This is a genomic window from Rhizobium sp. BR 314 (genome assembly GCF_047445805.1).
In the GTDB taxonomy this organism is placed as follows: Bacteria; Pseudomonadota; Alphaproteobacteria; order Rhizobiales; family Rhizobiaceae; genus Rhizobium; species Rhizobium lusitanum_B.
The window spans coordinates 57,410-514,806 of record NZ_JARWLA010000001.1; the positions used below are offsets into that span (position 1 = coordinate 57,410).

440 protein-coding genes, 3 tRNA genes, 1 other RNA gene, 4 pseudogenes and 1 riboswitch (1 of these 449 cut by a window edge) are annotated in these 457,397 nt (G+C 59.8%); of the genes and pseudogenes, 228 read left to right on the forward strand and 220 right to left on the reverse strand.

Annotation, left to right across the window (positions count from 1 at the left end; genetic code table 11):
- The 4 genes from QD461_RS00265 to QD461_RS00280 form a co-directional block, all read right to left on the reverse strand.
- A protein-coding gene (locus QD461_RS00265; RefSeq protein WP_414085959.1) for a DUF2333 family protein crosses the window boundary here: on the reverse strand, window positions 1-1,034 show its 5' portion. 106 nt of this gene lie to the left of the window's left edge; the window shows 1,034 of its 1,140 coding nt (coding positions 1-1,034); the start codon lies at window positions 1,032-1,034; its stop codon lies off the left edge, out of view.
- Between the two features lie 198 nt (window positions 1,035-1,232).
- Window positions 1,233-2,255, reverse strand: a complete 1,023-nt coding sequence (locus QD461_RS00270; protein WP_414085960.1) for a hypothetical protein — start codon at window positions 2,253-2,255, stop codon at window positions 1,233-1,235.
- 71 nt (window positions 2,256-2,326) lie between these two features.
- Window positions 2,327-2,713, reverse strand: coding sequence for a c-type cytochrome (locus tag QD461_RS00275; protein WP_414086324.1), 387 nt, complete (start codon window positions 2,711-2,713; stop codon window positions 2,327-2,329).
- Window positions 2,714-2,805: 92 nt separating this feature from the next.
- Window positions 2,806-3,387, reverse strand: coding sequence for a thymidine kinase (locus QD461_RS00280; RefSeq protein WP_414085961.1), 582 nt, complete (start codon window positions 3,385-3,387; stop codon window positions 2,806-2,808).
- A gap of 234 nt (window positions 3,388-3,621) precedes the next feature.
- Between QD461_RS00280 and QD461_RS00285 the strand changes: the two genes are divergently transcribed.
- The 8 genes and pseudogenes from QD461_RS00285 (at window position 3,622) to QD461_RS00320 (ending at window position 12,351) form a co-directional block, all read left to right on the forward strand.
- Window positions 3,622-4,578, forward strand: a complete 957-nt coding sequence (locus tag QD461_RS00285) for a choline ABC transporter substrate-binding protein (protein WP_414085962.1) — start codon at window positions 3,622-3,624, stop codon at window positions 4,576-4,578.
- Between the two features lie 181 nt (window positions 4,579-4,759).
- A complete protein-coding gene (choW, locus tag QD461_RS00290; protein ID WP_184703078.1) occupies window positions 4,760-5,605 on the forward strand; it encodes a choline ABC transporter permease subunit in 846 nt (281 codons plus the stop codon).
- Window positions 5,602-6,651, forward strand: a complete 1,050-nt coding sequence (gene choV / locus QD461_RS00295; RefSeq protein ID WP_414085963.1) for a choline ABC transporter ATP-binding protein — start codon at window positions 5,602-5,604, stop codon at window positions 6,649-6,651. Before choW ends, choV begins: the two co-directional genes overlap by 4 nt.
- A gap of 36 nt (window positions 6,652-6,687) precedes the next feature.
- Window positions 6,688-7,173, forward strand: a pseudogene (locus QD461_RS00300) (HugZ family protein); the annotation flags it as partial.
- 375 nt (window positions 7,174-7,548) lie between these two features.
- On the forward strand, window positions 7,549-7,866 hold the full coding sequence (locus tag QD461_RS00305; protein WP_004116664.1) for an ArsR/SmtB family transcription factor: 318 nt from the start codon (window positions 7,549-7,551) through the stop codon (window positions 7,864-7,866).
- Between the two features lie 460 nt (window positions 7,867-8,326).
- Window positions 8,327-9,655 (forward strand): aspartate aminotransferase family protein, encoded by a 1,329-nt coding sequence (locus tag QD461_RS00310; RefSeq protein ID WP_414085964.1) that lies wholly within the window; start codon window positions 8,327-8,329, stop codon window positions 9,653-9,655.
- Between the two features lie 92 nt (window positions 9,656-9,747).
- Complete coding sequence (ade, locus tag QD461_RS00315) at window positions 9,748-11,445, forward strand: adenine deaminase (protein ID WP_414085965.1); 1,698 nt, start codon at window positions 9,748-9,750, stop codon at window positions 11,443-11,445.
- 87 nt (window positions 11,446-11,532) lie between these two features.
- On the forward strand, window positions 11,533-12,351 hold the full coding sequence (locus QD461_RS00320; protein WP_414085966.1) for a DUF2066 domain-containing protein: 819 nt from the start codon (window positions 11,533-11,535) through the stop codon (window positions 12,349-12,351).
- A gap of 17 nt (window positions 12,352-12,368) precedes the next feature.
- Here QD461_RS00320 and QD461_RS00325 read toward each other — a convergent pair whose 3' ends face one another.
- Window positions 12,369-14,015, reverse strand: coding sequence for an alpha-glucosidase (locus QD461_RS00325; RefSeq protein WP_414085967.1), 1,647 nt, complete (start codon window positions 14,013-14,015; stop codon window positions 12,369-12,371).
- 295 nt (window positions 14,016-14,310) lie between these two features.
- Here QD461_RS00325 and QD461_RS00330 point away from each other — a divergent pair, with 295 nt between their 5' ends.
- The 8 genes from QD461_RS00330 to QD461_RS00365 all read left to right on the forward strand — a co-directional run bounded on the left by QD461_RS00330 (window position 14,311) and on the right by QD461_RS00365 (window position 22,896).
- On the forward strand, window positions 14,311-15,891 hold the full coding sequence (locus QD461_RS00330) for a peptide ABC transporter substrate-binding protein (protein ID WP_414085968.1): 1,581 nt from the start codon (window positions 14,311-14,313) through the stop codon (window positions 15,889-15,891).
- Between the two features lie 51 nt (window positions 15,892-15,942).
- The gene (locus QD461_RS00335; RefSeq protein WP_414085969.1) at window positions 15,943-16,866 is read left to right on the forward strand and encodes an ABC transporter permease subunit; all 924 of its coding nucleotides are present in this window, start codon (window positions 15,943-15,945) and stop codon (window positions 16,864-16,866) included.
- A complete protein-coding gene (locus QD461_RS00340; RefSeq protein ID WP_184703069.1) occupies window positions 16,863-17,780 on the forward strand; it encodes an ABC transporter permease in 918 nt (305 codons plus the stop codon). Before QD461_RS00335 ends, QD461_RS00340 begins: the two co-directional genes overlap by 4 nt.
- Before the next feature lies 1 nt (window position 17,781).
- Window positions 17,782-18,777 (forward strand): ABC transporter ATP-binding protein, encoded by a 996-nt coding sequence (locus QD461_RS00345; RefSeq protein ID WP_414085970.1) that lies wholly within the window; start codon window positions 17,782-17,784, stop codon window positions 18,775-18,777.
- A complete protein-coding gene (locus tag QD461_RS00350) occupies window positions 18,770-19,756 on the forward strand; it encodes an ABC transporter ATP-binding protein (RefSeq protein ID WP_414085971.1) in 987 nt (328 codons plus the stop codon). Before QD461_RS00345 ends, QD461_RS00350 begins: the two co-directional genes overlap by 8 nt.
- A gap of 191 nt (window positions 19,757-19,947) precedes the next feature.
- Window positions 19,948-20,862 (forward strand): sugar kinase, encoded by a 915-nt coding sequence (locus QD461_RS00355; protein ID WP_414085972.1) that lies wholly within the window; start codon window positions 19,948-19,950, stop codon window positions 20,860-20,862.
- 242 nt (window positions 20,863-21,104) lie between these two features.
- On the forward strand, window positions 21,105-22,217 hold the full coding sequence (locus QD461_RS00360) for a glycosyltransferase family 4 protein (RefSeq protein WP_414085973.1): 1,113 nt from the start codon (window positions 21,105-21,107) through the stop codon (window positions 22,215-22,217).
- A 238-nt stretch (window positions 22,218-22,455) separates the two neighbouring features.
- Complete coding sequence (locus tag QD461_RS00365) at window positions 22,456-22,896, forward strand: MarR family winged helix-turn-helix transcriptional regulator (protein ID WP_414085974.1); 441 nt, start codon at window positions 22,456-22,458, stop codon at window positions 22,894-22,896.
- Between the two features lie 29 nt (window positions 22,897-22,925).
- Here QD461_RS00365 and der read toward each other — a convergent pair whose 3' ends face one another.
- The 3 genes from der to QD461_RS00380 all read right to left on the reverse strand — a co-directional run bounded on the left by der (window position 22,926) and on the right by QD461_RS00380 (window position 25,739).
- Window positions 22,926-24,356: a ribosome biogenesis GTPase Der gene (gene der / locus QD461_RS00370; protein ID WP_184703064.1), complete on the reverse strand. Its 1,431-nt coding sequence runs from the start codon at window positions 24,354-24,356 to the stop codon at window positions 22,926-22,928.
- A 15-nt stretch (window positions 24,357-24,371) separates the two neighbouring features.
- Window positions 24,372-25,055 (reverse strand): tetratricopeptide repeat protein, encoded by a 684-nt coding sequence (locus tag QD461_RS00375; RefSeq protein ID WP_414085975.1) that lies wholly within the window; start codon window positions 25,053-25,055, stop codon window positions 24,372-24,374.
- Window positions 25,056-25,157: 102 nt separating this feature from the next.
- Window positions 25,158-25,739 (reverse strand): NnrU family protein, encoded by a 582-nt coding sequence (locus QD461_RS00380; RefSeq protein ID WP_414085976.1) that lies wholly within the window; start codon window positions 25,737-25,739, stop codon window positions 25,158-25,160.
- Between the two features lie 176 nt (window positions 25,740-25,915).
- Between QD461_RS00380 and QD461_RS00385 the strand changes: the two genes are divergently transcribed.
- Window positions 25,916-26,896, forward strand: a complete 981-nt coding sequence (locus QD461_RS00385) for a polysaccharide deacetylase (RefSeq protein ID WP_414085977.1) — start codon at window positions 25,916-25,918, stop codon at window positions 26,894-26,896.
- A 175-nt stretch (window positions 26,897-27,071) separates the two neighbouring features.
- Here the strand turns inward: QD461_RS00385 and sbmA are convergent, their stop codons facing one another.
- Window positions 27,072-28,337 carry a peptide antibiotic transporter SbmA gene (gene sbmA, locus QD461_RS00390; protein WP_414085978.1) on the reverse strand — a complete coding sequence of 422 codons (1,266 nt, stop codon included), beginning with the start codon at window positions 28,335-28,337 and terminating at the stop codon, window positions 27,072-27,074.
- Between the two features lie 400 nt (window positions 28,338-28,737).
- Here sbmA and QD461_RS00395 point away from each other — a divergent pair, with 400 nt between their 5' ends.
- Window positions 28,738-29,304: a PadR family transcriptional regulator gene (locus tag QD461_RS00395; RefSeq protein ID WP_414085979.1), complete on the forward strand. Its 567-nt coding sequence runs from the start codon at window positions 28,738-28,740 to the stop codon at window positions 29,302-29,304.
- Here the strand turns inward: QD461_RS00395 and map are convergent.
- The 7 genes from map to QD461_RS00430 form a co-directional block, all read right to left on the reverse strand.
- Window positions 29,301-30,059 carry a type I methionyl aminopeptidase gene (gene map / locus QD461_RS00400; protein WP_414085980.1) on the reverse strand — a complete coding sequence of 253 codons (759 nt, stop codon included), beginning with the start codon at window positions 30,057-30,059 and terminating at the stop codon, window positions 29,301-29,303. The genes QD461_RS00395 and map overlap by 4 nt on opposite strands.
- Window positions 30,060-30,190: 131 nt before the next feature.
- The gene (locus QD461_RS00405; protein WP_414086325.1) at window positions 30,191-30,694 is read right to left on the reverse strand and encodes a GNAT family N-acetyltransferase; all 504 of its coding nucleotides are present in this window, start codon (window positions 30,692-30,694) and stop codon (window positions 30,191-30,193) included.
- A 125-nt stretch (window positions 30,695-30,819) separates the two neighbouring features.
- Complete coding sequence (locus tag QD461_RS00410; protein ID WP_414085981.1) at window positions 30,820-31,248, reverse strand: DoxX family protein; 429 nt, start codon at window positions 31,246-31,248, stop codon at window positions 30,820-30,822.
- Between the two features lie 30 nt (window positions 31,249-31,278).
- Window positions 31,279-31,749: an SRPBCC family protein gene (locus QD461_RS00415; protein ID WP_414085982.1), complete on the reverse strand. Its 471-nt coding sequence runs from the start codon at window positions 31,747-31,749 to the stop codon at window positions 31,279-31,281.
- Window positions 31,750-31,849: 100 nt separating this feature from the next.
- Window positions 31,850-33,106 carry an RNA polymerase sigma factor gene (locus tag QD461_RS00420; RefSeq protein WP_414085983.1) on the reverse strand — a complete coding sequence of 419 codons (1,257 nt, stop codon included), beginning with the start codon at window positions 33,104-33,106 and terminating at the stop codon, window positions 31,850-31,852.
- The gene (locus QD461_RS00425; RefSeq protein ID WP_184703053.1) at window positions 33,103-33,477 is read right to left on the reverse strand and encodes a YciI family protein; all 375 of its coding nucleotides are present in this window, start codon (window positions 33,475-33,477) and stop codon (window positions 33,103-33,105) included. Before QD461_RS00425 ends, QD461_RS00420 begins: the two co-directional genes overlap by 4 nt.
- 64 nt (window positions 33,478-33,541) lie before the next feature.
- On the reverse strand, window positions 33,542-34,213 hold the full coding sequence (locus QD461_RS00430; RefSeq protein WP_414085984.1) for a serine hydrolase domain-containing protein: 672 nt from the start codon (window positions 34,211-34,213) through the stop codon (window positions 33,542-33,544).
- A gap of 62 nt (window positions 34,214-34,275) precedes the next feature.
- Here QD461_RS00430 and QD461_RS00435 point away from each other — a divergent pair, with 62 nt between their 5' ends.
- Window positions 34,276-34,503: a hypothetical protein gene (locus QD461_RS00435; protein ID WP_414085985.1), complete on the forward strand. Its 228-nt coding sequence runs from the start codon at window positions 34,276-34,278 to the stop codon at window positions 34,501-34,503.
- A 241-nt stretch (window positions 34,504-34,744) separates the two neighbouring features.
- Here the strand turns inward: QD461_RS00435 and glpK are convergent, their stop codons facing one another.
- Window positions 34,745-36,241 carry a glycerol kinase GlpK gene (gene glpK, locus QD461_RS00440; RefSeq protein ID WP_414085986.1) on the reverse strand — a complete coding sequence of 499 codons (1,497 nt, stop codon included), beginning with the start codon at window positions 36,239-36,241 and terminating at the stop codon, window positions 34,745-34,747.
- A 230-nt stretch (window positions 36,242-36,471) separates the two neighbouring features.
- Between glpK and QD461_RS00445 the strand changes: the two genes are divergently transcribed.
- From QD461_RS00445 to xdhB, 3 genes are all read left to right on the forward strand, one after another.
- Complete coding sequence (locus tag QD461_RS00445) at window positions 36,472-37,248, forward strand: 3-hydroxybutyrate dehydrogenase (RefSeq protein ID WP_184703050.1); 777 nt, start codon at window positions 36,472-36,474, stop codon at window positions 37,246-37,248.
- A gap of 70 nt (window positions 37,249-37,318) precedes the next feature.
- Complete coding sequence (gene xdhA, locus QD461_RS00450; protein ID WP_414085987.1) at window positions 37,319-38,788, forward strand: xanthine dehydrogenase small subunit; 1,470 nt, start codon at window positions 37,319-37,321, stop codon at window positions 38,786-38,788.
- Window positions 38,789-38,791: 3 nt separating this feature from the next.
- On the forward strand, window positions 38,792-41,131 hold the full coding sequence (gene xdhB / locus QD461_RS00455) for a xanthine dehydrogenase molybdopterin binding subunit (protein WP_414085988.1): 2,340 nt from the start codon (window positions 38,792-38,794) through the stop codon (window positions 41,129-41,131).
- A 114-nt stretch (window positions 41,132-41,245) separates the two neighbouring features.
- Here xdhB and QD461_RS00460 read toward each other — a convergent pair whose 3' ends face one another.
- The gene (locus QD461_RS00460; protein ID WP_414085989.1) at window positions 41,246-41,449 is read right to left on the reverse strand and encodes a hypothetical protein; all 204 of its coding nucleotides are present in this window, start codon (window positions 41,447-41,449) and stop codon (window positions 41,246-41,248) included.
- Between the two features lie 102 nt (window positions 41,450-41,551).
- Here QD461_RS00460 and QD461_RS00465 point away from each other — a divergent pair, with 102 nt between their 5' ends.
- On the forward strand, window positions 41,552-42,448 hold the full coding sequence (locus tag QD461_RS00465) for a LysR substrate-binding domain-containing protein (RefSeq protein ID WP_414085990.1): 897 nt from the start codon (window positions 41,552-41,554) through the stop codon (window positions 42,446-42,448).
- Between the two features lie 31 nt (window positions 42,449-42,479).
- On the opposite strand, the gene QD461_RS00470 is transcribed toward QD461_RS00465, so the two are convergent.
- Complete coding sequence (locus tag QD461_RS00470) at window positions 42,480-42,815, reverse strand: hypothetical protein (RefSeq protein WP_184703046.1); 336 nt, start codon at window positions 42,813-42,815, stop codon at window positions 42,480-42,482.
- A gap of 213 nt (window positions 42,816-43,028) precedes the next feature.
- Here QD461_RS00470 and puuD point away from each other — a divergent pair, with 213 nt between their 5' ends.
- The 3 genes from puuD to QD461_RS00485 are packed head-to-tail and all read left to right on the forward strand — an operon-like array spanning window position 43,029 to window position 46,756.
- The gene (puuD, locus tag QD461_RS00475; protein WP_414085991.1) at window positions 43,029-44,267 is read left to right on the forward strand and encodes a urate hydroxylase PuuD; all 1,239 of its coding nucleotides are present in this window, start codon (window positions 43,029-43,031) and stop codon (window positions 44,265-44,267) included.
- Complete coding sequence (guaD, locus tag QD461_RS00480; protein WP_414085992.1) at window positions 44,264-45,571, forward strand: guanine deaminase; 1,308 nt, start codon at window positions 44,264-44,266, stop codon at window positions 45,569-45,571. The genes puuD and guaD overlap by 4 nt, the downstream gene beginning before the upstream one ends.
- 45 nt (window positions 45,572-45,616) lie before the next feature.
- Complete coding sequence (locus QD461_RS00485) at window positions 45,617-46,756, forward strand: L-lactate dehydrogenase (RefSeq protein WP_414085993.1); 1,140 nt, start codon at window positions 45,617-45,619, stop codon at window positions 46,754-46,756.
- Window positions 46,757-46,805: 49 nt separating this feature from the next.
- On the opposite strand, the gene QD461_RS00490 is transcribed toward QD461_RS00485, so the two are convergent.
- From QD461_RS00490 to QD461_RS00525, 8 genes are all read right to left on the reverse strand, one after another.
- Complete coding sequence (locus QD461_RS00490; protein WP_414085994.1) at window positions 46,806-47,546, reverse strand: metallophosphoesterase family protein; 741 nt, start codon at window positions 47,544-47,546, stop codon at window positions 46,806-46,808.
- A 3-nt stretch (window positions 47,547-47,549) separates the two neighbouring features.
- Window positions 47,550-47,906, reverse strand: a complete 357-nt coding sequence (gene uraH, locus QD461_RS00495; protein WP_414085995.1) for a hydroxyisourate hydrolase — start codon at window positions 47,904-47,906, stop codon at window positions 47,550-47,552.
- On the reverse strand, window positions 47,903-48,403 hold the full coding sequence (locus tag QD461_RS00500; protein ID WP_414085996.1) for an ureidoglycolate lyase: 501 nt from the start codon (window positions 48,401-48,403) through the stop codon (window positions 47,903-47,905). Before QD461_RS00500 ends, uraH begins: the two co-directional genes overlap by 4 nt.
- Window positions 48,404-48,410: 7 nt before the next feature.
- A complete protein-coding gene (locus QD461_RS00505) occupies window positions 48,411-48,773 on the reverse strand; it encodes a DUF86 domain-containing protein (protein ID WP_414085997.1) in 363 nt (120 codons plus the stop codon).
- A gap of 77 nt (window positions 48,774-48,850) precedes the next feature.
- Window positions 48,851-49,348, reverse strand: coding sequence for a 2-oxo-4-hydroxy-4-carboxy-5-ureidoimidazoline decarboxylase (gene uraD, locus QD461_RS00510; RefSeq protein WP_414085998.1), 498 nt, complete (start codon window positions 49,346-49,348; stop codon window positions 48,851-48,853).
- A gap of 1 nt (window position 49,349) precedes the next feature.
- Window positions 49,350-50,273, reverse strand: a complete 924-nt coding sequence (gene puuE / locus QD461_RS00515; protein WP_414085999.1) for an allantoinase PuuE — start codon at window positions 50,271-50,273, stop codon at window positions 49,350-49,352.
- Window positions 50,274-50,454: 181 nt separating this feature from the next.
- Window positions 50,455-51,162 carry a DUF1045 domain-containing protein gene (locus QD461_RS00520; RefSeq protein WP_414086000.1) on the reverse strand — a complete coding sequence of 236 codons (708 nt, stop codon included), beginning with the start codon at window positions 51,160-51,162 and terminating at the stop codon, window positions 50,455-50,457.
- A 105-nt stretch (window positions 51,163-51,267) separates the two neighbouring features.
- A complete protein-coding gene (locus QD461_RS00525) occupies window positions 51,268-52,452 on the reverse strand; it encodes an NAD(P)/FAD-dependent oxidoreductase (RefSeq protein ID WP_414086001.1) in 1,185 nt (394 codons plus the stop codon).
- Here QD461_RS00525 and mnmD point away from each other — a divergent pair.
- Complete coding sequence (gene mnmD / locus QD461_RS00530) at window positions 52,451-53,185, forward strand: tRNA (5-methylaminomethyl-2-thiouridine)(34)-methyltransferase MnmD (protein ID WP_414086002.1); 735 nt, start codon at window positions 52,451-52,453, stop codon at window positions 53,183-53,185. The genes QD461_RS00525 and mnmD overlap by 2 nt on opposite strands.
- Here the strand turns inward: mnmD and QD461_RS00535 are convergent.
- A complete protein-coding gene (locus tag QD461_RS00535) occupies window positions 53,182-56,433 on the reverse strand; it encodes a response regulator (RefSeq protein ID WP_414086003.1) in 3,252 nt (1,083 codons plus the stop codon). The two genes, mnmD and QD461_RS00535, sit on opposite strands and share 4 nt — an antisense overlap.
- Window positions 56,434-56,773: 340 nt before the next feature.
- Here QD461_RS00535 and QD461_RS00540 point away from each other — a divergent pair, with 340 nt between their 5' ends.
- Window positions 56,774-57,097, forward strand: coding sequence for a hypothetical protein (locus tag QD461_RS00540; RefSeq protein WP_414086004.1), 324 nt, complete (start codon window positions 56,774-56,776; stop codon window positions 57,095-57,097).
- A gap of 321 nt (window positions 57,098-57,418) precedes the next feature.
- Window positions 57,419-59,116, forward strand: a complete 1,698-nt coding sequence (locus tag QD461_RS00545; protein WP_414086005.1) for a DEAD/DEAH box helicase — start codon at window positions 57,419-57,421, stop codon at window positions 59,114-59,116.
- A gap of 69 nt (window positions 59,117-59,185) precedes the next feature.
- On the opposite strand, the gene QD461_RS00550 is transcribed toward QD461_RS00545, so the two are convergent.
- Window positions 59,186-60,079 carry a DMT family transporter gene (locus QD461_RS00550; RefSeq protein WP_414086006.1) on the reverse strand — a complete coding sequence of 298 codons (894 nt, stop codon included), beginning with the start codon at window positions 60,077-60,079 and terminating at the stop codon, window positions 59,186-59,188.
- A gap of 378 nt (window positions 60,080-60,457) precedes the next feature.
- On the opposite strand from QD461_RS00550, the gene QD461_RS00555 reads away from it, so the two are divergent.
- Genes QD461_RS00555 through QD461_RS00565 form a run of 3 tightly spaced genes read left to right on the forward strand, consistent with a single transcriptional unit; the run spans window position 60,458 to window position 63,652 of the window.
- Window positions 60,458-61,867 (forward strand): circularly permuted type 2 ATP-grasp protein, encoded by a 1,410-nt coding sequence (locus tag QD461_RS00555; RefSeq protein WP_414086007.1) that lies wholly within the window; start codon window positions 60,458-60,460, stop codon window positions 61,865-61,867.
- A 6-nt stretch (window positions 61,868-61,873) separates the two neighbouring features.
- Window positions 61,874-62,815 carry an alpha-E domain-containing protein gene (locus tag QD461_RS00560; protein ID WP_184703028.1) on the forward strand — a complete coding sequence of 314 codons (942 nt, stop codon included), beginning with the start codon at window positions 61,874-61,876 and terminating at the stop codon, window positions 62,813-62,815.
- A gap of 12 nt (window positions 62,816-62,827) precedes the next feature.
- On the forward strand, window positions 62,828-63,652 hold the full coding sequence (locus tag QD461_RS00565; protein ID WP_414086008.1) for a transglutaminase family protein: 825 nt from the start codon (window positions 62,828-62,830) through the stop codon (window positions 63,650-63,652).
- A 130-nt stretch (window positions 63,653-63,782) separates the two neighbouring features.
- Here the strand turns inward: QD461_RS00565 and catB are convergent, their stop codons facing one another.
- From catB to chvE, 7 genes are all read right to left on the reverse strand, one after another.
- Window positions 63,783-64,424 (reverse strand): type B chloramphenicol O-acetyltransferase, encoded by a 642-nt coding sequence (gene catB / locus QD461_RS00570; RefSeq protein WP_414086009.1) that lies wholly within the window; start codon window positions 64,422-64,424, stop codon window positions 63,783-63,785.
- Window positions 64,425-64,715: 291 nt separating this feature from the next.
- Window positions 64,716-66,461 carry an L-arabinonate dehydratase gene (gene araD, locus QD461_RS00575; RefSeq protein WP_414086010.1) on the reverse strand — a complete coding sequence of 582 codons (1,746 nt, stop codon included), beginning with the start codon at window positions 66,459-66,461 and terminating at the stop codon, window positions 64,716-64,718.
- A 63-nt stretch (window positions 66,462-66,524) separates the two neighbouring features.
- Window positions 66,525-67,958: an aldehyde dehydrogenase family protein gene (locus tag QD461_RS00580; RefSeq protein WP_414086011.1), complete on the reverse strand. Its 1,434-nt coding sequence runs from the start codon at window positions 67,956-67,958 to the stop codon at window positions 66,525-66,527.
- Between the two features lie 65 nt (window positions 67,959-68,023).
- The gene (gene araD1, locus QD461_RS00585) at window positions 68,024-69,022 is read right to left on the reverse strand and encodes an AraD1 family protein (RefSeq protein WP_414086012.1); all 999 of its coding nucleotides are present in this window, start codon (window positions 69,020-69,022) and stop codon (window positions 68,024-68,026) included.
- Window positions 69,023-69,139: 117 nt separating this feature from the next.
- A complete protein-coding gene (mmsB, locus tag QD461_RS00590) occupies window positions 69,140-70,348 on the reverse strand; it encodes a multiple monosaccharide ABC transporter permease (RefSeq protein ID WP_414086013.1) in 1,209 nt (402 codons plus the stop codon).
- The gene (gene mmsA, locus QD461_RS00595; RefSeq protein ID WP_414086014.1) at window positions 70,345-71,883 is read right to left on the reverse strand and encodes a multiple monosaccharide ABC transporter ATP-binding protein; all 1,539 of its coding nucleotides are present in this window, start codon (window positions 71,881-71,883) and stop codon (window positions 70,345-70,347) included. The genes mmsB and mmsA overlap by 4 nt, the downstream gene beginning before the upstream one ends.
- A 106-nt stretch (window positions 71,884-71,989) precedes the next feature.
- On the reverse strand, window positions 71,990-73,054 hold the full coding sequence (chvE, locus tag QD461_RS00600) for a multiple monosaccharide ABC transporter substrate-binding protein (RefSeq protein WP_414086015.1): 1,065 nt from the start codon (window positions 73,052-73,054) through the stop codon (window positions 71,990-71,992).
- A 270-nt stretch (window positions 73,055-73,324) separates the two neighbouring features.
- On the opposite strand from chvE, the gene QD461_RS00605 reads away from it, so the two are divergent.
- Both QD461_RS00605 and QD461_RS00610 read left to right on the forward strand, forming a co-directional pair.
- Window positions 73,325-74,332, forward strand: coding sequence for a LysR family transcriptional regulator (locus tag QD461_RS00605; RefSeq protein ID WP_414086016.1), 1,008 nt, complete (start codon window positions 73,325-73,327; stop codon window positions 74,330-74,332).
- Window positions 74,333-74,398: 66 nt separating this feature from the next.
- A complete protein-coding gene (locus QD461_RS00610; protein ID WP_414086017.1) occupies window positions 74,399-74,866 on the forward strand; it encodes a hypothetical protein in 468 nt (155 codons plus the stop codon).
- Here QD461_RS00610 and QD461_RS00615 read toward each other — a convergent pair whose 3' ends face one another.
- A complete protein-coding gene (locus tag QD461_RS00615) occupies window positions 74,867-75,127 on the reverse strand; it encodes a hypothetical protein (RefSeq protein ID WP_414086018.1) in 261 nt (86 codons plus the stop codon). It abuts the gene before it with no gap.
- A gap of 231 nt (window positions 75,128-75,358) precedes the next feature.
- Between QD461_RS00615 and iolG the strand changes: the two genes are divergently transcribed.
- From iolG to QD461_RS00635, 4 genes are all read left to right on the forward strand, one after another.
- Complete coding sequence (gene iolG / locus QD461_RS00620) at window positions 75,359-76,351, forward strand: inositol 2-dehydrogenase (RefSeq protein ID WP_414086019.1); 993 nt, start codon at window positions 75,359-75,361, stop codon at window positions 76,349-76,351.
- A 151-nt stretch (window positions 76,352-76,502) separates the two neighbouring features.
- Window positions 76,503-76,817, forward strand: coding sequence for an ArsR/SmtB family transcription factor (locus QD461_RS00625; protein WP_414086020.1), 315 nt, complete (start codon window positions 76,503-76,505; stop codon window positions 76,815-76,817).
- Entirely contained in the window at window positions 76,814-77,173 is a 360-nt protein-coding gene (locus QD461_RS00630; protein WP_414086021.1) for an SRPBCC family protein, read from the forward strand. The genes QD461_RS00625 and QD461_RS00630 overlap by 4 nt, the downstream gene beginning before the upstream one ends.
- 44 nt (window positions 77,174-77,217) lie before the next feature.
- Window positions 77,218-77,841, forward strand: a complete 624-nt coding sequence (locus QD461_RS00635; RefSeq protein WP_414086022.1) for an ATP-dependent Clp protease proteolytic subunit — start codon at window positions 77,218-77,220, stop codon at window positions 77,839-77,841.
- A gap of 114 nt (window positions 77,842-77,955) precedes the next feature.
- Here the strand turns inward: QD461_RS00635 and QD461_RS00640 are convergent, their stop codons facing one another.
- On the reverse strand, window positions 77,956-79,197 hold the full coding sequence (locus QD461_RS00640; RefSeq protein ID WP_414086023.1) for an ROK family protein: 1,242 nt from the start codon (window positions 79,195-79,197) through the stop codon (window positions 77,956-77,958).
- 223 nt (window positions 79,198-79,420) lie between these two features.
- Here QD461_RS00640 and xylF point away from each other — a divergent pair, with 223 nt between their 5' ends.
- From xylF to QD461_RS00665, 5 genes are all read left to right on the forward strand, one after another.
- Window positions 79,421-80,461: a D-xylose ABC transporter substrate-binding protein gene (gene xylF / locus QD461_RS00645; RefSeq protein WP_414086024.1), complete on the forward strand. Its 1,041-nt coding sequence runs from the start codon at window positions 79,421-79,423 to the stop codon at window positions 80,459-80,461.
- 293 nt (window positions 80,462-80,754) lie between these two features.
- The gene (locus QD461_RS00650) at window positions 80,755-82,068 is read left to right on the forward strand and encodes a sugar ABC transporter permease (protein WP_414086025.1); all 1,314 of its coding nucleotides are present in this window, start codon (window positions 80,755-80,757) and stop codon (window positions 82,066-82,068) included.
- A 15-nt stretch (window positions 82,069-82,083) separates the two neighbouring features.
- Window positions 82,084-82,866, forward strand: coding sequence for an ATP-binding cassette domain-containing protein (locus QD461_RS00655; RefSeq protein ID WP_199089237.1), 783 nt, complete (start codon window positions 82,084-82,086; stop codon window positions 82,864-82,866).
- 160 nt (window positions 82,867-83,026) lie between these two features.
- Window positions 83,027-83,103: transfer RNA gene (locus QD461_RS00660), tRNA-Arg, on the forward strand.
- 385 nt (window positions 83,104-83,488) lie between these two features.
- Complete coding sequence (locus QD461_RS00665; protein WP_414086026.1) at window positions 83,489-84,385, forward strand: hypothetical protein; 897 nt, start codon at window positions 83,489-83,491, stop codon at window positions 84,383-84,385.
- Between the two features lie 108 nt (window positions 84,386-84,493).
- Here QD461_RS00665 and QD461_RS00670 read toward each other — a convergent pair whose 3' ends face one another.
- Complete coding sequence (locus QD461_RS00670; RefSeq protein ID WP_414086027.1) at window positions 84,494-85,087, reverse strand: hypothetical protein; 594 nt, start codon at window positions 85,085-85,087, stop codon at window positions 84,494-84,496.
- A gap of 135 nt (window positions 85,088-85,222) precedes the next feature.
- Between QD461_RS00670 and QD461_RS00675 the strand changes: the two genes are divergently transcribed.
- From QD461_RS00675 to QD461_RS00690, 4 genes are all read left to right on the forward strand, one after another.
- Window positions 85,223-85,504, forward strand: coding sequence for a type II toxin-antitoxin system RelE/ParE family toxin (locus QD461_RS00675; protein ID WP_414086028.1), 282 nt, complete (start codon window positions 85,223-85,225; stop codon window positions 85,502-85,504).
- Window positions 85,505-85,556: 52 nt separating this feature from the next.
- Window positions 85,557-85,856: a HigA family addiction module antitoxin gene (locus QD461_RS00680; RefSeq protein WP_414086029.1), complete on the forward strand. Its 300-nt coding sequence runs from the start codon at window positions 85,557-85,559 to the stop codon at window positions 85,854-85,856.
- 113 nt (window positions 85,857-85,969) lie between these two features.
- Entirely contained in the window at window positions 85,970-86,161 is a 192-nt protein-coding gene (locus QD461_RS00685; RefSeq protein ID WP_414086030.1) for a hypothetical protein, read from the forward strand.
- Window positions 86,162-86,620: 459 nt separating this feature from the next.
- A complete protein-coding gene (locus QD461_RS00690; RefSeq protein ID WP_414086031.1) occupies window positions 86,621-87,124 on the forward strand; it encodes a pentapeptide repeat-containing protein in 504 nt (167 codons plus the stop codon).
- Window positions 87,125-87,199: 75 nt separating this feature from the next.
- Here QD461_RS00690 and QD461_RS00695 read toward each other — a convergent pair whose 3' ends face one another.
- Window positions 87,200-87,451, reverse strand: coding sequence for a hypothetical protein (locus QD461_RS00695; protein ID WP_414086032.1), 252 nt, complete (start codon window positions 87,449-87,451; stop codon window positions 87,200-87,202).
- 126 nt (window positions 87,452-87,577) lie between these two features.
- On the reverse strand, window positions 87,578-89,611 hold the full coding sequence (locus tag QD461_RS00700) for a glycosyltransferase family 2 protein (RefSeq protein ID WP_414086033.1): 2,034 nt from the start codon (window positions 89,609-89,611) through the stop codon (window positions 87,578-87,580).
- Between the two features lie 388 nt (window positions 89,612-89,999).
- On the opposite strand from QD461_RS00700, the gene QD461_RS00705 reads away from it, so the two are divergent.
- The 4 genes from QD461_RS00705 to QD461_RS00720 all read left to right on the forward strand — a co-directional run bounded on the left by QD461_RS00705 (window position 90,000) and on the right by QD461_RS00720 (window position 95,017).
- Window positions 90,000-91,343: a glycosyltransferase gene (locus tag QD461_RS00705; RefSeq protein ID WP_414086034.1), complete on the forward strand. Its 1,344-nt coding sequence runs from the start codon at window positions 90,000-90,002 to the stop codon at window positions 91,341-91,343.
- Window positions 91,344-91,462: 119 nt separating this feature from the next.
- On the forward strand, window positions 91,463-92,032 hold the full coding sequence (locus tag QD461_RS00710; RefSeq protein WP_414086035.1) for an acyltransferase: 570 nt from the start codon (window positions 91,463-91,465) through the stop codon (window positions 92,030-92,032).
- Window positions 92,029-93,210, forward strand: coding sequence for a DegT/DnrJ/EryC1/StrS family aminotransferase (locus QD461_RS00715; RefSeq protein WP_414086036.1), 1,182 nt, complete (start codon window positions 92,029-92,031; stop codon window positions 93,208-93,210). The genes QD461_RS00710 and QD461_RS00715 overlap by 4 nt, the downstream gene beginning before the upstream one ends.
- Window positions 93,211-93,220: 10 nt before the next feature.
- Window positions 93,221-95,017, forward strand: coding sequence for a glycosyltransferase (locus tag QD461_RS00720; protein ID WP_414086037.1), 1,797 nt, complete (start codon window positions 93,221-93,223; stop codon window positions 95,015-95,017).
- 108 nt (window positions 95,018-95,125) lie between these two features.
- Here QD461_RS00720 and QD461_RS00725 read toward each other — a convergent pair whose 3' ends face one another.
- Entirely contained in the window at window positions 95,126-96,289 is a 1,164-nt protein-coding gene (locus QD461_RS00725) for a TMEM43 family protein (RefSeq protein ID WP_414086038.1), read from the reverse strand.
- A gap of 337 nt (window positions 96,290-96,626) precedes the next feature.
- Between QD461_RS00725 and QD461_RS00730 the strand changes: the two genes are divergently transcribed.
- Window positions 96,627-97,088 (forward strand): cupin domain-containing protein, encoded by a 462-nt coding sequence (locus QD461_RS00730; protein ID WP_414086039.1) that lies wholly within the window; start codon window positions 96,627-96,629, stop codon window positions 97,086-97,088.
- A gap of 141 nt (window positions 97,089-97,229) precedes the next feature.
- On the opposite strand, the gene QD461_RS00735 is transcribed toward QD461_RS00730, so the two are convergent.
- Entirely contained in the window at window positions 97,230-98,225 is a 996-nt protein-coding gene (locus QD461_RS00735; RefSeq protein ID WP_414086040.1) for a LysR family transcriptional regulator, read from the reverse strand.
- A gap of 120 nt (window positions 98,226-98,345) precedes the next feature.
- Between QD461_RS00735 and QD461_RS00740 the strand changes: the two genes are divergently transcribed.
- Window positions 98,346-99,746, forward strand: a complete 1,401-nt coding sequence (locus QD461_RS00740; protein ID WP_414086041.1) for an MFS transporter — start codon at window positions 98,346-98,348, stop codon at window positions 99,744-99,746.
- Between the two features lie 32 nt (window positions 99,747-99,778).
- On the opposite strand, the gene QD461_RS00745 is transcribed toward QD461_RS00740, so the two are convergent.
- The gene (locus QD461_RS00745) at window positions 99,779-101,068 is read right to left on the reverse strand and encodes an RNA polymerase sigma factor (RefSeq protein WP_414086042.1); all 1,290 of its coding nucleotides are present in this window, start codon (window positions 101,066-101,068) and stop codon (window positions 99,779-99,781) included.
- Window positions 101,069-101,099: 31 nt separating this feature from the next.
- Window positions 101,100-101,492, reverse strand: a complete 393-nt coding sequence (locus tag QD461_RS00750; RefSeq protein WP_414086043.1) for a YciI family protein — start codon at window positions 101,490-101,492, stop codon at window positions 101,100-101,102.
- A gap of 370 nt (window positions 101,493-101,862) precedes the next feature.
- Between QD461_RS00750 and QD461_RS00755 the strand changes: the two genes are divergently transcribed.
- Both QD461_RS00755 and QD461_RS00760 read left to right on the forward strand, forming a co-directional pair.
- The gene (locus tag QD461_RS00755) at window positions 101,863-102,240 is read left to right on the forward strand and encodes a VOC family protein (protein ID WP_184702998.1); all 378 of its coding nucleotides are present in this window, start codon (window positions 101,863-101,865) and stop codon (window positions 102,238-102,240) included.
- 323 nt (window positions 102,241-102,563) lie between these two features.
- Window positions 102,564-104,225: a phosphoethanolamine transferase gene (locus tag QD461_RS00760; RefSeq protein ID WP_414086044.1), complete on the forward strand. Its 1,662-nt coding sequence runs from the start codon at window positions 102,564-102,566 to the stop codon at window positions 104,223-104,225.
- Between the two features lie 59 nt (window positions 104,226-104,284).
- Here the strand turns inward: QD461_RS00760 and QD461_RS00765 are convergent, their stop codons facing one another.
- The gene (locus QD461_RS00765; RefSeq protein WP_414086045.1) at window positions 104,285-104,662 is read right to left on the reverse strand and encodes a cupin domain-containing protein; all 378 of its coding nucleotides are present in this window, start codon (window positions 104,660-104,662) and stop codon (window positions 104,285-104,287) included.
- 215 nt (window positions 104,663-104,877) lie between these two features.
- Here QD461_RS00765 and QD461_RS00770 point away from each other — a divergent pair, with 215 nt between their 5' ends.
- From QD461_RS00770 to QD461_RS00790, 5 genes are all read left to right on the forward strand, one after another.
- Window positions 104,878-105,915, forward strand: coding sequence for an LLM class flavin-dependent oxidoreductase (locus tag QD461_RS00770; RefSeq protein ID WP_414086046.1), 1,038 nt, complete (start codon window positions 104,878-104,880; stop codon window positions 105,913-105,915).
- A gap of 265 nt (window positions 105,916-106,180) precedes the next feature.
- On the forward strand, window positions 106,181-107,080 hold the full coding sequence (locus QD461_RS00775) for a MurR/RpiR family transcriptional regulator (RefSeq protein ID WP_414086047.1): 900 nt from the start codon (window positions 106,181-106,183) through the stop codon (window positions 107,078-107,080).
- Window positions 107,081-107,201: 121 nt separating this feature from the next.
- Window positions 107,202-107,948, forward strand: coding sequence for a COG4280 domain-containing protein (locus QD461_RS00780; RefSeq protein ID WP_414086048.1), 747 nt, complete (start codon window positions 107,202-107,204; stop codon window positions 107,946-107,948).
- The gene (locus QD461_RS00785) at window positions 107,945-108,151 is read left to right on the forward strand and encodes a hypothetical protein (protein WP_414086049.1); all 207 of its coding nucleotides are present in this window, start codon (window positions 107,945-107,947) and stop codon (window positions 108,149-108,151) included. Before QD461_RS00780 ends, QD461_RS00785 begins: the two co-directional genes overlap by 4 nt.
- A gap of 170 nt (window positions 108,152-108,321) precedes the next feature.
- Window positions 108,322-108,903: a histidine phosphatase family protein gene (locus QD461_RS00790; RefSeq protein ID WP_414086050.1), complete on the forward strand. Its 582-nt coding sequence runs from the start codon at window positions 108,322-108,324 to the stop codon at window positions 108,901-108,903.
- 76 nt (window positions 108,904-108,979) lie between these two features.
- Here the strand turns inward: QD461_RS00790 and QD461_RS00795 are convergent, their stop codons facing one another.
- Window positions 108,980-109,915, reverse strand: coding sequence for a phytanoyl-CoA dioxygenase family protein (locus QD461_RS00795; protein ID WP_414086051.1), 936 nt, complete (start codon window positions 109,913-109,915; stop codon window positions 108,980-108,982).
- 132 nt (window positions 109,916-110,047) lie between these two features.
- Here QD461_RS00795 and QD461_RS00800 point away from each other — a divergent pair, with 132 nt between their 5' ends.
- Window positions 110,048-110,911 (forward strand): helix-turn-helix domain-containing protein, encoded by an 864-nt coding sequence (locus tag QD461_RS00800; protein WP_414086052.1) that lies wholly within the window; start codon window positions 110,048-110,050, stop codon window positions 110,909-110,911.
- Here the strand turns inward: QD461_RS00800 and QD461_RS00805 are convergent.
- A complete protein-coding gene (locus tag QD461_RS00805; RefSeq protein WP_414086053.1) occupies window positions 110,901-112,325 on the reverse strand; it encodes a PLP-dependent aminotransferase family protein in 1,425 nt (474 codons plus the stop codon). The two genes, QD461_RS00800 and QD461_RS00805, sit on opposite strands and share 11 nt — an antisense overlap.
- 94 nt (window positions 112,326-112,419) lie before the next feature.
- Between QD461_RS00805 and QD461_RS00810 the strand changes: the two genes are divergently transcribed.
- Together QD461_RS00810 and QD461_RS00815 are read left to right on the forward strand one after the other, a co-directional pair.
- A complete protein-coding gene (locus QD461_RS00810; protein WP_414086054.1) occupies window positions 112,420-113,103 on the forward strand; it encodes a pyridoxamine 5'-phosphate oxidase family protein in 684 nt (227 codons plus the stop codon).
- A 29-nt stretch (window positions 113,104-113,132) separates the two neighbouring features.
- Complete coding sequence (locus tag QD461_RS00815) at window positions 113,133-113,795, forward strand: GNAT family N-acetyltransferase (RefSeq protein WP_414086055.1); 663 nt, start codon at window positions 113,133-113,135, stop codon at window positions 113,793-113,795.
- Between the two features lie 21 nt (window positions 113,796-113,816).
- On the opposite strand, the gene aac(6') is transcribed toward QD461_RS00815, so the two are convergent.
- A complete protein-coding gene (gene aac(6'), locus QD461_RS00820; RefSeq protein ID WP_414086056.1) occupies window positions 113,817-114,257 on the reverse strand; it encodes an aminoglycoside 6'-N-acetyltransferase in 441 nt (146 codons plus the stop codon).
- A gap of 136 nt (window positions 114,258-114,393) precedes the next feature.
- Here aac(6') and QD461_RS00825 point away from each other — a divergent pair, with 136 nt between their 5' ends.
- The 5 genes from QD461_RS00825 (at window position 114,394) to QD461_RS00845 (ending at window position 122,707) form a co-directional block, all read left to right on the forward strand.
- Entirely contained in the window at window positions 114,394-115,392 is a 999-nt protein-coding gene (locus QD461_RS00825; protein WP_414086057.1) for a sterol desaturase family protein, read from the forward strand.
- A 228-nt stretch (window positions 115,393-115,620) separates the two neighbouring features.
- Window positions 115,621-118,944, forward strand: a complete 3,324-nt coding sequence (locus QD461_RS00830; RefSeq protein ID WP_414086058.1) for a thiamine pyrophosphate-dependent enzyme — start codon at window positions 115,621-115,623, stop codon at window positions 118,942-118,944.
- A 245-nt stretch (window positions 118,945-119,189) separates the two neighbouring features.
- A complete protein-coding gene (locus QD461_RS00835) occupies window positions 119,190-120,335 on the forward strand; it encodes a PspA/IM30 family protein (protein ID WP_414086059.1) in 1,146 nt (381 codons plus the stop codon).
- A 3-nt stretch (window positions 120,336-120,338) separates the two neighbouring features.
- Complete coding sequence (locus QD461_RS00840) at window positions 120,339-120,992, forward strand: OB-fold-containig protein (protein WP_414086060.1); 654 nt, start codon at window positions 120,339-120,341, stop codon at window positions 120,990-120,992.
- Window positions 120,989-122,707: a flotillin family protein gene (locus QD461_RS00845; protein ID WP_414086061.1), complete on the forward strand. Its 1,719-nt coding sequence runs from the start codon at window positions 120,989-120,991 to the stop codon at window positions 122,705-122,707. The genes QD461_RS00840 and QD461_RS00845 overlap by 4 nt, the downstream gene beginning before the upstream one ends.
- 80 nt (window positions 122,708-122,787) lie before the next feature.
- Here the strand turns inward: QD461_RS00845 and QD461_RS00850 are convergent, their stop codons facing one another.
- From QD461_RS00850 to QD461_RS00915, 14 genes are all read right to left on the reverse strand, one after another.
- Window positions 122,788-123,633: an aspartyl/asparaginyl beta-hydroxylase domain-containing protein gene (locus tag QD461_RS00850; RefSeq protein ID WP_414086062.1), complete on the reverse strand. Its 846-nt coding sequence runs from the start codon at window positions 123,631-123,633 to the stop codon at window positions 122,788-122,790.
- A 298-nt stretch (window positions 123,634-123,931) separates the two neighbouring features.
- Complete coding sequence (gene crcB / locus QD461_RS00855; protein WP_414086063.1) at window positions 123,932-124,321, reverse strand: fluoride efflux transporter CrcB; 390 nt, start codon at window positions 124,319-124,321, stop codon at window positions 123,932-123,934.
- A 23-nt stretch (window positions 124,322-124,344) separates the two neighbouring features.
- A complete protein-coding gene (locus QD461_RS00860) occupies window positions 124,345-125,715 on the reverse strand; it encodes a voltage-gated chloride channel family protein (protein WP_414086064.1) in 1,371 nt (456 codons plus the stop codon).
- Window positions 125,716-125,829: 114 nt separating this feature from the next.
- Window positions 125,830-125,918: riboswitch (Fluoride riboswitch) on the reverse strand.
- Between the two features lie 64 nt (window positions 125,919-125,982).
- Window positions 125,983-126,810 (reverse strand): class I SAM-dependent methyltransferase, encoded by an 828-nt coding sequence (locus QD461_RS00865; RefSeq protein WP_414086065.1) that lies wholly within the window; start codon window positions 126,808-126,810, stop codon window positions 125,983-125,985.
- A 40-nt stretch (window positions 126,811-126,850) separates the two neighbouring features.
- A complete protein-coding gene (locus tag QD461_RS00870) occupies window positions 126,851-127,894 on the reverse strand; it encodes a Gfo/Idh/MocA family protein (protein WP_184702975.1) in 1,044 nt (347 codons plus the stop codon).
- Between the two features lie 8 nt (window positions 127,895-127,902).
- Window positions 127,903-128,688, reverse strand: a complete 786-nt coding sequence (locus tag QD461_RS00875) for a ThuA domain-containing protein (protein ID WP_414086066.1) — start codon at window positions 128,686-128,688, stop codon at window positions 127,903-127,905.
- A gap of 164 nt (window positions 128,689-128,852) precedes the next feature.
- Window positions 128,853-129,194, reverse strand: coding sequence for an SMR family transporter (locus tag QD461_RS00880; protein WP_199096464.1), 342 nt, complete (start codon window positions 129,192-129,194; stop codon window positions 128,853-128,855).
- Window positions 129,195-129,213: 19 nt separating this feature from the next.
- Complete coding sequence (locus QD461_RS00885; RefSeq protein WP_414086067.1) at window positions 129,214-129,777, reverse strand: TetR/AcrR family transcriptional regulator; 564 nt, start codon at window positions 129,775-129,777, stop codon at window positions 129,214-129,216.
- A 95-nt stretch (window positions 129,778-129,872) separates the two neighbouring features.
- On the reverse strand, window positions 129,873-130,961 hold the full coding sequence (locus QD461_RS00890; protein ID WP_414086068.1) for an ABC transporter ATP-binding protein: 1,089 nt from the start codon (window positions 130,959-130,961) through the stop codon (window positions 129,873-129,875).
- A 100-nt stretch (window positions 130,962-131,061) separates the two neighbouring features.
- Window positions 131,062-131,937: a carbohydrate ABC transporter permease gene (locus tag QD461_RS00895; RefSeq protein ID WP_414086069.1), complete on the reverse strand. Its 876-nt coding sequence runs from the start codon at window positions 131,935-131,937 to the stop codon at window positions 131,062-131,064.
- 1 nt (window position 131,938) lies between these two features.
- On the reverse strand, window positions 131,939-132,844 hold the full coding sequence (locus tag QD461_RS00900) for a carbohydrate ABC transporter permease (RefSeq protein ID WP_414086070.1): 906 nt from the start codon (window positions 132,842-132,844) through the stop codon (window positions 131,939-131,941).
- A gap of 67 nt (window positions 132,845-132,911) precedes the next feature.
- A complete protein-coding gene (locus tag QD461_RS00905) occupies window positions 132,912-134,180 on the reverse strand; it encodes an ABC transporter substrate-binding protein (protein WP_414086071.1) in 1,269 nt (422 codons plus the stop codon).
- Window positions 134,181-134,416: 236 nt separating this feature from the next.
- Window positions 134,417-135,310: a sugar phosphate isomerase/epimerase family protein gene (locus tag QD461_RS00910; protein WP_414086072.1), complete on the reverse strand. Its 894-nt coding sequence runs from the start codon at window positions 135,308-135,310 to the stop codon at window positions 134,417-134,419.
- 7 nt (window positions 135,311-135,317) lie between these two features.
- A complete protein-coding gene (locus QD461_RS00915) occupies window positions 135,318-136,358 on the reverse strand; it encodes a Gfo/Idh/MocA family protein (RefSeq protein ID WP_414086073.1) in 1,041 nt (346 codons plus the stop codon).
- 135 nt (window positions 136,359-136,493) lie between these two features.
- On the opposite strand from QD461_RS00915, the gene QD461_RS00920 reads away from it, so the two are divergent.
- From QD461_RS00920 to QD461_RS00930, 3 genes are all read left to right on the forward strand, one after another.
- Window positions 136,494-137,537 carry a substrate-binding domain-containing protein gene (locus QD461_RS00920; protein WP_414086074.1) on the forward strand — a complete coding sequence of 348 codons (1,044 nt, stop codon included), beginning with the start codon at window positions 136,494-136,496 and terminating at the stop codon, window positions 137,535-137,537.
- Window positions 137,538-137,627: 90 nt separating this feature from the next.
- Window positions 137,628-138,017 carry a group II truncated hemoglobin gene (locus QD461_RS00925; protein WP_414086075.1) on the forward strand — a complete coding sequence of 130 codons (390 nt, stop codon included), beginning with the start codon at window positions 137,628-137,630 and terminating at the stop codon, window positions 138,015-138,017.
- A gap of 7 nt (window positions 138,018-138,024) precedes the next feature.
- A complete protein-coding gene (locus QD461_RS00930) occupies window positions 138,025-138,402 on the forward strand; it encodes a DUF423 domain-containing protein (RefSeq protein ID WP_414086076.1) in 378 nt (125 codons plus the stop codon).
- A 45-nt stretch (window positions 138,403-138,447) separates the two neighbouring features.
- Here the strand turns inward: QD461_RS00930 and QD461_RS00935 are convergent, their stop codons facing one another.
- The 5 genes from QD461_RS00935 to QD461_RS00955 form a co-directional block, all read right to left on the reverse strand.
- Window positions 138,448-138,762, reverse strand: coding sequence for an antibiotic biosynthesis monooxygenase family protein (locus tag QD461_RS00935; RefSeq protein ID WP_414086077.1), 315 nt, complete (start codon window positions 138,760-138,762; stop codon window positions 138,448-138,450).
- 18 nt (window positions 138,763-138,780) lie between these two features.
- The gene (locus tag QD461_RS00940) at window positions 138,781-139,059 is read right to left on the reverse strand and encodes a hypothetical protein (RefSeq protein ID WP_414086078.1); all 279 of its coding nucleotides are present in this window, start codon (window positions 139,057-139,059) and stop codon (window positions 138,781-138,783) included.
- A complete protein-coding gene (locus QD461_RS00945; protein ID WP_414086079.1) occupies window positions 139,056-139,454 on the reverse strand; it encodes a DUF2325 domain-containing protein in 399 nt (132 codons plus the stop codon). Before QD461_RS00945 ends, QD461_RS00940 begins: the two co-directional genes overlap by 4 nt.
- A gap of 233 nt (window positions 139,455-139,687) precedes the next feature.
- Window positions 139,688-140,941, reverse strand: coding sequence for a TonB family protein (locus QD461_RS00950; protein ID WP_414086080.1), 1,254 nt, complete (start codon window positions 140,939-140,941; stop codon window positions 139,688-139,690).
- 5 nt (window positions 140,942-140,946) lie between these two features.
- Window positions 140,947-141,396, reverse strand: coding sequence for a hypothetical protein (locus QD461_RS00955; RefSeq protein WP_414086081.1), 450 nt, complete (start codon window positions 141,394-141,396; stop codon window positions 140,947-140,949).
- Window positions 141,397-141,589: 193 nt separating this feature from the next.
- Here QD461_RS00955 and hemP point away from each other — a divergent pair, with 193 nt between their 5' ends.
- The 7 genes from hemP (at window position 141,590) to QD461_RS00990 (ending at window position 146,616) form a co-directional block, all read left to right on the forward strand.
- Complete coding sequence (gene hemP / locus QD461_RS00960; RefSeq protein WP_184702957.1) at window positions 141,590-141,763, forward strand: hemin uptake protein HemP; 174 nt, start codon at window positions 141,590-141,592, stop codon at window positions 141,761-141,763.
- Between the two features lie 9 nt (window positions 141,764-141,772).
- Entirely contained in the window at window positions 141,773-142,828 is a 1,056-nt protein-coding gene (locus QD461_RS00965) for a hemin-degrading factor (RefSeq protein WP_414086082.1), read from the forward strand.
- Window positions 142,829-142,838: 10 nt separating this feature from the next.
- Window positions 142,839-143,774, forward strand: coding sequence for a heme/hemin ABC transporter substrate-binding protein (locus QD461_RS00970; RefSeq protein WP_414086083.1), 936 nt, complete (start codon window positions 142,839-142,841; stop codon window positions 143,772-143,774).
- A 19-nt stretch (window positions 143,775-143,793) separates the two neighbouring features.
- A complete protein-coding gene (locus tag QD461_RS00975) occupies window positions 143,794-144,885 on the forward strand; it encodes a FecCD family ABC transporter permease (protein ID WP_414086326.1) in 1,092 nt (363 codons plus the stop codon).
- Between the two features lie 7 nt (window positions 144,886-144,892).
- Window positions 144,893-145,684, forward strand: a complete 792-nt coding sequence (locus QD461_RS00980) for a heme ABC transporter ATP-binding protein (protein WP_414086084.1) — start codon at window positions 144,893-144,895, stop codon at window positions 145,682-145,684.
- A gap of 167 nt (window positions 145,685-145,851) precedes the next feature.
- Window positions 145,852-146,202 carry a hypothetical protein gene (locus tag QD461_RS00985; RefSeq protein ID WP_414086085.1) on the forward strand — a complete coding sequence of 117 codons (351 nt, stop codon included), beginning with the start codon at window positions 145,852-145,854 and terminating at the stop codon, window positions 146,200-146,202.
- Between the two features lie 9 nt (window positions 146,203-146,211).
- Window positions 146,212-146,616: a hypothetical protein gene (locus QD461_RS00990; protein ID WP_414086086.1), complete on the forward strand. Its 405-nt coding sequence runs from the start codon at window positions 146,212-146,214 to the stop codon at window positions 146,614-146,616.
- Window positions 146,617-146,713: 97 nt separating this feature from the next.
- Here the strand turns inward: QD461_RS00990 and QD461_RS00995 are convergent, their stop codons facing one another.
- Window positions 146,714-147,265 (reverse strand): RNA polymerase sigma factor, encoded by a 552-nt coding sequence (locus QD461_RS00995; RefSeq protein ID WP_004107036.1) that lies wholly within the window; start codon window positions 147,263-147,265, stop codon window positions 146,714-146,716.
- Between the two features lie 11 nt (window positions 147,266-147,276).
- Entirely contained in the window at window positions 147,277-147,483 is a 207-nt protein-coding gene (locus QD461_RS01000) for a NepR family anti-sigma factor (RefSeq protein ID WP_184702950.1), read from the reverse strand.
- A 266-nt stretch (window positions 147,484-147,749) separates the two neighbouring features.
- Here QD461_RS01000 and QD461_RS01005 point away from each other — a divergent pair, with 266 nt between their 5' ends.
- The 5 genes from QD461_RS01005 (at window position 147,750) to QD461_RS01025 (ending at window position 153,304) form a co-directional block, all read left to right on the forward strand.
- Window positions 147,750-148,544: a response regulator gene (locus tag QD461_RS01005; protein ID WP_184702949.1), complete on the forward strand. Its 795-nt coding sequence runs from the start codon at window positions 147,750-147,752 to the stop codon at window positions 148,542-148,544.
- A 228-nt stretch (window positions 148,545-148,772) separates the two neighbouring features.
- The gene (locus QD461_RS01010) at window positions 148,773-149,723 is read left to right on the forward strand and encodes a sensor histidine kinase (protein WP_414086327.1); all 951 of its coding nucleotides are present in this window, start codon (window positions 148,773-148,775) and stop codon (window positions 149,721-149,723) included.
- 499 nt (window positions 149,724-150,222) lie between these two features.
- Entirely contained in the window at window positions 150,223-151,581 is a 1,359-nt protein-coding gene (locus tag QD461_RS01015; RefSeq protein ID WP_414086087.1) for an NAD(P)-dependent oxidoreductase, read from the forward strand.
- A gap of 13 nt (window positions 151,582-151,594) precedes the next feature.
- Window positions 151,595-152,908, forward strand: a complete 1,314-nt coding sequence (gene preA, locus QD461_RS01020; RefSeq protein WP_414086088.1) for an NAD-dependent dihydropyrimidine dehydrogenase subunit PreA — start codon at window positions 151,595-151,597, stop codon at window positions 152,906-152,908.
- A 306-nt stretch (window positions 152,909-153,214) separates the two neighbouring features.
- Window positions 153,215-153,304 (forward strand): SEC-C metal-binding domain-containing protein, encoded by a 90-nt coding sequence (locus QD461_RS01025; RefSeq protein WP_414086328.1) that lies wholly within the window; start codon window positions 153,215-153,217, stop codon window positions 153,302-153,304.
- A 204-nt stretch (window positions 153,305-153,508) separates the two neighbouring features.
- On the opposite strand, the gene rutR is transcribed toward QD461_RS01025, so the two are convergent.
- Window positions 153,509-154,153: an HTH-type transcriptional regulator RutR gene (rutR, locus tag QD461_RS01030; protein ID WP_414086089.1), complete on the reverse strand. Its 645-nt coding sequence runs from the start codon at window positions 154,151-154,153 to the stop codon at window positions 153,509-153,511.
- Between the two features lie 306 nt (window positions 154,154-154,459).
- Between rutR and QD461_RS01035 the strand changes: the two genes are divergently transcribed.
- Window positions 154,460-155,713, forward strand: a complete 1,254-nt coding sequence (locus tag QD461_RS01035; protein WP_414086090.1) for a Zn-dependent hydrolase — start codon at window positions 154,460-154,462, stop codon at window positions 155,711-155,713.
- Window positions 155,714-155,761: 48 nt separating this feature from the next.
- Window positions 155,762-157,216 (forward strand): dihydropyrimidinase, encoded by a 1,455-nt coding sequence (gene hydA, locus QD461_RS01040; RefSeq protein ID WP_414086091.1) that lies wholly within the window; start codon window positions 155,762-155,764, stop codon window positions 157,214-157,216.
- Window positions 157,217-157,351: 135 nt separating this feature from the next.
- Here hydA and QD461_RS01045 read toward each other — a convergent pair whose 3' ends face one another.
- The gene (locus tag QD461_RS01045; RefSeq protein WP_414086092.1) at window positions 157,352-157,765 is read right to left on the reverse strand and encodes a cupin domain-containing protein; all 414 of its coding nucleotides are present in this window, start codon (window positions 157,763-157,765) and stop codon (window positions 157,352-157,354) included.
- Between the two features lie 124 nt (window positions 157,766-157,889).
- On the opposite strand from QD461_RS01045, the gene QD461_RS01050 reads away from it, so the two are divergent.
- The 7 genes from QD461_RS01050 (at window position 157,890) to QD461_RS01080 (ending at window position 166,989) form a co-directional block, all read left to right on the forward strand.
- Window positions 157,890-158,681, forward strand: coding sequence for an ABC transporter ATP-binding protein (locus QD461_RS01050; protein ID WP_184702941.1), 792 nt, complete (start codon window positions 157,890-157,892; stop codon window positions 158,679-158,681).
- Between the two features lie 7 nt (window positions 158,682-158,688).
- Complete coding sequence (locus QD461_RS01055; protein ID WP_184702940.1) at window positions 158,689-159,024, forward strand: hypothetical protein; 336 nt, start codon at window positions 158,689-158,691, stop codon at window positions 159,022-159,024.
- Between the two features lie 2 nt (window positions 159,025-159,026).
- Window positions 159,027-159,914 carry an ABC transporter permease gene (locus QD461_RS01060; protein WP_414086093.1) on the forward strand — a complete coding sequence of 296 codons (888 nt, stop codon included), beginning with the start codon at window positions 159,027-159,029 and terminating at the stop codon, window positions 159,912-159,914.
- The gene (locus tag QD461_RS01065; RefSeq protein WP_414086094.1) at window positions 159,911-161,044 is read left to right on the forward strand and encodes an ABC transporter permease; all 1,134 of its coding nucleotides are present in this window, start codon (window positions 159,911-159,913) and stop codon (window positions 161,042-161,044) included. The genes QD461_RS01060 and QD461_RS01065 overlap by 4 nt, the downstream gene beginning before the upstream one ends.
- Window positions 161,045-161,101: 57 nt before the next feature.
- Entirely contained in the window at window positions 161,102-162,070 is a 969-nt protein-coding gene (locus QD461_RS01070; RefSeq protein WP_414086095.1) for an ABC transporter substrate-binding protein, read from the forward strand.
- A 390-nt stretch (window positions 162,071-162,460) separates the two neighbouring features.
- On the forward strand, window positions 162,461-163,651 hold the full coding sequence (locus tag QD461_RS01075) for an efflux RND transporter periplasmic adaptor subunit (protein ID WP_414086096.1): 1,191 nt from the start codon (window positions 162,461-162,463) through the stop codon (window positions 163,649-163,651).
- A gap of 14 nt (window positions 163,652-163,665) precedes the next feature.
- Window positions 163,666-166,989, forward strand: a complete 3,324-nt coding sequence (locus QD461_RS01080; protein ID WP_414086097.1) for an efflux RND transporter permease subunit — start codon at window positions 163,666-163,668, stop codon at window positions 166,987-166,989.
- A gap of 37 nt (window positions 166,990-167,026) precedes the next feature.
- On the opposite strand, the gene ureG is transcribed toward QD461_RS01080, so the two are convergent.
- The 23 genes from ureG to QD461_RS01195 form a co-directional block, all read right to left on the reverse strand.
- On the reverse strand, window positions 167,027-167,638 hold the full coding sequence (gene ureG, locus QD461_RS01085) for an urease accessory protein UreG (protein ID WP_184702934.1): 612 nt from the start codon (window positions 167,636-167,638) through the stop codon (window positions 167,027-167,029).
- A 106-nt stretch (window positions 167,639-167,744) separates the two neighbouring features.
- Entirely contained in the window at window positions 167,745-168,416 is a 672-nt protein-coding gene (locus tag QD461_RS01090; RefSeq protein WP_414086329.1) for an urease accessory protein UreF, read from the reverse strand.
- A gap of 21 nt (window positions 168,417-168,437) precedes the next feature.
- The gene (ureE, locus tag QD461_RS01095) at window positions 168,438-168,929 is read right to left on the reverse strand and encodes an urease accessory protein UreE (RefSeq protein WP_184702933.1); all 492 of its coding nucleotides are present in this window, start codon (window positions 168,927-168,929) and stop codon (window positions 168,438-168,440) included.
- A 79-nt stretch (window positions 168,930-169,008) separates the two neighbouring features.
- Window positions 169,009-169,869, reverse strand: a complete 861-nt coding sequence (locus QD461_RS01100; protein ID WP_414086098.1) for a GGDEF domain-containing protein — start codon at window positions 169,867-169,869, stop codon at window positions 169,009-169,011.
- Between the two features lie 272 nt (window positions 169,870-170,141).
- Window positions 170,142-171,854, reverse strand: a complete 1,713-nt coding sequence (gene ureC / locus QD461_RS01105) for an urease subunit alpha (RefSeq protein ID WP_414086099.1) — start codon at window positions 171,852-171,854, stop codon at window positions 170,142-170,144.
- Between the two features lie 3 nt (window positions 171,855-171,857).
- Window positions 171,858-172,481, reverse strand: a complete 624-nt coding sequence (locus tag QD461_RS01110) for a Urease operon accessory protein (protein WP_414086330.1) — start codon at window positions 172,479-172,481, stop codon at window positions 171,858-171,860.
- A gap of 14 nt (window positions 172,482-172,495) precedes the next feature.
- The gene (locus QD461_RS01115; RefSeq protein WP_414086331.1) at window positions 172,496-172,927 is read right to left on the reverse strand and encodes a lysozyme inhibitor LprI family protein; all 432 of its coding nucleotides are present in this window, start codon (window positions 172,925-172,927) and stop codon (window positions 172,496-172,498) included.
- A gap of 23 nt (window positions 172,928-172,950) precedes the next feature.
- The gene (locus QD461_RS01120; protein WP_414086100.1) at window positions 172,951-173,256 is read right to left on the reverse strand and encodes an urease subunit beta; all 306 of its coding nucleotides are present in this window, start codon (window positions 173,254-173,256) and stop codon (window positions 172,951-172,953) included.
- A gap of 10 nt (window positions 173,257-173,266) precedes the next feature.
- Window positions 173,267-173,521, reverse strand: a complete 255-nt coding sequence (locus QD461_RS01125; protein ID WP_414086101.1) for a DUF1272 domain-containing protein — start codon at window positions 173,519-173,521, stop codon at window positions 173,267-173,269.
- A 7-nt stretch (window positions 173,522-173,528) separates the two neighbouring features.
- Window positions 173,529-173,831 (reverse strand): urease subunit gamma, encoded by a 303-nt coding sequence (locus tag QD461_RS01130; protein WP_184702928.1) that lies wholly within the window; start codon window positions 173,829-173,831, stop codon window positions 173,529-173,531.
- Between the two features lie 143 nt (window positions 173,832-173,974).
- On the reverse strand, window positions 173,975-174,796 hold the full coding sequence (locus tag QD461_RS01135; RefSeq protein WP_414086102.1) for an urease accessory protein UreD: 822 nt from the start codon (window positions 174,794-174,796) through the stop codon (window positions 173,975-173,977).
- Between the two features lie 326 nt (window positions 174,797-175,122).
- Window positions 175,123-176,094 (reverse strand): 2-hydroxyacid dehydrogenase, encoded by a 972-nt coding sequence (locus QD461_RS01140; RefSeq protein ID WP_414086103.1) that lies wholly within the window; start codon window positions 176,092-176,094, stop codon window positions 175,123-175,125.
- Window positions 176,095-176,242: 148 nt separating this feature from the next.
- Entirely contained in the window at window positions 176,243-177,364 is a 1,122-nt protein-coding gene (locus tag QD461_RS01145) for a branched-chain amino acid ABC transporter substrate-binding protein (RefSeq protein ID WP_414086104.1), read from the reverse strand.
- Window positions 177,365-177,548: 184 nt separating this feature from the next.
- A complete protein-coding gene (locus QD461_RS01150) occupies window positions 177,549-177,902 on the reverse strand; it encodes a DUF6867 family protein (protein WP_414086105.1) in 354 nt (117 codons plus the stop codon).
- Between the two features lie 24 nt (window positions 177,903-177,926).
- Window positions 177,927-178,655 (reverse strand): ABC transporter ATP-binding protein, encoded by a 729-nt coding sequence (locus tag QD461_RS01155; RefSeq protein WP_184702923.1) that lies wholly within the window; start codon window positions 178,653-178,655, stop codon window positions 177,927-177,929.
- Window positions 178,655-179,527: an ABC transporter ATP-binding protein gene (locus tag QD461_RS01160; RefSeq protein WP_414086106.1), complete on the reverse strand. Its 873-nt coding sequence runs from the start codon at window positions 179,525-179,527 to the stop codon at window positions 178,655-178,657. Before QD461_RS01160 ends, QD461_RS01155 begins: the two co-directional genes overlap by 1 nt.
- Complete coding sequence (gene livM / locus QD461_RS01165; protein ID WP_414086107.1) at window positions 179,527-180,951, reverse strand: high-affinity branched-chain amino acid ABC transporter permease LivM; 1,425 nt, start codon at window positions 180,949-180,951, stop codon at window positions 179,527-179,529. The genes QD461_RS01160 and livM overlap by 1 nt, the downstream gene beginning before the upstream one ends.
- Window positions 180,952-180,955: 4 nt before the next feature.
- Window positions 180,956-181,858 (reverse strand): branched-chain amino acid ABC transporter permease, encoded by a 903-nt coding sequence (locus QD461_RS01170; RefSeq protein WP_184702920.1) that lies wholly within the window; start codon window positions 181,856-181,858, stop codon window positions 180,956-180,958.
- A gap of 309 nt (window positions 181,859-182,167) precedes the next feature.
- Entirely contained in the window at window positions 182,168-184,594 is a 2,427-nt protein-coding gene (locus QD461_RS01175) for a GcvT family protein (RefSeq protein ID WP_414086109.1), read from the reverse strand.
- Window positions 184,595-184,813: 219 nt separating this feature from the next.
- Complete coding sequence (locus QD461_RS01180) at window positions 184,814-185,368, reverse strand: sarcosine oxidase subunit gamma (protein ID WP_414086110.1); 555 nt, start codon at window positions 185,366-185,368, stop codon at window positions 184,814-184,816.
- 7 nt (window positions 185,369-185,375) lie between these two features.
- The gene (locus tag QD461_RS01185; RefSeq protein WP_414086111.1) at window positions 185,376-188,333 is read right to left on the reverse strand and encodes a sarcosine oxidase subunit alpha family protein; all 2,958 of its coding nucleotides are present in this window, start codon (window positions 188,331-188,333) and stop codon (window positions 185,376-185,378) included.
- On the reverse strand, window positions 188,330-188,608 hold the full coding sequence (locus tag QD461_RS01190; RefSeq protein ID WP_414086112.1) for a sarcosine oxidase subunit delta: 279 nt from the start codon (window positions 188,606-188,608) through the stop codon (window positions 188,330-188,332). Before QD461_RS01190 ends, QD461_RS01185 begins: the two co-directional genes overlap by 4 nt.
- Before the next feature lie 13 nt (window positions 188,609-188,621).
- Window positions 188,622-189,872: a sarcosine oxidase subunit beta family protein gene (locus QD461_RS01195; protein ID WP_414086113.1), complete on the reverse strand. Its 1,251-nt coding sequence runs from the start codon at window positions 189,870-189,872 to the stop codon at window positions 188,622-188,624.
- 327 nt (window positions 189,873-190,199) lie between these two features.
- Between QD461_RS01195 and cysQ the strand changes: the two genes are divergently transcribed.
- From cysQ to QD461_RS01210, 3 genes are all read left to right on the forward strand, one after another.
- Entirely contained in the window at window positions 190,200-190,994 is a 795-nt protein-coding gene (cysQ, locus tag QD461_RS01200; RefSeq protein WP_414086114.1) for a 3'(2'),5'-bisphosphate nucleotidase CysQ, read from the forward strand.
- A 292-nt stretch (window positions 190,995-191,286) separates the two neighbouring features.
- Window positions 191,287-191,562 (forward strand): DUF1153 domain-containing protein, encoded by a 276-nt coding sequence (locus QD461_RS01205; RefSeq protein ID WP_004107124.1) that lies wholly within the window; start codon window positions 191,287-191,289, stop codon window positions 191,560-191,562.
- 336 nt (window positions 191,563-191,898) lie between these two features.
- On the forward strand, window positions 191,899-192,180 hold the full coding sequence (locus QD461_RS01210; protein ID WP_414086115.1) for a GNAT family N-acetyltransferase: 282 nt from the start codon (window positions 191,899-191,901) through the stop codon (window positions 192,178-192,180).
- 226 nt (window positions 192,181-192,406) lie between these two features.
- Here QD461_RS01210 and QD461_RS01215 read toward each other — a convergent pair whose 3' ends face one another.
- Window positions 192,407-192,763 (reverse strand): flagellar export protein FliJ, encoded by a 357-nt coding sequence (locus QD461_RS01215; protein WP_414086116.1) that lies wholly within the window; start codon window positions 192,761-192,763, stop codon window positions 192,407-192,409.
- A 441-nt stretch (window positions 192,764-193,204) separates the two neighbouring features.
- Between QD461_RS01215 and ctrA the strand changes: the two genes are divergently transcribed.
- Entirely contained in the window at window positions 193,205-193,906 is a 702-nt protein-coding gene (gene ctrA, locus QD461_RS01220; protein WP_004116994.1) for a response regulator transcription factor CtrA, read from the forward strand.
- A 137-nt stretch (window positions 193,907-194,043) separates the two neighbouring features.
- Here ctrA and QD461_RS01225 read toward each other — a convergent pair whose 3' ends face one another.
- Both QD461_RS01225 and chpT read right to left on the reverse strand, forming a co-directional pair.
- The gene (locus tag QD461_RS01225; protein ID WP_184702911.1) at window positions 194,044-194,406 is read right to left on the reverse strand and encodes a response regulator; all 363 of its coding nucleotides are present in this window, start codon (window positions 194,404-194,406) and stop codon (window positions 194,044-194,046) included.
- A gap of 203 nt (window positions 194,407-194,609) precedes the next feature.
- A complete protein-coding gene (chpT, locus tag QD461_RS01230) occupies window positions 194,610-195,257 on the reverse strand; it encodes a histidine phosphotransferase ChpT (RefSeq protein WP_184702910.1) in 648 nt (215 codons plus the stop codon).
- A 323-nt stretch (window positions 195,258-195,580) separates the two neighbouring features.
- On the opposite strand from chpT, the gene QD461_RS01235 reads away from it, so the two are divergent.
- Window positions 195,581-196,174 carry a DUF1134 domain-containing protein gene (locus QD461_RS01235; RefSeq protein WP_414086332.1) on the forward strand — a complete coding sequence of 198 codons (594 nt, stop codon included), beginning with the start codon at window positions 195,581-195,583 and terminating at the stop codon, window positions 196,172-196,174.
- 182 nt (window positions 196,175-196,356) lie between these two features.
- Window positions 196,357-197,550, forward strand: coding sequence for a hypothetical protein (locus QD461_RS01240; protein ID WP_414086117.1), 1,194 nt, complete (start codon window positions 196,357-196,359; stop codon window positions 197,548-197,550).
- A 37-nt stretch (window positions 197,551-197,587) separates the two neighbouring features.
- On the opposite strand, the gene QD461_RS01245 is transcribed toward QD461_RS01240, so the two are convergent.
- Both QD461_RS01245 and QD461_RS01250 read right to left on the reverse strand, forming a co-directional pair.
- Window positions 197,588-198,418, reverse strand: coding sequence for a TrmH family RNA methyltransferase (locus QD461_RS01245; protein WP_414086333.1), 831 nt, complete (start codon window positions 198,416-198,418; stop codon window positions 197,588-197,590).
- Window positions 198,419-198,428: 10 nt separating this feature from the next.
- Entirely contained in the window at window positions 198,429-198,806 is a 378-nt protein-coding gene (locus QD461_RS01250) for a hypothetical protein (RefSeq protein ID WP_414086118.1), read from the reverse strand.
- Window positions 198,807-198,856: 50 nt separating this feature from the next.
- Between QD461_RS01250 and QD461_RS01255 the strand changes: the two genes are divergently transcribed.
- The 4 genes from QD461_RS01255 (at window position 198,857) to rpoH (ending at window position 202,539) form a co-directional block, all read left to right on the forward strand.
- Window positions 198,857-199,882: an RluA family pseudouridine synthase gene (locus QD461_RS01255; RefSeq protein WP_414086119.1), complete on the forward strand. Its 1,026-nt coding sequence runs from the start codon at window positions 198,857-198,859 to the stop codon at window positions 199,880-199,882.
- Between the two features lie 202 nt (window positions 199,883-200,084).
- Window positions 200,085-200,651: a hypothetical protein gene (locus QD461_RS01260; RefSeq protein ID WP_414086120.1), complete on the forward strand. Its 567-nt coding sequence runs from the start codon at window positions 200,085-200,087 to the stop codon at window positions 200,649-200,651.
- A 35-nt stretch (window positions 200,652-200,686) separates the two neighbouring features.
- A complete protein-coding gene (locus tag QD461_RS01265) occupies window positions 200,687-201,253 on the forward strand; it encodes a hypothetical protein (RefSeq protein WP_414086121.1) in 567 nt (188 codons plus the stop codon).
- Between the two features lie 377 nt (window positions 201,254-201,630).
- Window positions 201,631-202,539: an RNA polymerase sigma factor RpoH gene (gene rpoH, locus QD461_RS01270; RefSeq protein ID WP_184702903.1), complete on the forward strand. Its 909-nt coding sequence runs from the start codon at window positions 201,631-201,633 to the stop codon at window positions 202,537-202,539.
- A gap of 89 nt (window positions 202,540-202,628) precedes the next feature.
- Here rpoH and QD461_RS01275 read toward each other — a convergent pair whose 3' ends face one another.
- The 3 genes from QD461_RS01275 to QD461_RS01285 form a co-directional block, all read right to left on the reverse strand.
- On the reverse strand, window positions 202,629-205,007 hold the full coding sequence (locus tag QD461_RS01275) for a hypothetical protein (protein WP_414086122.1): 2,379 nt from the start codon (window positions 205,005-205,007) through the stop codon (window positions 202,629-202,631).
- Between the two features lie 61 nt (window positions 205,008-205,068).
- Window positions 205,069-206,364, reverse strand: a complete 1,296-nt coding sequence (locus tag QD461_RS01280) for an adenylosuccinate synthase (protein WP_184702901.1) — start codon at window positions 206,362-206,364, stop codon at window positions 205,069-205,071.
- 167 nt (window positions 206,365-206,531) lie between these two features.
- Complete coding sequence (locus QD461_RS01285; RefSeq protein ID WP_414086123.1) at window positions 206,532-207,386, reverse strand: GNAT family N-acetyltransferase; 855 nt, start codon at window positions 207,384-207,386, stop codon at window positions 206,532-206,534.
- A 328-nt stretch (window positions 207,387-207,714) separates the two neighbouring features.
- Between QD461_RS01285 and QD461_RS01290 the strand changes: the two genes are divergently transcribed.
- Window positions 207,715-209,037 (forward strand): UDP-glucose dehydrogenase family protein, encoded by a 1,323-nt coding sequence (locus QD461_RS01290; RefSeq protein ID WP_414086125.1) that lies wholly within the window; start codon window positions 207,715-207,717, stop codon window positions 209,035-209,037.
- Between the two features lie 117 nt (window positions 209,038-209,154).
- Window positions 209,155-210,159 (forward strand): NAD-dependent epimerase, encoded by a 1,005-nt coding sequence (locus QD461_RS01295; protein ID WP_414086126.1) that lies wholly within the window; start codon window positions 209,155-209,157, stop codon window positions 210,157-210,159.
- Between the two features lie 61 nt (window positions 210,160-210,220).
- On the opposite strand, the gene QD461_RS01300 is transcribed toward QD461_RS01295, so the two are convergent.
- The 4 genes from QD461_RS01300 to QD461_RS01315 are packed head-to-tail and all read right to left on the reverse strand — an operon-like array spanning window position 210,221 to window position 212,867.
- The gene (locus tag QD461_RS01300) at window positions 210,221-210,949 is read right to left on the reverse strand and encodes a class I SAM-dependent methyltransferase (RefSeq protein WP_414086127.1); all 729 of its coding nucleotides are present in this window, start codon (window positions 210,947-210,949) and stop codon (window positions 210,221-210,223) included.
- Between the two features lie 41 nt (window positions 210,950-210,990).
- On the reverse strand, window positions 210,991-211,479 hold the full coding sequence (locus QD461_RS01305) for a VOC family protein (protein ID WP_414086128.1): 489 nt from the start codon (window positions 211,477-211,479) through the stop codon (window positions 210,991-210,993).
- A 5-nt stretch (window positions 211,480-211,484) separates the two neighbouring features.
- Entirely contained in the window at window positions 211,485-211,874 is a 390-nt protein-coding gene (locus QD461_RS01310; RefSeq protein ID WP_414086129.1) for a RidA family protein, read from the reverse strand.
- Between the two features lie 60 nt (window positions 211,875-211,934).
- On the reverse strand, window positions 211,935-212,867 hold the full coding sequence (locus QD461_RS01315; protein WP_414086130.1) for a DMT family transporter: 933 nt from the start codon (window positions 212,865-212,867) through the stop codon (window positions 211,935-211,937).
- Window positions 212,868-213,082: 215 nt separating this feature from the next.
- On the opposite strand from QD461_RS01315, the gene QD461_RS01320 reads away from it, so the two are divergent.
- The gene (locus QD461_RS01320; protein ID WP_184702895.1) at window positions 213,083-213,508 is read left to right on the forward strand and encodes a hypothetical protein; all 426 of its coding nucleotides are present in this window, start codon (window positions 213,083-213,085) and stop codon (window positions 213,506-213,508) included.
- Window positions 213,509-213,556: 48 nt separating this feature from the next.
- Here the strand turns inward: QD461_RS01320 and QD461_RS01325 are convergent, their stop codons facing one another.
- The 4 genes from QD461_RS01325 to QD461_RS01340 all read right to left on the reverse strand — a co-directional run bounded on the left by QD461_RS01325 (window position 213,557) and on the right by QD461_RS01340 (window position 216,773).
- Complete coding sequence (locus QD461_RS01325; RefSeq protein WP_414086131.1) at window positions 213,557-214,168, reverse strand: alpha/beta hydrolase; 612 nt, start codon at window positions 214,166-214,168, stop codon at window positions 213,557-213,559.
- A gap of 14 nt (window positions 214,169-214,182) precedes the next feature.
- Window positions 214,183-215,115 (reverse strand): VOC family protein, encoded by a 933-nt coding sequence (locus QD461_RS01330; protein WP_414086132.1) that lies wholly within the window; start codon window positions 215,113-215,115, stop codon window positions 214,183-214,185.
- A gap of 164 nt (window positions 215,116-215,279) precedes the next feature.
- Window positions 215,280-215,981: a uracil-DNA glycosylase gene (ung, locus tag QD461_RS01335; RefSeq protein ID WP_414086133.1), complete on the reverse strand. Its 702-nt coding sequence runs from the start codon at window positions 215,979-215,981 to the stop codon at window positions 215,280-215,282.
- Window positions 215,982-216,068: 87 nt separating this feature from the next.
- The gene (locus QD461_RS01340; protein WP_414086134.1) at window positions 216,069-216,773 is read right to left on the reverse strand and encodes an inner membrane-spanning protein YciB; all 705 of its coding nucleotides are present in this window, start codon (window positions 216,771-216,773) and stop codon (window positions 216,069-216,071) included.
- A gap of 202 nt (window positions 216,774-216,975) precedes the next feature.
- On the opposite strand from QD461_RS01340, the gene QD461_RS01345 reads away from it, so the two are divergent.
- Window positions 216,976-217,515, forward strand: a complete 540-nt coding sequence (locus QD461_RS01345) for an AAA family ATPase (RefSeq protein WP_414086135.1) — start codon at window positions 216,976-216,978, stop codon at window positions 217,513-217,515.
- 130 nt (window positions 217,516-217,645) lie between these two features.
- Window positions 217,646-217,999, forward strand: coding sequence for a hypothetical protein (locus QD461_RS01350; protein WP_414086136.1), 354 nt, complete (start codon window positions 217,646-217,648; stop codon window positions 217,997-217,999).
- Window positions 218,000-218,127: 128 nt separating this feature from the next.
- Here the strand turns inward: QD461_RS01350 and QD461_RS01355 are convergent, their stop codons facing one another.
- Together QD461_RS01355 and QD461_RS01360 are read right to left on the reverse strand one after the other, a co-directional pair.
- Entirely contained in the window at window positions 218,128-220,575 is a 2,448-nt protein-coding gene (locus tag QD461_RS01355; protein WP_414086137.1) for a GcvT family protein, read from the reverse strand.
- Window positions 220,576-220,584: 9 nt separating this feature from the next.
- Entirely contained in the window at window positions 220,585-221,463 is an 879-nt protein-coding gene (locus tag QD461_RS01360) for a phosphotransferase (RefSeq protein ID WP_414086138.1), read from the reverse strand.
- Between the two features lie 308 nt (window positions 221,464-221,771).
- On the opposite strand from QD461_RS01360, the gene QD461_RS01365 reads away from it, so the two are divergent.
- A complete protein-coding gene (locus QD461_RS01365) occupies window positions 221,772-222,581 on the forward strand; it encodes a DeoR/GlpR family DNA-binding transcription regulator (protein ID WP_414086139.1) in 810 nt (269 codons plus the stop codon).
- A gap of 34 nt (window positions 222,582-222,615) precedes the next feature.
- Here QD461_RS01365 and QD461_RS01370 read toward each other — a convergent pair whose 3' ends face one another.
- On the reverse strand, window positions 222,616-223,557 hold the full coding sequence (locus QD461_RS01370; RefSeq protein WP_414086140.1) for a LysR substrate-binding domain-containing protein: 942 nt from the start codon (window positions 223,555-223,557) through the stop codon (window positions 222,616-222,618).
- A 114-nt stretch (window positions 223,558-223,671) separates the two neighbouring features.
- On the opposite strand from QD461_RS01370, the gene QD461_RS01375 reads away from it, so the two are divergent.
- Entirely contained in the window at window positions 223,672-224,694 is a 1,023-nt protein-coding gene (locus tag QD461_RS01375) for a YeiH family protein (protein ID WP_414086141.1), read from the forward strand.
- Here QD461_RS01375 and QD461_RS01380 read toward each other — a convergent pair.
- From QD461_RS01380 to QD461_RS01405, 6 genes are all read right to left on the reverse strand, one after another.
- A complete protein-coding gene (locus QD461_RS01380; protein WP_414086142.1) occupies window positions 224,657-226,489 on the reverse strand; it encodes an EAL domain-containing protein in 1,833 nt (610 codons plus the stop codon). The genes QD461_RS01375 and QD461_RS01380 overlap by 38 nt on opposite strands.
- A gap of 126 nt (window positions 226,490-226,615) precedes the next feature.
- Complete coding sequence (locus tag QD461_RS01385; RefSeq protein WP_414086143.1) at window positions 226,616-228,400, reverse strand: IlvD/Edd family dehydratase; 1,785 nt, start codon at window positions 228,398-228,400, stop codon at window positions 226,616-226,618.
- A gap of 7 nt (window positions 228,401-228,407) precedes the next feature.
- The gene (locus QD461_RS01390; protein ID WP_414086144.1) at window positions 228,408-229,292 is read right to left on the reverse strand and encodes an NAD(P)-dependent oxidoreductase; all 885 of its coding nucleotides are present in this window, start codon (window positions 229,290-229,292) and stop codon (window positions 228,408-228,410) included.
- A gap of 273 nt (window positions 229,293-229,565) precedes the next feature.
- A complete protein-coding gene (locus QD461_RS01395; protein ID WP_414086145.1) occupies window positions 229,566-232,763 on the reverse strand; it encodes an efflux RND transporter permease subunit in 3,198 nt (1,065 codons plus the stop codon).
- Between the two features lie 120 nt (window positions 232,764-232,883).
- Complete coding sequence (locus QD461_RS01400; protein ID WP_414086146.1) at window positions 232,884-234,074, reverse strand: efflux RND transporter periplasmic adaptor subunit; 1,191 nt, start codon at window positions 234,072-234,074, stop codon at window positions 232,884-232,886.
- Between the two features lie 171 nt (window positions 234,075-234,245).
- On the reverse strand, window positions 234,246-235,058 hold the full coding sequence (locus tag QD461_RS01405; protein WP_184702878.1) for an alpha/beta hydrolase fold domain-containing protein: 813 nt from the start codon (window positions 235,056-235,058) through the stop codon (window positions 234,246-234,248).
- Window positions 235,059-235,291: 233 nt separating this feature from the next.
- On the opposite strand from QD461_RS01405, the gene QD461_RS01410 reads away from it, so the two are divergent.
- Window positions 235,292-236,203 (forward strand): LysR substrate-binding domain-containing protein, encoded by a 912-nt coding sequence (locus tag QD461_RS01410; protein ID WP_414086147.1) that lies wholly within the window; start codon window positions 235,292-235,294, stop codon window positions 236,201-236,203.
- A gap of 61 nt (window positions 236,204-236,264) precedes the next feature.
- On the opposite strand, the gene QD461_RS01415 is transcribed toward QD461_RS01410, so the two are convergent.
- The gene (locus QD461_RS01415; RefSeq protein ID WP_184702874.1) at window positions 236,265-236,723 is read right to left on the reverse strand and encodes a carboxymuconolactone decarboxylase family protein; all 459 of its coding nucleotides are present in this window, start codon (window positions 236,721-236,723) and stop codon (window positions 236,265-236,267) included.
- A 133-nt stretch (window positions 236,724-236,856) separates the two neighbouring features.
- Between QD461_RS01415 and QD461_RS01420 the strand changes: the two genes are divergently transcribed.
- Entirely contained in the window at window positions 236,857-237,741 is an 885-nt protein-coding gene (locus tag QD461_RS01420; protein ID WP_414086148.1) for a sigma-70 family RNA polymerase sigma factor, read from the forward strand.
- Window positions 237,742-237,746: 5 nt separating this feature from the next.
- Here the strand turns inward: QD461_RS01420 and QD461_RS01425 are convergent, their stop codons facing one another.
- Complete coding sequence (locus tag QD461_RS01425; RefSeq protein WP_414086149.1) at window positions 237,747-238,508, reverse strand: AraC family transcriptional regulator; 762 nt, start codon at window positions 238,506-238,508, stop codon at window positions 237,747-237,749.
- A 138-nt stretch (window positions 238,509-238,646) separates the two neighbouring features.
- On the opposite strand from QD461_RS01425, the gene QD461_RS01430 reads away from it, so the two are divergent.
- The 7 genes from QD461_RS01430 (at window position 238,647) to QD461_RS01460 (ending at window position 245,893) form a co-directional block, all read left to right on the forward strand.
- The gene (locus QD461_RS01430) at window positions 238,647-239,594 is read left to right on the forward strand and encodes a DMT family transporter (protein WP_414086150.1); all 948 of its coding nucleotides are present in this window, start codon (window positions 238,647-238,649) and stop codon (window positions 239,592-239,594) included.
- Between the two features lie 81 nt (window positions 239,595-239,675).
- Window positions 239,676-240,398 carry a GntR family transcriptional regulator gene (locus tag QD461_RS01435; protein ID WP_414086151.1) on the forward strand — a complete coding sequence of 241 codons (723 nt, stop codon included), beginning with the start codon at window positions 239,676-239,678 and terminating at the stop codon, window positions 240,396-240,398.
- Window positions 240,399-240,500: 102 nt separating this feature from the next.
- Window positions 240,501-241,781 (forward strand): cysteine desulfurase-like protein, encoded by a 1,281-nt coding sequence (locus tag QD461_RS01440; protein WP_414086152.1) that lies wholly within the window; start codon window positions 240,501-240,503, stop codon window positions 241,779-241,781.
- 182 nt (window positions 241,782-241,963) lie between these two features.
- On the forward strand, window positions 241,964-242,746 hold the full coding sequence (locus QD461_RS01445; protein WP_414086153.1) for an HpcH/HpaI aldolase family protein: 783 nt from the start codon (window positions 241,964-241,966) through the stop codon (window positions 242,744-242,746).
- A gap of 189 nt (window positions 242,747-242,935) precedes the next feature.
- A complete protein-coding gene (locus tag QD461_RS01450) occupies window positions 242,936-244,144 on the forward strand; it encodes a pyridoxal phosphate-dependent aminotransferase (RefSeq protein WP_414086154.1) in 1,209 nt (402 codons plus the stop codon).
- A gap of 81 nt (window positions 244,145-244,225) precedes the next feature.
- Window positions 244,226-245,023: an ABC transporter substrate-binding protein gene (locus QD461_RS01455; protein ID WP_414086155.1), complete on the forward strand. Its 798-nt coding sequence runs from the start codon at window positions 244,226-244,228 to the stop codon at window positions 245,021-245,023.
- Window positions 245,024-245,218: 195 nt separating this feature from the next.
- Complete coding sequence (locus QD461_RS01460; RefSeq protein ID WP_414086156.1) at window positions 245,219-245,893, forward strand: amino acid ABC transporter permease; 675 nt, start codon at window positions 245,219-245,221, stop codon at window positions 245,891-245,893.
- A gap of 207 nt (window positions 245,894-246,100) precedes the next feature.
- On the opposite strand, the gene QD461_RS01465 is transcribed toward QD461_RS01460, so the two are convergent.
- Together QD461_RS01465 and QD461_RS01470 are read right to left on the reverse strand one after the other, a co-directional pair.
- Window positions 246,101-246,616 carry a MarR family winged helix-turn-helix transcriptional regulator gene (locus QD461_RS01465; RefSeq protein WP_414086157.1) on the reverse strand — a complete coding sequence of 172 codons (516 nt, stop codon included), beginning with the start codon at window positions 246,614-246,616 and terminating at the stop codon, window positions 246,101-246,103.
- Window positions 246,617-246,713: 97 nt separating this feature from the next.
- Window positions 246,714-248,282, reverse strand: coding sequence for a phytoene desaturase family protein (locus QD461_RS01470; protein WP_414086158.1), 1,569 nt, complete (start codon window positions 248,280-248,282; stop codon window positions 246,714-246,716).
- Window positions 248,283-248,677: 395 nt separating this feature from the next.
- Here QD461_RS01470 and QD461_RS01475 point away from each other — a divergent pair, with 395 nt between their 5' ends.
- The 3 genes from QD461_RS01475 (at window position 248,678) to QD461_RS01485 (ending at window position 251,659) form a co-directional block, all read left to right on the forward strand.
- Window positions 248,678-249,460 carry a cyclase family protein gene (locus QD461_RS01475; RefSeq protein ID WP_184702850.1) on the forward strand — a complete coding sequence of 261 codons (783 nt, stop codon included), beginning with the start codon at window positions 248,678-248,680 and terminating at the stop codon, window positions 249,458-249,460.
- A gap of 78 nt (window positions 249,461-249,538) precedes the next feature.
- Window positions 249,539-251,128, forward strand: coding sequence for a phytoene desaturase family protein (locus QD461_RS01480; RefSeq protein ID WP_414086159.1), 1,590 nt, complete (start codon window positions 249,539-249,541; stop codon window positions 251,126-251,128).
- Between the two features lie 24 nt (window positions 251,129-251,152).
- Window positions 251,153-251,659: a MarR family transcriptional regulator gene (locus QD461_RS01485; protein ID WP_199148092.1), complete on the forward strand. Its 507-nt coding sequence runs from the start codon at window positions 251,153-251,155 to the stop codon at window positions 251,657-251,659.
- Between the two features lie 29 nt (window positions 251,660-251,688).
- On the opposite strand, the gene QD461_RS01490 is transcribed toward QD461_RS01485, so the two are convergent.
- From QD461_RS01490 to QD461_RS01500, 3 genes are all read right to left on the reverse strand, one after another.
- Window positions 251,689-252,999, reverse strand: coding sequence for an MFS transporter (locus QD461_RS01490; RefSeq protein WP_414086160.1), 1,311 nt, complete (start codon window positions 252,997-252,999; stop codon window positions 251,689-251,691).
- Between the two features lie 102 nt (window positions 253,000-253,101).
- Window positions 253,102-254,661: an indolepyruvate oxidoreductase subunit beta family protein gene (locus QD461_RS01495; protein ID WP_414086161.1), complete on the reverse strand. Its 1,560-nt coding sequence runs from the start codon at window positions 254,659-254,661 to the stop codon at window positions 253,102-253,104.
- Window positions 254,662-254,670: 9 nt separating this feature from the next.
- On the reverse strand, window positions 254,671-256,824 hold the full coding sequence (locus tag QD461_RS01500; RefSeq protein WP_414086162.1) for a thiamine pyrophosphate-dependent enzyme: 2,154 nt from the start codon (window positions 256,822-256,824) through the stop codon (window positions 254,671-254,673).
- Between the two features lie 358 nt (window positions 256,825-257,182).
- On the opposite strand from QD461_RS01500, the gene QD461_RS01505 reads away from it, so the two are divergent.
- The 5 genes from QD461_RS01505 (at window position 257,183) to QD461_RS01525 (ending at window position 262,545) form a co-directional block, all read left to right on the forward strand.
- On the forward strand, window positions 257,183-258,718 hold the full coding sequence (locus tag QD461_RS01505; protein ID WP_414086163.1) for an ABC transporter substrate-binding protein: 1,536 nt from the start codon (window positions 257,183-257,185) through the stop codon (window positions 258,716-258,718).
- Window positions 258,719-258,937: 219 nt separating this feature from the next.
- Window positions 258,938-259,945 carry an ABC transporter permease gene (locus QD461_RS01510; RefSeq protein WP_414086164.1) on the forward strand — a complete coding sequence of 336 codons (1,008 nt, stop codon included), beginning with the start codon at window positions 258,938-258,940 and terminating at the stop codon, window positions 259,943-259,945.
- Window positions 259,938-260,831, forward strand: coding sequence for an ABC transporter permease (locus QD461_RS01515; protein ID WP_414086165.1), 894 nt, complete (start codon window positions 259,938-259,940; stop codon window positions 260,829-260,831). The genes QD461_RS01510 and QD461_RS01515 overlap by 8 nt, the downstream gene beginning before the upstream one ends.
- Window positions 260,828-261,700, forward strand: coding sequence for an ABC transporter ATP-binding protein (locus tag QD461_RS01520; RefSeq protein WP_414086167.1), 873 nt, complete (start codon window positions 260,828-260,830; stop codon window positions 261,698-261,700). Before QD461_RS01515 ends, QD461_RS01520 begins: the two co-directional genes overlap by 4 nt.
- The gene (locus QD461_RS01525; RefSeq protein ID WP_414086168.1) at window positions 261,697-262,545 is read left to right on the forward strand and encodes an ATP-binding cassette domain-containing protein; all 849 of its coding nucleotides are present in this window, start codon (window positions 261,697-261,699) and stop codon (window positions 262,543-262,545) included. Before QD461_RS01520 ends, QD461_RS01525 begins: the two co-directional genes overlap by 4 nt.
- A gap of 13 nt (window positions 262,546-262,558) precedes the next feature.
- Here QD461_RS01525 and QD461_RS01530 read toward each other — a convergent pair whose 3' ends face one another.
- Complete coding sequence (locus tag QD461_RS01530) at window positions 262,559-264,169, reverse strand: AMP-binding protein (protein WP_414086169.1); 1,611 nt, start codon at window positions 264,167-264,169, stop codon at window positions 262,559-262,561.
- 300 nt (window positions 264,170-264,469) lie between these two features.
- On the opposite strand from QD461_RS01530, the gene QD461_RS01535 reads away from it, so the two are divergent.
- The 9 genes from QD461_RS01535 (at window position 264,470) to QD461_RS01575 (ending at window position 274,359) form a co-directional block, all read left to right on the forward strand.
- Window positions 264,470-266,788, forward strand: a complete 2,319-nt coding sequence (locus QD461_RS01535) for a bifunctional salicylyl-CoA 5-hydroxylase/oxidoreductase (protein ID WP_414086170.1) — start codon at window positions 264,470-264,472, stop codon at window positions 266,786-266,788.
- A gap of 7 nt (window positions 266,789-266,795) precedes the next feature.
- A complete protein-coding gene (locus tag QD461_RS01540) occupies window positions 266,796-267,575 on the forward strand; it encodes an SDR family NAD(P)-dependent oxidoreductase (RefSeq protein ID WP_414086171.1) in 780 nt (259 codons plus the stop codon).
- A 5-nt stretch (window positions 267,576-267,580) separates the two neighbouring features.
- Window positions 267,581-268,432, forward strand: coding sequence for an enoyl-CoA hydratase family protein (locus QD461_RS01545; protein WP_414086172.1), 852 nt, complete (start codon window positions 267,581-267,583; stop codon window positions 268,430-268,432).
- Window positions 268,433-268,436: 4 nt separating this feature from the next.
- A complete protein-coding gene (locus QD461_RS01550; RefSeq protein ID WP_414086173.1) occupies window positions 268,437-269,615 on the forward strand; it encodes an acyl-CoA dehydrogenase family protein in 1,179 nt (392 codons plus the stop codon).
- Window positions 269,616-269,729: 114 nt separating this feature from the next.
- Window positions 269,730-270,911 (forward strand): acyl-CoA dehydrogenase, encoded by a 1,182-nt coding sequence (locus QD461_RS01555; protein WP_414086174.1) that lies wholly within the window; start codon window positions 269,730-269,732, stop codon window positions 270,909-270,911.
- Between the two features lie 8 nt (window positions 270,912-270,919).
- Window positions 270,920-271,351: an acyl-CoA thioesterase gene (locus QD461_RS01560; protein WP_414086175.1), complete on the forward strand. Its 432-nt coding sequence runs from the start codon at window positions 270,920-270,922 to the stop codon at window positions 271,349-271,351.
- On the forward strand, window positions 271,329-271,724 hold the full coding sequence (locus tag QD461_RS01565; protein WP_184702818.1) for a RidA family protein: 396 nt from the start codon (window positions 271,329-271,331) through the stop codon (window positions 271,722-271,724). The genes QD461_RS01560 and QD461_RS01565 overlap by 23 nt, the downstream gene beginning before the upstream one ends.
- A 123-nt stretch (window positions 271,725-271,847) precedes the next feature.
- Window positions 271,848-273,815, forward strand: a complete 1,968-nt coding sequence (locus QD461_RS01570) for a 3-hydroxyacyl-CoA dehydrogenase NAD-binding domain-containing protein (RefSeq protein WP_414086176.1) — start codon at window positions 271,848-271,850, stop codon at window positions 273,813-273,815.
- A gap of 97 nt (window positions 273,816-273,912) precedes the next feature.
- Window positions 273,913-274,359: a VOC family protein gene (locus QD461_RS01575; RefSeq protein ID WP_414086177.1), complete on the forward strand. Its 447-nt coding sequence runs from the start codon at window positions 273,913-273,915 to the stop codon at window positions 274,357-274,359.
- Window positions 274,360-274,384: 25 nt separating this feature from the next.
- Here the strand turns inward: QD461_RS01575 and QD461_RS01580 are convergent, their stop codons facing one another.
- The 3 genes from QD461_RS01580 to QD461_RS01590 all read right to left on the reverse strand — a co-directional run bounded on the left by QD461_RS01580 (window position 274,385) and on the right by QD461_RS01590 (window position 277,474).
- Window positions 274,385-275,596 carry an adenylate/guanylate cyclase domain-containing protein gene (locus tag QD461_RS01580; protein WP_199148074.1) on the reverse strand — a complete coding sequence of 404 codons (1,212 nt, stop codon included), beginning with the start codon at window positions 275,594-275,596 and terminating at the stop codon, window positions 274,385-274,387.
- Window positions 275,597-275,751: 155 nt separating this feature from the next.
- Window positions 275,752-276,654 carry an SDR family oxidoreductase gene (locus tag QD461_RS01585; protein WP_414086178.1) on the reverse strand — a complete coding sequence of 301 codons (903 nt, stop codon included), beginning with the start codon at window positions 276,652-276,654 and terminating at the stop codon, window positions 275,752-275,754.
- A 79-nt stretch (window positions 276,655-276,733) separates the two neighbouring features.
- The gene (locus tag QD461_RS01590) at window positions 276,734-277,474 is read right to left on the reverse strand and encodes an SDR family oxidoreductase (protein ID WP_414086179.1); all 741 of its coding nucleotides are present in this window, start codon (window positions 277,472-277,474) and stop codon (window positions 276,734-276,736) included.
- A 121-nt stretch (window positions 277,475-277,595) separates the two neighbouring features.
- Here QD461_RS01590 and QD461_RS01595 point away from each other — a divergent pair, with 121 nt between their 5' ends.
- From QD461_RS01595 to QD461_RS01605, 3 genes are all read left to right on the forward strand, one after another.
- Entirely contained in the window at window positions 277,596-278,507 is a 912-nt protein-coding gene (locus QD461_RS01595; RefSeq protein ID WP_414086180.1) for a LysR family transcriptional regulator, read from the forward strand.
- Window positions 278,508-278,644: 137 nt separating this feature from the next.
- Window positions 278,645-279,991 (forward strand): LLM class flavin-dependent oxidoreductase, encoded by a 1,347-nt coding sequence (locus tag QD461_RS01600; protein WP_414086181.1) that lies wholly within the window; start codon window positions 278,645-278,647, stop codon window positions 279,989-279,991.
- Window positions 279,992-280,013: 22 nt separating this feature from the next.
- Entirely contained in the window at window positions 280,014-280,556 is a 543-nt protein-coding gene (locus tag QD461_RS01605) for a carboxymuconolactone decarboxylase family protein (RefSeq protein WP_414086182.1), read from the forward strand.
- A 136-nt stretch (window positions 280,557-280,692) separates the two neighbouring features.
- Here QD461_RS01605 and QD461_RS01610 read toward each other — a convergent pair whose 3' ends face one another.
- The gene (locus QD461_RS01610) at window positions 280,693-281,121 is read right to left on the reverse strand and encodes an OsmC family protein (RefSeq protein ID WP_414086183.1); all 429 of its coding nucleotides are present in this window, start codon (window positions 281,119-281,121) and stop codon (window positions 280,693-280,695) included.
- A gap of 211 nt (window positions 281,122-281,332) precedes the next feature.
- Here QD461_RS01610 and QD461_RS01615 point away from each other — a divergent pair, with 211 nt between their 5' ends.
- On the forward strand, window positions 281,333-282,598 hold the full coding sequence (locus QD461_RS01615) for a glycerate kinase type-2 family protein (protein ID WP_414086184.1): 1,266 nt from the start codon (window positions 281,333-281,335) through the stop codon (window positions 282,596-282,598).
- Between the two features lie 18 nt (window positions 282,599-282,616).
- On the opposite strand, the gene QD461_RS01620 is transcribed toward QD461_RS01615, so the two are convergent.
- Window positions 282,617-282,799 carry a hypothetical protein gene (locus QD461_RS01620; RefSeq protein WP_414086185.1) on the reverse strand — a complete coding sequence of 61 codons (183 nt, stop codon included), beginning with the start codon at window positions 282,797-282,799 and terminating at the stop codon, window positions 282,617-282,619.
- Between the two features lie 323 nt (window positions 282,800-283,122).
- On the opposite strand from QD461_RS01620, the gene ggt reads away from it, so the two are divergent.
- The 3 genes from ggt (at window position 283,123) to QD461_RS01635 (ending at window position 288,355) form a co-directional block, all read left to right on the forward strand.
- Entirely contained in the window at window positions 283,123-284,865 is a 1,743-nt protein-coding gene (gene ggt, locus QD461_RS01625; RefSeq protein ID WP_414086334.1) for a gamma-glutamyltransferase, read from the forward strand.
- Window positions 284,866-285,218: 353 nt separating this feature from the next.
- A complete protein-coding gene (locus tag QD461_RS01630; protein ID WP_414086186.1) occupies window positions 285,219-286,673 on the forward strand; it encodes an MFS transporter in 1,455 nt (484 codons plus the stop codon).
- A gap of 128 nt (window positions 286,674-286,801) precedes the next feature.
- The gene (locus tag QD461_RS01635) at window positions 286,802-288,355 is read left to right on the forward strand and encodes an alpha/beta fold hydrolase (protein WP_414086187.1); all 1,554 of its coding nucleotides are present in this window, start codon (window positions 286,802-286,804) and stop codon (window positions 288,353-288,355) included.
- A gap of 73 nt (window positions 288,356-288,428) precedes the next feature.
- On the opposite strand, the gene QD461_RS01640 is transcribed toward QD461_RS01635, so the two are convergent.
- Window positions 288,429-289,706 carry an L-fuconate dehydratase gene (locus QD461_RS01640; RefSeq protein WP_414086189.1) on the reverse strand — a complete coding sequence of 426 codons (1,278 nt, stop codon included), beginning with the start codon at window positions 289,704-289,706 and terminating at the stop codon, window positions 288,429-288,431.
- A gap of 40 nt (window positions 289,707-289,746) precedes the next feature.
- Window positions 289,747-290,907: a CaiB/BaiF CoA transferase family protein gene (locus tag QD461_RS01645; RefSeq protein ID WP_414086190.1), complete on the reverse strand. Its 1,161-nt coding sequence runs from the start codon at window positions 290,905-290,907 to the stop codon at window positions 289,747-289,749.
- Window positions 290,908-291,138: 231 nt separating this feature from the next.
- Between QD461_RS01645 and QD461_RS01650 the strand changes: the two genes are divergently transcribed.
- Window positions 291,139-291,555 carry a carboxymuconolactone decarboxylase family protein gene (locus QD461_RS01650; RefSeq protein ID WP_414086191.1) on the forward strand — a complete coding sequence of 139 codons (417 nt, stop codon included), beginning with the start codon at window positions 291,139-291,141 and terminating at the stop codon, window positions 291,553-291,555.
- Between the two features lie 57 nt (window positions 291,556-291,612).
- Here the strand turns inward: QD461_RS01650 and QD461_RS01655 are convergent, their stop codons facing one another.
- Window positions 291,613-292,002 carry a hypothetical protein gene (locus QD461_RS01655; RefSeq protein WP_414086192.1) on the reverse strand — a complete coding sequence of 130 codons (390 nt, stop codon included), beginning with the start codon at window positions 292,000-292,002 and terminating at the stop codon, window positions 291,613-291,615.
- Between the two features lie 339 nt (window positions 292,003-292,341).
- On the opposite strand from QD461_RS01655, the gene QD461_RS01660 reads away from it, so the two are divergent.
- The 4 genes from QD461_RS01660 (at window position 292,342) to QD461_RS01675 (ending at window position 295,765) form a co-directional block, all read left to right on the forward strand.
- The gene (locus tag QD461_RS01660) at window positions 292,342-292,845 is read left to right on the forward strand and encodes a cupin domain-containing protein (protein WP_414086193.1); all 504 of its coding nucleotides are present in this window, start codon (window positions 292,342-292,344) and stop codon (window positions 292,843-292,845) included.
- 211 nt (window positions 292,846-293,056) lie between these two features.
- Window positions 293,057-293,905: a MetQ/NlpA family ABC transporter substrate-binding protein gene (locus tag QD461_RS01665; protein ID WP_414086194.1), complete on the forward strand. Its 849-nt coding sequence runs from the start codon at window positions 293,057-293,059 to the stop codon at window positions 293,903-293,905.
- Between the two features lie 128 nt (window positions 293,906-294,033).
- Window positions 294,034-295,119, forward strand: coding sequence for a methionine ABC transporter ATP-binding protein (locus QD461_RS01670; RefSeq protein ID WP_414086195.1), 1,086 nt, complete (start codon window positions 294,034-294,036; stop codon window positions 295,117-295,119).
- Window positions 295,109-295,765 carry a methionine ABC transporter permease gene (locus tag QD461_RS01675; RefSeq protein ID WP_414086196.1) on the forward strand — a complete coding sequence of 219 codons (657 nt, stop codon included), beginning with the start codon at window positions 295,109-295,111 and terminating at the stop codon, window positions 295,763-295,765. Before QD461_RS01670 ends, QD461_RS01675 begins: the two co-directional genes overlap by 11 nt.
- A 51-nt stretch (window positions 295,766-295,816) precedes the next feature.
- Here QD461_RS01675 and QD461_RS01680 read toward each other — a convergent pair whose 3' ends face one another.
- Together QD461_RS01680 and QD461_RS01685 are read right to left on the reverse strand one after the other, a co-directional pair.
- Entirely contained in the window at window positions 295,817-296,848 is a 1,032-nt protein-coding gene (locus QD461_RS01680; RefSeq protein WP_414086197.1) for a hydroxyacid dehydrogenase, read from the reverse strand.
- Between the two features lie 51 nt (window positions 296,849-296,899).
- The gene (locus tag QD461_RS01685; RefSeq protein ID WP_414086198.1) at window positions 296,900-297,598 is read right to left on the reverse strand and encodes a DNA-3-methyladenine glycosylase I; all 699 of its coding nucleotides are present in this window, start codon (window positions 297,596-297,598) and stop codon (window positions 296,900-296,902) included.
- A gap of 258 nt (window positions 297,599-297,856) precedes the next feature.
- On the opposite strand from QD461_RS01685, the gene QD461_RS01690 reads away from it, so the two are divergent.
- From QD461_RS01690 to QD461_RS01710, 5 genes are all read left to right on the forward strand, one after another.
- Entirely contained in the window at window positions 297,857-298,117 is a 261-nt protein-coding gene (locus tag QD461_RS01690) for a DUF982 domain-containing protein (protein WP_184702775.1), read from the forward strand.
- A 714-nt stretch (window positions 298,118-298,831) separates the two neighbouring features.
- Window positions 298,832-299,086, forward strand: coding sequence for a DUF982 domain-containing protein (locus tag QD461_RS01695; protein WP_414086199.1), 255 nt, complete (start codon window positions 298,832-298,834; stop codon window positions 299,084-299,086).
- 122 nt (window positions 299,087-299,208) lie between these two features.
- Complete coding sequence (locus QD461_RS01700) at window positions 299,209-299,463, forward strand: DUF6074 family protein (protein ID WP_414086200.1); 255 nt, start codon at window positions 299,209-299,211, stop codon at window positions 299,461-299,463.
- Window positions 299,464-299,562: 99 nt separating this feature from the next.
- Window positions 299,563-299,922 (forward strand): hypothetical protein, encoded by a 360-nt coding sequence (locus tag QD461_RS01705; protein ID WP_414086201.1) that lies wholly within the window; start codon window positions 299,563-299,565, stop codon window positions 299,920-299,922.
- Window positions 299,923-300,159: 237 nt separating this feature from the next.
- On the forward strand, window positions 300,160-300,414 hold the full coding sequence (locus tag QD461_RS01710) for a PilZ domain-containing protein (RefSeq protein WP_414086202.1): 255 nt from the start codon (window positions 300,160-300,162) through the stop codon (window positions 300,412-300,414).
- Between the two features lie 147 nt (window positions 300,415-300,561).
- On the opposite strand, the gene QD461_RS01715 is transcribed toward QD461_RS01710, so the two are convergent.
- The 8 genes from QD461_RS01715 to QD461_RS01750 all read right to left on the reverse strand — a co-directional run bounded on the left by QD461_RS01715 (window position 300,562) and on the right by QD461_RS01750 (window position 308,154).
- Window positions 300,562-300,638, reverse strand: a tRNA-Met gene (locus tag QD461_RS01715).
- 162 nt (window positions 300,639-300,800) lie between these two features.
- On the reverse strand, window positions 300,801-302,000 hold the full coding sequence (gene mnmA / locus QD461_RS01720) for a tRNA 2-thiouridine(34) synthase MnmA (RefSeq protein WP_414086203.1): 1,200 nt from the start codon (window positions 301,998-302,000) through the stop codon (window positions 300,801-300,803).
- A gap of 332 nt (window positions 302,001-302,332) precedes the next feature.
- Window positions 302,333-303,028 carry a CDP-alcohol phosphatidyltransferase family protein gene (locus QD461_RS01725; RefSeq protein WP_414086204.1) on the reverse strand — a complete coding sequence of 232 codons (696 nt, stop codon included), beginning with the start codon at window positions 303,026-303,028 and terminating at the stop codon, window positions 302,333-302,335.
- Window positions 303,029-303,034: 6 nt separating this feature from the next.
- Window positions 303,035-303,436 carry a hypothetical protein gene (locus QD461_RS01730; RefSeq protein ID WP_414086205.1) on the reverse strand — a complete coding sequence of 134 codons (402 nt, stop codon included), beginning with the start codon at window positions 303,434-303,436 and terminating at the stop codon, window positions 303,035-303,037.
- Window positions 303,433-304,383, reverse strand: a complete 951-nt coding sequence (locus QD461_RS01735; RefSeq protein WP_414086206.1) for a phosphatidate cytidylyltransferase — start codon at window positions 304,381-304,383, stop codon at window positions 303,433-303,435. The genes QD461_RS01730 and QD461_RS01735 overlap by 4 nt, the downstream gene beginning before the upstream one ends.
- 2 nt (window positions 304,384-304,385) lie before the next feature.
- Entirely contained in the window at window positions 304,386-305,033 is a 648-nt protein-coding gene (locus tag QD461_RS01740) for a lysophospholipid acyltransferase family protein (RefSeq protein WP_414086207.1), read from the reverse strand.
- A 204-nt stretch (window positions 305,034-305,237) separates the two neighbouring features.
- Window positions 305,238-306,833 carry a phosphoglycerate dehydrogenase gene (serA, locus tag QD461_RS01745; RefSeq protein WP_414086208.1) on the reverse strand — a complete coding sequence of 532 codons (1,596 nt, stop codon included), beginning with the start codon at window positions 306,831-306,833 and terminating at the stop codon, window positions 305,238-305,240.
- 142 nt (window positions 306,834-306,975) lie between these two features.
- Complete coding sequence (locus QD461_RS01750; RefSeq protein WP_414086209.1) at window positions 306,976-308,154, reverse strand: phosphoserine transaminase; 1,179 nt, start codon at window positions 308,152-308,154, stop codon at window positions 306,976-306,978.
- Window positions 308,155-308,417: 263 nt separating this feature from the next.
- Here QD461_RS01750 and QD461_RS01755 point away from each other — a divergent pair, with 263 nt between their 5' ends.
- Window positions 308,418-309,203 (forward strand): glycosyltransferase family 25 protein, encoded by a 786-nt coding sequence (locus tag QD461_RS01755; RefSeq protein ID WP_199148109.1) that lies wholly within the window; start codon window positions 308,418-308,420, stop codon window positions 309,201-309,203.
- A 9-nt stretch (window positions 309,204-309,212) separates the two neighbouring features.
- On the opposite strand, the gene QD461_RS01760 is transcribed toward QD461_RS01755, so the two are convergent.
- The gene (locus QD461_RS01760) at window positions 309,213-310,046 is read right to left on the reverse strand and encodes an outer membrane protein (RefSeq protein ID WP_414086210.1); all 834 of its coding nucleotides are present in this window, start codon (window positions 310,044-310,046) and stop codon (window positions 309,213-309,215) included.
- 243 nt (window positions 310,047-310,289) lie between these two features.
- Window positions 310,290-311,138, reverse strand: coding sequence for an outer membrane protein (locus QD461_RS01765; RefSeq protein ID WP_184702750.1), 849 nt, complete (start codon window positions 311,136-311,138; stop codon window positions 310,290-310,292).
- A 320-nt stretch (window positions 311,139-311,458) separates the two neighbouring features.
- Here QD461_RS01765 and QD461_RS01770 point away from each other — a divergent pair, with 320 nt between their 5' ends.
- Complete coding sequence (locus tag QD461_RS01770) at window positions 311,459-312,013, forward strand: SH3 domain-containing protein (RefSeq protein WP_414086211.1); 555 nt, start codon at window positions 311,459-311,461, stop codon at window positions 312,011-312,013.
- Window positions 312,014-312,111: 98 nt separating this feature from the next.
- Here the strand turns inward: QD461_RS01770 and glmM are convergent, their stop codons facing one another.
- The 12 genes from glmM to ybgC form a co-directional block, all read right to left on the reverse strand.
- Complete coding sequence (glmM, locus tag QD461_RS01775) at window positions 312,112-313,464, reverse strand: phosphoglucosamine mutase (protein WP_414086212.1); 1,353 nt, start codon at window positions 313,462-313,464, stop codon at window positions 312,112-312,114.
- Window positions 313,465-313,737: 273 nt separating this feature from the next.
- The gene (locus tag QD461_RS01780; protein ID WP_414086213.1) at window positions 313,738-313,965 is read right to left on the reverse strand and encodes a GDCCVxC domain-containing (seleno)protein; all 228 of its coding nucleotides are present in this window, start codon (window positions 313,963-313,965) and stop codon (window positions 313,738-313,740) included.
- Window positions 313,966-314,153: 188 nt separating this feature from the next.
- Complete coding sequence (gene ftsH, locus QD461_RS01785) at window positions 314,154-316,097, reverse strand: ATP-dependent zinc metalloprotease FtsH (RefSeq protein WP_414086214.1); 1,944 nt, start codon at window positions 316,095-316,097, stop codon at window positions 314,154-314,156.
- 115 nt (window positions 316,098-316,212) lie between these two features.
- Window positions 316,213-317,544, reverse strand: a complete 1,332-nt coding sequence (gene tilS / locus QD461_RS01790) for a tRNA lysidine(34) synthetase TilS (protein ID WP_414086215.1) — start codon at window positions 317,542-317,544, stop codon at window positions 316,213-316,215.
- 5 nt (window positions 317,545-317,549) lie between these two features.
- Complete coding sequence (gene ybgF / locus QD461_RS01795; RefSeq protein ID WP_414086216.1) at window positions 317,550-318,560, reverse strand: tol-pal system protein YbgF; 1,011 nt, start codon at window positions 318,558-318,560, stop codon at window positions 317,550-317,552.
- Between the two features lie 159 nt (window positions 318,561-318,719).
- Window positions 318,720-319,256: a peptidoglycan-associated lipoprotein Pal gene (gene pal, locus QD461_RS01800; protein ID WP_414086217.1), complete on the reverse strand. Its 537-nt coding sequence runs from the start codon at window positions 319,254-319,256 to the stop codon at window positions 318,720-318,722.
- A gap of 151 nt (window positions 319,257-319,407) precedes the next feature.
- The gene (gene tolB, locus QD461_RS01805) at window positions 319,408-320,712 is read right to left on the reverse strand and encodes a Tol-Pal system beta propeller repeat protein TolB (protein WP_414086218.1); all 1,305 of its coding nucleotides are present in this window, start codon (window positions 320,710-320,712) and stop codon (window positions 319,408-319,410) included.
- Between the two features lie 20 nt (window positions 320,713-320,732).
- On the reverse strand, window positions 320,733-320,972 hold the full coding sequence (locus QD461_RS01810; protein WP_414086219.1) for a hypothetical protein: 240 nt from the start codon (window positions 320,970-320,972) through the stop codon (window positions 320,733-320,735).
- Between the two features lie 200 nt (window positions 320,973-321,172).
- Window positions 321,173-322,405 (reverse strand): hypothetical protein, encoded by a 1,233-nt coding sequence (locus QD461_RS01815; protein ID WP_414086220.1) that lies wholly within the window; start codon window positions 322,403-322,405, stop codon window positions 321,173-321,175.
- 9 nt (window positions 322,406-322,414) lie between these two features.
- A complete protein-coding gene (gene tolR, locus QD461_RS01820; protein ID WP_184702736.1) occupies window positions 322,415-322,873 on the reverse strand; it encodes a protein TolR in 459 nt (152 codons plus the stop codon).
- 26 nt (window positions 322,874-322,899) lie between these two features.
- On the reverse strand, window positions 322,900-323,622 hold the full coding sequence (gene tolQ / locus QD461_RS01825; protein WP_184702734.1) for a protein TolQ: 723 nt from the start codon (window positions 323,620-323,622) through the stop codon (window positions 322,900-322,902).
- A gap of 416 nt (window positions 323,623-324,038) precedes the next feature.
- The gene (gene ybgC, locus QD461_RS01830; protein ID WP_414086221.1) at window positions 324,039-324,494 is read right to left on the reverse strand and encodes a tol-pal system-associated acyl-CoA thioesterase; all 456 of its coding nucleotides are present in this window, start codon (window positions 324,492-324,494) and stop codon (window positions 324,039-324,041) included.
- Window positions 324,495-324,630: 136 nt separating this feature from the next.
- Here ybgC and QD461_RS01835 point away from each other — a divergent pair, with 136 nt between their 5' ends.
- Genes QD461_RS01835 through QD461_RS01845 form a run of 3 tightly spaced genes read left to right on the forward strand, consistent with a single transcriptional unit; the run spans window position 324,631 to window position 327,604 of the window.
- Entirely contained in the window at window positions 324,631-325,851 is a 1,221-nt protein-coding gene (locus tag QD461_RS01835; protein ID WP_414086222.1) for an NAD-dependent epimerase/dehydratase family protein, read from the forward strand.
- On the forward strand, window positions 325,848-326,714 hold the full coding sequence (locus QD461_RS01840; RefSeq protein ID WP_414086223.1) for a glycosyltransferase: 867 nt from the start codon (window positions 325,848-325,850) through the stop codon (window positions 326,712-326,714). The genes QD461_RS01835 and QD461_RS01840 overlap by 4 nt, the downstream gene beginning before the upstream one ends.
- Window positions 326,711-327,604 carry an NAD-dependent epimerase/dehydratase family protein gene (locus QD461_RS01845; RefSeq protein ID WP_414086224.1) on the forward strand — a complete coding sequence of 298 codons (894 nt, stop codon included), beginning with the start codon at window positions 326,711-326,713 and terminating at the stop codon, window positions 327,602-327,604. Before QD461_RS01840 ends, QD461_RS01845 begins: the two co-directional genes overlap by 4 nt.
- Here the strand turns inward: QD461_RS01845 and QD461_RS01850 are convergent.
- The 6 genes from QD461_RS01850 to ruvC form a co-directional block, all read right to left on the reverse strand.
- Window positions 327,601-328,164, reverse strand: a complete 564-nt coding sequence (locus QD461_RS01850; protein WP_414086225.1) for a DinB family protein — start codon at window positions 328,162-328,164, stop codon at window positions 327,601-327,603. The two genes, QD461_RS01845 and QD461_RS01850, sit on opposite strands and share 4 nt — an antisense overlap.
- 12 nt (window positions 328,165-328,176) lie before the next feature.
- Window positions 328,177-328,686, reverse strand: coding sequence for an NUDIX hydrolase (locus QD461_RS01855; protein WP_414086335.1), 510 nt, complete (start codon window positions 328,684-328,686; stop codon window positions 328,177-328,179).
- A 6-nt stretch (window positions 328,687-328,692) separates the two neighbouring features.
- Complete coding sequence (locus QD461_RS01860) at window positions 328,693-329,595, reverse strand: metallophosphoesterase (protein ID WP_414086226.1); 903 nt, start codon at window positions 329,593-329,595, stop codon at window positions 328,693-328,695.
- Between the two features lies 1 nt (window position 329,596).
- A complete protein-coding gene (gene ruvB, locus QD461_RS01865; protein ID WP_184702720.1) occupies window positions 329,597-330,637 on the reverse strand; it encodes a Holliday junction branch migration DNA helicase RuvB in 1,041 nt (346 codons plus the stop codon).
- 153 nt (window positions 330,638-330,790) lie between these two features.
- A complete protein-coding gene (gene ruvA / locus QD461_RS01870) occupies window positions 330,791-331,405 on the reverse strand; it encodes a Holliday junction branch migration protein RuvA (protein WP_414086227.1) in 615 nt (204 codons plus the stop codon).
- A 45-nt stretch (window positions 331,406-331,450) separates the two neighbouring features.
- Entirely contained in the window at window positions 331,451-331,978 is a 528-nt protein-coding gene (gene ruvC, locus QD461_RS01875) for a crossover junction endodeoxyribonuclease RuvC (RefSeq protein ID WP_184702718.1), read from the reverse strand.
- Window positions 331,979-332,167: 189 nt separating this feature from the next.
- Here ruvC and QD461_RS01880 point away from each other — a divergent pair, with 189 nt between their 5' ends.
- Window positions 332,168-333,166: an LLM class flavin-dependent oxidoreductase gene (locus QD461_RS01880; RefSeq protein ID WP_414086229.1), complete on the forward strand. Its 999-nt coding sequence runs from the start codon at window positions 332,168-332,170 to the stop codon at window positions 333,164-333,166.
- 68 nt (window positions 333,167-333,234) lie between these two features.
- Here the strand turns inward: QD461_RS01880 and QD461_RS01885 are convergent, their stop codons facing one another.
- The 3 genes from QD461_RS01885 to QD461_RS01895 all read right to left on the reverse strand — a co-directional run bounded on the left by QD461_RS01885 (window position 333,235) and on the right by QD461_RS01895 (window position 335,236).
- Window positions 333,235-333,672 carry a DoxX family protein gene (locus tag QD461_RS01885; RefSeq protein ID WP_184702716.1) on the reverse strand — a complete coding sequence of 146 codons (438 nt, stop codon included), beginning with the start codon at window positions 333,670-333,672 and terminating at the stop codon, window positions 333,235-333,237.
- 103 nt (window positions 333,673-333,775) lie between these two features.
- A complete protein-coding gene (locus QD461_RS01890) occupies window positions 333,776-334,237 on the reverse strand; it encodes a tetratricopeptide repeat protein (protein WP_414086230.1) in 462 nt (153 codons plus the stop codon).
- A gap of 24 nt (window positions 334,238-334,261) precedes the next feature.
- The gene (locus QD461_RS01895; RefSeq protein ID WP_414086231.1) at window positions 334,262-335,236 is read right to left on the reverse strand and encodes an MBL fold metallo-hydrolase; all 975 of its coding nucleotides are present in this window, start codon (window positions 335,234-335,236) and stop codon (window positions 334,262-334,264) included.
- Window positions 335,237-335,578: 342 nt separating this feature from the next.
- Here QD461_RS01895 and QD461_RS01900 point away from each other — a divergent pair, with 342 nt between their 5' ends.
- Together QD461_RS01900 and QD461_RS01905 are read left to right on the forward strand one after the other, a co-directional pair.
- The gene (locus QD461_RS01900; protein WP_414086336.1) at window positions 335,579-336,334 is read left to right on the forward strand and encodes a sigma-70 family RNA polymerase sigma factor; all 756 of its coding nucleotides are present in this window, start codon (window positions 335,579-335,581) and stop codon (window positions 336,332-336,334) included.
- Window positions 336,331-337,131, forward strand: coding sequence for an anti-sigma factor family protein (locus QD461_RS01905; RefSeq protein ID WP_414086232.1), 801 nt, complete (start codon window positions 336,331-336,333; stop codon window positions 337,129-337,131). Before QD461_RS01900 ends, QD461_RS01905 begins: the two co-directional genes overlap by 4 nt.
- A gap of 54 nt (window positions 337,132-337,185) precedes the next feature.
- Here the strand turns inward: QD461_RS01905 and QD461_RS01910 are convergent, their stop codons facing one another.
- The 10 genes from QD461_RS01910 to QD461_RS01955 all read right to left on the reverse strand — a co-directional run bounded on the left by QD461_RS01910 (window position 337,186) and on the right by QD461_RS01955 (window position 346,405).
- Window positions 337,186-337,932, reverse strand: coding sequence for a YebC/PmpR family DNA-binding transcriptional regulator (locus QD461_RS01910; RefSeq protein ID WP_414086233.1), 747 nt, complete (start codon window positions 337,930-337,932; stop codon window positions 337,186-337,188).
- A 113-nt stretch (window positions 337,933-338,045) separates the two neighbouring features.
- Window positions 338,046-338,288: a hypothetical protein gene (locus tag QD461_RS01915; RefSeq protein WP_414086234.1), complete on the reverse strand. Its 243-nt coding sequence runs from the start codon at window positions 338,286-338,288 to the stop codon at window positions 338,046-338,048.
- Window positions 338,289-338,321: 33 nt separating this feature from the next.
- Window positions 338,322-338,597: a hypothetical protein gene (locus tag QD461_RS01920; RefSeq protein ID WP_414086235.1), complete on the reverse strand. Its 276-nt coding sequence runs from the start codon at window positions 338,595-338,597 to the stop codon at window positions 338,322-338,324.
- Window positions 338,598-338,748: 151 nt separating this feature from the next.
- Window positions 338,749-339,573, reverse strand: coding sequence for a YmdB family metallophosphoesterase (locus QD461_RS01925; protein ID WP_414086236.1), 825 nt, complete (start codon window positions 339,571-339,573; stop codon window positions 338,749-338,751).
- Window positions 339,574-339,576: 3 nt separating this feature from the next.
- Window positions 339,577-340,164: a 5-formyltetrahydrofolate cyclo-ligase gene (locus tag QD461_RS01930; RefSeq protein WP_414086237.1), complete on the reverse strand. Its 588-nt coding sequence runs from the start codon at window positions 340,162-340,164 to the stop codon at window positions 339,577-339,579.
- 104 nt (window positions 340,165-340,268) lie between these two features.
- Window positions 340,269-340,943, reverse strand: a complete 675-nt coding sequence (locus tag QD461_RS01935; protein WP_414086238.1) for an HAD family hydrolase — start codon at window positions 340,941-340,943, stop codon at window positions 340,269-340,271.
- Between the two features lie 337 nt (window positions 340,944-341,280).
- The gene (locus QD461_RS01940; RefSeq protein ID WP_414086239.1) at window positions 341,281-342,678 is read right to left on the reverse strand and encodes a virulence factor; all 1,398 of its coding nucleotides are present in this window, start codon (window positions 342,676-342,678) and stop codon (window positions 341,281-341,283) included.
- Complete coding sequence (mprF, locus tag QD461_RS01945; RefSeq protein WP_414086337.1) at window positions 342,675-345,245, reverse strand: bifunctional lysylphosphatidylglycerol flippase/synthetase MprF; 2,571 nt, start codon at window positions 345,243-345,245, stop codon at window positions 342,675-342,677. The genes QD461_RS01940 and mprF overlap by 4 nt, the downstream gene beginning before the upstream one ends.
- A gap of 349 nt (window positions 345,246-345,594) precedes the next feature.
- Window positions 345,595-345,855, reverse strand: coding sequence for a hypothetical protein (locus QD461_RS01950; RefSeq protein ID WP_414086240.1), 261 nt, complete (start codon window positions 345,853-345,855; stop codon window positions 345,595-345,597).
- A gap of 67 nt (window positions 345,856-345,922) precedes the next feature.
- A complete protein-coding gene (locus QD461_RS01955) occupies window positions 345,923-346,405 on the reverse strand; it encodes an SRPBCC domain-containing protein (RefSeq protein ID WP_414086241.1) in 483 nt (160 codons plus the stop codon).
- Between the two features lie 73 nt (window positions 346,406-346,478).
- Here QD461_RS01955 and QD461_RS01960 point away from each other — a divergent pair, with 73 nt between their 5' ends.
- Window positions 346,479-346,802 (forward strand): ArsR/SmtB family transcription factor, encoded by a 324-nt coding sequence (locus QD461_RS01960; protein WP_184702692.1) that lies wholly within the window; start codon window positions 346,479-346,481, stop codon window positions 346,800-346,802.
- A gap of 30 nt (window positions 346,803-346,832) precedes the next feature.
- On the opposite strand, the gene QD461_RS01965 is transcribed toward QD461_RS01960, so the two are convergent.
- Entirely contained in the window at window positions 346,833-347,696 is an 864-nt protein-coding gene (locus QD461_RS01965; RefSeq protein WP_414086242.1) for a helix-turn-helix transcriptional regulator, read from the reverse strand.
- A 100-nt stretch (window positions 347,697-347,796) separates the two neighbouring features.
- Here QD461_RS01965 and QD461_RS01970 point away from each other — a divergent pair, with 100 nt between their 5' ends.
- Together QD461_RS01970 and QD461_RS01975 are read left to right on the forward strand one after the other, a co-directional pair.
- Window positions 347,797-348,615, forward strand: a complete 819-nt coding sequence (locus tag QD461_RS01970; RefSeq protein WP_414086243.1) for an SDR family NAD(P)-dependent oxidoreductase — start codon at window positions 347,797-347,799, stop codon at window positions 348,613-348,615.
- Window positions 348,616-348,669: 54 nt separating this feature from the next.
- On the forward strand, window positions 348,670-349,386 hold the full coding sequence (locus QD461_RS01975) for an SDR family oxidoreductase (RefSeq protein WP_414086244.1): 717 nt from the start codon (window positions 348,670-348,672) through the stop codon (window positions 349,384-349,386).
- Window positions 349,387-349,425: 39 nt separating this feature from the next.
- Here the strand turns inward: QD461_RS01975 and QD461_RS01980 are convergent, their stop codons facing one another.
- Entirely contained in the window at window positions 349,426-349,866 is a 441-nt protein-coding gene (locus tag QD461_RS01980) for a MarR family winged helix-turn-helix transcriptional regulator (protein WP_414086245.1), read from the reverse strand.
- Between the two features lie 226 nt (window positions 349,867-350,092).
- Here QD461_RS01980 and QD461_RS01985 point away from each other — a divergent pair, with 226 nt between their 5' ends.
- Entirely contained in the window at window positions 350,093-351,892 is a 1,800-nt protein-coding gene (locus QD461_RS01985) for a chloride channel protein (RefSeq protein WP_414086246.1), read from the forward strand.
- 74 nt (window positions 351,893-351,966) lie between these two features.
- On the opposite strand, the gene ssrS is transcribed toward QD461_RS01985, so the two are convergent.
- From ssrS to QD461_RS02000, 3 genes are all read right to left on the reverse strand, one after another.
- A non-coding RNA gene (gene ssrS / locus QD461_RS01990) (6S RNA) lies at window positions 351,967-352,125 on the reverse strand.
- A gap of 66 nt (window positions 352,126-352,191) precedes the next feature.
- Window positions 352,192-352,569, reverse strand: a complete 378-nt coding sequence (locus QD461_RS01995) for a cell division protein ZapA (RefSeq protein ID WP_414086247.1) — start codon at window positions 352,567-352,569, stop codon at window positions 352,192-352,194.
- 47 nt (window positions 352,570-352,616) lie between these two features.
- Window positions 352,617-352,892 (reverse strand): DUF4164 domain-containing protein, encoded by a 276-nt coding sequence (locus QD461_RS02000; protein WP_184702678.1) that lies wholly within the window; start codon window positions 352,890-352,892, stop codon window positions 352,617-352,619.
- 404 nt (window positions 352,893-353,296) lie between these two features.
- Here QD461_RS02000 and tkt point away from each other — a divergent pair, with 404 nt between their 5' ends.
- The 7 genes from tkt to QD461_RS02035 all read left to right on the forward strand — a co-directional run bounded on the left by tkt (window position 353,297) and on the right by QD461_RS02035 (window position 362,916).
- Window positions 353,297-355,279 carry a transketolase gene (gene tkt / locus QD461_RS02005; RefSeq protein WP_414086248.1) on the forward strand — a complete coding sequence of 661 codons (1,983 nt, stop codon included), beginning with the start codon at window positions 353,297-353,299 and terminating at the stop codon, window positions 355,277-355,279.
- Window positions 355,280-355,343: 64 nt separating this feature from the next.
- Window positions 355,344-356,354: a type I glyceraldehyde-3-phosphate dehydrogenase gene (gene gap, locus QD461_RS02010; RefSeq protein ID WP_092850606.1), complete on the forward strand. Its 1,011-nt coding sequence runs from the start codon at window positions 355,344-355,346 to the stop codon at window positions 356,352-356,354.
- 2 nt (window positions 356,355-356,356) lie between these two features.
- On the forward strand, window positions 356,357-356,941 hold the full coding sequence (locus QD461_RS02015; protein WP_414086249.1) for a putative glycolipid-binding domain-containing protein: 585 nt from the start codon (window positions 356,357-356,359) through the stop codon (window positions 356,939-356,941).
- A gap of 319 nt (window positions 356,942-357,260) precedes the next feature.
- A complete protein-coding gene (locus QD461_RS02020) occupies window positions 357,261-359,111 on the forward strand; it encodes a potassium/proton antiporter (protein WP_414086250.1) in 1,851 nt (616 codons plus the stop codon).
- A 73-nt stretch (window positions 359,112-359,184) separates the two neighbouring features.
- Window positions 359,185-360,384, forward strand: a complete 1,200-nt coding sequence (locus tag QD461_RS02025) for a phosphoglycerate kinase (protein WP_414086251.1) — start codon at window positions 359,185-359,187, stop codon at window positions 360,382-360,384.
- 237 nt (window positions 360,385-360,621) lie between these two features.
- The gene (locus QD461_RS02030) at window positions 360,622-361,896 is read left to right on the forward strand and encodes a serine hydrolase domain-containing protein (protein WP_414086252.1); all 1,275 of its coding nucleotides are present in this window, start codon (window positions 360,622-360,624) and stop codon (window positions 361,894-361,896) included.
- Window positions 361,897-361,998: 102 nt separating this feature from the next.
- Complete coding sequence (locus QD461_RS02035) at window positions 361,999-362,916, forward strand: PhzF family phenazine biosynthesis protein (RefSeq protein WP_414086253.1); 918 nt, start codon at window positions 361,999-362,001, stop codon at window positions 362,914-362,916.
- A 48-nt stretch (window positions 362,917-362,964) separates the two neighbouring features.
- Here the strand turns inward: QD461_RS02035 and QD461_RS02040 are convergent, their stop codons facing one another.
- Complete coding sequence (locus QD461_RS02040; protein WP_414086254.1) at window positions 362,965-363,126, reverse strand: hypothetical protein; 162 nt, start codon at window positions 363,124-363,126, stop codon at window positions 362,965-362,967.
- A gap of 226 nt (window positions 363,127-363,352) precedes the next feature.
- Between QD461_RS02040 and QD461_RS02045 the strand changes: the two genes are divergently transcribed.
- The 4 genes and pseudogenes from QD461_RS02045 (at window position 363,353) to QD461_RS02060 (ending at window position 367,925) form a co-directional block, all read left to right on the forward strand.
- A complete protein-coding gene (locus tag QD461_RS02045) occupies window positions 363,353-364,627 on the forward strand; it encodes an MFS transporter (RefSeq protein WP_184702664.1) in 1,275 nt (424 codons plus the stop codon).
- 28 nt (window positions 364,628-364,655) lie between these two features.
- The gene (locus QD461_RS02050) at window positions 364,656-364,847 is read left to right on the forward strand and encodes a DUF1192 domain-containing protein (RefSeq protein ID WP_184702662.1); all 192 of its coding nucleotides are present in this window, start codon (window positions 364,656-364,658) and stop codon (window positions 364,845-364,847) included.
- A 367-nt stretch (window positions 364,848-365,214) separates the two neighbouring features.
- Complete coding sequence (locus QD461_RS02055) at window positions 365,215-365,730, forward strand: DUF1465 family protein (RefSeq protein WP_184702660.1); 516 nt, start codon at window positions 365,215-365,217, stop codon at window positions 365,728-365,730.
- Between the two features lie 258 nt (window positions 365,731-365,988).
- A pseudogene (locus tag QD461_RS02060) lies at window positions 365,989-367,925 on the forward strand (GTP-binding protein).
- Between the two features lie 139 nt (window positions 367,926-368,064).
- Here QD461_RS02060 and rpmE read toward each other — a convergent pair.
- The gene (gene rpmE, locus QD461_RS02065; protein ID WP_184702656.1) at window positions 368,065-368,286 is read right to left on the reverse strand and encodes a 50S ribosomal protein L31; all 222 of its coding nucleotides are present in this window, start codon (window positions 368,284-368,286) and stop codon (window positions 368,065-368,067) included.
- Between the two features lie 174 nt (window positions 368,287-368,460).
- On the opposite strand from rpmE, the gene QD461_RS02070 reads away from it, so the two are divergent.
- Both QD461_RS02070 and QD461_RS02075 read left to right on the forward strand, forming a co-directional pair.
- On the forward strand, window positions 368,461-370,278 hold the full coding sequence (locus QD461_RS02070) for an ABC transporter transmembrane domain-containing protein (protein WP_414086338.1): 1,818 nt from the start codon (window positions 368,461-368,463) through the stop codon (window positions 370,276-370,278).
- A gap of 109 nt (window positions 370,279-370,387) precedes the next feature.
- Complete coding sequence (locus QD461_RS02075) at window positions 370,388-370,576, forward strand: YegP family protein (protein ID WP_184702652.1); 189 nt, start codon at window positions 370,388-370,390, stop codon at window positions 370,574-370,576.
- A 162-nt stretch (window positions 370,577-370,738) separates the two neighbouring features.
- Here QD461_RS02075 and QD461_RS02080 read toward each other — a convergent pair whose 3' ends face one another.
- The 5 genes from QD461_RS02080 to QD461_RS02100 form a co-directional block, all read right to left on the reverse strand.
- Window positions 370,739-371,770: a peptidoglycan -binding protein gene (locus tag QD461_RS02080; RefSeq protein WP_414086255.1), complete on the reverse strand. Its 1,032-nt coding sequence runs from the start codon at window positions 371,768-371,770 to the stop codon at window positions 370,739-370,741.
- A gap of 3 nt (window positions 371,771-371,773) precedes the next feature.
- A complete protein-coding gene (locus QD461_RS02085; protein WP_414086256.1) occupies window positions 371,774-372,817 on the reverse strand; it encodes a flagellar motor protein MotA in 1,044 nt (347 codons plus the stop codon).
- A 132-nt stretch (window positions 372,818-372,949) separates the two neighbouring features.
- Window positions 372,950-373,750, reverse strand: coding sequence for an inositol monophosphatase family protein (locus QD461_RS02090; RefSeq protein WP_414086257.1), 801 nt, complete (start codon window positions 373,748-373,750; stop codon window positions 372,950-372,952).
- Between the two features lie 193 nt (window positions 373,751-373,943).
- Complete coding sequence (locus tag QD461_RS02095; protein ID WP_414086258.1) at window positions 373,944-375,173, reverse strand: tetratricopeptide repeat protein; 1,230 nt, start codon at window positions 375,171-375,173, stop codon at window positions 373,944-373,946.
- A gap of 9 nt (window positions 375,174-375,182) precedes the next feature.
- Window positions 375,183-375,836 (reverse strand): thiamine phosphate synthase, encoded by a 654-nt coding sequence (locus QD461_RS02100; protein ID WP_414086259.1) that lies wholly within the window; start codon window positions 375,834-375,836, stop codon window positions 375,183-375,185.
- Between the two features lie 224 nt (window positions 375,837-376,060).
- Between QD461_RS02100 and QD461_RS02105 the strand changes: the two genes are divergently transcribed.
- Window positions 376,061-376,321, forward strand: a complete 261-nt coding sequence (locus tag QD461_RS02105) for an ArsR/SmtB family transcription factor (protein WP_184702641.1) — start codon at window positions 376,061-376,063, stop codon at window positions 376,319-376,321.
- 230 nt (window positions 376,322-376,551) lie between these two features.
- On the opposite strand, the gene QD461_RS02110 is transcribed toward QD461_RS02105, so the two are convergent.
- Window positions 376,552-376,725, reverse strand: a complete 174-nt coding sequence (locus QD461_RS02110) for a YdcH family protein (protein ID WP_184702639.1) — start codon at window positions 376,723-376,725, stop codon at window positions 376,552-376,554.
- A gap of 231 nt (window positions 376,726-376,956) precedes the next feature.
- Here QD461_RS02110 and QD461_RS02115 point away from each other — a divergent pair, with 231 nt between their 5' ends.
- The 6 genes from QD461_RS02115 (at window position 376,957) to QD461_RS02140 (ending at window position 380,892) form a co-directional block, all read left to right on the forward strand.
- Entirely contained in the window at window positions 376,957-377,160 is a 204-nt protein-coding gene (locus QD461_RS02115; protein ID WP_037151625.1) for a YdcH family protein, read from the forward strand.
- A gap of 19 nt (window positions 377,161-377,179) precedes the next feature.
- Entirely contained in the window at window positions 377,180-377,674 is a 495-nt protein-coding gene (gene purE, locus QD461_RS02120) for a 5-(carboxyamino)imidazole ribonucleotide mutase (protein WP_184703223.1), read from the forward strand.
- Complete coding sequence (locus tag QD461_RS02125) at window positions 377,671-378,729, forward strand: 5-(carboxyamino)imidazole ribonucleotide synthase (protein WP_414086260.1); 1,059 nt, start codon at window positions 377,671-377,673, stop codon at window positions 378,727-378,729. The genes purE and QD461_RS02125 overlap by 4 nt, the downstream gene beginning before the upstream one ends.
- 152 nt (window positions 378,730-378,881) lie before the next feature.
- Window positions 378,882-379,007: a type B 50S ribosomal protein L36 gene (gene ykgO, locus QD461_RS02130; RefSeq protein WP_003582204.1), complete on the forward strand. Its 126-nt coding sequence runs from the start codon at window positions 378,882-378,884 to the stop codon at window positions 379,005-379,007.
- Between the two features lie 92 nt (window positions 379,008-379,099).
- Window positions 379,100-379,732, forward strand: coding sequence for a hypothetical protein (locus QD461_RS02135; RefSeq protein ID WP_414086261.1), 633 nt, complete (start codon window positions 379,100-379,102; stop codon window positions 379,730-379,732).
- A 110-nt stretch (window positions 379,733-379,842) separates the two neighbouring features.
- Window positions 379,843-380,892 carry an alpha/beta fold hydrolase gene (locus tag QD461_RS02140; protein ID WP_414086262.1) on the forward strand — a complete coding sequence of 350 codons (1,050 nt, stop codon included), beginning with the start codon at window positions 379,843-379,845 and terminating at the stop codon, window positions 380,890-380,892.
- Here the strand turns inward: QD461_RS02140 and QD461_RS02145 are convergent.
- Complete coding sequence (locus QD461_RS02145) at window positions 380,871-381,812, reverse strand: LysR substrate-binding domain-containing protein (protein WP_414086263.1); 942 nt, start codon at window positions 381,810-381,812, stop codon at window positions 380,871-380,873. The genes QD461_RS02140 and QD461_RS02145 overlap by 22 nt on opposite strands.
- 111 nt (window positions 381,813-381,923) lie before the next feature.
- Between QD461_RS02145 and QD461_RS02150 the strand changes: the two genes are divergently transcribed.
- From QD461_RS02150 to QD461_RS02165, 4 genes are all read left to right on the forward strand, one after another.
- Window positions 381,924-382,316, forward strand: coding sequence for a tautomerase family protein (locus tag QD461_RS02150; RefSeq protein WP_414086264.1), 393 nt, complete (start codon window positions 381,924-381,926; stop codon window positions 382,314-382,316).
- A gap of 5 nt (window positions 382,317-382,321) precedes the next feature.
- Window positions 382,322-382,717 carry a cupin domain-containing protein gene (locus tag QD461_RS02155; RefSeq protein WP_414086265.1) on the forward strand — a complete coding sequence of 132 codons (396 nt, stop codon included), beginning with the start codon at window positions 382,322-382,324 and terminating at the stop codon, window positions 382,715-382,717.
- 3 nt (window positions 382,718-382,720) lie between these two features.
- Window positions 382,721-383,293 (forward strand): DUF4865 family protein, encoded by a 573-nt coding sequence (locus tag QD461_RS02160; protein WP_414086266.1) that lies wholly within the window; start codon window positions 382,721-382,723, stop codon window positions 383,291-383,293.
- An 89-nt stretch (window positions 383,294-383,382) separates the two neighbouring features.
- Window positions 383,383-384,354 (forward strand): threonine ammonia-lyase, encoded by a 972-nt coding sequence (locus QD461_RS02165; RefSeq protein WP_414086267.1) that lies wholly within the window; start codon window positions 383,383-383,385, stop codon window positions 384,352-384,354.
- 3 nt (window positions 384,355-384,357) lie between these two features.
- Here the strand turns inward: QD461_RS02165 and QD461_RS02170 are convergent, their stop codons facing one another.
- On the reverse strand, window positions 384,358-384,993 hold the full coding sequence (locus QD461_RS02170; protein ID WP_414086268.1) for a LysE family translocator: 636 nt from the start codon (window positions 384,991-384,993) through the stop codon (window positions 384,358-384,360).
- A gap of 135 nt (window positions 384,994-385,128) precedes the next feature.
- Window positions 385,129-385,722, reverse strand: a complete 594-nt coding sequence (locus tag QD461_RS02175) for a hypothetical protein (RefSeq protein WP_414086269.1) — start codon at window positions 385,720-385,722, stop codon at window positions 385,129-385,131.
- 72 nt (window positions 385,723-385,794) lie between these two features.
- On the opposite strand from QD461_RS02175, the gene QD461_RS02180 reads away from it, so the two are divergent.
- Window positions 385,795-386,358, forward strand: a complete 564-nt coding sequence (locus QD461_RS02180; RefSeq protein WP_414086270.1) for a hypothetical protein — start codon at window positions 385,795-385,797, stop codon at window positions 386,356-386,358.
- 97 nt (window positions 386,359-386,455) lie between these two features.
- The gene (locus tag QD461_RS02185; RefSeq protein ID WP_414086271.1) at window positions 386,456-386,695 is read left to right on the forward strand and encodes a helix-turn-helix domain-containing protein; all 240 of its coding nucleotides are present in this window, start codon (window positions 386,456-386,458) and stop codon (window positions 386,693-386,695) included.
- Window positions 386,696-386,808: 113 nt separating this feature from the next.
- Here QD461_RS02185 and pyk read toward each other — a convergent pair whose 3' ends face one another.
- Together pyk and QD461_RS02195 are read right to left on the reverse strand one after the other, a co-directional pair.
- Window positions 386,809-388,248, reverse strand: coding sequence for a pyruvate kinase (gene pyk / locus QD461_RS02190; protein WP_184702612.1), 1,440 nt, complete (start codon window positions 388,246-388,248; stop codon window positions 386,809-386,811).
- A complete protein-coding gene (locus QD461_RS02195) occupies window positions 388,248-388,736 on the reverse strand; it encodes a DUF1036 domain-containing protein (RefSeq protein ID WP_184703222.1) in 489 nt (162 codons plus the stop codon). The genes pyk and QD461_RS02195 overlap by 1 nt, the downstream gene beginning before the upstream one ends.
- A 204-nt stretch (window positions 388,737-388,940) precedes the next feature.
- Between QD461_RS02195 and QD461_RS02200 the strand changes: the two genes are divergently transcribed.
- The 3 genes from QD461_RS02200 (at window position 388,941) to QD461_RS02210 (ending at window position 390,493) form a co-directional block, all read left to right on the forward strand.
- On the forward strand, window positions 388,941-389,735 hold the full coding sequence (locus QD461_RS02200) for an N-formylglutamate amidohydrolase (RefSeq protein ID WP_414086272.1): 795 nt from the start codon (window positions 388,941-388,943) through the stop codon (window positions 389,733-389,735).
- Between the two features lie 28 nt (window positions 389,736-389,763).
- Complete coding sequence (locus QD461_RS02205) at window positions 389,764-390,069, forward strand: DUF1244 domain-containing protein (RefSeq protein ID WP_414086273.1); 306 nt, start codon at window positions 389,764-389,766, stop codon at window positions 390,067-390,069.
- 172 nt (window positions 390,070-390,241) lie between these two features.
- A complete protein-coding gene (locus tag QD461_RS02210) occupies window positions 390,242-390,493 on the forward strand; it encodes a DUF2312 domain-containing protein (RefSeq protein WP_004117455.1) in 252 nt (83 codons plus the stop codon).
- A gap of 190 nt (window positions 390,494-390,683) precedes the next feature.
- Here QD461_RS02210 and QD461_RS02215 read toward each other — a convergent pair whose 3' ends face one another.
- The 4 genes from QD461_RS02215 to QD461_RS02230 form a co-directional block, all read right to left on the reverse strand.
- The gene (locus tag QD461_RS02215; RefSeq protein ID WP_414086274.1) at window positions 390,684-391,733 is read right to left on the reverse strand and encodes an NAD(P)H-dependent flavin oxidoreductase; all 1,050 of its coding nucleotides are present in this window, start codon (window positions 391,731-391,733) and stop codon (window positions 390,684-390,686) included.
- Window positions 391,734-391,901: 168 nt separating this feature from the next.
- On the reverse strand, window positions 391,902-392,825 hold the full coding sequence (locus QD461_RS02220) for an NAD(P)-dependent oxidoreductase (protein WP_414086275.1): 924 nt from the start codon (window positions 392,823-392,825) through the stop codon (window positions 391,902-391,904).
- Between the two features lie 133 nt (window positions 392,826-392,958).
- On the reverse strand, window positions 392,959-394,056 hold the full coding sequence (locus QD461_RS02225) for a branched-chain amino acid aminotransferase (protein WP_184702603.1): 1,098 nt from the start codon (window positions 394,054-394,056) through the stop codon (window positions 392,959-392,961).
- A 191-nt stretch (window positions 394,057-394,247) separates the two neighbouring features.
- Window positions 394,248-395,510: a flavin monoamine oxidase family protein gene (locus QD461_RS02230; RefSeq protein WP_414086276.1), complete on the reverse strand. Its 1,263-nt coding sequence runs from the start codon at window positions 395,508-395,510 to the stop codon at window positions 394,248-394,250.
- A gap of 135 nt (window positions 395,511-395,645) precedes the next feature.
- Here QD461_RS02230 and QD461_RS02235 point away from each other — a divergent pair, with 135 nt between their 5' ends.
- The 5 genes from QD461_RS02235 (at window position 395,646) to copC (ending at window position 399,349) form a co-directional block, all read left to right on the forward strand.
- Complete coding sequence (locus tag QD461_RS02235; RefSeq protein WP_414086339.1) at window positions 395,646-396,062, forward strand: hypothetical protein; 417 nt, start codon at window positions 395,646-395,648, stop codon at window positions 396,060-396,062.
- 251 nt (window positions 396,063-396,313) lie between these two features.
- Entirely contained in the window at window positions 396,314-397,687 is a 1,374-nt protein-coding gene (locus tag QD461_RS02240; protein WP_414086277.1) for a PepSY-associated TM helix domain-containing protein, read from the forward strand.
- A 56-nt stretch (window positions 397,688-397,743) separates the two neighbouring features.
- A complete protein-coding gene (locus tag QD461_RS02245; protein ID WP_414086278.1) occupies window positions 397,744-398,241 on the forward strand; it encodes a copper chaperone PCu(A)C in 498 nt (165 codons plus the stop codon).
- A gap of 49 nt (window positions 398,242-398,290) precedes the next feature.
- A complete protein-coding gene (locus QD461_RS02250; protein WP_414086279.1) occupies window positions 398,291-398,884 on the forward strand; it encodes an SCO family protein in 594 nt (197 codons plus the stop codon).
- 96 nt (window positions 398,885-398,980) lie between these two features.
- A complete protein-coding gene (gene copC, locus QD461_RS02255; RefSeq protein WP_414086280.1) occupies window positions 398,981-399,349 on the forward strand; it encodes a copper homeostasis periplasmic binding protein CopC in 369 nt (122 codons plus the stop codon).
- A 74-nt stretch (window positions 399,350-399,423) separates the two neighbouring features.
- On the opposite strand, the gene QD461_RS02260 is transcribed toward copC, so the two are convergent.
- From QD461_RS02260 to QD461_RS02285, 6 genes and pseudogenes are all read right to left on the reverse strand, one after another.
- Window positions 399,424-400,125: a polysaccharide deacetylase family protein gene (locus QD461_RS02260; protein ID WP_414086281.1), complete on the reverse strand. Its 702-nt coding sequence runs from the start codon at window positions 400,123-400,125 to the stop codon at window positions 399,424-399,426.
- 16 nt (window positions 400,126-400,141) lie between these two features.
- Window positions 400,142-400,984: a glycosyltransferase family 25 protein gene (locus QD461_RS02265; protein WP_414086282.1), complete on the reverse strand. Its 843-nt coding sequence runs from the start codon at window positions 400,982-400,984 to the stop codon at window positions 400,142-400,144.
- Between the two features lie 165 nt (window positions 400,985-401,149).
- Window positions 401,150-401,764, reverse strand: a complete 615-nt coding sequence (locus tag QD461_RS02270) for a hypothetical protein (RefSeq protein WP_414086283.1) — start codon at window positions 401,762-401,764, stop codon at window positions 401,150-401,152.
- A 370-nt stretch (window positions 401,765-402,134) separates the two neighbouring features.
- A complete protein-coding gene (locus QD461_RS02275) occupies window positions 402,135-404,093 on the reverse strand; it encodes a DUF882 domain-containing protein (protein WP_414086284.1) in 1,959 nt (652 codons plus the stop codon).
- A 175-nt stretch (window positions 404,094-404,268) separates the two neighbouring features.
- Window positions 404,269-404,490, reverse strand: a pseudogene (locus QD461_RS02280) (helix-turn-helix domain-containing protein); the annotation flags it as partial.
- Between the two features lie 143 nt (window positions 404,491-404,633).
- Window positions 404,634-405,849 (reverse strand): annotated as a pseudogene (locus QD461_RS02285) (sigma-54-dependent transcriptional regulator); the annotation flags it as partial.
- 221 nt (window positions 405,850-406,070) lie between these two features.
- Between QD461_RS02285 and QD461_RS02290 the strand changes: the two are divergent.
- From QD461_RS02290 to hemH, 9 genes are all read left to right on the forward strand, one after another.
- Window positions 406,071-407,921: a M3 family oligoendopeptidase gene (locus QD461_RS02290; RefSeq protein WP_414086285.1), complete on the forward strand. Its 1,851-nt coding sequence runs from the start codon at window positions 406,071-406,073 to the stop codon at window positions 407,919-407,921.
- 24 nt (window positions 407,922-407,945) lie between these two features.
- Entirely contained in the window at window positions 407,946-409,106 is a 1,161-nt protein-coding gene (locus QD461_RS02295) for an aminodeoxychorismate synthase component I (RefSeq protein WP_414086286.1), read from the forward strand.
- Window positions 409,091-409,732 (forward strand): aminotransferase class IV family protein, encoded by a 642-nt coding sequence (locus QD461_RS02300; protein ID WP_414086287.1) that lies wholly within the window; start codon window positions 409,091-409,093, stop codon window positions 409,730-409,732. Before QD461_RS02295 ends, QD461_RS02300 begins: the two co-directional genes overlap by 16 nt.
- Window positions 409,733-409,735: 3 nt before the next feature.
- Window positions 409,736-410,020: a YciI family protein gene (locus QD461_RS02305; RefSeq protein ID WP_414086288.1), complete on the forward strand. Its 285-nt coding sequence runs from the start codon at window positions 409,736-409,738 to the stop codon at window positions 410,018-410,020.
- 242 nt (window positions 410,021-410,262) lie between these two features.
- On the forward strand, window positions 410,263-411,714 hold the full coding sequence (locus QD461_RS02310; protein ID WP_184702573.1) for a homospermidine synthase: 1,452 nt from the start codon (window positions 410,263-410,265) through the stop codon (window positions 411,712-411,714).
- A 181-nt stretch (window positions 411,715-411,895) separates the two neighbouring features.
- Window positions 411,896-412,282 carry a hypothetical protein gene (locus QD461_RS02315; RefSeq protein ID WP_184702571.1) on the forward strand — a complete coding sequence of 129 codons (387 nt, stop codon included), beginning with the start codon at window positions 411,896-411,898 and terminating at the stop codon, window positions 412,280-412,282.
- A gap of 25 nt (window positions 412,283-412,307) precedes the next feature.
- Window positions 412,308-412,631, forward strand: coding sequence for a hypothetical protein (locus tag QD461_RS02320; protein WP_414086290.1), 324 nt, complete (start codon window positions 412,308-412,310; stop codon window positions 412,629-412,631).
- A gap of 150 nt (window positions 412,632-412,781) precedes the next feature.
- Window positions 412,782-414,881: a 5'-nucleotidase C-terminal domain-containing protein gene (locus QD461_RS02325; RefSeq protein ID WP_414086291.1), complete on the forward strand. Its 2,100-nt coding sequence runs from the start codon at window positions 412,782-412,784 to the stop codon at window positions 414,879-414,881.
- A gap of 97 nt (window positions 414,882-414,978) precedes the next feature.
- A complete protein-coding gene (hemH, locus tag QD461_RS02330; protein WP_414086292.1) occupies window positions 414,979-416,013 on the forward strand; it encodes a ferrochelatase in 1,035 nt (344 codons plus the stop codon).
- A gap of 69 nt (window positions 416,014-416,082) precedes the next feature.
- Here hemH and QD461_RS02335 read toward each other — a convergent pair whose 3' ends face one another.
- Window positions 416,083-416,991, reverse strand: a complete 909-nt coding sequence (locus tag QD461_RS02335) for a S1C family serine protease (RefSeq protein WP_414086293.1) — start codon at window positions 416,989-416,991, stop codon at window positions 416,083-416,085.
- Window positions 416,992-417,304: 313 nt separating this feature from the next.
- On the opposite strand from QD461_RS02335, the gene QD461_RS02340 reads away from it, so the two are divergent.
- Both QD461_RS02340 and QD461_RS02345 read left to right on the forward strand, forming a co-directional pair.
- Window positions 417,305-418,321, forward strand: a complete 1,017-nt coding sequence (locus QD461_RS02340; RefSeq protein ID WP_414086294.1) for an SPFH domain-containing protein — start codon at window positions 417,305-417,307, stop codon at window positions 418,319-418,321.
- Window position 418,322: 1 nt separating this feature from the next.
- Window positions 418,323-418,781, forward strand: coding sequence for an NfeD family protein (locus tag QD461_RS02345; RefSeq protein ID WP_184702560.1), 459 nt, complete (start codon window positions 418,323-418,325; stop codon window positions 418,779-418,781).
- An 85-nt stretch (window positions 418,782-418,866) separates the two neighbouring features.
- Here the strand turns inward: QD461_RS02345 and QD461_RS02350 are convergent, their stop codons facing one another.
- The gene (locus QD461_RS02350) at window positions 418,867-419,862 is read right to left on the reverse strand and encodes a KpsF/GutQ family sugar-phosphate isomerase (protein ID WP_414086295.1); all 996 of its coding nucleotides are present in this window, start codon (window positions 419,860-419,862) and stop codon (window positions 418,867-418,869) included.
- 197 nt (window positions 419,863-420,059) lie between these two features.
- On the opposite strand from QD461_RS02350, the gene QD461_RS02355 reads away from it, so the two are divergent.
- A complete protein-coding gene (locus tag QD461_RS02355) occupies window positions 420,060-421,577 on the forward strand; it encodes an outer membrane beta-barrel protein (protein ID WP_414086296.1) in 1,518 nt (505 codons plus the stop codon).
- A 107-nt stretch (window positions 421,578-421,684) separates the two neighbouring features.
- On the opposite strand, the gene galU is transcribed toward QD461_RS02355, so the two are convergent.
- Window positions 421,685-422,572 carry a UTP--glucose-1-phosphate uridylyltransferase GalU gene (gene galU / locus QD461_RS02360; protein ID WP_414086297.1) on the reverse strand — a complete coding sequence of 296 codons (888 nt, stop codon included), beginning with the start codon at window positions 422,570-422,572 and terminating at the stop codon, window positions 421,685-421,687.
- A 202-nt stretch (window positions 422,573-422,774) separates the two neighbouring features.
- Between galU and QD461_RS02365 the strand changes: the two genes are divergently transcribed.
- The 3 genes from QD461_RS02365 to QD461_RS02375 all read left to right on the forward strand — a co-directional run bounded on the left by QD461_RS02365 (window position 422,775) and on the right by QD461_RS02375 (window position 426,259).
- Window positions 422,775-423,998, forward strand: a complete 1,224-nt coding sequence (locus tag QD461_RS02365; RefSeq protein WP_414086298.1) for a lytic murein transglycosylase — start codon at window positions 422,775-422,777, stop codon at window positions 423,996-423,998.
- An 84-nt stretch (window positions 423,999-424,082) separates the two neighbouring features.
- The gene (locus QD461_RS02370) at window positions 424,083-425,276 is read left to right on the forward strand and encodes a DUF459 domain-containing protein (protein WP_414086299.1); all 1,194 of its coding nucleotides are present in this window, start codon (window positions 424,083-424,085) and stop codon (window positions 425,274-425,276) included.
- A 233-nt stretch (window positions 425,277-425,509) separates the two neighbouring features.
- Window positions 425,510-426,259, forward strand: coding sequence for an aminoacyl--tRNA ligase-related protein (locus QD461_RS02375; RefSeq protein ID WP_414086300.1), 750 nt, complete (start codon window positions 425,510-425,512; stop codon window positions 426,257-426,259).
- Window positions 426,260-426,324: 65 nt separating this feature from the next.
- Here the strand turns inward: QD461_RS02375 and QD461_RS02380 are convergent, their stop codons facing one another.
- Window positions 426,325-427,779, reverse strand: coding sequence for a glutamate synthase subunit beta (locus QD461_RS02380; protein WP_414086301.1), 1,455 nt, complete (start codon window positions 427,777-427,779; stop codon window positions 426,325-426,327).
- A gap of 178 nt (window positions 427,780-427,957) precedes the next feature.
- Window positions 427,958-432,700, reverse strand: a complete 4,743-nt coding sequence (gltB, locus tag QD461_RS02385) for a glutamate synthase large subunit (RefSeq protein WP_414086302.1) — start codon at window positions 432,698-432,700, stop codon at window positions 427,958-427,960.
- A gap of 565 nt (window positions 432,701-433,265) precedes the next feature.
- Here gltB and QD461_RS02390 point away from each other — a divergent pair.
- Complete coding sequence (locus QD461_RS02390; protein WP_414086303.1) at window positions 433,266-434,312, forward strand: threonine aldolase family protein; 1,047 nt, start codon at window positions 433,266-433,268, stop codon at window positions 434,310-434,312.
- Between the two features lie 74 nt (window positions 434,313-434,386).
- Here QD461_RS02390 and QD461_RS02395 read toward each other — a convergent pair whose 3' ends face one another.
- Both QD461_RS02395 and QD461_RS02400 read right to left on the reverse strand, forming a co-directional pair.
- The gene (locus tag QD461_RS02395) at window positions 434,387-434,518 is read right to left on the reverse strand and encodes a hypothetical protein (protein ID WP_414086304.1); all 132 of its coding nucleotides are present in this window, start codon (window positions 434,516-434,518) and stop codon (window positions 434,387-434,389) included.
- Between the two features lie 200 nt (window positions 434,519-434,718).
- Window positions 434,719-435,576, reverse strand: a complete 858-nt coding sequence (locus QD461_RS02400; RefSeq protein ID WP_414086305.1) for a LysR family transcriptional regulator — start codon at window positions 435,574-435,576, stop codon at window positions 434,719-434,721.
- A 104-nt stretch (window positions 435,577-435,680) separates the two neighbouring features.
- Between QD461_RS02400 and QD461_RS02405 the strand changes: the two genes are divergently transcribed.
- Window positions 435,681-436,706, forward strand: a complete 1,026-nt coding sequence (locus QD461_RS02405) for a bile acid:sodium symporter family protein (RefSeq protein WP_414086306.1) — start codon at window positions 435,681-435,683, stop codon at window positions 436,704-436,706.
- A gap of 134 nt (window positions 436,707-436,840) precedes the next feature.
- Here QD461_RS02405 and QD461_RS02410 read toward each other — a convergent pair whose 3' ends face one another.
- Both QD461_RS02410 and QD461_RS02415 read right to left on the reverse strand, forming a co-directional pair.
- A complete protein-coding gene (locus QD461_RS02410) occupies window positions 436,841-437,305 on the reverse strand; it encodes an Hsp20 family protein (protein WP_414086307.1) in 465 nt (154 codons plus the stop codon).
- Between the two features lie 407 nt (window positions 437,306-437,712).
- Window positions 437,713-438,129, reverse strand: a complete 417-nt coding sequence (locus QD461_RS02415) for a DUF2000 domain-containing protein (RefSeq protein WP_184702533.1) — start codon at window positions 438,127-438,129, stop codon at window positions 437,713-437,715.
- A 131-nt stretch (window positions 438,130-438,260) separates the two neighbouring features.
- Here QD461_RS02415 and QD461_RS02420 point away from each other — a divergent pair, with 131 nt between their 5' ends.
- From QD461_RS02420 to QD461_RS02430, 3 genes are all read left to right on the forward strand, one after another.
- Window positions 438,261-438,740, forward strand: a complete 480-nt coding sequence (locus QD461_RS02420) for an Lrp/AsnC family transcriptional regulator (protein WP_414086308.1) — start codon at window positions 438,261-438,263, stop codon at window positions 438,738-438,740.
- Between the two features lie 101 nt (window positions 438,741-438,841).
- The gene (locus QD461_RS02425; protein ID WP_414086309.1) at window positions 438,842-439,909 is read left to right on the forward strand and encodes a cyclic nucleotide-gated ion channel; all 1,068 of its coding nucleotides are present in this window, start codon (window positions 438,842-438,844) and stop codon (window positions 439,907-439,909) included.
- Window positions 439,910-440,051: 142 nt separating this feature from the next.
- Window positions 440,052-441,026, forward strand: coding sequence for an alpha/beta fold hydrolase (locus QD461_RS02430; protein WP_414086310.1), 975 nt, complete (start codon window positions 440,052-440,054; stop codon window positions 441,024-441,026).
- Window positions 441,027-441,075: 49 nt separating this feature from the next.
- Here the strand turns inward: QD461_RS02430 and hisN are convergent, their stop codons facing one another.
- On the reverse strand, window positions 441,076-441,849 hold the full coding sequence (hisN, locus tag QD461_RS02435) for a histidinol-phosphatase (protein WP_184702525.1): 774 nt from the start codon (window positions 441,847-441,849) through the stop codon (window positions 441,076-441,078).
- 401 nt (window positions 441,850-442,250) lie between these two features.
- Window positions 442,251-443,150 carry an N-formylglutamate amidohydrolase gene (locus QD461_RS02440; protein ID WP_414086311.1) on the reverse strand — a complete coding sequence of 300 codons (900 nt, stop codon included), beginning with the start codon at window positions 443,148-443,150 and terminating at the stop codon, window positions 442,251-442,253.
- Window positions 443,151-443,425: 275 nt separating this feature from the next.
- On the opposite strand from QD461_RS02440, the gene cpdR1 reads away from it, so the two are divergent.
- Both cpdR1 and QD461_RS02450 read left to right on the forward strand, forming a co-directional pair.
- Window positions 443,426-443,788 (forward strand): response regulator CpdR1, encoded by a 363-nt coding sequence (gene cpdR1 / locus QD461_RS02445; protein WP_004117561.1) that lies wholly within the window; start codon window positions 443,426-443,428, stop codon window positions 443,786-443,788.
- Between the two features lie 84 nt (window positions 443,789-443,872).
- A tRNA-Val gene (locus tag QD461_RS02450) sits at window positions 443,873-443,947 on the forward strand.
- 140 nt (window positions 443,948-444,087) lie between these two features.
- Here the strand turns inward: QD461_RS02450 and QD461_RS02455 are convergent.
- Complete coding sequence (locus QD461_RS02455) at window positions 444,088-444,399, reverse strand: hypothetical protein (protein WP_184702524.1); 312 nt, start codon at window positions 444,397-444,399, stop codon at window positions 444,088-444,090.
- A 200-nt stretch (window positions 444,400-444,599) separates the two neighbouring features.
- Here QD461_RS02455 and QD461_RS02460 point away from each other — a divergent pair, with 200 nt between their 5' ends.
- Window positions 444,600-444,830 (forward strand): hypothetical protein, encoded by a 231-nt coding sequence (locus QD461_RS02460; protein WP_184702522.1) that lies wholly within the window; start codon window positions 444,600-444,602, stop codon window positions 444,828-444,830.
- Window positions 444,831-444,917: 87 nt separating this feature from the next.
- The gene (locus tag QD461_RS02465) at window positions 444,918-445,394 is read left to right on the forward strand and encodes a hypothetical protein (protein ID WP_414086312.1); all 477 of its coding nucleotides are present in this window, start codon (window positions 444,918-444,920) and stop codon (window positions 445,392-445,394) included.
- A 28-nt stretch (window positions 445,395-445,422) separates the two neighbouring features.
- On the opposite strand, the gene QD461_RS02470 is transcribed toward QD461_RS02465, so the two are convergent.
- Window positions 445,423-445,674 (reverse strand): hypothetical protein, encoded by a 252-nt coding sequence (locus QD461_RS02470; protein WP_414086313.1) that lies wholly within the window; start codon window positions 445,672-445,674, stop codon window positions 445,423-445,425.
- 397 nt (window positions 445,675-446,071) lie between these two features.
- Between QD461_RS02470 and QD461_RS02475 the strand changes: the two genes are divergently transcribed.
- The 6 genes from QD461_RS02475 to QD461_RS02500 all read left to right on the forward strand — a co-directional run bounded on the left by QD461_RS02475 (window position 446,072) and on the right by QD461_RS02500 (window position 457,059).
- The gene (locus tag QD461_RS02475; protein WP_414086314.1) at window positions 446,072-447,172 is read left to right on the forward strand and encodes a DUF475 domain-containing protein; all 1,101 of its coding nucleotides are present in this window, start codon (window positions 446,072-446,074) and stop codon (window positions 447,170-447,172) included.
- 293 nt (window positions 447,173-447,465) lie between these two features.
- Entirely contained in the window at window positions 447,466-448,893 is a 1,428-nt protein-coding gene (locus QD461_RS02480; RefSeq protein WP_414086315.1) for a mannose-1-phosphate guanylyltransferase/mannose-6-phosphate isomerase, read from the forward strand.
- Window positions 448,894-449,071: 178 nt separating this feature from the next.
- On the forward strand, window positions 449,072-452,392 hold the full coding sequence (locus tag QD461_RS02485; RefSeq protein ID WP_414086316.1) for a DUF2126 domain-containing protein: 3,321 nt from the start codon (window positions 449,072-449,074) through the stop codon (window positions 452,390-452,392).
- Between the two features lie 13 nt (window positions 452,393-452,405).
- Window positions 452,406-454,823, forward strand: a complete 2,418-nt coding sequence (locus QD461_RS02490; RefSeq protein ID WP_414086317.1) for a circularly permuted type 2 ATP-grasp protein — start codon at window positions 452,406-452,408, stop codon at window positions 454,821-454,823.
- Window positions 454,824-454,827: 4 nt separating this feature from the next.
- Window positions 454,828-455,706: a transglutaminase family protein gene (locus tag QD461_RS02495; RefSeq protein ID WP_414086318.1), complete on the forward strand. Its 879-nt coding sequence runs from the start codon at window positions 454,828-454,830 to the stop codon at window positions 455,704-455,706.
- Between the two features lie 150 nt (window positions 455,707-455,856).
- Entirely contained in the window at window positions 455,857-457,059 is a 1,203-nt protein-coding gene (locus QD461_RS02500) for a vWA domain-containing protein (protein WP_414086319.1), read from the forward strand.
- The last annotated feature ends 338 nt before the right edge of the window (window positions 457,060-457,397 follow it).

Sequence of the window (457,397 nt, forward strand, 5' to 3'; positions counted from 1 at the left end):
CTGCCATTGGAGATGATAAGCGGCTGGATCCGTAACGCCGCCCGCAGCATATCGAGGGTGCCGTTCCAGAGCACACCGACATTGCGCTCGGCGATAACCTGCTGAAAGTCCGCACCGGCAGCACTCAGAATGCCATAGGTGGCGTAAAGCTGGCCGTAGGCGAACCAGAAGCGATCGTCGGCCCGCATGTCGAACCATCCGTAACTATAGTTCTGAGATCGGTCGGCCAGGATATTGGCCGTGCTGCCGAGGTCGCCCGCGATATGATCGACGAACTGCAGCAAATTGTCGGCGCGACCGTCGAAGATCGTCTTGCAGCTGCTGAGGTCCGTATTGAAGCTGCGAAGATTGGTAATTGCAGCGCGATAGTAGCTCGGCGTCGGCGTCTTCGGCCCGAACGGATGCAGCCCGAAATACCAGCTCGATTCGTCGAATTGTAGATTGCCGCGTGCCTTCTGCAGGTCGCTGTTGATGCCTGATGTCCCGCGCACGCGGCCGATTGTATCGACAAGCTCCGCCGAGGTGCGGCGGACGATGGAATTCACACCACGCTGGAAGGAGGCCTTGTTATCGAGAAACGGCGTGTCGTCCCATGAGAGCCCAAAGAAGCCGGCCTTGTAGAGCAGCATCGATGAAATCCAGGCATTCTGGTTGACGTTGAAATCGGCGAGATCAGCTGCAACGTCGACGACAGCCGAGGTCTGGCAGGCCTTGGGCGCGCTGGCCGCAGCCTGCTGCCCACTCGGCGCCGGCAATTCCTGCCCGGCGGAGAATTTGCGTTCGGAGAACTTGTAGACGTCGGGATAGGCCGTATTGAACCCACTCCAAACCTGCGTCTGCCAGACGAAATAGACGTAGAGGATCGCGAGCAGGGCCACAAAGGCTGCGATCGGCACCTTGATCACCCAGTTGCGCTGCCGGTACCAGCCATGCGCCGCCAGGAAAGGCCACGCAATCCCGACGAAGACCAGGCCCAGCCACCGCCCGATGGCAGAGGTCATCCGCTTCCAGAGAGCCTTGATCGAGTCGAGCATGGATACGCCTCCTAAACCTCAACGCGCATCCTGCCGACACGCGAAGGACGCACCACACAGAATCCGCGCATCCGCTCTTGCGAAAATCTCTTTCGATTTCCGTGCTCTAGAGCTTTGGCGCTATCCCAGCTCCAGCAAATATGTGTTCTGGGGGAAAACGACAACAGTCTGTACCGCTTTTTCAGCAAGGGATGCCAATCATCCTTCCGGTTGCGCCTCCTCAGAGGCCCCTCCCGGCTCGACGGCGACGGGCAATGAATGCGGCTCCAACCGCCTGGCGAAGACGAAATCGACATGCGCCTTGCGTGCCGCAAGATCGTGTCCGGCCAATACATTCGCCTCGAAGGCCTGGATCAGGCTCTCAACGGCCGGGGACCGGCTTGTCGAGGGTGGCAGCGCATCAACTTCCGGCGTCAATGCCTTCAGCAGGGCGATGCGTTGCTCGATATCGACGGTGAGTTTTCCCGCCATGGCCCCGACAGCGGCGATCTGCCCATTCAGGACGCCCGCCAGCCCCTCATAGATATCGATCAGACGCTGACGCATCGTCCGATCGGATTGCAACTCTCTCTCACGTTTGCGCAGCGCATCCTGCCCGGCCAGCAGGTCCCGATAGTCGTCATCGCGCTCGAGATGCGTATCGGAATTGCGCGTCGAAGACAGGCTGCGACGCAGATCTGTGACCTGAGTCGTGACCACATCGGCTTCGCGCTGCACTTCCTCGATCGCGAAGTCCAGTTTTCGCCGTCGTTCGATCGCCCCGTCCAAATGGCTTTCGCAGTCACGAAAGCATCGCGACAAGGCAGGTCTGGCCTGTTTGAACAGGAGATCGAGGGCCGCCGATGCGCTCAGCGTTGCCTCAACATCAGCGATGATTGCTTCCGGCTTCATCGGGCCGCCCGCCAGTTTCCTGCGAAGCAGACTGGCATCTTGGAGGCCAGCATTTTCGTCGAATAGCCGGCGATGCTGCAGATCTGCATTCGCAGTCATCCGATCCAGCTCCTTCACCAGAGACAGAGCAAGCGATTTCCATCGCTCCAGCGTTTCCACAGTCTCGCGGACCAGCGCCTCTTCTACTGGAAAATTGACGACCTCGGCACCTCCCTCGCCTCTGGCATGCCCCGCAAGCGTCGCCACGGCGGCAGTCGCACTGCCAATAGCGTCGTCAAGTGTCGTCTGCGCTTTGTCGAGCGTGCCGTCGAAGGAATGAGGTACAGCCATGAACGCATCTCTCCCCTGCCTATCAGGGTGAGACTAGCTGCTTACGAACGACATGAAAATGCCCGACCGCATTATTGCGCGGCGGCAGGATTCCGCAAATAGGCGATCAGATTGTCGAGGTCCTTGTCGCTCTTCAAACCGGGGAAAGTCATCCTGATCCCCTTCACCAGGGCCTGAGGCCCCGGCAGGTATTTGCGTAGCAACGCCTCATCCCAGACCTTGCCGTCAGCCCCAAAGGCTTTCATCGCCGGCGAGTAGTTGTAATCCGGCAGGCTCGCGACCGGGCGGCTGATGATATCAATCAGCGATGGCCCGACACGGTTCTCATGGGCGGTCGCCGTATGGCAGGCCGCGCATTTCCTGAAAACGGCCGCACCCGCGACCGCATCTCCATCCGCAAGCACCTGAGAAGCCGAAGCGAGCAGGACGATCATCAAGGTCAGGCAGAGCAGTTTCATCACACCTCCCAGTTCCTCATGCTGCTGGCTCGATCCCGACAGTAGCGCGAAGAAACCGCAGTTGCATCGCGCGTCGTGGAAGACATCGAGCATCATTCGCCCGATATCGCCTCCTCCCAATGGCGGCGGCAGAGCGAGACATATTTGTCACTGCCGCCGATCTCGATCTGCGCGCCCTCGCGCACGACCTCACCTGCCGCATCCAGCCGCACGACCATGGTCGCCTTGCGGCCGCAATGGCAGATCGTGCGCACTTCCCGCAGCTCGTCGGCAATCGTCAGCAGCTCCTGCGAGCCCGGAAACAGCCTTCCGTGAAAGTCCGTTCGCAGCCCGTAAGCCATGACCGGGAGGCCAAGCCGGTCGACGATATGAGCAAGTTGCCACACCTGCTCCCGCGAGAGGAATTGCGCCTCGTCGACGAAGACGCAATTCAGCGGCTCGCTCGTATGCAACTGCTCGACCATGGAATACAGATTGTCGCGGGTATCGAAGGGTATGGCGTCCATCGTCAGGCCGATGCGCGAAGCAATCTTGCCGCGGCCCGCCCGATCGTCGAGGGCGGCGATGAGGGCGGCCGTGCGCATGCCGCGCTCCTGATAGTTATAGGCCGCCTGCAGCAACATCGTCGACTTGCCGGCATTCATCGTCGAGTAGTGGAAATAGAGCTTGGCCATGACATTCTCCTTGAATGCTTCATGGGTTCTGCGAGCCGATAAGAAAAGATATGCTTAAAGAAAACCACAAGATTCAGAAGCCGGTCGCCTTCTTGCCCAAAGCCCTTGCAGCGCTCGCACAGAAAAATGCCGGCGTCGCAATCAGCCCCCTCAAACCGGCGCAAATACACTGTGGTCGCTTGAAAATGTCAGTTATTGATGGTTGCTTGGGAACGTTACACTGGGAGTCACGCAATGATAAAAATGACCCTTACCGCAGTCGCTTTCGCTTCAGCTCTTTCGGCCCTGACACTCACCTCCACCGCTGCTTCCGCAGCCGAGCAGGCAAGCTGTGGCACCGTGCATTTCGCCGATGTCGGCTGGACCGATATCACCTCCACCACGGCGACGGCCTCCGTCCTCCTGAAGGCGCTGGGCTACGACACCGACGTCAAGGTGCTTGCCGTGCCGGTGACCTATCAGTCCCTCAAAAATAAGGACATCGACGTCTTCCTCGGCAACTGGATGCCGTCCATGGCCGAGAACATCAAGCCATTCGCCGAAGACAAGTCGGTCGAGACCGTTCGCCCCAACCTCGAGGGCGCGAAATACACGCTGGCAACCAACCAAAAGGGCGCCGCGCTCGGCATCAAGGACTTCAAGGATATCGCTGCCCATAAGGACGACCTCGACGGCAAGATCTACGGCATCGAGCCGGGCAATGACGGCAACCGTCTGATCATCGACATGGTCGACAAGAACACCTTCGGCCTCAAGGGCTTCGAAGTCGTCGAATCCTCCGAACAGGGCATGCTGGCGCAGGTTTCCCGCGCCGACAAGGAAGGCAAGCCGATCATCTTCCTCGGCTGGGCTCCGCACCCGATGAACACGACCTACAAGATGACCTATCTGTCCGGCGGCGATGACGTCTTCGGCCCGAACTACGGCGGCGCGACGGTCTATACCAACGTGCGGGCCGGCTACCTGCAGCAATGCCCGAATGTCGGCGCCTTCGTCAAGAATCTCGTCTTCTCGCTGCCGATGGAAAACGAAATCATGGGCAAGATCCTGAATGACGGCAAGGATCCGGAAGTGGCCGCCAAGGAATGGCTGAAGGCCAATTCGGCAGCCGTTACTCCCTGGCTCGCCGGCGTTACCACCAAGGACGGCGGCGATGGCCTGGCGGCGGTCAAGTCCAAGCTTGGCCTGTAAAACCGGCAGATCGAGGGGCGGCAAAACCGCCCCTTTCTCTTCCGCAAACGGATTGTTTCCTTCGCGTCCCGTCATCTCAAGGGCAGTGCTCCATGTGGCGTGACAGACCGTTATTCTTCGGCGGCAACTTCCGGACCATAAGATAACATCGGAACAGCCGCCCCCAATCGTGGGCAAAGACGTGAACTGGTTAACCGACTACCGCCTCCCTATCGGGCCTTGGGCCAAAGCAGCTGTAGATTGGCTGACGACGAACTTCATATGGTTCTTCGATGGCCTCGCATTCGTTGTCTCCCATGGGATCAATGGGCTGTTGTTCCTCTTGCAGGCACCGCATCCGTTGATCGTCGTCGCCGTCTTCGCCGCTATCGCCTATTGGATGCGTCGAAGCGTTTCAATCGCCGCACTTACCCTCGTCGGCTTTCTCGTCACCATCAACCAGGGCTATTGGAAAGAGACCACCGAGACACTTGCGCTGGTTCTGGCCTCGACTTTCGTCTGCATGCTCGTCGGCGTACCCCTCGGCATCGCAGCTGCACGGCGACCTTGGTTGTATGCTATCATGCGGCCGATCCTCGATCTGATGCAAACGATCCCGACCTTCGTCTATCTTGTGCCAGCGATGATCTTGCTTGGTCTCGGCATGGTGCCTGGTCTCGTCGCGACAGTCGTCTTCGCCATTCCAGCTGCAATCCGAATGACCCGTCTCGGCATCATCTCGACACCCCCCTCCCTCGTCGAGGCAGCCGAAGCTTTCGGTGCAACGCAGCGGCAGGTATTGCGTAAGATCGAACTGCCCTTCGCGGCACCGCAGATCATGGCCGGCCTGACCCAAACGATCATGCTGTCACTCTCGATGGTGTCCATCGCAGCGCTCGTGGGTGCGCCAGGTCTAGGGGTGCCTGTTTTGCGCGGGCTGCAAAGCGTTAATGTCGGCAAAAGCTTCGATTCCGGCTCCTGTATCGTGATTCTGGCGATCGTTCTCGACCGTATGTTCCGTGCCCCCGGCGAAGGAGATCGCTCATGACCGTCGCTGTCGGCTTCAATAATGTCAGCATCATCTTTGGCGATCGTCCTAACGCCGCACTGAAACTCGTCGACGAAGGCAAGTCGCGCGACGACATCGGCAAGTCCACCGGCATGGTGCTTGGCGTAGCCAACGCTTCGCTGGAGATCGAGGAAGGCGAAATCCTCGTGTTGATGGGCCTCTCTGGCTCCGGCAAATCGACGCTGCTGCGCGCCGTCAACGGCCTTGCGCCTGTCGTGCGCGGCGACGTCGTCGTCAATACCAAGAACGGCCCAGTCAATCCTTATTCCTGCAATCCGAAGACGCTACGCGATCTGCGCATGCACACGGTGTCCATGGTGTTCCAGCAGTTTGCGCTGCTGCCGTGGCGCACCGTGGCCGACAATGTGGGCTTCGGCCTGGAACTTGCCGGCGTTCCGGAAGCCGAACGCAAGAAGCGAGTCGATGAACAGCTGCAGCTCGTCAATCTCACGCAATGGGCCAATCGCAAGGTCAACGAGCTTTCTGGCGGCATGCAGCAGCGTGTCGGCTTGGCGCGCGCCTTTGCGACCGGCGCGCCGATCCTGCTCATGGACGAGCCGTTTTCCGCGCTCGACCCGCTGATCCGCACGCGTCTCCAGGACGAGCTGCTGGAATTCCAGCGCCGGCTGAAGCGCACAATCCTGTTCGTCAGTCATGACCTGGACGAGGCCTTCCGCATCGGCAACCGCATCGCCATCATGGAAAGCGGCCACATCATCCAGTGCGGCACACCGCAGGAGATCGTCAAGAACCCGGCCGATCAGTACGTGGCCGATTTCGTGCAGCACATGAACCCCATCAGCATGTTGACCGCACAGGACGTGATGCAGCAAGGGATTGGACATTCTGCCAATGCCGGCTCCGTAACCGCTACGGCAACGGCCGCAACGCCACTTGTCGATATCCTCGATGCGCTCACACGCCAGCCGGGAAACATCGGCGTGGTTGACAACGGTACGATTATCGGAACGATTTCGGCACAAGATGTCGTGGCTGGCCTCACCAGCCACCGGCGAAGGGAGTAGTCGTTGGCGACTGCTCCTCAATTCATGGAGCAGTTAATGAGCGATAAACCATCGGCAATCCGGGAAACGGATGAGGACGCGCGCAAGCTGGCGCGCGATCTCATGCACATGGCTGCACACGCAGCCCTGGCGGTCATCGACCCGGATACCGGTTTCCCCTACGTCAGCCGCGTTCTGACTGCCATGGATTCGGACGGCGCTCCGGTCATTCTTGTCTCCGGCCTCTCAGCACATACCAAAGCGTTGATGAAAGATCCGCGCGCCTCGATGCTGTTCGGCGAACCGGGCAAGGGGGACCCCCTCGCCCATCCTCGCCTGACCGTGCGATGCAGCGCAGAACGCGTTGATCGGCAAGGCGATGCACATCAACGCATTCGAGGACCGTTCCTCGAGCGTCACCCGAAATCCAAGCTCTATATCGACTTCCCGGACTTCAGCTTCTTTCGGCTCGTTCCTCTCGATGCCAGCCTCAACGGCGGCTTCGGCCGAGCCTACATTCTGTCCTCGCAGGACCTCATGATTCTTTAAGCTGAAAACAATTTCCCGCGGCAGTAAGACCATACAATAGTGCGAGAATTAGTAACCGGACAGCCAGAGGTGGCAGCGACCATTATTGGTATGTTTTCACCCGACAGCCCTAAAAATCGGCATATTTATGGCCCGGAAATGATCATAAACGACCTATTTTGGGTAAATTAGTGTCCTAAAAAGGTTCTTCGGCGCTCTTGGCGCCGCTGCTCAGTGCTCATACATACATGTCTAAAATAGCATACCCGATACCTTAAATTTAGGTATATACAATCTTCGTCCGGTATTGGTATTGTTCGATATCGGTTTCATACCGGCTTGGAAATAGCACAATTTCTGATGTGCGCTCCGCATTGGGAAGATCAAAACATGAAGACAAGAAATTTGGCCGAGCATTCCAATGTTGCGGCAGCATTATTATCGGCAATGGCGAATCCAAAGCGCCTTTTGATCCTTTGCAGCCTCGTTAAAGGCGAAGTTCCTGTTGGCGTTTTGGCCAATCAGGTAGGCTTGAGCCAGTCCGCACTTTCTCAGCACCTTTCTAAGCTGCGCGCTCAGAAGCTGGTGAAGACGCGTCGCGATGCTCAGACGATTTACTACTCCAGCACTTCGGAATCGGTCATTCGAGTTCTCGAAACGTTGGAAGATATTTATTGCGAACCTGAAAAAAGTAGATCGGCTGCTTAAGAGCTGAAATAGGCTCCAGGTTTGCCGGCGAACGATCCTACGGGTACACCTTATCCCTGAAGATCGACTTGCTTTCATCACCACAAGTTTGACTGCTCCGGCCGACAAATCTCAGATTTGCCGGCCTTTTCCTTTTGATATGTGCTTTGGTACCGACTGGTGTAACTCCAGGAAAAATGGGGCGGTCTTCCCCGTCCGAAATGCGCGAGGAAGCAGAAAGATCCAACGTTTTCGTGATCTAATGAAAGCGGAAACACGCTTGCGACAGCCGGCTCGACGCCGAGATCAGTCCCTCGCTCCCATCTTCATGCAGGTGCACCTTTCGAGCGCCCCTCCCTTCGATGCCATCTTTGCCTTGACGCCAAAAGGCCGGCTGATAATTTGACCAAGCAGTAAATATAATCGCGCGGCGTAGCGTCGCGGACGGGAAATGGCCCCCGAATGGCTATTGGAGAACAGCATGTCGGACCGTTTGAATGCCACCCCCAACGATTTGCGCGCCTTTTGGATGCCGTTTACGGCAAACCGCCAGTTCAAGAAGGAGCCCAGGCTCTTCGTGGGCGCCAAGGATATGTACTACACCACCCATGACGGTCGTCAGGTGCTGGATGGAACTGCGGGACTGTGGTGCGTGAACGCAGGACACTGCCGACCGAAGATCACCGAAGCTATCGCCCAGCAGGCCGGTGAGCTCGACTACGCTCCAGCCTTTCAGCTTGGCCACCCGAAGGCGTTCGAGCTGGCCAACCGGCTGGTCGATATCGCCCCTGAAGGGCTCGATCACGTCCTCTATACGAATTCCGGCTCGGAGTCGGTCGAGACGGCCCTTAAGGTCGCGCTTGCCTATCACCGCGTGAAGGGCAATGGCTCGCGCTTCCGTCTCATCGGCCGCGAACGCGGCTATCACGGTGTCAATTTCGGCGGCATCTCCGTCGGCGGCATTGTCACGAACCGCAAGATGTTCGGCACGCTGCTGACGGGCGTCGATCACATGCCGCATACGCATCTTCCCGGCAAGAATGCCTTTACGCGCGGCGAACCCGAGCATGGCGGCGATATCGCCAGCGAGTTGGAGCGTATCGTCACGCTGCATGACGCCTCGACCATCGCTGCGGTCATCGTCGAGCCGGTTGCCGGCTCCACCGGCGTGCTCATCCCGCCGAAAGGCTACCTGCAGAAGCTGCGCGAAATCTGCACCAAGCACGGCATCCTGTTGATCTTCGACGAAGTCATCACCGGTTTCGGCCGTCTCGGTACCCCCTTTGCCGCTCAGTATTATGATGTGAAGCCTGATATGATCACCACGGCGAAGGGCCTGACGAACGGCGTCATCCCGATGGGTGCGGTCTTCGTCACCTCGGAAATCCATGACGCCTTCATGCAAGGCCCCGAGCATATGATCGAGTTCTTCCACGGCTACACCTATTCCGGCAACCCGATCGCATCGGCCGCAGCGCTTGCGACGCTCGACACCTACAAGGAAGAAGGCCTGCTCACCCGCGCAGCCGAGCTTTCCGATTACTGGGCCGACGCTTTGCACTCCCTCAAGGATTGCCCGAACGTCATCGACATCCGAAACACCGGCCTGATCGGGGCCATCGAGCTCGACCCCATCGCCGGCGAACCCACCAAGCGCGCCTTCACCGCCTTCCTCAAGGCCTACGAGAAGGGCCTCCTGATCCGCACCACCGGCGACATCATCGCACTATCGCCGCCGCTGATCATCGAGAAGCATCACATCGACGAGCTGTTCGGCAAGCTTCGCGAGATCTTGCAGAATAATATCTAAGGCATAAGCTCGAACACATCTGCGCCCCTCATGCCTTCTTTTGCACAGCAAAGGAGCCGGCATGAGGGGCGATCCATATGCGAGGGATGAACATGACCGCCAAACTCGAACGCTACATCGACCAGGGCGTCGGCCGGGAGCCTGCAGACATCGTTTTGAAGAACGGCCGCTTCTTCGATCTGGTGACAGGCGAGCTGGTGTTGTCGGATATCGCCATTTGCGGCGATCGAATTGTCGGCACCTATGGCACCTACCACGGCCGTGAAGAGATCGACATCTCCGGCCGCATCGTCGTGCCCGGCTTCATCGACACCCACCTGCATATCGAATCCTCGCTGGTAACGCCGCATGAGTTCGACCGTTGCGTCCTGCCCTACGGCGTCACCACGGTCATCTGCGATCCGCATGAGATCGCCAATGTGCTGGGCACGGAAGGCATCCAGTACTTTCTGGATTCCTCCCTCGAGACCATCATGGATATCCGCGTCCAGCTCTCCTCCTGCGTGCCCGCAACGCATCTGGAAACCTCAGGCGCCGATCTGCCGATCGAGAAGCTCCTGCCCTTCCACGATCATCCGAAAGTCATCGGCCTTGCCGAATTCATGAATTTCCCCGGTGTGGTCCATAAGGATCCCGTCTGCATGGCGAAGTTGGAAGCCTTCCAAGGCGGCCACATTGACGGCCACGCCCCCTTACTGCGCGGCAACGACCTCAACGGCTATCTCGCCGCCGGTATCCGCACGGAACATGAATCGACAACATCTGAAGAAGCGTTGGAGAAGATCCGCAAGGGCATGCATGTGTTGGTACGTGAAGGCTCTGTTTCAAAGGACCTGCACGCGCTGATGCCCATCATCACCGAGCGCCTGTCCCCTTATCTTGCGCTCTGCACCGACGACCGTAATCCGCTCGATATCGCCGAACAGGGCCATCTCGATTACATGATCCGCACGGCGATCGCGCACGGCGTCGAGCCGCTCGCGATCTATCGCGCCGCATCTATCTCCGCTGCTCGCGCCTTCAGCCTGCGCGACCGCGGCCTGGTGGCGCCCGGCTGGCGCGCCGATCTCGTCGTCATCGACAGTCTCGAGAACTGTAAGGCAGAGACGGTCTTCTCGGCAGGCAGGCGGGTGACGGCAGAGCTCTTCGCCACCCGCAAACCAGTCGCCGCAGTTGGCCTCGACAGCGTCAAAGCCCGCCCGATCAATGCCGCCGCCTTCGGTGTACCGGCCACCGAAGGCGAAAGTTCTGTCATTGGCGTGATGCCGGGCAAAATCATCACCGAGCATCGCCGCTATCGCCTGCCGACCAAGGGCAATCAGACCGATATCGATCTCGGCAACGATGTCATCAAGGTCGCCGTCATCGAGCGGCATGGCAAGAACGGCAATCACGCCAATGGCTTCGTCCAGGGCTTTGGCTTGAAGAAAGGTGCCATCGCCTCAACCGTTGGGCATGACAGCCACAATATCTGTGTCGTCGGCGTCAACGAAGACGATATGGCACTGGCCGCCAATCGGCTGAGCGAGATCAACGGCGGCTTCGTGGTCGTCGAAAACGGTAAGGTCACCGGCGAAATTGCCCTGCCCATTGCCGGCCTGATGAGCCTTGAGCCTTATGAAAGCGTGCGCGACACGCTGCATCATCTGCGGCAAGCGGCCTACGCACTCGGCGCGACGCTGGAAGAACCTTTCCTGCAACTGGCCTTCCTGCCCCTACCCGTCATCCCGCACCTGAAGATATCGGACAAAGGCCTTGTCGATGTCGACAAGTTCATGCTGATCGGCTGACGGCAGCCGGCGCCTATCCATCCTTGTTTCGCCCCCGAGCCCGTCCTATCCTGTATGCTTTCGTGGCTCGGGAGCCGCAAGGAGGGAATGGTGCTCAATCTCGCTCATGTGACGAGTTGGCGATTGCTTGCGCTGCTGTTGAGCGCGCCCTTTCTCGCTTCTGAGGTACAGGCTTTCACGCCAGGCGATGTTTACACCAGCGTGTGCGTCGTCACCGGCCAAGGCCCGGAGAATCGGACCAAGGGCTTTGCCGATTGTCTGGATAAGGTCCTTCCCCGCGTTTCCGGCAACTCGCGATTGGTCGACGGCCCTGTCCTCCAGGCCGCTCGAGAGTATGCGGCTGAATACATAGAGGAATTCTCCTACCACGACAGGCTCGCAGGCCGACCCGTCCATGACGAGCAGGGAACTCATGATCGGCCCTTCGACCTGACATGCCGTTTTCGCAAGCAACGCATCGACGATCTGCTTGACAAGCTTGGAGCCGGCCCGTGGCTCGCAAAGCGCCCAATACTTGAAATCGTGTTGGACGTCCGTCGTGGCGACACGAGCTATCGGGTGACGGCCGAGGCCAATCGCGATTTGGCCATGCGGCAATCCTTCGCCATGGCGTCCGATCTCAGCGGCATTGACGTGTTTTTTCCTTCCGAAGGAAATCTCAGCGCGGGTTCGACGACCGGCGCCATCCCCCTAAGAGGCGAGCTGGATTGGAATGAGACCGCCCTAGGCTGGATCGCGACATGGACGCTAAACGATCAGCATAACGGCGTTACACCGCATGACGTGACATGGCAGGTTCAGGGTGTCGGCTTCGACGATGCATTCCGCGCAGCCCTCAGGGGCGCCGCGCAGATTCTATCGGGAAATGGCGAACCCATCGGTACCCTGGCCACCGTCAGAAAATAGGCCTTCGGCACATTCGATCATTCAACCCGGCCGCAATAGACGTCCAGCGCGGCAAGCGCCACCGTCGATCCTGCGTCGGCAGTCGTAAATCCCGGCATGGCGATTGTCCTGCCGAGCTTGAGCTCCTTAGGCAACACGACCTTTACCGGCTTGCGGGAGAGATTGAAAATGAGCAGCAGCCTCTCGTCTCCCTTGGAGCGCGTGAAGGCGAGGACGTCTTCCTTGGTATCGAGGAAAACCATGTCGCCGTCGCGCAAAGCCGCATGCGCAGCGCGGAAGGCGAGCGTCTCCCGATAGTGGTTCAGCACGGAATCCGTGTCCGCCTCCTGCTTGTCGACCGCGAGCGCCGCATGCTGGTAGGGAACCGGCAGCCATGACTTGTCGGCGGTCGTAAAGCCCGCGTGAGCGCGGCTCCCCTCCCAAGGCATGGGCGTGCGGCATCCATCCCGCCCCTTGAACGCCGGCCAGAAGCGAATGCCGTAGGGGTCGCGAAGATCCTCGAAGGCGAGCTCCGCCTCCGGCAGTCCCAGTTCCTCGCCCTGGTACAGGCAAATCGAACCACGTAACGTCGATAGCAGCGAAATTGCAAGCTTTGCGACGCGCGGCCGTTCTTCCTCCGTCTCGGCAAAACGGCTGACATGACGCTGCACGTCATGGTTGGAAAAGGCCCAGCAGACCCAGCCGTCGACGACGTTATCCTGGAAGTCGCCAACGCAGCGGCGGAAGTGTGCCGGTGTAAAATCGGGGCCAAGCAAGTCGAAAGTATAGCACATATGCAACTTGTCGCCGCCGCTGGTGTAAGCTGCGACCGTCTGCAGCGAACGGGCGCCATCGCCCACCTCGCCGACCGTCGCGCGATCCTCATATTGATCAAGCAACGCTCTGAAACGCTTGAGGAAAGCGATATTCTCGGGCTGCGTCTTGTCGTAGAGATGGTTCTGCATTCCATAGGGATTGCTCTCGGGCGCATCGAGGCCGCCCGTAGCGACGAGCGCCGGCGGATTGTCCCGCAGTTGCTTGTCGCAGAAATAATAATTCACCGTATCAAGCCGGAAGCCGTCGACGCCGCGATCGAGCCAGAACTTCACTGCAGCTAGCACGGCATCCTGAACCTCCTGCTTGTGGAAATTCAGGTCGGGCTGCGAGGTCAGGAAATTGTGCTGGTAATATTGCCGGCGCACGCCATCCCACTCCCAACCGGGACCGCCGAAGATCGACAGCCAATTGTTCGGCGCCGTGCCGTCCGGCTTCGGATCAGCCCAGACGTACCAGTCCGCCTTCGGATTGTTACGGCTCGTCCGGCTTTCGACGAACCAGGGATGCTGGTCCGAGGTGTGTGAGATGACCTGGTCGATGATGACCTTCAGCCCCAGCTCGTGCGCTGCCGACATCATCTCGTCGAAATCGGCAAGCGTGCCGAAAATCGGATCGACGTCGCAATAGTCCGCGACATCATAGCCCATATCGGCCATCGGCGAGGTAAAGAATGGCGCCAGCCAGATCGCGTCGACCCCGAGTGCGGCAATGTGAGGCAGACGCCGGGTAATCCCCTTGATGTCGCCAAGCCCGTTGGCATCCGTGTCCTGAAACGACCGCGGATAGACCTGATAGATCACCGCACCGCGCCACCAATCGGCTCCTGCCGCTTTCTTCGTCGATTTCATCAAACCGCCTCGATATCGCACAAGGCTTTCCAGTTTGCACACTCGGACGCAGGCAGCAAGCCGCAATCGGCCGGGCACGCGAATGCTACTAGGAGGACGTGTAAATTCGGACTATCAATTTTAGAGATTTATCAACACGGAAGTTCGCACGGACATCAACTCCGTCTCTTTTGGGCTTGAAAGCGACGCGGCTTCGGATAACTTCGCCACTGACCTGCACGTACAGGTCACCTGTGGGATCAAAAATACCCCTGAAAAATCAGGGATAATAACTCCAAAAAGGTGGGAAAAACGTATGACTCATTTCGCCAGGAAATTTCTAGCGACAGCTTTCGTCAGCACGATGTTGAGCTTCTCCGCACATGCCGCGACCCTCAATATCCACAACGGCGGCGACACGACTTCGCTCGATCCGCAAAAACTTTCCGGCGACTGGGAAAATCGTATCGCTGGAGATATTTTCGAAGGGCTGGTGACCGAGGATCCCAACGACAATCCGGTTCCAGGCCAGGCTGCAAGCTGGACCGTTTCTCCCGACCAAAAAGTCTATACGTTTAAGCTGCGCGACGGCATCAAATGGTCCGACGGCCAGCCTGTGACGGCGCAGGACTTCGTCTTTGCCTTCCAGCGCCTGATGGATCCGAAGACCGCTGCTCAATACGCCTATCTGCAATACACGATCAGAAACGCGGAAAAGATCAACAAGGGCGAAATCAAGGATCTGAACGAGCTCGGCGTCAAGGCGATCGATGACAAGACGCTGGAAATCACGCTTGAGAGCCCTACGCCTTATTTCCTCAACGCCTTGATGCACTACACGGCCTATCCGCTACCGAAGCATGTCGTCGATGCCAAAGGCGACCAGTGGGTCAAAATCGGTAACATCGTTACCAACGGTCCCTATAAGCCCGTCGAATGGGTGCCCGGTTCACACGTCACCACTGTCAAGAACGATCAGTTCCACGACGCCAAGGACGTAAAGATCGACAAGGTCAATTTCTACACGCTGGAAGATCAATCCGCCGCCCTCAAGCGCTATCGCGCAGGCGAATTCGATATTCTCACGGATTTCCCTGCGGACCAGTTCGACTGGATCCAGAAGAACCTTCCCGGTCAGGCGCATGTGGTTCCGTTCCTTGCGACCTATTATTACGTCATGAACGCCAGCAAGCCGCCTTTCAACGATAAACGCGTCCGTCAGGCTCTCTCTATGGCCGTCAACCGCGAGGTCATCGGCCCGAAGATCCTCGGCACCGGCGAATTGCCGATGTATTCGTGGGTACCGCCAGGCACGGCCAACTACGGCGAGCCGGCTTATCTGAGCTGGAAGGACGAGCCCTACAAGCAGAAGGTCGAAGACGCGAAGAAACTGCTGAAGGACGCTGGTTTCGGCCCTGACCACCCGCTGAAGGCACAGCTCCGCTACAACACCAACGACAACCACAAACGCGTCGCCGTCGCGATTGCTGCGATGTGGAAGCCGCTCGGCGTCGATGTTGAGCTCTATAACACCGAAACCAAAGTGCATTACGATGGATTGAAGCGCGGTGAAGTGGAAATCGGCCGCGCCGGCTGGATCGCCGACTACAACGACCCGATCAACTTCCTCAGCCTGCTGTCTACTGGCGTCGACATGAACTACGGCCGCTGGAGCAACAAGGATTACGATGCCTTGATCAATCAAGGCAATGAAGAAACCGATCTCAAGAAGCGCGCCGAGATCTACAAGAAGGCCGAGCAGCTCGCCCTCGACGACAGCGCCGCTATTCCGATCTACTATTACGTTTCCAAGAACATCGTCGCTCCGAAGGTCCAGGGCTTCGTCGATAATATTCAGGACATCCACCGTACGCGCTGGCTGTCGATCAAAGAATAATTGGGAACAGCCTCTCTCCCGGACAAAACCGGGAGGGAGGCGTCTAAGACCATGTTTGGCTATGCTCTCCGTCGTCTGCTGTCGACAATCCCCGTAATGTGGATTGCCGTGACAGTATGCTTTTTCATTTTGCGCCTCGCTCCCGGCGGCCCCTTCGATGGCGAAAGGCCATTGCCGCCGGAAGTCAAAGCCAACCTCGCGGCTCACTACAACCTCGATAAGCCTCTGGTTGAGCAATACCTGATCTATGTCGGCGACGTCATGAAGGGCGACCTTGGCCCCTCTTTCGCCAATCAGGATTTCACCGTCACCCAGCAGATCATGTCCGGCTTCCCCTATACGCTGACCATTGGCGGCGCTGCCTTCGTGCTCGCAACCGTCGTGGGCGTATTCATAGGCTGCCTCGGGGCGCTTTATCAGAACCGCGCGGCCGACTATTGGCTGGGCGGCGGCCTCCTCATCGGCCTTGTCATGCCGAGCTTCCTGATCGCCCCGATCCTTCAGCTCGTCTTCGGCAATTCGCTCGGCTGGTTGCCGGTCGGTGGCTGGGGCGACGGCTCCATCAAGTTCCTGATCCTGCCCATCATCGTTCTGACGCYGCCGCATGCGGCACGCATCTCGCGTCTGATGCGCGGCTCGATGATCGAAGTGATGGGGCAGAACTTCATCCGCACGGCAAAGGCGAAGGGCATCGGCCCACGGCTGACGATCATGCGTCATGCCTTGAAGCCCGCCATGATGCCCGTCGTCTCCTATCTCGGACCGGCGGCAAGCTATCTGCTCACCGGCTCGCTGGTGGTCGAAAGCATCTTCGGCCTTCCCGGCGTCGGCCGTTACTTCGTCGGAGCGGCGTTGAACCGCGACTACGGCATGGTTCTCGGCACGGTCATCTTCTACATGGTGCTGATCGTGGTCCTCAACCTACTGGTCGACATCGCCTATGCCTGGCTCGACCCGAAAGTGAGAATGCGATGATCCTCAATTCCGCCAAGAGAGAATTGCTGGAAGCGGAATTGCTTTCGGCGGAGGGGCTCGCACCCAAAGGGCGCTCCCTCACCGGCGACGCAATGCGTCGCCTCCTGCGCAACAAGGCGGCGGCGCTTTCGCTCGTCGTGCTGGCAGTCCTGGTGCTGATCGCCATATTCGGCCCATATTTCCTGCCCTACAACTATGAGGATCCGGACTGGAATTCGTTCCGAGGCGCTCCGGATTTCGCCGCCGGCCACTACTTCGGTACCGACGGCAACGGCCGCGACCTGCTGTCCCGTACGCTCTACGGCACACGTGTCTCGCTCACCGTCGCGCTCGTGGCAACGCTCGTCTCGGTGGTCATCGGCGTGCTGTATGGCGCTGTCGCAGGCTACTTCGGCGGCCGCATCGATGCCATCATGATGCGTTTCGTCGACATCATGTACGCCCTGCCCTACGTCCTCTTCGTCATCTTGCTGATGGTGATCTTCGGCCGCAACGTCTATCTACTCTTCGCAGCGATCGGCGCGCTCGAATGGCTGACCATGGCACGTATCGTCCGCGGTCAGACGCTATCGATCAAGCAGCGGGAATTCATCGAAGCGGCACGGGCCTCCGGACAAAGATCGTTCAAGATCATCCTCAAGCACATCGTGCCGAACCTCGTCGGTCCGGTCGTCATCTATGCGACACTGACCGTCCCGGAAATCATCGCGACGGAGAGCTTCCTCTCCTATCTGGGCTTCGGCGTTCAGGAGCCGCTGACATCGCTCGGCACGCTGATTGCCGACGGTTCTGCCGGCATGGAGACGACGCCCTGGCTGCTGCTCTTCCCTGCCGGATTCCTGGTCGCGCTTCTGATGAGCCTGCTCTTCATCGGCGACGGCCTGCGCGACGCTTTCGACCCGAAGGATCGCTGACATGACAGACACCCTTCTCGAACTCAAAGACTACTCCATCACCTTCCGCACGCCGGAAGGAGAAGTCGCCGCCGTCTCAAAGATAAACCTGAAGGTCGGCCGCGGCGAGCGCATCGCCATCGTTGGCGAATCCGGTTCCGGCAAGAGCCAGACCTTTCTCGGCCTGATGGGCTTGCTCGCCAAGAACGGCCGCACCAGCGGCCAGGCACTGCTTGACGGCAAGGACCTGCTGACGCTGAGACCGCGCGAACTCGACCATGTGCGCGGCAAGGACATGGCCATGGTCTTCCAGGATCCCATGACCGCACTCAATCCGTCCCTGCGCATCTCGCGGCAGTTGACGGAACAGCTTGAGGTTCATGGCGGCCTGACGGCGCGCGCGGCGTCTGCCGCGGCGCTGGACATGCTGAAGCGCGTCGGCATTCCTGACCCGACGCGCCGCTTCAACCTCTATCCGCACGAGCTTTCGGGCGGTATGCGCCAGCGCATCGTCATCGCCATGGCACTGCTGACCAAGCCGAAGCTCCTCATCGCGGATGAGCCCACCACTGCGCTCGACGTAACGATCCAGGCGCAAATTCTGGATCTTTTCAACGAGTTGACGGCGGAAATGCACACCGCACTTGTCATGATCACCCATGACCTCGGTGTCGTCGCCGGCCTCGCCGATCGCGTCGCCGTCATGTATGCCGGCCGCATCGTCGAAGAAGCCCCGGTCGAGGAACTGTTCGAGGATCCGGCGCACCCCTACACCGCGGCGCTGCATGCCTCGATCCCCCGCCCCGACCAGGATGTCGACGATCTCGCCGTCATCCCCGGACGGCCGCCGAACCTGATGCATCTGCCGCGCGGCTGTGCCTTCTCGCCGCGCTGCGCCCACGTGGAAGACGATTGCATCGACGCAGCACCACCGCTCGACCGGCTCGGAGCCCAGCGTTGCGCCGCCTGCTTCCATCCCCTTTCGGCTAATCAGCAACGGAGCCTCGTCCATGGCTGAACAAACGCTTCTGAAGGTCGAACATCTGACCACCGAATTCGAGCTGCCGTCGAAATCCTTCTTCAGGCCATCATTGGTTCTGACTGCGGTGAACGATGTCAGTTTCGAGTTGAAGACTGGCCGCACGCTCGGCATCGTCGGCGAATCCGGTTGCGGCAAGTCGACGCTCGGCCGCTCCATTCTGCGGCTGATCAAGGCACAGAAGGGCCGCATCATGTGGCAGGGTAGCAATCTGCTCGATCTCACCGAAGAAGAGATGCGCACCGCGCGCCGCGACATGCAGATCATCTTTCAGGATCCCATCGCCTCGCTCGATCCGCGCATGACCGTGGGCGATATCATCGCCGAGCCACTGACGGTGTTCGAGCCGAAGCTGACGAAAGCTCAGCGGCAGGATCGCGTCCGTGAGATCATGGCGGCCGTCGGCCTCGTACCAGAGATGATCAACCGCTATCCGCACGAGTTCTCGGGCGGCCAGGCCCAGCGTATCGGCATTGCGCGAGCGGTCATCACCCGGCCAAAGCTCATTATCTGCGACGAGCCGGTCTCGGCCCTCGACGTCTCGATCCAGGGTCAGGTCATCACGCTTCTGCGCCGCCTGCGCAAGGAGTTCGGCCTGACGCTGATCTTCATCAGCCACGACCTCTCGGTGGTGCGTCTGATCTCGGACGACGTGCTGGTGCTTTATCTCGGCAAGGTGGTGGAGGCCGGTGATGCAGCCACCGTCTTCGATCATCCGGCCCATCCCTACACCCAGGCATTGTTCTCCGCCGCGCCGATTCCAGATCCGAAATTGGCACGCGCCCGGGAGCGCATCCGCCTGCAGGGAGATCCGCCTTCGCCGCTCAACCCGCCATCGGGTTGTGTCTTCTCGCCGCGCTGCTGGAAGGCCACGGATATCTGCCGCACGAAGATGCCGCCGACCCAGCAGGTGCGCGCAGGTCAGACGGCGGCCTGCTATCATATGGACAGGCCGTAGACCAATTCCGGGAAAACCACGCGATGGCTTTCCCGGAATTGCGTTAGGTAAAGAGACAGCGCGGCTCAGCAAATCCGTGAGACAATGAACCACTCCGGATTTTCATGAGTGGGCGGCGACAGTCGTCGCCCACCTTGCCCAAGCGGCTGCTTGCGCGTATGCAGCAGCAAGGCAAAGTGCAGGAGGAAGACTTGGGCGGACGTTTTCTATCGATCGGCGAATGCATGGTGGAACTGTCGCAGGCCGATGACGGCCATCTGCGCAAAGGTTTTGCCGGCGACACCTTCAATACCGCCTGGTACGCCCGCGCCTGCTTGCCTGCGGACTGGTCGATCGACTATTTCACCGCTCTTGGCGACGACGCCATGTCCGACGAGATGGCTGCCTTCATGGGTTCGGCAGGCATCGGCACCGCCAATATCCGCAGGCTTCGCGGCAAGACGCCCGGCCTCTACATGATCAACCTGAAGGATGGAGAGCGTTCCTTCAGCTACTGGCGCGACAGCTCCGCAGCCCGCCAGTTAGCAGCCGATGGCGACGCGTTGCGCGCGGCGATCGAAGCCTCGGACGTGCTTTATTTTTCGGGCATCACCCTGGCGATCCTGCCGCGTGAAGACGCCTATACGCTGCTTGCCGAGCTTCGCCGCGCCAAGGCGATCGGCAAGGTTGTTGCCTTCGACCCCAATCTGCGCCCACGTCTCTGGTCGAGCCTCGATGCCATGCATACGCTAATCGCAGACGGTGCTCGCGCTTCGACCCTTGTCATGCCAAGCTTCGACGACGAAGCCGCCCATTTCGGTGATGATTCCATCTCCAGCACCATTCGCCGCTACCACCAGTACGGAGCCAATATGGTCGTGGTCAAGAATGGGCCGGAAGGTGCGACGATCGGCTCCGACGCGGAAGAAACGCTGGTTCCGGCCGTCAAGGTCAGCAAGGTCATCGACACCACCAGCGCCGGCGACAGCTTCAACGGCGGATTTCTCGCCCATTATCTGCAACATGGCGCCCCCCTCGCCGCAGCAGCCTTTGCGGCCGAAATCGCGGCGAAAGTCATTCAGGAATATGGCGCCCTGGTCTCGCCAAAGAAGCTGAAGATCGCCTGATCGGCACTGTAATATTTCCATCATGGACGCCGCCCACAATAGGGCGGGCGCGGGAATCATGTTTGAAGCACCGCAATCACCAGAGCTGGATTATTAAGGTCTGCTCGACCTAAAATCTGAATCCGCTCTGGAATCAAACAAATGGAGCATGATGTCGTCCGAAATGTCCTCACACGTTTCGGACGACATCATGCTCTAGCACCGTCATCATGAGGATGCGGTGCGGATGGGCTGTTTTGGGCATGTTGCAACGCTTGTCGGACATCGAAGACAATATCTGGGCTCAGGCCGCGACACCTGTCGCGATACCGGAACGGCTGCTCATCGTCAGCGACGCGTGGCATCCGCAGGTCAACGGTGTCGTTCGCTCGATCGAAAACACCAATCGCGAGCTGATCCGCCGCGGCGTTGACGTGTCCATGATCACGCCGGACGGCTTCCGCAATATTCCCTGCCCGACCTATCCGGAGATTCGGCTTTCGATCGCCTCGTACAGCAAGGTTGCATCGAAGATCGAGGCGGCGAATCCGACTTATATCCATATCGCCACGGAAGGTCCCCTTGGGCTTACCGCGCGCCGTTGGTGCATCCGCAACGGCATGCCTTTCTCGACCAGTTACCACACGCGCTTTCCCGAATATGTCGCAGCGCGCCTGCCCATACCGGAAAGCTGGCTCTATGCCTTCGTGAAATGGTTTCATAATGCCGGCTATGGCTGCATGGTGGCGACGCCGAGCCTTGCCGACGAGCTCAAGCAACGCGGCATTCGCAATCTACTCTCCTGGAGCCGTGGCATCGATTCCCACCTCTTCCGCCCCTATCCATTGGAAGACAACCCCTTCGGCCTGCCGCGCCCGATCTTCATGACCGTCGGTCGTGTGGCGCTTGAAAAGAATCTACCTGCCTTTCTTGACCTCGACCTCCCGGGATCGAAGGTCGTCGTTGGCGATGGTCCGGCTCGGGCGGAGCTGCAGAAGCTCTATCCGGATGTGCATTTTCTGGGCGCAAAATTCGGCGAGGAGCTGGCACACGCCTATTCCCAGGCCGATGTCTTCGTCTTTCCATCCAAGACCGATACCTTCGGCAACGCCATCCTGGAGGCCTTGGCGAGCGGTGTCCCCGTTGCCGCCTACCCCGTCACCGGCCCTGCCGATATTCTAGCCGGGAACGGCAAAGCCGGCGTCGTGGACAGGGATCTGGCGAAAGCCTGTCTTGCCGCACTCGCCTGCTCCCGCGAAGCAGCGCGCACCGTTGCTCTCAATTACTCCTGGGAAGCGGCCACCACGCAATTCATCGGTAACGTCCGCGTCGCCAACCATCGTGGCCGCAAACAGAGCCATGCGCTCGGCCTTTAGCGCCACGCCCTCATATTGAATTTTCGATGCCCGACTCCAACTATCAAAACGGTGCCTGCATGTACCGCGACCGAAGCTGACCGCCCTGGCACAAAGCCTCAATGGCGTAATCCACGCCAAGCTGGCAGTCACGTCGAAACGACTCTTCACGAATGAAAAGAAACCCGTAGCCGTTTTGCAGGTTAAGGTGTACGATTATTTATCGCACGACTTAGAAAGTCCCTACGGAGTACTGGAAATGGCGGACGACCCGCTGAAATTGGACACCTTCATCTGCTTCGCGCTCTATTCGGCAAACCACGCGATGAATCGCCTGTACAAGCCCATGCTCGATGGACTGAACCTCACCTACCCGCAATATCTCGTCATGGTCACGCTGTGGGAAGAGGACGGACAGACCGTCGGCGGCATCGGTGAGAAGCTGTTCCTCGAGTCGAGCACGCTGACGCCGTTGCTGAAGCGCCTGGAAGCGGCAGGCTTCATCCAGCGCATCCGCAGCAAGGAAGATGAACGCCAAGTCGTGATCCATCTGACCAGCGAGGGTACTGCCCTGAAGAAGAAGGCGGCCAACATCCCGGCCTGTATCCTCGATGCCTCGGAACATTCCGTTGACGATTTGACGCGATTGAAGGCCGAGATCACCGCATTGCGCGAAGCGCTGAGTAAGAACGCGGCCTGATAAGCCGCGCTCCTGGCGGAACAACCGGATCAGGTCCGCTTCTTCTTGTTCTCGTACGGATTTTCCGACGACCGGAAATGAATACGGATAGGCACGCCCGGCATGGCGAAATCCGCGCGCAGGCCGTTGATCAGGTAACGCACATATGAATCCGGCAGCGCATCGGAGCGCGTGCACGAAATCATGAAGGCCGGAGGCCTCGCCTTCACCTGCGTCATATATTTCAGCTTGATGCGGCGACCGGAAACCGCCGGTGGCGGATGCTGAACCTGCTGTGTCTCGAGCCAACGATTGAGGCGCGCAGTCGATACACGCTTGTTCCAGACCTTGTCGGTATCGACAATCGCCTGCATCAGACGATCAAGTCCCTCGCCCGTCTGTCCCGCAATCGGGATGGCGCGGATACCGCGAGCCTGAGGCAGCAGCCGGTCAGTCTTTTCGCGCAAGTCGGCAAGCACCGCCTGACGATCCTCGATCATGTCCCACTTGTTGAAGGCAAGCACGGCGGCACGGCCTTCGCGGATCACGAGATCGACGATCTGTAGATCCTGCTTCTCGAAGGGAATGGTTGCGTCGAAGACGATGACGACGGTTTCGGCAAAGCGAATGGCGCGTAGCGTGTCGGCGACCGAGAGCTTTTCGAGCTTCTCCGTGACCTTCGCCTTGCGGCGCATCCCCGCTGTGTCGAACATCTTCACGGTGCGGCCACGCCAGCTCCAGTCGACGGAGATAGAATCGCGGGTGATGCCGGCTTCCGGACCGGTCAGCAGCCTGTCCTCACCGAGGAAGCGATTGATCAGCGTCGACTTGCCGGCATTCGGGCGGCCGACGATGGCGACGCGCAACGGGCGCGTATCGTCATATGCGGGCTCTTCGTCGATCTCCTCACCATCTTCGCCGACAGCCGGACGCGGAATGGAAACATTCGTTTCCGCTTCGTCATCGGCTTCCGGGAAGGCGCGCTCGTGGCCGAGGGCCTCGACGATCGCGTCGCGCAGGTCCATCATGCCCTGGCCATGCTCGGCAGAGATCGGGCAAGGATCGCCCAGGCCCAGCGTAAACGCATCATAAAAGCCGCTGTCGGAACCGCGCGCCTCGGATTTATTGGCAACGAGCACGACCGGCCGGCCACGCTTGCGCAGCATCTCGGCCAGCGTCTTGTCGACATGGGTGAGACCCATCTTGGCATCGACGACGAACAGCGTCAGATCAGCCTCGTCGATCGCCGCTTCCGTCTGGGCACGCATGCGGCCCTGAAGCGATTCATCCTGAGCCTCCTCGAGGCCGGCCGTGTCGACGATGCGGAACCGCAAATCGATCAACTTGGCATCGCCGGGGCGACGGTCACGCGTCACACCCGGCGTATCGTCGACAAGCGCCAGCTTCTTGCCAACCAGACGGTTGAAAAGGGTGGACTTGCCGACATTCGGGCGACCGACGATCGCAACCGTGAAACTCATTTAGCGATCCGTCCTTCAGCCTTTTGCGACCGGTGCCTTACCGGTTGCCGTGATGAGATCGAGCATCATCTGCGCGCGATTGGCGACATTGCGCGGGCTCTGCGGATCATCGACGATCGCCTGGAACCACTGCCGCGCCTTGGCAAAATCGCCGGCCTTGTAGGCGGCGAGGCCCAGAACGTCGCGCGCCGAATGACGGAAAGCGTCGGCGGGTACGGCAAGTTCCTGCACTTCAGCAGCGACCTGATCATAGGTGCCGGTTTCGACAAGCAGGTAGGCAGCGCGCAAGCGGGCGGCATTGCGAACGACGGCCGGGATATCCGTTTGCTTGCCGACGGCTGAGAAGACGGCGATGGCGCCGGCCTTGTCACCCTTCTGCGCCTGCAGCGTCGCCGCGCGCAAACGGGCGAGCAAGGGATAGGCACCCGGGCCGGTCTTTTCGATGTTGGTCAGCGCCGCAAGCGCATCATCCGTCTTGCCCTGATCAGCCAACGTCAAAGCGGCAAGAAACTGATCGCCGCCGCTGCCGGCCTGGTTGCCGGACCAGTAGCGGTAGCCGCTATAGGCTGCAGTGCCGAGGACGATGAGCACGGCTCCGGCGATGATGAGCCGGCCAAAACGGCGCCATACGAACCGCAACTGGTCCGAACGCAGTTCCTCGTTCACCTCGCGGATGAAGCTATCGTCATTAAATGCCATTCTCGTCTCCGGCCCAGGCCAAGTTATTCCAAAAAAGCTTAGGGGTTAGTCGGGCCTTCTACTCCATTTTGCGGCCGTTGTAAGGGGGAATGGCAGAAATCGTCACATAACGAGCGGCGAAACCCCGATAATCCACGCATGAAGCTTCCAGATGATCAGTCCCCAGGCAACGACACCGAGGATGATTGCATAAAGATCATATGTGGCCGAGACGAACGGGCGCCGGCTGATTTCGCCGGCACGCTCGCGCCGCTTCAGCGAAATGCGCAGGATGACACCCCAGGCAAGAAACGCGGCAAAGAGCAGAATGGCGGCGCCATCGCCATTCGAGAGAAGATGCGCAAGCGCCCAGATCTTCACCGAAAGCACCATCGGATGCTTGGTTTTGGTCGCGATATGCCCCGCCGGAAGCAGCGAGGCCGCCAGACAGATCATGGCAAACAACATCAGCAGGACGGTGATGTGGCTCATCCAGAACGGTGGCGACCAGATCGGCGTCATGTCGCGCGCCCGGCCGAAGCCGTAGATCAGCACGATCAGCGCGACGATACTTGCGATGGAATAGGCGATCTTCCAGCCGCCTTCTCCGAGGCTAGCGATCAGCGAGGCGCGCAGGCCGGGGACGACGACGCGGATCAAATGAATGCCGAGAAAAAGAACAATGCCGAGAATAAGCAATGCCATGGATGAAATCCCTTCGGTTTTGTCCGAACATCCTTACCGACATCAGTAAAAAATTGCCAGCATCACCGCAGCTTCGCCGCATTTGCACGAAAGGAAGGATGCGACCCGGAGCATGCCGTCCCAGGTCGATGGTTGATCTTTGGCAAGGCATGCTCGATCAAGCAATGTCGGTGCCCATGTTACGTTTAGCCTCCTGCCTCTCTCTTGCGTTTTCCCTCGCCCTGCCGGCGGTCGCCCAGGCTGACGGAAAGCCCAAGCAGCTCGTCATGATTTCCTTCGACGGCGCTCACGACAATGCGCTCTGGACGAAGAGCCGCGAGATCGCCTCGCGCAACGGCGCGCATTTCACCTATTTTCTCTCCTGCACTTTCCTGATGAACAAGGCGCAGGCCAAGGCTTACCAGGGGCCCAAGCAGCGCGTTGGCAAATCCAATGTCGGCTTTGCCAAGAGCGAGGACGATGTGCGCACCCGCATCGCCAACATCTGGGATGCCCATCAGGAAGGCCACGACATCTCAAGCCATGCCTGCGGCCATTTCGACGGCAAGGGCTGGAGTGCTGCCGACTGGAAGCAGGAGTTCATGAGTGCCCGCGTCGCCCTTCGCAACGCCTGGAAGAATGTCGGCCTCGCCGACAAGGAACCGCAGGGCTGGGAAGATTTCGCCACCCACGATGTCAAAGGTTTCCGTGCCCCCTATCTCTCCACCAGCGACGGCCTGATGCCGGCGGAAAAAGAGGCGGGCTTCCAGTATGATGCAAGCCTGGTGACCAAAGGCCCTGCCCTACCGCAGGTGGTCGACGGCATCTATCGCTTCGGCCTGCCGCTGATCCCCGAAGGGCCTGAAAACCGCGTGGTGATTGGCATGGACTATAATCTCTATGTCCGGCACTCCAAGGGCGCCGAGGACAAGGCGAACGCCAAGACCTATGAGGACCGCACCTTCGAAGCTTTCGAAGCCGCCTTCAACAAACAATATGACGGCGATCGCATCCCACTGCAGCTCGGCTTCCACTTCGTCGAGATGAACAATGGTGCCTACTGGCGTGCACTCGACCGCTTCGTCAGCGATGTCTGCCACAAGCAGGATGTCGCCTGCGTCAGCTATTCGGAAGCCATCCCGTTAATTGCTGCCCGGGGCAAGCCCCAGCAAGGGTAAGGAACGGTCGGGCAAAGCCCGAGCAATCGATCCAGTGAATCGATTGCAGCGACGAATGTCCTAAGCCAATGCGGAAGGCCGGTGGTGTGGCAGAGCGAGGGCCTGCCGCTACCTAGCAAGCCCTACACTCCAGCTCCGCACCGAAAAAAGCCCCGTTCCCGGGGGCCTTATCTTGTCACCCGTCAACATGAACTACGGCCGGATCACGATCCAGGTAGCGCTGATCGATCGACGGAAGCGGTTCGTCATCGATCGCAGCCTCGAAGGTCTTAAGGCGCTTATGGATAGACAGGAGCTCGATGATCGTCGTCCAGGAATTAACGAGATACTGGAATGAATTGCTGACTTGGCCGAAGGCGGTCGATATCTGCTGAAATATACCATAGGTGATCACGCCAGCCACGATGGTCGGAACCAGCATGAAGGTAACGAACAAGACGTCAGCCTGAAGGTAGAAATAGCGGGCAAGGTTGAAATAAAGATAGTGGAAATAGATGCGGTAATAGTTCCGTCTCACATTCGCAAAGAGCTCATTGACTGTTGCCGGCTGTGCACGCTCAGCATGATCCTCCCCGTAGACAAGCTCTTTGCGGTAAGCAGCTTCGACGCGCTGGTTCTTGAAGTTTAGACCGGGCAATTTCATACCCGCGACCGCCAGCAACACCGTGCCGAAAATCGACCAGAACAGCGCCAGCCAGAAGAGCGAATGGGGAATCTTACCGATAATCGGGAGTTCCGTGACATAGGTCGAAAGCGCCAACAGGATTGGCAGGAATACGATCAGCGTCATCACCGAGTTGATCAAGCTGATGCCCAGGCCCTCCAGCACGGTGGAAAAGCGCATGGTATCTTCTTGTACACGCTGGGACGCCCCCTCGATATGGCGCAACTTTTCCCATTTCGACATGTAGAAATTGTTCATCGCCGTCCGCCACCGGAAAATATAGTGGCTGGTGAAGAAGTCCGTCAGGATCGAGACAAACATGCTGAGAAAGACAATCTGCACGAAGGTCAGCATCAGGCCATAAAAATCACCGACCGTCACATTCGCCTGCTTCGCCAAAGCGTTCTGCAGCGTATCACCAAATGGCCTGCGCCAATTGTTGATTACCACCGAGATCTGCACACCGAAAAAGGTGACGAAAATGATGAAGGCAGAGCCCCAGATCGACCAGAGCTTCCACGGATTTTCCCGGGCGCGGAGGTGCCAAGTTCCACAGAAAAGGACGATGCACAGAAAGAAGAAGGCGTAGAACCAGAGGTTTCCCCACAACAGGAAATAGCTCAGGTCGTAAGGCTGCTGCCCTTCCGGCGGCATAACGAAACCTAGATGTGTTCCAAGTTCAGAGACGACGGAATACCATGCCGCGATACAGAGCAGCGTCCAGACTACCATCGAAGTGAAGAACAATTTCGGATTCGGGAAGAAAGAATGGAACACGACGGTTAGGCTTCCTGTTGGTTCGAACGACCACAAATGACTTCAATTTGCGGCGAGCCTAGGACAGTTCTCCAAGAGCGGCAACCGGCAGGGACCTATTCTTACGTAGATGTAATCGCTTATCCCACGATCGTGATGCAGTTGTTCAGCTGCGGATTTTCAGCCAATGGATGAATCCTTTCCTCATTTGAAGGCCTCGACATCACCCTCTTGCACATGACTATCTTACGATATATATCTTACGACATGACTAACGATAGAAACTCTCACCCGCAAAAGGAGAAACGCAATGAGAGGTTTTAGAGATCGCATGTTCGGAGAGGGCTTTGACATGGTCGAGGCATATATCCTACGACATGGTCGAAGCCGTGAATCACGCGGCGACCATAGGAGAGACTTCATGAGAGGCTTCAAGGGCGGCATGTTCGGCGGCGGGTTTCGTACCGGCCGCAAGTTCGATGCAGCCGACCTGCAGCTCATCATCCTCGCTCTGCTCTCTGAGCAGCCGCGCCACGGCTATGAGCTGATCAAGACTTTCGAGGAGCGCTCCGGCGGCTTCTATGTGCCGAGCCCGGGCGTCATCTACCCCGCCCTCACCTATCTGGAAGAAACCGGCCAGGCCGAAGTCGAGGCGAGTGGCACCAAGAAGCTCTACCGCATCACCGAAAGCGGCCAGAAGCGCGTCGACGACAACAACGACCTGGTGGAAGCGACTTTCGCCAAACTGGCCGCAATTGGCGAAAAAATGGCCCGCGTTCGCGAAGTCTTCAATGGCGGTGACGATGATGGCCGCGACAGCCCGTTCGATCGCCACGGTGCCGGCGACGTGCATCGCGCCCGCCACCTGCTGCGCTCCGCCCTTCGCTCGAAGTTCCCTTGGACGAAGGCCGAAGGGGCACGCATCGCAGCCATTCTCGAGCGTGCCGCAGCCGATATCATCCGCGGCGATGTGAAGAATGAAGACTAGGCCTGTACGTCAGGCAAGGTCAGGACCACCGGCCCGTTACGGGTGGCAACGATCGTATGCTCGTATTGAACCGTAGGCGCCTGCGGATCGGCATAGAGCGTCCATGCATCGTCGCCGCCCTCTGCCCAGGTAGCGCCAAGCGACAGGAACGGCTCGACGGTGAAAACCAGTCCGTCCTCCGTGATCCGGATCTCATCCGGATCCGCCCAGGTGGACAGTTCCGCCGGCTCTTCATGCAGGGATCGGCCAATACCGTGGCTGGCAAGATTGGCGATCAGTGTGTAGCGGTTCTTCTGCGCGAAAGCGCCGACGGCGTGACCGATCTTCGAGAGCGGCGCGCCGCTGCGCACCTGATTAAGCCCGACCCATAGCGCCCGCTTGCCGTCACGGCACAGGCGTTCGATCTTCGGCTTGACCGGCGGCACGGCGAAGGATGCGCCCGTATCGGAGAAGAAGCCGTCCTTCTCCGCGGAAACGTCGAGATTGACTAGATCGCCCGCCCGGATCACGCGTGGCCCCGGAATGCCATGAGCCACTTCCTCGTTCACGCTGATGCAGGTGGCGCCGGGAAACTTGTAGACCAACTCCGGCGCCGACTGCGCCCCAGCATCCTCCAGCACCTTGCGACCGATGGCATCGAGCTCCAGCGTGGTGATCCCCGGTTCGAGCGCCGCCGCCATGGCCTGCAACGCGTTGGCGCAGATGCGGCCGATATCTTTCAGCTTGGTCAGTTCGTCTTCAGTCGAGATGATCATTTGCGGCTTCCGGCACCCTCGTGCTCTCGGCAATAATCTGCGAGAGTTTGAAATCTGGCTTTCGCCTCTTCACCCCACGCAGTCAATGCCTTTCTGGCCAACAGGCGCGACTTTCGCCTTTCCAAGGCGGATCAAAGTCGCGGATCGTCCGACAGCAGCGCCCAACGCTCATGATCGCACCAGGCGCCGCCGATCTTCAGATATTTGGGCGAGAACCCTTCCTTGCGGAAACCGAGCCGCTTGACCAGCGCGATCGAAGGATGATTGCCGGGTTGGATATTGGCCTCCACCCGGTGCAGACCGATGGCATCGAAGGCATGGGCGACAGCCAGCCGAACAGCCTCCGTCATGAACCCTCGGCCGGCAAAACCCACCATACCGTGATAGCCGAGAAAGGCGCTGCGAAACCCGCCCCAAACCATCTGACTGATATTGACGACACCGACAATGCCACCGGAGTCCGGATCGCGCGCCACCAGACCGATGTTCGGCCCTGTGACTGTCTGGCCGAACCATGCATCGAAGCCAGCCCGATCAAGAAAGGGATGGGCCCAGGGTACATGGTGAATGCTGCTGGCGATATTGGCGGCAATTAACTCTTCTGCATCCGATTGCCTGACCGGCGCGATCATCACTTTCGGCAAGGCTCGCTCCCCCTTGTTCAAGCGTGACGCCGAAAAGCACATGCGGCTTTCGGGCGACATCACGCTCTACCCGTTTGTTTCCAGAGGGAGCGAGCCTTAGCAAATCGATTCAAAAATCAAAAGCTTCGGTCAATGAACGGAATCATTCTGCGAACGGCTTCATTCCGAAGATAAAGTCCGCCCCAGGCAATCACGCCGACATAGACTCCAAATAGCAGATGCGAGAAGATCGGACTGCCGACACGCAGATGCGTGGCGATGGCGCCGCCGAGAAGACCGGTCAGCAGGATTGCGCCAAGGACAGAAGTTCTCGGGATCGCATAGAGGATGGCACAGCCGAGCGTGATGACGCCGAGAAGCCGTGCAAGCGCAGGGTCGGCGGAATAGCCGAGTGCCGCCATCGTCTCCGTAACGACGGGAAGCGGAATGATCTTTATGACACCGTCGAATACGAGAAAGACGACAATCAGGCCGCTGAGGATTATGCCCGCTACCCGCTGGGCGCGCGTGACAGATGGTGAAGGTGAATCGACTGCGTAAGACATCTATGTATCCCCCGGAATTGAATCAGTAATTCAGATCTTTGCTGCCAGCGCCGCAAGCTGGTCGGCGCATTGGGCCCATCCCTGATGGAAACCCATCTTCTCATGCGCTTCGCGATCTTCGGCCGACCAGTGCAGGACGGTTGCCGTGTAGCGCGTCTGGCCGCTACCGAGATCGTCGAGCTGGATCGTCACCACCATGAACGGCTTTGCCGACGGCACCCAGGCGCTGGTGAACGCATCGGTGAAAACGATCCGTTCGTTCGGAACCACCTCCAGATAGACGCCGTTGCCGGGATAATCCTCGCCTTCGGGGCTGCGCATGGTGATCAAACTCGCACCGCCGGCACGAAGATCGATCTTGGCGGCAGATACTGTCCATGGCAGCGGCGCGAACCACTGCTTCAAGAGATCGGCCTCGGTCCAGCACCGAAAGATCTTCTCGCGCGGCGCCTCGATAACGCGGGTCAGCGAAAGTTCGTGCCGTGGACTTTGCTCGGTCATGTCTCAGTTCCTCTTTGTTGTTTGGCGCGGCCGATGCCGACTATATTCTAACGACGTTCGGCACAGTCATTTTCCGACAGCGCGGATACAATTTTCTCGATTATTTCGTCGCGGCAAGCGCGTCAGCGTTCAGGCAATCGAGCTGATGACGGATATAGGCGGCCTCGGCGGGCGAACGCGCAAGCGCAATGGCCCTGTCGAAGGCGACGCGTGCCTCCTGTGGGCGTCGCAGCTGCGCCAACAAACCGCCCTTCAGCCCGTGGAAATAGAAATAGCTGTCGAGCGGCCCCGCGAGCGGAGCGATCAATGCCAGCGCCTCTTCCGCACCCTTCAGTTTCGACAGGGCGACTGCACGATTGAGCGTGACGACAGGAGATGGAGTCAGCTTTTCCAGCATCTGATAGAGCAGATCGATCTCAGCCCAGTCGGTATCAGCAGCGCGCTTCGCCCGCGAATGCAGCGCAGCGATCGCGGCCTGCACCTGATAAGGCCCGGGCCGACGATGCCGGATCGCCTTGTCGAGCAAAGCCAGCGCCTCGTCGATGGATGTCCTGTCCCAGAGCGAGCGGTCCTGCTCTTCCAGAAGGATAATCTGCCCATCCGCATCGAAACGTGCCTCCTTGCGCGATTGTTGCAAGAGCATCAGCGCCAGCAGCGCCATGGTTTCCGGCTCGGAGGGAAAAATCCGCAGTAGCAGCCGGCCGAGACGGATCGCCTCGTCCGCAAAGGCGGCAGCCTCGCGATGTGTTCCGCCGGCCGAGTAGCCCTCATTGTAGATCAGGTAGATCATGGCGCTGACGAGCGCCAGCCGCTCGCTCCGCTCCACGGCGCCCGGCGTTTCGAAGGGAACGCCAGCGGCAGCAACACGCGCCTTGGCACGGGTAATCCGCTGTTCCATGGCACTTTCGCTGACGAGGAACGCGCGGGCGATCTGCGGCACCGACAGGCCGGAGACGATGCGCAGCGCAAGCGCAATCTGCTGCGTCGCCGGCAAATCCGGATGGCAGCAGATGAACAGCAGCCGCAGAATGTCATCGCGATAGCCCGAGCCGTCGAGGCGCTCAGCAAGATCGCTCTCGGCATCGTCGGTATCGGATATCGTCTCCTCATCCGGCAAGCTCTGCAATTTCGACCGCTTGCGCACGGTATCGATGCCGCTATTACGCCCGACGAAGATCAGCCACGCAATCGGGTCGCGCGGCGGTCCCTTGTCGGGCCAGGCTTTCAGAGCCTTGAGGCAGGCCTCCTGAAAGGCCTCCTCGGCGATGTCGAGATTGCGGAAATAGCGCAGCAACGCACCCAGCACCTGCGGCCGGGCATTGGTCAGCGCGATATCGATCCAGGCGAGATCTGTCATGTTGCAATTGTCCCCGGTCTGAACGCATAAAGCGGACGGATCTCGTAGGAGCCGACGCCCGGATTGGCCACGGCCAGCTCCTTAGAGAATTCGAGAGCGTCATCGAGCGTCTCGAAATCAACGACATAGAAGCCCAGCAATTGTTCTTTTGTTTCCGCGAAGGGACCATCGATGACGATCGGCTCGTTCTTGCCCTTGCGCAGTGTGGTGGCGGCCGTCGTCGGCATCAAACGCGCGACCGGGCCAAGTTTGCCAGCCTCGGCGAGCGGCGTCTGCACGGCAATCAGCCGCGCCATGGTTGCCTCTTCCTGTTCCTTGGACCAGGCAAAGACGGCATCTTCGTCGTTGTAGCATAGGATCGCATAAAGCATGATGACTTCCTTCCGTTATAATGACGAAGGAATAACATCTGCTCCGACAGACCGCGCCAAAAAATTATCGTTGGAAATGACCGGCTTGGCGAATGAGGTCGATCAAACCGGCAACCTCGTGCAGCTTGGGAGACGGCAGTGGCAGATCGCGATCCGTACGCTCGACGATGACAAGATCGTCATGCGGGATGACGAAGGCGTATTGCCCGCCCGCTCCCCAGGCAAAATAAGAGCCCGCCGGAAGGTGAAACACGTTCCTACCACCATTCCCGGTCGACGATGCGGCTTCGCTTGTCCACCAGAGATATCCGTAGCCCAATCCCTGATCCGCATCCGAATGAGGCGTCGTGCTCTCACGCACCCATTGCTGGGGAACGATCTGCTGACCGTTCCAGCGCCCGCCGTTCAGAAAGAGGAGCGCAAACCGGGCAAGGTCGCGCGCACTCATTCGGAATATGTAAGCGGCATGGATGGATGCCTCTCCAAGAAACTTGTGCTGGGCACGGGGGTCGTAATCCTGCATGCCGATCTTGCGGGCGATTTCGTTTTCGAAAGCGTCATAGATCTGCGTGCCGGTCGCTTTTTCGTAGATTGTTCCGAGCGCGTTGAAATCCCAGTTGTTGTAATACCAGAAGGTGCCGGGCGCATGGCTGAACCGTTGTGGCCGCGCTGCCGCCATGGCCGGCGTCTCGTAGAGAGCCGGGTGATAGACACCAGACCGCGCCTCAAGCAGCATCTGGATCGTCGCCTGCTTTTCCTGCGCCGATAGAGACGGGGATTGTCGTCGATCGCAGTCTGTTGCAGCGTCGCACTGAGATCGATCTTGCGATGCGCCACGGCAATCCCGATCAGCGCATCAAGCAGACTTTTACGGATCGACGCCAATTCCATCGGCTTGTCAGTATCCCCCCACTCTGCAACGACTACCCCGTGCTGAACGACCATCACGGCGCTGACATCATGCTCGTCCGCAAACGCTTCCGCCTCGGCCAGCTTTGCCGCCGACCACCCGGATTCCTCTGGTGACGGATGCTCCCATTCTGCTGAAGGAACCGTTTGCGCCATCGCTGGAGCCGATAGCATTGCAACAAGTAGCAGCAAGATGAAACGCATAGCCGGTGCCCTGTTTCAAAGTTTGTGGTGAGGTTTCGAGGAATGGAGCGTTTTCGGTGACGGAACCCGGTGCCGCTCATTTTCTCGGAAACACCAGGGTGAGTGTTTTGCCGATGAACGATGAAGTAGGCGACCGTATAAATGGCCCGAACCCCTAACCGGTGGTCAGGGTCCGCTTCACCGCGTTCTTCCAGCCTTTCAGCTTTGCGTTTCGGGTCCTGTCATCCATATCAGGCTCGAACCGGCGGTCGCGCGCCCAGGCCTTGGCGAAGCCCTCCCGGTCCGGCCAGATGCCGGCACGGCTGCCCGCCAGCCAGGCGGCACCGAGTGCCGTGGTTTCCAGGATGGTCGGACGGTCGACGGGCGCATCCAGCAGATCGGCCAGCCGCTGCATCGTCCAGTCGGAGGCGACCATGCCGCCGTCGACGCGCAGCACCGTGTCCTCGCCGCTGCCGTTGCGCCAATCCTTGTGCATCGCATCCAACAGATCGCGCGATTGATAGCAGACCGCCTCCAGCGCCGCACGGACGATTTCCTCCGGGCCGGTATTGCGGGTCAGACCGAAGATCGCACCGCGCGCATCCGGGTCCCAATGGGGTGCGCCAAGGCCGGTAAACGCCGGCACGAGATAGACCTCCTGAAGCGGGTCCGCCTTGGCTGCTAGGTCGCCGGAATCGGAGGCATGCTGGATGGCCTTCAGGCCATCTCGTAGCCACTGCACGGCGGCGCCCGCGATAAAGATCGAGCCCTCAAGCGCATAGGTCGTCTGGCCGTTCAGCCGATAGGCGATCGTCGTCAGCAGACGATTCTTGGAGCGCACCATATCCGCGCCGGTGTTGAGCAATGCAAAGCAACCTGTGCCATAGGTGGATTTCATCATGCCGCGCTCGAAGCAGGCCTGGCCGATCGCCGCCGCCTGCTGATCGCCGGCAACACCGAGGATCGGGATATCGGCGCCGAAGAGCGAAGGATCGGTCACACCGAAATCGGCGGCGCAATCCTTGACCTCAGGCAGCATTGCGGCTGGCACGCGCAGGATGTCCAGCAGCTCGTCGTCCCATTCGTTGCTGGCGATATTGTACATCAGCGTTCGCGAGGCATTGGTGGCATCCGTGGAGAAACTCCCGCCCCTCGTCAGCCGCCAGATGAGGAAGGCATCGATCGTGCCGAAGCAAAGCTCGCCTTTTTCGGCGCGTGCGCGTGCGCCCTTCACATTGTTAAGCAGCCAGGAAAGCTTGGTGCCGGAAAAATAGGGATCGAGCAGCAGGCCGGTGCGGCGGGTAAACAGTTTTTCGAGATCCTGTCGCTTGAGCTTCTCGCAATAGCTGGCCGTGCGGCGATCCTGCCAGACGATGGCATTGTGGATCGGCTTGCCGGTCTCGCGATCCCAGACGACGACGGTCTCACGCTGATTGGTAATGCCGAGTGCTGCGATGTCTTTGGCGGTAATGCCAGCGGCGTCGATGGCCTTGCGAACGGTGAAGAGGACGGACGACCAGATTTCTTCCGGATCGTGCTCCACCCAGCCCGGCTTCGGGTAATGCTGGGTGAATTCCTTCTGCCCCACACCGGCAACCTTCATCTTGCCGTTGAAAACGATAGCCCGCGTCGACGTCGTCCCCTGGTCGATCGCCAAGACATAACCGCTCATGCATTCCTCCCTGTCTTCGTGGGATCAACAGATACGCGACCAAAACGAATGTGAAAAGAAAGCAAAACGAAATTTCTCGCGAAAACTCTGCTTTCTCAGCTGCGCCATGATGGTTGACGTAACAGCAAAAGAACCTGACGGCGATACGATTGCCATGTTCGCGGGTTTGGGACTAGGCTCAATCGGCTTTTGCATTGCAGCAGAAAGCTGCGCTGTCCAGGGAGAAGATCATGGCAAGAACAGTTGTCGTCACCGGTTCCACAAGCGGTATCGGCCTCGCCATCGCGGCGGCCTTTGCCGCCAAGGGTGATAACGTCGTCATCAACGGTTTCGGAAAGCCAGAGGAAATCGACGCGATCAAGGATAAGCTGGAAGCATCGGGTGGCGGCAAGGTGATCTATCATCCAGCCGATATGACCAAGCCTGCCGAGATCGCCGACCTGATCGCAACCGCGAACTCCACCTTCGGCAGTGTCGATGTTCTCGTCAACAATGCCGGTATCCAGCATGTCGAGAAGATCGAGGACTTCCCGATCGAGAAGTGGGACCAGATCATCGCGATCAATCTTTCCAGCTCCTTCCACACCATTCGTGCCGCCATCCCGCTGATGAAGGCGAAGAAGTATGGCCGCATCATCAACATCGCCTCAGCGCATGGCCTCGTCGCCTCCCCGTTCAAATCAGCCTATGTCGCTGCAAAACATGGTATACTCGGCCTGACCAAGACGGCGGCGCTTGAGCTTGCCGAATTCGGCGTCACGGTAAACGCCATTTGCCCCGGCTATGTCCTGACCCCGCTCGTCGAAAGGCAGATCCCGGATACGGCCAAGGCGCGAGGGATGACCGAGGAGCAGGTGAAAAACGAGGTCATCCTCAAGGCTCAGCCCACGCATGAATTCGTCAAGGCCGAGGAGATCGGCGCCCTTTCGCTTTACCTTGCAAGCGACGAGGCACGCCAGGTAACGGGCACACACGTCTCGATTGACGGTGGCTGGACCGCGGCATAACGATATGCGGTTAGGGCCGGATTCGCGTCAGCACCTCTGGCCCCGACAAACGAATAAAAACGGGAACGACATGAGCGACAGCATCCGCTTTATCCTCAACGGCGAGGATATCACGCTATCCAGCCTGCGCCCCACCGAGACGCTGCTCGATTTCCTGCGCCTCCAGCGGCGCCTGACGGGAACCAAGGAAGGATGTGCTGAGGGCGACTGCGGCGCCTGCACGGTATTGGTCGGCCGCCTCATCGATGGCGGGCTTCAGTACGAGTCGGTCAATGCCTGCATTCGCTTCGTCGGCTCGCTGCATGCAACCCATGTCGTCACCGTCGAGCATCTCGCCGCCCGCAACGGCACGCTGCATCCTGTACAGCAGGCCATGGTCGATTGCCACGGCTCGCAATGCGGCTTCTGTACCCCGGGCTTCATCATGTCGCTCTATGGCCTCTGGCTGACGACGGAAAAACCGAGCCGCGCCCAGATCGAAAAATCGCTCCAAGGCAATCTCTGTCGATGCACGGGCTACGAGCCAATCGTCAAGGCGGCCGAGCAGGTCAGCCAGAAGCGTCCGAGCGCCCTCTTCGATCCGCTGGAAAAGACGCGGGCAGACATCATCGCCCGTCTCTGGGCCATGCAGGGCGGCGATACCATTACCATTACCGAGGGTGAAGACCGCCTCATCGTGCCCGGTTCTGTTGCAGCTCTGGCGCAGGTGCTGGCAGAGGAGCCGAACGCAACCGTCGTCGCCGGCTCCACAGATGTCGGCCTGTGGGTCACCAAGCAGATGCGCCGGCTGAACCCAGTCGTCTTCATCAACCATTTGACCGACCTGCAGAAAATCACGGTCGAAGATGCGGGCCTGACCATCGGCGCCGGCGTCAGCTACAGCCGCGCCTTTACCGTGATGGCGGAAAAAATCCCCGCTCTTGCCAATCTCATCAACCGCATCGGCGGCGAGCAGGTGCGCAACATGGGCACCATCGGCGGCAACATCGCCAACGGCTCGCCGATCGGCGATTGCCCGCCGCCGCTGATCGCGCTTGGCGCCACCGTCAGACTTCGCTCGGCAACCGGCACCCGCGGCCTGCCACTGGAAGATTTCTTCATCGACTACGGCAAGCAGGACCGCAATCCCGGCGAATTCGTCGAAAGTGTCTATGTCCCCTACCCGGCCGACGATGCGCATTTCGCCGTCTACAAGCTCACGAAGCGACGCGATGAAGATATCACCGCTGTGCTCGGCGCTTTCCATCTGACGCTGGACGATGCCGGCAATGTCGGAGATATCCGCATCGCTTTCGGTGGCATGGCCGGCACACCGAAGCGCGCGCGCACGGTCGAAGCCGAGCTGGTCGGAAAGCCCTGGACGGAGACGACGGTCACAGCTATCCGCCCCGCTTTCGATGCCGATTACAAGCCATTGAGCGATTGGCGCGCCACCGCCGAATACAGGCAGTTGACCGCGAAAAACCTGCTCCTTCGCTTCTACCTGGAAACGGCCGGCGCGCCGCAGGAACTGAAGCGCTTTGCGGCGGAGGAGGTCTGAGCCATGGATAAATCCACTTTCGAAGAAGCCAAGGTCTTCATCAACGGATCGATGCACGGATCTCTGCGCCATGATTCCGCACATAAGCATGTGACCGGAGCTGCCGACTATATCGACGATATTCCCGAGCCGGCAGGATTGCTGCATGGCGCGCTTGGCCTTTCCGACCGCGCCCATGCCGAAATCGCAGGCATCGACCTTTCTGCCGTCAAAGCCTACCCAGGCGTCGTCTGGGTCTTCACCGGCGCCGATATCCCCGGCGTCAACGATACCAGTTCCAACGGTATGCATGACGAGCCACTGTTGGCCGAGGGCAAGGTCGAGTTCCACGGTCAGCCGATCTTCGCCGTCATCGCCGAAACCCGCGATGCCGCCCGCCGCGCCGCTCGCCTTGCCAAGATCGATTATCGCGATCTGCCGCATTGGAGCGATATCGACGGCGCGCTCGCCAATGGCTCACCGCTCGTTTACGAGCCGATGACCTTGAAGCGCGGCGAGCCCGAAACCGAGATGGCAAACGCCAAGCATCGGATCAAGGCGCAGATGCGCATCGGCGGCCAGGAGCATTTCTACCTCGAAAGTCATATCGCCATGGCGATCCCCGGCGAGGACGATGAAGTCGCCGTCTGGTCGTCAACGCAGCATCCGAGCGAAATCCAGCATATCGTCGGCCATGTCCTCGGCATTCCGTCCAACGCCGTGACCGTCAACGTCCGCCGCATGGGTGGCGGCTTCGGTGGCAAGGAAACGCAGGGCAACCAGTTTGCGGCGCTCGCAGCCGTCGCCGCCAAGAAGCTCAGCCGCGCCGTGAAATTCCGGCCCGACCGCGACGAGGACATGAGCGCCACCGGCAAGCGGCACGATTTCCTCGTGGATTACGAAGTCGGCTTCGACGAAGAGGGCCGCATCCACGCCGTCGATGCCACCTATGCCGCGCGCTGCGGCTTCTCTTCCGATCTTTCGGGCCCGGTCACCGACCGCGCGCTATTCCACGCGGATTCCAGCTACTTCTACCCGCATGTGCATCTGGTCTCGAAACCGCTGAAGACGCACACCGTCTCCAACACCGCCTTCCGCGGCTTCGGCGGTCCGCAGGGCATGGTCGGCGGCGAGCGCATGATCGAGGAGATCGCCTATGCCCTCGGCAAGGACCCGCTGGAGGTTCGACGCGCCAATTTCTACGGCCAGCCCGGCTCCGGCCGGACACTGACCCCGTATCATCAGGAAGTTACTGACAACATCATCAACCGTGTTGTCGATGAGCTGGAAACGTCGTCGGACTATCAGGCACGCCGCAACGCCATCATCGAATTCAACCGCTCCAGCCGCTTCATCCGCAAGGGCATCGCGCTGACGCCGGTGAAATTCGGCATCTCCTTCACCATGACCGCCTTCAACCAGGCAGGCGCGCTGGTGCACATCTATCAGGATGGTTCCATCCACCTGAACCATGGCGGTACCGAGATGGGGCAAGGCCTTTACACCAAAGTGGCGCAGGTCTTGGCCGACAGCTTCCAGGTCGATATCGACCGGGTGAAGATCACCGCGACGACAACAGGCAAGGTGCCGAACACCTCGGCAACGGCAGCGTCGTCGGGCTCCGACCTGAATGGCATGGCAGCCTTCGATGCCGCCCGGCAGCTCAAGGAGCGGCTTATCGCCTTTGCGGCAGAAAAATGGGGTGTCGGCGCCGAGCAGGTGCAGTTTCTGCCCAACCGCGTGCGCGTCGACGAGGAGGAGATCCCCTTCCCAGATTTCGTCAAGCAGGCTTATTTCGCCCGCGTCCAGCTTTCGGCCGCCGGTTTCTACAAGACGCCGAAGATCCACTGGGATCGCAAGGCCGGCCGCGGTACGCCCTTCTATTATTTCTCCTATGGCGCCGCCTGTTCGGAAGTATCGATCGACACATTGACTGGCGAATATCTGATCGACCGGGCGGATATCCTTCATGACGTCGGCCGCTCGCTCAATCCGGCCATCGATATCGGTCAGGTCGAGGGCGCTTTCGTGCAAGGCATGGGCTGGCTGACGACAGAGGAGCTCTGGTGGGATGCCAAGGGCCGGCTACGCACCCATGCACCGTCGACCTACAAGATCCCGCTCGCTTCCGACCGACCGAAGATCTTCAACGTCCGCCTTGCCGAATGGTCGGAAAATACGGAAGCCACCATCGGCCGCTCCAAGGCCGTGGGCGAGCCGCCTTTCATGCTCCCCATCTCGGTGCTGGAGGCCCTATCGATGGCAGTGGCCAGCGTCGCGGATTACCGCGTTTGCCCACGGCTCGACGCACCGGCAACGCCAGAGCGGGTGCTGATGGCAGTCGAACGGCTCAAAGCCATGTGATGATGTGAGCGGCGGCACTGCGAATATGCCGCCGCCACGTGCATAGGGTCTTGCCGCAACAAAAAAGGCGCTCATCCAAGCGCCCTATTCATAAACATCCAGCGACCCTCGCGCCTATCGAAGCCGGCCATCCTCATAGCGCGGCTCGCGCCCGTCGAGAAAACCGATATCGCGCTTCACACGATCAGGAACCTCATCCAGATCGAGTTCAGGCGACTGCTTGCCCGAGCGTGCGAAAACCTGCGACAACGCTTCCAGAACACGCGCCAGAGCCGTGGGCCTGGCTACTTCCACTTGCTCCACGACACTGCAATCCATAACGACACCTCAATTCATTCAACGATATGAATTGCAGCTTGCCGCTAAAAGTGCTGATATTCCAATGGAACTATTGTCTACATAGATAAAGAGAACTTATCCATGAAACTGTCGAAACGCTTCCCGCTGAATGCCCTGCGCGTTTTCGAGGCCGCCGCCCGGCTCGGCAGTTTCACCCGCGCCGGCGACGAACTGGGCATGACACAGACGGCCGTGAGCTATCAGATCAAATTGCTGGAGGAGACGGTGGGCGAACCGCTGTTCCTGCGCCGTCCGCGACAGATCGAGTTGACGGAAACCGGGGAGCAACTGGCACCGAAAGTCGCCGAGGCCTTCGCCATGTTGCAGGATGCGATGGCCTCGATCAGCGGTGATGCGGAGACCACGCTGCATATCCATTCAACCCCAACTTTCGCCTCACAGTGGCTCGCCCGCCATCTCGGTACCTTTCAGCTCAAGCACCCCAATGTCGCCGTTCGCTTGTCCTCATCCGAATCCATCATCGATTTCGGCCGGGTACCCTCCGACATCGCCATCCGCGCCGGCCGCGGATCCTGGCCCGGATTGCGCGCGCATCTGCTGATGAAGATGAATTTCACGCCCATGCTGAGCCCAACTCTTGCAGCGACGATCGGCGGCGTGCACGAGCCTGCCGATCTTCTGAAGCTACGCATCATCGATGCCGGCGACCCCTGGTGGGTTCAATGGTTTGGAGATGCAGGGGTGCCGGACCCTGGCCTCCAGGGTAGACCTCGAAGCAGGCTCGGCGCGCAGTCCTTCGAGGCGGCGGCGGCCATAGCCGGTCAAGGAGTCGCTGTGTTGACACCGGAATTCTACACGGATGAGGTTGCTGCCGGCCGGTTGGTTCAGCCCTTCGACATCCTCTCGACCGATGGGGTGGACTATTGGATCGTCTACCCTGAGAACAGGCGCCATACGCCGCGAATCCGCGCCTTCAGGGACTGGATCCTCGCCGAATTCGGCCAACCGCTCACTTAGAGTGGCTCCGCAAGCTCAGCCGGTTCGACGCTTATTCGGACATGTCAGGCGCGTAGAAGCAGCGCGGCGTGTTTTCGTCCGGAAACAGACAGAGGTGATAGGCGCCGTCCGGCGAATGCATCGCCCTTCGCTGTGGCAGGGTAAAGATGTGGCCACGCGTCACGTTATGATGATCGCCGGGATTGATCGTCAGCCGATAACCACCCGGTATTATCGTGACCGTGCGCGACGGGATCATTTCGCAATCGCCGGTCTCACCATCGCCATTGCAACAATAGGGATCATATGACCAGCCGGAAGGCGCATCATGCGCCAGGGCAGGCCCCGCGATTAAAAGAAGGGAAACGAGCGCCAGAATACCACGCATGGGCGATTCTCCGTCGAAATGGACGGCTGCCGCGGACACGGCCCGCTCCAAGCAGCCGAGGGCATCTTATTAAAAACTGCCATAATCTGATCTAATGCGGTCCGGACGCCAAACAAGACCACGGCTTTTGGCCGGCGGATCAAACTCTCTCCTTCCATCCGACCGCAACATTTTGCAAAGTGCCGAGTCGAAGAAGGAAAAAAGGGGAACCGAATGTATGAATACGCCATAGCTTGGGAATGGCTGGCCTTTGCCGTGCGTTGGTTCCACGTCATCACCGCCATCGCGTGGATCGGCTCCTCCTTCTATTTCATCGCGCTCGATCTCGGGCTAGTGAAGCGGCCGCATCTTCCGCCCGGCGCCTATGGCGAAGAATGGCAGGTCCATGGCGGCGGCTTCTATCACATCCAGAAGTATCTCGTCGCACCCGCACAGATGCCGGAGCACCTGACCTGGTTCAAATATGAGAGCTACTTCACCTGGCTCTCCGGCTTCGTGATGATGTGCATCGTCTATTACGGCGGCGCCAATCTCTTCCTCATCGATCGGCATGTGCTTGACGTCAGCGTTCCCATCGCAATCCTGATATCGCTGGCCTCGCTCGCCGTCGGCTGGATCATCTACGACCTGCTCTGCAAGTCTCCGCTCGGCAACAATACCTGGGGCCTGATGATCGTGCTCTATGCCGTTCTGGTCTTCATGGCTTGGGGCTATACGCATCTCTTCACCGGCCGCGCTGCCTTCCTGCATCTCGGCGCCTTTACCGCGACGATCATGTCGGCCAACGTCTTCATGATCATCATTCCCAATCAGAAGATCGTCGTCGCCGACCTCATCGCCGGCCGCACGCCGGATCCGAAATACGGCCGCATCGCCAAGCAGCGCTCGCTACACAACAACTACCTGACGCTGCCCGTCATCTTCTTCATGCTGTCGAACCACTACCCACTGGCCTTCGGCACGGCTTACAATTGGGTCATCGCAGCGCTGGTGTTCCTCATGGGCGTCACCATCCGCCATTGGTTCAACACAACGCATGCCCGCCAAGGACGGCCGACGTGGACCTGGATCGTCACCCTCGTCCTCTTCATCGTCATCATATGGCTTTCGACCGTTCCGAAGGTGCTGACCGGCGAGAAAGAGGCCAACGCCGTCTCGCCTGCCTTCCAGCAATTCGCCTCCGACGCGCATTTTCCGGCCGTCAAGCAGATGGTTTCGGCACGCTGTTCCATGTGTCATGCAGCCGAGCCCGTTTTTGAGGGAATTGTCCGCCCACCGAAGGATGTCATGCTGGAAAATGACGAGCAAATCGCTATGCATGCCCGGGAGATCTATATCCAGGCCGGCCGCAGCCATGCCATGCCTCCGGGCAACGTCACCGAAGTGACGCCGGAGGAACGCAAGCTGCTGGTAGCCTGGTTCGAAAGCTCCATCGGAGAAAAAAGCCAATGACCACCCTTCTGCGCGGCCGCCTGCTTTCCTTCAAGCGTTTGCCTCAAAGCATCGATGATGCCGAAAGCTATAGCTATGAGAGCGATGGCGGCCTGTTGATCGAAGACGATGTGATCGTCGCGACAGGCCCTTATGCCGATATCAAGGCGCGGGCGCCGGAAGGCGTGACCGAAATCGACCATCGCCCGCACCTGATTCTGCCGGGGTTCATCGACATGCACCTGCATTTCCCGCAGATGCAGGTGATCGCCTCCTATGCCGCAAACCTGCTGCAATGGCTGAACACCTATACCTTCCCCGAGGAATGCCGATTCGTCGAAAGCGCACATGCAGAGCGCATCGCCAGACATTTCTATGACGAGATGATCCGCCACGGCACCACGACGGCCGTCGCCTATTGCTCTGTGCACAAGACCTCGGCCGACGCCTATTTTGCCGAAGCGATGCGCCGCAACATGCGCATGGTCGGCGGTAAGGTCATGATGGACCGCCACGCGCCACAGGGCCTGCTCGACACGCCCGAGATGGGTTACGACGAGACCCGCCAGGTAATTGCTGATTGGCACGGCAAGGGCCGCAACCACGTCGCCATCACTCCGCGCTTCGCCATCACGTCGACGCCGGCACAGATGGAGGCGACGGCCGCGCTTGCCCGCGAATTCCCGGACCTGCATATCCAGACGCACCTCTCCGAGAACCACGACGAGATCAAATTCACCTGCGAGCTCTATCCGGACGCGATCGACTATACCGATATCTATGCCCGCTACGGCCTGCTTGGCCCCAAGAGCCTGTTCGGCCACGCGATCCACCTTTCCGAGCGCGAAGCCGACGCCATGAGCGAGGCGGGTTCCGTCGCGGTGCATTGCCCGACCTCTAACCTCTTCCTCGGCTCCGGCCTTTTCCCTCTGAAGGCGCTGGCGCGCCGCGAAAAGCCCGTGCGCATCGGCGTGGCCACCGATATCGGCGGCGGCTCCAGCTATTCCATGCTGCGTACCATGGATGAGGCCTACAAGATCCAGCAACTGCTCGGCGAACGCCTGAATCCGCTGGAAAGCTACTACTACATGACGCGCGGGAATGCAGAGTCCCTCTCCCTTGTCGACAAGATCGGCACGCTGGACATCGGCACCGAAGCCGATCTCATCGTCCTCAACGCCGCCGCAACGCCGGCCATGGCGTTGAAGATGGAGGTGACGAAGAGCCTCACCGAAGAGCTGTTCCTGTTGCAGACCATGGGCGACGACCGCGCCGTCGTCGAAAGCTACGTCGCCGGAAAGCCGATGAAATCGACTCTGCAATAGGGTCGGGAACCCACCACAACGCCACCACTGAGAAAGCATAGAGCCATGACCGCGCCGCTGACCATCGCCGAACTGAAGAAGCTCGCCGAGCGGCGCGTGCCGAAAATGTTCTTCCAATATGCCGATTCCGGCTCGTGGACGGAGTCGACCTATCAGGCGAACGAGGCTGACTTCGCCAAGATCAAGCTGCGCCAGCGCGTCCTCGTCGACATGTCCGACCGGTCGCTCGCCACCACCATGGTTGGCCAAAACGCCTCCATGCCGGTGGCGCTGGCGCCGACCGGCCTCACCGGCATGCAGCATGCCGATGGCGAGATGCTGGCGGCACGGGCGGCAGAGGAATTCGGCATTCCCTTCACCCTGTCGACCATGAGCATCTGCTCGATCGAGGACGTTGCTTCTGTCACGAAGCAGCCCTTCTGGTTCCAGCTCTACGTGATGAAGGACCGTGATTTCGTCCTCAACCTGATCCAGCGCGCCAAGGCGGCGAAATGCTCGGCGCTGGTGCTGACGGCCGACCTGCAGATCCTCGGCCAACGTCACAACGACATCCGCAACGGGCTCTCCGCGCCACCGAAAATGACGGTGAAGAACCTGTGGCAGATGGCAACACGGCCTGGCTGGTGCATGAATATGCTGAAAACCAGGCGCCATTCCTTCGGGAATATCATCGGTTATGCCAAAGATATTTCCGACATGACGACGCTGGCGCACTGGACGCATTCGCAGTTCGACACCAAACTTTCCTGGAGCGACGTTCGCTGGATCAAGGAGCAATGGGGCGGCCCGCTGATCATCAAGGGCATTCTCGATGTCGAGGATGCCAAGGCAGCAGTCGATACCGGCGCCGATGCCATCATCGTCTCCAACCATGGCGGCCGGCAGCTCGACGGCGCCCTCTCCTCCATCAGCATGCTGCCGCGGATCGTCGATGCCGTCGGCGACAGGATCGAAGTGCATATGGATGGCGGCATCCGCTCGGGCCAGGATGTGCTGAAAGCGGTGGCACTCGGCGCCAAGGGCACCTTCATCGGTCGCCCCTTTCTCTATGGCCTCGGCGCCATGGGCAAGGAAGGCGTCACGCTGGCACTCGAGATTATCCGCAAGGAGCTGGATATCTCCATGGCGCTCTGCGGCAAGAGGGATATCAAGACTGTGGATCGGTCGATCTTGGCCGATCTTTGAAGCGCATGTCGATGCAGCAAAACCGCTTCACAGGTTTGCGCAACATGCTCTACCGCAACCAGCCCGTCGCCAAGCCGCTTGCCCACTCGGCGCGCCCATTCTCAGCTGCAAGCTTTGCCATCGCCATGTGATCATAGGCAACCTGTCGGAACACAGGCAGCCAGGTCTCACCCTGCTTTTCAAGAATGGCATAGGAGGCGAAGGGGTGGCCGGCTTCCACCTTGTGATAGCGGGGCAGATCGTCGTCATAGGCGGGGCAACCAACGCTGCCCGGATTGACGATCAAGCGGCCATCGGAAAGCCTGACGAGGCGCGGAATATGCGTGTGCCCACACAGAATCAGCGGAAAATCGATGCCCGCTGCCAGCGCCTCGATATCTTCGATCGGCTTCTGGTAGACATGACCATCCGCCGAGACAGACTCCAGCCAATAAACATTATCGGCCTCTGGCGTAGCATGGCAGAGATAGGCAGCATCCCGGTAGACGGCGCTAAAGGGCAAGCCGCGCAGCCAATCGAGATGGCGCTCGGTCAGTTGCGCATAGGCCACCTTGTCGGACGGATGCATCGTTTCCGGCGCCTGCTCGATCAGATACCGGTCGTGATTGCCGCGCACGGTCAGTGCATTCAGCGCCACTAGCATATCCGCCGTCTTACCCGAGGTCAGCGGACCGCTGAAGCAATCGCCCAGATTGACGACGTCGGCAATGCCCTGTGCACTTATATCCTCCAGCACCGCTTCGAGCGCCAGATGATTGCCGTGGACATCCGCAATGGCAGCAAACCGCAAGTCTCAGCTCCCGCGATAGGTGGAGTAGCTGTAGGGCGAAATCAGAAGCGGCACATGATAATGCGCCGTCGTATCGGCAATGCCAAAACGGATCGGCACGAGGTCGAGAAAAGCGGGTTCGGCCAGCTTGACACCGCTCGCACGCAGATAGTCGCCCGCGCGGAACAGTAGCTCATAGGTACCGGCGACAAAGCTGTCGCCGATGAGGATGGGACCGCCACCCACGCGCCCGTCGGAATTGGTGACGACCGTCTTCAGATGGGTGCGGGTTTCACCGTCGATCCTGAAAAGATCGATAGTGAGGCCTTCGGCCGGCTTGCCGAGAGCGGTGTCGAGCACATGGGTGGTCAGTCCAGTCATAGCGCTGGCGCTCCGATGGTGAAGGGAATATCGAAAAAATATTCCTCGAGATTGTTTCCCGGCCCGTCGCGATCGACGACGAGGAAATCGCTCTGCTCGCCAAGTGCCATCAGCGGATAGTGCCAGGCATTGATGCGGTAGTTGACGCCCTGATCGCCGCGCGCCAGGAAAACCTGCGGCTTGCCGGGCTTGCCGTCATCATCCTGCGAGACGACGACGAGAAACGGCCTGCCCTGCAGTGGGATGAAACACTGGCTGCCGAAGGGATGGCGTTCCATCATCTCGATCGCAAAAGGAAAGGCCCGCGGCTGGCCGCGGAAGATGTTCAGGATAACCCGAGCGCCCTCGCCAATGGCTTCGGCGCTGGAGAGCGCATGGAAGCGTTCGGTCGTCCCGCCATTGATGAAGCGCATCGTTGCCGGATCGGCCTCGATCACATCACCGAATGGTGCGAATGCGGCCTTTGTCAAAGGTTTGATGTCTAGATGCTGTGTCATTGAATGATTATTCGCCTTCCGCTCGCCAATGGCGAATGGAGTCCAGTTGCAGGAGCAACCCAGGAAGAGATGTGTGGGCCAGATCCCAAAGGGCGGTCGACTCGATGTCGAAATACCCTTGCGCAATCCGATTCCTGAAGTCGCGCATCACATGCCAAGGCAAGTCGGGATGGTCAACGACAAACTCCGGATATTCTTGCTCAATGCGGGCCGCTGCTTCGCCAATCAGCGTAAGATTCATGCCGACGGCCCGCTGTTTTTCAACCGAATTGGAAAAGGCAGCCTTGTCAGCTCCTTGCAGAAACTGACGGATTTCGGATCCGGCCTGCTGAATGTGGTCGAGATGGGCAATCAGCCGGTTCAGGCTCATGTCACGCGGCGCCTCCCGGGCCAATTGTCAAATGGCAGCCGTAAGCCTGAACGATAAGACCAAGCGTCGGCCGCAAATCAGCTCTCCGGAAGCATGGATTGCAAGCGCAGCAGCGCGATCTTCTCCACCTGCGCGGTTGCCGTCGCAAACTCGGCAGCGCGATCATTGCCGATGCGCGTCTCGAAGGCGGCGAGAATATCGTCCTTGCCGAGACCTTTCACCGCAATGATGAAAGGAAAGCTGAACTTCGTCACATAGGCGTCGTTGAGCTCGTTGAAGCGGGCGTGCTCCGCCGGGCTCAGCCGGTCGAGCCCAGCCCCCGCCTGTTCCTTGCGGCTGTCTTCGGTAAGCTCACCGGCGATGGCGAGGCGACCGGCCAGATCCGGGTGCGCCCGCAGGACACCGAGCCGCTCATCAGCGCTCGCCGCGCGAAAAACTTCGACCAGAGCGCCATGCACGCCACCGGAGGTCAGCGGCTCGATAACGGCGCCTTTGTCAAAAGCGCGCTCAGCGATGAAGGGAGAATGTTCGAAGACGCCGCCGAAGCGGCTCACGAATTCATCGCGCGATACCATCTTAGCGCTCGCCCGTCGGAAGATGATGCTGGTGCCAATGCTTGGCAATCTCGACACGCTGGGGAATCCAGACCTTGTCATGCTTCAGCACATATTCCATGAAGCGCCGCAGGGCTGCAGCGCGACCAGGACGGCCAACGAGGCGGCAATGCAGGCCGATCGACATCATCTTCGGGCTGCCTTCCTTGCCTTCCTCGTAAAGCGTGTCAAAGGCGTCCTTGAGATAGGTGAAGAACTGGTCGCCGGAATTGAACCCCTGCGGCGTCGCAAAGCGCATGTCGTTGGTTTCGAGCGTATAGGGGATGATCAAGAACGGCTTGCCGCTCAGACTATCGACCCAGAAGGGCAGATCGTCCGCATAGGAATCGGAGGAATACAGGAAGCCGCCCTCCTCCATGACCAGCCGCAGCGTGTTATCGGACGGCTTGCCCTGATACATGCCGTAGGGCCGCTCGCCGGTCAGTTCGGTGTGCAGACGCACCGCTTCCTGGATGTGCTTGCGCTCCAGATCCTCGGAGAAATCCTTGTATTCCAGCCAGCGATAGCCGTGGCTGGCGATTTCCCATCCGGCTTCCTTCATCGCGGCAACCGCTTCAGGGTTACGCGCCATGGCAAGCGTCACGCCATAGACCGTCGCCTGAACCTTGAGTTCGGTGAACAAGCGCCACAAGCGCCAGAAGCCGGCGCGCGAACCGTATTCGTAGATGGATTCCATGTTGAGGTTACGCTGGTTCGGCCAGGATGCGGCGCCAACGATCTCGGACAGAAGGTTCTCCGAGCCCGCATCGCCGTCAAGAATGCAGCTTTCGCCGCCCTCTTCATAGTTGATCACGAACTGCACCGCGACGCGGGCGTCGCCCGGCCATTTCGGATCGGGTGTGTTGCGGCCGTAGCCGATGAGATTGCGCGCGTAATTTTCCGACATTGAGCCACCTTTTCTAGTGAGGGAACGGTAGCACCCATCCCACGAAAGTCGAGATGGAATGTGGGAAAATCACTTTCTCTTCAATGGCAAGCCACTAGAGCGCCTTGAACCTACACGTCAGGCTTTCCGAAAATCGATTCCGATTTTCAGGCCGATGCTGTAGGATAAGGTTGCCGCCTGCCTAAGCAATCTTGCGCGCGCTCACCTTGCCCATCGGATGGAGAGAATGGACCCGGAAAGGCCCGCCGGACCCTTCTTCCACCATCAGCGCAATATTGGAGATCGGAATAGGTGCCGCAAGCGAAGGCTCGAAGAAATCGCGCAGCGCCTGTTCCATCCGCGGTATGTCGCCGGGGCTGACGGTACCGGTCAGCATCATCTGGAAGCGGAACTCGTCCATCACATGCGGGTGGCCCCAGCGATGGAGATTTGCGAACTGCGTGGCAGACAGACCATCGGGATCGATGCGTTCGATTTCCGCCTCCGTGAGCGGCGCGCGATAGAGATCGAAAGCCTGCACCAGAGACGCCGCAAGAAAGTGCATCTGCTGGCTGGGCGCAGACGGGACGAGACCAAGCGCGCCGCCAAGCCTCGCAACTTCCAGCCGCGGAATCTCGAACGGTGCCGCCGAGCCGGAAAAACGCATGAGATCACGCAGCAAAGCCGCTTCGGACATCTCCTCGGCCAATCTGAAGGGTGCCTTCAGCAGGCCCATGAAACCGTAGCGACGGGGGACGGCGGTATAAAAGGCTATTTCGTGGATCCCGAGCCCGCGGATAGCAGGCGGATCGACCATTTCGCCGGAATAGACGTTGCGACCCAACCAATTTGCGGCCACGAGCGTCAGCGGATCGCTCGCAGACGGCGTGAAGCAAATGGCATAGCGCATAAGATCTCCTCCAGATCACAGTCGACCGGCTGACTAAGCCGGGTCCCGACGGCCAAGGAGATAGGTGATTTGCGTGACAGATTGACGACCCGAAGGGGCGTATATTCACGTTTTATGTGATACGACTGCAATATGACTTGCGAGGGTGAAACTCTGTGGCAAGTTGAAGCGACAGACCACACCCGCGGCCTCGCAGACGGCTATTTCGGCCAGCCGATGCGCCAATCCGAAGCTCACCTTGAAACCGCCCGTCAGGGCGATCAGCGACGGATGATAGGGGTGCGCGCCCACCATCGGATCCCGGTCTATGGCCTTTGGCCGTAGGCCGGCCCAGCGCTCGATCACCTCCGCTCCAGCCAAAACCGGCGCCATCGCACGGGCTGCGACCAGCAGATCGTCGAGCTGACTGTCGGTGGACAGCGGATCCTCGAAGCGGTTCTCGCTGGTGCTGCCGACCGCAACAAAGCCACCCTCATGCGGTACGATGTAGAGACCGTCGCGAAAGATGACCGGAAGCGTATCGTCGACATTCGCCTTCAGCAGCGCGGCCTGCCCTTTGACCGGCTGCCCCAGGGCCGATTTACGATCGCGCGTCAGCTCGTCCAGCATCGGAAAGGATCTGTATCCGGCGGACAGAATGCAGCGCCCGAAACGGATATCGCCGCCACTTGCAGTCGCGATACCCCTGTCAGGATCTATACGATCGATATTCAGGCCTTCGACAAGTCGCACATGCTTGGCTGAGGCAAGAAACCTCTGCAGCACGGCCAGCAACGCGCGCGGGGCGACGCGCGCCGCCAGCGTATCGAGAACGAAGCCGCTCTCGCCAGCAGCGGGATCGATCCAGTCTGAAGCTGGCGCGGCATCAAGCACTTGCCAGTGAAACTCGTGACCTCCCTGATGCCAGTGGGTTGCGGCATCCCGCTGATGACCGAGCGCAATCTGTCGCAGATGCGGCTTCGGCAGCGGGATCAAACGGCCTGCGCGCCTGTAGGCTGCGGAAAGACCCGTCGCCGCTTCTAGCGCCGCAATCTCTTCCTCCAGGGACACCAGTGCATCGAACTGAAACTGCTTCTTCTCCGACCACCTGTCCGGCATATGCGGCATCAGCGCCCCGAGCAGCCCGCCACTGGAACCCTGCCCGAACGCGCCGGAGTCGGCCAGCAGCGCTTGAACACCGAGACGTTCGGCATGAACCGCCGCCCACAAGCCCATGATACCGCCGCCGACGATCAGCAGATCGACGGACGATTGACCGGCAGGTCTCGGAGGATTATCGGCTATTTCCATGACAGATCCAGTTTCAGATCGGACGGACGTGTCCGAAACCAATGCGGCAAGCCCGGAGCTCGAATGGCGCGACGGCGATATGCCCTATTCGCCGGCCTTTGGCGACCATTTTTATTGCCAGACCGATGGAAGGCTGGAATGCGGCCATGTCTTCCTCGCCGGCAATGGACTGCCCGCACGTTGGGAAGAGCAGCGCCGTTTCCTCATCGGTGAGCTTGGCTTCGGCACCGGCCTGAATTTCTGCGAGACATGGCGCCAGTGGCAGCAGCAGCCAACCCCAGGCTCGGAACTGCACTTCATGTCCTTCGAGCTTTACCCTATGCGCGCTGAAGAGATCGATCGCGCCCTCTCGCACTGGCCCGAAATCGACAGCCAGCGTCAGGCCCTGGTCACCGCCTGGCCCACCGATCCACAAGGCGTTGTATCTTTGACGCTCGACGCCCACACGCGCCTGACCGTCGTCTGCGGCCCCGCGCTGGAAGGCGTAACCAACGCACGGCCAGGCTTCGACGCCTGGTATCTCGATGGCTTCGCACCCTCGCGCAATGCAGACATGTGGTCGCTGGAGCTGATGCAGGCACTCTGCGACAAGACGGTCGCGAACGGCACCTTCGCCACCTATGCCGCCGCCGGTTTTGTGCGCCGCAATCTGCAGGCCTCAGGGTTCACCGTCGAGCGACGGCAAGGCTTTGCCGGCAAGCGGGAAATGCTCTGCGGGGTCAAACCGGCCTAGCTAGTGGAACGATCCGTCTGCACTGCCGCATCTTCGAGCCAGCGCTGGATCTTCCCTTCGAGAAGCTCGGGGCTGATGGGCTTTGACAGGCAGTCATCCATGCCCGCCTCCATGCACATGACCCGATCCACCTCAAGCGCCTGCGCCGTCACGCCGATGATGGGCACATGCCAGCCCTGCCCCATCTGCGCCTCGAATTGGCGGATCATCCGCGTTGCCTGATGACCATTCATGACCGGCATAGAAACATCCATCAGGATCAACGACGGTCGTAGCTGACGCCACGCATCGACAGCTTCCTGGCCATTCTCCACGACAAGAAAGCGCAGATTCGTGGCCTGCAGGATCTGCGTGAAGACGATCTGGTTCACCTCATTGTCTTCGGCGACGAGAACGTCGATGGCGTTGGCGGGACGTGTCGAGGATATGGCTTCGGCGGCCTGTATGGCGGCCGCTGCTTCGACCTTTATCGGCATATGCCGGACATCGGCATTCTGCTGGCTGCTCGCTCTTCGCCGCCGCGAGGTCCGCACCACGTCGATGATCGTGTTCCGCAGCACGTTGGCGCGCACCGGCTTCATCAGATGCGCCTGGCCTTTGACGGCGGAGAACTCCTTGTCGGACCCCATCGTCCCCATCGATGTTAGAAACATCAACGGCAGCGCATCGAAACGGGGATCGGCACGGACGGCACGGGCCACCTGATAACCGTTCTGGTCCGGCATGTTGTAGTCGATGACCATGGCGTCGACCGGAACGCCCATGTCGAAGGCGGCGTTCAGAACGGCAAGCGCCGTCACACCATCCTCGGCGACATGACCGTCAAAACCCCACAACGCCAATTGCTCGCGCGATATGCGCCCGTGGATTTCATTGTCCTCGACGATCAGAATACGCGCGCCCTTGAGATCGGCTGGCAATTCCGGCGCCCTGCCGCGCGCTGCAACAAGCGGCATCGGCAGGTGAACCGTGAAGGCTGATCCTTTGCCCCAATCGCTTTCCACGGAGAGCGAGCCGCCAAAAAGATCGACCAGACCGGCCGTAATCGCGAGTCCCAGGCCTGAACCGTCCAGACGCCGCGCAAAAGACGAATCCGCCAGCGAGAATTTGTCGAAGATGCTGTCGAGTTTTTCTTCCGGGATACCGATGCCCGTATCCTCGACACACAGCATCAACAAGACATCGTCGCCGATATCGGCCTGGCTATCGAGCTCCACCAGCACGTGGCCGCGCTCGGTGAACTTGATCGCGTTGCCGACTAGATTGGTCACGATCTGACGGAAGCGCCCGGCATCGCCGAGTATGGCCGCCGGCACGCCGGGAGCGGCGCGCACGATCAGCTCGATATTCTTTTCCGACGCGGCAGCCGCCAGCAGCGCCGCAATATCTTCAACCGCCTCAACGGGATCGAATGCCATCTTACGCAGATGCATTTCGCCGGTGTCGATCCGCGAGAAATCGAGAATGTCGTTGATGATGGTCAAAAGCGCATTGGCGGATTTGACGATGATGTCCACAAAGGTCTTCTGCCGCGGGTCGAGACCGGTCTTTCCAAGCAGTTCCGCCATGCCGAGAACGCCGTTCATCGGTGTGCGGATCTCGTGGCTCATATGGGTCAGGAATTCGGATTTCGCGCGATCGGCTGCATTGCTACGGGCGAGCAGAAGCTGCAGATCGGCTTCTCGCTCCTTCATTTCCGTGACGTCGGTCAGAACGATGGTCCAGCGGCGGTGCCCGCCGATCGCTGCGTCGAGCTGGATCCAGCGGTCGCCCATAACCTGGAAGACATGATAGATCGGCTCACCGGCAGCGATACTATCTCCCCAGGACTGCCGCACCGTTTCCGCCTCGTCTCCGAAATCGCCGCGTGCCGCGCAGTGGTTAAACGCCGCCGACCACTTCTTGCCGACCTCCAGAAGCTCTGCCGGCAGCTTCAGCATGTGCCTCAGCGTGTCATTTGCCAGCATGATCGTGCCGTCCTGCACGATCAACAGACCTTGCGACATCGCCTGCATCGCATCCGCCATCAGTTCGCCGAGGCGCTCGAGCGCGAGCCGTGTCTCGGTAATCTCCTGCGACTGCTGCTTTGTGGAGGAAATATCCGTGTAGGACATCAATGTCCGGCCATTGGATATTCGGCGCGCATCGATGATGACGGATTTGCCGTCGGCAAAATTCACTTCTGTCTGCAGATGCGATCCTGCCTTGCGCAACGCAGCCAGACGCGCCTGATAGATATCCTCGACGCTCCGGCTGTTTTCCGGACCGAAGCGCTCCAGCGCGAAGTGTCTCGCGATCAGATCGCGATAGGGCCGGCCTTCGAAACGCTCGTCCTTGGAGAAATCCCAGATCTCATACCAGGCATCGTTGACATATTCGACAATGTAGTTGCTGTCATGGATCAGCACGCCGATCGGCATCGAGCGAAGGATATTGTCGAGATCGTGGTGCAATGCCTCGGCACGGGCCTGCGCCTCGATAATCTGCATCTCGCGTTGTTTCAGCGCCGAAATATCAGTTACGGAACCGATGGTGTAATGACTGCCATCGGCCGTTGTCGCTCGATTGAGGCGGATTTTTACCGGTCGCCGTACCTGCTGCCGGTCGACGATTTCGCTCTCGAATTCGCGTCCGCGCCCTTCCCTCAGAGCGGCCTCATTCGCGGCATAGAAATCGTCGGCTCCGATGTCGAACATCTCATGTTCGGTCTTGCCAAGCATCTCCTCGCGATCAAGCCCTGTGATGTCGGCGTGTGCACCGTTGGAGTAGACGAGCCGATGATTCGCATCGCGCACGAAGGTCGCGACCGGCAAATCTTCGAGAACGGTGCGGAAAAAGTCCGCGCGGTCGATCTTCTCATGAGAACCCTCAGAGGCAGGAACCGCGCTGTGGATCGCCGGCACGTCCAGAAACACGCCGAAGATGTACATGCGATCTTCCGTAGGGGAAAAGCTCTCGATCTGGATGCGCGACCTCTGCCGCCCCGCGGGGTCGAAGCAAAGCGCCATCTCTTCGGAAGCGAAGACAAGCGCACGACGCTCCTTGTCTTCCCTCTCGGCGCTCTCGCCTTCATCGAGGAGATCGTGGCTGCGGTTGCCGATGAAATCGGAGATGTCGTGCCCAAAAAAACGCGCATAGGCTTCATTAACGGCGACGTACCGTAACTCGCTGTTCTTGATGTAGGCAGGCCTGTCCAGATTGGCTATCCGGCGGCATGCTATGTCAAGCAGTTCACCGTCCAGGGTCAAACAGAGTCTCTCTTCTCACCGCGCATGATGGTTCATCAAACGACGCTCTATCATAGGTCGCTTTAAAAAGATGTTAACCATGTTCGCCCAACTCGGAGGCCAGGGGATGGTCCAAGCATCAAGTGAGGAATGGGGCTTATCGTTACCCTCCCTCCGGCAGGCACCGGGATAGCGATACAACTTCCAGGGGTTTTCACAGCAAAATCAAAAGCTTTGCCTATTTCATCATGAACAAAGTTTAATGCCATAGTCCATTTTTCAGCCGCGACTTCGCCCCGTTTGCCACGCACCTTCAGGCTCGGCTTTCGGCTGGGAGGCCTTTTTTGGGAAAGGGATTTCGATGTCTGTGCTTCGCACCTTAACGACAACCGGCTTGATTGCGCTCACGCTCGGCAGCGCCGGCGCCATAACCACCACCAATGCCGGCGCGTCCGAGCGCGGCGCCTTCTTCGGCGGTCTTGCCGCCGGCGTTGTCGGCGGAGCTCTGGCTGCCGAAGCGGTAAGGCCCGCCTACCCCGCTTATTATCCGGCTTACCGCTCCTACCCTGCTTACTATGACGGCCCAGTCTATGAACGCGTCTATGTACGCCCAATTCCGAGCTGCTACTGGGCATGGCGCCATGATGGCTGGGGCCGCCCATATCGTGTCGAAGTCTGCCGCTAAGGCATGACACGACCTTGCATTTGCCCGGCGTCGACGCCCAGGAATGCCGCCGGAGCTCGGCGGCATTTTCGCTTGCCTGTTAAAGAGCTTTTGCCCGCCCTCTTGACTTTAGCCGCGAAAAAGACCAAATGCGCCTCAGCTTTCACCTTCCGGCCGCCGCGTGAGCGTGCCCTGCGGGACTAGACGTACGCAAGAGAAGGACAAAAGCGCCTTAGAAAATGAGACCGTACCCAAGACGGTCAGATGCGCTGGAAAGCTATTTCCAACTTACAAGTTCCCACTTCACGCGGGGTTCTTGACGCCAGAGACAGACCGGACCGCATGGTGCGACCCGGCCTTTTTGCTTTGGCGCCCCCGAAAGGTATTGAATTGACCGAATTTCACTCGCTTGGTCTCTCCAAGCAGATCGTCGATACGCTGTCGCAGAACAACTTCGCCACCCCGACGCCCATCCAGGCACAGGCGATCCCGCTTGTTCTGCAGGGCCGCGATCTCGTCGGCCTCGCCCAGACCGGCACCGGCAAAACGGCCGCCTTCGGCCTGCCGATCATCGAAATGCTGCTGAAGGATCCCAAGCGCCCGGACAACCGCACGGTCCGCACGCTGATCCTCGCACCGACCCGCGAACTGGTGAACCAGATCGCCGACAATCTGAAGCTCTTCGTGCGCAAGACGCACCTGCGGATCAACCTCGTCGTCGGTGGCGCATCGATCAACAAGCAGCAGCTTCAGCTTGAGCGCGGCACCGATATTCTCGTCGCGACCCCAGGCCGCCTCCTCGACCTCATCAGCCGCCGCGCTCTGTCGCTCGGCCACGTCACCCATCTCGTCCTCGACGAAGCCGACCAGATGCTTGACCTCGGCTTCATCCACGACCTGCGCAAGATCGCCAAGCTCGTCCCGGCCAAGCGCCAGACCCTGCTGTTCTCGGCTACCATGCCGAAGGCGATTGCCGATCTCGCCTCCGATTACCTGACCGACCCGGTCAAGGTGGAAGTATCGCCTCCGGGCAAGGCAGCCGACAAGGTGGAGCAATATGTCCACTTCGTCGCCGGCCAGAACCACAAGACCGAAATCCTCAAGGAAACGATCTCCGCCAACCCGGATGGCCGCGCCATCGTCTTCCTGCGCACCAAGCATGGCGCCGAGAAGCTGATGAAGCACCTCGACCATGTCGGCTTTGCCGCTGCCTCTATCCACGGCAACAAGAGCCAGGGCCAGCGCGAACGCGCACTCAAAGGCTTCCGCGATGGTGAAGTCCGCGTTCTGGTCGCCACCGACGTTGCTGCACGCGGCATCGACATTCCCGGCGTTTCGCATGTCTACAACTTCGACCTGCCAGAAGTGCCGGACGCCTATGTCCACCGCATCGGCCGTACCGCTCGCGCCGGCCGCGATGGTATCGCCATCGCTTTCTGCGCTCCGGATGAAATCCGCCTGCTGCGTGATATCGAACGCCTGATGGGCATCGAGATCGCCGTTGCCAGCGGCGAGGCTCCGGCCGATCGCGGCCGTCCTGTTCGCGGCAAGGGTCGCGGTGGCCAGGGTCAAGGTCAGAACCGTGGCGCAGGCCAGGGTCGTGCCGAAGGCCGTCCGGCGCGTCCGGCCCGTCGTCCGTTCTTCGACAAGGAAAACGGCGAAAGCCGCGGCCAGGCCGGCGAGCGTCAGGAACGCCGCCCCCGCGAAGATCGTCCGCAGCGTGAAAACAACCGCAACGCCGACTTCCGGGGTCAGCGCCGCAACGAGCCGACACCGCGTTCGGAACCTGATAACGATCTCGTTTCGACCTCCGATTTCCGCCCGGCCCGCAAGCCGCATCACGGCAATCCTTCGAACGGCAACGGCGCCGCACATGAAAATGGCGGTCATCGCGGACAACGCCATTCTCACGGCCGCCCGCAAGGCCGTCACAATGAAGAGCGCAATCAGAACGGCCAGGGCGAACAGCGCAACGGCGGCAATGGCCGCATGAAGCGCCGCGGCCCCGGCAATGGCGGCCAGCGCCGCGAACGCGCCTGATACGTCATCAAACTGATACGCGATAAAAGGGGGCCGATTGGCCCCCTTTCTTTATTCCGTCTTGCAAACCTATTCCGGCACGACATCCACCGTGCGCCGATTGGTCAGATAGACGCCGATCACCACGACGACAGTTCCGCTGATGATCGGCAGCGTCAGCGGCTCGCCGAAAGCGATTGCTGCTTCGATGGCGACGGCCGGCGGCATCAGGTAGATCAGCGATGCCGCGCGCGAGACCTGCCCGCGGCGGATCAGATAGAGCAGCAGGCCGACCGCCCCCATCGACAGTCCGAACACGGACCAGAGGAGCGAGAGGACCGCCGTCTGCGTACCGTCGAAGCGCAGGCCCTCGAATATGAAGGCCAGGGGTACAGTGACGATCAGTGCGCCGACATATTGCAGGGTTGCGATGGTTCGGAGATCACCGGTTTGAAGGTGGCGCTTCTGGTAGAGCGTTCCATAGGTCACTGATACCATCGCCAGAAGATTGACGACGAGCGGGACGGCTGACTGCCAGAGATCGGCCGTGCCCGACGCCAGCAGCTTCGGCGAAATCGCAATCGCGATGCCGAGAAAACCGAGCAGCAATCCAAGACGCTGGATCGGTTGGATGCGTTCGCCGACGAGAAACGGCGCCGCCATGGCCGTCATCAGGGGCTGCAAGGCCGCGATGATGCCGGAAATGCCGGCCGGTACGCCCTCGGCGATCGCCCACCAGAGACCAGCCAGATAAATACCATGCAGGAAGATACCCGAGTAGATGGCCCGGTAGACGCTCGACCAGTTTCGCGGCCAGCGTGCGCCCGTGACGGAACAGACGAGCACGAAAGCTAGCGCCGACAGGCTGTAGCGGATCATCAGAAAGGTGAAAGGTCCCGAATGCAGCGATGCATACTTGGCGACGATCCAACCGGTGGACCAGAGAAGGACGAAGATCGCCGGTGCAAGTCTATCGAGGGACATGAAAATCGAACCGAAATATGTTGGCGCGTCGATACCGGAAGCAGAATTTTGCTCCCGTTGCCGCGCGGAGGGGCAACCGGCTGATAGCCGATGGCGGAGGAGCCGTCAAAATCCATCTGCTGACAACATCCATCAATTTTTCTTCACAGCCGGAGAAGCATCGTCGCGCCTGAGATCCACAGGCTGCAAAACAAGCAGATGCTTAAATTTTGATCCGAGCAATGCAGCAGTATCCAGTCAGCAATGACCTATCTATTCTTAACTGCCTGCAAATCCGGCACTTTTCGACATTGCTAAATTCTCACCGGCAACTGCGCATACTTCTTGCATTGTAAAAACCATTGTATTCAAATGGGTGAAAACACGGGGACCGCGCCTTTGGCATTTAACGAAATGATGATTGCGGATGAAGATCCGCGCGCACCTTATGAGAAATACTTCGAGTGGTACTCCGGTCAGGATAGAGGCCACCTGATTGCCAAGTCCCGAGATGCGGAAACCATCTTCCGAAAAACGGGAATTACCTTCGCGGTCTACGGACACGCAGACTCCTCCGAAAAGCTCATCCCCTTCGACATCATCCCCCGCATCATTTCAGGCCGCGAATGGCGCAAGCTCGCCCAGGGCATCGAACAGCGGGTCATCGCTCTCAACGCCTTCCTCCACGACATCTACCACAAGCAGGAAATCATTCGCGCCGGCCGTATTCCGCGCGAGCTGATCGAGAAGAACGACGCGTTCCTGCCGGAGATGATCGGCTTCCGCCCACCTGGCGGCGTCTACACCCACATTGTCGGCACCGATATTGTCCGCACCGGCGAAGACCAGTTCTATGTGCTCGAGGATAACGCCCGCACGCCTTCCGGCGTCAGCTACATGCTGGAAAACCGGGAAACGATGATGCAGATGTTCCCCGAGCTGTTTCACCAGAACAAGGTGCAGCGCGTTGAGGACTATCCGCTACTGCTGCGCCAGAGCCTGGCGTCGCTGGCGCCTCCCGGCTGTACGGGCAAACCGCGCGTCGCGGTGTTGACGCCCGGCATCTACAACTCCGCCTATTACGAGCATTCGTTCCTCGCCGACATGATGGGCGTGGAGCTGGTCGAAGGTTCAGATCTGCGCGTCATCGACGGCAAGGTGAAGATGCGCACGACGCGCGGCTATGAGGCCATCGACGTGCTCTATCGTCGCGTCGACGACGACTTCCTCGATCCCCTAACCTTCCGCCCGGATTCCGCGCTTGGCATTCCCGGCATTATGGATGTCTATCGCGCCGGCAATATCACCATCGCCAATGCGCCCGGCACCGGCATTTCCGACGACAAGGCGATCTATTCCTACATGCCTGAAATCGTCGAATTCTATACCGGCCGCAAACCGATCCTCGAGAACGTGCCGACATGGCGCTGTTCGGAGCCCGACAGCCTGCAATATGTGCTCGATAACCTTGCTGATCTCGTCGTCAAGGAAGTCCATGGCTCGGGCGGCTACGGCATGCTCGTCGGACCGACGGCCTCGAAGAAGGAGCGGATGGCCTTTGCCGACAAGCTCAAGAGCAAGCCGAACAATTACATCGCACAGCCAACCCTTTCGCTGTCGACCGTGCCAATTCTGGTGAATAAGGGCATTGCACCGCGGCATGTCGATTTGCGGCCCTATGTCCTGGTCTCCGACAAGGTGCGGATCATTCCTGGCGGGCTGACCCGCGTGGCGCTGAAGGAAGGCTCGCTGGTGGTCAACTCCAGCCAGGGCGGCGGCACCAAAGACACCTGGGTTCTGGAGGACTGATCGAACATGCTGGGAAGAACCGCGAATGGCCTCTACTGGATGTTCCGTTACATCGAGCGCGCCGAAAACATAGCCCGCCTCGTCGATGCCGGTCAGCGCATGTCGCTGACGCGCAGCGACGCCGCCGATGACGACTGGGACGGCGTTCTGCAGAGCGCCGGCGTACGCGAGGCCTATGGCCAGGTGCACGACAAGATGACCGGCGCCGACGCCATCGACTACCTTATGCGTGACCGGTCCAACCCGTCGAGCGTCATGTCCTGTATCGAATATGGCCGCAACAATGCCCGCATGGTGCGTACGGCGCTGACCCGCGACACCTGGGAAGCGACCAACGAATGCTGGATCGAACTGAAGACCCTCCTCGGCAAAAAGCTGAAAACAGCCGAGCTGCCGGAGACGATCGATGTGATCAAGCAGCGCGCCGGCTTGATCCGCGGCGCCTTCCATGGCTCGATGCTGCGCAACGAGCTCTATAATTTCGCCCGCATCGGCACCTTCATCGAGCGTGCCGACAATACCGCCCGCATTCTCGACGTGAAGTACTATGTGCTGCTGCCTTCCGTCTCGCATGTCGGCTCCTCGCTCGACAATGCACAATGGGAGTCGATCCTGCGATCGGTGTCGGCGCACCGGGCTTACAAATGGGCCTACGACCCCGAATACAAGCCGGCCAACATCGCGGACTTCCTGATCCTGAACGGCCAGATGCCGCGCTCCCTTGCCTATTGCTACGACAAGATCGTCAGCAACATGGGCTATCTGGGCGCCGAATACGAAAAGCGGTTGCAGGCGCATGACACCGCCGAAGCCATTCGCCAGTCGCTGCAAAAACTGACGATCAAGCGCATTATGGACCAAGGTCTGCATGAGTTCCTGGAGGATTTCGTCGCTCGCAACAACAAGCTTGGCGCGGAGATTTCCGATGGCTATCGGTTCTATGAGTAGGCGGGCGACACTATGAAACTGACTATCAGCCATATTACGGAATATCGCTACGACGAGCCGGCACAATTCTCGCTACAGCGGCTGCGCCTTACACCCTTGAGCGGCGCGGGCCAAACGGTCATCGACTGGAAGCTGACGGTCGAGGGCGCCAGTCCGGAAGTCGAATATGACGACCAGTTCGGCAATCGCATCACGCTCGTCTCACTCGACGGCCAGCAGGAGGCGACGAGAATCGTGGCTGCTGGGGAAGTCGAAACCCAGGATCTTAATGGCGTCGTGGGGCAGCATCTCGGCTTCGCCCCGCTTTGGCTGCATTTGCGCGAGACACCGCGTACCAAGGCCGGCAAGCTCACGAGAGAGCTGTTGCGCGGCGTTTCCGGCGACAACGAGCTTGGCAGGATGCACGCGCTGATGAGCACCATCCATCAATCCGTGGAATACAAGCCGGGTACCAGCGATACCGAAACAACCGCCGAGCAGGCGCTGGAAAGGAAGAGCGGCGTCTGCCAGGATCATGCCCATATCTTCATCACAGCCGCCCGTGCCTTGCAGATTCCGGCCCGTTACGTCTCGGGCTATCTGATGATGGAAGGCAAGAACGAGCAGGCTGCCACACATGCCTGGGCTGAGGCACATATTCCCGGCCTCGGCTGGGTCGGCTTCGATCCAGCCAATGACGTCTGTCCCGACGCCCGCTACGTCCGCTTGGCGACAGGTCTGTGCTATCGCGACGCCGCTCCCGTTTCCGGCATGCGCGTCGGCACGCCGGGCGAAACCCTGACCGTCAAGGTCTCGGTAGCAAACCAGGGGCAGAGCCAAAGCCAGAGTCAGAGCTGACGGAGGCAAGCGCGGCCTGCCGCGTTCGTTAGAACACCTTCTCGCTCCTCCGGATTGGCCGCGACACCTCGAGGATCGAGAGTTGCTGCGGCCAATCGTTCTGGCCGCAAGCGGGCATCAACTGCCCGCTTCAGGATCCGTCAGATTTCGCAGCGTCCTGCCAATGACGATGGAGAGCTTCAATATCGCCGCCGGTCAGGATCGGCATGGCCGCCTTCAGCTGATCGTCCGACCAATCCCACCACTTCATCTCGAGAAGCAGTCGCACGCGATCGTCGTCAAACCGCTTGCGGATCGTGCACGCGGGATTGCCGCCAACGACCGCGTAGGGTTCGACATCGCGTGTCACCAGAGCGCGCGTGCCGATGATCGCACCGTCGCCGATTTTGACACCCGGCATCACGATCGCCTCGGAACCGATCCAGACGTCGTTGCCGATCACGGTGTCCCCTGCCGGCAGATAACCGTTCTCGGCCTCCGCAAAGGCGGAAACTTCCGACATCCAATAGAAGGGAAAGGTGCTGATCCAATCGTGCCGGTGCCCCTGGTTCCCGCACATGATGAAGGCGGCGCCTGATCCAATCGAGCAGAAACTGCCCACGATCAGCCTGTCGACACCCTTCGCCGGAGGAAGGAATCGCGCGCAGTCGTCAAAACCGTGGCCGTGATAATAGCCCGAATAATTGCTATAGCGGCCGACGAGGATGTTGGGATGAGTGACCTGCTCAACGAGGGTCTTGCCCTTGAAAGGGCTCTCGAAAAAATTGTCCATTGTAGTACTCACTGCATGAGAAAATGCGCCTGCGGAACGCAAGCGACAACGCCGCGAGCAACTTGAACATTACTCGCGCTCACGCTCTCCACGGGGTTAGCGCGAGAGCACCATGCAGGTGATACTTCGACAAAGTTTCATGCGGCCCTCATACCCCGGGAAGACCAGCAAGACCAGAACATCCGCCTTTAACACATGCCATGATTGCCTCCTTCACCTTGCATCCAGTGCACGCCATAGAAAAAGGCGGGATTTTCATCCCGCCCCTAGTAGTGCTTCAAAGCGCCGATCTTAGTGACTGTCGCGATTGTTCGGGATTTCCGAGCCGCGCGGACCGACGAGGAAGTCGAGGTCGGCGCCGGTATCGGCCTGCATGACAGTGTTCACATAGAGACCGCCGTAGCCGCCGGTCAGCGGCTTGACCGGGGAAACCCAGGCAGCGCGACGCTTTGCCAGTTCCTCGTCCGAAACTTCGAGCTGGATGGTACGGGCGGGCACGTCGACGGCGATGATGTCGCCGTTCTGAACCAGCGCAAGCGGTCCGCCATCGGCAGCTTCCGGAGCCGTGTGCAGGATGACGGTGCCGTAGGCCGTGCCGGACATGCGCGCATCGGAAATGCGGATCATGTCAGTGATGCCCTTCTTGAGCACCTTCGGCGGCAGGCCCATATTGCCGACTTCGGCCATGCCCGGATAACCCTTCGGACCGCAGTACTTCAGCACCATGATGCAGTTCTCGTCGATGTCGAGATCCTCGCGGTTGATGCGGGCGTGATAGTCCTCGATGCTTTCGAAGACGACAGCACGGCCCTTGTGCTGCATCAGATGCGGCGAAGCGGCCGATGGCTTCAGGACAGCCCCCTTCGGCGCGAGGTTGCCGCGCAGAACGGCGATGCCGCCCGACTGCGTCAGAGCCTTTTCCTTCGGAACGATGACATCGTCATTATAGTTGACCACATCCTTGACGCCGGCCCAGATCGTATCGCCGGTAACGGTGATAGCGTCCTTGTGGAGCAGGCCCATTTCGCCGACTGCCTTGATGACGACGGGCAGACCGCCGGCGTAGTAAAACTCTTCCATCAGATGCTTGCCGGACGGCTGCAGGTTGACGATCGTCGGCACTTCGCGGCCGAGACGATCCCAGTCGTCCAGCGATAGGTCAACACCGACACGGCCGGCAAGCGCCAGCAGATGCAGAACGGCATTGGTCGAGCCGCCGACGGCGCCGTTGACGCGGATCGCGTTTTCAAAGGCTTCCTTGGTCAGAATGTCTGATGGTTTCAGGTCTTCCTTGACCATGTCGACGATGCGGCGGCCTGACAGTTGCGAGATAACGCGGCGGCGCGCATCGACAGCCGGGATGGCGGCGTTGCCGGGCAAGGTCATGCCGAGCGCTTCTGCCATCGACGCCATGGTCGAGGCCGTGCCCATGGTCATGCAGCTGCCGGCCGAGCGTGCCATGCCCTGCTCGGCATCCATGAATTCATCCAGCGACATCTCGCCGGACTTCACCATTTCCGAGAACTGCCAGATCGCCGTGCCGGAACCGACATCCTTTCCGCGCCACTTGCCGTTCAGCATCGGGCCGCCGGAAACGAGGATGACCGGAATGTCGACGGATGCAGCACCCATCAACAGGCTCGGCGTGGTCTTGTCACAGCCGCCGAGCAGTACGACGCCATCGACCGGATTGCCGCGGATCGCTTCTTCGACGTCCATCGCCGCTAGATTACGGAACATCATCGCCGTCGGGCGCAGCGTGCTCTCGCCAACGGAGAAGACTGGGAATTCTACAGGAAAGCCGCCAGCTTCGTAGACGCCGCGCTTCACGCGCTCCGCAAGATCACGCAGATGCGCATTGCAAGGCGTCAGCTCCGACCAGGTGTTACAGATGCCGATGATCGGACGACCGTCGAACGTGTCGGCCGGCAAGCCCTGGTTCTTCATCCATGAGCGATGCATGATCGCATTCTTGCCTGTGCCGCCGAACCAGTCGTAAGAGCGCAGCTTGCGCGGCCATTCAGCTTTCTTTTTCATAGTCTCGGTACCTTTTGTGTCGCCCGGGCCGCCTCGTTCGCGCCCGGGCTTTGAATTCGATGGTCAGGCCAGCGTGTAGGCGGTCTTAACCGTGGTGAAGAACTCGGCGGCATATTTGCCCTGCTCGCGCGGACCGAAGGATGAGCCCTTTCGACCGCCGAATGGCACGTGGAAGTCGACACCGGCCGTCGGCAGGTTGACCATCACCATGCCCGCTTCCGCATTGCGCTTGAAATGCGTCGCATGTTTCAGGCTGGTTGTGGCAATGCCGGAGGACAGGCCGAACGGCGTGTCGTTGGCAACGGCGAGCGCCTCGTCGTAATCCTTGACGCGGATAACGGAGGCCACCGGCCCGAAGATCTCCTCGCGGCTGATGCGCATCTGGTTCGTCGCCTCGGTGAACAGCGTCGGCTGCAGATAGAAGCCGGGGGTGTCGCGGCTAACAAGTTCGCCGCCGAAGGCGAGCTTGGCCCCCTCCTGCCGGCCGATCTCGATATAATCCGTATCCGTCTTCAGCTGCTTGGCATCGACGACCGGGCCGATATGCGTGCCGGACTTCAAGGCATTGTCGACGTTGAGCGTCTTCAGCTTCTCCGTCAGTGCCGCCACGAATTTGTCGTGAATGCCTTCGGTCACGATCAGGCGCGACGAGGCCGTGCAGCGCTGACCGGTCGAGAAGAAGGCGGAATTGGCAGCCGCCTCGACGGCAACCGTCAGATCGGCATCGTCAAGCACGACCATCGGATTCTTGCCACCCATTTCGAGCTGGTACTTGCGGCCATGCTCGACGGAGGAAAGCGCCACGCGCTTGCCGGTGACGACAGAGCCGGTGAAGGTGATGCCGGAAAGAACCGGGCTGTCGAGCATCGCCTGACCAACGACCGAGCCCTTGCCCATGACGAGGTTCATGACCCCCTTCGGCAGACCGGCGCGGTGGAGGATATCGACGATCGCCCACGAGCAGCCTGGCACGAGATCGGCCGGCTTGAAAACGATAGTGTTGCCGTAGCAGAGCGCCGGCGCGATCTTCCAGGCCGGAATGGCGATCGGAAAGTTCCAAGGAGTGATGATGCCGATGACGCCGAGCGGCTCGCGGGTAATCTCGACACCGATGTTCGGCCGCACGGAGGGCAATATCTCGCCTGCCAGACGCAGCGCCTCGCCGGAAAAGAACTCGAAAATCTGCGCAGCACGGATCGTCTCGCCGATCGCTTCCGGAAGCGTCTTGCCTTCTTCGCGGGCGAGCAGCGCGCCGAGCTCTTCCTTGCGTGCCAGGATCTCCTCGCCCGTCTTCTTCAGGATCGTGTGGCGCTCCAGAATGCCGGACCGCGACCAGGCCGGAAAGGCAGCCTTGGCGGCAGCAATCGCACCGGCGACATCCTGCGCATTAGCGCTCGCATAGAGGCCGACGACCTCATTCGTGTCCGACGGATTGATGTTCTCGGTACCGGCGGTTCCGGTCCACTCGCCGGCGATCAAGTTCTGATGAATGGTCATGGCGTCATGCCTTCCTGGTTCGCATTGGAGATGCCCGGCCGAGCCTACCAGCCGGGCTCGACGAATTACAGCTGGCGAACAGCCACATTCTCTTCAGCCGCAACCGCTAGCGGATTGCGCAGCGGCAGGCCGAAATCAGCAACTTCGATTTCAAAGACATCGCCGGCTTCCGGCTTGATGCCCTCGGCGAAGGAAAGCGTCGCCGTACCGAACATGTGCACATGCACATCGCCGGGAGCGCGGAAGAGGCCGTACTTGAAGTGATGATATTCAAGGTTGGCGAAGGTGTGCGACATGTTCGCTTCCCCAGAAAGGAAAGGCTTTTCGAAGATTACCTTGTCGCCGCGCTTGATGCGGGAGGTGCCGCGAATATCCTCTGGCGCCGCACCGATACGGATTTCCGGGCCGAAACTTGCCGGACGCAGCTTGGAATGGGCGAGATAGAGATAGTTGATCCGCTCGGTGACGTGATCGGAAAATTCGTTCGACAGTGCAAAGCCGATGCGGAATGGCGTGCCATCCTTGGCAATAACGTAGATACCGGCCATTTCAGGCTCTTCACCGCCGTCGAGCGCGAAGGACGGAGACACGAGCGCGGCACCAGGAGCTGCGGCGCCATGGCCATTGCCTTTGTAGAACCACTCAGGCTGCACGCCCTTTTCGCCTGCCTTCGGCTTGCCGCCTTCGATACCCATCCTGAACATCTTCATGGAGTCGGTCAGCGTTTCCTCGGCAGCTTCCGTCGTCTTCTTGTGCATGGAATCGCGCGTGGCAGCCGAGCCGAGATGCGTAAGGCCGGTGCCGGTCAGGTGCAAATGCGCCGCATCGGGATGCGTGATCGGCGGCAGGAAACGGCCTTCGGCATAGGCCTTTTCGAGATCGATGGTCTCGCCGAGACCATGAGCCTCAATGACCGATGCAAGCGACTTGCCGCTGTCGGCAGCTTCCATCGCGAGCTTGTAGACGCTGCCGCCATTGACGACGGTTTTGGCGGTTTCGCCTGGTCCGTTGCGCACCGCAACGACGATCTCGCCGTTCGAACCCTTGATCTGCGAGATGAGCATGTCTTTCATCCTTTCCGAATAGACAGAGATCGGATGCAGTTTACCGTCCCGGCTCTCAGCGAGAGCCGGACTCTGTCATGGATTTGGTTTTAAAATCGCGGCCGATCGCCTAGGCGATCAGCCCTTGTTCTTGTTGTAGACGTCGATGAACACGGCAGCGAGCAGCACCGCACCCTTGATCATCTTCTGAGAGTCTGTCTGGTAGCCGAGGATCGACATGCCCTGGTTCAGGACGCCCATGATCAAGGCACCGATGACGGCACCCGTGACCTTGCCGACGCCGCCGGAAGCAGATGCACCGCCGATGAAGCAGGCCGCGATGACGTCGAGCTCGAGGCCGTCGCCGCCCTTGGCCGTTGCCGAATTCAGGCGCGTCGCGATGATGATCCCGGCGATACTGGCAAGGATGCCCATGTTGATGAAGGTGTAGAAGGTCAGGCGGCGGGTATCGATACCTGAAAGCTTCGTCGCCTTTTCATTACCGCCCATGGCATAGATGCGGCGACCGATCGTAGTGCGCTGTGTCGCGAAGCTATAGAGCGCGATCAGCAGCAGCATGAGGATCAGAACGTTCGGCAGGCCTCTATACGAGGAAATCTGATAGCCGATGAAGATGGTTGCGGCGGCAACCACCAGATTCTGGCCGAGGAAGAAGCTGAACGGCTCGACATCGATGCCGTGCTTTTCGTTTACGGAGCGCCGACGCCAGGCAAGGATGAACATGACGATCGGAATGACGATGGTCAGGAAGATAGACGTCGAACGTATACCGCCCATGTCGATGAAATCGGGAATGAAACCGGTCGCGACGATCTGAAACGCCGGCGGGAACGGTCCGATGCTGCTGCCGTTACCGGTCGTGTTGATGATGGTATAGGTCAGACCGCGGAAAACCAGCATGCCCGACAGCGTGACGATGAACGAGGGAATGCGATGATAGGCGATGAAGTATCCGTGCCAGGCACCGACCGCAGCGCCCATCAGCAGACAAATGACTGTGGCGAGTGCCAGGTTCATATGCATCTGCACGACCAGCACGCCGGCAACGGCGCCAACGAAGCCAACGACGGAGCCGACCGAAAGGTCGATATGCCCCGCCACGATGACCAGCAGCATGCCAAGCGCCATGATGACGATGAACGAGTTCTGCAGCACGATGTTGGTCAGGTTCTGCGGTCTGAACAGAACGCCGTTCGTGAGATACTGAAACAGCAGCATGATGACGACCAGGGCGATCAACATGCCGTATTCGCGAATATTGTTGCGGATATGGTCGCCGATCGAAACGACGTGGCTGGTTTCCGTGGCTGGGTTGGCCGAACTCATTGTTGTTTCTCCCCTGAGCGCATGATAGCGCGCATGATGCTCTCCTGGCTCGCTTCTGCCTTCGGCAGTTCGGCGACGATGCGACCTTCGTTCATGACGTAGATGCGGTCACAAGTGCCGAGAAGCTCGGGCATTTCCGATGAAATCATCAGAACGCCCTTTCCGTCGGCGGCAAGCTGGTTGATGATGGAATAAATTTCGTATTTTGCACCGACATCAATGCCGCGCGTCGGCTCATCGAGGATCAGAACGTCCGGATCCGAGAACAGCCACTTCGACAGCACCACCTTTTGCTGATTGCCGCCGGAAAGGTTGCCCGCCTCTTGAAAGACACCGGAGGAGCGGATGCGCAGCTTGGCGCGATAGTTCGTCGCCACCTGCAGCTCCCGCACATCATCGATGACGGTCGCTTTGGAAACGCCGAGCAGGTTGGCAAGCGTCGTGTTGTGCAGGATGCTGTTCGACAGAACCAGACCCAGCTGTTTTCGATCTTCCGTGACATAGGCAAGACCGGCGTCGATTGCCCGGCGCACCGTGCTGGTATCGACCTGCTTGCCGTCAACAAAGACTTCGCCGGAGACCTTGTGGCCGTAAGACTTGCCGAAGACGCTCATGGCGAATTCGGTGCGTCCGGCCCCCATCAGGCCGGCAATACCGACGACTTCGCCCTTGCGCACATTGACGTTGATGTCATGCAGCACCTGTCGATCGCGATGCTGTTGGTGGAAGGCATTCCAGTTCCTCACTTCGAAGATCGTCTCGCCGATCGGCACCGAGCGCGGCGGATAGCGGTCGGCGAGTTCGCGACCGACCATGTTGCGAATGATGATATCTTCGCTGATCTCTTCCTCATGACAGTTCAGTGTCTTCACGGTCATGCCGTCGCGCAACACCGTAATCTGGTCAGCCACCTTGCGCACTTCGTTGAGCTTGTGCGTGATGATGATCGACGTAATGCCCTGGGTGCGGAACTCCATGAGAAGATTGAGAAGCGCGTCTGAATCGCTTTCGTTGAGCGACGCCGTCGGCTCGTCGAGGATGAGAAGCTTGACGCTCTTCGACAGGGCCTTGGCAATCTCGACAAGCTGCTGTTTGCCGACGCCGATGTCGGTCACGAGCGTATTCGGCGATTCCTTGAGGCCCACCTTGGAAAGAAGCTGCTTGGTGCGGGTGAAGGTTTCTTGCCAGTTGATCATGCCATTGGCAACGACCTCGTTGCCCAGGAAAATATTCTCGGCAATCGACAGAAGCGGGACGAGCGCCAGCTCCTGATGGATGATGATGATGCCGATATCTTCGGAGTCCCTGATCGTCTTGAATTGGCGGACAGCGCCATCGTAGTGGATGTCGCCTTCATAGGTACCGGCGGGATAGACGCCTGAGAGCACCTTCATCAGGGTCGATTTGCCGGCCCCGTTTTCGCCGACCAAGGCATGTATCTCGCCCTGACGAACCTTCAGATTGACATTTTCCAAGGCGTTCACACCAGGGAACGACTTGGTGATGTTCTGCATTTCGAGAATGGTATCGTCCATAGTCCAAATCCAACGCCGCGATCGAACATAGCAGACCGCGCGATCGTCTTAAATATCAAAGCCAGGGCTCGCCCCTGAAGCGAGCCCCGACCACTTTGTTGGAAGATTACTTCAGCTGGTCAGCCTTGTAGTAACCGCCTTCGACGAGGATCTTCTCGTAGTTGGTCTTGTCGACAGCAACCGGGGTCAGGAGGTAGGACGGAACGACCTTGACGCCGTTGTCGTAGGTCTTGCTGTCGTTGACTTCAGGCGTCTTGCCTTCCATCAGCGCGTTGACCATGTTGACGGTGACCTTCGCGAGGTCACGGGTGTCCTTGAAGATCGTGGAGTGCTGCTCGCCAGCGATGATCGACTTGACCGACGGAACTTCTGAGTCCTGGCCGGTAACGACCGGGAGCTTCACGCCGCCGGTACCGTAACCAACGCCCTTGAGCGAGGAGAGGATACCGATCGACAGACCGTCATACGGGGACAGAACTGCATCGACGTGAGCGTCGGTGTAGTAGGCCGACAGGAGGTTATCCATACGAGCCTGGGCCGTTGCCGGGTCCCAACGCAGCGTGCCGACCTTGTCCATGCCCATCTGGCCAGACTTGACGACCAGCTTGCCGCTGTCGATGTAGGGCTTCAGGACCGACATTGCGCCGTCGTAGAAGAAGAAGGCGTTGTTATCGTCCGGAGAACCGCCGAACAGCTCAATGTTGAACGGACCCTTGCCGTCCTTGAGGCCGAGAGCGTCGACGATCGAGCCAGCCTGAAGAACGCCGACCTTGAAGTTGTCGAACGTAGCGTAATAGTCGACATTGCCGCTGTTGCGGATCAGACGGTCGTAAGCGATGACCTTGATGCCGGCATCGTGAGCCTTCTGCAGAACGTCGGACAGCGTCGTGCCGTCGATCGAAGCGATGACGAGAACCTTGTCACCCTTGGTGACCATGTTCTCGATCTGAGAAAGCTGGTTCGGAATATCGTCGTCGCCGTACTGCAGGTCGGTGCCGTAACCGGCAGCCTGGAGCTGCTTGACGATGTTGTTGCCGTCGTCGATCCAGCGAGCCGATGCCTTGGTCGGCATAGCGATACCGACAGTTCCCTTATCCGCTGCGAAGGCAGGTGCCACCAGCGTCGTGACGCCGAGCGCAACGCCGGCCATCAATGAGATAATGGATTTCATTACTCTCTCCCTTGTTGATAAAATGACGGGCAGAAGCCCGCCCGAAACTGCAGCAAGTTCCGTAGAAGGAATGGTTTACTTCTAATTGTGAGAAACGAAGTAGGTCTCCTCCACGCTCTCACGGCTTATGAGCTGCAACCAGCACACGATTGGCAAACTCGTACGATTTCGTATAACTGTCAAATAGAATAACTGGCTAAACATATACCATGTTTGGTATAATCATAAAAAATAGTACTTTTTTGCCGACGAATGGGAAATTTGGCCGTTATGGAGAAAATATATAACGATTATGTGAGCGAAGGCATCGAGATTCATTCCGACAGTTTTCGCGATGACACGCTACTCAAGGCCGGCTTGAAGCTCAATCACCTGCGCATGATTGTCACAATCGAGGATCACGGTCAGATCTCCGCCGCCGCTGAGTCCATGAACATGTCACAACCTGCGGCTTCACGCATGCTCTCTGAAATGGAGTCCATTGTCAAAAGCCCGCTTTACGAGCGCGTCGCGCGCGGTGTGGTCCTGACCCCTTTCGGACTGGCACTGGCCAAGCGAGCGCGCAAGATCCTGCTCGAGCTGCGCGAAGCAAGCCGCGAACTCGGAGCCCTGCGGACAGGAAGGGGCGGATCGGTCTTCCTCGGCGCCGTAACCGCGCCGGCCATCAGCCTTGTCGTACCCGCCATCCAGCGGGTCACGCGCAGCTATCCGAGCATCGAGATCAACATCGAGGTCGAAAACAGCAACGTTCTCGCCCGGGAGCTTCTGGCGGCGCGTCACGACTTCATTATCAGCCGCATTCCCGATGATCTCGACCCGCGCCTGTTCCTGGCCCATGAAATCGGCGTGGAGAAAGCCTGCCTCATCGTCCGCAACGGACATCCGCTACGCAAAAAAGGTCCCGCAAGCCTTGAAGATCTCGGTCGCTACGATTGGGTCTTCCAGCCGCCCGGAACTTTGCTGCGCCGTAAAGTGGAGGACATTTTCCTTGCCGCCGGCGTGCCGCTGCCGGAAAACATCGTCAACACCTCGTCGCTGCTGCTGACGCTGGCCGTGGTCTGCAAGACGGATGCAATCGCGCCGATCGCGCTCGATATGGCGCAATTCATCTGCGGGCAATCGTCGCGGGCCGGCGAGTCCTGCATATTACCGACCGATTTCGATATCGACGTCAGACCCTATAGCCTCATCACCGCACGCGAGCGGGCCATGCCGCCGAGCGCCCGATTGCTGCACGACATGATCCTGGAAGAGAGCAAGAACCTCTCGCTGACATAAAGGCCGAGCCCCTCGCATAAGCCCCACGCCAACTTCCGCTCCTATGGAGATGGCATGGAGGCCGGCATGCTGTTCAAGCAATCATTGTTTCAATCCGTACTTGACCGTCTCGATACGGAAGAGCAGGCCTCGGAGAAGGAAGAGACCGCACATCGCATCCGCGGCCTGAATGTCAGCTTTGCGGCAACCGTGCTTGGCGGCGAGACGCCGGAGGCGCATCGCCCCGATGACGCATATCGCGATAATCTCGGCGATCCGATCATCCCGCCCCCACCGGAGCCTGAACTAGAGCCGAAAGAGCCTGAACCGCCTGTCATGCCGGAGCATCTGGCTCGGGTCGCGCGGGAAGAGGTTGCGGCGGAGCTGGCGATAACGTCAGACACCACGCTCCACACTCTTCACGAAAAACGCCGCAGCTTCGCCAAGGCCAATCATCCCGACAGTGTCGCCGCACCTTTTCGCGAGCAGGCAACGACCCGCATGACACTCGCCAACCAATTGATCGACGAGGCGATACGACGCCTCTCCCGATGACTACTTCTTGTCGTCCGAAGGCGTCTCGTCTTCATCGGCGTCAGTCTCAGACGCGGCCTCGACGTTGGCAGCGGGCGGCTCCGGTTTGAAATTCAACAGGAGCATCCAGGCCGCGTAAGCTCCGAGCGCGCCCGAAAGCATGGCCCAGAAGGGCTGTGAACCGAAGGTTTCGACCGCGGACCATCCAAAGCAGACGGCAACGATCAGAATCCTCACCCAAAGCGGCTTATAGATAGGATGGGTCGGATCGATCAGTTGCATGGGTCTCGTTCACCTGTTCAAGAAGATCTGTCTTTAACGCATCGCCGGGAACGCTGTGAAGCGGTTTGAATGAAATTAGCTCGCACGAGCAAACTTCCGATAACGCAGTATGGTATGACGGTTTTCGCAATTGTGAAGAACTGGCGGCTTGACGCCGCCTTCGGAAAATGGAATGAAAATTCCATATATATTATTATTCGGTTCATTTGTTCCGAATCCAGGGAGGTAAGAATGACTGTCAGATTTGGTCTGCTCGGTGCCGGACGTATCGGCAAGGTGCATGCGAAGGCCGTCAGCGGCGACGCCAATGCCAAGCTCGTGGCCGTTGCGGATGCGTTTCCGGCAGCCGCCGAAGCCATCTCCGCCGCTTACGGATGCGAAGTGCGCACCATCGAGGCGATCGAGGCCGCCAAGGATATCGATGCCGTCGTCATCTGCACGCCGACCGATACCCATGCCGATCTCATCGAACGCTTCTCCCGCGCCGGCAAGGCCGTCTTCTGCGAAAAGCCCGTCGATCTCGACCTCGCCCGCGTCAAGGCCTGCATCAAGGTCGTCGATGAAACCAAGGGCAAGTTGATGGTTGGCTTCAACCGCCGCTTCGACCCGCATTTCATGGCCGTCAAGAAGGCCATCGACGAAGGCCGCATCGGCACCATCGAAATGGTGACGATCACTTCGCGCGATCCGGGCGCCCCGCCCGTCGACTACATCAAGCGCTCCGGCGGTATCTTCCGCGATATGACCATCCATGACTTCGACATGGCGCGCTTCCTGCTCGGCGAAGAGCCGGTCGCCGTTACCGCAACCGCTGCCGTCCTCGTTGACAAGGCGATCGGCGAAGCGGGCGATTACGACAGCGTTTCCGTCATACTCCAGACGGCATCGGGCAAGCAGGCGATCATCTCCAATTCTCGCCGTGCTACCTATGGCTACGATCAGCGCATCGAAATCCATGGCTCGAAGGGCATGGTGGCCGCCGAAAACCAACGCCCCTTCTCCATCGAAGTCGCCAATGGCGATGGCTATACCCGCCCGCCGCTGCATGATTTCTTCATGACGCGCTACACCGAAGCCTATGCCAATGAGATCGCAAGCTTTATCGCCGCGATCGAAAAAGGCGCCGCCATCACGCCATCGGGTGCCGATGGCCTCGCCGCATTGAAGCTGGCGGATGCCGCTTTGCAATCGGTCAAGGAAGGTCGCCTGATCAAGGTCGACTGAGCAACTCCGTTCCCACGGGGAATGTGACCCTCCCAAAAGTCCGTCGCGAATCGCTTCGCGGCGGACTTTTTCTTTGGCGCCCGCTGCATAGCCCCGCCACTCCCTGCGAAGGCCCCTTGCGAATCACATAAGTCTATGCTTATCTGTTCTCATGATAGAGAACGAGATATTCCGAGCCTTGTCGGACCCAACCCGTCGCGCCATTTTCGAAAAACTGGCGGCGGGCGGGATGAACGCCAGCGCCCTGCGTGAAGGCATCGACATCAGCCAGCCGGCCATGTCGCAGCATCTCGCGGTCCTGCGGAGCGCCGGGCTGGTGAGGGAAGAACGACAGGGGCGTTTCGTGAACTACGAAGTCGATCCGGAGGGGCTTGCCCTTATCGCCCAGTGGCTGGCGAAATACCGCGCCTACTGGCCGGCACGCATGGAAGCTCTCAAGCTCTTGTTGAAGGATATGGACCAATGAACCGCCAGAAGATGCCGGAGCAGAAGAACGCGATCGAGCTGGAATACGAGTTCAGCGAACCGCCGCAAAAGGTCTGGCGCGCAGTCAGCATCCCCGAGCTTCGGGAAAACTGGCTGCCGAAAGAGGCATTGGCCGATCCGGAGGCGATCTCGGTCACGCCGGGTGAAGAGGTGCGCTATCGGTTGCGCGATGACGCGCCACCCTTTTTCGAAAGCATCGTGACCTTCCGGATTTTGCCGAACGCGAGTGGCGGCACAAGCCTGCGCATCACCCATGAGCTTGATGATGTCAGGCTTCGCAAGGCCGAGGAGGCTGCGGCAAACAACAACGGCTTCTGCGTCATGCGCGCCGCGTAATCACGCCAAAACCGTCAACAATTTCAAACGATTGGAGCTCGCCGATGCGCGAAGCGATGCAACTCGTCCCCATGGTCGTGGAACAATCCAGCAGAGGAGAGCGGTCTTTCGACATCTATTCCCGTCTGCTGCGCGAGAGAATCATCTTTCTGAATGGCGAGGTAAACGACACCGTCTCGGCCCTCGTCTGCGCGCAGCTGCTGTTTCTCGAGGCGGAAAGCCCGAAGAAGCCGATCAGCCTTTATATCAATTCGCCAGGCGGCGTCGTGACCAGCGGCCTCGCAATGTACGACACCATGCGCTACATCCGCGCGCCGGTGCACACGCTCTGCATGGGAACGGCCCGCTCGATGGGATCCTTCCTGCTGATGGCGGGCGAACCAGGCCAGCGCGCCGCGCTGCCCAACGCCAGCATCCATATCCATCAGCCCTTGGGCGGCTTCCAGGGTCAGGCGTCCGACATGCTCATCCATGCCGAGGAGATCAAGCGAACGAAACACCGCATGACACGCCTCTATGCCGAGCATTGCGGCCGTTCCTACGAAGAATTCGAGCGCGCCATGGATCGCGACTACTTCATGACCGCTGAAGAAGCGCTGGAATGGGGATTGATCGACCGCATTCTGCAGATTCGCGACCTGGATCAGCATCTTGAGACGACGGAATGATCTCAGTAGCACCTGCCGTGATCAGCATCATGCCTCGCTTGGCGGCATTCGATAACAGACGTCGAGGCGTACCACCTTGGCGCCCGTTGTCGCGACCCGCTTCGTCGTTACCTCTCAACCGGCCTGAGCCCGCAACTCGATGCTCGAGCCCACCCTCTTCACGATATCATTGTCGATGATTGAAAAAGCGCGGTTGATATGCCCATCGAAAACGAGCGTCGACTCGTCAAGCGCAACACGCAGTTCCGGCATGCCTTCCATGCGTACGACATGCGATTCCGCCAGTCCTTCCGTTATGCCCTCGATCAGCAAATCGTAGTAACGCACGCCCGGCCCTGTGATGACGATCGGCATGCGCTCGTGCAGGCTGAGGACGCGGGAAAGACCGTTGCCGAGCGCCAGACCGGCCTGCCGGAAGGCAAGCACATTCCGGCGGCCGCCGTTGCGGGCGCTGACCGCAATCTTGTCCAGCTCCGCAATGGGGACGAACTTCGCCGGGATGGTATCGAGCGGCACGTCGAAGGCGGTGCGCAGCATGGCATAGAAGCCGGCATAGGCTTCTATGCAGCCCCGCGCGCCGCACCGACACAGGGCACCGCCGGGCACATGCATCATGTGACCAAAATTCGGAGCCGAGACCTGATGCCCGCCCTCCTCTTCCCGGCGAACGATGCCGAGGCCGATGCTGTGTCCCAGCGATAGCGCCGCCATGGCGCGGAAGTCGGGCCCCCTGTTGTTTTCTTCCTGCCGGCCGAGAGCGGCGGCTACAAGCAAAGTCTCGTTGCCGAGAACGATCCTTGCCGACCATTCGTCGGCAAGCACGGCCGCGAAGTCGATTTCGTCGCGCCCGAAAATCGGCGACCAGCGCAGCACTGTCTCGGAGTTGTCGACCAGCCCTTTGCTGCTGATCGAGATCATCAGCACTTTGTCGTGATCAAGCTGCGAGCGGGCAGCAATACGTCGCAAGGCATCACGCAGAGCCGCAACGAATGGGCCGACGCCAGATACCTCCTGCGACCGCTCCTCGCTGAAACGGTCGATCAAGCGACCGGCATAATCCACGAGCGAATATTGCACGGCATCTGAAGAGATGACGACGATGATGAGGTAGCCGCAGTCGCGCCGCTGCGAGAACAGAACCCGTGGCCGCCCGCGACCGCTGGCGGCCTGCTGCTCCGCCTTCTCGATGATCTGCGCCCGCTCCAGATCGGCGGTGATGACTGAAACCGTTGCGGATGAGAGCTTGGTGAAATCAGAAAGTTCGGTATGCGCAAGTGGGCCGTGCCGGCGCAACGCCGACAAAACCAAGATACTGTTCTTCTGACGGACCAATTCGGTGCTCGATTTGGCCAGCATCGGTAACTCTCCCGCTCATTCCACCCTCCCCTCCGCATCTACGGACGGCTCTTATCGGGCAACCGATTTAGCCTGACAATGCGGGTGTTGACAGTTGAAAAAATCTCTGACAGTTAATTTCTCGACTGTCGAGAAAAAAATCAAACCCTTCTCTCGTCAGCAATGTCGCGGCGGCCGGCGGGAGTTCAGGATACGCCCGGCCGCGTTCACTCGGGAGGATAATATGAAAGCTTTTGTTAAGCTGGCTGCGGGCGCGGCCATCGTTTTGACCATGCAGACGGCAGCCTTCGCAAAGGATCTCGTCGTCGGCGTTTCCTGGTCCAACTTCCAGGAAGAGCGTTGGAAGACCGACGAAGCCGCCATCAAGAAGGCACTCGCGGCCGTTGGCGCCAAGTATATTTCCGCTGACGCGCAATCATCCGCTTCCAAGCAACTGACCGACGTTGAATCCCTGATTTCGCAGGGTGCCAACGCCCTCATCATTCTCGCTCAGGACTCCGATGCAATCGGCCCGGCCGTTGAAAAGGCTGCCGACGAAGGCATTCCTGTTGTCGGCTACGACCGCCTCATTGAAAACCCGGCCGCCTTCTACATCACCTTCGACAACAAGGAAGTGGGCCGCATGCAGGCTCGCGAAGTGCTGAAGGCAAAGCCGGCAGGCAACTACGTCTTCATCAAGGGCTCGTCTTCCGACCCGAACGCAGACTTCCTCTTCTCCGGTCAGATCGAAGTTTTGAAGTCCGCGATCGACGCCGGCAAGATCAAGAACGTCGGCGAAGCCTATACGGACGGCTGGTTGCCGCAGAATGCACAGCGCAACATGGAGCAGTTCCTGACCGCCAACAACAACAAGGTTGACGCGGTCGTCGCCTCCAACGACGGCACCGCCGGCGGTGCCGTCGCAGCTCTCGACGCTCAGGGTCTCGCAGGCTCCGTGCCGGTTTCCGGCCAGGACGCCGACAAGGCTGCTCTGAACCGCATCGCGCTCGGCACGCAGACCGTCTCGGTCTGGAAGGACTCGCGCGAACTCGGCAAGCGCGCCGCCGAAATCGCCATCGACCTCGCCAAGGGCAAGAAGCTCGACGAGATCGCCGGCGTACAGACCTTCAATGGCGGTCCGAAGCATGTTGCAATGAAGTCGGTCTTCCTGACCCCGATCCCGATCACCAAGGACAACCTGAACGTCGTCATCGACGCCGGCTGGATTTCCAAGGCTGAAGCCTGCCAGGGCGTAAAGGCCGGCGCTGTCGCTGCTTGCAAATAAGCGCGAGACGCTGACGGGTTGACCCGAATAGAATGACGACGCCGCAACGGATTTTCCATTGCGGCGTCGAATGCGGATAAGGAGCCTGCAACTCCGCCCAGAATGGAGAGAAAGGCTTCCCGCATGTGTTGCGTCATCGCATATCCGATCGGCCCGCCGGACGGCGGTCGTGGAACCGGGGTAAACCGGATGGGCGAGCGATGACGCCTATTGTGATCAGCGCGGATACTGCCCAGCGATAAACAGAGAGCATTCGCGGGCCTGCGCCCAACAAGTGGGAGAACGGCAAAGCGATGGCCGACATGACACATTCCACAACATCGAGCGGTCCGCGCAATGCAGAGGAAGGCGCCTTGACGCGCTTCCTGCGCGCCACCGAAATCGATACCCGCCTGATTGGCATGATCGGCGCGCTGCTGATCATCTGGATCGGCTTCGACGTCTATACAGGCGGCCTGTTCCTGACACCCAGAAACCTCTGGAACCTTTCCGTTCAGACCTGCGAAATCGCCGTTCTGGCGACCGGAATGGTGCTTGTCATCGTCACCCGCAACATTGACCTGTCAGTCGGTTCGCTGCTGGGTTTCGTCGCCATGATCATGGGCGTCATCCAGGCTAAATGGCTGCCACAATATCTTGGCTTCGATAGCTCGTGGACCTGGGTCATCACGCTGATCTGCGGCCTTGCCATCGGCACGCTGCTCGGCATGTTCCAAGGCGTCATCATCGCTTTTCTGAATGTCCCCTCCTTCATCGTCACCCTTGGCGGGCTTCTCGCCTGGCGCGGCCTTGCCTGGTATGTCACCAGCGGCCAGACGGTCGCCCCGCTCGACGCCACCTTCCGCATCATGGGTGGCGGCGCTGAAGGCTCTATCGGCGCGACCTGGAGCTGGATCCTCGGCGTGCTCGCCTGCGTGATGATCGTTCTCGGCATCATCGGCGAGCGTCACCAGCGCAAGCGCTTCAACTTCCCACGCCGGCCGCTCTGGGCAGAATACTTCCTTGCCATCCTCGGCTCAGCGCTTGTGCTCGGCACGATCTACGTTTTCAGCATCTATTACTGGCCCGTTGGTATCGCGAAGAAATACGCGACCGAACACAGCATCCCCTGGCCGGAAAACGGCCTCGACATTCCCTATGGCATTGCCGTGCCCGTGCTCATCGCCGTTGGCATCGGCATCGTCATGACCTTCATTGCCACGCGCCTGCGCTTCGGCCGCTATGTCTTCGCCATCGGCGGCAACCCGGAAGCGGCTGAACTCGCCGGCATCAAGACCCGCTGGGTGACGGTGCGCATCTTCGCGCTGATGGGCCTACTCGCAGCCGTCGCCGCAGCCATCTCCACTGCCCGCCTGAACGCCGCTGCCAATTCGCAGGGCACCACCTACGAACTCTTCACTATCGCCGCGGCCGTCATCGGCGGCACGTCGCTTGCCGGCGGCAGCGGCACGATCGCCGGCGCCATGCTCGGCGCCCTGGTCATGCAATCGCTGCAGTCAGGCATGGGCCTCGCCAATGTCGACACGCCAATCCAGAACGTCGTCGTCGGCGTCGTCCTGGTCATCGCCGTCTGGCTCGACATCGTCTACCGCTCGCGCGCCAAGTAAAAGGAATTCTGAACCATGACGGATCAAACCACTCCGCTTGTGGAAATGAAGAACATTTCCATCGCCTTCGGCGGCATCCACGCGGTCGACAACGCCTCGGTGGACCTCTATCCCGGCGAAGTCGTTGCCCTTCTCGGCCATAATGGCGCCGGCAAGTCGACCCTGATCAAGATCCTCTCCGGCGCCTACAAGCGCGACAGCGGCGATATTCTGATCAACGGCGAGCCCGCCGATATCCGCAGCCCGCGCGACGCCAAGAAATACGGCATCGAGACGATCTACCAGACCCTCGCCGTCGCCGACAACGTCGACGCGGCCGCCAATCTCTATCTCGGCCGCGAGCTGCAAACCCGCTGGGGCACTCTCGACGACGTCGCGATGGAGGCCAAGGCTCGCGAAGTCATGGGGCGCCTCAACCCCAACTTCAAGCGCTTCAAGGAGCCCGTAAAGGCGCTCTCGGGCGGCCAGCGCCAGTCCGTGGCGATCGCCCGCGCCATCCTCTTCGATGCCCGCATCCTGATCATGGACGAGCCTACGGCGGCGCTTGGCCCGCAGGAAACGGCGCAGGTCGGCGAGTTGATCAAACAGCTGAAGAAGGAAGGCATCGGCATCTTCCTCATCAGCCACGACATCCACGACGTCTTCGACCTCGCCGACCGCGTCTCGGTCATGAAGAACGGCCAGGTCGTCGGCCACGCCCGCACCGAAGACGTCACCAAGGACGAAGTCCTCGGCATGATCATCCTCGGTAAAGTCCCGCCAAAAGCCATCCCCGGCCCCGGCGCGATGAAAGAATAGGCGCAAATAGCCACACACGACACGAAGCCGCGGTGCAAGGGCCGCGGCTTACCTCATAAATTACCCGATCTGTGATTTCCTGAATTTTCCGCATTGAAGCCAAGCGCTTCCTAGGCTAAGAACCAGCCATCGGACAGGCGATTCAACCCGCCTAAGGCATGCACCCGTAGCTCAGCTGGATAGAGTGTTGGATTCCGATTCCAAAGGTCACAGGTTCGAATCCTGTCGGGTGCGCCATCAATTTCAAGCACTTAGCCGCGACGCACAGCATAGTAGTTTCCTAAGAGGAAGCACATAGGAAGCTTCGGGAATTTAGCGCGAGATAGTTCACGCTGCGGCGCGCTTCGCCACGACTCATCTCTTCGGCATAGGCGAACCCCCGTGCATCCATCAGGGATACCCATTGGTGGCCCCAGTTCGCTGTCCAATTATCGGTTTTAACATACTCAACGCAAAGGCGTTCACGCTATCCTCGCGTATATCTCGATAGGCTTGCCGCGTCCCCTCGGGAACTCAATGCTGCTCGGCACAAACATATGTCGACACAGAACCTTCTTCACGCTCATCTGCGGTTGTGATACCAAACCGAAAAATACAGCACCAATTCTAGGGGCAAGCAAAAATGAAGATGCTTGACGACCTGATTTCGGGGATTCTCGACCAAAAAGAACCGGTATCGCAAACGCTACGGCGGTGCCTGAATCTTGCATACGAATTGAAGAACGACGCGCTTAAGACTTGGATCTTAGGGGAGTTGAATGGCTACTCACACGAAAGCGACTTGCCCGCTTATCGCAAGTCCGTTGCGATCGCACGGGGATACCTTGTCGGGCTTCAGGGTATATTGAACGATCAGCCGCTAGCCGCGTCGGTTATGAAGCCGGAGCACCAGCATTGGGCTTCAGAAGTCAAATTGCTGCACCCAATTGCCGCCTATGAGGTCGATCAAACGGGAATGAAGGCGGTCCTTCCATGGCCCCAGGATCTGGTCACGCTGTACCAAACACAGTTTTTTGAAGGCTGGGTTTTGAATAGGGCGTGGATAGAAGTTCCAAGTGGATTGATTCTCGGACTTGTTGACAGTGTGCGAACCCGCCTCCTCAACCTTGCACTGGAAATAAGAGCTGATTTACCATCAGGCCCGGATAGCGGATTTGGCGATATCCCGGAATCGCGTGTGCGAGATGTGGTGAATGTCACAATATTGGGCGGACAGCAGACGATGAATTTTGCCGAGGTCACCCAAAATATTGCTGTAGTGACTGGCGATTTCCACTCCCTTAGATCGGCATTACTTGATTTTGGCGTGCCTTCAGATGAACTTCCAACATTGGAGGCAGACCTTAAAGCAGACGCGGAGGAGCAAAGCCAGTCGAGCCAAAGCGGGGTAGGCGCGAGGGCTGGAGCATGGATCAAAAACGTCGCTCCAAAGGTCACAAAAGCAGGTGTAAAAATCGCGACCGACGCGGGGGCAAAAGTGCTCCAAAAGATGCTCGAGAATTATCTTGGGCTTTCGTGACGTTGGCCGGCATGGAACCGCCATACGGCGAATATTCTCTGGTTGTTAAATTCATAGCGCCAGCGCAATTGGATTTAAAACGCCCAAGTGTCATCAGTAGGTGAGAAATTAGCCGTAAGTATCCGCAGCACGATCCGAGCCATTGATGATCGAACGCGCGCCGATCCAGTTCGAAGCGGTCGCGCTGAAATAGTCGCCAATCTTCTTGCCGGTGAAGCGGCCGTTGATCATGCCATCGAAGAGGATTTCAACGGCCTTGCGGGCGTCGAGCGCCCTATCAGGATCATTGGCGATACCGTACTTGGCGTAGTTGTCGCGACCGGTGATCTGCACAAGTCCACGACCACGATAGCGCCATCCATGGCCGCTTGCCTCGTTGCCGTTCCCCATGCGGTTTGCATAGGCTCGACTGGCGATGCGCTGCGGCTGTCGCGCGTACTCCGCCGCCTGCGACGTGGTGAAGTACTTCCCGAAAGTCACCAGCAAGGCCGAAGCGAAGTAGCTGAGATTTTCGGAAACGGCAGACATGGTGTTGCCGGTTTCGTGATAGGCCGTCGCCAGCATGAAAGCGAGCCCACGGGTATCGAACTGCCTGCCCTGCCACTCGGCAAGTATGGCCTCCATACCATTGACCTGATCAGTTGAAAGACGCCCGCCGAACAAAGACGAGCGCACCGCCGCGAAGAACTTCGCGTGATCCATTGGGATATTCCTTTGGTGAAGGTGAAAAGGACCGCATCAAGGCGGGTGACAGCATCAAAAACGTATCGTTTAATGATACTATTTCGTTGACTTCCCGACGTATCATTATATGATACCAAACATCAGGAGGCCGATATGATCCGTTCGTTCAAAGACAAGCTCACCGCATCGATCGATGACGGATCAATCAAGAAGGGTTTCCCGGCTGATCTGGTACGCCGCGCTCAACAACTGCTCTACGTGCTGAACGCAGCAACGAGCGTTGAAGACCTTCGGTCCCCGCCCGGCAATCGTCTGGAAAAGCTGTCGGGCGACCGCGCAGGCCAGCACTCGATAAGGATCAACAAGCAATGGCGCATCTGCTTCGTCTGGACGGAAGCAGGCCCGGAGCAAGTCGAAATCACGGACTACCATTGACCCGAAAGGGCGTGGTAGCCATCATGACAACAGCCAAGGAGGGCAAGCGATCATGACAGTTAGCAAACTCCCCGCGATCCATCCGGGCGAAATCCTGCGGGAACTGTATCTGGAACCGCTCGACATGACGCCCTATGCGCTGGCGAAGCACATCAATGTGCCGCGCACCCGCATTGAGCGCATAATCGCCGAAAAGACCGGCATCACCACAGACACGGCGATGCGGCTGGCGAAGTTCTTCAAGACGGCCCCTGAATTCTGGCTCAATCTGCAAAACGCCTATGATATCAAGATCGCCGCCCAAGTGATGGAAAGCGATCTTGCGCAGATCAAAGAGATTGAGGCCGCATAAGGCAGGAAAGCCAGCGGAATCGTTAGATCGCATACCCATTGGAGACCTTGATGCGGACGGTGAAAGAGCTAGACGTCGCTGAAATTAGCGCTGCCATCCATCCAAGGCGTAGAATGGTTATCCTACAGCGGGAGGACGGTCTTTATGCCTATGCAGAGCAATATCACTATGTTTCGCAGTATGAGGGCGAGATCATAGCGGAAGGTTGGGCAACGCTTCCCAGTGACGGCATGTATGCGACGTCCCAAATAGCCGAGATCGAGGGGCGGGCTGCTTTTTCACAGCGGCACGGCGTAGCTTATTGATCGAATAGCGAAGGCCTGCCTGCCCCACTTGGAGCCTGAGGAGAAGATGATGCCGCTCCGACACTCAGCCACCTAGTCCTCGTGGATTCGACCAAAATCGCGATGCCCCACACGTCACCACTACCCATCGGGTTGATCGAGCTTAGCGGTCTTGGCTGCATATGTGCACACCACCTAAGCGGCCATTCCGCTCTCCACCCTTCCCCGATCTGCTGATTGGTCCTGAATAATCGGTCTGGGCCATTACTCACGATTTTACGCGCGTTAGAGCAAGGTCTGCGGCCCCGTTGACAACATGAAAATCGCAGGTAGTAATACACGCAGGCCTTGTGCAGCCTGCCGCTCACGCCAATTTTGGTTTGGTGAATGCATTTAGATTATCCCGTTCAATGTCCAGCCCTTGCGGCAATCGGTCAGCAATGTGAGCTCTGATGCAATGATTGCCATGGAGGAACTGGAATGCTGAGAACGCATGGTATCAAAGGCATGACGAAAGCCCTGCGACAGGCTCTAAAGGATCGCAACATAGACCTGTCTCACAGCGATTGCCTGGAGCTGATCGCGAAACAATTCAATGTGAAAGACTGGAACGCGTTGTCCGCAGTGATTGGTGAAGGCGGGGCAGAGAAATCCCTTACCTTTTCGATTGCTGGCGAAGAGATGAAGCTACACCGGACGACCGAGAGACTTGATGTCAACGATACTGACCTCTCTGGTTCGCGTTTCAACGATGCCAATCTTTCGGGCACGTCGTTCAACCAGATCAATTTTTCCGGCGCGAAATTCAACGACAGCAATATGAGCGGTTGGTTTGTGAATGACGTGAACCTGTCCGGTTCGCGCTTTCAGAATATCAATCTCTCGGGAGTCACCTTCTCCAACTGCAGTATGCTCGGCGCCATGCTGGATGGGGTGTCACTTGAAGAGATCGTCGAAGTCTATCGAAATTCGCAGGCCGCTTGATCTGGCAAGAATAAACTCCAGTCGCTCACGATGGACCGAACGCGGAAATGTGTTCGCCCATTAACATGCTTCCACCTAGTTTTCATCGGTTCGCCCGAACCGACGAGGCGTGAGGAAAGCCGATGGCGTGGCGGGCGTGCCCGGCGCGCTGTTTGGCGCTACCTTGCCGCCGGCATCCGACGCGCTGGACGAACCGCCGCCCTCACTCTTGCCGCCACCCTCGTCTTCGGTCGCCGACTTGCCGTCATACAGCCGCCCGGAAACCTCAACCTCAAAGCCCGATGTCTTTATGTATTTGGAGCGCGCCGTTTTGATGATGTAGGGCATGCCGTCCAGTCCAGGACGAACTTGCGCGAACAGAAGCGGCAATTGGCATACCATAGGGCACGTCCCTATTATGCGCCGCCGGTTTGCAATCCTTGCCCGCAACGTGTTCTTCAGCGAACGCGCCGGTTACGATGCCTTTTGCATCGTGTCGGAATAGGCGGATGCTGTGCCGGCTTCCAGGAAAATCGATGCCATCTGCGCTGCCTCGGCCCGCAGTGGGCAGGAATTCGCGGTAGAGAGAGCCCCGTTCCGCAATGTCGCCAGCAGCAAAGGCGACTGGAGTGAGCCGATGATTGTGGCCACCATCGATTGCGGGTCGCGGCTGTCCGTCAGCAGGCTGTTTTTCATGTGCTCCGCACCACAAACTTCCGCCGAGCTAACATCCATCATTGCAATGCCGCCGCACGCGGCAATCTCCAGGTAGGTCAGCCTCGATTGGTTTTCCGCGCCCCAATGGAGAACGATCTCGGCTTCGGAATAGCAATTCGCCAGCTCGGTCATCCGGTGCGGACTGCCGCGATGGGCAATCGCCGGAAGATCAGTCTTCATCGCGGCAAGGCCGGTTGCTGCAAGGCGGATACCGGGCATCGCTTCACTTAACATGCCGCAGAAGCGAATAATTCCGGCCCGATCCAGCCTCCACGCCACCTCGCTGATGCAAAGAAGGACGTCACTGCTTCGCGGCGTATCGCGCGGATAGAAAATGTCGAGATTGACGCCGGGAAGCACACATGGCACATCGCCGCGGGTATTCGTCAAACCGGGTATACGTGCGATCGGACGTGCCTCCTTCGGGCTGTGCCGAAGCAACGGAGAGCGGCGATCGCTTGTCACAAAGCTGAACAAAGCCGCCCCAAGCGACGCATCAAAGGCTTCGATCAGTTCGGATGTTTTTTCGCAGGTTCCGACGTAGATATTGTAGCTTCTGATCTGCTCGACGGATGCCTCGATGATCAGCGGCCGGAAGTACATTGGCGTCATGTCCAGCAACGATTCGTCGATACCGCTGAGGTAGACGATATTTGCGCTGATACCCTCGGCCACCAATCCGTTGACCAACTGGATCAGCGCGATCGACTGCTCAGTTCTGCGGCCATCCATGCTCACAAAGAGAATGCGCGGCTTGTCGGATCGGGTCTGCGACACGGCTGCAAGCCGCGAGGAGACGGCGTCGGTCGGATTGTGGAAGCGCCAATTCGCATCCAGTGCCGCATATTGCCGTTCCCAGCGCGCCATGAAGGTCGATCTGTTGCGGGCCATGTGAACGTCGCGGCCAGAGCTCTGGAAGCTGCCCCATCCGTGATGATAGATGTAGAGCTGCCGATCGACGACGACGCGCCAGCCCTTTTCCAGGGCAAGCATGCAGAAATCGGTTTCTTCCCAATAGCCGGGATTATATGCCTCATCGAACAGACCGAGCGTGTCGAACAGCTTGCGCCGTACCGCGAAGAAGAAGCCGGATGCGTTTCCGATATCGGCAATCCCGAGATCATTCTGCCGCGCGATGAATTCCCGCAGGTCCAGCATGTTCGTGCCGGGAGGAAAGGGTATTTTCGTCCAGTTGGCCCAGGTGGAAACGGCGGTGATGACGCCAATCTGTGCGTCACGCACGAAGCCATCACGAAGGCGCTCGCAGGCGCCGGGAGAAAGCATCGCATCGGAGTTGACGAGAACGCAGATTTCCGCCCTTCCGAGCCCCAGCGCCTCGTTGACCGATTTCAGGTAACCGACATTCTGGCTATGGGCGATCAAAGTCACGTTGTCGAGGCCGGAGACCATTGCCGCCAGTTCGCGCGACGTATGGCTGTCGCCTTTGTCATCGACCACGAAGAGATGATAGGGTGGCGTCGCATAGCGCAATATGCTGGTGATGCAGAGCCTTGCATGGTGAAGCGAATTGTAGACCGGCACAACGAAATCGATCGGCTGAACTTCGCTCTGACCGGCAGCGGACTCCATCGAAGACTGATTACCCAGCAAGGCGAAGCGATCCTGCTGATCCTTGAACAAACCCTGCAGCAACTCAGCGCCTTCGACATATAGGTCGACCATCTGCTGCTGCTGCGCCAGGATCGCATCGAGATCCCTGTTGATCGCTGCGATCCGGCGGCTCGCATCGTCATGCTGCTCTTCGGAATTCGTGATAATGTCGTCAGCCATTAGCGTATCGCCCAAATATGGATTCCGGATGTGCTTCACATGCAACGGGCGCCCAACTCATAACGCCCGCAGAACAATTGCCGGCGACGATCGCCTTCTTTGCGACCCGCTCGAAAATAGCTGAGCCAAACGATTGCAAAGGACCCACACCCGTCCCGAGCGCAAGCATCACAACACCGACCAACCGCCGTACATTTCAGCGAGAACCGCCTCTTCTCCGTGGTAGGTCGACAAGCTTGCGTGAGCCTGTAGGAGACAGCCACCTGCCCCGCCCCCCTGCCGCGACCACAGGCATCAGATCGACATCTGCACGCAACAAAGACAGGCCGGCGCAAGGAATCCGGATTAAGCGATATGCAGATTTCGATGATCACCGGGCGTGGGCAAAATGGACGACCTGAATCTCATGAAGACTGTGGTGCATGGGGGAGTTATCGACCAGGCGCAGCTTGCCGCACTTGAAACACGCGTTTCGGAAGTGGTTGCGCAACAACAGGTCCTGACGGATTTCCAGGTTGAGATGGTGCAGTTGTTCAAGCTGCTGCGAACGGAGCAAGCGCGATGCTTCGACGCGCTCTGCGATGCGCGCCATGTCGGCGTCACGCCTTCTCAGCAACTTCTCCCGCAGGACACGGCTCCGGTGCCGCTGCCGACCTCAAACGCAGCCCGTATCCATTTCTTCCCCGACTACGGCGCCGCAAACCCCTATCAGCCACTGATACAAGTGTCGTTTCCCGATGAAAGTACGATCGGTCCCGGCACGATAGATCAGGCCATCGCCGCCTTGCGGGCGGAGCGCGGCAGCGTGCGGCGCAAGCACATCTTCCATCTGCATTGGACAAACACCATCGTCGCTTACGCGCCGAACCACGCCGTTGCAGAAACGCTGAAGGATGCTTTCATTTCGAAACTTCGGACGTTCCGCAGCCTCGGCGGCTTCGTCATCTGGACGATTCACAACGCCCTTTCGCACGAAAGCCCCTACCTTGCCGTGGAGCGGGCATTGTCAACCGAGATTGCCGCCTGCTCGGACAGGATACATCTACACTCTGCGGGCGCCATACAGGTCGTGCAAGAGGAGTTTCCGCTGCCGGAGGACAGGGTCGTCATCCTCCCCCACCCCAACTACGTGGGCGTCTATCAGAATTTCGTCAGCGAAGCGACGGCCCGGGCGCGCCTGGGCCTTGCCGAAAGCGACATCGTCTTCTCGTTCATCGGCATGCTCCGCCCTTATAAGGGCATCCAGCCGCTCATCGAGGCATTCCGTCTCATTCGTATGAAGCATCCATCCATCCGTCTCGTCATCGCGGGTCAGCCGATGCCGCCTTACGTCCCCGGGACGGTTGCTCAGATGGCCGGCAACGTGCCCGGCATCACGCTGATCGAGCGGCGCCTCGGCGATGCGGAGCTGCAATGGATATTCAATGCGTCGGATTTCGCGGTCCTACCCTACAGCAGAATCCTCACCTCTGGCTCGGCGTTGAATGCCCTGTCGTTTTCCCGACCGGTTATCGTTCCCAATCTCGGGGTCTTGCCGGAAACCGTGCACGACGGCGTGAACGGCATCGTCTACGACGCAACCACCCCGGCAGGCCTTTCCAAGGCGTTGGAGCGCGCCGTATCGCTCGCCGCCGATGAACGCCAAAGAATGCGGCAAGCCGCCATTGAAAGCGTAGCCGGCCTGACGTGGCGACGGCTCGCCGAGGGGCTGTATACCGGAATCGCCGGATAGCCGGACCCAGTCCTTGCCAAAATAACCGGCTGAGCGTCTAGCATCCGCCACCAGCCTCCTCAAGCTCCACGCAAGCGGCCGGAGCTATCCGGTTGTAGGTACCAAAAACGGAACTCAGAATGAGCACGAGCTTCTTGTCCGAGCAGGAGTTGCAGGCTGTCGGCTTCCGCAGTTTCGGGAGAAATTGCCAGATCAGCCGATACGCAAGGTTTTATGGCGCCGCGTCGATGTCCATGAAGGACAATGTTCGCATTGATGACTACGCGGTACTAAGCGGCACGATTACTCTCGGTAGTTACGTCCACATCGCCAGCCACTGCGTCCTCCATGGCGGCAGCGATGCTGCGGGTATCTCCATGGAGGACTTCAGTGGCCTCTCCGCTCGCGTCTCCGTTTACGCTCACAGCGACGACTATAGCGGGCTATGGCTGACCAATCCGACCGTTCCCAAGGAACTGACGAAGGTCATATCCGGAACTGTCTCTATTGGCCGACACGCCATCATCGGCACCGGTAGCGTCCTGTTGCCTGGCGTCCTCATCGGTGAGGGAGCCGCATTGGGCGCCATGAGCTTGGCAACGAAAAGCCTGGAACCGTTCACGATATATGCAGGAAATCCCGCTCGGCGCCTCAAATCCCGCCAGCGGGATTTTCTTCTCCACGAAAAGAAACTTGAGGAGCGCCTATGAGCAACGAGCTTTCATCCATCGCGGTCACTCGTCCTCTGTTGCCTGATCAAGCAGACGTACAACGCAAGATCGCCGAAATCTGGTCCTCGCAATGGTTGACCAATATGGGTGCGCAACATGGCGCGCTTGAAAGCCGGCTCGCCGATTTTCTGGAAATGCCGTTTGTGAGCTTGTTCAACAACGGCACCAACGCCCTTTATGCCGCTCTTCGCGTTTTGGATCTGCCCGCGGGTGGAGAGGTGATCGTCACGCCGTTCACGTTTCCGGCAAGCGTTCATGTCATAACGGCCTGTGGGCTCACGCCGGTCTTCTGCGATATCGATCCGATCACGCTCACACTGGATCCGGCCTGCATCGAACAGCTCATCACGCCGAGAACCTGCGCTATCCTGGGCGTCCATGTCTATGGAATAGCGTGCGACGTGCGAGCCATCGACGCGATTGCAACGCGTCATAACCTCAAGGTTGTCTATGACGCGGCACATGCATTCGGCAGCCGTATCGACGGCATTCCAATCAGCCGCTTCGGCGACGTTACGATGCACAGCTTTCATGCCACCAAGCTGTTTCACACAATCGAAGGCGGTGGGTTGCTGTCGCCGCATCCATCACTCCAGCGGAAAATCTATCTCGAACGCAACTTCGGTATCGCAAATGAAGAGACAATTCTTAGCGCGGGGTTGAACGGCAAGGCAAACGAGATTCAATCCGCCATTGGCCTGCTGGTGCTCGATATGGTCGAGGCCGAGTGGGAGCGCCGCAAGGCCCTGCTCGATCGTTACAGGCCCTTCCTGAGTGCTATGCGCGGCGTTACGTTGATGGAACCGCAGGCGAATGTAACCCCGAGCTATCAGTATTTGCCTATCCGTATCGATGCCGAAAAGGCCGGCTTCAGCCGCGACTCGCTTTACACGCGGTTCCGCAGCGAAAACATCCTGGCGCGCAAATACTTCTATCCATTGTGCAGCTCGGCACCACACTACAGAGACATGCCATCGGCGCAGTCCTCCAACCTTCCGGTCGCAACAAAGGCATCAGGCCAAGTGCTGTGCCTGCCGTTCTACGGTGCGCTGACGGCAAACGAGCTGGCGAGAGTAGTCAACACGCTCCTGGCGGCGCACGAAAACCCTGATCGAGTGTCCATCGGCGACAACTCGCTTTCCCGACGCGCGATTTAAGAGGACGACCATGCAAAGCAACTCCTGTTGCCCCGTCTGCCGAATGAACGGCTACGGTTTCCAACCGCTTCCATCCTACTATGCGGACAATCTTCGGGCGCATGGCTGGCCGCACGGCCTGGATAATTTCGAGACGCTGAACGTCGCCGCCTATACCTGCCCCAATTGCCTCAGCAATGACCGGGACAGACTTTATACGCTCTTTCTCGAGAGAGTATTTTCTCACCTCGACAAAACCCAAACCTACACGTTTCTGGAGTTTGCACCGGCAGCGCTATTCAGCCGTTGGGTCAAGAGCCATCCCTTCATCTCCTATCGCAGTTGCGATCTCTATATGCCCGAGGCCGACGATAAGGCGGACATCCACGCGCTGCCTTACGCTGACAATACCTATGACTTCATTCTTTGCTCGCACATTTTGGAACATGTCGAAGACCCGGTCAAAGCAGTTTCGGAACTCCGCAGAGTACTGAAGCCCGGTGGTTTTGCGATCATCATGGCTCCAATCCTGTTGAGCATCGACAAAACCTACGAAAACCCGGCCGCTGTTACGCCGGCGGACCGCTGGCGCCACTTCGGGCAGGATGACCACGTTCGCATTTTTTCCAAGTCCGGCTTTCGCGACACACTGACGCGCGGCGGTGTCACCCTCAGCGAATATCCGATCCTGGAAATGGTGTCCGAAGAGCAAGCAGCCGCATACGGCATCAACAAGCGATCGGTCATCTATCTCGGTATGAAAGAAGTCGTGAGCGCTGCCGCCGCAACATCGGAGCCCGAACACAAAACCGAGGTCTTGGGCGGGGTGCCCGCGACATCGGCCCGGCCGAAAGTTTCCGTCGTCATACCGGCATACAATCACGAAAAGTATGTCGTTGAGGCAGTGGAGTCGGTGCTGGGGCAGAGCTACCAGGATTTCGAGCTGCTGATCATGGATGACGGTTCCACCGATGCGACACCGCAGGTTCTACGCCGCTATGCGGACAACCCCAAGGTAAAGCTTTTCCTTTTCGAGAAGAACCGTGGCGCGGCCTATTCACATAATCACGGCATCGTCGAAAGTCGTGGCGAATATATAGCGCTGCTCAATTCTGACGATGTTTGGGAGCCCAGTAAGCTTGCCGAGCAGGTCGCATTTCTGGACGCTCACCCGCAAATCGCGGCGGTCTTCACTCCGGCAAGTTTCATCGGAGAGCAGAGCCAGCCGCTCGCCGATCACCAGCATCACCTTGGCCGCATTTTCGACCAGCCAAACCGGACTCGACACGAATGGCTGAGATTCTTCTTCGTACGCAACGCATTGTGCCATCCGAGCAGTCTGGTGCGCCGCGAGTGCTATGAAGAACTGGGGCTGTACGATCCGAGGTTCGGCAATCTGCCTGATTACGAGATGTGGATCAGGCTCTGCCTAAAGCATGAAATCCATGTCATGCCGAAGCCGCTCGTTCGCTTTCGCATTCGCGACGGGGAAGCACAGGCCAGTGCTCCATCGAGTGCCGGAAGCCATCGTTGGCGGCTCGAGCACAAGCAGCTTGCCAAGCATTATCTGACCATACCGTCAATCGCCGACTTCAATCTCATCTTCCCCGAGAATGCGGGTAACCGCTTCGACGACGCCAGACTGATCCCTTTCTATCTGGCAGATTTGATCCTCTCGCAGAACGTCAACCCGCATACGCGCGATTTCGCGTTCGAGACTCTCTACGACTTCATGGCTTCCAACGAAAACCGATCGCTTGTCGAAAGCATTCATGGCTTTCAGATGAAGAACTTCCTCAATCTGACAGGCGGAAAACCTGCGAACTAGCCCGGAGTCGTAGCTATCTGGGTGGCTGGGGTCTTCCCGCCGAAATGCCACAGCAAGCGGCCCGGCAGACGAACCTGCCGGGCCGCTATCTCATTGGATGATCCGCCGTTACGCCGCAGATTGTGTGGCTTTCCTTTTGCGGTAGCGAACGACAAGTGCAGCCAGCACGACGCCGCTTGCGATGATGCCGATGGAAATCACCGGCCTATATGCCAACCAGCCGATCGCGATCAGCAGCGGACCGACAAGCAGTGTCAGAATAACGGCCAGCATGGTCGTTCCGAACGCGACGATCGAGCCGATGAACGGGATCACATCCCCGATCACGCTCAACAGCGAGAAGATGCAGACGAAGCCGATGAACAGGCCGACCATGCCTGCCCCCCTCACCAGCCATGTGATGAGAGCATTCTCCTTCTCGGCGGCCTTGAACATTTGCGCAGCATCGACGTCGCCGGCGGCGCTAAGAAGGATGTTGTGATGATTTGTCGTTTCGTAGGGAACGAGCGTGGTGCCACTTTGCCTGCCGACGACACTGGCCTCCTTCGCATCAATCCGTTGGTACGAAATGCGAAGGTCGCCCACCTCCGGCGATGACGCTCCTCGGCCGATGTAGACGGCATGGCCGTCGCGCTTCACCGGCTTGTCCGTTCCGAGCCCTTGCGGCAGCTTTGCAAGCTCCTGGTCCGTTGGCGTAAGATCGGAATAGGCACCGATATCGGCAATTGCTTTCCCCAACACCGAAAACGCCCCGACACCGGCGCGTTCGACGGCGAAAGTCTTACTTTCGGGCATACGCTCCGGATTCTGATGGTCCAGTGGCTGCTTGAAGTCACCGGATCGCACAAGCTCCGAACGCCATTCCGTCGTGTAGGAATAGGTCGTGGTGGTTTCCTCGCTTCCGCCCAGCTTCTTTTCAGAGCTGCTCTGCTTGTGTTCGACCCACTGATACATCTCGACCTGGCGGAATAAGGCGATAGCATCCCGCGCCGACACGCCCAGATCGCCGTCCTGCGGCACACCCTCCGGTTTGACCGCGCCGCTGATATGGACGAGCTTGCCTTCGTTCGAAGCTTGTACTGCGTCGCTCGGGATGGATGCGACTTGAGCGGCACCTTCGGTAAGCGCCCGATAGGTGCCGATGGCGCGCCCTTCGTTCCAGATCAGCAGCCAAGCGCATGCGATCAGCAGTACAACGCCGGCGAGGACGCCTATGAGCGCATTTTTGAGGCGCCCGAACCAGGATGTGGATGTTGTTTCAGTAATGCTCATCTTTGAGGGCACCTTTTGTGCGTTCCGCCTCCGACACTTGCGTAATGCGGCGAACTTTGAGGGATAGGGCAGACAATAAACGTATCCGATGAAAAATGGCTGGCTGCACAAACCTTGCGAAAATGCGGAAATGTCAACCTGTTAGAATAGATCGGCCATGAGATCACAGTCCATTTTTGGGCGGGTACGGACCTCCCGCTCACATGGCGACATTGAGCTCTCCCTGAGGTTGTAACGGGCAGGCGAAGCCTACGGCTGGACGCCGCAAGGTGATCTTTGCTAAGCTCATAGTCTCTCAAAGTCACAAGATCAGTCGCTAATCGCAGGCAGGTTCCCCATGCCGAAAATCGATGTTGCGGCGGTGCCGAAACACAAAGGTACCCGCTATCCCGCCCCATTCAACGACCCCTGCGCCGAGCGCATCCGGCAGAGACTAGGCGATGCCGGCGGCCTCAAGGACTTCGGGGTCAATCTCATGCACCTCCCGCCGGGCAACTGGTCGAGCCAGCGGCATTGGCACTCGGAAGAGGACGAGTTCGTCTACGTGCTCGAAGGTGAGCTGACGCTGGTTGAGGATAATGGCGAGACAATACTGCGCGCCGGCGATTGCGCAGCCTTCCCGAAGAATTCGGGCAACGGCCACCACCTGACCAACAGGTCCGACACGACGGCCGTTTACCTCGAGGCGGGAACACGCTCGCCCACAGATCTCATCACCTGTTCCGATGTCGACATGATGAGCTCGAGCACTGACGGAAGGTTCGTGCACAAGGATGGCGTGCCCTATCCGGACGGCTAGAACATCTCCAGCAAAAGCGCCTGGCGGCTTTGCGTGAAAACAAAGAGATAGAGGCTTCAATGACTCCGCTTGAAACGGAACGCCCGGGATGTCTCCAGAACGCGGTGCGGCGGTTTTCCAGTTTGTACGCCTGGGCGGAGGCTATACCGCCTCGGCCAGGACCGGCTGCTCGTAGCAGCCGGCGTCGGTGGAGACCCCCACGCTGCAGCCATTCGCCCGCAGCGAATCCGCGACCACTTCGACGACTAGACGGCGCAGCCAGATCGCACGGCCATCAGCATGATCGACGCGCCGATAGAGCATGGTCACCGGATCGGCAGGCAGTTCGAAAGGCGGATAGCTAATCGCCAGATCATGCAGCTTCGCCATGCAGCGCGCAATCGATTCGGGAATGGTCGCAATCGCCGGCATGGCCTGCAATGTCAGAGGCAATGCCGAAAACCGCGGCGCGGTCGCCACGATCTGGCGGCGGTAGCCAAGTCTTGCCAGAGCAGCATCTACGCTTGTCGATATGGTGCCTTCTACGGACACGGTGACGTGCGGCGCATTCGCGAACTGCTTCAGGCTGAGCGGCTCGGCGCATTTCAGGTGCCGGGGATCGTAGACGCACAGCGACGCCTGCTCGAACATCGGCGCGCGAACGTGCCACGAGGCAGGTTCGTCATGCACGGAGATGCTCAGATCGAACGCCCCTTCGTCTAGTAGACGTGCCGCATCGCGCCGGTCGAAGGCGACGCTGACAAGCCGGGCATTCGGCGCCAGCTTCCGCAACCGGGCGACCAATGGCCCGAAAAAGGAGGATTCGAGATTGTCACACATGCCGATGCGGAACTCGCCCTGCCATTGCGCGGGGTCGAACGCCGCGGGCGGACGAATGGCGCGCTCGATGCCGGAGAGCGCATCCTCGATCGCTGGCGCGATGGAAAGAGCCCGCGGTGTCGGCTGCAAACCGCGGCCGACACGTACGAACAATTCGTCGTCCAGCGTCTCGCGCAAGCGCTTAAGCGCGGCGGAAAGCCCCGGCTGGCCGAGCAGCAGACGCTCGGCGGCACGACTCACATTCCGCTCCTGCATCAGCACCGAAAAGGCGAGCAGCAGGTTAAGATCTATTTTTCGAAGCGTCGCATCATTCATCATCGTCAGTAATACCTGACATGGCTACTATCAATTTGCAATAGGGTTTGAAGATGTACATTTTCTCGTTCCCTGCCGCATTCGACCTCCCAAGAGACGGCAGCATAGAAAGGAACGATTCCGATGACTTCTTCCCAAACCCGAAGTGGGGCGGGATTGGCGTTGCTGCTGCTATGCGCCGCCAATTTCCTCGACGCCATGGACGTCTCCACCATCGGCGTGGCCCTGCCCGCAATCCAGAAAGAACTGGGCATGCAGGCCACTTCCCTGCAATGGGCCGTCAGCGCCTATGTACTCGGCTATGGCGGCTTCCTGCTGCTCGGCGGCCGCGTCGCCGATCTGTTCGGCCACCGCCGCGTCTTTCTCTGGTCGCTTGCCGTCTTTGCCGCCGCCAGCATTGCTGGCGGCTTCGTTGACAGCGCTCCGACGCTCATCGCCGCTCGACTGATCAAAGGCATCGCTGCCGCCTTCACGGCGCCGGCAGCACTTGCCCTCCTACTCTCCGTCTTCGGAGAGGGCAACGCCCGCGCCAAGGCGCTAGGTGTCTTCTCCTCCACCGGTGCTGCCGGCTTCGTGCTGGGCATGGTGCTGGGTGGAGCAGCGACCCTCATCAGCTGGCGTGCGACCCTCGTCATGGGCGCTCCCGTCGCCATCCTCACGCTGATCGTCGCCCCGCTCGTCCTGCCTGCCGATCACAAGCGAAGCGGCCAGAGCACTCGTTTCGACTGGGCCGGCGCCTTGACGATCACCCCCGGCCTGCTCCTCTTCGTCTTCGGCGTCACCAACGCCGCCGCCGATGGCTGGCAGGCTTTCGCAACCTGGGGTTCGCTCCTTGCCGCGTTCATCCTGATCGTGCTGTTCCTGATCGTGGAATCGCGCCACCATGATCCGATGGTGCCGCTCGCCATGTTTCGCCGCGCTAGACTCAGCCACGCCAATGCCATCGCGGCACTTTTTCAAGGTGCCTATGTCGGCTTCCAGTTCATCGCGACGCTCTATTATCAGACCGTCGTCGGCTGGTCGGCCTTCGCGACAGGCTTCGCCTTCGCCATCGGCGGCACCTGCGTGATGTTCCTGGCGCCGCGTTTCGCCACGATAGGCCAGAACCGGGGCACCACCCTGCTGATGACCTTCGGCGTGGGGTTGCAGGCCATCAGCTATCTCTTCTGGGTTATATCTGCCGGACGCATCGATACGATGGTGCTTGTCGCCATCTCGCAGATCCTGCTCGGCATCGGCTATGCCATGACCTATCCCTCGATCCAGGTCGCGGCCCTCTCTGAAGTCAGCGATGACGAATCCGGCCTTGCTTCCGGCATGCTCTTCGCCTCCTTCCAGATCGGCGGCGGTATCATCCTGGCGGCAGCTTCGGCGGTATTCAGCGCCGCACCGAGCTTCGGCTGGAACCCTTACATCGCCGGCATAGGCTTCGTGACGATCCTTGCCGCCGCCATCACCCTGCTTGCCGCCGTCGGACCGCGCTCATCCACCGCAAGAGCCACGAATTATCAGGCTGCGGAATAGCTCGAAGCAAGATGGCCTGCCCGATTGGCGGGTCACTCCTTCTCCGCACCGGTAGCACCGGTAGCACCGGTAGCCTCGGCTGCACGACGTAGAAGAAGATCGCGTTCCCTCTGATTTTCAGCAAGCGCGGCAGCCGCTTCAAAGGCTCGCCGCGCTTCTTCGTATCGACCTAGTTTATGGAGAAGATCGCCGCGAACGCTCGGCAGAAGATGATAGTCCTTCAGCGCAGGCTCATCATGCAGACGCTCGATGATTGCAAGCGCCGCCTCCGGACCGTCAGCCATACCGACCGCGACGGCACGATTGAGTTTGACGACCGGAGACGGAACGATATCGGCAAGCTCCGTATAGAGATCGGCGATCCGCCGCCAGTCGGTTTCCGGGGCCGTATTTGCCCGCGCATGACAGGCAATAATCGCGGCCTGAAGGGCATAGACCCCGCCAGCACCACCGAGCTGCTGTACCCGCTTCAGCGCGTGCAGACCGCGCTGGATCTGCAGGCGGTCCCAACGAGCACGATTTTGTTCAAGCAGAAGGATTGGATTGCCGTCGGCATCCGTCCGCGCCGCGGTACGGGAAGCGTTGAGCTCCATCAGGGCCAGTAGCGCATGCGCCTCCGGCTCCATCGGTGCGACAGATATCAGCACGCGACCCAGCCGCAGTGCCTCATTGCACAATTGCTGCCGCAGCCAATTTTCGCCGCGCGCTGCGGTATAGCCCTCGTTGAAGATCAGATAGACCACCTCCAGGACAGAGGCCAGTCGCTGCGACAGCTCTTCGCCGTGTGGCGTCTCATAAGTCAGCCCCGATTCAGACAATGTCTTCTTGGCGCGAACGATGCGCTGCGCGATCGTCGCGTCCGACACCAGAAATGCCCTCGCTATCTCTTCCGTCGTAAGCCCGCAGATCATCCGCAGCGCCAGCGCTACGCGCGCTTCGCGCGAAATCAGAGGATGGCAGGCCGTGAAGATCAGGCGGAGCATTTCGTCGCCGATATCGTCATCGAGAGGGGTGTCGAAATCAGGCATGGTCTGCTCGTCCTCCTCCATCTCTCGAACGATCAACTCGTGCTTTTGATCAAGCATCCGGCGGCGGCGCATTTGGTCGAAAGCCCGGCGTTTCGCTGTGGTCATTAGCCACGCGCCGGGGCGCTCGGGGATGCCCGTTTCCGGCCATCGCTCCAAAGCCACAATCAATGCTTCCTGAGTAAGATCCTCGGCCAACGGCACATCGCGCAGCAATCGCGCCAGACCGGTGATCAGCCGCGGCTGCTCGATCCGCCAGACGGCAAGGATCGCCCGATGAGTGCTGGCGACCGTCACGGCCGCCTGCCCCGATGACAGATCGAACGCATCATGCCCTTGCTTCGGCGAGCGGGTCGCATACACCCTCGGCATTGGGTTCGAAGTACGGGCGCACCTCGCATGTGCCTTCCCAGCCGGGCATGAGATCCTTGTGCAGCTGCATGAATTCGACCGCCAGGGCCACGGCCTCTTCCTTGCTCTGCAGCTCGAAGATCGCATAGCCGCCGACAACCTCCTTGGCCTCGACGAACGGGCCGTCGACAACACTCAGCTTGCGATCCTTGACTGTGACGCGCGCGCCGGTTGCAAGCGGCATCAGCCCCGCAGTATCGATCATACGGCCAGCCTTGATTTCACGATCGGCAAGCTTGTGGATGGCTTCCATCAGCGCCGGCGACGGTTGCAGGAAATCAGTAGAGGTGACGATAGACATGAAACGCATGGGAAAATTCCTCCGGAAGCGAGGCGCCGGCACCATTGCCGCTCAACAAGCCCGCTCATATTGACGACGAAGCAGCTCTCTGGAAATCGACAGCCCTTCCGAAAAAATCTGCATCGCCGCCGAGACGTCGATAAGTCGTACCTTCAGCCCCTGCGTGTCATCAAGATCTGTGGCGCATGAAGCGACTTTGGATATGGCCGAAAGCCCGATTCAAACGATCCTGCAACCGGCGCCATCGCTTTGTTGACTTCGCATAGCCATTGCCAGATGGTGAGGCGAAATTGCACCTGCAGACTTCCGAAAGCTGGCATCTCTACGGGGCGCAGCCTCCGGCAAAGTTCTGCAGACAACCCGGCAGGAGCTTGTTTTCATGTTCGACCATATTTCGATCGGCGTCAAAGACCTGGCGCGGGCGCAGAAATTTTACGACGCAGCGCTCTTGCCGCTCGGCCATGAACGCCTGAGCAACTTCGACGGCACGATCGGGTATGGCACGGAGCGTCCACAATTCTGGGTCAGCGAAGTCGAACATCCCGTGCCTGCCGATCGCAGCTCCGGCCTGCACTTCTGTTTCGTCGCGCCGAGCCGGGAAGCCGTCGACGCATTCTACGCCGCCGGCATCGCCAATGGCGGCGAAGACAATGGCAAGCCGGGCATCAGGCCGGACTATAGCCAGTTTTACTACGCGGCATTCGTCATCGATCCCGATGGCTACCGGCTGGAAGCCTACTTCAAAACCGGGGAATAACCGTAGCCCCCTCGCTTGCGAGCTCAAGCGCAATCGACGATTGGGGCTCGAAGGCCGGGGGATCAAACCGTTAATTTCACTGGATGCCTGATCTCTCCGGCGCCTGTCAGGCCGTTGTCGGGCGCTGCCGCCCATCTCTCGCACATCGTCCTGAATTGGCTTCTTTCGCCCACAACGTCACAGCCGACGTCTATGTTCGATTATCCATCATTCAGGTAAATGTCAGGAATGGTCGCCAAGGTTATGAGCTTTAGCGCTCAAAGCTACGCCCTGCGATAAGGGTCCTGCGGCTCCGCCGATAGCAAACGCCTCGGAGAAAATGTTTGAACGACCACAAAGCTTCACCTGGCTGGCGCCTCGCCAGGCCAGCCGTCGGCAGTGTCACATTATGCCTCATAGCCACCCTTTATGTGCTTCTCGTGACAAACCGGATGTTCTGGAGCAAGTCCTACGGCTATTTCACTGCCGAGCCTGCCGCCTACTTCGCCTTTGCAGCCGGCATCTCCGTCGGCATCATGGCGCTCTTCACCTTCTTCTCCGCCAAATACGTCACAAAACCTGTCCTGATCTTCTTCGTCCTAGTGGCATCGGTATCGTCCTGGTTCAACGATCAATTCGGCGTCATCATCGACAAGGAAATGATCCGCAACGCCGCGGTTTCAACCGGCGCTGAAGCAGGGCACCTGATCACGGCGCGCTTTGCAACATATGTCGTGCTGACCGGCGTTCTACCCTCCCTGCTGATCATCTGGGTGCGTGTCATCCACCGCCCCATCCTCAAGAAACTCGCCCATAATACCGTGATCATTCTTGCGTGCTCGGCGATCTTCATCGCTGCCGGAACCGGTTTCTATAAAACCTATGCCGGTATCGGGCGCGCCCATCGCGACCTTATGGACACCCTTAACCCCGTCATGCCGGTCGCCAATGCGGTACGTTATGTGATCGACTCCACCCGGGACGCCAATGTTGTCGCAGCTCCATTGGGCACGGACGCCCGCAGAGTGGGCATTGTCGACAACGGCAAGCCGCGCGTCACGATCATCGTGGCCGGCGAAACCGCACGCGCCCAGAATTTTTCGCTCGGCGGCTACGACAAGCCGACAAACCCGGAACTGGCAAAGCGCGATGTCGTCTACTTCCCGAACACCAGCAGCTGCGGCACGGCAACGGCAACATCGATCCCCTGCCTGTTCTCCGTCTATACGCGCGAGCAATACAGCCATCGCAAGGGGCTGGAGACGGAAAACCTGCTCGACGTGCTGACCCATGCGAAGGTCGATGTGACCTGGCTGGACAACGACACCGGCAGCTACGACGTGGCAGACCGCATTCCCTACACGTATTTGCCACCTTCGAATGATCCGCGTTTCTGCAAGGATGGCGAATGCAGGGACGAGATCCTCGTCGACAAGGTCGACGGCTGGCTGGACAAGGTAAAGGGCGACAGCGTTCTCGTTCTACATCAGCTGGGCAGTCACGGCCCTGCCTACTACCAGCGCTATCCGGAGGAATTCCGCCGCTTCCGCCCCGATTGCCGCTCCAATGATTTCAGCTCCTGTTCACGGGAGGAAATCACCAATGCCTATGACAATACGATCCTATACACGGATCACATCGTATCGATGGTCATCGACAAGCTGAAGCAGCGCTCGAATTCGGTCTCCGGCGCCGTGCTGTACTTCTCGGATCACGGCGAGTCGCTCGGCGAAAACGGCATCTACCTGCACGGCGCGCCCTATATCATCGCGCCGGTACAGCAGACGCAGGTGCCGACGCTGGTCTGGATGGCCGACGATCTGGCTAAGGTGGCAGGCTATGATATGGTCTGCATGTCGAAGCGCGCGACACAGGGCACCCATTCTCACGACAATATCTTCCATAGCGTCCTGGGGATGATGGACATATCGACGAAAGTCTACGATCCGGCCCTGGACCTGTTCGCCGCCTGCCGCACGCCATTGAACAAGCTGGCGCTGAACTGAGGAAAAACCTGTGACAATCGGCGGCCGCCGCTCTGCAGCCGCCGGTCTCACAGGGTTGTTCAAAGCCGCTTGGGCTGCCGGATCGTCCGCTCGTTTTCGACATTGCCGGTATTGAGTGTCGTATTGCGCTCGAACAGCACGACCTCGCATGTCGGTTCGGCGACGGGGCAATGTTCGACACCATGCGGCACGATGATGTATTCGCCCGGACCGAGCACGACATCGCCGCCGTTTTCCTCGCGCAGCTTCATGCGCAGTGTGCCTTTGACGACGAGGAACAGCTCGTCCTCTTCCACATGATGGTGCCAGTGGAATGCACCTTCAAGCTTGGCAAGCTTGATCTGAAAATCATTGATATCGCCACCGACACGCGGACTCCATGTCTCATCGAAGGCTGCAAAGGCTTTGGTAAGATTGATCTTTTTCAGTGCGACCATGTGTTTCTTCCCTTGATCCAATTGCGCTGACGTCGAAGCTAATATTGGCGCGAGTGTTGCTGATCGCAACGCCGGCGCTGCCGAATACCGACGGTTGCCATCGGCATATCGAATTATTCGAAGGTTTCAGCCGAAACTTTCCGGGTAGTGGATGGCCGGGAGCGACACTACATGCTGTCTCAACATTATCATTTCGACACATGACAGGAAAAATCATGACGACAAAAAATGTCGAATTCGGACTCGATACCTTCGGCGACGTCACCTTCGATGGCAACGGCGCGCCGCTTCCGCATGCCCAGGTTCTTCGCAATGTCGTCGAGGAAGGCGTCCTGGCCGACCAGCTCGGAATAGACTTCTTCGGCATCGGCGAGCATCACCGCGAAGATTTCGCTGTCTCCTCGCCGGAGACGATTCTGGCCGCCATCGCCAGCCGCACATCGAAAATCCACCTGGGATCGGCCGTGACTGTGCTGAGCTCAGACGACCCGATCCGCGTCTTCCAGCGCTTCTCGAGCCTCAACGCCGTTTCGAACGGCCGTGCCGAAGTCATTCTTGGCCGCGGCTCGTTTACGGAATCCTTCCCGCTGTTCGGCTTCGAGCTGTCGCAGTACGAGCCGCTGTTTGAGGAAAAGCTAGATCTGTTCGCGGCCCTGCTCAAGAACGAGCCGGTGAACTGGCAGGGCAGCATTCGCCCACCGCTGCGCAACCAGAAAGTCTTCCCGACCATCGAAAGCGGCCAGCTGAAGACCTGGATCGGTGTCGGCGGCAGCCCAGAATCGGTGGTACGCGCCGCTCACTACGATCTCCCGCTAATGCTGGCGATCATCGGCGGCAGCCCCTATCGCTTTCAGCCCTATGTCGACCTCTATCATCGCGCCTACGAACAGATGGGCAAGCCGGTGAAGCCGGTCGGCATCCATTCGCCGGGCTATATCGCCGAAACGGATGAACAGGCGCGCGAGGAGCTATGGCCCTGCTTCAAGGCCATGCGCGACCGCATCGGCCGCGAGCGCGGCTGGCCACCCATGACCCGCGCGGAATTCGACAACGAGATCGAAAAGGGCTCGCTCTACGTCGGCTCGCCGGAAACCGTCGCTGCGAAACTCGCGCCAGTCATCAAGACGCTCGGCATCGATCGCTTCCAGCTGAAGTACAGCGCTGGTGGGCTCGGTCATGAGAAGATGATGCGGTGTATCGAACTCTACGGCCAGAAGGTGATCCCGGCCGTGCACGCTGCACTGGCAGCATAGTCCGGGGCGCATACTCCGCCCTACAGCGCCGCGCGTCCTATATGACGCGCAAAGGTCGCTGTAGTGCTTTAAATCTGCTGCATAATTTTATCCTTAAACCGATTCCGATTGAAGGAACTATGCAGCAGCCTTTCATGGTCACTCGGCTCAACGGGCGCTTCGCGATACAGCGAGGCGCCCGTTGTTATTTCTGCTGTCATTCTTCTGAAGTAAATGCTACTTACAATGGAACTGGTAGCAATTACTACAGAAATGAAGACTTCCGATGAGCGGAAAGATGCAAAAGCACCATAGCTTCGACGACCACGTTCTAGGTCTTATGGAAACGCTGGCGCCGGCGGAACAACGCATCGCGCGCTTCTTCGTTGATCAGAAGCAGGCTGCCCTGCTCAATTCAGCTGCCCAGATCGCGCAGCTTGCCGGCACCAGCGACGCAACGGTCGTCCGCACCGCCCGCGCCCTCGGCTTCGAAAGCCTGTCGACACTCCGGGCCGCGCTGCTTGCCGAACTGACGGGAACGCCCTCACCTGGCGCGCGGTTGGAACGCACGCTGGCAGAGACAGGCAGCCAGGCCAGCAATGCGCTTCGCCATGTCATCAACATGCATGAACAGGCATTGCGGGTCATGCGACAAGATGCGTTTGCAGCAAGCTTCGAGCGCTGTGTCGATAGTCTGGCGGGTGCCGCTCGGCGTCATGTCTTCGGCATTGGGCCATCGGGCGCCATGGCCGACTATGCCAGCCTGCAATTCAATCGCATCGGCCTGCCGACAAACGCGCTCTCCTCCTCGGGCGTCGCACTTGCCGACCGTCTGCTGTGGGTCGGTACCGGTGATGTCGTGCTGATGATCGCCTATGCGCCGCTTTACCGCGAAGTGGACGTGCTGTTCGAACATGCGGGCCGTCATGGAGTGCCCGTTATCCTGATCAGCGACGACCTTGGCCTGCTGGTTGCCGACAGGGTGGCCGAAGTCCTGCCCGTTCCACGCGGCAATGCCGGTCATCTTGCCATGCATGGCGGCACGATGGTGTTGATTGAAGCGTTGATCGTGGCACTTGCGGCAAAGGGCCGGGATACCGCCATAGACAGCCTCGACAAACTCAGCCAGCTACGCGGCGCCATCGATAAATCGTGGAGCAAACGCGGCACGAGGAGGCGTAAGTGAACGACAATCATGGTCGCCATGCGGGAATCCTCCCCTTGCTAACTCATCCAGCACATCAAGAAAATCATCCGAAAAATATCATGCCGATTCAAAGCTCTAACCGTCATTCGGGAATCAGTTCATGAACAACCTCACACCCATTCTGTCCACTGTGACGGCATCTTTCCTCGGCTCGTTCGTCGAGGTCGTGGAAGCCTTCACTATTGTTCTCGCAGTGGGCGTCACCCGCAGCTGGCGCCCGGCACTGACGGGCGCGGCGCTCGCCCTTGCCGTGCTTGCGGCCCTTGTCCTCATCTTCGGGCCGCTGCTTGCGCTGATACCGATCGAAATACTGCAGTTCGTTGTCGGCGTTCTATTGATCCTTTTCGGCATGCGCTGGCTGCGCAAGGCCATCCTCCGTTCGCTCGGCGTCATCGCCCTGCATGACGAGGAGGCAGCCTTCTCCAAGGAGACGGCAGCGTTGCAGGCGCAATCCACCGATCGTCGTGCCGATTATCTCGCCGGACTCGCCGCTTTCAAAGCAGTACTACTGGAGGGCGTCGAAGTGGTCTTCATCGTTATCGCCGTCGGCGGCGCGCATGGCCTGACGCTCTATGCCGGCCTCGGCGCGCTTGCGGCCTTCGTGCTCGTCATGCTCATCGGACTTCTGGTCCATCGTCCGCTCGCCACCGTGCCGGAAAACACCCTAAAATTCGTCGTCGGCCTGATGCTCACCAGCTTCGGCATCTTCTGGACTGGCGAGGGTCTCGGCGCGCATTGGCCGGGAGCGGATCTCGCGCTGATCGCCATCTTCGCCATCGTCTCGCTCGCCTCCTATGCCATCATCCGCGGCATGCGCGGCAGCACAACAGCAAAGGCAGCCCAATGACCATCTTGCGCATCGCCCTCTCCGAACTCATCGGCATGTTCATTGACGACGGCAGCCTCGCCACGCTTTGCCTGATCCTCATCCTTGTCATCGCCGGCGCAGTGGAGTTTCTCGCCATGCCGCCGCTTGCCGGCGGGTCGCTACTGCTTGCCGGCTGCCTCGCCATCCTGCTTTACAGCGTTCGCCGCGCCGTGAAGCGCTGATATTCACAACCGCCTGCAAGGCTTTGGTTTTGCAGGCGGTTGTCATGCTGACTGTCAATCAGCTTTAGAGCATTTCCACGATCCCGCTTGGGTTGGAAATGCTCTATCTCTCGACACGGCCGCTAGCAGATGCAAAGAATTCCGCACGCCAAGCGCAAAGGAGAATCGGCATGAGCAGCGCCTATCCCGAAGTCTACCTGGTGCGACACGGGCAGACGGAATGGAGCCTTTCCGGCCGGCATACCGGCCGCACGGATATCCCATTGACCGCCGCCGGCGAACAAGCCGCCCGCAAAGTGTCAGCTCGCCTGCCAGCCATCGATTTCGCTGCCGTCTGGTCAAGCCCATCCCAGCGCGCACAAAATACCTGCACGCTCGCCGGCTTCGGCGACCGTCGCGTCGTCAAGGACGATCTGGCGGAATGGGACTACGGCGCCTATGAAGGCATCACCACCAAGGCGATCCTGGCGGAGCGGCCAGGCTGGCAGGTCTTTCGCGACGGCTGCCCGAATGGCGAGACCGCGGCCGATGTCGGCGCACGCGCCGACAGGATCATCAGCGAGCTTCGCGCCATCAACGGCCCCGTCCTGATCTTCTCGAGCGCCCATTTCCTGCGCGTCTTCGCCGCTCGCTGGGTCGGCCTGCCGCCGGAAGGTGGTGCGCATCTGGTGCTCGACACCACAAGCATCAGCGTACTTGGCTACGAGCATGATCTGACCGAGCCGGTCATCCGCCGCTGGAACGAAATCTGACGGCTTCGCATCACCACTAGTAAATCGAGCGGCCCACGGCCGCTCGATGCTTCTCAAGAACTAGATCTTCAGCCACCTACCAGGCCTCGAGGCCCAGCAGCTTCTCGCCAAGCGGCGTCAGCTTCGCCGTGGTCGCATTGTGCTTTTCCCATTCGCGGGGATCGCCGGGAAAGGCGTCGCGCTTCGGGGAGTCCAGTTCCCGCCAAAGGCGGATGCGTTCCTCGCGCTCGGTGACATTGTCGTATTCTGCCGGATGCATGGAAATGTATTGCGCCATGCGAACGCGGTTGTCGGAATGGTTTGGGCGGACGCCATGCGCGAGTAGCGAATTGAAGATCATCAGATCGCCAGGTTCCATGTCGATGTTGACGACCGACAGGCCCGTCATGTCGGGATGCATCGGATCGCGATCCTCGGGCTGCGTCTTTTCCCATCGATCGAAATGCTCGAAGAGTTCCGGCACGCACTGGAAGCCGCCGACGTCGCCATCCTGCTTCTTCAGGCTCAAGACGGCCTGGACACCGATGGGCATCGGACGGATCGAGGTGTCGACATCCCAGTGGATGAAGCCGTTCGGATTGCCCTTCACCTTCTTCGGCGGATTGAGATTGGCGCGATCGATAGTGACCCACAGATCCTCGCGATCCCAAATGTCGACGAAGACATCGTAGATGCGCTTTTCCATACGGTTGTCCCAGAGATACTGGTGATTGTAAATCTCCAGCATGCCAGTGTTGTTGAGCTCCTTCATCTTGTGCTCGCGCCGCTGCGGCGCATACCAGGTCGACGGGTCGCTCGGATCCTTCTCGTCAAAACGCCAGAGAAGCTCGACAAGCCGTTCAACATTCGCCTGCGGCACAGCCTGGCGAACGATCACATAGCCCTTGGTGATCCAATGCTGCCAATCTTCCATCGACAACACCCTGAGCGGCAATGTCTTCTGGATATCCTTCAGTTGCGTCGTGACTGCGGAAGCGGTCGGGTGAGCATCTCTTTTCAAGGCTGGCTGCATCTGTTTCCTCCATCTGGCTACCCCTTTGATTTCGGGTGACGCAAATGTTGTAGCTGCATTCGCTACCATCATGTTGCCCGGCCATGGCCAATTCTGATACTATTCCGGCCTTCGTTATCTTATGGACGCGCTATGAGGTCCTATCTCGAAGTCCTGTCTCGGCCACCAGAGGCATCATGGAGCATGCTGAACCGCAGGCTGGACGATTGCATTCCCTTCCAGTGGCATCATCATCCGGAGTTCGAACTGACCCTGACGCTGAACTCGATCGGCCAGCGCTTCATCGGCGATCACAGCGGCGAATATGAAGACGGCGATCTCGTTCTGGTCGGCCCCAACCTGCCGCACAGCTGGGTCTCACGCGCCAAAATCGAGGAGAAGAAACCGCACATCGCGCTCGTGCTCTGGTTCCATCGCGATTGGCTGTTGCAGATGACGGGCGGAGCCGTTGAATTTCGACCCATCGAGGCAATGCTGCGGCGTGGCGATAACGGCCTTCACTTTTCGAATGATGTCGCCGCAGCCGTGCGGCCAGCCTTCGAGACGATCTTCGAAAAGCCGCCAGTCGAACGCCTTCTGTCACTGCTCGGTATTCTCGTCACAGTGGCGGAGGACCGGCAGGCAATACCACTCGCCAGCACGCCCGCTCAAGCGCCGGACGCCAGGGAAAGCCGCGAACGCATCGACCGCGTGCTGACGCATATGCATCTTCACTATGCCCGTGCGATCAGCCTCGGCGAGCTGGCGGATATCGCCGCGCTCAGCGTCTCCGGCCTGCATCGCATGTTCCGGCGCCACACTGGCGTGGCCATTTCCGACTATCTGATGCGCATGCGCATCGGCGACGCATGCGCCCGCCTCTCTTCCACGGAGCAGGCCATTCATCACATCAGCGATGCCGCCGGCTATGCCTCGCTTGCCAACTTCAACCGGCAATTCAAGGCGCTGAAAGGCATGACGCCGCGCGAATACAGGGCCATGTTCGTCAGCCGCTGACGGATGAAGTCGCCAGCGCATTTGCGATTCTCGCCGCCGCCGCGTCCGCCCCCTCAGCGTCCATTCGGGCGATACCGAACAGCAGGCCAGGCCGCGCCGGCCCCAGGTGCAGCGACGACATCGCCCGCAGCGCGAAGCCGTGAGCATTGACGCTACGCATCGCCGCAAGGTCATCGACAGTTTCATCCCGGAACCAGCTTGCCAGTTGCAGCCCTCCCGTCCCGGCACCGACGCAAAGCCACTCGCCGCAATGGCTGTTGAGGGCGGCAACGGAAGCTGCCATGCGCTCGGCATAAACACCATTCATGCGGCGCAGATGGGCGCGAAAACGCCCCTCGCGGATAAAGTCGGCAAGCGCCGCCTGAATATGAACCGGCACGATCGCGCCTCTCAGCCGCTGCGCCGCCTCGACGGACGCCACCAGCCTTGAAGGCACCACGGCGTAGGCGACGCGCAGCCCGGGCGCGAGGGTTTTGGAAAACGTGCCGAGATAGGCGACAACCTCCCCGCGGTCGATCCCTTGCAACGCGGCAATCGGGCGAGACTCATATTGAAATTCGCTGTCGTAGTCGTCCTCGATCACGATCGCACCCCTAGTGCGCGCAAATTCGAGCAATGCAAGGCGACGGGAAAGGCTCATCGTTACGCCGGTCGGGTATTGGTGCGACGGCGTGACATAGATGAGCCGTGGCGGCGGCCCGACCGCACGCCCGATGTCGATACCCTCGGCATCGCAAGGGACAGGTACCATCATCGCGCTTGCCATCCGGAACAATGCGTGAGCCGTAGCATAGCCCGGATCCTCGATCCAGGCGACGCCGTCATTCGGATGGTCTGCCCAAAGCAGAACGCTGGTCAGCAGATTGATCGCCGCACCCGTTGTCGGAACGATCACGACCTGTTCGGGCCTTGCAATCACGCCGCGCGTCGTTGCGATGTGGTCGAGGATCGCTTCCCGCAGCTCGCGGATGCCACCATGCGCGCCGTAGCCGAGATCGTGTACCCGCAGCGAACGGCCGCGCGCGCCGAGATACCGTGCCCAGGCCGCATGGGGAAAAGCCTCGACATCGGGAACCCCGGGTTCGAACAATCCCCCGGTGGCGAACTCCGTGGCCTGAGGCAGCTTGGACCTGAGCGTCACGGACTGCCCCAGCAACGGTGACGGAAACGCCGAGACCCGGGTCGCGGCCCCTGTCGTCGACTGCAGATAGCCTTCCGCTTTCAAGCGGTCATAGGCGCTGACGACAGTCGAACGCGCGACACTGAGAGCATTCGCCAACGCCCGCGTTGAAGGCAGGCGCTGTCCCGCCGCCATTTGGCCATGCAGGATACGATCGCGCACCACGCGATAGACTTGCCCCTCAAGATCGCCGGCGGCACGGTCGATATCGGCCCATTGCACCACGGATACCATGAGGCCTCAACTGGTCTGCTAAAAATTGAAAAACTGGCTGTTTATATCATACCTCTTTGCTGACAGAGATCAATGGTACAACGGAGAAGAGCCCATGAGCGATCAGCTGCCACCATCAACAGCGGACTACCCCACCACAGAACGGACACGCGTGCGGCGAAGCCCGAAACGTGGCACCCATGCCCGCGCGGACGTCCATGCCATTCTGGATGCCTCGCCCCTCTGTCATGTCGGCTATGTCATCAACGATGCCCCCTATGTGACGCCGACCCTGCATTGGCGCGAAGGCGATTATGTCTACTGGCACGGCTCCTCCGCCAGCCGCTTCCTGCGTGCTGCCGAGGACATGCCGGTTTGCCTGACCTGCAGCATCATGGATGGCTATGTGCTTGCCCGCTCCGCCTTCAATCATTCGGTCAACTATCGCTCGGCGATGGTCTTCGGTACGGCTCGGCTGGTCGACGATCCCGACGAAAAGAACCATGCTCTGCGCCAACTCATCGAGGATCTGTTTCCCGGACGGTGGGACAGCCTGCGGCCGATGACCACGCAGGAGGTCAAGGCGACATCGGTGCTGCGGATGAAGATCGACGAAGCCACCGCCAAGGTCCGCAACGCTCCGCCGGGCGACATCGACGAAGCGGACTATCCGGTATGGGCCGGCGTATTGCCGATAACAAGCCATCTGGCAACGCCGGAAACCGCGCCCGGCATGCCCAGCAATATTGAGCTACCACAAGCGCTGGTAGACCTGATAGCATCAGGTCGAATTCGCTGACCTGCATTCGAAGACCAAAGGACGTTAATATGGATCTTGCCAACTGGAGCGGCGTGTCTCGCCCCGAACGGACCACCCTCGAAGGTCGCTATGTCAGGATCGAGCCGCTCGATCCGACACGCCATGGTACCGAGCTGTTTGCCTCGGCTCAGGCCCCCGGCGCCGACGATCGCTTCCGCTATCTCTTCGAAGACGCTCCAGCCGATTATGCAGCCTTTTCTCCCTGGCTTGAGAAAGCCTCCTCCGGCACCGATCCCCTGTTCTTCGCAACGATCGATAAGCGAACCGGCCGTGTCGAGGGCCGGCAGGCATTGATGCGGATCGACAGCACGCATGGCGTCATCGAGATCGGAAGCATTCTCTGGGGGCCGGCGATCGCCCGCAGCCGGGTAACGACCGAAACGCTCTATCTCTTCGCATCCTACGTCTTCGACACGCTCGGATATCGCAGATTCGAGTGGAAGTGCCACAATCTCAACGAGCCGTCGAAGCGCGCCGCCCAACGTTTCGGCTTCACCTTCGAGGGTATCTTCCGCCAGCATATGGTCGCAAAGGGCAAGAACCGGGACACAGCCTGGTTTGCCATGATCGATGCCGACTGGCCGAAGCTGAAGGCCGGCTATGAGCGCTGGCTGGATCCAGCGAATTTCGACGAGGCCGGCCGACAGAAGACCAAACTGACATTTGGGTAGACCAGTAGGCAGCGGTTCTCGCTACACAGGCTTGCGAAAATAAACGACGCGCTGGGTTTCCACGAAGCCAAGCGCGGCATGAAATGCATGGCTTTCGAGATTGTCGATCAGCGCATCGGAAGCAAATTCGAAACAGCCGGCTGCCCTTCCCCAGCCGGCAACGGCCTGACAAAGCGCGCTGGCCACACCCTTGCGTCGATCCTCTTGGCGAACATAGGTTCCCTCGAGAAACAGAACTGGTGAGGTTTCACAGCCGTTGACGTAATCGTGCCGTAATGTCGCTTCTGCAAAACCGACAGCATGGCCCAGAGCATCGATCGCGACAAACCCAACACTGCCCTCAGCCGAACAAATCTCTTCGATCTCGGAGCGATGATATTCGAGCGAACGATGGGGCCAAAGCTCGGCGCGCAAACGCGCCCAGGCATCCCAATGCAGATCTCCAGCAACCTCTATCCACATGCCAATACCCCCTCAACGTTTTTGCAGACGGCCAGTGAGGCCGGAAAATTTCACTTTCGACTCCACAATCATCGCGCTACATAACGCGCTTGCTCACGCGAAAATTATTCGATGACCAATATCTGAGGACGATGGCATGACATTTCAAAGCAGTTCGCGTCTTTACGCTGCTGTTTCAGCCCTTCTATGGCCAGCGATCTTCTGCGGCGCTTTGATTGGCGCTTATTTTGCCTTCGCATCGAACATGCATCTCCTCTGGTTCAATGTCACCTACCTCTCGACCGTTGCAGTGATCGCGCTTTTCGAGCGACTGATGCCCTACGAGAAAACCTGGCAGAAGCGCGATGGCGAAACTTTCAACGATATCGCCCATACGATGCTGAGCAAAGGGGGCGTGCAAATTGCCGCCGCCATCGGCACGTCCTTCCCCATGGCGGTGGCGACCGTCGCGCAGCCGGTGCTGAGCTATCACTCACGCTTCTGGCCGGACCAGTGGCCGATGATCTTCCAGGTGGCTCTCGGCCTCGTCATCGCCGAGTTCGGCCTCTACATGGCGCATCGCCTCGCCCATGAGCATTTGTCGCTTTGGCGCTTTCATGCGCTGCATCACAGCGTCGAGCGGCTTTGGGTCATCAACACCGGCCGCTTCCATATCATCGACTCGCTGTTCAAGATCGCGCTCAGCCAGATTCCGCTCTACCTGCTCGGCGCGCCGCTGCCTGTCTTCTTGTGGATCGGCGCGGTGACAGCCACCATTGGCCTGCTCACCCACTGCAATGTCGATATGCGCACCGGCCCGCTCGACTGGATATTCTCAACGCCGCGCCTGCATCGCTGGCATCATTCCAAGCTGCTTTCGGAGGGCAATACGAACTACGGCGAAAATCTTGTGATCTGGGATCAGCTCCTCGGCACTTTCTACAATCCGCCGCGCCCTTCCTCCACAGATATCGGCATCACCGGTAAGGTCGCCAAGGGCTTCCTCGCCCAGATCGCGCAGCCCTTCTCCAAGAAGGGCCGCAAGGAAATCATCGGCAAGAAGCCCAAGGAGCTCATTCTAAAGGAAGAGCAAGCGGCAAAGGCTGCAGCAGCAGCGGCCCGGCGCGACGGCAGACCAATGCGCAAAAGCAGCTAGAAATACGCGGCACTGGAACGTCGGGAGGTGTCGGCCGAACCTCCCGTCGGTCCGCCCCGCTTGCACTGTGGATAGCAACATTCCGAAAAATTTCGACCCGACAACGCACGCAATTGCGTTTCAAACCGGGAAGATATTGTCATTTAACGTGTATTGAAAAAGCCCCCCCAGGGGATTACCTAGGTCCACGCAAATTGTTCGTGATGAAAGATTAGGAAAATCATTGAGATGGAAGGGAGGTTCAGCACAGAATACCTCAAGCAACTTCATAGAATATTTTATGTTTCTAGAGAAATAGACCGCCTTGAGCGAGAACTCATCAAGCAAGGCATAGCACATTTCCATGTTTCCGGCGCCGGACATGAGTCGACGGCGTTGCTCAACGAATTCCTCCAGGAAGACGACTGGCTGCACCTTCACTATCGCGACAAGGCACTGATGCTGGCGCGCGGCATGCCAATTCGCGAATTTTTCTCAAGTCTTCTCGCCACCGCCAATTCCCATTCCGCCGGCCGGCAGATGAGCGCACACCTTTCATCGCGCGCGCTCAACATCACGTCGATCGTCGGCCCCGTCGGCAACAATGCGTTGCACGCAGCCGGCGTCGGCGCGGCGCTGAAAAACAGATCCGGCAAGCCGATCGCGATCTGTTGCGTCGGCGACGGCACGACCCAGCAGGGCGAGTTTGTCGAAGCTGTGGCCGAGGCCGTACGCAACCAGTCCCCGGTCGTCTTCGTCATTGAAGACAATAGCTTCTCGATCTCCACACGGACGAGTAAGCAGACTTTCTTCGATCTGCCCGGTGGCCCCGCCTCGTCGTTTTACGGCGTAGACATCATTCGCACTGACGGCGATGATCTCACAGCCTCGCGTGAGGCTTTCCGCAAGGCCGTTCGCCAAAGCCGCGAGAGCCGCGCACCGAGCATCGTGCTGCTCAATGTTGAGCGCCTGTCCGACCACACCAACGCCGACGATCAGAAGACTTACCGCACAACACTGGAGATCGAAGCGAGCTCCACCCGCGATCCGCTTCCCAATCTGCGCGCACTGTTGAAAGATGCCGGCATCAATGCCGGCGAGCTTGAAAGGATCGAGCAGGAGCTGACGGCCGAGGTGCAGGTCGAGGCCAACCTCGCCCGCAAGGAAGATGCGCCCAAGGTCGAGCCGGAAGCAAAGGCTCCCTACCCCGCATCATTCGGCAAAGCGGCGGAATATCGCGGCGACGAGCGCGAAGCGACACTGACGATGCGCGAGGCATTGAACGACGTGCTGGAACGCCAGCTCGCCGCCAATCCCGATGTCGTGCTGTTCGGCCAGGATATCGAAGATCCAAAGGGCGACGTCTTCGGCGTCACCCGTGGCCTCAGCACGAAATATCCAGACCGTGTGCGCAATGCCGCGCTGACGGAATCGACGATCGTCGGAACCGCCGTCGGTCGCGCACTTGCGGGGCAGCGTCCTGTCGCCTTCCTGCAGTTCGCCGATTTCCTGCCGCTCGCCTACAACCAGATAGTCTCGGAAATGGGCAGCATGTTCTGGCGCACGAATGGCGCCTGGGAAGCCCCCGTCATCCTGATGGTCAGCTGCGGCGGCTACAAGCCAGGCCTCGGCCCGTTCCACGCTCAGAGCTTCGAGAGCTTGCTGGCGCACACGCCCGGTATAGACGTCGTCATGCCATCCAGCGCCGGCGACGCTGCCGGTCTGCTCAATGCCGCCTTCCAATCCCGGCGCCCCACCGTCTTCATGTATCCCAAGGCGGTGCTCAATAATTCCGACGGCCGCACCTCGCCCGACCTCGACAAGCACTTCGTCCACCCCGGACTTTCGCGCCATGTGGCGCGCGGCCGGGACCTGACGCTAGTCAGCTACGGCAATACCGTCTCCCTCTGCGCCAATGCGGCCAAGGCTTTCGAAGCCCAGGGCTTTTCCGTTGAGGTGATCGACCTTCGCTCGATCTCACCCTGGGACGAAAAAGAGGTATTGGCCAGCGCCCGGCGCACGCGCCGCCTGATCGTCGTCCATGAAGACAACCGCACCGTCGGCATGGGCGCAGAAATCGTTGCTACGGTTACCGAAAAGACCGATGTTCCGGTGGTCGTGCGCAGGCTTGCCCGCTCGGATGCCCACGTCCCGTTCAATTTTCGCAATCAGCTCGAGACCTTGCCGTCCTACAGCAAGCTTGTGGATCTGATGGCCGAAGTTCTCGAATGCGAAGTGACCTGGCACGAAGAGGACGACAGCGGCCCGACTGCCGCCATCAAGGCAATCGGCTCCGGCCCGGCCGACGAAAACGTGCTGATCACCGATCTGCTGGTCAAGCCCGGCGACACGATCGAAGTTGGCCAACTCGTGGCAGTCGTCGAGGCAACGAAGGCCTCGGTTGAGATCTGCGCCAACATCGGCGGCGTCGTGCAGGAAGTCTTCGCCAGGGTCGGCGATCAGATCGCCACCGACAGCCCGCTTCTGACCGTCGACGCAAACCGTGAGAGCAGCGAACGCAACTTCGCACTTGCCTCGGAAGTCCAGAACAAATTCGTGCTGCGTCGCCTGAAATCGCATGCCATCCCGACGCTACGCCGCCATTCCGGCAGTTTCTCGGAGATCGCGGTCAGCGGCATCGGCTATGCGACAGGCGGGCGCCGCGTCGCCAACGAAGACATCATCCATCACTGGCCGAACCGGCGCGCGGAAGAGATCTTTGCCTTGACCGGCATCAAGAGTCGCTACTGGGTTGCTCCGGGCGAAGGTACGCTTAGCCTTGCGACCAAGGCCGTGCGCGATCTGCTTCGCCAGACCCAGATGACAATCCACGACATCGATCTGGTCATAGCCGCAACGGGCACGCCTGATATCGCGACGCCGTCGCTCGCAAGCCGCGTTGCCGTCGCCGTCGCGGAAGACGGCGTCCGGCCATCTCTGGCCGCTTACGACATGGGCGCTGCCTGCTCCGGTTATCTTTACGCTCTGCAGCAAGCCTATGATTTCATTGCACAGCAGAACGACGCGAAGGTGCTGATCGTCACCTCCGAGGTCCTGTCGCCGCTGCTCGACATGAAGGATTTCTCCACTGCCATCCTATTCGGCGATGCCGCAACCGCAAGCCTGGTGACGACCCGCGAAATGGCGCGCAACCCCATATTCGCGGCAAGCCGTCCCACCATCAGCGGGCGGCCCGAGCCGGGCGATCTTCTCTATGTACCGCTGCCGGATGATGGCGTCATCGCAATGAATGGCCGCACGGTTTTCACCGAAGCCGTGCACTCCATGTCCCGGTCGATCGAGGATGCCTGCGTCGATGCCGGCATCGAGCTTGCCAATCTCGATCTGCTCGTGCCACATCAGGCCAACCAGCGCATCATCGACACCATCGCCAAGCGCAGCGGTCGTCCCGCTCTGAGCGTGATCGAGAACTACGGCAACACCAGCTCTTCGAGCATCCCGCTCGCCATGATGCATGTCGCCCATGAACGATCCGAGCCCCTCAACCTGGGCCTCGTCGCTTTCGGCGGCGGCATGACCTCAGGCGCGGCGATCGTCCGCACGATCAAGTAGTCAGCCCTTAGACCTCAATCCGAAAACGATGCTTCGCCCTGACCGGGGCGCGGCACCGGCTGGATGCGGCCATGTTGGGGAGCAACTTCCACACAAACGGGAGTTGCTATCGGCTGCGATCTTCCATAGAGAGCGCGAAGCATCAAGTTTCTGCAACTTATGCGGCCCATCTTTCATTACAATTCATTCATGTTTGCTGATGCAAGCCCTTGAAAAGCACTTGAGCGGTGCTTTACTTGAGATGCATGGCTAAGACACCCACTCCATCGCACGCAACGGATCTGCGGTATGAACTCGCGCCCGATGCAGAGGCACAACAGGCGATGGATGAGACCTTCGCCGCATATAGGCAGATGATGACACTTTTGGCAGAGATCGTTCCGGACAGAGCCGGTTCGAACCTCGTCAGGCTTCATGACCTTGCCTATGAAACCATCCGCGAACGCACCGCTTTGCCCGCGCGCCTCGTGACGCTCGGCCTGCGGGACTTTGCGGCAGGCCGAGGGGCGTTGACGGCGATCAACCGTCTGCCCCTCGACGAGAAGCTTTTTGCCATCAAGGGTCCATCGGACCTGACAATCTCGACGGTGCGCGGCCGGTTTGCCGTGCCCTTCGACGTGGCCGGTTATTTCAAGGGCTGGGAGAGCGTCTTTCCCGCCTATTTGATCGCCGATGACGGCCGCTACGAGATTCACATCGGCGTAACGCCCAACTCCCCTCGAACGGAGGAAAACATCATGACGAATGAAGGCATTCTTTCCCGCATGGGACGGCTGATCGCCGGCCTCGCCAACACCGCCATCGACAAGGTGGAAGGCGCGAACAAGATCGCAGTCATCGAACAAGCGCTGCGGGAGATCGATGCGGCCGCAGACGAAGCTCGCGCCGACCTGGGCAAGGCGCGCGCCGAGGAATATCGCATCCAGAGCCGCCGTACTGAAATTGCCGATAACCTCTCAGCCCTCGACGAGAAAATACGGCTCGCCGTTTCCGCCGATCGCGACGATCTCGCCAAGGCCGGCGTAGCCCGCCAGATCGACCTGGAAGCCCAGATCGCCGCGCTTGACAAGGCGCTGGCGGATTCCCACGAGCAGATCGACGAGGGCCAGAAGGCGCTGCAAGCCATTCTCGCCACACGCCGCGAGGCAGAAGCACGGCTCGTGGACTTCAAGCGCAGCGTCGCCCGTCATGCGCCGGAGGAGACAAGCGGTGGAAAATCACATGTATCGCCCAGCATCGGCGCAGCTCGCGCGGCGTCGGCAGTTTCTCGCCTGACGGGCGTACCGGCAGGCGAGCCCACCACCAGTGCCGAGCTCGATGAGCTCGACCGCCTGCACCGGGAGCAGGCTATAGAAGCACGCCTTGCCCGCTTCAAGGCCAATGGCCAGTAAACGATGCATCTGTTTCTCGCACCCGAATGTGTGCCTTTTGCCATTGCGGCAATGATCCTGATCGGACTGACGGCAATCGAAATCCTGTCGATGCTGCTCGGCTTCTCGCTGAGCGAACTCATCGGTAAGCCGCATTTCGATGGTCACGATGGTGCGCTCGCCGGCCTGCTCTCCTGGATCAATATCGGCGGCGTGCCGCTGCTGATCCTGATCATGCTGCTGCTCGGCATGTTTGCCATCACCGGCTTCGCCGTGCAGACGGTCGCCGACAGTATTTCTGCACCACTGCCGGCAATCGTCGCGGTCATTCCCGCCACGGTTCTGACCATTCCGCTGGTAAGAGGCTCAACCCGCACCATCGCGCGGCTCATTCCACGCGATGAAACCTATGCCGTCGACAGCGCCGATTTCGTCGGACGCACCGGCACAGTCACCATCGGCCCTCTGGACCAGGGCCTGCCCGGCCGCGTCAGCGTCAAGGATGCCTTCGGCAATTGGCATCAGCTGCGAGCCAGCGCCGCCAAGGGCGAAGGTCCGTTGCCGATCGGCGCCAAAGTCCTGCTTGTCGACCGCAAGGCCGACATCTTCATCGCAGTTTCCGCCCCATCGGACCTTGTGGAGTCCGGTGATAAATCCTCCACGGAGCAACCTTCATGACCGACCTTTACGACCTTATCGTTCCCGCAGGCATCGGCCTCGTCCTGATCCTCGGGATCGGCTTTGTCCTCGCCTCGCTCTATGTCCGCTCAAGCCGCGATGAAGCCTATGTGCGGACCGGCCTCGGTGGCCAGAAAGTCGTTCTCGACGGCGGTTCTGTGGTGCTGCCGATCTTCCACTCAATCGCTCGCGTCAACCTCAAGACCCTGCGCCTGGAAGTTCAGCGCGGCGAAAACGACGCGCTGATCACCAAAGACCGCATGCGCGTCGACATCGGTGCCGAGTTCTACGTCCGTGTCAAGCCGGACAGCTCGTCCATCGCGCTTGCCGCCCAGACACTCGGCAGCCGCACCAACGACAGCGAGCAACTGCGCCAGCTGATCGAGGCAAAGTTCGTCGACAGCTTGCGCTCGGTCGCAGCCACGATGAATCTCGATGCACTGCAGGAACAACGCATGGATTTCGTCAAGGCAGTGCAGGATGCCGTTGGCTCCGACCTGCAATCCAACGGTCTCGAACTAGAATCGGTGTCGCTTACCCGCCTCGACCAGACCGATATCAAACACTTCAATGCCAACAACTTCTTCGACGCCCACGGTCTTGCCGCGCTCACCCGCGTCACCGAAGCCCGTAAGAAGGAGCGCAACGAGGTCGTCCGCGATACCGAAGTCGCGATCGCCCAGAAGGACCTCGAGGCTCGCCAACAGTCCCTCACCATCGAGCGGACGAAGCGCGAGGCCGAGCTGAACCAGCAGCGCGACATCGCCAATAAGTCGGCCGCTACCCGCGCCGAAACCGCACAGCAGGAACAGGCAGCCAAGCGCGCGGAAGAAGAAGCCCGCATTGCGGCCGAACAGGCGATCGCAGAACGCGAGGCGGCTGCAAAGCAGGCCCGCGAATCCGCCAACATCGACTCAACCCGGGCCGTGCAGCAGCGCGATACCGAAGCCCGGCGCGACATTCAGATCGTCGCCCAGGAAAGCGCCATCGCGGTCTCCAACAAGAGCCGTGAGGAGTCGGAAGCCAAGGCCAAGGCAGAGGCTGCCCGCGCACTCGCCATCGCTGCCGAAGAAAAGGTCGGCACCGCCAAGGCTGTTGAGATCGCAGAACGTGAAAAGCAGATCGCCGTGATCGACGCGCAAAAGCGCGCTCAGACCCAGGCGACCGCCGTTACGATTGCAGCAGAAGCCGAAAAGCAGGCAGCCATCGACCAGGCAGATGCCATCAAGACGCTGGCAACCGCCGATGCCGATGCCGCGATCATCAAGGCCAAGGGTATTCTCGAAACCGGTAAGGCAACGGCTGAGAGCGAAGCGCTGCTCAACGAAGCCCGCAACAAGCTCAGCCCCGCCATCATCGAGTTCGAGATCACCCGCGAGCGCATCCGCATTGTGCCCGCCGCCCTTGCCGAAGCGGTCAAGCCTATCGAAAAGATCTCCGACATCCGCATCTTCGACACCGGCGGCATGCTCGGCCGCAACAACGGCGGCACGAATGGTGGCAACGGCGTCGGCCTCGGCGAAGGGCTTGCCGGTCAGCTTCTCTCCTACCAGGCCAACAAGCCGATCCTCGACCGCCTGCTCAAGGAAGCCGGCTTCGACGGCGACAACGCCATCTCGGCGCTTCTCGGCAAGCTCGACGGGAAGTCCGCGGCAGCCGAGCCGGAGGAAGAAGACTATGAGGAAGAGGGAGAGGACGCGAGCAAGCCTGCCTGACGCCGGCCTCTGATCGACAAAATGAAACCCCGGAATCTTCGCTGATTCCGGGGTTTTGTTAAATCAAACAGCCGATGAAATCAGGGCTTCGGACGGTTTCTGAACGCCTCGGCTTCGGCGTAGAACTTCTTTTCCCATTCCTTGTGATTATCGAGGCCTTCCTTGATAAAAGGCGTGAAGATCGCCAGGTTCATCAAGGCCCAGTTGACGATGCGGGCCGGGAATTTCAGCGGCTTGACGAAATCGACAAAGAGGACGACGCGGGTTTTGTCGGAATGGTTCCAGGCCTCGTGCTCATAGGCGTCATCAAAGATCAGCGCCTTGCCTTCCTGCCAATGACACACCTGCTTGTCGACGCGGATAGCAAGCTTGTCGTTCGGCTCCGGCACGATGAGGCCGAGATGCAGGCGTAGCACACCGTTATACGGGCCGCGATGCGCGGGAAGATGCTTGCCCGGCTCGAAGATCGAGAACATCGCCGTGGTCAGGCCGGGGATCTTCTGTACGGCAGCCCAGGTATTCGGGCACGCCTTGATGTTCTGCTCGGACTTCACGCCGAAACCGAGGAGGAAGAAGGTCTTCCAACGGGTGTCGGTCGAAATCGTCTTCACATCGGTCGAGATGTCCTGGAAGGTCGGAAGCTCGCTCTGGCGCAGCAACACCTTCTCAAGCTCCGCACGGATCGCCGGATAATCCTTCTCGATCTCGGCAGCCCAGGGGAAGGTTTTGGTGTCATAAACAGGCGGGTTGCCAAGCTTGGCGTATTTCAGATTGAGTCCCTCAGCCCAGGCGACGATGCCCATGAAGAAGCGCGTCATCGCGCTCGCGCGCTCCATGGGCGCGATCCCGGCCGTGCCAAAAGTCTGTTCCGGAGTATGCGATTCGTTGGAAGTGGGAGCAGGTGCGCTCAAGGAACTCTCCGTCATGTCTGTCTTTAAGGGCTGTCCAGGGAGGAAATCTTCGCCAACGGAATCTGCATGCAAATCCCTAGGAGGCAACAGGCTTGAAGCTTGGGATATCAGTCTGTCCCTTCCCGATTGACACCCGACTCCTTTGTTATGCGGTGATCTTAATAATCAATTATATGAGTTGAATAGTCGAATTTCGCAAGAGAGCCCGTTCGCAACGAACGGCGGTTCATCCTGGGACGAATCTCCAGCAATTCTCGTGTGCCATTCACCTCAGAATCGGCAGAAATGCGGCGAAATCTGCCGAGCTCCATCACTATGTAGTTTGAGCCTGAATTATTAGCCGGACAATTGCAAGTCCAGCAATTAACGCACAGATAGATAGGAAAACGGACGGGGCGATATAGGCAATTGCCGGCGCCCACTGACCGCGTTCCCAAAGCAGGACGCTCTCCAATGCGAAGGTCGAAAACGTCGTGAACCCGCCCAGGATGCCTATGGTGAGAAACAGCCGCACCTCCTGCGACACACCGCCGAGGAAGGAGAAATACTCCGTCAGCAATCCCATGAGGAAGGCCCCGAGGACATTGATGACAAGGGTGCCCAAGGGAAACTCCCCACCGAGCAGACGGTCGGCAACTTCATTGATGCCAAGGCGGAAGGCGCCGCCGACCCCGGCACCGACAAACACGATGAAATGGAGCACGCCAATCTCCAGCCTTCGTTACATCAAGCCTTTTCGATCTTATGGGTATCTTCCCGCTGCGCCGTCAGGTTGCCATCGCGAATATGTCTCAGTTGTGCATCCGCAGGAAGCGGTCCTGAGGCTGCGCTCTTTGCGATGCCAAGCCGCTGCGCCAGATAGATGCTGGTATGGCCGCTGCAGATGTAGGCAAGGAAGCAGGCGACAGCGAGATAGACGGTATGGGTCGCGCCGAAGAGCTCGATGCCCATGATCATGCAGGCCAGCGGTGTATTCGTCGCCCCGGCAAAGACGGCGACAAAACCCAATCCGGCGAAGAGATCGGCCGGGGCCCCGAGGACGGAGGCAAGGGCATTGCCGAGCGCAGCACCAATGAAAAACAGAGGCGTCACCTCGCCGCCCTTGAAGCCGGCGCTCAGTGTAACGATGGTGAAGACCGCTTTCCAGAACCAGCTCCAATAGTCGACATGGGCGGGATCGAAGAAGCCGAGGATCGTCGCATCGCCGGGGTTGGGCGACCAGACGCCAAGCCCCAGATATTGTCGGGTTCCGAGCAGGTAGACGAGGCCGATCAATATCGCGCTGGCAATAACGGGCCGCAGCGGCGCATAGGCGCAGAGCCGCTTGAACGCCGCCGACGCCCGATGCGAGACCTCGCTGAAACAGCGGGCGGCCAGACCGAAGATCACGCCGGCTATGCCGACCTTGAGAAGCAGCAACGCATCCAGATGGAAAGTGCCGGCCGGAGTGCCTGCAAGATAGCCGATCTGATACTGGATATGCTCGATACCCCACGCGTGGCAGGTCCAGTCCGCCGCGATCGCTGCCGCAAGGCTCGGGATGAGCGCTTCATATTGCACTCGCCCGATCGTCAGCACTTCGAGCGCAAAGATCGCCCCGGCGATCGGCGTGCCGAAAACCGCACCGAAACCGGCGGCGATACCCGCCATGAGAAGCACGCGGATCTCGGCATGACTGAGCCGAAAAACCTTGGCAAAGGCGCTGGCAATACTGCCCCCGAGTTGCACGGCCGTGCCCTCGCGCCCCGCCGAGCCGCCAACCAGATGCGTCAGAACGGTGGATACGAGAATGAAGGGCGCCATGCGCAGCGGCACGCCACCGCCCGGCTCATGGATCTGGTCGACAATCAGATTGTTGCCGCCTTCGGAACCGCGGCCGAAGCGCTGGTAAACCAGCACCATCAGAAAGCCCGCAACCGGCATCAGGAAGATCAGCCAGGGATGGTCGAAGCGCGTTGCCGTCGCCTTGTCCAGGCTCCACAGAAACAGGGCACAGAGCGAACCGACAACGACAGCCATCGGCGCGACCAGGAGGATCCATTTGAACAGACTGCGAAATTGCTGAAAGCGATGCTGAAAATAGGCGGATGCGGACATCAGTTTGCCCCTCCCGCGAAGCCATACCGAGGTCTTGCGGGGATACCGGATGGGGGATAGGATTGGGTTGACGGCAAGAAAAAAAGCACGACCCTACTCCTTCGCCTTCAGGCGGGTTGAGTAGGAGTCATCAGCTTCCCTGGAGAAATCAGAGCAGCGGTTCGGCCACCATGGCCCGGCAGAAATCCATTACCGTTGAGATTGCAATATAGAAATAGCCCCGCCGCTGTCAACGCACTACGACCAAGTACATCGTACACGACACCGTCAAACGGCTTTCGCGATCATCTCGATCGGTGCGAGCAATCCGCCTTCGACCGAGGTATTGACGTTGTTGCTTCGTTCACCGGCTTTCGGACCCATCAGTGCGCGGAATCCCTGGTCACGCGCGCCACCTGCGGCAGCCTTGGCACGTGCCTCGTGCGCCAGACGGATCGCCAGCGCGCTGCGATCCTGTTCCAGCTCCACCACCAAACCTGCCTCATCGAGCAGTCGACGATAGACATCGGGGCTGCGAACGAAACTGGTCTCCGGATCCATCGCCCAAGGCATTGGAAAGGGTAGCGCGCCATCACGCATCTGCATCACTTCATAGAGGCCGAAACGACCACCCGGCTTCAGGATGCGCCTGATCTCCGCGAACAGCTTCGCCTTGTCCTCGATGTTCATACCGACATGAATGAGTGTCGCGCGGTCGAAACTGCCGCTCTCGAAAGGCAGGGACAAGGCACTCCCCTGCTGGAAGGACACTTGCTCCGCCAGACCGCAACGGGCGGTCAGCGAATTGGCGACCTGAACGAATTCTTCGGTAAGATCGATACCCGAGACGACGCATCCATAGGTGTCGGCAAAATGGCGGGCAGGCCCGCCTAGCCCCGATCCGATATCGGCAAGCCGGAGGCCTACGGAAAGATCAAGATCGCGCGCAAGATCCACCGTGGCAGCATGGCGCCCCAGGTGAAACTCATCGACGCCGGCCAGATCGCGAATGCGCAGGTTGTCGATATCCCTACCGTTATCGGCAAGGGTTTGCAGGATCGCCGTTTCCAGCGATCCGCGTGTGTAATGGTTGGCAACTTTTTCCTCGGTAGACATGCACGCACTCCCAAGGCTTTGCCTGAAGGGTCTTAGGATATCAGACCTTCAGTTCGCGCCGCTCTGTTTCCGTCACCATGGCAAGATCCAGCACGCGCTGCAAGTTTGCTGCATGGCGGAAGCTCGGATCCTGACTGCTGCCCGTCATGACGGCTTCGGCGAAGCGCTGGTAATTGGTCGGGACCGGCGGCACCTCGATCACCTTCCACGTCGCCGTTTCGGTATCATCGCCAAGGCAGCCGCGCAGCTCGGAGCCGTTCGGGCTGTGGGTCACTTCCAGGCCGCCGCGCTCGCCATAGATGCGAAGCTTCAGCTCATTCAAGTGACCCGTTGCCCAGCGGCTCGCATGGACGACGCCAAGTGCACCGTTGGCGAAATCGACCGACATCGAAAAGCTGTCGTTGGCGTCGAGCGTATATTCGCCGATACGCTCACCAGGAGCCTTGGCGAATGTCTTCAGCCGAGCGAAGACGTGATCGATATCGGTCGCTGCGCCATAGGCGGCGAAATCGAGAATATGGATGCCGATATCGCCGAGAACGCCGTTCGAACCGTGCCCGGTCGATAAGCGCCACAGCCACTTGGACTCGCTGCGCCAGTCACCCCAGGCCTTGGAGACGAGCCAGCTCTGCAGGTAGGACGCCTCCACATGCTTGACCGTGCCGATCTCGCCCGAGATCACCATCTCGCGCGCCTTTTGCAGTTGCGCGACATTGCGATAGGTCAGGTTGACCATATTGACGACCCCTGCCCTTTCGGCAGCTTCCGTCATCTCCAACGCCTTCTCATAGTTCTCCGCGAGAGGCTTCTCGCAGAGAACATGTTTGCCGGCGGCAAGCAGCGGCAGAGTGGTCGGATTGTGAGCCTTGTCCGGCGTGACGTTTGTCACCGAATCAAATTCACCCCAGGCCAGTGCCTCGTCCAAGGACAGAAAGCGCTTCTTGATATCGAACGTATCGCAAAAGGCAGTGAGCCTTGTCGCATCCGTATCAACGGCGCCGACAATTTCGACGCCAGGAATGCGGGCGAAATGCTCTACATGGTTCTTCGCCATGCCGCCCGTGCCAACTACTATGAGACGCATGTGATACCTCAGCGATAACCGGCTTCGCCGGCCTGGTGCAGTCTCGGACCGCGTTCGACGATCGGCTCCAGTGCCTTCTCGACCGGCACGTTCGGCGCATCATGGATGCTGGCCTGCGTGCCGAGCGGGTTATGAGCCCATTTCACGGAATTGATCAGAACCTTGTGAACGGTGTCGTTGTGATAGGTCGGATAAGTCTCATGGCCCGGGCGGAAATAGAAGATGTTGCCGGCGCCACGGCGCCAGGTCATGCCGGAGCGGAAGACTTCCCCACCCTGGAACCAGGAAATGAACACGGTTTCCAGCGGTTCCGGAACGGAGAACTGCTCGCCGTACATTTCCTCATTTTCCAGCTCGAAATGCTCACCAAGGCCGGCTGCAATCGGGTGACGGGGATTGATGACCCACAGGCGCTCGCGTTCGCCCGCCTCACGCCACTTCAACGCGCAGGGCGTGCCCATCAGACGCTTGAAGATCTTGGAGAAATGGCCTGAGTGCAGGACAATGAGGCCCATACCTTCCCACACGCGCTTAGCAACTCGCTCGACCACTTCGTCGCTGACGGCGCCATGGTCTTTGTGGCCCCACCACAACAGCACGTCGGTATCCTTAAGCCGGGCTTCACTGAGACCATGCTCAGGCTCCTGCAACGTTGCAGTTGTTGCTTCGATACCAGCGTCGGCGTTCAGCGCCTTGGCGATGGTATTGTGCATGCCTTCCGGATAGATCTCGGCGACGACCTTGTTTGTTTGCTCGTGAATGTTTTCGCCCCATACGACGGCACGAATAGTCATTGCGGCACTCCTTTAATACCATTGGGTTTGAATAGTTTATGCATTCCAAAGCGCTTTGGGAAAACGCCGTAATACGAGCCTCGATCAACCCATCTATCGCAAGACATAGTTCGTCCAAAGCGTTTTGACAAAGGCAAAAATAACGATGGACAACACCTGTCTTTTCAGTGCGACACGGACTTTGAAAAGAGGTTGACGACCAGCACGCCGATGATGATCAGCGCCAGGCCAATGATGGCGGCAAGATCGAGCTTCTGCCGGAAAAACACCAGCCCGACTACCGAAATCAGCACGATGCCGAGTGCACTCCAGATGGCATAGGCTATGCCGACCGGGATCACCCGCAACGTTACCGAAAGACAATAGAAGGCAGCGGCATAGCAGACCACCAGCACGATCGTAGGACCGAGACGGGTGAACTGCTGCGACATCTGCAACGCCGTCGTGCCGATCACTTCGAGCACGATCGCAACCATCAGCATTGCATAGACCGATGCGTTCGCCATTCCATTTTCTCCGATAAAGTTAGAGCTGCGTCAGCTCAATCAGCCGCCCGATAAGTCTTTCGCGCGCGTCTTCGCCCATGTCGTGGCTGCCGAGCAGGTCTGCGAGCCAGATCCCGTCGGTTGCCAGCCTGACGATGGCCGCATCCACCGAGGAATCCGTACCCACATATTCCTCGCTGCGCTCGCGCACCCAGTCGCGCCAGCGTTGCCGCAATTGCGGCTCGCTGAGCAGCACCATGGTCACCTGCACCCAGTCCTTCGTTCCCTGCGGCTGGTCCCGCAATGCCAGGCAGGCACGCAGATAGCCACGGGTAAACCGGCCGTGCGGCATCGGATCGGCACGCATCGCCTCTTCGATCGCAGCATCCAGACGTTCGAGCAGGCTGTCGAACAGCGCTTCCAGCAGCATGTTCTTGCTAGGGAAGTGATGCAACAAACCACCTTTGCTGACACCGGAGGCGCCGGAAACGGCATCCAGCGTCACCGCAGTCATCCCTTTTTCGGAAGCAAGCCGCGCCGCTACCTCCAGCAATTGCTGGCGGACGAACAAAGGCTGCTTCTTCCTATGGTGCGCAGTGGACATGGCGACATAACATACCAGTTAGACGGTTTCGTCAATGACCTGATTGATAGCTTCTAAGCCCCATTGATTTTGAATGATCCCCGTATTGCTCCTCCTTAGTTGACGGAATGATGCGCGGCATCGCCCGCATCGAAAATGCTCACCTTCGCTGCCTCGACTGCAAAGGCGATCGGCGAACCTGTCGTGATGCTCGTCATGCCGGGATCGGTGCCGATGATCTTCGACCCGTCCCTTAGCCGGACATGGACGAGCGAACGATCACCGAGGCGCTCTACTGTCTCCACCTGCCCGGCGATATCGCCCTTCTCGGCCGTGGTGACGACGAGATGTTCCGGCCTGACGCCAAGCGTCAGCCCCGAGTTCTCAAGCCCGTCCAATGCGACAGAAGTCTTGATGATCGATCCGTCCGGCAAGGTCGCGGTTGCAAGCCCGCCTGCCTCGCTGACGCCAGCGACGTTGATGAAGTTCATGCCCGGCGAGCCGACAAACTGCGCGACATAGCGTGTCGCGGGGCGCGTGTAGATCTCGACCGGCGACGCCACCTGCTCGATCTTTTTGTTGTTCAAGAGCACGATACGGTCGGCAAGCGTCATTGCCTCCACCTGATCGTGGGTGACGAACACCATCGTCGCGCCCAGCCGCTCGTGCAGTTGCGCCAGCTCGACGCGGGTGCGCGTGCGCAATCCGGCATCCAGATTGGAAAGCGGCTCGTCGAAGAGGAAGACATCCGGTTCGCGCACGATGGCGCGGCCGATCGCAACACGCTGGCGCTGGCCGCCGGACAACGCCGAAGGCTTGCGATCGAGAAGATGCGGCATTTCAAGGATCTTCGCGGCCGCCTCGATGCGCCGGTCGATCTCGGCCTTCGGGGTCTTGATGTTGCGCAGGCCGAAAGACATGTTGTCGCGAACGGTCATGTGCGGATAGAGCGCATAGGATTGGAAAACCATGGATACGCCACGCTCACCCGGCGGCAACTGATCAACGCGCCGTCCGCCGATCCAAATTTCACCGCTCGTGATCGACTCCAGGCCCGCGATCATCCGCAGTAAGGTCGACTTGCCGCACCCCGAGCCGCCGAGAAAGACGACGAACTCGCCGCGCTCGATCGTCAGATCGATATCGTTGAGAACCTGTACAGCCCCGAAATGCTTGGTGAGGGACTTGATATTGATTCCTGCCACTTGCTCCTCCTGCGGAAAATTCGAACTTCGTCAGAACTGCCATTCACCGAACCCCGCCTCTTCGGATCATCCCCGATGAGACGGAGCTTTCCGCATAAGTTTATTTGACGGCACCGGCGGCCACGCCTCGTGTCAAGGTGCGTTGGAAAATCAGGAAGAAGATCACCGTCGGCAAGATGCCGAGCAGCGAGGCCGCCGCAATTGCGGTCGGCTCCTGCGTATTGGATCCCGACAGCACGCCCATGGCCACGGAGATGGTCTGGTTGTTGTTGGAAACCAGGAACACGAGAGGGATCAGGAACTCGTTCCAGGTCCAGATGAAGAAGAAGGTCGCCAGCACAGCAAGCGTTGGGCGCAGCACTGGCACGATCACGAGCCAGAGAATCTGCCAGCGCGTCGCATTATCGATTTGCGCGGCCTCGATGATCTCGTGTGGAAACGTCGCCAGGACCGATGAGAGCAGATAAGTGCCGAAAGCGGTGTGAAGTACGCCGAGAATGATGATGACCGACAGCATCGAGTCGAACAGACCCACCTGCTTGGCCATATAGTAGAGCGGGTAGACCAGCGCCTCCTGCGGCGCCATGATCGCAATCAGCAGGATCACCAGCAACGCCTGCCCGCCGCGCACACGGCCGATGCCGATAGCATAGGCATTGAGCAGGCTGAGCACCACCGCCAGAATGGCCGTGCATGCACTGATCAAGATGCTGTTGAAGAGCTTCCGGGGGAAATCCACCGTTGTCCAGAAGTTCTTCAACGCGGTGAGATCGAAACTCCGCGGGAAAGCGAGCGGACCGTTTGCAGCATAATCCGCCGCCGTCTTGATGGCATTGAAGGCCGCCAGAAAGAATGGGAAAAGCGTTGCGGCCAGGAAAACGAGAAGGATTGTCAGAACGACCCAGCGACCGAACCCCTTCTTCCTGCGATGCTCCGTGTGCACGACCGGAACGGAGAGCGAAGACGTCGCGGCCATATCAATGTCCCCCCGCGGATTGCTTCGATTGCATGCGCATGAATATGACGCCGAGCACGATGGTCATGGCGGTCTGCAGCGTCGCAATCGCCGCGGCGTAGCCGACGCGGTTCGTCGTGAAGAAGTGATAGTAAGACAGGTAGGAGGGCACCGTCGTCGCGTTATCCGGCCCGCCTGATGTCAGAACGTAGATCGGTGCGAACACCTTCAGAGCTGCGATCAACGTCGTCAATGCGACGACGAAGATTTCAGGCATCAGCATCGGGATGGTGATGGAGCGAAAGCGGCCGAACCAGGTCGCATTGTCGAGTTCGGCAGCCTCATAGAGCGAGGGGTCTACGCGCGCGAGCCCGGACATGAACACGACCAGACAATAGCCGACCTGCACCCAGACAATGACGGCGGAAACCGCCAGCAGCGCATAACTCGCATCGCCCAGCCAGTTCTTCGCCATGAAATCGAGACCAAGCGCCCGCAAGACAGCGTTAATGATGCCGAAAGGATTGAGGATCCATGTCCACAGAACGCCTACCGTAGTCAACGGCAGAATCTGTGGCAAGTAAAAGCCGGCACGAAAGAAGCTCGACCAGGTCTCGCTGAACTGGGCAGCAATGTAGTCGAACAGCACCGCAGCTAGCACCAGCCCGAGAAGGATGGGTACGATCGTCATCGAAATGATGAACAATAGCGTATGCTGCATCGACCCCCAGAACACGGTATCCTGAAGCAGCCGCTGATAGTTTTCGAAGCCGACATAACGTGGCGGAATGTTGCCACCCTTCCACGTCGTGAAGCTGATGGCCAGATTGGCAATCAGCGGAATGAGGACCACCAGCGCAAATCCCAGCATGCCGGGAATGATATAGAGATAGTACCCAGCCTTACTTTCGCTGCCTGCCTTCACCATCGAATTCCTCCCTCCGATACGGCGAGGCGGCATTGAGCCGTCCCGCCGTTGTGATTGTCGACGATGATTATTGGGCCGCCTGCGCGTCGTCGTAAGGCTTCTTTATGCGTTCGGCGAACTGATCTGGCGTGGTTGAGCCGTTCACCAGGCCGGTCGTCGCCTGGATCAACAGTTCGTAATAGCCGGGCACCGGCCAATCCGGATAAAGGCCGAGACCACCCTTGCCGGAGATATTGCTAAAGAGCTCGACATTGCGCTTGCCGAGTTCGTCCTTAACAGCAGCCGGATCGGCGGCAATTGCGACGCCGCCAAGATTGGCCTGCTCGTTCTGATTTTCCTTGCCAAGCGCGAGATCGATGAATTCGTAAGCGAGATCCTTGTTCTTGGAGCCCTTCGGCACCACGAACAGGTTTCCGGTAGAGCCGACGGTGTATTTTGGCGTCGGGAAGACGAACTGGCTCCACTTGAAGCTCTTGATAGAGCTGGCGAAATTGCCGTTGTTCCATGTGCCGCTGATGAACATGGGCGCCTTGCCGGAGGAGAAGAGGTTGTCAGCGCCGCCTGTGCCCTTCAGACCGGTCGAATCCTTGGAGATGTAACCCTTGCTCACCCAATCGACGATCTTCTTGGCGGCGAAGAGAAAGGGCTTGGTATCGAGCGGTGCCTTGAGGCCCTGATAGTTATTGACCCAGGTATCGTCCGCCTGTGTCAGTGCCAGTGTATAGAGCAGATGCTGCCCGTTTGAATCCACAGTCCCCAGGGAAAGCGGCGTGATGCCCTTCTGCTTGAATGTCGCGAGCGCGGCTTCGAACTCATCCAGTGTCGTCGGTACTTTCACGCCGTTCGCCTGGAACAGGTCGATATTATAGAAAACGGAGACAAACTCCGCATAGGCCGGAATGCCGATAATCGGACCAGAACCGTAGATGCCGTTGGCGTCATACTTGCTCAGTTGCGTGCTGTTGTCGTTCAGGATCTTGTCCCAGCCGCGCGACTTGAATTGATCGTCGAGCGGCGTCAACAGGCCCTGTGAAGCAACGAGACCAGCGGTGGCATTGCCTTTGTTGTATTCGAGCACGTCAGGAGCCTGATCCGAATTGAGAATGAGACTGCCGGCCTTTTGCAATTGCTCGAAAGTCTTCAGTTCGAAATTCACGGTGACATCCGGATGCTTGGCCTTCAGTTCGCCAAGAGCCTTCGTCCAAGCCTTGGACTGAGGCGTGTCAGGCAGCTCGAACCACCAGATGTTGAATGTCTTGTTTTGAGCTTGCGCCACGCCGGCAGCCAGCAGAAGCGACATGCCGGCCGAGATCGCCAGCTTCGAAAAAATATTCATATATTCTCCTCCACCTGCGAACCGTGACGGTTTTGAACCGACGACATGGCCCGCGCTGCCGTCGGCTTTTCCCTCATTGCTACCGGTGCATTCGCCCGTCCCCCTAAGAGCGATCAGCAAATGCCCGGCAGTCCCTCCATTTGGTTGCCCGTCTCGCGCGGAGCGTCGGCCGCTCCACGCCTTTGATTAACGCACAACTTGCCTCCTAAATCGATGCAGATTCGCCAAAGCGTGGGTTACTCGACGTATTCGCCGCCCCGGCTTCTCTTGAGATAGTTCAGTCCGTGAACCTGACCAGTCATCTCGAGCGCATCGCGATAGACCGGATCGTGCCAGCCCTCGATGTCGATCGAGCCGGACCAGCCGGCAAGGCGCAGTTCGGAGATGATGTCGGTCCAGTTGCTGTCACCGAAGCCCGGCGTGCGCATGAAGACGAACTTCTCCTTGCCGAAGATGCCGTGTTCCTTGATGACGTCCCAGCGGATGGTCGCGTCCTTACCGTGGACGTGGAAAATCTTGCTTGCCCATTTGCGGATCTGCGGCAGCGGCTCGATCAGATAGACCATCTGATGGCATGGCTCCCATTCCAGACCGACATTGTCGTCCGGGGTCTCGTTGAACATCAGCTCCCACGCATCGGGGTTATGCGCGATGTTCCAGTCGCCGGTCGCCCAGTTGCCATCCATGGCACAATTTTCGAAGGCGATCTTGATACCCTTGTCCGCAGCCCGCTTGGCAAGCTCACTCCAGACCTGCTTGTAGCGCGGCAGGCTGTCGGTGAGCGGCTTGTTGCGGATGCGGCCAGTAAAGCCGGCAACGCAGGTCGCGCCGAAGTGATGGGCGTTGTCTATGCAGTCTTTCCATCCCTGCAGTGTCTGCAGGTCCATCTCGCGCTCTTCGAGCGGGTTGCCGAACATGCCGAGGGTCGAGATGGTGATGTCGCGATCGCCAATGGCTTCGCGGCAGCGTTTGCCAAGATCCGCCAGATTTTGGCCGTTTGTGGTCTGCCAGAAGAAGGGTTCGAAGCTTTCGAAGCCGAGATCGGCGATCTTGGCGATATTCTCTGCGGCATCCTCGTTCGTTGCCCTGATCATCGTGCCGATGCGGATGGCCTTTGCCGGATTGGTCATAATCTCACTATCCTTGTGCTGAAATATCGACGCGCCGGCCCGCCTTGGCGCTCTCGATGGCGCCTAAAACCATGGCGAGGCTACGAATATTGTCTTCGCTTGCGGTCTCGGGCGCTTTGCCGGTCCTGATCGCCTCGATGAAGGAGGCGATGACGCTGGCATGGCCGTGCGTCTCTTCCTCATGTTTCGGCCCCGGAACTTCGATCGGCGTAAAGCCATGCAACAGACCAGGCTCATTGCCGGCGACGCTGGCTTCGAAATTCTCCTCACCATCCCAGGTTAGCATGCCCCTGCTGCCGGTTAGCCGCCACTGACTTTCCCAGCTCGTGCGTCGGCCCTCGGCGCACCAGGAGCCGCGATAGCTGAAAACGACATCGTCGGAAAAATCGAAAAGCGCATGTGCCGATGCGCCATGCTTGTACCAGGACCCCACAGGGTTCTTTTCAATGCAATAGACCGAAAGCGGCACCTTACCGGATACGAAGCGGGCGGCATCGAAGGTATGAATCGCCATGTCGAGCAGCAGCACATTGTCCATTTCCTCGCGGAAGCCGCCGAAATGCGGGCCAAGGAAGAAATCGCAATGGATGCCCGTAAGTTCACCGATCGCACCCTCCTCTACAAGCCGGCGCAGGCGACGGATGCCGGAGATGTAGCGGCGGTTCTGGATGATGGCATGAACCTTGCTGGCCTTGGCGGCAAGGTCGATCAGGGCGGCACCTTCTGCGAGCGAGGTCGCCATCGGCTTTTCGCTGAGCACATGACAGCCAGCCTTCAAAGCCGTCGAAACCACAGCGAAGCGTGCCGCGGGGATGACGACGTCAAAAACCAGATCGGCCTTCGTCGCCGCGATGACATCGCCGAGATCCGAGCCGATGACGGCATCTTCCAGAGAGAACTCTTTGGCAAGGTTTTCAGCGGTCGCTCGATTGAGATCGACCAGGCCGACGACCTGAATGGAAGCGGCAAGCGCCGGCGTCGAGGCGATGGCCCTGAGCCAGCCCTTGGACATAGCTCCGCACCCGCACAAAATGGCATTGAATTTCACGATGTCCTCCAGCGGGCGGTGATCAACCCCTCATGACACGCGCTCCGTAAACGTTTACGATACTATGCGAAAAGATTTTCCTGTGTCAATAGAGGGGGACTACGGAAAATGGTGGATGGAGGAAAACCGCGGCCGATGAAGGGAATTCGCCAGCTTGCCGAGCATCTCGATATCTCGATCGGCACAGTATCACGCGCATTGAACGGCAAACCGGATGTGAACGAAGAAACCCGCAAGCGCGTGCTCGCCGCCGCCGAGCAACTGGGCTATGTGGCCAACCAGTCGGGACGCAGCCTTCGGCAGGGCACGACCAACGTCATCGGCCTGATGATCCAATCCAGCAAGGAAACGGTCGAAAATAGTGACAACTTCTTCCTGACCGTGACGGGTGGATTACAGAGCGTGTTCTCGCGGCACAATCTCGATCTGATCATGCTCCCCTGCCCGCATGACGAAGACCCTTATGAGTATCTGAAACGCATGGTGGCAAGGCGTATTGTCGATGCGTTGATCCTGTCCGAGACGCAGCGCGTCGACAAGCGCTTCGATCTGCTCGCCAAGGCGAAGATCCCCTTTGCCGCACTCGGCCGCAGCCTCTCGGGCGTGCATCACCCCTGGGCCGACCTCGATTTCGACAGCGTTGCCAACAGCGCCGTCGACAGGCTCGTCGCGCGCGGCCATCGGCGCATCGCAATCAGCGTGCCCACCAGCGACATCAACCTCGGTTTCGTCTTCGCGGAAGGCTATCGCCACGCTTTGGAGCGGCACGGAATTCCCTACGATCCGGCGCTGATCATCCGCGCCAAATCGAGCGAACAGGGTGGCTATCAGGTTGCCGACGAATTGCTTCGGCTCGAAGACAGGCCAACGGCCGTCATCCTGATCTACGAGCTGATGGCCATCGGCCTTTATCGGCGCGTCATGGAAGCCGGCATCATTCCCGGCCGTGACATCGCCGTCGTGGGCTTTCGCGAGGCGCCGCGCGCCAAGTTCCTGCAGCCGGCTCTCACCTGTTTTCGCACGTCGCTGCACGATCTCGGCGTCGAACTCGCCGAAATCCTGCTTTCCAGCATGCCTGCCTACAATCACTTGTATCCCGATACAAATCGGCAGCGAACCTGGTCGCTCGAGCTCGTTCCGGGGGAGAGCGACGCCTTCTACCTGCCGTCGAGCAAATAAGGCAGCGCCGAAACGCCGCAGCGACCATATCGACGGTTGCGGCGTCGCCCATCAATTGCCATGTAGGGCATCGTAAACAGGGGTAACGGCTTGAGCGAAGAAACCATCACACTTTACGAAGCGATCGGCGGCGACCGGACCGTGCGCGCGCTGACGTCACGCTTCTACGAACTGATGGATACGCTGCCCGAGGCCGCCAATTGCCGCGCCGTGCATCCTCAGAGCCTCGAAGGCTCGCAGGAGAAGTTCTACGAATATCTGACCGGCTATCTCGGCGGCCCGCAGCTCTACATCGAGAAGCGCGGCCATCCCCGCCTGCGCAGCCGCCATTTCGTCGCCGCTATCGGTTCGACCGAACGCGACGAGTGGTTGCTCTGCTTCCGCCGCGCCCTGGACGAAACCATCGAGAACGAGAAACTACGAGCCATCATCTGGGAGCCGGTCGAGCGCCTGGCCCTCCACATACAGAACAGGGAATGAGGAAGACATGAGTGTGAGCGCCATAATCCGGCCGGCCACCCTGTTTGTGGCTGGCATCCTAGGTGGTGTCGGCGTAGCCCTTGCCGCAGCCGCAACCCATGGCGGCGACACGCATTTCCTCGGCGCGGCTTCGACCATGAGCCTGGCACACGCCCCTGCCCTGCTGGCGCTCTACGCCGCCTACGACCGGATCCGCACTGCGCCGCTCGCAGCCGTATTGCTAGGTCTGGGAACATTGATCTTCGCCGGCGATCTCATCGTCAGGCATTTTGGAAGCAGCTCGCTGTTCCCGATGGCGGCTCCAACGGGCGGCATGGGCATGATTGCCGGATGGGCGATGATCGCAATCGGCGTGTTTTTTGGAATGCGCGACGCAAAGGCATGAAGGCAACGCCGCCTTAACGCCCAACGCAGCGAAGAAGATCCCGGCTCAGATTCCGGGAACCACGCTAAAGCCTTCGAACTGCGGCGGCCCCCAATAGAGCCGCTTATTGTCGCCGGCATTGCGGTGCGCCGCGCGAAAATGCTCGGATTTCGTCCAATTGATGAAGTCGTCCTCGGTGCGCCAGCTCGTGTGCGAGGAAAACACCGTATGGCCCTCTTCCACATTCGATTTACCGCGTAGTAGGCGAAATTCTATGAACCCTGGCACTTCAGACAGCCGGGAATCTCGCCCTCTCCAGACCTCTTCGAATTCGCCCTCCAAACCGATGACGACCTTGAAGCGGTTCATGGCGATAAACATGGCAACCTCGTTCGACGATCAGACCTTCTTGCGACGCGTGACAGTCTTATCCACGTCCGGCGCAAAGGCAACGATATTTGCGCCATCGAGAGCGGTCGTGCCCGCGATGCGATCCGATGCCTCACCTGGGCGACGTACCTTCCAAGTCGGAAAGGTCGCCACATTCGGAGCGCGCTGTTGCTCCTCGGCCCGACGCATCAGCAATTCGTAAAGCTCGGGCACAAGCCCGTCACCATTCTGCGCGGCCAGATTGTGCAGGCCGATCAGCATAACCCCGTCAGGGCTGTCATCAATCATTGGGAAACATCTCGTTCTTTCATGGTCTGCAGCGCTCTTTCGAGGCTGGACTTGCTGCCGTTCCGTAGAGGAATGAAAGCCTTGCCGAATTTCTTGCAGCCGGTCTTCACCCGCAGGCAGGCATCGTGGCTGATACAGTCGATGGGGCAGAAGACGCAGTCGACCGAAGGCAACACCGTATCGATGCGTGAAACGGCTTCACGCAGGCCACCATCGTGATGGATGAGTTCGGCCCCGAAGTTGCTGGCGATCTGGCGCAGATGCGCCACCTGGCAATCGCGCCCACCGACATAGAGGAAGCTGCGCACATCGAGGTTGGATTTTCCGGAAACCTGCGCCGTCGCCTGCACTTCGCGGCTTCCGCGACCAGAATCCTTCTTCCCCTTACGCGCCATGCATCACCCGTTTGCTGATTGCTCTTGCGCGCTCGATTCCGACGAGCGCGAGGCGACCTTAGTAAACATGACTTTTGGAGTAAAGTATAAAGTTGATAATTCCCATCATATTTTAAGAGGCAGCGCCGCGGCGCTGTGAACATGTCCGGGAAAGTGCGCGGCAGCTTCCATCCCGAATGCGCGAAAGCAATCAGATGGAGCGTTTTCCCGATGCAGTGAAAAGCAGAAGCGCTCTAACGGCCCGCCGTCTGCACGGCCTGCACGAACGACCATGTCGGCTTGCCCCATTCCGGAGGCAACGGCGAAAATGGCGCGGCATTTCGCACTTGCTCCATCACCGCATCATCCAATCCGGAATTCCCTGAGCTGCGCGCCAGGGAGACGGACCGCAGTTCGCCACCGGATCCGATCGACAGCCTGACGACAAGGGTCAGGCCCTTTTCATATTTGGAGGACACGCGCTGCACATAACGCTTGATGCGAGATTGCAGCTTGCCCTGATAATTCGCAATTGCCGCATCTCCCGAACCGGTCTTGCGCGCGTTCAGCTGAGAGTTTTGGTCCGATTGGGTTGCCTCGGTGCCGTTGATCGCCCCCCTCTTGGAGTCCTCCTCGCTCTCGCCGCGCGACCCGGACTTGACTTTCGCCACCTTCAGAGCCGGCTTTTTGACGACCCGCAGCCTTTCCACAGACTTCGGCTTGGCAAGGGGCGTTACGACCTCAGGCATGGGCTGAATGGGTTGCGCTTCGGCAACCTGGTTGTCCACGGGCTGGATCGGCTCGGCAGGCTGGATCACCGTCGTCTCTGCAGGCGTTTGTGTCGCCAAGATCTGCGGCTGCTCGGGCACGACGGTCGTCGGTGGCGCCTGCTCGACCGGCTGCACGGCTTCCGCCGTCTGAACCGGCTGAGCCGCGGCGGGCTGCGTCTGAACGACTTCGGGTTGCGACGCCTGTGGCTGAACTTCCTCGGGCGTGACCTCAGTCGGCTGCACCGTCTCCGGCTGAACCGCCTCTGCAATCATCTGCTCGGGCTGCGGGTTTTCCTCGCCGGCGGCCATCTGGTCGGCGTCGGAATTGCCGATCATGATGACGCTGACCGTATCGCCCGCTTCCTCCTTCGCCTCTTCCGGCGTCGCAACGAAGGTGAGCAGCAAGAGGGCAACGACAATTCCATGGAAAAGGCAGGATCCGAGACCGGAGAAAAAAAGCGGCGCTTTGCGCCCAGAGGCCGCGGCGTGAGGCTTCTCGGGCAGCGCGTCCATTGGTAGCGGATCCGCCGCCTCGATTGGTGTTGGCTCGGTCGGATGCTCCGGAAAGGAGCTGATCTGCGTGAAGCAGCTGTAATGTATCACGGTCTCGCCGGCCGGCGGCCGCGGCACGCCTTCGAGGCCCGTCAATTCATGGCCCGGCAGCGCGCTCGGATAGTTGTCATTCAAGCCGCCGTTGGAACGGCGCTCCATGGAAACCTTGACCGAGCGCATCGCCATGGCCTTCAGCCTTCAAAAGCTACGGATATTTGCGAGTGGGTGGTTAGCGCGGCTTTGCACTCGCCCGCCGCCGGGCCATCACATATCGGCGTATCGTTGATGATAATGCGGGTGACCGTCTCGCACTTGACGCCGGGCATATCGAACTGCCGCACCCGCTTCTTGCCGAGCGGCAGGTCACGGAAATCGAGGACAGTAACGCGGTCGACGGCGTTCTTGTCGTTGAAGAATGCAAGTTCGAAGGAGATCTTGTTGATTGGCGTTGCCATGTCGTTTTCGGCAACGAAGGTCATCATGCATCCCTTCTGCGACGGCGCCAAAGCATTGAGTTCGACGCTGAGCTTACGCGCGGCGGCTGCTGGAGTTGCGTTCGCCTCCTCGGCAAGGGCCGGAGCGAAGTTTGTAGCAGCAAATATCCCCGAAATTGCGAACGCCAAGATCGTCTTCGTCAGCATCGGTCTGTCTCCTGAATATAATTCCACACGCGCCTTCGCGGTCGACTGCCCTGGCGTGTGTCGTCGAAATTTTTAAACTTGACTTTATCTGTATCCTATTGCGTCTTTATGAAACCATGAGTATGAGAGTCAAGATAAATTTGGCCGAACGGTGGTTCGGCCCCCGATGAATTTTCAGGCAAAACCAAGCAGGATGATTGCTGACAAAAACCCGACGCCGCCGGCACAGAACACGGCGGCACCGCAGCTAAGAATAGTCGAGAGCACGGATATTTTCCGCGGTCAGACGGAAATCATGATCAAGCATGAAGGCGTCATCTACCGCATGAAGATTACGCGCCAAGGCAAGCTCATACTCAACAAATAGGCATGACAAATGACTGAGACGACACGACCGACCCCCGCTGAGATCCGCGCTTTCCGCGCCGAGAACCCGAAGATGCGCGAGCGCGATATCGCCGCCCGCCTCAACATTTCCGAAGCAGCCCTCGTCGCGGCCGAAGTCGGCATTTCCGCCATCCGGATCGACGCGAGCGTCGATCGCTTCCTGGAGCGGATCGCCTCGCTCGGCGAGATCATGGCACTGTCGCGCAACGAAAGTGCCGTCCACGAAAAGATCGGCGTCTATGAAAACATGAAGTTCGGCGCCCAGGCCGCGATCGTGCTCGGCGAAAATATCGACCTGCGCATCTTCCCGAAGCGCTGGGCGTACGGCTTTGCCGTCACCAAGGCCGATGGCGATCAGCAGAAGCTAAGCCTGCAATTCTTCGATAAGGCAGGCGACGCCGTCCACAAGATCCATCTTCGTCCTGCCTCGAATGTCGAGGCTTACCACACTATGGTCGCAGAGCTGCGCATCGAAGACCAGTCGCAGGAATTCGTCGAAGACCGCTCGGGCTACGACAACGGCGCGACGGATGGCGATGTCAGCCGCGACGAGCTGCGCGACCACTGGAGCCGCATGACCGACACGCATGAATTCTTCGGCATGCTGAAGAAGCTGAAGATCGGCCGCCAGGACGCCATTCGCACCGTCGGCGACGACTATGCATGGAAGCTGGATGCCGGCGCTGTCGCCGAAATGATGTACGCTTCCGTGCGCGAAGGTCTGCCGATCATGTGCTTCGTCGCCAACGAAGGCACCGTGCAGATCCATTCCGGCCCGATCGTCAACGTCCAGACCATGGGCCCGTGGATCAACGTCATGGATCCGACCTTCCATCTGCACCTGCGGCAGGACCAGATCGCCGAGACCTGGGCCGTGCGCAAGCCGACCAAGGACGGCCATGTGACTTCGCTCGAAGCCTACAATGCCAAGGGCGAGATGATCATCCAGTTCTTCGGCAAGCGGAAGGAAGGCTTCGACGAGCGTCCCGACTGGCGCGCCATCGTCGAAAACCTGACGAAAGACGGCGCCAGCGTCGCTGCGTGAGAGACGGCAAATGACGATGTTTAGGAACTTCAAGCGTATCAGGGCGTGGGAAATCGCGCTGACCATGGCAGTCATGGCTCTGCCATTCGTTCCGGCGAACCCCATCGTGGGCTATGGCAGCCTCGTGCGGCACGCCCAAGCCGCCGAAACGCCGAAGAAGCTCGACACCACGCGGCTGGTCTCCATCGGCGGCGATGTGACCGAGATCGTCTACGCGCTCGGCGAGGAAAAGCGGCTGATCGCCCGCGATTCCACCAGCCTTTATCCCAAGGAAGTCACCAAACTTCCCGATGTCGGCTATATGCGCGCCCTGTCGCCGGAAGGCATCCTCGCCGTCAACCCGACGGCCATCATTGCCGTCGAGGGTTCTGGCCCGCCGGAGGCGCTGGCGGTATTGCACAATGCCAGCCTGCCCTTCGAAACCGTGCCGCAAACCTATGACCGCGACGGCATCCTGAAGAAGATCGACGTCGTCGGCTCGCTGCTCGGCGTGCCGGAAAAGGCGAAGGCCCTGGAAGAGAAAGTTGCGGCGGACCTCGAGGCCGCGATCAACGAATCGGCCAAACGCCCGGAGGCCGAGCGCAAGCGCGTGCTTTTCGTGCTCAGCAACCAGAACGGCAAGATCCTCGCTTCGGGAAGCAACACGGCTGCCGATGGCATCATCAAGCTTACGGGCGCGATCAATGCGATCAGTGGCTTTTCCGGCTACAAATCAGTAACGGATGAAGCGATCATCGAAGCCAAGCCCGATGTCATCCTGATCATGGATCGCGAAGGACCGCTATCGATGTCGGATGAAGACCTGCTGAAGCAACCGGCCATTTCGCTGACGCCAGCCGCCAGCCACAAGGCAATCATCCGCATGGACGGCCTGCACCTGCTCGGCTTTGGCCCGCGCACGGCAAGCGCCATTCGCGAACTGAACGCGGCGATCTACGGAGGCTGACGTGGCATTCAACGATGCCATGGCAGGGCTGAAGCAGATGTCGCAGACCAACGAACGCCGCCGTGAGGGGGATCGCACCGCACTTGCGATCCTCGTCATCGCGGGCCTCGTCCTGGTGTCCATGGCCGCCCTCGCCTTCTCGATCACGACCGGCGCCTCGAATGCGTCGATCATCGACGTGATCGGCAGTGCGGTAAGCGGCAAGGCAGAAAGCGCGCTAAGCGTCCGCGACCGCATCGTCATCTTCGACATCCGTCTGCCTCGCGCCATTCTCGGCTTTCTGATCGGCGGTGGCTTGGCGGTTTCCGGCGCGGTCATGCAGGGCTTGTTCCGCAACCCGCTGGCAGATCCCGGCCTGATCGGCGTTTCCGCCGGCTCCAGCCTCGGTGCGGTCGCAATGATCGTGCTCGGCGGCAGCGTGCTCGCCCCGGTCGTGCACGTATTCGGCATCTTCTCGCTTCCCATCGCCGCCTTTGTCGGCGGCCTGATAACTACAATCCTGCTTTACAAGATTGCGACCCGGCACGGTCAGACCTCGATCGCGACCATGCTGCTGGCCGGCATCGCACTTGGCTCCCTCGCTCTGGCCGCGACGGGCATCCTGATTTACATGGCTGATGATCGGCAGCTGCGCGACCTGACCTTCTGGAGCATGGGATCGCTGGCAGGCTCAACCTGGAGCAAGGTCGCCGGCGCCGGCCCGATCATCATCCTTTCGCTGCTGCCCCTGCCCTTCATGGCTCGCGGTCTCAACGCGCTGACGCTCGGCGAAGCGGCAGCCTTTCACATGGGCGTCGCCGTGCAGCGGCTGAAGAACGTCGCCATCGTCAGCGTCGCCGCAGCCGTTGGCGCTTCCGTCGCCGTCAGCGGCGGCATCGGCTTCGTCGGCATCGTCGTGCCGCATATTTTGCGTATAGTCATCGGGCCGGACCACCGCTTCCTGCTTCCCGCTTCGGCACTGCTCGGCGGCTCGCTTCTGGTCATTGCCGATGTGGTCGCCCGCACCATCGTTTCCCCCGCGGAATTGCCGATCGGTATCCTGACGGCCGGCGTTGGCGGTCCCTTCTTCCTGTGGATGCTGCTCAGGCAGCGCTCGCGCCTCAGCCTATGAGCCCGCCATGATCGATGTATCCAATCTCTCCGTCCGGCTCTCGGGCAAGGCGATCGTGCAGGACTTATCCTTTACGGCAGAAGCCGGAACGCTGACCGCGATCTGCGGACCGAACGGCTCCGGTAAGACGACCACGATGAAAGCCATTTCAGGGGAACTCGCCTATCACGGCTCGGTCCATATAAATGACGTCGAGGTCAGAAGGCTGGAGCCATGGCAGTTGGCGGAAATGCGGGGCGTCCTGCCGCAGGCAAGCTCGATCTCCTTTCCCTTCACCGTGCGCGAAATCGTTCGCATGGGTCTGACGAGCGGGCGCAACCGACATCCGGAACAGGCCGATCGCATTGCCGCCGAGGCGCTCGCCTCCGTTGATCTTGCAGGATTCGAAGGCCGTTTCTATCAGGAGCTATCCGGTGGCGAACAACAGCGCGTCCAGCTTGCCCGCGTCGTCTGCCAGATTTCCGAGCCTGCCATCGACGGGAAGCCTTGCTGGCTATTGCTCGACGAACCCGTTTCCAGCCTCGATATCAGTCACCAGCTCACCATCATGACGCTCGCCCGGCAATTCTGCCAACGCGGAGGAGGCGTCATCGCGGTCATGCACGATCTCAACCTGACCGCGCTTTTTTCCGACCGGATGGTCCTGCTGAAAGGTGGCCGCCTGCAAGCAGCAGGTCCCGTCAAGGAGGTTCTGACGGACGGGCATCTTCAGGATGTTTTCGGCTGCAATCTCCGGGTCAATCGCCTTCCCGCCAACGACGCACCCTTCGTGCTCGCCCACAGCGCGCTCATCGACTGACGCGCGGCTGATCGCCCCTTCGGAACCTTTTGCTACACCCGCGCGTTGAGATCCAGTGATCGGAATCAACGTTCCGAATGCAATATGGTTGGTCTGTCCGAGGACACCGAACCATCGCGAACAACAGGCGCCCATCGAGCGCCCAGGCAAAGCAAAGGGAGCTAGATATGGCTGCATCCATTTTTCATTCGGCGCGAAGCAAGCGCAATGGCAGCAATCTCCATGACGTCGAGGCAAGCATCGAGGACCAGATCGAATCGCTGCGCGAGGAAGTCGCGGCCTTTACCAAGCTCATCGGCGAGAGCGGCGCGAAGCAAGGCAAGAAATTACGTGCGAGCGCTGAAACGGGATTCGACGACCTGACTGCCCGCGGCGAGGAACTGCTGCACGAGTTGCAACGCGGTTATGCAAAAGGTTCGCGTGAGGTCCGCAGAACGGTGCGCCGGCATCCGGTCGCCACCATCAGCGCGGCTGCGGCCTTCGGTCTTGCGGTTGCCCTGCTTCTGTCACGCCGCTAGGGTGGCGGGATGATCGCTCCTCTCCTTGGCCTGCTGCTGTCAGGCACATTCAATCGCACCGTTGCGCGAACCAAGCGCAACGGTATTTTCATCGCCATAGCAACCCTTCTTCTGCTGACCGCCTATATCTTCGCGCTCGTCGCAGCCGCCATCTGGCTTGCAACTATTTATGGCGCCGCGGTCTCCGCGCTTTTGATCGCTGCAGGCGCCCTTCTGCTGGGACTGATCGTGCTCGTCATCATGGCGATTATCGACAAGCAGGAGCAACGCCGGGCGCGCGAACGCCGGCTCGCAATGGAATCCATGGCGGCAGCAGTCATAGGGCTCGTGCGCAAGCAGCCGTTGATGACCGCGGCGGTTGCCGCAGCCCTCCTCTTCGGCAATCTGTTTGGAAAGAGCGACGAAGACAATTGATCTGCCGACTTGCGAGTTGGGAGCGGCTCCCACTTAGACGGCAAAGCCTTGCAAGTGATTGAAATGAAAAAGCCCAGTCTTTCGACCGGGCTTTTTGTCAGAAGGCGAATGCCTTGGAGGTTAGCGGCGCCGAGGTGGCATCCGGGCCGAAATCCGCTTCGCCGGAAATGTCGAGTAGCTCCTGCAGGCGCTGGCGGGCGCGATTGACGCGGCTCTTGATGGTGCCGACTGCGCAGCCGCAAATCTCGGCGGCTTCCTCATAGGAAAATCCGGAAGCGCCCACCAGGATGATCGCTTCGCGCTGGTCCGGCGGCAGCTGATCTAGCGCCTTACGGAAATCCTGAAGGTCGACCGCGCCATATTGCGAGGGATGCGTCGCCATCGATTCGGTGAAGACGCCGTCGCTGTCCTGCACTTCGCGACCGCTCTTGCGCATCTGGCTGTAAAGCTCGTTGCGCAGGATGGTGAAGAGCCAAGCCTTCATATTGGTGCCCATCTCGAAGTGATCCTGCTTCGCCCAGGCCTTCATGATCGTGTCCTGAACAAGATCGTCGGCGCGATCGTGACGGCCGGTCAGCGAAATGGCAAAGGCGCGGAGGCTTGGCAGGGCCGCGAGAAGCTCGCGTTTGAAGCTCGTTTGCGTTTCCATGACGTCACCGCCTATTCGGAAACTTTTGCGGCGGCCAGGCGCTCGGCATGATCGAGCTTCTCGAGAAGATCGAGGAACCGATCCGGAATAGCCTCATCCTGCATGGCAGAATAAAAGGAACGTAGCCTGTTGCCGATCTGGTTGTTGGGATCGAGGATATCCACTGCGCGCAGGTCCGATACTGTCTTATCTGCGTCCTCGGAATTCTGGATAGTCATCTAGCCTGCTCGCTTTTCGATTGTCTCGCATTCATGGGACGGACGCATCTTCACTGCTTCCCAGCCCGGGAGACCAGTCAACTACATCAAAAACCGTTTCCTAACGAATCGTAAAGGATGAAGTCGACTGATTGTAAGCATTGAAATGCGACTGCCTAAAAAAAGTTCCGACAAAGAGGAACTTTTTTACTGAACTGACGTTTGTTAGTCACTGCAGCCTCCGCGCTGTATTTTATTTAGAATTTGATAAAAGGCGGGAGCCATTGATGACACTTTCCACACGCATCGCGCCGCATCTTCCTTATTTGCGTCGCTATTCTCGTGCATTGACCGGAACTCAGACCTCCGGGGACGCATATGTTGCTGCGGTTTTGGAAGCCATCATCACCGACATCTCCATCTTTCCCGACACGGATAGTGACCGTGTCGCACTCTATAAACTGTTCACCAAGCTGTTCGGTTCCGTAACACTTCAGATTCCCGAGCCGACCTCACCCTTTGCCTGGGAACAGCGTGCTTCCGTCAACCTGTCCAAGGTTTCTCCACGCGCCCGCCAGGCATTTTTGCTCGGGTCCGTCGAAAGTTTCCGTCTGGACGAGATCGCCGATATTCTCGAGATCACGGAAAGCGAAGCCATGCACCTGCTCGACACCGCGTCGCAGGAGATATCGCGACAGGTGGCGACGGAAATCATGATCATCGAGGATGAGCCGCTGATCGCGATGGACATCGAGCAGATGGTCGAAAGCCTCGGTCATCGCGTCACCGGCATCGCCCGCACGCATGCCGAAGCGGTAGCGCTCTACAACGCAACAAAACCAAGAATGGTGCTTGCCGATATCCAGCTTGCCGACGGCAGCTCGGGCATCGACGCCGTCAACGATATCCTGAAGAGCGCCAGCATCCCGGTCATCTTCATCACCGCATTCCCGGAACGGCTGCTGACCGGAGAACGGCCGGAGCCGACCTTCCTTGTGACCAAGCCATTCAATCCCGACATGGTGAAGGCCCTGATCAGCCAGGCACTCTTCTTCAATGAAACCACAAGAGTGGCGGCCTGACTAGGTTGCAAAGCCTGTTGCGGAACAAAGATTACGGCCGAGCGTTGGCATTCAAAACGATCGGTTTACCGACTGTTATACCGGGCGATTTAAAAGGTCGTTCCAAAATTCTAAGAGTGGAGATGCCCTGTCGGCGGGGCTCTCGAAATCCGATTGAAAGGCAAGCCGGTGAGTACGTCTGAACCATTAGCCGGCGCGCCTTTGAGTTTGGAAGGCAAAGCCGCCCTGATGGAGCGCGCTCTTGCGAGCGCCAGCGTGTCGATTCTATTTCAAGATCAGACCCTTTCGATACGCCATGCTGAAAACTTGCCAGATCATATGCAGCCATCTCTCGTCATTGGCGGCAACGATCTAAATTTGTTTGGCGAGAAGGATGGCGAACATCTTCTGCGCCTGAAACGCGGTGTTCTCGAGAGCGGCAAGCCGGCAACCGCCGAAGTCGAAATTCCAAGCGGCGACGGTATTCGCGTCTATGAACTGAAAATGGAACGCGTCGGCGGCCGCAAGCCGCAGGGCGTGTTGTCCGTTATCTCCGAAATCACCGAGAGCCGTCATCGCGAGAAGGTTCTGAAGTCGCTGCTGCGCGAGTTGTCGCATCGCTCCAAGAACCTGCTGGCAATTATCCAAGGTATCGCGACGCAGACCGCGCGCCATACGCTTTCAGTCGATAATTTCCTGATCAAGTTCCGCGGACGATTGCAGTCGCTGTCGAATTCGCAGGATCTGATCACCGATTCCAGCTGGCGCGGCGCCTATCTGTTCGAATTGGCTGAGAAGCAATTTGCGCCCTATTGGCCAGATGCCGGCGTGCCAATGCCGATCTATGGCATCAACGCCCATCTGACGCCCAATGCTGCCGTGCACCTGGGGCTTGCGCTGCATGAGCTGATTGTCAATTCCGCTTCGCACGGGGCCATCTCGGCCGGCGCCACCAGCATCACCTTGAATTGCAAGGAAGCCGAACTCGACGGTAAGAAGGCGATCGAAGTCGCTTGGTCAGAGCGCTTTTATGCGCCCGGCAACCATGAGTTCGAGGATAATAGCTTCAGCCGCACCGTGCTTGAGCGCGTGGTGCCGACCTCAATGAACGGCCGCGCCGACTTCGCGATGGGCGACGGTAGCATCGGCTATCGCCTCACCATCCCCGAAACCGAGTACGAGATACTGCGACGCCGCTGATGGCGATGTCGCGAAATGGAATGGAACTGGCTGGAAATAAGAAAACAGCCAGTGCGAGGGCGGCGCACTGGCTGCTTTGCACTCATCGGGAGGGGACCGTGAGTAGAGTCCGATGACGCTTTGGGCATGCATCAGGGGGATGCAATCGTCATCGCAACGACTCCTAAACGACGACGCCGGATCTTGGTTCCATCGAACCCCGAAAAATTTAATTTTTCTTCATGCAGATCGCGAGGACGATCGATGGTGCGCCATGCGGATTGCGCCTGCGTAGAAGCGTGCTGATTTTTTCGGCCTTCCTTACCTGATAGGGAAGACCCGAACTTAAATACATAAAAGCATAGAGTTAAGTCGTTTCACCGAGCTGGAAACACCACTGATCGACCCGGTCAGAATGCCGTTCTGAGCAAATTCGCCGGTCAAAATTTTACCGTTTGATAAATTTTTTAACCTGAGTTACCGTTCCTGTACTAGCCGTTTACTATAAGAGGGAACTTCAATGGGACGACTGGAAACTGGGATTCATAAAGGCAGGCTCACGCCGGCCGAATATGATGCAAACTTTTCCGATCTTCACCCACGCCTCAACAAACACGAGGCGCTGGTCGCATCCGACCGATGCTATTTCTGCTACGACGCGCCGTGCATGACGGCCTGTCCCACCTCCATCGACATTCCGATGTTCATTCGCCAGATCTCGACGGGCAATCCGCTCGGCTCGGCGAAGACGATCTTCGATCAGAACATCCTCGGCGGCATGTGCGCTCGCGTCTGTCCCACCGAACAGCTCTGTGAGCAGGCTTGCGTGCGCAACACTGCCGAAGAGCGCCCGGTCGAGATCGGTCGCCTGCAGCGCTATGCGACCGATGCCGCGATGGCCGAAAACAAGCAGTTCTATTCGCGGGCCGAATCCACCGGCAAGAAGATCGCCGTCATCGGCGCCGGCCCCGCCGGTCTTGCCTGTGCACACCGTCTGGCCGTCAAGGGCCATGATGTCACCATTTTCGATGCGCGCGAGAAGGCCGGCGGCCTGAACGAATACGGCATCGCCACCTACAAGGCGGTCGATGACTTCGCGCAGAAGGAAGTCGACTACGTGCTCGCCATCGGCGGCATCGAGGTGAAGAACGGCCAGGCACTCGGCCGCGATTTCAGCCTTTCCGACCTCTCTCAGCAGTATGATGCCGTCTTCCTCGGCCTCGGCCTTGCCGGCGTCAATGCGCTACGCGCCGAAGGCGAAGATCTCGATGGCGTCGCCGACGCCGTTGCCTATATCGCCGAACTGCGCCAGGCCGGCAGCAAGGCCGATATCGCCATCGGCCGCCGCGTCGTCGTCCTCGGCGGCGGCATGACCGCGATCGACGCGGCCGTGCAGGCCAAGCTGCTCGGCGCCGAAGAAGTGACGATCTGCTATCGCCGCGGCAAGGAGCATATGAACGCCTCCGAGTTCGAGCAGGATCTCGCTGCCTCCAAGGGCGTCATCATCCGCCATTGGCTGGCTCCGAAGCGTATCGTCGACAAGGACGGCAAGGTCGCCGGCATCGAGGTCGAATATACAGAGCTGCGCGACGGCAAGCTCACCGCCACCGGCGATGTCGGCATCATTGCCGCCGATCAGATCTTCAAGGCCATCGGCCAGACATTCGAAGCCTCAGGCCTCGGTGCCCTGCGCATGGAATCCGGCCGCATCGCCATCGATAGCGAAGGCCGGACCTCGCTCGACGGCGTCTGGGCCGGCGGCGACTGCGTGCTCGGCGGCGACGACCTGACGGTCTCGGCCGTAGCACAAGGTCGCGACGCGGCTGAATCCATCAACAATGCGCTCGCTGCCGCCAAGTCGGCCGCTGCAGTCGCCTGAAAGGAGAACCGACATGGCTGATCTCCGCAATAACTTCATCGGCATCAAATCGCCGAACCCGTTCTGGCTCGCCTCCGCGCCGCCGACCGACAAGGCCTATAACGTCGAACGCGCCTTCAAGGCGGGCTGGGGCGGCGTCGTCTGGAAGACGCTCGGCGAAGAAGGCCCGCCGGTCGTCAACGTCAACGGTCCGCGTTACGGCGCGATCTGGGGTGCAGACCGCCGCCTGCTCGGCCTCAACAATATCGAGCTGATCACCGACCGCGACCTCTACACCAACCTGCGCGAAATGAAGCAGGTGAAGATGAACTGGCCGGATCGCGCGCTCATCGCCTCGATCATGGTACCGTGCGAGGAAGAGTCCTGGAAAGCCATTCTGCCGCTGGTCGAGGAAACCGGAGCCGACGGTATCGAGCTCAACTTCGGCTGTCCCCACGGCATGTCTGAGCGCGGCATGGGTGCCGCAGTCGGGCAGGTGCCGGAATATATCGAAATGGTCGTGCGCTGGTGCAAGCAATACACACGCATGCCCGTCATCACCAAGCTGACGCCCAACATCACCGATATCCGCAAGCCCGCCCGCGCCGCCAAGGCCGGCGGTACCGACGCTGTGTCGCTGATCAACACCATCAACTCGATCGTGTCTGTCGACCTCGACAGCTTCGCCCCGAACCCGACGGTCGGCGGCAAGGGCAGCCATGGCGGCTATTGCGGCCCGGCCGTCAAGCCGATCGCGCTCAACATGGTGGCCGAGATCGCCCGCGATCCCGAGACCTATGGCCTGCCGATATCGGGCATCGGCGGCGTCACGACATGGCGCGACGCGGCGGAATTCCTCGCACTCGGCGCCGGCAACGTGCAGGTCTGCACCGCCGCAATGACCTATGGCTTCAAGATCGTCGAGGAGATGATTTCAGGCCTTTCCGACTGGATGGACGAAAAGGGTCACCGCAGCCTGGACGACATCATCGCCCGCGCTGTGCCGAACGTCTCGGATTGGCAGTATCTCAACCTCAACTACATCGCCAAGGCGAAGATCGATCAGGACGCCTGCATCAAGTGCGGCCGTTGCTACATTGCCTGCGAGGACACCTCGCATCAGGCAATCACCAACATGGTTGACGGCGCCAGACACTTTGAGGTCATGGACGAGGAATGCGTCGGCTGCAATCTCTGCGTCAGCGTCTGTCCCGTCGAGAACTGCATCACCATGGAAGCCCTGCCGGCAGGCTCGCTCGACAAGCGCACCGGTAAAATCGTCGATCCGAACTACGCCAACTGGACGACCCATCCGAACAACCCGATGGCTCGACAGGCGGCCGAATAAAGGCGGGCAAGATCCGCATCAGCATGAATTGGCGGCCGCAGCATGCTGCGGTCGCGCATTTTAGTAGTCGCTATCAGCGTCCTCACAACAAACGTTTAGCGATTCCCAAAAGCCCGACATTCGCGCTATGAGAGAGTTGCGCTGCCCACAGATGCAGCAATGGCAACTCAGAGGAGGCGACCATGTCACGCAAGTCCAAAACCCTCCACGACGTGAGCTTTTGAGGTCACGTCCAAGCGACGCAAGTCTTTCCCATCGGAAACCCGGGTAAAAACCGGCTCGCAATTCATCCGAGGCGACATCGAACTGGTCGAAAAACTCGGACGCAACAATCCATGCCCCTGCGGTTCGCGGAGGCGGTTTCAAGAGCTGCTGCCTGACGTCGGGCCGCTATGACGGTGTCGAACGGGACTACTACTTTTAGAGAGCGGAGCTGATAGCGATCATTTCAGCTGCGGCGCGATCCTCCAGCAGATTGCGCCGCCGCTTCGAGCACGGTGCCGAAAAGTGCAAGCGGTTTTCGGATGACACCAGGCACCGCTTCTTTGGTTTCAGAGCGGATTCAGATTTTAAGTTGAGCAGACCTAAAATCGTCCGACTCTAACTGTGGCGAATGCGAAGTCCCTCGACAAAAAGCTGCTCCAGATAGCGGGCGGCATCCTCGAATCGCCCCTCGCCCGCATGCTCTTGCCCCAGAACGGCGCGCACCTGTACGTCAAAGTCGGCATAATGCTGCGTCGTGGACCAGATCGAGAAGATCAGGTGATAGGGGTCGCATTTGGTGATCTTGCCGGTCGCTGCCCAGGCGCGGATGACCTCGGCCTTCTCGTCGACAAGGGCCTTCAGCGGCCCGCGCAGCTCGTCCTCGACATGCGGCGCCCCCTGCAGCATCTCATTGGCGAAAAGCCGGCTTTCGCGCGGGAAATCGCGCGCCATTTCGAGCTTTCGGCGGATGTAGGAGCGGATTTCGCTTTCGGGATTGCCATTGGCGTCGAAGGCCCTCAGCGGCTCCAGCCAGGTAAACAGCACCCGGTCGATCAGTGCCCGATGCATTGCCTCCTTGGTGCGGAAATAATAGAGCAGATTCGGCTTCGACATGCCGGCAACTTCGGCAATCTGGTCGATGGTCGTGCCGCGGAAGCCGTTTACCGAGAATACGTCAAGCGCAGCCTCGAGTATGATTTCCTCTTTCTCTTCCTGGATCCGGGTGCGGCGCTGGGTCTTGGCGGCTCTGGGGATGGCCATGTGTGCTCTGTTTCTCCTTGAAATCCAAGCCTTTCGGCCGAGCTCTCATTCACCCTGTCAGTGCATCTAATTTAGGCAATCGCCTGAAATTTTATCGGAAATTTTCGTGCTTTTCGTCTTGAGCCGCGCCACGGAAGTTGTAATGTTTACCAATCGGTCAAATTATCCGTCAGATGTTTCTTAAAGGCAACTGGCGATTTTCCGGGCGAGAAAAACAAGACGCCGCTCCGGGATTTGGAATAAGACCAACGGGAACATTAGAGCATGCGCCTTGCATGCTCAGGACAAACAGGTGAGGATTGCATCATGGTGGCAGCGCCAGGAGAAAACATGCGTATCAATGGCGACCGCCTTTGGGATACGCTGATGGACATGGCGAAAATCGGCCCCGGCATTGCCGGCGGCAACAATCGTCAAACGCTGACCGATGCCGACGCTGAAGGACGCAGCCTTTTCAAAACCTGGTGCGACAAGGCCGGGATGACCGTTGGCGTCGACAAGATGGGTACGATGTTCGCAACCCGCGCCGGCACCGACCCGAATGCACTTCCCGTCTATGTCGGCTCGCATCTCGATACCCAGCCGACCGGCGGCAAGTATGACGGCGTCCTCGGCGTGCTCGCCGCCCTCGAAGTCGTCCGCACGATGAACGACCTCGGCATCAAGACCAAGCATCCGATCGTGGTCACCAACTGGGCCAACGAGGAAGGTGCGCGCTTTGCCCCCGCCATGCTGGCCTCCGGCGTCTTCGCCGGCATGCACACGCTGGATTACGCCTATAGCCGCAAGGATCCGGACGGCAAGACCTATGGCGACGAGCTGAAGCGTATCGGCTGGCTCGGCGACGAAGAAGTCGGCGCCCGCAGGATGCATGCTTATTTCGAATATCACATCGAGCAGGGTCCGATCCTCGAAGCCGAGAATAAGACCATCGGCGTCGTCACGCACTGTCAAGGCCTGTGGTGGCTGGAATTCACGCTGACCGGCAAGGAAGCCCATACCGGCTCGACGCCGATGGCCATGCGCGTCAATGCCGGCCTTGCCATGTCGCGCATCGTCGAGATGGTGCAGAGCGTGGCGATGGAAAACCAGCCCGGCGCCGTTGCCGGCGTCGGCCAGGTCTTCTTCTCGCCGAACTCGCGCAACGTCCTGCCCGGTAAGGTGGTCTTTACAGTCGACCTGCGCACGCCAGACAAGGAAAAGCTCGATCGCATGCGCGCCAAGATCGAAACCGAGGGCAAGAACATCGCCGAAGCCCTTGGCGTCGGCTGCTCGGTGGAAGCCATCGGCCATTTCGAGCCGGTGACCTTTGATCCGAAGCTCGTTACCTCAGTGCGCAATGCAGCCGAGAAGCTCGGCTACAGCCACATGAACATCATCTCCGGCGCAGGTCACGATGCCTGCTGGGCCGCCAAGGTCGCCCCCGCCACGATGGTCATGTGCCCCTGCGTTGGCGGCCTCTCGCACAACGAAGCCGAAGAAATCTCCAAGGAATGGGCTGCCGCCGGCGCGGATGTGCTGTTCCACGCAGTCGTCGAGACGGCGGAGATCGTGGCCTGACGGCCACGATTCCGAACATCGGAACTTCACACATCTGGAGCATGCGCCATGAGCACAGTCATCAAGGGTGGAACCATCGTCACGGCCGACCTGACCTATAAGGCGGACGTCAAGGTCGAAGGCGGCAAGATCGTCGAAATCGGCCAGAATCTCACGGGCAACGAAGTGCTGGATGCCTCCGGCTGCTACGTCATGCCCGGCGGCATCGATCCGCACACGCATCTCGAAATGCCGTTCATGGGGACCTACTCTTCCGACGATTTCGAAAGCGGTACGCGCGCGGCCCTTGCCGGCGGCACGACGATGGTCGTCGACTTCGCCCTCCCCTCGCCCGGCCAGTCGCTGCTCGAGGCGCTGACCATGTGGGACAACAAGTCAACTCGCGCGAATTGCGACTATTCCTTCCACATGGCGATCACCTGGTGGGGCGAACAGGTCTTCAACGAAATGGAAGCCGTCGTCCGCGACAAGGGCATCAACACCTTCAAGCACTTCATGGCCTACAAGGGCGCACTGATGGTGGATGACGACGAGATGTTCTCCTCCTTCCAGCGCTGTGCCGAACTTGGTGCGCTGCCGCTCGTTCACGCCGAAAACGGCGACGTGGTTGCGCAGATGCAGGCAAAACTGCTGGCCGAAGGCAACAATGGCCCGGAAGCGCATGCTTACTCCCGCCCGGCGGAGGTCGAGGGCGAGGCAACGAACCGCGCCATCATGATCGCCGATATGGCAGGCTCACCGGTCTATATCGTCCATACCTCCTGCGAACAGGCCCACGAAGCCATTCGCCGCGCCCGCCAGAAGGGCATGCGCGTCTATGGCGAGCCACTGATCCAGCATCTGACGCTGGACGAAAGTGAATATTCCAATCCGGATTGGGATCATGCCGCCCGCCGCGTCATGTCGCCGCCCTTCCGCAACAAGCAGCATCAAGACAGTTTGTGGGCCGGTCTTGCTTCGGGCTCTCTGCAGGTGGTCGCGACCGACCACTGTGCGTTTACGACCGAGCAGAAGCGCTTCGGCGTCAACGATTTCACTAAGATCCCGAACGGCACCGGCGGCCTGGAAGACCGCATGCCGATGCTCTGGACCTATGGCGTCAACACCGGCCGGCTGACGATGAACGAATTCGTCGCCGCCACCTCCACCAACATCGCCAAGATCCTCAACATCTACCCGAAGAAGGGCGCGATCCTCGTCGGCGCCGATGCCGATATTGTTGTCTGGGATCCGAAGCGGTCGAAGACCATCGCCGCCAAGACCCAGCAATCGGCGATCGACTACAACGTCTTCGAAGGCAAGGAAGTGACCGGCCTGCCGCGCTACACGCTGACGCGCGGCGTCGTCGCTATCGAGGAAAGCACGGTCAAGACGAAGGAAGGCCATGGCGAGTTCGTTAGGCGCGATCCCTTCACCGCAGCCAACCGGGCGCTTTCCACCTGGAAGGACATCACCGCGCCGCGCAAGGTTCAGCGCAGCGGCATTCCCGCCAGCGGGGTTTGACGCTTGGGCACGGCGCTTCGGCTCATCGGCCGCCTAGAGCAATTCCAGGAAAAGTGCGTAGCGGTTTTCCGTCCGGAATTGCGCAAAGACAAAGGAATGGAGCATTTTCGCAATTCGAAGAAAAGCGAAACGGCTCTAGCGCGGCACATACCGCTCCAGATCCGGCAGCAGGACCACGCTTTCCTGCTCGTTCGGATCGGTGCGGGCGATGACAGCTGTCGCCGGCCGGTCGCTGAGATTCGCCGGAAGATGCGGAACACCGGCCGGAATATAGAACATCTCGCCCTCGCGCACGATGACGTGCTCTTCCAGCATGTCGCCAAACCAGCAATGCGTCTCGCCGGAAATCGCGTAGATCGCCGTTTCATGCGAGGCATGAAGATGCGCCTTGGCGCGGGCGCCGGGCGGGATCGTCAAAAGATGCATGCAGATCCCCGTCGAACCCACCGTCTCGGCGGCAATTCCTTCAAAATAATTGAGGCCCTGTTTTCCGGCATAGGCACCGCCGGGCCGCACGACACGGCAGGTGGGCTTCGATGACACACTCATGGCATTGCTCCCCTGGATCCAGCAGCCGCAAGGCACCCTCGCCAATCCAGGCTGCAGCACTGCCAGGCACGATAACACGCAATCCGCCCCGACCGAGCGGAGAAAACAGGACTGGTAGGTGTTAATGACGTCATCCGCTTCTTCCGTCGTCTCCGCGCGGAATCTCTGTCTCACCTACGATACGAACGACGGGCCGGTGCACGCACTGAGCAACGTCGATCTCGATGTTCGAAAGGGCGACTTCGTCTCCTTCATCGGTCCATCCGGCTGTGGCAAGACCACCTTCCTGCGTGTCATCGCCGATCTCGAGCGCAAAAGTTCCGGCGATATCACCGTCAACGGCATGTCGCCGGAGGATGCCCGCAAGGCGCGCGCCTATGGCTATGTCTTCCAGGCCGCCGCCCTTTATCCCTGGCGCACCATCGAAAAGAACATCGCCCTTCCGCTTGAAATCATGGGCTATGACAAGGCGGAACAGGCCAAGCGCATCGCCCAGACGCTGGAACTCGTCAATCTCAGCGGTTTCGAGAAGAAATTCCCTTGGCAGCTTTCCGGCGGCATGCAGCAGCGTGCTTCGATCGCTCGCGCACTGGCCTTCGACGCCGATCTCCTGCTGATGGACGAGCCCTTCGGCGCACTCGACGAGATCGTTCGCGACCACCTCAACGAACAACTCCTGAAGCTGTGGAAGCGGACGAACAAGACGATATGCTTCGTCACGCACTCCATTCCGGAGGCGGTCTATCTCTCCACCAAGATCGTCGTCATGTCGCCTCGCCCGGGCCGTGTTACCGACATTATCGAATCGACGTTGCCGACGGAGCGGCCGCTCGGCATTCGCGAAACGCCCGAATTCCTGGAAATCGCCCATCGCGTCCGCGAAGGTCTGCGGGCCGGACATAGCTACGAGGAATAGGATCGCCATGAACCCGCAATTCCTTCTTTGGCTTGCCGGCGCGATGGCGATCTTCATCAGCGGAGCGACCGCTTCGCGCGCCTATGTCGCCAGCAACAACATACTGATCCTCATCCTGTCGCTCGTCCTCTATTGCGTCGGCAATCTGATGATGGTGCGGCTCATGCGCGAAGGGGGCTTGGGCCTGGCGATTTCAGCCTCTGCCATCACCCAGCTTGTCGTCATCAACATCATCGCCTTCATCGTCTTCGGCGAGCGCCTGAGCGTACCGCAGCTCACAGGCGTCGGCCTCGGTGTCATCGCCATGGCGCTGATGCTGCTCCCGGCGCAAAAAGGAGCATGAGGATGGAGAAGGAGCAATTCTTCAAACACAAGTTCCTGCCGGTCGGAACGATCGTCTTTGCGATCCTGGTCCTCTGGTATGTCTTCGCCGTCGTCCTCAACGCGCCGTTCCAGCGCGATCTTGATCGCCGCGCCAACGTCAACCCGACGACGATGGAATTCATCGGCAAGACGCTGGCCCAGCCGAAGCCGATCCTGCCCGCACCCCATCAAGTGGCGCAGAACGTCTTCGAAAACACCTTCCTACGCGCTCCGACGAGCAACCGCAGCCTCGTCTACAATGCCTGGGTCACGCTGTCCTCCACCGCCGTCGGCTTCGCTTTCGGAACCGTTCTCGGCATCCTGATCGCGGTCGGCATCGTCCATGTCGTCGCGCTGGACCGCAGCCTCATGCCCTGGATCATCGCATCGCAGACGGTGCCGATCCTCGCGATAGCACCGATGGTGATCGTCGTGCTCGCGGCTGTCGATATCACCGGCCTCATTCCGAAGGCGCTGATCTCGACCTATCTCTCCTTCTTTCCCGTCGCGGTCGGCATGGTGAAGGGGTTGCGCTCGCCGGAAGTCATGCATCTCGACCTGATGCGGACCTACAATGCCAGCGCTTCGCAGACTTTCTGGAAACTGCGCGTGCCGGCCTCCATCCCGTTCCTCTTCACTTCGATGAAGGTAGCGATAGCGGCAAGTCTTGTCGGCGCCATCGTTGCCGAGCTTCCAACGGGTGCCGTCGCCGGTATCGGCGCGAAGCTGCTGGCCGGCTCCTACTACAGCCAGACGATCGATATATGGGCTGCTCTTGTCGCAGGCTCGGTTCTGGCGGCGATCCTCGTCGCCATCGTCAGCGTCGCGGCCCGCATCGTCGATCGCTCGATGGGAGGGAGAACGGCATGAAGCAGTTTCATTTCTCCTGGCAGGGCGTGGTCTGTCTTCTTCTCTGTCTCGCCGCGATCCCTGCTTTGCCGTTACTTGCGGCAGATGCAGCAGCGCCGGTCAGCAGCGGAACGACCTTCGTCATATTCATTCTGATTGCCGCGGCCGCGCTTATTTCCTTCACGAAGCTGTCCGAGGCCCTTTGCGCTGCAGTTCTCTTCTTCGCAGCCCATGCCGCCGCCTGGCTGCTGCTGGCGGGGATCTCGGGCAACGAAGGCAAGGCGCAGGCGTCCTTTTTCCTTCTGATCGCCGCGGCCTGGCTGCTTGCCTGGCGCTGCGTCTCCATCCTGTCGACCATTCGGTCGCGCTCGGCAGCCGGCAGCTATACGCTGCGGTTGCTGATCCCGGCGATTTTCGGCGCGTGGATCCTGATCATCTGGGAAGCAGCCACGCGCGGGGCCGGCATTCCCTTCATTCTGTTGCCGCCGCCAAGCGCCATCGGAACGCGGCTCGCCGGTTCCGTATCGACGCTGTGGACGGATGTTCAGCAGACGATCTTCAAATCGGTGCTGATCGGCTACATCATCGGTTGCGCCAGCGGCTTCGTCGTCGCCATCCTTGCGGATCGCGTCGCCTTCTTGCGCCGCGGCTTGTTGCCCATCGGCAATCTCGTCTCTGCCTTGCCGATCATCGGCGTCGCGCCGATCATGGTCATGTGGTTCGGTTTCGATTGGGAATCCAAAGCCGCTGTCGTCATCATCATGACCTTCTTCCCCATGCTGGTGAACACGGTGGCCGGACTTGCCGCCTCCGGCAACATGGAGCGCGACCTGATGCGCACCTATGCATCGAGCTACTGGCAGACGCTGTTCAAGCTGCGCCTGCCCGCTGCCGCCCCCTTTATTTTCAATGCGCTGAAGATCAACTCGACCTTGGCTCTTATCGGTGCCATCGTGGCGGAGTTCTTCGGTACACCCATGTCGGGCATGGGCTTTCGCATCTCGACCGAAATCGGCCGGATGAATGTCGACATGGTTTGGGCCGAGATCGCGGTTGCCGCGGTCGCAGGCTCCGTCTTCTACGGTATCGTCGCCATTATCGAGAGAATGACGACGTTCTGGCATCCGTCTATCCGCGGTGGGCAGACGTAATCCGGGGTCTCCTCAAGGGATCAAGGCATAACTTCAGAGGGAAAAAAGGGTGAAGACATGAAAAAAATGATGCTCGCATTGATGGCAAGTGCAATGACGCTGGCGGCCGCCCAGACCGCAATGGCCGCCGACAAGATAACGCTGCAGCTGAAATGGGTGGCCCAGGGCCAGTTCGGCGGCTACTTCGTCGCCAAGGGCAAGGGCTTCTACAAGGAGGAAGGCCTCGACGTCGAGATCAAGCCGGGCGGCCCGGATATCGCTCCTGAGCAGGTCATCGCCGGCGGCGGCGCCGATGTCATCGTCGACTGGATGGGCGGTGCGCTCGTTGCCCGCGAAAAGGGCGTGCCACTGATCAACATCGCCCAGCCCTTCGAAAAGTCCGGCCTGGAACTGATCTGCCCGAAGGATGGCCCGATCAAGACAGAGAAGGATTTCAAGGGCCATACGCTCGGCGTCTGGTTCTACGGCAACGAATATCCCTTCTTCGCCTGGATGCACAAACTCGGCCTGAAGACCGATGGCGGCAAGGACGGCGTCAACGTACTGAAGCAGAGCTTCGACGTGCAGCCGCTCGTCCAGAAGCAGGCCGACTGCATCTCCGTCATGACCTATAATGAATACTGGCAGGCGCTAGATGCCGGCTTCAAGGCTGAAGATCTCACCGTCTTCAACTACACCAAGCTCGGCAACGACCTTCTGGAAGACGGTCTCTACGTCAAGGAAGACAAGTTGAAGGATGCGAAGTTCAAGGCCGATATGGTGAAGTTCGTCCGCGCTTCGATGAAGGGCTGGAAATATGCCGTCGAGCATCCGGACGAAGCCGCCGAAATGGTCATGGACAATGGCGGCCAGGACGAGAACCATCAGAAGCGCATGACGGCCGAAGTCGCCAAGCTGATCGGCAGCGGCAAGCTCGACATGAAGACTTATGATCGTACGGTCGAAGCCTTGCTCGATCAGAAGATCATCAACAAGAAGCCGACCGGTGCCTATACGCACGAGATCACGGACGCAGCTCTGAAATAGTTCTTTCTATCTGCAGCAATGGAAACGCGCTGGGTTCATCCCCCGCGCGTTTTTTTTCATTTTGTAACAGCGGCAACAAAAAGCTGGCTTTGCCGCAACATTTGCCTAAAAACCGGTCACCATCAACTATTCGAGTTCCGACATCACAATGCCGTGATTGCTTCGCATGGTTGTTAGCGATAGAAATACCCGCGAAATCATTTTCTCGTGATCTTGCGGAATTTGAAATCCGCTCCCATTTACAGAGCGTTTTTAAGATGAGGGACCTGCAGGGCATGACAGACGGATGTTGATCCGCCGGGTGTACCCGGCTCGCATGCATTGATCCCCCGTGTTCGCGACGGAAACAGCGAACCCCTTTTGACCAATTGCCGAACTGGAACCGGACGCATGGCCTCCACGCCGTTTAGACTGCTGAACACGACTGCAATCCTGCTTTCCCTGCTGGCGGCGCCCGCGGCGATGGCCGAAGAGCCTGTCGTTACCACGCCAAAACAGAACTTGCCAGCGATCGTCATCACCACCGCCGCGATGCGCAAGATGACCGACAAGGTCGTCGCGACAGGTACAGTGAAGGCTGTAGAGGAAGTCTACATCCAGCCACAGGTCGATGGCCTGTCGATCCGCTCGCTCAATGCCGATGTCGGCGACAAGGTCGGTGCGAACAGCACGCTTGCCACGCTCAACGACGACGCGCTGGTGCTGCAGAAGAGCCAGATGCGGGCCACACGAGCCAAGGGCGAAGCAAGCCTTGCCCAGCTACGCGCCCAACTTGCGGAGGCTCGCGCCAACGCCGAGGAAGCGGAACTGCAGCGTGTCCGCGCCGTGACGATGGGCGCCAAGGGCACCATGTCGACCTCCGCTGTCGAGCAGGCAAATGCGGCGGCAGCAGCCAACAAGGCGCGTGAGGTATCTGCCGAACAGGCGATTGCGGTGGCAGAAGCCGACCTCAAAGTCATCGACAGCCAGATCGCCGATACCGATCTCAAGCTGGCCCGCACCGGTATCAAGACGCCCGTCGCCGGCACGGTCGCCTCGCGCAATGCCCGCATCGGCGCCATCGCCAACGGCAATGGCGATCCGCTCTTCACCATCATCCGCAACAGCCAGCTCGAACTGGTGGTCGACGTCTCCGAAAGCGACATTACCAAGATCGCCATAGGGCAGAAGGCCCGGATTTCGTTGTCGGGGAGCCGCGAAAAGCTTGCCGGCACCATCCGGCTCGTCGCCCCGATCGTCGATTCCGTCACCCGCCTCGGCGCGGTGCACATTTCGATCGATGACGGAGAAAAGGCCCGCGCCGGCATGTATGGCAGCGCCGAGATCATCATTCGCCAGGAAGAAGGCGTTGCCCTGCCCTTGACCGCCGTCAACACCGACGAAAACGGCTCCTCCGCCCGTAAGGTCGAGAACGGCGCCGTCAAGTTTGTCAACGTCGAGACCGGCATTCAGGACGGGACCTATATCGAGATCCTCAAGGGCCTGAAGGCGGGCGAGGATGTCGTTGCCAAGGCCGGCGCCTATGTCCGCGACGGCGACCGCATCACGCCCGTGCGTGATGCCTCGCAAGCCTCCAACTGAGCGAGAACGATCCCATGAACTTCTCCGCCTGGTCCATCCGAAATCCGGTCGCCCCGCTCCTCGGCTTTTTCCTGCTGATGATCGTGGGCGCGCACTCCTTTTTCAACCTGCCGATCACGCGCTTTCCGAATATCGACGTGCCGGTCGTCAACGTCACGGTGACGCAGAGCGGCGCCTCGCCGGCCGAGCTCGAAATGCAGGTGACGAAGGAAGTCGAAGACGCGGTTGCCGGCATCAACGGCATCGACGAAATACAATCGACCGTTACCGACGGCCAGTCGCAGACGGTCGTCATCTTCCGCCTGGAAGTGCCGACGCAGCAGGCCGTCCAGGATACCAAGGACGCCATCGACCGCATTCGCGGCAACCTGCCGTCCACCATCGACCAGCCGATCGTCTCGAAAGTCGACGTCGTCGGCCAGGCAATCCAGAGCTTCGCCGTTTCCTCGCCGAACATGACGCTGGAAGAGCTGTCCTGGTTCGTGGACGATACGGTCAAGCGCGCCCTTCAGGGCAAGGCCGGTATCGGCCGTGTCGACCGTTACGGCGGCGCCGACCGTGAGGTCCGCATCGAGCTCGATCCGAACAAGCTGAATGCCTATGGCATCACGGCGCTGTCGGTCAGCCAGCAGTTGCGCAGCACCAACATCGACCTCGGCTCCGGCCGTGGCCAGGTCGCCGGCAGCGAGCAGGCAATCCGAGTGCTCGGTGACGCCCGCAACGTCGCGCAGCTTGTCGATACAACGATCGCTCTGACCAACGGCCGCTTCGTCAAGCTTTCCGACCTCGGCGTGATCAAGGATACCTATCAGGAACCGAAGTCCTTCTCGCGGTTCAACAGCACTCCTGTCGTCACCTTCGGCGTGTTCCGCTCCAAGGGCGCCAGCGAAGTGACCGTCGCCAATACGGTCGCCGACACGCTCTCCAAGGTTCGCGCCGAAAATCCGAACGTCTCGATCGAGATGATCGACGACGCGGTCTACTACACCTACGGCAACTACGAATCCGCCATGCACACGCTGCTCGAAGGCGCGCTCCTGGCTGTTATCGTGGTCTTCCTCTTCCTGAGGAACTGGCGCGCGACGCTGATTTCGGCGGTAGCATTGCCGCTATCTGCGATCCCGACATTCTGGATCATGAACCAGATCGGCTTCTCGCTGAACCTAGTCAGCTTCCTGGCATTGACGCTGGCGACGGGTATTCTCGTCGACGACGCCATCGTCGAGATCGAGAACATCGCCCGCCACATCAAGATGGGCAAGACGCCGTACCGCGCAGCCATCGATGCGGCGGATGAAATCGGGCTGGCCGTCATCGCGACGACCTTCACGATCATCGCGGTCTTCGTGCCCGTCTCCTTCATGCCCGGCATTCCGGGCCAGTACTTCATCCAGTTCGGCCTGACGGTCGCCTTCTCTGTGTTCTTCTCGCTGCTTGTCGCGCGTCTGATCACGCCGATGATGGCCGCCTACCTCATGCGTGCCGAAGACGCTGTCGAGGATCACCATGACAATGACGGCCGCTTCATGCGCGGCTATAGCGCCCTCGTTCGGCTGACGACGAGGAAGTGGTATACGCGCTATCCCACGCTGATTGCGGCATTCGCTTTCTCCATCGCCTCGGTCGCCGCGCTTATCGTCTTCGTTCCCGGCAGCTTCATCCCGCCAGAAGATTCTTCGCGCATCGTCCTGTCGGCCGAGCTTCCCCCGAACGCGCGGCTCGACGACACCGAACAGGCGACTAACGAGATCTACCGCCGCGTCAAGGGCATCGACGGCGTCGATAGCATCTTCGTTCTCGGCGGCGCATCGCCGAAGGGCGATTTGGAGCTGCGACGCGCCACGGTGACATTAACGCTTGGCAAGCTCGATCAATCGCTCGTCAAGAAGTTGGTGAACGATGTCCTCGGCTCGCTGCCCGTCATCGGCCCCCATCTGCCGAAGGTCACCGTGCACGGACGCGTGCGCCCGCAATGGGAAGTAGAAAAGGAAGTCTTCGCGAAACTGCGCTCAATCCCCGATGTGCGCATCACCAAACTTAACGACCGTGGCGATCGCGACCTGACCTACAACTTCCTCTCGCGCAACGAGAAGGATCTGAAGCAAGCGGTTGGCATTCTGGAAGCCGAGCTGCGCACCGATCCGGCGCTCGCAAACGTCAGTGCCGACGGCGCGCTGCCGCGTCCGGAACTGCAGATCTATCCGCGCAAGGATGAGGCCGCTCGCCTCGGCATCACGCCTCAGATGATCTCTGATACGGTGCGCGTCGCCACGATCGGCGATATCGACGCTTCGCTTGCGAAGATCTCGCTCGACGATCGCCAGATCCCGATCCGCGTCCAGGCTTCGCTCGGCATGCGGCGTGATCTCGCTGCCATCCGTGCCTTGCGCGTCAAGACATCGACGGGTGCGACCGTGCCGATGTCGACCGTCGCCGACATCAACTACTCGGAAGGTCTGTCCTCCATCAAGCGCAACAACCGCTTCCGCGTCGTCGCCATCGGCGCCGACCTGCCGCAGGGCGTGGCGCTGGATACGGCATCGGAGCACTTCCTCGAGATCGTCAACAAAGCCAAGATTCCGGCCACCGTGCATCTGGCGGAAAGCGGCGATACCAAGGTGCAGAAGGAAATGCAGCAGAGCTTCGGCAATGCCATGCTGCTCGGCCTGCTGCTTGTTCTGACCGTGCTGATCCTGCTGTTCAAGGACGTGATTCAGCCTTTCACCATCCTGTTCTCGCTGCCATTGGCAATCGGCGGTGTAGCGCTGGCATTGATGATAACAGGCAATGCACTCTCCATGCCTGTGATGATCGGCATTCTCATGCTGATGGGCATCGTGACCAAGAATGCCATCCTCCTGGTCGATTTCGCCATCGAGATGATGCATCAGGGCATGCCAAGGCTGGAAGCGGTCATCGAGGCCGGCCGCAAGCGCGCCCGCCCGATCATCATGACCTCGATCGCCATGTCGGCCGGCATGCTGCCATCAGCTCTCGGCGTCGGCGAAGGCGGCTCCTTCCGCGCACCGATGGCAATTGCCGTCATTGGCGGCATCATCGTCTCAACTGTCCTCAGCCTTGTGGTCGTGCCGTCCTTCTTCCTGATCATGGACGATGTATCGCGCCTGCTCGGCTTCCTCTTCGGCCGATTGTTCGGCAAGAAGGACGCGGATGATGAAGTGGTGACCAAGGATGGACTGGCCGCAGCCGTCAATGAAAACCGCCAGTCACTCGCGACATTGGAAGAGCGCGTGGATGCCATGGAAAACAGGGACAGCCGCGGCTCCAAGCCGACGGGCACGAATGTGCTGAGGCTGCCACCCTTTGCCGCTGAATAGGCGGCGCGATTGGATAATCAAGTCATGACGGGGCGGCTCAAAGGCCGCCCTGTTCCTTTAGGAAATCGACGATCTTGCTGACGCCCTCGCCCCGCTTCATGTCGGAAAAGACGAAGGGACGCGACTGACGCATGCGGTTGGCATCGCGGTCCATCACATCGAGATCGACCTCGACGAAGGGCGCCAGATCCTTCTTGTTGATGACGAGAAGGTCGGACTTGGTGATACCCGGCCCACCCTTGCGCGGTATCTCCTCGCCTTGGCACACCGAGATGACATAGATGGTGATGTCGGCAAGGTCCGGCGAGAAGGTTGCCGCCAGATTGTCGCCGCCGGATTCGATGAACACCACGTCGAGATCCGGAAGCCGTTCGTTCAGACCGGCGATGGCCTGCAGGTTGATCGTCGCATCCTCGCGGATCGCAGTGTGCGGGCAGCCGCCGGTTTCGACGCCGACGATACGGTCCGACGTCAGCGCCTGCATCCGCACCAGCGCCTCCGCGTCCTCGGTCGTATAGATGTCATTGGTGACGACGGCGACGGAATAGTCGTCGCGCATTGCCTTGCAAAGCTTCTCCGTCAGTGCCGTCTTGCCCGAACCGACAGGCCCGCCGATGCCGACGCGCAAAGGTCCATTTCTCGATTTCATACTCGCAACTCCGGTAAAATGGCAGGATAGCGAAGCATCGCTGCGCCGCACAGCGGCGAATGACGTAGGACGACTTTCGTTGGCGAAATTTTGCCGAATGCGCACGTCATGAACGGAAGAGCCGCGTTTCCTGCGTTTCATGCCGCAGACTTGCAATATCAGCCTGCACGGTCGCCGCACCCAGATCATCGAGATCGGATTGCGCCGCCGCCATCGCCACATGGCCGATCATATCCTCCAGAGCCGCAAGGATAGCGACTCCATCCTTCTGCCCGGTTATGCCCAACCGAATCCCTGCGGACAACAGCTGGGAGGCAACGGCGTGCAGGAACGCGGCAAGGGTCTTCTTGAGAGGAATATCGTGTGCTCGGGCTACGGCCCCGACGGCAACGGGATAGGCGGTCTTGGCCTGAAGCAGCGATAAGATCGCATGCGGCCAGGCGCCGGCGGCAGACAGGAAGGCCTCTCCAAGCAGCATGGTCTCGGTGTGACGCTCCTTCGAACCGGCGAGCGCCTCGCCAAGCTCCGCGACGGCCGCGAGCCGCAACGCGTCGTCTCCGGCTTGATGCGTTTCGGCAAGCAGAACGGCATCGTTCCAAACAGAGCCATGCTGGATAAGAGCGGCAATCCACTCCTGCAGGCTCTTGCTGTCGCGAACCAGGGCATCGTGAACGGCACGTTCAAGGCCCCCGGAATAGGCAAAGGAACCCACCGGGAACGCCGGCGACAGCCATGCCATCAGCCGCAGCAAAGCCCGAAGATCGCAATCATCAGTCATCGCCATATTGCTCGCTTGCGCTCAATCATGTGAATGATGATCATGCCCATGATCGTGGTGATGACCGTGCGAATGGCTGCCGTGAGAATGATAGGCGCCGCGCGCGGGCTGGAAAGGCTCACTGACCTCGGCAACAGTGGCGCCGAGCCCTTCGAGCATGGATCGAATCACATGATCGCGCAGAATGAGGATGCGCTCCTCCTCGATCTGCGCCGAAAGATGACGATTGCCGAGATGCCAGGCAAGCTCGATCAGATGACGGCGATCCCGCGGCTTGATTTCGAAGAGCTTTTCATCTGCAGCGACGATCTCGATCAACTCGCCGTCCTCGCGCACCAGAAGATCGCCATTGGCAAACAGCACCGGCTCCTTCAGGTCGAGCATGACCATCTCGCCGTTCTCCAGATGCAGCAGCTTGCGGCGCAGGTGCCTGAGGTCATGCGGCAGCACGACGCGATCAATCGGATTGGACGACGGAGTACCGGCTGGTAGGTAGGAGGTTACGCGTAGCATGGCTGACCCAGATTGAAACGTCGTCGAAGCATGCAAAATAGTCGCCTCGCACGCAAGCGCCAATGCCGCTCAGCAGGTGCTACATTCGTAGTGCATAGCGCTGCAGTTCCATGAATTCCGCCGGAGCCTCTTCGTCATGCTCGACGGCGCAACGGCGCCAGATCTGAGAGAGCCGCTCGCGCTCATGAACGACTCGGTTGCGGCCGAGTGTCTTGGCAAGATAGAGGGCCTTGTCGGCAGCGGCGTAAACGCCCTCAGCCTTACGCTCCCTACTCATGTCGGCAATGCCGGCCGAGATGGTGATCTTGACCGAACCACCATCGATGGCGATCGCATGATTGGCGATCTGATCCTTGATCTCCTCGATACGGCTGATGCGGTCGGCGGTCTCCCCACCATGAATGATGGCGCCGAACTCCTCACCGCCGAGCCGGCCGATCACATCGTTGTCGGCGAAGACATCCCTGAACAGCTGCGCTACGGCGATGATGACGGCATCGCCGGAAGCATGTCCGAAGCGATCATTGATCGTCTTGAAACGGTCGACATCGAAAATCACCAGCGAAGCGCCATGGTCGGCTTCGTTCAGTGCTTCCGTAAAGGCGCGACGGTTGAGCAAACCCGAGAGCCCGTCGGTGCGGCTCAACCGTTCGAACTCGGCGCGGGAAACGGCGAGTTTGTGCATCGATGAGCCTGCCAATATCGCCAGCGCGCCGGAAACCGTACCGCCGACGATCCATGCCAGCAGGACGCCGAAACGCATAACCTCAAGAATCGGCAATGGCAGAAGATCGAACCACTGCAAGACGGGAAGCATAACAATCATGATCGCAAGCGACATGATGACGGCGGTAAAACTCATCTTAAGCGCGAAAATATAAATCGCACGCCTGTGTTGAAAGTTGCCGACTTCGGTCTGCAGCGAAATCCATTGTTTCATGCGATTCACCTTCTTCTGCTACCGTTTCAGTCACGTGAGATAGGGGTGAAGACGCTTCCAGGTCTTTAATCGAATCATTAAAATGCCCGGCATTTCCCAACTTGTGAACAATCTGCGATAGCCGCGTTCCCTGTCTCCCGGGCAAAGCAACAGGTGAGGAACGGCTAAGCCTCCGCAAACCTATGATAAAGCTGCACTAACCCGAACAAGGCAATGAAGGCGCAGGAAACCGGAACCTTCATGTCTGCCGAATCGATTGCTCGGAGTGTTTCTCAGAAAAGAAAATAGCGCTGCGCCATCGGCAGCACCGTCGCCGGCTCGCAGGTCAGAAGCTCGCCGTCCGCCCGCACCTCATAAGTCTCGGGGTCCACCTCAATATGAGGGGTGAGACTATTGTGGATCATGGATGCTTTCGAGATGCCGCCGCGGGTATTCCTGACCGGCAATAGCGTCTTGGCGACGCCAAGCTTGCCGGCAAGCCCGGCATCGAATGCAGCCTGGGAAACAAAAGTCACCGAGGAATTCGTGCGATTCTTGCCGAAGGCCCCGAACATCGGCCGATAATGCATCGGCTGCGGCGTCGGGATGGACGCGTTAGGATCGCCCATCGGAGCCGCGGCAATCGAGCCACCAAGCAGAACCATCTCGGGTTTCACGCCGAAAAAGGCCGGGTTCCACAGCACCAGATCGGCGCGCTTACCGATTTCGATCGACCCGACTTCATGGCTGACGCCATGGGCGATGGCCGGGTTGATCGTATATTTGGCGATGTAACGCTTTGCGCGGAAATTGTCGTTGTCGCCGGTCTCCTGAGCCAGGCGGCCGCGTTGACGCTTCATCTTGTCGGCCGTTTGCCAGGTGCGGATCGCCACTTCGCCGACGCGGCCCATGGCCTGACTATCGGAAGAAATGATCGAGAAGGCGCCGATATCGTGAAGAATATCCTCGGCCGCGATCGTCTCCTTGCGAATGCGGCTCTCGGCAAACGCGATATCCTCGGGGATGGAGGATGACAGGTGATGGCAAACCATCAACATGTCGAGATGTTCGGCGATCGTGTTAACCGTATAGGGCCGGGTCGGGTTGGTCGAAGACGGAATGACATTCGACTGACCACAGATCTTGATGATGTCGGGCGCATGCCCCCCACCCGCACCCTCGGTATGGAACGCATGGATCGTACGACCTTTGATGGCACCGATCGTATCCTCGACAAAGCCGCTTTCGTTCAATGTATCCGTGTGGATCATCACCTGTACGTCGTAGGCATCGGCCACACTGAGGCAGCAGTCGATCGCCGCCGGCGTCGAACCCCAATCCTCATGGAGTTTCAGTGAACAGGCGCCCCCGAGCACCATTTCCTCCAGCGCGGCGGGCAAGGAAGCGTTGCCCTTGGCTGAAAGACCGATATTCATCGGAAAAGCATCGAAGGATTCGATCATGCGCGCCAGATGCCAAGGCCCCGGCGTGCAGGTCGTTGCAAGTGTGCCATGCGCCGGGCCGGTGCCACCGCCGAGCATGGTTGTAATGCCCGACATCAAAGCTTCCTCGATCTGCTGCGGGCAGATGAAATGAATATGGCTGTCCATGCCGCCGGCCGTAACGATCTTGCCCTCGCCCGCGATGACTTCTGTGCCCGGCCCGACGATGATGTCCACGCCTGACTGCATATCCGGGTTGCCGGCCTTGCCGATCGCAGCAATACGGCCCTCCTTCAAGCCGATATCCGCCTTCACGATCCCCCAATGATCAAGGATCAGCGCATTGGTAATGACGGTATCGACAGCTCCGTTCGCCCGCGTCACCTGACTTTGCCCCATGCCGTCGCGAATGACCTTGCCGCCTCCGAACTTCACTTCCTCGCCGTAGGTCGTGAAATCCTTCTCCACCTCAATGAACAGCTCGGTATCGGCGAGCCGTACCTTGTCGCCGACGGTGGGTCCGAACATGTTGGCGTAGGCAGCGCGAGAAATCCTGTAAGGCATGGTTCAGTCTCCTTGGGAGGCAGAGATGAGATTCGTGTCGTCAAGGCGTCTCAGGCGGCCGAGAGATATGTATGCATCGACCAACCGCTTCTCGGCCGCAAAGGGATGCTCGCCCCAGCCCACATGGCCGAAGCCGGCAATAGCGACATCGGCGTCGGGATGATGCGACAACACTTCGGCGATCACGATCATGCCGCTGCTCGGCACCACGTAAGAGCCCGGTTCATAGGCAGCAAGAGCCGCATCGACGCCATCGTGGACTGACTGATCGATCACCACATGGCGTTTGCCCGTTGCCTGGCAGAAGGCCGTAAACTGGTCCGTATAGTCATCGCAGAAATCATCGAGCTCGGGATGCGAGATCTCGAGCGGCGCACGGAGCGCCGCGAATTTGCGGGGATCGCGCACGCTCCATATCTCCGACGCAGAGGCCACCGCCGGGCTTTTGCGCCATGCGGCAGAGCCCAGCATGGCACGCGCCGGCCGGCCGGTATTGCAGACAGCAACCACATCGGTCCGGCCGCCGCCCGCTCCCATCGACCTACAATCGTTGAAGCGGATGACGAGATCGGCGGCATCGATCGTAGCTGCCAGTTCCGGCGCGACATCACCATTGCCGACGATCACGATGCGCCTGGAACTCACTGATTGCCCTCCGGCCCATCGGCGAGATCCTTCAATTCCTTGGTTCGCTTCTTTGTCAAATCAGCCTTGCAGCCCGAAACCAGCATGGGTTCCATGGAGCCGCCGCGAGCCTGAAATCCCTGTGCCTCGCACTCGCCGTCGCGATAATCCACCCAGGCACGCTGCGCCTTGACGAGCGCCTTTTCGGCGCCCTTCATGTCACTGTCCAGATCCGCATCCATGGCGACCATCGCAGCCCGCGTTTTCTTGTATTGCGCGTTCAACGCCTTGTCGGCGGTATCGAAATCAAGCGCGGCGCATATATTGAGGTCCGTCTGCGCTTCGGCCTTGGCGCAATCGATCTTCGGGTTATCCGGATTGTTCTGCGCGACAGCAGGGCCGCAGATCAGGACTGCGACAAGAGCCGCAGCCGATGCATGCGATTTCATCGACATCGAATTCCCCCAAAAGCTTAGAGCTTGCCCATGATCTGCTGCCGGAAGCCGTAAACTTCGCGCTTGCCGGAGAGCGGGATCAGCGTCACCGAGCGTGTCTGGCCGGGCTCGAAACGCACCGCGGTCCCCGCCGGAATATCGAGCCGCATTCCCCTCGCCTTGTCGCGGTCGAAGGAAAGTCCGGCATTCGTCTCGGCAAAATGATAGTGGCTGCCGACCTGCACCGGCCTGTCGCCCGTGTTGGACACCTCGAGCGTCACGGTCGGCGCGCCGGCATTGAGTTCGATATCGCCAGCTGCAGCAATGACTTCGCCTGGAATCATGGTCTTCTCCTCATGCGGCCCGAACAGGCGCACATCCCTCTGCTTTCAGAACACGCTTGGTCGAGGCCGGATATTTGGCAAGCAATGCCACAGGCCGAACAGGCCGCAGCACGAACCCGCCGCCGCAATTCGGGCAAACGCCGCCCAGAACCTTATCGACGCAGTCGGCGCAGAAAGTACATTCGAAGGTACAGATCATCGCCTCCCGGCTCTCCGGCGGCAAATTCCTGTCGCAGCATTCGCAATTGGGCCTCAATTCCAGCATGTCGGCCTCACCGGATCGGTTCATGAACGGTGACGAGCTTCGTTCCATCCGGGAACGTCGCTTCCACCTGAATATCGTGGATCATCTCGGCGATGCCCTCCATCACCTGATCGCGGGTGATGACATGGGCGCCTGCCTCCATCAGCTCTGCGACAGGACGGCCGTCGCGGGCGCCTTCGACGACAAAATCCGTGATCAGCGCGATGGCTTCCGGATGGTTGAGCTTCACGCCGCGCTCCAGCCGTCGCCGCGCCACCATTGCCGCCATGGAAACCAGCAGCTTGTCTTTTTCTCTCGGAGTAAGGTTCATCGCCTACCTACTTGATTGCTGTTTTCCAGAACATGACACCGAAAAGCTTGAGCGGTTTCGAACGACGTCATGCTCTACCTGTTTGATTTTGGAGCCGGACGATTTTAGGTCAAGCAGGCCTAAATTCATCCGCCGCCGGGGACTTATAGGTTCCAGACTTTCGGCACTGGCGCACCATTGCGCAAGGCGGAAATGATCGGGATCAGGACTTTTCTGAGCGCAAAACCATCGGCCGCAACAAGCCGCACCACGAGCTTGTCCTTCCACTGGCTTGCCCCCGCCATAGGCGTATCGACAAGCGGCCTGACACGGTCGAGATAGGTCTCCGCCAGAGGCCCGGTATAGAGCACTGTCGCAAAGGCAACCTGGCCGCTCAGCACGGCGCTCTTGACGGTCAGGGCCGCAATATCGCCATCCAGGCGCAATTCCTCGGCATGGATCAGGCGGCCGCCACGACGGATGCGCCAGCGGTCGCGAAACAACCCTTCAGCCATCACCTCGCCCATTGCCTTGCGGCCGAGCAATATGGCCTCGACGGCAAGAAATTCAGCCGTCTCGTCAAGCTCTACATCCAGCCGCCGCGAAAGCGAGGCCCGGTCGAACAGGATTGTCTCCTGCGGCAACCAATCGACGCGTGCAGCCGCACCGACGCTGATGGAGGTCCTGACTTCCGCGGTATCGCTCGAAGCCTTGTAGATCTTCTCGCAGGCCTGTGTGGTCACATCGATATGCGTGCCCGGCCCGGCAACGACACTCCAATCCATCCGGTCGCCGCCGGTAAGGCCGCCAGCCGTATTGATGATGACCGCTTCCATGGTGTTGTCGAAGGTCTGGGGCAAGCGGATCTTCGCCGCGCCCTCCTGAAACAGCTCGGCAAGCCGCGTGCGATCACCAAGCGACTTGGCCGCAAGATGGCCGCAGCCCCGCGCCCTCTGCGGCCTTATGCTTGCCGCCGCCATTGCCATTCCACCTCTCCATCTATCCGATGCGCCGGTGCCCGATCATTGAAGCCCGACGCGAAGTAAACGCAAGCAATTTCTGTGCCTTATGCGAAAGGGATTACCCAGGGACACATGCAGAGTGGCTTTCCGCCTGGAATGGGTAGAGAGACAAGAAGACCGAGGGTCTTTACCCGCGAAGAATAACAAGACTCCTTCGGCCAGCGGCAGCGTCCGACCGAGAGCCGAACGCGCTTCATTTTTCGCCAAATGCCGAAAAGAGTGGCATCAGCACTTGGCACGGACGCTGACGGCTGAAGCCCCATCGTCTATCCGCCCGATACGAGAAAGTCTCAGACCACCCGATCCGGCGGTTCGCGCCCCGCAAAGAAAGCAGTGATATTATCCACCACCTTCATGCCCATCGCCGTCCGCGTCTCCTCGGTGGCGCTGCCGAGATGCGGCAGGAGCACGACATTGTCCAGCGCCCGCAACCGCTCCGGCACATGCGGTTCCGCCTCGTAGACATCGAGGCCGGCACCGCGGATCGTACCCTGCTCGAGGGCGGATATCAGAGCCGCCTCGTCAACCACGTCGCCGCGCGCAGTATTGATGAGGAATGCTCCAGGCTTCATTGCCGCGAAACGCGCGGCGTTCATGAGATGACGATTTTCCGCGCCGCCGGGGCAATGTAGCGAGACAAAATCGGCAGCACCGAGCACGTCTTCCACCGTCGGCAATTGCCTCGCGCCATAACGGGCGGCCTCCGCCGGATCGACGAGGGAGCGATTGTAGAACACCACATTCATGCCGAAGCCGAAGTGGCAGCGCTGCGCAAATGCCTTACCGATCCGGCCGAAACCGATGATGCCGACGGTCTTGCCAGTGACCTTGGTGCCGACCAGATGCGTCGGCCGCCAGCCGGCCCACGCACCGGCGCGCACCTCACGCTCCCCTTCCCCGCCGCGACGCGCGGCGGAAAGCAAGAGCAGCATGGCGATATCGGCGGTGCAATCGGTGAGCACACCCGGCGTATTGGTGACGACGATGCCTTTCGAGTTGGCGGCTGCGATATCGATATGATTGAAGCCGACGCCGAAATTGCAGAGTATCTTCGATCTCACCGCATCGCCTTCAAAGAGTACTGCGGGAAGCCTGTCGGAAACGGTGGGCAGAACGGCGTCATAGGAAAGCAATGCGTCCCGCAGTTGCGACGCATCGAGCGCAACATCGCCCTCGTTCAGCGTGGCATCGAAAGCTTGCGACAGGGCCGCCTCGACGGAAGCTGGCCAGCGCCGCGTAACTAGAATCCGGGGTTTGCTCATGTGCTTATCCTCCTGCCCATATCAGGCAGACTTAAAGCACGCCCGTTGCGAAGGAAATGCCGATCCTTCGGCAGCAACAATGAAAAAAGCCCGGCGCGTAGCCGGGCTCTGTAGATCGTGTCGAAGCCGGAATCCGGCAGCTCGAAGCTTATTTCGAGATTTCGGCGTAGGTGTACTTGCCGTCGGAACCCTTGGACCACTTGTACATGACATAGTCAGGACGGGTGATGTCGCCCTTGGCGTTGAAGCTAAGGTCACCGATAGCGGTCTTGAACGGGCCCTTGGCCTTGATGGCGTCAGCGACGGCCATCGGGTCGTTAGAGCCGGCAGCCTTTGCAGCGGCGGCAATGACCTGCGTCGCAGAATAGGAGTACAGCGTGTAGCCTTCCGGCTCGTAGCCGGCAGCGCGGAACTTGGCAACGAGTTCGGTCGAAGCCGGGTTCTTGCGCGGATCCGGAGCGAAGGTCATCAGCGTGCCGTCGACAGCGTCACCGGCGATCGAAGCCAGTTCGTTGGAAACGATACCGTCACCCGACATGAAGTGAGCCTTCACGCCTTGGTCGGCCATCTGGCGCAAGATGAGGCCAGCTTCGGTGTGGAGACCGCCGTAATAGACGAAATCGACGCCTGCCTGCTTCATCTTGGCGATGAGGGCCGAGTAATCCTTGTCACCGGGGGTGATGCCTTCATAGAGAAGTTCCTTCACGCCAGAGGCATTCAGGTTCTTCTTCGTTTCATCGGCAAGGCCCTGGCCATAGGGGGTCTTGTCGTGAACGACGGCAACCTTGGCGCCCTTGAAATTGTCGGTGATGTACTTTGCGGCAACTACGCCCTGCTGGTCGTCACGGCCGCAGGTGCGGAAGGTGTTCCAAAGACCGCGCTCGGTGTAGACCGGATTGGTGGCGGCCGGCGAAACTTCGAGGATCCCATTTTCGGCATAAACTTCCGAAGCCGGGATGGAAACGCCCGAGTTGAAGTGACCGACGACGAACTTAACGCCGTCAGAAACGAATTTGTTAGCGACCGAAACACCCTGCTTGGCGTCGGAAACGTCGTCGCCGAGTTCGATCTTGACCTTTTCCCCGTTGATACCGCCAGCCGCGTTGATATCGGCGGCAGCCTGTTCGGCACCCTTCTGAAGCTGCGCGCCGAAGGCGGCATTAGGGCCCGTGAGGGGAGCACCGACGCCGATGATGATATCGGCCTTCGCAACGCCACCGAATGCGATCATCGCCGACAATGCCACTGCCGACAGAAGATACTTCTTCATATTGTTACTCCCAATTTTAAAGCGGGTTCCGTTTGATTTGCCCTGCGCGATACCCACCAATCATCGCACCGGTAACGCTTGTATTCCGAACTCTGGAAGTATGATCCTGCCGTAAGCTGCTTATATTTATGAGACAGGATGACACGGATGCTTGATCAAAACTGAGCCTAGTTTCGGCGCAGTGTCAATTCTTCTTCCGCCAGGAAAAGGCGGAGGTCTTTTCGTAAAGCCAGTAGTAATTATTGACCATCTGATCGGTACGTCGATACCGGTATCCCGCAATCGCAAAGAGCAGCAGAAGAACGACATCGATGATGTAGATGGTGAGGTCGAATACCGGCCCGTTGAACAGCGCATGGTGCAGGAACTGCAGGCCAAGGCCGATTAGGAAGCAGTAGATGACGGCGAGCGGATAGTTTTCCCAGTTGGAAGCGACAGCGCGACCGGCGCGCCATGCGGTCCAAAGCCCGAGAATGACGATGACCACGCGGATGACCATGCGGCCGCCGCTATCGCTGTCGAAGAGAAGTCCCTGCATGTCAAATTCTCCGCGAAACGAAATTCAATGATGTCCGCCTTCGAGATAGGCGGCGCGTACTTCCGGATTGGCGAGCAACTCCTTGCCCGAACCGCTCATCGTCACCCGGCCGTTGACCATCACATAGGCACGGTCGGATAGCTTCAGCGCCGCAAAAGCGTTCTGCTCGACGAGGAACACCGTCAGCCCCTGGGTCTGGTTCAAACCCTTGATGGCCTCGAAAATGCCCTTGACGATCAGCGGCGCAAGGCCGAGCGACGGCTCATCCAGCAACAGCAGTTTCGGGCGCGCCATGAGTGCGCGGCCGATTGACAGCATCTGCTGCTCACCGCCCGAAAGCGTGCCGCCGCGCTGCGACTGGCGCTCCTTCAGCCGTGGAAACAGCGTAAAGATCTTCTCGACGTCCTCGTTAAAATATTTGAGCTTGTCGAGGCTCGCCCCCATCTGCAGGTTCTCGTAGACGGTCATGCGCGGAAAGATGCGGCGCCCTTCCGGCGACTGCGCGATACGAAGCCTCGCAATTTCATGCGTCGGCATGCGCGTGATGTCCTGGCCGTCAAAGATCACCGACCCGCTGCGAGCCTGCGGGCTGCCGCAGATCGTCATCATCAGCGTCGATTTCCCCGCGCCGTTGGCACCGATCAGGCTGACGATCTCACCGCTGTTGACCTCGATATCGACGCCGGAAAGCGCGCGGATATTGCCGTAATACGTCTCGACGCCCGCGACTTTCAGAAGTGGCTGCCCCGTCATCAATTCCCACCTTCCTGGAGGTGTTCGACTTCGGCAATCACCTCTTCCACTTCCTCGTCCTCGACACCCAGATAGGCGGCGACCACCCTCGGATCGTGTTTGACCTCGTCCGGCGTACCGTCTGCGATCTTCTGGCCATATTCGAGCACGATGACATGGTCGGAGATTTCCATGACCACCGACATGTCATGCTCGATCAGCAGGATCGATGTGCCGGTATCCTTGCGGATGCTGCGCAGGAATTCGTTGAGCACCAGCGACTCGCGAGGATTGAGGCCGGCGGCCGGCTCGTCCAGGCAAAGCAGTTCGGGGCCTGTGCACATGGCGCGGGCAATCTCCAGGCGACGCTGAGCGCCGTAGGGAAGATCGCCGGCCGGATCGTCGGCCCGATCGACGAGATCGGCCTTTTCGAGCCAGAAGCGCGCCAGTTCGATCGCGTTTTTGGCCTCGGCGCGATAGGGCCCGATACCGAGCAGACCGAGGATCGTATAGCCGGAGGCACGCATCAGCTTATTGTGCTGCGCCACCAGCAGGTTCTCAAGCACGGTAAGGCCCGAAAACAAACGGATATTCTGGAACGTGCGCGCCACTTTGGCTTCGCGCGTGATCCGGAAATCCGGAAGCCGCTCCAGGAGATATTCCTTGCCGCTTCTCTGCTGGAGGGTCAGCATGCCCATCGTCGGCTTGTAGAAGCCGGTGATGCAGTTGAACACCGTCGTCTTGCCGGCGCCGTTCGGGCCGATCAGCGCCGTGATATCGCCGCGCTTCGCCTCGAAGGAGAAGTCGTTGATCGCCATCAGGCCGCCGAACTTCATCGACAGGTGCTCGACCTTCAACAGAATGTCGTTGGGGGTTGTGGTCACAGCGGTCATCAGCCGTGGCCCTCCTTGGTGAAGCTGCCAGAGATCGCTTTCCGCTCCTTGAGGAAGGCGGTCGGCTCACGCGTGCCGACGAAGCCGCGTGGTTTGAAGATCATCACGACGACCATAGCAAGACCGAAGATCAGCATGCGGTAGAGTTCGGGAGTGAAATCGGGGCCGAAGCCGGGAATGATCGTGGTGTCGCCCCAGACCAGACCGGTCTTGAGGAAACTCATGTTGCGCAGCGCTTCGGTGCCACCGATCATGGCGATCGCCGCAATAGCAATACCCTTCAAAGACCCCATACCGCCCAGGACCACGATCGCCAGGATGATCGCAGACTCGAGGAACACGAAGGATTCCGGCGAAACGAAGCCCTGACGGGCCGCAAAGAAGGACCCCGCGAAACCGCCGAACATGGCGCCTGTGGCGAAAGCGGTCAGCTTCGTCGTCACCGTGTTGATGCCCAGCGAACGGCAGGCGATCTCATCCTCACGCAGCGCTTCCCACGCCCGTCCGATCGGCATGCGGCGCAGCCGGATCGTTACATAGGCCGTCAGCATGCAGAGCAGCAGGATGACGTAGAAGAGGAAGATCTTGTACCAGGCCGAAGACATAGGCAGGCCGAAGGACCGGATGAAATTATGCGGATCCTTAAGGTCGAAGCTATAGATGCCGAACAAGGATGCCTTGGTGATATTGGAAATGCCGAAGCTTCCCTGCGTCACATCCGTCCAGTTGGTTATAACGATACGGATGATTTCGCCGAAAGCGAGCGTGACGATAGCTAGATAGTCTCCGCGCAGGCGCAGCACCGGAAAGCCCAGGATCATGCCCCAAAGCGCGGCAAGCATGCCCGAGAGTGGCAAGAGAAGCCAGAAGGACAGGCCGAAATGCATCGACAAGAGCGCGTAGGAATAGGCGCCGACCGCATAGAAGGCAACGTATCCCAGATCGAGCAGACCGGCGAGACCGACGACGATGTTCAGACCCCAGGCGAGCATCACGTAGATCAGAATCTGGATGCCGAAATTGTCGACATAGGTCAGCGAGCCCTGCGGGCCGAAGATCGCGACTGCCGCCAACGGATAGATGAGCAGAAGCAGAAGGGCGATCTTGTTGAAATGCTTGGAGGCAAAGCTGGGTTCGCCTTCCACCGGCGCCACCTTGGCCTTGGCTGCCTTACGCGCCGCCAGGTATGGCTGAACGGATACCGTCATGATGAAGCGGCCAACGGCGGCGATGGCAACGATGATCGCCAGCGCGCCCCAGCGCTGCACGATGACCAGCTTGTTGTCCATGTTCTGATCGGTCTTGAGACCGATGTAGAGGACGAACATGCCGAAGGCTATCAGCGCGGCCCAGAGGGCGTCCGTAATCCCTTTTCGGACAAGGCCGGGCGCGGTCTTGCCTGCAACGAAGTTTGAATTTGCCATGGCGTTATACCTTTTCGACTTCCGGCCGACCGAGAATACCCGTCGGCTTGAAGATCAGCACGTAGGCCAGGATGCCATATGTCGCGACGTCCTTGTACGCGATGGCGAAATTGCCAGACCAGAACGACTCGATGAAGCCGATCATCAGGCCACCGAGAACAGCACCCGGAAGCGACCCGATGCCGCCGAGAACCGCTGCCGTGAAGGCCTTGACGCCCGGCACGAAGCCGTCCGAGAAGTTAGCCACACCATAATACATCAGATACATCGTGCCGGCGACAGCAGCGAGCGCCGCGCCCATGATGAAGGTGACGGAAATGGTCCGGTCGACATTGATGCCGAGTAGCGCCGCCATCTTGCGGTCCTGCTCGGTGGCGCGCTGAGCGCGGCCGAGCGCCGTCTTGTTGACCAGATACCAGAAGGCGGCCAGCAGCACGACCGTGATGATGAAGATGATGATCTGCTTCAGGGACAGCGAAACGCCGCCGAAATTGTAGACATCGCCCACCAGCGTCGGGATCGGCTTGTTGCGCGGGCCCTGAGAAACCTGGATGAAATTCGAAAGTACGATCGACATGCCGATTGCCGTGATCAGCGGCGCGAGGCGGAACGACCCGCGTAGCGGCCGATAGGCGACACGCTCGATCACCCAATTCCAAAGGCTCGTCATCAACATGGCGACGATGAGCATCACAAGCAGCATGACCGCGACAGGCAGACCGGCGAACAGCGAGATGAGCACGAGGTAGGTGATAAGAGCGGCAAACCCGCCAAGCATGAAGACGTCACCATGGGCAAAATTGATCATGCCGATGATGCCGTAAACCATGGTGTAGCCGATGGCGATCAGGCCATAAATAGACCCTAGAGTCAGCCCGTTTAAGAGCTGCTGGATAAAGTAATCCATATGTCATTTCCCCTGGACGCGGCGTTATACGACCACATCTCATTTTACTTTTTTAGGCTCCTTCGAGAGGGCCTATAGGGTCGATTCCATACCGCTTTCGAAAGAAATGTGAAGCCAAAAAGGCGAGAAACTGACAAATTCTTTTCAATTCCCCGTGCGCTGATGCGAATCCGACCAAAAATGACACAAAAACGGCAGCGTTTGGCGCAAAACTGGTCAGAGCGGGGCGGAAGCGCGCTTATCCTGAAAAACTATTGTCAGTGACGGGCCTGGTTAGGGACCCGCCACCTTCTCCGTGATGCCTTGCCATCACCCGCGCATGCGTGCGCCGTCGGCATCGAACAGCGGCTCGGTCTGCAGCCTCGCCGGCAGCAGTTCGCCAAGCAGCTCAATGGACCAACCCTGCATTTCATCGGCGATCTCCTTCGGCACATAGCCGACCGCCACAGAGAGGCCGGATGCATGGGCATAGCCGCCGGACGTCACCCAACCGCACACGGCACCGTTGTGATAGATCGGCTCATCGCCGATGACGTCGGCATTCCCCGCACTCAGGATAAACGTGCGCAGCCGCAGCGTGCCGCCCTCCGCTTTTTCCTTGGCCGCAGCTGCCTTGCCGATGAAATCAGCGTCTTTGGTCAACGCAACGAATCGATTGAGACCGGCCTCGAACGGCCCATAGAGCGGCCGGTATTCGCGTGACCAACTGCCATAGGATTTATCGAGACGCAGCGCATTCAGCGCTCGCAGGCCGAAGAGCCGGATGTCGAATTCGGCACCTTCCTGCATCAGCAGGTCGTAAATATAGCGCTGATATTCCGGCTTCATCCAGATTTCGTAGCCGAGATCACCCGTATAGGAGACACGACCGACGAGGGCGGGAGCCATGCCGAGATCCATACGGCGAATCGACATGAACGGGAATTCTGCAGTCGAAAGATCCTGATGGGCCAGCTTCTGCATCAGCCTGCGCGCATTCGGTCCGGCGACCGACAGACCAAGAAGCGACAGACCAAGAGCCTGGAGCTCTACCGAGCCGCCCTTCGGCAGCAGGCTTTCGAACCAGCGCATATGGTAGGCTTCGGCAATACCGGAGCCGATGAGAAGGAAATCTCCCTCGTCCAGCTTCGCCAGCGTGAAATCGCCGATGAGCTTGCCGTCATGCTTAAGCATCGGCGCGAGCGTCATGCGGCCCACGGCCGGAATGCGGCAGGTGAGCAACCCGTCGAGGAAAGCCTCGGCCCCAGGTCCCTTGACCGAATATTTGGCAAAGCCTGAGGTCTCCATCAGTCCGACGCTCTCGCGCACTGCCTTGGCTTCCGCGCCAACGACGTCGAAATCATTGGAACGGCGCCAGGAAAACTGATCGACCTCGCCCTTCGGAGCGAACCAGAGCGCCTGCTCAAGGCCGTAGTAGGCGCCGAAGACGCCGCCGGCTTCATTCAGTCTATCGTAGATCGGCGTGGTCAGCAGCGGACGGGCCGCCGGCAGCTCTTCGTTCGGATAGCGGATGGAGAAGCGGCGGGCATAATTCTCGCGCACCTTGGCATTCGTATAGGCCAGCGTCGCATAGTCACCGTAACGGGAGATGTCCATCGCAAAGACGTCGAAGCCCGGATCGCCGTAGATCATCCAGTTTGCGAGCGCGAGGCCGACGCCGCCACCCTGGCTGAAGCCGGCCATGACGGCGCAGGCTGACCAATAGTTACGAAGCCCGCGCACGGGGCCGACCAGCGGATTGCCATCCGGAGAGAAGGTGAAGGGGCCGTTGATGATCTTCTTGATGCCGGCATTGTTGAAGGCCGGGAAGTGACGGAAACCGACCTCCAGTTCCGGCGTGATGCGCTCGATATCTTCAGCCAGAAGCTCATGACCGAAATCCCAGGGCGTCGTCACCGGCGACCATGGGCGACAGGCCTTCTCATAGGTGCCCATCAGCATGCCCTGGCGTTCCTGGCGCAGATAGATCTCGCCGTCGAAATCGACGCAGTGCATCAGCTCCCTGCCCGTCGTCTTGTTGAAGTCGATAACCTCGGGCATATCCTCGGTGATGAGATACATGTGCTCCATGGCGAGCACTGGAAGCTCCAGCCCCACCATGCGGCCGACTTCACGCGCCCAGAGACCGGCGGCGTTGACGACATGCTCGGCGATGATCTCGCCCTGGTTGGTGATGACGCGCCAGGAACCGTCCTCGCGCTGCACCAGCTCTTCCACCTTGGTATGCAGATAGATATCGGCACCGTTCTTCTTGGCCGAGCGCGCATAGGCATGCGTCGTGCCGTATGGGTCAAGGTGGCCTTCGACCGGGTCGTAGAGAGCGCCGACGAATTGATCTGGGTCGAGAAGCGGCATCATCTCATGCGCTTCCTTCGGCGTCAGCAACGTCGCCTCCAGGCCGTTATAACGGCCCTTGGCAAGGATCGACTTCAGCCAGTCGAAGCGCTGCGGCGTCGCCGCCAGCATCAGGCCAGAAGTCAGGTGCAGGCCGATGTCCTGACCGGAATATTCTTCGATCTCCTTATAGAGTTCGACTGTGTACTTCTGCAGCTTGGCGACATTCGGATCGCCATTGATCGTGTGCATGCCCCCCGCGGCATGCCAGGTCGAGCCGGATGTCAGCTCGGAGCGCTCGAGCAGCACGACATCCTTCCAGCCGAATTTCGTCAGGTGATAGAGCACCGAACATCCGACGACACCGCCACCGATGACGACGACCTTGGCATGGCTTTTCATCTAGGAATCCCCTGTTTTCGGCACGAAGCCGCCGGGCATCTTCCCGCGCGACCGACCGCATTTATGAGGAAACCTAGAGACTATCCGACAAGCCAAATAGCCCGAACTGCGAAACGGACATGCCTGTTTGCGCCATCGCAATTGTTCGGATCGCGCCATTGCCGTGAGAAACCGCAAACCGTCCGGCAGGGCCCTCCCGGTCCGGCAACATCGGGCCTTTCAGTCTACGAAGGCGGCTGTCAGGGCGAACTCCCGCCCCATCTCCATGATCTCCTCGAAAACGCTGCCGGCATAGGAGCGCGGCAGGATGATTTCGAAGCAATCGGCACCCGTGCGGGCGACATTGGCGCTGACATGGCAGCAGAGCATGTTGGCAGACTGTCCTTCTGCAAAGACTTGCGGATGCAGATCTACAGCCACGCATTTGGCGAGAATACGTCGCACGTTGGGACCGGAGATGCGAAGCAGCACGCGGCCGTCGCTCTGCTCGAAAAACGAAACGCGGGCAGGATCGAGCCCGAAGAGATCGCGCGCCACGCTCTCCGCGCCCAGCGTCTCGGAAACGACAAGCCACTCCCGCGGTCCGGTGTTGCGGACGGAAACATCGTCGATCACCTTCAACCCGGCCAGAACCCAGTCTTCATCGCCGGCCTTGGCGAGCACGGAGAAGATGACCGGCCTGCGAACGACGGCGAGATGATTCGGATTGGCGGCAGCCTCGAAGCCGGAAATATGATCTTCCAGCACATGTCTGTTTTGAAACGCGACGCTCATCAATCCCTCACCCGAAAAGCTTCTTGTTGTCAGGATCGACGAAGACCGGATTGCAGACCTCCGCCGGCACCTCTTCGCCGCGTAGCCCATCCCAGACGACGACATGTTCGCCGATCCGTTCGCGGCCCGATTTCAGGAAGGCCAATGCGATGGAATGACCGAGAACCGGCGAGAAGCAGGCAGAGGACACGTGACCCTGATCGTTCACCGTCGACGGCCTTGCACCTTCCTTTAGAAGATGCGCGCCCGCATGGATCTCCTTCGTCGTGTCGAGCGGCTTCAGCCCCACCAGCTGCCCGCGATCGGCAGCGGTCAGACCGAAACGCGTCGATAATCTTTTGCCGATGAAATCCGGCTTCTGAGCCGACATCATTTTCCCGAGGCCAACATCGTCGGGAGTTGTCCGGCCATCCAGCTCGTTGTGCGTGACATGTCCCTTCTCGATGCGCAGCACGTTGAGGGCTTCGACCCCATATGCGCAGATGCCATGAGACTTGCCGGCTTCCATGATCGCATCCGCGACGGCCTCGCCGTAGCCGGCCGGAACGGCAAGTTCGTAGGCAAGCTCACCCGAGAAGGAAATGCGGAACAGTCGTGCTTTCAGCCCACCTTTCAGCATGACTTCAGCTGCTGCGAGGAATGGGAAGAAGGAGTCGGATATATCGTCCTCGACGATCTGCTCGAGCACCAACCGCGCCTTAGGCCCGGCAATCGCCATCTGCGCCCATTGATCGGAAGAGGAAACGAAGCGGACGTCGAGCTGTGGCCAGAGCGTCTGCGCCGAGAATTCCATATGCGTCATCACTTCGCCGGCCATCGCCGTCGTGGTCGTCAGGAAGAAATGATCCGGCGTCAACCGGCTCGTCGTGCCGTCGTCGAAGACCATGCCGTCTTCGCGCAGCATCAATCCATAGCGCGCCTTGCCGACCGGCAGCTTCAGGAACGCATTGGAATAGAGGCGATTGAGAAACTCCGCCGCATCCTTGCCGAAGACCTCGATCTTGCCGAGCGTCGACACGTCGCAAAGACCGACATGATCGCGCACATTCAGCACTTCGCGGTCGACACTGTCGCGCCAGCCCTTCTCACCCGGCCGGGCAAACCAGGAGGAACGATACCAGAGGCCGGCTTCGACGAAGCTCGCACCATTCTTCTTCGCCCAGCCATGCAGCGGCGACTCCCTCACCGGCTGCGCGTGCTTGTCCCGCGCAGTTCCAGCCAAGGCGCCGAAGGAAACGGGGGTGTAGAACGGCCTGAACGTCGTCGTGCCCACCGCGGCTGGGCTGACACCGCGCATACCGGCGATGATGCCGGCGGCATTGACGTTGCCGAGCTTGCCCTGGTCTGTCGCCATGCCGCTCGTCGTATAGCGCTTGGCATGCTCCACGTGGCCGAAGCCCTCGCGCAGAGCGAGGCCCAGATCCTTGGCATGGACGTCGTTCTGGAAGTCGACGAATGCCTTGTCCTTCGCGCCCGGCACATGCCAGATCGCGGCAAAGGAGGGATCATATTCGCCCTCGACTTCGGGCAAGTCTGCCGCATGAGCCGTACGACCGAGACTTTCGACGACCAGCCGGGCCTTTTCTACACCATCGGCAAGACAACCGGAAACGCTCTCAATCCCCGCGGCCGAGCCGGCGATCTCCAGCTCGCCGCCCACGAGCGGCGCCATGAAGGCCTGCTTTTCATCCGACCAGACCGGCTTGGCGCCACGCTGGCAGGCAAGATGGATGATCGGAGACCAGCCGCCCGACATGGCAAGCGCATCGCAAGCAATCAACTCATCGAGGCCACCACGATCGGCGATGACGCCGCTCATACGATACTTGCCTTTGGTCGCATGGATGCTTGCCGCATGAACTACGCGAACGCCCTGAGGCGCCGCATCGGCGGATGCAGCACGGGTATCGAGGATGGCCGCGATCTCCACGCCAGCCGCCGCAAGATCGGCGGCCGTGCGGTAGCCGGAGCCGCCATTGGTGAAGACCGCCACCTTCTGGCCGGCAACAACGCCATAGCGATTAAGATAGCTGCGCATAGCGCCGGCCATCATAACGCCCGGACGATCGTTGCCGCCGAACACCAGCGGCCGCTCCTCAGCGCCGGAAGCGAGGATGGCGCGCTTGGCTGCGATGCGCCAGAGACGCTCGACAGGCAGATCCGGCGATGGCATCGCCACATACTTCTGCACCTTTTCGACCGCGCCGAAGACGTTGCCGTCATACCAGCCGAACACGGTCGTGCGCGGCATAAGCGTCACATTCTCGAAGCTCTGCAGTTCGTCCAGCACCGTCTGCACGAAGGCATCTGCTGATGTGCCGGCGATTGTCAGCCTTTCCGACAGCAGCGAACCGCCCAGACGAAAGCCTTCCTCTGCCAGCACGACACGCAGACCAGCACGAGCTGCCGTCAGAGCCGCCATCAAACCCGCAGGCCCCGACCCGATAACGAGCAGGTCGCAATGCGCCCAAGCCTTTTCATAGCGGTCCGGATCGGCCTGCATGACAGCCTTGCCAAGGCCGGCAGCACGCCGGATCAGCGGTTCGTAGACCTTCTCCCAGAAGGCGGCCGGCCACATGAAGGTCTTGTAGTAGAAGCCCGCGCCAAGGAAGGGAGAAACCAGGCCGTTGACCGAGCCCAGATCGTATTTCAGCGACGGCCAGCGGTTCTGGCTGACGGCGGTCATGCCCTGATAAAGTTCGGCCACTGTGGCGCGCGTGTTCGGCTCGGTGCGGCCTTCCTTGCCGATGGTGACGAGTGCGTTCGGCTCGGCCGATCCTGACGTCAGAATACCGCGCGGTCGGTGGTACTTGAAGCTGCGGCCGACGAGCAGCTGGTCATTGGCGAGAAGAGCGGCGGCGAGCGTATCGCCTTCCAGCCCCCTCATCTCCTTGCCGTCGAATTTGAAGGACAGCGAGCGGCTGCGATTGACGAGGCCGCCGGCCGACAAACGATAAGCCGTCATCGTGCCGCCTCCTTCGCCTTGTCCTCGGCATCGGTAACGGAAAAGACCTCGTGGGTGACATTGCTGCGCTCGACGACGAGCCAGCGGCGACATCCGGCGTTATGATGCCAGTACTCCTGAATCCGACCGCGCTCATTGTCACGAACGAAGACATACCGATTCCAGTCTTCATCCGGCGCAGTCGGCGCCGGACGGACGACGGACGCCGAGCCGCGAATGGAGAATTCTTCCTTGGGTCGCACGCCGCAATGCGGGCAGTTGATCAAGCTTGCCATTGGTATCGTGCCCTCAATGCAGGTTCGGCTGCGGACCCTTGCCGCCCTCGTCGATCGCGAAGCCGCGCTCGAATCGGTCAAGACGCAGGAGGCGGCTGACATCGTGGCTCTCGCCCTTGGCGATCAGATGCGCGAAGCAGAAGCCCGAGGCCGGCGTCGCTTTGAAGCCGCCATAGTTCCAGCCGCAATTCAGATAGAGATTTTCGATAGGGGTGCGATCGATGATCGGCGAGCCGTCCATGCTCATGTCCATGACGCCGCCCCAGGTGCGCAGCACCCGCACGCGTGATAGGCCGGGGATGAGCGCCACCCCCTCCTCCATCGTATGCTCTACGGTGGCGAGATTGCCGCGCTGGGCATAGGAGCTGTAGTAATCAATATCGGCGCCGAAGACCAAACCGCCCTTGTCGGACTGCGAGATATAGAAGTGTCCCGCGCCGTAGGTGATGACGTTGTCGATAACAGGCTTCAGCCCTTCGGAAACGAAAGCCTGAAGCACATGGGTTTCGATCGGCAGTTCCAGATCGGCCATATTGCCGAGGATCGATGTGTGGCCGGCGGCCGCAAGCGCCAGCTTGTTGCAGCCGATGAAGCCACGATTGGTCTCAACGCCGGTCACGACGCCGTTCTCTCGGCGAATACCGATTACTTCACATTGCTGGATGAGATCGACGCCCCGGCTGTCAGCGCCGCGTGCGTAGCCCCAGGCGACCGCATCGTGCCGCGCCGTGCCGCCGCGCCGCTGCAAGAGGCCACCCATGATCGGAAAGCGCGCATGGTCGAAATTGAGGTAAGGCATCATCCGGCGAACCTGCTCGCGATTGAGCAACTCCGCGTCGACGCCGTGCATGCGCATGGCATTGCCGCGCCGGGCATAGGCATCGCGCTGGCCATCGGAATGGAACAGGTTGAGGACGCCGCGTTGGGAGACCATGGCATTATAATTGAAATCCTGCTCCAGTCCTTCCCAGAGCTTCATCGAGAATTCGTAGAAAGGCTCGTTGCCGGGCAGTAGATAATTGGAGCGGATGATCGTCGTGTTGCGGCCGACATTGCCGGAGCCGACATAGCTCTTTTCCAGCACTGCGACATTCGTGATGCCGAATTCCTTGGCGAGATAATAAGCCGTCGCCAGCCCGTGCCCGCCACCGCCGACAATGATGACGTCATAGTGCGGTTTGGGCTCTGGCGTCCGCCATACCTGCTGCCAGTGACGATTGCCCGAAAACGCCTGTTTTAGAAGCTGATATGCCGAATATCGCATGCATTCATCCCGATGCTACCCCGGCCGCACATTCGCACATGCAATAAAAACGACAAGTCCCGAAAAAGCGAAAAAGCTTCGCAAACAGAACATCTTCTATGCAGATTGCGCACGCCAATGAGCGATTGTCACTCAAACGACACGCTCACTGATCGAGGGGCGTGCCGGCAACGCTGGGATGCAGAGCCTTGTTGCGAAAGCGCCGCCCGGGCGCTAAGCCATACGGAGCCGGATTATATCAGCTCTAAACTCCGTGTTTGCGACTTCCTATCTATAAGGTCCAGACACTTGCAGCGCAAAGACAAGGCGCGGAAGACGAACAGGCCGATGCTTGCAACATTCGAAACAGCGGCACTCGAAGCGGGAAAGGCCATATTGGAGGTCTATCGCGCGGGCTATGCTGTCGCTCTCAAGCAGGACATGAGCCCCGTCACCATCGCGGACGAGCGCGCAGAGCACATTATTCTTGATTATCTGGCGCGCGACTTTCCCAGTATCCCGGCCATTGCAGAGGAATCGGTTTCCGCCGGCAGGATCCCGGATATTCGCGGACGTTCCTTCTTTTTGGTCGACCCGCTTGATGGCACGCGTGAATTCATCGAACATCGCGACGAATTCACCGTCAACATCGCCTACATTATGAACGGCACACCTGTCGCCGGTATCGTCTATGCCCCTGCCCTTGGCATTGCCTTCACAGGCGAACCGGGCAAAGCCCGCAAACTGATCATCGACGAACATTTTGCCATCACGGATCGCCTGACCATCGCGGTGCGCCAACGGCCGGACAAGCTGATGGCACTTGCCAGCCGTTGCAACAGCAATGCGATCACAGAGAGCTTTCTGACGCATAACGACGTTTCCGCCTGCACATCGATCGGCTCCTCGCTGAAATTCTGTCTGCTCGCCGAGGGCAAGGCCGATGTCTATCCGCGGTTTGCCCGCACGATGGAGTGGGACACGGCGGCCGGCGACGCGGTGCTGCGCGCGGCCGGCGGTGTCACGCTGACGGCAGACGGAGATCCTCTCGCCTACGGCAAAATCGACCAGGCCACTGATAGCGACTTTGCAAACCCGCACTTCATTTGCTGGGGCGGGAAGAAGAATGCCGTACACGCATAAGATCATTTTCTTCGAAAGAAACCGCATCTTTTGTGCAACCGGCAGCAGCACGGCGGCGGCATTTTCTTGCTCAAAAGCGTAAGTTTTCACTGACAAAAAATAATAGAAAAAAGCCTGTTTCTTCCAAAATATCAGGGAATTAGCGGTTTCTCCACGCGTCCGGCTATTGGCAAATCACCTACCGGCCACATTCCTTAAAATTCTTAGCAAAGTCTTACTATGTGCTTAGGCAATTTTTAAATGTGGCAAGATAGAGTGCCTCTCGTGGTCTTGAGTGTGTGTAGAGAGTCCAATGACCGAAATGATACGTCCCCGAGTGAAGTATGTCATCGGCCCCGATGGCAGCCCGCTGACGATAGCCGACCTTCCGCCGCCGAATACGCGCCGCTGGGTCATTCGTCGCAAGGCAGAGGTTGTCGCCGCCGTGCGTGGTGGTCTGCTCAGCTTGGAAGAAGCCTGCGAACGATATACGTTGACCGTCGAAGAGTTCCTCTCCTGGCAGTCGTCCATCAATACCCATGGCCTTGCAGGCCTTCGGACGACGCGCATACAGCAGTATCGCCACTGACAGCAGCGACAGCACCACCTTTCTGATCTTTTATTCGGGCCTCTTCCCAACAGAACAGAGGCCCGAATTGTTGATTAGCTTGACCTAAGGCGGCCAAATCTCATGAACGAGGCCTCCCCGGACACAAGAGCGCTTCCTCCTTCAGCTCGGAGACAATCCGTTTACAATCTCAATGGTTGGCAGATGACGGAGCCCATGCAATCCTTGGGATAACAGAGCATTTCCGCTGCTTTATGAATCGCGAAACCGCTCAGTCTTATAGTTCTGCGCATTCCAGGCTGGAAACAACCACGCAATTTTCCTGGAAATGCCCTGGAGACGACAAGGGAGAAAGTCATGGATATCCGCAACGAAAACAGTGCATCGGGCGGCCGTTATGTCGTAACCGTCGACGGCCACGAGGCGGAAATGACCTTTTCCCGCACCTCCGCCAAGCTGATCATCGTCGATCATACCGGCGTGCCGGATGCCCTGCGTGGTAAGGGGGTCGGCCAGGCGCTCGCCCTTCACGCCGTCGAAGAAGCCCGTCGCGGCGGCTGGAAAATCATTCCGCTCTGCCCGTTTTTCAAGGCGCAGGCTCAACGCCACGACGATTGGCACGACGTCGTTAATCTCTAAACGAACCCCGCAATTGCATTAACAGGACCCACGATGATGCAGCGGGCGTTGCGCCCCGTGCATCAAAACGGTCTGCAAATACAAAAAGCCCCGCATGGCCGGCCCCTTCAAGGCCGGTCATGCGCGGCTTTTGTGCCGCTTCGATCAGATCCCGCACATTCCAAGGTAGGCCCCGTATCGGAATGGAATGACGCCTGGATCGAAAGAAGACGGCGGGCCTGCCACTTCAGGCGCGCGCCCTTGCCGGCCCTGAACCATCGCGCTCTTCAAGCGCTGCAGCCTTGGCATACTCGGCTTGCATTTCCTCAAGCGAGCTTTCCAATGCCTCTTCCTGAACCTGCAACTCGCGGATCGACACCTGCAGGTTGTCCGCACGTTGGCGGGCGGCCTTGGCAAAGGTCGGGTAAGCGAAGTGGTTAGGGTCGGCAATGCCGGACTTTTTCTCTTCCAGCACGATCTGGCTTTCCAGATCCTTTGTCATACGGTCAAATTCCGCCATCATCATCTGCAATTGCTGCAGCTGACGGCGTTTTTCGTTCACCTGAAACTCTTTCAGACGAACTAGGCTCTCACGTGACTTCATACGCATTACTCCCGTGATGCGAGACCCCGGCTCTCGATATTCTCACCCGCCGAGCCGCTTTGAGACGGCTTGGTTAAAAAAATTTCCAGCGATATTAATAAAAGCCTACCGCTGGTAACCTTTCGTTTACGGGCATCGTTAATGATAGGCGCAATGATTTAAGGCTCAGTAAATGTTTCGGTCGGAATTCGACATGTTGGCATTGATGAGTCGAATGAATCACTTGGCGTAGGTTCTTAACGCGATACTTTAGGAGTCGATTTTACTGATTGTCGTTGGAAAACAGTGCAATGGAAAAATTATTTAATAAATTCGATACGTCTTGCCAGAGTGAATCAGAATTTGTTAACCATTGCATGGCAGCTTCCAAATCAAGCAGTGATTTGATCGGTATCGCGTAAGGGGGCTGACGACCTTTCGGCGGCGGTAAAGGGGACAATTATGCGGGTTCTATTAATTGAAGACGACAGCGCGACAGCGCAGAGCATCGAACTGATGCTCAAATCCGAAAGTTTCAACGTCTATACCACCGATCTCGGTGAAGAAGGCGTCGATCTCGGAAAGCTTTACGACTACGACATCATCCTTCTGGATCTTAACCTTCCCGATATGTCTGGCTACGAAGTGTTGCGTACGCTGCGCCTTTCGAAGGTCAAGACGCCGATCCTCATCCTCTCCGGCATGGCCGGCATCGAGGACAAGGTTCGCGGCCTCGGCTTCGGCGCCGACGACTACATGACCAAGCCGTTCCACAAGGACGAGCTTGTTGCCCGCATCCACGCCATCGTCCGCCGCTCGAAGGGCCACGCCCAGTCGGTGATCATGACCGGCGAGCTCATCGTCAACCTCGACGCCAAGACCGTCGAAGTCGGCGGCCAGCGCGTTCATCTGACCGGCAAAGAATACCAGATGCTCGAGCTGCTTTCGCTGCGCAAGGGCACGACGCTCACCAAGGAAATGTTCCTCAACCATCTCTACGGTGGCATGGACGAGCCCGAACTGAAGATCATCGACGTCTTCATCTGCAAGCTGCGCAAGAAGCTTGCCAATGCAGCCGGTGGCGCCAACTACATCGAAACCGTCTGGGGCCGCGGCTACGTGCTGCGCGAGCCTGACAGCAACGATTTCGCCGAAAGCGCCTAAAGCCGCCTCCCCGTCAAATACCGCCATGCTTTGGAATCCCGCCCCGTGGGCGGGATTTTCTATTGGCCCTGATTGCAGGCAAAATAAAAGCCGCCCCAAAGGACGGCGTGTCATGGCATCGATGGTATTCCGTGAACTCAGGCAGCGACGGCGCGATTGCCGAATATGGCCGTCAGGATCTTGCGATCGAAGGGCTTCAGCAGGAAGTCCGTGGCGCCTGCCCGCTTCCCGGCCATCAGCTTGCGCAGATCCGCTTCGATGACGCAGTAGTAGATCTTGACGTCCTTGCCGTTCGGCATGGCGCGAATGTTGGAGATGAGCTCAAGCGCGCCCTCCATACCGGCGTCAACGATCAGATAGTCCGGAATCTCGGCCTGGCAGCGCATTAGCGCTTCCTGGGCATCGCCTGCTTCGCTCACGAGGAAATCCAGCTCGGACAGGATTCGTTTGCCGACCTTGCGCACGACATCCGAAGCGTCCGTTATCATGAACCGCTGCATCTAGAACTCCCTGGCACCATCAGCCGTCGTTGAACGGCGACATCAAATTGGAACGATAGGACCAGCATGCTAAGGATTCGTTACCACTACATTATCAATTGCGCGGACAACCATAAGATTTTACAGCAAGGGCATTGCACGAAATAATAAGCCCGCATCCAGTATCTGGATGCGGGCCGAAAGATACAGGCGCACCGATCCGTCTATTCGGTCGGTATCTGAGCGATAAAGGTCAGCACTTCCGGGGTCGCGTTGTAGGAGAGTTCCATACCGCTCTCATCCGCCAGAAGCACCGTGTAGTAAGGCTGGATGGAGTGGGCATCGACTGCCTCTTCCAGAGCTCCGGAGCAGATTTCGGCGAATTTCGGCGGTACACGCATCAGCCGCCCCTTGGCGGTGATGGTGAACTTGGCATCCAACTCGGGATTTTCCAGCGTCACCTCGATATTGCCGCCGCGCGGGATCGCGCCATAGGCAACGAGGAAGAGATTGAGCAGCAGCTTGACGCGGTTTTTCGCGATGATCGCGCGCGGGCCGACCCAGCTGACTTCGGTCTTCTTCTCGGCGGCGGCGAAATCCTTCGCCGCACGCTCTGCTTCGCCGGTATCGATCGACGCACCGACCGAGCCGGAGGCACCGAAAGCGAGACGGGCGAACTTCAGGCGAACCGAGGCATTGAGCGCGCTGGTGCGGATCAGATCCATCGCATCGGCGTCAGCACCGCCCTCGTCGAGCAGCTCCAGGCCATTGTTGATCGCCCCGACCGGCGAGATCACATCATGGCAAACGCGGCTGCACAGCAGCGCGGCCAGATCCGGTCCGGTCAGAGTGAGGTTTGGATTCTTCGACATTCATTGTCTCCTGAATGCTGACAAGGCGAAACATAGTAGATTGCACGTTGCCATAGCAAGGTTGCCCGAGGGTTGTCACAGGCGCTGCACCGAGCGCCATAATGACACCATATTTGGTAAACCGATTGTTAAGACCATAGAAGCAAAATGCATTCATCACCATCAGACCTTTTCGCACGCGAATCGTCCTGCGATGGAAGGGCGTAACGGTCTGAAGGAGGAGGCGAACGACATGTGGCGCATTCAGACGAATGTGTCCCACATCTGCCCCCTTTCGCACCGACCATGATGAACGGATGACTTTGATGCGCTATGAATTCCTGATGAGAATGCCAAGCCCCGGCACCAGGACGCTCGGCCTAGGCCTGATCCTGGCCATTGCCGCATTCGTGAGTTTCACATTCCCAGTCCGTCAGGCCGCCGCCGCGCCCAACAATCACTATTCGGCCCAGGAAATCGTTGATGCCGGCCATTCCTTCTTCGGCTCCACCAGCGGCGGTCTCGCCAAGGTCATCGAGCGGGCCTTCCAGCAATATGGCCTGCCGAACGGCTACATTCTCGGCGAGGAAGGCTCTGGCGCATTCCTTGCAGGCCTGACCTATGGCGAAGGACAATTGAACACGAAGAACGCCGGCGAGCATTCGCTCTACTGGCAGGGTCCGTCGCTCGGCTTCGACTATGGCGGCCAGGGCACGCGCGTGATGATGCTGGTCTACGATCTGCCGAGCATCGACAGCGTCTACACCCGCTTCGGCGGCGTCAGCGGCCAGGCCTTCGTGGTGGCCGGCTTCGGCATGACGGTACTCAAGAACAACAATGTCGTGCTTGTCCCTATCCGCACCGGCCTTGGCGCACGCCTCGGCATCAACATGGGCTACCTCAAGGTTACCCCCAATCCGACCTGGAACCCCTTCTAAGCCGTATAAGACCCGCTCCCAGGCAGCCGCAGCTTTGGCCCGCTCAGTTTGCGGGCCTTTTCTTTCAGTAAATCCGGCCCGCGCCGATAAACCATATCTGATTTAAACGCTTGCCCACGTAGCCTGCCCATGATTATTCATTTCATCGACATCGAAAATAACCCCAGGATACTGGCCGCGTCGTGATTCAATTTGCTCTTTTGTTCGGATTGGGCTTTCTGACGGCCGCGCTTCTGGTCTTTCTCATTGCGCCGGCAATCCATCGCCGCATCGTTTGGTTCACCGAAAAACGCCTGAAGGCGACCATGCCGCTGAGCCCCCAGGAAGTGCGGGCGCAGAAGGATATGGCCCGCGCACTCTTTGCCGCCGAAAATGCCAGAACCGAGCAGGCCTTGACGCAGGAACGAGACAAGACCGTCGCGCTGCAGATCCATAACGGCAAGCTGCAGCAGGAAGCCAGCCGGCTCGTCAGCGGCAATACCGAGCTGCAGACGCGCATCGACGATCTGGAAGTGGAAGCCGGCGAGCTGCGCTCGCGCTTGCGCCGCGAGGAGAGCTACATTAGTCAGCTGAAGTCGGGCATTCACGCAGCCGAACAGGCAAGTGCCGAGAAGGAAGCCGATATCGACGGCCTGCGTAAGCGCATGACCAAGATGGCCGCCGACGCCGATAATCTGAAAATCGACCTCGCAACGCGCGACACTGAGATCGAAAGCCTGAAGCTGCGCATCAATGGCTTGCGGGATGAGCGCGAGACGCTGCGCCAGGATCTGAGCACGGCGAGCCTGCGTGCGGCGGAGGCCGAGCAAGCGCTGCATCAGGAGAGCGACAAGAACAAACGGCTGGAAGAGCGACTGGATCGCGAAATTGCCGGCAACGCCGACAAGGAAACCGCAATCACGCGGCACGCCCAGGACATGGCGCGCTTGAAGGAACGCCTCGAAGCAACCGTCAAGGAATCAAGAGAAGCCAACAAGCTCCTGCGTAGCGCCGGCATCACCCCGCCCAGAAAGTCGGCAAAAACGCCTAAATTGTCCGCTATATCGGCCATCAAGGATAAGGCCGACAATCAAACGAACTCGGCCGAACCGGAACGAACAGTGGAAGACGATATCGCCCAAATGACGGAAGAGGTTCGCAATCGGGCCGCCGCCCTTTCGGACCGGCTGGTGAAGGCACGTTCGCCGGCACATGAAGAAGCCATACGCGAGGAAATTGCGACGATTGCCGCCAACATGGTGGCGTTGACGGCCCTCAAGGAAGGCGACACTTCGCCCATCATCGACCTTCTTTCCAAGGATAGGGGCCCTGCCGAAGCTGGCTCGCGCGTCAGCCTTGCCGACAGGGTGGCAGCCCTGTTGCCAAAGCATCCGTAGCGGGCGGAAATATCCTGACGGGCACGAGGCGTTACGCTTAGATCCGCTTGATCCGCGCCGCCATCTCGAAAAGTGCAATGCCGCTGGCGGTCGCAACATTCAGGCTGTCCAGACCGGGAGCTTGCGGAATACGCACGCTGCCGAAGGCGGACAGGATGCTCTGGGGCAACCCCTCCCCCTCCGTGCCGACGACAAGCGCCATGCGCTCGCAGGCCGGCACATCGCGAATATCCACCTCTCCGTGCGGAGACAGGCTCCAGATCGCAAAGCCGCGATCGGCCATTGCTGCCAGCAGGTCGAGGTCGCTCGACTGCCGGCAATAAGGCAAGGTCAGGATCGAACCGACGGAGACACGCAGCGCCTTGCGATAGAGCGGGTCGCAGCACGTCTCGTCGAGCAGCACCGCGTCCGCCCCGAAGGCCGCGGCGTTGCGGAACATCGAGCCCATATTATCGTGGTTGGAGATGCCGCAGCCGGCAAGCACGAGCGCCTGTTGCGGCAAGCGGTCGAGAAAAGCGCCGAGTTCGATCTCGCTCCTGCGGCGACCGAGCGCCAGAACGCCGCGATGCAGATGAAACCCGACAATGCCATCGAGCACCTCCGAGGTCGCGACATAGACTGGAACATCTGCCGGAAACGCATCGATAATGTCGCTCAGCCCGGAAACTCGGTTCCTGAGCAGCAGCACTTTCTCCGCGACGAAATCTCCCTGCGCCGCATGCGCTCCGGCAAGAAGTCGCAGCACGACCGTCCCCTCGGCGATGAAACGGTTCTCCCGACCAGTCAGGTCGCGCTCGCGAATATCCCGGAACTCGGCGATGCGGGGATCGTCGGGACGCGTGATCTCGATGAGCGTGTCGCTCGTCATCATGATGCCGTCAGTTCGACAGGGATATGGTCGTCACGATGCGGCCAATGGCATAATCGAAGATGATGGCCTGCCTCTGGCCGCTGGCGAGCGTACCGTAAAACAGCACCTGATTTCCCGATAGCGCAGTCGCCTGGACGGTGAAACCGGCCGGCAACAGTGCCTGAACGGCAGCCGGAGCGTCCGAAGGAATATTGGCGCTCGTCTGGCTCGCCGGCTTTGCCGGTTGCTTCATCGTCTTGTAGACAACGGCGCCGAAGACAGCCATAAGGCTCACCACCATGACAGCCGCGGAAACGATCTGCAGGCGGATCATCTTGCGTCGGACTTTCTCCAGGGCCGGATCGAGGGGCTTTTCCTCTTGATCTTCTGGCTCGAGATTCGTCATCGATGCGTCCTTACTAATTGAGAGCGCCCTTGAGCGCCGGAGAAATACGTTTGAGCGACCCCTTTAAAGAAGCCGCGGACAATAGAAAAGTCCTAACCGCCGATGAAAACGCCGAAGGGCGGCTCGATGCGTGGCTGACGGCCCAGTTCGGCAAGGAATTTTCCCGCAATCGCGTCCAGGCGATGCTCAAGGAAGGTGCCGTATTGCTCAATGGCGAGGCAGTGACCGATGCCAAGCGCAAGGTACGCCCCGGCGACACCTACGAGATCACCCTGCCTGAACCCGAGGACCCGACGCCACTGGGCGAAGATATCCCGCTCGACGTGCTTTACGAGGATGAAGACATCATCGTCATCTCCAAGCCGGCCGGGCTTGTCGTTCATCCCGCAGCCGGCAACTGGACGGGCACGCTGGTTAACGCGCTGATCCATCATTGTGGCGATAGCCTTTCCGGCATTGGCGGCGTGCGCCGGCCGGGCATCGTCCATCGGCTGGACAAGGACACGACCGGTGTCATGGTCGTTGCCAAGAACGATCTCGCCCACCGCCATCTGTCGCTGCAGTTTGCCGACCATGGCAGAACGACATCGCTGGAGCGCGCCTATCAGGCCATCGTCTGGGGTCGTCCCCGCCAGCTCATCGGCACCATCGACGCACCGCTGGGGCGCTCGAGCGTTGACCGCACGCGCCGCGCGGTCAAGCGTCCCACCTCCCAGGATGCGGACGAAGCCATCACGCATTACGAAGTGCTGGAGCGCTTCCACGAACGGGCGGATGCAATCGCCCTCGCCTCGCTGGTCGATTGCCATCTGGAAACCGGCCGCACGCACCAGATCCGCGTACACATGGCCCATATCGGCCATCCGCTGCTGGGCGACGCGGTCTATGGCGGCGGCTTCAAGACCAAGGCCAATCTCCTGCCGGAGCCGGCCAAGCAGGTCGTCAACAACTTCACCCGGCAGGCGCTGCATGCCTATATGCTGCAGTTCGAACATCCCCGCACCGGCGAGATTATGCACTTCGAAGCGCCCCTGCCGGATGATATGGAGGAGTTGGTGGCAGCGCTCAGGGGATAGAGAAGCACACCGTCCGCAATTTCGATCGCTGTCCGGTGGATATAGATCTGCGCGCAGTTGCAACATCGAAAACAAACCGCACGCCTGCCCGCAATCCCGTTACGTCTCCAGGTTGTCCGAATCCGCCGTCGCTGGCATGCTTTGCATGACATGCGGACGATAACACGCACGCCATGTGAAAGACCATTCGAGGGAGAAGATGATGCGGTCGGTTCTTGCAGTCTCATTGGTAGTCCTGTTGACGGCCATTTTAGCGAATCCGGCAATGTCGGCGCAGCATCTGGACGAGTTTCGGCAAGCAAAGGCAAAGTTTTATTTTCCAGTGTCGCCCGATATCATGCCCACCGCCGTCGCAAAGTTGCGCCGCGAGATGTTAATGGGATTGGTCACCAACAGTCGATGGACTTGGTTTGCATCCGACTCCCGTCGAAGCGCAGATCAGGAGGAGCTGGCAAAGAATTGCCGCGACAATCCCGTCACTTTCACCAGATTGTCGGACTATTCATTTTCCGTTGAGAGCAATGCCGGAGGAAGATCGGTAAAAGACGTCTACATCAGTGATAGTGGAGCGCAATATAATGTCAGAAAGGATTTCGAGACGGATCTCAAGCTTTACAGCTCGCTTGGCTACGAGAAACAGAGAGATTTTTTTCTCGCGAATACCCTGCACAACGCAAATCAGGTGGTGACCGTTATCCCGCTCTCACAGAATGTTCTGATGACCACCAATGATGGCGTGCCATTGTTATTAGCTCGTTGCGAACAATAGAATTTTCAAAAATCGTTGGCATCGAGGAGCAGGTAATGCATAAATTATTGATTACATCTGTATTTTTATTAGTCGCGCCAAGTCTTGGGCAGACCTCACCGTTGAAGGATGAATTTGCCGGATCTCTTGAAATGGTCGTTCCCGCCCTTTCAGATCGAGCCCATTTGACGATTGGGGAAGCAGACAAAGTAGATTCAAACCGGAATGATCGCTTGCTTGATCAGATCCAGGGCACGTGGACCATCCTGGATATGATTAGCCTGGACAATGAGGACGCCATCGCGAAGTCATGCGTGAATGTACCCGTCAGGTTTCAGAAAATAAACGGTTACACGGCATCCAAATCGATCACACTTGGAAAAGCCACCTATGAATTCAAATATATATTTCGAAAGGGCATTTCCTATCACATTAGGACGGACATCGACGCCCTGATTGCAAATAACCACCAAAAGGACAATCCACCATCAAAGGAATTGGACATATTTGACCGGCAATATTTGGAGACCGCTAATCGGGTGGCAAACCTTCTGCTCGTCAGCCCCAACGTCCTGCTTGAAGTGATTGATGGAAACGAGCGCCTATACGGGCGTTGCGAATAGAGGCAGGGCTGCTTCCGCCTTTTGTCCAACTGGACTGCAGGCGTTCACCACCCTATAATAACGGGCCATGAAGGACCGAAGTCCGAGCGTCTGCGCTGACCGAAAACGCGACCGCGTTTGGGAGGTCGATATGGCCATGCCATACGGCGTCGGACTATTCGGGAGGAAATCCCAAGGGCGACGTCACAGCGGGACCAGTGGTCACGCTGCTATAACACTTGCGTGACCACATCCTTGAATCACGGTTTCGCCGTACTTATCTTTACATTGGTTGAGTGCGGGGTCCCCGGACCCGTACGCCTTGGTCCGCTTCGCAGAAGGCGCGCAAATTACGCCCCCAGAAGGAACCAAATCTTTGAATAGGAGGGTGCACAATCATGGCCCGTAATACCTTACCGTCCATTGCTGCCGGAGAAGCCGGCCTCAATCGTTATCTGGACGAGATCCGCAAGTTCCCGATGCTGGAACCGCAGGAAGAGTACATGCTCGCCAAGCGCTATGCGGAACATGCAGACCGTCAGGCTGCACACAGGCTCGTCACCAGCCATCTGCGCCTCGTGGCGAAGATCGCCATGGGCTATCGCGGCTACGGCCTGCCGATCGGCGAAGTCGTTTCGGAAGGCAATGTCGGCCTGATGCAGGCCGTAAAGAAGTTCGACCCTGAACGCGGCTTCCGTCTGGCAACTTATGCCATGTGGTGGATCAAGGCCTCGATCCAGGAATATATCCTGCGCTCGTGGTCGCTGGTGAAGATGGGCACGACTGCCAATCAGAAGCGCTTGTTCTTCAACCTGCGCCGCCTGAAGGGCCGTATTCAGGCTATCGACGACGGCGATCTGAAGCCGGAACATGTCAGCGAGATCGCCACCAAGCTGAACGTCTCGGAAGAAGAGGTCATTTCGATGAACCGCCGCCTCTCCGGCGACGCTTCGCTGAATGCGCCGATCAAGGCTTCCGAAGGCGACTCCGGACAGTGGCAGGATTGGCTGGTGGATGACCACGATAGCCAGGAAGACGTACTGATCGAACAGGACGAACTCGACACGCGTCGCCGTATGCTGGCCCGCGCAATGGGTGTTTTGAACGATCGCGAACGCCGCATCTTCGAGGCTCGCCGCCTCGCGGAAGACCCGGTAACGCTGGAAGACCTCTCGGCCGAATTCGACATCAGCCGCGAACGTGTCCGCCAGATCGAAGTCCGCGCCTTCGAGAAGGTTCAGGAAGCCGTGCAGAAGGATGCGCTGGAGCGTGCCAAGGCGCTCCGCGTCGTCGAAGCAACGGCATAACACGCGCCGCTCGGAAAATTTAAGCCATAGAAACAGAAAGGCGGGCCGCAAGCCCGCCTTTTACATATTTGATGACGTCCGGAGAGTTTTTACTGACCGCTTGAGGCGACGCCGCCCAGCGCCTGCCATTCGGCAATCGCCTTGTTGAAGGCATCCGTGCCGGTCGGCCCCTTCTCCATGGTCAGAAGCGCACGGCGACCATTGCGATAGACAACCGGAATATCGATCCAGTTGCGGCTCTTAAGCAGGTCGAGGTTGGTCTTGCGCGCGTCCGGGAAATCGTTGAGCGCTACCATATAGACATCGTCAGTAACCTTGGCCGGCACCGCGATGAGAGCATCGCCGCGATCCTGCTCGGTCGCTTTCAGCGCAACACGCTGCACGTTGTCGATCGCTCCGCCCTCGAAATTCGGCGGCACCTGGAAGGCAAGTTCGATCAGATGGCTGGCCGGAAGCGAGGGATCACCATTTCGCGACACAGTAATCGTTGCAGCGAGGCCCCGGTCGGGAACACTGATGAGACCCTGGACCGAAGGCTCAGGACGCCCATCGGCACCCTTGCCTTCCTGCAGCGACCAACTGACCGTACCTTGGAAAGCCGTGGGCGAGGTCTGGCCCAGGCGCTCCTCATAAAGGAAAACCTTCTGTCCGTTGACAACCGGAGCCGTCTGCTGAGCAGCTGCAGGTGGTTGCGTCGCGGTCTGCGGCTGAGTAGTCGCAGGCGTCTGCTGGTCCGAAGATGCCGGCGGGGCACCGGCCGGCGTCTGAGCCTGGGGCGCAGCCGCATTGTTTGCGGGCGGCGTTGCGGCAGCAGCCGGTGGCGTACTCGCGGCAGCTGGCGTCGCAGAGGCCACATTCTGCTCGGCAACAGATTTGCCTTCGACGACACCCGGCTGACCGCCTGCCGCCGGCCCCTTATCCTCTTCCGAGCCATCGGCCAAAAGGCGTTGCGTGAACTTGGTATTGACGGTGTTCGGATCGCTGTTCAGCGCGGCGACATCGGTATTGCCGGCTCCCGCCGGCTTTGCGGCAGCTGTATTACCCTGCGTCGGTGCAGTCGCCGGCTGCGTCGGAGCAGTCGCAGCTTTGTTGCTGGCAATGTTGTTGCTCGACGCTTCCGAAGCGGGGGGCGTCGAGGTGCTTTTCGGTGCCGAGCTGACAAGCTTGGTCACCATATTGTTGAGCGCGTCACGGTTCAGCCATGCCGCATAACCGCCACCGCCAACGACAGCGAGACCGACAAGCGTCACGATGATGCCAGTAACGTTGAAGCGGCGGCGCTTCGGCTCCATGCGGAAGCTCTTGCCCTGCAGCTTTGCCGCCATCGCCTGATCGAGATCTGGCGGAACGGAGGCCGAGCCACCGCGATCGTCTTCCGCGCGCTTGTCGAAACCGGCAAGTTCCTTGAGCTCGCGCCAGCCGTCATTGCTCGTATCCGCAGCGGGTTCGGCCTTGCGGGTCGGATGCACGTCAGCAAAAAGATCGACATCCTCGAAAGCATTGTCCGGCATCTGCCGAACTGGTTGCGCCGGTTGAGTGGCAACCGGCAGCGGCTGCAACTCTTCGAACACATCCGCATCCCAGGCGAAACCGGTATTGGCAGCCGGCGCCTTCGCATGTTCCGCGGGGGCCACCGGATGTCCAAATGCCGCATCGGCAAAAGCCGCAGCCGGCATGGAAGGTTCATCATGATGCGGAGCCGCCGGCTCAGGCGCAACGTGACGAACCGGCGCGTCGACCTCAGCCCAAATCTGCTCTACTTGATTTATGACGTCATCAACCGGCGTTATCGCGACCTGAGGCGCAGGAGTTGGGTGCACAGGTTCGACGGCAACCGGCTGTACCTCCTCGGCATAGTGCCGGGGTTCTTCATGATGGGCTGCAGTCTCTTCATGATGAACCGGCTCGTGGACCGGTTCTTCGGGAACAGCGACATGCTGTTCGGCAGCGGCAGGCTGCTCGGCTGCAGCATGATGCACGTCCTGATACGGCTCGCTCCATTCCTCCGCACGCGCATGTTCATGCGATCGGTCGGGCTCGGCATAGACAGCCGGCTCTTCATGGACGAGCTCTTCATGAACAGGTTGAGGAGCGCTCGGCTCCTCATGGTGAACTTCTGCGGGAACCGGTTCCTGCTCGTGCGCCTCGGGCTCATGATGAGCCTCCGCTTCGGCGTGATTCTGCTCGACGGGTTCGGGCACGACCTCTTGATGCATCACGGGTGCTGCGGCGACCGGCTCTTCCGCCGCTGGCATCGCCTCGGCATGTTCGGCCTCGACCTCGACGATCGCGGCCTCTAGCTTGTCGAGCTGACGGCGGAGCATTTCCTCGGGCGGGCGCGGCTTCATACTCTCAAGCTGCCGCTGAACGGCACCACGAGCCCGATCGTAAACCTTGACCCGCATCTCGGGAGTATTGTCCGTCAGGCCGTCAACGGCCCGTCGAATGACTGCTACAAAATCCGCCATCAGCACTTTCTCATGATGCCCGGCGAGCAGCCAGGCCGGGATTCGTCATAGGTTCGCGAGTTTAGCCCTCAAAAGGGTCCGTCACAAGTATGGTGTCCTCGCGCTCAGGGCTGGTCGAAAGCATCGCCACCGGCGCACCGATCAGCTCTTCCACCTGACGCACATACTTGATCGCCTGGGCAGGCAGATCGGCCCACTTGCGAGCACCGACGGTCGATTCCTTCCAGCCTTCGAGCGTGATGTAGATCGGCTCGACGCGGGCTTGCGCCGCCTGGCTGGCCGGCAGATAGTCGATTTCCTTGCCGTCGAGCTTGTAGCCGACGCAGATCTTCAGCTCGTCGAGACCATCCAGTACATCGAGTTTGGTAAGCGCAATGCCGGTGATGCCGGAGGTCTTCACGGTCTGGCGCACCAGAACGGCGTCGAACCAGCCGCAGCGACGCGGACGACCGGTGTTGACGCCAACTTCGCGGCCGACGGTCGACAGATGCTTGCCGATCTCGTCATGCAGCTCGCACGGGAAGGGCCCTTCGCCGACGCGGGTCGTGTAGGCCTTAGTGATCCCAAGGACATAGCCAAGTGCCGTCGGTCCGAGGCCGGAGCCCGCCGCGGCCTGGCCGGCCACGGTGTTGGACGAGGTTACATACGGATAGGTGCCGTGATCGTTGTCCAGAAGCGCGCCCTGTGCGCCTTCGAAAAGAATGCGGGCACCGGCCTTGCGCTGTTCGTCGAGCAAGCGCCAAACCTGATCGATGTAAGGCAGGATATGTTCGGCAACGGAGGTCAGTTCCTCGTGCAATGCATCGAAGGAGATTTCTGCAACGCCCATGCCGCGACGCAGAGCGTTGTGATGGGTCAGAAGCCGGTCGATCTTGGCCGGCAGCGTTTCCGGCTCGGCGAGGTCGATAACGCGGATGGCGCGACGGCCGACCTTGTCTTCATAGGCCGGGCCAATGCCACGGCGCGTCGTGCCGATCTTCGTGCCGCTGTTGGAGGCGGCATCTTCGCGCATGGCATCCAGGTCGCGGTGCAGCGACAGGATCAGCGGCGCATTCTCGGCGATGCGCAATACATCAGGCGTAACGGCAATGCCCTGAGCACGCAGCTTGTCGACTTCCGCGACGAAATGATGGGGATCGACAACGACACCATTGCCAATGACGCTCAGCTTGCCGCGCACCAGGCCGGAGGGCAGCAGAGCGAGCTTGTAGCTGACACCATCGACAACGAGCGTATGACCGGCATTGTGCCCACCCTGAAAGCGTACAATCACATCGGCGCGTTCCGAAAGCCAGTCGACAATCTTGCCCTTGCCTTCATCGCCCCATTGCGAACCGATCACTACAACGTTGGTCATTTCTCAATTCCCGCTTCCTGCGCACGGAGACGCGCCTTGCTCAAACCCGCGCATCTATAAAGCTTTGTTTTTGGGAAAGCGACCCTGTTGTCTCAGGAGATTCAGCTTTTTGCATGACGAATCAGCATGTCCAACAGGATTTTTCCCGCAGGAAGGCCGCAGAAGAGCTAGCCGAGTTCGAGCGTGGTGATACCATATACGCGATCGAGCGGCGTTTCCGGCGGCTTGCCGCGATACATGCGAGCGGTTTCGAACACCGGCGCCAGGCCGCACTCTTCCGCAAGTTCTATGGCCTGCACATTGTCGATCGGCACATCCAGATAGACCGGCTGCCCTCCGGCCACCGCCAATAATCGCGCCAGCAGTGCACGTGCCACATCCGGCTTGTTGGCAAAGAGCGGGCCGATCTTGTAGCCATGGAAACAGCGCCGGATGGTGCCGTAGCCCCGTACGCGGCTGCCGCCGCCGACGATGAAGGACTGGCGTCGTTCCGGCGCGCCGCACCATGCCTTGATGAAGGAGTGACGCAGACCTGGGAAAATCCCGGCGTCGTAGTGGACCAGCCCGTCGAGCTTGCCATGCGTGACCGGCACGACCTGCACAGCCTGTTCTCCAACGTCCGGTATCGTGGCAATGCCGGCATAACGCAGGGTGCGGTAGGCCGTTTCGAAGCCATGACGTTGATAGTATCCCTGTTGTGCGACAACGCCATCCAGCCCGACAACGCGATTGCCGGCGAGCGCCATACCCTTGTTCCAGAGCAGTTTGCCGTAACCCTTGCCGCGAAATTCCGGATGCAGCATGTACAGGCCAAGAAAGGCAAAGCTCTCGCCATAGCGGACGACGGAGATGCAGCCAACTGGCACTTCTCCCATCGCAGCGACGAGGAAACCGGAGGGATCCGCCTCCCAGAAAGCCGGTGCGTCATCGACGCCGGGATTCCACCCCTCTTGCCGAGCCCATTCCAGAGCGAGCTCCAATTCCCCGGCCCGCATTGTACGCACGGCAAAAGACGACTTCATGCAACAGTCCCGAACAACTCAATATATACTCGTCCCCACGCGGAACGATTGCGCCCAATTCATCATGTGGCAACATGACGACATTCACAAGCGACAGCCAATGATAGACTTAAAGTACAAAGGCTTCGTTTCATTTTGAGCCGAGTAATGGCTTCAGTAAAAAACAGTTGTGGGGACATGCTTTCATGACAGTTCCGTCGCATTGCCTCATCGGAGATATCGCGCATATAGGCAGCACCGGTGATCCTGTGTATAAGCGCGGACGACCGCCAATGTCGGCTTCGCGTCTCGACGCTGGATCCGGCGCCAGCAAAAGGATTGAAGTTTCATGCGCATCACGATGATCGGCTCCGGATATGTAGGGCTCGTGTCAGGCGTCTGCTTCGCCGATTTCGGCCATGATGTCATCTGCGTCGACAAGGACACCAGCAAGATCGAGGCGCTCCAGCGCGGCGAGATCCCGATTTTCGAACCGGGATTGGACCAGCTCGTCGCAGACAATGTCCGTGCCGGGCGCCTCTCCTTCACGACGAATGTGGAGGCAAGTGTTGCCGAGAGTGATGTCGTCTTCATCGCAGTCGGCACACCTTCGAGGCGCGGCGATGGCCACGCCGATCTCTCCTATGTGCATGCCGCCGCTCGCGAAATCGCCGAGCACGTCAAGGGCTTCACGGTTATCGTCACGAAATCGACCGTGCCGGTCGGCACCGGCGACGAAGTGGAACGCATCGTCCGCGAAACCAACACCGGCGCCGATGTCGCGATCGTCTCCAATCCGGAGTTCCTGCGCGAAGGTGCCGCCATCGAAGATTTCAAGCGGCCGGATCGTATCGTGATCGGCCTCAATGACGAGCGCGCACGCGCCGTCATGACTGAAGTCTATCGGCCTCTCTACCTCAACCAGGCGCCGTTGCTCTTTACCTCGCGTCGCACCTCCGAATTGATCAAATACGCCGCGAACGCCTTCCTTGCCATGAAAATCACCTTCATCAACGAGATGGCCGATCTTTGCGAGAAGGTCGGCGCCAACGTGCAGGAAGTGTCGCGCGGCATCGGCCTTGACGGCCGCATCGGCTCGAAGTTCCTACATGCCGGTCCCGGCTACGGCGGCTCCTGCTTCCCGAAGGACACGCTGGCGCTCGCCAAGACGGCGCAGGATTACGACAGCCCCGTGCGCCTGATCGAAACGACTGTCTCGATCAACGACAACCGCAAGCGCGCCATGGGCCGTAAGGTGATCTCGGCTATGGGCGGCGACATCAGAGGCAAAGCAATCGCTGTCCTCGGCTTGACCTTCAAGCCGAACACCGACGACATGCGCGACAGCCCGGCGATCTCGATCATCCAGACGCTGCAGGATGCCGGCGCGACGGTCACAGGTTACGATCCGGAAGGCATGGAGAATGCCCGGCAGGTGATCGACAATATCGCCTATGCCGAAGACGCCTACGCCGCCGCCCGCGATGCCGACGCGCTGGTCATCGTAACGGAATGGAACCAGTTCCGCGCGCTGGACTTTGCCCGGCTCAAATCCGTGATGAAGGCCCCTGTTCTCGTCGATCTCAGAAACATCTATCGTCATGACGAGATCGCCAAGCACGGCTTTTCCTATACGAGCATCGGCAGGCCTTCGAATGACGCTGCGCTCTAGCGCGTTTCCACCTCTCATTTAGACGCGGGAATATTGCATTCCTCTTATTTTCTACGCATTCCCGATGGAAAGCCACTGCGCCCTTTTCCTGGAAATGCTTCAAGCGAAGGCCCACCAATGCGCTATCTCATCACCGGCACTGCCGGCTTCATCGGATTCCATCTTGCCAAGCGCTTGCTTGACGAGGGCCATTTCGTGGTCGGCTTCGACGGTATGACGCCCTATTACGACATCAAGCTCAAGGAGAAGCGGACTGCCATCCTCGCACGCTCGAATGGCTTCAAGTTCGTAACGGGCATGCTCGAGGACAAGGCGGCGCTGGATCATGCAGCGGAACTCGCCGAGCCCGACGTGATCGTCCACCTCGCCGCCCAGGCCGGCGTGCGCTACAGCCTTGAAAATCCCCGCTCCTACGTCGATTCGAACCTCACCGGCTCGTTCAACGTGCTGGAACTGGCGAGAAACTTGCAGCCGAAGCACCTGTTGCTGGCCTCGACCTCCTCCGTTTACGGCGCCAACGAAAAGATCCCGTTTGCCGAAAGCGACAAGGCCGACGAGCAGATGACGATCTATGCGGCAACCAAGAAGAGCATGGAGTTGATGGCGCACAGCTATGCCCATCTCTTCAATGTGCCGACGACAGCGTTCCGTTTCTTCACCGTCTATGGCCCCTGGGGCCGCCCGGACATGGCGCTCTTCAAGTTCGTCGATGCCATCAAGAACGACAGGCCGATCGAGATCTACGGTGAAGGCAAGATGAGCCGCGATTTCACCTATATCGACGATCTCGTCGAAGGCATCGTTCGCCTCATCGGTGTCGTTCCCTCGGAGGAAAACCGGGTTGTATCGGACACGGTGATCGACACTCTGTCGAAGAACGCTCCTTTCCGCGTCGTCAATATCGGCGGCGGTCAGCCTGTGGGGTTGATGACCTTCGTCGAAACCATCGAGACGATGCTCGGCAGGAAGGCGGTCCGCAAGATGCTGCCGATGCAGCCCGGCGACGTGCACAACACCTATGCCGTACCGGATCTGCTGGTGGCATTGACCGGCTTCAAGCCACACATCGAAGTCGACGAAGGCGTTCGCCGCTTCGTCGAGTGGTATCAGGAAAACTACTGACGGAAACTGACCATTCGGCCGGGTGAAAGATCCCGGCCGAATATGCGCATTCTCCCCACCATCAGGTCCGGGTCGAAATCAGCAGGAACATTGGCCGCTCGCGTTCGATCACCCAGTCCGGATGCGCGGCAAGATCTTCGTCGCTTGGCGACCATTCCTCAACATGCGCGATGGCAAAGCCTAACCTGATCAGCGAGTTGAGTGTAGTCCCCATGGTTCGATGCTGCTTGACCACGCCTTCAGCGAGCCAATTCGTCAGCCTCTTTCCTTCGATCTGGTAGCCATTGAGCGGCCAAGTCTTCCCGCCATCTTCTTCGGTCAACCATTCCGGCTGCCGCGGCGCCATATAGATCGGATGCTCGATCGAAAAGATCAGCCGGCCACCTGGTTTCAAAGCTTGCCGAATAGTCGCCAGAAGGCCGGCGAAATCTTCGATATAATGGAAGGCCAGCGAGCTGTAGACGAGGTCGAAGCTTGCCTTAGAAAGCTGGAGCTTTTCAAGGTCCGCCCTTTCGTAGCGGACGCGTGAATCGGCCGTCTCGGCGCAGGCACGCGCGAGCATCTTGTCGGATACGTCAAGACCAAGCACACTGGCCGCACCCTCTTCGGCGGCCCAGCGGCAGAACCATCCGAAACCACAGCCGAGATCGACGACATCGAGGCCATGCAGATCGGGCAACATGGCGCGTATGGCCGGCCACTCCGCCGCCCCAGCCAGACCGGAGACCGATCGCTGAAGCCGGCTATAGCCTTCGAAAAAGCCCGGATCATCGTAAATATTCTGAGGCATGACAGTCTCCTGCATTCATGGTGACCGGCTGACGGGATCCCTCAAACCGCCGCCTTCTGTCGCGATAGCCACTGCGAATAAGGCTTCACGCCAAAGCCGGTATCCGCGGCCTCTTCAAGCACATGGATGAACTCGATGGAATGTCCATCGGGATCGGAAAAATACTGAGAAACCGCCGGCATCCAGCCGACGACGACCGGTTCGTCCATCGGCTCGCCATTGAAACCTTTCGGTTGAACGCCGTGAGCCGTCAATGCGGCGGCAGATGCGACAACATCTTCCAAGCTGGTCCTGAGAGCGATGTGGAGACGCATGCGAAGAGGAGCGCTTCCCGTCTCCCAAAGACCGAGCATGCTCTTCTTCTCACCGTCTGTCCAAAGGAAAGCGACCTGCCTGCTTTCTATGACCGTCGCCACTTCGAGCTTCAGGATGTCACGATAGAATTCGAGCGAACGCCGAAGACTGGAAACCGTCAGATGGGTCTCGAACAGGCCCAATATGGCGGGCATTTGCAGGTTAGGCTTATCCATCGTTATCACATCACCTTCGCCGCCATGACCTCGACCTCGACCAGAAACTCCGCTCGATTGAATCCGCTGACGATCAGCAGTGTCGAGACGGGTTTCGGGTCCAGCGTATAGCGATCGCGAACGGCGATGTAGGCCGGCATGTCCTCGCGTGTCGTCACGAAGCCGCCAATGCGGATCACGTCGGCAAAGCTCATGCCGGCATCATCGAGAATGGCCCCTATCGCCTTGAAGCACATTTCGGCCTGCGAGGTGACGTCCGGCGGAATGCGGTCATCCAGACCGATGCCCACCTGGCCGGATACGACCAAAAGGCTGGCACCCGGAGGCACCAGAATTCCATGATTGTAGTTGGTGAAAGGGCGTCTGCCAGACGGCGGATTGAATATCTTTTTCATCGATATCGACTCCTCGTAATTGGTCGATTTCAGCATTTTGGGATTGGGCCGACAAGCGGTTCAATGCGTCTTTGCTGAAGTAACCGCTCGATTGCGCCGTACCTCCAGCAGGATATGGCCGAAAAGCGCGGCAAGAACGATCGGCCCTCCAATAAGCGTTGCAGTCGAAGGGCGCTCAGCAAAGACCATCCACACCCACAGCGGCGTCAACGGCACTTCGAGCGCCGTCAGCAGCGCTGCATCGGAGGCTGGAATAAGCCGCGAGCCGAAGGTGTAAAGGCTGAGACCCATTGCATTCTGAATGATGCCGAAGGCGACGATCAGGCCGAGATCCTGTCCGGACACCGTGAGCGGCGATGCGAACCAGAAGGTAATGAAGGAGCAAAGCCACGCCGACATTGCCATTGCCGGCAGCATCGGCACGTTGCGATGCTGACGCATGACGACGGCAAGCGCGGCGACCGTCAACGTCATGACAGCCGCCAGCCCCTTGCCGAGCCAGCTGCCACCGTCGCTTGCATGTCCGGAAAGCATGACGAGTACGCCGATGAAGGCGATGCCGCTCGCTATCAGCGTCCGCACGTTCGGGCGCTCGCCGATGAAAAGAAAGGCCACACCCGCGGTCACGAAGGGTACCGTGGCGTAGATGACCATGGCGTCGGCAACCGACGTATAATAGATCGAGCCGATGCCGCTGATCATCGATGCGGTGGAAAAGATCGTCGCCGCCAACGAGGGGCCGCGCATGGAGCGCAAGATGCGAAAGGCGTTGCGCCGCTCGATATAGAAAAATAGCGCGAATACGCCGAGGCCGGAGACGATGCCGCGGCAGAAGAGGATCGTCATCAGGTCGGCGCCGATCGCCCGCACAAAGAGGCCGGAAGTCGACCACGCCAGCGCCGAAAGCGCCACATAGGTCACGCCCAGCCTGTGTTGTTGCTGTTCCGCCAGCGTCACCATCAGGTTACCCCCCATCGCATTGCGACGGATCATTAGCGAGTAGCAGTGACGCTCACAAGCGAAGCCTGCGCCGCGGCATGTCGTGATTGCCGGAAGATGGCAAGGGTTGCAGGAAGGCCACGCTCCCTGTCCTCGCGGTTGAAGATCGGGTGGATGGTGCCGTCTCAAATGCGACATCGGCCACATTCATCTTGCAGATATTCTCCACCGCTCTACGGTCTGCTCGGTTTCGATCGAGGGAGAATCAGTTGCGTCTGCTGTCAGCCACCTTGTTCGCGTGCGGCTGCGTCAGCTTGGTAGACGGCCCCATGTGGCCGCCAGCCGAGACCTATGTCGATACGACCGTGCAATGCAGCCAAAGCAGCAATCCCGCCCGGTGCCAGCATACGCGCAACCAGTGGAAAGCCGAGTATGAAGAGGCAATCGCGGGCGGATATCGGGCACAGAAGCACGTTGCTCTTTGCCTGAGCACCGGCTGCGACGAGGCAATCCAACCCGACAAGATGCTCGGCTGCGCGTGGCGCATGATCATTGCCGACGCCAGACATCCTCAACCCGACGATATGGATGCCATCAACCTCAACCGCTTCTGCGGAACGGCCTATCTCGACGAAAAAGGAAAGCTCGCAGCCGCCTCGCAGGCAAAGGCGATGCTGCAGCAGATCGGCAAATAGCCGGCCGCGGAACAGCTTGAACTGTACCGCGGCCGGGGTTAGTCGTCCTTACGCGTAGGGCGCAAGGAAAGTGCGGATGGCCTCGATTTCATTGGGCCTGATATCGTGCCCGCCTGGATGCCAGTCGAGCGTTACCTGTGCATCCTGCTGGACGAAGTAATCGGCCAGCGCCTGGGTGACTGGTGCGGGCGCGATCGGGTCTCGTTCACCCGCGGTGATCAGCACACGCTTGCCCTGCAGCCGGCCATTATCTTTCGGCTGAAATGGAATAAGCGGATGCATCAGGACGGCGGCGTCAAATAGATCGCCGTGTTCGATCAGTACGTTGGCGAGGATATTGGCGCCATTGGAGAAACCAAGGCCAATTACCTGTGACGCCCCATATTCCGCCGCAAGACCCGAGACGTAACTCGCCATCTTTTCCGTAGCCCGGGCAAGGTCGGCCATGTCATAAACGCCCTCCCCCGTCCGGCGGAAGAAGCGCGCTGCACCATGTTCCGAGACATCGCCGCGCGGCGATACGATGGTCGCCTCCGGCAGCAGCCGGGCAGCAAAATCGAAGAACTGGTTCTCGTCGCCGCCGGTGCCGTGGAACGTGAAGAAGATCGGCTTTCCGGATGCACCGGCCTTCAGCCGGTGCACATAACTCATAGCGGTCATAATCCTTCCTCCGATTAGCCTTCCAACGGCTCCAGATGTTGCTCGATCAGGCCGCGCAGATGCGCATGCTGCTCGGGCAGTTTCAGCGCTTCGCCGAGATGGGCCGTGTCCTCATCGCGGTCGAAGCCGGGTTCATTGGTGGCGACTTCGAACAGCACGCCGCCCGGCGTGCGGAAGTAGATCGCCCAGAAGTAGTCGCGGTCGATGACCGGCGTGACCTGATAGCCCGTGTCCATCAGCGCCTTGCGCACTTCGAGCTGCTTTGCGCGGTTGTCGACGGCAAAGGCAACATGGTGGACGGAGCCGGCACCTGGAAGCGCCCGGTTGATGTTCGGCATGGTTTCGAGGTCGACATAGTCGGCACCGTTGCCGCCGGGAATGGCAAGCCGCTTGATGCCTTCATGCGTATCGACGACTTCGTAGCCCATGTACTTCAACAACTCGGCCGTAGCACCCTCGTCCCGCAGCCGCATGGCAACGGAATGGAAGCCGCGGATGGCATGTTCGGCATCGACGCCGTTATGCGTCCAGGGCTGACGCTTGTCGTCCTTGACCTCGACGAGAGCAAAGCCGTCGCCGTCCGGACCGGCGAAATGCAGGCGCTTCTGGCCGAAGGATTCATCGGCCTTCAGGCCCTCGACACCATGCTGGCCGAGGCGCTCGGTCCAGTAGCCGATGGCACCTTCCGGAACGGAATAGACCGTATTGCCGACTTCGCCGGTACCCGGGCGACCGCGCGCCATCTTCGGGAACGGGAAGTAGGTCATGATCGTGCCGGGCGTGCCGATCTCGTCACCATAGTAAAGGTGATAGACATCGGGAGCGTCGAAATTCACCGTCTTCTTGACGCGGCGCAGGCCGAGCGTGTCCGTGAAGAACTTGTTGTTGGTGCGGGCATCTTCCGCCATCGAGGTAACGTGGTGAAGACCTTTGATCTGGTTGAGCATCTTAAACCCCTTGTCTCGCCTGCACCGGCAGGCGTTTCTCATGGGCAGAAGATGGTCTTCCGGGGCCTGTTTCGATAGCCCTCAATAGCCAAACGGATTGTCTTCAATAAGTGAACGACAAATTTTCATCGTTCACTGATGAGCTAAAACGGGAAGGCTATGTCTTACTGCGCTTCGGGATTGCTCGGCAGCGCCCAGTCGATCGGATCCCTGCCCTGCTCGGCCAGATAGGCATTGGCCTTGGAGAAATGCCGGCAGCCAAGGAAGCCGTTGTGGGCCGAAAGCGGCGACGGATGCACGGATTTCAAGACGAGGTGCCGCTCGGTATCGACGAAAGCGGCCTTCTTCTGCGCATAGGAGCCCCACAGCATGAAGACGACGCCGTCGCATTCGTCATTGACCTTACGGATGACGGCGTCGGTAAAGCGTTCCCAGCCCTTGCCCTGATGCGAGGCGGCCTGCGATTCTTCCACCGTCAGCACGCTGTTGAGCAGAAGTACGCCCTGTTTCGCCCAGCTTTCAAGAAAGCCATGCCGGGCCGGCGGGATGCCGAGATCGGCCTCCAGCTCCTTGTAGATATTGACCAGCGACGGCGGAACGCGCACGCCGGGACGCACGCTGAAGCAGAGCCCATGCGCCTGGCCCATCCCGTGATAGGGATCCTGCCCGAGGATGACGACTTGTACCTCATCAAGCGGCGTCAGATCCAGTGCCCGGAAATACTCGCTGCCGCGAGGAAAGATCACTTTGCCGCGCTGCTTTTCCTCGACAAGAAAAGCCTTGAGTTCATCCATGTATGGGCTGGCAAACTCCGGCGACAATGCCTCTTTCCAGCTTTCTTCAAGCTTGATGTTCGCTTCCGCCATTGGTCATGCCTCCATCTTCGTCAGCAGTTCGATTGAGGGCGAAAGTGCCGGCAAGTCAAGGAAAGGACTTCCATTGCAGCATGCAGATCACAGCTTTCCGGTGGCGGACGTTGCAGACAACGGCGATTGCGGCCTCTCCCCTGTCGAGACCAGCAGAGCATTACGTTCAGCCTCGGGCATGGCGCGCATGCGTCGCGTTACTGTGAGGCGAATCGCGACAAATCCGGCCAACATCAACACCACTTTGCTGCCGGTGGCGAAGGCTGGCATGACAACCGCCCATGTGGAGAGATCAAAGGCAATAGCAATGAATGCATTGAGCGCAGCGGACAGGAACATCAGGCCGGCCCAGGCAAAGCCCACATAAGTGGCGACATCGGGCGCTACCGTGCGTACGATCGCCGGCAGATACCGGTTCATCCAACCTGGCTTCAGCATCACGATGGCCACAATCGCATAGATGATACTCGGCTTGAACAGCACGAAACGCGGATCGTCCGTCAACAGCGTTGCCACACCGGCGGCAATGACCAGAATGAGGCTGAGCCACTCCATGACCTCGATGGGCTTGCCTCGAATGAATTGAACTCCGATCTGCAGAAGACCGAGCGCGATCGCCAGACAGGTCGCAAGCGTGGCGTTGTGTGTCAACGACAGCAAAATGACGAACAACAAGCTTGAGGCTAGATCCGCAAGCAGCAGCCTGGCCGCATTGAAAAAGCTTCTCACTGCACCCTGGCTCTCATTTCGATATAGATTAAATTTCATAGAGCACCGGATTGCCGCGATCAAGGATGTCTACGGGGTCACCCCATTGCAAGAACAAGCCAGGTTAGGGCATGGCGCCAAGCAGCCCCCTTTTCCAGCTCTCATCCGGTTTGGGGCCGATCTTCTTCGCGGAGAACCATCAATAACAGCGGCAGGGTTGCAGATCGTTGACAATCGCACCCGCTTCAGCCAATGGAATTCATCCCGCTTTTTCGACCGGTGCCCCATGCTTCCCTTGCATTCCCTTGGCGAGCGCATCGTCGTGCTCGGCCCTTCCAATGCCGGCAAGTCAACCCTTGCGGTTGCGCTTTCCAAAAAGCTTGGCTTTCCAACCGTCCATCTCGATCAGCTGCATCACCTGCCCTATACGGATTGGCAGCAGCGCCCCGAAGCGGAGTTTGCCGCGCTGCACGATGCGGCGATCCTTGGCGAACAATGGATCATGGAGGGCAACTACACGCGCCTGATGCCGCAGCGCTTGGCGCGCGCTACCGGCGCCATCCTCATAACCTCGAACCACTGGCTGCGCTTCACCCGCTATATCAAGCGCACGCTTCTCAACAGCGCGAACCGAGCCGGACATCTCGAAGGCGCCAGGGACAGCATCAAATGGGAGATGGTTCAGTGGATCCTTGTCAAAACCCGCGACAGCGGCACCAAATACGCAAAAATCCTCCAGGCATCGGAGTTGCCGATGGTGGAGTGCCACACAGCGAAAGCGCTCAATAGCCTTTACCGGGCTTGGGACTTGCCCGCTCGGCGATAATGGGATGGTTGTGGCGATCCATACCTGAAGACCTAGCTCGGCGAAATCTCCTCCGCCGGCCCAAGCAGACGTAATCCCATGGCAGTCGCCTATCTTAGCAAATGAAACACTCAACCAGGAGATGCACACAGTGAGCGAAAGCTGCCCTATTCCGACGCCGGATCAGAAACAGTATGGAGATATTCAGGAGCGGGCCGAACAGGCTATGCTGACAACGATCTATCAAGCGCTCGAGCATGCAAGCAAACAGGCGGCTGACGAGCTGAAATCCGTTGGATCACAGGAACGGCCGCCGGCTTACGAGTACTTTGCGGCGGTCGCCCACCAGAAGCTTTTCCTTCTTCTATGCGGCGCCGATCCTGAAACGTTCATCGGCGGGAATCCTGATATCGCCGCAAGCATCATCGATAACAATCAGAAGATATCAGACCATTATTGGACCAACAGGGATGGCGGCCAAAACACGGGGCAGTCTTCGAAGTGATCGCGAAGGCGACCTTGATGAAAACCATAAGATATAGCCCGGCTCGGCCAAATTAGCGCATGGCGAGCGGGTAGCATTCCCGGTACCCGGCTCCTGCCCTGTAGGGGTGCCACCTCGCCTGCCTGCGCTCACCCCTTGATCCGCGCCATCTGCGGATCATAGAGCGGCTTCAGCAACACCTGGCATTGCACGCGGCTCTGCGCGACATCGAGCTCGTAACGGCCTGACAGCACGAAATCCTCCGTCACGCCGCGGGGATCGCGGACATAGCCGTAGCCGATGGCCTTGCCCACCGTGTAGCCATAGCCGCCGCTCGACAGCCAGCCGACGCGCTGCCCGTCGCGATAGATTGTCTCCCGGCCGAGGAGCACGATCTCGGGATCGTCAGGCACGAAGCAGGCAAGCATCTTCTTCACGCCTGAGGCAAGCTGCCGCTCGATCGCCTCTCGGCCGCGGAAGGCGACGTCCTTTTTCGTCTTCACCGCCCAGGCAAGCCCGGCTTCGACCGGCGTATGGTCCGGCCCGATATCGGAACCCCAGGCGCGATAGCCCTTCTCGAGACGGCAGCTTTCGATGGCGCGATAACCGGCATTGACAAGGCCATGTTCACGGCCAGCCGCCATCAGTACATCATAGACAGTAGCGGCATACTCCACCGGCACATGCAGCTCATAGCCGAGTTCGCCAACATAGGTGATACGCAGCGCCCGGACGGGGCAGCCGGCAATGCCGACGGTCCTCGCCTTGCCGAAGGGGAACGCCGCGTTCGAAACATCGGCAGAGGTCACGGCCTGCAATATCTCGCGCGACTTCGGCCCCATCAGCGACAACACGGAGTAAGCGGAAGTTACGTCCACCAACTCCGCATGCATTTCGGGCGGAATATTCCGGGCGATCCAGTCAAAGTCGTGGGTCGCAAAGCCGGTGCCAGTGGTGATGTAGAATTCGTTCTCGGCGACGCGGGCAGCGGTAACATCACATTCGATGCCGCCGCGGTCGTTCAGCATCTGCGTGTAGGTCAAAGAACCAACGGGCTTTGCAACATCGTTGGAGGCGATCCACGACATTGCAGCCTCGGCATCCCTGCCCTTCAGCACGAATTTGGCAAAGGAGGTCTGATCGAAGATTACAGCCGCCTCGCGAACAGCCTTATGCTCGCGGCCGACTGCGTCGAACCAGTTCTGGCGGCCATAGGTATAGACATCCTTTGGCTCCTCGCCGGCGAAGAGGTCGGCAAACCAATTCGGCCGTTCCCAGCCGAGCTTTTCGCCGAAGCAGGCGCCCTGCGCCTTCAGCCGGTCGTAAAGCGGTGACTTGCGGCAGGGACGGCCGCTGGAGTGCTCTTCGAAAGGCCATGCCATGGTGTAGTGCTTGCCATAGGCCTCCAGCGTTCGAGTCCGCACCCAGTCCGTATCGAAATGCGGGCGCCCGAAGCGTCTGATATCGACCGGCCAAAGATCGTAGGGCGGCTCACCCTTGGCGACCCATTCGGCCAGCGCCATGCCTGCCCCGCCGGCCGAGGCGATGCCGAAAGCGTTGAAGCCGGCACCGACGAAGAAATTCTTCAACTCAGGCGCTTCGCCGAGAATGAAATTGCCATCAGGCGTAAAGCTTTCCGGACCGCACAGCAATTGCTTGACGCCAGCCGTCTGCAGCGCCGGCACGCGCACCAGCGCCTGCTCCATGATCTGCTCGAAATGATCGAAATTGCTGTCGAGCAGTGTGTAATGGAAATCTTTGGGAATGCCGTCGAGCGCCCACGGGATCGGGTTCGGCTCATAGCCGCCCATGACCAGCCCGCCGACCTCCTCCTTGTAATAGGTCAGCCGGTCCGGATCGCGCAGTGTCGGCAGGTTGGAGGGCACGCCGAAGGATTCGGTGATGAGATATTGATGCTCGACCGAGACAAGCGGCACGTTCACGCCGAAGCGGCCTGCAAAAGTCCGCGTCCATTGCCCCGCGCAGACGACGACGCGCTCGCATTCGATGCGGCCCCTCTCGGTGATGACGGCGCGGATCCGGCCCTTGTCGATCTCCAGATCGAGAACTTCGGTGTCTTCGAAGATCGACACACCGCTCATGCGAGCGCCCTTCGCCAGCGCCTGGGTGATATCGGAGGGATTGGCTTGCCCGTCGGTCGGCAGGAAGGCTGCGCCGACAAGGTCGTCGACATCCATCAGCGGCCAGAGATCGCGCGCCTCCTGGGGCGTCAGCAGGTGCATCTGCAGGCCGAAGGACTGTGCCGTCGTCGCCTGCCGCTTCACCTCTGTCCACCGCTCCTCATTGCAGGCAAGACGCAGGCCGCCATTCATCTTCCAGCCAGTGGCAAGCCCCGTCTCTGCCTCGAGCTTCTTGTAGAGGTCGACGGAATAGCCAAGCATCTGCGTGATGTTGGCACTGGTTCGCAGCTGGCCGACGAGACCGGCGGCATGGAACGTCGTGCCCGAAGTCAGCTTCTTGCGCTCCAGAAGCACCGTATCGGTGAAGCCGAGCTTGCCGAGATGGTAGGCCGTCGAGCAGCCGATAATGCCGCCGCCGATGACGACGGTCTTGGCGGTAGCAGGCAGTTCCTTCATCGTGTCACCTCAAGAGTTGCGAAAGCTCTGCCAGGCACTCTCGAAGCGCCGCAGATTTTCAGCTGTATAGGAAGAATAATCGAATTCGATGTCGGAATGGATTTCCGAAACCATGCTCCACATCGTCTCGCGCAAGAGCGAGGCGCATTTCATGGCCTGGTAACGTCGGCGCAGATCATCGCTGAGGGGAGCCTCATAGTAAGCCTCCAGCATTGCCTCTTCCTGCGCCTCGGAGAACTCGTTGTTGGAGGCGAGCCCGCCGAGATCGAAAAGCGGCGTGTTGAAACCGGCATAATCCCAATCGATCAGCCAGAGCCGCTTGCCGTCATCGAGGAAATTCGCCGCCAGCAGATCGTTGTGGCCGAAGGCGATCTCGAAAGGTCCGGCTGCGCGCTCCAGTCGCTCGGCGATATCCAGAAAGGACGGCAAGAGCGGCCTGTGCCGGCTGCCGCCAGCCTCCAGAAGCGCCGCATAGTCCCTGACCACATGGAAGACCCAGAAGATCGCCGCCGGCCCGCGAAAGTGCCTCGCGACATCGCGATGGCAGGAGCGGACGAGTGAAACGACCCGCGCCATGGATGAGGGATCGCGGACGTCCTCGGCAGACAGCGGCTTTGCGTCGATATAATCGAGCACCAATATGCCGGGCTCATGATGGATAACGGCAGGCGAAAGACCCGCCGCGTAGGCGGCCCTGCTTGCCGCCACTTCGTTGGTGCGGCTGATGTGGTGGACGGGAATATCCGAACCCAATCGCACGACAAAACGCCGCCCTGCATTGTCTACCAGATAATTGCGATTGGTGATGCCGCCCACAAGCGGCGCGATCTCGATCGGCCCGTACCAGATGCCGAGAGAATATATCCTGTCTTCCGGCGTCGCAGTCATTCCCCCTCCGGCGCTACTGCTCAGCATCCTCTGGATGGAAAGGTTCCTCACAAACAACCCGCTGTCAAGACCAATCCACAAAATGAAACGAATATTTGGCTTTTTGTTGGATTTGAGCGTAAATCTCAATTGAATGAATGATGGATAATGTGAATTCAGCGCTTCACCGTAGGTGAGATTTGCCTTAAAAACTGCATCGCGAGGCGATCGGATTGATTTGCAAACCTTGATGCCGCTTTGGCGGCGCTGCCTGCTCGATCCGGATGCTGCAACAGTCTTGGGATCATACGCTCAATAGGATCAGGACCATGTCGGGCATGTCCCAACCACCGCTTCACGGCAATCATCGCGAGCGCGAGATTCTGGAAGAGCTCCGGCTGGCCGGCGGCGCCAGCCGCATTCAGTTCCTGGCCGAGCGGCTTGGCGTTTCGGAAGAGACGATCCGCCGCAACATCCGCAGCCTCGAAGCCAACGGTCTCGTCACCAAGGTGCATGGCGGCGTCCATATCAAGGACTCGATGATCGAGCCGCCGCTGCACCTGCGCATGAATGAAAATGCCGAAGCCAAGCGGATGATCGCCGCTTCGGTGGCGGCCATGATCGAAGACGGCGATACGCTCTTCCTCGATGTCGGCTCCACCACGGCCTTCATCGCCGTTGCCCTGCAAAAACATCAGAAGCTTTTCGTCGTCACCAACGCCCTGTCGGTGGCACACGCGCTTGCCACCCGCAACGGCAACCGCGTCTTCTTCGCGGGCGGCGAATTGCGTGGCCATGATGGCGGCGCCTTCGGCATGGAAGCCGCCAATTTTCTGCGCCGCTTCAATATCCGCCACGCCATCCTCTCGGTCGGCGCCATCAACGCCACATCCGGCTTCATGCTGCACGATCTGGAAGAAGCGGAATATTCGCGGGAAGCGGCAAGCCGCGCGGAAAACTGCATCATCGTTGCCGACAGCGCCAAGTTCGGTCGCAGCGCCCCGATCATCCTCAACGAACCGTCGAGCTTCGACACGCTGGTCACCGACGACGCACCGCCGGCCGACATTAGCGCCATGCTGGAGCGCAACGAGATCGAACTGGTAATCGCCAACCGCCAGCGAATTGAACGTCTCTAGAGCCTCACAGGCTCACCTGCCTCTGGATTTCACGTCAGCTGTTCTCGCCCGCCCCTTCGCCCTTCCCATCCGCTTCGAAGCTTGCGTATTTGCGGTAGCTCTTGCACATGGTTTCCAATGTTTGGGCAGCCTTGCTGGCATGACGCTCCTTGTGACGCAGCAGGCGAAAGCTCCGAGCCGGGAGATCGAATGCCGACTGAACCAGCAATCCCTGCCCGAGATAGGCCTTCGCCGCCGCGCTGGAGATCGCCGCTGCGCTTTGACCGGCGCAGACTGCGGACAGCACGGCCTCGTTCGACGGGAGCACAAGCGCGATCTTGAGGTCGCGCGGCGAGGCGCCGAGCTTGGCAACAGCGTTTTCGAACTCCGAACGGGTGCCCGACCCCTCCTCACGCATCACCCAGGATGTATCCGTCACGAGGTCTGTTATGGAAAGCTGCCGCCCGTCGGCCCAGGGATGATGCGGTGGGATGACGACGACAAGCGCATCCTGCGCGACGATCTTCATCGATAGCGCCGGCGCATCCACCTCACCCTCGATGAAACCCAGTTCCGCCGCACCGTCGATAACGGCTTCGGTCACGGTTCGCGTGTTGCCGATGGTAAGGTCCAGTTCGATGCCGGGGTAGTCACGCTGAAACCGCATCAGCAAGGGCGGCAGCCAGTAGCTAGCAATCGTCTGGCTGGCATAGAGGCTGAGCCGGCCGCGCTGCAGGCCGCCAAGTTCGGACAGCATAAGCTCCGCCGAACGCACACGGGCAAGCGTCGCTTTGGCCTCTCCCAGGAAAGACCGTCCCGTCTCTGTCAACTCGATCCGCCTGCCAACGCGATGAAACAGCTCCACCCCGTAATAGGCCTCGAGGTTCTTGATCGCCGAGCTGACGGCCGAAGGCGTCAGGTGGATGGCTTCCGCCGCATTGGTCAGATGTTCGCGTTCGGCGACGGCGACAAAAATTGCGAGCTGCTCAAAGGTCATGGGAAATCATTCTAATTTATCGAACGAAACATAGGATAATATTCGATGGAAGTCGACAAGAGCAGATGAGACTTTCCAGCCGTCAATACATCGTAAGAAGAATGGCGGCACCGCATGTCAGTAGCTCAAAACACAAACAAGATCCTGCCCGGCCTCGCACTCACCTGTGCCGTCGCAATCGCCGCCTATGCCGGCGAGCATGTGGAGGTCGGCCTGCTCGGCGGCCAGTGGATCGAAAGCCTGGTGCTCGCCATAGCCCTCGGCATTGCCGTTTGCACATTCAAGCCGCTGAAGCCATCCATGAAACCCGGTATCGATTTCAGCGCCAAGATCCTTCTTGAAATCGCCATTGTGCTCCTCGGCGCCTCCATCAGCCTTTCGGCGATTCGCGGCGCAGGCGTCTGGCTGATCGCAGGCATCGCCGTCGTCGTGGTGCTTTCGATTGCCGCTACCTATGTGATCGGGCGGCTGCTCGGCCTGCCGCCGAAACTTGCAACGCTGATTGCCTGCGGCAATTCGATCTGCGGCAATTCCGCTATCGTCGCCGTCGCCCCCGTGATCGAAGCGGACTCGCAGGAGATCGCCGCAGCACTTGCCTTCACTGCGGTGCTGGGCATCGCCGCCGTCTTCCTCCTGCCGTTTCTCTACTTCCATTTCGGCATGAGCGTCCCGCAATACGGCACGCTGGCCGGCTTGACCGTCTACGCCGTCCCGCAGGTGCTTGCGGCCACCACTCCCGTCGGCCTTCTTGCCGTGCAGACCGGCACTCTGGTCAAGCTGATCCGCGTGCTGATGCTCGGACCCGTCATCTTCCTGCTCGGCATCATCACCAAGGTCGAAACGACCGACGCGAATGGAAAAAGCGGTCGTCACCCCTCGCTGGTTCCGTGGTTCATCTGCGGCTTCCTCGGCCTGATGGCGATGCGCTCCTTCGGGCTTATTCCGGAGGCCCTGATCACGCCGATGGAAACCGTGTCCGGCATCCTGACCGTGATTGCCATGGCGGCACTCGGCCTGTCGGTAAACGTGCGCTCCGTGGCCCATGCAGGCGGCCGGGTCATCGTTGCAGCCACGCTGTCGCTGCTGATGCTGGGTGCTATCAGCTACGGTTTGATCGTCGCGTTGCAGATCCAGTAGTGCGGCCGTGGCCGGCAACAGGCGATCGGCTCCTGCTCTTCGCATGAGCCGATTTCAGCAGGGCTGCGACCTCGGCTTCCGCAGAAGGATAACCGATAGCGTAGCCCTGAAGCTCATCGCAGCCGATCTCCGCCAGAATGCGCGCATGCTCTTCTGTCTCGACGCCTTCGGCGACGACTTCGACATTCAAGGCCCTCGCGATATCGACGATAGAGCTGACAAGGCGACGTTGCTCGTCCGACACCGGCACCGCCGTCACCAGTTGCCGATCGATCTTCAGCCGCTTGGGCTTGAGCTTGACCAACCCGATCAGGGAAGCGTGGCCCGAGCCGAAATCGTCAATCTCGATATCGATCCCCATCTTCTTGATACCATCGATATTGGCGAGCACGCTGTCGTCGGGATCGTCGAGGAAGATCGTTTCCACGAGTTCGAAGGCAATGGCATGGCGCGGTATCTTCAGCGCCTCCAGCCCTTCAATCAGGTCCGGATCGGCAAGCCGACGCCCGGAAATATTGACGGCGATACGCGGTGGCACGAGACCGCGGGAAACCCATGTAGCCCGGTCAGCCAGCGCACGTTTTAGCACGGCAGCGTCGATCTCGGCGGTCAGCCCATATTCGTCCGCCACCTTGAGGAAAGCGGCTGGACTAAGCAGCCCCTTCTCCGGATGCCGCCATCGTGCCAGTGCCTCTAACCCCACGATGCGGCGGCTGCGCGCGTCCACCTGAATCTGATAGAAGGGCTCAATCTGCCGCAGCACCGGTGCCAGCCGCAACTCGTCAGCCAGTCGGCGTTCGGCATGCAGATCAGCTTGGAGTTCGGGAGTGAAGAACTCAGCTCGATTGCGGCCGAGCTTCTTGGCCTGGAAAAGCGCAACGTCCGATTCCGCCAGCAGATTGGCTGCGTTGCCGGTCAAGCTCAAAGCCACACCGATGGATGCACCGATCCGCAGCATCTCGTTGCCGAAGCGCACCTCGCGCCGCAGTCGCGAAAGGATATCGTTCACGATACCTGCCAGTCGCTCCGCGCTGCCGACATTGACCAACACGGCCACGAATTCGTCACCACTCACCCGCGCAACGATATCGTTGGCAGTGATCGCAGCAGAGATGCGGGCCGCGGCACTCTGCAGCGTCGCGTCGCCGGCCGCGTGCCCCCATTTATCGTTGATCTCCTTGAAGCCATCGATGTCGATGTGAAGTACGGCCAGGGTTTCAATCACCGCATCCCTGCGCAATTCGGCAAGCCGCCGATCGAGGTAACGCCGATTGGGCAGACCGGTAAGGTAATCGTGATCGGCCGCATATTCGATGCGGGTCCGGCTTTGCTCGAGCGCTACCGCGCGTGCCTCGGCAATCGCCTTCTGGCTTGTTAGCTCCCGATTGAGCAGGATATCGGCGGTCACATCCCATTCGGCGCCAATGAAGGACGGCGCGCCGTCAAGATCTTCGTAGAAATGCGCCCGCGAGCGGATGTAGCGAACCTCGCCGCCCGGAAGGACGATGCGAAACTGAGAATTGTAAAAACCACGCGCGTCGAGCGCGATCTGGAAGTCGCGGAGCGCCTTCTCGACATCCTCGGGGTAAAGCGACTTCATCCAGACATCGGACGATACTTTGCGATCCTGAAGACCGGTTCCGTAGAGCCTGTGCATCTGCGGATCCCAAAGCAATTCCTTGTCATCGACATTATGTTGCCAAACGCCGATCTGGGACGCGTCAAGCGCCAGCTCCAGCCTCCTCAACAGGTCCTGGAACTCCTCTTCGGTCCGCCCGGATACCACCTCTGCCAAAGAGCCCCTCCCTTCGGAAACTGGAGAGATTACATAACTGCAACTCGGTTAACTTGCACTACTCCAGTTTCGCTAACTTTAACGGCAGTTCGATCACATGCGCGAAGGGATCGAACCTGCACCCCGTTAGTGATTATGCCGCGGCGGGGTGGCGGCGATATCGCGGAAATCGGCGGCCCCATCGAGCACGGCACCTTCGGAAAGCTGCGTGACCGAGCGGCGGTAGATACGCTGCCACGGCGTCGCGTCGGGCGGAACGGCTGGGATGCCATCCCCCTTGCGCCGCTCGATTTCCGCCTCATCAACCAGCATGTCGCAGCGGCCATGGTTGAAATCGATGCGAATCACATCGCCGGTCCTGAGCCAGGCAAGCCCGCCCCCGGCAGCACTTTCGGGCGAGGCGTTGAGGATCGAGGGACTGTCGGCCGTACCCGACTGGCGTCCGTCGCCGATTGTGGGAAGGCTGCGGATGCCGCGCTTGAGCAGCGCATCCGGCGGCTGCATGTTGACGACTTCGGCAGATCCAGGCCAGCCGATCGGCCCGGCGCCGCGGATCACCAGAATGGTCCTCTCATCGATACCGAGCTCCGGATCGTTGATGCGCTTGTGATAATCCTCCGACCCTTCGAAGACGACCGCCCTGCCCTCGAACACGCCTTCGTGGCCCGGCTCCTGGAGATAGCGGCTGCGGAAATCTTCGGAGACGACGCTCATCTTCATGATGGCGAAATCGAACAGATTGCCCTTGAGCACGAGGAAGCCGGCACGCTCCTTCAAAGGCTCGGCGAATGGGCGGATGACCTCGCGGTCGCCCGTCTCCCGCCCCTTCAGGTTTTCCGCCATGGTCCGGCCCGTGACCGTCGGACAGCTTCCATCCAGCTTGCCGGCTTGCAGCAGCTCCCACATGATAGCCGGAACGCCGCCAGCGCGATGAAAGCGCTCGCCCAGATAGGCACCCGCCGGCTGCACATTGGCCAGCAGCGGGATGTCGAAGCCATGCACCTGCCAGTCGTCGGGGTAAAGTTCGACACCGGCGTGCTTGGCCATGGCGGCCAAATGCGGCTGCGCATTGGTCGAGCCGCCGATGGCAGAATTGACCCTAATGGCATTGAGGAAGGCCTCGCGCGTCAGCACGTCCGAAGGCTTGATATCGTCAAGCACCAGCTCGACTGCACGCCGCCCGGTGCGATAGGCCATCTGACCGCGTTCGCGATAGGCGCCGGGAATGGCGGCGCAGCCCGTCAGCGACATGCCGAGCGCCTCCGCCATGGCATTCATGGTCGAGGCCGTTCCCATCGTGTTGCAATGTCCTACAGAAGGAGCTGAGGCGAGCGCCGCCTCCAGAAAGCCCTCTTCGTCGATCTCGCCAGCCGCCAGCTTGCGGCGCGAGCGCCAGATCGCCATGCCCGAGCCGGCAAGCTCACCATCATGCCAACCATCGAGCATGGGGCCGCCGGAGAGAACAATCGCCGGAATATTGACGGTCGAGGCGGCCATCAGCGCTGAGGGCGTGGTCTTGTCGCAGCCGGTCGTCAACACAACGCCGTCGATCGGATAGCCGTAAAGCACTTCGACAAGGCCGAGATAGGCAAGATTGCGGTCGAGCGCCGCGGTCGGGCGCTTGCAGTTCTCAAAGATCGGATGGGTCGGAAATTCGATCGGAATGCCGCCGGCATCGCGAATGCCGTCGCGCACGCGCTTGGCGAGATCGAGGTGATGGCGGTTGCACGGCGTGAGATCGCTGCCGCTCTGAGCGATACCGATGATCGGCTTGCCCGACCGCAGCTCCTCCGGCGTGATGCCGTAGTTCATGAAACGCTCGAGATAAAGCGCCGTCATGTCGATATGATCCGGATTGTCGAACCAGTCCTGCGAACGCAGACGACGCTTGGATACAACTTTATCGCTCATCTCTTTCTCAAGCCTTTCCTCGGGCATTCTTGTCTTCCAGGTGCTGCAGCAAGGCGCTGTGATCCAGCTCCCCGCCACCATTCTCGACGAATTCCGCAAATTCGGCCCTAACCGTCTCGGTCAGAGGGAGTTGCAGAGATAGGCCGCTGGCCGTAGCGAGGATCATATCGAGATCCTTCAGCTGTATGCGGGCGGTTCCGCCCGGCTCGAAGCTGCGTTCGATCATGCGCTGACCGTGCAGTTCCAGGATCTTGCTCTCGGCAAAGCCGCCGCGAATGGCATTGCGAAAGGCCTCGCGCGAACCGCCGCCGGCTTCGACCAGCAGCATCGCCTCCGCAACGGCACCAACCGTAACGGCAACGATCTGTTGATTGCCGAGTTTTGCTAGTTGTCCGGTGCCGCTCGGCCCGACACGTGTCACGCGCCCGAGCGGTGCCATGACATCACGAACGCTGTCGATAACATCGGCGTCGCCGCCGGCCATGATCGCAAGCGTCCCGGCCTCCGCACCGACGACACCGCCTGAAACCGGCGCATCGATATGCCTGATGCCACGCTCGGCGAGCTTGAAGGAATGTTCGCGCGCAGTGGCCGGCGGTATCGAGCTATTGTCGATGACCACGGCGCCGATTTCCAGAGCGTCAGCCACGCCGCTGCCGAACAGAACCTCACCGACGGCGCCGCCATTGGTGAGCATGGTGAACAGCACCGAGGCTCCCCGCGCCGCCTCCGCCGCCGTATCGGCAACGATCGCGCCATCAGCGGCCAGCGGCTCCGCCTTGCTCCGGTCGCGATTCCACGCGGTCACCGCAAAGCCGGCGGCCAGCAACCGCCGCACCATCGGCGCGCCCATCAATCCCGTACCGAGAAACGCGATCTTCCTGCCGCCCATAGCCTATCCTCCGAATGGAACACGCGGACCTTGCGACAGCATGCTATCGCTGTTTCGGTCCTTGCGCCAACGAGCTGCTCCATCAGCCCGACGTACGTCCATCAATTCATCCAAGAGCTTGATAAACCTATGGTGCCGCCATGCAAAGAAAATCGGCACCCCAACGGAAAATTCTTCGAAAGCGCGGCCGCAACGGCTTCAAAACAGAATGGGCGGGACCTTACGGTCCCGCCCTTGGCGCGTCGAGCACTGGAGTACCGCTCGGCGCGGCCCCTATTCGGCGGCGATCGGGAGTACCTCCGCCGAATGTTCGTTGTCGTTGTGGTGGTGCTGTTTCAGCGGACGGTTGCCCGTCAGCCTGCGGATCAACACGTAGAAGACCGGCGTCATGAAGATGCCGAAGAAGGTGACGCCGATCATGCCTGCGAACACCGCGACACCCATGGCCGCACGCATCTCCGCACCGGCACCGGTCGAGGTGACAAGCGGCACGACACCCATGATGAAGGCCATCGAGGTCATCAGGATCGGGCGCAGACGCAGGCGGCTAGCCTCTATCGCGGCCTGAACCGGTGTGCGGCCTTCGAACTCCAGCTCGCGGGCAAATTCCACGATTAGGATCGCATTCTTCGCCGACAAGCCCACTAACACCACCAGGCCGATCTGGGTGAAGATGTTGTTGTCTCCACCCGTGAGCCAGACGCCGGTCAGAGCCGCCAAGACGCCCATCGGCACAATCATGACGATGGCGAGCGGCAAGGTCAGGCTCTCGTATTGGGCGGCCAGCACGAGGAAGACCAGCAGCAGCGCCAACGGGAAGACGACGACGCTGGAATTGCCGGCCAGGATCTGCTGGTAGGTCAAGTCCGTCCATTCGAAGTCTATGCCGGGCGGCAACGTCTCGTGCAGAATTTTCTCGATCGCCGCTTGTGCCTGGCCTGACGAGAAACCGGGCGCTGGGCCGCCATTGATGTCGGCCGCCAGGAAGCCGTTATAACGGTTCGTGCGTTCCGGACCGGTCGTGGCGTTCACCTTCAGCAGGGCTGAAAGTGGGATCATCTGACCCGATGCCGAACGGACCTTCAACTGGCCGATATCTTCCGGCTGAGCGCGGAACTTGGCATCGGCCTGCACGCGGACGCTGTAGGTGCGGCCGAAGGCGTTAAAGTCGTTCACATAGAGCGAACCGAGATAGATCTGCAGCGCCTGGAAGACGTCGGTGACGGAGACCCCGAGCTGTTCGGCCTTGGCGCGGTCGAGATCCGCAAAGAGCTGCGGCACGTTGATCTGGAAGCTCGAGAAGATGCCGGTGAGTTCCGGTGTCTGGTAGGCCTTGCCGATCACTGCCTTGGCTGCCTGGTCGAGCGCCTGGTTGCCGAGGCCGGCGCGATCCTCGATCTGCAGCTTGAAGCCGCCTGTCGTGCCGAGACCGTTGACCGGCGGCGGCGGGAACATGGCGATGAAGGCATCCTGGATGACGCCGAACTTCTGGTTCAGTGCCATGGCGATCGCCCCGCCAGAAAGGTCCGGCGTCTTGCGCTCGTCGAAGTCCTTCAGCGTCACGAAAACGACGCCGGCATTCGAGGAATTGGTGAAGCCGTTGATCGACAGGCCCGGGAAGGCGATCGCATTGGCGACGCCCGGCTGCTTAAGCGCAATGTCCGTCATGCGCTTAATCACGTCTTCCGTACGGTCGAGGCTTGCGGCATCCGGCAACTGTGCGAAGCCGATCAGATACTGCTTGTCCTGCGATGGCACGAAACCGCCTGGAACCGTTGCAAACAGACTATAGGTTGCTCCCACCAACGCGAGATAGATCACCATGACGATGCTCTTGCGCGACAACAGGCCGCCGACGCCCTTACCATAGTATTTCGAACCAGCTCCGAACGCCCGATTGAAGCCGCGGAAGAACCAGCCGAAGACCGCGTCCATGATCCGTGTCAACCGATCCTTCGGCGCATGGTGGCCCTTCAGGAGCAGGGATGCCAGTGCCGGAGACAGGGTGAGCGAGTTGAACGCCGAGATGACGGTCGAGATGGCGATCGTCAGCGCGAACTGGCGGTAGAACTGGCCGGAAAGGCCGGAGATGAAGGCTAGCGGCACGAAGACCGCGACGAGGACCAGCGCGATCGCGATGATCGGACCGGAAACTTCCTTCATGGCCTTGTAGGTAGCGTCTCGCGGACTGAGCCCGTTCTCGATATTACGTTCGACGTTCTCGACCACCACGATCGCGTCGTCCACGACGATACCGATCGCCAGCACCAGGCCGAACAGACTAAGCGCGTTGATCGAAAAGCCGAAGACATACATCACCGCAAAAGTGCCGATGATCGACACCGGGACGGCGATCAGCGGGATGATCGAGGCGCGCCATGTCTGCAAGAACAGGATGACGACGAGGACGACGAGCGCAATGGCTTCCAGCAGCGTGTCGATCACCTTCTCGATCGAGGCACGGACGAATTTCGTCGTGTCGTAGACGATCTCGTACTTAACACCCGCAGGCATGGCCTGCTGCAGCACGTTCATGGTCGAGCGCACGTTATTCGCGATTTCGATCGCGTTCGAACCGGGCGCCTGGAGAACCGCGACAGCGACGGCCGGCTTGCCGTCGAGCAGCGAACGCAGCGTATAGTCTTGCGCACCGAGCTCGACGCGGGCGATGTCGCGAAGGCGGGTAATCTCGCCGTTGGCGCCCGTCTTGACGATGATGTTGCCGAACTCCTCAGGGGTGCGCAGGCGACCCTGGGCATTGACGTTGAGTTGCAGATCCACGCCCGGCCGGCTGGGTGAGGCACCGATGATGCCAGCCGCAGCCTGGACGTTCTGCGAGCTGATCGCATTGCTAATGTCGCTGGCGGCAAGATTATGCTCGGCCGCCTTCTGCGGATCAATCCACACGCGCATGGAGTAGTCGCCGGCGCCAAAGACCTGCACCTGCCCGACGCCTTCGATCCGGGCGAGCCGATCCTTAATGTTCAGGGTCGCATAGTTTCGCAGATAGGTGATGTCGTGGTCGGCCCCGTCCGAGACGAGGTTGACGACCACGATGAAATTGGGCGAGCTCTTGACGGTCGTGATGCCGAGGGCACGGACTTCCGCGGGCAGGCGCGGCTCGGCCTGCGAAACGCGGTTCTGCACGAGCTGCTGCGCCTTGTCCGGGTCAGTGCCGAGCTTGAAGGTGACCGTCACGTTGAGAGCGCCGTCTGATGTCGCCTGGCTGGACATGTAGAGCATGCCCTCGACGCCGTTGATCTGCTCTTCGAGCGGCGTCGCCACCGTTTCGGCGATGACGGTCGGGTTGGCGCCGGGATAGGTGGCGCGCACGACAATCGACGGGGGCACGACCTCTGGATATTCGGAGATCGGCAGCGCTCTGAGGCCGATCAGGCCGGCGACCACGATGAGGACCGAAAGAACACCGGCAAAGACCGGACGGTCGACAAAGAATCTGGAGATGTTCATATCAAAGCCCCCTCTGGGGTGAGAACGGATTCAAAATTGCTGTTCGACGAGTTGAGAGCCGCCGGCAGATCATGAGATTTCGGAATGTCGGCCTTCTGCCCTCGGGCAGAAGGCGAAGTCTTATTGAGCGGTCGCAACCTTCTCTGCCAACTGCGGTGCGACGACGGCACCGGGACGGATGCGCTGCAGCCCGTTGACGACGATCATTTCGCCGGCTTTCAGGCCGTTCTCGATCACTCGCTGGCCGTCAACCAGCGACCCGAGCTGAACCTGCCGGTAATTGACCTTGTTCTCGCCATCCACGACGAAGACAAACTTCTTGTCCTGGTCGGTGCCAACTACGCGGTCGTCAATGACGATCTTGTTCTCGGCCTTCGGCTGACCCATACGGACCCGCACGAACTGACCAGGGATGAGACGACCGCCCGGATTGTCGAAGACTGCGCGAACGCTGACGGTGCCGCTCGCCGCATCGACCTCATTGTCGATCAGCTGCAACTTGCCCTTGATCGGCGTGCCACTATCGCTTGCCGTACCGATCTGAACCGGGATCTGCTCGATCGGCGGAACGGCACCACCGTTTGCCGGCAGTTCGGCCAGCGCCTGGGTCACGGTCTGCTCGTTGGCGCTGAAGCTCGCATAGATCGGATCGACCGATACGAGCGTTGTCAGTGCCGGCGACGAGGAGCCGGCGGCCACGAGGTTGCCGACGGTGACGGCAATCTTGCCGACGCGACCGGCGATCGGAGCACGGACCTGCGTATAGTCTAGGTTCAGCTGTGCGGTCTGCAGGGCTGCTTGCGCTGCCTTCAGATTGGCCTCTGCCTCGGCATAATTGCTGGTGCGCGTATCCATATCGCTCTGCGAGATCGTCTTGTTGTCGAAGAGCTTCTGGCCACGGCCCACCTCGACCTTGGTCAGATCGAGCTTCGCCTTGGCGGCGGATACCTGCGCCTGTGCCTGTGCGACCGTCGCCTCATAGGGTGCAGGGTCGATCGTCACAAGCAGGTCACCCTGCTTGACCAGGGCTCCCTCGCGGAAATGCACGGACTGGATCGCGCCGGCGACGCGCGACCGAACTTCGACGCGGTCGATGGCTTCAAGCCGGCCGGAAAACTCTTGCCAGGAGGTGATGTCGCGCGGCTCCACGGCAGCGACGGTGACCGGAATGGCCGGCATTGCCGCCGGGCCGGATGCCTCGGTTGCTTGAGCGCCGCGCGGCAGCTCCAGATAGAAAGCCGCACCTGAAATGGCCGCAGCAACACCCATGCCGGCGCCCCACAGGGCCCAGCGCTTACCGTTGGACTTCATGTTCGTCTCTCCTTTGATCCCCTCTTGGGATTGGGGACCGAAAATTCTTATCGTCTCGATGCGGTCAGGCGCACGAGCCGCCGTGTGTCGCCACGGAGATCACGTCGGTCTTACCGTCGACATCCCGTCCAAATCCGCGACTTTCCTCGCGACCGAGATGCTGATTGTCGATTAAGCCTGCACGTCTTCGACAAAGCTCTTGAAGCAACAGCACACATCCTGCCGCCATGAAGGCCTGTCTTTCGACTGCCCGCCGTAGAGAGTGGGCCAGCCTGTCCCGGCGGGAAGGACTTGCTGGCGAACACGGACGCCAGCCGCTTTCAGCCGGCTGCCGTATTCCATGCTCTCGTCGCGGAGCGGGTCGTCCTCGGCCGTGAGCACCAATGCCGGCGCGAGGCCCGAAAGCCGCGAACAGTATCGAGGCGCCGCGTAGGGATGACAGACACCGCCCAGGAAACCCAGGTAACGATTCCAGCCCTCCGTCCAGCGCTCGCGCATGCCGCTTTCCTCCGCTTGGAGGAAAGATTTCGATCCCATGAAAGGATCAAGTAAAGGCGATATCAATACCTGCCCGTCCAACGAGCCGGGTATCTGATCGCGCGCCTTTAAAGCGACACCCGCTGCTACATTGCCACCCGATTCCTCACCGGCGACAAAAAGCAGCGACTTTTTCGCTCCACCTAGCGCAAGCATGTTCCGCTTGTTGCTGAGGTAGGCAAAAATCCCGTAGGCGCATTCAAGCACCTTCGGAAAAGCATTATGATTGCAGCTGGTATAATCCGCCGCAACAACGATAGCGCCGGCCTCAGCGAGGCTCAAAGCCACCGGTCGATCGATCGCGTGATCGGTATCCAGAAAAGCGCCGCCGTGCAGATAAAGCACGAGAGGTGCCGCCTTCTTCAAACCTTCACCGTTGTAGATCCGAGCTGCCACCGGCCCCGTAGGCACGTTTTCCAGCACAACATCTTTCCACGGCGCACTCATCGAACCAAATCCTATCTGTTCGGATGAACATGATTAAACCAAGCCGGCCCTCTAGCACGCTTTGCAATCATATTCTCGATAATGCGGTCTTGAGCGCCCCGTGCCGCATTGCAACAATCATGGAAACAACATATCGTTATTCCGTTCTGAGAATAAGTAGCCTATATTCGATCAGACTATTCACAATTACAAACAATCGACCTCTTCATTTTGTGGTCGAGGGACATCATGGAATGGACCAATTATCAGCAATGCGGGCATTCGCGCGCGTGGTGGAGACGGGCAACTTCACCCGTGCAGCCGCCGCCCTTTCCATGCCAAAGGCAACGGTGACGACGCTCATCCAGTCGCTCGAAGCCCATCTTCACGCGAAGCTCCTGAACCGCACGACGCGGCGCGTCATGGTGACCACCGACGGCGCACTCTATTATGAGCGCGCCATTCAGATCCTCTCCGAAATCGAGGAACTGGACGGCAGCATCAGCAATTCGCAAAGCCTGCCGAGCGGTCGCCTGCGCGTCGAAATGGCTGGCGCCTTCGCCGAGCGGATCGTCATGCCGGCCCTCTGCGACTTCCACCAGCGCTATCCCGATATCCATATCGACCTCGGCGTCGGCGACCGGCTGGTCGATTATCTGGCCGAGAATGTCGATTGTGCACTCCGCGCCGGCATGCCGAGCGACCAGTCGCTGATCGCCCGCCGCGTTGGCGAAATGCATGTCGTCACCTGTGCCTCGCCGCTTTACATAGAAAAGCACGGCATCCCGGAACGGCCGGAAGATCTGGAAACCCGGCATCATGCGGTCAGCTACTTTCGCGCACAAACCGGCCGTACGGTTCCTTTCCTGTTCGAACGCGGCAACGAATCCCTGGAGATCAGCCCGCGCTACATTCTCTCGGTGAATGACGGTCGCAGCTACATCCAGGCGGCTTTGACCGGTCTCGGTATTGCGCAGGTTCCAAGCTTCATGGCGCGAGATGCGCTTGCCAAGGGTGACCTCGTGCCCATCCTCGCTGGCTGGACCCGACCCGTCATACCCATGCACATCGTCTATCCGCCCAACCGACATCTCAGCAACAAGGTGCGCGTTTTCGTTGACTGGCTGGCCAAATTGCTGGTGACCGCGCGGGTCGGAGAAGCCTGAACCAAAAAATCTGCCTTCTCCCCCTGCGCGGGGGAGAAGGATCGGCATCCTCCGGCATTCTTCAATTCCAGGAGGCGCCTGCAGGCTGGCGGACCGTCGAGTTCAGCCGGTTCCAGACATTGTCGATCGCAATGGCAACGATGAGAGCCGAGAGCGCCTTTTCATCGTAGTGCCTGATAGCTTCGTTCCAGATCTCGTCGGTGACGGCGTCGGGCCGGTCTGCAAGCCGCGTGACGGCCTCGCCGAGCGCGAGGGCCGCACGCTCAGCATCCGAGAAGTATGGCATTTCACGCCAGGCGGAGACGCCGACGATACGCTCCATCGTCTCGCCTGCCTTCTGTAGCTTGCGAAAGCCCATATCGGTGCAGACGCTGCAGCCGTTGATCTGGCTGACGCGCAGATGCACAAGGTCCATGGTGTTTTCAGACAGGCCACGATCCTTGATCGAATTGCTGACGGCCAGAAGCGCCTGCAGCGTTTCGGGCAGGACGAGGACGGGGTTCTTCATACGAGCTTGCATATTTGTTTCCTCTGTTGTGCGAGCGCTGTTGCCGCTCTCGTTCAGACGATGCACTTTCCTGCCGATCCGTTGTCACACCGGCCGGATGTCGTTCGTCATAGGTCTGACGGAACACGATGAGGGAATGTGACCGATGGACGAAAAAAAGTGGCAGGCGGAGAAATTCGAGGCGAACCGGCCGCATCTGCGCGCCGTTGCCTATCGCATGCTCGGCTCGCGCACGGAGGCGGAGGACGCCGTGCAGGAAACATGGCTGCGCCTGGTCAGAAGCGACACGTCACATGTCGAAAATCTCAGCGGTTGGCTGACGACGGTCACGGCACGCATCTGCCTCGATTTGCTGCGCACCCGCAAATCCCGTCGCGAAGAACCGCTGACCATCCATGTTCCAGAGCCAATGGTGGTGCATGAGGCCGGAAACGGCACCGATCCGGAACAGGATGCCCTGCTGGCCGATTCCGTCGGTCTCGCCCTCCTGGTGGTGCTGGAAAAACTCAATCCCGCCGAACGGCTCGCCTTTGTTCTACACGATATGTTCGACGTCTCTTTCGACGACATCGCCCCGATTCTGGGACGCACCACGGTCGCAACCCGCCAGCTTGCGAGCCGTGCCCGCCGGCGCGTGCAGGATACGCCATCGACGACGGAGGCCGATCTCACCCGGCAGCGCCACGTGGTCGACGCCTTTCTGACAGCCTCCCGTGTCGGCGACCTGCAGGCGCTACTGGCCGTACTCGATCCCGAAGCGCTCTTCTGTCCCGACGCAGTTGCAGCTCAAATGGGGTCTGTCGGCGAACTTCAGGGGCGCTCTGCCATTGCCGCGACCTTCAATGGCCGCGCGCAGGCAGCGCGAGCAGCCGTTATCGATGGCGCTGTAGGCGCCGTCGTGATCATTGGTGGACAATTGCGCATCGCGCTCCGCTTCACCCTCAATGAGGACAATCTGGTCACGGCTGTCGATGCGATGGCTGATCCGGAACGACTGCGCGCGCTCGACATCGTGCTAATCGAGCCATGAGCACGTTATCGCATCTGCGTCGGGCTCGTTCCCGTCAGCCGACGAAACATGGCGATAAAGGCGGAAGCATTGCTGTAGCCCAGCCGCGACGCGATCCGCTGCACCGGCTCGCCGGCTTCGATCAGCGACAACGCCGCGACCAGCTTCAAACGTTGGCGCCATTCGTTGAAGGAAAGGCCGAGATCGTCCTGGCATCGGCGCGACAGAGTGCGCTCGGTGGTGCCCACCCTGCGCGCCCATTCGCTGAGCGAGTGCCGGTCGCCGGGATCGGCCTGCAGGGCTGCGAGCACCGGGCCGAGCAGAGCATCGTCGGACAGCGGAAGATAGCTTTCGCAGCGCGGCGCGAGGCGAATCTGGTCTACCAGCACCTGCGCAAGCCTCAGATCCTCAGCCGTTTCGGGCATGGTGACGTCGCGCGCCGCAAAATCCGCCAGGATCGCCTTCAGCAATGGACTGATGCTGAGCGTGGACGTCTGGGCCGGGAGATTTGCGCAAAGAGCGCGCTCAACGTAGACGGTCGCATAGCGCAGATCGTGCTGCATCCCGACGCCGTGCATCGTCTCGGGTGGCAACCAGATGGCATAGTGCGGCGGCGACAGATAGCGCACGCCCTCGATATCGAACTCCGCAACGCCGGTTATGGCGTAGTTGAGCTCTCCCCAGGGCTGGCTCTTCTTGGGAATGATGGTGCCGCCCTTGTAGTTCTCGGTTCGAAAAGAAACCGGATTTGGTGGATCGCCCTGAATGCGCGGGAGCCGATTTCTCATGTCCTCATCTCGCTACCGTTGTCCGATCTTCGCTATATACCATAATTCAGACAGGCAGTAGAAGATCATCACGCCGGCATAGCGTGTCCGCCCTCTTCATACCCATTGAAGTTAGAACGACATCGAGAGACCAATCCCATGAGCAATCAGCCGAACTCCTCCGCATCCATCGTGAGCGCCGCCGGCCTGGCGCCGCTGCTGACCGTGTTGATCTGGTCCGGCAATACTGTGGTCACCAAGGCGTCGGCGGGCGTCATTTCACCCGGCTCCATCTCGTTCTATCGCTGGCTGCTTGCCTTCGTCGTGCTCCTGCCTTTCGTCGGCCGCGCGGCCTGGCGCAATAGAGCCGCGTTGCGCGACCATTGGCTGAAACTCGCCACGCTCGGCGCCCTCGGTATGGTGATCTACCAGAGCCTCGCCTACGAGGCGGCGAAAACGACCTCGGCAGTCAATATGGGCGTGATGGTCGCCCTTATGCCGCTGCTGTCGACCGTGCTTGCTGGCCTCTTGGCGGGTGAAAGGCTTACGGTGGCAAGCCTCGCGGGTGGCGGCATTTCTTTGATCGGGCTCGTCTATCTGACATCCCGCGGCGATCCGATGATCCTGATCAACGGCGGCTTTCACGTCGGCGACGGCCTGATGATCATCGCCGTTCTCTCAAATGCGCTCTATGGTGTCATGCTGAGGCGTTGGGCAATGCCGCTTTCGATGTGGCAACAGCTCTTCTGGCAGATCGCCTTCTCGACTGTGCTGCTGATCCCTGTCTTCCTGATGGGCGATATCTCGCCGGTGACGGCGGCAAACCTGCCGCTCATTCTCTATGCCGCGATACCGACCTCTCTTATCGCTCCATTGTGCTGGATGATCGGCATTCACAAACTCGGAGCCGGCCGTGCCTCGCTGTTGATCAATCTCCTGCCGATCGTCGTTGCGGCCTTGGCCTGGGCACTCCTTGGTGAGGAACTGCATTCCTATCATGGCATCGGCGGCGCCTTGGCCCTCATCGGCGTTGGCCTAGGGCTACGGAAGGCTCCGGCGAAGGCGGATGCGGCCGATGAAACAAGCTGGGAAACGGAGGAAGCCTGATCGCAGTTGCGATGCCCCTTTCCTTTCGCACGCCCTTCGTTCTACCATGAACGAGTCCCCAGAAGCGGAGAGGAAGCAAGCGTGCGCATAGCCCTGGAACCGGTGTCCTCCAGAACGACGATCCAGGAGAGCGTCTATCAACAGCTGAGAAATGCGCTCATGGCCGGCAATTTCGACCCCGGGCAAACTCTGACAATCGCCTCGCTTGCTGAAACCTTCGGAACCAGCAACATGCCGGTTCGCGAGGCCCTGCGTCGGCTTGCGGCAGAAAATGCCCTCGAAGTCGCCGCCAATGGTTCGGCCCGTATCCCGATCGTGACGCTCGCGCGGCTAGACGATCTTTGCCGTGCTCGTATCGCAGTGGAGGGCCTTGCCGCCGAACTTGGCTTGCCGAATCTCACCCCGACGGACATCGCAACGCTCGAACGCATCGCCGGCGAACAACATGTCATCGGTCTCGGCGCCAATGTCTACGACCTGATGGCCAAGAACCAGCAGTTCCACTTCACCATCTACAGCGCCTCCGGCTCCGAGGTCTTACTGCAACTGATCGAGACCCTGTGGCTGCGCTTCGGCCCTTATATGCGCATGCTCTCCGCTTCGGTCGAACCCCTGATGCGCAGCGGCCAGCTAGACCCTGCCGGCGAGCACGTTGCGATCGTCAAGGCGCTGAAGGCCGGTGATTTCGCCGCTGCCCGGGATGGCGTCGTCGCCGATATCAGACGTACCCATGAAATCCTGCAGGATTACTGCCCGGCCACTCAGGACGAACAGCGCAAGGGCTCCGGCTCAGCCCGCCGCTAAGCTTCCGAAATGAGTTTAAGGAATTTGGTTGAACCTTAAAGTATTTTGTGATCAAATGATCAAACTAGAGGTTCCAGTCCCAACATTCAGAGCGAGATCCCCATGAGTTCCGCCGCTTCCGCATCGCAATTCGCCGGCCATAACAGCTTCCCGGTCGACGAGGTCCGCGCCATGTTCCCGGCCATTCAGAAGGCCGGCGACTTCGTCTTTCTCGACAATGCGGGCGGCGCACAGGTGCCTCAGGCGGTGGTCGACGCGGTTGCCAACCATCTCATCGATTTCAACGTCCAACGCATGGCGAAATACCAGCACAGCCAGGGCGTCGACCGCAATCTGGATGAGGCGCGCGAAAGCGTCGCCATGCTGGTTAACGCCTATCGCCCGGAAGAAATCTCCTTCGGCCAGAACGCCACCTCCTTCATCCGCCTTGTGAGCCTCGGCATCGCCAAGCTGCTCGGCGAGCGCGACGAAATCGTCGTCACCGACATGGATCACGACGCCAACATCGCCACTTGGATGGCGCTGGAAGCCGATGGCGCCAAGATCGTATGGTGGCGCATGCGCGAGGACGGCACGCTGCATGTGGAAGATCTGAAGCCGCTGCTCAACGACAAGACCCGCCTCGTCGCCTGCACGGTCACCGCGCATTCCATCGGCACGATCGTCGATGTCGCGGCCGTCTGCAAACTCGCAGCCGCCGCCGGCGCCGAAACCTTTCTCGATTGCGTCCACTACGGCCCGCATGGCCTGATCGACGTGCAGGCCTGGGGCTGCGACTATCTCGTCTGCTCTGGCTACAAGAACTTTTCGCCGCACATGGGCTTCCTCTGGGGCCGTTACGATGCGCTGGTCAAGCTTCCCACCTTCAAGGAAGATTTTATTCCGGACGTCCCGCCCTACAAGATCGAGGTCGGCACCTTCACCTATGAAAACGTCGCCGGCATGAATGCGGCTGTCAAATATCTCGAAGCCCTCGGCCGCCGATTCCTGTCGAGCGGCGAGCATAGCCGCCGCCAAGCACTCACTGCCGCCATGGGCGCGATCCGCCAGTACGAGCTGATGCTTTCGCGCGAAATGATTGCCGTCCTCAAGCGCCACGGCGCCACCATCTACGGCATCTCCGACGAAAGCCGGCTGGAACAGCGCGTTCCCACAATCTGCTTCAACATACCGGGCATCACACCGCAGGAATTTGCTGATGAGATGGGCAAGGAGCGTATCGGCCTGCGCGATGGTCACATGTTCGCACCGCGCCTGATGAAACGCCTGGGCCTTTCGATGGAAACGGGCGCCATCCGCGTGTCGCTCGTGCATTACAACAAGGTCGAAGAGATCGCCCGCTTCGATGCGGTCCTGACCAAGATCATGGCACGGCGCAAATAAGCCGCCGTGTCCGTGAGCGGTGGCGGCGCCCGAACAACCCCGCCACCGCAATGCCTGCGCGCCGCCGACCCGATCGGTAGCGCGTCGAAAGCAACCTGAGGTTCGAAACAGAATGTCGCTTCGCAGCTAGGTCGTTTCGGTCTATCCCTCGTCGGGTGGACCGCTGAAGTGGGAGGAAAAGGATGAGCGATTTCCGCGGGAACTGTATCGATCATAGGCTGCTTATCGGCACCTTTGCCGCGATTCCGCATCCGGTAGCCGTCGAAGTAACGGCAGCCTCCGGCGTCGATTTCCTCTGCATCGACTGGGAGCACTCTCAGATCAGCCGCGAGCGCATCGAGGATTTGATCCGGGCCACCGACATCCATCGCGTTCCCGCCATGGTTCGTGTGCCGGGACATGCGGCGGAAGATATCGCCGCCGTATTGGATGCCGGGGCCGCGGGCGTTCTCGTCCCACGCGTTTCGACGGCGGAGCAGGCGCGCGCCGTCGTCAAAGCCATGCGTTACCCCCCTCTCGGCGCCCGCGGCGTTGGCCCGGGCAGGGCCGCAGCCTACGGCTACCGCATTCCGGATTACCTCGCCAAGGCCAATGCCGAGCTCGTGCTTGCCATTCAGGTGGAGACTGCCGAAGGGCTTGCGAACATTGCTGAAATCGCCGCCGTAGATGGTGTCGATCTTATTTTCATCGGCCCCGGCGATCTCTCGGTCTCCATCAACGCGATGGGACCAACCGGCAAGGACAAGCTTGACGCCGCCATTCGCACCATTACCAAAGCAGCCCTCACAGCGGGTCGCACGGTCGGTATTTTCCGTCCGTCGCCGGATGATGTCGCGGCATGGTCGGAAGCGGGCATAAGCTTCTTCATACTCGCAAGCGACACGATGTTTCTCGGCGCCAGCATGGCCGCCGGCGTCATCGATGCAAAGAAGTCGAGCGGCAGTTTGGAGGTGAAGGAAAAATGATTTGTTCCAAAGCCTTACCTCTTGCTGGCGCCATTGTCGATTCGGACGGGAATGCAGACTTTTTAAGCTTAAACTTTACCCTTGAAATGCATTGGGTTTTGGATAACCATTCGAAGTCGAATGGCAGTCCAGGCGTGAATTTCAGCACTCGTTTCGTCTCTTCAACATCGGATTCCCAGGGGAAATTTCTTGTCTCTTCTGCCGCAGCCTAACCTGCCGAACGCGATCACGGGCCACGATGCCCTCGAAGGCATTCGTGCCCAGATTCGTGACATGCGCACCGACAACATTGCCGTGCTCGCCAAGCGCGCCCGCGAACTCGGCGGTGTCATTCCGCTCTGGTTCGGCGAAGGCGATGTGGTGACCCCGGAATTCATCCGCGACGCCGCGAAGAAAACGCTCGATGACGGCGCAACCTTCTATGTCCCGAACATGCGCGGTCTGGCGACGCTGAACGAGGCTCTTTCGGATTATCAGACGCATTGGCACGGCCGCCCCATCCCGATCGAGCGCACCACGGTCGCCCCCGGCGGCATGCAGGCCCTCTACATGGCGCTCGAATTGCTCGTCGATGTTGGCACCAATGTCGTCTACGTCGCGCCGCAATGGCCGAACATCCACAACGCCATCCACCTGATCGGCGGCGAGCCGCGTCCTGTCTCTCTCGACTTCGATACCGACTGGCGCCTCGATCTCGACAAGCTCTTTGCACGCTGCGATGCGCGCACGCGTGCCATCTTCCTCTCGACCCCCTCCAACCCCACGGGCTGGACGGCGTCTCGCGAGGAGATGCAGGCGCTGCTCGATTTCAGCCGCCGCACCGGCATCTGGATCATCTCCGACGAGGTCTATGCCCGCCTCTACTTCGATGGCGAAATCGCGCCCTCGATCCTGCAGGTGGCCGAGGATGGCGATCGCGTGATCGCGATCAACAGCTTCTCGAAGGCCTGGGCGATGACGGGTTGGCGCGTCGGCTGGCTGACGCACCCATCGGCCGTCGCAGATCAGCTCGGCGCGATGACGCAGTATATCAACAGCGGCACTTCGGCCATGGTTCAGGCAGGAGCCGCCGCCGCTCTGCGCGAAGGCGAGCCGCTGGTTTCGGAAATCCGCGGCCGGATCAAGGCCGGCCTCGATCTGGCCTATGAAAAGCTGCCGAAAATACCGGGCATGATCCTGCCGGAAAAGCCGCGCGGCGGCATGTATGCCTTCTTCGCGCTGCAGGGGGAACCCGATGCGACCGCCTTGTGCGAGCGCATTCTTGAGACGGCCCGCGTCGGTCTGGCGCCCGGATACCATTTTGGAGAGTCGTCCCGTGCCTTCCTGCGCATGTGCACCTTCCGCGAAACCGAACAGATGCGCCTCGCCCTCGACCGCATGGTCGATGCGATGACGTGAGACGACCGCCCGCTTGGGCGGACGGGGACTACCGCGGGTGAGAGGAAAGCCCGCAGCCATAACCAGAGGGAGACCAAGAAAATGCATATAACTCGTCGCAGTCTACTGGTCCTTGCGACCGCCGTCGGCCTGGCCGGTGGAAGCCACTTCGCCTACGCGGCCGATGTCCTGAACGTCGGTTCCTATCCGAACAACCCGCCCTTCGAATACAAGACCGCCAATGGCGGCTTCGAAGGCTTTGAAGTGGATGTCGTCAACGAAGCCGCCAAGCGCGCCGGCATGTCGACCAACATTGCCGACTACGGATTCCAGGCCCTATTTGCGGCAACCAGTTCCAAGCGCATCGATGTGGCGATTTCGTCGATCACCATCACGCAGGAGCGCTTGAAGTCGCAATCCTTCACACAGCCCTACTACGATTCCGACATGGGCGTCGCCGCCAAGGAAGGCAGCTCGATCAAGGCGCTCGCCGATCTCAAGGGCGCGGTCGTCGGCGTACTTTCCGGCTCGACCGGCGAGAAATGGGTCAACGACAACAAGGCCGCCCAGGGCTTTGCCGACGTCAAGGGCTACAACTCGCAGCAGGACATGTTCCTCGATCTCGGCGCAGGCCGCATCGACGCCGTTGTCAGCGACATCCCGGGCATGCAGTACCTCTTCGTCAAGACCAAGGGCTTCGCCATCAAGGATCGCATCAAGACCGGCGAACAGTACGGCCTGATGATGACCAAGGATTCGCCGCTCCTCGCCAAGATCAACGATGCCATTACCGCGATGAAGAAAGATGGCTCGCTGGACAAGATCCATGAGAAGTGGTTCGGCGGCAAGGCACCGGCTGGCTCCTCCACCGTCACCGAATTGCCTATCCCTAAGGCGTGATCAAAAGATCATCACCGAAATAGGCTACGCCGGTCGTATCGACCGGCGTAGATACCAGAGCAATTCCAGCAAAAGTGCGAGGCGGTTTTGCGTCAGGAATTGCATAAAAACAAAGAGATAGAGCATTTCTGCGACTCTGTTGAATGCAGAAATGCTCCAAGAAATCTTGTCTTCGTCTTGCACACGGGAGTGCCAATGTCTTTCGTCGATACCTTCTTCAATTCCGACGTCATGATTTCGGCCTTCCCGCAGTTGCTGCGCGGCCTCTGGATGACCATCGCGCTCGGCGCGGTCAGCATTCTGATCGGCGTGACAGGCGGCCTCATCGTCAGCCTGATCCGCCTTTATGCGCCGAAGCCGATCCAGCTGCTGATGATCGCCTATATCGACATCATGCGCGCCATGCCGATGCTGGTCGTGCTGATCCTGATCTATTATGCACTGCCCTTCGTCGGCATCAGCTTCTCGGCCTGGTGGTCTGCAATCATCGGCTTTTCCATCGTACTTGCGGCCTATTCGGCCGAGGTCTTCCGCTCGGGCATCGAAAGCGTGCCGCGCGGCCAATTCGAAGCTGCCGCCGCTCTCGGCATCCCCTTCCTGATCACGCTCTACAAGGTCGTACTACCGCAGGCTGTCCGCATCGTCATTCCGCCGACCACGAGCAATTGCGTCTCCATGTTCAAGGATACCTCGCTCGCCTCGACGGTCGCACTGCCGGAACTCCTGAAGGAAGGGCAGAACGCGCAAGGCTTCTACGCCAATCCCTCGCCGCTCATCATGGCAGCGATGATCTACGTTATCCTGCTCTGGCCGATGGTTCGCCTAGTGAGCGTGCTCGAAAAGAAGTTCAAGAGCGAGCGCGCCCGCTAAGGCATCCCCAGGAAAAGTGCATAGCAGTTTGGCGCGGAATTATCGGAGATAACAGAGGGGAGCGGCCTGGCGTTTCAGAGAAACGCTGGGCCGCTGAAACCCTGGAGCAACTCGCGGAAAAGTGCGAAGCGGTTTTCCGTCCAGAATTGGCGTAAAGCAACGAGATAGAGCCTTTTCGCGTTTCGAAGAAAAGCGGAAAGGCTCTAGTCAATCGAAATCGCTGCCGGACAGATGATTGCTGACCGACGACTTCACCGCGCCGATATCCTGCCAGAGCTCGGTAACGATTGCAGGATCGACATCCGCCATCATATCGCGCAGCCAACCCTCGTGCGCGGCCGCCATGGCGCCGAACAGCGCCACGCCCTTTTCCGTAAGCTTGGCAACCGTCACGCGGCGATCGCCATCAGGCGTCACGCGCAGCACGAGCCCGTCCGTCTCCAACCGTTCGACCAGTCCCGTGACATTGCCGTTGGTGACCATGGTTCGCTTGGAAAGCTCGCCGAGGCGCAGACCATCGCGCTCGCGATAGAGCTGCGCCATCAAGTCGAACTGCGGCAGGGTCGCCCCGAATTCGTTGCGTAGCCGGCGGCGGATTTCCTGCGAGACCAGCTTCGTGGTCGACAGCATCCGCAACCAGAGCCGCAGCTCCAGCTTTTTGCCTTCCTGTGCGCCCTGAACGATGATCTCCAGGTCAACGGTTGCACTCTCGGACTCTGTCATGACGTTGCCTCGGTCTATCGTTCCGCATCACTCAGATAAGCGATCTAGGGAACGATATTTGAAATGTCAAAGGTTTGGCCGTCAAGTCGGATTGGGCTTACTTGGCAAGCATTTTCCCCAACATGAAGCCGGAACCCGCACCCGTCCCCGCGCCGGGCCATGTCGAAGCCCCGCACATGAACAGAGATCCCACTGGCGTCTTGTAGCGCGAATAGCCTGCAACGGGACGGAACAGGAAGTTCTGGTCGAGATGGTGGCTGCCGGAGAGATTGTCGCCGCCGACGAGATTCGGGTTTTCGCGTTCAAGATCGACCGGAGAGAAAACCGACCGTCCCAGTATTTTGGAACGCAAGCCGGGTGCGTAACGCTCGGCAATGTCGAGGACTCGCTCCGCATAAGCATCCTTGATCTCATCCCAGCTTGCGCCGCTGATTTGACCGGCTGCATCGCCGCTGAACTCTGCCGGCAACACACGCACCTGTATCCAGAGCGTGTGCTGACCGAAAGGCGCGCGCGAGGGATCGATCGCCGTGGGCTGTCCGATCACCAAGGCCGGCTCGACGGGCAACAGCCCGCCCATCGCCTCGGCATAGACGCGGGACATCATCTCAAGATCAGGCGCGATATGGACATAAGCGAAGTTCTGCAGCGGCTTGCCCGCCGTCCAATCCGGAAGACCCGACAACGCCAGATGGATCATCATCGTGCCGGGGCCGGCGCGGAAGTGGGAAACCTTCCTATCGAACTCCTGCCGCGACTGATCACGGTCCAAAAGCTTGCCGGACAGGATCTGGGGATGGACATTGGCGATAACGGCGCGTTTTGCCTCGTAGCGACGCCCATCGGCCAGAACGACGCCCGTCGCCTTGCCGCCCGCCGTGACGATCTTGTCTACGCGCGTGCCGAGCATGAGCTCGCCGCCCTTGCTCTTCAACACCGCAGCCATGGCCCTGATGATCGTATCGGCCCCGCCCTTGCCGATCACCATGCCAAATGCCTGATTGGCCATGGATTCGAGATAGGGAAATAGCGCACCGCCTGCTACATCGGGCGCAAAATCGAGATGCAATCCCCAGGCCGCCATCATCGTCTTCAGCTTGGCGTTCTGAAAACGCGCATCGAGAAAATCGCGCGGCGATGCAAACAGCATGCGTGCCGTGTCGTAGACCCAGCCGGTGCCTTTCTGCCGCCAGGCCTTCCAGATCACCTTGGCGGCCGCCATGGATGGCATCGGCGATCCGAGGAGACCGAAAATATGCGGAGCGTCAGCGCCGAACTCGGACAACATGTGGCGCCATGCGGCGGCATCCTGAGGCGAAATGTCGGCGATGGCACCCGTTGTCTTTTCCAGATCGGTGCTGACGCCAAGATAGGTGCCATCGCGAAAGACGCTGGCAAAACAATCGGCAGCAGGTACGAAGTCCAAGCCTTCGGCCAACAACTCATTCTTGTATTGCGCAAAGAAGCCGGAGCCGGCGAACATGGAGAGGTTCATCGCGCAGAGATCGTGCCGGAAACCCGGCAGCGTCACCTCTCGGGTTTTGACAGCGCCACCCGGTTCGGCATTGCCTTCGATGACGGCGACTTTCCAGCCTTTCGCCGCCAGATGCACCGCCGCCGCCAGGCCATTGTGGCCCGCCCCCACTATGATCGCATCATAGCTCATCGTCTGCCCCTCATTCGTCGGTGATTATTATTGTCACATGCATACATCTTGAGCTTTAAGCTTCAAGTATTTATTCACGGGAATTTTGTAATCATCCACAACTATTGAGAGCATTCAGCAAAGTGATAGTTATGATACCCTTTTATTTTCAGCACTTTAATGAGCCGGCGGCGATACTCGCAAACGTGTCAAAATTGGACGTCTCCGCCATGCCGGAATGCTTGCAATATCATATATTGTGACATAGGCTTCCCTCATTCCGCCGCCGCGCGGGCCTGGTGCTGAGAGGAAAGGCACCCCGCGTCTGGCGAAAATGGCTTCACGCTAGATCCCGTTTGAAGACCCGCGAAGCGGTTCTCCGTACGGGATCCTGCGACAACAAAGGGAACGCTATCATGACTGCCAATACACTCGCCAGCCTGGCCACCGCCCTGATTTCAGGCTCCGTCAAAGTCGTCGACCTCACCGCACCGCTCGGCCCGGATACTCCGGTGCTTTACCTGCCGCCGCAGTTCGGCAAGAACACGCCGAACGTCAAGGTCCACACGATCTCCGAATACAACCAGGACGGTCCTTTCTGGGCCTGGAACTGGCTGGAACTGGGCGAGCATACCGGCACGCATTTCGATGCACCCTGCCACTGGATCACCGGCAAGGACAATCCGAACAACACCACGGATACCATCCCGCCGCAGAATTTCGTCGCTCCCGTCAACGTCATCGACCGTTCGAAGGAAGCCGCAGCCAATCCCGACTACCTGCTAACGGTAGACAGCATCAAAGAATGGGAAGCACAGAACGGCGCGATCGAAGCCGGCAGCTGGGTGCTGCTGCGCACCGACTGGTACAAGCGCAACGGCTCCACCGAGACCTTCCTGAATGCCGACGAAAATGGCCCGCACTCCCCGGGTCCGACCGCCGAGGCGATCGAATATCTGCTGACCAAGGGCATCATCGGCTGGGGCCAGGAAACGATCGGCACCGACGCAGGCTCGGCCGGCGGCATGAACCCGCCCTTCCCGGCACACAATCTCATGCACAAGGCCAACCGCTATGGCCTCGCCAGCCTCTCCAATCTCGATCAGCTTCCCGCCAAGGGTGCCGTCCTGATCGCCGCTCCGCTGAAGTTCGTCAAGGGAACCGGCTCGCCGGTTCGTGCACTGGCGTTGATTGCATGATAGGCTGGAAAGGTTGGGGTCTAGGGGCAATTTAGGCTCCACCCTTTCCAACTATCTTGCCTATGAGGGGCAACGGCAATGGGCGATCTTGATTACATCATCGTCGGCAGTGGCATTAATGCGCTTGTCGCTGCGGCGATGCTTGGCAAAAAGGGCCACAAGGTGCTCGTCCTCGAGCGCAACGACCGCATTGGCGGTTGCCTGCGCACCGAGGAGATCACCGAGCCCGGCTTCATCCACGACGTCATGGCGACGACCATGGTGCTGTTCCTGACCTCGCCGGCCTATGGCGCCATCGGCAAGGATCTTGAGGCGCGGGGCCTGGAATTCGCCCATGCCGACCTCCCGACAGGGGTGCTGCGGCCCGACGGTTCGCATGTGATCTTTTCAAAGGACAGGCGGCGAAATATCGCCATCTTCGACGAATTGGCCCTCGGCGACGGGCAGACCTTCTCTCGCGAGATGGAATCGCTTGCCGCCGACGCTCCTTTCCTGTTTTCCCTACTCGGCGGCGCGCTGTGGTCGGGATCGGCGCTGATGACAGTTGGCAAGCAGAGCTGGAACCGTGGCATGCGCAAGCTTGCCGCCTGGTTTGGCGATGCCTTGACGCCGGCGCGCGGCTATCTCGAAGCCAATTACAGGTCCGAGGATATTCACGCCCTTTGGGCGCCCTGGGTGCTCCATTGCGGGCTCGGACCGGAAAGCGCCTATTCCGCCGAAATGCTGAAAGTGATCGGCTTTGCGCTGGAGCTCGGCGGCGCACCGATCGTCAAGGGCGGCGCCGTACAGCTGCTGACCGCTTTCGAACGGCTGATTACCGATCACGGCGGAGAAATCCGCCTCAATGCCGATGTTGCAGCCATCATCCCGGGCCCCAATCGCCGCGCCGATGGCGTGCGCCTTGCGAATGGCGAGACCTTACAAGCCAAGGCAGGAGTGATCTGCTCGGTCACGCCGAACCAGCTCTACGACAGGCTAATGGGCGATTGGCCTGACCCGATGCCGGGAGAGGTCAAATCCGGCGTTGCCAATTACCGTTACGGCAAGGGCGACATGCAGATCCACTATGCACTTTCGGAGCCGCCGCGCTGGAAGGCCGATGTCGAGCTCGGCAAGGTCGCGCTGCTGCACCTGACCCCTGGCCTCGATGGCGTCTCGCGCGCCGCCAACGAATGCGAGCGCGGGCTCCTGCCCGCCGAACCCACGGTCTGCGTCGGGCAGCCCGTGGCGCTCGACCCCAGTCGCGCCCCGGAAGGAAAATCGATCCTCTGGCTGCAGCTCCCCGAAGCGCCGCGCCATATCAAGGGCGATGCCGCCGGCGAAATCGCAGCCCCGGAAGATGGCCGCTGGACGGAAGAGGTGCGGGAACGTTATGCCGACCGCATCGAAGCGCTGCTAGCAGGCCATATCGAGAACTTCTCTAACATAAAGCTCGCACGCCGCGCCTACTCTCCAGGTGATCTGGAAGCGATGAACATGAACCTGGTCGGCGGCGACCCCTATGGCGGCTATTGCGGCCTCGACCAGTTTTTCATCTGGCGTCCATTCAAGTCATCTGTTAACCACCGCACCCACATATCAGGCCTGTACCACATCGGCGCTTCGGCACATCCCGGTCCAGGTCTCGGCGGAGGCTCTGGCTTCCTGCTCGCATCATCGCTGAAGTAACAGGTTTCCTAGGGAGCATCGTCGATGGAGGAACGGTTTTCAGGCACCGTTTTGAGGCGCAAGCAGGATGAGAACGCCAAACGCCCCACCATGGGCGAAATCGGCCTCAACCACTTCGCGCCGTACCTGATGAACCGGCTGATGGCCCGCTGGAATGCCAATCTTTCCGAAGAGCTGCGCGAATACGACATGACGACCGCCAAGATGCGAACGCTCGCCGTTCTGTGCGTCTCGGCCAGCCTCACCATCAACGAGCTTTCCGTTTTTGCCGTTACCGAACAGTCGACGATGAGCCGCACACTGGATTCGCTCGAACAGCAGGGCTACATCCGCCGCCAGCCGCGTGTCGAGGACATGCGCATCCGTGACGTCTCCATCACAGAGGAAGGTCGTGCCGCCTTCGAGAAGGTGTGGCCGACCATGTACGACCTGTTCCTGCAGATGTTCGACGGCGTCGACGAAGCCGAGTATCGCGGCTTCATCTCGACCCTGCACAAAGTTCTGCACAACATCCGTAAGCACGAGATCTAAGCGGGCCAAAAGGCCCGCTGGAGATCAGATCATCGCTTGTTGGGAATGAGCGCCGTCGCCAGTGCCGCGATGGCAGCAATGATGGCGAAAACGTAGAAATTCCACTCCGGACCAACATTCAGGCTGGCGATATATCCGCCCATAAGTGGCCCGGAAAGCGCGCCGATGCGCGAGAAGCTCAGCGCCCAGCCGGTGCCGGCCGCCCGCACGAAGGGCTGCAGGTAGGCAGCCAGATAGCCGGTGAGGATCAGCGATGCCGATACCGTGCCGAAACCGGCGATGGCGACGACCGTATAGTTAAGCCAGATAGATCCTTTGAAGGCGAGAAGCGCGATGCCGACCGCGCCGAGCAAATAGGACAGTGTGACGGTCAGCCGCACGCCGAAACGATCCGCCCATTGACCAAGCACGATACCGCCAATTGCCGAAGTGAAACTGAAAACGGCAAGGAACAGCAGGCTGTCACCAAGATCGTAGCCGCTCTTACGCATGATCTGCGGTAGCCATTGAGCCAGGCCGTAGACCAGAAGCAGCCCCATGAATAATGCAATCCAGAAGCACGCGGTGGCAAAGGCGTTTCTCCGCGAAAAAATCTCGCCCAGCACGACACGCCAGCCGAGGCTCGTTTCCCGTGGCTGAGTTCCCGCAGGAACCGAAACGCCAAGCCAGGCAGCCAGACGCTTCGCCTTCTCTCTTCGTCCTCGTGCCACCAGGAAGTCGAGCGACTCGGGCAGCAGCCATGCCATGACAGGCACGAACAGAACCGGCAGTGCGCCAACTACAACGACCGGCCGCCAGCCATGGTCCGGCAGCAGCCACCTGCCGACGAGCGCGGCTACGAACAAGCCAAGCGAATAACCGGAATACATGATGCCGTAATTGAGGTTCTTCTTCGCCGTCGGCGAATATTCAATGGTCAGTGCGGCAGCCAATGGGATGATGCCGCCAAGCCCAACACCGGCCGCGAAACGGCTGACGCCAAACCACATCGGCGTCGGAGACCAGGCGGTGACCGCCGTGCAGACGGCAAAAAGCGAGAGGCAGGCGAGAAACATCGGCTTGCGGCCATAAAGCTCGCTGAGCGTACCGACAACGATACCCCCGACGAGCATGCCGAAGACGGTGTAGCTGCCCATCGCTCCGAGCTGAAGCGGCGAGAGATGCCAGACATCGTCGGTGGAGAGCGCCGGCAGAATGGCGCCGAGGACGCCGACATCATATCCTTCCGCGAAGATCGCCAGCCAGCAAATGAGGACGACGACGAGGCTTTTGGCATACGAGATCTCTCCGCCGCGAGGACTTGTGAGGTCCTTCGCAACGCCATTTCGAAGACTGTCCATGCAATTGTTCCCTTTTGGAGAGTATCGGTCTTTGCCGATATTGTGTGCATCCCGAGGACGCACGGGGCGGGATACCCGCCCCGTTCAATTGGTCTGATCGTGTCAGAGCGTCTCTACGGTCTTCAGTGCGCCATCGAGAGCGCTACCCTTCTCGTCCAGCAGCGCCGCTTGCCGCAGCCGCTTCATCCACGCAGCGCCGTCCTCACGATCCCGTAGCATCGGCAGCGCCGACATGACGCGATCGAACTTCGACAGACCGCGCGCATGCGTATCCGAATACCCTTTGACGAGGCGGCGATTGCCAAGCACCTCAACTGCGAGATCGTAATTTGCCGTGAGCAGATTGGAAGCCGCGGTGAGCCATCCCTCGCGATGCTCGACCTCGCGAGAATGGCGCAGCGTACCGCGGCGGATGCGCCGCAGCCCAGAGACCATGTAGAGGCCGAGGAACCAGAACAGCGTACCAGTTTGAACGCGTCGGCCCTTGTTGACGAAGCGGTCAAGCCGGGCAAACAGGCGTGGACGGTTCTCGATCCACAGGCCCACGCCTTTCGGCATGGTGCCACAGACCTCATCCATGCGCGGATGCATGTATTCAGTCATGTAGACGAGCTGGTCGTCCTTGGCACCGACCTCCTTGCGCACCCGCTCAAAGCGCGAACCGCGCACTTTCAGATCGGCAACGCGAATGACATCGTCATAAGCCATGGCAACGGCGACATATTTTGCCGCCTGCACGGTGAAGGCGAAGTCCTTGGTTGCACCGTCCGCTTTACGGTCCAGCGCATGAAGGGTTGCGACGCGGCTTAGATATTCGTCAGCATAGGCCGGGTCCTGATAGTCGGTCAGCCGCTTGGCGCCGGCAAACAGCAGCGGGTGGGCCACTTCAGGAAACTCCGCTCGGATGCGATTGACCAGCCGGTCGAGTGCCGGGTGGCCGGCCGTCTCAGGCAGAGCGTCGAAATGCTTCGGCGGCGTTGCGGAAACAGCGTCGCGGGGCTTTTCCTTCACCCTTTCGAAGGCGGCATTGAACGCCTTTAGGCTGGGCTCGATACCCTTGCCGCCGGCACGAATCATCGCCTCGAAGGCCTGCTTTGCGAAAGGAAGCGCACCGGAACCGGCCAGAGCGCCAAACATGGATGCGGAAATCACACTGCCGTTCTTGACGGCGAGCGTCTCCATGTCAAAGGCGATGGTGCGTTTGGCGGCGAAATCCGTAGCGTCGACCACGACCTCCGGGTTGCCGATGCCATCGCCCGGCTTCTCCTTCTCGCCCACAGCAAAGGAGCGATGCGTCGAAGCAATCAGCACGGTCTTGTCCGGCGTGACCAGGCCGCGCAGCACGGAACGGCCGGCCTCCATCAGTTCGGCCGCCATGACGACGTCGACATCGCCGGGTGTCGGCATCAGCGAAAAGATCGGCGCGTGGCCATCGCGGGCCGGCAGCATCTCGATGTAGTAGATCGTCGCACCCGTTCGCTGCGCCACGCCGGGCACCGACGTCGTCTGCGCCATCCAGCCTTCGGCTTCGGCGAGGCCGACAATCCAGTCGGCCAGCACGCCGCCGCCCTGCCCGCCCATGGCGAGAATGGCAAGCGACAGCGGCTTGTCCGTGGAAAGTCTGCTAGTGCCGAGATCACTCATGCTCACATGCTCGTTCATATCGCCCTCTCAATCTGCGAAGACGATGCGGCCGGCGCGGCGGCGTGCCTGCAGCCAACCGATGACGCGGGACCGTAGGCGGGCAACAAAGCGATCCCAACTTGTCGGATTGTGAATGATATCGGCACGGTAGAAGGAGGGACAGAGCACCGCAGCCTCCGAAACCTCGCCGCAATTGCCGCAGCCGACGCAATTATTATCGATCGCCGCCACTGGATCGTCCTTCAGCGGATCGTCGGTATGCTTGACCGAGAGCGAGGGACAGCCGGACAGGCGGACGCAGGCGTGATCGCCTGTGCAGACGTCTTCGTCCACCCCGAAGCGCTCCTTGACCATGCGCCGGCCGTCCTTGACAGCCTTGGCGAATTGCGGCTTCACGCGGCGCTGCTTGTTAAGCATGCATTCCGAAGAAGCGACGATGATCTTCGGCCCTGGCTCCTTCGATGTCAGCGCCTCGCGCAACGTGTCGCGCATCTTGCCGACATCATAGGTGCGGTCGATTTGGCGCACCCAGGTGGCGCCGATGCCCTTAACGGCATTGACGATGGAATTGTTGGTCTTGCGGCGCGGATTGAGCGCGCGGGAAGACGGTATGTCCTGTCCCCCGGTCGCCGCCGAATAATAGTTGTCGACGACGAGGATGACACCGTCCTGCTTGTTGAAAACGGCATTGCCGACCGAGGTCGCCAAACCATTGTGCCAGAAGCCGCCGTCGCCCATGACCGAGATGGCGCGCTTGTCTGCCGCCACATTAAAAGCCGAGGCGGCGGCCGGCCCGAGCCCGTAACCCATGGTCGTGCTGCCCAGGTTGAAGGGCGGCAGGATCGAGAACAGGTGGCAGCCGATATCGCCGGAGATGTGATGCTGGCCGAGTTCGCCTTCGACCAACTTCATCGCCGCGAAGATAGGCCGCTCGGGACAGCCGATGCAGAAGCCTGGCGGACGCGGCGGCACGACCTCGGCCAGCGCCTTGATCTTCGGATCGTTGAGGATCGGCGTCGGGTCGGGCAGCGGCGGCTGATTGCCGAGCAGCACACGCTGGTGAACTTCCAGGAAGTTCTTGATGCCCTTCATCAATACGGGGGCGGTATATTCGCCGCCCATGGGCAGGACATCCTTACCCGCAATCTTGGTCTGGATGTCGCGGCGGCGCAGGATGGTGTTGAGGGACTGCTCGATATATTCGGGCGCCCCCTCCTCGACCATCAGCACCGCCTTCTTATTCGCACAGAACTCTGCGATCTGATCGTCGATCAGCGGATAGGCGACATTGAGGACATAGAGCGGCACGGCGGAATTGCCGTAAACGTCTGCAAGACCGAGCTGCTGCAGCGCGCGCATGACACCATTATAGGCGCCTCCAAGCAGAATAATGCCGACCTCACCCTCGGAGGGGCCGAAATATTCGTTGAGCTGCCGCTTCTTGATGAAATCGACGGCCGCAGGCCAGCGCTTCTCCAGCTTTTCTTTCTCGTGCAGGAAGGATGCCGGCGGCAGCACGATGCGGTTGACGTCACGGATCGGCTTTTCCAGCGCCTGCTTTAGCGTATAGGCCGGGCGTTTGTTGTCCTTGGCGACAAATTGGCCATGCACATGGCAGCTGCGGATGCCGACCTGCAACATGACAGGTGTATTGGACGCCTCCGAAAGCTCGAAACCCTCCTCGACCGCCTGCACGATCGACGGCAGGTTCGGACGTGGATTGAGCAGCCACATCTGCGATTTCATCGCATAGGCATGGCTGCGCTCCTGCATGATCGAGGAGCCTTCACCGTAATCCTCACCTATGATGATCAGTGCGCCACCCGTGACCCCACCCGAAGACAGGTTGGAAAGAGCGTCGGAGGCAACATTGGTGCCTGCCGTCGATTTCCAGGTGACGGCACCGCGCACCGGGTACATGACGGAGGCCGACAGCATGGCGGCGGCAGCCGCTTCCGATGCCGACGTCTCGAAATGAACGCCCAGATCTTCCATCACGTCCTTGGCATCGGCCAGCACGTCCATGAGATGGGAAATCGGCGATCCTTGATAGCCCCCGACATAGGATACGCCGGACTGCAGAAGTGCCTTGGTGATCGCGAGAATACCCTCGCCGCGGAAGACATCGCCTTCCCCGAGCTTCAGATCCTCGACCTCGCGCGCAAATGATCGCTCGGCCATCGTCGTTACCCCTTCGCCCTTGAGGGCTTCTTTAAATCATTTGCAAAATCATATTTTGAACTTCCTCGAACTGTCAACGAACAAATATGCGATACCGCTGAATGGATTGCCGATTGAAGGCGACAGCAACGCATTCTTCTCCTCAATCCCAAATCGCTCAATAACGGCCAGCAGCGCATATATATGCATAGGCATGGAATATATGTGCCAAATGCGGGCCGGATTTTTTGAAAGAACCAGAGAAAGCGCTTGCCGCTCCGAAATACATATTTTAGGATTAAAACATTCCGACAATAAATCGCCAGCGGCAGGCGAGCGTCATGTTTTTTCTGCCGCTTAACAGGGGAACGGAGTGACCATGACTAAGCTTACACGGCGTGAGGCCCTGAGCCTCGGCGCAGCAGCATTTATTACTGGGATTCTCGCAGGCAGAACGCCTGTCGAAGCTGCCGAGGCCGGCACGTTAACCATCGCCTTCAACGTCAACCTGCCATCCTTCGATCCGACGACCGGCCCCTCCGCCGTCAACCCGACGATCCAGGCGATCTATCGCTCGATCTTCGACCAGTATATTGGGCAGGGACCCGATCTGAAGTTCCAGCCGGGCCTGCTGACCGCCTGGGGTTGGAACGACGACAAGACCAAGGTCTGGATGGACGTCCGCGAAGGCGTCACCTGGCATGACGGTTCTAAGTTCACGCCTGATGATGTCGTCTGGTCGCTGGAGCGCGCCGCCAAGCAGGAAACCGGCAATCCCATCCAGTTCATCTGGTCGACCGCCAATAACTACAAGGTGGAAGGCAACCGCATCACCGGCGATGTCGTCCGCTTCGAGCCGACCTTCTTCAAGTGGATGGCCTTCCTCACTGGCTATATCCTGCCGAAGGATTATTACACCAAGGTGGGTGCAGAAGGCTTCGAAAAGAAGCCGATCGGCACCGGCCCCTATATGGTCGATGCCTATGAGGGCAATTCCTATCTGCGCCTGAAGGCGAACCCGAACTATTTCGGTGGCAAGCCCGCCTTTGACACGGTCATCTTCAAGTTCGTGCCCGACACGACGAGCCGCGTCGCCGAAATCGAGTCCGGCTCTTCCGACGTGACGCTGGAAGTCCCCTATGAGGATTTCGACCGGTTGAAGCAGAAGTCCGGTCTCGCAGGCGTTGCCACGCCGGTCTCCGATATCGGCATGATCTTCATCAGCAATGTCGATCCGATGCTCGACAAGAATGTCCGCCTCGCCGCCAACATGGCGATCGACAAGGACGCGATCATCAAGCGGCTGCTGCGCGGCTACGGCAATCCGTTATCGACGCTCGAAGCGCCGGAATACGAAGCCTATGACGCCTCCATCAAGACCCCTTATGATCCGGAACAGGCCAAGAAGCTTCTGGCGGCAAGCGGCTATTCGACGAAAAAGCCGGTGAAGTTCACTATCAAGACCACCCGCGGCTTCAAGCCGAAGGACTACGAGATGATCCAGGCGATCGTCGGCATGTGGCGCAAGGTGGGCATCGAGGCTGAGATCGAAGTTTACGAAATCGCCAAGCATTACGAGCTACGCGCTGCGCATAAGCTCGGACCGGCCGCCTTCTACAACTGGGGCAATGCCATCGGCGACCCGACGACCTCTACGGGCTTCGCCATGTTCGGCCCCTCGCCGCACTCGGCTTGGAAGACCAAGGATGTCGACGACATGCTGGGACCGCTCTGGGGCGAAAAGGACGAGACAAAGCGCATTGCTGGCTGGAAAGCGGCGATCAAATACATAGCCGAGCAAGGCTATGTGATCCCGCTGCTGCAATATGCTCAGCCGATCGTCTACAAGTCGAGCCTGAAGGTCACGCCGAATGTCTCCGGCGCCCTGCAGCCGACGCTCGTGTCGAAGGCTTGATATCGCTTTTGTGGCTTTGCCCCTTATCCTAACCCTCTTTCCGCTCGCATGGAGAGGGAACGACCTCTGCTTTCTCGCATGAACAGGCGGTTAGGGGTAGGCTGCAGGTGCCTCCTTCCCCTTCTCCCCGTCAAAAACGGGGAGAAGGTGCCCGACAGGGCGGATGAGGGGCTTGGCTTCTTCATTTGCAGCAGCGAATGCCATCGGAATACATAACGAATGATAGCAGTTTCCATTCTCAATCGGCTGGTCATGGCCGCCATCACGCTGTTCGGAGTGGCGTTGATCGTCTTCGTCCTGTTGCGCGTCGTGCCGGGCGATCCGATCGCTATGATGATCTCGCCGGGCGCAAACCCTGCCGACATCGCAGCACTGCGAGCCCATTACGGCCTTGATGCAAGTCTAACGACCCAATTCATGATCTGGCTGAAATCGGTTCTGATGGGTGACTTCGGAACGTCGATCTCCTTGAAACGCGATGTGCTCTCCTTGCTCGGCGAGCGTCTCCCCGCAACGCTGGAGCTTGCTTTTGCCGCCCTCATTCTGGCCGTTCTGCTCGGCGGCGCGGTCGCCATCGTCGGCACACTTGCCCGTCGCACGATTTTCGAGCCTGTTATCGATAGCCTGAATGGCCTTTTCCTCGCCGTACCGGATTTCGTCTGGGCATTGGCGCTAGTTCTGGTCCTCGGAGTTCTCTTTCCGCTCTTCCCGCTCTCCGGCCGCATCGACCCGAGCATCGACGCGCAGTTTGCGACCCCATTCTATCTCCTCGAAAGCCTGGTGACGCTTCGCTTTGCGATCTTCGCCGATATCTGCGCTCACATGGTCATGCCAGTCCTGGCGCTCGGCCTACCGCTCGCCGCCATCATCGCCCGCGTGCTGAAAGCAGCACTCTCCGAGGCCATGGTGCAGGACTATATCCTGCTCGCCAAGCTGAAGGGCATGTCCGAGTTGCGTCTCGTGCTGCAGGAAGCGCTACGCAATGCCGTAGGCCCGACAATCGCGTTGACGGGCGTACAGTTCACCTTCCTCATCGGCGGCACCGTCATCGTCGAGCGCATCTTCGCCTATCCCGGCATCGGCAACATGGCGATCGATGCCGTCATCAACCGCGACCTGCCGCTGATCCAGGGGCTTGTCCTGGTCTTCGGCGCCATCTTCATTCTCGTCAATCTGGCGGTCGATCTCCTGGTCGCGGCCTTCAATCCGAGGCTCGCCCATGGCTGACGTCMCCTCGCCCGCCATACCGCAATCGCCCTCCAGAGTGGCGAAACGCGTTCGGGCGCTGCTGTCCGAGCCGAAGGTGATCTTCGGCGGCGGCTTCATCCTCATCCTCCTCATCCTCGCAATCTTTGCGCCTTATATCGTGCCGAAAGATCCGCTGGAGCAGGATCTGATGTCCGGCACCCTACCACCGGCATGGATCGAGGGTTCCGATCCCAGCTTCCTGCTGGGCACGGACGATCTCGGCCGCGACGTGCTGTCCCGCGCCATCTTCGGCACGCGCATCGCGCTCACGGTCGCCTTCGTCGCCGCCGGCCTCGCGGCCCTGATCGGCACGCTGCTCGGCCTCCTCGCTGGCTGGTATGGCGGCTGGATCGACAAGGTCATCTCACGCCTCGTCGATATCTGGATGGCCTTCCCGCCCGTATTGCTATCGATCCTGCTCGTCGCCGTCTTTGGCTCCGGCGTCCACTCGGTCATCGCTGCCATCGTCATCATCGACTGGACGCGCTTCTGTCGCGTCGTGCGCTCGGAAACACAGGCGCAGGCACGGATGGATTACGTGACCGCCGCCCATACGATCGGCTTTTCGCGGGCCAGAATCCTCTTCAGCGAAATCCTGCCCAATGTCACGCCGGTGCTGATTGCCCTTGTCAGTCTGGAAATGGGCATCGCCGTCATCGTCGAAGCCATTCTGTCCTTCGTCGGCCTGTCGGTCGCATCCGACACACCGACCTGGGGCGGCATGATCGCCGAGGGCCGGCAGATGATCTATCAAGGCTGGTGGGTTCTGGTCGTGCCGTTGATCGCGCTCTTTGCGACGGTGCTTGCCTTCAATCAACTCGGCGATGGCCTGCGCCGCGCCCTCGATCCGGTGATGCGCCGATGACATCTCCACTTCTCACCATTACCGGCCTCAGCGCCATATCCGACCGTGACGCCAAAGCACCGATCCTGCGCGATGTTTCCATGACACTGGAACGCGGCGAAGTGCGCGGTCTCGTCGGCGAAAGCGGCGCCGGAAAATCGACCATCGCCAAGGCCCTGCTCGGCATCCTGCCCCGCAGCGTCCGTATCACCAACGGTTCGATCCTGTTCGAAAGCCGCGACCTCCTCACGCTCTCAGCCAGGGAACTACGCGGCATCATGGGCAGCGAGATTTCGCTGATCCCGCAAGACCCGCAAACGGCGCTCAATCCCGGCCGGCGCGTCGAGGCGCAACTGACCGATGGCCTGCGGCTGAAGCGGGGCATGTCATCGGGCGACGCTCGGCGGCGGTCGCTGAAGCTGTTGGAGGAAGTGCATATCCGCGATCCCGAGCGTGTGCTGCGCGCCTATCCGCATGAGCTTTCCGGCGGCATGCGCCAGCGCATCTTGATTGCCGCAGCCTTCGCGCTTGAGCCGAAAATGGTTGTCGCCGACGAGCCGACCACCGCGCTCGACGTCACCGTGCAGAAACAGATCCTGCGGCTGATCCGTGGCTTGCAGGAGGCGCATGGCACCGCCGTCATCTTCGTCACGCATGACCTCGGCGTCGTCGCGCAGATTTGCGACAGCGTCACCCTGCTCTACGCCGGCAAGGTCATCGAAGAGGGACGCACGAGCGATGTGCTCACCCATCCCCGACACATCTACACAAGATCATTGATATCGGCCGGGCCGCGCTACGACCGGCCGGATGCTGGGTTAACACCGGTTCCGCAAGCCGTCTTCGAACAATTGCGCCGCGAGATCGGCATTCCGGAGGGTGGCCGATGAACATTTCCGATAATCTCCTGTCGGCAAAAGGCATCGAGGTTACCTATGGTGCTAAACCACATCTTTTCGGACCGCCGGGTCATGGCATCAAGGTGCTGCATGGGGTCGATATCGATATCCGCCGCGGCGAAACGGTCGGCATCGTCGGCGAAAGTGGCTCGGGCAAGACGACCCTGGGCCGCGCCCTGCTGCGGCTAGTCGATGTGGCCGCAGGCAACATCCACTTCGACGGCAGGGACATAACCCGTCTGCCCGATACCGAGATGCGGCCGCTACGTCGCCGTATGCAGATGATCTTCCAGGATCCGATGGCCTCGCTCAATCCGCGCCATACCATCCGCCGCATCCTCGTGGAGCCATTGCTGTTACATAGGCTGGCTTCTGACCGGAAAGACGCCGAGCGACGCGTCGCCAAGATCCTCGAGCGGGTAACGTTGCCGCAGGCCTGCCTCGACCGCAATCCGCATGAGCTTTCCGGTGGCCAGCGCCAGCGCGTCGGCATCGCACGGGCAGTCCTGTTGGAGCCGGATTTCGTGCTGGCAGACGAAATTGTTTCCGGCCTCGACGTCTCGACGCAAGCACAGGTGCTCAATCTGCTGAAGGAGCTTTCGCGCGACCTCGGCTTGTCCATGGCCTTCATCAGCCACGACCTTTCTGTCATCCGTGCCGTCTGCGACCGTGTCTATGTTCTGCGCCATGGCCGCGTCGAAGAGGAAGGCGATTGCGAGCGCGTCTTTACCGCACCCGCCTCCGCCTATACCCGCATGCTGCTGGATGCCATCCCCCTGCCGGAAATCGACCCGCACTGGCTCGGGCGCGATGCAGGACAGGAGAACACAGCCTGAAAATGCGTTTCCGCTATTTGAGGCGGAAACGCTGAATCTTGCCCGATTCCGTCTTCGGCAAAGCCTCGACGAAGACGATAGAGCGTGGATATTTATAGGGCGCGATCATCGCCTTTACGTGGTCCTGCAGCGCCTTGACCAACAAATCCGAACCGGAGACACCCGGCGCCAGCACCACATGAGCCTGAACGATGTGGCCCCGTTCCTCGTCCGGTTTGCCGACGACGGCGCATTCCAGCACATCGTCATGCGAAAGAAGGGCAGCCTCGACTTCCGGTCCGGCAATATTGTAGCCGGCCGACAGGATGATGTCGTCGGAGCGCGCGGCGAAGTGGAAATAGCCATCTTCGTCCTGAATGAAGCTATCGCCCGTCAGGTTCCAACCAGCGCGCACGTAGTCTGCCTGCCGATGGTCGGCGAGATATCGGCAGCCGATCGGGCCACGAACGACGAGCTTGCCGATCGTACCGCGCGGCACCTCATTCATATCCTCATCCACAACGCGGGCTTCATAGCCCGTCAACGGCTTGCCGGTGCAGTTCGCCTTAGCATCGGAAAGCCGGTTGGAGATGAAGATATGCAGTAACTCCGTCGAGCCGATACCGTCGAGAATCGGCTTGCCGGTCTTGCGCGTCCATTCCTCGAAGATCGGCCCGGGCAACGTCTCGCCCGCCGAAACGGCGATTCGAAGTGAGGAAAGGTCGGCCCCCTCTTCCATGGCGGCCAGCATGGCACGATAGGCCGTCGGCGCGGTGAAGCTGATGGTCGCGCCATATTCCTGGATGATCTCGATCATGTTCTTCGGCGAAGCATTCTCCAGCAGCGCCGTCGACGCACCGAAACGCAAGGGGAAGACGACGAGACCGCCGAGCCCGAAGGTGAAGGCAATCGGCGGCGAGCCGATGAAAACGTCATCGGGCGTGACCTGCAAGACTTCCTTGGCGTAGGCATCGGCGATGATCAGGATATCGCGATGGAAATGCATCGTCGCCTTCGGCACGCCCGTCGAGCCCGAGGTGAATCCGAGTAGCGCCACGTCATCCCGACCGGTTTTGACCACTTCGAAACGAACGGGCTTGTTGAGCGCGATGCGGTCGAGCTCGGCATCGTGATTGGCGGTACCGTCAAAGCCGACGACCTGCTTCAGGAAGCGGCTATCCTTGGCGACTGTGACCAGCTCCTCCAGTAGTCTCGTATCGCAGAGTGCGAAGGAAATTTCCGCCTTGTCGACGACCTTCGAGAGTTCGCCTGCCCGCAGCATCGGCATCGTATTGACGGCGACGGCGCCGACCTTGGTCACCGCCAGCCAGCAGGCGATCATGGCGGGGTTATTGCCGGAGCGGATGAGAACGCGATTGCCGGGTTTGACGCCAAAGTTCTCGACAAGCGCGTGGGCGATGCGGTTGGTCCAATCCGCAAGCTCCTTATAGGTGCGGCGGCGGCCGTTGCCGATCAGTGCCACATTGTCGCCGAAGCCCTTTTCCACCATCCGGTCGCTAAGCTCGAAGCCGGCATTCAGCCATTCCGGATAGTCGAAACCGTCCATTCGCAATTCGGGCCATTCCCCGAAAGGCGGCAGGTTGTCCCGCGTGAATGTATCGGTATGACCGGTCGGTCCCAGCATTGCCTCGCTCCCAGATAGCAATCAATCGAGCCCCATCACAGCGACCTCCCCAAGGCCCTATGTGTGGCATGGCTAAAAAGATCGCACTGAAGAAAGAAATGTTCAAGCAAGAAATTTTAAGCCTAAAATATTTTCCGCTTCCGATTGATTCAAAAGGATATTTTGAGATTTCCAGAGCGCTGCGCGGCCGCATGATCACGAGATTCAGACAAGAGATATCTTGACGAATGCGACCGGCAAGATATTTTAAACTTAAATAATTTTTCGGAACCCCCACGGTTTCAAAAGGAGGGATAAGCGATGCGCATCGTCTGTATCGGCGGCGGTCCGGCTGGGCTCTACTTCGCGCTTCTGATGAAGAAACTCCATCCCGAGCATTCGATCCGCGTCGTCGAGCGAAATCGCCCTTACGATACCTTCGGCTGGGGCGTTGTCTTCTCCGATGCGACCATGGTTTCGATGCGCGAATGGGACCCCGAAAGCGCTGCCGAAATCGAGGATGCCTTCAACCATTGGGACGATATCGAAGTCCTGTTCAAGGGCACGCGCCAGCGCACATCGGGCCACGGCTTCGTCGGCATCGGCCGCAAGAAACTTTTGAATATCCTGCAGAAACGCTGCGAGGCGCTGGATGTCGAGCTGATCTTCGAAACCGACGTCAATTCCGATCTCGATTACCCCGACGCCGATCTGGTCATCGGCTCGGATGGCCTCAATTCGCGCATTCGCAATCATTATCCGGAAGTATTCCAGCCGGACATGATCACCCGGCCGAATCGCTATATCTGGCTGGGCACAGACAAGCTGTTCGACGCCTTCACCTTCGATTTCCGCAAGACCGACCACGGCTGGTTCCAGGCGCATATCTACAAGTTCGACGACAAGACCTCGACCTTCATCGTCGAAACCACCGAGGAAGCCTATCTCGCCCACGGCCTCGATAAGGTCGATCAGGATGGCTCTATCGCCTTCTGCGAAAACCTGTTCTCCGAAGTGCTCGAAGGCTCGTCGCTGATGACCAATGCCCGCCATATCCGCGGCTCGGCTTGGCTGAATTTCAACCGCCTGATCTGCGGCAAGTGGAGCCATTTCAACGGCAACTCCCATGTCGTGCTGATGGGTGACGCGGCGCATACCGCGCATTTCGCCATCGGTTCCGGCACCAAGCTCGCCATCGATGACGCCATCGAGCTGACCCGCCAGTTCCAGATCCACGGGCACGAGAAGGACAAGATCCCGGTCGTTCTCGAGACCTACGAGGAAATTCGCCGCGTCGACGTCGCCCGCATCCAGAATGCCGCCCGCAATGCCATGGAATGGTTCGAGGTCGTCGGTCGCCGCTATGCCGACACGCTCGAGCCGCCGCAATTCATGTATTCGATGCTCACCCGCTCGCAGCGCATCAGCCACGAAAATCTGCGGCTCCGCGACAAGACCTGGCTTGAAGGCTATGAGCGCTGGTTCGCTGAAAAATCCGGCCTTGCCGTCGGCAATGACCGCTGCCTGCCGCCGATGTTCACGCCCTATCGCCTCCGCGACGTCCAACTCGTCAACCGCATCGTCGTCTCGCCGATGGCGATGTATTCGGCTACGGATGGCGTGATGAACGACTTCCACATTATCCATCTCGGCTCGCGCGCCCTTGGCGGTGCCGGCCTAATCTTTGCGGAAATGACCTGCGTCACCCCGGATGCGCGCATCACCCCTGGCTGCCTCGGCCTGTGGAATGAGGAACAGGCTGCGCAGTGGAAGCGGCTCATCGACTTCGTTCATACGAGCAGCGCCGCCAAGGTCGGCATCCAGATCGGCCATGCCGGACGCAAGGGCGCGACGAAACTCGCCTGGGAAGGCATCGACCAGCCGCTCGCAGAAGGCGAGTGGCCGTTGATCTCGGCGTCATCAGTTCCCTACCTCAAGAACAGCCAGGTGCCGAAGGCCATGGATCGCGCCGACATGGACCGCGTCAAAGCCGATTTCATCCGCTCGGCCAAGCTGGCGGTCGAGACCGGCGCCGACTGGCTGGAATTGCACTGCGCCCACGGTTACCTGCTTTCGAGCTTCCTCTCGCCGCTCACCAATCTGCGCGAGGACGAATATGGCGGCAGCCATGAAAACCGCGCACGCTACCCACTTGAAATTTTCCACGCGATCCGTGCGATCTGGCCGACGGGCAAGCCGATCTCGGTCCGCCTCTCCTGCCATGACTGGACCGATGGCGGCAATACACCGGAAGATGCGGCTATCTTCGCTGCCATGTTCAAGGAAGCCGGCGCCGATCTGATCGACTGCTCCTCGGGCCAGGTCTCCAAGCAGGAAAAGCCCGTTTATGGCCGCCTGTTCCAGACGCCCTTCTCCGACAAGATCCGCAATGAGATCGGCATCCCGACAATTGCCGTAGGCGCGATCTCGGAGGCAGACCATGCCAATTCGATCATCGCAGCTGGCCGCGCCGATCTCTGCGCCGTCGCCCGCCCGCATCTGGCGGATCCGGCCTGGTCGCTGCATGAGGCCGCCAAGATCGGGCTGACTTCCATTCCCTGGCCGAAGCAATATGTTTCCGGCAAGCTTCAGTACGAAACCAATCTCGCCCGCGCAGCCACGGCAACGCCGGCGAAATGAGGATGAAATGACGAGTTCGGGCAAACTTGCAGGCCGCCACGCCCTCGTCACCGGGGCCGGCAGCGGTATCGGTGCCGCGATCGCCAGGGCGCTTACCGCCGAAGGCGCACGTGTCAGTCTGGCCGGCCGCCGCAGGGAGCCGCTGGAGGCGGTTGCCGCCGACATCGGCGCTCAGGCTTTTGTGGTCGATGGGTTCGATGTCACCAACACCGAAACCGTAGCCCAGGGCCTTGCCAAAGCACGCGAAAAATTCGGCCCGGTCGACGTTCTCGTCAACAATGCGGGCGAAGCGCCGAGCGCGCCGTTCGAGAAGACAAGTCTTGAGGCCTGGAACCACGTCTTATCGGTCGATCTGACGGGCGTTTTCGTTGTGACACAGGCAGTTCTTCCCGACTTGAAAGCCCGTGGCATCGGCGCGCGCATCATCAATATCGCCTCGACGGCGGGCTTGAAGGGCTATGGTTACGTCTCGGCTTACGTTGCCGCCAAGCATGGAGTCGTCGGCCTCACGCGCTCGCTGGCGCTTGAGCTTGCCAAGACCGGCATGACAGTCAATGCCGTCTGCCCCGGCTTCACCGATACGCCTATCATTCAGCGCTCGATCGAAACGATCGTCGCCAAGACCGGGCGCACGCCCGAACAGGCGCTTGCCGAGTTCACGAAGTCCAATCCGCAGGGACGGCTGATCAAGCCGGAGGAAGTTGCCGACACCGTGCTCTGGCTGGCATCGCCGGCCGCGGCATCGATCAATGGACAGGCAATTGCGGTTGCCGGTGGGGAGATTTAAACGCCATGAGCGATCGGGACATGACGATGAAAGGGCATCTGAAGCCCTTCAGAGACTATAAGCCGGAGCATTTCCTCTTAGATGTCAGTGAAGACGGCCGCGTCGCCACCATTCGGCTGAACCGTCCGGAACGTAAGAACCCGCTGACCTTCGACAGCTATGCCGAGCTACGCGATCTCTTCCGCGATCTCGCCTATGCATCCGATATCCGCGCCATCGTGCTGACCGGCGCCGGCGGCAATTTTTCCTCCGGCGGCGACGTGTTCGAGATCATCGAACCGCTGACCCGCATGGCGATGCCCGAGCTTCTCGCCTTTACGCGCATGACCGGCGATCTCGTCAAGGCGATGCGCAAATGCCCGCAGCCGATCATCACGGCAGTGGACGGCATCTGTGCCGGCGCCGGTGCGATCCTCGCCATGGCCTCCGATCTCAGGCTTGCGACGCCGGAAGCCAAGACCGCCTTCCTCTTTACCCGTGTTGGCCTCGCCGGTGCCGATATGGGCGCTTGCGGCATCCTGCCTCGCATCATAGGCCAGGGCCGCGCCGCCGAGCTTCTCTATACCGGCCGCTCGATGACGGCAGCGGAAGGACAGGCCTGGGGCTTCTACAACGGCCTGCACAGCAACGCCGATCTGGAAAGCGAAGCGGTCAAGCTTGCCCGCTCGCTGGCCGACGGTCCGTGGTTCGCTCATGGAATGACCAAGACCATGCTGAACCAGGAATGGGCCATGGGCATCGAAGAGATGATCGAATCCGAAGCGCAGGCGCAGGCGATCTGCATGGCGACGCAGGATTTCCGTCGAGCCTTCGAAGCCTTCGCCGCCAAGCGTCGGCCGGAATTCCAGGGGGATTGAGTTGATGTCCACGGCAAGCAGCCTCTCCGGCCCGACACGCGATCATCTGGATTGGCCGTTCTTCGAAGAGCGTCATCATCGCTACGCTACGCAAGTCGATGCTTTCGCAAAATCTGGTGTCATGGCTTCGATTGATCACGCCGATGTCGATGCTGCGTGCCGGAAGCTGGTCAAGGCGCTGGGCGAAGCCGGGCTTCTGACCGCCGCAACCGGGTCCTCCGATAGTGAGCCCCTGATCGATTCCCGCATGGTCTGCCTCGCCCGCGAAACGCTCGCCTGGCATGACGGCCTTGCCGATTTCGCCTTTGCCATGCAGGGGCTCGGCACGGGAGCCATCGGCTTGTCTGGCTCGCCTGAATTGCGCTCGGCTGTTCTGCCCAAGGTGCGATCGGGAGACTGGCTTGCCGCTTTCGCGCTTTCCGAAAAAGATGCCGGCTCCGATGTGGCCGCGATGAGCTGCGCCGCCCGTCTCGACGGCGATCATTATGTTCTCGACGGCGAGAAGACCTGGATTTCGAACGGCGGCATCGCTGACGTCTATACCGTCTTCGCGCGCACCGGCGAAGCGCCGGGCACCCGCGGCATTTCCGCTTTCGTCGTCTTCGCCGACGATCCCGGCTTCTCGATTGCCGAACGTATTGAGGTGATCGCACCGCATCCTTTGGCAACAATCCGCTTCGACAATTGCCGCATTCCCGCGTCGCGCCGCCTTGGCGCACCGGGCGAAGGCTTCAAGATCGCCATGCGCACGCTCGATATCTTCCGCGCCTCGGTCGCCGCCGCAAGCCTTGGCTTTGCCCGCCGCGCGCTGGATGAATCGCTCGCCCATGTTCGCGCCCGCCCGATGTTCGGCGCCACGCTGGCCGACCTGCAACTGACCCAGGCCGCCCTCGGCGACATGGCGACCGGCATCGACGCGGCAGCATTGCTGACCTACCGCGCCGCCTGGCGCCGCGATGTTCAACACTTGCCGACGACGCGCGAAGCGGCCATGGCCAAGATGACAGCGACAGAAACCGCGCAAAGCGTCATCGATCGCGCCGTCCAGCTCTTTGGCGGGCGCGGCGTGCGGTCTGGCGAGATAACAGAGAAGCTTTATCGGGAAATCCGCGCACTCCGCATCTATGAAGGTGCGACTGAAGTTCAAAAACTCATCGTTGCGCGCGAACTTCTGAAGACCTAGAGCAGTTCCAGGAGAATTGCGCTGCAATTTTCCGTCCGGAACTGCATGAACAAGGAAATTGAGCGGTTCAGTGCTTTTGAAAGCCACCGAACCGCTCCAATGGGAGATAAGAGCATGAGCCGCGAGATTTTCGACTGGGCGGATCCATTCCGCCTGACGGAGCAGCTGAACGACGACGAACGCATGGTGCTTGAAACGGCGCATTCCTATGCGCAGGAAAAGCTCGCACCCCGCGTCCTCGAAGCCTTCCGCAACGAACAGACCGATCCGACGATCTTCCGCGAAATGGGCGAACTCGGCCTGCTCGGCCCGACAATTGCTCCGGAATATGGCGGAGCCGGTCTCGGTTATGTCGCCTACGGCCTGATCGCCCGCGAAGTCGAGCGCGTCGACAGCGGTTATCGCTCGATGATGAGCGTTCAGTCCTCGCTCGTGATGGTGCCGATCGATGCTTTCGGCTCGGAAGCGCAGAAGCAGAAGTATCTGCCGAAGCTCGCAAGCGGCGAATGGATCGGCTGCTTCGGTCTCACCGAACCGAACCACGGCTCCGACCCGGGCTCGATGGTCACGCGGGCAAAGAAGGTCGATGGCGGCTATAGCCTGACGGGTGCCAAGACCTGGATCTCCAACGCACCGATCGCCGATGTCTTCGTCGTCTGGGCCAAGACGGAAGATGGCCTCATCCGCGGCTTCATCCTCGAAAAGGGCTGGAAGGGTCTGTCTGCACCCGCGATCCACGGCAAGGTCGGCCTGCGCGCCTCGATAACGGGCGAAGTTGTCATGGACAATGTGTTCGTGCCCGAGGAAAACCTGCTACCGAACGTATCCGGTCTCAAGGGGCCCTTCACCTGCCTCAACTCGGCGCGCTTCGGCATTGCATGGGGAGCGCTTGGTGCGGCCGAGGATTGCTATGCCAAGGCGCGGCAATATGTGCTCGACCGCAAGCAGTTCGGCCGGCCACTTGCCGCCAACCAGCTCATCCAGAAGAAGCTCGCCGATATGGTCACCGAGATCACGCTCGGCCTGCAGGGCTGCCTGCGCCTTGGCCGCATGAAGGAAGAGGGTCATCCGCCCGTCGAGCTGACCTCGATCCTCAAGCGCAATAGTTGCGGCAAGGCGCTGGATATCGCCCGCGCTGCCCGCGACATGCTGGGTGGTAACGGTATCTCGGACGAATTCGGCATCGCGCGTCACCTCGTCAACCTCGAGGTGGTCAACACCTATGAGGGCACGCATGACATCCACGCCCTCATCCTCGGCCGCGCCATCACCGGCATCGCCGCCTTTTCGAACTGAGGCCCGCTTTGGCGTTTAAGACCACCAGACCCCTGCGTTTCGGAGATTGCGATCCTTCTGGGATCGCATACTTCCCCTCCTATCTGAACATCCTAGTCGGGGTTCTGGAAGACTACTTTGCTTCGCTCGGCTTTCCCTGGAGGCGATTGATCGACCACCGTCGCATCGGTGTCCCCACCGTGCGGCTCGATCTAACCTTCATGAAGCCGGGCCTGCAAGGCGACGAACTGGAATTCGTGCTTGTCGTCCGCGGCATCGGTCGTTCCTCGCTCGATCTGGAGCATCAGGTCTCGGCGAACGGCCAGGTGCTGTGGACGGCCAAGCACCGTGTCGTCGCCACCTCGCTCGACAACAATCAATCATACGCATGGCCGGACGACATCCGCGCCGCGCTGACCTCTCATCTGGAGATGCCCGATGCACACCATCCTGCAACCTGAAGGCTGGGCCAAGCCGATCGGCTATGCTAACGGTATAGCGGCGACAGGCCGCACGGTGTTCGTCGGCGGCCAGATCGGCTGGAATGCCGCCTGCGAGTTCGAAAGCGACGATTTCGTCGATCAGGTACGCCAGACGCTGAAGAATGTCGTCGCCATCCTCGCCGAGGGCGGCGCGGAGCCGAAGCACATCACCTCGATGACCTGGTATTTTACCGACAAGCAGGAATATCTCGGCAATTTGAAGGGTCTCGGCCAGGCTTATCGCGAAACCATCGGCCGCCATTTCCCGGCCATGGCGGCCGTGCAAGTCGTTGCTCTCGTCGAGGATCGCGCCAAGATCGAGATCCAGGCGACGGCCGTCATTCCGGAATAACGGCGGAGCAATTCCAGGAAAAGTGCGCAGCGGTTTTTCGTCCGGAATGCGCAGAAACAAAGAGACAGAGAGCTTTTGCGTTTCGAAGAAGCATGAAAACTCTCCAGACAGGCGGTCAAGATCATGTCGGCATTGCGCTTTTCGGACACCATCTCGGCGGCGCTCGCCGATGGCATCCTCGTCGTCACCATAGACAACGCACCCGTCAACGCGCTCTCCGCCGATGTGAGAGCAGGCCTGATGACCGCCCTCGATCATGCGGAGACGGACGGCGCAGTTGCGGGCATCGTCCTGACCGGCGCAGGCAGCACCTTCGTCGGCGGTGCCGACATCAAGGAATTCGGCAAGCCGCCAGTCGAACCGCTGCTGCCCGATGTCATCTCGCGCATCGAAACCTTTGCCAAACCCGTTGCCGCAGCCATCAATGGCGCGGCGCTCGGCGGCGGCCTGGAAGTGGCGCTTGCCTGCCATCGCCGCCATGCTGCCCCGTCATCCAAGCTCGGACTGCCTGAGGTCAAGCTTGGTATCGTTCCCGGCGCCGGCGGCACGCAACGCCTGCCCCGCCTGATCGGTATCGCCGCGGCCATTGACGTGATCGCGAGCGGACGCATGGTCTCCGCCGCAGAAGCCCTCAAACTCGGTATTGTCGATGGCGTATCCGGCGATGCTCTACTTGCCGATGCTATCGCGGATGTCAAGGTTGCCAATGCATCCAGCCTGCGCCGCACCGGCCATTTGTCGGTGCCTTCGGAAACGACAGAAGCCGTCGACAAGGCCACAGCGGATGCATCCCGCAAGGCCCGCGGCCAGCGCGCCCCCTCCGAGGCAGTCCGCCTCGTTCGCCTGGCGGCTACCGCACCCTTGGTAGAAGGTTTGGCCGAAGAGCGCCGCACCTTTGTCGAGCTTCGCGACAGTGAAGAGGCGGCCGCCCTGCGTCACGTCTTCTTCGCCGAGCGGGCAGCCGGCAAGGTCGAGGGATTGGAGGCCGTCGCTCCCCGCAAGATCGAAACGATCGGCATCGTCGGCACAGGTCTCATGGGCTCCGGTATCGCCGTTTCGGCACTCAATGGTGGCTACCGCATCATCGGCGTAGAACAGAGCCCAGAAGTTGCAGAAAAAGGCCGCGAACGGATCATCGGCCTGCTCGACAAGGCCTTACAATCCGGCCGCCTCGATGCGGCTGGCCGCGAGGACCGCGTTGGCCGCTTGACCGTTACGGCCGATATGCAGCAGTTGTCACAAGCCGACATCGTCATCGAAGCCGTCTTCGACGATCTCACCGTCAAGACGGAATTGTTCCAGCGCCTCGATGTGATCGTTCGGGGCGACGCCATCCTTGCCACCAATACCAGCTATCTCGACCCGGATGTCATCGCCGCCGCCACTGCACGGCCGGAACGTGTCGTCGGACTGCACTTCTTCTCGCCCGCGCATATCATGCGGTTGCTTGAAGTGGTGAACTGCAAGCAGACGGCGCCTGACGTGCTGGTGACAGCCCTTGCGCTTGCAAAGCGGCTGGGCAAACTGCCCATCGTCTCCGGCGTCACCGAAGGCTTCATCGGCAACAGCATCTTTTCCGCCTATCGTCGCGAAGCCGAATACATGCTCGAAGATGGCGCCTCACCGCAGGAGATCGATGCGGCGCTGGAGGCCTACGGTTTTCCGATGGGGCCGTTCGCCGTCTTCGACATGGCGGGTCTGGAAATCGCCTGGGCACGCCGCAAGCGGCAGGCAGCAACTCGCGATCCTGCGGAACGCTATGTCGTCATCCCTGATCGGCTCTGCGAAGCCGGACGCTTCGGCCAGAAGACCGGTCGCGGTTGGTATGCCTATCCCGACGGCAAGCGGACTGTCGATCCGGACGTGACGGCCATGATTGAAGCCGCCCGTGCGGAGAAAGGCATCGCGCCGAAGCAGTTTACGGCGGAAGAGATTGTCGCCCGGCTGCTGAAGGCCATGACCGACGAGGGCAACTCCCTGCTTTCACAGGGCATTGCCGCCCGCGCGAGCGACATCGATCTCGTGATGATCAACGGCTACGGCTTCCCTTCGAACAAGGGCGGCCCGATGTTTGCTGCAGGCCGTCGCTGAGACACGAATAAGCTCGGGTGCTTGAGGCAATTCAATCCTCCGTTGTTCGGCCGGGTAACACCCTGTAGGGTGCGACAACACTTGGGAGATCGGCAACATGGCACTCCAGCGAATGGACAATGTCGGAATCGTCGTCGAAGACCTCGGGGCGGCGATCGATTTCTTTCTCGAACTCGGCCTTGAACTCGAAGGGCGGGCCACGATCGAGGGAGAATGGGCGGGACGCGTTACGGGGCTGGGCGATCAGCATGTCGAGATTGCCATGATGCGCACGCCGGACGGACACAGCCGGCTTGAACTCTCCCGCTTCATCAGACCGGCTGTCGTCGCAGATCACCGCAACGCCCCGGTGAACGCCCTCGGCTACCTCCGCGCTATGTTTACCGTTGATGACATCGACGAGACGCTTGAAAGACTCGGAAGGCAGGGCGCACAACTCGTGGGCGACGTCGTCGATTACAAGAATATCTATCGGCTCTGTTACGTCCGCGGGCCTGAAGGGCTTCTCATCGGACTTGCCCAGGAACTGAGCCAAGCTCGATAGGAAGGCAAAGCGCCCTTTTCGCGTATCAGGCGGCCGAAGACAGCAGCGTGAACAGTTCTTGCGGCCGATTGACCCCACGAAGCGCGTAGCGGCCGACCGAGACGAGATCGTTGCCACGGTTGGTCGACAGCGCCTCGACGAAATTCGACGACATCAGGATGTTACGATCGGCCGAACGGCACATCGAGGCGATGCGGCTGACCTCGTTGACGGCAGGCCCGATGACCGTGAAATCGAGCCGGTCCATGCTGCCGATATTGCCGTAGAAGACATCGCCGATATGCAGGCCGAGATAGACATCCGTCACCGGCCTGCCCTCGATCTGCCGCTGCGAATTGAGGTCGCGCAGCCGCTGACGCAGCAGCGATTCCGCCATCAGGGCGGCGGCGCAGGCATCAGCGGAATTCCGCGCCTTGAAGATCGCCAGTGTGCCGTCACCGATCAGCTTCAACACATTGCCGCCCGCCTCATGGATCGATGAGATGACCGCATCCGCATAGGCATTCAGCATCGGGATGATATCATCCGGCTCGGCGGTATCGGAGATGCGTGTGTAGTTGGCGAGATCGGAAAACCAGAGCGCCGCTGAAATCCGCTCGGTCTTGCCTCGGGTAATCTTGCCCTCAAGCACATGCCTGGCAGCGTCCTCGCCGAGATAGACCTCGGCGATGGTACGGGCGATGCGGCTCATGCCGGTGCACTTGATGGCAAGCGCGAGTGCCGGCGTCAGCTTGCGCAGCACACGCAGATCTTCTTCCGGGAACCCGACTTCGGCTGCCGTGGCGAAGTTGGAGTAGAAGCAGTCCATCTCGCCGATCGTGCCGCCCTCTTCGAAGCGATGCACCATGGCGATATAATCGGTGTGCCCATCTTCCTTCAGCTTGTCGAGCCCGAAGAAATCCGTCGGTTCACCGAAGCCGATCCGCCGGCGCACTTCGTCTCCGCCCGTCGTCAGCATGTGATAAAATGCCGAACGGACCCAGTTTTCAGAGGCGATCCCCTGGTGCGACGGGCCATATTCGAACTCGCGCTCGATCACCTGGTTGCCATCCCAACGGAAGGCGCGACCCTCATAGACCGGATGCAACGTATCCATCAGCGCCATGGCGCGATCAAGCTTGAGGCCGTGCGCGCAGCACTGATCGCAGAAACCCGAGAGGATATCGACTTCCGCCATCCCCTTGAGACCGGCCTGCATGAGCCAGCTGGCAATTTCGCCGATGTCCTTCGCGTCCATGGATATCTCCCGACCCTATGAAGGATTCGCTTTAGTACGAAACTCTAAGGCTTGGAATGCCGTACTGCACAAAATAGTCTCGACGAACGTAAGTCATTGCCGCTCCTGTGGCACAGAAGCGGCGATTTGACACGCTGGAAGGTGGCGGCGAGGTCTCAGCCCCTCACGATGGGCCGCAGCAAATCCTCCAGACCGATGCGTCGGAAGAGTTCTGCGCGCACCCGGTCGGCAACGCCATTGACGATTTCCGCACCATCCCCAGAGGGATCGATATGTGTCCGGAAGGGTCGCCTACCAAATGGCATATCGACTACATCGACGATTGCAGTTGCCACCGAAGCGGCATCGGCATCCGCCGGTTCCAGTGAGGCTAGCCCTTTCAATGCCTGGTCAGGAACGTCGGCATATGGGCCGTTGTCGTATTCAGCGGCACGGGCCTTGTCTGCCGGCGAACCGGAATGGGCAAAGTGGTTGGTGCCTTTGGTGAAGGCGCCGGGCACGATGATGGCGGTCTCGATGCCCCAACGGGCCAGCTCCGAAGCGTAGGAGACGGCAAGCGAATCCATCGCCGCCTTGGCTGCGAAGTAAGGCGAGAGATAGGGCGGCGTGCCACCACGGGTGCTGGACGAGGAAACCCAGACGACCAGCCCCTTCCCTTCCTTGCGCATATGGGGCAGCACGGCTCGATTGACACGCTGGGTGCTGAGCACATTGATGTCGTAGAGTTCGGCGAACTGCTCCGGCATGAATGCCTCTGCCGGGCCGAAGGACATGTGGCCGGCATTGTGAATGACGGTATCGATGCGGCCCTGCTCGGCGATGACGGCGCCAATGCCGGCATCGACGGAGGCATCCGAGGCGACATCAAGTTCGACGGTCCTGAGATCGACGCCGTTCTCTGCGGCAAATGCCGCTGCCGCCGCAACCTGCGCCGCATTGCGTCCCTTGGTTTCGCGGATGCCCGCATAGACAGTATGCCCTGCCTTGGCGAGAGCGCGTGCCGTCAGAGCGCCGAAGCCGCTCGACGCGCCAGTGATGACAATGACTTGCTTGCTCATGATCCTATTCCTTTGCTGGATTGGCTGCTTTTCGCGATGGGTTGGAGGCCGGCAGGCATTGCCCTGCCACTAGGTTGGCTCAGATCATGCCGCCATTGGCGCGCAGCGTCTGGCCGTTGATCCAGCCTCCATCCGGGCCGACGAGGAAGGAAACAGTAGCGGCGATATCCTGCGGCGTGCCGAGACGTTCCAGCGGGTTCATCTTGGCCATGCGGTCGATGAGTTCATCGCTTTTGCCGTTGAGGAAGAGATCCGTGGCCGTCGGGCCGGGAGCGACGGCATTGACTGAGATCGAGCGGCCGCGCAGTTCCTTCGCCATGATGCCGGTGAGCGCCTCAACGCCGGCCTTGGTTGCCGCATAGACACCGTAAGTTTCGAGTTTCAGGCCGACGATGCTGGTCGAAAAGTTGACGATGCGGCCGCCATCGCGCAGCCGCTTGCCGGCCTCGCGCAGCGTGTTGAACGTGCCCTTGAGGTTGATGGCGATGTGGCGGTCGAAATGAGCGTCGTCGGCATCGGCGATCTTGGCAAGCTGCATGATGCCGGCATTGTTGACGAGGACATCGACACCGCCAAAGGCTGCCTCGGCCGTATCGAACATGCGGCGCACGGCGTCGACATCGGAAACATCGGCCTTCGCGGTCAGGGCCTTGCCGCCTTTCTCCTCGATCTTGCGAGCAAGTTCCTCGGCGGCGGCCTGGCTGTCGGAATAGTTGATGACGACGGTGAAGCCATCCTCGACCAGCCGCTCGGCAATGGCGGCGCCGATACCGCGCGATGCGCCAGTGACGATCGCTACCTTTTTGGAATTGCTACTCATTTTCCTCATCCTTCGTTGCTCTGCGCCGTAGCGCGTTTCGATGAGGAGAAGATGCCCCTTTTTATATGGCGGATAATCGGCCATTAATTGGCATCACTATCCGAAATTGGCGAACAAAAAGATGGACAGATTCGATGCCATGCGGGTGTTCTGCCGGGTCGTGGAACGGCGCAGCTTCACGCTGGCGGCGGAAGATACCGGCCTGCCCCGCTCGACGGTGACGGATGCCATCAAGCGGGTCGAGGCCCGTCTCGGCGTGCGCCTGCTACAGCGCACGACGCGGCATGTAAGCCCGACGCTCGATGGAGAAGCCTATTACCAGCGCTGCCTGCGCATCCTCTCCGACATCGAGGATGCGGAAGGCGCCTTTGCCGGCGCCAAACCGAAGGGGGTGTTGCGCGTCGACGTGCATGGCACGCTTGCCCGGCATTTCGTGCTGCCGAACCTGCCCTCCTTCCTCGAAACCTATCCCGACATAGAACTGCAGATCACCGAAGGCGACCGGTTCGTCGATCTGATCCGCGAAGGGATCGATTGCGTGCTGCGCGTTGGCGCGCTGCAAGACAGCGACATGATCGGTCGTCGTGTCGCCATGTTGGAGGAAGTGACGCTTGCCGCGCCTACTTACATCGAGCGCTTCGGCATGCCGGCCCACCCTGAGAAGCTAGACGGCCACCGCATGATCGGCTTCCGCTCCTCCGCGACGGGCGGGCTCCTGCCGCTGGAATTCCAGATCGACGGCGCGGTGCGCGAGATCACCCTGCCGGCCACCATTTCCGTCAACGCAGCCGAGAGCTATTTCGCCGCCGCCAAGCTCGGCCTCGGCCTGATCCAGGTTCCGCGCTACCACGCCGAGGAAGCATTACGATCGGGCGAATTGCTGCACGTCCTCAAGCAATATCCGCCAACAAGAACGCCTGTTTCCATGCTCTATCCGCACAACCGCCAGCTTTCGCCCCGAGTTCGCGTCTTCGTAGATTGGCTCGCCAAGGTTTTTGCCGGACAGAACGGCGCCGAGACCGAGGCCGGATGAATATTCCATGAAAGCAATCAAATAAATGAAATCGGCTCTTTGAATGCGCGGGAGGCACGCCTACGTCGTAGTGCATTATCCAGCTCGCGATGCCGTTTGGACATCGTGACAGCCTGACGATTTTCGAGAGAGAGCCGATGACCGAACAGAAGCAATTGAAGCTCGGGGCCTTCATGCGTCCCGTCAGCCTGCATACCGGTGCCTGGCGTTATCCCGGCGCCTATCCGGACGCCAACTTCAATTTCCAGCATATAAAGAGCTTCGCGCAGGAGCTGGAAAAGGCGAAATTCGATGCCTTCTTCATGGCCGATCATCTGGCCGTTCTCAACATGCCGATCGAGGCGCTGAAACGCAGCCACACCGTTACGTCCTTCGAACCATTCACCCTGCTTTCGGCGCTCGCCGCCGTCACCGACAGGATCGGTCTGGTCGCCACCGCCTCGACGACCTTCGACCTCCCCTATCACATTGCTCGCCGTTTCGCCTCGCTCGATCACATCAGTGGCGGCCGCGCCGGCTGGAACATCGTCACCACATCCAATCCCGACGCGGCACTTAACTTCGGACTGGAAGAACATATGGAGCACGGCGAGCGCTACCATCGCGCCCGCGAATTCTACGATGTCGTTACCGGCCTCTGGGACAGTTTTGCCGACGACGCCTTCATCCGCGATCCCGAGAGCGGCATCTTCCTCGATCCCGAGCGGATGCATGTGCTTGGGCACAAGGGCGAGGAACTCAGCGTTCGTGGTCCGCTCAACATCGCTCGCCCGCCGCAGGGCTGGCCCGTCATCGTTCAGGCAGGACAATCCGACGCCGGTCGCCAACTCGCCGCCGAAACGGCGGAAGCGGTCTTTGCAGCACCTCGCAATCTCGCAGACGGCAAGTCGATCTTCGCCGATATCAAGGGGCGGATGAAGGCAATCGGCCGCAACCCGGATCACCTGAAGATCCTGCCCGCCGCCTTCATCGTCGTCGGCGATACGATTGAGGAAGCAAAGGCGAAACGCGCAAAGCTCGATAGCCTCGTCCATTACGATAGCGCCATCGCGTCGCTCTCGATCGCGTTGGGGCACGATGCTTCCAAGTTCGATCCGGATGCTCCCCTGCCGGAAACGCCGGAAACCAATGCCAGCAAGAGCGGCCGCGAACGGGTCATCGCCCTTGCCGAAGCCGAAAAACTCACCGTGCGTCAGCTTGCCCAGCGCCTCGGCGGCTATGCCGGCCTTGCCTTCGTCGGCACGCCGCAGAGCATTGCAGACGAGATGGAGCAATGGCTGCACGAGGAAGGCTCCGACGGTTTCAACGTCGTCTTCCCCTTCCTGCCGCAAGGCCTGCTTGACGTGACGACCCGTCTTGTTCCAGAGCTTCAGCGCCGCGGCATCTTCCGCCGCGAATACGAAGGCACGACTTTGCGCGAACACCTCGGCCTGCCGCGCCCGGAAAACCGCTTCTTCAAGGCTACCGCTGAAGCCGCGCAATAAGAGCCCACCACAAGAGAATAACATGAGCCATATTACCCCGATCGACTACGAAACCGCTTCGGACGCCGTGCGCGCCGAGCATGACCGCGAAGTGCAACTGCGCGGCCGCATGACGAACATGAAGCGGACATTGCTGCATTCGCCGGTGGCGCATCGCATCTATGCGGAATGGTTTCCTCTGCGCGAGGAACTGCGCCCGGCGCTGGACGATCGCGGCGTCTGGCTGCTTTGCCAAGCCATCGCGATCGAATGCCGCTCGATTATCCCGGTCGGCTTCTTCCGACGTGCGCTGATCAATGCCGGCCTGACGCCGGAAACGATCGTACCGACTGAAGACGAAGCCCTGCTGATCGAATTCGGCGAGGCAATCGTCAGGGATTCAAACGCGATTCCCGAAGACGTCTGGGCACGGCTGAAAGCCCGCTACGACGAGCCGACCCTTGCCAATCTCGTGGCTTTCGCGGGGATCATGATCGCGACTGCGATCTACAACAATGCCGTGAAGGTGGACATCGATCCGGAGCTTGGGCCTTATCTCGAAGGATTTGAGTTTCCGGCGAAATAGCGAAGGCCCCTCACCCTAGCCCTCTCCCGGCACGCGGGGCGAGGGAATGACCTCTGTGTCCTCGCCCGACTCAGCGCTGAAAGAGGGAACGGTGCCCGACAGGGTGGATGAGGGGCTCTCGCCACCTACTCCAAAGTTACCCAGAAATCGTCGTCGAAAACTCCGGATTGCCGCGGATCGTGTTGCTGACCGTGCAGATCTCATCTTCGGCGGCATGCGCGATCGCATTGCGGATTTCATCGCTGAAATCGCCCTTGATAGTGAACGCGATGTTGAACTTCTCGACGCGCGAGAGGCCTTCGGTGGCCTTTTCGCCCGTTACGACAGCGGTGACTTCGGTGAGCTTGTCGAGCACGCCGAGGCTGCTGGCTGCCATGCGGGCGCTCAAGACCAGGCAGGCGGACAGCGACGAATAGAGCAGATCGAGCGGATTGAAACCGGGTTGTGACGGGGAAGTAACGATGTCGATCTCACCGCCGGTCACCGAGGTCACATGCGGAAAGCCGGTGCGACCTACCGTGGCGGTAGCACCCGTCTGCCTCGTCTTCACTTTCAGTTCGGCCATTTCAAAAAATCCTTGCAATAACAGCGTGAAACTCTTTCCCTCTACATAGGGATTCATCGCGCAGGACACAATTGGAGTTCCTGGCCCTTGCGTCTTCAAACCAGTTAAGCCACCAAATGGTTACAGGCCCCTAGAGCAATTCCAGGAAAAGTGCGTAGCGGTTTTCCGTCCGGAATTGCGTATAATCGTTCTAGCACACAGGCAGTTCGACATGACCGTTTCCGATCCCCGCGCCTTTCTCACTTCGCTGTTCGATGCCGCCGTTCGCGCCGCCGATCCGCTGACCGGCATCCGCACGCATCTGCCGAAAAAACCGAAAGGCCGGACGATCGTCATCGGCGCCGGCAAGGGCTCGGCCCAGATGGCGGCGGCACTGGAACAATGCTGGAATGGCCCGCTAGAGGGCCTGGTGGTGACGCGGTACGGTTTTTCCGCCCCCTGCCGCCAGATCGAGATCATCGAAGCCGCCCATCCGGTGCCGGATGAAGCGGGACTTACCGCCTCCCGCCGGCTCCTCAAGCTTGTCGAGGGCCTGACCGCAGATGATCTGGTGATCGCCCTGATATCGGGTGGTGGCTCGGCCCTCTTACCCTCGCCCGCCGGCACGCTCAGCCTCGCAGACGAGATCGCCGTCAACAAGGCGCTGCTCGCCTCCGGCGCCCCCATCTCCGCAATGAATGTCATTCGCAAGCACCTGTCGACCATCAAGGGCGGCCGGCTCGCAGCAGCAGCCTACCCTGCCAAGGTCGTCTCGCTCGTCGTTTCGGACATTCCCGGCGACGATCCGGCCCTAGTCGCATCCGGCCCGACCGTGCCAGGTGCCGGCTCCCGCACCGAGGCACTCGATCTTATCCGCCTCTACCGCATCGAGTTGCCGCCAGCTGTTCTCGCCCATATAGAAAAGCGCGAAGCGGATGCACCGCGCCCGGACGATCCACGCTTTGCCGGCAATGAGGTTCATCTCATCGCATCGGCCGGGGTCTCGCTGGAGGCCGCAGCCGAGGTGGCCCGCGCCGCCGGAATAGAAGCAGCTATCCTCTCCGATGCCATCGAAGGCGAAGCCCGCGAGGCCGCCCATGTCCACGCCGCCATCGCCCGCGAAGTGCTGCATCGCAACCGCCCCTTCGCCAAGCCGATCGTGCTGCTTTCCGGCGGGGAGACGACGGTGACGCTGAAAGGCAAGGGCAAGGGTGGGCGAAACTCGGAATTCCTTCTGTCGCTCGCCATCGACATTGACGGCCACACCGGCATGCACGCCATGGCGGCCGACACGGATGGCATAGACGGCAGCGAGGACAATGCCGGTGCCTTTGCCGATGCCGGCACGGTGGCGCGGCTTCGCGCTGCCGGGCTGGTTCCCGCCGAGATGTTGGCAAACAATGACGCCTGGACGGCGTTCAACGCAATCGGTGATCTCTTCGTACCCGGCCCAACCGGAACGAATGTCAACGATTTCCGCGCCATTCTGATTCTATAGGCCGCCCAGCGGACGCGCTCAGGCGGAAGCGCTGCAATCGTCGCAGCGCCAATAGGCTGCCGCCATTGACGACCAACGGAAAAAGTGCCGGTGGCAATGGCGGCACTCGATTTCGACGACATGCGTCTTCTGAGAAACCACGAGCGGCTTGACCTGCGCCTTGCGCTCGCTTTTCCATCGCTCAAGCTTCGTAACGGCCATCAACACCCCCAACGCAATACACTTGCCTCGCCCGAAGATGCCACAAAGTAGATTCAACTAATAAAAGAAATATTACAGGCCAAAGGCCGTTGATCGCCCATGCACCGCGGGAAAATTGGAACCAATCCACCCCTCACATTTGCGCAATCTACAGTCCTTCGGCCGCAATTTCGCAGTTGGCGGCAAAAGCTCCGTCAATCCGTTGCCGGCTTATATCGCCAGGGCATCTTCGAAAATTTGCAACTGCGGATATCGCTATTTCCAAGCGAGGCACCATTTCAAGGATGGGCTTCGTTCCAAAGCCAGTAACGGGAGGCATGATGATGCGCCATTTCCGCCATCGAGCGATTTCGTCGATGACCTTGATCACCTTTGCCCTTTTCTCGGTAACAGCCAGAGCCGCCGCTCCTCCGCCGGTCGAGGCTGAACACGGCATGGTGGTCACCGCACAGCATCTCGCCAGCGATGTCGGCGTCGACGTGCTGAAAAGTGGCGGCAACGCTGTCGATGCGGCTGTCGCCGTGGGCTATGCATTGGCGGTGGTCTATCCGACTGCCGGCAATATCGGCGGTGGCGGCTTCATGACCATCAGAATGCGGGACGGCAAGACGACCTTCCTCGATTTCCGCGAGCGCGCGCCGCTGGCGGCGAAGAAGGACATGTATCTCGACGACAAGGGCAACATCGTCAAAGGCGCGAGCACGGATGGCTATCTCGCCGTCGGCGTTCCCGGCTCGGTCATGGGTTTCGAGACCGCCCGTGAGAAATTCGGCACGAAATCCCGCCAGGATCTCATCGCGCCGGCCATTCGTTACGCTAAGGAAGGCTTCACGCTGAACCAGGCCGATGCCGCCGAACTGAACGAGGGCAAGGATTGGCTTTCCCGCGACCCGGCAACCGCCGCGATCTTCACCAAGTCGGACGGGAAGCCTTTCGCGACGGGTGACAAGCTGACCCAGCCGGACCTTGGCAACGCTCTCTCCAGCATCGCCGATCAGGGGCCGGATGGCTTTTACAAGGGACCGGTTGCCAATGCCATCGTCAAGGCAAGCCAAGACAAGGGCGGCGTTCTCGCCAGCCAGGATTTCGAGCAATATAAGGTCCACGAACTCGAGCCCGTGAAGTGCGACTATCGCGGCTACCAGATCATTTCCTCGCCGCCGCCTTCCTCGGGTGGCGTCATCATCTGCGAAATCCTCAACGTTCTTGAGGGATATCCGCTCCCCTATACCGGCTATGGCTCGGCCGAAACCGTGCATGTCATGGTCGAAGCCATGCGCTACGCCTATGCCGACCGCAATTCCGCGCTCGGCGACCCGGATTTCGTCAAGAACCCTGTCGGCAAGCTGTTGGACAAGAACTACGCAACGATGATCCGTGACGACATCGACCCCTATAGAGCCGGGGTCTCGAAGGACCTGATGCCCAAGGGCCTCGGCGAAAGTCACGAAACCACGCATTATTCGATCGTCGACAATGACGGCAATGCCGTCGCGGTCACCTACACGCTGAACGGCTCCTTCGGCGCCGGTGTCGTCGCACCCGGCACGGGTATTCTCTTGAACAACGAGATGGACGACTTCACCTCCAAGCCCGGCGTTCCCAATCTCTATGGCCTGGTGCAGGGCGAGGCCAACGCCATCGAGCCGAAGAAGACACCGCTTTCGTCCATGAGTCCGACCATCATCGCCAAAGACGGAAAGCCCTTCATGGTGATCGGTAGCCCCGGCGGCTCGCGCATCATCACCATTACGCTCGAGGCAATCATCAACGTCGTCGATTTCGGCATGAACATTCAAGAAGCGATCGACGCACCGCGCATCCATCATCAATGGCTGCCGGATAAGGTCTACATGGAGCCGCATGCGCTTTCACCTGACACGGTCAAGGTACTCGCCGGCATGGGCTACACCGTTCAGGTCGACAATGACTGGCCGATCTGGGGTCAGTCGGCCGGCATCCTCGTCGGCGGCAAGAGCCTGAGCGACATCGCCAAGGGCGGCGGTGCCCGCTACAACGGCGCCATGGACAGCCGCGCCGGCTCCGGACTGGCCGCCGGCTACTGAACCGCCGACACCAGCCGACTCGATGAACCTGATCGGTGCCGCCCTTGTCGGCACCGGTCTTTTCGGCAGAGAAGACCGCGCGCAACGAGCACATTATCTTACGCTGAAAACCCAATCGTGAGCATTTCCGCGCGATATCGCGCAATTCAATCACTTTACGTTCATCTGCCGCCGCGTTCACGCTTATGTGTGTCATTTTTTTCATCCCATCAATCAGATTTGCGGTTTCTGATATGGCCATCGCGGCCGAGCGGGAGTATACAAACCGCCGTTCAAACAGGCCTTCGCGGCCGTGACCAGACTTGCGGTTCTGTCTTCGGACCCCACTGCACCATCGAGAGCGATCCCCGACAATGTCGGATCAGATATTCCAGGCCGCCCCCACCCGGCGGGCCGCACCGAATTTTCGTGTAGTAGCACTTATCGTAGCAAGTGCGATGTTCATGGAACAGCTAGACGCGACCGTGCTCGCAACAGCCCTTCCGACCATGGCAAGAGACTTCGGCGTCAGCGCACCGGCCATGAGTATCTCGCTGACATCCTATCTCCTCAGCCTCGCAATCTTCATTCCCGCCAGCGGCGCCATTGCAGACCGCTTCGGGTCGCGCACTGTCTTCCGATCCGCCATCGCGGTTTTCGTTCTCGGCTCGCTTTTGTGCGCGCAAGCACCGAACCTGTTCTTCCTTGTCCTTGCCCGGCTTCTACAAGGGCTCGGCGGCGCCATGATGCTGCCGATCGGCCGTCTCGTGCTGATGCGCAGCGTCGCCCGCAAGGACATGGTCAACGCTATGTCATGGCTGCTGATCCCCGCGCTCGTCGGCCCCATCCTCGGCCCGCCGGTCGGCGGCATGTTCGTGACCTATCTCGACTGGCGCTGGATCTTCTATATCAACGTTCCGATCGGCATCATCGGCTTCATCCTCGTGACGATGTTCATCGAGGAAGTGAAAGGCCCGCGCACCGGTCGCTTCGATCTTTCGGGCTTCATCCTGTCGGGCATTTCGCTCGGATCGCTGCTCTTCGGCTTCGAAATGTCGAGCCGTGAAGGCGAAGGCTATCTCGCCATATTCCTGATCTCCATCGGCCTGCTGTTCGGCATCGCCTATCTGCGCCACGCCCGCAAGCATCCCTCGCCGATCATGGACTTCTCTTTGATGAAGGTGCCGACCTTCCGCACTTCCGTCATCGCAGGTTCGCTGACGCGCATCAGCCAGGGCGCGCATCCCTTCCTGATCCCGCTGATGCTGCAACTCGGCTTTGGGCTTTCGGCCGCCGCTGCCGGCCAGATCGCGATCGCGACCGCACTCGGCTCGATGGCGATGAAGCCTTTCCAGGTTCGCATTTTGCGCACACTCGGCTTCCGCACCGCGCTCATCATCTTCGGCCTGATCGGCACGCTCGGCTACGGCCTATGCTCCATCTTCAAGCCGGACTGGCCGCTGCCCATCATCTTCGTTATCCTGTTCTTCTGCGGCTTCTTCATGTCGTTCCAGTTCACGGCCTATAACACGATCGCCTATGACGAGATCGAACGCGACTGCATGAGCATCGCGACCAGTTTCTACTCGACCTTCCAGCAGCTCATGCTTTCCCTCGGCATCTGCGTCGCCGCCCTTGCCCTGCATGGCTCGACGCAGTTCCTTGGCCATGCGAAACCCGAGATGGTCGACTTCTCCGTCGCCTTCATCGTCGTAACCGCCATTGCGCTTCTGGCGGTCATCTGGAACGCCAGCTTCTCGCGCACCGCCGGTTCGGAGATCAGCGGCCATCGCCGCAAATCACCGGAAGAGAGCCTCGGCGAGCACTGAGGCTCGCCGCCGGCAGACTCAAGTAGTAGCGCCTTTTGTGAACAGTGCCTTCACGGGTGGCACATTGCATTGAACAATAACCACGCCCTAAATAGTGGCCAGAACCGAGTTACAGTCTGGAGCATCCCATGGTCGCTGGCATCCATCACATCACGCTGATTACCCGCAAGGTTCAGTCAAATGTCGATTTCTACGTCGGCTTCCTTGGTCTGCGCCTCGTCAAGCGCACCGGCGGCTTCGAGGACGCCACGCAGCTTCATCTCCTTTACGGCGACGCCACCGGCTCGCCCGGCTCGCTGATCACTTTTCTCGTCTGGGAAGACGGCTCGCCCGGTCGTGCCGGCGTCGGCCAGATCGGCGAAATCTCGCTAGCAATCGATCCGGCGAGCATCGGCTTCTGGCTGACGCGCGCCTTGAGCGCCGGTCTCAAGCCGGAGGGCCCGTCGGATGAATTCGGCGAGCCGGTCCTGCGGTTCAAGGATCCGGACGGTGTCATCGTCAAGCTTGTCGGGACCAATGCTCTGCAGGCAACGGCTCCGTGGACGAGCGAGAATATTCCGCAGGAACACGCGATCCGCCGCATTCGCGGCGCAACGCTGTTCAGCGAAACGCCCGAGGAAACGCGGGCCATCCTGATCGACTACTTCGATTACAAACCGCTCGCCACGAGTGGCGCGATCAGCCGTCTCGTCTCGGAGCCCGGGGATGTCCTCGACATCAGGGACGCACGCGGCTTCTGGGCAAGTGCGCCGGGTACCGGCACGGTCGATCACGTCGCCTTCCGCGCCGAAGACGATACCGAATTGCAGTCGGTCCGTACCGCGCTGCAAGCGGTCAATTCTTGGCCAACCGCGATGCATGACCGCAAGTACTTCCGCTCGCTCTACGTGCGCGAACCGGGCCGTATCCTGTTCGAACTCGCGACCGATGCACCGGGCATGTTGATCGATGAGGATGAGGCTACGCTTGGCACACGCCTCTTTGCCCCGGGTGACAGTCCGAAGCTTTTGGCCGAACTGAACGTGATCCTGCCGCAGTTCTCCATGCCCGGCGAACCGCGCGTTATCTATCGCGATCTGCCCTTCATCCATCGCTTCTTCACGCCCGAGCAACCGAACGGCAATGTCTTCGTCCTATTGCACGGCTCCGGCGCCAATGAGACGACGATGCTGCCACTCGGCCACGAGATCGACCCCAATGCGACCTTGCTCACCATACGCGGCCGCGCGCTTGAGGAAGGTGCACCGCGCTGGTTTCGACGCAACGGGCCCATGATCTTCGATCAGGCCGATATCGCCAGCGAGGCCGAGGCTTTTGCCGCCTTTATCGATGGCGCCATCCATGCCTACGGACTCGATCCGGAGCGCATCGTCTATATCGGTTATTCGAACGGCGCCAACCTGCTGAACGCCATGCTGTCGCTGCACCCGCATCTCGTCCGCCGCGCGGTGCTCCTGCGCTCCATGGCGGTGCTCGAAAATCCGCCAGCTGCGGATATGTCGAATGCCGACGTGCTGGTGATCGCTGGCGAAAAAGACCTCTACGGTCCGTATGCTCAGCCACTCGCCGAACACCTGCGTGATGACGGCGCAAAGGTCGAGCTCGCAACGGTGCCGGCCGGTCACGAGTTTGACGATGCCGATGTCCCGGCCATTCAGACGTGGCTCAACAAGTCCGTCTGAAACCGACCTCTTGAGCAGAAAGACAAAAGCCCGCCATCTGGCGGGCTTTTGCGTTGACGAATTCAGTTGGGGCTCAACCCTTGAACGTATATTCCGCGATTGATTGCGGCTTCATCTCGATCGAGAAGCCCGGCAGTCTCGGCGGCATATAGGCGGCGTCGCGGATGATGCAGGGATCTATGAAATGTTCGTGCAGGTGATCGACGTATTCAATCACGCGGCCATCCTTGGTACCGGAGACGGCGATGTAATCGATCATCGACAGATGCTGCACATATTCGCACAGACCTACGCCGCCGGCATGCGGCCAGACCGGTAATTTATACTTGGCGGCGATCAACAGCACCGCCAGCACTTCGTTCAGACCGCCCATGCGGCAGGAATCGATCTGCACGATGTCGATCGCGCCCTCGGCGATGAACTGCTTGAACATGATACGGTTCTGGCACATCTCGCCCGTGGCGACTTTCACTGGACCGATGGCCTGGCGGATCTTGCGGTGTCCGGCGACATCATCCGGGCTCGTCGGCTCTTCGATGAAGAACGGCATTGCAAAGGCAAGCTTCTGCACCCAATCGATCGCCTGATTGACTTCCCAGACCTGATTGGCGTCGATCATGAGATAGCGGTCGGGGCCGATCACCTCGCGGGCGATCGTCAGGCGGCGAATGTCGTCTTCGAGATCACGGCCGACCTTCATCTTCACATGGTTGAAGCCGGCATCGATGGCTTCCTGGCAGAGGCGACGCAGCTTGGCATCGTCATAGCCGAGCCAGCCGGCAGAAGTCGTGTAGCAGGCATAGCCCTCGCGCTCGAGCGTGGCGATGCGCTCGGCCTTGCCGGCTTCGGCTTTCTTCAGGATGGCGACGGCTTCGTCGCGGGTCAGCACGTCAGTCAGATAGCGATAGTCGACGATATCGGCGATCTGCTCGACGTTCATCTCGGAAACCAGTCGCCAGACAGGCTTGCCTGCTTCCTTGGCGAGCAGGTCCCAGACAGCATTGACGACAGCGCCGGTTGCCAGATGCATCGCGCCCTTTTCCGGGCCAATCCAGCGCAGTTGGCTATCGCTGGTCAGGTGCCGCCAGTATTTGCCGGGGTTTTCCAGCACGGTGGCAAGCTCTGTGCCGACAACCAGATGCCGCATCGCCTCGATCGCCATACAGCAGATCTCGTTGCCGCGGCCGATGGTGAAGGTCAGGCCATGGCCGGCAAGGCCCGGCCGGTCGGTCTCGAGAATGACGTAGGCTGCCGAATAATCGGGGTCCGGATTCATCGCGTCAGAACCGTCGAGGCTCTGCGATGTCGGGAAGCGCAAATCGAAAACGCGAAGATTGGTGATGCGCGTCACTGGAAAACTCCTTCTAAATCCATCGCGACCTCTCGACCCCTTAACCGAGGTCGAACTCCTCCCAGAGTGCCGCATTATGCTCGCCAACGTGCGGGGCCGCACGCTCGAATTTCGGCCGCTGTCCATCGATGCGGATGGGCGAGCGGGTGGTATGCATTCTGACGCCATCATCGCGCCCGACCGTCTGCAGCATGTCGAGAACGCGGAAACCGTCGCTGCCCAGCAGCTCCGGCCAGTTCAGCACGTGGGCGCACCAGATGTCGGCAGGCTCCAGTATCCCAAGCCAATCGTCGACATTGCGGGTGACAATGCGCGCCGCGATCAGCGCCTTGATCTCGTCGCGCGCGGTAAACCAGCTTTTTGGATCATCGCGATAGGGCGCGAGTTCGTCCATGCCGAGCAGATCGGCAAGCCTGGAAATCGGCGTCATGGCAATGGCGAGATAGCCGTCGGCCGCAGGATAGACGCCATAGGGGGCGGAAAGATAGGCATGGGCGCTGCGGACATGAGAGCGCTCGGGTAGCTTGTTGCCGCTGTTCATGTGGACGCTCAGCACCTCGACCTGCAGATCGACCAGAGCCTCGAGCAGGCTGGTCTCCACCAATCCGCCCTCGCCCGTCACGCCGCGACGCACCAATGCTGCAAGAATGCCCTGGACCGCAGCCGCACCCGCCAGCATGTCGCCGATCGCGAGGCCGAAGGGCACCGGGCCCTGCCCCTCATCGCCATTCAGCCACATCACACCGGAGCGTGACTGTGCCAGAAGATCCTGCCCTGGCCGCGCCACCCATGGCCCTTCTTCGCCATAACCGCTGATCGAACAATAGACGAGGCGCGGATTGAGCTTGCGCGCGGTTTCATAATCCAGACCCAGCCGTTCGATCACGCCAGGGCGGAAATTCTGAACGAGAACATCGGCCTTGGAGATCAGCTTGCGCAGAGCGCTCATGTCGCGCTCGTTCTTCAGGTCGATCGCCAGGCTCTCCTTGGAGCGGTTGATCGCATGGAAGATGGTCGAATCGCCGTTCTCGTGGTCGCTGAGATAAAGGCCGCGAGAGAGATCGCCGCCGGCAGGCCGCTCGATCTTGATGACCCTCGCGCCGAGATCCATCAGCCGCAGAGTGCAATATGGGCCGGACAGAAACTGGCTCATGTCGACGATAACAAGTCCGGCCAGCGGCAGGTCATTCTTCAGCGTCATCGATACTTCCGCCCTCTTCATTTCGCTCCGGCAAACGCGCTTTTCTGCCCCGACAATCACCGTCGCTCCGATTTTTGCGCCAGCCTCAATCTTCTTATGTGAATAATATTTTCACATATGGATCATATTTGCAAACAGAATGACGGAGGATATTTGCCGGCCATCGGGCTTACGCCACCGGAAAATGCGCTATGTTCCGACAGGACGAGGTTCTTGACGAGGAGATGGAGTATGGCGACGGTCAAATTGCTCGGCGATGCCGAGGCGGAAGCGATCCCGGCGGTCAAAGCCGTGTTCGACGATATTCGTTCGGTCCGGAAATCGGATTTCATCAACAATTTCTGGCGCGGTCTCGCCAACGATCCGGTTCTGCTCAAGCGCACCTGGGAAGGCTTGAAAGCGGTCATGATGGCGGACGGCCCGCTCGATCCGCTGGTGCGCGAGATGATCTACATCGCGGTCTCGACCGCCAATGGCTGCACCTATTGCATCCATTCTCACACGGCTGCCGCCAGAGCCAAGGGCATGACGGATGCACAGCATGCCGATCTGCTTGCCGTTATCGGCCTCGCGGGCCAAACCAACCATCTCGTGACGTCAATGCAGATTCCTGTCGATCCGGAATTCGAGGTCGGCCACCGCAAATAAAGCAAAAAGGCCCGCAGGCAGGCGCCGGCGGGCCTTCTATCAGTAATGTTGACGCGTTTAGCGGTCAGACTTTTCGGTAGCCTGAACCTCTGCGGCAATCGCTACGACATTGATACCGTTGTTCACGGCCAGCAACCTCTTGCGAACCAGAACGCCCATGACGCGCGCAGCCGTCGAGAAAGTCATCGTATCGAGCGGACCCTCTCCTTCCCACGGCTTGGTCAGTCGCTCGGTCACGGCCGAGACGATATTGTTGGGCACGATGTCGGTGCATTCGCGCATGGCTTCGAATACGACGCTGATGGGGACAATGCGCCCCTCGAACGTCACGATCGGTTCGGTGACTTCGCTGTCCCATTCCTCGAAGGCATAGAGCGCCTCGCGGAACAGCTGCTGCAGAGTGATGGGGGCATGACCCTCATGAAGGGGCGGCAAGGCATTCGACATGTCTGTCTCCTTTCAATTGGAAGTCCGGCGCATGTATGAAACTCGATGGTCCCCGTAGAGACCCAGGCGCTGCTTCTTCAGTTTGGCGCGCCCCGAACACAGTCCATGGGGGCAAGCGGCGCGGCAAACCATCTTCTGACCGGCGCAACGCGGGACACACACAAAATGTTCCCACCGGTCATTTAACTTGATCAAGTCTATAGATTAATCTCGACTTGAAAAGCCTAATTAATAATTTTCTGAATTTCTCTTTATTTTTGAATGGCTTCACGTAGACTGAAATCGCGTCTGACAGCCGGAAGGCATGCGAATCCCTTCCAAAACGGTGAAAGGAAGACCATGTGCGGCGATCATGAACACGGGCATGAACACGGCCACCATCATAGCCATCAACCGATCGACTGGCGCGAACATGGCATCAAAATCATCCCCGGCAATGCGCTCGACCCGAACACGGCGCAGACACCCGGAATGAACCGGGCAACCGCCATCAACAATGCCCGCGCCGGCGCCGAAAAGATCTGGGCGGGAACGGTGACGATCCATGCCAATGCCAAGACCGGCGCCCACCATCATGGCGACCTCGAAAGCATCATCTACGTGGTGAAGGGCAAGGCCAGGATGCGCTGGGGCGAGAATCTGGAATTCGTCGCCGAAGCAGGCCCCGGAGACTTTATTTTCGTGCCGCCATTCGTGCCGCATCAGGAAATCAATGCCAGCCGCGACGAGACTTTGGAATGTGTGCTGGTGCGCTCCGGACAAGAGCCCGTTGTCGTCAATCTCGATATAGAACCGGTGGAAAAGCCGGAGGAAGTTCTCTGGATAGATCCGATCCACCGCTGATCTGCTCAAATCTTAGGCAAACACCCAATTTGCCGCACAAATAACCCACAGTATTTGTAGAAAATTAATTTCCGTCTCCATCTGATCCTGAAACAGTTTTTCATAACCGCAGTGCACAACGCATGATCCTGCTTGGCAGCATGAACACGCGTCTGAAATGATCTGGCCGTCAACGAGACAACGATCTCGCTTATCTGGAACAGGATTTCCCATGACTGAAAAGCTCTCTAAAGGTTTCGACGCGCTGCGCCTTTCCCGCCGCGCCGGCCTTGCTGTCATCCTCGCCTCCGCTGTCGCCGCTTTCGGCTTGACGGCAACCGCCACGAAGTCCGTTGCTGCGGACAAGACGATCAAGGTCGGCATCATGAGCGGCGAGGACGAAGACGTCTGGCGCGCGGTTGTGGCCGAAGCCGCAAAGAAGGGCCTGAAGGTCGAGCCGGTCGTCTTCAACGACTATACCCAGCCGAACGAAGCACTGGAGCGCGGCGAGATCGATGCCAACGCCTTCCAGCACAAGCCCTACCTCGACAACCAGGTCAAGCAGCATGGCTACCACATCGTGGTTGCCGGCTATACGGGCATCTGGCCGATCGGCCTTTACACCAAGAAGTATAAGGCCGTAGCCGAGCTGCCGAAGGGTGCCGTCATCGGCGTACCGAACGATCCGTCGAATGAAGGCCGCGCACTGCTCGTTCTGCAGCATGAAGGCGTCATCAAGCTCAAGGATCCCAAGAACATCCTCGCCACCGCCGCCGATGTTGCGGAAAATCCGAAGAACGTTGAGATCAAGGAACTGGACGCCGGTATCGTCGGCCGTTCGATCGACGATCTCGACGCCGCTGTCGTCAACACCGATTGGGCGCTGAAGGCCGGGCTCTCGCCGAAGGACCGCATTGCCCAGGAACAGATCGACGGCAACCCCTACCGCAATTTCATCGCCGTTCGCCAGAGCGACGAGAGCGCACCGTGGGTGAAGACCTTGGTGGCCGCCTATCAGAATGATATTGTGAAGGCCGAGTTCGACAAGGTCTACAAGGGTACGGGCCAAAGCGCCTACTGATAACCGGACGGCGCGGGAGACAGCGCTAAGCGGCTGGGCGGCCCGGGCATATATTGCCCAGGCCGCCTTTGGCGTTTACAGCGCGGCATCACCCGCGCCGGACCCAATAAGAAGATCGGGAAACAGACATGAATTCCTTCACCCCCGCCACATCAATCGATGGACAGGCGCCGCCCGAGCGATCGTCGGGCGATGAGATCGTCCGTCTCGTCGATGTTCGTCGCCGGTTCGGCACGACGCCCGCGCTCGACGGCATTTCGCTGACTGCGCGCCGTGGCGAGATCGTTGGCATCATCGGCCGCAGTGGCGCCGGCAAATCGACGCTGATCCGTTGCCTGAATGGCCTGGAGCGCGCCGATAGCGGCGAAATCCATATCGAGGGCCGCGATATCGCGCGTCTGTCGGAGAAGGAACTGCAGCCGCTGCGTCGCCGCATCGGCATGGTCTTCCAGCACTTCAACCTGCTTTCCTCGCGCACCGTCGAGGAAAATATCGCCCTGCCACTGAAGATCGAGGGCGTCGGCAAAACCGAACGTTTGCAGCGCGCCCGCGAACTGCTCGACCTCGTCGGCCTCGCCGACAAGGCGAACGCCTACCCATCAGCTCTGTCGGGCGGACAGAAACAGCGTGTCGGCATCGCGCGCGCTCTTGCCGCCCGGCCTGCCATTCTTCTATCAGACGAGGCAACTTCGGCGCTCGACCCGGAAACGACCCGGGCCATCCTGACTCTTCTGAAGGATATCAACCGCAAGCTTGGCCTGACGATCCTGCTCATCACCCACGAGATGGAAGTGATCCGCTCGATCGCCGACCGCGTGGCCGTCATCGATGCCGGCCGGATCGTCGAGGAGGGGTCGGTCTGGACCGTCTTTGCCAATCCCGCAGCGGAAATCACCGCAAGCCTGCTCAGCGGCGCTCGTCCGCAGCTTCCGGATCACATCGCCGCTCGCCTTTCTCCAACCTCAGGGGCCGAGGCCATCATCAGCGTCGATCTCGCCGGCCCGGCCGCTCAGGGCGCGCTTTTCGCCGACCTTTCGGCTGCTCTCCCCCGCTCCTTCCGGCTGGTCCACGGCGGCATCGATCATATCCAGAACCAGCCTGTCGCCCGCTTCTTCGTGGCAGTGCCGACACACGACGCGACCTTGCCGGCACAGGTCGTCGATTTCTTGAAAGCCCGCTCCGCCCGGGTGGAGGTTCTAGGCTATGACAACTGATGTAATCCTCGGCCTGCTTTGGCGCTCCTTCTGGCAAACCGTCTGGATGACGGGCGCATCCGGCTTTCTGTCTCTGATCATCGGTCTGCCGCTCGGCCTCGCCCTCGTCGTTACCAGCCGTGGCGGCATCGCCGAGCAAGGCGCGATCAACCGCGTCCTGGGTATCTTGGTCGATGGCTTCCGCGCCGTCCCATTCATCATCCTGCTCATCGCGTTGATTCCGCTGACGCGCCTGATCGTCGGAACGGCACTCGGCACGACGGCTGCCATCGTGCCTCTGACCATCGCCGCAATCCCCTATTACGCACGCGTCGCTGAGGTCTCGCTGCGCGATGTCGATCGCGGCCTGATCGATGCAGTACGGGCCATGGGCGGTAATCGCTGGACCATCATCCGCGAGGTGCTGATACCCGAGGCCATGCCCGGCATTGTCGCCGGCTTCACCGTAACCATCGTGACGCTGATCGGCGCTTCGGCGATGGCCGGTACGATCGGCGGCGGCGGCCTCGGCGACCTTGCCATCCGTTATGGCTATCAACGTTACGAAACGAATGTGATGATCGCAGTCGTCATCATCCTGATCATTCTGGTCTGGGGCATGCAATGGCTGGGCGATCGCCTCGCCATCCGGCTCGATCGCCGCTAATCCCAGCATTCCCGGCGCAGGAGACGCTCCGCCGGGAATGGACTCCAACGTTCAGTTGCGCGTCACCGGCTTGGAGCGCATGCGCGACACCGTCTCCCGTTCCGCACGTTTGCATCGCATCGGCGGGAGGCCTCGATCCATCAGATCCATATCCTCCAGCACCATGTCACCCATTTTTTTGAAGGCGCTGTCGAGTGCGCCTGCTCGATGGGCCGAGCGCAGGAAGCCCTTCAGCTTGCGCACGGGATGATCGGGGCTAAGCGGCTCTTCCGGATAGACGTCGCTCGCCGCAACGATGTGGCCTGAAGCGACCGCCGACATCAGTGCATCGAAATCGACGACATCGGCGCGGCTGAGCAGAATGAAGGCAGCCCCCTTGCGCATGCTGCCGAAAGCTTCGGCGCCGAGAAAGCCCTTGTTCTCGCTGGTAACCGAGGCAACCACGAATATGAAATCGCTGCCCGACAGAACCTCGTCCAACCCGGCTGGCTGCACACCGTGTTCTCTAAGGATCGATGGCGGCATCCAGGGATCGAACACTCTAATATTGGCCCGGAAGCCCGAGAGCACCCGGTTCAGTGCCTTGCCGAGATCGCCGAAGCCGATGATGCCGATATCACTGCCCGAGATCAGACGCGCCTTCGCATTGCCGTCGCCACCCCAAAGCTCCCTGCCCTCGCGAAAATCCAGATCCGCATCGGCAATGCCGCGCGCGAGGCTCAAGGCAAAGCCGAGTCCGATCTCGGCAACCGGCTCAGCAAAGACCAGACCGGTGGTCACGACATGAATACCGCGTTCGAAAAGCACCTCATAGGGCATGTTGTTGATGAGGTTGCTCTCGACGTTCAAGATGCAGCGCAGCTGCGGCATGCGATCCAGCGTTTCCTTCGACAGCGGCGGCTGACCGATGATGTAGCGCGCCTCGCCAAGCACCTCGTCTCCCAGTCCGGCGATATCGTCCCGATCCGCCTCCACGATGCGGTATTTGGCGTGGAGGAGTGATAGCGCGTCCCTGGTGAAGATGAGTTCAAGCGAACGCGGCTCCGGTGTGCTGATAGCCAAAGGTCTGCTGTCGGTCGTCATTCCATTCCTCCCTGTCTCGGGCGAGGATCCAATATCATTCGCTGAATGAGATCAATCCGCCTCACCCTCCTCGCCGGGCATTCCAACGGAGAAGGCGCAGATGCGCGAGAGATGGGTGAGCGGCAACCCCGTCTCCACATGCCATGCATTGAACTGCTCCTGAATCAGCCTCAGATCTTTCTTGGTGGGCTTGCTTTCCGAGATCGGCACGCCAGAAAGTCGCAAGCAGACGAGAACATCATGGCTCATGACGAAGCTATCGCGACCAAGCACACGGAGAAGATATTGGCCGGTCATGCCGCCGAGCCGGTTTGCCTGCTTGTCCAGCACAGCAAGCAGGCCGATCTGGTCCTCGAGCGGCCAATCGGCAAAGAAACGGCCGGCACTGCCGTACTCGTCAGCAAGCCGCCGGACGAACTGTGCATTGGCACGCACGGACATGATCTTGGCGCCATTGCGGATAACCCGCGTATCCGAGGTCAGGTCATGCCAGTAGTCGTCAGGTGCAAGATTGAGGAAGGCCGGATCGAAGCCGGAAAAGGCGGCTTCAAAACCCTGCCATTTAGCGTCAATGATATTGCGCACGAAGCCCGCATAGAAGACATAGCGCGTCATGTCGGACAGAATGCGGTCATCCGGCACCGTCCGCAGCACGTCGTGGTCAGGTACTCCGGGCATCAGCGCCCTCAGCCCTTCGGCGCCGCCCTTGCGCTTCTCCGCACGCTCCCTGATCTCCGCGAAGTTTCCCATGAATATCCTCCTTCGACCGCGCTTCGTGCCAAATCTTTTACATCCCGCGCCCGCACGCAAGGGGTTGCGGAGCAAGCTCGCGCCCGTCGGAAACGCAGCATCGAAACCGCCGACGGAAAGTTGATCGAACTCCCGCTTGAATCGATCAGCCGACGATTGAAACGATGCCGGACTGCACCAGATACCCTCGTGAAATTAGCTTGAGATTTCACGCATCGTGGCGTTAATTTCGGCGGCGTCGGATCGGAGCTTCGTACCATGAACAACAACGACTGGAACTACCCCATCATGGTCATCTGCAAGCGGACCGGAAAGGTCTACACAGTCGCCAACACGAAAGAGGCGCTGGACATGCTGCTGAACGCCTGGCCCGTGGCGGAAGGCAAGGCCTTCATGATGGCCCTACAGATTTGTGCCGACGTAGAAAGCGGTCACGGACAGGAGACGGAAGCTCGGAACAGCTTCGTGGCCGCTGCGATGGAAGCAAGCGTTCCGATCGAGACCCCGGTGATCCAGTAGGATCGCAGGCAAGCCTTGCTGCATATCCTGATGCCGGCGATCGCCAGATCCGGCTGATGTGGCTTTGAAGGGATTGAGGCGCCTATCGCCCTCGCGCCGATGCGCACTGCAGCTTGATATCGCAAAAGTGCTCCGACTAATTTTCCGGGAAATTGCGAAACCTTTTCCCGTTGCGCGAGTTTGGATAGCGATGTCGAAGGACGATGGAGCTACATATGATGGTTGGAGAAATTCCGGGTCGATGCGCAGCAGCTTTCCGCCCGGAACGCGTAACGAACCAGGAAGATCGATTGCTTCTGCAATTCGGACAGAGGCCGAAACACCCCGAAGCGGCTGAAGTCTGCTTGGAAAGCAAGGTGCTGGAATAGCTCCACCGGCAGAAACTCGGTCAGACTTGCACCCCACGCCGAAACAGCAACCACTCAAAAAGCACCTCGGTTGTTAAACGGCGCTGCGGAAATGTCTTATCCGGCTCCTTTCACAGAATTCCGAAAGCGGAACCACCACCTACTTTTGCCGGAATTGCCTTAGCCGCTATCAAAATTCACAGTTGATCTGTTCGCTGACGGATAGAGCTGCAGCATATGGCTGACCGCCGCGCGGCCGTGGACGCGCAACCGAAAACAACCTTAATAATGCCGGGCAAGATAGCGTACCATGCGGAATGCTTTTTGCAGGCTTACCGGAGCATTTACGTTTCGGAGGTAACGCGTTTTGAAACGAAACACTTTACGACCATTTCCTGCTGTCACTCTCGTCATGGGAGAGAACGGCAATTATCGCCGTGTCAATTCGGTACATCAGGTTGCAGAATTATTGTTGGAGCATTGGCCGGTTGAAAACGGCGAAGAATATGTTGCGGCGGTGCGTGTCTGCCTCGAGGCGATGCTGGGTGCCGCCCCTCCGGAAGCGGCAAGGGAAGCTCTGATCAAGGCCGCGCGGGAGGCCGGCATATCCGTGATGCAGTGAAATCCTCACTATGCGCCGCAAGCGATTGTAATCTAACAAGAAGCAATTCACCTTTTGTGAACCACTGCCAGCGATTGTTCCAACAAGGGCAGGCGATTCGCCTTACCAATGACGGAGAGATTATGTCGCTTTTAGCATTCCCGGCCGACAGACGCACCAGCGATATCAGGCGCTGCGCCAAGGCATTGTTGCAACTGAACGGCGAAGAAGCCAATCGCTTCTGGCGTTCGGAAATGGCAGGCTTCGCTGTGAGATTGACGGCACAGGGCATGGATCAGGGCGAGATTTCGCGGCAGGCCGCGCTTTTCATGCATGCGGTTCAAATGGAACTACAGCTCGCTTTCGCGATAGATGACGAACGCAACGCCTCAGCCTGAGGCCGCTATCTCGGCAACCTGCAGAATGCCACAGACTTGTCGCCGCTCGTCGGCGACTTGATCTGCACAGTCCATTCCCCGCCGGGAAAATGATATCCCTTGGAAGTGGCAACGCCTGCAATCTGCATGCAGGCTTTCCGGGCATCGGCGGTCGGCACGTCGATCATTGCCGTTACCGCATATTTTCGACTGGAAACCTGGCAGGGCCCCGTAAACAAGCCGGTATTGTCGATCATCTTGCAGACACGATACGCGTTGCTCACGGCATCGTCGGCAGCCATTGCACCATTGGCGACCACCAAAATTGCGGCCACCGCCAAAAATCGTTTCATTGAAAACCCCGTTCCCCGCAACGGCACGCTGCCAGAGCCCGTTTCGCCTTGCAAGACATGTTGTGCGGATTTGCGGCGACTGTTTGAAAATACAACGCAAATCGAGGCAGCTCGTTCGCTAAAATGAAGACGCCCTGCATCTCAGGGACCTTCAACGACAGAGCCATGCGACAGTTCTGCCGAGGACCTCACGAGCGCCAGCGCAGGGCATGCCACCACCCCCCGACCGAACATCCAACAGCAATATCGCAAAACCGCCCCTCGCTTCGCGACATGTGGAAAACGCTCCGCCGACAGCATCCTGTTAACCTCTAGGATATTAGAAGATGGCAAATTAGCTAAAGTAAAATCCGGAAACGACAAGATGACCGAAGCTTCGCAAAACAACCGAATGTCGGCACGGAAGCGGACACTTCTCGGAGCCAAGATCATCTTCAACGACGGACATTCGGTCTACGACTGCCTCGTCAGGAACCTGTCCGATACGGGCGCGATGATCCAGATAGAAAACCCGCTCGCAGCCCCGAACGCATTTGACCTTCAGCTTTCGGACAACAGGCTGCTGACCTGCGAAGTCCGCTGGCGAAAGATCAACAGCATGGGCGTTCAGTTCGTGTAGGTTCGCGCAACGACCGACGAAAATCGTCGCATAGAGCCGTTCAGCCGCTGAAAGCCAAACATGCAATTACCGAGCTGCGTATCGAGGCTTGGACAATCAGCTCCAAGCTACGCAAGCACTCAACTCTGAGGCGACATTTGTAAAATATGGTAGCGGAGGAGGGATTTGAACCCCCGACACAAGGATTATGATTCCTCTGCTCTGACCTACTGAGCTACTCCGCCACGCCGCGTTTGATGGTTAGCATCACACGCAAAGGTCAAACGAACCGCTGCCCGGAAGCGCCAGCTCGTTGGTGAGCGGCTTATAAGGTGCGGTTCGGCTTGGTGTCAAGCGGATGATTTGGAAAAATCAGCGCTTTCTCTTGAGCCCGAGCGTTCCGTCCCTCAGGCAGCCACGGGGCTGGCCAGAAGAGCCTTCAGGGAAGCTTCCGCGAGCGGCTCTCTTTCCGAGCGTTCGATGAAGCCGCCGCCATAGACGCGGGCATCGTCGCCCGGTGCCGAATAGAGCGCGCAGGCCTGTCCCGGAGCAACACCCGCCTCGCCGACAGAAAGATCGACATAGATGCCGCTGGCATCGGCATGCAGCACGGCTGGAGCCGGAGCACGGGTGGAGCGCACTTTGGCGAAACAGGCAAAGCCCTCGCCGGAAGCTGCCTGCAGCAGCGGCTCGTCGCCAAGCCAATTCACGTCACGCAGATAGACGCGATGCGTTTCGAGCGCTTCCTTCGGCCCGACGATGACGCGGCGCGAGCGGGCGTCGAGATAGACGACGTAGAGCGGCTCGCCGGTGGCGATGCCGATGCCGCGGCGCTGGCCGATCGTATAGTGCAGGATGCCCTCATGCTGCCCGAGCACGCGGCCGTCGAGATGGACGATTTCGCCGGCAAGCGCCGCATTCGGCTTCAGCTTGGCGATGACGTCGGAATACTTGCCTTGCGGCACGAAACAGATGTCCTGGCTATCGGCCTTCTTGGCGACGACAAGGCCCATCTCCTCGGCAAGCGCGCGGGTCTCGGCCTTCGGCATGCCGCCAAGCGGAAAACGCAGATAGTCGATCTGCTCCTGCGTGGTGGCAAAGAGGAAATAGCTCTGGTCGCGATCGGCGTCGGCCGGGCGATAGAGCGCCCGGCGGCCGGGATTGTCGGCAGTCGGATTCGGACGCGAACGGATGTAGTGGCCGGTCGCCAGCGCGTCCGCGCCGAGCTCCTTTGCGGTCGCCAGCAGATCGGCGAACTTGACGGTCTGGTTGCAGGCAACACAGGGGATCGGCGTTTCGCCTGCGACATAGCTTTCGGCGAAGGGATTGATCACCGTTTCGCGGAAGCGTTTTTCATAGTCGAGCACGTAATGCGGGATGCCGAGCGTCTCGCAGACACGGCGTGCATCGTCGATATCCTGGCCGGCGCAACAGGAGCCGGCGCGATGTACGGCAGCGCCATGATCATAGAGCTGCAGCGTGATGCCGAGCACATCATAGCCCTGCCGCTTCAAAATGCCGGCGACGACGGAGCTGTCGACGCCGCCAGACATGGCGACGACGACGCGGGTATCTTCCGGCCTCTTGTCAAAATCCAGTGTATTCACGGTCGTTGCCGCCAGTCTTCCACGATCTTCGATGCTATCCTGAGCGGGATGACTTTTTCGAAAAGCCGCCACGCTTTCATTGTCTGATACCGCATGACCTTGCCCAAAAACCGCTATGCACTTTTCGGGACCATGCTCTCGCCGCCGGATGCCATGCAAAAGCGGCGAATTTTCATCATGTGGGGCCATCGGCCGCTCTTTGCGGCCAGCCTCAGTTGTGGACGGATATAGAAAGGATTGCCAACCCATGCAAGGGGTGGGCGAAATCGCGAATCATCCCTCGGAGCGCCGTGCTTCCTTTCGGAAGCACAAAGGTCGCTCTAATCTCGAATCTACGCATCGTGCTTTCCGGAAATCGATTCCGATTTTCGGGTCGATGCTGTAGTCTTCAAATGCCCGACCAAATTGCCTGCACGCCGCAAAACAGTGACGGCAGAGCCTACGGCAACGATCCAGAGCGCAGCCGTCAAAACCCAGCTACCACCGCTCCAAAGGGCCTCGATGATGGAGAGAAGGGCCGCACCCGTGGCCACGGCCATGCGATGCTGCTTGGCCATCGGCCCGCCGAAATCACTGGGATTGCCAGTGGCGCGTCCAAGCTCGCGCACATAGGCCGTCAGCACGGCGAAGGCGGCTGCGGCCCAGCCAAGCCCGGGCATTGCAATGCCACAGCCAACGCCGGCAAAGATGAGGATATCGGCGATCCGATCCGGAAACTCGTTCCAGAAGGGCCCATCGGCTTCGCCCTTTCCGCCTTCGACGGCCACCATGCCGTCAAGCAGATTGCAGAGGAGACGCAGCTGGCAGAACAGGGCCGCAAGAATCAGCAAGGCCACACGGATCCCCGCACCGCCGGCGGCCCCCGAAAGCCAGAAGGAACCGCCCGCCAGCGCCGCCATCAACATGCTCGTCTGTGATATCTGGTTCGGCGTCACAGAAAGTGCGGTCATACGCCGCGCCAGCGTCTGAGCCCATCGCGTGTTGCGGCTCGCCAGCGGCCGCCTGTCACCCATCCCCTCGCCCGTCATGGCCCCTCACCTCTCATGGTTTCGCCGCCTTCCGCCCGATATCGAGTAGTTGTAGATGGCCGCATAGCTGGAGGAGACCAGCAACGGCACGGCAATGGTCTTCAGGATCTCTGGCGTGCCGCTCAGCACATGGATGACAATCAGGATGGTTGCCGAGCCCAGGCAGGCAATCAGCGGCGGCGCCCAAAGGCGTGTAAGGCCGCTGAACCACCGCGCCAAAGCTTCGACCACGGACTTCAAAAACAGCGTCAGGCAGCCCGAAAGCACCCCCTGCACGAAGCCTGATATCAAGGGGCGCGGCATGGGATGCATGTGATTGGCGAAGAAGGCCCAGCCGCCCATGGCCAGGAAAGCGAAAAGCACATGCACGATGCTGCTGCCGGCAAGCGCTTTCAGCCTTCCGCTCATGACACGGACCACCAGAAGCGCACGAGGTGGAAGAAGATCGGCGCGGAGAAGACGACCGAGTCCAGCCGGTCGATCAGCCCGCCATGCCCCTCGATGAGATGACCCCAATCCTTAACGCCGCGATCCCGCTTGATCGCCGACATCACGAGCCCGCCGAAGAAGCCCATGATCGTGATGACGAAGGCGAGCAGCCCGGCCTCCAGCGGCGTGAATGGCGTCACCCACCAAAGCGCCGCGCCAATCAGCGAGGCGCTGACCACGCCGCCGACAAAACCCTCCACCGTCTTCGATGGCGACAAACGCGGCGCGATCTTCGCTTTCCCGAACAGCTTGCCCCAGACATATTGCAGCACGTCGCTGAGCTGCACGACGATCACCAGGAAGGCAATGAGCAGTACGTTGCGGCCTTCATAGCCGGGAATATGCAAAGTGAGCAGCGCCGGCACATGCGAGGCACAGAAGACGCAGATCATCAGCGCCCATTGCACCTCGGCGATCCGCACCAGAAACCGTTCGGTATCGCCGCGCAGCACCGCGATGATCGGCATGAGGAGGAAGGCGTAAACGGGAATAAAGATCGAATAGATGCCATATTGCTCGGCCCAGAGCAGATAATACTGCACCGGCAGGACGACGAAGAAGGCCGCGGCAAGCGCCCAATGATCCGCCCGTTTCGTATTGATCAGCGTCACGAACTCGCGCAGCGCCGCAAAGGAGCAGAAGGCGAAAAGCAGAATGACGCCGGCGCGCCCGGCAATGAAGGCGATGCCGATCAGCACCACCATCACCCACCAGGCCTTGATGCGCGCATTCAGGTTCTCGATCGCGGCATTCGATCCGTCGGGCGACAGCCGACGCTCCAGCACATAGCCGATGACGGAGGCGACGATCAGCACGCCGAAAATGCCGAGGACGAGGTGGATCAGATCGGCGCTTGCTGCCCCCATTCTCAGTCCCCCGCCCGCTTCGGCGCAAGCGCCAGCAGGGCCGTTTCGGCTCTCGCCAGGAAATCCGCCTTTTCCTCGGTCTCGCCGATATGCAGCGCCTCGCCGAAAGTGACGGTGCAGATCAGCGGAATAGGCACGAATTCACCCTTGGGCATGACGCGGTTGAGGTTGTCGATCCAGACCGGAACAAGGTCGATATCCGGGCGTGCCTTGGCAAGGTGGAAAAGCCCGCTCTTGAAAGGCTGCAACGATTGTTCAGTGAGATTTCGGGTGCCTTCCGGAAACAGGATCAGCGACGAGCCTGCATCGAGCGCCTGGGTCATCTGCGTAACCGGATCTTCCTTGCGGACCTCGCGATCGCGCTCGATCAAGACTGCATTGAAAACATCGCGGCCGATGAAGCTGTTCAGCGATGACTTCAGCCAATAGTCGGCGCCGGCCACCGGGCGCACCCGTCTGCGCAACCGTGGCGGCAAAACTGTCCAGATCAGGATGAAATCGCCGTGACTGGAGTGATTGGCGAAATAGACGCAGCGGCTAGTACGCATGCCGCTCTCGGGCCAGATGGCTCTGACGGCGGTAATCGCCCGCGCAAAGAGAACGATGGCCACCGAGGCCGGTTTTGCCAGCCATTCGATCGGCGTGCCCATTCCTTCCCCGAGAATGTTCTTCCGCAAAGCCTCCATGACAAAGAAATAGGCTCGTTTCGCAAACCTCGATAGCTACTCGCCCGGCTTATCCACAACCGTCGCAGCAGTAGAAAAAACCCGGCGCAACTCATGTCGCACCGGGTTTCGGAGTTGACTCTTGGGAGGAGCAAACCGGATGGTTCGACCGACCCTCGGAGGGGCGGCTTAGTCGATGTTGAACACCAGCGGCTTCGCCTGGCGGATGGCGTGGTGCGCCGTTAGCTTGGCAAGCACATCATCGCTGAGCGCGCCGTCGACATAGAGCAGTGCGATGGCATCGCCGCCCTGCTTGTCGCGGCCGAGCTGGAAGTTGGCGATGTTGACGCCGGCGGAGCCGAGCGTCGTGCCGATGAAGCCGATCATGCCGGGAACGTCGGTATTGGCGATATAGACCATGTGGTTGCCCACGTCGGCGTCGAGGTTGATGCCCTTGATCTGAATGAAGCGCGGCTTGCCGTCCGAGAAGACGGTACCGGCAACCGAGCGCGTCATGCTGTCGGTGGTGACCGTCAGCTTGATGTAGCCGTCATAGACGCCTGTCTTGTCGCGCTTGACTTCGGCCAGCACGATGCCCTTTTCCTTGATCATGATCGGCGCCGAAACCATGTTGACGTCGGCGACCTGATTGCGGATCAGGCCAGCGAGCAGCGCGCTCGTCAGTGCCTTCGTGTTCATGCCGGCGGTGACGCCGTCGTAGAGGATCTCGATTTCCTTGATCGGATCTTCCGTGACCTGGCCGACGAAGGCACCGAGAACATCGGCGAGCTTGATGAAAGGCCTCAGGATCGGCGCTTCTTCAGCGGTGATCGAGGGCATGTTGATGGCGTTCGAGACAGCGCCTTTGACGAGATAGTCGGCCATCTGCTCGGCGACCTGCAGAGCGACGTTTTCCTGCGCTTCCGTGGTGGAAGCGCCGAGATGCGGCGTGCAAACGACATTCGGCAGGCCGAACAACGGGCTTTCCTTGGCAGGCTCCACTTCGAAGACGTCGAAAGCAGCACCGGCGACATGGCCGGACTTGATGGCGGCGGCGAGAGCTGCCTCATCGACCAGACCACCACGGGCGCAGTTGATGATGCGCACGCCCTGCTTCATCTTGGCGATCGCAGTCGCGTCGATGATGTTGCGGGTCTTGTCGGTCAGCGGCACATGCAGCGTGATGAAGTCAGCGCGGGCGAAGAGTTCGTCGAGCTCGACCTTGGTCACGCCCATTTCCTCGGCGCGCTCCTTCGACAGGAACGGGTCGAAGGCAACGACGTGCATCTTCAGGCCGAGTGCACGGGCGATGACGATCGAGCCGATATTGCCGGCGCCGATGATGCCGAGCGTCTTGCCGGTGATTTCGACACCCATGAACTTCGACTTTTCCCACTTGCCGGCCTGAGTCGAGGCATCAGCAGACGGGAGCTGGCGAGCAACGGCGAACATCAAGGCGATAGCGTGCTCGGCCGTGGTGATCGAGTTGCCGAACGGCGTGTTCATGACGATGATACCGCGGCGCGAGGCGGCGGGGATATCGACGTTGTCGACGCCGATGCCGGCACGACCAACGACCTTGAGGTTCTTGGCCGCGGCGATGATCTTCTCCGTCACCTTGGTGGCGGAACGGATGGCGAGACCATCATAGTTGCCGATGATTTCGAACAGCCGATCCTTATCCTTGCCAAGCTGTGGCTGAAAATCGACTTCGACGCCGCGATCGCGGAAGATCTGGACGGCGGTTTCCGACAGTTCGTCGGATACGAGTACGCGAGGTGCCATTGAGGCCTCCTGAAAAGTCACCTAAGACGGGCAATTTCCGGGAAATGCGAAGCGGCTTTCCGTCAGGAATTGCATGAAAATAACAAGAAATCCGGAATGCTGAGCTCCGCCTTCGCCGGCGGAGCCATTCACGCTTCAAACCTCAGGCAGCAACCTGGGAGAGCGTCGCCTTCTGCGTTTCGAAAGCCCAGGCAAGCCAGGGCATCAGCTTCTGCATGTCGGAGGCTTCGATGGTAGCGCCCGCCCAGATACGCAGGCCCGACGGTGCGTCGCGATAGTGGCCGACATCATAGGCGACGCCTTCCTTTTCGAGCAGCGCAACGAGGCCCTTGGCGAAGTTCGCCTGACCATCGGCATCGAGAGCGACTACATCCTTATCGACGATCTTCAGGCAGACGGAGGTATTGGATTCCGTCTCGGCCTTGACAGCGAGATTGGCGATCCAGTCGTTGGCGGCGACGAAATCGTGGATAACCTTTGCGTTGGCATCGGCACGACCGATCAGCGCCTTCAGGCCACCGAGTTCCTTGGCCCAGAGAAGCGCGTCGATATAGTCTTCGACGCAAAGCATCGAAGGTGTGTTGATCGTCTCGCCCTGGAAGATGCCTTCGATGAGCTTACCGCCGCTTGTCATACGGAAGATCTTCGGCAGCGGCCAGGCCGTCACATAGGTCGTCAGGCGCTCGACGGCGCGCGGCGACAGGATGATGACGCCATGTGCGCCCTCGCCGCCCAGAACCTTCTGCCAGGAGAAGGTGACGACATCGAGCTTGGCAAAATCGAGGTTCTGAGCGAAAGCCGCCGAAGTGGCGTCGCAGATCGTCAGCCCCTTGCGGTCGGCCGGAATGAAATCGCCATTCGGGACGCGCACGCCGGAGGTCGTGCCGTTCCAGGTAAAGACCACGTCGCGATCGAAATCGATCGTGGAAAGATCAGGAAGCTCGCCGTAACCGGCCTCGAGCTTGCGGACGTCCTTGAGCTTCAGCTGCTTGACGACGTCGGTAACCCAGCCGGCACCGAAGCTTTCCCAGGCGACCATATCGACGCCACGTTCGCCGAGCAGCGACCAGAGCGCCATTTCGACGGCACCGGTATCGGAAGCCGGAACGATGCCAATACGGTAGTCCGCCGGTACTTCGAGAATTTCACGGGTGAGGTCAATGGCCTGCTTGAGCTTGGCTTTGCCGACCTTCGCGCGATGCGAACGGCCAAGAGCCGCGTCAGAAAGAGCATCGAGCGTCCAACCGGGGCGCTTCGAGCAGGGGCCAGAAGAGAAATGGGTATTGTCCGGACGGATGTCCGGCTTGGCGAGCTTAGTCATGATGCTATCCTCTCAGATAGAAAGCCCTTCGTTGGGGAAGGGTGTCCCGCTGCCGGGTATATTGGAAGCCGCCTGCCGGCGCAACAGGAAAGTGGAACTCCCACATCACTTCACAAATTCGTGCGAGAAATTTGATGGCGCAAGTTAGCCGTAATGGAGCTGATCTAAATCGGCCTCACAAAAGCTGATTTCTACGGCGAAATGCAATCACATTAGGTCGAGCGCGAGTTGATTCGCGCCGCCGGAAATAACAAGTGTGCTCGATGTCACTCACTGCACTCGCCGAACGTCCTTTCGAATTCCCACAACCCATTCCCGTATATCTGATCAACATCGATCGAGCGGCAGACAGACTTGCAGAGATCGAGCGCCAGAGCGGTGAGCTCGGGTTACGCTTCGAACGGATCGACGGCGTCGACGGCGCTCTTGTTCCTCGCGAGCAATGGATAGATGTCGATCACAGGCGCTTCCAGCGCCGGCATGGCAGAACCATCCTGCCCGGCGAGTACGGCTGCTACCGGAGCCACCTGCTGGCATTGCGTCGACTTCTGGCCAATGGCGACGACATGGCCATCATCATTGAAGACGATGTAGCCTTGGACAAAGATTTCCTGGACCGTGCCATATCTGCCAAGGAAGCGGCACCGACGGCGGATCTGATCAAGCTCGTCAATCACCGCTGGAGCGGCTTTCATGCCCGGGCGGAGAGCCCGAAGGGTGACATCGTCGGTCGCTGCCTCTTCGGCCCTCAGGGTTCGACGGCGTGCTATCTCATTACACGCAAGGGTGCGGAGAAGATCGTGAGATCGTTGTCGGTCATGTCGCTGCCCTGGGATGTCGCAATCGAGCGCGGATGGGACATGCAGATGTCCATCTTCACCACCCGCACCAACGTCCTCGGCTTCGGCCCGCTGCGGGGAAGTACGATGGTCGGCTGGCGCCGCGATTATCGGGCGGCCAAGTCATCCGCATGGCGGCGGATACCCGCACACCTGTTCCGTACCTTGGATTTTTTCAGGCGGATCGCCTATGTCCTGGCGACACCTTGAGCGCTTGGCCTACCAGGTGGTGATCCGGAGGCCAACCCGAATTTCATGGCGCGACAGCGCGCCGTCGCGACCCATAGCGCCGCCGGCGCCTGCTGCTGAATCCGCAGCGGAGTAGCCGAACATATCGCCGCCGGCGACGTGCGAGAAGCGATAGCCGAGATCGACTTTAATGTTTGGCGCGACCTCGTAGGCGACACCGGCCATCAAGGCATAGGTCAGACGCCAGTCGCTGTCGCCGGGATAGCGAGCGCTGACCGGAGCCGCGCCACCACAGCTCGACGTGCCGTCCACGCATGAGCCGATGGCGTTGACGCTGCCCCAAGAGACCCGCGTCGCACCGAGACCCGCGCCGAGATAGGGCGTGAAGCCGGCAACGGTTCCAAGATCGACATAACCGTTGACCATCAGGCTTCCCGCCGAGAACGATGACCGCGCCTTGGTGGAACAACCGGTGCCGACCGCCCCGCCGGAGCAGGACATAGCGCTGGAGAGGCGACCGTTGAAATCGCCGTTAAAAATATCGCCTGTCACGTCGGCGCGAAACAGATCGTTGAACTGGTAGCCGATACCGAGGCCACCGGAGAAATCGCCGCCGAAGCGATTCGAATCGAAAGAGCCTGAGTGATAATCACCACCGGCCGGATCGTAGGAACGAACCTTCATGTCGCCACGGCTGGCATTGACGGCATAACCGACATCGCCGCGCACGTACCAGCCCTTCGCTGCCTGAACGCTGACTTCGGGCATCTTGATCTCGGGCGGGGTTGCGTCGCCGGCAAGGGCAGCGCCGGTCGATGCGCCTGCCATCGCTGCGGCTAGCGCCAAAGCGTCGAAACGGATCATTACCCCTCGCCTTCCATCCTCGTACGGATGCCCGCCCTTTTCACCGGCTGGCTTTCCTGCCCTTGCAAAGACCTCAAGAGGGCCAGTGACCGGGAACACGCCATTTTCATTTCATTAACCATAGGGAATTCATGGTTAATGAAGCTTTAAGGCGATGGAAAATTGCTTAATGGGAAAGGCGGAAAAGGCAAAAGCCGCCCGGGGGAAACCGGGCAGCTTTTCAATAACTTGTGAGACGGAGGCTTATTTGTAGACCGGCTGGATCGGGATATCGGCCGGCGGCATGTAGCTCGCCGTCTGGCAGCCGCCGAAGGTGTAGCGGGCACCGAGGCGGGCTTCATGAAGGTTGATGCCCTTGTCGTAGCCGGGGCCGCCGTTTTCGGCATAACCGAACATGTCGCCGCCCTGGATATGGCGGTAACGGTAGCCGACATCGGCCTTGAGGTTACAGCTGAGGTCGATCGAAGTACCGGCCATCAGCGCATAGGTGAAGCGCCAGCTGCCACGGCCATTGTGGTTGACGGACCCGTCGCACGAATCGGGATTGGCGTCCGAGCAAGAGGTGTTGTTCAGCTTGTCCCACTTGACGTAGGTACCGCCGATACCGGCGCCGACATAAGGCGTGAAGACACTGTACGTACCAAGATCGACATAGGCATTGGCAAGCAAGCTATAAGCCGTCAGGGACGCCAGATCGCGGGAAGTCGCAGGCACGGCGGTCCAATTCGGGCCGCAGGCGCCGCAATCGCCCTTCGTCGAGCCCTTGAAGTCGGACTTGAAGAGATAGTCGAGCGTCAGATCCGTGCGCAGATAGTTGTTGATCTGATAACCGACACCGCCGCCCAGTGTAAGGTTGCCATCGAGCTTGGCGCTGTCGAAATCCACCAGGCTGCCATTGGAGCCCTGAAAATAATTCGCGCCGCGCAGCTTCGTAAAGGCATAACCAACATCGCCGCGCAGATACCAGCCGCTCGACTGGGCAACGACCACTTCCGGCGCCGGCTGCTGCGGCTCTGGTGTATAAAGATCAGCGGAAAAGGCTGACGTGCCGACAAGCAAGGTGGCAAGTGCGCCGATCACGGTTTTCATCATGGTTTTGGCTCCAAATTTCTTGCCATTGGCGCAGCAGATGCTTGCCAACCGAAAAGACATGGTCGGGATAATGAAGAAAAGGAGTTAAAACCTGATTAACTACGAATGTTTACCCTGTTTTACTCACAGGTTATACTCAAGCCTGCATATTAGGCATGAATAAATTAAAAATAAAAATAATGAGATAGCATCTATATCACCTCCTCCAGAACCACCTGAAGCATAAAATCCGCCGGGGCGTATCTGCAGAATTTCTAAACCAATTGGCAAGAACCCGGCCATTACAGTGCACCCGCCGGGAGTTCACCAATGAGGGGTCATTGACTTACCAACGAAAAATACATGCCGGCCTGTGCCTCACCTTAATCTTCTTGAGCTCAATCGGTTTCGGCGGAACCCCGCCGGCAAGCCCCGTCGCCGCGGCGGCGTGGAAGACGGGTCGCCAAACAGGTTTGCCCATTCCCCGCTTCGCTTCCGTCAAATCCTTTAAGGCTCGTATGCGGGTCGGTCCGTCGACAAACTATGCGACGAAATGGATCTACGTGAAGCCCGGCCTTCCGATGGAGATCATCAACGAATATGGCCATTGGCGACAGGTTCGCGACGATACCGGCGTCACAGGCTGGATGCACAGTGCCCTTCTTTCTGGCGCGCGAATGGCTGTTGTCGCGCCCTGGTTGACAAAGAACGCCATGCTGCGCATGGACCCGGAAGCAACCGGCACCGTGGTTGCCAAACTGCAGCCGCAGGTGCTGCTGTCGCTCTACTCCTGCAGCGGAAGCTGGTGTCGCGTTTCCGTCAAGGGACATTCAGCGAGAGGCTATATCAAGCAAAACAAGCTCTGGGGCGCCTATCCCGGCGAGATATTCCAGTAAAGTCGGACATCCCGCAGTAATGAGCCAAGAAAGGAAATGGCCGCCTTCAATAAAGGCGGCCATCGATCTGATATTCGGGATGATGCCCGGGCACCAACTCAGGCGGCGGTGCGCACGCTCGAGATAACGTCGATCAGGCCGCCGACGATGCGTTCGATCTGGCTGCGGTCATCACCCTCGGCCATGACACGGATCAACGGTTCCGTGCCGGAGGGGCGGATCACCAGGCGTCCATTGCGGGCAAGCTCGCTTTCCGCGTCGGCGATCGCCTTGCGCACTTGGCTGTCTTCCAACGGCCTGCCGCCAGAGATGCGGACGTTGCGCAGCAATTGCGGCACCGGCTCGAAACGCCGGCAGACCTCGCTGACCGGCTTGCCGGTGCGCTTCACCGCTGCAAGGATCTGTAGGGCGGCAACGAGGCCGTCGCCGGTCGTGCCGTAGTCGGACAATACGATATGGCCGGACTGCTCGCCACCGACATTGAAATTGTTCTGGCGCATGTGCTCCACAACGTAGCGGTCGCCGACCGCGGTGCGGGCCAGCGACAACCCGCGCTCCTCCAGGAAGCGTTCCAGGCCGAGATTGGACATCACCGTCGCCACGATGCCGTTGCCGCGCAGCAGCTGGCTCTCGGCCCAGCTTTCGGCGATGGCGGCCATCAGCTGATCGCCATCGATGATCGTGCCGGTTTCGTCAACAATAATGACACGGTCGGCATCGCCATCAAGCGCGATTCCGATATCGGCACGCACTTCATGCACCTTCTTCTGAAGCGCCACCGGGCTGGTGGAGCCGCAATTGAGATTGATATTCGTACCATTCGGCTCATTGCCGATCGTCACCACATCGGCGCCAAGTTCCCAGAGGGCGGCCGGTGCAACCTTGTAGGCGGCACCATTGGCGCAGTCGATGGCGATGCGTAATCCTTGTAGCGTCACGTCGCGTGGCAAGGTCCGCTTGGCATGCTCGATATAGCGGTCGTGTACGCCATCGACGCGCTTGGCGCGGCCGATATTCTCGGACTTGGCAAGATGCTCCGACATGTCTTTGTCGAGCATGTCCTCAATCTTCATTTCGAGATCGTCGGACAGTTTGTAACCATCGGGGCCGAAAAGCTTGATGCCGTTGTCTTCATACGGATTATGGGAGGCGGAAATCATGACACCGATATCGGCACGCAGCGAACGCGTCAGCATCGCGACCGCAGGTGTCGGAATAGGTCCGAGAACGAAGGCATCAACGCCGGCGGCCGTAAAGCCAGCGACCATCGCGTTTTCCAGCATGTAGCCGGAAAGGCGCGTGTCTTTGCCGATGACCACTCGATGGCGGTGAGTGCCTCGCTGGAAGATCGTGCCTGCAGCGATACCCACGCGCATGGCAAGATCCGGCGTCATCGGATAGGTGTTGGATTGACCGCGAATTCCGTCGGTTCCGAAATAGCGACGTTTCATATGCACTCCCGTGATTGCGGCGTCCCTATGAGGGACTGCGGCATCCCGTTCACCTCCACTGAATTCCGTGGGAGGCGCGAACATCGATGCTTGAGGCTCATGCCATAGATTGCAAAACTCGGCACGTAAATTACCAAGAAAGCGTATTACAACGCGTTACCATTAATAAGCACTAAAAAAGGCTGATCCCCAACGAAACGGAACCAGCCTCCTAATCTATCGGCGTAAATAAGGTGACCGTTGGTGCAGCAACGGTTGAGAAACTGCACCCCCTCACACATGCTTGACGGCACTGCCCCTCTGAACCTGGACCGGCGGGCAAGGGACAGTTCCGTATGAACAGAACACGCAACAATCGCCGGGTTTCGGCCGGAGAACGGCGCCGCAGCCCCTGCAATCATAGAAATGCTGGCAGGCATCGGTTGGCATGACTTCGACTGCCTCAAAGCGGCAGATCGGGCAGGTAATCGTTGAACTGAGGATCACCGACGCTTCACGCATGGAGATATCCGATCTTTTGCAAGGCAACATCAGCTCACGGAATGTGGCACTTCGGTCACGTTCGAACTCCGGCCGCTCAGCGAGGCCACCTCGGCTTCCGTTTGTTACCCGTCAATCAACAAAAGAGGCCAGATCCCTATTCAAAGGAAAACCGGCCTCTTCGTTCACATATTCAACGACCCTGCGCGTCAGCGGGGCTGGGGTTCGAAACCACCTTCAGCTTCGTCGCCCTTGGTGCCGAGCGGCCCATCCTTCTTCGCTCCGGTCTTCGGCACGGCCGAACCACGGCTCGGCGGAGTGTCGTCACCGAGGTCGCGTGCCGGCTTTTCGCCACGAATGAGGGCCTTGATCTCCTCGCCCGTCAGCGTCTCGTATTCGAGCAGGCCTTCGGCAATCGCCACGAAGCCGTCATGCTGTTCGGTAAGGATATCCTTGGCTTGACGGTAGGCTTCGTCAATCAGACGGCGCACTTCGTTATCGATCTTCTGCGCGGTCGCTTCCGAAACATTCTTCGACTGCGAGACGGAGTGCCCCAGGAAGACCTCCTGCTGGTTCTCACCATAGGCGACTTGGCCGAGTTCATCGGAGAAGCCCCACTGCGTAACCATGGCCCGGGCGAGCTTGGTGGCCTGCTCAATATCCGACGACGCGCCGGAGGTGATGTTCTCCTTGCCGAAGGTCAGCTCTTCAGCAACACGGCCGCCCATCATGATGCAGAGGCGCGATACCATCCACTTGTAACTCATCGAGTAGCGGTCGCCCTCGGGGAGCTGCATGACCATGCCAAGGGCGCGGCCGCGCGGAATGATGGTTGCCTTGTGCAGTGGATCGGCGACGGCGACATAAAGCGCCGTAATGGCATGGCCAGCCTCGTGGTAGGCGGTGAGCTTCTTTTCCGCTTCGGTCATGGCCGAAGAGCGGCGCTCGGCGCCCATCATGATCTTGTCCTTGGCGTCCTCGAATTCCTGCATGGTCACCAGGCGCTTGTTACGGCGGGCAGCCATGAGGGCAGCTTCGTTGACGAGGTTCATCAGGTCTGCACCGGAGAAGCCGGGCGTACCGCGCGCGAGCGTCTTCAAGTCGACGTTCGGCGCGAGAGGCACATTGCGGGCGTGAACCTTGAGGATGCGTTCGCGGCCGACGATATCCGGGTTCGGAACCACGACCTGACGGTCGAAACGGCCCGGACGCAGCAGCGCTGGGTCGAGAACGTCGGGACGGTTGGTCGCCGCGATCAGGATGATGCCTTCATTGGCTTCGAAGCCGTCCATCTCGACCAGCAACTGGTTGAGGGTCTGCTCGCGCTCGTCGTTACCGCCGCCGAGACCGGCGCCACGATGGCGACCGACCGCGTCGATTTCGTCGATGAAGATGATGCAGGGCGCATTCTTCTTCGCCTGCTCGAACATGTCGCGGACGCGGCTTGCACCGACACCAACGAACATTTCGACAAAGTCGGAACCGGAGATCGTGAAGAACGGCACATTGGCTTCGCCGGCGATGGCGCGCGCCAAAAGCGTCTTACCCGTACCAGGAGGACCGACGAGCAGAACGCCGCGCGGGATACGTCCGCCAAGACGCTGGAACTTCTGCGGATCGCGCAGGAATTCGACGATTTCTTCCAGATCCTGCTTGGCCTCGTCAACGCCAGCAACGTCCTCGAAGGTCACGCGACCGTGAGCCTCCGTCAGAAGCTTGGCCTTGGACTTGCCGAAGCCCATGGCTCCGCGCGAACCGCCCTGCATCTGCCGCATGAAGAACAGCCAGACACCGAGGATCAAGAGCATCGGCAACAGCGTGCCGAGATAGCTCAGGAAGCTCGAGGAACCGTCCGACTCGGGACGGCCGACAATGTTGACGTTCTTACTCTGCAGGCGTTCAAGCAGGCTGTCATCCACGACCGGAGCATAGGTCTGGAAGGGTGTTCCGTTTTCAACATAGCTGCCGACGACGCGATTGCCGGTGACGGTAACGTCACGGACGCGGCCGGAATCAACTTCCCGAAGGAACTGCGAATAAGGAATTTCCCTGGAGCCTGTTTGTGCCGGCGCGTTCTGAAACATGCTGAACAGAGCAATCAACAGCAGAGCTATGATTGCCCACAGAGCGAAATTACGAAAATTAGGGTTCATCGAACTCCCCAGCACTGAAACTTCCGCCGCTAAGCGACGGCATTACTTGTTCCCTAACATAGGGTTGCGCCAAGCCGTTGCCAAGGCAAACAGCGTCGACACATGTTTTTTACGTCTATAGGACCGAAAGCGGCGGCCGCATATAGGCTTGACGGCCAAAAGAGACCGAAAGGCGATCTGCAAACATGAGGTCGAATCGTGTCAAAAAGCGGTCGAAGGGTGCAAGATAGGGCGCAACTGCGACGATTGGGGCCACACCAGCATCGTTCGATACGAACAGAGGCATGGCGGCGCAGGCGCGCTGCACTGCTCCTCTTGGCAAGTTCGGTGAAAAAACCTGCGCGCCATCCATGCCGGAAGCCTTCACGGAAATAGGTGCCGAGCCCTGATTGATGACGTCAAAGCGGCCGTCCCAGACGCCGGCCGCGCCAGGGGCAAGCACTAGCGGCTCGATGTTGCGGCTTTCCCGCATCAGAAAGAGCGCCTCGCGGCGCAGATCGAAGACCACGCCGCCTACCGTCCGCCGCCCGGGAATACCGGCATTCACAAAATCCCGAACACGCTCCATTTGCTTGCGGCCAGGCCCATAGGCCCCTCCCCCGAACACGGCCGTCAGGTAAGAGAGCGCATAGGCGATAACGGCAGGATCTGCGGAGAATGCCGCCCTACGAATGTCACAAAGCGCTTCGGCATGAACGGTCACATGCTCATCCAACCAGGTCGTCGCCCTTTCGGCCAACGCAGTGCGTTTTGCACCAATGTTCGCCGCAAGGGCAAGAGGCGGCTGCACAGCGAGATGCATACGTGTCCGCACGCGCTCGTAGCGGGTATCCTCGTTGCTCGGATCTTCGAGCCAGGATACCCCATATTCTTCGAGATAAGCGCGGATATCGGCCCGCGTGCACGAAAGAAACGGCCTGACGATCCAGATGCGGCGATCGAACAACATTGCATCCGCGATGCCGGTGCCGCCCTCGTCCTTCGCCTTACCACCACGTGCGCTTCGCATGGCAAGCGTCTCACGCTGATCGTCGGCAGTATGAGCGGTAACGATCACATCGGCTGAGATCTCACCGGCAAGGTTGGCCATCAGCTCATAGCGCGCTTCGCGGGCGGCGGCCATAATGCCGCTTTTCGGCTTGTCGCCCTCCCAACGGCGGGTGAAATGGGCAATGCCACGTTGGGCACAGAGCGCGGCAACCTTCAGCGCTTCATCTGCAGCGCCTGCGCGCAAATCATGATCGATGGTTACGGAAGAAAGAGTGACTTTCGAATGGAAAGAGGAGTCCAGCTGTTCGGCAAGGGCGATCAATAGCCCTGTAGAATCACTGCCGCCGGAGATGGCGACGAGAATGTGAGCAGGCTTTACAAGCGAACGAAGAAACTCGGCTGCGGCGGCTTCAGGCGCAAGGGCTGTGGCGGCAGCGGTCACAGCAACGTCAGACATGGCATTCAGCAGGCAAGACGCTTCTGTTCGCTTGCAACTTTGCTGGTCACGGCCTTGGAAGCCTTGGGATAACGCTTGCCGACTTCGCGAAGAGTGGCGCAGGCGGTGTCCTTGTTGTCGAGCGCGGCGAGCGACATGCCGAGCTTCAGGAGCATCTCAGGAGCCTTCTCCGAAGTGCTGTATTTCTGATGCGCATTCAGAAAAGTCTTGGCGGCGTCGTTGTACTTGCCCTGCGAATAGAGCGCTTCACCGAGCCAGAAATTCGCATCCGCAGACCGCGAGCTGCTGGGATAGCTATCGATATACTGGCGGAATTCCCGTTCGGCGACGCTGTAGTCGCCGGACAGGACGTGGCCATAAGCTGCCTTGTACTGATCGTTCTCGTTGCCGAGCGACGCCGTCTGCGCCCCGGAACCGGAACTGGGCGGCGCGCCGGAACCGTTATTTGTGCCGGTAGACGAACTGCCCACTTCACTGCCGCTTTGATCGAACTGAATCGAGCCGAGCTGCGACGGCGGCTTGCCCGAGCTGGAGCCCCGCTGGGGAGCTGCGCCGGCATTCTGCGAATCGCCGATGACACTGGCGATATCATCCTGCTGCCCGCCGGAACTTTGCGCCGGCACATCGGCCTCGCTCTTCTTCATTGTCCCGCCGCTTGCCGGCGCGCCACCGCGCTTCTCCAGCTGCTGGAAGCGGAACTCGTTGTCTTCCTGCGTCTTGCGGATCTGCTCCTGCATTTGCAACAGCTGATAGCTCATCTCTTCGACACGACCGTTCAACTGGCGCAACTGGTCTTCAAGCCGCTGCAGGCGAACCTCGGCGTCGCTGCTCTGCACCTTAACGACCGGCGCACGGTTATATTGTGCTTGTCTCTGATACTCGCTGTTGTGTGCCGACTGTGCGGAAGCGTCACGGCCTCCGAGGTGGATTCCAAACAGCGACAAGGCAGAGGCATCGCGCTCACTACCTGCAAAGGCAGCGAGACACAGCATGCTCGCCACGACAAGTTTTCTCATATGGATCGTCCTGTCTCATTGATTCTTCGGGCCAGAGGCTCGAACAGGAGATTTTTACAATTGCTCTCAAAAAGCAACGGAGTTCGGCCAAAGTGTGGTCAAAAAAACAAAGGCGGCCGCAAGGACCGCCTTATGCATTTCGAGCAGTCGTTTGACCTATCAGGAACCGGCGCCGTTGAGCACGGTGACGGCACGACGGTTCTGCGACCAGCAGGAGATATCGTCACAGGTCGCGACGGGACGCTCTTTGCCGTAGGAGATCGTCTTCATGCGCTTTGCCGGAACACCACGCGAAGCGAGGTAGTCCTTGGCGGCAGCCGCACGGCGAGCACCGAGAGCCAGGTTGTATTCGCGCGTACCGCGTTCGTCGGCATGGCCTTCGACGGTGATTGCGTAGTTCGGATAGCGAGCAAGCCACTGAGCCTGACGGTCGAGCGTCTGAGCGGCGTCGGCGCGGATCGAGGTGCTGTCGGTGTCGAAGAAGATGCGGTCGCCGACGTTAACGGTAAAGTCCTGCGGCGAACCCGGAGTAGCGCTGCCCGCACCACCGTTCAGGCCAAGACCGTTGGCATCGTTCGGCAGACCCTTCTTGGAGGCGCAGCCAGCCAGCGAAAGGCCGACGAAAAGCGCGATCATGATCGGGTTGCGAGCGAGGTTTTGCATATGGCCAACGGCCGGGGTTGCGATGCGGCTCATTGCCGGTCTCTCCTTAGTCTCTATCAGGGTTGCCAGACTGTAACCGGGTTCGGTTAATCCGATTCCAACAAATATGGTTAATGATGTCCTAAAATTGTCCGGAACCGGTCAAGTCACAGGACTTTGCGGCGATAAAGTGGCGAACGCTCAACTACTCGAGCAGGGGTGACCAGGCAGGGTCGGAAGAAAAGCCCGGAGTGGGGATTTTCTGCTCGTTGTAGCCGGTCAGGTCGATGGAGAAGAGCTGCGGGCCACCGGAGCCGGCAGGCTGGCGGTAGAACATGATGACGCGGCCGTTCGGAGCCCAGGTCGGGCCTTCATTGTGGAACCCGGTCGTCAGCAGGCGTTCGCCCGAACCATCGGTCTTCATGACGCCGATGGAGAAGCTGCCGCCGGACTGCTTGGTGAAGGCAATGAGGTCGCCGCGCGGCGACCAGACCGGCGTCGAATAGGAACCATCACCGAAGGAAACGCGGCGCTGGTTTGAGCCATCCGCACCCATCACATAGATTTGAGGCTTGCCGCCGCGATCGCTCGTAAAGGCGATCTGCGAGCCGTCAGGCGAATAAGAGGGCGAAGTGTCGATGGCAGCCGTCGAGGTCAAACGCGTGGTCGTGCGCGAACGCAGGTCCATCGTGTAGATGTTGGCGTTGCCTTCCTGCTGAAGGCTCATGATCACGCGCTGGCCATCCGGCGAGAAGCGCGGCGAGAAGGTCATGCCGGGGAAGTTGCCGACCAGTTCGCGCTGGCCCGTCTGCAGCTGCAGCAGATAGACGCGCGGCTGCTGGTTGGCGAAGGACATATAGGCCACTTCCTGGCGGTTCGGCGAGAAACGCGGCGTCAGTACGAGATCGCTGCCGTCGGTCAGCATGCGGACATTCGCGCCGTCCTGATCCATGATGGCGAGCTGCGTCTTGCGGGCCGTCTTCGGGCCGCTTTCGGCGACGAAAACGACGCGGGTATCGAAATAGCCCTTTTCACCGGTGATCTTCTGATAGATCGCGTCGGCGATGATGTGGGCGACACGACGCCAGTTGTCTGGCTGCGCGTAGAATTGCTGGCCGATCATCTGGCTGTTGCCGAACGTGTCCCACAGGCGGAACTCAGCGCGAAGACGACCGCCTTCCTGCGTCACGCGGCCGGTCACCAGAGCCTGCGCGTTGATGGTCGTCCAGTCCTGGAAGCGCGGGGTCGAATCCGGATTGCTGATCTTCTCGATGAAGGCCTGCTTGTTGATTGGCGCGAACAGGCCGGAACGCTGCAGATCGGCTGCGATCACGCCCGAGATCTGCGGACCGAGACTGTCATTCGACAGAAGATCGGTGATCGCGATCGGCATGGGCTGGACATTGCCCTTGTTGATGTTGAGCTCGACCACGGCATAGGCCGGAGTGGCGAGTGCGGCCGTAAGGCCCGCCAGCACCAGCAGGAGACGAACGAGGGAGTTTCTGAGCATATGTGCCAAGCCTTTCAGCATTAAAGCGCCATGTCGCCGGGTTCGAAGTTCAAGATGACCTCGACCGAACTAGTTTCATTGTCGAATTGAGCCTGTGACAGACCCGTGAAAGGCGCCGCCCTGAGGACGGCACGCACCGCACTTGCTGCCACAATTTTTTGGGTCCTCTCCGGACCGCCGCTTGCAACGACTTCCGGTTGACCCATAATCTTCCCATCATGATCGAGCTTCATGCGGACCTGTACGTGAACCGCCTTCATGTCGGCCACATCCGAAGGACGAAGCCAGCTCCTTGTAACCTTGTCGCGAATACTATCAGCGGCCGCATGGTCAAGCTGATGTTTGCCAGCGACAATCGCTGATTGGGCCGATGCTGCCCCCGCGAACATCACTGCCAAAGCCATGAGCAAGGACGGGGCGATACGCGGACAGTGGCTCATCGAAAGCTGTATACCCCGCATCACATCCCCAGGTCCGCTGCGCTGAAGTTGACGACGACTTCCTGCCAGTCGTCATACTTATCCGCCGGAAGAATCGTCATGAACTCAGATTGCGCGCGAAGGACAGCGCGTACAGCGGCGGATTGCATGGCCCCCTGCGTCGACGCCGGTCCACCGCTCGTCGTTGCCTCTGGCTGACCGACGATCTGCCCGGACTTATCGAGCTTGAAATGCACCTTGATTCGCACGTCGCCTGCGCCTTCGAGCCCGGGAGGAAGGTTCCAATACTTCTGGATCAGATCACGCAAACCGTCCTGTTGGCTCTGGCTAAGCTTGCCTGCGCCAAGCGATTTCATCCCCCCGCGCGAGGCGACCTGCGTTTCCGCGCCAGCGGAGGCCTGTTGGGAAGATCGCTTCGCGCCGCCCTTCGACGAAGTGTTGTTTAGAAGGTCGCTGATCTGGTCGGCGAGACCATCATCCAAGCCCTTGTTGGAGGCTTTGGCAACTTGGCGCTTCTTGTCAGCATCCTTCTTGCCGTCATCGTTGGATGTGGTCTTGCTGGTGCTCTGTGTCGTCGTCTTGTCCGTCGGCTTCGCTTCAGCCACCTTCACGTCCGGCTTCGGCACCGGCTTGACTTCGGGCTTCTGTTCGGCGGTCTTCGGTGGCGTCGGCTGCGGCTTTACGTCCGGTACGGGAACATTGTTCGGCAACTGGATTTCAGCCTGCTGCGTCGGCTGTTGGGCTGGCGGCGGTGTCGGCGTTACGTCGGCTTTCGGAGTAGGAGGCGTCGGATCGGTCTTCGGCGCCGGAGTGGGCGTCACATCCGGCTTCTGCTGCGGAACAACGGCTACTTCCTTCGGCGCAGCCTCTGTGTCCTTCTGCTCTACGGTCTTGACGTCGTTTGGCCGCGGATCATTTTGCGGAACGGGCGCATCCACCTTCTTCGGCGCCAATGCCGCGGTGTCGCTCTCCGGTCGCTGTGTCGGCACGACCGCGTTCTTGATATCAACCTTGTTCTCGCCAACGTTCTGGGCGTTGGCGACCTGGTCCTGCTTCGTGGTCTGCTTGCGCGAGACGTGATCCGTCACCGGCGCTTTTTTCTCGCCCTGCTGAAGCTGGTCTGCCGGTACGATGTCGACATCCATCGCCGTGCTTTCCGGCGTCGCCAACGGCGCCGGCGCACTCAGCGTCACCATGGCGCCGATCAGCACCAGGACGTGAAAAACCGCAGATGTGGCAAGACTGCGCTTCATGGCGATTCGTCAGTGATCCGTTATCTGCTGCGTGACGAGGCCGATATTCTTGTAACCGGCTTCCTGGATGCGCGACATGACATCGGCGATGACGCCATAAGGCGCCTTGCCGTCACCGCGCACGAAAATGCGTTCGTTATAACCGGTGGTCGCGATCGCCTGCAGCTTTGCAGCGATCTCCGTCACGTTGAGCTGCGTTTCCTGCAGAAAGACCTGACCGTCGGCCTTGATCGAGATGGTGATCGGCTGGGTCTGGGCGTTCAGCGCGCCGGCCTGCGTTTGCGGCAAATCGATCGGCACGCCCGACGTCATCATCGGCGCAGCGACCATGAAGATGATCAGCAGCACGAGCATGACGTCGACGAGCGGCGTCACGTTGATTTCGGAAATCGGGCCACCTCGGCCTCCGCCGCGACGACCGCCTCGGCGGCCACCGCCGCCACCATTGCCTCCAACAGACATTCCCATGTGAATACTCCGGTTCTGTCCGCTACTTACTGCGCTGCCTGGCGCGGCTGCAGCTTCTCATCGATCTGGCGCGAAAGGATGGCGGAGAATTCATCCGCGAAACCTTCCATGCGTGCAGAGAGCTTGCCGGCGTCGCCGGAGAACTTGTTGTAGGCGATAACGGCGGGAATAGCCGCGACCAGACCGATGGCGGTTGCCAACAGCGCTTCGGCGATACCCGGCGCGACAACCGCGAGGTTGGTCGACTTCGAGCCGGCGATCGCCTGGAACGAGGTCATGATACCGACGACCGTACCGAACAGGCCGATGAACGGGCCGGCCGAACCGATGGTCGCGAGCGATCCAAGACGGGCGGTCAGATGTTCCGATTCGCGCGCAAGGGTGACATCCATGGCGCGGTCGATACGCATCTGCAGGCCGATCGGCGAACGTGCGCCGCGCTCGAACGACTTCTTCCATTCGCGCATGGCGGAGACGAAGATGGCGCTCAAGCCGGTATTGTTGCGCTCGGAAAGAGTACGGTAGAGTTCTTCGAGCGACTGGCCGGACCAGAAGACCTGCTCGAACTGATCGAATTGGCGACGTGCCCGCGCATAGCTCAGATACTTGTCGATGACGATCGCCCAAGTCCAGACGGACGCGGCCAGAAGGCCGATCATGACGAGCTTGACCACCAGGCCCGCCTGCATGAAGAGCGACCAGAGGGTGATGTCCGGTGTGGTGGCCGCTGCCAATGCTACTTGTTCCATTGATCCAAAATCCCCGAATCCAAACGCCCGGCGCTAGACCGGGCGGCTAAAAGTGATCTCACAAGAAATGTTTGGCAGCCGCCGCTGAACGCCCTGGTCAAGCCTTCCAAGCTTACAATTGCCTTCTTGCCGTCAAATTTGGTCAAAGGAAGGCGTGCACCGCACAAACTCCGACGAAAGCAGTAAGACACTATTATGGTTAAAAGAATGTTAGCGTCGAACCATGAAGGATTTAGCTGCAAAGGAAGATTATTCTAGCTCCAGGGAAGAACTGACCGGACGAAACCGGCGACAAACGCAGACATGACTTGCGCGCCAAATTCCTTCACATAAAACTCAAGTTATTGCAAGCACCCCCAGGCAAATGGCGGTTCCGCTGCCCGCACAGGCCGGCAGCCCGGTCATCGAAAGCCTTATTAGCCAGCGGCTTCCGAAGCGGTGAGCATCTGCGCCGCGAGCTTTTCCGGCAGCCGCCGCGGCCTGCCTTTGGCATTGATCACGGCAATGATGACCTTGGCCGCGATCAGCAAAGTATCGTCGCGGCGTATTTCCTGGGAAAGGACCATCTTGGCGCCCCCCGCCTTTTCGGTGACGGTGCGGATCGTCAGGACGTCATCCATGCGCGCCGGTCCCTTGAAGTCGATCTCCATGCGATGAACGACGAAGACCAGCCCTTCTTCGTCTGCATTCAGCAATTCGCGCTGTTCCACTCCGAGACAACGCAGGTAGTCCGTGCGGCCTCGCTCAAGGAAATGCAGGTAGCGCGCGTGATAGACGAGGCCGGAAAAATCCGTATCTTCGTAATAGACTCGCTGCACCAGCCGGTGGCTTCCGGCTTCCAGTTCCCCAGCTATCAGAAAGGGGCTGTTCATTGTTGCCGCATCTCCTTGAATGTCCGGCACCTCTTTGGCCGAACTTCTGCCATCAAGCAAGCTTTGAACAATTGTCATAAACTCCGACTATCCGGAATGATGCCGGACAGCGGATCGGCGCAGAAGGAAAAACCTCATGAAAATAGCGGTTATGGGCGGCGACGGATTCATCGGTTGGCCAACCTCGCTTCATCTCTCCGATGCCGGTCATGAGGTCCACATCCTCGACAATCTCTCCCGTCGCTGGATCGACACCGAACTGGGCGTCCAGTCGCTGACGCCGATGGATTCGATCCAAGAACGTACCCGTATCTGGCACGCCGAAACCGGCCGCCGCATACATTTCAATCTGATCGACCTCGCCAAAGATTACGAGCTTCTGAAGAAGTGGTTGGCCGAACATCGCCCCGACGCCATCGTCCATTTCGCCGAACAACGAGCCGCCCCTTACTCGATGAAAAGCGACCGTCACAAGAACTACACAGTCAACAACAACGTCAACGCGACGCATAATCTGCTGAACGCGCTGGTCGAGCTCAATCTGGACGCGCATCTCGTGCATCTCGGCACGATGGGTGTCTACGGCTATTCCACCATCGGCGCCGCCATCCCCGAAGGCTATCTGCCTGTCGGTATCGATACGGCCGACGGCCGCACAGTGAGCCAGGAGATCCTTTACCCGGCCAATCCCGGCTCGATCTACCATATGACGAAATGCCTCGATCAGCTGCTCTTTCAGTTCTATGCCAAGAATGATGGGCTCAGGATCACCGACCTGCATCAGGGTATCGTCTGGGGAACGCATACGGAGCAGACGCGCCGGCACGAACAACTCATCAATCGCTTCGATTATGACGGCGACTATGGCACTGTGCTGAACCGCTTCCTGATCCAGGCGGCGATCGGTTATCCGCTGACCGTGCACGGCAGCGGCGGCCAGACCCGCGCTTTCATCCATATCCAGGATTCCGTGCGCTGCATCGAGCTTGCGCTGAAGAACCCGCCGGCTCGCGGCGCCCGCGTCGAAATCTTCAACCAGATGACGGAAACACACCGCGTGCGCGACCTCGCCGACATGATTGCAAAAATCAGCGGCGCGGAAATCGTTCGGCTGCCGAACCCGCGCAAGGAAGCGCCGGAAAACGAGCTGATCGTCAAGAACGACAAGTTTCTCGACCTCGGACTGTCGCCGATCACGCTGGAGGCCGGCCTGCTCGGCGAAATCGTCGATGTCGCCAGGAAATACGCCTATCGCGTCGATCGCTCGCGCGTCCCCGCCGTCTCTGCCTGGACGAAGGATCTCGCCGCGACGGTCAACCATGACCCAGAAGGCAAGAGGTTGAAGTCCGTGTCATGATGCTCGGAAGCGAAATGCTGCAGGGGTTGCGCCCCTACACCCGCCCCCGCTCAGGTCAGGCATTCGTGACCCTTGTCACGAATGCCGACTATGCCATGGGCGCGCTGGCGCTGGCGCGCTCGATCGTTCGGACCGGCACCAAGGCCGATATCGTCGTGCTGCATACCGCCGGCGTGCGCGAAAGCGACCTCGCTCCGCTCGCCGGACTCGATTGCCGCCTCATCGAAGTCGAACATCTGCCCCTCTCTGAGGGCTTCAACGAGCGACATGCGCGCGGCAACCTCCATGCCGCCGCCCCATTCACCAAGGGCCGCAAGCCATCCTTCCACACGCCGCTCGACAATTTCTGCAAGCTGCGGCTCTGGCAGCTCATCGAATACGATACCTGCGTCTTCATTGACGCCGATGCGCTGGTGCTGCGAAATGTCGACAGGCTTTTCGACTATCCCGAATTCTCTGCCGCCCCGAACGTCTATGAGAGCCTTTCCGACTTTCATCGACTGAATTCCGGCGTCTTTGTCGCCAAGCCATCGCTTGCGACATTCCAGGACATGCTGCAACGGCTCGACCGGCCCGATGTCTTCTGGCGCCGGACGGACCAGACCTTTCTTGAGGCCTTCTTCCCGGATTGGCACGGCCTGCCTGTATTCATGAACATGTTGCAATATGTCTGGTTCAGCATGCCCGACCTCTGGAACTGGAACAGTGTCTCGATCCTGCACTATCAGTACGAAAAGCCCTGGGAGGAAAACCACCCCAAGGCCGAGCTGCTGAGGCCGCTGATCGACCTCTGGCATTGCTTCCATACGGGGCAAGGCGTGCCGGACATCGCGACGCTCACCAATCCAAAAGAGGCGGCATGAAGATTCTCATATCGGGAGGAACAGGTCTTGTCGGCCGATACATCGCCGAGGAGTTGCTGTCGGCCGGGTACGAGGTCGCAGTCGGTAGCCGCAACGAGCCGCAAGCAAGCTTCTTCTCCCGTCCCGTCTCCTTCGTGCCGATGAGCCTCGACCCCCAAGAGGACCAACGCCAAGTCTTCGACGACGCCTATGTCTTTGTGCACGCGGCCTTCAGCCATGTGCCTGGCAAATATCGCGGCGGCGAGGGAGACGACCCCGATGGGTTTCGCCGGCTCAATCTGGGCGGCACGGTCAAGCTGTTCGAGACTGCAAGAATGGCTGGCGTTCGGCGTTGCATCTTCCTATCCTCGCGCGCCGTCTATGGCGATCGGCCTGCAGGGGAGACGTTGACCGAGGCAATCAAAGCGATGCCGAACACTCTCTACGGTGAAGTAAAACGCGACGCCGAGCATGCCCTATTCTCGCTTTCCACACCTGGCTTTGCCACGGCGAGCCTGAGAGCGACCGGCGTCTACGGCGACCTGCGACCGAACAAATGGGATCAGCTGTTCGACGATTATCTGCTTGGCAGACCGGTTCCATCTCGTGCAGGAACGGAAGTTCATGGGCGGGGCCTCGGCCGTGCAGTTCGTTTATTGTTGGAAACGGAGGCCAGCCGGATGGACGGTCAAGCCTTCAATCTTTCGGATATTCTGACCGATACGCACGAAATCCTGGGGCATCTTCAAAGCGCGACAGGCTGTCCGCACGCACTGCCAACGGCTGCGCCGCACAGCGCTGTCAACGCCATGGACACGTCAAAGATCCAAGCCCTGGGATGGCAAGGCGGCGGAAAAGCCTTGCTCAGGCAAACGATAGAAACCCTGGCTGATCGGCACCACGCGAGTTAGCGCATCAGCTTCGTCTCGTCCCATCCGAGCGTCGCCAGCTCCCCGCCCCTGAACCGCGCATCGTCGGCAACGACAAATTCGTCGAGCTGCGGCGGTGTAACGCTCGTTCCGGCCAGCATGGCATGCACCTGGCCGCGATGATGCGTCTGATGCTGAAACAGATGGTTCAGCACATCGTCCGCCCGCTCCCGCTGAACGCGGCCCGTGCGCTCGATATCGACGATCCGTACTGCCACATCCGGCGTCAGTTTCTCGCAGAAGGCGACCAGCCTGCCGTCGACCTCGACCTGCTGTGCCGTCAAATCACCCAACCGGTCATAAGGCTCCTCGATGTCGAAGGCTTTGAGGCCGAGTCTTCCGCCTTCCAGCGCATCGACATAGAACCAGTCCACCGTCAGGATGTGGTTGAGGGTCGATTTGATCGACGGAAAGAAGCTGACGCGCTTTGCCTCGAACTCGCCAGGCAGCAATGCCGCGCAAGCGCGATGCAGCCGGATATTTGCCAGCGCATTGTTGTAGGCGAGCTTTCGAAAGCTCCGAACGAGGTGGAAGTGAGACATCGAATCCTCTCCTTAGCCTTGGTCGAGATCGCCGTCGCACCAGACGAGATGACGCGGCGTCAGCGGCAGATCTTCGATCTCCTCGGCAATGAAATAGGGCGGGATATCGAGTGCAACCAGCGCCTCGCGCGTCGCCCGCACCCATTTGAATTCCAGATCGTTGTCGCCGTCCTGGACCCGATGCACGATCTCCTGCGGATCGAATGGGAAGCTCGCAGGTATCTCCATCAGGTAATAGAGGCCGAGCTCGTGCCAGTCGCGCTCCTCGTAGTGAAAGAAATTTTCGACCGACCAGAGAAGCCTCATGACCGTGGTATCCACGCCAAGCTCCTCCTGCATTTCCCGCCGCAGCGTGTCCTCGGAGGTCTCTCCGATCTCCGCCCGGCCGCCGGGAAAGGTCCAGAAGCTCTCGTGCACGGCTCTATGGACCAGCACATGCCCGTCGCGAAAGGCGAGGCCCGCCACACGCATCTGGAAGCGCAAGCGCCCCGCATTCAGTCTGATCAGCTTGCGTTTCGACATCATCCCTCAACCCACATCGATGACAACGATCTCAGGCGGGACACCGAAGCGAACCGGCATGATGGAGCAGCCGAGGCCGCCGGAGACGATCATGTGACGCTCTTCCTCGATGATATGGCCATAGACATATCTGTCGCCATAGCGCGACGGAGAATAAGGCGACCAGCCGAAGACCCGAACCTGTCCGCCATGCGTATGCCCGGAAAGGGTCAGCGACACCCTCGGAAGCACATCCGGAAAGATATCGGGCTCGTGAGCAAGCAGGATAACAGGCGCGTCATCGGAAATTTGAGCCAGCGTCCCGCCGAGATCGTGGAGCCCCTCGGTGAAAGGCCGCTTCCACCGGATGCTGCGCCTCAGCGCCAGCTGATCCTCAAGGCCGGCGAGCCAGAACCCCTGCCCGTCCTTCTCCAGACGCGCCGAGCGATTGGAATAGACTTCAATCCCGACGCCGCCGAGAGCCCGGTGGCTGAATGTGGGGCCACGGCCGCTTCTTTGAGCGGCGGCATCGTGCCACCAGTCGTGGTTGCCGAGGATGGCATGAACGCCGAGAGGCGCCTTCAATGTGGCTAGCTGCGCCGCCCATACGCGATGATCGACCCTACCCGTGATTAGATCGGTCCCGGACGTATAGTCGCCGAGCAGGACGATGATGTCGCCGCCAAGCTCGTTGGCACGGGCACAGATCGACCCGATGCGCTCGGCCGTCATCCACGGTTCGCACGCATGGAAATCGGCAAGCGCCACGATCCGAAGCTTCAACCCCGGCGTCCATCCCGGCGGCGTCAGCGCATAGCGGGTCACATCCAGCCTGATGACGGGCTCATAGCCGAGTGCATAGCCTCCAAGTGCCATCAAGCCGAATACGCTGCCGCCGAATAGCTTTAAAAAGGCACGACGGCCGAGCAACTCAGTCCCCCTCCTGGAACAGCCGGAACTGGGCTGCCTCCAGATCCTTGGGCGGCTGCATATCGAGATGCTTCCAGGCAATCGCGGTCAAGACGCGGCCGCGGGGGGTGCGCTGAATGAAGCCCTGCTGGATCATATAGGGCTCGATAATATCCTCGATTGCATCGCGCGGCTCGGAAAGACCGGCAGCGATGGTTTCGATGCCGACGGGGCCGCCGCCGAAATTGACGGCGATCATGTTGAGGTAGCGCTTGTCGAGCTGATCGAAGCCGACATTGTCGACGAGAAGCCGTGTCAATGCCTCGTCGGCAACCTCCCGCGTCACCGCCTCGACCTTGGCCACTTCCGCGAAGTCGCGCACGCGGCGCAGCAATCGGCCGGCGATACGCGGCGTGCCGCGGGCTCGGCGCGCAATCTCGCGCGCACCCTCATCCGTCATGCCGAGGCCCATCAGCCTGGCGCCACGCCGCACGATCAGTTCCAGCTCCTCGACGGTATAGAAGCTCAGCCGGACAGGAATGCCGAAGCGGTCGCGCAGCGGCGTCGTCAGCAAGCCGAGACGGGTGGTGGCGGCAACCAGCGTGAACTTGGCGAGATCGATCTTCACCGAACGCGCCGCCGGCCCTTCGCCGATGATGAGATCGAGCTGAAAGTCCTCCATGGCCGGATAAAGGATTTCTTCGACTGCCGGGTTGAGGCGGTGAATTTCGTCGATGAAGAGCACGTCGCGCTCTTCGAGATTGGTGAGCAGCGCCGCAAGATCGCCTGCCTTGGCGATGACCGGGCCGGACGTGGAGCGGAAGTTGACGCCGAGCTCCTTGGCCATAATCTGCGCCAGCGTCGTCTTGCCGAGACCGGGTGGGCCGACGAACAGCACGTGGTCCAGCGCTTCACCGCGCCCCTTGGCCGCCTCGATGAAAACCTTTAGATTGGCGCGCGCTTCTGCCTGGCCGGTAAACTCGTCCAGCGATTGCGGCCTGAGCGTCGCATCGATGTCTTCGCCACGCTTTTCCGGCGATATCAGACGTGCGGCTTCACTCATGTCAGCGGTTCCATTCCAAATATGCGTTTCTCGGCGCTCCTGCCGAAGGCGGCGTCCATTCCGCCACGCTCAAGATAGTCTTCGACGAGAGAGCACTCCATGGCGATCTCGCGATTTTGAGACAATAGTAAGGAACGCGGAGGGTGCAAAGCCTCAACGCGACAGTTCCTTTAGGCCAAGACGGATCAGCTTGGCACTATCGGCGCCATCGCCGGCAGTCTTCAAGGCTGCGGCCACGGCATTGGCGGCCTGATCCCGCGAATAGCCGAGATTGGTGAGCGCCGATACGGCATCCACAACCGGCGCTGCGGCAACGCCTTCGCCCAACTCCTGCTTGAGCACGATATTGGCGGCATCGCCAGCAAAGGCCGGCGCCTTGTTCTTCAGTTCCGTTACAATGCGCATGGCAACCTTCGGGCCGACGCCCGGCGCCCGTGAAACGGCGGCGCGATCCTGAAGCGCGATCGCATTGGCAAGCTCGGCCGGCGTCAGCGTCGACAACAGCGCCAGAGCCACCTTGGCACCGACGCCTTGAACCGTCTGCACGATGTTGAACCACTCACGCTCAAGCGCCGTCATAAAGCCGAAGAGCCGGATCTGATCTTCACGGACATAGGTCTCGATGAAGAGAATGCATGCCTCGCCGACGGAACCAAGCTTCGACAGCGTCCGAGCGGAACAATAGGCGACGTAACAGACGCCGTGCACATCCACGAGCACATAGTCTTCGCCGATCTCTTCGATTGTGCCTTTCAGCTTGCCGATCATGAATGGTGTCCGTCAGGAGTGGGTTTAGCGAACGGGTTGAAGCGGTTACGAAGCCTTCGCGGCGGCCAGAAGCGACGCTTGCCGCAGCCGGCTGGCGCCGCGGTTGTGGGCATGGCAGACGGCAATAGCGAGCGCATCGGCCGCGTCATTTCCCTTGAATTCCACTTTGGGCATCAGGATCTTCAGCATCATGTGGATCTGCTGCTTCTCGCCGTGACCGACGCCGATGACGGCCTTCTTGACCGCATTCGGAGCATACTCCGAGACCGGCAGGCCTGCCCGCGCCGGAACCAGCATAACGACTCCACGGGCCTGGCCGAGCTTCAGCGTTGCCACCGCATCCTTATTCACGAAGGTCTGCTCCACGGCGGCCTCATCCGGCTGATAGCTGTGAACGACCTCAGCAAGCCCATCATGCAGCTGGCATAGACGGGATGCGAGATCCATATCGCCATCCGAAGTGACGGTGCCCGAAGCCACGAAGCGAAGCGAGTTGCCAAGCGTATCAATGATGCCCCAGCCGGTGCGCCGAAGGCCCGGATCGATGCCGATGATGCGAATCGTATTCTGCATAAGCCAACCTATCTTTCGGGCTGAAGATGTGCCAGTAAAATGTGAACAAAACAAAAACAAGACACAGATTGGACCGCCAGCGCCACGCTGAAACATCGTGACGAAATTGCGGCGGCGGGGTTTGGAATAGGCACACTGCACTCCTACATGTGGGTGCGACCCTCCCTTCCACCACGCAGGTTTCTTGCCATGGTTCCCTTTTCCATCCTCGATCTTTCGCCCGTTGCCGAAGGCAGCACCATCCGCCAGTCCTTCGAGAGCTCGAAGCGCATGGCCCAAAAGGCGGAAGAACTTGGCTACAACAGGTTCTGGCTCGCCGAGCATCACGGCATGCCAGGCGTTGCCAGCGCCGCGACTTCAGTCGTGATCGGCCACATCGGCGCAGCGACCTCGCGCATCCGCATCGGTTCGGGCGGCGTCATGCTGCCGAACCATTCGCCGCTCGTCATTGCCGAGCAGTTCGGCACGCTGGAAGCGCTGTTTCCCGGTCGCATCGACCTGGGGCTTGGCCGTGCGCCTGGCACCGACATGCGCACCGCGCAGGCCCTGCGTCGCAATATCGATGCCGGCGCGCAGAGCTTTCCGCAGGATATCGTCGAGCTGCAGCACCTCTTCAGCCCGGCTGACGACAACCAGATCATCCTCGCTGTTCCCGGCCATGGCGCCAACGTGCCGATCTGGCTGCTCGGCTCCAGCCTCTATAGCGCCCACCTCGCCGCCATGCTCGGCCTGCCCTATGCCTTCGCCTCGCATTTCGCACCAGATTCGCTGCTGGACGCCATCGCCATATACCGCGACCGCTTCACGCCTTCGGCCACGCTCGACAAGCCTTATGTGATGGTCGGCGCCATGGGCTCCGTCGCAGATACCGATGAGGAGGCGCAATATCATTTCACCTCTGCGGAACAGCAATTCGTCAATCTGCGCCGCAACGTGCGCGGCCCCTTCCCCCGCCCACGCAGCGACATGGACGATTTCTGGACGCCGATGGAAAAGCTGAATGTGGAAAATACGTTGCGCTACGCCGTGGTCGGCTCCCCTGCGACGGCCGAAGCAAAGCTGTCGCGCTTTATCAAAGACACGGAGGCTGATGAAGTCATCATTTCGATGCCGGTCCATGATATCGAGGCCCGCCTGAAATCGGTGGAACTCTTCGCGACGCTTCCAAGCTTCAAGAAGGTCTCCTGATTTTCGGAAGCAGTCACTTATGCGGTGAGCCGATCTTATATACGCGGCTCACCGAACGACCAACGGGCTCAAGCCACGAGCCTCGTGTTCCAATGACGCCGGATGAGCATGTCGAGCGACAGCTTGCCGGCGCCGGCGACGATCAGCGCGAACATGCCGCCTGCAATCGCCAGATCCTTTTCGAAGTGCAGCAACTCATTGTGGCTGGCGAAGTTGGTGTGAAAGAGCAGCGCCGTCAGCACGCAGAACAGGCCGAGGCCAAATGCCGCCAGCCTCGTCATCAGCCCGAGCGCAATGGCAAGGCCGGCGCCTAGCTGCAGCGCGATTGTTGCAATCGCGATGGGGGCTGGAACACCGAGCTTGGCCATAACCTCCAATGCATTGTCGAAATTGCTGGCGAGTTCGATGCCTTCTTCCAGGAAGAGCAACGACAGCAATATGCGGCCGAACAACAATGCCATGTCGGCCATATTCACAAGAACGGCACTCTCCTCTTCGAATTCCATGGCTTGTCTCCTTCCCGTCGATATCCGCGCGCTCCGGTCCTGCCCAGCGGCATCCTCTCGACCTGGTCGAGCGAAATGCCGCCGGATCGGTTGAAGCTGCGGGCTAGTTGGTTCCCTTGGCTGATATCGCCTTGGTCAGATCTTCGAGCTCTTCGCATCCAGCCGGGCAAAGCTTGGTCAGAGCGGCAAGCTGCTCGCGAGCCTTGGGCATGTCGCCGGTCTCGACATAGAGCTCGCCGAGATATTCATGCGCGCCCTTGTGATCCGGCTGCAGTTCCAGAGCCTTGGTGTAGTAGGTCAGCGACGTCTTGAAATCGCCGGTCTTGCGCAGGGTGAAGCCCATCAGATTGTAGACGTCGGCCTGCTGGTGTTCCTCTGCGATGTCCCTGAGCTCAGTGAGCGCGCCGGCATAGTCCTTCGCATCGATCTTCGCGCGCACCGAGGTGAGGTCCGGCGCATCGGTCGATTCCATATTGTCGACGGCAAAGGCGACGCCTGCCGTTGCGACCGGAAGGATGGCAACGGCGCACAGGCCGGCGATCCCGAAAATGGCATGTCTGAACATGGTATTTGCTCCTGTTTTGGCCGCTCAGGCCTGAATGGTTGGGGTGAAACCGTAGGCATTGCCGTCCTTGACGAAGGTGCCGGAGCCCGGGAATGGAAAATGCGAGCCGCAGATCCTGATCTTGTCGGCGATGACACGATCGATCAGCTTGCGGCGGGTTGCGACGGCCATCGGGCCGTCCTGGTCATAGGCGCCTTCCCATTCCGGATGGGGCGCAAGCAGCGCCGGCACATACATGATGTCGGCCGAAACCATCAGCTGTTCGCTGCCGCCATCGATGAGGAAGACGGAATGACCGGGCGTATGACCGTATGCGGCCAGCATGTGCACGCCGGGTGCCACTTCGGCATTATCGTCGACCAGCTTCCAGTTCTTCCATTTCGGAAAGACGGAGGCGATACGCCGGCCGGCTTCCTTGCGGCCTTCCGCCAGCTTGTCGACACGGCTGGGATCGGTCCACCAGTTGAATTCGGCCGCGTTGACGATCAGCTCGGCATTCGGGAAAACGGCCGCATTCGTCCCCTTTTCCATCAGTCCCCAGACGTGGTCCGGATGGAAATGCGAGATCATGATCGTATCGATCTTCTTGTAGTCGATGCCGGCAGCAGCCATATTGGCCGGCAGATGCGTGGCATTGGTCTGCCATTGCCCGACACCCGAGCCGGCATCCATCATGATCTTGCGCCCGCCGATGTCGAGAACGACGACGGTCAGCGGAATGGGCATGAAGTCCGTCGTCAGGCCGGCCTTGGCAAGCGCGCCTTTGGTGTCCTCGACGGAAGCGTTCTTGATGAAGGCCGGATCATGCGGCTTGCGCCAGATGCCATCATAAATGGCCGTGACCTCGATCGAACCGACCTTGTATTTATAGAAGCCGACCGTCGGCTCCAGCGGCGTGGCGGCAAAGGCTTGCGGGATGAATTCGAGCTTCGACGACAGACCAAAGGCTGCCGCAGCTACAGCCGTACCGAGAACGGTGCGGCGGGTCATATCAAACATCGCAATATCTCCTCAGGGTTATGGCTTTCGAGCCAGGCGGAGGACGCTTCAAATCGCGACCGTCCACTGAGGAAGAAGATCGATGGCGACGCGCGCTTATTCCCAACCGCGCGAAGAATTTTCGCAAGCCATTGAGATATATGGCATTATTTTTACCGGCATGGATTGAATCGGTGGAGACGCGGGCGTCCGCATCCGGGCTCTGCAATTTTTTGCATCCGATCGGGAATAAAACCCACACCGGCGCGATCTAGTATCGCAGGCAACATTGCAAGCACCGTATCCACGGCTTACAGTCGGTATCGGCGTTTTGCGGGGATCATGATGACAGACGCCCGAATGATGACTTCGATGACGCTCGGCAGCCAACTCCACACATGGACTTGGAACTGGCCGCAAACGACCGCGATGCGCCGGCTGGCGCGACTTCTGGCCCGCCTGCGCGCCTTCTTTGCGCAGGCGAAACCGGCCCATCACGCCATCCTCATGGCGGTGGCGGAGCCGACGGCCAATGCCGGGTCGCAACACCTCGCAATCTCCTCTCGCGACGAGACCATGCGCCGCTTCCAACGCACCATCATCCCGCATCTGGACGCCGCCTATAATTTCGCACGCTTTCTGAGCCGGGATGCCGATGCTGCGCAGGATATCGTGCAGGAGGCATATCTGCGCGCTTATCGCGGCTTTGGCGGCTTTCGCGACGGCGATGCCCGCGCCTGGACCTTCACCATCGTCCGCAATTGCTACCATGCCTGGCTGCAGGAGGGCCGGCGCAAGACCCGCTACGAACAGCCGATGACCGACGAAAGAGATCGGGACGAAAGTTCGCCCTCCCCCGATCCGGCCTCAGAGGAAGATACGCCGGAAGCCGCCTTCATCCGCAAATCGGAAACGCAGCGGGTGCGTGCGGTCATCAACATGTTGCCGGATGCCATGCGCGAGGTTTTGGTTCTGCGCGAGCTTGAGGATCTGTCTTATAAGGAGATCGCCGACATTATCGATGCGCCGATCGGCACCGTCATGTCGCGCCTCGCCCGCGCCCGCCGCGATTTCGGCGAAGCATGGCGTACCCTTGAAGAAAAGGGGGCGGCGCAATGAGCAACGGAAAGCACGACGATCACAGCGAATGGGCAGACCTGCTGCACGGCTTCATCGATGGGGAATTGGACACAGCCAATGCTGCGCGTTTCGAGGCCCATCTGGCGACGTGCATCGAATGCGCCGGGGAGATGGAGTATGCCATGACGGTCAAGCGACTTTCCGCACGCGAGGGTGTGAAATGGCAGGCACCGGACAGCGTTCACGCCCGCGTTCAGGCCGCACTTTCGCTGGAACAGGCCATGACGAAGCGCGCGGCGGCGGTGACCAACACCGAAAGCCCATGGCGGCGCGCTTGGCGGTTGGTTCGCGAATGGAGCTTCGTGCCGTCTCTAGGTGTTCTGGCCGCGAGCCTCATGCTGGTGCTGAACGTGCCGCAGCAGAGCCAGACGATCGAGGACCAGCTTCTTTCAAGCCATGTGCGCTCGATGCTGGCTGATCATCTGACCGATGTGCTGACCTCCGACCAGCACACCGTCAAGCCATGGTTCAACGGCAAGATCGATTTCTCGCCGCCCGTGGTCGATCTGGCGACACAGGGCTTCCCTCTCGTTGGTGGCAGGGTGGACTACCTCGACAGCCGGGTAGTCGCAGCGTTGATCTATCGCCGGCACGGTCATGTCATCAATCTCTTCATCTGGCCCGCCACCTCGGAAACCCGCAGCAATGCTGAGAAGGACGGCTACAATTTCGTCGAATGGCATGCGGACGGGCTGGTCTTCTGGGCCGTCTCCGATGTCGCCGCGCCCGATCTTACCGCCTTCCGCGACGATTTCATCCGCGCAACGAACCCATGACGCACAAAAGCCGGCCGCATCGCTGCAGCCGGCTTTTTGATGTATCTCGATGGATCAGGCCGAGAGCTTGGCCAACACTTCTTCCGAGACTTCAAAGTTCGAATAGACATTCTGAACGTCGTCGTCGTCTTCGAGGTTGTCGATGAGCTTCAGCAGCGACTGGGCCTTTTCTTCATCGACCGGCACATTGTTCTGCGCGCGCCAGATCGCCTTGACCGTTTCGGCTTCGCCGAGCGTGGCTTCGAGCGCCTTGGCAACTTCGCCGAGGGATTCGAAGGCGCAGATGATCACATGACCTTCTTCATCGCTTTCCACGTCATCGGCACCGGCTTCGATCGCCGCTTCCATGACCTTGTCGGCATCGCCAACTGTCGGCTTGTAGGTAATTTCGCCGACATGGTCGAACGAGAAGGACACCGAGCCGGTTTCGCCGAGTGCGCCGCCGGCCTTCGTGAAGATCGAGCGGACGTTGGACGCCGTGCGGTTGCGGTTGTCGGTCAGCGCCTCGACGATGATCGCCGTGCCGCCCGGACCATAGCCCTCGTAACGGATCGCGTCGTAATTTTCGGTGTCGGCACCGGACGCCTTCTTGATGGCGCGATCGATATTGTCCTTCGGCATCGACTGCGCCTTGGCATTCTGAATCGCCAGACGCAGGCTCGCGTTCATGGTCGGGTCGGGCAGGCCCGATTTGGCAGCGACCGTGATTTCGCGCGCCAGCTTCGAGAACATTTTCGAACGCACCGAGTCCTGACGACCCTTACGGTGCATGATGTTTTTAAACTGTGAATGGCCAGCCATGGCACCCCTGTTCACGTCTTTTGTTGGGAATGGCTGCCTTATAAGAGTGAAGCGGCCTTCATTCAAGTAAAAAGCCGGGTAACGGCGGCTGCAGAAGCCTTCGGCCGCCATTCCTATGGTTTCACGGCAAGCCTTCCTGCCTGGATATCCGCAACGGCTTCCATGGCCTTGTTCAGTCCTTCGAGCGACGCGCGTGAGTCCTTGATCACGGATCGTAGATCGGGCGACCAGTCATTGATGGCGCCAACGCGCGCCAGGAAAGTGACGCCACTTCTCATCTGGTGAATGATCCGGCTTGCCGAAACGCAACCCTGTGTGTCGGTAGCAACGGCCGGATGGCTATCAACCCTGATCAACGCCGTCATCCCCGGCGCATCATGCATCAAGGCTCAAACCCGTTGGGGTTTTGGTGAACTACCGTAGTCAATGAATAAAGCCCCCGCCAGGGAGGTAATGCTGCAATTGCGTTTGCCGGTCATAGCATCGGTCGGGTATGACACGCTCCAATTACCGGCGGCCAATAGATTGGCGCATTTGCCAACAGAAACCGTTCCCTGACTAAATTTTTGTATGCGGTAGCCATCGGATGTCGTGCTGACCGGATTAGGAGACACGCAGCCCGATAGTGTCGCGGCTATGATGGCAGTCAAAAGAACGCGGTTCATGCGCTTCCTCCAACGGTGCAGCGCAATCAATCATGACGAGTGGAAGTAGCAAAGACGGTGAAACACATTTCCCGGCGAAAATTGCTCAGGCTCGTCCGACTTGTCGCCGAACCGCCTGATTGACGTCGGTTCAGCGACGAAATCCGGGCAGCTAACGCCAGAATTCCGGAATGGTCTCCGCAAGCCGCGGGCCGAGCCGCAGCGGCGCGATCTTTTCGGCCAATCCCGTTGCGTCGGAAATCTCGACGCCGACGCCGCAGATGGTCGCAGGTCCGGATGCCGCTTCGAACCGTCCCTTTGGCATCTTTGAAATGAACCGGTTGAGCGGCTCTTCCTTTTCCATGCCGAGCGAGGAATCGTAATCGCCGCACATGCCGGCATCCGACATATAGGCAGTTCCGCCATTCAGGATCTGCGCGTCCGCGGTCGGCACATGCGTATGCGTGCCCACGACAAAGCTTGCGCGACCATCGACGAAATGCCCGAAACACTGCTTTTCGCTCGTCGCTTCCGCATGGAAATCGAAGATGATGGCGTCGGCCTGTTCTTTCAGCGGGCAGGCATCGAGAATGGCTTCTGCCGCCTTGAAGGGATCGTCCAGTTCCGGATGCATAAAGACGCGGCCCATGATGTTGGCCACGAGCACGCGCGCGCCGTTGCGCGCATAGTAAAGCCCGGAACCGCGGCCGGGGGTGCCGGCCGGATAGTTGGCGGGGCGCAGGAACTGGTCGTGCCGCTCGCTAAAAACGACGGCTTCCTTCTGGTCCCAGACATGGTTGCCTGTCGTCACGACATCGGCGCCGGCATTGATCGTTTCGAGAAAGATATCCTCGGTGATGCCGAAGCCGCCGGCGGCATTCTCACCGTTGACGATGACGAAATCGAGTTTCAGATCGGAGACAAGTCCCGGAAGGCGGTCCCACACCGCAGTCCGTCCGGTTTTCCCGACCATGTCACCCAGAAAAAGCAGCCGCATTCGCTATCCAATCGCTTCCGAAACGAAATTGAGTCCGCTCTCGGTCAAAATCGCGTCAAGACGGACATCATGCGGCTCAGCCGGTACTGATGGCACTTCTTGGCAATCAAATGCAATGCCGATGAGGCGCGGATTCAGGCCTTTTTCATGCAGGCGGGTGATCGCGCGGTCGTAATAGCCGGCTCCGTAGCCGATGCGGTGGCCGGTTTTGTCGAAAGCTGAAAGCGGAATCAGCATGACGTTCGGGTCGAGCACCGCCGCATCGGGGCCCGGTCCGAAGGTCCCGAAACCGCAGGGAACGAGCGGCGCGCCGGGCACGAGTTCACGGAAGACGATCGTGCTTTTATCGAGAATGATTGGGACGCAGAGCCGAGCACCCCGCGCCCTGAAATGCGCCATTAGCGGCCTGACATCCACTTCTGATCGGATCGGCAGAAAGCCGGAAACGACCATGCCAGGCTCGATGTCGATCGCATCGCCAGCGTGGGTGGCCATGGCCAGTCCCTTTTCGATGCGCTCCTCGGCGGGAATGGCGTCACGCGCAGCCAGACGCTCGTTGCGATATTGGGCTTTCAGCTCTTTCGGGGTCATCGGATCTTCGCAAAAATCTATGATATCACGAAAACATAATGAGCCGGCAGCCCAATGCAATGCGCGAAAGCGACATACGGCAATCCCGTGGCCGATCCGGTATGTCAGCCGTTATCGACAATCGACAGCTTTCCTTCACCATCCACATGCGCATGGACGTTTTCATAGTTCAGCAAGGTCGTGTGCCCGGTTTCAACGGGATGTGAGTGCGTCGCGGTAATGACGAGCACATCGGCGCCGGCCGCTTCGCCGGCCTTGATGCCGGCCATGACATCCTCGAACACCAGGCAATCGGAGGTACGCAGGCCGAGACGTTCGGCGCCAAGGATATAGCATTGCGGATCCGGCTTGCCGACCTTGACATCCTCAGCGGTCACGATGAAGCGCGGCACGGGGATACCCGCGGCGTCAAGTCGAGCCATCGCCAGGCGGTATGGGGAAGATGTCACGATCGCCCAGCGTTCCGGCGGCAGGGAGGCCAGGAAATCGATGGCCCCTGGCAGCGCAACCACACCCTCGACGTCGGCAATTTCCGCTTCCATGATAAGCGTCGACTCGGCAACCGGGTCGACGCCGGGCAGGTTCAACTGGCCGATCGTGTCGATACCGCGCTTGCCATGCATCGTCGGCATGAACTTCTCGACATCGAGCCCCTTGCTGCGGGCCCAATTTCCCCAGACCCGCTCGGCAGCGGCAATCGAATTGATGATCGTACCGTCCATGTCGAAGAGGAAGCCGGAATAGGATTTGCTGAAGGCGGAAGACTGTGCGGCGGACAAGGCAGGCCCTTTCTAGAGCAATTCCAGCAAAAATGCGCAGCGGTTTGCTGGAATTGCGTAACGACAAAAAACAGAACATTCCCGCGACAGCGTTTGAAGCGGAAATGCTTGAGGCGTGAAAGCGAATGACGGCGCCAGCCGCACTGCTCGCAATAGGTACTTCTTCCGACTAACGACAGCCGCAGCAAGAAGCAAATGCTTGCTGAGCGGCAAACCCCGGAAAGATCCGCTCGCCGCGCTCAACTACCTCCATATCGGAAGAAGGTGTTTACATCATCAGGGAAGGTGTCGAAGCGGAAGCGGGCGGCTGCGCAAATCAGCCGCCCATATCGATCTGTCATTCGCCGAGACGGCTCTTCAGGCCGTTGATGATATGGTTGGACAAAGCCTCATAATCATCGTCGAAGTGGTGGCCGCCGTTCATGGCGATGATTTCGGCGCCAGTGTCCTTGAGCAACGGGCACGCGACATCTTCGTCATCGTCCTTACCATAGACGCACTGAACCATTTTCGGATTGATCGACTTGAGGTCCTTGATCGGATCGCCACCCTTGCCTTCGCTCGATGCGCCGAGCCAACCCATGACCGAAATCACATAGTCGACCTTCTGCGACAGCGACAACAGCGACATCTGCACGATCTTGTCCTTTGCCGCTTGCGGCAGGCGATTATAGCTCGCCGGCAGCACGTCGGCGCCGAAAGAGTAGCCGACCAGTACCACATGCTTGACCTTGAAGCGCTTGGTGTAGAAATCGATGATCCGGGCGAGGTCATTGGCCGTCTGCTGCGGATCCCGCTCGGTCCAGAAATAATGCAGGGAATCGACGCCCACGACCGGAATGCCTTGATCCTGCAGGTAGCTGCCGACTTCCTTGTCGATGTCGCGCCAGCCGCCATCGCCCGAATAGACGATGGCAAGCGTATCCTCGGTCGGCGTCGCTTCCATGATGTCGAGCGGCAGGCCGAGCGGCGACTTGGCGTCGTCGATCGACTTGATCAAGTCGGCGAGCGAAGCCTCAAGCGTGGCATAGGTGTCGGTATTGCTGGAATCCGTGGTCTGGACCTCGGGATGGTCCTTCTGGATGTCTGTAACATGGTCGCGGCCATCCTTCGGTGCATTCGCCGTAAAGTTCACCACGATCGGATTCGGCAGCGCGCCTTCCTGCAGACCGAAGGACACCATGTCGCCATCGGTCTTCTTCTCGGCCGGTGTGCAAAGCTCCTGCTTCAGGGCGATACCGGCTGCCGGGTCAACGGCAAGCGTGCCCGCGACCGTAGCATCCGGGGTCTGGGCCGCGATCGTCAGCGCCATCGCGCCTCCGGCGCCGACGCCGGCGATGATCGGCGATTGATAGGTGCTGTCGGCAAAGGAGCGTTGCACCTGCTGGCTCAGCGATTCCAGGTCCGCGACGATGTAGATGCAGCCGTCGTTCTTCTTGACGTCGTAATTGTTGAGCGACGTCAGAAAGGACGGATAGTCGATACCGATGACGAGCGAGCCATTGGCCACGAGTTTGTCGGCAACGGCCTTCTCCTTGTCGCCCCAGCCGGCAAGATCGGAAATCAGGACGACTTCATTCGAGACCTTGCCTTGTGGGCGCATGATATGCGGCGACGGGATCATGCCCAGATCGTATTTGGTATCGTCGGCTTCCGCTCGTGCTTGACCCGACACCAGCAAGCCCGCCGACAACATGCAACCGAAAGCCAATGACATTGCGTATTTCAAAATCATTTCCTCACGACCCCCTTAAGTCCGCCCCCGATGAGGAATGTAGCATCCATCAACGCGATTATCGGACTCACACCGCCCGAAACAGCCAGATAGCGCGGCTGCCATTCGGGATGAAACTTTGATTTGAAGGCACGAAGCCCTTTGAAGTTGTAGAAGCGCTCGCCGTGTTCGAACACCGTTCCCCCGACCCTATCCCAAACGGGTGCCGATTCCCGCCTCGACATGCCCGATAGCGGCGCCATGCCGAGGTTGAAACGATGAAAGCCCTCGCCCTTGAGGTATTCGAGGACCTGAACGAACAGGAAATCCATCGAACCTTTCGGGGCATCAGGCGAAAAGCGCATCAGGTCGACGGATCCTTCTTCCTTGGTCTCCGTCATCAGAATATTCGCAAAAGCGACGATCTTCCCATCCTTCTTCAATACGCCTACCGGCTGTGATCTGACATAGTCCGGATCGAACGCGCCCAGCGAAAAGCCTTTTTCCTTGGCATTGTGATCGGCCAGCCAGGTGTCGGAAACATGGGCCAGATCGTCCATCACCTCCCCTATATCTTGAGGCTGGATAACGGCAAATTCTAGTCCGTCGCGAACTGCGCGGCTTGCCGTCTGCCGGAGATTGGCCCATTTGCCGCCTTTCAGCTCGAAATTCGACAGATTGACCACCGCCAGTTCACCGAGTTTGAAGGCACGCAAACCAGCGTCCGCGCAATAGGAAAGTAGTGCCGGCGAGATCTGATAGAAAACGGAACGGCAGCCGGCGGCCCGGGCCGTTTCAACAAAGCGCCAGATGAGGTCGGGGAGTGCGTGACGCGGGCCGACGGGATCGAAGAGCGCGATCCAGGAGCGGCCCTGCTTGCCATACATGATGAAGGCATCGCCCTTTTCCGAGAACATGATGTTCTTGTCGCCCATGCGTACGAGATTGGCGTCGGCAATGCCCTGTCTGCGGACGATCTCGACCGCCCGCGCCACCACATCGCCCGTGACCGGCTCGAGCCGCTTCGCGGCCGGGCGCAGCAGGCTGAAGATCGCGATCGCCGATGACAGGATGGAAATGCCTAGCGCGGCGCGCAGCCCGCGCGGCGCTTCATCGGCGAATTCGAATTGCCACCAGAGCTGGTTGCTATATCCGACATCGCGATAGACGAAGAAGAGCACCACGACGGCACCGATACAGATCACCGCGATAGCTGTCAGCCATCCGGCCGTGAGCGTCTGGCTCAAAAGCGATGCCGGCCGGTTGAAGAGCCGGCGGCTGACGACGAGGCTGAAGATGAAGAAAGCCAGCAAGCCGGCTTCGACAACGGCGATGGCCTTCAGCAGCGATAGCAAAAGCGCAAACGCCGCCGAGAAGATCGATACCCACAATGCACCGTCGAGCCGCTGCCCCAGACCGCGTGCGGCGACGACGATAGTCAACCCGAGAAGGCTGGAAAAGAAATGCGCGCTTTCGACGACAGGCAGGGGCAGATAGTCGGACAGGACGATCAGGTTCTGGTCGGGCGTCGGCGTCACGCTCGAAAAGATCAACATCATGCCGAGCAGCAGCGCAAATGCTGACAGCAATTGCGGCATGAGACGACCGCCGACACGGCGCATGCTCGATGCGGCGGGATGATCGACAAAGCGGCGAAGTTCCGCCACCGAGATCGCGGCAATCGCGATGACGAGCGGAATGACGTTGTAGATGACGCGATAGAGAACCAGTGAACTCAGCACCGCATCTTCGTTCACCGAGCTGCCGAGCCAGGCGATGATGATCGTCTCGAAAACGCCGAAGCCGGCCGGAACGTGGCTGAGGACGCCGAGACCGACCGCGATGGCATAAATGGCGAAGAAGCCCGGCCAGCCGATCGATGTATCCGGCAGCAGCACGTAGAGCACGGAAGCCGAGGCAGCGATGTCAAATGCGGTGACCAGGAACTGCCGCGACCAGGTGCGCGAATCCGGCAGACGCACGGCAACGGGCCCGAGCCGAATTTCGCGGCCATTGCGTCCTGCAAAGACGACGAAGGCAAGCGCCGCGAGAATGGCACCGGCAACGAGACGCAGCCAAAGGCCGCTGACGCTGATCAGTGGCCCGATCTCGTCGGCGATGACAAGCAGCGCGATCGCTCCAACGGCGGCAAGGCCAAGGCCGAAGGCAAGCGTAACGAATGCAATGACACGGGTGATGTCGTCGGGCGACAAGCCCATCCGGGCATAGGCACGATAGCGGATCGCACCGGCGCTGAGCGCGCCAAAGCCGGCGGTATTGCCCACGGCATAAGCGCTGAACGAGGTGAGCGCCACGTGCGGCAACGGCAACTTCTTGCCGATATAGTCGAGTGCGTTCTGATCGTAGACAATCAGGGAGGCGAAGCTCAGTCCCGTGAAAAGCAGCGCCAAGAGCACCGAGGAGATCTTCGTCGTGGTCAGGGCATGCACGACGTCGTCATAGCGGACTTCGTTGGTCAGATCATAGATCGCGTAGGCGGCTATGCAGAAGACAGCAACGGTGAGGACGGCGACGATCAGCGTGCGGTTGCGATTGAGGAAACCGACAATACCGCCACGCTCTTCCATTTCCTCATCGGCATTTTCCAGATCGATTGGACTCGACATGCTCTACCCGCTTGTTGACCTGAAGCGTGATGCCGAAAAGTGCAAGCGGTTTTCGGACAACATCACGCTCTATCTAATTTGATTCCGGAACCGGATGATTTCGGGTCGAATCGACATAAAATCATCCGGCTCCAGGTCGGCCCTGATTGTTCGGATCCTCAGTAACACCGACAGTATGTCTTTATGTTACAGTCCTGCATTTCTTTCATAGGCTCGTTGTGATGCGCGCCCCCATCATTCTAAATTTAGGCAATTTTGGCGCAGGCTAGGTTTCGCCAGCGATGAATCTGTCTTTATTTGAGGGATTCTCTCACTCCACCAGCTTTTGCACATGCTCTCGTTGCACAAGAGCAGCCTTGATATCTCGCCTTGGGCGCAGCTCCCTATCAGGAATTGCCTGTCCGGTCACCTGCCTCAATGCGCCTTTCGAAGGCGGCTTGCGCGTGGAGAGAAAGGCGGACAAAACAGGTTTTGCGTGATCTCCCAGAATACGCCACAACGCTGAATAGATAACTTCACTATTCGCTCGATAAGGCCCGCAATCTGCGATTGGAAATACGATGGCAGACATAAATCGACTCATCCGCATATGACCGCACGGATGAGTCGAGGGGCATTTTTCATAATATTAAGGCGCTTTAGCGATCCGGCGCCTCGGCCGGTTCGCCGCGCATCTCGCTGCGGAAGAAGCCTTCGCGCAGGTTGATGCCATATTCGACGAAGGCCTTCATGCAGCAAAGCATCTGCGTCCATCCCTCACAATTCAGGTAGGTGCTGCGGCGGCCGGCTTCGTCGTCACGCCAGCCGGATTCTTCGATGATGACGAGCGTACCGCCATCATCCAAAGCATCGAACGTCATCTCGACCCTGGTTTTGTAGCGGATGCCATCATCTCCATTGCCACCTTCCCAGTGAAGGACGATACGCTTGCCGTCTTCCACTTCGTTGACCTCCACAGGCGTATTCTTCCACCAGATGACTGTCGTGCCGGCCATCAGCGGCCCGCTCGCACCGCCGATGGTGGTAAAGTAGCGCGAGAGCTTCTTGGGATTGACGACTGCGTCGAAGACCTCATCGACCTTGCGGCCGATCCGTCCCGAAATCCGAACATTCAATGTCATGACATCTCCTCCGTTGTCAGCTTGCCACCATCGCTCCATTGCGAACGGCCCCATTATGTTATATAAATATAACATGTCAAACGAATCGGATAGCGACCTTATTTTCAAGGCCCTCGCCCATCGGCGGCGGCGCGAGATTCTGGACATGCTGAAGGATGCGCCGCGCACGACAGGCACGCTCTGCGAGGCCTTTCCGGATATGGACCGCTGCACCGTCATGCAGCACCTGAAGGTGCTTGAGGAAGCGGATCTCGTCATCGCCAGGAAAGACGGGCGCGAGCGCTGGAACCATCTGAACAGCCTGCCGATCAAGCAGATTCACGACCGCTGGATCAGTGCCTATGCCGGCCACGCCCTCACCATCCTTGACCAGTTGAAGAGCGATCTGGAGAGCTAAGAAGCAGGACGCAACCGCTAGGAGTGAAAACTACGTGGCGCAGTCCCGGCACAGCAGCTCTTTCAGCCTGACGCTCGTCCCATCCTCGTCGAGCGGCGTATAGACCACCAGCTTCATATCGGGTCGATCCATAACCGCGAGCGCGGTATATTCGAATGTCATCATCCCGCCTTCGGGATGGCTCAACCGCTTGTGGCCGGCAAGAGGCCGCAAAACATCCTGCCTCGGCCACCATGCGCGGAACTCGGGACTTGCCCGCGTCAGAGTGGCAATCAAGCGTTCGAAATCGGGATCGCCGGCGTAACGGGCGCTATCGGCACGGAACATTGCGAGCGAATTCGCCGCCACGCTTTCCCAATCAACGAGAAGCTTCCGATGGGCGGGATCTGTGAACACCCGATGGACGCTGTTGCGCGCATCCCCCTCCAGCAGGCCATAATCTCCGAAAAGTGCTACAGCGGCTGCATTCCAGGCCAGCACATCCCAGCGTCGTCCGAGCACATAGGCCGGCTGACCGGCAAGGCTGACAAGCATGCGCTGCAGCGCGCCCGGCAGATCCTCCGGCCCATGCGAGGGCAGATCTGCGGAGGGTCGATCGCTGAGCGTAAAAAGATGGCGCCGCTCGGCCGGGTCAAGCCGCAATGCGTCTGCGAGCGCAGATAGGACCTCCGCGGAAGCGCGCACATCCCTGCCCTGCTCCAGCCATGTATACCAAGTGGTGCCGACACCGGCCAGGAGCGCGACCTCCTCGCGCCGCAGCCCAGGCGTTCGACGCCGAAACCCTTCGAGAAGACCAACGTCGGCCGGCGTCAACTTTTCGCGTCTGGAACGAAGGAAGGTGCCGAACTCACGACGTCTGGCCTCGATGATTGTTCGGCTCGGATTGATGGTCATCGCTCATCATAGCAGGATCAATACTAGGATAAAGTGAGAACTGTTTGTCGTCTCCGCAAGCTGCCAAATATCGGCTCCCGACAAGATGGAGAAAGTGCCGATGAATATGAGCGGCAAGACAATCCTCGTGACCGGTTCGACCGATGGCGTCGGCCGCCGGGTCGCGGAAAAGCTGGCGGCAGCGGGAGCCCTCGTGCTGGTGCACGGCCGCAATACGGCGCGAGCCGAGGCTCTGGTTTCGGGCGTCCGCGATGCTGGCGGAAAAGCAGTCTTCTATCCCGCGGACTTCGCCTCGCTGGATGAGGTCCGGACATTGGCCGATACGATCGAACGCGATCACGATCGCCTCGATATCCTGATCAACAATGCCGGGATCGGCACGGGAGGCTACGATGCGGGACGCAAGATTAGCCGTGACGGGCACGAGCTACGTTTTGCAGTCAACTACCTGGCCGGATTTCTCCTGACGCATCGGTTGTTGCCGCTCTTGAGAGCGAGTGCCCCCGCCCGCATCGTCAACGTGGCCTCCGCCGGCCAGCAGGCAATCGATTTCGCCGACGTCATGCTGATACGCGGCTACAGCGGTGCACGTGCCTATTGCCAGAGCAAGCTGGCGCAAATCATCTTCACCTTCGACCTTGCCGAGGAATTGATGGGCACAGGCGTCACAGTCAATTGCCTTCACCCGGCGACCTATATGGATACTACGATGGTGCGGCAGGCCGGCGTTGCACCGCTAAGCACCGTCGAGCAAGGCGCGGACGCCATCCTGAACCTGGCAATGAGCGACGCTTTGGACCGACGCACCGGTCTCTATTTCGACGGATTGCGCCCTTCGCGCGCTAATGCCCAGGCCTATGACGCGGCTGCGCGCCGCAAACTGCAAGCACTCAACCAAAGCCTCATCGGCCTCGCATGAACCCTCAACATCTACCCACTCGCCAACTCCCTAGCCAATAGAAAGGAGACACTCATGTCGTCTCAACATACTGTCATTGCCGGTGGCTCGTCCGGTATCGGCCTTGCGACCGCTGCCCATCTTCTCGAAAAAGGACATCGGGTGACGATCACTGGCCGCGATGCGGCAAAGCTGCAGGCGGCGGCGCAAAGCCTGGATGGCGATATCGCTGCGATTGTCATGGACGCCGCCGACCTCGCCGCTCTTCCCGCCGCCTTCCGAGCAATCGGCCCGCTCGACCATCTCGTCCTGGCACTGGGCGGCGGCAACGGCGCCGGCCCCTTTGCCGCGGTTGATCTTGCCGATGTCAGGAAAGGCTTTGAGCAGAAGACGCTGGCACATTTCGCCTGTGCGCAGGCCTGCCTGCCCTATCTGTCGAAGCAGGGCAGCATCACCTTCGTCTCCGCAGTATCCGCGCAGGCAGCCATGCCCGGGACGGCTGGACTAGGCGCTATCAACGCGGCCATCGCTGCGCTGGCACCGATACTCGCGGTCGAACTCAAACCGATCCGGGTGAACTGCATTTCGCCCGGTGTCGTCGACACGCCCTGGTGGGATTTTCTGGGGGCGGATCAAAAGGAGCCGACCCTTACCGCCTTTGCTGCACGAACACCCGTCGGCCGCGTCGGTAGACCGCAGGAAGTTGCCGACGCCATCGCCTTTCTGATCGGCAACGGATTTACCAGCGGCCACACGCTGATCTGCGACGGCGGCATTCGTCTAGGTCAATAACCTCAGCGCCATCGCCGGCCGTAACGGCGATGGCATTCCTCAGCTTTCAGCCCGAACGCCTGCCTGAAGCTGCGTGAGAATTTCGATCAGCTTCGGCGCCATGTCGCGAATTTCGACCAGATGGATCGAGCTGAGCTGCTGCAGAACCTTGTCGGACTTTTCCGTCAAGTGCAGGGTCTGGCGACGCTTGTCCGCGGGATCGGGCTGGCGTGTGACATACTCGCTATCGATCAGTCGCCCGACCAACTCCGTAGCAGTGTGGGGAGCAATCAACAGCTTCTCCGCCAATGCGCCGATCGTCATCGGCTCGCTGGCACGGTTGCCCTTGATGGCCAGAAGCGCTTGGTGCTGCTGCGGCGGCAACCCCGCCTCTTGCGCTGCCGACGTGCTGAAATCCGTGAATTTGCGCAGGGTGTAGCGCAGCGTGGCCAACGCCTCGTAATCCGCCTGCGACAAGGTTTCATCCAAATTCCGCACCATCGCATCGTCCTCTTTGCCGCAGCCGGTAATCTTTGTTGATTTATATCGCATTACGATATAATTGCCATCTCGCGCCAAAATGCAATCGACTGACAGGCGCGCACGCTTAGAGCAATTCCAGGAAAAGTGCGAAGCGGTTTTCCGTCCGGAATGCGTAAAAACAAGAAGATGGAGCATTTTCGCGGCTCGAAGAAAGGCGGAACCGCTCTGGCACAGAAGGTCGACAATGCAGGACACCCCCACCCTACAAAGTAACAGGCATGATTTCTCCGGCGGAGCGTCCCGGAAAGACAATGGCGATTTCACCACCGACAAGCGCGTGCTGCTATTGATCTCCATGGCGCTGGTGGTCGGCACCGGCGGCGCTTTCGCAGCATGGGTGCTGATCAAGTTGATCGCACTCGTCAGCAATGCCGTCTGGCTATTCAAGATCAGCACGGAGCCGCTGTCCTTCACCTCCGTGGCACGCTCGCCCTGGATGGTGGCGGCACCCATCATTGGCGGCCTCGTCATCGGCTTCATGGCGCGCTACGGATCGGAGAAAATCCGCGGGCACGGCATTCCGGAGGCCATCGAGGCCATCCTGATCGGCGGTAGCCGCATGTCGCCGAAAGTGGCGGTGCTGAAGCCGCTGTCATCGGCGATCTCGATCGGCTCGGGCGGTCCGTTCGGTGCCGAAGGCCCGATCATCATGACGGGCGGCGCCATCGGTTCGCTCTTTGCTCAGCTCTTTCATCTGAGCGCCGCCGAGCGCAAGACCCTGCTCGTTGCCGGCGCCGCAGCCGGCATGACAGCCGTATTCGGCACGCCGATAGCAGCGGTCATGCTCGCCGTCGAACTGTTATTGTTCGAATGGAAGCCGCGCAGCTTCATCCCCGTTGCCGTAGCAGCCTGTGTCTCGGTCGTCTGGCGTCCGTTCCTGATCGGCAGTGGCGCGCTGTTTCCCGCGCATTTCGATATGACGCTGTCCTGGTGGGGAATTCTGCTCGCCGCCGGCCTCGGCATCGTGTCGGGCCTGCAATCCGGCCTGCTGACTACCCTGCTCTACAAGATCGAAGACGCCTTCGAAAAGCTGCCGATCCATTGGATGTGGTGGCCGGCCCTCGGCGGCCTCGTCGTCGGCCTTGGTGGATTGATCGAGCCTCGCGCACTCGGCGTCGGCTACGACATCATCGCCGACCTCCTGAACAATCACATCGCCACAGGCGCCGTGCTGGCGATCCTGCTGGTCAAGGCAGGGATCTGGCTTGTCGCCCTTTCCTCCGGGACGTCGGGCGGCGTACTCGCACCGCTCCTCATTCTCGGCGGCGCGCTCGGCTGGCTCGTCGGGCTCGCACTACCCGGCGATCCCGGCTTCTGGGCGCTGCTCGGCATGGCGGCAATGATGGGCGGCACCATGCGCGCTCCGCTGACCGGCACCTTCTTTGCCACGGAACTGACGGGAGACATGGGCGCGCTGGTGCCCCTGCTCGCCGCCACTGTAGCGGCCTATGCCGTAACCGTGCTGCTGCTGCGCCGCTCAATCCTGACCGAAAAGATCGCCCGACGCGGCCAGCATATTACCCGCGAATACGGCATCGATCCGTTCGAGCTCACTCGCGCCGCCGATATCATGATCGCCAAGGTGGATACCCTGCCCGCTACCATGCGCCTGTCCGAAGCTCTGTCGCATATGACGGAGCGGCTGGATGCGCATCGCTTCTATCCCGTTGTCGAAAGCAATGACCGTCTGGTCGGCATGATCTCGCGCGCCGACGCCCTGCGGTGGCAGATTGAACCGGATCTGATGGATCAAACGCTTTACGACGTGATCTCGGATACGGCCATTCCGGTTGCCCATCTCGAGGACACGGTCGGCCGCGTCGCCGACATCATGATCCACGCCGATACGGGTCGCGTCCCCGTCGTCGAGGCACAGACCGGTCGGCTTGTCGGCCTGATCGCCCGCAAGGACCTGCTGCGGCTGCGCAGCGCGACCAACCGGGCCGAACTGGAGCGGGGCGCCTATCTGGGCTCGAAAAGTTAAGGGGAGGAGGAGTGGCGTCAGCGTGGCAGAAGAACTACGCGGCGCCTTCCTTGCCTTATCGGGGAAAAGTTGAAGAGCGATCCACGACGACCGATGGATGTTTACGATCCTGGGTGCCTACAAACGTAGGTGGGCGCCATATGTCCAGGCCCACGGGCCTGGCCAGGGACAGCTCCCTTTGGATCGAGTATGGCCCCAGGGATTGTGGTTCCTGTCGGGAAGCGCAGACCGCACGACCTATATAGAGCGGATTGCGTTATCGCACCAGAGGGCCTCGGTGCGCATCCGCAGAAATAAACTCAGGCCTGTTCGGCGTTTGGCCGGGCGATCAGCTTCTCGGTGATGCCCTGAATGCGTGTCGTTACCTCGTCGATGACGCTTGCGAGCGTCTCCTCGGCGCGTGCATTGGCAGCCATGGTCGTATCGCGATTGCTGCGCAAGCCCTCCAGCTCGGTCTCCAGCGCAGAAACGCGACGCGTCAATTCCGATACCTCGTCGGTGATCATGATGCCGGCCATGACGGTGAGGCGCAGGTCGCCAATCTCCCCGAACTGACTCTTCAAGTGCAGCACATATCGGTCGAAACGAGTGGCGAGATCGGTCAGATGATCTTCCTGGCCCTCTTCGCAGGCCATCCGGTAGGCTTTGCCGTCGATCGTTACCGTTACTTGTGCCATTCGACTTTCCGATCATTGCCGTGCCGCGACGGCTGCCTCCCGAGGAATCAGCGGTCCAGCACGGCTCTTATGGTTTCCATCGCCGTAACAAGCCGGCGCGACACCTCACGATTGACTTCCTCGAGCCGGTTCGCTCGAAACTCGGCCTGATCGAGCTCCTGAGCCAAGCGCGAGCGATCGGCATGAACCCGGCGAACCTCGCCTTCTATGTCGCTGTGCGCACGCTCGCGCTCGAACCGCCCGTCAACCGCGTTTTCCAAAGTGGAAAGCGCCTGGCGCAACTGGGCGAGCGCTGCGTCCACCGTTTTGCCTGAAGGTGTCATGGCCTTCGATACTCCGCGCAAGGCCCGAATCAAAACATCCGGCCACTTGTCTGATTTCGCAACAATATTCAACTCGGCGACTGCACGTCAATAAAGGCCGTCATGCGACAGGCACCCTATTCTGTGGATGAATGCCGCCTTTGCCGACCGCATAGGCCTTGTCGCATGATTGTCGTCTTTTGTAAAAGTGAACGGGCAAATGTCAAAAAATTGCCGCGCCCTGCCCTGAATACCCCCTCGATTTGTTGACTTGCTCGCCCCAACTGCTATGTCTCAGCCGCCTGAGGCGACGTTGGAAATGGCGTTCGGAAGAGCGTCTCCCCTTAGCCCGCCTTTCAACCGATGGCCCTCCCTCCCAAGCGTGTGGCCATCCCCCGAGAACCCGGAACACTGCGGAAAAACCCATGAACTCTCGCGAACAACACGACCGGATGGCAAATGCAATCCGTTTCCTTGCCATGGATGCTGTCGAGAAGGCCAATTCCGGTCACCCCGGTTTGCCAATGGGGATGGCCGATGTTGCCACCGTTCTCTTTAGCAAATACCTGCGCTTCGATCCGAAGAACCCCCATTGGCCGGACCGCGACCGTTTCGTCCTGTCGGCTGGCCACGGCTCGATGCTGCTTTACTCGGTTCTCTACCTCACCGGCTATCCGGACATGACGGTCGAAGAGCTGACGCGCTTCCGCCAGCTCGGCTCCAAGACAGCCGGCCATCCGGAATATGGCCACGCCACCGGCATCGAAACCACCACCGGCCCGCTCGGCCAAGGCATTGCCAATGCCGTCGGCATGGCGATCGCCGAACGCAAGCTGCGTGAGGAGTTCGGTTCAGAGCTTCAGGATCACTATACCTACGCCATGTGCGGCGACGGCTGCCTCATGGAAGGCATCAGCCATGAAGCCATCGCGCTTGCCGGCCACCTCAAGCTCAACAAGCTGATCCTGTTCTGGGACAACAACTCCATCACCATCGACGGCGCCGTCTCGCTCTCGGATTCGACCGACCAGATCATGCGCTTCAAGGCTGTTCACTGGAACACCATCGAAGTCGACGGTCACGACCAGGCCGCCATCAGCGCCGCCATCGAAGCCGCTCACAAGTCCGACCGTCCGACACTCATCGCCTGCAAGACGATCATCGGCTTCGGCGCTCCGAACAAGCAGGGCACGCACAAGGTTCACGGATCGCCGCTCGGCGCCGAGGAAATTGCCGCGACCCGCGTCGCGCTGAACTGGCCCTACGAGCCCTTCGTCATCCCGACCGAAATTCTCGGTGAATGGCGCGCCGCTGGCGAACGCTCCATCGGCACCCGCGAAGCGTGGGAAGGCCGCCTTGCCGCGGCCGACGCCGCCAAGAAGGCCGAATTCACGCGTCGCTTCGACCACAAGCTGCCCGCCGGCTTCGACGCCGCCATCAGCGACTACAAGAGGAAGCTCGCTGAAACCAAGCCGACGGTCGCAACTCGAAAGGCATCGGAAGACGCGCTCGAAGTCATCAACGGCTTCATTCCGGAAACGATCGGCGGTTCCGCCGACCTGACGCCGTCGAACAACACCAAGACCAGCCAGATGAAGTCCATCACCCCGACCGATTTCTCGGGTCGCTACATGCACTGGGGTATCCGCGAACACGGCATGGCTGCTGCCATGAACGGTATAGCGCTCCACGGCGGCCTCATCCCTTATAGCGGCGGCTTCCTGATCTTCTCGGATTATTGCCGCCCGCCGCTTCGCCTCGCTGCCCTGATGGGCATCCGCGCCATCCACGTCCTGACGCATGATTCCATCGGCGTCGGCGAAGACGGCCCGACCCACCAGCCGGTCGAGCAGGTCGCCAGCCTGCGCGCCATTCCGAACTTCCAGCTCTTCCGCCCGGCAGACGCCACGGAAACGGCCGAATGCTGGCAGATCGCCATCAAGACGACCAACCGTCCGTCCGGCCTTGCCCTGACGCGTCAGAACCTGCTGGCTGCTCGTACGGAATACAGCGAGAAGAACCTCTGCGAACAGGGCGCCTACACGCTGGCCGGCAATGCTGATGCCAAGGTGACGATCTTCGCTTCGGGCTCCGAAGTCGAGCTCGCCGTCGCAGCCCGCACGGCTCTCGAAGGCAAGGGCGTTTCCACGCGTGTCGTTTCCGTTCCCTGCACCGAGCTCTTCTTCGAACAGCCGGAAGCCTACCGCAAGGACGTCATCGGCAATTCGCCGGTCAAGGTTGCAGTCGAAGCCGGCGTTCGCGAAGGCTGGGATGCCTTCATCGGACCGGAAGGCGCCTTTATCGGCATGAAGGGCTTCGGCGCTTCGGCTCCTTATAAGGACGTCTACAAGCACTTCGGCATCACCACCGAAGCTGTTGTCGCCGCAGCTGAAGCAAAGCTTTCCTGAGGGCGCTGACAAGCGCTCTCAAATCCAATAGACAGACACCCTGAGTGAACGGGAGTGAATTTCAATGACTGTAAAAGTAGCCATCAACGGTTTTGGCCGCATCGGCCGTAACGTCCTGCGTGCAATCGTCGAGTCCGGTCGCACCGACATCGAAGTCGTTGCCATCAACGACCTCGGCCCGGTCGAAACCAATGCACATCTGCTGCGTTACGACTCCATTCACGGCAAGTTCCCCGCCGAAGTGAAGGTCGAAGGCGACACGATCATCGTTGGCGGCGGCAAGCCGATCAAGGTCACTGCGATCAAGGACCCGGCAACCCTGCCACACCGCGATCTCGGCGTCGACATCGCGATGGAATGCACGGGCATCTTCACCGCCCGCGACAAGGCCGCAGCTCACCTAACGGCCGGCGCCAAGCGCGTCATCGTTTCGGCTCCTGCTGACGGCGCTGACCTGACGGTTGTTTTCGGCGTCAACCACGACCAGCTCACCAAGGAGCACCTGGTCATCTCCAACGCTTCCTGCACCACGAACTGCCTGGTGCCGGTCGTGAAGGTTCTCGATGACGCCGTCGGCATCGACCACGGCTTCATGACAACCATCCACTCCTACACCGGTGACCAGCCGACGCTCGACACCATGCACAAGGACCTGTACCGCGCCCGCGCCGCAGCCCTGTCCATGATCCCGACCTCGACGGGCGCCGCAAAGGCCGTTGGTCTCGTGCTGCCGCACCTGAAGGGCAAGCTCGACGGCACGTCGATCCGCGTTCCCACGCCGAACGTCTCGGTTGTCGACTTCAAGTTCGTGTCCAAGAAGGCAACCACGGTCGGAGAAATCAACGAAGCCATCAAGGCTGCATCGAACGGCAAGCTGAAAGGCATCCTCGGCTACACCGACGAGCCGCTGGTTTCCCGCGACTTCAACCATGACAGCCACTCGTCGATCTTCGCGACCGACCAGACCAAGGTCATGGAAGGCAATTTCGTGCGCGTCCTTTCCTGGTACGACAACGAGTGGGGCTTCTCCAGCCGTATGTCCGACACGGCTGTTGCCTTCGCAAAGCTGATCTGATCATGGCCTTCCGCCCGCTCCTTTCGACGACAGTTCGCTGGCGTCCGATGGAAGGAGACGGGCTGGAGCACCTGACGATTACCCCTATCGACAATGCCGGCGGCGCGGCCATCCGTGCCGCCGGCATTATTATTGGCGGCCGTGGCGGCACGCCCTATGGCGTCTCCTACCGCATCGATTGCACCGCCGGCTGGGCGGTCCTCTCCTTCTCCGTCGAAACCACCGACGGTCGCCGCCTTGCCTTGATCTCTGATGGCAAGGGTCGTTGGCGCACCGAAGATGGCCAAGCCTTGCCGCAGTTCGACGGCTGTATTGACGTCGACCTCTATGGCTCGCCCTTCACCAACAGCCTGCCGATCCGTCGGCTCGAGCTTGCACCGCAGGACGGCACGGCAAAACTCCCCATGCTCTATATCCCGTTCGATCGTTTCGAACCCGTGCGCGATCACCAGAACTACACCTGCATCGTGCCGGAAGCGCTCTATCGCTACGCAGCGGAAGACAGGGATTTTACCGTCGATCTGCCTGTCGACGCGGATGGTCTCGTCATCGACTATCCTATCTATTTCAGACGCGTCCACCTCTGATCGGCCACCAAGGCAGATCCCCGCATCATCTTAAAAACATTTCGATTTTTTGAATGCTGCCCTGCTATGGTCCAGATTTACCAGTAGATTTCGAGAGAGAGGTCCCCAGGGCGTTCAAAGCCGCTTTGCTGTTCTGGCAAAGCGCATCACACCATGACGTTACAGTCATCGGAGACGAGTTTCGATTCGCAAACTCTCCTCCGAGCGATTTCCGTGTTTGCCAATCGACCTGGCACGGCGGCATGATGGAAACTGGAGAGATTTCCAACATTCCGGGCTTTTGGGCCCCAGCGGTGGCGCACGGAAAGGGAAAGATAAGGTGGAGGCATTTTACGTCATCGTGCTGATCAGCACGGTCCTCATTCTCATTGCAGCCTTCTCCAGTCTCATTGCCTTTCGCTTCGGCGCCCCCCTGCTGCTGCTCTTCCTGATGATCGGCCTCGCCGCCGGCACGGATGGCCTCGGTATCGAATTCTCGAATAATTATCTCGCCTATATTCTCGGCTCTCTCGCGCTTGCCATCATCCTCTTCGATTCCGGCTACGGCACACCGATCCAGGCCTTCAAGCTTGCGGCGGCACCGGCGCTAACGATCGCCTCGGTCGGCGTTATCGTGACGGCGGCTTTGTTCGGCCTTGCCGCCGCCTGGTTGCTCGGCTTCACCTGGCTGCAGGGCCTGCTGCTCGGCTCCATCGTCGCCTCCACGGATGCGGCGGCCGTCTTCTTCCTGTTGCGCATCGGCGGCATCAATATCCGCGACAAGGTGCGCTCAACGCTCGAAGTCGAATCCGGCACCAACGACCCGATGGCCATTTTCCTGACGCTCGCCCTGGTGGAGCTTCTCGCAAGCGGCGAAGGCTATGCCGGCATCAATCTCGCCATGCTGGCGACCTTCGTTGAGCAGATGGGCCTTGGCGTCATCCTCGGCCTCATCGGCGGCATGATGATCGTCCTCATCGTCAGCCGTCTCGAAACCGACCGCGGCCTGACGCCGATCTTCGTGCTGGCGCTGGCGCTCCTCGTTTTCTCCTTTACTGGCGCCGTCGGCGGCAGCGGCTTCCTAGCCGTCTACGTCGCCGGCATTTATGCTGGCAATCGCAAGATGCCGGCCTCCGCTTCGATCAAGCGTTTCCAAGATGGCATGACCTGGCTGGCGCAGATCATCATGTTCCTCGTCCTCGGCTTGCTCGCCACGCCATCGCAGTTTCCTGCCATCGCCATCCCCGCAGTGGCGCTCGCGCTGTTCCTGATCTTCATCGCCCGTCCGATCGCCGTCTGGCTCTGCCTGCTGCCCTTCGACTACACCCAGCGCGAGACCGGCTTCGTCGCCTGGGTCGGCCTGCGCGGAGCGGTCTCCATCCTGCTTGCCATCATGCCGATCCTCGGCAATCTCCAGTCGGGACAGACCTATTTCAACGTCGCCTTCATCGTCGTGCTGGTGTCGCTGCTCGTCCAGGGCTGGACGATCAAGCCGATGGCACGGCGCCTGGGCCTCATCGTCCCGCCACGCATGGGCGCGATCGACAAGGTCGAAGTCGATCTGCCCGGCACGGTCAATCACGAGCTGCTCACCTACCGCGTCGTCAAGGACAGCCCGGTTCTGCGCGGCGAGCGCATCCCACGCTGGGCCATGCCCTCGCTCGTCGTCCGCGACGGCAAGTCGATGCGTTATCAATATGCCGGCCGCCTGCGCGAGAACGACGTCGTCTATCTCTTCGTCTCACCCAACTATTCGCGCCTGCTCGACCGCATCTTTGCCAGCCGCGCACCCGTCGATCCGGACGATGCGGAATTCTTCGGCGCATTCTCGATCTCGCCGCTGCGCCCCGCGGCGGATCTCGACGCCGCCTACGGTCCGGGGCTGCTCAGCGAACAGGAAAAGGGCCTCACCATCGCCGAGCTCATGCGTCACCGCCTGGGCGGCAAAGCTGACTATGCGGATCGCATTCGCCTGGGCGAGATCATCCTCATCGTCCGCGATCTCGACGAGAACGACCACATCCAGTCCGTCGGCATGTCCCTGGAAGCGGTCGAACCGCCTGTGCTCCTGCCGATCTTCGTCAATTTCCACGATATTTTTAAGAGCGTCCGAACCTACCTGCAAAAGCGGCGGGAACGCCCGGCAGAGGCCGTTTCAAACGATTCAAATGCGGGCAAAAGCGACAGCTGAATGTCCTTGCGTCTCTGGTCATCCGTAGTATGGTCTGCGCGCTTCACGCCACCAACAATATTGGATCCTCCCCATGGCAGCCTTCAAAACCCTTGACAATCTCAACGACATCACCGGCAAACGCGTACTCGTGCGCGTCGACCTCAACGTGCCGGTCAAGGATGGCAAAGTCACCGATGCGACCCGTATCGAGCGCGTCGCGCCGACAATTCTCGAATTGTCGCAGAAGGGTGCCAAGGTCATCCTGCTCGCCCATTTCGGCCGCCCGAAGGATGGCCCCTCGCCAGACCTTTCCCTCGGCCTGATCGTGCCGGCCGTCGAGGAAGTACTGGACCACGCAGTTCTTTTCGCCTCCGATTGCATCGGCGCTCCGGCAGCAGACGCCGTCACCAAGATGAACAATGGCGACATCCTGCTGCTGGAAAACACCCGCTTCCATAAGGAAGAAGAAAAGAACGACGCAGCCTTCACCAAGGCGCTCGCCGCCAATGGCGATATCTATGTCAACGACGCCTTCTCCGCGGCCCACCGCGCCCATTCCTCGACCGAGGGTCTCGCTCAATTGCTGCCGGCCTATGCAGGCCGCACGATGCAGGCCGAGCTTGAAGCTCTGGAGAAGGGCCTCGGCAATCCGGTTCGCCCGGTCGTCGCAATCGTCGGCGGCGCCAAGGTTTCCACAAAGATCGACCTTCTGATGAACCTCGTGAAGAAGGTCGACGCACTGGTGATCGGTGGCGGCATGGCCAATACCTTCCTCGCTGCCCGCGGCACCAACGTCGGCAAGTCGCTCTGCGAGCATGATCTCGCCGACACTGCCAAGCAGATCATGATCGAGGCCGCCACCGCCGGCTGCGCTATCGTGCTGCCCGAGGACGGCGTCATCGCACGCGAATTCAAGGCCGGCGCCGCAAACGAAGTCGTTGCCATCGAAGCCATCCCGGCTGATGCTATGGTGCTCGATGTCGGTCCGAAGTCCGTCGAAGCGATCAACAACTGGATCGGCCGCGCCACCACGCTGGTCTGGAACGGCCCGCTCGGCGCCTTCGAGATCACGCCTTTCGATGCCGCGACGGTTGCCGTTGCCAAGTATGCAGCCGAATGCACCAAGGCCGGCAAGCTGACGTCGGTCGCCGGCGGCGGCGACACCGTGTCCGCGCTCAACCATGCCGGCGTCACCGACGACTTCACCTATGTCTCCACGGCAGGCGGCGCCTTCCTCGAATGGATGGAAGGAAAGGTTCTTCCGGGCGTCGCGGTTCTGCAGGGCAAGTAATCGAGCCGCCTTCTCTTGAATAAAGAAAGCCGCGAAAGCTAAACCTTTCGCGGCTTTTTGCTTTCGGCTAATAGACATCCGGTAACCCGACGTTCACGACTGGACGTGGCATAGTGCAGGCGATGAAATGATGGCTTGCTGCAGCGTCGAAAAGCAATCATGTCAAACAGATGTCACGAAAGCGCGGCACTAGCTTGTCCCGCCTATCATAGAGGGGCTTAATTGAGGGGTTGCCGTATGTTTGCCTGGCGCAGTCTTGTTGCTGTTCTTGCCGTGGTGATGGTTTTCCAAATAGATGCTGCGCATGCCCAGCAGATGCAGCCGGCCAACCCCGTCTTTTCCCCGACTGGACCTGACGCCGAAGCTTATGGTGAGAAACTCGGTTATCCCACAGGCCCATCACTAAGCCCACCAATGGGCAGGCAGCAAAACATGATCGGCAACTTCAGCCACGCCGATCAGCTGGCACCGACGCACACGATTGCCGCGGCCGAACACCCATTGCCGCTGCTACGCGCGGCAGCCGAGATTTCGGTGAAGTTCACGTTCGGTAAGGAAACCGCCTCTTTGGCGAAGTATCTCGACACCAATCCCACGACGGGACTGCTGATCGCACGTAACGATACGATCCTCTTTGAACACTACCAATACGGCCGTACCGATCGCGACCGCCTTGTCTCGCAATCCATGGCAAAAACCTTGACGGGCATGCTCGTCGGCATTGCCCTTTCCGAAGGTGCCATCCACTCCGTCGACGATACCGTGCAGACCTATGTGCCGGAATTGAAGAACACCGAAATGGGCAGCACACCGATACGCGCGTTGCTGCATATGGCCTCCGGCATTGCCTTCACCGAAAACTTCGGCAATCCCGACGATAACGTCCGGCTCAGCAATTCATTGCTTGGCCCGGAAAAGCTCAATCCCATTAGCGCCGTATCGCGTTTCAACAAGCGGGTCGCGCCTCCCGACACGGTTTGGCACTACAGCAATCTCGACACCGAAGGGCTAAGCCTTGTCCTGACCCGCGCCACCCATATGTCGATGTCGGACTACCTCCAGACCCGGATATGGCAGCCGATGGGCGCGGAAGCCAGCGCCAACTGGCAGATCGACAGCACGGGCCAGGAAGTCGGCTATTGCTGCTTCAGCGCGACACTTCGCGACTATGCCCGCTTTGCTCTGCTGCTTGCCCATGACGGCGCCCTGAACGGTCGTCAGATCATACCGCGCCAATGGCTGCTGGACGCAACGCAACCAGTCAGGCAGGGCTCCTTCCTCGCAGTCAATCACGAGACCAACCCGTGGGGCTACGGCTATCAAACCTGGCTTATGCCCGGACCGCGCCGAACATTCTTCCTCGATGGCCGGGCAGGTCAGCGCATTCTCGTCGATCCGACGACACATCTCGTCCTCGTCCACACTGCTGTGCGCGCAAAGCCGAATGATGTGGGCGGTGCCGAACTGGTCGAACTCTGGTCGAGCGTGCTGAAGCAGTTTCAGGGCAATTGAGAGGGACGCCGGCGAACTTGTCACGGGCACAAGTTCGCGCTTCCCGGCTCAGCGAGGCAAAGGCTAAATCTCTGGAGTTCAATGAAAGCTCCGGAGATCGCCATGAATACCGTCGCCTACGTCACCGTCGACGTCTTCACCTCCGAACGTTTCGTCGGCAATCCGCTGGCGGTCATCCCCAATGCACGCGGGCTCAGCAGTGACGCGATGCAGAAGATTGCGACCGAGTTCAACTACTCGGAAACGACCTTCGTGCTGCCGCCTGACAATCCCGATCATACGGCGCGGGTTCGCATCTTCACGCCGACTGCCGAGATCCCTTTTGCCGGTCATCCCAATGTCGGCACCGCTTTCGTCCTCGGCCAGCAGCGGGAAATCTTCGGAAAGCCGGTTGGTGAGCGGCTGACCTTCGAAGAGGATGCCGGCCTGGTCGAAGTGACGGTGCTGCGCGAGGACGCGCAAGTCACCGGTGCCCGCATACGCGCTCCGGCAAAACTCACGCTCGGCGAGGCGATCGCCGACGATCTGATTGCACGCTGCGTACAGATCGATCCGCAGTCGATCCGCCGGTCGTCCCATGCTCCGACATTCGCCTCTGTCGGTCTTCCATTCGCCTTTGCGGAACTGGATAGTCTCGAAGCGCTGGCCAAAGCAAAACCGAATGCCGCCGTCTTTGCCGAAGCCGCCGCGCGACACAAGGAAGACAAGACCGGCTTTTCGCTCTTTCTCTACGTGCGTTCGTCTGAAAATCCCTGGCATATTCGCGCCCGCATGTTCGCGCCTCTGGACAATGTGATGGAAGACCCGGCAACCGGGAGTGCCTCCGCCGCCATCGGTGCCTATCTGGCCTCGCTCCTGCCGCAGCAGGATGCGGAGCTAAAAATCACCATCGAGCAGGGCGTGGAGATGGGAAGACGCAGCGTGATCGGCGTCGAAGTCGGGAAAATCGCTGGCGTAGTAAACGAAGTCTTTCTGACCGGCAGCAGCGTACACATCATGCGCGGCGAGATCTTGCTCTGAAGAGAAAGGCCGAACCGATCAAAGGGCCGAATTTCGGCCCGAAACGCCTCAAAACGTCTCGTTGATGACCAATGCGATCGTCCAGATGCCGAAGGCGATGATCGCGATCTTCCAAAAATCGGCCCGGCGTCTGAGGCCCGGCAACCCCAAGGGCTTGATCAGTTGCACCGCCATGGCGAGCAACAGCACCACCGCGATGGCTTTTGTCACGCTATTTTTCCCCGTTTGCGCAAGAGTGAGAACAGCCGCGACCAAAAACCGCTGCACAGTTTTTGCGAACATGCTCTAATCGTCATAGGACGGACATTTTTCCGCGCCAACAGACTGTTTCTACAGGCCGATAGCGGCAATCCGGGACACAATCAATAGCGAATACAGGCAGGGCGGGATCCTGTCTTATCGGCTCCTGAAGCGGAGCCGCATGAAGGTGAGGAGCATGAAAAGAAACATTTTGCCGGTATTGGCCCTGCTGTTCGGTACGCTCTTCTTATTCACCGGAAATGGCCTTCATAGCCTGCTGCTGCCTGTGCGCGGCACGGCCGAAGGCTATGCGACCACGACGCTCGGCCTGCTAGGCACGACCTGGGCCACCGGTTTCGTGCTCGGCTGCCTCACAGCCCCGAAGCTTGTTAGGCGCATCGGCCATGTCCGTGCCTTTTCAGGCTTCATCTCCGTCATCGCCATCATTGCGCTGTTGACCGGCATTATCGTCGACCCGATTTGGTGGGTGGCGCTGCGCGCGGTAACCGGCTTCTGCACGGCCGGCACTTCTATGATCATCGAGAGCTGGCTGAACGAGCGCGCCACCAACGAAAGCCGCGGCGCGATCTTCTCGCTCTATATCGGCATCACCCTGATCGGCGCGGTCGCCGGCCAGATGATGGTGCCCTTCGCGGATATCCACACACCCATTCTCTTTATGATGTGCGGCATCTGCTATTGCGTCGCCATGCTGCCCACCACACTGTCGACCGCCGCCTCCCCGCAGCCACTGAAAGCCGTCAGCCTCGATCTCAAGGCGCTCTACCGCAATTCTCCGGTCGCCTCGCTCGGCATACTGCTGGTCGGTATCGCCAACGGCGCTTATGGTACGCTCGGCGCGGTCTTCGGAGCCAATGCCGGCCTGTCCCAGAGCGATATCGCGCTGATGATGAGCATGACCATCTTTGCCGGCGCCGTGATGCAGCTGCCGGCGGGCCGCCTTTCGGATCGTATCGACCGCCGCTACGTGCTCGCCGGCATGGCCGCCGTCGCGGCTCTGGACGGCCTCCTGCTCTTCCTGCTGAAGCCCGGCAGCCCCTACTTCCTCATCAGCATGGTGGTGATCTACGGCGCCTTCGCCAATACGCTCTACCCGATCGCCGTCGCTCATGCGAACGACTTCGCGGCACCGGAGGATTTCGTCAAGGTTTCCGGCGGCCTGCTGCTGCTCTATGGCATTGGCACGATCATCGGCCCGACGATCGGCGGCCCGGTCATGTCCTCCGTCGGCCCCTACTCGCTCTTCTTCCTGACGGCCGTCGCGCACGTGCTGATCACATCCTATTCGATCTTTCGCAGCCGCCGCCGCGCCGCAAAGCCCGCGGGCGATCGCGATGCCTATACGACCATGCCGTCTGCCAATGCGCAGATGATCACGCCGGAGAGTATGGCGCTCGCGCGAAGCGACACTTCAAAAAAGGACGATATTTCTATAAATTACGGCACCTGAACCCTTTGCAGAAAAAGGAGGAGCCGAAATGAGCATATTCGACGACGATCGCCCGCAGAAGCCTTCCGCGCATGAGATCGGCAGCGACCTGTCGCTGCTTTCGGTCGACGAGCTGAACAATCGCATTGCTTTGCTGAAGAGCGAAATCACCAGGCTGGAAGAAGAGGTCGCCACCAAGGCATCCGGCCGAAAGGCGGCGGAAGGCCTCTTCCGGTTCTGAGGAGCACGACCAACGGAACCTTGGCTTGCAAGCTCAAGATTAAGACATGCTCAACAGAATATTAAGCTTTACGACATATTACTATGACCATCCAGATTCGCTCTGGACTCAGACGGTTCCTTCACTTGGCGAATTGGTCTGATTTTTCTCCCTGTTTTACCTTGAGAGCCGCTTTTGCGGCTCTTCTTTTTTGCCATGTATCGTCTTTCCCGACGAAACTGTGGAGATTAACCCTTTCTTAAGAATCGCCTTGCGAATTTCAGTTAAAACCACCATCTTAAAGTCATAAAAGCGGATGCCGAAAGCTCTTAGGGACTTGACCGGCTTTTCCTGAACAAAAGTGTTGCGTGAAGCAGGGATTTATTCGATGTCGGAACTTGGGTTGAACACGATCAGCTTTGCTGGCCACGCGGCATCGTCGGCACAGTTCAGGGCGCTGTACTCGGAAGGCATGTCGCTGGTTGAAGAAACCGCTGGCTATCTCGATGGCCAGGGCCGCGCCGCTTCCAAGGTGCTGCCGCGCATGGCATCGGTGCTTTACGCTGCGGAATCCATGCGGCTGACGACCCGCCTCATGCAGATGGCCTCTTGGCTGCTGCTGCAGCGCGCCGTCAACAACGGCGAAATGTCCCGCGATCAAGTACTGGCGGAAAAGAACAAGGTTCGCCTCGACGGCTTCAACGTCGATCGCACCGCTCCCGGCTGGAACGACCTGCCGGAATCGTTCCGCGACCTCGTGGAGCGCTCGCTTCGCCTGCAGAACCGCGTCGCCCTGCTCGACCGCGAGATCTACCGCCCGACCGAGCCCGCAATCGTTCCGGACAACCAGAACAGCGTCAAGGCGCAGCTCAGCCTCTTGCAGACGGCCTTCGGCAACAACTGAGCCGATCACCACATTGCTGATGAATTTCAACCGGCTGCGCCTCGCGCGGCCGGTTTTGTCTTATCGATATACCATGGCCGAAACCAGCAGCCATGGGCAGACTTGACGAATTTCACAAAGCAGCGGTAAGAGTGTCCCCGCGCGTTCTCTCAACCTTTGGGAGTTGCGCCAGCCGATATCAAATGTGCCTGGAGGTCCCAATGCGCCGACTCACTTCTCACGAAAATCAAATCCGAAATTCTGAGAAGTTGATGGAACATGCGCACTTTGAATTTGGGCATTTTGGCCCACGTAGATGCAGGCAAAACTAGCCTTACGGAACGTCTCCTTTTTGACGTTGGCGTCATCGACAAGCTAGGCAGCGTCGATGGCGGCAATACACAAACCGATAGTCTCGAACTCGAGCGGCAGCGCGGCATTACCATTGCGGCGGCGGTGGTGTCGTTTACGATCGATGACCTGATCGTCAACCTCATCGACACGCCCGGACATCCCGACTTCATCGCCGAGGTCGAGCGTGTGCTGCAATTGCTGGATGCGGCTATCGTCGTGGTTTCGGCGGTCGAAGGCGTGCAGCCGCAGACCCGCGTACTGGTCCGCGCGCTACAGCAGCTGGGTATTCCCTTCCTGTTCTTCATCAACAAGGTCGACCGCCTTGGCGCCCGCTATGAGGAAATCCTTGAGGAGATTTCAAACCAACTGTCCGCGCGCCCGATCGCGATGTCGACCATCCGCAATACCGGCAGCAAGCTCGCCGAAGTCGTGGCTGCAGATATCGGACAGGAGCCACATCTGACTGCTGTCTGTGAAATTCTGGCAGCGGGCGACGAAGCGATCATGGACGACTACATCCTGACGCCCGAGCGACTGACCACCGGCAGGCTCGAAAAGGACATTGCGAGCCAGGTTACCGGCGGCCTGGTAAATCCCGCCTATGCCGGCGTGGCAATGAGCGGCGCCGGCGTTTCGGCTCTGATCTCTGCCATCGGCACTCTGCTGCCGAGCCGGCAGCCGGATCCCAACGGGCCTGTCAGCGGCAAGATCTTTAAGATCGAGCGTGGATGGGGCGGCGAAAAACTCGCCTATCTATGTCTGACGTCGGGCACCATTTCGGTTCGCGATCACCTCGATCTGCCCAAAGGCCCTGCAAAGGTGAGTGCCATCCAGCTGTTCACCGACAGCAGGGTCGAAAAAGCCACGCAGGTTGGCGCCGGGCATATTGCTAAGATCAGCGGGTTGAGCGGCGCCCGCATCGGTGATGCGATCGGTGGCGAAGGCTCTTCGCGCAACTTCTCCATTTCTCACTGCCGACGTTGGAAACCAGAGTCCGCCCGTCGTGCGCGGCCGATAATGCAGCGTTGTGGCTGGCACTGACGCAGCTGTCCGATCAGGATCCCCTCATCAATCTGCGCACGAACGAGGACGCGACAGAGATATTCGTCTCGCTCTATGGCGAGGTCCAGAAGGAAGTTATCCAGGCGACCCTGGCCAATGACTTCGGGCTGGACGCACTCTTCGAGGAAAGCGCGATCATCCATGCCGAACGCCCGATCGGCAGCGCTGACGCGATTGAGATCATATTCAAGGAACCCAATCCCTTTCTCGCGACCGTCGGCCTGCGTGTTGAACCACGGCCCGCTGGAGTAGGAAACAGTTTCGCATTCGATGTGGAAATGGGCCAGATGCCGGCAAGCTTCTATCGCGCTGTCGAGGAGACGGTCTTCGAAACCTTGAAGGAGGGCATAGTCGGCTGGCAGGTCATCGATTGCCATGTCGCCATGACGGCAGCCCGCCAAAGCTCTCCAGCGACCACCGCCGTGGACTTTCGCAGGTTGACGCCACTGGTGCTGGCAGCCGCCCTGACATCGGCGCAGACGGTCGTATGCGAACCGATCGATCGCTTTCAGCTCGAGGTGCCGACGGCAGCGCTGACCGGAATACTCGCGCTGCTGGCAAAATCAGGCGCGTCGACCAGGGAGTCGGTCATCACGGCCGGCACGGCCCGGCTCGAAGGTACCGTCGCTTCGGCGCTGATCCAGGGCATTCAAAAGCAGCTCCCAGGACTGACAAGCGGAGCGGGCGTGATGGATCATTCTTTCGACCACTACGCCCCGATCAGCGGAATGCCGCCGATTCGTCAGCGTGCCGGCGCCAATCCGTTCAACCGCGCCGACTATCTGCAGCGAATACGCTGAGACTCCTGCGACAATGCCTATGGGGCAGCACAGAGCGAAAGCTCCCCACACTCAACGAGCCTCGGACTTCGGCCAATTCACGCAACAAAAAAGCCCGGCAAAACCGGGCTTCTTTTCAAAACACCAGATCGCTTGGCGATTAGATGCCGAGACCGCCGAAGCGCTTGTTGAACTTCGAAACGCGGCCAGCGCGGTCGAGCATCTGCTGGTTGCCGCCCGTCCATGCCGGATGGGACTTGCTGTCGATTTCGAGGTTCATGACAGCGCCTTCGGAACCCCAGGTCGAGCGGGTTTCGTATTCGGTGCCGTCGGTCATTACTACCTTGATGGTGTGGTAGTCGGGATGAATGCTTGCCTTCATAACAATCTTCCTGTCATGGCAGGGTCCATTTGTCGCAAGGCATTGCGGCAACCGAACCGATTGAATAAATGAAGCCGCAGTCCGGTTAGGCCACGGCTTCCAATTAAGATGGCGTGCCTATACATGAAGGCGGCAGGGATAACAAGGGGCGAAAACATCAAGGCCCTTGCTGATATGGGGATTGGAGACGACTTGTCGGAAATTGGTCAGGCAGAAGAAAAGAGAAACAGATCAATCCGGCCCCTTGGACGACTGGCACCTTATCTCAAGCGCTATCGGGGCATGGTTGGTGGAGCGATCGTTGCCCTCGTCGCCGCTGCCGTCACATCCCTTGCCTTGCCGATCGCCGTACGGCGCATGATCGATCACGGCTTCGATCAGGCCGACCGCGGCCTCATCGACAGCTACTTCATCGCCATCATGATCATGGCCTTGATACTGGCTGCCGCCAGTGCGCTACGCTACTACTTCGTCATCTCGATCGGCGAGCGCATCGTTTCCGACATCCGTCGCGAGGTCTTCGATCACGTGACACGGCTGTCCCCCTCCTTCTTCGATGTCAACCAGTCGGGCGAGATCGTGTCGCGCCTCACGGCCGATACAACGCAAATCAAGTCCGCCGTCGGCGCAACGGCTTCGGTGGCGCTGCGCAATCTCATCCTCTGCCTCGGAGCGGTTGGGATGATGATCATTACGAGCCCGAAGCTGTCGAGCATCGTGCTGATCGCAATTCCCGTCATCGTCTTGCCGCTGATGAGCTTCGGTCGCTCCGTGCGCAAGCGCTCCCGCGCCGCGCAGGACACGCTGGCCAATGCGTCCTCCTATGCCAACGAAACCATTGCCGCCAGCCGCACGATACAGGCCTATAATGGCGAAGGTGCAGCCTCCAGACATTATGGCGCCGCCGTCGAGAATGCCTATCAGGCGGCGCGTGCCGCGATCACATCGCGCTCGTTATTGACGGGCTTCGCCATTACCATGGTCTTCGGCAGTATCGTGGCTGTTCTCTGGGTCGGCGCGCAGAACGTGCTTGCAGGCACGATGTCGGCGGGAACGCTCGGCCAGTTCCTCCTCTATTCCGTCATCGCCGGCTCCTCGCTCGGCTCGCTGTCGGAAGTCTGGGGAGAGCTCTCGCAAGCAGCCGGTGCGGCCGACCGCCTCGGTGAACTGCTTGCCGAGGTATCTCCGATCGCAGCACCTGCCAATCCGGTGCCTCTGCCGCCGCCGGAAGGCCGGGTCGATTTCTCGGACGTGCATTTCTTTTATCCGTCACGGCCGGGAAGATCGGCCTTGCACGGACTTTCCTTCTCGGTCAAACCGGGGGAAACGGTTGCAATCGTGGGCGCGTCGGGGGCCGGCAAGAGCACCATCTTTTCGCTGCTGCTGCGTTTCTATGATCCCCAGCAGGGTAGCGTCTCCGTCGACGGCGTCGGTATCAGCAGCGTCTTGCCCGAGGCATTGCGCGAACGCATTGCCATCGTACCGCAGGATACGACGATCTTCGCCACTTCGATCCACGACAACATCGCCTTCGGTCGACCGGGAGCATCTCGAGACGAGGTGCGCGCCGCCGCGACCGCAGCACAAGCGGACGAATTCATCTCCCGCCTTGAGCAGGGATACGACACACAGGTGGGCGAGCGTGGCGTGACGCTTTCCGGTGGCCAGCGCCAGCGTATCGCCATTGCCCGCGCCATTTTGAAAAACGCACCTATTCTGCTGCTCGACGAAGCGACGTCCGCCCTCGATGCGGAGAGTGAAACACTCGTTCAGAAGGCTCTCGAAAGCCTGATGGAAGCACGCACCACCCTTGTCATCGCCCATCGGCTTGCAACCGTGCTCAAGGCAGACCGCATTCTCGTGCTGGATCAGGGCCGCATCGTCGAGGAAGGCACGCATCAGAGCCTCATCCGCCATGGCGGCATCTATGCGAAGCTGGCGCGCCTGCAATTTGACGCTGCGATTGAAGAACGAATGTTGATTGCGAAGTAACGCAAACCGGGTCAAATCGAGCCGCATACAACCATGTAGAAATAACTTTGAAGTTGAGCTAGATTTTCCGCGTTATCCCACGCTGACGCGATTCTAGGAGACGAGAACCATGTATAAATTTGAAGTCTACAAGGACAAAGCCGGCGAGTTTCGCTTCCGATTCAGGGCCTCGAACGGAGAAATCATGTTCGGATCCGAAGGCTACAAGGCGAAGGCCTCGGCTCTCCATGCCATCGAATCCATCAAGGCTCACGCACCCGGCGCTGCTCTCGAAGACCAGACGACTGCCACTGCCTAAGACTTCGCGTCAAAGCTCCCTATAAAGATCGGCCGGCCGTTGTTCGACGCGCCGGCCGTTTTCATTTCTCGGCGATGGATTTGTGAAATCGTCGCAATCGCAACGGAGCCCTGCAATCGCGTCTCCCGACCCTACTGAGCACATATACGGAATGCTGGCCGATTACTTCTCGGTCAGCTTCAGTTCGATGCGGCGGTTGGTGGCACGCGCCTCCGGCGTGTCACCGGGAGCGATGGGCTGGAATTCGCCAAAGCCGGCGGCAACGAGCCTGTCGGCAGGAACACCCTGTGCGATCAGGAACTTAACGACTGCGATCGCGCGCGCCGAAGACAGCGCCCAGTTATCCGCATAGCGACCACTGCCTGACAGAGGCACATTGTCGGTATGGCCATCGACGCGCAGCACCCAGTTGATCTCAGGTGGAATCTCCTTGGCGAGATCGATCAAGGCAGCCGCGAGCTTGGCCATCTCCGCCTGACCAGCCGGATTGAGGTCGGCGGCACCCGACGGGAACAACACTTCGGACTGGAAGACGAAGCGGTCACCGACGATACGGATATTGTCGCGGTCCGAAAGAATTTCACGCAACCGGCCAAAGAAGTCCGAGCGATAGCGGTTCAGCTCCTGTACGCGCTGTGCCAGCGCCACGTTCAGCCGCCGCCCGAGGTCGGCGATCTTCACTTGGGATGACTGATCCTTGGCTTCGGAGGCTTGAAGTGCGGCTTCGACGGCAGCGATCTGGCTGCGCAGCGCGGCAATCTGCTGGTTGAGAAGATCTACCTGGCTGAGCGCACGCGCGCTTGCCTGCTTCTGGTCGTCAAGCTGCTGCGTAAGCGTGCCGACTTTCGTCTCGGAGGCTTGACTGTTGCCGGAGCCTGCCGCAAGCAACGCCTGCAAACGCGAACGCTCGCTCTCGGCTGAGGACAGCGAGGCCTGCAGGTTAGCAACCGTATCTTCGAGATCCTGCTTGCCGTTCTTCTCCAACGCCAGCTGTTCGACCAGATCGTTGATGCGGCTGTTGAGGCGATTGAGCACCTCGTCGCGACCGGAAATTTCGCGGCTAAGAATGAACTGGCCAACGACGAAGACGGTCAGCAGGAACATGATGGCCATGAGCAGCGTCGACAGCGCATCGACGAAGCCTGGCCAATAGTCGACGGATCTCTGGTGACGTCGGTTGCGAGCGAGCGCCATGGGTTATTTGCTCCCGGTCTTCTCGACATGGCTGATGCGATCGGCAAGCCGGTCGAGCGTGCGCCGCATCGATTTCGCCTCTTCCTGCTGAGCCTCGATCCAGTCTCGCAACATCTGTTGCTCGTTGCGCATGTTCTTGACCAGTCCCTGAATGCCCTCAGCAAGGTTCGCCATCGCGGTTACCGAGCGCTGGCCGCCGCCCTCATCGGCGATCTTGCGCAGATAGTCCGACAGCGCCCGCATATCCTCCGAGGAGGAGCCAGCTGCATTTTCGATGGCGGGAGCGATATCGGAGCCGACATCCGTCACCGAGGAAAGCCAGTTTTCAAGCTCGGTATAGAAGCGGTTCTGCGCACGCCCCGCCTGCAGGTCGAGGAAGCCGAGGATCAGCGAGCCGGAAAGGCCGAGCAGCGACGACGAGAAGGCCGTGCCCATGCCGACGAGCGGACCGGAAAGGCCGGATTTCAGGGCGCTCAGGATATCGCCGCTGTTGCCAGTACCGGCATCGAGGCCCTGAATAACGTCATTGATCGAGCCGATCGTGCCGATCAGGCCCCAGAAGGTACCGAGCAGGCCGAGGAAAACGAGCAGGCCGATGAGATAGCGCGAGGTATCGCGCGATTCGTCGAGGCGCGTGGCGATCGAGTCGAGAATGGAGCGCAGCGTCGCAGTCGAGAGCTGCATCGCGCGGCGATTGCCGAGCAGCGCGCGCATCGGCGCCAGCAGCCGCGGATTGCGGCCGACCTTGTCCGCATTGCCGACGGCGCGGAAATGATTGAACCAGCGAACCTCGGGCCTCAGCATCAGCACGTGATTGAAAACCAGCAGAATGCCGACGACGAGAACCCCGACGATCAAGCCATTGAGACCGGGATTGTGCAGGAAGGCGACCTGAGCCTGGCGGAACAGGATGGCCACGATGAAACCGACGATGACCAGGAAAAGGATCATCGTCCAAAAGAAGGCCATCGGGCTTGAGAGCTTGTAGGTGTAATTTCCCGATACGTTGTCGGTCGATCCCAAATCCGACAGTTTCACATTTTCCATCATACGCTCCGCCGCCGCATTTTCCGCAGCGGAGACTAGAGCAACATTGTGCCGAATTGAAGAGACGGAAAGCACAAAACAGCCCGTTGGCAACAGACTGTTTCATGACGGAAAGAACGGTCGGGCAGTAACTTACTTCGTCGGGATCGGCCGCTTGACGACCTCGGCAAGCGCCTTCTGGATATGTTCGTTGCCGCAAATGATCTCGCCGGTGTTGAGCATGTCGGTGCTGCCATCGAAATCCGAGACGAATCCGCCGGCTTCGCGTACGAACAGAATGCCTGCTGCCACATCCCAGGGGGACAGGCCGGTTTCCCAGAAGCCGTCGAAACGGCCAGCCGCCACGTAGGCGAGATCGAGCGCCGCAGAGCCGAGGCTGCGTATGCCGGCGGCTTCGCCCATGGCATGACGCAACTCGACAAGGAACTTGCCGTGGCTGCCGCGGCCAAGATTCGGGATGCCGCAGCCGATGACGCTGTCGGAAAGCACCCGGCGCGAGGCAACGCGCAGACGACGGTCGTTGAGGAATGCACCACCGCCGCGCTCCGACGTGTAGAGTTCATCCGTCGCCGGATTGAAAGTAACGCCCGCCACGATTTCGCCGTTGCGCTCCAGAGCGACGGAGACCGCAAACATCGGAATGCCGTGCAGGAAGTTGGTGGTGCCGTCGAGGGGATCTACGATCCAGCGGTGAGCGCCGTCCGTACCCTTGATCTCATCGCCCTCTTCGCCGAGGAAACCATAGGTCGGGCGTGCCTTCATCAACTCGTCGCGAATGATCTTCTGTGCCTTGAGGTCGGCCTGGCTAACGAAATCGCCCGGTCCCTTCACCGAAACCTGCAGGTTCTGCACTTCGCCGAAATCGCGGCTGAGCGACTTGCCTGCCTTGAGGGCAGCCTGAACCATGACATTGAGGAGAGCAGAACGGGCCATCGGGTTTCCTTGGATAATGCAGAAGGTGCTGACCGGACCCGAAATCGGGGCTCCGGAGGAGCGGTAGCGTCAGCGCAAATAAAAGATTGGCGGCCTCAAGACCATAAAATCGGGGGAATTTCAAGTGGTGAGGCAATTGCGGGCGCAAACTGCCGCAACGGAGCGCACAATTAGACCGCATTGAGGGCGATTGTTACCGTGCGCGGCGGTATTTGTTGGCGGCTTCGATGGCCGCCTTCTGCTGATAGTCTTCGATGCCCTGATAGAAATCCTCAAGCTCCGGATCCCTGAGGCCGGCGCGACGGGAAATGACGTACCAGGTCGCTGCTGCCACAGGATCCTGCTTCGTGCCGATTGCATTGATATAGAGGTGCGCTAGCTTGTTCTGCGCGACGACATTGCCGCGATAGGCGGCAACCCGCATCCAGTTAAAGCCGTTTTCGAGATCCTGATTGCCGCCCGTACCGTTGATCAGCCAGATGCCCATATCGAGCTGAGCAGTATCGAAACCGGCGTTGGCGGCGCGCGACAACCACTCGCGGGCACGCGCCTTCTTCTCCGGCGGAAGATCCGGGAGATTGAGATAGAGCTGCGAGACGGCATATTGCGCATCGGCAATGCCCTGCTCGGCGGATTTCTCATAATAGGGGAGCGCCATCTGCAGCCCCTTCAATCCGGGCTTTTCCGCAGTAATCATCTGCGCCACGTTGAATTCGGCGGAAGCCTGACCGGCGTCGGCCGCCTTCCGCATCCACTGATCCGCCTTCTTCTGATCGCGGGGGACGTCGCGCCCTTCCATCAGGACCAGCGCGTATTTGAACATGGCCGTGGCATCGCCGCCCTCGGCCGCCTTGCTATACCAGAAGGCAGCATCCTTGGTGTCGCGTTTGACACCCAGACCCTGCGTCATCAGCTCGGCAATCAGAGTTTGCGCAGCTGGATCGCCAAGCTGCGCCCGCGGCAAGGCACGTTGAAAGGCGGTCAGGTAATAGCCGCGCTGGAAGGCGCCATAGGCATCATCTACTTTGCCGGCGTAAGGTTTTTCCGGAGGCAGGTCGGGCAACTTCGCGCCCATGCGCTCGAACACGCCCACGCCGGCCGATGGCTTGATGTTGCTATCGGCCTTGGGCTCTGCGCTCGGCTGGATCTTTTCAGTCTTGAAGGTGTTGACATCGGCATTCAGCGGCCGCGTGACGATGCTCTGGTTTGATTGCGGCACATCCTTGTCCGCAGCAGCAGAGGAATCATCGGGCTGTGCGTTGTCGTCAGGTCGCGCACCCTTTTCCGCCGGCGTCGTCACACCCGGCAGCGACGTATCGTCGCCGGTTCCCGACTGTGCCACGGCCAGTAGCGGAAATGTCACAAGCCCGGCTGCAAGCAGGGCGAGAAAGGATCGATGGCGGAATCGTGGCTTCGGCGACATGAATCGCTATCAATCCTCAAACCGTGGCGCTTTTTCGTCGAGAAGAGCATTCACTTCCGCAACGATAGCAGGCGCATTCGCCGGTTCGGCAAAAACCGCTGCGCGCAAAGCGACGAACTCGGCGCCGCTCAAGGCAACGTCCAGCGCCGATTTCGGATCCGTGCCACCCATGACGATACAGGGGATCTCGATCATCGAAGCCCACCATTCACCGAGCGCCACATTCTTCGGATGCGCTTCCGGCTTGATATCGCCGTCCAGCTTGCCGAAGAAGATATAGTCCGGACGAAGCTCCCCGACCTCGAGAGCGCTGTGCCTTTCGGTGGCGTTGCCACCGCCGACGATCAGCTTCGGCGTGAATTTCTCCACCGCCTCGGCAAGCTCCGCGACATTGCCTGTAATGTGCAAACCGTCGGCCTTGGCGCGACCGGCCACGCGGGTATCGCCTGATATCAGTGCCGCGGCACCCGCGGCCTGCACCACCGGCACGAGCTTTTCGGCATGCTTCTGGAACGTCCCGTCATCCAGCCCATACTGTGGAATGATGACCGAGGCGACATCGCCGCCCCTGAGAGCGTCGGCAACAATCTTTGCCTGTTCCTCCATATCGGCGATATCGGGAACGATGAGAACGAGGCGGCAACGATCTTCGGGCACGGTCATGCGAGCTTCCATGGTTTCGGGCTTACCGTCAGGGACGATGCACCGGTTCGACAATCGTGAGTAAATCCGTTAGTCCGCTCTGACAAGGGGCAGCCACCGAAACTGGCCTCGCGGAGCCGGTATCCAACGCGATTAACGCGCCCGCAATCGCTCCTTGCAACACAATCTATCGTGCAGCGCACAATTAACTTGCCGCACCCTAGCGTTTGACGTAGCCTTTCCTCATGTCGACCATGGATCCCTTCGCAGCCATCGCGGACCCGAACCGGCGCTACTTGCTGGAGGAGCTGCGACGCTCACCCAAAACGGTCAATGAGCTGGCGCAAGGCCTGCCGATCAGCCGCCCGGCCGTGTCGCAGCATCTCAAGGCATTGCTCGATAGCAATCTCGTTTCAGTGACCAATGAAGGCACGAAACGCATATATGCCGTCAACAGCCGCGGCTTCGATAAACTCAATTTATGGCTGGATCAATTCTGGGCCTAAGGCGCCGCCTGCGCATGAGATTTTTGCTCTGCACGGTCTCTATCGCAATGTAGTCAGACACTTTCGCGCGGCATATCTAAGGAAAGCTGCGCCGACCCACCCTGACACTGTAACGTCGGCGCACTCGCTCTAGGCGGCGATAGTTTTCGACCCTGACGGCTATTCCGGAACCTCTCGATCCGCTGGCCTACCCGCCAAGATCGATGATTTTGATCTTCTGACGCTTTGCGTCAGTGCACCGACGAACGAAGACGCTGGATTTCGTCTTTGACGCGCAATTTCCTGCGCTTGATGTCAGCTATTGTGGTATCATTGATAGAGGGAGACGTCAGTGCCAGATGTAGCTCCTCCTCCAGAGCGACATGTTTCTTTTCGAGCGATTCAAGATGAGCTTGAACAGTCATATGACCCTTCCTTCCTCTTTGGGGGCCCTGACCATCCATTCGCCAAGGCCCTAGGTGTCAACCCTCCCACTGTGCCATAATATCGAGCCCTTGTCGAAGGCGAAAACGTGGCCTATAGGCGGCAAATTCGTGATGAAGGATAACTTCCCGTTACCGCCATTTGATGATAGGAGCTTGCGGGATTTAAGAGGCGGAAGACATGCGATTCCGCGATATGCTGGGGAAATGAACATGGCCGATCAGGAACAGGCGGAAATCAGGCTGATCGTGGCGCGGCTGCGCCAGGAACACGAGGATTATGATGCCGCAATCAATGCCATGATCCAGACGGGCTGCGAGGCCCTTCGCATCCAGCGCATGAAGAAGAAGAAGCTCGTCATCAAGGACAAGCTTTCCAAGCTGGAAGACCAGATTATTCCCGACATCATAGCCTGAGGAGCATAACGCGCCGATGATGACCGAAAGACCGCCTGTCGCCATCATCATGGGAAGCCAGTCCGACTGGGAGACCATGAAAAATGCCGCAGACACTCTTGAAGCCCTGGAGATCACCTATGATGCGCGCATCATTTCAGCGCATCGCACGCCCGACAGGCTGGTGAGTTTCGCCAAGGGCGCAAGGGATGAAGGCTTCAAGGTCATCATTGCCGGCGCCGGTGGCGCGGCCCATCTTCCCGGCATGGCCGCCTCCATGACGCCGCTGCCTGTTTTCGGCGTGCCGGTGCAGTCCCGCGCGCTCTCCGGGCAGGATAGCCTCCTCTCCATCGTGCAGATGCCGGCCGGTATCCCCGTCGGAACATTGGCGATCGGCAAGGCCGGGGCGGTGAATGCCGCCCTTCTCGCCGCCGCGGTCCTGGCGCTTGGCGACGAAGAGATCGCCGAGCGGCTCGACGAATGGCGCGCGCGACAGAGCGCCGCCGTTGCCGAATATCCAATGGACGACCTATGACCGAAAAAACGATCGGCATCATCGGCGGCGGCCAGCTCGGGCGCATGCTGGCCATGGCGGCTGCACGCCTTAATTTTCGCACCCTCATCCTCGAACCGCAGGTGGATTGTCCGGCAGCGCAGGTTGCCAGCGAGCAGATCCTCGCCGCCTATGACGATCAGGCAGCACTTGCCGAACTGGCACGGCGCTGCGATGTCGTGACATATGAGTTCGAGAACGTTCCGGTCCATGCCGCCGAGAAGCTCGCGGCGGATGTGGACGTCTATCCGCCGCCAAAAGCACTCGAGATGGCGCAGGACCGGCTGACCGAGAAGCGCTTCATCAACGGTTGCGGCATTCCGACCGCACGCTTCCATGCCATCGACAGCCAGGCCGATCTTGAAGCCGCCCTTGCCGATTTCGGTGGTCAGGGCGTGCTGAAGACTCGCCGTCTCGGTTATGACGGCAAGGGCCAGCGCGTCTATCGCTCCAACGCCGACAGCCCCGAAGGCGGCTATGCGGCGCTGGGCGGCGTACCCCTTATCCTTGAAAGCTTCGTCTCCTTCGATCGCGAGATTTCCATCATTGCCGCACGCGGCTTCGACGGGGCGGTTGCCTGCTACGATCCCGCCGAGAACGTCCACCGTGACGGTATCCTCCATACATCGACCCTGCCCGCCGGCATTTCCGAACAGACAGCCGTCGCCGCACGCGAGGCCGCCGACAGGATATTGACGGCGCTCGGCTATGTCGGCGTGATCGGCATCGAGTTTTTCGCCCTTTCCGACGGAAGCCTGATCGCCAATGAAATGGCGCCGCGCGTGCACAATTCCGGTCACTGGACGGAGGCCGCCTGCGTCATCTCGCAATTCGAGCAGCATATCCGTGCCGTCGCCGGCTTGCCGCTCGGAAATCCACAGCGCCATTCGGCCTGTGTCATGACGAATCTGATCGGCGACGACATTCTGGCCCTGCCGGAATGGCTGAGCCTTGACGATACCTTGGTGCACCTTTACGGCAAGAGCGAAGCCCGCCCCGGCCGTAAAATGGGCCATGTTACACAGCTTCTCCGCTAAGAGCGGCGGGAAAAAGCCCCTGACATGGTTGACAGGGCACGGGCGACAGGGTATTTGCTCCCCACCCTAAAGAGCGCGCCCCGAGCGCGCTTTTGATTGTTAAAGACACGGGCGAATGTGACATTCCCCCTCGAACATCGCGGATCAGAAAAATGAAGATCAAGAATTCGCTCAAGTCGCTCAAGGCGCGCCACCGTGACAACCGTCTCGTTCGCCGCAAGGGCCGCATTTACATCATCAACAAGCTGAACCCGCGCTACAAGGCTCGTCAGGGCTGATATAGCGCGTGGCTCTGATCCCTCGGATCGAGCGCACAGTTTTAGTTGATCGCATCAAATTTGTTTTTGATCTTCGACACTGGCGGGCTACTATGCCCGCCATGCGCGTTTTAGCTTTGTCCTATTTTGCCCTTCCGATTCTGCTTGCCTTGAGTTTAGCAACGCCGCAAACGGCGACGGCTGACGATTCGAGCAATGTCGCCGAACGGAAGGATCCCGGCGATGCCTCCGGCAGTCTCTCGCCCAAGCAACGGCTCGACAATCTCTTCACCTCACTGAAGCGTCAGCGCGATCCCGATCAGGCAAGCCTGATTGCAGATCAGATCAATGCCGAACTCAGCGATTCCGGCAGCGCTACGGTCAATCTCCTGATGCAATGGGCCGATAAGGCCATTCTGGACAAGCGCAACGCCGCCGCGATGGACTATCTGGATCAGGTGATCTCGCTGAGGCCTAATTATGCCGAAGGCTGGAACAGGCGCGCGACGCTCAACTTCGCCATCGGCGACTACCGCAAGTCGATGGAAGACATCAACCAGGTCCTGCGGATCGAGCCGCGCCATTTTGGTGCGATTGCCGGCATGGCGGCGCTTCTGATGGAACGCGGCAATGACGCGCTTGCACTGAAGACTTGGGAGCGCTTCCTTGAGATCTATCCGGCGAATCGCGCGGCACAAGAAGAGGTAAGCAAGCTTTCGGAGAAAATTGCCGGCAGCCGCACCTGAAGCGAGGCCGCAAGCGCAGCCATCGCTCATCGCGGAAACTGCGTCCCAAGGGGTGAAAAGCCGCGATAATGCACTAGATTAGTGGCTTACGATATCTGATCCGTGCCGCGATGATCGATTCTCTGCTCACTGCCGTCATTACGTTTGTTGTCTTCGCCGCGGGCTTTTCTGCATACAAGACGCGCGAGATCGAGCAAACCTATCCCAACATAGGCGAGTTGACCGACATCGGTGGCTATCGCCTCAATGCGGTGCATCTGCCGCGTCCGGCATCGGCCGACCTCCCTGCCCTCGTCTTCATCCACGGCGCAAGCGGCAATCTGCGCGACCAGCTCGCTGCCTTTGCCGGCCCCTTGAGCGGTCGCGCTGAAATGCTCTTCATTGATCGCCCCGGCCATGGCTATTCCGAGCGCGGGCCGGCGGAAAATGCATTTCCCTCGGGTCAGGCCGATGCCATCGCAAGATTGATGGACAAGCGCGGCATCAAGAGCGCCATCATCATCGGCCACTCGTTCGGCGGCGCCATCGCCGCCGCATTCGGCATGCGCCATCCGGACAGGACCGAAGGCCTGTTGTTCCTGGCACCAGCCACGCATCCCTGGCCCGGCGGCGTCGACTGGTACTATACGCTCGCCGCGATGCCCATCTTGGGCTGGCTTTTCACGCATCTCGTCGTCATGCCGATCGGCCTGCGCAGGGTCGAGACCGGTACGCTCAGCATCTTTCACCCCAACGCGCGGCCGGCGGACTACATCATGAAGACGGCGCCGGAGCTGGTGCTGCGGCCTCATACCTTCCGCAACAATGCCACCGACGTGGTCAATCTCCTTGCCTATGTCTCCACCCATGCGCCGCGCTACAACGAGATCAAGGCACCCACCGTCATCATCACCGGCGATAGCGACGACATCGTACTGGAGGAGCTGCATTCGCGCGGGCTTGCGCGCGATATTGGCGGCGCCGAGCTCGTCACCATCCGCAATCTCGGCCACAAGCCCGACTATGTGACGACCGATGTCGCGATTGCCGCCTTAGAACGGCTGGCCGGCCAGCCGCGCGATCTGCAGATGCTTGCCGCGCAGGCGGAAATCCGCATCACCAGCCTCACCGAGGAAGCGTCGCAGGCCAATGAAGTATCTCAGGTCGTAACGACATCGTAGCCGGGCTCATCCTCGAAAATCCGGCTCTGCGGCACCGTCTCGACGGTTTGCCGCACCGACTGCAGGATGATTGATGCCAGACGCTCCGTCGCAGGGCTCGCCTCGGCCTCGGCGCGATGCAGCACGAGATCGAGCTTTGGCAAAGCCGGCAGACCGGCCTCGCCGGGCGTCATTTGCCGCACCTTCGGCGGCAGACCGAGCGGCGTGCGCAGCGCAAGTCCGAGGCCGGCCGCCGTCGCTGCCCACAGACCTCCAAGGCTCGGGCTGACGAAGGATATCCGCCAGCCGATGCCGGCGCGGTCGAGCGTTTTCGTCGCAATATTCCGCAGCAGGCATGGCGCCTCGAGCGAGGCGAGCGGCATGGCCTCGCCGCCGTCGGCGTGCCATTGCATGTCGCCGTTCGCGGGGCCGACCCAGCAGAGCGGCACTTCGGCAACGCGATCCGTATGAGCAGTGCGAAAGCCGTCACTCCAAGCAAGCGCTAAGTCAAGTTTGCCAGACGTGACCCGCTCGACCAGCTCGACATTACGCACGACGCGCGCCTCTATACGCACCTTCGGATGCGCGCGGGCAAACCGCCCAAGCACCTCAGGCAGCAGGGTTTCACCGAAATCCTCCTGCAATCCCAGCCGCACCCAGCCCTCAAGCTCGGTTCCATGCAGCGCCGTGGCAGCCTCGTCATTCAGATCCAGCAGCCGCCGGGCATAGCCGAGCATGGTCTCGCCTGCGTCCGTCAGCGCCAGCCCCCGGCCCGCCTTGCGGAAGATGGGCGTACCCGCCTGCTCCTCAAGCTTCTTGAGCTGCGCACTGATGGCAGAGGTCGAACGACCCAGGCGGTCAGCCGCCTTGGCGTAGCTGCCGAGATCCATGCCGGTGACGAAGCTGCGCAGCACTTCGAGATCGAAGATAATCTTCCGCATGGATAATCATCCATATTTTTGGGACTATAAATCCAGAATTATCTGATTTTCGGGACGATTATCTACTGGCATTCTATGATCGTCAAGAGACACGGAAACAGGAGCAATTCCATGCCATTCACCCGTATCACCCTTCTGCGCGGCAAATCGCCGGAATATCTCAAGGCACTGTCGGACAATTTTCATCGCGGCCTGGTCGAGGCCTTCGATACGCCGCCGACCGATCGCTTCCAGTCGATCCATCAACTGGAGCCGCATGAACTTATCTTCGATCGGACCTATCTCTCCAGCAAACCGCGTTCGGACGATTACGTTTTCTTCGACGTCACGATTGGCAAGCCGCGCAGCACCGAGACCAAGAAGGCCTTCTATCGCCGCGTTGTCGAGCTTCTTGCAGATGCGCCTGGCGTCCGCGCCGAGGACATCATGATCACCATCACGACCGCGACGCGCGAGGATTGGTCTTTCGCCGATGGCCGCGCCCAGATGATCGAACAGGTTTGAGAGCCATGTCACAGGCCACATCTATCCAGTCGCCCGCCATTCATCGTGCCGGCACGAATATGCGGCAATCGCCCGAGGGGATTGCGACAACCTCCTTCCTGGTCGAATCGCTGGTGGAAAGCAGTGAGAATGGCGGCTTGACCGCCATGCGCTGCGACCTCGAACCCGGCATCATGACGCGCTGGCATACGCATCCGCATGGGCAGATCCTCTATGTTCTGTCCGGCGTCGGCCTTGCCGAACGCTTCGGCGGCCCGGCAGAGGAGTTGCGCGCCGGCGATTGCATCAGCTTCGCACCGAATGAACGCCATCGGCACGGTGCGGCACCGGAACATCCCTTTTCCTATATCAGCATCCAGGCGGCACAGGATGGAAGCGCCGTAACCTGGCTGGAGGAATGACCAATGATCGCCATGCAATATAACTTCGCCCTTCCCGCGGATTACGACATGGCGATCATCGATCGCCGCATCCGCGAGAAAGGCCCGCTGCTCGACAATCTCCCCGGTTTGAAGTTCAAGGCTTACCTGACGGCGAGAAAGGGTGATGCGGTGACGGAGAGCCGGCAGAACTTCTATTCTCCCTTCTACGTCTGGCAGCAGGAAGAAGGCCTGAGCGATTTCGTCTGCGGTCCCGGCTTCCTTGCCTTGAGCGAGAACTTCGGCCGCCCCCAGATCAATACCTGGATCGCCTGGCACGCAGATACGTCCAAGGATATTCGAAGCACCAAATTTGCCACGCGCGAGGTGATCGGGATCGATGCCGCAACATCGCTCGCCGAACTCCGCGCAAACGAGACTGAGGCAGCAGCGCAGGCCATATCCGATGGCGAAGCGCTGGCATCGGTGGTCGCCTTCGAGCCGACGCACTGGACCCTGGTGCGCTTCCGCCTGTTGGCTGAACCATCGAAGGATGCGGCAAGTTCCGGCCTGCAGACATACAATGTCGGGCATCTCTCACTGCCCGGCATCGCCTGAAGTGTCACGGAGACAATCTCATTGTTTTAAAGGAGAGGTGCGCGCTTTATGGATGGAAAGTCTTTCTGAAGCAGAAGAGTGATCCCTCCATGGTCGATATTGCAATGATCGAAGCCGCCCGCACTCGCCTCGGCGGTCGGGCCCGGCGCACGCCGCTCCTCTCCTCTCCCTTTCTCGATGAGATTGCCGGCCGCCGCCTGTTCGTGAAAGCCGAGTGCCTGCAACACTCCGGTTCCTTCAAGTTTCGCGGCGGCTGGTCGGCGGTCTCGGCGCTGGAGCCAACCGTACGCGCCAGGGGAGTGATCGCCTTCTCGTCCGGCAATCACGCTCAAGGCGTGGCACTGGCGGCAAAGCTGCATGGCGTCCCTGCCGTCATCATTATGCCGACGGACGCTCCGAAGCTGAAGATCGCCAATACCCGCGCCTTCGGTGCAGAAGTCGTGCTCTATGACCGCGTCAAGGAAGATCGCGACGAGATCGGCGCACGCATTTCCAAAGAGCGTGGCCTGACGCTCATCAAGCCCTTCGACGAGCCGCAGGTCATCGCCGGCCAGGGAACGACCGGACTCGAAATCGCCGAACAGGCTGCCGAGGAAGGCATCGAGGCGGCAAGCGTCCTCGTCCCTTGCGGTGGTGGCGGCTTGACCTCGGGCATCGCGCTGGCGCTCGAATCCCGCGCTCCTCGCTTCAAGGTGCATCCCTGCGAACCACAGGACTTCGACGATACCGCCCGCTCGCTCGCCTCGGGCAAGATCGAACGCAATGCTGCGCTGCAAGGCTCGATCTGCGATGCGATCATCACACCGCAGCCGGGCAACATCACCTACCCGATCCTGAAGCGTCTTTGCGGCCCCGGCCTCGTCGTGACAGATGAGGAAGCGCAAAAAGCCATGGCACTTGCCTTCACTCGCTTGAAGATTGTTGTGGAACCGGGCGGCGCCGTCGCGCTGGCGGCAGCGCTGTTCCACGGCAAGGATATCGGCGGCGATACAGCGATCGCCATCACCTCGGGCGGCAATGTCGATCAAGATGTCTTTGAAGCGGCTCTGAACCGCCACTAGACCTCAGTTGGTGGCGCGACGATAGAGCGCCAGCGATCCGGCAAGAGCCAGCAGCGCGCCGCCACAGGCGCGCTCGAGCCATTTCGCCCCTTCCGATTTCAGCACCCTTACCGCCTGCGAGCCGAAAACGGCGTAGGCTAACATGATGGTGAAATCGAGCGTAGCGAAGATGGCACCCAGAATGATGTATTGCTGCAGCTGCGGCGCCGAGGGGTCGATAAACTGTGGCAGGAAAGCCGAGAAGAAAAGATAGCCCTTCGGGTTGGTGACGGCGACCATGAAGCTCTTCAGGCCAATGGAAAATGCCGTTCCCTTCGGCCGCGTTGCGCTCGCCCGCAAGGCGCCGTCGATACCCCCCTTTGAGCGCAGCATCATGATGCCGAGAAAGGCGAGATAGGCCGCCCCCACCCATTTCAGAGCCGAGAACCAGAACTCGGAGGCGGCGAGCAGAGCACCAAGACCAATGGTGACGGCACCGATCAGAACCGCATCGGAAAGAACAGCACCGATCATGCCCGGCAAGGCGCGTCTGACCCCGAAACGCGAACCATTCGTCAGCGCCAGAAGCACGGTCGGTCCGGGCGTTGCGATACCAATGAAGGAAACGGCGGTAAAGGCGAGCAGCGTGGTCAGATGCATGATGTCCCTCCTCGTTGAGCAAGGAAGGTTGCATGCGGTGCAACGGTTAGCAAGTACCGGCATGGTTTCCTGCGTGTCACGTTTCGATATCCTCCATCGCCTCTCGACAGACCCGACCGCCCCTCCCCGCGCGCCTCAGCAACGCGGAAGAGAGACCTGCTGCCTCTTCGCTGCAATCATCCCCCTGAGGTCGGCATTGGCGCTCAAGGTGATGAAGCCTTCGCCACGAGCGGGCTTGAGATAGGTCGACACGGCCAAAGGTCCCGCGGGGATGGTCTCGCGCGTACAGCCGCCGGTCACGGTAATCTCGATGCTGCCGCGCACGCGCGGCCCATGCTGAAGTGAAGCGCGTGTGCGTTCCTGGATCGCTGCCAGCCGCGGCACATCCGTCGGCGCGACCCGCCAGGCACTCAGCGCAAACCCAGATTTGACCTCCGTGGCCAGAGATTGCAGCTCTGCCGGCTCGGTCGTTTCAAGAAGGACGAACCTGTCGACGGTTTCATCGCTGCTGCCGTCGGTCTTCGTCTTCACGGTCATCACGAAATCACCCGGCCGCAAGGCCAGCGCAGAAGGTTGACGCAGCCCAGCCCTGACCTCGGCAAAATCCATGGTGAGGAAATTGAGCCGGGCGAGCTTCGGCAGGCTGGAAAGCGGCGTGCTCAGGCAGCCACCCAACGCCAGCAAGGCAAGCAGCATGAAGACACGCGGAATAACGAGGGATATCGGCATAAGAATTCCTCATTGACGATCATTAATTATCGTAATACAGAAATTAAATATCGAGTCAATTGGAGCGTTCTCATGACGCATATCATCGATCACCCGCCGGCAGGGGTGACGGATCGCCGCCGGCGCTGGGCGCGCATCATGTCCGGATCGACCGTTGCGGGCATGGTCTTCACGGTCGCGGCCATGATCTGGATATGGGTCGATAAGAGCACCGTTCAGACCATGCTGGCGCCTTATCTCGGCATCGCCGGTTCCCCCGTAACGGTCACATTGGCCACTCAGCTCATGGGACTGGCCCTGTCTGCGCCGCCGGCTGCCCTGCTCGTCTATCTCCTGCTGCAGGCGCGCGCGGTCTTCACTGGCTTTATCGCCGGTCATGCCATCACCGATATCGCCGCAGCGCGGGTATGGCGTATCGGCATGATCCTGATCGCCAAGGGTCTTCTCCTGCCGTTCTGGCGGATGGTCGCCAGCGTTCTCATCACGCTCGGCAATACTCCCGGACAGAGACTTGCGGCTCTGACCATAAGCCTTGACGATATTCTGTGGGCGATTGTCGGAGGGCTTCTCGTCGCCATCGGCTGGACCTTGCGGGAAGCGGCCCGCATCGCCGATGAGAATGCGAATTTCGTCTAAAGAGTTTTCGCTTTTCTTCGCGTGGCGAAAAGCTCGATCTCTTTGTTTTGTGCACTCCGGATGCGAAGCCGCCGTGCATTCTCATGGAAATGCTTTCATGCCGATCCTCGTCAATCTCGATGTCATGCTGGCGCGCCGAAAGATGCGTTCAAAGGAATTAGCCGCGGAGGTGGGCATCACGGAAGCCAATATCTCGTTGTTGAAATCCGGCAAAGTGAAGGGCATCCGCTTCGAGACCCTGGAGGCGATCTGCAAAGCGCTGGATTGCCAACCGGGCGATCTTCTCGAGTTCGTCGGCGAAGAAGATTCGCGATTGAGCCGCCCAGACGCGGGATAAGTACGCACACGTTGGCAACGACGCGATGGGCTTCCCCTCCAAGAAAAAAACCCGCCCTCTTTAGAAGGCGGGTCCGCATATTTCAGGCCATAGCCAGTATCTTATGTCGGCAATCAGACGCCCGACTGGCCGTCGGAACCAATATAGGCGATGCGCAACATGTTGGTCGCGCCCGGCGTGCCAAGCGGCACACCGGCCGAAATGATGATGCGGTCGCCCGGCTTACCGAAACCTTCGTCGGCGACGATGCGGCAAGCATTGTTGACCATGTCGTCGAGGTCGGTCGCATCGTGCGTGACCACGCAGTGCAGCCCCCAGACCACGGAAAGACGGCGAGCCGTCTGGATGATCGGCGACAGCGCCAGGATCGGGACCTGCGGACGCTCGCGCGAGGCGCGCATGCCCGTCGTCCCGGACGAGGTGTAGCAAACGATCGCGGCGAGCTTCAGTGTCTCGGCGATCTGACGGGCGGCAAGCGAAATCGCGTCGGCACCGGTTGCCTCAGGCAAAGCGCGCTGGGCATAGATGATGCCGGGATAATGCGGCTCGCGCTCGATGGTACCGGCGATGGACGCCATCATCGAAACGGCTTCGACCGGATAGTCGCCGGAAGCGGATTCGGCCGAGAGCATAACGGCATCGGCGCCTTCGAAGACGGCAGTTGCAACGTCGGACACTTCGGCGCGGGTCGGGACCGGCGCGGAGATCATCGATTCCAGCATCTGCGTGGCGACGACCACCGGCTTGCCGGAACGGCGGCAAGCGCGGATCAGCTGCTTCTGAATGCCGGGAACGGACTCCAGCGGCATTTCAACGCCAAGGTCACCACGCGCGACCATCAGCGCGTCGGAAAGTTCAATGATTTCCTCGATGCGTTCGACAGCCTGCGGCTTTTCGATCTTCGACATCAGACCGACGCGACCATGCGAGATCTTACGGACTTCCGTGAGGTCTTCCGGGCGTTGGATGAAGGAGAGTGCGACCCAGTCGACTTCATTGGTGGCGAGAACAGCATCGAGGTCGATGCGGTCTTTCTCGGTCAGCGCGCCGACGCCGAGTAGCGTGTCGGGCAGGCTGACGCCCTTGCGGTCGGAGATCTTCGTGCCGGAAATGACCGTGGTCACGATGCTCTTGCCGTCGCACTTCTCGGCACGCAGTGCCAGCTTGCCGTCATCGATCAGCAGGCGATGGCCGGGCTGCACCGATTCCAGAATTTCCGGATGCGGCAGATAGACACGCGTGTTGTCGCCGGGGATATCCTGATTGTCGAGCGTGAAAGTCTGGCCGGGCTTCAGGTCGACTTTGGTGTCGGCAAACTTGCCGACGCGCAGCTTGGGACCCTGCAAGTCGGCGAGAATACCGATCGGACGGCCACAGCGGCTCTCGACGGCGCGAATACGCTGGATCAGCGTACGCATCACATCATGGCTGGCATGGCTCATGTTGATGCGGAACAGGTCCGCCCCGGCCTCATGAAGCTTCTGGATCATCTCTTCGGAGGAGGATGCCGGACCGAGCGTTGCGAGGATTTTGACTTTTCTGTTGCGTTTCATCAATTCTGGCTTTCCTGGCTGCCCGGGGTATCGGAGAGCTGAACCATCCAGCTCGCCTGACGCCCCGTGTCGTATTCCTTGAATCCCATCTTCTGGTAGCCGCGCGCATAGCAGTCCTTCACGCCTGGGATCTTGAATTCGTTTTCCGCCACGCACATTTCGACATCGCCGGTCCAGCGGCCGCCACGAGCCGCATCTTCTGCGTAGAGATAATAATAGCGGGATTGGAGAGGCCCTTCGATCAGGGTCGCGCAGGTATTGGCCGGAATCTGCCACCAGCCTTCCGTTACCCAGCCTTCCTTGGCCCTATAGCCGATTGCCACGCCAACGAGGTTCTGTGTTCCGTTGCAAGTTCGGAAATCGGCGCGAGCCGCATTCGGCATGAAAAAGAACGGCGCTGCTACAGCGAGAATGAGGAAGGCGATTCGGGCTAGCGGACCTGACCGCTTAACGAAACGTGGCGCGACTTGGCTGGACACGGCTTCCAATTGGCTCCCGGTTATTCGTTGTTGCGTCTTCTTGCGCTGCCATCCGATGAATGTCAACGCAACTCTAATCGATTATATTTTCTTCACGGGATGGTGACGGCACCATGCGCCGCTCGCCATCCAACGGACGTTGCAAACCTTGCACCTTCCATCCGCGCATGCAATCAAACAAAGAGTTGAAAATTTTAATAATCGACAATCCGCATGACCAACTTCGCATCATTCGAAATCATATCGGGCAATCGTGACAAAGGCATGGTCATTCTCGGGGATCACGCCATGCGGCATCTGCCCGAGCGTTACGGCCGCCTGGGATTGCCGGAGGCTGCTTTTTCGCGCCACATCGCCTACGATATCGGCATCGAAAGCCTGTGCCGCCATCTCTGCGGGCGATTGGACGTGCCGGGTGTGCTCGGCGGCTTTTCCCGCCTGTTGATCGATCCGAACCGCGGCGAGGACGACCCGACGCTGATCATGAAGATCTCCGACGGAGCGATCATATCAGGCAACCACCCGATCTCGGATGAAGAGTGGAGCTACCGTATAGAGGCCTTCCACAGACCCTATCACAAGGCGGTCGACGAGACGATTTCCGCAGTGGCCGAGGCGACGGGCAAAGCACCCCTGATATTCTCGATGCATTCCTTCACGCCGGCATGGAAGAGCGTGCCGCGTCCCTGGCACGCAGCCGTTCTTTGGGATAGCGACGAGCGTGCCGTAGTCCCGCTTCTTGCAAAGCTTGGCGCCGATACCGATCTCGTTATTGGCGACAACGAGCCTTACGACGGCGCCTTGCGCAACGACACCATGTTCCGCCATTGCATGATGAAAGGCATTCCGCATGCGCTGCTGGAGGTCCGCCAGGATCTGATCGGCGACGAGGCTGGGGTTACCGAATGGGCCGACCGGCTGGCACCGATCTTCGCACAGATCAATGCCGATCCAGCCCTGCACGAATACAAACGCTATCCTTCGCGCACCGGTCCTTACGAGGCATGAGGCGGCGAGCGAACCGAGGAGAACAGAGATGACCGCACTTACCAGAGAACAAGAAACCGAACTCGAGGCTGCCGCCTTTCGCCGCCTCGTTGTGCACCTGCGCGAACGCAGCGATGTCCAGAACATCGACCTGATGAATCTCGCCGGCTTCTGCCGCAACTGCCTGTCCAATTGGTACCGCGAAGCAGCCGAAGAGGCAGGTCTGCCCGTCAGCAAGGACGAGTCGCGCGAGATGATCTACGGCATGCCCTATGAGGATTGGAAGAACCAGCATCAGAAAGAGGCCTCGCCTGTGCAAAAAGCCGCTTTCGAGCAGAACAAGCCGAAAGATTAACGCTCCCTTCACCAATCCGGCTTGACCTTGCGCGCCATTCGCGGCACGTCAACTGCCCGATCGAATTCGAAATACCGCGCAGGCCCTGAAGCGAAGTGTAGCATCGGTTGAGCCACCGATCCCATTTGCGACCGGCTTCGAGCGACCCTCTAGGACCCTTTAGGAGAAGTGCATGGAAGAGAATAGCGTCGAGAACGTAGCGGCAGCCGAACTGCGCCAATTCATCGAGCGTATCGAGCGCCTGGAAGAAGAGAAGGCCGCGATCGCCTCCGATATCAAGGACGTCATGGGCGAAGCCAAGGGCCGCGGCTACGACACCAAGGCGATCCGCACGATCATCCGCCTTCGCAAGAAGGACGCGAACGAGCGCCTGGAAGAAGAATCCATCCTGCAGACCTACATGGCCGCCCTTGGCATGGAATAATCGCAGGCTTTCGACAGCCTTGCGAGATGATCGGGAGCCGGCTTGCCGGCTCCTTTCTTTTTGCCCTCACGAGAGAGACAAAGCGTCGCCAGAACCTCTCCGCCTTTCCTCGAAACGCGACAACGCTCTATCCCTTTGTTGTTACGCGATTCCGGACAGAAAACCGCTGCGCACTTTTCCTGGAATTGCTCTATGCAAAAAGGCGCTCGATCAGGTCGGCAGCCTTGCCCTGCCAGAGCTCGCCCTTGCCGGTTCCCGACCAGAGAGACAGAAAGTCCGGCGATCCCTGTGCGGTCGAAGCGCCGCGCATGTCACGCGTGAACTTGTTCTGCGCGGGAAAGGGAAGAATCCCTTCCGGCTTTCGGTCCATTTCGTCCATGAACCGGTTTTCGATGCCGCGAGCGAAGCGGCCGGAGAAGGCGCGTGTCGTCCGCGTCCTGCGCTCCGATGTTTCGAGAAGCTTCTTGCGATAGGGTGCCGATGTCCCGGCTTCAGTACAGGCGAGGAACGCCGTCCCCATCTGCACCGCTCGCGCGCCAGCCTTCAGCGCAGCCCGTATGTCCTCTGCGGTCATAAGGCCGCCGGCCGCAATCAGGGGCACGCGGATAGTGCCTGCACATTGCGCCAGAAGGTCACGAATGCCGATCTCCGGGTCGGCAGCCTTGACACCGAAAATGCCGCGATGCCCGCCCGCTTCGAAGCCCTGCAGCGTCACCGCATCCACGCCGCTGTCTTCGAGCGCCCTCGCCTCCTCAAGCGTCGTCGCCGTGCCGATTAGCGGAATACCCGCCTTCTTCGCCTCGCGCACATGATCGGCAGACAATAAGCCGAAGACGAAGCTGAAACATGCCGGCTTGAGGCGCAGCACCGCCTCGAATTGCGGGCCGAAATCCTCTTCGTAAGGAGGGCTAAGTTCCGGTGATGGCAACTCCAACTCCTGGCGATATCCGGCGGTCGCCTCGATAGCGCGCTCGACCCGATCTGCAGCGACTTCGGGGATCGAGTGCGGAATAAACAGATTGATCGAAAATGGCTTGTCGGTTCGCTGGCGCACCTGGGCTGCAAACGTCTCGATCGCGGCGGCGTTGGAATAGGCGCCTCCCATGGCGCCGAGCGCACCCGCAGCCGAAGCGGCCGCCACGAGATCGACCGAGGAAGGACCGCCCGCCATCGGCGCGACGATCAAGGGATGCTTCAAGCCAAGTTTTTGAAAAAGATCACTGTCCGTAAGGGCAGACATGTCCATGTTCCTTTCAGGAATGTCTGTTTGAATCTCAACTCAACATAGGCGCTGCCCGCCAGTTTGCCAAAGCAATTTCAGGATATGGGCAAGGCACCTCTTTGTCCGAAAACTACGAAAGACAAGCATTTATAATAGGTTACAGATTCCGCAACGCGTTCACCCGCGTCAGGAGCGACCAAGCGCCGCGGTGCGTGCCTCGATCGCCGCAACCACCGATATCATGTCAAGCCGGCCATTGCCGAGTTCGACGCTTTCTCCGTAAAGCGTTCGGCACAGGTCGAGCAGCGGCGACGCCGTCCCGGCAACTTGGGCGGCCTGCGCGATCAGATTTGTGCTGTTGAATGCGTCCGCAGTCGCCGCCTGCACTGAAAAGTCCCGAGCGACAAGCTTCGGAATTTTCACGCGGGTCAGATCGCTCGCCATAGGCCCGGAGCCGATGGCCGCCTGGAAAGTCGAAAGATCGAGCCCGTTCCGCTCGGCAAAATGCGCCGCCTCGGCAAGTCCGGCCAGCATCGTGCAGAGATAGAGATTGACCGCCAGCTTCATCAGCAGCGCATTGCCGACCGGACCGCACAGGATCGTTTCGCGGCACATCGGCACAAGCAGCGGCCTTACCTCTTCGACCGTCTCGGCATCACCCCCCAGCAATGCGACAAGCTGCGCCGTCTCTGCCGGCTTCCTGGAGCCCGAAACCGGCGCTTCGACATAGCGGCCGCCGGCAGCAAGAATATCGGCAGCAAGACCGCGCGAGTATTCGGGCGGGTTGGATCCCATCGAAACCACGATATGCCCGGCAACCAGCTTCGCGAAACCCGGCTCTCCGCGCTGCAAAACGGTGTCCAGCGCCGCTTCGTTGATGAGCATCAGGATGACGATACGGGCGCGCTCGAATACTTCCTCGACGCTTTCCGCGACGCTGGCGCCAGCCTCGCGCAGCGGGTCGGTCGCTGCCGGCGACCGGTTCCAAACGACAAGCTTCGTGCCCGCTCTTGCAAGATTAAGGGCCATAGGCTGGCCCATGACGCCGAGACCGACAAAGCCGATCTCCTCGCCCGGCTCGCCGCCGGGACGTTCACTGACGTTTGTCATCACAACAACTCCGATGGTTTTCGGGTAACTATGCGATCTCAGATGTCAGGGCCCGGCGGGAGGGCCCCTTTTGAGTTCCCGCCGGATGTCTATCGAGCTCCGGTGAAATTGACGCGGATCAAGGACTTTCCGCTTAGAACAGGCGGTCCAGCCACTCGTTCTTGTCCGGCGCACGGCCGAACTGGATATCGGTCAGCGCGGCCTTCAGACGGAGCGTTGTAGCCCCGGCATTGCCATCGCCGATCGTGAAGTTGTGCTTGCGGCCCTTCACCTTGCCGATCGGCGTAACGACTGCCGCAGTACCGCAGGCGAAGGATTCGCGCAGGCGCCCACTCTGCGCATCGGCCTGCCACTGCTCGATCGAATAGGGCTCTTCGCGAACCGTGAGGCCCATGTCGCGTCCGAGCTTGATCAGCGAGTCGCGGGTGATGCCCGGAAGAATGGTGCCCGTCAGCGGCGGCGTCTGCAGCGAGCCGTCGTCGAAAACGAAGAAGATGTTCATGCCGCCAAGCTCTTCGATCCAGCGCTTTTCGACGGCATCGAGGAACACGACCTGATCGCAGCCTTCACGCTGGCCTTCGGCGAGCGCGGAAAGGCTTGCAGCATAGTTGCCGCCGCACTTAGCTGCACCGGTGCCGCCGGGAGCCGCGCGGGTATAATTCTCCGAAACCCAGAGCGTGACAGCCGATGCGCCGCCCTTGAAATAGGAGGCAACCGGCGAAGCGATGACGCAGAAAAGGTAGTCCGTGGCCGGCCGGGTACCGAGCGCGGATTCCGAACCGATCATGAACGGCCGAAGATAGAGCGATGCCCCCTCTGCGGTCGGGATCCACTCACGATCGATCTTGACCAGTTCGCGGACGGATTCGACGAAGACCTTTTCCGGCAGCGGCGGCATGGCCAGACGCTCGGCCGAATTGTGGAAGCGCTGCGCGTTGGCGGTCGGGCGGAAGAGCGCTGCCCCGCCGTCAGGCAGGTGGTAGGCCTTCATGCCTTCGAAGATTTCCTGCGCATAGTGGAGCACCACGGTCGCCGGATCGAGAGCCAGCGCCTTGCGCGCTTCGATCTTGGCGCCATGCCAGCCGCGATCCTGCGAATAGCGGATCGTCACCATGTGATCGGTGAATACGCGGCCAAAGCCCGGGTTCTGCAGCAGAGCTTCACGCTCGCTGGCCGTTGCGGGGCTCGAATTTTTCTGAATGTCGAACGTAAGTGCGTCGCCGTTACTCATGGCTCCTCCAATGCTTCATTTGTTGCGGCTTGGGCCGCCGATCTCCCGAAAGAAGAATTAAACCAAATCGGGTGGTATTTGATTGCGTTTACGCCTGTTGCCGCGCAAGTTTAAGAGCGCTTTAGATAAATTTTCGACCGGAATCGCTATTTTTCGCCCATCAGCCTGTCGCGCCTTCCGTCGGCCCCGTATCAAAGCGCTCCCGCTACCGCTTCCGCCGCAAGCACACCACTCTCGTAGGCGCCATGCGCCGTCGAGTACCGAGCCCGCGAACAAGCTTCCCCGGCAAAGAAAAGGCGATCATTATGGGGCGCGGCCAACACGCCGCGCAGGTCGGAGGCACCGGGAACAGCGTAGGAATAGGACCCGCCGACAAAGGGCTCGCTCGCCCAGGCAGACGCGACGAGAGGCGAAAGTTTCGCTCCGATACCCCCACCGAAGACGCGCTTCAGTTGCTCCACCGAAAAGTCAAAGGCTGCTTCTCTGCCTTGCCGTTCGAGATCGAGCGCAAGATCCCCGGCGAAATAGGCCTCGATAACAGGCGCGCCGAACGGCCGCAGCTGATAGGCGCCGGTGCGGCGATCCTGCCGCGACCCCATGACATGCGTATCCTCGGGGAACATGCCGGGCTCGGAGGTCTGGATGAAAAGCTTGTTGGCCAGCCCGAGAGGCAAACGCGAAGCAGCCTCGATCTTCTCCGGCAGCGGCGGCCAGAAGGCGATCCGCTCTGCGGCAAGGACATTGGTGGAGACGGAGACAACAACCGCCCTTGCCTTAAGCTCACCCTTGCTTGTCGAAATGACAAGACGATCCGCGCCGCTATGGTCGATCCGGTTGACCTCAACGCCAAGAATGGTCGGCACCGGTAGACCATATGTGGCGACAAGCGTGCCGTAGCCTTCGCGGACGCGCCAGTCCGGGCCGGAACCGGGGTCATAGCGGCCGAGATCGATGACCGAAGACTTGGGTAATTCCGCACCAGTCATGAATGCGCCGAGGGCGTAGATCCTTTCGCGCCACGGTTCGTCCGCGGGCAACATGGCCGAGAGATCGGTGTCACCAGCTCCATCATAGTCGTCGACCCGCTCGAAAAAGTCAGCCACCGCGCTTGCGGCCGCCTTCATATCAGGGTCGCCGCGCTCGAATTGCCGTCCGCCGTCGCTCCAAGGGGCCGGCGTGCGATCGACCGTCAGGCCGATCTCTTCGGTAATCTTCGTCCAGGGATTGCCGCGCGCGCCGTGCAGCCAGCCGCAGCCGAGATCGAGTGCCGCGCCATTCGCACCGAAGGGATGGACCGTTCGCGCCCGCCCACCGACACGATCGGAAGCTTCGAGCAGCACGATGGAAAGATCGGGCTGTAGCAACTGCAGGCGCCGGGCAGCACCGACACCGGCAGCGCCGGCGCCAATCACGGCGACGTCAACTTCGCCGCCCCTCCAGGATACGCTGGGCATTCCATTTCCTTTTCGCACACGCGCCTGACGATCTGTAACTGACCTTCGCGCGCCATGTAAACGGCACTGCGGCTGTGCATACCAAATTGCCGCATTGAGATGCGGCTCCGAATGTCGTAGTTGCTTTGGACAATAATGGGGGCAAACGTGCGGAAGCGAACCTTTGGGACAACGCAGTGGCTGGTGCGCATTCTATGCGCCGTCGCTCTGCTGTCCGTCGGCTTTGCCCACCGCCCCGCCGTTTCGGCAGCAGCCGAACCCACCCCGTTCGAACTCGCTCAATACCGCCTGCCGGATGGAACACTGCCGATCATCTGCGTCACCGAAAGGACGCCTGACGGCAAGGAGCACAGCAAGGCCTATATGCCGGGATGCGAAGCATGCCGCATTTCCGCAGCCGCCCTGCTCCCTGCCCCGCCGACGGACATCTGCGAGCATCTCGCCTTTGTCCGTGACGATGTCGTCGTTGCCAAGAACGAGGCATTCCACCGCCAGCTTTATCCGCCCAATAGCGGCCCACGCGCTCCTCCCACCCTGCGAAGCTTTGCCTGAACCCTGCGTCCCGGCCCATGTCGTGACGCTTGTCGTCAATGGCGGCCGGACCATGCACGAGCGCTAGTCGTGCCGGCTGCGGGTAAGGTGCCCTTCCCGCCGATGTCTCGAAGCTTGATGGAGCGCTCATAGCGGCTCCTAAGGTGACATCGGCAAGGGCAGTGACCGGAGCGGCCGCGTCTCCCCCGCAGATAGGCATTCCTCTCTCAGACTGGATCATTCCGCGCCGCCGCCTCTTCGGGGAGTCCCCCATGTCTGCCTTCACCGCGACCGAGCCGAGTGCCGTCGCAGCCGACAATATCTCACTCTATCGCGCGATCTGGCGCTGGCATTTCTTCGCCGGTCTGCTTGTCATTCCCTTCCTGCTCAATCTGGCGATCACCGGGTCCATCTATCTTTTCAAGGATCAGATCGCCGACACCTTCTATGCTCATCGCCACATCGTCGCCGACACCGGCTTCACGCTCCCGCCGCAGAAGATCGTCGACGCGGCGCTGGCGGCAATGCCGGGCGCCAAAGCGACATCCTATCGCGAGGCTGCCGCGGGAGACCGCTCCGCCATGGTAACGGTGTCGAAGGCGGGCCAATCGACGCTCGTCTACGTCAATCCGCACAATGGCGAGGTGCTCGGCTCGGTCGGCTCCAAGCAGGAGTTCAGCTGGGTCGTCAAACGCATCCACAGTCTCGAATATTTCGGCACCTGGACCAATCGCATCATCGAAATCGTCGGCGGCTTCGCCCTGATGCTTGTTGTGACCGGCATCTATCTCTGGTGGCCGCGGCGCCAGACGGGCGGCGTGCTGACGGTTCGCGGCACTCCATCCCGCCGCGTCTTCTGGCGCGATCTGCATGCCGTGACCGGCGCGATCGCCGGCATCCTCATTTTCTTCCTGGCATTCACGGGCATGCCCTGGTCCGGCTATTGGGGCGCCAATGTCAACGCCTGGCTGACGGCAAACGACTTGGGAACGCCGGCGGCGGTCTGGGACGACGTTCCGAAATCGACGAAGGTGACACAGGATGTCGTCAGCCGCGCCGGCTGGATCGTCGAGAACGCTCCCGTTCCGCTTTCCAACACGGCTTCAGTTCAATCGGCCCGGCCGATCGGCCTGAATGAAGCCGTCAACATCATGCACGGATTGGGAATGATCGCCGGCGCAGATCTGGCAATCCCGATGGACGAGACGGGCGTCTACACCGCCAGCCACTACTTCGGTGATCTCGGCAAGGAGCGCACCGTTCATATCGACCAGTACTCCGGCAAACCGCTGGTCGATATTTCCTTCGATCAATATCCGGCGCTCGGCAAGGCGATCGAATGGGGCATCAACGTCCATCAGGGACAGGAATGGGGCCTCTTCAACCAGTTGCTGATGCTGGCGACCTGCCTTGCCATCATCCTCAGTTGCATCACCGCCGTCATGATGTGGTGGAAGCGCCGGCCGACCGGCCGCCTCGGCGTGCCGCCCATGCCGCCGCAGAGGTCCGTCTATATCGGCCTGTGGCTGATCGCGATCGTCTTCGGCGCGGCCTTTCCGCTGACCGGTTTCGCCATCGTGGTGATGCTGCTGCTCGACCAGACCATCCTTCGTTTTGTACCGCCGCTGAAGCGGTTCTTCTCATGAAAGGCGGCGCGGCAGCATCTGCCGCGCAGCACCCGGATCTCCAGAGGAAACCGACCATGAACCGATTTATCAGCTCTCTCGTTGCCGCCAGCCTCTGCGTCGCCGCTCCGGGGTTGGCTTGCGCCGCCGACATAACGCTTGGAAGCCTCAAGATCGCCAACCCGTACGCCCGCGCCATGGTGCCGGGCGCCGAGGTCGGCGGGGGCTATATGACCATCACCAATAGCGGCAAGACAGACGACCGATTGATCTCCGCAACATCATCGAGAGCGGCCAAGGTCGAGATCCATGAAATGAAAATGGACAAGGACGTCATGGCGATGCGCAAGCTCGAAAGCGGCTTGGCTCTCCCAGCTGGCAAGAGCGTCCAGCTGAAGCCCGGCAGCTACCATGTCATGTTCATGGATGTCATCGTCCCCTTCAAGCAGGGCGAAACGATCCGGGCGAGATTGACCTTCGAAAAGGCCGGATCGATCGATGTCGACTTCGCCGTCGGGTCGGCGATTGCCAAGAAGGCCGACATTGGAGGCGACCATGCCAACGCAGCTGAATGAACGACGTAGCGCCAGCCGCGTCTCCCTTCACAAGAGACGGGAGAAACCGATGTTCGCCAGAGAATGGTCCATCCCGGCGATCCTGACGATCTTCCTGCTCGGAGTCTGCGGCTTGATCGCCTATTTCACCTGGAGCCTCATCCCGCCGGCAACGGCAGCGGGGAACCAGATGGGCGGACGGTTCAATCTGATCGACGGCCGCGGCCAACCGATCACGGAACAGGCGCTCAAGGGCCATCCTTCGCTGATCTACTTCGGCTATACCCATTGCCCCGATGTGTGCCCGACGACGCTCTTCGAGATGGCCGGCTGGTTCAAGGCGCTCGGTCCCGAGGCGGACAGGCTGAAGGCCTATTTCTTTTCCGTGGACCCCGAACGCGACACAGCTGAAGTCATGCACAAATACACCGGCAACTTCACGGATCGCATCACTGGCATCACCGGCGATCCCGCCGAAATGCAGAAGGCCGTCAAGGCTTGGCGCATCTATGCCAAGAAGGTGCCTTCTCCCGGCGGAGATTACACGATGGATCACACCGCCTCGGTTCTGCTCGTCGACGACGGCGGCAATCTTCGCGGCCTGATCGCCTATGGCGAAGACAATGGCGTCGCATTGCAAAAGATCCGCAACCTTCTGAAATGAACGGCCGTCGGCCGCCCGCATCAAATCCCCGGCAACATAAGTCGCCAGCAAACCGGCCGCAGCCCCTGCGGCACCCACAACCAAAAGGAAAACCACATGCCCCGGATGCAGACGCTGCTTCTCGCCACTCTGACCGCCAGCCTCGCACTTGCAGGGCAGGCCTTTGCACATGCCCACCTCAAATCCTCGGCGCCTGCCGCCGATAGCGCCGTGAAGCAGGCGCCAGCGGAACTCGACCTCACCTTTACCGAGAGCCTCAACCTGAAATTCAGCGGCGCGACCGTTACCGGCCCGGACAAGAAGGCGGTGAAAACAGGCGCCTCGTCGCTAATGGACAGTGACAAGACGCTGATGGTTCCCGTGAGCGACAAGCTCGCTCCCGGCAAATACACGGTCGACTGGCATGTACTCTCGACGGATGGCCACAAGACCAACGGCACCTACAGCTTCACAGTCGCGCCCTGATCCGAGATGTCCAGAGCGGCTGGCACAGCCGCTCTGCAAGATGGGTTCGACAGGGAGGCAGGCGTGGCCGGCGACTACCCGGACACGCATTTCCTGACGAATTGCAGCCATGTGTCGTTGCGTCGCACGGTCGCCCTCGGCAGGCCGAACGGGTCGTCGTGCGGCCGCGCCCTGCCACGCTGCGTCGTGGTCGCCACGCTATAGCCAGCCTCGCGGACCAGCTTTCGATCGAGCGGCTTTTCATCACCATAAGGAAAGCAGAACGACGAAACCTCGACAGCGAGCATGTCTTTCAGCAGGCCGCGTGATTGGGAGATCTGGCGACGTGCTTCCCCTTCGTCCAGATGCGGCAGGTGGACATGGTCGAGCGTATGTGAACCGATCTCGTGCCCCAAGCTGCTCCAGTGGCGCAACTGCTCCTCTGACATGCAAGCCGCGGGTCCGACACCAAGCGGCACGTCCCAGACATTGCCGCCGCCGATCTGATTGGCGACCACGAAATTCGTTGCGGTGAAGCCGTGCTCCTGCAGCACCGGCAGGGCATTCTCATAGACGTTCAGGTAGCTGTCGTCGAAGGTGATGGCGGCGACCCTGCCTGTCTTCGCGCCCGTGACGTAAGGCATCGCTTCGCGCAGCGACAACCCCTGTATTCCGAGCCTTTTCAGCCATTTCATCTGACTGCGGAAAGCGTCGGGGTGGACGACCATGCTTCTGAACGGCGCCCGGCCCGAAGGCGGCACCGCAATCTGATGATATGCGAGGATAGGAACGGGCAAGTTGATGGTCTCAAGGTCAGATGGATCGGCGCGAACGCAGTGCAATTCTTGCACGGTATAGCGGTCGCAGCACCTCTCTGGAAAGCCTTTCCATCAGCGTCCTGCTACTCTTGATCGTGCTGCCACCGAGCTGCGAGGAGATTTCATGAACGCCGCCGGGCAGAACCGCAAGCGGCGAGACACGGGTCAGCCAACTCATCTGCACAAACGTATCGACCGGACGGTCGAAGGCCTCGGTCGCTTCCAACAGACGAACGGCCGCCTCGCGAGTTACGAGCTGCGCCACCATGCCAAGGCCGATGCGGACCGGACGGATGACAGTGGTCCGACCCTGCGTCAGCACGCTTCTCCCCTGTTCCTTACCCATGCGGAAAGGAAAGCGAATGAAAGCACCGGCTGTCAGGCAAGCCTTGGCAGCCGCAAAAGCCGCCGGGAAAAGATCATCGACCTCCACATCGTCTTCGAAGATGAGACCCGCATCAATATCCTGCTCAACGATGGTGGCCCACGCTTTCCGGTGCGACAGGAAGCAGGCGATCTCGCCGGTGCTCAATTCGAAGGGATAGGTCGGCTTATGAAGCCGGCGGCGATAGACCCGGTCGATCTCGGCCTTGGTCAGCCGCCGTCCATCGACAGCCTCTACGATTTCGCAGGGGACCGGAAGCTGCGCCATCAGCCTTTCGACCTGCGGCATGCGATCACGCGCGCGATCCAGGTGGACGACGAAGGCGCGAATGACAGGCTGGCCCGGCTCACCCGCGCCGGCCCCGCCCGTCTTGGAAGCGTTGTCGAATCCGAATCCCATATGCGATCTTTCAAGCGGGATCGCTGAAGACGGATTGAATTCGCGATTCTGCATTAAATATAACCCCGATATTGTGGAAGCAGGCTCTAGCAACCGTGAATGAAAGCGAGATTAGGCAAAACTGAGCCAAAACTGAAAATCGCCTTTTATTCAACCCTGATATATGACGCGATATGGAGACACATCTCGAGATGTAGTCTCGCGATGGATTGGCAAACCTCACAAAAGCATGCTGATTCGACCGCTCGCGATCTTGTCGCTGACCCAGCGACGCTCGTCCGGCCAGGAATGGCGCGTCGCTCCCTCCCAGCTGAAGCCGCACAATTTCACCTCCCATTCACAGGCAGGCAGGGTCGAAAGCGCGTAGCGGATACCGAAGAAACCGGCGCTGGCAGAGGCCTGATGTATCCGGCAGCCGGTAACCCCGAGCTCCGCATAGCCGTCAATGTAAAACTGCGGCGGCATGATGCGGACTTCCTTGCCGGCGGTCCCGACAAGCTCGATCGTGCGTTTGACCCAGTCACCCGCACGCCGCTCGCGGGGCGACAAGGAGCGCAACCTGCGGCGAGGCTTGCGGACACTCTCGGGATGACAGGCAAGCACGATTTTCTCCGCAGCCTTGAAAGCAGTGCTCTCAAGGAAAGATGGGGCGGCTGACCCGCGTTGCGTCGTTCCGCCGGAGGCTCCAAGCACAAGGATGTTCGTGCGCGACCCACTCATGCCGGCCGAGGCCGTAGGCTCGTCGAAGCGCATCGTGAACTCTGCACTATCCACAATCTCGGATAGATCACGATGCAGTTTTCCGTTGCCGATAATAACAGCCGTCTTGCGCATAAGCTGAAAATGCTCACCCCTGATATTTTCCGCAGCAGCTATGCAATATTAAATAAAATTAAGTCAATATTACTACCGAGCAACGGAAGCAGCACAATAATCTAAATGGGTTGGGGTTATTATTTGCGCTGCGCGCCTAGCGTTAAGCTAGGAGGCTTCTGTCTAAAGCATCCCCGTCTTCGACAAGATTCCGGAAATGCTCTATCTCTTTGTTTCGCCGCAAATTCACTGAGAATTTCTGCTGCAGTTGCTCTGGAAGAGTTCAGCCGCGATACTTCTGCATCGATGTAGCTGCATGCAATACTACATGGCATAGCGACATAAAAAAGGAGCCCAAGCGGGCTCCCTGAATGCCAGAATGCGGTCTTTACTATTCGACCGAATTGAACTTCTTCACTTGAAGGAAGTTCACGGCCGAACCGCTGAAACGCTCCGGATCAATCGATGCTGTCTGCATCTTGAAGCCATCCGTATAGACGGCCGTCGGCTGGGCCCGAAGTGCCGGGCTTACGAAACGTGGCGCCTTGACCGGACGGTTGACGATCTCGACGCGAGCCTTGGCGATCGCCCACTGGGAAATCATCTTTTCCGTCAGCTTCGGCGCAGTCGTGATCGTTGCATGGCCAGCATCCGCATCGACCGCATCCTGCTTGTTCGGGCGGCCGCCCTTGGCGGGAATGCCCGCTGCGATCGGACGCTCCTGCGGCCGTGCTGCATCGAAATTATCGTTGAAGCGACGGCTGGTTGCCTTGACCTCATTGCGGATCGGCGCCAGTGCGGCCACCTGCATCGGCATTTGCTGCGCCGGCCTCTGCTGCGGCAGAACGGACGCGATCGCCTGTGCCGCGCTGTTGTCAATGGCGCCATTGTTCGCCTGCGCAATCTCATCCTTCGACGCAACATTGTTGAGCGGCGGGGTCACCGCGGCGGCAACATTGACGTCAGACCGATCCGGCCGGCTCTGTTCGAGCGCAGCGATGATCGAAGGCGAGAGCGTGTTCGCATCCGCCTGATCATCCATGGCTTCCTGATCGACATTGGCAGAAGCCAGCAGACTCTCGGCGACTTCGGGACGCTGCGCCGGCAGAGGAACGGCTGCAATCTGCCCCCTCATATCAGCCTCGGCGGATGCGACTTCGGCATCGCCGGGCGCCCGGCGCTCAAGCAACGAAGGCACCGGCACACGATAGGAGCGCAGATCGGCATATTGCGGCTGGTCGTTGGCTTCAGGCATAGCCGCGGCAAGCGCCGCCTGAGCATCGTTGCTCGGCTGCGATACGAGAGCTGACGCCACTTCGCTGCCTGCAGTCTGATTGCTGAAAGCCGGGCGAACTTGCGGAACGGGTGCATTCACGCTGGCAACCTGAACCTGAGGCTTGGTTTCGGCCTGAACCGGCGCGCTATCATCGCCATCGTCGGAGGCGGCCGGAGCCGGCTGGCCCTTGCGGCTAGCCGAAGCGACAGCCACAGGCGCCGCTGCTACGCCGCTTTCCGCGTTGTCCTCTTCCTCATCCGCACCGCCGCCGATACCGAACAGGCGGGCGAAGAAGCCACGACGAGGCGAAGAAGAGCTGGCGATCTGAATGTCTGATGACATGCGGCGCTTGTAATCGGCAACCGCTTCCTGATAGCCCGGCAACGGCCGGCCATCGGCTGGAATATGCATCGTCTTGCCGTTCGGGAATAGCCGAACCAGATCCTGGCGATCCATGCGCGGCCACGCGCGCACGCCGCCGACGTCCATGTGCACGAAGGGCGAGCCGGAGGTCGGATAGTAACCGACGCCACCCTCTTGAAGCTTCATGCCGATTTCGCGCAGCTTGGAAAGCTTGACGTCCGGAAGATAGAAATCCATCGCATTGCCGAGCATGTGCTGGCTTTTCTTGGCAACGCCGGTATGGGAGGAGCGCGTGCGCAGCATCTCGTTGGTGCCCGGAGACCGAAAACCGCAGATCACGTAGATGAATTCGTGCGAACCGCTTTCGCGGTAGGCTTCCCAGATCAGGTCGAACAGGCGCGGGTTCATCTTGGTCGGCTGGTTCTTGCGCCAGTCGCGCAGGATGCGGTTCAGCTTTTCCAGACCGTCCGGATCGAACTTGCCATTGCGCTTGTAGGTGATAACGGCCTTTTCGCCGGTGTGGACGTAATAGATCTTCAGACTGCGGGTTTCGCCACCCGCCTGCGAAGGAGTGCTGACGAATACAGGTGTAGAAACGGCCAAAGCAAGGAGGCCAACGGCTGCAACCTTGGCCACCTTGCTGAATAGATTCGAGCACACAGAAAGCCGGCTCAAGCTATTAGGCTTGGTATTTCTACTCAAATTCGGCAATTCGATCCCCGTCCGACAGACAATGTCGCATCGTGTTCCAAATGGCTGTCAATTGCGGTGACACGATGGCAAAAATGCCACACATGGTCGCCCTCTTCATACATGGTGAACGATGCACTAACAAGTGCTTTACGACGGGTAACAAAATATGCTTGCTTAAACGTTAAGCATCCCTTTACGCCGCGCTTTTCTGCGGGTCATCCGGGTCTATCCCGTAATCCTTCAACTTGCGATAGAGAGTTGAGCGGCCGATTCCCAGTTTCCGTGCGACCTGGCTCATCTGGCCGCGATAGAATTTCAGGGCGAATCGGATCAATTCTTCCTCGACATCAGCCAGTTTTCGAACATCTCCCGATATATTGGTGCTGACGATGACATTGTCGGAAGCACCCGATAGAGCGTCACCTCCAGAATGCAGAGAGGTTGCAGCCGCCTCGGATGGAACAACCCGCATGCTGCGTTCCGTCCGCTCTTCCGTCGCGGTTTCGCCAGCGTAAGCGTGGGAATTATCCACAACTAACGTTGGCTGTTCGCCGGAGAAATAGCCCGGCAATTGTGCGGCAATCTGCGGAAAATCGGTATCCTGCAGCTCCGGCCCTTCGGAAAGAACGACCGCGCGGAACACGGCATTTTCCAGTTGGCGGATGTTGCCGGGCCAGTCATAGGCCGTCAACAGAGCAAGCGCGCTGTTGCTGATCGAGAGCGAATAGTCGAGTCGCTGCTCGATTGCGAAACGATCGGCGAAGGCACGTGCCAGATGCGGAATGTCTTCCTTGCGACGGCGCAGCGCCGGCATGGTGATCGGGAAAACGTTCAGCCGGTAGTAAAGATCCTCGCGGAACCGGCCGGCCTTGACCTCTTCGATCAGGTCCTTGTTGGTCGCCGAAATCAGCCGGACATTGACCTTCTGCGCGACGCGCGCGCCGACGGTCTCGATCTCGCCCTGCTGTACGGCGCGCAGCAGCTTCACCTGGACTTCCAGCGGCAAATCGCCGATCTCGTCGAGGAACAGCGTACCGCCATCGGCCTCCATGAATTTACCGACGTGGCGTTCGGCCGCCCCTGTGAATGCGCCCTTCTCGTGTCCGAAAAGGATGCTTTCGACAAGGTTGTGCGGGATCGCGCCGCAGTTCACGGTGACGAACGGTTTGCCGGCGCGGTCGCTGCCGGCCTGGATGGCGCGGGCGACAAGCTCCTTGCCGACGCCGGACTCGCCTTCCAGCACGACGGGGATGTTCGATTGCGCCGCGCGATGAGCGAGATCGAGCACACGCATCATCGCCGGGCTTGCCGAGACGATGTCGTCGAAGGTGATGGCACTGGAGCGCGACTTGCGCCCGGCACGAGCCTTCGCCTCACGCTGGTCGAGCTTGAGCGCATTGGCAATGGACGCAGCTATGCGTTCCGGGGATACCGGCTTGACGACAAAATCGAAGGCGCCGGCCCGCATGGCCTGCACCACGGTGTCGATACCACCCTGCCCCGTCTGCACGATCACGGGCAGGTCGATCCCCATATCGTTTAGCGCACCCAGAAACTCGATGCCGTTCATTTCCGGCATCATGAGATCGAGCACGATAACGTTGATATGCTCGCTGTTGCGCTTCAAAACTTCAAGGCCGAAACGGCCATTCTCTGCCAGATGGGCAACGTGTCCGTGCCGCTCGATGGCATTTTTCAGCAGACGGCGTTGAATCGGATCATCCTCAACAACGAGAATCTGCGCGCCAACCTTGGCGCCACTATAAACGGTCATTGGTGCCTCACTTCATGCGAAACCTGACGCAGACACTCGCAGAAAGGCTTGAACATGAAGTTTTGCCAAATCATTGCATTTTAATCATTGTGACGAATGTATCCTGGCCTATGATTCAACCCGCCGGTGCAGGAAAATCAGGCCTTGCGACAGGCTTTCCAGCCGAATAGACACGAACGAACCGGACGTTCCGAAATAATAAAGCAGAGGAAATATCGCCCATGAGCCCGACCTCGCTCCGTCAATCCCTTAACTTCGCAGCAAGCCAGGCAGCCGCCGATAACGCGCTCGGAGAGCTGCCCGCCTGGAAGCTCAGCGACCTCTATCCGTCTGCGACTTCGCCGGAATTCCTGGGCGACATGGAAAAGGCCGGCAAGCTGTCCGTTGCTTTCGAGGAAAAATGGAAGGGCAAGCTTGCAGATGCCGCCGGCAAGACCGGCGAAGCGGGAATCGGCGCGGCCATCAAAGAATATGAGGCGCTGGACGACATTATGGGCCGCCTGGGCTCTTTCGCAGGCCTTACCTATTTTTCCAACACCAGCGATCCCGCCAACGGCAAGCTCTATGGCGATGTACAGACGCGACTGACTGACTACGCCGCCCACCTGCTGTTCTTCTCGCTGGAACTGAACCGCATCGATGACGCCGTCATGGATGCCTGCATGGCGAACGACGCAACCGCTGGCCACTACCGCCCCTGGATCGTCGACCTGCGCAAGGACAAGCCGCATCAGCTCGACGACAAGCTTGAGCAGCTGTTCCTCGAGAAGTCCATGACCAGTGCTGCCGCCTTCAACCGGCTGTTCGACGAGACGATGGCCGAGCTGCGCTTCGAGATCGATGGCGAAAAGCATCCGCTGGAAGTCGCGTTGAACATGCTGCAGGAGAAGGATCCGGAAGCGCGTCGCAAGGCCGCAATGGCGCTTGCCGAGACCTTTAAGGCCAATCTGCGCACCTTCACGCTGATCACCAATACGCTCGCCAAGGACAAGGAGATTTCCGACCGCTGGCGCGGCTTCGAAGACATCGCCGACAGCAGACATCTGGCAAACCGCGTCGAACGCGAGGTCGTCGACGCCTTGGCAGCTGCCGTGCGCGACGCCTATCCGCGTCTTTCGCACCGCTATTACAAGATGAAGGCCAAGTGGCTCGGTATGGACCAGATGAACTTCTGGGACCGCAACGCGCCGCTGCCGGAAACGCCCAATGCGCTGATCCCCTGGGTCGACGCCAAGGAAACGGTGCTGTCAGCCTACGGCAACTTCGCGCCCGAAATGGCCGATATCGCCAAGCGCTTCTTCGATGAAGAATGGATCGATGCGCCGGTACGCCCGGGCAAGGCGCCGGGCGCGTTCGCGCATCCGACCGTGCCGTCAGCCCATCCCTATGTGCTCGTCAACTACATGGGCAAGCCGCGCGATGTGATGACGCTTGCGCATGAGCTCGGCCATGGCGTGCATCAGGTACTGGCCGGCGGTCAGGGCGCGCTGATGTGCCAGACGCCGCTGACGCTGGCCGAAACAGCTTCCGTCTTCGGTGAGATGCTGACATTCCGCGCCCTCCTCGACAAGACCACCGACAAGCGCGAGCGCAAGGCGATGCTTGCCCAGAAGGTCGAGGACATGATCAATACGGTTGTGCGCCAGATCGCCTTCTACGAATTCGAGCGCAAGGTGCATACCGCCCGCAAGAACGGCGAGCTGACTGCTGACGACATCAACGCTTTGTGGCTGTCCGTGCAGACTGACAGCCTCGGACCGGCGATCAAGATCTCCGAGGGCTATGAGACCTACTGGGCCTATATCCCTCACTTCATCCACTCGCCCTTTTATGTCTACGCCTATGCCTTCGGCGATTGCCTCGTAAACTCGCTCTATGCGGTCTACCGCAATGCCGAAAAGGGCTTCCAGGAGAAGTATTTCGAGCTTCTGAAGGCCGGCGGCACCAAGCATCACTCCGAACTCCTGAAGCCTTTCGGCCTCGACGCGACCGATCCGTCGTTCTGGAGCAAGGGATTGTCGATGATCGAAGGGCTGATCGACGAGCTGGAAGCACTAGATAAGGATCTGTAACCCAGATCGGCAAAGAACCGCGCCATGGCCGATGCCCGACCCTACGTCCTTTTCAGGGATGACAGCACAGGACAGATGATGATCTTCGCCGAACCGACGGAGATCATCACGGTACGGACATGCGCGGAATTCTTCGATGCACTGGATCGGATGGAGAGAGCCCGGCAGGCGGGAAAATGGCTGGCGGGCTATATGGCCTACGAAGCAGGCTACCTCTTTGAGGAAAAGCTTGCGGCTTTTGCCGAAGAGAACCGCGAGACGCCGCTGCTGTGCTTCGGCGTCTTCGACGCCCCGGCAGCCGACGATCATCCGCTGGGTCAGCGGATGCAACGCCCGGAAAACCAGGAATTCCTGACCGAGCCGAGAGCCGCATGGGATTTCCCGACATATAAAGAGAGATTCGACCGCCTGCACGAGCACCTTCGGCTCGGAGACTGCTATCAGGCAAACCTCACCATGCCGATCCATGCCCGCTGGAACGGCGACGCGCAAGCCGCCTTCTGGTCGCTGATCGAACGGCAGCCTGTGAAATACGGCACGCTCGTCGATCTCGGCGGCCCGATCATCCTCTCGCGCTCGCCGGAGCTCTTCTTCCGAACCGATGAAGAGGGCTGGATCGAGACGCACCCGATGAAGGGCACGGCCAAGCGCGGCGCGAATGCAGCCGATGACGACGCGATCATCGCCGCGATGCTCGCCGACGAGAAGACGCAAGCCGAAAACCGGATGATCGTCGATCTCCTGCGCAACGACATCTCCCGCGTCACCGAGGTGGGTACACTCGATGTGCCCAAGCTGTTCGAGATCGAGACCTATCCCACCCTGCACCAGATGGTGAGCCATGTGCAGGCGAAACTGTTGCCGGGTATGACCATTCGCGACCTGTTCGCAGCGCTCTTTCCCTGCGGCTCGATCACCGGCGCGCCGAAGATGTGGGCGATGGAAATCCTACATAAGCTCGAGGATAGTCCCCGCGACGCCTATTGCGGCGCGATCGGCATGATTTCCCCAACCGGCGCCATGCGTTTTTCGGTGGCGATCCGCACGATCACGCTTTTCGAAGACGGCCGCGCGGTGTTCAATGTCGGCGGAGGTATCGTCTTCGATTCGACGGCGGAAGCGGAATACGAGGAATGCCTCCTGAAGGCGCGCTTCGCCGTGGGGGACAGATGGATCGACCGCTAGAGGATTTTTCCCTCATCGAGACGCTCCGTTACGAGCCTGAAACGGGCTTTGTGCGTCTGCGCCTGCATCTCGCCCGGCTGCAGCGCTCCGCCCGGCGCCTTGGCTTCTCAACCCCGAAGAACGTCCTTGGAAAGTTGGAGGAGGCCGTCGCCGGTGCCGCCGCACCCCTGAGAGTTCGCCTGACGCTGGACCGCGAGGGCCTAACGCAGGTGACGACGGCGCCGTTCGTTCCGCTTTTGCCCGACACGGTCTGGCGTGTCCGCATTGCTGCCACACGGCTCGATTCCTCCGACAAGCTACTGCGCGTCAAGACCACCCGCCGTGGCGTCTATGAAGCGGCGCGCGCGGAATACAAGCCGGATGAGGCAGAAGAAGTGCTGCTGCTCAATGAGAAGGACGAGGTTTGCGAGGGGACGATCACGTCCGTTTTCATCGTGGATGACCCGGACACGCTGCGCACCCCGCCGATTTCCTCGGGCCTGCTTGCCGGCGTGCTGCGCACCGAGCTCATCTGCCAGCGCAAGGCTCGCGTCGGCCGCATCCGGCTTGACGACCTGAAAGATCATACCCTTTACGTCGGGAACTCCCTGCGCGGCCTGATCCGCGCGCAACTCATATGGAATTGATGCATGTTCATCCTCTCGCTCACCTACCTCAAGAGCAATGACGAAGCCGACAAGCATATGGAGCCGCATATGGCCTGGGTGAAGGAGGGATATGCCAAAGGCTGGTTTCTCGCATCCGGTCGCAAGGTGCCGCGCACTGGCGGCGTCATCTTCGCGCGAGGCGAACGCGCCGAACTGGAAGCTTATGTCGCAGCGGACCCTTTCACCGTTCACGGCGTCGCCGCCTACGAGGTTCAGGAAATCGCCCTCACCACCGTCGTCGACGGGCTGGAAAGTCTGAAAGCGTAATCGGCAGCGGACAGAGATCGCAGTCCGATTCTTGATAAGTCAGCGAAAACCTCCCTTGAAGGCAACAAACTCGTCGCATATGGCGTGTATGTTGGCCTCGACTTGACTTTGTCCGGCTAACCCTGAACAGCTCTTTATTGTGACATCAAATTATGATTAGAGCCGCTCACCTCGCGTTTTCGCGCAAACTCTGATTGAATTTCGTGAACCGAACGGCGTCCTGCCTTTCGAAGGAGAAAAGAATGACGAAACACAACTATCCGGTATATGCCGAAATTACCGGTCCGATCGTAATGATCGGCTTTGGCTCCATTGGCCGTGGCACCCTGCCCCTGATCGAGCGCCATTTCAAATTCGACAAGAGCCGGATGGTCGTTATCGACCCGCGTGAAGAACCAGCCGATATGGAAATCCTGGCAAAGCACGGTGTCCGTCATATCAAGGAATATGTCACCAAGGACAACTACAAGGAACTCCTGAAGCCGCTTCTGACGGAAGGCAGCGGTCAGGGCTTCTGCGTCAACCTCTCGGTCGACACCGGCTCGCTCGATCTGGTCAAGCTGTGCCGCAAGCTCGACGTGCTCTACATCGACACCGTCGTCGAGCCCTGGCTCGGCTTCTACTTCGACAAGAGCATGAAGAACGCCGACCGCACGAACTATGCCCTGCGCGAAACCATGCGCAAGGAAAAGGAAAAGAACCCGGGCGGCACGACGGCCGTTTCCACCTGCGGCGCAAACCCGGGCATGGTCTCCTGGTTCGTCAAGCAGGGCCTCGTAAACCTTGCCAAGGATCTCGGCGTGAAGTTCGACGAGCCGGATCAGCACGACCGCGAAGGCTGGGCCAAGCTGATGAAGAAGGTCGGCGTCAAGGGCGTGCATATCGCCGAGCGCGACACGCAGCGCACCAAGCATCCGAAGCCGCTTAACGTCTTCTGGAACACCTGGTCGGTCGAAGGCTTCATTTCCGAAGGCCTGCAGCCGGCTGAACTCGGCTGGGGCACCCATGAAAACTGGATGCCGAAGAACGCCAAGAAGCACAAGAAGGGCAACAAGGCGGCGATCTACCTCGAGCAGCCGGGCGCCAATACCCGCGTCCGCACCTGGTGCCCGACGCCAGGCCCGCAATACGGCTTCCTGGTCACGCACAACGAATCGATCTCGATCGCCGACTATTTCACGGTCCGCGACAAGGACGGCGAAGTCACCTTCCGCCCGACCTGCCACTATGCCTATCATCCTGCCAACGACGCAGTGCTCTCGCTGCACGAAATGTTCGGCAACGGCGGCAATGCGCAGCCGGTTCACCACGTTCTCAACGAGGATGAACTGGAAGACGGCATCGATGAACTCGGTGTGCTGCTCTACGGCCACGACAAGAACGCCTACTGGTACGGTTCGCGCCTGTCCCTCGAGGAGACCCGCCGCATTGCTCCCTACCAGAACGCCACTGGTCTGCAGGTAACCTCGGCCGTTCTCGCCGGCATGGTCTGGGCACTCGAAAACCCGAAGGCCGGCATCGTCGAAGCCGACGAAGTCGACTACAAGCGCTGCCTCGAAGTGCAGTTGCCCTATCTCGGCCCGGTTGAAGGTCATTACACCGACTGGACCCCGCTCGATGGCCGCCCGGGCCTGTTCCCGGAAGACATCGACACGAAGGATCCGTGGCAGTTCAAGAACATCCTCGTTCGCTGATAGGAACAGCTTTCGCGATACGAAATGCTGGAATGCCCGCACAGATCGTGCGGGCATTTTTGTTACGCAAGCGGGATAAATCAAGCAGTTGCCTTCTGAAGCCTTGCTTTAACCCAATAGCCGCGCCATCTTTCTCGCAACCGAGACGACACAACTCCGCCCTTCATCGCGGGAGATCTTTATGAAGTTCAGAACCATCCTTCCCCTCGTTGCCGCCGCGGCAGCACTGTCCGCCTGTGTCGATTTCGGCGGATCGAGACCGCCGCCGATGACGATGAGCCCAGGAGCACAGCCACGGACAAATTCGGTGGAAGGCAGCTGGGCCGATTCCAACGGCCTGAACTCGACGTTCAACGCCGGCCGCTTCGAGACTCACACGACCGACGGCACGAACCAGCAGATGGCTTCGGGAACCTATACGACCGATCCTTCCGGCGTGATCCAGATCAATCTCTATTCGAACATCAAGCGCACCAGCTCCAAGGTGAATTGCTTCATGGCAAACCCAGGCCAGCTGAACTGCACCTCGGAGACGGGCGGACACTTCTCTCTCAACCGCCAGGGCTGAATGGCCAGCGAATGGATAGGACGCCATGCGTAGCATGACAGTTCTCTATCTGGCTCTCATCGCGGCGCTGCCCCTCGCCTCCATGGCGGTGGTCTTTCCGGTCAACGCCTATCGGGCACAGGGCATCGACGCGCTCGATTGCGACGGGCCGATCAGCATCCTTATATTCGCTGTTCCAGCCCTGTTGATCTATGGCGCCGGCGCAATCCTGCTTTATCGGGAAAGGAGCCGGCGCTTTCATTTTGCCGTGGCCCTCTGCTGTCTGCTCCTCTTTCTCTCCATCGGCTGGAATGCCGCGTTGGCGATCCGTGAATCCTACGGAAGCGCCTCCATCGAAGCCTGCGGCTGACCGGCGAGCGATCACGTTCCGTTGCTTTGTAAAATCCTAATGAAGCCAACAGCTTTCGCTTGCGCTCGCTCCGCCATGATGAAAACATTCGGGCGGGGGACCGTTGCGGGGTGTGCGCGGGCCGATTGCAAAGACGAACAGGAGAGATAGATGAAGCAGCCCTTCGGAGTGGGTCTTTTGGCCGCCGCGGCTCTGGCGCTCAGCAGCAGTGCCGCCTTCGCGGACTATCAGCTCAACATCCTGCACTTCAACGATTTCCATTCGCGCGTGGAGTCGATCAATAAGTTCGACGCCACGTGCTCGGCAGCTGAGGAAGCGAAGAACGAATGCTTCGGCGGCGCTGCGCGACTGAAAGCTGCCATCGACCAGCGCCGTGCCGCGCTTGCCGGCCAGAACGTAGTGGTGCTCGACGCCGGCGACAATTTCCAGGGCTCGCTGTTCTACACGACCTACAAGGGTGCGGCCGAAGTCGAATTCCTCAACGACATGAAGATCGACGCGATGACCGTGGGTAACCACGAGTTCGATGACGGCGAAGGTCCGCTGGCCGCCTTCCTCGATAAGGCACAGTTCCCGGTCGTAACGGCCAATCTGATTGTCGACGACCAGTCGAAACTCGGCAACCGCATTAAGAAGTCGATCGTTCTCACCATCGGCGGCCAGAAGATCGGCATCGTCGGCGCGGTGACGACCGAAACGCCCGAACTCTCCTCCCCCGGCCCACATGTGAAGATCACCGACGATGCCGCTGCCATCAGCGCCGAGGTGGACGCGCTGAAATCGCAGGGCATCAACAAGATCATCGCAGTCACCCACGTCGGCTATTCGCGCGATGTCGACAAGATCGCCAAGATCGCCGGTGTCAGCATCGTCGTCGGCGGCCACTCGCATACCCTGCTATCGAATACGGACCCGAAAGCCGCCGGCCCCTACCCGACCATGGTCGACAATCCGGCCGGCTACAAGGTTCCGGTGGTTCAGGCTGCTTCCTACGGCAAATATCTCGGCGATCTTGTCGTGACTTTCGATGATAACGGCGCCGTCAAGGACGCCAAGGGTGATCCGATCCTGCTCGATTCCTCGGTCCAGCCGGATCCGACGATCCTGGCCCGCGTGGAGGAGATGGCAAAGCCGATCCAGGAACTGCGCAAGAAGGTCATCGGCAACGCGCAAGGCCCCATCGAAGGCGCGCGCGAAGTCTGCCGCGTCCAGGAATGCTCGATGGGCAACCTCGTCGCCGATGCCATGCTCGACCGCACCAAGGGACAGGGCATTTCCATCGCCATCCAGAACGGCGGCGGCCTGCGTGCCTCCATCGGCGCCGGCGATGTCAGCATGGGCGATGTCCTGACCGTGTTGCCATTTCAGAACACGGTTGCGACCTTCCAGCTGACCGGAGCCGACGTAAAGGCGGCGCTCGAAAACGGCCTCAGCCAGATCGATGACGGCGCGGGCCGCTTCCCGCAGGTCGCCGGCCTCAAATACAGCTTCGACAAATCGAAACCGCCAGGCGGCCGCCTTGTATCGGTCGAAGTGCAGGAAGGCACGGAATTCAAGCCTATCGACCCTGAAAAGACCTACGGCGTCGTCAGCAACAATTACATGCGCGCCGGCGGCGACGGCTACACTGTCTTCGCCAAGGATGCGAAGAACGCCTATGATTTCGGCCCGAACCTGGAATCGGTGGTTGCCGACTATCTCGCCGCGCACAATCCCTACAAGCCTTACACGGATGGTCGCGTGACGCAGATCGCCGCAGCGCCGGTCGCCCAGCCGGAACCGGCAAAACCCGCCGAAACAAAGCCGCAGGCCGCACCTGAGCAGAAGCCGGTGCCCGCTGCAGCCGAAAGCACCGCAGCATCGCCGGCAGCGACTACACCCGCCACTTCTGCTCCGGCTGTGACCACGCCAAGCACGACCATGCCCGCGAATCCAGCACCGGCGCCAGCCGCCCCGACAAAAGCGGACCCGGTAAAGTCGACGCCTGCCGCATCAGCCCCTGCGGTTGAAGCCCCGGCCACCACGACACCGACGACACCGGAGCCGGCAGTAGCCGCACCAAAAGCTGCTGTCAGCGAAGAGCCGAAGACCCCGACGACCCATGTCGTTGTCGCCGGCGACACGCTCTGGGGTCTCGCCAAGACCTACTACGGCAGCGCCAAACAATGGCGCAAACTTCTGGCCGCCAACCGCAATATCAAGCCGCATCATCTGTCGGTTGGTGAAAAGTTGAGGATTCCTGCCAAGTAAGGACGATTTGTCTCGCATATCTGAGCCGGCCCGGGCTTCCCCGGACCGGCTTTTGTTCCTATGTGGAGTGCTCCGTATCTTGAGAGGAATTCAAACGATGACCGCAAACCCGACCGCGCTTCCGTCCGATCACCCGAGCGTGAAATCCGGCAAGGTTGGCGTTTTGCTCATCAACCTCGGGACACCCGATGGCACCGACTACACCTCGATGCGCCGTTATCTGCGGGAGTTCCTGACGGACCGCCGCGTCATCGAATGGTCGCGCTGGAAATGGTACCCGATCCTCTTCGGCATCGTGCTCAACACCCGGCCACAGAAGGTCGGCAAGGCCTATCAGACGATATGGAACAAGGATAAGAACGAGAGCTATCTGCGCACCTATACGCGCAACCAGTCTGAGCTGATGGCCGAGCGTCTGCACGATCTGCCCAATGTCCGGGTGGACTGGGCGATGCGCTACGGCCAGCCCTCGATCGGCGACCGTATCCAGGCCCTGAAGGACGAAGGCTGCGAGCGCATCGTGCTCTTCCCGCTCTATCCGCAATATGCGGCGGCGACGACGGCAACGGTTAACGACAAGGCATTCGAGAAGCTGGCAAAGATGCGCTGGCAGCCGGCGATCCGCACCGTGCCGCAATATCACGACGACGACACCTACATCGAGGCGCTTGCCAATTCCGTGAACCGGCACCTCTCGACGCTGGACTGGAAGCCCGAGAAGATCCTCGCGTCGTTCCACGGCATCCCGATGTCCTACTTCAAGCTGGGCGACCCCTATTACTGTTTCTGTCAGAAGACCGGCCGTCTGCTGCGGGAGAAACTTGGCCTCTCCGAAGAGCGGTTCATGGTCACCTTCCAGTCCCGTTTCGGACCGGAGGAGTGGCTGCAGCCCTACACCGACAAGACGGTGGAGGAGCTTGCCAAGAACGGTACGAAGCGCATCGCTGTGCTGAACCCCGGCTTCGTCTCCGACTGTCTGGAGACGCTGGAAGAGATCGCCGAGCAGGCCGCCGAATCCTTCCATCACAATGGCGGCGAGAAATTCACGCATATTCCCTGCCTCAACGACAGCGAAGACGGCATGAAAGTGCTGGAGAAAGTCGTACGGCGTGAGTTGCTCGGCTGGGTCTGACCGATCGCCGGGCTAAAACGCATCGCGATCTCCAAGATACGCTTGCTGCGCTTTAGTCCGGCAATCAGCTCACTGTAACTGCGGCTTCTTGAGGAAGCTGCGCCGATCGGCGGATTTGATGCGTAACCAGGCTTCGCGGCCATTGCGCAACACCCGCAGGGGGATTTCGGCGCCGGCCGGTCCGCTTTCCCATATTTTGCGATAGAAATCGGCAAGCCCATCCACCTCCGCGTCGCGGATCTCCGAGATGACATCGCCGCGGCGCAGCCCAGCTTGCGCCGCAGGGCCGCCTTCGGTCACACTCATGACGACGACCTCGCCATTGCTTTCCGCAGAGAAGGCACCCAGCCATGGCCGCGGCGGCTTGTTGACCTGGCCGCGTTTGACGAGATCGTCGAGGATGGGCAGCAGCAAGTTGATGGGCACGACCATGTTGATATCGGCTCCTTCCCCATTCTGGGTCGCCATCTGCAGGTGCAGCGAACCGACACCGAGAAGCTTGCCCTCTTCGTCCACCAGCGCCGCCCCGCCCCATGAGGGATGCGCCGGCGCGACGAAGATCGCCTCATCGAGCAGATACTCCCAATAGCCCGCGAACTCCTGCTTGGCGACGATCTTCGCTTCAACGAACTGGCCGATACCGTCGGCGATCACTACAGGATCGCCGATCTCGGCTTTGTCGGCGTCGCCGAATTCGAGAGCGGGAACGTCGAGCGGACCAAGCGCCTGCACCAGACCGAACCCTGTTTCCTGATCGTAGGCCAGGACATGCGCAGGCACGACACGACCGTTATTCGTCGTCAGCCAGACTTCCTCTGCCTCGGTGATAAGGTAGCCGATCGTCAGCACCAGCCCATTTCCCCGAATGACGACGCCATTGCCTTCTCTGCGGGTGCCGAGCGTCGCCGCCGTGAAGGCGTCTTCCGGAATTGAGGCATGTACGGCCACGACCGACCGCAAGGTTCTATCCATATTCATTGTTTCACCCTGACGATGCGCTATGGCTGAGCTCGAAAGGCTGCATGGCAGCGGTGCCGAAGAACTTCCCAATAAGGTATGAATATCAACCGTCAGACGCAAGAGCCGGATCGCGAATGATTGATCGGCTCTCGTGTGTCAAGGGATGGGAGTGGAGTGGCGACACCCCATTCCTCCCTTGCCGAGAACGTGCTAACCCACCACATCTGATTGAGCAGCCATTTCGCGAATGCGACCGAAGCGATAACGGCATGGCAGCGCTTTTTATGGGACGCAGGGTCCGTATCGCGGACGGGCGCCAAGGAGGAATTCAATGGTAGTCGGTGGTTTCAGCATCGTTGTGGTTGCTCTGGTGGTCCTGGTTATCCTGGTGCTGTTTGCAGGGATCAAGACCGTGCCGCAGGGCTATCGTTATACCGTCCAGCGCTTCGGCCGCTATATCCGCACGCTTGAGCCTGGGCTCAATCTGATCGTGCCTTTCATCGAAACGATCGGCATGCGGATGAATGTGATGGAGCAGGTATTGGCGGTGCCGACACAGGAGGTCATCACCAAGGACAATGCCAGCATTTCCGCTGATGCGGTGGCATTCTTTCAGGTGCTGAATGCGGCTCAGGCCGCCTATCAGATCACCAATCTCGAAACCGCGATCCTCAACCTCACCAAGACTAACATCCGTTCGGTCATGGGCTCGATGGATCTCGACGAACTCCTGTCCAATCGTGATGCGATCAACGAAAGGTTGCTGCGCGTGGTCGACGAAGCGGTCGAGCCTTGGGGCATCAAGGTAACGCGCGTCGAAATCAAGGACATCCAGCCGCCGAAGGACCTGGTTGACGCCATGGGCCGGCAGATGAAAGCAGAGCGTGAAAAGCGCGCCCAGGTTTTGGAGGCCGAGGGCTTGCGCAACGCGCAGATCCTTCGCGCCGAGGGCGCCAAGCAGGCGGCCGTGCTGCAGGCGGAAGGCCAGCGCGAGGCTGCTTTCCGCAATGCCGAGGCCCGCGAGCGTCTTGCCGAGGCCGAGGCCAAAGCGACCCGCGTGGTGTCCGAGGCGATTGCCGAAGGCAATGTGCAGGCGATCAACTACTTCGTCGCCCAGAAATATACGGAAGCCCTTACCGCGATAGGCTCGGCCAACAATTCCAAGATCGTGCTGATGCCGATGGAGGCAAGCTCCATTATCGGTTCGCTCGGCGGTATCGGCGCCATCGCCCGCGAAGTCTTCGGCGACAGTGGCGACGGCAATGGAGCGCCGCAGCCATCAAAGCCGCGCCCCGGCCCCGCACGCACCACGCCTTCGATAAACCCGCTGACCTCAAGGGAGAGTTGAGATGTTCGACAATTTCGTCGTCGAGCTCGGCCCCTGGAGCTGGTGGCTGCTGGGTCTCGTCCTGCTTGCCGCCGAGCTGATACTGCCGGGCTTCTTTCTCGTTTGGATCGGACTTGCCGGCATCATCGTCGGAGCGTTGTCGCTGCTATTCTGGGAGAGTGCCTTCTGGTCGTGGCAGGTGCAATGGCTGGTCTTTGCCGCATCGGCTGTTGTCGTCACCCTCATCGGGCGGCGGTACCTCTATAACAACAACCAGGTCACGGACGAGCCGTTTCTGAACCAGCGCGGCGCGAGCCTGGTCGGACGCACGGCAACGCTCGAGCAGCCGATCACCGAAGGCCGAGGTCGTATTCGACTGAACGATACCTATTGGACGGTCAATGGGCCGGACTTGCCGGTCGGCACCCGCGTTAAGGTCGTCGCCAGCAACGGCCGCGAGCTTACGGTCGAGCCGGCCTGACGGGAGCTATGCGAGCAAAAGCGCACCACGGCTTTTCGCCCGTGATGCGAAAAGAAAGCCGCAACACGCCTTTGCGCGAAGTGCGTTAGGCCACGCCTATCCGCAGCAGATCGTGGAAATGCACGACGCCGATCGGCCGGCGCTCGTCATCGATGACCATGAGCGCCGAGATATTGTGACGATTAAGCACGGCCATGGCGCTCGTTGCCAGCGTCGTCTCCTTCACCGTCTTCGGATTGGGAGTCATGACCTCATCCACCAGCTTTTCGGCAAGGCTGGCTCCGAGATTGCGTGCGATGTCGCCATCGGTGACGATGCCGCACAGGCACCCCTTTTCATCGATCACACCGACACAGCCGAAACGCATTTTCGATAGCATCATCGCCGCTTCCGGCATACCCGTGCCGAGCTTGACCAGCGGTACCCGGTCGCCCTTGTGCATGATATCTGCGACGTGAGAGAGGCTGGCGCCCAGTTTGCCGCCGGGATGGAAAGTACGGAAATCCTCGGCCGTGAAGCCCCGCGCCTCAAGCAGCGCCACGGTGAGCGCATCGCCGATCGCGAGCTGCAGCATTGTCGAGGTGGTTGGCGCCAGTCCGTGCGGACAGGCCTCTTGTTCCTTGGGTAGCAACAGAACGACATCCGACTCGCGCGCAAGCGTCGAAGTCCCGCCGGCCGTAATGGAGATCATCGGAATGGAAAAACGGCGGGAATAGCTGATGATACCGCGCAGCTCAGCGCTTTCGCCGCCCCACGAGATGGCGATGATGACATCATCCTGCGTGATCATGCCGAGATCGCCATGATTGGCCTCGACAGGATGGACGAAAAACGAGGGTGTGCCGGTGGAGGCCAGGCTGGCGGCCAGCTTGTTGCCGATATGGCCGCTTTTGCCGACGCCGGTGATGACGACGCGGCCGCTGATATCGCCGATGATCTCGACAGCACGGCTGAAAGGCCCGGCTAGACCGTTTGCCAAAGCACGTTCCAGCGCTTCGAGGCCCCGTCTCTCGGTCTCGATCGTCCGCATAGCGGATTCGATCGCACCGTTCTCGATCAATCTGACAGCTCTCTTGTTCATGAGCGAGGCCTAACGCTTTTCTGCAAATCTGTCCACCAAAGATCGCCCCTTATCAGCAGCGGCAACTCGCCATCTCAACCCCAGAATATTACCGGTTCTTTCCAAGCAACTCCCGTTTGGCAACCAACCGTTAACCACACAGCTTTACACTTGAGTAAGGATTTACAGTATTTCCAGCAAGGTCAGACATAGACAAGATGAGCATCGGCGGGAACAAGGCGGGAAAAAACACCCTCCGGCTGACGGCATGGGCGACATCCGCCGTGCTGGGCTGGGGTATTGCCCTCGCTGCGCCGATGTCGGCAAGCGCCCAGTCGCTCCCACCTGACCAAAGCCTCGACGACTCGCTGCCGGCACCGGCACCGATATCCGGCCAGACGGCCGATCCGGCGACGGCGTCCGCCAACAGTGCGCAGACTGCATCGTCAGTGAACCAGGCCACCGGAACGAGTTCGGACGCGCCGCCGAACATGCGTCTTCGCCTCGATCCGATTACGACGAGCTCCGCGCTCGATGACGACCTACGTCGCGTCAACTCGCGAGAGCCTACAGTCGACGGCCTGAGGATGCGACCGCAACCCGATCGCGCCGACGCTCAGGGCATACCACTCGGTACCTTCACCCTGCGCCCCTCGGTCAACCAGTCGATCAACATGGAGCGGAACAGCACGGGCCCCAATAAGGACAACCGTACCTTCCTGCAGACGGACCTGCGCAGCACGCTGACATCCGATTGGGATCGCCACGCCTTGACCATCACCGGCGAAGGCGTCTGGCAGAAGAACCTCAGCGGCACCGCTGCGGAACGGCCCGTGGTTACGCTCAATGCTGACCTGCGGCTCGACCTTCCCGCCAACACGACCGCCCATGTTACCGCCGGCTATCAGTTTTACCGAGAAGACACCAACGACCCGAACGCCATTGTCGGCGCTTCGAAGCAATCCGCCGTAAATCAGTTCTCGACCGGGCTCTCGCTGGAGCGCGACTTTGGCCTGCTGCGCGGCTCGACCGCGGTTGCGCTGACCCGAACGGTCTATTCCGACGCCGTGCTCTCCGATGGCACCAAGGTCACGCTCAGCGACCGCGACCAGACGGCAGGCACGTGGCGCGGCCGTATCGGCTACGAACTCTCGCCGGTGATCATTCCTTTCGTGGAAGCCGACCTCGGCGCCGCAGTCTACGACCAGACGCGCGACAGCAACGGCTATGCGCGATCGAACCAGAGCTATGGCGGCAAGGTCGGCGTCGAGCTCGATCTCGGCGAGAAATTGAAGGGCGAACTCGGCTTCGGCTACCAGCACACGCAATTCGACGATGCACGCCTTGCCTCGATCGACTCGCCGACGATCGACGGCAGCCTTGCCTGGTCGCCGCAGCGCGGCACCGATGTCAGCATCGGCCTTTCGAGCACGGTTCAACCGTCGACGACTCCGGGCCTGGGTGGCTACACGGCTTACCGGCTCTCCAGCACCGTGAGCCATCAGCTGCGCGACAATCTCACCGCCAAAGTGACGGGTGGAACGATCTGGCGTGATTACCCCTCGGGCGGGAGCGTCGCCGACGAGACCGAATATGACGCAGCCCTCGGCCTGACGTGGGGGATCAACCGCTATCTCGATCTGACGGGGAACCTCGGCTATCAGCTGACCACCAGAAAGACCGGCGACGACACGCGCCAGCTCCAGGCCGGTGTCGGCTTGACGGTGAAGCGCTGACTGCGATTTCGCAGGGCCTTATCATCCCGATCGGAAACCATCTGCTCCAGAATGAAAAAAGCCCGGCATAACCGGGCTTCAATTTTCAGTCTCGATCAATTGGTCGCTTACTTCAAAGCAGCGATCAGCGCCTTGAACTCGTCCTCGATCGTCGGGCGGATATCCGCACGTGCCAATGCAAAGGCAACGTTGGCGAGAATGAAGCCGTCCTTCGCACCACAGTCGAAGGTCTGGCCCTGGAAGTGGTAGCCGGCAAAATCCTGGCTCTGCGCCAGCTTCAGCATACCGTCGGTCAACTGGATCTCGTTGCCGGCACCCCGCTCCTGGCTTTCCAGAATGCGGAAAATTTCCGGCTGCAGAATATAGCGGCCGTTGATGAAGAAGTTGGACGGGGCCGTGCCCTTGGCCGGCTTTTCCACCATCTCGGTGATGCGGAAGCCACTGCCGATCGTATCGCCGACGCCGACGATGCCGTATTTATGGGTCTGATCCGGAGCGCATTCTTCAACGGCGATGACGTTGCCGCCGCTCTGCTCGTAAAGCTCGATCATGCCCTTCATGCAGCCCTTTTCGGCGCGCATGACCATGTCGGGCAGCAGCAGCGCGAACGGCTCGTCGCCGACGATTTCGCGTGCGCACCAGACGGCGTGGCCAAGACCGAGCGGCTCCTGTTGGCGGGTGAAGCTCGCTGTGCCGGCCTTCGGCAGCAGGCCGTTCAGCAGCGACAGCTCGGCATTCTTGTTGCGCTGACGCAAGGTCTGCTCGAGTTCGAACTGAATGTCGAAATAGTCTTCGATGACGTGCTTGCTGCGGCCCGTCACGAAAACGAAATGCTCGATACCGGCTTCCATCGCCTCATCGACGACATACTGAATCACCGGCTTATCGACGACGGTCAGCATTTCCTTCGGCACCGCCTTGGTGGCCGGCAAGAACCGTGTCCCTAGTCCTGCGACCGGAAATACTGCCTTACGAACCTTCTTATGCTGTCCCACTCATACCTCCTGGGCATTAAATCGCTGGCGCCAAGCCAATCTAAGGGTCAGTAGATTAAATTTGCTACTGTTTTGCAAATAATGACTGAACCCCACTTCCATGGTAAAGAATTTGTTGACTTCGTTCCTTTAGTGTCAAGCTTGGGCCGATGCTACGTGCATTGCCGCACCGAAATCCAACAATCGATGGACAAGGCTGTAGATGACCGTAAACCGCAAAAACTCCCTTCGTGGTCTCGCTCTGGCGCTCGCGCTCGGCGCCTTCGCGGGATTCCTTCCCGTTAACGCCAATGCTGACCCTGGGTTCCAAAAATGGATTGCGGGCTTCTATACGACTGCCGCAAAGAGCGGCATTACGCAGTCGACCTACCGCAATGCATTTGCCGGTGTAACGGACCCCGACCCCACAGTCCTTGAAAAGGCGCAGTACCAACCGGAATTCAAGTCCCAGATCTGGGATTACTTGGACTCCCGTGTTAATCCCTATACCGTCGATATTGGCCGCAAGATGGCGGTCAAATATGGGTCCACACTGCGCACGCTCGAGCAGCACTTCGGCGTTGATCGCAACATCATGTTGGCCATTTGGTCCATGGAGTCGAACTACGGCGCCGTTCTCGCCAAGAACGACCGGCTGCATTACGTGCCGCGTGCGCTGGCGACACTTGCCTATGCCGATCCGAAGCGGGCCGGCTACGCCAAGAAGCAGCTTATCGCCGCGCTGAAGATCCTGCAGAGGGGCGACATCTCGCGCAAGGATCTGAATGGTTCCTGGGCCGGCGCGATGGGCCATACCCAGTTCATCCCCACGAGCTATCTGCTCTACGCCGTCGATGCCGATGGCACGGGTCACGCCGATATCTGGAACTCCATTCCCGACGCCTTGGCGACAACAGCCAATCTCCTTGCCAAGAACGGCTGGAGCACTGGCCGTACCTGGGGCTATGAAGTGGTTGTGCCGCCCGGCGGCCATGGCCAGGCCGGCAAGACGCACACGATTGCCCAATGGGCGGCTCTCGGTTTCGTTCGCCCCAACGGCAAGGGCTTCCGCCAGACCTCCGATCGCGCTCAACTGAAAATGCCTGGTGGCCCGAACGGTCCCGGCTTCCTGATGACCGGCAACTTCTTCACCGTCAAGCGCTACAACGCATCCGACAGCTATGCGCTCGCAGTCGGCCTGCTTGCCGATCAGATCGCCGGCTATGGCGGCATGCAGCAATCCTGGCCTCGCCCGAGCGGGACGCTCAACGTTCAGCAGAAATTCGAGCTGCAGACGCGATTGAAGCAGCTCGGTTATTATGACGGCGTCGTCGACGGCAACTTCGGTTCCGGCTCCAAGGCCGCGATCGCTGCAGTTCAGCAGCGCATCGGCATGGATGCGGACGGCGAGCCCTCGATGAACCTGCTGAACGCGTTGCGCAAGTAGGCAGCTTGCCATCTGTGGACACAGGGATCGCTGGAGGGCAAAGCTGCCCTCGCGCGGCTACGGGGTCGTGAGCGGAAAGAGACGATGACAGAACGACCTACCCGCGCGATCATGGCAAGCCTGAAGATCATCCTCACGGCATTGATCACGGCCGTCATTACGTTCGGCTGCCTTTCCACTGCCGAGGCGCAGGAGCGGCCTCGCAGAAACCTGTTCGACATGCTGTTCGGAACGCGCGAACCGGATTATCCGGACCAACCCGAGCAGCCGCCACCACAACGAAAGAGCCAGCCGCGCAAACGGCCGACACCGCCACCGCGACAGCCCGTAGTGGTCCAGCCACAGACGCCGCCAGCGGCGGAAAAGCTTCAAGACGCAAAGACGATTCTCGTCGTCGGCGATTTTCTGGCAAGCGGCCTTGGAACCGGGCTGGAAGATGCCTTCTCCACCTCCCCCGGCATTGTTATCCAGGCGCGGGGCAATGTCGCCTCCGGCCTCGTCCGACAGGACTATTACAACTGGCCTCAGCAGATGACCGGGATGATGGATCAGCTGAAGCCGGCAATGGTTGTGGTGATGCTGGGCGCCAATGACCGGCAGCCAATTATCGGTGATGGCCTCAACGAGAAATACGGCACGGATCCCTGGTTTATCGCCTACGAGGAACGGGTGCAGCAGTTTGCCAAACTGGTGACGAACCGCCATATCCCCCTGATATGGGTCGGCTTGCCACCCTTCGGCTCGGACCAGCTGACGGCAAGCGCAGTCAAGCTCAATCACCTCTATCAAAGCCAGATGGCGGCCGTCGGCGGCGAGTTCGTCGATATCTGGGACGGCTTTACCAATCAGAGCGGCGAGTTCATCGTCACCGGTTCCGATATCAACGGCCAGCAGGTGCGCCTCAGAACCGCCGACGGCGTCAACATGACGGCGGCAGGCAAGCGCAAGATCGCGTTCTATGTCGAAAAGCCGGCGCGGCGGCTGTTAGGCAACCAGGCAAGCCCTGATATCACCCGCCTCGATACCGGCAGTCCGCTGCCGGCACAGCCCGCCAGTCTACCGGGTGCGGAGCCGGAGAAAATCACCAGCACGCCGCCGATGAGCCTTTCCGATCCCGAGCTTGATGGCGGCTCGCAGCTTCTGGGTGCTGCGCCTGCACCGGCCTCGACAGCCGCATCGCCCAGGGATCTCTTGGTCGACAAAGGCCAGATGGCTCCCGCGCCCGCAGGTCGTGTGGATGACTATCGGCTGCCGGCGGAGCCAACGGCCACGCCTTGAAGGCGAAGCCGTTTGACAATCCTGCCGTGCGCCAATAGAAAAATGCCATGAGCACCGTCCGCGCAGATCAGATCGATCGTAACCGCACCTGCCTGCAGGCCGCGGTTTTGCGCGCTTTCTCCGGCCGAGGTCTCGGCGTCCAGTCGTGACGACCGGAGGCTTTGCGCGTCCGGCCATTGCTGGACGTAAAACCCTCACTCCAAAACATCAACGTTGCCCATGGAGAATGGCACGTGCTCAGTATCTATAACGTCAATTCGCTCGTTCACTGGGAAGAGCGAGACATCCGCCTGCGCGAGGATCTAACCCGGTTCTTTTCCGATGAAGTCGCCAGCTTCCTGCGATCCGCAAACCCCGCCTGGAATATCCGAAGGGTAGAGGCTCCTACCCTGATGCCGAGGCACCTTGTATCCGACGCCTATTCCAATTCGGATATCTGGGTGCAGGAACGAATGTCCGAAACAGAAGCCGAACTTGTGCTACGGCCTGAAACGACGCCATCCACTTACATCTACATGCAGCATCTTCTTAGCAACCATTCGCGGACACGGTTGCCTCTATGTGTCTGGCAGGCTGGCAAATCCTATCGCCGCGAACAGGATCAGCCGAGCAAGCATGTGCGGCTCAAAGAATTCTGGCAGCTCGAGTTTCAATGCGCCTTCACCGCCGACAGCGGCAACGATTATCACACGGCGAGCCTGGAGCCGGTGCGCCACATGATTGCCTCGGTCATCCACTTGCCGACGAGGATCGTGCCGTCGGATCGCCTGCCGGCCTACTCGCAGGTCACGATGGATATCGAAGTGGACAATGGCGACAAATGGATGGAGGTTTGCTCTATTTCGAAGCGTACGGATTTCCTGCAGCGTTACCGCAGCCAAGCCAAGAAAGGCCCGGCGATCGACCATGATGTCACGGTGCTGGAGATCGCCATCGGCCTCGACCGTTGCATCTACAATTGGAACATTGCCGCGAGCAGATAAGACAGAAGGCCCGGTTCTACGCGAACCCGGCCTTCCTAATGACTGATAGACGATATCGGTGACGCTTAGCGCGGCAGAATCGTCGCACCCATCAGGGCCTCATCGATTGCGCGTGCGGCCTGGCGTCCCTCGCGGATCGCCCAGACCACCAGCGACTGGCCACGGCGAACGTCGCCGGCGGTCCAGAGCTTGTCGACCGAAGTCTTGTAATCCTTGTCGTTGGCAACAACGTTGGTGGAGCCGCGACCATCGGTGTTCAGCGTCAGCTTACCATCGAGTTCCTTGAGCACGCTGTCGGTGAAGGGGCCACGGAAACCGATGGCGATGAAGGCGAGATCGGCGCGGATGACGAATTCCGTTCCGGCGATCGGCTTGCGGCGCTCATCGACTTCGCAACACTTCACGCCGGTCAGCACGCCGTCTTCACCGATGAATTCGAGCGTCGCGACCTGGAATTCGCGAACAGCACCTTCGGCCTGCGAAGAGGAGGTGCGCATCTTCGTTGCCCAGAACGGCCAGACGGCAAGCTTGTCTTCCTTTTCCGGCGGCTGCGGACGAATGTCGAGCTGCGTCACCTTCACGGCGCCCTGGCGGAATGCCGTGCCGACGCAGTCGGATGCCGTATCGCCACCGCCGACGACGACGATGTGCTTACCGCCTGCAAGGATCGGATCGGCCGGCCAGCCGGCGCTGTCGATGTTTTCACGGCCGACACGGCGGTTCTGCTGCACGAGATAGGGCATGGCGTCATGAACGCCCGCCAGCTCGACGCCGGGAATGCCGGCTTCACGCGGGGTTTCCGAGCCGCCGCAATAGAGCACCGCATCATGATCGGCCAAAAGCTGTTCGATCTTGACGTCGACGCCGACATTGACGCCGCAATGGAAGGTGACGCCTTCGCCCTTCATCTGCTCGACACGGCGGTCGATGAAGTTCTTCTCCATCTTGAAGTCCGGAATGCCGTAGCGCAGCAGGCCACCTGCCTTGCTCTCGCGCTCGTAGAGATGAACCTCATGACCGGCGCGGCCGAGCTGCTGGGCCGCCGCCAGACCCGCAGGGCCGGAGCCGATGACGGCAACCTTCTTGCCCGTATGAACCGTTGCCGGCTGCGGACGAATGAAGCCAAGCTCATAGGCCTTGTCGGCAATCGCCTGCTCGACGGTCTTGATCGCGACCGGTGCATCTTCCAGGTTCAGCGTGCAGGCCTCCTCGCAGGGTGCGGGGCAGACGCGGCCGGTGAACTCCGGGAAGTTATTGGTCGAATGCAGGTTGCGGATCGCCTCTTCCCAGTTGTTGTTGTAGACGAGGTCGTTCCAATCCGGAATCTGGTTGTGCACCGGGCAGCCGGTCGGGCCGTGGCAATAGGGAATGCCGCAGTCCATGCAGCGCGCTGCCTGTTTCTGCACTTCCTGGTCCGACATGGGGATCGTAAATTCGCGGAAATGCCGGATGCGATCCGATGCCGGCTGATACTTGCCGACCTGACGGTCGATCTCCAAGAAGCCTGTTACCTTGCCCATGCTATCGTTTCCTCACTCAAAAAGAGGAGCCGAGGCTCCCGTGCCTGAGGGTAAATCCCGTTTCCCTGTCCGGCACTTTAAATCAAATCCGATTCCGCTATTCGACAGTTGCGATCGCCGTGATCGGCGACCGCAATGCGAGGCGAAATCCTCGACTGGCTTGGCGAACCGGGGCGGATTACTCCGCCGCCACGCTCATCCGGCTGCGCTCCATTTCCTCAAGCGCACGACGGTACTCGACCGGCATAACCTTGCGGAATTTCGGGCGGTAGTCGGCCCAGTGATCGAGAATTTCCTTGGCCCGCGTCGAGCCCGTATAGTGGAAATGGTTCGAAATCAGCTGGTAGAGACGCTCCTCATCATGGCGTGTCATGTCGTCCGAGACGTCGACGCGCCCCTTGTGCATGATGTCGCCGCCGTGATGATGCAGCTTCTCCAACAGTTCGTCCTCTTCGGGAACTGGCTCCAATTCGACCATGGCCATGTTGCAGCGGCTGGCGAAATCGCCCTTCTCGTCGAGCACATAGGCAACACCGCCCGACATCCCTGCGGCGAAGTTGCGTCCAGTTTCGCCGAGCACGACGACGACGCCACCGGTCATGTATTCGCAGCCATGGTCGCCCACGCCTTCGACGATGGCGACCGCTCCGGAGTTTCTGACCGCAAAGCGCTCACCCGCAACACCGCGGAAGTAGCACTCGCCTTCGGTCGCACCGTAAAGCACGGTATTGCCGACGATGATCGAGTGTTCGGCCTTAATCTTCGAGTTCTCCGGCGGACGGATGATGATGCGGCCGCCCGAAAGACCCTTGCCGACATAGTCATTGCCGTCGCCGATGAGGTTGAAGGTCACGCCCCGCGCCAGGAACGCGCCGAACGACTGGCCGGCGGTACCCTTGAGCGTGACGTTGATCGTGTCTTCCTTCAGACCGCGATGGCCGTAGCGCTTGGCAACCGCACCCGACAGCATGGCGCCGGCCGAGCGATCGACATTCTTGATGTCGACTTCAAAGGCGACCGGCGTCTTGGAAGACAGGGCCGGTTCGGCCTTCTCGATCAGCTTGCGGTCGAGAACGTCGTCGATCGGATGCTTCTGCACCGATGTCCAGTAGGTTTCCGCCTTCGGCGCATCGACCTTGTGGAAGATGCGGCTGAAGTCGAGGCCTCTGGCCTTCCAGTGAGCGAGCATGTCGTCCTTTTCCAGAAGCTCGGAAGCGCCGATGATGTCGTCCAGCTTGGTCACGCCAAGCGAGGCGAGGATCTCGCGCACTTCTTCGGCCACGAAGAAGAAGAAGTTGATGACATGCTCCGGCGCGCCCTTGAAGCGCTTGCGCAGCACCGGATCCTGGGTGGCGACGCCAACCGGACAGGTGTTCAGGTGGCACTTGCGCATCATGATGCAGCCGGCCGCGATCAGCGGCGCAGTGGCAAAGCCGAATTCGTCGGCACCGAGCAGCGCGCCGATGATGACGTCGCGGCCAGTCTTCAGACCGCCGTCCACCTGCAAGGCGATGCGCGAGCGCAGCCCGTTCAGCACCAGCGTCTGCTGGGTTTCGGCAAGGCCGATTTCCCAGGGCGAACCTGCATGCTTCAACGAGGTCAGCGGCGAAGCACCGGTGCCGCCATCATAGCCCGAGACGGTGATATGATCGGCGCGCGCCTTGGCGACACCGGCAGCAACCGTGCCGACACCGACTTCCGAGACGAGCTTGACCGATACGTCCGAGGTCGGGTTGACGTTCTTCAGGTCGAAGATCAGCTGCGCCAGATCCTCGATCGAATAGATGTCGTGGTGTGGCGGCGGCGAGATCAGGCCGACACCCGGCGTCGAATGCCGGGTCTTGGCGACCGTCGCATCGACCTTGTGGCCGGGCAGCTGGCCGCCTTCGCCGGGCTTGGCGCCCTGTGCGACCTTGATCTGCAGCACGTCGGCATTGACCAGATATTCGGTCGTCACGCCGAAGCGGCCGGAGGCGATCTGCTTGATGGCGGAGCGTTCCGGGTTCGGCGAGCCGTCGACGAGCGGCATGTAGCGGTCCGCTTCTTCGCCGCCTTCGCCGGTGTTCGACTTGCCGCCGATGCGGTTCATGGCGATTGCCAGCGTCGTATGCGCCTCGCGGCTGATCGAGCCGAAGGACATGGCACCCGTCGAGAAGCGCTTGACGATATCGACGGCCGGCTCGACCTGATCGACCGAAATCGGCTTGCGGCCGAGCGCTTCCGCACCCTTGATCTTGAAGAGGCCGCGGATGGTGTTCATCCGAAGGGCCGAGTCATTGACCATTTCGGAGAATTCGCGATAGCGGTCCTCGGCATTCCCTCGCACGGCATGCTGGAGGGCGGCCACCGCATCCGGCGTCCAGGCATGGCTTTCGCCGCGCATACGGAAGGCATATTCGCCGCCGATGTCGAGCGTGCTCGCCAGCAGCGGATCACGGCCGAAAGCGGAGCTGTGACGTGCGACGGTTTCCTCGGCGATGGTGTCGAGACCGATACCTTCGATCATCGTCGCCGTGCCGAAGAAGTACTTGTCGACCAGTTCCTGCTGCAAGCCCACGGCATCGAAGATCTGCGCGCCGCAATAGGACTGATAGGTCGAGATGCCCATCTTCGACATGACCTTGAGGATGCCTTTGCCAACCGCCTTGATGTAGCGGTAGACGACTTCGGTCGCGTCCACTTCCTTCGGGAACTCGCCGCGCTGATGCATGTCGAGCAGCGTGTCGAAGGCGAGATAGGGGTTGATCGCTTCCGCACCGTAGCCGGCCAGCAGGCAGAAGTGATGCACTTCGCGCGGCTCGCCGGTTTCGACGACGATGCCGACCGAGGTGCGCAGGCCCTTGCGGATCAGGTGATGGTGCACGGCAGCCGTTGCCAGCAGCGCCGGGATCGCGATGCGGTCAGGCCCGACCTGACGGTCGGAGAGCACGATAATGTTGTAGCCGCCGCGAACGGCGGCTTCTGCCCGCTCGCAGAGACGGTCGAGCATCTCGGGCATGCCTGCGGCGCCCCGTTCGACATCATAGGTGAAGTCGAGCGTCTTGGTGTCGAAGCGATCCTCGGTGTGACCGATGGAACGGATCTTTTCGAGATCACCATTGGTCAGGATCGGCTGGCGCACTTCCAGGCGCTTGGCGTTGGCCATACCAGTGTGATCGAGTAGGTTCGGACGCGGGCCGATGAAAGAGACGAGGCTCATGACGAGTTCCTCGCGGATCGGATCGATCGGCGGGTTCGTTACTTGCGCGAAGTTCTGCTTGAAGTAGGTATAGAGCAGCTTCGGCTTGTCGGACATGGCCGAGATCGGCGTATCCGTGCCCATGGAGCCGACAGCTTCCTGCCCCGTCGTCGCCATCGGCGACATCAGGAGCTTGGTGTCTTCGGTCGTGTAGCCGAAGGCCTGCTGGCGGTCGAGCAGCGACACGTCGCGGCGCAGCGCACGGGGTTCCACCGGCTTCAGGTCTTCGAGGATCAGCTGCGTGCGGTTGAGCCAATTGCGATAGGGATGCTTGCTCGACAGTTCCGACTTCACCTCGTCGTCGGAGATGATGCGGCCCTTTTCCATGTCGATCAGCAGCATCTTGCCCGGCTGCAGGCGCCACTTCTGGATGATCTTCTCTTCCTCAACTGGCAGAACGCCGGCTTCGGACGCCATGATGATGCGGTCGTCGTTGGTAACGAGGTAGCGGGCCGGACGCAGGCCGTTGCGGTCGAGCGTCGCGCCGATCTGCTTGCCGTCGGTAAAAGCAACGGCCGCCGGACCATCCCACGGCTCCATCAGGGCGGCATGATACTCGTAGAATGCCTTGCGCTCGGCAGCCATCAGCTGGTTGCCGGCCCATGCTTCCGGGATGAGCATCATCATGGCATGCGCCATGGAATATCCGCCGCGCACGAGGAATTCGAGCGCGTTGTCGAAACAGGCTGTGTCCGACTGTCCTTCGTAGGAAATAGGCCAGAGCTTGGAGATATCCTCACCGAAGAGCGGCGAGGAAACCGATGCCTGACGAGCGGCCATCCAGTTGACGTTGCCGCGCAGCGTGTTGATTTCGCCGTTATGCGCGACCATGCGGTAGGGATGCGCCAGCTTCCACGACGGAAAAGTGTTGGTCGAGAAGCGCTGGTGCACGAGGGCAACCGCTGTCTCGAACCGCGGATCGGACAGGTCCTTATAATAGGCGCCCACCTGATAGGCGAGGAACATGCCCTTGTAGACGATGGTCGAGCTCGACAGCGAGACAGGATAGAAGCTGCTCTCTTCGCCCTCATATTCCGCATAGATGCGGTTGGAGATCACCTTGCGCAGGGTGAAGAGGCGGCGCTCGAACTCCTCGTTCGTGCCGGCATCGCGGCCGGCACCAATGAAGACCTGCACATGATGCGGCTCGGTGGCGGCAATGTCAGGTGCCTTCGACAGCGAGGAGTTGTCGACCGGCACGTCGCGGAAGCCGAGCAGAACCTGGCCTTCCTCGACGACGACCTGCTTGATCGCGGTCTTGAAATGCTCGATCAGCGCCTCGTCGCGCGGCAGGAAGAAATGGCCGACGCCATATTCGCCAGCCTTCGGCAGGATGACGCCCTGCTTTGCCATCTCCTCGCGGAAGAAACGGTCCGGGATCTGCACGAGAATGCCGGCACCATCGCCCATCAGCGGATCTGCGCCGACGGCACCGCGATGCGTCAGGTTTTCGAGGATGAACAGGCCGTCGCGCACGATCTGATGCGACTTGCGTCCCTTCATATGCGCGACGAAGCCGACGCCGCAGGCATCGTGTTCGTTGCGCGGATCGTACAGACCTTGTTTCGGCGGGATGCCCACCGACTTCGAACGATTGGCACGTTTCGACGTTTTGGCCGTCGTCGCGGCAGCATTGGCTGCAGCGGTCTGGTCAAAACTCGTGAACGTCTTCCTGTTCGTCATCGTCTTCCCTCCGGTAAGGCCCGCCTCGCGGGCGCTCCTTCGTCCCGCGCGGTCCGTTTCCGGCGCCGACGCGCGACAGCTCTGTTGCATTGTGAAGATCCAGCCGCAAACCATGGCTCCGCTATGGAGCCTGTCGTCAGCGTTCGCGCCTTGCTATTCCACCGCCGCCGTGCCCGGTGCCCGAAAGGCTTTCAGGGGCATGCTCTCGGTAACTATAGCTCGAAATCCAGACATCGTCAGGACCCTTCGACGCATCTTCGGCCTAGGCGGCCAAAATAGGACAGCAACCCTGTCCTAATTCATCAGCTCTATGCCAGAAAGCTGGTGCCTTCGCAAGAGCAAAACGGCAAAAATTCGACAGGGAAAGACGGAAGATTGCCTATGTCGCAGAAATCGAGCAATAAAGTTTCGCTGCGGCGCATCATTTTATTTGTTGATTGCGCAGATCAATTTCTGTGATGGGTTCTTCAAGTTCTTGCTCTTGATAGGTTTTTGCATTGGCGTAATGTCCCGCCGACCCTATCTATCGCTCCCGTAGCTCACTCATTTTATCTGGTGCATCTCCATGTTCTTTGCCTCCGACAACTGGGCCGGCGCCCATTCCAAGATCGCCGAACGTCTCCTCGCCGAGTCAGGAGGCTTCGCATCGGCCTATGGCACGAGCGACCTCGACCAGAAAGTCGAAGCCAAATTCAGCGAGATCTTCGAGCGTGACGTCGCCGTCTTCTTCGTCGCAACCGGCACGGCCGCCAATTCACTGTCGCTTGCCAGTGTCCAGAAGCCGGGAGGCATCAGCTTCTGCCATACCGAGGCGCATGTCGCCGAGGACGAATGCGGCGCCCCTGACTTCTTCAGCGGCGCGCGCCTGGCAACGGTCGACGGCGCTCTCGGCAAGATCGATCCCAAGGCGCTTGCCACCAAGGTCGCCCGGTTCCCGCAGGATGCCGTGCATCATGGCCGCGCCGCCGCGATCACCATCACGCAGGCAACGGAAATCGGCACCGTCTACTCGCTCAGCGAGATCGACGCCATCGCCTCCATCGCCAAGGAGAACAGCCTGCCGCTGCACATGGATGGCGCGCGCTTCGCAAATGCTCTCATTGCCCTCGGCGCCAGCCCGGCCGAGATGACGTGGAAGCGCGGCGTCGACATCCTGTCCTTTGGCGGCACCAAGAACGGCTGCTGGTGCGCAGAAGCGATCGTCTTCTTCGACCCCAGCAAGGCAAGGGAGATGCACTTCATCCGCAAGCGCGCCGCCCAGCTCTTCTCCAAGTCGCGCTTCATTGCCGCCCAGTTTGACGGCTATTTCCAGGATGGCCTCTGGCTCGACCTCGCCCGCCACTCCAACAGCATGGCAGACCGTCTGCGCGCCGGCATCGAGAATGCTCCAAATGCTCATCTCGCCTGGCCAACGGTTTCCAACGAGGTTTTCGCGATCATACCGAAATCCTCTGCCAAGGCAGCCGAGGATAAGGGCGCGAAATTCTATGAATGGCCGATCCCGGAATCTCAGCCGGAGCTGGTCGGCAGCAATGACACGCTGATCCGCCTGGTGACCAGCTTTGCCACGACCGAAGCCGATGTGGCGAACTTCCTCGCTTGCCTGGGCTGACGGTAGAGTAAAAAAGAGCGCCGGAGCCGACTTCTTGCCGGACGGCGCTCGCAAAGACGATTGAAGTGCCAGTTTTAGTTGCTATGGGCGAGCATTGCAAAGCTCGACCGGTCATCCCGATCGGCGGCCGGTGCGTGGTGAACGATCATCGTCATGGCCATGACGCAGACAACAAGCCCGGAAATGAAGATGGCACCATATGTCATCGGCTCGGATATCCTCACGCAGCTCGCACATCGCTACTCAAGATAGCGCCGGAAGCTGACTTCGACCTGAATCGCCTCTGCCGAGAGAGGTGAGCTCACGAGAGATGAATGTGCGCCGGCAAAATATATGGCAGCGACAGCACGATCCTAGCAACATGATCGAAAACGGCTTTTACCATTGCACCACGGACCGACTGTCGTCAGCTTAGTCGCGGCCCCCGGACCTTCGCCAGAATATCCTCCGAGAGCGCCTTAACCAGAAGTTGGTCCGCGCCCTTGCGGGGCACGAGCACGAACTCCACGTCTTCGAGAGCCGGCAGCCAACCAGGCGCGATCTCCATCAACCCGGCAGGCGCCATGCTCCGGGGCTGCACGAGAACCCCCATGCCGGCGCGCGCTGCCGCCGTCAGGCCGCTCAGACTGCCGCAGGTGCAGACGATCCGCCACGGCATCTGTTGCCGGCGGAGCGCCTCCAGCGCAACGGCCCGCGTGACGCTCGGCGTTGGAAAGGCGATCAGCGGCAAAGGCGCGGCGAGTTTGCGAATCCTACCCGGGTCGCGCGCTAGCCAGACCAAGGGCTCACGATAGACCAGCGTTCCTCTGATATCTCCAAGCCGGCGCTTAGCAAGCACCAAATCGAGATCGCCATTGTCCTGCATTTCATAAAGGGTGCCGCTCAAGGCAACCGTCAGCTCGAGATCGACCGAGGGATGCGAGCGAACGAATTCCTCCAGCACATCCGGAAGCTGGCTGGTGACGAAATCTTCGGAAACGCCGAGGCGCAGGTTGCCGCGAAGGCTGTTGCCCGCAAAGAGCTGCCGCACCTCGCCTTCGATCGACAGCATATGCCGCGCATGCCCCAGCAACGCCTCGCCGTCCCCGGTCAAGACGACACGATGCGTGTCGCGCGCCAAGAGCTTCCGGCCAAGCTCGGTTTCCAAGCGCTGGATGTGCTGGCTGACTGTGGATTGGCCGAGACCGAGGCGTTCAGCCGCCAACGTGAAGCTGCCCATCTGCTCGACGGCAATGAAGCTCTGCAGTTGCGTGAGGTCCAGCATGATGCTTATCCCATTTTGCGATAACTGTTATTTCTTGCATCGTGGATCACGATAGGCCTATCTGCAAGGATCAAATATCAAGACTTGCGATTGGGATTGGCACGATGCGCCGCTTTCTTCCAGACACCTTCACCATGCTGCTGGTGCTCACCGTTCTGACGGCTTCCTTCTTTCCGGTGCATGGCGCGAGCGCGCACTATTTCGGTATCATCACCAATTTCGCCATCGGCCTGCTGTTCTTCCTGCATGGCGCGCGCCTGTCGCGCGATGTCGTCATTGCCGGCATGCTGCATTGGCGGCTGCACCTCGTCATTCTGCTGACGACCTTCGGCATCTTCCCGCTGCTGGTACTGGCGATGGGGCAGATCGTCCCGAACAGCATCCTGCCCGTGTCGCTCTATACCGGCCTGCTGTTCCTGAGCGTGCTGCCCTCGACGGTTCAGTCCTCGATCGCCTTCACCTCCATTGCCGGTGGCAACGTGCCGGCGGCGATCTGCTCGGCCTCGGCCTCGAATATTTTCGGCATGTTCCTCACGCCACTGCTCGTCGGCATCCTGTTTTCGGTCGGCGGCCAGGGCGGCGGCTTTTCCTGGGATGTCCTGTGGCAGATCATGCTGCAGCTGCTGGCACCCTTCATCGCGGGGCAGTTGCTGCAACCCTGGATCGGCAACTGGATCCGTTCGAAGAAGAAGATCCTGATGCCAGTCGATCGCGGCTCGATCCTCATGGTCGTCTATTCGGCCTTCAGCGAGGCCGTGGTTGAAGGCCTGTGGCATACCTTCTCGGTGCTCGATATCGTCACGGTGATCGTCGCCAACATGGTGCTCCTGGCAATGGTGCTCTGCATCACCATGTTCGGCAGCCGCGCCCTCGGCTTTGCCAAGGCTGACGAGATCACCATCACGTTCTGCGGCTCGAAGAAGTCGCTGGCGAGCGGCGTGCCGATGGCCAATGTCATTTTCGCCGGCCAAAGCATCGGCGCCATCGTGCTGCCGCTGATGCTGTTCCACCAGATCCAGCTCATGACCTGCGCCGTGCTTGCCCAGAAATATGCCGACGCCGCCAAGCGGCGCGAAGCTGCCAAGGCGCAGACAGGGAAGAAATCGGGCGAAGCGACTAATCCAGCCTGAACACGTCCTGCATAGTCCCAAAACAAAAGCGGCGTCCTATTGGACGCCGCTTCTTTTTTGATCTTGGGAGGATCAGGAACTTGACGGTCCAAGACCGTCAGTCCCGGCATGACGGTTGAAACCGTCGGCCATACTTAGTTTATGTGAGCCTCGATGGCCTTCGGGGTTTCCACCGGCTCGGCGGCGATGGAGATGCGACGGGGTTTCATGGCTTCCGGAATGTTGCGCAGCAGATCGATGTGCAGCAAACCATTCTTCAAAGAAGCAGCCTGGACCTCGACATGGTCGGCGAGCTGGAAACGACGCTCGAAGGCGCGCTTGGCGATACCGCGATAGAGATATTCGCTGGTTTCAGCCGGCTCTTCGCTCTTTTCGCCCTTGACCTGAAGGACATGGGCATGAGCCTCGATGCTCAGTTCCCTTTCATCGAAACCGGCAACGGCCATGGTGATGCGATAGGTATTCTCACCCGTGCGCTCGATATTGTAGGGCGGATAGGTCTGAGCCTGATCCGGCTGACCAAGGCTGTCGAGCATGGTGAAAAGACGGTCGAAACCGACGGTGGAACGGTAAAGGGGAGAGAAGTCTACGTGACGCATGGAGTCCTCCTGTGAGCGACGATTGCGATATCTATTTTGTCCCATGACCCCACTCCTGGCGGCCTCGGGACGGTTTCGCAGGCCCGTTTGGCACCCGCAAAAAAGAGATGGGGATCGCCTTTCCGGAGTTCAAGCCCCCTTCCAAACCGCCGCTATTTGCCAGCCCGTTCGCGTGAACCGCAGATGAACGGGTGGTTCGGAACCCGTTCAGCCTCGCGGGTCTATCAATAAACCATCGGAACACCATCATCCGATGACTGAAGTGTATCGTCCCTTCTTCTTCAGTCTTGCTCGGCCGGCGAAGCGGATCTCTCTATCTCCGCAAGCCGGCCTTTTTCTTTCTGCCCCCGGTCGATTCCAAGCAAAATGTAACGCAGTTTCGGTCTGGAATTGCGCCGCGCAGGCAACTATCGCAACAGCTTCAACGAACCTGTCAGCGATTTCACCCATTTCGACGGACCGGCTATTCCCAGGCCATCGGCCACCTCCATGTTGAGGTCGCGGTCGGGAAAGGTTGCCTCATATTCCCTGTAATCGTGCAGCGAGCGCGCAAAGGCAGGAAAGGCAACGACCGCCCGTTCACCCTGCTGCGTCAAGGCCTTCAGCAGCAGCGACCGGATGGTATCGGCGTCTGCCTGCAGCATGGGAACCGGCATGTTCGAGCTGATGTCGATGGTGCGTCCTTCCCTGTCGGTCAGCTGCTGCCCGGCAAGCGCTGGAAATCGCGCCCCCAGCCCGATCGCGATGGCGCTGGCAGTATTGGCGATCAGCCCGAGCGGCAGATCCGGATTGATGACGATGGCGAGGCGGATATCGGGAAGCATGAGAAGCCTGTTTCTGATGTTGTTTTCCAGATCAGATTACCCCCGATATCGCGGAAGATCTTACCTTTCATTGCCGACGCTGGATTCAATGTGGTAGGATCTACCGATATTGACAGAAATTATGGCCGGATATGCCTTCAACACTCGAACAGATCGACTTGAAAATCCTTGGAGCGCTCCAGAAGGACGGACGCCTGACCAACCAGGCGCTTTCGTCCGAGGTCGGGCTCTCGACCTCCCCATGCTGGCGGCGCGTTCGTCAGCTGGAAGAAACCGGCGTGATCCAGGGTTATACGGCGACCCTCGACAGACGTCAGATCGGCCTTGGCGTCCTCGCCTTCATCCGGGTGAAGATCGACAGCCACAGTGAGGTTGAAGCCGAGGAATTCTCACGCGACGTCTTGAAGCTGAGCGAAGTCGTGGCGTGCTACAGCATCGCTGGAGACGCAGATTTCCTGCTGCAGGTGGTTGCGACCGACCTCGACAGCTACGCGGATTTCGCCATGGCGGTTGTTCGTCGCCTGCCGCGCATCAAGGAGATGCAGACGACGTTCGTGCTTAAGGAAATCAAGCCTTTCAAGGGCCTTCCCCTGGATGTCGGCCAGCGATAGCAGCGGAAGGCGCAGATTGCAGGACATGATCCTCCAGCCCTTTACGCCGGGATCGGAGACATCCTATGCTGGCGATGTGGCGGCCTGTCCCGGGGTGTTGAATGTCGGCTCTTTCCTTTTCGAAGATCTCCGCATCGCTGAATGCGTTGCTCGCCACGATCGGCCTGGCGACGGTAGCCGCACTGACCACGCCAGATATCACCGGCCAGACCAGAAGCGCCTTGGAGATCGTGCTCGCCTGCGTGTGGGCTGCCTATGTTCTGCAGTTGGTCGAAACGCTGATCATGCAGCGCAAGAGAGACATCCACGGCAGGACGCTGGAAATCGTCGTCGACGTCCTTTCCGTTCTTGTCCCCCTGGCAGCATTCTTTTTTGTCCGCGGACGCGACCAGAGTCTTTACTGCGCCATCTGGCTCCTGAAGCCGCTGCGCGGCTCGACATTCTTCCGGCTGCTGGGCCGGGTCCTTACCAAGGAAGCCCGCAACCTGATCGGCGTCACCTCGATCTTCGTGATCGTTCTGTTCGGCGCCGCGCTTGCAGCCTATGTCATCGAGCGCGACGTTCAGCCGGATAAGTTCGGCAGCATTCCGCTGGCTATGTGGTGGGCGGTGGTCACTCTGTCGACGACGGGCTATGGCGACGAGATTCCGCAAAGCTTTGCCGGGCGCGTGCTCGCGGGACTGGTGATGATGAGCGGGATCGGCATCTTCGCGCTCTGGGCCGGTATTCTCGCCACCGGTTTCTACGAAGAAGTCCGCCGCCAGGACTTCGTACGCAATTGGCAGCTAGTAGCAGCCGTGCCGCTGTTCCAGAAACTCGGCTCGGGAGCGCTTATCGAGATCGTGCGGGCGCTGAGACCACGCGTCGTGCCCGCCGGCGGCATCATCTGCCGCAAGGGCGAGGCCGGCGACCAGATGTTCTTTATCGTCGAGGGCCGTGTCAGCGTCGCCACGCCGAACCCGGTGGAGCTCGGCTCCGGCAGCTTCTTCGGCGAGATGGCGCTGATCACCGGTGCGCCCCGTTCGGCAACCGTCAGCGCCACGACCGAGGTCTCGCTGCTGTCGCTCTATTCCTCGGATTTCCAGATGCTGTCCAGCAGCAGCCCAGAGATAGCCGATGTCATCCGCCGGACCGCGCTCGAGCGTCGCGGCACGCCGCCGAAATCCTGATTGCGGACCGCCCGGAGCGCCCTCCTCCAGCAGCATTCCGCCCGCTCGTCATGCCGGGAAGAATCATAAATCTGTTGCAATTCACCGCACCTGCGCTATCCCCTTAAAGACAAGCCACCTTTCAGCGAGGCGCGACATCGTCATGGATTCGGTCCTCTATTCGACGGCAGATAATCCGGTGCCGGAAAACAGCACCGAAGGTTTCTTTGAGAGCTTCGACGGACGCAAGCTGCGCTATGCCGTCTTCCGCTGCGAGCAGGCGATCGCCCGCGGAACGGTGGTCGTGCTGCAGGGCCGCAACGAATTCATGGAGAAGTATTTCGAGACGATCCGCGACTTCACGGCCAAAGGCTTTTGGGTTGCGACCTTCGACCTTCGCGGCCAAGGTGGATCGGAACGGCTGCTGAAAGATCCGCTGCGTGGCCATGTCCGCCGATTTTCGGACTACGAACGCGACCTTACGACCTTCCTCGACAAGATCGTCCTGCCGGATACCCGCCTCCCCTTCTTTCTTCTTGCGCATTCGACAGGCGGCTTGATCGCCCTGTCCGCCGCGCCTCGACTCGGAAGCCGCATCGAGCGCATGGTGCTGTCGGCACCCTTTATCGGCCTGATGGGCCACGGCGCCTCCCCCAACCTGATCCGCTTTCTCTCCAGCACGCTCAGCAATGTCGGGCTTGGCCGCATGCAGTTCAGCAAGAAGTTCAAAGAGAAGTCGTTTGCTGAAAATCCGCTGACGACGGATGAACAACGCTATCGGCGCAATATAGGTATCGGCACGACCTATCCGCAGCTCTGCCTGGGGCCGCCGACGGCACGCTGGCTCTCGCAAGCCTTGCGGACGATCGAGCTTGTCAACAGGCCGGAGCACCTGTTCTCCATTCCCATTCCGACCATTCTGATCGCGCCGACGCGAGACGGAGTGGTGCCCTACGCTGATCAAGAGCGGCTATCGCGTTATTTTCGAGCCGCACAACTCGTGCCCATCCAGGGATCCAAGCATGAAATCCTGCAGGAGCGGGATATCTATCGCAACCAGGCTATGGCTGCCATTCATGCCTTCATTCCCGGCAGTGATGCGGTCGCTAATGCCTACGCGGTGGAAGCCGGAGCCTAGACGACCCCGCACGTGAGGAATCGCCGAAAGGCTATGCCTGGGCAAGCCCTTAGCGCGACAGAATGGCGCGAGCCTGCTCATAGACGGCGCGGCTGCCGGCCGCGATGATCGACCCGCCCATCTCCGGTCGACCGCCGTCCCAGGTTGTGATGATGCCGCCAGCCTGCTCTATAACAGGAATGATGCCGCCGACGTCGTAAGGCTTCAGTGAATTTTCGACGACGAGATCGACGTGGCCGGCCGCAAGCAGCGCATAGGCGTAGCAATCGGTGCCGTAACGGAAAAGGCGCACCTGGCTCTCGATTTCGCGATACTTGGCAAGCTCATCGCCGACAAAGAGGTGCGGCGATGTGGTGAAAAGAATGGCGTTCGAGAGACTGCCGCAATCGCGAACCTGAAGCCGCCTTTCGCCGTCTGGACCCGAATAGGTGGAACCAGTGCCATCGGCGAAATAGCGTTCGCCGGTGAAAGGCTGGTCGATCAGGCCCATGATGGCACGGCCGTTCTTCTGCAGGCCGATCAGCGTTCCCCAGACAGGGACGCCGGAGATAAAGGCACGCGTGCCGTCGATCGGGTCGATCACCCACACATGTTCGCGATCGAGGCCGACGCTGCCATGCTCTTCACCGAGAATGCCATGATCAGGAAACTCGGATTCGATCAGCGCGCGAATCGCCACTTCGGCGGCACGGTCGCCTTCGGTCACCGGATCGAAGCCTTTGGCTTCCTTGTTGACCACATCGACGCCGGCCCGGAAGCGCGGCAAAGTTTCGGCCTTGGCCGCTTCGGCCAGACGATAAAAGAACGAGCGATCGGGAAGCATGGTCAATCCAGGTGCGTGGCGGGATGGCGATGTCATAGCGCATAAGCGTCGGGAAGCAAACTGGATGATGAACTGGCGTGCGGAATGCCTGCAGATCGGGCAGATTTTTTCGAACTGCCTAAATATTTTGCATCGCAACAAAATGCTTGACATTTGTGCAATGCGGAATCACTATCTCCTCGCAGTCTTCCGACTGTAAATGCCCTTCCTGGGTGTTTCCTCCCTAGACTTAGCCGCGCCACGAGCGCGGTTCTTTTTTGCCGATTGCACAAGCAACGAACGTGCGAACCCTCCAACTAAATGGCATGGTCAATCGCCGCTGATGCGCGCGAATACGCGACCGCCGCTCGCATCGCTGCGAGAACATCTCGATTGTTCGGCGTGACAAAGTAGAAGTTGGTCTATTCCGCCGCCAGCGCCGGATCGCCGGTATAGGATTCCACATGTTCGGCGATGCGCGCCATGAAGAGCGTGATGGCGGCTGCCACCTGCTCGAAATCCGGACGCTTCTCCAGGGTCGTCTCATCAACGTAGAGTGCGCGATTGACCTCGATCTGTAGGGCATGCAACCCACGAGAGGGACGCCCATAATGTTCGGTAATGAACCCGCCGGCATAGGGCTTGTTGCGCACAGCGTTGAAACCCAGCTCTTCGAGAATCTGCATCGCCGCCCGCGATAATTCCCCCGAGGCGCTTGTGCCGTATCGATCGCCGAGGATGAAATCCGGACGCAGGTTGCTGCCGGCTATCCGGATATTGCCCGGCATGGAATGACAATCCACCAGCACGCCGAAGCCGAACTTGACATGGGTGCGCGCAATCAGGCGGCGCAGCGTGGCATGATAAGGCTTGTAGATGGTGTCGATACGCCTCAACGCATCCTCGACGGGGACGCGACGCGCATAGATCTCCATGTTCTCTGCAACGATTCGCGGGATGGTGCCGAGGCCGCCGGCGACCCGCAGCGAATTGATGTTCGCATAGGGCGGCAGCGCGCCGTCGAACATGCGCGGATCGAGCTCATAGGGCTCGCGATTCACATCGATATAGGCTCGCGGAAAATTGGCGTACAGCAGCGGCGCCCCGAGAGAACTCGCCGCCGAAAAAAGCTCGTCGACATAATGGTCTTCCGACCGGCGGATAGCGATGCCCTGAAGGCGGGATTGCGCGACGAATTCGGGGGGATAAATGCGGCCGCTATGCGGTGAACTATAGACGAACGGTATCGTCTGGGAGGCAGGCTCCAATACCTCGAAAATCTCGTAACTGCGCATTTCCGCGGACATCAACGTCTTTACCATGTCAACAACTTGTCGCAATCATCATGTTGCCAGTTGCATGACGGCAAGTCCATAGTAACTTGACCGAAATGGCCTTAATCCAAAGCGCCATAAACGAAATATCGGGATGCGCGTTCAACGGAAACCTGAGAGGTTTTCGGGGAATGCGTTTGCGCCTCGAACAAATGCCGGATAGGCGCGTTATCGCTCACCATTCACGGCTTGTTTACGGCGGAGCGCTAACCTAAACGCTGGACATGCCCCCACAAAGACAAGATTGATTAGCGATAGAGATGATGACCCAGAAGATACTTCTTGCCGAAGATGACAACGATATGCGTCGCTTCCTTGTGAAGGCGCTCGAAAAAGCCGGCTACAAGGTCTTGTCCTTTGACAATGGAGCAAGTGCTTACGACCGGCTGCGCGAAGAACCCTTCTCGCTGCTTCTGACCGACATCGTCATGCCGGAAATGGACGGCATCGAGTTGGCGCGCCGCGCGACCGAACTCGATCCCGACCTGAAAGTGATGTTCATCACCGGTTTCGCAGCGGTTGCACTGAACCCTGATTCGAAGGCACCGAAGGATGCGAAGGTTCTTTCCAAGCCTTTCCACCTCCGCGAGCTAGTCGACGAAGTCAACAAACTCCTTGCCGCGTAAGGCTTCTGGCGGCCTCGTCACAAAACCGAAAAAAAGCCTATTGACGGCACCCGGGGTTTTGTGATCTATGCGCCGCCATCGGATGGGCGTGTAGCTCAGCGGGAGAGCACTACGTTGACATCGTAGGGGTCACAGGTTCAATCCCTGTCACGCCCACCATCCTAATTCGCTGAAAAGCAAGGCCTTTCGAGAAATCGAAAGGCCTTTTTAGTTTCACCTCGGCTCAACGCGCTGATGCCTTCACGCAACATTATGTGCTGGGTGGAAATGCAGAACCGGCAGCAACAAATCTCCGTCAATCATTGCTCCAGAACGTGCCGAAATACCGCCGTGAGCGGATAGGCATAGAGGCCGCGATCGAGGAAACCCTGGCGATAAAGGCAGTTCCTCAAGGCCAGCGTGTAAAGCGTGCTCTCGGGATCCGGCGAGCCGCGTCGCCAAGAGTACGCCTCGGGTTCGCAATAATTGAGAGCCCTGCCATATTTCGCCAGCAACACTGGATCGCTGTCGACACGAATGCCACCATGATAAGACTGATAATTTGACGGCGCCTCACCGGCGGAGACGCATGCCAGGCTCAATATCGCACCCAAAGCCAACATCATTTTCATGAGCTTCGATCTCCCGCTTGTAGCGGCTCGAATATTCGAGCGCAGGATTTAGAATAATCGCCTTTTTGCCGATATCCAATCACATGCTGATGTTCGCGGCGATCCTGACTTGAGACATGACTTCCTCACAAGCCGCTTGACTTCCAAGCCCGCCGTCATCCTACTGTCATATCAGTGCATCGGTCGTACGGGAGGACGATATGACGGTCGTAAAGCGGCATTTCTATAAAAACCACAAGCCGAATGGGGACGAGTATCACTTCCACCTCGCCCGCGACACGGAAAGCGGCGAAGTCTTCGTCATCCGTGAAGCCGACTACACGGTCGACGGCGGCAGTGAAAAATCCATGACGCTCTACGAATTCCTGGCCGGCGGCGGCAACAGACAGAATGCATTGCTGCAATTGATCGGCTCGCTCGTGCCGGAATAAGGCGCGCAATACCGGCGCATCAACGCTTCGGGTTGACTGCCACAATTTGATCGGCGAATCTGCATGGGCTTGAAAGGAGCCCTTCTTATGCGATTCGCAGGCATTGTTTTTGGATTGACGGCGCTGGTCGCCACATCGGCCGCTGCTGCGACCATGGAGAATTTTCCCACGCAGGGCGTCACCGTCGTCTCGGGAAAATGCTCCAAACTCGTGGTCGGCAAGCTCGATGCCTCCAAGGGCTGCAAGGCGGAACTCGCCAGCGTGACTGCACCTGACGGCTCGGTGACCTTCATTTTCACGTCCGGCGGCAAAATGCTCGGCTTCCGTGGCAATGGCAAAGGCATCAAGCCCGGCAGCCAGAAAGGCACGGCGCAGTTGCCGATCGACGTCATCTCGACGGGAGCCGGCAACAAGATGGCGGGCCAAGTCGAAGCGAAAGGTACCTGCACCTTCGCAAACCCTTACGCTGGAAAGGCTGTTTCAATTGAATGCTCGGCCAAATCGCCTGAGATGAGCTTCAACGCCATCTTTACATCAGACGGCAAGACACCGCGCCACAAATAGGCGCGGTTCGTGAAACGGCGCGGCCGCATCAATGCCGCGAACCGTTTTTCGGCTTGTGCCCATGATTGGCATCGGCCGGTGCTTCGCGCGACAGGTCCGCACCGTTGATATGGGCCGGCACGTGAACATCCTCATGCGTCACCGGATGTAATGTAAGGTCGACCTGATGCGGCGGCAGGACCTGCGCTTGGCGCAGCGTGTTCGAGCGGGCCTTCTTTTGCCGTTCGGTCAATGGCGGCTTCTGATTCCGCGTTTTGCCATGATTGGGATTGGGGCTCATGGGAGGTTCTCCTATCGAGGTCGGTCATCCGGGCAAGACGCGTGGTACGGGCAAGCCTGAGGGGCAAACGCCACCTTTTCCGTTTGGTTCCTCAAATTCGCGATTTTCCGAGCACCACTGCCCTGGAGATTTCAGCGGCTCGCCCTTGACGTGCGTCGCGGTTTCACTAATTTATAGTGATCTCCGTGCCTCCCTGACATCGGCGACGGATTGAACTTTGGTGCCGGGCCCCTCTGGCGAGAGTTTTTACGGCGCTCTCGTGATGTCGGTACCGCCTGCAGATGAGCCGGCGGACTTTTTCCATGAACAGCTTGACCATGCCTCACCCGCATGCCGTCTTTGGCGTACGGCTGCGCGCTTTTTCGGGATTCAATCTCCTTAGCGGCGAGGTGCATCGATGATGCCACCCACCGCTTCCAAATCCGTGCTCAGTTATTTCGGCTGGGCTTTCGTCGTCACTTTCGGCGGCCTCGCTCTCGGAGCCTTTCTAGGCTGGAACACCACGGGTACGCTCGGCGGCCTCGCAACAGCCTTCTTTATCTGCGCGGTTCTGGCCGTGCTCGAAATTTCGCTTTCCTTCGACAATGCCATCGTCAACGCTAACAAGCTGAAGGAAATGACGCCCGTCTGGCAGCATCGCTTCCTGACCTGGGGCATCATCATTGCCGTCTTCGGCATGCGTATCATCTTTCCGCTGGCAATCGTGGCCATCGCCGCCTGGATCGATCCCTGGGAAGCGCTGAAGCTCGCCGCGACCAAGCCGGAGCAATATGGTGAGATCATGCGGGCCGCGCATCTCCCGATCGCAGCCTTCGGCGGCACCTTCCTGATGATGGTTGGCCTGACCTACTTCTTCAATCATGAGAAAGACGTGCACTGGATCGGCTTCATAGAGAAGCGCATGGCGCATTACGCCACCGTCAAGGGTGTTGAAATCGCCTTCGTGCTCGTTATTGTCCTCGCCTTTACCTACATTCTAGACGGCGACGATGCGACGACATTCCTTCATGCCTCGATCTATGGCCTGCTGACCTTCCTGCTTGTCGAGGTTCTGGCAGGCTTCCTGGACGCCTCGCAGCAGACAATGAGCGCGGCGGCAAGAGGCGGCTTCGGCGCCTTCCTCTATCTCGAAATCCTTGATGCGAGCTTCTCCTTCGATGGTGTGATCGGCGCTTTTGCCCTGACGCAAAACCTGTTCATCATTGCCATCGGCCTCGGCATCGGTGCGATGTATGTCCGCTCCATGACGATCATGCTGGTGGAAAAGGGTACGCTTGCCCACTACCGCTACCTTGAGCATGGTGCTTTCTACGCCATTCTGATCCTTTCGGTGATCATGTATGTGCAGACGCTGGTGCATATACCCGAGGTCATCACCGGCCTTGGCGGTGCGACCCTGATCGGTATCTCGCTCTGGTCGTCGATCCGCTACAATAGGCGCAACGCCGCCGCCGATGCGGCAGTGGCTGATAAACAGCCAGACAGGGCGGAAGCTTAAGCGATAAAGAAATACTTCGCGGGTCTTCGGCCCGCGGCCACCTCCGGTGCATGGGCGAATGCTTTTTGTGGCGCTGGCCTATGCACAGGAGGTGGCCGCCTATTCGCTGAATTTCCGTTGAAACTTCCACCCCCGAGCACAGAATCTTTGCCATCCCGAAATATTGACGTCAGCGTTTCATGAAAAAATAACGCAATCGCGATTGAAGTTGCCCGCGAAACGTAACCGCATAGAGTATTGATTGTGTATTTTCACGAGCAATTCCAGAATGAAGCGTCCAGGGGAGGCAGAGCATGACAGCCAAAATCGTTCCGGTGATCATGGCAGGCGGTAAGGGCACACGGCTTTGGCCGCTGTCGCGCGCTTCCGCGCCAAAGCAGTTCATCCAGTTTATCGGCGACAGGACGCTGTTCCAGAATACGCTGGAACGCGTCGCGGATCCTGAGCTTTATGAGGCGGCGATCGTTCTCACCAACGAGGAATTTCGCTTCCTCGTCGCCGAACAGGCGCGTGAGCTGGACCTGAAGCTAGCATCCATCCTGCTGGAGCCGGTCGCCCGCAACACGGCGGCCGCCGTTGCCGCCGCCGCAGTGCTCGTCACCGATCTTTTCGGCAAGGACGCAATCATGCACGTCCTCGGCTCCGACTATGAGATCGACGCCACCACGACCTATTACGACTGCGTGCGCCTGGCGCGAGACACAGCACTTCAGGGCAAGCTGGTCACCTTCGGCATCACGCCCACCGAACCCGCCACCGGTTATGGCTACATCGAAAGCGGCAAGGCTCTTTCGACCGGCGCTCACGCCGTCAAGCGCTTCGTTGAGAAGCCAGCCTTGGAAAAGGCGACGGAGATGGTCGCGAGCGGCAATTTCTATTGGAACTCGGGGATGTTCATGTTCTCCGCCGCCCAGCTCGTATCCGAGATGAAGGAATTCGCCCCCGAGGTCGAAAAGGCGGCCAGCAAGGCCGTTTCCAAATCGACGCGCGACCTCGATTTCACCCGCCTCGATGCGGATCATTTCTCCAAGAGCCCGAATATTTCCATCGACTACGCGCTGATGGAAAAGACGGCGAATGCAGCCGTCGTCCCCTCTCCCTTCATCTGGTCCGATCTCGGCAGCTGGGATGCGGTCTGGAAAGTCGGCAATCGCGATGAGAGCGGCAACGTCACGACAGGCGCCACGACGCTGGTCAACACGAAGAACTCGCTCGTCATGAGCCATAGCCTACACGTCGCCGTGCAGGGGCTGGAGGATATCGCAGTCATCGCCAGCGAAGACGCCGTCTATGTCGGTCATTTGAGGGACAGCCAGGAAGTCGGCAAGCTCGTCAAATTGCTGGCGAGCGAGAAGAAGACGGCAAAACTCACGGAGACGCATCCGACATCCTATCGCCCATGGGGCGGCTATACGTCGGTGCTCAATGGCGATCGTTTCCAGGTCAAGCGCATCTTCGTGCTGCCGGGCAAGAAGCTGTCACTGCAGAAACACCACCATCGCTCCGAACACTGGATCGTCGTCAAGGGCACGGCCGAAGTAACGGTCGGCGAGAACGTGCAGATGCTGCGCGAAAACGAGTCGGTCTATATCCCTCTCGGCGAAGTGCACCGCCTGGCCAATCCGGGCAAGATCCTGCTGGAGCTCATCGAGGTACAGACGGGCTCCTACCTCGGCGAGGACGACATTATCCGTATCGTCGATGAATTCGGCAGAACGTGATCGCCGGTAGCACAATAGAGATTCGAGAACGGCGGGCGAAAGCTCGCCGTTTTACCTTGGCGGGCATGAGGTGATTATGCATCGCGCGCAGATGTCTTGCTTTCTTTCGCTGCATTGCACACACTACCTGTGGGAACAGCAATCACCGCACAACGATGCGGGCTAGGCAAAGAGACGCATGGCGATCAAAGCGAGCATCTACCATCTTACCCACTATAAATACGACAATCCGGTCCGCCTCGGCCCCCAGATCATCCGCCTGAAACCTGCTTCGCACTCAAAGACCCGAGTGCTCAGCCACGCGCTGAAGGTCACGCCGTCAAATCACTTCGTCAACCTTCAACAAGATCCCTACGGCAACTACCTCGCCCGCTTCGTCTTTCCCGATCCGGTCACGGAGCTGAAGATCGAGGTCGATCTCGTCGCCGATATGACCGTTTATAATCCCTTCGACTTCTTCGTCGAAGAGGAAGCCACCAAATGGCCCTTCGACTATCCCGAAACAATCCGCGAGGATCTTTCCATCTACATGAAGCCGGAGGAGCCCGGCCCACGGCTGAAAGCCTTCCACGCCACGCTCGACCGGTCGGAACAAAAGACCGTCGACATGGTCGTCGGCATCAACACACGCTTGCAGCAGGAAATCGGCTACGTCATCCGCATGGAAGCCGGCGTGCAGACGCCTGAAGAGACGCTGGAAACGGCGAAGGGTTCCTGCCGCGACACAAGCTGGTTGCTGGTGCAGGTGCTGCGTCATCTCGGTCTCGCCGCCCGCTTCGTCTCCGGCTATCTCATCCAGCTGACGCCCGATCTGAAGGCGCTCGACGGCCCGTCCGGCACCGAGGTCGATTTCACCGATCTGCACGCCTGGGCGGAAGTCTATCTTCCCGGCGCCGGCTGGGTCGGCCTTGACCCGACTTCAGGCCTTCTGACCGGCGAGAGCCACATTCCGCTTGCCGCCACGCCGCACTATCGCAATGCCGCACCGATCTCGGGTGGTTATTTCGGCCACGCCAGGACCGAATTCGATTTCGACATGAAGGTTGCCCGCGTCGCTGAGCATCCGCGCATCACCAAGCCGTTCTCCGACGAAAGCTGGGACGCGCTGAACGCGCTCGGTGAAAAGGTCGACGCCATCCTCAAGGACAACGATGTCCGCCTTACCATGGGCGGCGAGCCGACCTTCGTCTCGATCGACGACTTCCAATCCGAGGAATGGAACACAGCCGCAGTCGGCCCGACCAAGCGCGAAAAGGCCGATACGCTGATCCGCCGCCTGCGCGAACGCTTCGCGCCGAACGGCTTCCTGCATTACGGCCAGGGCAAGTGGTATCCCGGCGAAAGCCTGCCGCGTTGGACCTTCTCACTCTATTGGCGCCGTGATGGCCTGCCGATCTGGTCGAACCCGGATCTGATCGCCAATGAAGGCCGCGACTATAGCGTCAACGAAGACGATGCCGGCCGCCTGCTGACGGCGATTGCCGGCGAACTCGACATCGACAAGGAATACGTAGCCCCTGCCTTCGAAGATCCGGCCGAATGGCTGGTCAAGGAGGCGAACCTGCCCGACAATGTCGATCCCTCCAACTCGAAACTGAAAGACCCGGAAGAACGCTCGCGCATGGCCCGCGTCTTCGAGCGCGGACTGACGCGTCCGACGGGCTATGTTCTCCCCATCCAGGCTTGGAATGCGCGCGCCAGCGGCCGTCGCTGGGTCAGCGAGAAATGGCGCACGCGTCGCGGCCGTGTCTTCCTGACGCCAGGTGATAGCCCGGTCGGCTATCGCCTGCCGCTGAACTCGCTCGGCTGGATACCCGCATCGCAATATCCCTACATCAACCCGATGGACCCGACGATCCCGCGTGAGGCTCTGCCTAATTACGCAGAGGACAAGGGTCGGCCGCTGCAGGCGGCTCATTTCCAGCCCTTTTCCGGCCAGCAGCCGGTGATACCGCAATCGCTCGACGAGATCGGTGGCTATGTACGGACCGCCATTAGCGTCGAGCCGCGCGACGGTCGTCTCTGCATCTTCATGCCGCCGACAGTCAGCATCGAGGATTACCTCGACCTCGTCGCTTCAGCCGAACGCGCCGCAGTGGCGCTAAACTTACCGGTCCATATCGAGGGCTATCCGCCGCCGCAGGATGAGCGCATCAATGTCATCCGCGTCGCCCCCGACCCCGGTGTCATCGAGGTCAACATCCATCCGGCATCGAGCTGGAAGGAAGCCGTCGACATTACCACGGCGGTCTATGAAGAGGCGCGCGAAAGCCGCCTCGGCACGGACAAGTTCATGATCGACGGTCGTCACACCGGCACGGGCGGCGGCAACCATGTCGTCGTTGGTGGCCGCAGCACCATGGACAGCCCTTTCCTGCGGCGTCCCGATCTATTGAAGAGCCTGGTGCTGCACTGGCAGCGCCATCCCTCGCTCTCCTACCTCTTTTCCGGCATGTTCATCGGCCCGACCAGCCAGGCGCCGCGCATCGACGAAGCTCGCCATGACAGCCTATACGAGCTGGAAATCGCCCTAGCCCAGGTGCCGGCGCCGGGCCGAGGATTGCAGCCGCTTCCGTGGCTCGTAGATCGGCTTTTCCGCAATCTTCTGACCGATGTCACCGGCAACACCCACCGCTCGGAAATCTGCATCGACAAGCTGTTCTCGCCGGATGGACCGACCGGACGCCTCGGCCTTGTCGAATTCCGCGGCTTCGAAATGCCGCCGAATGCCCGCATGAGCCTTGCCCAGCAATTGCTGGTACGCGCGCTGATCGCCCGCTTCTGGCACAACCCGATCGACGGCCAATTCGTGCGCTGGGGCACGACACTGCATGATCGCTTCATGCTGCCGCATTACATCTGGCAGGATTTTCTCGACATACTCTCGGATCTCCGTGAAAACGGTTTCGACCTGCGGCCGGAATGGTTCCAGGCGCAGCTCGAATTCCGTTTCCCCTTCTGTGGCGAAGTCGAATACGAAGGCAGTAAGCTGGAATTGCGCCAGGCGCTGGAGCCATGGCATGTGCTCGGCGAAGAAGGCGCGATCGGCGGCACCGTGCGCTACGTCGATTCGTCGGTCGAGCGCCTGCAGGTGCGGTTCGAGACATCAAATCCTTCCCGCTACACAGTGACCTGCAATGGCCGCGCCGTGCCGCTGACGCCGACGGGAATGGCTGGAGTTTCGGTCGCCGGCGTGCGCTACAAGGCGTGGCATCCAGCCTCCGGCCTGCATCCTGTCTTGCCCATCGATACGCCGCTGACCTTCGATATCTATGATACGTGGTCGCGTCGCTCGATCGGTGGCTGCATCTACCATGTCGCGCACCCGGGCGGCCGGAACTACGACACATTTCCGGTCAACGGCAACGAGGCGGAAGCGCGACGTCTTGCACGTTTCGAACCTTGGGGGCATACAGCAGGCAACTATGCCCTCAGGCCTGAGACCGCATCGGTGGAATTCCCCCTGACGCTCGATCTCCGGCGGCCGGCAGGAATTTGAGACGGAACTGTAAATGGCTAGAAAACCGGCGGCGGAACAGCGCGACGATGTGAAGGCTGGAATCGGCAACGATCCGGCCTTCGCCTACAGTGCGCTGCCCGGCGTCGCCGACGAAATGGTCGACAATACCGGCGCGGTACGGCCCGTCTGGCAGAACCTGCGGTCGGCCCTGAGCCGTATGTCGGAACAGGAACTGACCGAACGTTTCGCCCGTGCTGACCGCTACCTGCGCGATGCCGGCGTTTTCTACCGTGCCTATGGGGCAACCGGCGTCAGCGAACGCAGCTGGCCAATCTCGCATATCCCGGTCTTGATCGACGAACGCGAATGGCAATCACTCTCGGAAGGTTTGCGCCAGCGTGCCGACCTGCTCGAAGACGTCATGGCCGACATTTACGGCGACAGCCGGCTGGTAAACGAAGGCTTGCTGCCGCCGGCTTTGATCGCCGGCAATCCGGAATTCCTGCGCCCGCTCGCTGGTGTGAAACCGGCGAACGGCCACTATCTGCACTTTCTCGCCTTCGAAATCGGTCGTGGCCCGGATGGCAATTGGTGGGTATTGGCAGATCGTGCCCAGGCGCCGTCTGGCGCCGGCTTTGCACTCGAAACGCGCGTCGCCACCACTCGCGCCTTCTCAGACATCTACGCGGAAACCAAGGTCCATCGCCTCGCCTCCTTCTTCGGCGCTTTTCGCGATGCCCTATTGGGCGGCAAGCGCGGTGGCGAGGGCCGCGTCGCGGTTTTGACCCCGGGACCGGCCAACGAGACCTATTACGAACACGCCTATATCGCCCGCTATCTCGGCTTCATGCTGTTAGAGGGTGAAGATATCACCGTCGTCAACGATCAGCTGATGGTGCGCACGGTCGCCGGATTGCGACCGATCAGTGTGCTCTGGCGCCGTCTCGACGCTTCCTATGCCGACCCACTTGAGCTGAACCAGCACTCTCATATCGGCACGCCCGGAATGGTCGAAGCGCTACGGGCGAAGACCGTCAGCATCGTCAACGCCCTCGGCTCCGGCATTCTGGAAACGCGCGCCCTGCTCGCCTTCATGCCGACCATCTGCCGGCATCTGCGCGGCGAGGAATTGAAGTTGCCGTCGATCGCGACCTGGTGGTGCGGCCAGAAGAGCGAGCGCGAACACGTTGCCGCCAATATCGAGAAGATGGTCATCGGCCCGGCCTATTCTTGCATGCCCTTCTTCGACGACAATGGTCAATCGGTGCTCGGCTCGACGTTGCGCAGCACGGCTCGCGATTCGATCGCCAACTGGCTGGCGAGTGAAGGGCACAAGCTGGTCGGCCAGGAGGTCGTTACTCTTTCGACAACGCCGGCCTGGGTGAATGGCAAGCTGATGCCACGGCCGATGAGCCTGCGTGTTTTCGCAGCCCGTACAGAAAACGGCTGGCAGATCATGCCCGGCGGCTTTGCCCGCATCGGCAGCGGCGACGATGTCGCTGCCATCGCCATGCAGGCCGGCGGCTCCGCGGCCGATGTCTGGATCGTCTCCGACAAGCCGGTGGAAGCTCACACGCTGCTGCCGGCGGAAGAGACCTTCACCCGCAACATGCCGGGCAGCCTGCCGAGCCGAGCCGCCGACAACCTCTTCTGGCTTGGCCGCTATATCGAGCGCGCCGAAGGGGCATTGCGCATTCTTCGCGCCTGGCATGGACGCTTTGCGGAAGCTGCCGATCCGGATCAGCCGCTGCTCGCCAATGTCAGCGCCTATCTCGCCGGGATCGACATCGACATCGGCAGGGCCGTGCCGGAAAGTCTGCTGCGCAACATCGACAGCGCCGTCTATTCGGCCAGCAATATCCGCGATCGCTTCTCTCCGGACGGCTGGCTAGCCCTGAACGACCTTGCCAAGACCGCCCGGCGTTTCAAGGAGAATGTCAGGCACGGCGACGACGCCAGCCATGCCATGACCGTGTTGCTGCGCAAACTCGCGGGCTTTGCGGGCCTGGTGCACGAGAACATGTATCGCTTCACCGGCTGGCGCTTCCTGTCGCTTGGCCGCTATATCGAACGCGGCTTGCATATGACACGGCTGCTCGGGCACATGTCCGGCCCCGATGCACCCGATGGCGCCCTTGATATGCTGCTTGAAATCGGCGACAGCGTCATGACCCACCGCCGCCGCTACAATGTCAACACGGCCCGCCTGACGGTGACCGATCTGCTGGCGCTCGACCCGCTCAACCCGCGCTCGATCCTTTTCCAGATGAACGAAATCCGCCACGAGGTCGAGCAGCTGCCGAACGCCTTCGTCAACGGCCAGATGTCGCCATTCTACCGGGAAGCCATGCGATTGCATTCCGGTCTTGCCGTTATGACGCCGGAAACGATGACGGGCGAGGTCTATCAAAAGATGGAGCGGGAACTGGAGCGGCTCTCCGATCTTCTGGCACGCACCTACCTCGGATGATGTGATGCTCTACGACCTGTCGCTGCACATGGGCTATATCTACGACGCGCCAGCCAGCGGCGCGCGCCACATCCTGCGCCTGCTGCCACTTTCGCTCGCCGGCCGCCAGCGGCTGATAGCCGGTTCGCTGAAAATCACACCGCATCCCAACGAGCAATCGAACTTCACCGATTTTTTCCAGCATCCGACGACCTCCATTCTGGTGCGCGATCCGCATGAGAAATTGGATATCCGCATGCAGGCGCGCGTCCAGGTCGAGAGCCAGCCGGTCGCGGCAGACTTCTCGCCGCTGCTGGCGAAGTTGCCAGAGGAAATCAGCAATTGCTGGTCGATTGATCCCGGCTCGCCGCATCATTTTCTCGGCAGCAGCCCTCGCTTGCCGGAAACACCCGAAATCGCCGATTACGGCAGGCAGTGGACGACGACGAAGCTGACAACCATGCAGATCGCCCACGCGATCTGTACCCAGATCCACAAGGACTTCACCTACGATCCTGAGGCGACGACGGTCGACACCTCGCCCAAAGAGGCCTTCCGGCTGAAACGCGGCGTCTGCCAGGACTTCTCGCATGTGATGATCCTTGCACTGCGTAGCCTCGGCATTCCCGCCGGCTATGTCAGCGGCTTCCTGCGCACCATCCCGCCGCCAGGCAAGGAGCGGCTCGAAGGCGCCGACGCCATGCACGCGTGGGTGCGCATCTGGTGCGGCGAGATCGCAGGCTGGATCGAGCTCGACCCGACCAATAACATTCCAGCCGGCACAGACCATATCGTCGTCGCCTATGGCCGCGATTATTCCGATGTCGCGCCTGTCATCGGCGTGCTTAAAGGTTACGGTAACCAAAAGACGGTTCAGGCCGTAGATGTGATTCCACTAATATAGTATAACACTAATATAGTATAAGACCCAGTCAAAATGGGACCAATCTGGAGGTTTGTTAAATTTCGAACCACAATCTAAACGTTTGACTCATATTTATCGCTGATAGTCCTGACCGTTCTTGAGGCTTTTAACTCCCTCCTGCAGGCGGACATGATGATCTCCGGTTCGGATATACTTCGTACATTTGGAAAATTGCTGAGAAATAGTTCCGGAAACTTCGGCATTCTGACGGCAGTGGCCATACCGGTGCTGGTCGCCGCCGGCGGGGTCGGTATTGACATCGCCAACATGTCGCTATCGCGTAGCCAGCTTCAGGAAGCGACGGATGCCGCCGCACTCGGCACGGCAACGGCGCTCGCCAACGGCAGCGCAACGACGGCAAACGCGAAGGATCTCGCGAACAAGCTGGTTCTTGGCCAGATGTCGAACTATCTTTCCGGAGACGCGGGTGCCTCGGACGCGCTGAAGGCGGGAACGTCGACCGCCGTCACGTCAACGAGCAACTCATCCGGTGGAACAAGCTACACTGTCGCGGTGAATTCGTCCTACACCATGTCTGTCAGCAACCTAAGTCATCTGCTCGGCTTGCAATCGATGACCATCTCCGCATCGAGCTCGACCACAAGCGGAACTGCCGTTCAAAAGACAGCGCTCTCCATGGAGATCGTGCTGGATAAATCCGGATCGATGTGGCTGGATACGGAGACTATCGACAAGTCAAAGACCCGTTGTGACCAGTACTATATCAAAAACGACTCCCTTTATAAGTACAAGAACCAAGAAAGTCCTTGCTACGTCAAAAAGATCGATGCGCTGCGAACGGCCGCCGGAAATCTACTCGATCAGCTGGATGCTGCCGATCCTAAGTCACAGTTTGTCAGGACGGCCGGCATCGCATGGAGCAGCCAGGTCGACATTTCCAATGAACTCGGTTGGGGAACAGGGGACACAAGAGATAACGTTATCGATCTGTTGGCGGCGGGAGGCGGTACGGAGTCTACCGCCCCCATGCAGCTTGCTTATAGCAAACTTACCTCTTCTACCGAAGCCGGAGCCCAGAATAGCAGGGGCAACAAGACCTTTGATAAGATTATCGTCTTTATGACCGACGGCGACAACAACTCTACCAGTTCAGACACCACGACCCTGTCCGTCTGCAAGAAGGCAAAAGAGCAAGGTATGCAAATCTATACCGTGGCGTTTATGGCGCCCGACCGCGGCCAGAATCTGCTCAAGTCATGCGCCAGCAGTTCGTCCAACTACTTCGACGCGAGACAAATGACCGATCTGGTCGCCGCCTTCAAAACGATTGGCGCTCAGGCAGTGAAGCAGATGACGCTTCTGACCAGGTAATCTCCCCGGCGCTGCGCACAGAGCATCCCTGGATAGATCAAAAACAAAAAAGGCGCGCGATACGTGTATCGCGCGCCTTTTTGTTTCAACAGTCCGCGAATAAGAGCCGGAAACATCATCGGAATCAAGCCATTTCCCACCGGAAAAGAGCGTTTGGCCGCTATTTTGGCATCTGCTCAACTCACTTGTTGCAACTGCTTTACATCAGTGCGTAAACTGCTAGTGAAGAGGAGAGGAAATTTGGTTTAATCGGGCATAACACCCTGAATATAAAACACAAATGGCGAGAGTTGATAGTATGAATAATTTGACGAAGGCCGATCTCCCCGTCCCCGCCC

Coding starts and splice junctions, on each gene's coding strand:
- ggt (WP_414086334.1), top strand. CDS start 283,123: ATGCGCCATTTCCGCCATCGAGCGATTTCGTCGATGACCTTGATCACC.
- ybgC (WP_414086221.1), bottom strand. CDS start 324,494: ATGAACAGCCCCTTTCTGATAGCTGGGGAACTGGAAGCCGGAAGCCAC.
- QD461_RS01090 (WP_414086329.1), bottom strand. CDS start 168,416: ATGACTGATGATTGCGATCTTCGGGCTTTGCTGCGGCTGATGGCATGG.
- puuD (WP_414085991.1), top strand. CDS start 43,029: ATGTATGAATACGCCATAGCTTGGGAATGGCTGGCCTTTGCCGTGCGT.
- QD461_RS02225 (WP_184702603.1), bottom strand. CDS start 394,056: ATGAGTAACGGCGACGCACTTACGTTCGACATTCAGAAAAATTCGAGC.
- QD461_RS02425 (WP_414086309.1), top strand. CDS start 438,842: ATGTCGGCTCTTTCCTTTTCGAAGATCTCCGCATCGCTGAATGCGTTG.
- QD461_RS00945 (WP_414086079.1), bottom strand. CDS start 139,454: ATGGCGCGTAAGGGGAAGAAGGATTCTGGTCGCGGAAGCCGCGAAGTG.
- QD461_RS01305 (WP_414086128.1), bottom strand. CDS start 211,479: ATGGATAAGCCTAACCTGCAAATGCCCGCCATATTGGGCCTGTTCGAG.
- QD461_RS01300 (WP_414086127.1), bottom strand. CDS start 210,949: ATGCCTCAGAATATTTACGATGATCCGGGCTTTTTCGAAGGCTATAGC.
- QD461_RS00835 (WP_414086059.1), top strand. CDS start 119,190: ATGGCTAAGACACCCACTCCATCGCACGCAACGGATCTGCGGTATGAA.
- QD461_RS00880 (WP_199096464.1), bottom strand. CDS start 129,194: ATGGCGAACGCATCGGTCTATGCAATGCTGATGGTTGCGATCGTGCTC.
- QD461_RS02480 (WP_414086315.1), top strand. CDS start 447,466: ATGACAGCCAAAATCGTTCCGGTGATCATGGCAGGCGGTAAGGGCACA.
- QD461_RS02295 (WP_414086286.1), top strand. CDS start 407,946: ATGGCCGATGCCCGACCCTACGTCCTTTTCAGGGATGACAGCACAGGA.
- QD461_RS00655 (WP_199089237.1), top strand. CDS start 82,084: ATGACGGATCAAACCACTCCGCTTGTGGAAATGAAGAACATTTCCATC.
- QD461_RS01420 (WP_414086148.1), top strand. CDS start 236,857: ATGGACGAAAAAAAGTGGCAGGCGGAGAAATTCGAGGCGAACCGGCCG.
- QD461_RS02165 (WP_414086267.1), top strand. CDS start 383,383: ATGGTCGATATTGCAATGATCGAAGCCGCCCGCACTCGCCTCGGCGGT.
- QD461_RS01525 (WP_414086168.1), top strand. CDS start 261,697: ATGAACATTTCCGATAATCTCCTGTCGGCAAAAGGCATCGAGGTTACC.
- QD461_RS00415 (WP_414085982.1), bottom strand. CDS start 31,749: ATGACCGAGCAAAGTCCACGGCACGAACTTTCGCTGACCCGCGTTATC.
- QD461_RS00900 (WP_414086070.1), bottom strand. CDS start 132,844: ATGGTGAAGGCAGGCAGCGAAAGTAAGGCTGGGTACTATCTCTATATC.
- QD461_RS02085 (WP_414086256.1), bottom strand. CDS start 372,817: ATGGAAAATGTGAAACTGTCGGATTTGGGATCGACCGACAACGTATCG.
- mmsB (WP_414086013.1), bottom strand. CDS start 70,348: ATGAGTTCGGCCAACCCAGCCACGGAAACCAGCCACGTCGTTTCGATC.
- QD461_RS01750 (WP_414086209.1), bottom strand. CDS start 308,154: ATGACTAAGCTCGCCAAGCCGGACATCCGTCCGGACAATACCCATTTC.
- QD461_RS01225 (WP_184702911.1), bottom strand. CDS start 194,406: ATGCAGCGGTTCATGATAACGGACGCTTCGGATGTCGTGCGCAAGGTC.
- QD461_RS00815 (WP_414086055.1), top strand. CDS start 113,133: ATGGATCTTGCCAACTGGAGCGGCGTGTCTCGCCCCGAACGGACCACC.
- QD461_RS00990 (WP_414086086.1), top strand. CDS start 146,212: ATGATCGCTCCTCTCCTTGGCCTGCTGCTGTCAGGCACATTCAATCGC.
- mnmD (WP_414086002.1), top strand. CDS start 52,451: ATGACAGATCCAGTTTCAGATCGGACGGACGTGTCCGAAACCAATGCG.
- pyk (WP_184702612.1), bottom strand. CDS start 388,248: ATGAAACGCAACAGAAAAGTCAAAATCCTCGCAACGCTCGGTCCGGCA.
- QD461_RS01310 (WP_414086129.1), bottom strand. CDS start 211,874: ATGAAAAAGATATTCAATCCGCCGTCTGGCAGACGCCCTTTCACCAAC.
- QD461_RS02290 (WP_414086285.1), top strand. CDS start 406,071: ATGAGCCCGACCTCGCTCCGTCAATCCCTTAACTTCGCAGCAAGCCAG.
- QD461_RS02400 (WP_414086305.1), bottom strand. CDS start 435,576: ATGCTGGACCTCACGCAACTGCAGAGCTTCATTGCCGTCGAGCAGATG.
- QD461_RS02035 (WP_414086253.1), top strand. CDS start 361,999: ATGAATACCGTCGCCTACGTCACCGTCGACGTCTTCACCTCCGAACGT.
- QD461_RS01275 (WP_414086122.1), bottom strand. CDS start 205,007: ATGGCGGATTTTGTAGCAGTCATTCGACGGGCCGTTGACGGCCTGACG.
- QD461_RS01210 (WP_414086115.1), top strand. CDS start 191,899: ATGGATATCCGCAACGAAAACAGTGCATCGGGCGGCCGTTATGTCGTA.
- QD461_RS02300 (WP_414086287.1), top strand. CDS start 409,091: ATGGATCGACCGCTAGAGGATTTTTCCCTCATCGAGACGCTCCGTTAC.
- QD461_RS01810 (WP_414086219.1), bottom strand. CDS start 320,972: ATGAAGGCGGTTCACGTACAGGTCCGCATGAAGCTCGATCATGATGGG.
- QD461_RS01645 (WP_414086190.1), bottom strand. CDS start 290,907: ATGACGCTGAAGAATGACCTGCCGCTGGCCGGACTTGTTATCGTCGAC.
- QD461_RS01440 (WP_414086152.1), top strand. CDS start 240,501: ATGAGTTCCGCCGCTTCCGCATCGCAATTCGCCGGCCATAACAGCTTC.
- QD461_RS01290 (WP_414086125.1), top strand. CDS start 207,715: ATGCGCATCACGATGATCGGCTCCGGATATGTAGGGCTCGTGTCAGGC.
- ruvC (WP_184702718.1), bottom strand. CDS start 331,978: ATGCAGAATACGATTCGCATCATCGGCATCGATCCGGGCCTTCGGCGC.
- QD461_RS01540 (WP_414086171.1), top strand. CDS start 266,796: ATGACGAGTTCGGGCAAACTTGCAGGCCGCCACGCCCTCGTCACCGGG.
- QD461_RS01505 (WP_414086163.1), top strand. CDS start 257,183: ATGACTAAGCTTACACGGCGTGAGGCCCTGAGCCTCGGCGCAGCAGCA.
- QD461_RS02265 (WP_414086282.1), bottom strand. CDS start 400,984: ATGCAGAATCGCGAATTCAATCCGTCTTCAGCGATCCCGCTTGAAAGA.
- QD461_RS02210 (WP_004117455.1), top strand. CDS start 390,242: ATGGAAGAGAATAGCGTCGAGAACGTAGCGGCAGCCGAACTGCGCCAA.
- QD461_RS01005 (WP_184702949.1), top strand. CDS start 147,750: ATGACACTTTCCACACGCATCGCGCCGCATCTTCCTTATTTGCGTCGC.
- QD461_RS01710 (WP_414086202.1), top strand. CDS start 300,160: ATGACCGAAGCTTCGCAAAACAACCGAATGTCGGCACGGAAGCGGACA.
- QD461_RS00615 (WP_414086018.1), bottom strand. CDS start 75,127: ATGCAACTGATCGATCCGACCCATCCTATCTATAAGCCGCTTTGGGTG.
- QD461_RS01980 (WP_414086245.1), bottom strand. CDS start 349,866: ATGGTGCGGAATTTGGATGAAACCTTGTCGCAGGCGGATTACGAGGCG.
- QD461_RS00350 (WP_414085971.1), top strand. CDS start 18,770: ATGGCTGAACAAACGCTTCTGAAGGTCGAACATCTGACCACCGAATTC.
- QD461_RS01940 (WP_414086239.1), bottom strand. CDS start 342,678: ATGATTTTGAAATACGCAATGTCATTGGCTTTCGGTTGCATGTTGTCG.
- QD461_RS00860 (WP_414086064.1), bottom strand. CDS start 125,715: ATGTCCGCATCCGCCTATTTTCAGCATCGCTTTCAGCAATTTCGCAGT.
- QD461_RS00520 (WP_414086000.1), bottom strand. CDS start 51,162: ATGCGCTATGCCATTTGCTTCACGCCGTCTGCGAGCGATCCGCTGACG.
- QD461_RS00810 (WP_414086054.1), top strand. CDS start 112,420: ATGAGCGATCAGCTGCCACCATCAACAGCGGACTACCCCACCACAGAA.
- QD461_RS02140 (WP_414086262.1), top strand. CDS start 379,843: ATGATCGATTCTCTGCTCACTGCCGTCATTACGTTTGTTGTCTTCGCC.
- rutR (WP_414086089.1), bottom strand. CDS start 154,153: ATGGCCATCCCCAGAGCCGCCAAGACCCAGCGCCGCACCCGGATCCAG.
- QD461_RS00690 (WP_414086031.1), top strand. CDS start 86,621: ATGCTGAGAACGCATGGTATCAAAGGCATGACGAAAGCCCTGCGACAG.
- QD461_RS01250 (WP_414086118.1), bottom strand. CDS start 198,806: ATGACGAATCTCGAGCCAGAAGATCAAGAGGAAAAGCCCCTCGATCCG.
- QD461_RS00485 (WP_414085993.1), top strand. CDS start 45,617: ATGACCGCGCCGCTGACCATCGCCGAACTGAAGAAGCTCGCCGAGCGG.
- tilS (WP_414086215.1), bottom strand. CDS start 317,544: ATGTCTGACGTTGCTGTGACCGCTGCCGCCACAGCCCTTGCGCCTGAA.
- uraD (WP_414085998.1), bottom strand. CDS start 49,348: ATGGTATCGCGCGATGAATTCGTGAGCCGCTTCGGCGGCGTCTTCGAA.
- QD461_RS01835 (WP_414086222.1), top strand. CDS start 324,631: ATGAAAATAGCGGTTATGGGCGGCGACGGATTCATCGGTTGGCCAACC.
- araD (WP_414086010.1), bottom strand. CDS start 66,461: ATGAAAAAGAAAGCTGAATGGCCGCGCAAGCTGCGCTCTTACGACTGG.
- QD461_RS02095 (WP_414086258.1), bottom strand. CDS start 375,173: ATGTCGCCGAAGCCACGATTCCGCCATCGATCCTTTCTCGCCCTGCTT.
- QD461_RS01445 (WP_414086153.1), top strand. CDS start 241,964: ATGAGCGATTTCCGCGGGAACTGTATCGATCATAGGCTGCTTATCGGC.
- QD461_RS00430 (WP_414085984.1), bottom strand. CDS start 34,213: ATGCTGCTTGAGGCGCGGTCTGGTGTCTATCACCCGGCTCTCTACGAG.
- QD461_RS01580 (WP_199148074.1), bottom strand. CDS start 275,596: ATGGACGCGAAGGACATCGGCGAAATTGCCAGCTGGCTCATGCAGGCC.
- QD461_RS02345 (WP_184702560.1), top strand. CDS start 418,323: ATGTTCGACAATTTCGTCGTCGAGCTCGGCCCCTGGAGCTGGTGGCTG.
- QD461_RS01840 (WP_414086223.1), top strand. CDS start 325,848: ATGATGCTCGGAAGCGAAATGCTGCAGGGGTTGCGCCCCTACACCCGC.
- QD461_RS02335 (WP_414086293.1), bottom strand. CDS start 416,991: ATGAATATGGATAGAACCTTGCGGTCGGTCGTGGCCGTACATGCCTCA.
- mmsA (WP_414086014.1), bottom strand. CDS start 71,883: ATGGACGATACCATTCTCGAAATGCAGAACATCACCAAGTCGTTCCCT.
- QD461_RS02230 (WP_414086276.1), bottom strand. CDS start 395,510: ATGCCCAGCGTATCCTGGAGGGGCGGCGAAGTTGACGTCGCCGTGATT.
- QD461_RS01280 (WP_184702901.1), bottom strand. CDS start 206,364: ATGACCAACGTTGTAGTGATCGGTTCGCAATGGGGCGATGAAGGCAAG.
- QD461_RS01080 (WP_414086097.1), top strand. CDS start 163,666: ATGAACTTCTCCGCCTGGTCCATCCGAAATCCGGTCGCCCCGCTCCTC.
- QD461_RS00280 (WP_414085961.1), bottom strand. CDS start 3,387: ATGGCCAAGCTCTATTTCCACTACTCGACGATGAATGCCGGCAAGTCG.
- QD461_RS01585 (WP_414086178.1), bottom strand. CDS start 276,654: ATGAGCAAGCAAGTCATTGTCATCACTGGCGCGTCGAGCGGCTTCGGC.
- QD461_RS00675 (WP_414086028.1), top strand. CDS start 85,223: ATGATCCGTTCGTTCAAAGACAAGCTCACCGCATCGATCGATGACGGA.
- QD461_RS01460 (WP_414086156.1), top strand. CDS start 245,219: ATGTCTTTCGTCGATACCTTCTTCAATTCCGACGTCATGATTTCGGCC.
- QD461_RS02240 (WP_414086277.1), top strand. CDS start 396,314: ATGTCTGCCTTCACCGCGACCGAGCCGAGTGCCGTCGCAGCCGACAAT.
- QD461_RS02030 (WP_414086252.1), top strand. CDS start 360,622: ATGTTTGCCTGGCGCAGTCTTGTTGCTGTTCTTGCCGTGGTGATGGTT.
- xdhB (WP_414085988.1), top strand. CDS start 38,792: ATGGATAAATCCACTTTCGAAGAAGCCAAGGTCTTCATCAACGGATCG.
- QD461_RS01500 (WP_414086162.1), bottom strand. CDS start 256,824: ATGGCCGAGCGATCATTTGCGCGCGAGGTCGAGGATCTGAAGCTCGGG.
- ruvA (WP_414086227.1), bottom strand. CDS start 331,405: ATGATCGGCAAGCTGAAAGGCACAATCGAAGAGATCGGCGAAGACTAT.
- QD461_RS01995 (WP_414086247.1), bottom strand. CDS start 352,569: ATGGCACAAGTAACGGTAACGATCGACGGCAAAGCCTACCGGATGGCC.
- QD461_RS00765 (WP_414086045.1), bottom strand. CDS start 104,662: ATGGTCGCACTGAAAAAGATCAATCTTACCAAAGCCTTTGCAGCCTTC.
- QD461_RS00735 (WP_414086040.1), bottom strand. CDS start 98,225: ATGATGAATGATGCGACGCTTCGAAAAATAGATCTTAACCTGCTGCTC.
- QD461_RS01375 (WP_414086141.1), top strand. CDS start 223,672: ATGTCAGTAGCTCAAAACACAAACAAGATCCTGCCCGGCCTCGCACTC.
- glpK (WP_414085986.1), bottom strand. CDS start 36,241: ATGAGCGGTTATGTCTTGGCGATCGACCAGGGGACGACGTCGACGCGG.
- QD461_RS02475 (WP_414086314.1), top strand. CDS start 446,072: ATGATGCCACCCACCGCTTCCAAATCCGTGCTCAGTTATTTCGGCTGG.
- QD461_RS02465 (WP_414086312.1), top strand. CDS start 444,918: ATGCGATTCGCAGGCATTGTTTTTGGATTGACGGCGCTGGTCGCCACA.
- QD461_RS01480 (WP_414086159.1), top strand. CDS start 249,539: ATGGGCGATCTTGATTACATCATCGTCGGCAGTGGCATTAATGCGCTT.
- xylF (WP_414086024.1), top strand. CDS start 79,421: ATGAAAGCTTTTGTTAAGCTGGCTGCGGGCGCGGCCATCGTTTTGACC.
- QD461_RS02175 (WP_414086269.1), bottom strand. CDS start 385,722: ATGCCGATATCCCTCGTTATTCCGCGTGTCTTCATGCTGCTTGCCTTG.
- QD461_RS01370 (WP_414086140.1), bottom strand. CDS start 223,557: ATGACCTTTGAGCAGCTCGCAATTTTTGTCGCCGTCGCCGAACGCGAA.
- QD461_RS01925 (WP_414086236.1), bottom strand. CDS start 339,573: ATGCGGCTGCTTTTTCTGGGTGACATGGTCGGGAAAACCGGACGGACT.
- QD461_RS01115 (WP_414086331.1), bottom strand. CDS start 172,927: ATGAAATCGCATGCATCGGCTGCGGCTCTTGTCGCAGTCCTGATCTGC.
- QD461_RS00685 (WP_414086030.1), top strand. CDS start 85,970: ATGGTTATCCTACAGCGGGAGGACGGTCTTTATGCCTATGCAGAGCAA.
- QD461_RS02205 (WP_414086273.1), top strand. CDS start 389,764: ATGACCGCACTTACCAGAGAACAAGAAACCGAACTCGAGGCTGCCGCC.
- QD461_RS00470 (WP_184703046.1), bottom strand. CDS start 42,815: ATGCGTGGTATTCTGGCGCTCGTTTCCCTTCTTTTAATCGCGGGGCCT.
- QD461_RS00545 (WP_414086005.1), top strand. CDS start 57,419: ATGGTGCGACCCGGCCTTTTTGCTTTGGCGCCCCCGAAAGGTATTGAA.
- QD461_RS01245 (WP_414086333.1), bottom strand. CDS start 198,418: ATGACGAGCGACACGCTCATCGAGATCACGCGTCCCGACGATCCCCGC.
- guaD (WP_414085992.1), top strand. CDS start 44,264: ATGACCACCCTTCTGCGCGGCCGCCTGCTTTCCTTCAAGCGTTTGCCT.
- QD461_RS01180 (WP_414086110.1), bottom strand. CDS start 185,368: ATGAGCGTCGCGTTTCAAAACAGACATGTGCTGGAAGATCATATTTCC.
- QD461_RS01195 (WP_414086113.1), bottom strand. CDS start 189,872: ATGCGATATTCGGCATATCAGCTTCTAAAACAGGCGTTTTCGGGCAAT.
- QD461_RS00740 (WP_414086041.1), top strand. CDS start 98,346: ATGACTTCTTCCCAAACCCGAAGTGGGGCGGGATTGGCGTTGCTGCTG.
- ureE (WP_184702933.1), bottom strand. CDS start 168,929: ATGCTACGCGTAACCTCCTACCTACCAGCCGGTACTCCGTCGTCCAAT.
- QD461_RS01405 (WP_184702878.1), bottom strand. CDS start 235,058: ATGAGTGCGCCGTGGAAAGATGTTGTGCTGGAAAACGTGCCTACGGGG.
- QD461_RS01880 (WP_414086229.1), top strand. CDS start 332,168: ATGGTTCCCTTTTCCATCCTCGATCTTTCGCCCGTTGCCGAAGGCAGC.
- QD461_RS00700 (WP_414086033.1), bottom strand. CDS start 89,611: ATGGCTGACGACATTATCACGAATTCCGAAGAGCAGCATGACGATGCG.
- QD461_RS00345 (WP_414085970.1), top strand. CDS start 17,782: ATGACAGACACCCTTCTCGAACTCAAAGACTACTCCATCACCTTCCGC.
- QD461_RS01050 (WP_184702941.1), top strand. CDS start 157,890: ATGACGTCATCCGCTTCTTCCGTCGTCTCCGCGCGGAATCTCTGTCTC.
- QD461_RS01520 (WP_414086167.1), top strand. CDS start 260,828: ATGACATCTCCACTTCTCACCATTACCGGCCTCAGCGCCATATCCGAC.
- QD461_RS01900 (WP_414086336.1), top strand. CDS start 335,579: ATGACTTCGATGACGCTCGGCAGCCAACTCCACACATGGACTTGGAAC.
- QD461_RS01755 (WP_199148109.1), top strand. CDS start 308,418: ATGTCACTCACTGCACTCGCCGAACGTCCTTTCGAATTCCCACAACCC.
- QD461_RS02340 (WP_414086294.1), top strand. CDS start 417,305: ATGGTAGTCGGTGGTTTCAGCATCGTTGTGGTTGCTCTGGTGGTCCTG.
- QD461_RS01905 (WP_414086232.1), top strand. CDS start 336,331: ATGAGCAACGGAAAGCACGACGATCACAGCGAATGGGCAGACCTGCTG.
- QD461_RS02430 (WP_414086310.1), top strand. CDS start 440,052: ATGGATTCGGTCCTCTATTCGACGGCAGATAATCCGGTGCCGGAAAAC.
- QD461_RS01265 (WP_414086121.1), top strand. CDS start 200,687: ATGCATAAATTATTGATTACATCTGTATTTTTATTAGTCGCGCCAAGT.
- QD461_RS00985 (WP_414086085.1), top strand. CDS start 145,852: ATGGCTGCATCCATTTTTCATTCGGCGCGAAGCAAGCGCAATGGCAGC.
- iolG (WP_414086019.1), top strand. CDS start 75,359: ATGACTGTCAGATTTGGTCTGCTCGGTGCCGGACGTATCGGCAAGGTG.
- QD461_RS01330 (WP_414086132.1), bottom strand. CDS start 215,115: ATGCTCAACCAGATCAAAGGTCTTCACCACGTTACCTCGATGGCGGAA.
- QD461_RS01675 (WP_414086196.1), top strand. CDS start 295,109: ATGACAACTGATGTAATCCTCGGCCTGCTTTGGCGCTCCTTCTGGCAA.
- QD461_RS01760 (WP_414086210.1), bottom strand. CDS start 310,046: ATGATCCGTTTCGACGCTTTGGCGCTAGCCGCAGCGATGGCAGGCGCA.
- QD461_RS00825 (WP_414086057.1), top strand. CDS start 114,394: ATGACATTTCAAAGCAGTTCGCGTCTTTACGCTGCTGTTTCAGCCCTT.
- QD461_RS00725 (WP_414086038.1), bottom strand. CDS start 96,289: ATGAGCATTACTGAAACAACATCCACATCCTGGTTCGGGCGCCTCAAA.
- ruvB (WP_184702720.1), bottom strand. CDS start 330,637: ATGAGTGAAGCCGCACGTCTGATATCGCCGGAAAAGCGTGGCGAAGAC.
- QD461_RS01365 (WP_414086139.1), top strand. CDS start 221,772: ATGTCGGGCATGTCCCAACCACCGCTTCACGGCAATCATCGCGAGCGC.
- QD461_RS01970 (WP_414086243.1), top strand. CDS start 347,797: ATGAATATGAGCGGCAAGACAATCCTCGTGACCGGTTCGACCGATGGC.
- QD461_RS01690 (WP_184702775.1), top strand. CDS start 297,857: ATGAACAACAACGACTGGAACTACCCCATCATGGTCATCTGCAAGCGG.
- QD461_RS02145 (WP_414086263.1), bottom strand. CDS start 381,812: ATGCGGAAGATTATCTTCGATCTCGAAGTGCTGCGCAGCTTCGTCACC.
- QD461_RS00605 (WP_414086016.1), top strand. CDS start 73,325: ATGGAGAAAATATATAACGATTATGTGAGCGAAGGCATCGAGATTCAT.
- QD461_RS02070 (WP_414086338.1), top strand. CDS start 368,461: ATGGGGATTGGAGACGACTTGTCGGAAATTGGTCAGGCAGAAGAAAAG.
- QD461_RS00870 (WP_184702975.1), bottom strand. CDS start 127,894: ATGCGTCTCATAGTAGTTGGCACGGGCGGCATGGCGAAGAACCATGTA.
- QD461_RS00775 (WP_414086047.1), top strand. CDS start 106,181: ATGAGCGGAAAGATGCAAAAGCACCATAGCTTCGACGACCACGTTCTA.
- QD461_RS00905 (WP_414086071.1), bottom strand. CDS start 134,180: ATGAATATTTTTTCGAAGCTGGCGATCTCGGCCGGCATGTCGCTTCTG.
- QD461_RS00850 (WP_414086062.1), bottom strand. CDS start 123,633: ATGACGGAGAGTTCCTTGAGCGCACCTGCTCCCACTTCCAACGAATCG.
- QD461_RS02495 (WP_414086318.1), top strand. CDS start 454,828: ATGCTCTACGACCTGTCGCTGCACATGGGCTATATCTACGACGCGCCA.
- QD461_RS00425 (WP_184703053.1), bottom strand. CDS start 33,477: ATGCTTTATGCGATCCTATGCTACAACGACGAAGATGCCGTCTTTGCC.
- QD461_RS00410 (WP_414085981.1), bottom strand. CDS start 31,248: ATGTCTTACGCAGTCGATTCACCTTCACCATCTGTCACGCGCGCCCAG.
- serA (WP_414086208.1), bottom strand. CDS start 306,833: ATGGCACCTCGCGTACTCGTATCCGACGAACTGTCGGAAACCGCCGTC.
- QD461_RS00975 (WP_414086326.1), top strand. CDS start 143,794: ATGGCAGGGCTGAAGCAGATGTCGCAGACCAACGAACGCCGCCGTGAG.
- pal (WP_414086217.1), bottom strand. CDS start 319,256: ATGAGCCGCATCGCAACCCCGGCCGTTGGCCATATGCAAAACCTCGCT.
- mprF (WP_414086337.1), bottom strand. CDS start 345,245: ATGGAAGAGCGTGGCGGTATTGTCGGTTTCCTCAATCGCAACCGCACG.
- QD461_RS00800 (WP_414086052.1), top strand. CDS start 110,048: ATGAGGTCCTATCTCGAAGTCCTGTCTCGGCCACCAGAGGCATCATGG.
- QD461_RS01850 (WP_414086225.1), bottom strand. CDS start 328,164: ATGTCTCACTTCCACCTCGTTCGGAGCTTTCGAAAGCTCGCCTACAAC.
- QD461_RS01565 (WP_184702818.1), top strand. CDS start 271,329: ATGCACACCATCCTGCAACCTGAAGGCTGGGCCAAGCCGATCGGCTAT.
- QD461_RS01920 (WP_414086235.1), bottom strand. CDS start 338,597: ATGAACCGCGTTCTTTTGACTGCCATCATAGCCGCGACACTATCGGGC.
- QD461_RS00845 (WP_414086061.1), top strand. CDS start 120,989: ATGACCGACCTTTACGACCTTATCGTTCCCGCAGGCATCGGCCTCGTC.
- QD461_RS00505 (WP_414085997.1), bottom strand. CDS start 48,773: ATGAGCCTGAACCGGCTGATTGCCCATCTCGACCACATTCAGCAGGCC.
- QD461_RS01015 (WP_414086087.1), top strand. CDS start 150,223: ATGGGACGACTGGAAACTGGGATTCATAAAGGCAGGCTCACGCCGGCC.
- QD461_RS02025 (WP_414086251.1), top strand. CDS start 359,185: ATGGCAGCCTTCAAAACCCTTGACAATCTCAACGACATCACCGGCAAA.
- QD461_RS02310 (WP_184702573.1), top strand. CDS start 410,263: ATGACGAAACACAACTATCCGGTATATGCCGAAATTACCGGTCCGATC.
- QD461_RS00275 (WP_414086324.1), bottom strand. CDS start 2,713: ATGAAACTGCTCTGCCTGACCTTGATGATCGTCCTGCTCGCTTCGGCT.
- QD461_RS01655 (WP_414086192.1), bottom strand. CDS start 292,002: ATGTCGAATGCCTTGCCGCCCCTTCATGAGGGTCATGCCCCCATCACT.
- QD461_RS00460 (WP_414085989.1), bottom strand. CDS start 41,449: ATGGATTGCAGTGTCGTGGAGCAAGTGGAAGTAGCCAGGCCCACGGCT.
- QD461_RS01190 (WP_414086112.1), bottom strand. CDS start 188,608: ATGGCAAGCTTGATCAACTGCCCGCATTGCGGCGTGCGACCCAAGGAA.
- QD461_RS00940 (WP_414086078.1), bottom strand. CDS start 139,059: ATGATTGATGACAGCCCTGACGGGGTTATGCTGATCGGCCTGCACAAT.
- QD461_RS01415 (WP_184702874.1), bottom strand. CDS start 236,723: ATGCAAGCTCGTATGAAGAACCCCGTCCTCGTCCTGCCCGAAACGCTG.
- ctrA (WP_004116994.1), top strand. CDS start 193,205: ATGCGGGTTCTATTAATTGAAGACGACAGCGCGACAGCGCAGAGCATC.
- gap (WP_092850606.1), top strand. CDS start 355,344: ATGACTGTAAAAGTAGCCATCAACGGTTTTGGCCGCATCGGCCGTAAC.
- QD461_RS00305 (WP_004116664.1), top strand. CDS start 7,549: ATGAAGACAAGAAATTTGGCCGAGCATTCCAATGTTGCGGCAGCATTA.
- QD461_RS01930 (WP_414086237.1), bottom strand. CDS start 340,164: ATGACCCCGAAAGAGCTGAAAGCCCAATATCGCAACGAGCGTCTGGCT.
- QD461_RS02045 (WP_184702664.1), top strand. CDS start 363,353: ATGAAAAGAAACATTTTGCCGGTATTGGCCCTGCTGTTCGGTACGCTC.
- QD461_RS02490 (WP_414086317.1), top strand. CDS start 452,406: ATGGCTAGAAAACCGGCGGCGGAACAGCGCGACGATGTGAAGGCTGGA.
- QD461_RS00580 (WP_414086011.1), bottom strand. CDS start 67,958: ATGACCATTCATCAGAACTTGATCGCCGGCGAGTGGACCGGAACCGCC.
- QD461_RS00550 (WP_414086006.1), bottom strand. CDS start 60,079: ATGTCCCTCGATAGACTTGCACCGGCGATCTTCGTCCTTCTCTGGTCC.
- QD461_RS02250 (WP_414086279.1), top strand. CDS start 398,291: ATGTTCGCCAGAGAATGGTCCATCCCGGCGATCCTGACGATCTTCCTG.
- QD461_RS02160 (WP_414086266.1), top strand. CDS start 382,721: ATGATCGCCATGCAATATAACTTCGCCCTTCCCGCGGATTACGACATG.
- QD461_RS02200 (WP_414086272.1), top strand. CDS start 388,941: ATGACCAACTTCGCATCATTCGAAATCATATCGGGCAATCGTGACAAA.
- QD461_RS01465 (WP_414086157.1), bottom strand. CDS start 246,616: ATGACAGAGTCCGAGAGTGCAACCGTTGACCTGGAGATCATCGTTCAG.
- QD461_RS02395 (WP_414086304.1), bottom strand. CDS start 434,518: ATGACATATGGTGCCATCTTCATTTCCGGGCTTGTTGTCTGCGTCATG.
- cpdR1 (WP_004117561.1), top strand. CDS start 443,426: ATGACCCAGAAGATACTTCTTGCCGAAGATGACAACGATATGCGTCGC.
- QD461_RS01680 (WP_414086197.1), bottom strand. CDS start 296,848: ATGACGACCGACAGCAGACCTTTGGCTATCAGCACACCGGAGCCGCGT.
- QD461_RS01140 (WP_414086103.1), bottom strand. CDS start 176,094: ATGAGCAAACCCCGGATTCTAGTTACGCGGCGCTGGCCAGCTTCCGTC.
- QD461_RS00865 (WP_414086065.1), bottom strand. CDS start 126,810: ATGTCTACCGAGGAAAAAGTTGCCAACCATTACACACGCGGATCGCTG.
- QD461_RS02100 (WP_414086259.1), bottom strand. CDS start 375,836: ATGACCGTGCCCGAAGATCGTTGCCGCCTCGTTCTCATCGTTCCCGAT.
- gltB (WP_414086302.1), bottom strand. CDS start 432,700: ATGACGAACAGGAAGACGTTCACGAGTTTTGACCAGACCGCTGCAGCC.
- QD461_RS01135 (WP_414086102.1), bottom strand. CDS start 174,796: ATGGCAATGGCGGCGGCAAGCATAAGGCCGCAGAGGGCGCGGGGCTGC.
- QD461_RS01235 (WP_414086332.1), top strand. CDS start 195,581: ATGAGAATGCCAAGCCCCGGCACCAGGACGCTCGGCCTAGGCCTGATC.
- QD461_RS02325 (WP_414086291.1), top strand. CDS start 412,782: ATGAAGCAGCCCTTCGGAGTGGGTCTTTTGGCCGCCGCGGCTCTGGCG.
- QD461_RS02080 (WP_414086255.1), bottom strand. CDS start 371,770: ATGGCGCTCGCTCGCAACCGACGTCACCAGAGATCCGTCGACTATTGG.
- QD461_RS00665 (WP_414086026.1), top strand. CDS start 83,489: ATGAAGATGCTTGACGACCTGATTTCGGGGATTCTCGACCAAAAAGAA.
- QD461_RS01555 (WP_414086174.1), top strand. CDS start 269,730: ATGAGCCGCGAGATTTTCGACTGGGCGGATCCATTCCGCCTGACGGAG.
- QD461_RS01385 (WP_414086143.1), bottom strand. CDS start 228,400: ATGAGCGATAAAGTTGTATCCAAGCGTCGTCTGCGTTCGCAGGACTGG.
- QD461_RS01400 (WP_414086146.1), bottom strand. CDS start 234,074: ATGAAGTCCAACGGTAAGCGCTGGGCCCTGTGGGGCGCCGGCATGGGT.
- QD461_RS02090 (WP_414086257.1), bottom strand. CDS start 373,750: ATGGCCCGTTCTGCTCTCCTCAATGTCATGGTTCAGGCTGCCCTCAAG.
- QD461_RS00310 (WP_414085964.1), top strand. CDS start 8,327: ATGTCGGACCGTTTGAATGCCACCCCCAACGATTTGCGCGCCTTTTGG.
- QD461_RS01295 (WP_414086126.1), top strand. CDS start 209,155: ATGCGCTATCTCATCACCGGCACTGCCGGCTTCATCGGATTCCATCTT.
- QD461_RS02455 (WP_184702524.1), bottom strand. CDS start 444,399: ATGAAAATGATGTTGGCTTTGGGTGCGATATTGAGCCTGGCATGCGTC.
- QD461_RS02150 (WP_414086264.1), top strand. CDS start 381,924: ATGCCATTCACCCGTATCACCCTTCTGCGCGGCAAATCGCCGGAATAT.
- QD461_RS00635 (WP_414086022.1), top strand. CDS start 77,218: ATGCGCGAAGCGATGCAACTCGTCCCCATGGTCGTGGAACAATCCAGC.
- QD461_RS02075 (WP_184702652.1), top strand. CDS start 370,388: ATGTATAAATTTGAAGTCTACAAGGACAAAGCCGGCGAGTTTCGCTTC.
- tolR (WP_184702736.1), bottom strand. CDS start 322,873: ATGGGAATGTCTGTTGGAGGCAATGGTGGCGGCGGTGGCCGCCGAGGC.
- QD461_RS01985 (WP_414086246.1), top strand. CDS start 350,093: ATGCAGGACACCCCCACCCTACAAAGTAACAGGCATGATTTCTCCGGC.
- QD461_RS02105 (WP_184702641.1), top strand. CDS start 376,061: ATGTCGACCATGGATCCCTTCGCAGCCATCGCGGACCCGAACCGGCGC.
- rpmE (WP_184702656.1), bottom strand. CDS start 368,286: ATGAAGGCAAGCATTCATCCCGACTACCACACCATCAAGGTAGTAATG.
- QD461_RS01010 (WP_414086327.1), top strand. CDS start 148,773: ATGGAGCGCGCTCTTGCGAGCGCCAGCGTGTCGATTCTATTTCAAGAT.
- QD461_RS00840 (WP_414086060.1), top strand. CDS start 120,339: ATGCATCTGTTTCTCGCACCCGAATGTGTGCCTTTTGCCATTGCGGCA.
- QD461_RS00755 (WP_184702998.1), top strand. CDS start 101,863: ATGTTCGACCATATTTCGATCGGCGTCAAAGACCTGGCGCGGGCGCAG.
- QD461_RS00965 (WP_414086082.1), top strand. CDS start 141,773: ATGACTGAGACGACACGACCGACCCCCGCTGAGATCCGCGCTTTCCGC.
- QD461_RS01615 (WP_414086184.1), top strand. CDS start 281,333: ATGACCGTTTCCGATCCCCGCGCCTTTCTCACTTCGCTGTTCGATGCC.
- QD461_RS00500 (WP_414085996.1), bottom strand. CDS start 48,403: ATGACACAGCATCTAGACATCAAACCTTTGACAAAGGCCGCATTCGCA.
- QD461_RS00330 (WP_414085968.1), top strand. CDS start 14,311: ATGACTCATTTCGCCAGGAAATTTCTAGCGACAGCTTTCGTCAGCACG.
- QD461_RS01890 (WP_414086230.1), bottom strand. CDS start 334,237: ATGTTCAGACATGCCATTTTCGGGATCGCCGGCCTGTGCGCCGTTGCC.
- QD461_RS01285 (WP_414086123.1), bottom strand. CDS start 207,386: ATGAAGTCGTCTTTTGCCGTGCGTACAATGCGGGCCGGGGAATTGGAG.
- QD461_RS00610 (WP_414086017.1), top strand. CDS start 74,399: ATGCTGTTCAAGCAATCATTGTTTCAATCCGTACTTGACCGTCTCGAT.
- QD461_RS02015 (WP_414086249.1), top strand. CDS start 356,357: ATGGCCTTCCGCCCGCTCCTTTCGACGACAGTTCGCTGGCGTCCGATG.
- QD461_RS01395 (WP_414086145.1), bottom strand. CDS start 232,763: ATGAACATCTCCAGATTCTTTGTCGACCGTCCGGTCTTTGCCGGTGTT.
- rpoH (WP_184702903.1), top strand. CDS start 201,631: ATGGCCCGTAATACCTTACCGTCCATTGCTGCCGGAGAAGCCGGCCTC.
- uraH (WP_414085995.1), bottom strand. CDS start 47,906: ATGACTGGACTGACCACCCATGTGCTCGACACCGCTCTCGGCAAGCCG.
- QD461_RS01120 (WP_414086100.1), bottom strand. CDS start 173,256: ATGATTCCAGGCGAAGTCATTGCTGCAGCTGGCGATATCGAACTCAAT.
- cysQ (WP_414086114.1), top strand. CDS start 190,200: ATGCTTGCAACATTCGAAACAGCGGCACTCGAAGCGGGAAAGGCCATA.
- QD461_RS01950 (WP_414086240.1), bottom strand. CDS start 345,855: ATGTCTGCCATCGTATTTCCAATCGCAGATTGCGGGCCTTATCGAGCG.
- QD461_RS01630 (WP_414086186.1), top strand. CDS start 285,219: ATGTCGGATCAGATATTCCAGGCCGCCCCCACCCGGCGGGCCGCACCG.
- QD461_RS01155 (WP_184702923.1), bottom strand. CDS start 178,655: ATGACGGGGCAGCCACTTCTGAAAGTCGCGGGCGTCGAGACGTATTAC.
- QD461_RS00320 (WP_414085966.1), top strand. CDS start 11,533: ATGGTGCTCAATCTCGCTCATGTGACGAGTTGGCGATTGCTTGCGCTG.
- QD461_RS00420 (WP_414085983.1), bottom strand. CDS start 33,106: ATGACAGATCTCGCCTGGATCGATATCGCGCTGACCAATGCCCGGCCG.
- QD461_RS00380 (WP_414085976.1), bottom strand. CDS start 25,739: ATGGCATTGCTTATTCTCGGCATTGTTCTTTTTCTCGGCATTCATTTG.
- QD461_RS02410 (WP_414086307.1), bottom strand. CDS start 437,305: ATGCGTCACGTAGACTTCTCTCCCCTTTACCGTTCCACCGTCGGTTTC.
- QD461_RS00325 (WP_414085967.1), bottom strand. CDS start 14,015: ATGAAATCGACGAAGAAAGCGGCAGGAGCCGATTGGTGGCGCGGTGCG.
- QD461_RS00395 (WP_414085979.1), top strand. CDS start 28,738: ATGAGAGGCTTCAAGGGCGGCATGTTCGGCGGCGGGTTTCGTACCGGC.
- QD461_RS01390 (WP_414086144.1), bottom strand. CDS start 229,292: ATGGGCGGCAGGAAGATCGCGTTTCTCGGTACGGGATTGATGGGCGCG.
- QD461_RS01425 (WP_414086149.1), bottom strand. CDS start 238,508: ATGAGAAATCGGCTCCCGCGCATTCAGGGCGATCCACCAAATCCGGTT.
- QD461_RS01160 (WP_414086106.1), bottom strand. CDS start 179,527: ATGACCGCTGTGACCACAACCCCCAACGACATTCTGTTGAAGGTCGAG.
- QD461_RS02115 (WP_037151625.1), top strand. CDS start 376,957: ATGGCCGATCAGGAACAGGCGGAAATCAGGCTGATCGTGGCGCGGCTG.
- QD461_RS01650 (WP_414086191.1), top strand. CDS start 291,139: ATGGCGACGGTCAAATTGCTCGGCGATGCCGAGGCGGAAGCGATCCCG.
- QD461_RS02420 (WP_414086308.1), top strand. CDS start 438,261: ATGCCTTCAACACTCGAACAGATCGACTTGAAAATCCTTGGAGCGCTC.
- QD461_RS01125 (WP_414086101.1), bottom strand. CDS start 173,521: ATGCTGGAATTGAGGCCCAATTGCGAATGCTGCGACAGGAATTTGCCG.
- puuE (WP_414085999.1), bottom strand. CDS start 50,273: ATGTCGGAAAATTACGCGCGCAATCTCATCGGCTACGGCCGCAACACA.
- QD461_RS01605 (WP_414086182.1), top strand. CDS start 280,014: ATGAGCCATATTACCCCGATCGACTACGAAACCGCTTCGGACGCCGTG.
- QD461_RS02500 (WP_414086319.1), top strand. CDS start 455,857: ATGATGATCTCCGGTTCGGATATACTTCGTACATTTGGAAAATTGCTG.
- QD461_RS01620 (WP_414086185.1), bottom strand. CDS start 282,799: ATGGCCGTTACGAAGCTTGAGCGATGGAAAAGCGAGCGCAAGGCGCAG.
- QD461_RS00385 (WP_414085977.1), top strand. CDS start 25,916: ATGTTACGTTTAGCCTCCTGCCTCTCTCTTGCGTTTTCCCTCGCCCTG.
- QD461_RS00525 (WP_414086001.1), bottom strand. CDS start 52,452: ATGGAAATAGCCGATAATCCTCCGAGACCTGCCGGTCAATCGTCCGTC.
- QD461_RS02270 (WP_414086283.1), bottom strand. CDS start 401,764: ATGCGCAAGACGGCTGTTATTATCGGCAACGGAAAACTGCATCGTGAT.
- QD461_RS02370 (WP_414086299.1), top strand. CDS start 424,083: ATGACAGAACGACCTACCCGCGCGATCATGGCAAGCCTGAAGATCATC.
- QD461_RS02460 (WP_184702522.1), top strand. CDS start 444,600: ATGACGGTCGTAAAGCGGCATTTCTATAAAAACCACAAGCCGAATGGG.
- tolQ (WP_184702734.1), bottom strand. CDS start 323,622: ATGGAACAAGTAGCATTGGCAGCGGCCACCACACCGGACATCACCCTC.
- ykgO (WP_003582204.1), top strand. CDS start 378,882: ATGAAGATCAAGAATTCGCTCAAGTCGCTCAAGGCGCGCCACCGTGAC.
- QD461_RS01845 (WP_414086224.1), top strand. CDS start 326,711: ATGAAGATTCTCATATCGGGAGGAACAGGTCTTGTCGGCCGATACATC.
- QD461_RS02245 (WP_414086278.1), top strand. CDS start 397,744: ATGAACCGATTTATCAGCTCTCTCGTTGCCGCCAGCCTCTGCGTCGCC.
- der (WP_184703064.1), bottom strand. CDS start 24,356: ATGAGTTTCACGGTTGCGATCGTCGGTCGCCCGAATGTCGGCAAGTCC.
- QD461_RS01960 (WP_184702692.1), top strand. CDS start 346,479: ATGTCAAACGAATCGGATAGCGACCTTATTTTCAAGGCCCTCGCCCAT.
- QD461_RS01185 (WP_414086111.1), bottom strand. CDS start 188,333: ATGACGGCTTATCGTTTGTCGGCCGGCGGCCTCGTCAATCGCAGCCGC.
- QD461_RS01910 (WP_414086233.1), bottom strand. CDS start 337,932: ATGGCTGGCCATTCACAGTTTAAAAACATCATGCACCGTAAGGGTCGT.
- QD461_RS02390 (WP_414086303.1), top strand. CDS start 433,266: ATGTTCTTTGCCTCCGACAACTGGGCCGGCGCCCATTCCAAGATCGCC.
- QD461_RS01595 (WP_414086180.1), top strand. CDS start 277,596: ATGGACAGATTCGATGCCATGCGGGTGTTCTGCCGGGTCGTGGAACGG.
- QD461_RS00885 (WP_414086067.1), bottom strand. CDS start 129,777: ATGTCCACTGCGCACCATAGGAAGAAGCAGCCTTTGTTCGTCCGCCAG.
- ureG (WP_184702934.1), bottom strand. CDS start 167,638: ATGAAATCGAGAAATGGACCTTTGCGCGTCGGCATCGGCGGGCCTGTC.
- QD461_RS00680 (WP_414086029.1), top strand. CDS start 85,557: ATGACAGTTAGCAAACTCCCCGCGATCCATCCGGGCGAAATCCTGCGG.
- QD461_RS00465 (WP_414085990.1), top strand. CDS start 41,552: ATGAAACTGTCGAAACGCTTCCCGCTGAATGCCCTGCGCGTTTTCGAG.
- QD461_RS00795 (WP_414086051.1), bottom strand. CDS start 109,915: ATGCAGCCAGCCTTGAAAAGAGATGCTCACCCGACCGCTTCCGCAGTC.
- QD461_RS00710 (WP_414086035.1), top strand. CDS start 91,463: ATGAGCACGAGCTTCTTGTCCGAGCAGGAGTTGCAGGCTGTCGGCTTC.
- QD461_RS02470 (WP_414086313.1), bottom strand. CDS start 445,674: ATGAGCCCCAATCCCAATCATGGCAAAACGCGGAATCAGAAGCCGCCA.
- QD461_RS02000 (WP_184702678.1), bottom strand. CDS start 352,892: ATGACACCTTCAGGCAAAACGGTGGACGCAGCGCTCGCCCAGTTGCGC.
- QD461_RS01060 (WP_414086093.1), top strand. CDS start 159,027: ATGGAGAAGGAGCAATTCTTCAAACACAAGTTCCTGCCGGTCGGAACG.
- QD461_RS02350 (WP_414086295.1), bottom strand. CDS start 419,862: ATGAACAAGAGAGCTGTCAGATTGATCGAGAACGGTGCGATCGAATCC.
- QD461_RS00715 (WP_414086036.1), top strand. CDS start 92,029: ATGAGCAACGAGCTTTCATCCATCGCGGTCACTCGTCCTCTGTTGCCT.
- chvE (WP_414086015.1), bottom strand. CDS start 73,054: ATGAAATCCATTATCTCATTGATGGCCGGCGTTGCGCTCGGCGTCACG.
- QD461_RS01730 (WP_414086205.1), bottom strand. CDS start 303,436: ATGAGCGGAAGGCTGAAAGCGCTTGCCGGCAGCAGCATCGTGCATGTG.
- preA (WP_414086088.1), top strand. CDS start 151,595: ATGGCTGATCTCCGCAATAACTTCATCGGCATCAAATCGCCGAACCCG.
- QD461_RS02320 (WP_414086290.1), top strand. CDS start 412,308: ATGCGTAGCATGACAGTTCTCTATCTGGCTCTCATCGCGGCGCTGCCC.
- QD461_RS02365 (WP_414086298.1), top strand. CDS start 422,775: ATGACCGTAAACCGCAAAAACTCCCTTCGTGGTCTCGCTCTGGCGCTC.
- QD461_RS01215 (WP_414086116.1), bottom strand. CDS start 192,763: ATGAAGTCACGTGAGAGCCTAGTTCGTCTGAAAGAGTTTCAGGTGAAC.
- QD461_RS01130 (WP_184702928.1), bottom strand. CDS start 173,831: ATGAACCTTACTCCGAGAGAAAAAGACAAGCTGCTGGTTTCCATGGCG.
- QD461_RS01575 (WP_414086177.1), top strand. CDS start 273,913: ATGGCACTCCAGCGAATGGACAATGTCGGAATCGTCGTCGAAGACCTC.
- tolB (WP_414086218.1), bottom strand. CDS start 320,712: ATGCTCAGAAACTCCCTCGTTCGTCTCCTGCTGGTGCTGGCGGGCCTT.
- QD461_RS01735 (WP_414086206.1), bottom strand. CDS start 304,383: ATGGGGGCAGCAAGCGCCGATCTGATCCACCTCGTCCTCGGCATTTTC.
- QD461_RS01635 (WP_414086187.1), top strand. CDS start 286,802: ATGGTCGCTGGCATCCATCACATCACGCTGATTACCCGCAAGGTTCAG.
- QD461_RS01315 (WP_414086130.1), bottom strand. CDS start 212,867: ATGATCCGTCGCAATGCGATGGGGGGTAACCTGATGGTGACGCTGGCG.
- QD461_RS00875 (WP_414086066.1), bottom strand. CDS start 128,688: ATGACTATTCGTGCCGTCGTATGGGGCGAAAACATTCACGAGCAAACA.
- QD461_RS00565 (WP_414086008.1), top strand. CDS start 62,828: ATGAAACTGACTATCAGCCATATTACGGAATATCGCTACGACGAGCCG.
- QD461_RS01455 (WP_414086155.1), top strand. CDS start 244,226: ATGCATATAACTCGTCGCAGTCTACTGGTCCTTGCGACCGCCGTCGGC.
- livM (WP_414086107.1), bottom strand. CDS start 180,951: ATGGCAAATTCAAACTTCGTTGCAGGCAAGACCGCGCCCGGCCTTGTC.
- glmM (WP_414086212.1), bottom strand. CDS start 313,464: ATGAAACGTCGCTATTTCGGAACCGACGGAATTCGCGGTCAATCCAAC.
- QD461_RS01410 (WP_414086147.1), top strand. CDS start 235,292: ATGGACCAATTATCAGCAATGCGGGCATTCGCGCGCGTGGTGGAGACG.
- QD461_RS01055 (WP_184702940.1), top strand. CDS start 158,689: ATGAACCCGCAATTCCTTCTTTGGCTTGCCGGCGCGATGGCGATCTTC.
- ftsH (WP_414086214.1), bottom strand. CDS start 316,097: ATGAACCCTAATTTTCGTAATTTCGCTCTGTGGGCAATCATAGCTCTG.
- QD461_RS02355 (WP_414086296.1), top strand. CDS start 420,060: ATGAGCATCGGCGGGAACAAGGCGGGAAAAAACACCCTCCGGCTGACG.
- QD461_RS01590 (WP_414086179.1), bottom strand. CDS start 277,474: ATGAGTAGCAATTCCAAAAAGGTAGCGATCGTCACTGGCGCATCGCGC.
- QD461_RS01070 (WP_414086095.1), top strand. CDS start 161,102: ATGAAAAAAATGATGCTCGCATTGATGGCAAGTGCAATGACGCTGGCG.
- QD461_RS00830 (WP_414086058.1), top strand. CDS start 115,621: ATGGAAGGGAGGTTCAGCACAGAATACCTCAAGCAACTTCATAGAATA.
- hisN (WP_184702525.1), bottom strand. CDS start 441,849: ATGCTTCCCGATCGCTCGTTCTTTTATCGTCTGGCCGAAGCGGCCAAG.
- QD461_RS01000 (WP_184702950.1), bottom strand. CDS start 147,483: ATGACTATCCAGAATTCCGAGGACGCAGATAAGACAGTATCGGACCTG.
- QD461_RS00730 (WP_414086039.1), top strand. CDS start 96,627: ATGCCGAAAATCGATGTTGCGGCGGTGCCGAAACACAAAGGTACCCGC.
- QD461_RS00640 (WP_414086023.1), bottom strand. CDS start 79,197: ATGCTGGCCAAATCGAGCACCGAATTGGTCCGTCAGAAGAACAGTATC.
- QD461_RS00630 (WP_414086021.1), top strand. CDS start 76,814: ATGAACCGCCAGAAGATGCCGGAGCAGAAGAACGCGATCGAGCTGGAA.
- QD461_RS02155 (WP_414086265.1), top strand. CDS start 382,322: ATGTCACAGGCCACATCTATCCAGTCGCCCGCCATTCATCGTGCCGGC.
- catB (WP_414086009.1), bottom strand. CDS start 64,424: ATGGACAATTTTTTCGAGAGCCCTTTCAAGGGCAAGACCCTCGTTGAG.
- QD461_RS00270 (WP_414085960.1), bottom strand. CDS start 2,255: ATGGCTGTACCTCATTCCTTCGACGGCACGCTCGACAAAGCGCAGACG.
- QD461_RS00695 (WP_414086032.1), bottom strand. CDS start 87,451: ATGCCCTACATCATCAAAACGGCGCGCTCCAAATACATAAAGACATCG.
- QD461_RS02050 (WP_184702662.1), top strand. CDS start 364,656: ATGAGCATATTCGACGACGATCGCCCGCAGAAGCCTTCCGCGCATGAG.
- QD461_RS00785 (WP_414086049.1), top strand. CDS start 107,945: ATGACCATCTTGCGCATCGCCCTCTCCGAACTCATCGGCATGTTCATT.
- QD461_RS00360 (WP_414085973.1), top strand. CDS start 21,105: ATGTTGCAACGCTTGTCGGACATCGAAGACAATATCTGGGCTCAGGCC.
- QD461_RS01205 (WP_004107124.1), top strand. CDS start 191,287: ATGACCGAAATGATACGTCCCCGAGTGAAGTATGTCATCGGCCCCGAT.
- QD461_RS02235 (WP_414086339.1), top strand. CDS start 395,646: ATGGGGGCAAACGTGCGGAAGCGAACCTTTGGGACAACGCAGTGGCTG.
- QD461_RS02180 (WP_414086270.1), top strand. CDS start 385,795: ATGACGCATATCATCGATCACCCGCCGGCAGGGGTGACGGATCGCCGC.
- QD461_RS01665 (WP_414086194.1), top strand. CDS start 293,057: ATGACTGAAAAGCTCTCTAAAGGTTTCGACGCGCTGCGCCTTTCCCGC.
- QD461_RS01855 (WP_414086335.1), bottom strand. CDS start 328,686: ATGTCGAAACGCAAGCTGATCAGACTGAATGCGGGGCGCTTGCGCTTC.
- chpT (WP_184702910.1), bottom strand. CDS start 195,257: ATGTCGAAGAATCCAAACCTCACTCTGACCGGACCGGATCTGGCCGCG.
- QD461_RS00540 (WP_414086004.1), top strand. CDS start 56,774: ATGTCTGTGCTTCGCACCTTAACGACAACCGGCTTGATTGCGCTCACG.
- QD461_RS02380 (WP_414086301.1), bottom strand. CDS start 427,779: ATGGGCAAGGTAACAGGCTTCTTGGAGATCGACCGTCAGGTCGGCAAG.
- ade (WP_414085965.1), top strand. CDS start 9,748: ATGACCGCCAAACTCGAACGCTACATCGACCAGGGCGTCGGCCGGGAG.
- QD461_RS00930 (WP_414086076.1), top strand. CDS start 138,025: ATGAGTGTGAGCGCCATAATCCGGCCGGCCACCCTGTTTGTGGCTGGC.
- QD461_RS01035 (WP_414086090.1), top strand. CDS start 154,460: ATGGTGGCAGCGCCAGGAGAAAACATGCGTATCAATGGCGACCGCCTT.
- QD461_RS01495 (WP_414086161.1), bottom strand. CDS start 254,661: ATGAACGAGCATGTGAGCATGAGTGATCTCGGCACTAGCAGACTTTCC.
- QD461_RS01815 (WP_414086220.1), bottom strand. CDS start 322,405: ATGAAGCGCAGTCTTGCCACATCTGCGGTTTTTCACGTCCTGGTGCTG.
- QD461_RS01545 (WP_414086172.1), top strand. CDS start 267,581: ATGAGCGATCGGGACATGACGATGAAAGGGCATCTGAAGCCCTTCAGA.
- QD461_RS01955 (WP_414086241.1), bottom strand. CDS start 346,405: ATGACATTGAATGTTCGGATTTCGGGACGGATCGGCCGCAAGGTCGAT.
- QD461_RS02415 (WP_184702533.1), bottom strand. CDS start 438,129: ATGCTTCCCGATATCCGCCTCGCCATCGTCATCAATCCGGATCTGCCG.
- QD461_RS02135 (WP_414086261.1), top strand. CDS start 379,100: ATGCCCGCCATGCGCGTTTTAGCTTTGTCCTATTTTGCCCTTCCGATT.
- QD461_RS02405 (WP_414086306.1), top strand. CDS start 435,681: ATGCGCCGCTTTCTTCCAGACACCTTCACCATGCTGCTGGTGCTCACC.
- QD461_RS01725 (WP_414086204.1), bottom strand. CDS start 303,028: ATGACGGGCGAGGGGATGGGTGACAGGCGGCCGCTGGCGAGCCGCAAC.
- QD461_RS01065 (WP_414086094.1), top strand. CDS start 159,911: ATGAAGCAGTTTCATTTCTCCTGGCAGGGCGTGGTCTGTCTTCTTCTC.
- QD461_RS01610 (WP_414086183.1), bottom strand. CDS start 281,121: ATGGCCGAACTGAAAGTGAAGACGAGGCAGACGGGTGCTACCGCCACG.
- araD1 (WP_414086012.1), bottom strand. CDS start 69,022: ATGCTCATCTCGCAGATCAAGGGTTCGAACGGCGAGATCGTCGTTGCG.
- QD461_RS00375 (WP_414085975.1), bottom strand. CDS start 25,055: ATGGCATTTAATGACGATAGCTTCATCCGCGAGGTGAACGAGGAACTG.
- QD461_RS00340 (WP_184703069.1), top strand. CDS start 16,863: ATGATCCTCAATTCCGCCAAGAGAGAATTGCTGGAAGCGGAATTGCTT.
- QD461_RS01150 (WP_414086105.1), bottom strand. CDS start 177,902: ATGCAGGGACTTCTCTTCGACAGCGATAGCGGCGGCCGCATGGTCATC.
- QD461_RS00980 (WP_414086084.1), top strand. CDS start 144,893: ATGATCGATGTATCCAATCTCTCCGTCCGGCTCTCGGGCAAGGCGATC.
- QD461_RS00445 (WP_184703050.1), top strand. CDS start 36,472: ATGGCAAGAACAGTTGTCGTCACCGGTTCCACAAGCGGTATCGGCCTC.
- QD461_RS00780 (WP_414086048.1), top strand. CDS start 107,202: ATGAACAACCTCACACCCATTCTGTCCACTGTGACGGCATCTTTCCTC.
- QD461_RS01075 (WP_414086096.1), top strand. CDS start 162,461: ATGGCCTCCACGCCGTTTAGACTGCTGAACACGACTGCAATCCTGCTT.
- QD461_RS01475 (WP_184702850.1), top strand. CDS start 248,678: ATGACTGCCAATACACTCGCCAGCCTGGCCACCGCCCTGATTTCAGGC.
- tkt (WP_414086248.1), top strand. CDS start 353,297: ATGAACTCTCGCGAACAACACGACCGGATGGCAAATGCAATCCGTTTC.
- hemP (WP_184702957.1), top strand. CDS start 141,590: ATGATTGCTGACAAAAACCCGACGCCGCCGGCACAGAACACGGCGGCA.
- hemH (WP_414086292.1), top strand. CDS start 414,979: ATGACCGCAAACCCGACCGCGCTTCCGTCCGATCACCCGAGCGTGAAA.
- QD461_RS01360 (WP_414086138.1), bottom strand. CDS start 221,463: ATGACTGCGACGCCGGAAGACAGGATATATTCTCTCGGCATCTGGTAC.
- QD461_RS01510 (WP_414086164.1), top strand. CDS start 258,938: ATGATAGCAGTTTCCATTCTCAATCGGCTGGTCATGGCCGCCATCACG.
- QD461_RS01600 (WP_414086181.1), top strand. CDS start 278,645: ATGACCGAACAGAAGCAATTGAAGCTCGGGGCCTTCATGCGTCCCGTC.
- QD461_RS01535 (WP_414086170.1), top strand. CDS start 264,470: ATGCGCATCGTCTGTATCGGCGGCGGTCCGGCTGGGCTCTACTTCGCG.
- QD461_RS00920 (WP_414086074.1), top strand. CDS start 136,494: ATGAAGGGAATTCGCCAGCTTGCCGAGCATCTCGATATCTCGATCGGC.
- QD461_RS01530 (WP_414086169.1), bottom strand. CDS start 264,169: ATGCTGGGACCGACCGGTCATACCGATACATTCACGCGGGACAACCTG.
- QD461_RS01885 (WP_184702716.1), bottom strand. CDS start 333,672: ATGGAATTCGAAGAGGAGAGTGCCGTTCTTGTGAATATGGCCGACATG.
- QD461_RS00285 (WP_414085962.1), top strand. CDS start 3,622: ATGATAAAAATGACCCTTACCGCAGTCGCTTTCGCTTCAGCTCTTTCG.
- xdhA (WP_414085987.1), top strand. CDS start 37,319: ATGAGCGACAGCATCCGCTTTATCCTCAACGGCGAGGATATCACGCTA.
- QD461_RS00670 (WP_414086027.1), bottom strand. CDS start 85,087: ATGGATCACGCGAAGTTCTTCGCGGCGGTGCGCTCGTCTTTGTTCGGC.
- QD461_RS02110 (WP_184702639.1), bottom strand. CDS start 376,725: ATGACTGTTCAAGCTCATCTTGAATCGCTCGAAAAGAAACATGTCGCT.
- QD461_RS01170 (WP_184702920.1), bottom strand. CDS start 181,858: ATGGATTACTTTATCCAGCAGCTCTTAAACGGGCTGACTCTAGGGTCT.
- QD461_RS00935 (WP_414086077.1), bottom strand. CDS start 138,762: ATGTTTATCGCCATGAACCGCTTCAAGGTCGTCATCGGTTTGGAGGGC.
- QD461_RS02485 (WP_414086316.1), top strand. CDS start 449,072: ATGGCGATCAAAGCGAGCATCTACCATCTTACCCACTATAAATACGAC.
- QD461_RS00625 (WP_414086020.1), top strand. CDS start 76,503: ATGATAGAGAACGAGATATTCCGAGCCTTGTCGGACCCAACCCGTCGC.
- QD461_RS01430 (WP_414086150.1), top strand. CDS start 238,647: ATGAGCAATCAGCCGAACTCCTCCGCATCCATCGTGAGCGCCGCCGGC.
- QD461_RS01100 (WP_414086098.1), bottom strand. CDS start 169,869: ATGAAACAATGGATTTCGCTGCAGACCGAAGTCGGCAACTTTCAACAC.
- QD461_RS01355 (WP_414086137.1), bottom strand. CDS start 220,575: ATGAAGGAACTGCCTGCTACCGCCAAGACCGTCGTCATCGGCGGCGGC.
- QD461_RS02220 (WP_414086275.1), bottom strand. CDS start 392,825: ATGACAAACGTCAGTGAACGTCCCGGCGGCGAGCCGGGCGAGGAGATC.
- QD461_RS01670 (WP_414086195.1), top strand. CDS start 294,034: ATGAATTCCTTCACCCCCGCCACATCAATCGATGGACAGGCGCCGCCC.
- QD461_RS01660 (WP_414086193.1), top strand. CDS start 292,342: ATGTGCGGCGATCATGAACACGGGCATGAACACGGCCACCATCATAGC.
- QD461_RS00895 (WP_414086069.1), bottom strand. CDS start 131,937: ATGGCCGCGACGTCTTCGCTCTCCGTTCCGGTCGTGCACACGGAGCAT.
- QD461_RS00970 (WP_414086083.1), top strand. CDS start 142,839: ATGACGATGTTTAGGAACTTCAAGCGTATCAGGGCGTGGGAAATCGCG.
- QD461_RS00705 (WP_414086034.1), top strand. CDS start 90,000: ATGGACGACCTGAATCTCATGAAGACTGTGGTGCATGGGGGAGTTATC.
- QD461_RS02215 (WP_414086274.1), bottom strand. CDS start 391,733: ATGTCTGCCCTTACGGACAGTGATCTTTTTCAAAAACTTGGCTTGAAG.
- choV (WP_414085963.1), top strand. CDS start 5,602: ATGACCGTCGCTGTCGGCTTCAATAATGTCAGCATCATCTTTGGCGAT.
- QD461_RS00995 (WP_004107036.1), bottom strand. CDS start 147,265: ATGGAAACGCAAACGAGCTTCAAACGCGAGCTTCTCGCGGCCCTGCCA.
- QD461_RS00720 (WP_414086037.1), top strand. CDS start 93,221: ATGCAAAGCAACTCCTGTTGCCCCGTCTGCCGAATGAACGGCTACGGT.
- QD461_RS00365 (WP_414085974.1), top strand. CDS start 22,456: ATGGCGGACGACCCGCTGAAATTGGACACCTTCATCTGCTTCGCGCTC.
- QD461_RS02125 (WP_414086260.1), top strand. CDS start 377,671: ATGACCGAAAAAACGATCGGCATCATCGGCGGCGGCCAGCTCGGGCGC.
- QD461_RS01345 (WP_414086135.1), top strand. CDS start 216,976: ATGCTTCCCTTGCATTCCCTTGGCGAGCGCATCGTCGTGCTCGGCCCT.
- QD461_RS02440 (WP_414086311.1), bottom strand. CDS start 443,150: ATGGTAAAGACGTTGATGTCCGCGGAAATGCGCAGTTACGAGATTTTC.
- QD461_RS02170 (WP_414086268.1), bottom strand. CDS start 384,993: ATGCATCTGACCACGCTGCTCGCCTTTACCGCCGTTTCCTTCATTGGT.
- QD461_RS01485 (WP_199148092.1), top strand. CDS start 251,153: ATGGAGGAACGGTTTTCAGGCACCGTTTTGAGGCGCAAGCAGGATGAG.
- QD461_RS01765 (WP_184702750.1), bottom strand. CDS start 311,138: ATGATGAAAACCGTGATCGGCGCACTTGCCACCTTGCTTGTCGGCACG.
- QD461_RS02315 (WP_184702571.1), top strand. CDS start 411,896: ATGAAGTTCAGAACCATCCTTCCCCTCGTTGCCGCCGCGGCAGCACTG.
- QD461_RS02305 (WP_414086288.1), top strand. CDS start 409,736: ATGTTCATCCTCTCGCTCACCTACCTCAAGAGCAATGACGAAGCCGAC.
- QD461_RS02055 (WP_184702660.1), top strand. CDS start 365,215: ATGTCGGAACTTGGGTTGAACACGATCAGCTTTGCTGGCCACGCGGCA.
- purE (WP_184703223.1), top strand. CDS start 377,180: ATGACCGAAAGACCGCCTGTCGCCATCATCATGGGAAGCCAGTCCGAC.
- QD461_RS02185 (WP_414086271.1), top strand. CDS start 386,456: ATGCCGATCCTCGTCAATCTCGATGTCATGCTGGCGCGCCGAAAGATG.
- QD461_RS00955 (WP_414086081.1), bottom strand. CDS start 141,396: ATGCTGACGAAGACGATCTTGGCGTTCGCAATTTCGGGGATATTTGCT.
- QD461_RS01780 (WP_414086213.1), bottom strand. CDS start 313,965: ATGCGTGAAGCGTCGGTGATCCTCAGTTCAACGATTACCTGCCCGATC.
- QD461_RS01260 (WP_414086120.1), top strand. CDS start 200,085: ATGCGGTCGGTTCTTGCAGTCTCATTGGTAGTCCTGTTGACGGCCATT.
- map (WP_414085980.1), bottom strand. CDS start 30,059: ATGATCATCTCGACTGAAGACGAACTGACCAAGCTGAAAGATATCGGC.
- QD461_RS01685 (WP_414086198.1), bottom strand. CDS start 297,598: ATGGGAAACTTCGCGGAGATCAGGGAGCGTGCGGAGAAGCGCAAGGGC.
- QD461_RS00650 (WP_414086025.1), top strand. CDS start 80,755: ATGGCCGACATGACACATTCCACAACATCGAGCGGTCCGCGCAATGCA.
- QD461_RS00750 (WP_414086043.1), bottom strand. CDS start 101,492: ATGCGTTTCATGTCTATCGTCACCTCTACTGATTTCCTGCAACCGTCG.
- QD461_RS01570 (WP_414086176.1), top strand. CDS start 271,848: ATGTCGGCATTGCGCTTTTCGGACACCATCTCGGCGGCGCTCGCCGAT.
- QD461_RS00770 (WP_414086046.1), top strand. CDS start 104,878: ATGACGACAAAAAATGTCGAATTCGGACTCGATACCTTCGGCGACGTC.
- QD461_RS00950 (WP_414086080.1), bottom strand. CDS start 140,941: ATGGCGATGCGCTCGGTCAAGGTTTCCATGGAGCGCCGTTCCAACGGC.
- QD461_RS01700 (WP_414086200.1), top strand. CDS start 299,209: ATGTCGCTTTTAGCATTCCCGGCCGACAGACGCACCAGCGATATCAGG.
- hydA (WP_414086091.1), top strand. CDS start 155,762: ATGAGCACAGTCATCAAGGGTGGAACCATCGTCACGGCCGACCTGACC.
- QD461_RS00790 (WP_414086050.1), top strand. CDS start 108,322: ATGAGCAGCGCCTATCCCGAAGTCTACCTGGTGCGACACGGGCAGACG.
- QD461_RS01145 (WP_414086104.1), bottom strand. CDS start 177,364: ATGAAGAAGTATCTTCTGTCGGCAGTGGCATTGTCGGCGATGATCGCA.
- ybgF (WP_414086216.1), bottom strand. CDS start 318,560: ATGAGAAAACTTGTCGTGGCGAGCATGCTGTGTCTCGCTGCCTTTGCA.
- QD461_RS01325 (WP_414086131.1), bottom strand. CDS start 214,168: ATGACCGCTATGAGTTATGTGCACCGGCTGAAGGCCGGTGCATCCGGA.
- QD461_RS00560 (WP_184703028.1), top strand. CDS start 61,874: ATGCTGGGAAGAACCGCGAATGGCCTCTACTGGATGTTCCGTTACATC.
- QD461_RS01975 (WP_414086244.1), top strand. CDS start 348,670: ATGTCGTCTCAACATACTGTCATTGCCGGTGGCTCGTCCGGTATCGGC.
- copC (WP_414086280.1), top strand. CDS start 398,981: ATGCCCCGGATGCAGACGCTGCTTCTCGCCACTCTGACCGCCAGCCTC.
- QD461_RS00910 (WP_414086072.1), bottom strand. CDS start 135,310: ATGACCAATCCGGCAAAGGCCATCCGCATCGGCACGATGATCAGGGCA.
- QD461_RS01490 (WP_414086160.1), bottom strand. CDS start 252,999: ATGGACAGTCTTCGAAATGGCGTTGCGAAGGACCTCACAAGTCCTCGC.
- QD461_RS01740 (WP_414086207.1), bottom strand. CDS start 305,033: ATGGGCACGCCGATCGAATGGCTGGCAAAACCGGCCTCGGTGGCCATC.
- QD461_RS01895 (WP_414086231.1), bottom strand. CDS start 335,236: ATGTTTGATATGACCCGCCGCACCGTTCTCGGTACGGCTGTAGCTGCG.
- ureC (WP_414086099.1), bottom strand. CDS start 171,854: ATGCCTTACAGGATTTCTCGCGCTGCCTACGCCAACATGTTCGGACCC.
- QD461_RS01470 (WP_414086158.1), bottom strand. CDS start 248,282: ATGAGCTATGATGCGATCATAGTGGGGGCGGGCCACAATGGCCTGGCG.
- QD461_RS00805 (WP_414086053.1), bottom strand. CDS start 112,325: ATGGTATCCGTGGTGCAATGGGCCGATATCGACCGTGCCGCCGGCGAT.
- QD461_RS01550 (WP_414086173.1), top strand. CDS start 268,437: ATGTCCACGGCAAGCAGCCTCTCCGGCCCGACACGCGATCATCTGGAT.
- QD461_RS01045 (WP_414086092.1), bottom strand. CDS start 157,765: ATGAGTGTGTCATCGAAGCCCACCTGCCGTGTCGTGCGGCCCGGCGGT.
- ung (WP_414086133.1), bottom strand. CDS start 215,981: ATGGCGGAAGCGAACATCAAGCTTGAAGAAAGCTGGAAAGAGGCATTG.
- QD461_RS01175 (WP_414086109.1), bottom strand. CDS start 184,594: ATGAAAAGCCATGCCAAGGTCGTCGTCATCGGTGGCGGTGTCGTCGGA.
- QD461_RS01965 (WP_414086242.1), bottom strand. CDS start 347,696: ATGACCATCAATCCGAGCCGAACAATCATCGAGGCCAGACGTCGTGAG.